Annotated in this window: 436 protein-coding genes, 14 tRNA genes, 3 rRNA genes, 1 other RNA gene, 15 pseudogenes and 1 riboswitch (1 of these 470 running past the window's edge); of the genes and pseudogenes, 253 read left to right on the top strand and 216 right to left on the bottom strand. The window is 56.8% G+C overall.

All coding sequences use genetic code 11. The features are described from left to right. The 5 genes from gatA to gatC all read right to left on the bottom strand — a co-directional run. Window positions 1-1,416, bottom strand: the 5' portion of a protein-coding gene (gene gatA, locus ELB75_RS08045) for an Asp-tRNA(Asn)/Glu-tRNA(Gln) amidotransferase subunit GatA (protein ID WP_126983482.1). It extends 33 nt beyond the left edge of the window; only the first 1,416 of its 1,449 coding nucleotides appear in the window; the start codon lies at window positions 1,414-1,416; the stop codon falls past the left edge of the window. Between the two features lie 89 nt (window positions 1,417-1,505). Then, the gene (locus ELB75_RS13125; protein ID WP_206501442.1) at window positions 1,506-1,610 is read right to left on the bottom strand and encodes an excalibur calcium-binding domain-containing protein; all 105 of its coding nucleotides are present in this window, start codon (window positions 1,608-1,610) and stop codon (window positions 1,506-1,508) included. Then, a complete protein-coding gene (locus tag ELB75_RS12510) occupies window positions 1,607-2,071 on the bottom strand; it encodes a cold shock domain-containing protein (protein WP_164726853.1) in 465 nt (154 codons plus the stop codon). Before ELB75_RS12510 ends, ELB75_RS13125 begins: the two co-directional genes overlap by 4 nt. Window positions 2,072-2,319: 248 nt before the next feature. Continuing rightward, window positions 2,320-2,892 (bottom strand): pilin, encoded by a 573-nt coding sequence (locus tag ELB75_RS08030; protein WP_126983480.1) that lies wholly within the window; start codon window positions 2,890-2,892, stop codon window positions 2,320-2,322. Between the two features lie 316 nt (window positions 2,893-3,208). Beyond that, entirely contained in the window at window positions 3,209-3,499 is a 291-nt protein-coding gene (gene gatC, locus ELB75_RS08025) for an Asp-tRNA(Asn)/Glu-tRNA(Gln) amidotransferase subunit GatC (RefSeq protein WP_126983479.1), read from the bottom strand. Window positions 3,500-3,711: 212 nt separating this feature from the next. On the opposite strand from gatC, the gene ELB75_RS08020 reads away from it, so the two are divergent. The 16 genes from ELB75_RS08020 (at window position 3,712) to ELB75_RS07940 (ending at window position 21,205) form a co-directional block, all read left to right on the top strand. Next, on the top strand, window positions 3,712-4,749 hold the full coding sequence (locus tag ELB75_RS08020; RefSeq protein ID WP_064089573.1) for a rod shape-determining protein: 1,038 nt from the start codon (window positions 3,712-3,714) through the stop codon (window positions 4,747-4,749). Between the two features lie 118 nt (window positions 4,750-4,867). Continuing rightward, window positions 4,868-5,755, top strand: a complete 888-nt coding sequence (mreC, locus tag ELB75_RS08015; RefSeq protein WP_126983478.1) for a rod shape-determining protein MreC — start codon at window positions 4,868-4,870, stop codon at window positions 5,753-5,755. Window positions 5,756-5,760: 5 nt separating this feature from the next. Beyond that, window positions 5,761-6,264 (top strand): rod shape-determining protein MreD, encoded by a 504-nt coding sequence (mreD, locus tag ELB75_RS08010; protein ID WP_126983477.1) that lies wholly within the window; start codon window positions 5,761-5,763, stop codon window positions 6,262-6,264. Next, on the top strand, window positions 6,261-8,309 hold the full coding sequence (gene mrdA / locus ELB75_RS08005) for a penicillin-binding protein 2 (protein ID WP_126983476.1): 2,049 nt from the start codon (window positions 6,261-6,263) through the stop codon (window positions 8,307-8,309). The genes mreD and mrdA overlap by 4 nt, the downstream gene beginning before the upstream one ends. Before the next feature lies 1 nt (window position 8,310). Beyond that, window positions 8,311-9,423, top strand: a complete 1,113-nt coding sequence (rodA, locus tag ELB75_RS08000) for a rod shape-determining protein RodA (protein WP_126983475.1) — start codon at window positions 8,311-8,313, stop codon at window positions 9,421-9,423. A gap of 278 nt (window positions 9,424-9,701) precedes the next feature. Next, a complete protein-coding gene (locus tag ELB75_RS07995) occupies window positions 9,702-10,232 on the top strand; it encodes a cysteine hydrolase family protein (protein ID WP_164726851.1) in 531 nt (176 codons plus the stop codon). 23 nt (window positions 10,233-10,255) lie between these two features. Continuing rightward, window positions 10,256-10,900: a MarC family protein gene (locus ELB75_RS07990; RefSeq protein WP_126983473.1), complete on the top strand. Its 645-nt coding sequence runs from the start codon at window positions 10,256-10,258 to the stop codon at window positions 10,898-10,900. Between the two features lie 202 nt (window positions 10,901-11,102). Next, entirely contained in the window at window positions 11,103-12,779 is a 1,677-nt protein-coding gene (locus ELB75_RS07985; protein WP_126983472.1) for a formate--tetrahydrofolate ligase, read from the top strand. A 416-nt stretch (window positions 12,780-13,195) separates the two neighbouring features. Then, window positions 13,196-14,736 (top strand): 16S ribosomal RNA (locus ELB75_RS07980). Between the two features lie 69 nt (window positions 14,737-14,805). Further along, window positions 14,806-14,882: transfer RNA gene (locus tag ELB75_RS07975), tRNA-Ile, on the top strand. 35 nt (window positions 14,883-14,917) lie between these two features. Then, window positions 14,918-14,993 (top strand) — tRNA-Ala (locus ELB75_RS07970). A 334-nt stretch (window positions 14,994-15,327) separates the two neighbouring features. Then, window positions 15,328-18,300: ribosomal RNA gene (locus ELB75_RS07965) — 23S ribosomal RNA — on the top strand. Window positions 18,301-18,471: 171 nt separating this feature from the next. Further along, window positions 18,472-18,585: ribosomal RNA gene (rrf, locus tag ELB75_RS07960) — 5S ribosomal RNA — on the top strand. Together the 16S, 23S and 5S rRNA genes with 2 tRNA genes alongside form the textbook arrangement of a ribosomal RNA operon. Before the next feature lie 750 nt (window positions 18,586-19,335). Further along, window positions 19,336-19,854, top strand: a complete 519-nt coding sequence (locus ELB75_RS07950) for a GbsR/MarR family transcriptional regulator (protein WP_126983471.1) — start codon at window positions 19,336-19,338, stop codon at window positions 19,852-19,854. 85 nt (window positions 19,855-19,939) lie between these two features. Continuing rightward, window positions 19,940-20,458 (top strand): hypothetical protein, encoded by a 519-nt coding sequence (locus tag ELB75_RS07945; RefSeq protein ID WP_126983470.1) that lies wholly within the window; start codon window positions 19,940-19,942, stop codon window positions 20,456-20,458. A 360-nt stretch (window positions 20,459-20,818) separates the two neighbouring features. Then, window positions 20,819-21,205, top strand: coding sequence for a DoxX-like family protein (locus tag ELB75_RS07940; protein ID WP_126983469.1), 387 nt, complete (start codon window positions 20,819-20,821; stop codon window positions 21,203-21,205). On the opposite strand, the gene ELB75_RS07935 is transcribed toward ELB75_RS07940, so the two are convergent. Continuing rightward, the gene (locus ELB75_RS07935; RefSeq protein ID WP_241236055.1) at window positions 21,161-21,430 is read right to left on the bottom strand and encodes a hypothetical protein; all 270 of its coding nucleotides are present in this window, start codon (window positions 21,428-21,430) and stop codon (window positions 21,161-21,163) included. The two genes, ELB75_RS07940 and ELB75_RS07935, sit on opposite strands and share 45 nt — an antisense overlap. A gap of 134 nt (window positions 21,431-21,564) precedes the next feature. Between ELB75_RS07935 and ELB75_RS07930 the strand changes: the two genes are divergently transcribed. Continuing rightward, window positions 21,565-22,047 carry a DUF2269 family protein gene (locus ELB75_RS07930; RefSeq protein WP_126983467.1) on the top strand — a complete coding sequence of 161 codons (483 nt, stop codon included), beginning with the start codon at window positions 21,565-21,567 and terminating at the stop codon, window positions 22,045-22,047. 33 nt (window positions 22,048-22,080) lie between these two features. Here ELB75_RS07930 and ELB75_RS07925 read toward each other — a convergent pair whose 3' ends face one another. Then, window positions 22,081-22,578: a hypothetical protein gene (locus tag ELB75_RS07925; RefSeq protein WP_126983466.1), complete on the bottom strand. Its 498-nt coding sequence runs from the start codon at window positions 22,576-22,578 to the stop codon at window positions 22,081-22,083. Window positions 22,579-22,703: 125 nt separating this feature from the next. Here ELB75_RS07925 and ELB75_RS07920 point away from each other — a divergent pair, with 125 nt between their 5' ends. From ELB75_RS07920 to ELB75_RS07895, 6 genes are all read left to right on the top strand, one after another. Next, on the top strand, window positions 22,704-23,150 hold the full coding sequence (locus ELB75_RS07920) for a hypothetical protein (protein WP_126983465.1): 447 nt from the start codon (window positions 22,704-22,706) through the stop codon (window positions 23,148-23,150). 22 nt (window positions 23,151-23,172) lie between these two features. After that, a complete protein-coding gene (locus ELB75_RS07915) occupies window positions 23,173-23,580 on the top strand; it encodes a thiol-disulfide oxidoreductase DCC family protein (protein WP_126983464.1) in 408 nt (135 codons plus the stop codon). Further along, entirely contained in the window at window positions 23,577-23,957 is a 381-nt protein-coding gene (locus ELB75_RS07910; protein WP_126983463.1) for a hypothetical protein, read from the top strand. Before ELB75_RS07915 ends, ELB75_RS07910 begins: the two co-directional genes overlap by 4 nt. 63 nt (window positions 23,958-24,020) lie before the next feature. Next, entirely contained in the window at window positions 24,021-25,418 is a 1,398-nt protein-coding gene (locus ELB75_RS07905; protein WP_126983462.1) for a hypothetical protein, read from the top strand. A gap of 129 nt (window positions 25,419-25,547) precedes the next feature. After that, window positions 25,548-26,399, top strand: a complete 852-nt coding sequence (locus tag ELB75_RS07900; protein WP_126984249.1) for an NAD-dependent epimerase/dehydratase family protein — start codon at window positions 25,548-25,550, stop codon at window positions 26,397-26,399. Window positions 26,400-26,606: 207 nt separating this feature from the next. Next, window positions 26,607-27,512, top strand: coding sequence for a hypothetical protein (locus tag ELB75_RS07895; RefSeq protein WP_126983461.1), 906 nt, complete (start codon window positions 26,607-26,609; stop codon window positions 27,510-27,512). A gap of 234 nt (window positions 27,513-27,746) precedes the next feature. On the opposite strand, the gene ELB75_RS07890 is transcribed toward ELB75_RS07895, so the two are convergent. The 3 genes from ELB75_RS07890 to ELB75_RS07880 form a co-directional block, all read right to left on the bottom strand. After that, window positions 27,747-28,718, bottom strand: a complete 972-nt coding sequence (locus ELB75_RS07890; protein WP_126983460.1) for a hypothetical protein — start codon at window positions 28,716-28,718, stop codon at window positions 27,747-27,749. Between the two features lie 289 nt (window positions 28,719-29,007). After that, entirely contained in the window at window positions 29,008-29,919 is a 912-nt protein-coding gene (locus ELB75_RS07885; RefSeq protein WP_126983459.1) for a patatin-like phospholipase family protein, read from the bottom strand. A 155-nt stretch (window positions 29,920-30,074) separates the two neighbouring features. Beyond that, window positions 30,075-30,971 (bottom strand): LamG domain-containing protein, encoded by an 897-nt coding sequence (locus ELB75_RS07880; RefSeq protein WP_126983458.1) that lies wholly within the window; start codon window positions 30,969-30,971, stop codon window positions 30,075-30,077. A gap of 760 nt (window positions 30,972-31,731) precedes the next feature. Between ELB75_RS07880 and ELB75_RS07875 the strand changes: the two genes are divergently transcribed. Beyond that, a complete protein-coding gene (locus tag ELB75_RS07875; protein ID WP_126983457.1) occupies window positions 31,732-32,163 on the top strand; it encodes an EamA family transporter in 432 nt (143 codons plus the stop codon). Between the two features lie 89 nt (window positions 32,164-32,252). Here the strand turns inward: ELB75_RS07875 and ELB75_RS07870 are convergent, their stop codons facing one another. Together ELB75_RS07870 and ELB75_RS07865 are read right to left on the bottom strand one after the other, a co-directional pair. Then, window positions 32,253-32,639 (bottom strand): rhodanese-like domain-containing protein, encoded by a 387-nt coding sequence (locus tag ELB75_RS07870; protein WP_126983456.1) that lies wholly within the window; start codon window positions 32,637-32,639, stop codon window positions 32,253-32,255. Window positions 32,640-32,713: 74 nt separating this feature from the next. After that, complete coding sequence (locus ELB75_RS07865; RefSeq protein WP_064090811.1) at window positions 32,714-33,055, bottom strand: carboxymuconolactone decarboxylase family protein; 342 nt, start codon at window positions 33,053-33,055, stop codon at window positions 32,714-32,716. 345 nt (window positions 33,056-33,400) lie between these two features. Here ELB75_RS07865 and ELB75_RS07860 point away from each other — a divergent pair, with 345 nt between their 5' ends. Beyond that, window positions 33,401-34,303 (top strand): AraC family transcriptional regulator, encoded by a 903-nt coding sequence (locus tag ELB75_RS07860; RefSeq protein ID WP_164726850.1) that lies wholly within the window; start codon window positions 33,401-33,403, stop codon window positions 34,301-34,303. Window positions 34,304-34,504: 201 nt separating this feature from the next. Here the strand turns inward: ELB75_RS07860 and ELB75_RS07855 are convergent, their stop codons facing one another. After that, on the bottom strand, window positions 34,505-35,170 hold the full coding sequence (locus ELB75_RS07855) for a hypothetical protein (protein ID WP_126983454.1): 666 nt from the start codon (window positions 35,168-35,170) through the stop codon (window positions 34,505-34,507). Between the two features lie 330 nt (window positions 35,171-35,500). Between ELB75_RS07855 and ELB75_RS07850 the strand changes: the two genes are divergently transcribed. After that, window positions 35,501-38,842, top strand: coding sequence for a TonB-dependent receptor domain-containing protein (locus ELB75_RS07850; RefSeq protein WP_126983453.1), 3,342 nt, complete (start codon window positions 35,501-35,503; stop codon window positions 38,840-38,842). Window positions 38,843-39,464: 622 nt separating this feature from the next. On the opposite strand, the gene ELB75_RS07845 is transcribed toward ELB75_RS07850, so the two are convergent. Both ELB75_RS07845 and menA read right to left on the bottom strand, forming a co-directional pair. After that, the gene (locus tag ELB75_RS07845) at window positions 39,465-39,824 is read right to left on the bottom strand and encodes a DUF1304 domain-containing protein (protein ID WP_126983452.1); all 360 of its coding nucleotides are present in this window, start codon (window positions 39,822-39,824) and stop codon (window positions 39,465-39,467) included. A gap of 50 nt (window positions 39,825-39,874) precedes the next feature. Continuing rightward, window positions 39,875-40,813, bottom strand: coding sequence for a 1,4-dihydroxy-2-naphthoate octaprenyltransferase (gene menA / locus ELB75_RS07840; RefSeq protein WP_241236054.1), 939 nt, complete (start codon window positions 40,811-40,813; stop codon window positions 39,875-39,877). A gap of 287 nt (window positions 40,814-41,100) precedes the next feature. Between menA and lepA the strand changes: the two genes are divergently transcribed. The 5 genes from lepA (at window position 41,101) to lepB (ending at window position 45,002) form a co-directional block, all read left to right on the top strand. Next, window positions 41,101-42,894: a translation elongation factor 4 gene (gene lepA, locus ELB75_RS07835; RefSeq protein ID WP_126983450.1), complete on the top strand. Its 1,794-nt coding sequence runs from the start codon at window positions 41,101-41,103 to the stop codon at window positions 42,892-42,894. Window positions 42,895-42,921: 27 nt separating this feature from the next. Next, a complete protein-coding gene (locus tag ELB75_RS12505) occupies window positions 42,922-43,059 on the top strand; it encodes a hypothetical protein (protein WP_164726746.1) in 138 nt (45 codons plus the stop codon). A gap of 45 nt (window positions 43,060-43,104) precedes the next feature. Then, entirely contained in the window at window positions 43,105-43,431 is a 327-nt protein-coding gene (locus ELB75_RS07830) for a hypothetical protein (protein ID WP_126983449.1), read from the top strand. Between the two features lie 128 nt (window positions 43,432-43,559). Then, the gene (locus ELB75_RS07825; RefSeq protein WP_126983448.1) at window positions 43,560-43,871 is read left to right on the top strand and encodes a hypothetical protein; all 312 of its coding nucleotides are present in this window, start codon (window positions 43,560-43,562) and stop codon (window positions 43,869-43,871) included. 90 nt (window positions 43,872-43,961) lie between these two features. Then, window positions 43,962-45,002 carry a signal peptidase I gene (gene lepB, locus ELB75_RS07820; RefSeq protein WP_126983447.1) on the top strand — a complete coding sequence of 347 codons (1,041 nt, stop codon included), beginning with the start codon at window positions 43,962-43,964 and terminating at the stop codon, window positions 45,000-45,002. 272 nt (window positions 45,003-45,274) lie between these two features. Here lepB and ELB75_RS07815 read toward each other — a convergent pair whose 3' ends face one another. The 3 genes from ELB75_RS07815 to ychF all read right to left on the bottom strand — a co-directional run bounded on the left by ELB75_RS07815 (window position 45,275) and on the right by ychF (window position 48,467). After that, entirely contained in the window at window positions 45,275-46,156 is an 882-nt protein-coding gene (locus tag ELB75_RS07815) for a carbohydrate kinase family protein (RefSeq protein ID WP_126983446.1), read from the bottom strand. A 202-nt stretch (window positions 46,157-46,358) separates the two neighbouring features. Beyond that, window positions 46,359-47,222, bottom strand: a complete 864-nt coding sequence (locus ELB75_RS07810; RefSeq protein WP_241236053.1) for a hypothetical protein — start codon at window positions 47,220-47,222, stop codon at window positions 46,359-46,361. 153 nt (window positions 47,223-47,375) lie between these two features. After that, window positions 47,376-48,467, bottom strand: a complete 1,092-nt coding sequence (gene ychF / locus ELB75_RS07805) for a redox-regulated ATPase YchF (RefSeq protein WP_126983445.1) — start codon at window positions 48,465-48,467, stop codon at window positions 47,376-47,378. Between the two features lie 379 nt (window positions 48,468-48,846). Between ychF and ELB75_RS07800 the strand changes: the two genes are divergently transcribed. The 3 genes from ELB75_RS07800 to ELB75_RS07790 all read left to right on the top strand — a co-directional run bounded on the left by ELB75_RS07800 (window position 48,847) and on the right by ELB75_RS07790 (window position 50,386). Further along, window positions 48,847-49,821: a polyprenyl synthetase family protein gene (locus ELB75_RS07800; RefSeq protein ID WP_126984246.1), complete on the top strand. Its 975-nt coding sequence runs from the start codon at window positions 48,847-48,849 to the stop codon at window positions 49,819-49,821. Window positions 49,822-49,845: 24 nt separating this feature from the next. Beyond that, window positions 49,846-50,292 (top strand): DUF441 domain-containing protein, encoded by a 447-nt coding sequence (locus tag ELB75_RS07795; protein ID WP_126983444.1) that lies wholly within the window; start codon window positions 49,846-49,848, stop codon window positions 50,290-50,292. A gap of 19 nt (window positions 50,293-50,311) precedes the next feature. Then, window positions 50,312-50,386: transfer RNA gene (locus ELB75_RS07790), tRNA-Arg, on the top strand. A 67-nt stretch (window positions 50,387-50,453) separates the two neighbouring features. On the opposite strand, the gene ppc is transcribed toward ELB75_RS07790, so the two are convergent. The 4 genes from ppc to ELB75_RS07770 all read right to left on the bottom strand — a co-directional run bounded on the left by ppc (window position 50,454) and on the right by ELB75_RS07770 (window position 56,357). Beyond that, a complete protein-coding gene (gene ppc / locus ELB75_RS07785) occupies window positions 50,454-53,162 on the bottom strand; it encodes a phosphoenolpyruvate carboxylase (RefSeq protein WP_126983443.1) in 2,709 nt (902 codons plus the stop codon). A 21-nt stretch (window positions 53,163-53,183) separates the two neighbouring features. Continuing rightward, a complete protein-coding gene (locus ELB75_RS07780; protein ID WP_126983442.1) occupies window positions 53,184-55,121 on the bottom strand; it encodes a prolipoprotein diacylglyceryl transferase family protein in 1,938 nt (645 codons plus the stop codon). Continuing rightward, the gene (locus ELB75_RS07775) at window positions 55,109-55,873 is read right to left on the bottom strand and encodes a hypothetical protein (protein WP_126983441.1); all 765 of its coding nucleotides are present in this window, start codon (window positions 55,871-55,873) and stop codon (window positions 55,109-55,111) included. Before ELB75_RS07775 ends, ELB75_RS07780 begins: the two co-directional genes overlap by 13 nt. 145 nt (window positions 55,874-56,018) lie before the next feature. Further along, the gene (locus tag ELB75_RS07770; RefSeq protein WP_126983440.1) at window positions 56,019-56,357 is read right to left on the bottom strand and encodes a P-II family nitrogen regulator; all 339 of its coding nucleotides are present in this window, start codon (window positions 56,355-56,357) and stop codon (window positions 56,019-56,021) included. Between the two features lie 358 nt (window positions 56,358-56,715). Here ELB75_RS07770 and purL point away from each other — a divergent pair, with 358 nt between their 5' ends. From purL to ELB75_RS07730, 7 genes are all read left to right on the top strand, one after another. Then, complete coding sequence (gene purL, locus ELB75_RS07760; protein WP_126983438.1) at window positions 56,716-60,669, top strand: phosphoribosylformylglycinamidine synthase; 3,954 nt, start codon at window positions 56,716-56,718, stop codon at window positions 60,667-60,669. A 64-nt stretch (window positions 60,670-60,733) separates the two neighbouring features. Continuing rightward, on the top strand, window positions 60,734-60,973 hold the full coding sequence (locus tag ELB75_RS07755; RefSeq protein WP_126983437.1) for a hypothetical protein: 240 nt from the start codon (window positions 60,734-60,736) through the stop codon (window positions 60,971-60,973). A gap of 141 nt (window positions 60,974-61,114) precedes the next feature. Further along, a complete protein-coding gene (gene bioA, locus ELB75_RS07750; protein ID WP_126983436.1) occupies window positions 61,115-62,422 on the top strand; it encodes an adenosylmethionine--8-amino-7-oxononanoate transaminase in 1,308 nt (435 codons plus the stop codon). 63 nt (window positions 62,423-62,485) lie between these two features. Next, the gene (bioD, locus tag ELB75_RS07745) at window positions 62,486-63,127 is read left to right on the top strand and encodes a dethiobiotin synthase (RefSeq protein WP_126983435.1); all 642 of its coding nucleotides are present in this window, start codon (window positions 62,486-62,488) and stop codon (window positions 63,125-63,127) included. 111 nt (window positions 63,128-63,238) lie between these two features. Then, window positions 63,239-64,531, top strand: a complete 1,293-nt coding sequence (gene hisS, locus ELB75_RS07740; RefSeq protein WP_126983434.1) for a histidine--tRNA ligase — start codon at window positions 63,239-63,241, stop codon at window positions 64,529-64,531. Continuing rightward, window positions 64,532-65,164, top strand: coding sequence for a YfgM family protein (locus ELB75_RS07735; RefSeq protein ID WP_126983433.1), 633 nt, complete (start codon window positions 64,532-64,534; stop codon window positions 65,162-65,164). It begins immediately after the preceding gene. Window positions 65,165-65,199: 35 nt separating this feature from the next. Further along, window positions 65,200-65,673 (top strand): hypothetical protein, encoded by a 474-nt coding sequence (locus ELB75_RS07730; protein ID WP_126983432.1) that lies wholly within the window; start codon window positions 65,200-65,202, stop codon window positions 65,671-65,673. Window positions 65,674-65,964: 291 nt separating this feature from the next. Here the strand turns inward: ELB75_RS07730 and ELB75_RS07725 are convergent. The 5 genes and pseudogenes from ELB75_RS07725 to ELB75_RS07705 all read right to left on the bottom strand — a co-directional run bounded on the left by ELB75_RS07725 (window position 65,965) and on the right by ELB75_RS07705 (window position 69,406). Next, window positions 65,965-66,647, bottom strand: a pseudogene (locus tag ELB75_RS07725) (IS1595 family transposase). A gap of 127 nt (window positions 66,648-66,774) precedes the next feature. Next, window positions 66,775-67,737: an SPFH domain-containing protein gene (locus tag ELB75_RS07720; protein WP_064084671.1), complete on the bottom strand. Its 963-nt coding sequence runs from the start codon at window positions 67,735-67,737 to the stop codon at window positions 66,775-66,777. After that, entirely contained in the window at window positions 67,737-68,156 is a 420-nt protein-coding gene (locus ELB75_RS07715) for an NfeD family protein (RefSeq protein ID WP_126983431.1), read from the bottom strand. Before ELB75_RS07715 ends, ELB75_RS07720 begins: the two co-directional genes overlap by 1 nt. A 298-nt stretch (window positions 68,157-68,454) precedes the next feature. Further along, entirely contained in the window at window positions 68,455-68,895 is a 441-nt protein-coding gene (locus tag ELB75_RS07710; protein ID WP_126983430.1) for a protein tyrosine phosphatase family protein, read from the bottom strand. A 13-nt stretch (window positions 68,896-68,908) separates the two neighbouring features. Further along, window positions 68,909-69,406 (bottom strand): pyridoxamine 5'-phosphate oxidase family protein, encoded by a 498-nt coding sequence (locus tag ELB75_RS07705; RefSeq protein WP_126983429.1) that lies wholly within the window; start codon window positions 69,404-69,406, stop codon window positions 68,909-68,911. A gap of 320 nt (window positions 69,407-69,726) precedes the next feature. Between ELB75_RS07705 and ELB75_RS07695 the strand changes: the two genes are divergently transcribed. The 4 genes from ELB75_RS07695 (at window position 69,727) to ELB75_RS07680 (ending at window position 74,406) form a co-directional block, all read left to right on the top strand. Then, window positions 69,727-71,484: a vWA domain-containing protein gene (locus ELB75_RS07695; protein WP_241236052.1), complete on the top strand. Its 1,758-nt coding sequence runs from the start codon at window positions 69,727-69,729 to the stop codon at window positions 71,482-71,484. A gap of 112 nt (window positions 71,485-71,596) precedes the next feature. Further along, on the top strand, window positions 71,597-72,004 hold the full coding sequence (locus ELB75_RS07690; RefSeq protein ID WP_126983428.1) for a VOC family protein: 408 nt from the start codon (window positions 71,597-71,599) through the stop codon (window positions 72,002-72,004). A gap of 82 nt (window positions 72,005-72,086) precedes the next feature. Further along, window positions 72,087-72,821, top strand: coding sequence for an SH3 domain-containing protein (locus ELB75_RS07685; protein ID WP_126983427.1), 735 nt, complete (start codon window positions 72,087-72,089; stop codon window positions 72,819-72,821). A 205-nt stretch (window positions 72,822-73,026) separates the two neighbouring features. After that, entirely contained in the window at window positions 73,027-74,406 is a 1,380-nt protein-coding gene (locus ELB75_RS07680; protein WP_126983426.1) for a phosphomannomutase/phosphoglucomutase, read from the top strand. Between the two features lie 102 nt (window positions 74,407-74,508). Here the strand turns inward: ELB75_RS07680 and ELB75_RS07675 are convergent, their stop codons facing one another. Then, window positions 74,509-75,189: an SIMPL domain-containing protein gene (locus ELB75_RS07675; RefSeq protein WP_126983425.1), complete on the bottom strand. Its 681-nt coding sequence runs from the start codon at window positions 75,187-75,189 to the stop codon at window positions 74,509-74,511. Between the two features lie 138 nt (window positions 75,190-75,327). On the opposite strand from ELB75_RS07675, the gene panB reads away from it, so the two are divergent. From panB to ELB75_RS13260, 6 genes and pseudogenes are all read left to right on the top strand, one after another. Further along, window positions 75,328-76,122, top strand: coding sequence for a 3-methyl-2-oxobutanoate hydroxymethyltransferase (gene panB / locus ELB75_RS07670; RefSeq protein ID WP_126983424.1), 795 nt, complete (start codon window positions 75,328-75,330; stop codon window positions 76,120-76,122). Window positions 76,123-76,291: 169 nt separating this feature from the next. Beyond that, a complete protein-coding gene (locus ELB75_RS07665) occupies window positions 76,292-77,014 on the top strand; it encodes a DeoR/GlpR family DNA-binding transcription regulator (protein WP_126983423.1) in 723 nt (240 codons plus the stop codon). Between the two features lie 206 nt (window positions 77,015-77,220). Beyond that, window positions 77,221-77,640 carry a hypothetical protein gene (locus ELB75_RS07660; RefSeq protein ID WP_126983422.1) on the top strand — a complete coding sequence of 140 codons (420 nt, stop codon included), beginning with the start codon at window positions 77,221-77,223 and terminating at the stop codon, window positions 77,638-77,640. A gap of 521 nt (window positions 77,641-78,161) precedes the next feature. Then, window positions 78,162-78,626, top strand: a complete 465-nt coding sequence (gene bfr, locus ELB75_RS07655; protein WP_126983421.1) for a bacterioferritin — start codon at window positions 78,162-78,164, stop codon at window positions 78,624-78,626. A gap of 17 nt (window positions 78,627-78,643) precedes the next feature. Next, complete coding sequence (gene bfr / locus ELB75_RS07650) at window positions 78,644-79,117, top strand: bacterioferritin (RefSeq protein WP_126983420.1); 474 nt, start codon at window positions 78,644-78,646, stop codon at window positions 79,115-79,117. A 244-nt stretch (window positions 79,118-79,361) separates the two neighbouring features. Beyond that, window positions 79,362-79,480 (top strand): annotated as a pseudogene (locus tag ELB75_RS13260) (IS5/IS1182 family transposase); the annotation flags it as partial. A 162-nt stretch (window positions 79,481-79,642) separates the two neighbouring features. Here the strand turns inward: ELB75_RS13260 and ELB75_RS07640 are convergent. The 7 genes from ELB75_RS07640 to ELB75_RS07610 all read right to left on the bottom strand — a co-directional run bounded on the left by ELB75_RS07640 (window position 79,643) and on the right by ELB75_RS07610 (window position 88,123). Then, on the bottom strand, window positions 79,643-80,539 hold the full coding sequence (locus ELB75_RS07640) for a calcium-binding protein (protein ID WP_431306059.1): 897 nt from the start codon (window positions 80,537-80,539) through the stop codon (window positions 79,643-79,645). After that, the gene (locus tag ELB75_RS12880) at window positions 80,485-82,878 is read right to left on the bottom strand and encodes a calcium-binding protein (RefSeq protein ID WP_126983417.1); all 2,394 of its coding nucleotides are present in this window, start codon (window positions 82,876-82,878) and stop codon (window positions 80,485-80,487) included. Before ELB75_RS12880 ends, ELB75_RS07640 begins: the two co-directional genes overlap by 55 nt. Next, window positions 82,859-83,644 carry a hypothetical protein gene (locus tag ELB75_RS07630; RefSeq protein WP_126983416.1) on the bottom strand — a complete coding sequence of 262 codons (786 nt, stop codon included), beginning with the start codon at window positions 83,642-83,644 and terminating at the stop codon, window positions 82,859-82,861. Before ELB75_RS07630 ends, ELB75_RS12880 begins: the two co-directional genes overlap by 20 nt. A 36-nt stretch (window positions 83,645-83,680) precedes the next feature. Further along, on the bottom strand, window positions 83,681-84,349 hold the full coding sequence (locus tag ELB75_RS07625) for a hypothetical protein (protein ID WP_126983415.1): 669 nt from the start codon (window positions 84,347-84,349) through the stop codon (window positions 83,681-83,683). A 96-nt stretch (window positions 84,350-84,445) separates the two neighbouring features. Beyond that, window positions 84,446-84,682, bottom strand: a complete 237-nt coding sequence (locus tag ELB75_RS07620) for a hypothetical protein (RefSeq protein WP_126983414.1) — start codon at window positions 84,680-84,682, stop codon at window positions 84,446-84,448. 185 nt (window positions 84,683-84,867) lie between these two features. Continuing rightward, on the bottom strand, window positions 84,868-85,812 hold the full coding sequence (locus ELB75_RS07615; RefSeq protein ID WP_206501441.1) for a hypothetical protein: 945 nt from the start codon (window positions 85,810-85,812) through the stop codon (window positions 84,868-84,870). Window positions 85,813-85,969: 157 nt separating this feature from the next. After that, window positions 85,970-88,123 carry an AsmA family protein gene (locus ELB75_RS07610; protein ID WP_126983412.1) on the bottom strand — a complete coding sequence of 718 codons (2,154 nt, stop codon included), beginning with the start codon at window positions 88,121-88,123 and terminating at the stop codon, window positions 85,970-85,972. Window positions 88,124-88,384: 261 nt separating this feature from the next. Here ELB75_RS07610 and queA point away from each other — a divergent pair, with 261 nt between their 5' ends. The 7 genes from queA to ELB75_RS07565 all read left to right on the top strand — a co-directional run bounded on the left by queA (window position 88,385) and on the right by ELB75_RS07565 (window position 95,436). Then, window positions 88,385-89,416, top strand: a complete 1,032-nt coding sequence (queA, locus tag ELB75_RS07605; protein WP_126983411.1) for a tRNA preQ1(34) S-adenosylmethionine ribosyltransferase-isomerase QueA — start codon at window positions 88,385-88,387, stop codon at window positions 89,414-89,416. Between the two features lie 96 nt (window positions 89,417-89,512). Next, window positions 89,513-90,721, top strand: coding sequence for a tryptophan synthase subunit beta (trpB, locus tag ELB75_RS07600; protein ID WP_126983410.1), 1,209 nt, complete (start codon window positions 89,513-89,515; stop codon window positions 90,719-90,721). 432 nt (window positions 90,722-91,153) lie between these two features. Continuing rightward, window positions 91,154-91,441, top strand: a complete 288-nt coding sequence (locus tag ELB75_RS07585) for a FeoA family protein (protein WP_126983407.1) — start codon at window positions 91,154-91,156, stop codon at window positions 91,439-91,441. A 163-nt stretch (window positions 91,442-91,604) separates the two neighbouring features. Continuing rightward, entirely contained in the window at window positions 91,605-93,467 is a 1,863-nt protein-coding gene (gene feoB / locus ELB75_RS07580) for a ferrous iron transporter B (protein ID WP_126983406.1), read from the top strand. Then, window positions 93,467-93,601, top strand: a complete 135-nt coding sequence (locus ELB75_RS07575) for a FeoB-associated Cys-rich membrane protein (protein ID WP_126983405.1) — start codon at window positions 93,467-93,469, stop codon at window positions 93,599-93,601. The genes feoB and ELB75_RS07575 overlap by 1 nt, the downstream gene beginning before the upstream one ends. Before the next feature lie 129 nt (window positions 93,602-93,730). Next, window positions 93,731-93,988 (top strand): enterochelin ABC transporter, encoded by a 258-nt coding sequence (locus tag ELB75_RS07570; protein ID WP_126983404.1) that lies wholly within the window; start codon window positions 93,731-93,733, stop codon window positions 93,986-93,988. A 338-nt stretch (window positions 93,989-94,326) separates the two neighbouring features. Continuing rightward, window positions 94,327-95,436 carry a glycerol dehydrogenase gene (locus ELB75_RS07565; protein ID WP_064084947.1) on the top strand — a complete coding sequence of 370 codons (1,110 nt, stop codon included), beginning with the start codon at window positions 94,327-94,329 and terminating at the stop codon, window positions 95,434-95,436. A gap of 209 nt (window positions 95,437-95,645) precedes the next feature. Here ELB75_RS07565 and ELB75_RS07560 read toward each other — a convergent pair. Then, a protein-coding gene (locus tag ELB75_RS07560) for an IS630 family transposase (protein ID WP_126983402.1) occupies window positions 95,646-96,493 on the bottom strand; the annotation gives its coding sequence in 2 pieces (ribosomal slippage) (window positions 95,646-96,178 and window positions 96,178-96,493; 849 coding nt in all). A 113-nt stretch (window positions 96,494-96,606) separates the two neighbouring features. On the opposite strand from ELB75_RS07560, the gene ELB75_RS07555 reads away from it, so the two are divergent. After that, on the top strand, window positions 96,607-97,167 hold the full coding sequence (locus ELB75_RS07555) for a hypothetical protein (RefSeq protein WP_126983401.1): 561 nt from the start codon (window positions 96,607-96,609) through the stop codon (window positions 97,165-97,167). Window positions 97,168-97,552: 385 nt separating this feature from the next. On the opposite strand, the gene ELB75_RS13045 is transcribed toward ELB75_RS07555, so the two are convergent. From ELB75_RS13045 to ELB75_RS07545, 3 genes are all read right to left on the bottom strand, one after another. Continuing rightward, window positions 97,553-97,678, bottom strand: a complete 126-nt coding sequence (locus tag ELB75_RS13045; RefSeq protein ID WP_277600813.1) for a hypothetical protein — start codon at window positions 97,676-97,678, stop codon at window positions 97,553-97,555. Window positions 97,679-97,794: 116 nt separating this feature from the next. After that, on the bottom strand, window positions 97,795-98,205 hold the full coding sequence (locus ELB75_RS07550) for a hypothetical protein (protein WP_126983400.1): 411 nt from the start codon (window positions 98,203-98,205) through the stop codon (window positions 97,795-97,797). After that, complete coding sequence (locus ELB75_RS07545) at window positions 98,198-99,502, bottom strand: homoserine dehydrogenase (RefSeq protein ID WP_126983399.1); 1,305 nt, start codon at window positions 99,500-99,502, stop codon at window positions 98,198-98,200. Before ELB75_RS07545 ends, ELB75_RS07550 begins: the two co-directional genes overlap by 8 nt. 271 nt (window positions 99,503-99,773) lie before the next feature. Between ELB75_RS07545 and ELB75_RS07540 the strand changes: the two genes are divergently transcribed. Further along, window positions 99,774-100,136, top strand: coding sequence for an Mth938-like domain-containing protein (locus ELB75_RS07540; protein WP_126983398.1), 363 nt, complete (start codon window positions 99,774-99,776; stop codon window positions 100,134-100,136). A 222-nt stretch (window positions 100,137-100,358) separates the two neighbouring features. Here the strand turns inward: ELB75_RS07540 and ELB75_RS07535 are convergent, their stop codons facing one another. From ELB75_RS07535 to ELB75_RS07525, 3 genes are all read right to left on the bottom strand, one after another. After that, window positions 100,359-101,384 (bottom strand): ABC transporter substrate-binding protein, encoded by a 1,026-nt coding sequence (locus tag ELB75_RS07535; protein ID WP_126983397.1) that lies wholly within the window; start codon window positions 101,382-101,384, stop codon window positions 100,359-100,361. A 113-nt stretch (window positions 101,385-101,497) separates the two neighbouring features. Then, the gene (locus tag ELB75_RS07530; protein WP_126983396.1) at window positions 101,498-102,283 is read right to left on the bottom strand and encodes an ABC transporter ATP-binding protein; all 786 of its coding nucleotides are present in this window, start codon (window positions 102,281-102,283) and stop codon (window positions 101,498-101,500) included. A gap of 198 nt (window positions 102,284-102,481) precedes the next feature. Beyond that, the gene (locus ELB75_RS07525; protein ID WP_126983395.1) at window positions 102,482-103,549 is read right to left on the bottom strand and encodes a FecCD family ABC transporter permease; all 1,068 of its coding nucleotides are present in this window, start codon (window positions 103,547-103,549) and stop codon (window positions 102,482-102,484) included. 382 nt (window positions 103,550-103,931) lie between these two features. On the opposite strand from ELB75_RS07525, the gene ELB75_RS07520 reads away from it, so the two are divergent. Continuing rightward, the gene (locus ELB75_RS07520; RefSeq protein ID WP_126983394.1) at window positions 103,932-106,337 is read left to right on the top strand and encodes a FepA family TonB-dependent siderophore receptor; all 2,406 of its coding nucleotides are present in this window, start codon (window positions 103,932-103,934) and stop codon (window positions 106,335-106,337) included. A gap of 70 nt (window positions 106,338-106,407) precedes the next feature. Here ELB75_RS07520 and ELB75_RS07515 read toward each other — a convergent pair whose 3' ends face one another. From ELB75_RS07515 to ELB75_RS07490, 6 genes are all read right to left on the bottom strand, one after another. Then, the gene (locus tag ELB75_RS07515; protein WP_126983393.1) at window positions 106,408-107,733 is read right to left on the bottom strand and encodes an MFS transporter; all 1,326 of its coding nucleotides are present in this window, start codon (window positions 107,731-107,733) and stop codon (window positions 106,408-106,410) included. A gap of 174 nt (window positions 107,734-107,907) precedes the next feature. Then, window positions 107,908-110,997, bottom strand: a complete 3,090-nt coding sequence (locus ELB75_RS07510) for a DNA translocase FtsK (RefSeq protein ID WP_126983392.1) — start codon at window positions 110,995-110,997, stop codon at window positions 107,908-107,910. A gap of 348 nt (window positions 110,998-111,345) precedes the next feature. Then, window positions 111,346-112,179: a pantoate--beta-alanine ligase gene (gene panC / locus ELB75_RS07505; RefSeq protein ID WP_126983391.1), complete on the bottom strand. Its 834-nt coding sequence runs from the start codon at window positions 112,177-112,179 to the stop codon at window positions 111,346-111,348. Between the two features lie 200 nt (window positions 112,180-112,379). After that, window positions 112,380-112,754, bottom strand: coding sequence for a YkvA family protein (locus ELB75_RS07500; RefSeq protein ID WP_064084895.1), 375 nt, complete (start codon window positions 112,752-112,754; stop codon window positions 112,380-112,382). Window positions 112,755-112,816: 62 nt separating this feature from the next. Next, a complete protein-coding gene (locus ELB75_RS07495) occupies window positions 112,817-113,182 on the bottom strand; it encodes a hypothetical protein (RefSeq protein WP_126983390.1) in 366 nt (121 codons plus the stop codon). Between the two features lie 3 nt (window positions 113,183-113,185). Continuing rightward, complete coding sequence (locus ELB75_RS07490; RefSeq protein ID WP_241236050.1) at window positions 113,186-113,662, bottom strand: SixA phosphatase family protein; 477 nt, start codon at window positions 113,660-113,662, stop codon at window positions 113,186-113,188. 92 nt (window positions 113,663-113,754) lie between these two features. Here ELB75_RS07490 and ELB75_RS07485 point away from each other — a divergent pair, with 92 nt between their 5' ends. The 6 genes from ELB75_RS07485 to ylqF all read left to right on the top strand — a co-directional run bounded on the left by ELB75_RS07485 (window position 113,755) and on the right by ylqF (window position 118,891). Further along, a complete protein-coding gene (locus ELB75_RS07485; RefSeq protein WP_126983388.1) occupies window positions 113,755-114,264 on the top strand; it encodes a chorismate--pyruvate lyase family protein in 510 nt (169 codons plus the stop codon). 255 nt (window positions 114,265-114,519) lie between these two features. Beyond that, window positions 114,520-115,344 carry a 4-hydroxybenzoate octaprenyltransferase gene (gene ubiA / locus ELB75_RS07480; protein ID WP_241236128.1) on the top strand — a complete coding sequence of 275 codons (825 nt, stop codon included), beginning with the start codon at window positions 114,520-114,522 and terminating at the stop codon, window positions 115,342-115,344. A 101-nt stretch (window positions 115,345-115,445) separates the two neighbouring features. Beyond that, window positions 115,446-115,892 carry a PTS IIA-like nitrogen regulatory protein PtsN gene (ptsN, locus tag ELB75_RS07475; protein WP_126984241.1) on the top strand — a complete coding sequence of 149 codons (447 nt, stop codon included), beginning with the start codon at window positions 115,446-115,448 and terminating at the stop codon, window positions 115,890-115,892. Window positions 115,893-115,906: 14 nt separating this feature from the next. Continuing rightward, complete coding sequence (hprK, locus tag ELB75_RS07470; protein ID WP_126983386.1) at window positions 115,907-116,869, top strand: HPr(Ser) kinase/phosphatase; 963 nt, start codon at window positions 115,907-115,909, stop codon at window positions 116,867-116,869. After that, on the top strand, window positions 116,850-117,707 hold the full coding sequence (gene rapZ / locus ELB75_RS07465) for an RNase adapter RapZ (RefSeq protein WP_126983385.1): 858 nt from the start codon (window positions 116,850-116,852) through the stop codon (window positions 117,705-117,707). Before hprK ends, rapZ begins: the two co-directional genes overlap by 20 nt. A 254-nt stretch (window positions 117,708-117,961) precedes the next feature. Further along, window positions 117,962-118,891, top strand: coding sequence for a ribosome biogenesis GTPase YlqF (gene ylqF / locus ELB75_RS07460; RefSeq protein ID WP_126983384.1), 930 nt, complete (start codon window positions 117,962-117,964; stop codon window positions 118,889-118,891). A 183-nt stretch (window positions 118,892-119,074) separates the two neighbouring features. Here the strand turns inward: ylqF and ELB75_RS07455 are convergent, their stop codons facing one another. The 10 genes from ELB75_RS07455 to ELB75_RS07410 all read right to left on the bottom strand — a co-directional run bounded on the left by ELB75_RS07455 (window position 119,075) and on the right by ELB75_RS07410 (window position 130,101). After that, a complete protein-coding gene (locus ELB75_RS07455) occupies window positions 119,075-119,479 on the bottom strand; it encodes a ClpXP protease specificity-enhancing factor (RefSeq protein ID WP_126983383.1) in 405 nt (134 codons plus the stop codon). Between the two features lie 267 nt (window positions 119,480-119,746). Then, window positions 119,747-120,352, bottom strand: coding sequence for a glutathione S-transferase N-terminal domain-containing protein (locus ELB75_RS07450; protein WP_064090755.1), 606 nt, complete (start codon window positions 120,350-120,352; stop codon window positions 119,747-119,749). 200 nt (window positions 120,353-120,552) lie between these two features. After that, on the bottom strand, window positions 120,553-122,526 hold the full coding sequence (gene parE / locus ELB75_RS07445) for a DNA topoisomerase IV subunit B (protein ID WP_126983382.1): 1,974 nt from the start codon (window positions 122,524-122,526) through the stop codon (window positions 120,553-120,555). Window positions 122,527-122,679: 153 nt separating this feature from the next. Further along, window positions 122,680-123,648, bottom strand: a complete 969-nt coding sequence (gene rfaE1 / locus ELB75_RS07440) for a D-glycero-beta-D-manno-heptose-7-phosphate kinase (RefSeq protein WP_126983381.1) — start codon at window positions 123,646-123,648, stop codon at window positions 122,680-122,682. Window positions 123,649-123,700: 52 nt separating this feature from the next. After that, window positions 123,701-124,396 carry an aspartate/glutamate racemase family protein gene (locus tag ELB75_RS07435; protein ID WP_126983380.1) on the bottom strand — a complete coding sequence of 232 codons (696 nt, stop codon included), beginning with the start codon at window positions 124,394-124,396 and terminating at the stop codon, window positions 123,701-123,703. A gap of 81 nt (window positions 124,397-124,477) precedes the next feature. Continuing rightward, window positions 124,478-125,554: a peptide chain release factor 1 gene (gene prfA, locus ELB75_RS07430; RefSeq protein WP_126983379.1), complete on the bottom strand. Its 1,077-nt coding sequence runs from the start codon at window positions 125,552-125,554 to the stop codon at window positions 124,478-124,480. 92 nt (window positions 125,555-125,646) lie between these two features. Next, complete coding sequence (locus tag ELB75_RS07425; RefSeq protein ID WP_126983378.1) at window positions 125,647-126,153, bottom strand: hypothetical protein; 507 nt, start codon at window positions 126,151-126,153, stop codon at window positions 125,647-125,649. A 1-nt stretch (window position 126,154) separates the two neighbouring features. After that, window positions 126,155-128,095: an ATP-binding cassette domain-containing protein gene (locus ELB75_RS07420; RefSeq protein WP_126983377.1), complete on the bottom strand. Its 1,941-nt coding sequence runs from the start codon at window positions 128,093-128,095 to the stop codon at window positions 126,155-126,157. An 87-nt stretch (window positions 128,096-128,182) separates the two neighbouring features. Next, a complete protein-coding gene (locus ELB75_RS07415; RefSeq protein ID WP_126983376.1) occupies window positions 128,183-129,646 on the bottom strand; it encodes a DegQ family serine endoprotease in 1,464 nt (487 codons plus the stop codon). A 251-nt stretch (window positions 129,647-129,897) separates the two neighbouring features. Then, window positions 129,898-130,101, bottom strand: a complete 204-nt coding sequence (locus ELB75_RS07410) for a cold-shock protein (RefSeq protein WP_003822547.1) — start codon at window positions 130,099-130,101, stop codon at window positions 129,898-129,900. A 448-nt stretch (window positions 130,102-130,549) separates the two neighbouring features. Between ELB75_RS07410 and clpS the strand changes: the two genes are divergently transcribed. The 5 genes from clpS to ELB75_RS07385 all read left to right on the top strand — a co-directional run bounded on the left by clpS (window position 130,550) and on the right by ELB75_RS07385 (window position 135,957). Next, window positions 130,550-130,855, top strand: coding sequence for an ATP-dependent Clp protease adapter ClpS (gene clpS / locus ELB75_RS07405; RefSeq protein WP_064090746.1), 306 nt, complete (start codon window positions 130,550-130,552; stop codon window positions 130,853-130,855). Between the two features lie 3 nt (window positions 130,856-130,858). Continuing rightward, complete coding sequence (gene clpA, locus ELB75_RS07400) at window positions 130,859-133,156, top strand: ATP-dependent Clp protease ATP-binding subunit ClpA (protein WP_126983375.1); 2,298 nt, start codon at window positions 130,859-130,861, stop codon at window positions 133,154-133,156. A 247-nt stretch (window positions 133,157-133,403) separates the two neighbouring features. Further along, on the top strand, window positions 133,404-133,949 hold the full coding sequence (locus ELB75_RS07395) for a thermonuclease family protein (RefSeq protein ID WP_126983374.1): 546 nt from the start codon (window positions 133,404-133,406) through the stop codon (window positions 133,947-133,949). Window positions 133,950-134,170: 221 nt separating this feature from the next. Beyond that, window positions 134,171-134,947, top strand: coding sequence for a ferredoxin--NADP reductase (locus ELB75_RS07390; RefSeq protein WP_126983373.1), 777 nt, complete (start codon window positions 134,171-134,173; stop codon window positions 134,945-134,947). A 214-nt stretch (window positions 134,948-135,161) separates the two neighbouring features. Continuing rightward, window positions 135,162-135,957 (top strand): IS5 family transposase gene (locus ELB75_RS07385; RefSeq protein WP_126982866.1). Its coding sequence is split into 2 segments (ribosomal slippage): window positions 135,162-135,527 and window positions 135,529-135,957, totalling 795 coding nucleotides; the frame shifts between segments, so codons are not numbered across the junction. A gap of 77 nt (window positions 135,958-136,034) precedes the next feature. On the opposite strand, the gene ELB75_RS07380 is transcribed toward ELB75_RS07385, so the two are convergent. From ELB75_RS07380 to ELB75_RS07365, 4 genes are all read right to left on the bottom strand, one after another. Continuing rightward, window positions 136,035-136,111, bottom strand: a tRNA-Pro gene (locus ELB75_RS07380). Window positions 136,112-136,131: 20 nt separating this feature from the next. Further along, window positions 136,132-136,476, bottom strand: a complete 345-nt coding sequence (locus ELB75_RS07375) for a hypothetical protein (protein ID WP_126983372.1) — start codon at window positions 136,474-136,476, stop codon at window positions 136,132-136,134. After that, entirely contained in the window at window positions 136,460-136,762 is a 303-nt protein-coding gene (locus ELB75_RS07370) for an integration host factor subunit alpha (RefSeq protein WP_003822587.1), read from the bottom strand. Before ELB75_RS07370 ends, ELB75_RS07375 begins: the two co-directional genes overlap by 17 nt. Before the next feature lie 193 nt (window positions 136,763-136,955). Next, window positions 136,956-138,695, bottom strand: a complete 1,740-nt coding sequence (locus ELB75_RS07365; protein ID WP_126983371.1) for a M61 family metallopeptidase — start codon at window positions 138,693-138,695, stop codon at window positions 136,956-136,958. 264 nt (window positions 138,696-138,959) lie between these two features. Here ELB75_RS07365 and ccoN point away from each other — a divergent pair, with 264 nt between their 5' ends. From ccoN to ELB75_RS12500, 8 genes and pseudogenes are all read left to right on the top strand, one after another. Then, complete coding sequence (gene ccoN, locus ELB75_RS07360; protein WP_126983370.1) at window positions 138,960-140,408, top strand: cytochrome-c oxidase, cbb3-type subunit I; 1,449 nt, start codon at window positions 138,960-138,962, stop codon at window positions 140,406-140,408. Window positions 140,409-140,444: 36 nt separating this feature from the next. Next, window positions 140,445-141,071 carry a cytochrome-c oxidase, cbb3-type subunit II gene (gene ccoO / locus ELB75_RS07355; protein ID WP_126983369.1) on the top strand — a complete coding sequence of 209 codons (627 nt, stop codon included), beginning with the start codon at window positions 140,445-140,447 and terminating at the stop codon, window positions 141,069-141,071. A 14-nt stretch (window positions 141,072-141,085) separates the two neighbouring features. Then, window positions 141,086-141,298 carry a hypothetical protein gene (locus tag ELB75_RS07350; protein WP_126983368.1) on the top strand — a complete coding sequence of 71 codons (213 nt, stop codon included), beginning with the start codon at window positions 141,086-141,088 and terminating at the stop codon, window positions 141,296-141,298. Continuing rightward, window positions 141,295-142,302, top strand: a pseudogene (gene ccoP / locus ELB75_RS07345) (cytochrome-c oxidase, cbb3-type subunit III); the annotation flags it as partial. The gene ELB75_RS07350 and the pseudogene ccoP, both read left to right, overlap by 4 nt. A gap of 120 nt (window positions 142,303-142,422) precedes the next feature. Then, window positions 142,423-143,715: a serine--tRNA ligase gene (gene serS, locus ELB75_RS07340; RefSeq protein ID WP_126983366.1), complete on the top strand. Its 1,293-nt coding sequence runs from the start codon at window positions 142,423-142,425 to the stop codon at window positions 143,713-143,715. A gap of 74 nt (window positions 143,716-143,789) precedes the next feature. Continuing rightward, window positions 143,790-144,623: a PHP domain-containing protein gene (locus ELB75_RS07335; protein WP_126983365.1), complete on the top strand. Its 834-nt coding sequence runs from the start codon at window positions 143,790-143,792 to the stop codon at window positions 144,621-144,623. Between the two features lie 56 nt (window positions 144,624-144,679). Continuing rightward, window positions 144,680-144,958 (top strand): hypothetical protein, encoded by a 279-nt coding sequence (locus ELB75_RS07330; protein ID WP_126983364.1) that lies wholly within the window; start codon window positions 144,680-144,682, stop codon window positions 144,956-144,958. 88 nt (window positions 144,959-145,046) lie between these two features. Then, window positions 145,047-145,214: a hypothetical protein gene (locus ELB75_RS12500; RefSeq protein ID WP_164726846.1), complete on the top strand. Its 168-nt coding sequence runs from the start codon at window positions 145,047-145,049 to the stop codon at window positions 145,212-145,214. 215 nt (window positions 145,215-145,429) lie between these two features. Here ELB75_RS12500 and ELB75_RS07325 read toward each other — a convergent pair whose 3' ends face one another. Beyond that, window positions 145,430-146,344 carry a tyrosine-type recombinase/integrase gene (locus tag ELB75_RS07325; RefSeq protein WP_126983363.1) on the bottom strand — a complete coding sequence of 305 codons (915 nt, stop codon included), beginning with the start codon at window positions 146,342-146,344 and terminating at the stop codon, window positions 145,430-145,432. Continuing rightward, entirely contained in the window at window positions 146,341-146,790 is a 450-nt protein-coding gene (locus ELB75_RS07320; RefSeq protein WP_126983362.1) for an acyl-CoA thioesterase, read from the bottom strand. Before ELB75_RS07320 ends, ELB75_RS07325 begins: the two co-directional genes overlap by 4 nt. Window positions 146,791-146,952: 162 nt before the next feature. Here ELB75_RS07320 and clpB point away from each other — a divergent pair, with 162 nt between their 5' ends. Together clpB and ELB75_RS07310 are read left to right on the top strand one after the other, a co-directional pair. Beyond that, complete coding sequence (clpB, locus tag ELB75_RS07315; protein WP_126983361.1) at window positions 146,953-149,526, top strand: ATP-dependent chaperone ClpB; 2,574 nt, start codon at window positions 146,953-146,955, stop codon at window positions 149,524-149,526. 142 nt (window positions 149,527-149,668) lie between these two features. Continuing rightward, window positions 149,669-150,301, top strand: a complete 633-nt coding sequence (locus ELB75_RS07310; protein ID WP_126983360.1) for a tellurite resistance TerB family protein — start codon at window positions 149,669-149,671, stop codon at window positions 150,299-150,301. Window positions 150,302-150,377: 76 nt separating this feature from the next. Here ELB75_RS07310 and ELB75_RS07305 read toward each other — a convergent pair whose 3' ends face one another. The 5 genes from ELB75_RS07305 to rluD all read right to left on the bottom strand — a co-directional run bounded on the left by ELB75_RS07305 (window position 150,378) and on the right by rluD (window position 154,493). Further along, window positions 150,378-150,965 carry a Z-ring associated ZapG family protein gene (locus ELB75_RS07305; RefSeq protein WP_126983359.1) on the bottom strand — a complete coding sequence of 196 codons (588 nt, stop codon included), beginning with the start codon at window positions 150,963-150,965 and terminating at the stop codon, window positions 150,378-150,380. A gap of 195 nt (window positions 150,966-151,160) precedes the next feature. Further along, window positions 151,161-151,442: a DUF4279 domain-containing protein gene (locus tag ELB75_RS12875; RefSeq protein WP_241236049.1), complete on the bottom strand. Its 282-nt coding sequence runs from the start codon at window positions 151,440-151,442 to the stop codon at window positions 151,161-151,163. A gap of 208 nt (window positions 151,443-151,650) precedes the next feature. Then, on the bottom strand, window positions 151,651-152,154 hold the full coding sequence (locus tag ELB75_RS07290; protein ID WP_126983357.1) for a phosphatidylglycerophosphatase A family protein: 504 nt from the start codon (window positions 152,152-152,154) through the stop codon (window positions 151,651-151,653). Then, complete coding sequence (thiL, locus tag ELB75_RS07285) at window positions 152,147-153,133, bottom strand: thiamine-phosphate kinase (RefSeq protein WP_126984239.1); 987 nt, start codon at window positions 153,131-153,133, stop codon at window positions 152,147-152,149. Before thiL ends, ELB75_RS07290 begins: the two co-directional genes overlap by 8 nt. A 241-nt stretch (window positions 153,134-153,374) precedes the next feature. Beyond that, entirely contained in the window at window positions 153,375-154,493 is a 1,119-nt protein-coding gene (rluD, locus tag ELB75_RS07280; RefSeq protein WP_126983356.1) for a 23S rRNA pseudouridine(1911/1915/1917) synthase RluD, read from the bottom strand. Between rluD and ELB75_RS07275 the strand changes: the two genes are divergently transcribed. Together ELB75_RS07275 and ELB75_RS07270 are read left to right on the top strand one after the other, a co-directional pair. After that, window positions 154,492-155,301 carry an outer membrane protein assembly factor BamD gene (locus ELB75_RS07275; protein WP_126983355.1) on the top strand — a complete coding sequence of 270 codons (810 nt, stop codon included), beginning with the start codon at window positions 154,492-154,494 and terminating at the stop codon, window positions 155,299-155,301. The genes rluD and ELB75_RS07275 overlap by 2 nt on opposite strands. Window positions 155,302-155,386: 85 nt before the next feature. After that, window positions 155,387-155,821: a DUF4124 domain-containing protein gene (locus ELB75_RS07270; RefSeq protein WP_126983354.1), complete on the top strand. Its 435-nt coding sequence runs from the start codon at window positions 155,387-155,389 to the stop codon at window positions 155,819-155,821. Between the two features lie 46 nt (window positions 155,822-155,867). Here ELB75_RS07270 and ELB75_RS07265 read toward each other — a convergent pair. Next, window positions 155,868-156,663, bottom strand: a protein-coding gene (locus ELB75_RS07265; protein ID WP_126982325.1) for an IS5 family transposase whose coding sequence is annotated in 2 segments (ribosomal slippage) — window positions 155,868-156,296 and window positions 156,298-156,663 — 795 coding nt in all. Because the reading frame shifts where the segments join, the coding sequence is not laid out codon by codon here. A 164-nt stretch (window positions 156,664-156,827) separates the two neighbouring features. Between ELB75_RS07265 and ELB75_RS07260 the strand changes: the two genes are divergently transcribed. After that, a complete protein-coding gene (locus ELB75_RS07260; RefSeq protein WP_126983353.1) occupies window positions 156,828-157,676 on the top strand; it encodes a J domain-containing protein in 849 nt (282 codons plus the stop codon). Continuing rightward, a complete protein-coding gene (locus tag ELB75_RS07255) occupies window positions 157,673-158,449 on the top strand; it encodes a ferredoxin--NADP reductase (RefSeq protein ID WP_126983352.1) in 777 nt (258 codons plus the stop codon). Before ELB75_RS07260 ends, ELB75_RS07255 begins: the two co-directional genes overlap by 4 nt. Window positions 158,450-158,668: 219 nt before the next feature. Here ELB75_RS07255 and ELB75_RS07250 read toward each other — a convergent pair whose 3' ends face one another. Further along, a complete protein-coding gene (locus ELB75_RS07250) occupies window positions 158,669-159,535 on the bottom strand; it encodes an ATP-binding protein (protein ID WP_126984238.1) in 867 nt (288 codons plus the stop codon). Between the two features lie 157 nt (window positions 159,536-159,692). On the opposite strand from ELB75_RS07250, the gene ELB75_RS07245 reads away from it, so the two are divergent. From ELB75_RS07245 to rpiA, 5 genes are all read left to right on the top strand, one after another. Then, window positions 159,693-160,346, top strand: coding sequence for a GAF domain-containing protein (locus tag ELB75_RS07245; protein WP_164726844.1), 654 nt, complete (start codon window positions 159,693-159,695; stop codon window positions 160,344-160,346). A 56-nt stretch (window positions 160,347-160,402) separates the two neighbouring features. Further along, a complete protein-coding gene (gene ribA, locus ELB75_RS07240) occupies window positions 160,403-160,993 on the top strand; it encodes a GTP cyclohydrolase II (RefSeq protein ID WP_126983350.1) in 591 nt (196 codons plus the stop codon). A gap of 67 nt (window positions 160,994-161,060) precedes the next feature. Further along, window positions 161,061-161,546 carry a 2-C-methyl-D-erythritol 2,4-cyclodiphosphate synthase gene (ispF, locus tag ELB75_RS07235; RefSeq protein ID WP_126983349.1) on the top strand — a complete coding sequence of 162 codons (486 nt, stop codon included), beginning with the start codon at window positions 161,061-161,063 and terminating at the stop codon, window positions 161,544-161,546. Between the two features lie 167 nt (window positions 161,547-161,713). Further along, entirely contained in the window at window positions 161,714-162,352 is a 639-nt protein-coding gene (locus ELB75_RS07230) for a hypothetical protein (RefSeq protein WP_126983348.1), read from the top strand. Window positions 162,353-162,481: 129 nt separating this feature from the next. Beyond that, complete coding sequence (gene rpiA / locus ELB75_RS07225; RefSeq protein WP_126983347.1) at window positions 162,482-163,150, top strand: ribose-5-phosphate isomerase RpiA; 669 nt, start codon at window positions 162,482-162,484, stop codon at window positions 163,148-163,150. Window positions 163,151-163,320: 170 nt separating this feature from the next. On the opposite strand, the gene argS is transcribed toward rpiA, so the two are convergent. The 4 genes from argS to hfq all read right to left on the bottom strand — a co-directional run bounded on the left by argS (window position 163,321) and on the right by hfq (window position 166,639). Then, window positions 163,321-165,039: an arginine--tRNA ligase gene (gene argS / locus ELB75_RS07220; RefSeq protein ID WP_126983346.1), complete on the bottom strand. Its 1,719-nt coding sequence runs from the start codon at window positions 165,037-165,039 to the stop codon at window positions 163,321-163,323. Window positions 165,040-165,083: 44 nt separating this feature from the next. Further along, window positions 165,084-165,476, bottom strand: coding sequence for a fluoride efflux transporter FluC (locus ELB75_RS07215; protein WP_126983345.1), 393 nt, complete (start codon window positions 165,474-165,476; stop codon window positions 165,084-165,086). A 97-nt stretch (window positions 165,477-165,573) separates the two neighbouring features. Continuing rightward, window positions 165,574-166,272 (bottom strand): 5'-methylthioadenosine/adenosylhomocysteine nucleosidase, encoded by a 699-nt coding sequence (locus ELB75_RS07210; protein WP_164726923.1) that lies wholly within the window; start codon window positions 166,270-166,272, stop codon window positions 165,574-165,576. A 106-nt stretch (window positions 166,273-166,378) separates the two neighbouring features. Further along, window positions 166,379-166,639 (bottom strand): RNA chaperone Hfq, encoded by a 261-nt coding sequence (gene hfq, locus ELB75_RS07205; protein WP_064090710.1) that lies wholly within the window; start codon window positions 166,637-166,639, stop codon window positions 166,379-166,381. 276 nt (window positions 166,640-166,915) lie between these two features. Between hfq and radC the strand changes: the two genes are divergently transcribed. Then, on the top strand, window positions 166,916-167,608 hold the full coding sequence (gene radC / locus ELB75_RS07200) for a RadC family protein (RefSeq protein ID WP_126983343.1): 693 nt from the start codon (window positions 166,916-166,918) through the stop codon (window positions 167,606-167,608). A 166-nt stretch (window positions 167,609-167,774) separates the two neighbouring features. On the opposite strand, the gene mscL is transcribed toward radC, so the two are convergent. Next, complete coding sequence (mscL, locus tag ELB75_RS07195; protein WP_064090708.1) at window positions 167,775-168,206, bottom strand: large conductance mechanosensitive channel protein MscL; 432 nt, start codon at window positions 168,204-168,206, stop codon at window positions 167,775-167,777. Window positions 168,207-168,591: 385 nt separating this feature from the next. On the opposite strand from mscL, the gene ELB75_RS07190 reads away from it, so the two are divergent. From ELB75_RS07190 to ELB75_RS07165, 6 genes are all read left to right on the top strand, one after another. After that, a complete protein-coding gene (locus tag ELB75_RS07190) occupies window positions 168,592-169,368 on the top strand; it encodes an RDD family protein (RefSeq protein WP_126983342.1) in 777 nt (258 codons plus the stop codon). Next, window positions 169,365-170,345, top strand: a complete 981-nt coding sequence (locus ELB75_RS07185; protein WP_126983341.1) for a stage II sporulation protein M — start codon at window positions 169,365-169,367, stop codon at window positions 170,343-170,345. Before ELB75_RS07190 ends, ELB75_RS07185 begins: the two co-directional genes overlap by 4 nt. Beyond that, entirely contained in the window at window positions 170,342-171,901 is a 1,560-nt protein-coding gene (locus tag ELB75_RS07180) for a DUF4129 domain-containing protein (RefSeq protein ID WP_126983340.1), read from the top strand. Before ELB75_RS07185 ends, ELB75_RS07180 begins: the two co-directional genes overlap by 4 nt. Further along, window positions 171,898-173,265: a DUF4350 domain-containing protein gene (locus tag ELB75_RS07175; RefSeq protein WP_126983339.1), complete on the top strand. Its 1,368-nt coding sequence runs from the start codon at window positions 171,898-171,900 to the stop codon at window positions 173,263-173,265. The genes ELB75_RS07180 and ELB75_RS07175 overlap by 4 nt, the downstream gene beginning before the upstream one ends. 150 nt (window positions 173,266-173,415) lie before the next feature. Further along, the gene (locus tag ELB75_RS07170; protein ID WP_126983338.1) at window positions 173,416-174,420 is read left to right on the top strand and encodes an AAA family ATPase; all 1,005 of its coding nucleotides are present in this window, start codon (window positions 173,416-173,418) and stop codon (window positions 174,418-174,420) included. A 9-nt stretch (window positions 174,421-174,429) separates the two neighbouring features. Beyond that, the gene (locus tag ELB75_RS07165; protein WP_126983337.1) at window positions 174,430-175,773 is read left to right on the top strand and encodes a DUF58 domain-containing protein; all 1,344 of its coding nucleotides are present in this window, start codon (window positions 174,430-174,432) and stop codon (window positions 175,771-175,773) included. 434 nt (window positions 175,774-176,207) lie between these two features. Here the strand turns inward: ELB75_RS07165 and ribD are convergent, their stop codons facing one another. The 5 genes from ribD to fabI all read right to left on the bottom strand — a co-directional run bounded on the left by ribD (window position 176,208) and on the right by fabI (window position 181,833). After that, on the bottom strand, window positions 176,208-177,302 hold the full coding sequence (gene ribD, locus ELB75_RS07160) for a bifunctional diaminohydroxyphosphoribosylaminopyrimidine deaminase/5-amino-6-(5-phosphoribosylamino)uracil reductase RibD (RefSeq protein ID WP_126983336.1): 1,095 nt from the start codon (window positions 177,300-177,302) through the stop codon (window positions 176,208-176,210). Window positions 177,303-177,472: 170 nt separating this feature from the next. Further along, the gene (gene ruvB / locus ELB75_RS07155) at window positions 177,473-178,504 is read right to left on the bottom strand and encodes a Holliday junction branch migration DNA helicase RuvB (protein ID WP_126983335.1); all 1,032 of its coding nucleotides are present in this window, start codon (window positions 178,502-178,504) and stop codon (window positions 177,473-177,475) included. Window positions 178,505-178,786: 282 nt separating this feature from the next. Next, the gene (locus ELB75_RS07150; protein WP_126983334.1) at window positions 178,787-179,182 is read right to left on the bottom strand and encodes a GCN5 family acetyltransferase; all 396 of its coding nucleotides are present in this window, start codon (window positions 179,180-179,182) and stop codon (window positions 178,787-178,789) included. Window positions 179,183-179,248: 66 nt separating this feature from the next. Further along, a complete protein-coding gene (locus tag ELB75_RS07145; protein ID WP_126983333.1) occupies window positions 179,249-180,877 on the bottom strand; it encodes a YdgA family protein in 1,629 nt (542 codons plus the stop codon). A gap of 167 nt (window positions 180,878-181,044) precedes the next feature. Further along, window positions 181,045-181,833 (bottom strand): enoyl-ACP reductase FabI, encoded by a 789-nt coding sequence (gene fabI / locus ELB75_RS07140; RefSeq protein ID WP_126983332.1) that lies wholly within the window; start codon window positions 181,831-181,833, stop codon window positions 181,045-181,047. A 444-nt stretch (window positions 181,834-182,277) separates the two neighbouring features. On the opposite strand from fabI, the gene tldD reads away from it, so the two are divergent. Continuing rightward, window positions 182,278-183,729 carry a metalloprotease TldD gene (tldD, locus tag ELB75_RS07135; protein ID WP_431306058.1) on the top strand — a complete coding sequence of 484 codons (1,452 nt, stop codon included), beginning with the start codon at window positions 182,278-182,280 and terminating at the stop codon, window positions 183,727-183,729. Between the two features lie 137 nt (window positions 183,730-183,866). Here the strand turns inward: tldD and ELB75_RS07130 are convergent, their stop codons facing one another. From ELB75_RS07130 to ELB75_RS07120, 3 genes are all read right to left on the bottom strand, one after another. Then, entirely contained in the window at window positions 183,867-184,196 is a 330-nt protein-coding gene (locus ELB75_RS07130; protein WP_126983324.1) for a helix-turn-helix domain-containing protein, read from the bottom strand. 119 nt (window positions 184,197-184,315) lie between these two features. Next, entirely contained in the window at window positions 184,316-184,732 is a 417-nt protein-coding gene (locus ELB75_RS07125) for an energy transducer TonB (protein ID WP_126983323.1), read from the bottom strand. Next, window positions 184,725-184,919 (bottom strand): hypothetical protein, encoded by a 195-nt coding sequence (locus tag ELB75_RS07120; RefSeq protein ID WP_126983322.1) that lies wholly within the window; start codon window positions 184,917-184,919, stop codon window positions 184,725-184,727. The genes ELB75_RS07125 and ELB75_RS07120 overlap by 8 nt, the downstream gene beginning before the upstream one ends. A 138-nt stretch (window positions 184,920-185,057) precedes the next feature. Between ELB75_RS07120 and ELB75_RS07115 the strand changes: the two genes are divergently transcribed. The 10 genes from ELB75_RS07115 (at window position 185,058) to ELB75_RS07070 (ending at window position 189,704) form a co-directional block, all read left to right on the top strand. Next, complete coding sequence (locus tag ELB75_RS07115; protein WP_126983321.1) at window positions 185,058-185,312, top strand: hypothetical protein; 255 nt, start codon at window positions 185,058-185,060, stop codon at window positions 185,310-185,312. Continuing rightward, entirely contained in the window at window positions 185,305-185,526 is a 222-nt protein-coding gene (locus tag ELB75_RS07110) for a hypothetical protein (RefSeq protein WP_126983320.1), read from the top strand. Before ELB75_RS07115 ends, ELB75_RS07110 begins: the two co-directional genes overlap by 8 nt. After that, window positions 185,523-186,599, top strand: coding sequence for a rolling circle replication-associated protein (locus tag ELB75_RS07105; protein WP_241236048.1), 1,077 nt, complete (start codon window positions 185,523-185,525; stop codon window positions 186,597-186,599). The genes ELB75_RS07110 and ELB75_RS07105 overlap by 4 nt, the downstream gene beginning before the upstream one ends. Window positions 186,600-186,610: 11 nt before the next feature. Next, entirely contained in the window at window positions 186,611-186,877 is a 267-nt protein-coding gene (locus ELB75_RS07100; protein WP_126983319.1) for a hypothetical protein, read from the top strand. A 169-nt stretch (window positions 186,878-187,046) separates the two neighbouring features. Continuing rightward, complete coding sequence (locus ELB75_RS07095; protein WP_126983330.1) at window positions 187,047-187,277, top strand: major capsid protein; 231 nt, start codon at window positions 187,047-187,049, stop codon at window positions 187,275-187,277. A gap of 9 nt (window positions 187,278-187,286) precedes the next feature. Next, on the top strand, window positions 187,287-187,562 hold the full coding sequence (locus ELB75_RS07090; protein WP_126983329.1) for a hypothetical protein: 276 nt from the start codon (window positions 187,287-187,289) through the stop codon (window positions 187,560-187,562). A 76-nt stretch (window positions 187,563-187,638) separates the two neighbouring features. After that, a complete protein-coding gene (locus ELB75_RS07085; protein ID WP_126983328.1) occupies window positions 187,639-188,034 on the top strand; it encodes a hypothetical protein in 396 nt (131 codons plus the stop codon). Beyond that, the gene (locus ELB75_RS07080; RefSeq protein ID WP_126983327.1) at window positions 187,979-188,551 is read left to right on the top strand and encodes a virulence factor TspB C-terminal domain-related protein; all 573 of its coding nucleotides are present in this window, start codon (window positions 187,979-187,981) and stop codon (window positions 188,549-188,551) included. Before ELB75_RS07085 ends, ELB75_RS07080 begins: the two co-directional genes overlap by 56 nt. Then, window positions 188,548-188,832 carry a DUF2523 family protein gene (locus ELB75_RS07075; protein WP_126983326.1) on the top strand — a complete coding sequence of 95 codons (285 nt, stop codon included), beginning with the start codon at window positions 188,548-188,550 and terminating at the stop codon, window positions 188,830-188,832. The genes ELB75_RS07080 and ELB75_RS07075 overlap by 4 nt, the downstream gene beginning before the upstream one ends. Further along, window positions 188,829-189,704 carry a zonular occludens toxin domain-containing protein gene (locus ELB75_RS07070; RefSeq protein WP_126983325.1) on the top strand — a complete coding sequence of 292 codons (876 nt, stop codon included), beginning with the start codon at window positions 188,829-188,831 and terminating at the stop codon, window positions 189,702-189,704. Before ELB75_RS07075 ends, ELB75_RS07070 begins: the two co-directional genes overlap by 4 nt. A gap of 608 nt (window positions 189,705-190,312) precedes the next feature. Here ELB75_RS07070 and ELB75_RS07065 read toward each other — a convergent pair. The 3 genes from ELB75_RS07065 to ELB75_RS07055 form a co-directional block, all read right to left on the bottom strand. Continuing rightward, window positions 190,313-190,642 (bottom strand): helix-turn-helix domain-containing protein, encoded by a 330-nt coding sequence (locus ELB75_RS07065; RefSeq protein ID WP_126983324.1) that lies wholly within the window; start codon window positions 190,640-190,642, stop codon window positions 190,313-190,315. Between the two features lie 119 nt (window positions 190,643-190,761). Then, entirely contained in the window at window positions 190,762-191,178 is a 417-nt protein-coding gene (locus tag ELB75_RS07060) for an energy transducer TonB (protein ID WP_126983323.1), read from the bottom strand. Next, window positions 191,171-191,365: a hypothetical protein gene (locus ELB75_RS07055; protein ID WP_126983322.1), complete on the bottom strand. Its 195-nt coding sequence runs from the start codon at window positions 191,363-191,365 to the stop codon at window positions 191,171-191,173. Before ELB75_RS07055 ends, ELB75_RS07060 begins: the two co-directional genes overlap by 8 nt. A gap of 138 nt (window positions 191,366-191,503) precedes the next feature. On the opposite strand from ELB75_RS07055, the gene ELB75_RS07050 reads away from it, so the two are divergent. The 6 genes and pseudogenes from ELB75_RS07050 (at window position 191,504) to ELB75_RS07025 (ending at window position 195,935) form a co-directional block, all read left to right on the top strand. Beyond that, on the top strand, window positions 191,504-191,758 hold the full coding sequence (locus ELB75_RS07050; RefSeq protein ID WP_126983321.1) for a hypothetical protein: 255 nt from the start codon (window positions 191,504-191,506) through the stop codon (window positions 191,756-191,758). Continuing rightward, entirely contained in the window at window positions 191,751-191,972 is a 222-nt protein-coding gene (locus tag ELB75_RS07045; protein WP_126983320.1) for a hypothetical protein, read from the top strand. Before ELB75_RS07050 ends, ELB75_RS07045 begins: the two co-directional genes overlap by 8 nt. After that, window positions 191,969-193,045 (top strand): rolling circle replication-associated protein, encoded by a 1,077-nt coding sequence (locus ELB75_RS07040; RefSeq protein WP_241236048.1) that lies wholly within the window; start codon window positions 191,969-191,971, stop codon window positions 193,043-193,045. The genes ELB75_RS07045 and ELB75_RS07040 overlap by 4 nt, the downstream gene beginning before the upstream one ends. 11 nt (window positions 193,046-193,056) lie before the next feature. After that, window positions 193,057-193,323 carry a hypothetical protein gene (locus ELB75_RS07035; protein ID WP_126983319.1) on the top strand — a complete coding sequence of 89 codons (267 nt, stop codon included), beginning with the start codon at window positions 193,057-193,059 and terminating at the stop codon, window positions 193,321-193,323. Window positions 193,324-193,817: 494 nt separating this feature from the next. Further along, window positions 193,818-195,068: a serine hydroxymethyltransferase gene (gene glyA, locus ELB75_RS07030; RefSeq protein WP_126983318.1), complete on the top strand. Its 1,251-nt coding sequence runs from the start codon at window positions 193,818-193,820 to the stop codon at window positions 195,066-195,068. A gap of 213 nt (window positions 195,069-195,281) precedes the next feature. Then, window positions 195,282-195,935: pseudogene (locus ELB75_RS07025) on the top strand (IS1595 family transposase). Between the two features lie 170 nt (window positions 195,936-196,105). Here ELB75_RS07025 and erpA read toward each other — a convergent pair. Continuing rightward, entirely contained in the window at window positions 196,106-196,456 is a 351-nt protein-coding gene (gene erpA / locus ELB75_RS07020; protein WP_003821808.1) for an iron-sulfur cluster insertion protein ErpA, read from the bottom strand. Between the two features lie 253 nt (window positions 196,457-196,709). After that, window positions 196,710-198,215 (bottom strand): SEL1-like repeat protein, encoded by a 1,506-nt coding sequence (locus ELB75_RS07015; RefSeq protein ID WP_126983317.1) that lies wholly within the window; start codon window positions 198,213-198,215, stop codon window positions 196,710-196,712. A gap of 562 nt (window positions 198,216-198,777) precedes the next feature. Here ELB75_RS07015 and ELB75_RS07010 point away from each other — a divergent pair. Then, the gene (locus ELB75_RS07010) at window positions 198,778-199,614 is read left to right on the top strand and encodes a 23S rRNA (adenine(2030)-N(6))-methyltransferase RlmJ (protein WP_126983316.1); all 837 of its coding nucleotides are present in this window, start codon (window positions 198,778-198,780) and stop codon (window positions 199,612-199,614) included. A gap of 73 nt (window positions 199,615-199,687) precedes the next feature. Here ELB75_RS07010 and ELB75_RS07005 read toward each other — a convergent pair whose 3' ends face one another. The 10 genes and pseudogenes from ELB75_RS07005 to ELB75_RS06965 all read right to left on the bottom strand — a co-directional run bounded on the left by ELB75_RS07005 (window position 199,688) and on the right by ELB75_RS06965 (window position 206,237). Further along, window positions 199,688-200,083 carry a hypothetical protein gene (locus ELB75_RS07005; protein ID WP_126983315.1) on the bottom strand — a complete coding sequence of 132 codons (396 nt, stop codon included), beginning with the start codon at window positions 200,081-200,083 and terminating at the stop codon, window positions 199,688-199,690. Window positions 200,084-200,104: 21 nt separating this feature from the next. Next, window positions 200,105-200,251, bottom strand: a complete 147-nt coding sequence (locus ELB75_RS12495) for a hypothetical protein (protein WP_164726842.1) — start codon at window positions 200,249-200,251, stop codon at window positions 200,105-200,107. Window positions 200,252-200,313: 62 nt separating this feature from the next. After that, complete coding sequence (locus ELB75_RS07000; protein ID WP_126983314.1) at window positions 200,314-200,973, bottom strand: HAD family hydrolase; 660 nt, start codon at window positions 200,971-200,973, stop codon at window positions 200,314-200,316. 4 nt (window positions 200,974-200,977) lie between these two features. Then, entirely contained in the window at window positions 200,978-201,637 is a 660-nt protein-coding gene (gene hda, locus ELB75_RS06995; RefSeq protein ID WP_126984234.1) for a DnaA regulatory inactivator Hda, read from the bottom strand. A 63-nt stretch (window positions 201,638-201,700) separates the two neighbouring features. Next, window positions 201,701-202,264, bottom strand: coding sequence for a hypothetical protein (locus ELB75_RS06990; protein ID WP_241236047.1), 564 nt, complete (start codon window positions 202,262-202,264; stop codon window positions 201,701-201,703). 141 nt (window positions 202,265-202,405) lie between these two features. Then, window positions 202,406-203,812 carry a glutamate--tRNA ligase gene (gene gltX / locus ELB75_RS06980; protein WP_126983311.1) on the bottom strand — a complete coding sequence of 469 codons (1,407 nt, stop codon included), beginning with the start codon at window positions 203,810-203,812 and terminating at the stop codon, window positions 202,406-202,408. Between the two features lie 133 nt (window positions 203,813-203,945). Continuing rightward, a pseudogene (locus ELB75_RS13255) lies at window positions 203,946-204,058 on the bottom strand (IS5/IS1182 family transposase); the annotation flags it as partial. Between the two features lie 74 nt (window positions 204,059-204,132). After that, a complete protein-coding gene (locus ELB75_RS06975; RefSeq protein WP_126983310.1) occupies window positions 204,133-205,287 on the bottom strand; it encodes a trans-sulfuration enzyme family protein in 1,155 nt (384 codons plus the stop codon). Between the two features lie 113 nt (window positions 205,288-205,400). Then, window positions 205,401-205,491: transfer RNA gene (locus tag ELB75_RS06970), tRNA-Ser, on the bottom strand. 53 nt (window positions 205,492-205,544) lie between these two features. After that, window positions 205,545-206,237, bottom strand: a complete 693-nt coding sequence (locus tag ELB75_RS06965) for a class I SAM-dependent methyltransferase (protein ID WP_126983309.1) — start codon at window positions 206,235-206,237, stop codon at window positions 205,545-205,547. Between the two features lie 238 nt (window positions 206,238-206,475). Between ELB75_RS06965 and ELB75_RS06960 the strand changes: the two genes are divergently transcribed. After that, window positions 206,476-208,731, top strand: coding sequence for a LysM peptidoglycan-binding domain-containing protein (locus ELB75_RS06960; protein ID WP_126983308.1), 2,256 nt, complete (start codon window positions 206,476-206,478; stop codon window positions 208,729-208,731). A gap of 101 nt (window positions 208,732-208,832) precedes the next feature. Then, window positions 208,833-209,465 carry an endonuclease III gene (gene nth / locus ELB75_RS06955; protein ID WP_126983307.1) on the top strand — a complete coding sequence of 211 codons (633 nt, stop codon included), beginning with the start codon at window positions 208,833-208,835 and terminating at the stop codon, window positions 209,463-209,465. Window positions 209,466-209,475: 10 nt separating this feature from the next. Here the strand turns inward: nth and ELB75_RS12670 are convergent. Both ELB75_RS12670 and ELB75_RS06950 read right to left on the bottom strand, forming a co-directional pair. Beyond that, window positions 209,476-209,591: pseudogene (locus ELB75_RS12670) on the bottom strand (IS5/IS1182 family transposase); the annotation flags it as partial. Window positions 209,592-209,718: 127 nt separating this feature from the next. Next, entirely contained in the window at window positions 209,719-210,606 is an 888-nt protein-coding gene (locus ELB75_RS06950; protein ID WP_126983306.1) for a VirK/YbjX family protein, read from the bottom strand. A gap of 207 nt (window positions 210,607-210,813) precedes the next feature. Between ELB75_RS06950 and tadA the strand changes: the two genes are divergently transcribed. Beyond that, the gene (gene tadA, locus ELB75_RS06945) at window positions 210,814-211,578 is read left to right on the top strand and encodes a tRNA adenosine(34) deaminase TadA (RefSeq protein ID WP_126983305.1); all 765 of its coding nucleotides are present in this window, start codon (window positions 210,814-210,816) and stop codon (window positions 211,576-211,578) included. Between the two features lie 387 nt (window positions 211,579-211,965). On the opposite strand, the gene ELB75_RS06940 is transcribed toward tadA, so the two are convergent. Beyond that, window positions 211,966-212,652 (bottom strand): sulfite exporter TauE/SafE family protein, encoded by a 687-nt coding sequence (locus tag ELB75_RS06940; RefSeq protein WP_126983304.1) that lies wholly within the window; start codon window positions 212,650-212,652, stop codon window positions 211,966-211,968. 78 nt (window positions 212,653-212,730) lie between these two features. Between ELB75_RS06940 and ELB75_RS12490 the strand changes: the two genes are divergently transcribed. Then, complete coding sequence (locus tag ELB75_RS12490; protein WP_164726839.1) at window positions 212,731-212,874, top strand: hypothetical protein; 144 nt, start codon at window positions 212,731-212,733, stop codon at window positions 212,872-212,874. 9 nt (window positions 212,875-212,883) lie between these two features. Here ELB75_RS12490 and upp read toward each other — a convergent pair whose 3' ends face one another. Beyond that, window positions 212,884-213,519, bottom strand: a complete 636-nt coding sequence (gene upp, locus ELB75_RS06935) for a uracil phosphoribosyltransferase (protein WP_126983303.1) — start codon at window positions 213,517-213,519, stop codon at window positions 212,884-212,886. Between the two features lie 205 nt (window positions 213,520-213,724). Continuing rightward, window positions 213,725-214,795, bottom strand: coding sequence for a zinc-dependent alcohol dehydrogenase family protein (locus ELB75_RS06930; protein ID WP_206501504.1), 1,071 nt, complete (start codon window positions 214,793-214,795; stop codon window positions 213,725-213,727). Between the two features lie 130 nt (window positions 214,796-214,925). Between ELB75_RS06930 and ELB75_RS06925 the strand changes: the two genes are divergently transcribed. Beyond that, a protein-coding gene (locus ELB75_RS06925) for an IS5 family transposase (protein ID WP_126982325.1) occupies window positions 214,926-215,721 on the top strand; the annotation gives its coding sequence in 2 pieces (ribosomal slippage) (window positions 214,926-215,291 and window positions 215,293-215,721; 795 coding nt in all). A gap of 400 nt (window positions 215,722-216,121) precedes the next feature. On the opposite strand, the gene ELB75_RS06920 is transcribed toward ELB75_RS06925, so the two are convergent. The 8 genes from ELB75_RS06920 to ELB75_RS06890 all read right to left on the bottom strand — a co-directional run bounded on the left by ELB75_RS06920 (window position 216,122) and on the right by ELB75_RS06890 (window position 224,668). Then, window positions 216,122-216,904: a cytochrome c1 gene (locus ELB75_RS06920; protein ID WP_126983301.1), complete on the bottom strand. Its 783-nt coding sequence runs from the start codon at window positions 216,902-216,904 to the stop codon at window positions 216,122-216,124. A gap of 13 nt (window positions 216,905-216,917) precedes the next feature. Further along, the gene (locus ELB75_RS06915) at window positions 216,918-218,510 is read right to left on the bottom strand and encodes a cytochrome b (protein ID WP_126983300.1); all 1,593 of its coding nucleotides are present in this window, start codon (window positions 218,508-218,510) and stop codon (window positions 216,918-216,920) included. Window positions 218,511-218,526: 16 nt separating this feature from the next. After that, the gene (gene petA / locus ELB75_RS06910; protein WP_126983299.1) at window positions 218,527-219,120 is read right to left on the bottom strand and encodes a ubiquinol-cytochrome c reductase iron-sulfur subunit; all 594 of its coding nucleotides are present in this window, start codon (window positions 219,118-219,120) and stop codon (window positions 218,527-218,529) included. A gap of 300 nt (window positions 219,121-219,420) precedes the next feature. Further along, on the bottom strand, window positions 219,421-220,170 hold the full coding sequence (locus ELB75_RS06905; protein ID WP_126983298.1) for a Nif3-like dinuclear metal center hexameric protein: 750 nt from the start codon (window positions 220,168-220,170) through the stop codon (window positions 219,421-219,423). 138 nt (window positions 220,171-220,308) lie between these two features. Further along, the gene (locus ELB75_RS12485; protein ID WP_164726837.1) at window positions 220,309-220,455 is read right to left on the bottom strand and encodes a hypothetical protein; all 147 of its coding nucleotides are present in this window, start codon (window positions 220,453-220,455) and stop codon (window positions 220,309-220,311) included. A gap of 68 nt (window positions 220,456-220,523) precedes the next feature. Then, window positions 220,524-221,708, bottom strand: coding sequence for an SGNH/GDSL hydrolase family protein (locus ELB75_RS06900; RefSeq protein WP_126983297.1), 1,185 nt, complete (start codon window positions 221,706-221,708; stop codon window positions 220,524-220,526). A gap of 21 nt (window positions 221,709-221,729) precedes the next feature. Further along, window positions 221,730-222,794 (bottom strand): SGNH/GDSL hydrolase family protein, encoded by a 1,065-nt coding sequence (locus ELB75_RS06895; RefSeq protein ID WP_164726921.1) that lies wholly within the window; start codon window positions 222,792-222,794, stop codon window positions 221,730-221,732. A 431-nt stretch (window positions 222,795-223,225) separates the two neighbouring features. Beyond that, complete coding sequence (locus tag ELB75_RS06890) at window positions 223,226-224,668, bottom strand: MBOAT family O-acyltransferase (RefSeq protein ID WP_126983295.1); 1,443 nt, start codon at window positions 224,666-224,668, stop codon at window positions 223,226-223,228. Between the two features lie 297 nt (window positions 224,669-224,965). Between ELB75_RS06890 and brnQ the strand changes: the two genes are divergently transcribed. Further along, window positions 224,966-226,297 carry a branched-chain amino acid transport system II carrier protein gene (gene brnQ / locus ELB75_RS06885; protein WP_126983294.1) on the top strand — a complete coding sequence of 444 codons (1,332 nt, stop codon included), beginning with the start codon at window positions 224,966-224,968 and terminating at the stop codon, window positions 226,295-226,297. 115 nt (window positions 226,298-226,412) lie between these two features. Here the strand turns inward: brnQ and ELB75_RS06880 are convergent, their stop codons facing one another. The 4 genes and pseudogenes from ELB75_RS06880 to rph form a co-directional block, all read right to left on the bottom strand. Further along, window positions 226,413-227,312: a Dyp-type peroxidase gene (locus ELB75_RS06880; RefSeq protein WP_126983293.1), complete on the bottom strand. Its 900-nt coding sequence runs from the start codon at window positions 227,310-227,312 to the stop codon at window positions 226,413-226,415. Between the two features lie 50 nt (window positions 227,313-227,362). Further along, window positions 227,363-227,472: pseudogene (locus ELB75_RS13250) on the bottom strand (IS5/IS1182 family transposase); the annotation flags it as partial. A gap of 73 nt (window positions 227,473-227,545) precedes the next feature. Next, on the bottom strand, window positions 227,546-228,154 hold the full coding sequence (locus ELB75_RS06870) for a glutathione S-transferase family protein (RefSeq protein WP_126983291.1): 609 nt from the start codon (window positions 228,152-228,154) through the stop codon (window positions 227,546-227,548). Window positions 228,155-228,296: 142 nt separating this feature from the next. Continuing rightward, entirely contained in the window at window positions 228,297-229,031 is a 735-nt protein-coding gene (rph, locus tag ELB75_RS06865) for a ribonuclease PH (protein WP_126983290.1), read from the bottom strand. Window positions 229,032-229,273: 242 nt separating this feature from the next. Between rph and ELB75_RS06860 the strand changes: the two genes are divergently transcribed. The 3 genes and pseudogenes from ELB75_RS06860 to ELB75_RS13245 all read left to right on the top strand — a co-directional run. Further along, complete coding sequence (locus tag ELB75_RS06860) at window positions 229,274-229,834, top strand: pseudouridine synthase (RefSeq protein ID WP_126983289.1); 561 nt, start codon at window positions 229,274-229,276, stop codon at window positions 229,832-229,834. An 80-nt stretch (window positions 229,835-229,914) separates the two neighbouring features. After that, the gene (locus tag ELB75_RS06855; protein WP_126983288.1) at window positions 229,915-230,784 is read left to right on the top strand and encodes an NAD(P)H-hydrate dehydratase; all 870 of its coding nucleotides are present in this window, start codon (window positions 229,915-229,917) and stop codon (window positions 230,782-230,784) included. Between the two features lie 18 nt (window positions 230,785-230,802). Beyond that, window positions 230,803-230,909, top strand: a pseudogene (locus ELB75_RS13245) (IS5/IS1182 family transposase); the annotation flags it as partial. A gap of 235 nt (window positions 230,910-231,144) precedes the next feature. On the opposite strand, the gene ELB75_RS06850 reads toward ELB75_RS13245, so the two are convergent. The 4 genes from ELB75_RS06850 to lon form a co-directional block, all read right to left on the bottom strand. Beyond that, a complete protein-coding gene (locus ELB75_RS06850) occupies window positions 231,145-232,686 on the bottom strand; it encodes a peptidylprolyl isomerase (RefSeq protein WP_126983287.1) in 1,542 nt (513 codons plus the stop codon). A gap of 285 nt (window positions 232,687-232,971) precedes the next feature. Further along, entirely contained in the window at window positions 232,972-233,226 is a 255-nt protein-coding gene (locus ELB75_RS06845; RefSeq protein ID WP_126983286.1) for a hypothetical protein, read from the bottom strand. A 350-nt stretch (window positions 233,227-233,576) separates the two neighbouring features. Then, window positions 233,577-233,846: an HU family DNA-binding protein gene (locus ELB75_RS06840; protein ID WP_126984232.1), complete on the bottom strand. Its 270-nt coding sequence runs from the start codon at window positions 233,844-233,846 to the stop codon at window positions 233,577-233,579. Window positions 233,847-234,042: 196 nt separating this feature from the next. Then, a complete protein-coding gene (gene lon, locus ELB75_RS06835; RefSeq protein ID WP_126983285.1) occupies window positions 234,043-236,481 on the bottom strand; it encodes an endopeptidase La in 2,439 nt (812 codons plus the stop codon). Between the two features lie 278 nt (window positions 236,482-236,759). Here lon and mnmC1 point away from each other — a divergent pair, with 278 nt between their 5' ends. The 5 genes from mnmC1 (at window position 236,760) to ELB75_RS06810 (ending at window position 242,330) form a co-directional block, all read left to right on the top strand. Continuing rightward, window positions 236,760-238,304, top strand: coding sequence for an FAD-dependent 5-carboxymethylaminomethyl-2-thiouridine(34) oxidoreductase MnmC1 (gene mnmC1, locus ELB75_RS06830; RefSeq protein WP_126983284.1), 1,545 nt, complete (start codon window positions 236,760-236,762; stop codon window positions 238,302-238,304). Window positions 238,305-238,812: 508 nt separating this feature from the next. Next, entirely contained in the window at window positions 238,813-239,694 is an 882-nt protein-coding gene (locus ELB75_RS06825) for a metal ABC transporter substrate-binding protein (protein WP_126983283.1), read from the top strand. Next, complete coding sequence (locus ELB75_RS06820; RefSeq protein WP_126983282.1) at window positions 239,694-240,620, top strand: ATP-binding cassette domain-containing protein; 927 nt, start codon at window positions 239,694-239,696, stop codon at window positions 240,618-240,620. The genes ELB75_RS06825 and ELB75_RS06820 overlap by 1 nt, the downstream gene beginning before the upstream one ends. After that, on the top strand, window positions 240,614-241,486 hold the full coding sequence (locus tag ELB75_RS06815; protein ID WP_126983281.1) for a metal ABC transporter permease: 873 nt from the start codon (window positions 240,614-240,616) through the stop codon (window positions 241,484-241,486). Before ELB75_RS06820 ends, ELB75_RS06815 begins: the two co-directional genes overlap by 7 nt. Beyond that, window positions 241,479-242,330, top strand: coding sequence for a metal ABC transporter permease (locus ELB75_RS06810; protein ID WP_126983280.1), 852 nt, complete (start codon window positions 241,479-241,481; stop codon window positions 242,328-242,330). Before ELB75_RS06815 ends, ELB75_RS06810 begins: the two co-directional genes overlap by 8 nt. Before the next feature lie 424 nt (window positions 242,331-242,754). Here ELB75_RS06810 and ELB75_RS06805 read toward each other — a convergent pair whose 3' ends face one another. From ELB75_RS06805 to rpmE, 4 genes are all read right to left on the bottom strand, one after another. Then, a complete protein-coding gene (locus ELB75_RS06805; protein WP_126983279.1) occupies window positions 242,755-243,312 on the bottom strand; it encodes an RDD family protein in 558 nt (185 codons plus the stop codon). A gap of 189 nt (window positions 243,313-243,501) precedes the next feature. After that, window positions 243,502-244,554, bottom strand: a complete 1,053-nt coding sequence (aroG, locus tag ELB75_RS06800; protein ID WP_126983278.1) for a 3-deoxy-7-phosphoheptulonate synthase AroG — start codon at window positions 244,552-244,554, stop codon at window positions 243,502-243,504. A gap of 112 nt (window positions 244,555-244,666) precedes the next feature. Then, window positions 244,667-245,422: an endonuclease/exonuclease/phosphatase family protein gene (locus ELB75_RS06795; RefSeq protein ID WP_126983277.1), complete on the bottom strand. Its 756-nt coding sequence runs from the start codon at window positions 245,420-245,422 to the stop codon at window positions 244,667-244,669. Between the two features lie 226 nt (window positions 245,423-245,648). Then, window positions 245,649-245,864: a 50S ribosomal protein L31 gene (rpmE, locus tag ELB75_RS06790; protein ID WP_126983276.1), complete on the bottom strand. Its 216-nt coding sequence runs from the start codon at window positions 245,862-245,864 to the stop codon at window positions 245,649-245,651. Window positions 245,865-246,071: 207 nt separating this feature from the next. Here rpmE and ELB75_RS06785 point away from each other — a divergent pair, with 207 nt between their 5' ends. From ELB75_RS06785 to ELB75_RS06700, 18 genes are all read left to right on the top strand, one after another. Beyond that, window positions 246,072-246,992, top strand: a complete 921-nt coding sequence (locus ELB75_RS06785) for a ParA family protein (RefSeq protein WP_064089677.1) — start codon at window positions 246,072-246,074, stop codon at window positions 246,990-246,992. Further along, window positions 246,989-248,599 (top strand): ParB family protein, encoded by a 1,611-nt coding sequence (locus ELB75_RS06780; protein WP_126983274.1) that lies wholly within the window; start codon window positions 246,989-246,991, stop codon window positions 248,597-248,599. The genes ELB75_RS06785 and ELB75_RS06780 overlap by 4 nt, the downstream gene beginning before the upstream one ends. Further along, a complete protein-coding gene (locus ELB75_RS06775) occupies window positions 248,592-249,206 on the top strand; it encodes an STY4526/YPO1902 family pathogenicity island replication protein (RefSeq protein ID WP_164726835.1) in 615 nt (204 codons plus the stop codon). Before ELB75_RS06780 ends, ELB75_RS06775 begins: the two co-directional genes overlap by 8 nt. Continuing rightward, complete coding sequence (locus ELB75_RS06770; protein ID WP_126983272.1) at window positions 249,203-249,958, top strand: hypothetical protein; 756 nt, start codon at window positions 249,203-249,205, stop codon at window positions 249,956-249,958. The genes ELB75_RS06775 and ELB75_RS06770 overlap by 4 nt, the downstream gene beginning before the upstream one ends. Window positions 249,959-249,971: 13 nt before the next feature. After that, window positions 249,972-250,469, top strand: a complete 498-nt coding sequence (locus tag ELB75_RS06765) for a hypothetical protein (RefSeq protein ID WP_064089673.1) — start codon at window positions 249,972-249,974, stop codon at window positions 250,467-250,469. Then, window positions 250,441-252,132 carry a hypothetical protein gene (locus ELB75_RS06760; RefSeq protein WP_206501440.1) on the top strand — a complete coding sequence of 564 codons (1,692 nt, stop codon included), beginning with the start codon at window positions 250,441-250,443 and terminating at the stop codon, window positions 252,130-252,132. The genes ELB75_RS06765 and ELB75_RS06760 overlap by 29 nt, the downstream gene beginning before the upstream one ends. Window positions 252,133-252,335: 203 nt before the next feature. Further along, the gene (locus ELB75_RS06755; protein ID WP_164726833.1) at window positions 252,336-253,430 is read left to right on the top strand and encodes an AcaB family transcriptional regulator; all 1,095 of its coding nucleotides are present in this window, start codon (window positions 252,336-252,338) and stop codon (window positions 253,428-253,430) included. A gap of 14 nt (window positions 253,431-253,444) precedes the next feature. After that, on the top strand, window positions 253,445-253,957 hold the full coding sequence (locus tag ELB75_RS06750) for a hypothetical protein (RefSeq protein ID WP_126983269.1): 513 nt from the start codon (window positions 253,445-253,447) through the stop codon (window positions 253,955-253,957). Window positions 253,958-254,064: 107 nt separating this feature from the next. After that, window positions 254,065-254,649: a hypothetical protein gene (locus ELB75_RS06745; protein WP_126983268.1), complete on the top strand. Its 585-nt coding sequence runs from the start codon at window positions 254,065-254,067 to the stop codon at window positions 254,647-254,649. Window positions 254,650-254,786: 137 nt separating this feature from the next. Next, window positions 254,787-255,026, top strand: coding sequence for a FitA-like ribbon-helix-helix domain-containing protein (locus ELB75_RS06740; protein WP_126983267.1), 240 nt, complete (start codon window positions 254,787-254,789; stop codon window positions 255,024-255,026). Then, on the top strand, window positions 255,023-255,451 hold the full coding sequence (locus tag ELB75_RS06735) for a type II toxin-antitoxin system VapC family toxin (RefSeq protein WP_126983266.1): 429 nt from the start codon (window positions 255,023-255,025) through the stop codon (window positions 255,449-255,451). The genes ELB75_RS06740 and ELB75_RS06735 overlap by 4 nt, the downstream gene beginning before the upstream one ends. A gap of 124 nt (window positions 255,452-255,575) precedes the next feature. Next, window positions 255,576-256,007 (top strand): single-stranded DNA-binding protein, encoded by a 432-nt coding sequence (locus ELB75_RS06730; RefSeq protein WP_126983265.1) that lies wholly within the window; start codon window positions 255,576-255,578, stop codon window positions 256,005-256,007. 58 nt (window positions 256,008-256,065) lie between these two features. Beyond that, window positions 256,066-258,555, top strand: coding sequence for a TraC family protein (locus ELB75_RS06725; protein ID WP_126983264.1), 2,490 nt, complete (start codon window positions 256,066-256,068; stop codon window positions 258,553-258,555). 11 nt (window positions 258,556-258,566) lie between these two features. Then, entirely contained in the window at window positions 258,567-258,845 is a 279-nt protein-coding gene (locus tag ELB75_RS06720) for a hypothetical protein (protein ID WP_126983263.1), read from the top strand. Between the two features lie 195 nt (window positions 258,846-259,040). Next, entirely contained in the window at window positions 259,041-260,045 is a 1,005-nt protein-coding gene (gene dusB / locus ELB75_RS06715) for a tRNA dihydrouridine synthase DusB (RefSeq protein ID WP_126983262.1), read from the top strand. 102 nt (window positions 260,046-260,147) lie between these two features. Further along, window positions 260,148-260,387, top strand: coding sequence for a DNA-binding transcriptional regulator Fis (gene fis / locus ELB75_RS06710; RefSeq protein WP_049258047.1), 240 nt, complete (start codon window positions 260,148-260,150; stop codon window positions 260,385-260,387). A gap of 62 nt (window positions 260,388-260,449) precedes the next feature. Further along, window positions 260,450-260,938, top strand: a complete 489-nt coding sequence (gene purE, locus ELB75_RS06705; RefSeq protein WP_126983261.1) for a 5-(carboxyamino)imidazole ribonucleotide mutase — start codon at window positions 260,450-260,452, stop codon at window positions 260,936-260,938. Window positions 260,939-261,193: 255 nt separating this feature from the next. Beyond that, complete coding sequence (locus ELB75_RS06700; protein WP_126983260.1) at window positions 261,194-261,667, top strand: ProQ/FINO family protein; 474 nt, start codon at window positions 261,194-261,196, stop codon at window positions 261,665-261,667. 317 nt (window positions 261,668-261,984) lie between these two features. Here ELB75_RS06700 and ELB75_RS06695 read toward each other — a convergent pair whose 3' ends face one another. The 15 genes from ELB75_RS06695 to ELB75_RS06625 form a co-directional block, all read right to left on the bottom strand. After that, on the bottom strand, window positions 261,985-263,382 hold the full coding sequence (locus ELB75_RS06695; RefSeq protein ID WP_126983259.1) for a hypothetical protein: 1,398 nt from the start codon (window positions 263,380-263,382) through the stop codon (window positions 261,985-261,987). 372 nt (window positions 263,383-263,754) lie between these two features. Then, the gene (gene accD, locus ELB75_RS06690; protein ID WP_126983258.1) at window positions 263,755-264,618 is read right to left on the bottom strand and encodes an acetyl-CoA carboxylase, carboxyltransferase subunit beta; all 864 of its coding nucleotides are present in this window, start codon (window positions 264,616-264,618) and stop codon (window positions 263,755-263,757) included. A 138-nt stretch (window positions 264,619-264,756) separates the two neighbouring features. Next, a complete protein-coding gene (gene trpA, locus ELB75_RS06685) occupies window positions 264,757-265,530 on the bottom strand; it encodes a tryptophan synthase subunit alpha (RefSeq protein ID WP_431306043.1) in 774 nt (257 codons plus the stop codon). 97 nt (window positions 265,531-265,627) lie between these two features. Further along, the gene (locus ELB75_RS06680) at window positions 265,628-266,188 is read right to left on the bottom strand and encodes a hypothetical protein (RefSeq protein WP_126983256.1); all 561 of its coding nucleotides are present in this window, start codon (window positions 266,186-266,188) and stop codon (window positions 265,628-265,630) included. 51 nt (window positions 266,189-266,239) lie between these two features. Continuing rightward, window positions 266,240-267,595 carry a PFL family protein gene (locus tag ELB75_RS06675; protein ID WP_126983255.1) on the bottom strand — a complete coding sequence of 452 codons (1,356 nt, stop codon included), beginning with the start codon at window positions 267,593-267,595 and terminating at the stop codon, window positions 266,240-266,242. Between the two features lie 18 nt (window positions 267,596-267,613). Next, window positions 267,614-267,904: an ACT domain-containing protein gene (locus tag ELB75_RS06670; protein WP_197478836.1), complete on the bottom strand. Its 291-nt coding sequence runs from the start codon at window positions 267,902-267,904 to the stop codon at window positions 267,614-267,616. Between the two features lie 97 nt (window positions 267,905-268,001). Next, on the bottom strand, window positions 268,002-268,772 hold the full coding sequence (locus tag ELB75_RS06665; protein ID WP_126983254.1) for a PhnD/SsuA/transferrin family substrate-binding protein: 771 nt from the start codon (window positions 268,770-268,772) through the stop codon (window positions 268,002-268,004). Between the two features lie 492 nt (window positions 268,773-269,264). After that, window positions 269,265-269,340: transfer RNA gene (locus ELB75_RS06660), tRNA-Ala, on the bottom strand. A gap of 5 nt (window positions 269,341-269,345) precedes the next feature. Next, window positions 269,346-269,422, bottom strand: a tRNA-Met gene (locus ELB75_RS06655). Between the two features lie 164 nt (window positions 269,423-269,586). Further along, the gene (gene dksA / locus ELB75_RS06650) at window positions 269,587-270,003 is read right to left on the bottom strand and encodes an RNA polymerase-binding protein DksA (protein ID WP_126983253.1); all 417 of its coding nucleotides are present in this window, start codon (window positions 270,001-270,003) and stop codon (window positions 269,587-269,589) included. 91 nt (window positions 270,004-270,094) lie between these two features. Then, window positions 270,095-270,655 (bottom strand): YggT family protein, encoded by a 561-nt coding sequence (locus ELB75_RS06645; RefSeq protein ID WP_126983252.1) that lies wholly within the window; start codon window positions 270,653-270,655, stop codon window positions 270,095-270,097. Window positions 270,656-270,661: 6 nt separating this feature from the next. Next, window positions 270,662-271,456, bottom strand: a complete 795-nt coding sequence (gene proC / locus ELB75_RS06640; RefSeq protein WP_126983251.1) for a pyrroline-5-carboxylate reductase — start codon at window positions 271,454-271,456, stop codon at window positions 270,662-270,664. 71 nt (window positions 271,457-271,527) lie between these two features. Then, the gene (locus tag ELB75_RS06635) at window positions 271,528-272,226 is read right to left on the bottom strand and encodes a YggS family pyridoxal phosphate-dependent enzyme (protein ID WP_164726917.1); all 699 of its coding nucleotides are present in this window, start codon (window positions 272,224-272,226) and stop codon (window positions 271,528-271,530) included. Beyond that, entirely contained in the window at window positions 272,226-273,026 is an 801-nt protein-coding gene (gene nadE / locus ELB75_RS06630) for an NAD(+) synthase (RefSeq protein ID WP_126984230.1), read from the bottom strand. Before nadE ends, ELB75_RS06635 begins: the two co-directional genes overlap by 1 nt. A gap of 125 nt (window positions 273,027-273,151) precedes the next feature. Next, window positions 273,152-273,496, bottom strand: coding sequence for a hypothetical protein (locus tag ELB75_RS06625; RefSeq protein WP_126983249.1), 345 nt, complete (start codon window positions 273,494-273,496; stop codon window positions 273,152-273,154). Window positions 273,497-273,817: 321 nt separating this feature from the next. Between ELB75_RS06625 and ELB75_RS06620 the strand changes: the two genes are divergently transcribed. From ELB75_RS06620 to efeB, 7 genes are all read left to right on the top strand, one after another. Continuing rightward, complete coding sequence (locus ELB75_RS06620; protein WP_126983248.1) at window positions 273,818-274,213, top strand: gamma-butyrobetaine hydroxylase family protein; 396 nt, start codon at window positions 273,818-273,820, stop codon at window positions 274,211-274,213. Continuing rightward, window positions 274,201-274,575, top strand: a complete 375-nt coding sequence (locus ELB75_RS06615) for a hypothetical protein (RefSeq protein ID WP_126983247.1) — start codon at window positions 274,201-274,203, stop codon at window positions 274,573-274,575. Before ELB75_RS06620 ends, ELB75_RS06615 begins: the two co-directional genes overlap by 13 nt. 29 nt (window positions 274,576-274,604) lie before the next feature. Next, window positions 274,605-274,958 (top strand): hypothetical protein, encoded by a 354-nt coding sequence (locus ELB75_RS06610; RefSeq protein WP_126983246.1) that lies wholly within the window; start codon window positions 274,605-274,607, stop codon window positions 274,956-274,958. Between the two features lie 34 nt (window positions 274,959-274,992). Continuing rightward, window positions 274,993-275,730, top strand: coding sequence for a bifunctional demethylmenaquinone methyltransferase/2-methoxy-6-polyprenyl-1,4-benzoquinol methylase UbiE (gene ubiE, locus ELB75_RS06605; RefSeq protein ID WP_126983245.1), 738 nt, complete (start codon window positions 274,993-274,995; stop codon window positions 275,728-275,730). A 347-nt stretch (window positions 275,731-276,077) separates the two neighbouring features. Continuing rightward, window positions 276,078-276,932 (top strand): iron uptake transporter permease EfeU, encoded by an 855-nt coding sequence (efeU, locus tag ELB75_RS06600; RefSeq protein ID WP_064090097.1) that lies wholly within the window; start codon window positions 276,078-276,080, stop codon window positions 276,930-276,932. A 25-nt stretch (window positions 276,933-276,957) separates the two neighbouring features. Next, window positions 276,958-278,151 carry an iron uptake system protein EfeO gene (gene efeO, locus ELB75_RS06595; RefSeq protein WP_126983244.1) on the top strand — a complete coding sequence of 398 codons (1,194 nt, stop codon included), beginning with the start codon at window positions 276,958-276,960 and terminating at the stop codon, window positions 278,149-278,151. A 139-nt stretch (window positions 278,152-278,290) separates the two neighbouring features. Beyond that, a complete protein-coding gene (efeB, locus tag ELB75_RS06590; RefSeq protein WP_126983243.1) occupies window positions 278,291-279,586 on the top strand; it encodes an iron uptake transporter deferrochelatase/peroxidase subunit in 1,296 nt (431 codons plus the stop codon). A gap of 485 nt (window positions 279,587-280,071) precedes the next feature. Here the strand turns inward: efeB and rnr are convergent, their stop codons facing one another. After that, a complete protein-coding gene (gene rnr, locus ELB75_RS06580) occupies window positions 280,072-282,450 on the bottom strand; it encodes a ribonuclease R (protein WP_126983242.1) in 2,379 nt (792 codons plus the stop codon). Window positions 282,451-282,541: 91 nt separating this feature from the next. On the opposite strand from rnr, the gene ELB75_RS06575 reads away from it, so the two are divergent. Continuing rightward, window positions 282,542-282,628, top strand: a tRNA-Leu gene (locus ELB75_RS06575). Between the two features lie 37 nt (window positions 282,629-282,665). Next, window positions 282,666-282,752 (top strand) — tRNA-Leu (locus ELB75_RS06570). Window positions 282,753-283,073: 321 nt separating this feature from the next. Here the strand turns inward: ELB75_RS06570 and cas2 are convergent. From cas2 to ELB75_RS06555, 3 genes are all read right to left on the bottom strand, one after another. Further along, entirely contained in the window at window positions 283,074-283,367 is a 294-nt protein-coding gene (cas2, locus tag ELB75_RS06565; RefSeq protein ID WP_126983241.1) for a CRISPR-associated endonuclease Cas2, read from the bottom strand. A gap of 257 nt (window positions 283,368-283,624) precedes the next feature. Continuing rightward, a complete protein-coding gene (locus ELB75_RS06560) occupies window positions 283,625-285,223 on the bottom strand; it encodes a phosphoethanolamine transferase (RefSeq protein WP_126983240.1) in 1,599 nt (532 codons plus the stop codon). 184 nt (window positions 285,224-285,407) lie between these two features. Continuing rightward, complete coding sequence (locus ELB75_RS06555; RefSeq protein WP_126983239.1) at window positions 285,408-286,367, bottom strand: beta-ketoacyl-ACP synthase III; 960 nt, start codon at window positions 286,365-286,367, stop codon at window positions 285,408-285,410. Window positions 286,368-286,579: 212 nt separating this feature from the next. On the opposite strand from ELB75_RS06555, the gene cysK reads away from it, so the two are divergent. The 5 genes from cysK (at window position 286,580) to ELB75_RS06530 (ending at window position 291,915) form a co-directional block, all read left to right on the top strand. After that, the gene (gene cysK / locus ELB75_RS06550; protein WP_126983238.1) at window positions 286,580-287,518 is read left to right on the top strand and encodes a cysteine synthase A; all 939 of its coding nucleotides are present in this window, start codon (window positions 286,580-286,582) and stop codon (window positions 287,516-287,518) included. Between the two features lie 161 nt (window positions 287,519-287,679). After that, on the top strand, window positions 287,680-288,141 hold the full coding sequence (locus ELB75_RS06545) for a prokaryotic membrane lipolipid attachment site family protein (RefSeq protein ID WP_126983237.1): 462 nt from the start codon (window positions 287,680-287,682) through the stop codon (window positions 288,139-288,141). A gap of 493 nt (window positions 288,142-288,634) precedes the next feature. Then, complete coding sequence (gene pip, locus ELB75_RS06540; RefSeq protein ID WP_126983236.1) at window positions 288,635-289,573, top strand: prolyl aminopeptidase; 939 nt, start codon at window positions 288,635-288,637, stop codon at window positions 289,571-289,573. Window positions 289,574-289,871: 298 nt separating this feature from the next. Beyond that, entirely contained in the window at window positions 289,872-291,269 is a 1,398-nt protein-coding gene (aspA, locus tag ELB75_RS06535; RefSeq protein WP_126983235.1) for an aspartate ammonia-lyase, read from the top strand. A 307-nt stretch (window positions 291,270-291,576) separates the two neighbouring features. Then, a complete protein-coding gene (locus tag ELB75_RS06530; RefSeq protein ID WP_064090087.1) occupies window positions 291,577-291,915 on the top strand; it encodes a hypothetical protein in 339 nt (112 codons plus the stop codon). A gap of 108 nt (window positions 291,916-292,023) precedes the next feature. Here ELB75_RS06530 and ELB75_RS12665 read toward each other — a convergent pair. After that, a pseudogene (locus tag ELB75_RS12665) lies at window positions 292,024-292,142 on the bottom strand (IS5/IS1182 family transposase); the annotation flags it as partial. Window positions 292,143-292,200: 58 nt separating this feature from the next. Between ELB75_RS12665 and ELB75_RS06520 the strand changes: the two are divergent. From ELB75_RS06520 to ELB75_RS06495, 6 genes are all read left to right on the top strand, one after another. Then, window positions 292,201-293,517: a DUF945 family protein gene (locus tag ELB75_RS06520; protein WP_164726831.1), complete on the top strand. Its 1,317-nt coding sequence runs from the start codon at window positions 292,201-292,203 to the stop codon at window positions 293,515-293,517. Between the two features lie 493 nt (window positions 293,518-294,010). Beyond that, entirely contained in the window at window positions 294,011-295,096 is a 1,086-nt protein-coding gene (locus ELB75_RS06515; RefSeq protein ID WP_126983232.1) for a metallophosphoesterase, read from the top strand. Window positions 295,097-295,354: 258 nt separating this feature from the next. Further along, a complete protein-coding gene (gene trxA, locus ELB75_RS06510; protein ID WP_126983231.1) occupies window positions 295,355-295,687 on the top strand; it encodes a thioredoxin TrxA in 333 nt (110 codons plus the stop codon). Window positions 295,688-295,934: 247 nt separating this feature from the next. After that, window positions 295,935-297,194, top strand: coding sequence for a transcription termination factor Rho (rho, locus tag ELB75_RS06505; RefSeq protein WP_126983230.1), 1,260 nt, complete (start codon window positions 295,935-295,937; stop codon window positions 297,192-297,194). A 213-nt stretch (window positions 297,195-297,407) separates the two neighbouring features. Beyond that, window positions 297,408-298,202: a serine O-acetyltransferase gene (gene cysE / locus ELB75_RS06500; protein WP_064090079.1), complete on the top strand. Its 795-nt coding sequence runs from the start codon at window positions 297,408-297,410 to the stop codon at window positions 298,200-298,202. 131 nt (window positions 298,203-298,333) lie between these two features. After that, the gene (locus ELB75_RS06495) at window positions 298,334-299,221 is read left to right on the top strand and encodes a lipid A biosynthesis lauroyl acyltransferase (RefSeq protein WP_126983229.1); all 888 of its coding nucleotides are present in this window, start codon (window positions 298,334-298,336) and stop codon (window positions 299,219-299,221) included. A 117-nt stretch (window positions 299,222-299,338) separates the two neighbouring features. On the opposite strand, the gene ELB75_RS06490 is transcribed toward ELB75_RS06495, so the two are convergent. Beyond that, a protein-coding gene (locus ELB75_RS06490; RefSeq protein WP_126982866.1) for an IS5 family transposase occupies window positions 299,339-300,134 on the bottom strand; the annotation gives its coding sequence in 2 pieces (ribosomal slippage) (window positions 299,339-299,767 and window positions 299,769-300,134; 795 coding nt in all). 247 nt (window positions 300,135-300,381) lie between these two features. On the opposite strand from ELB75_RS06490, the gene ELB75_RS06485 reads away from it, so the two are divergent. Continuing rightward, entirely contained in the window at window positions 300,382-300,738 is a 357-nt protein-coding gene (locus ELB75_RS06485; RefSeq protein WP_126983228.1) for a hypothetical protein, read from the top strand. A gap of 40 nt (window positions 300,739-300,778) precedes the next feature. On the opposite strand, the gene ELB75_RS06480 is transcribed toward ELB75_RS06485, so the two are convergent. The 9 genes from ELB75_RS06480 to ELB75_RS06445 all read right to left on the bottom strand — a co-directional run bounded on the left by ELB75_RS06480 (window position 300,779) and on the right by ELB75_RS06445 (window position 306,213). Next, on the bottom strand, window positions 300,779-301,621 hold the full coding sequence (locus tag ELB75_RS06480; protein ID WP_241236046.1) for a DNA adenine methylase: 843 nt from the start codon (window positions 301,619-301,621) through the stop codon (window positions 300,779-300,781). Then, window positions 301,560-301,742 (bottom strand): Com family DNA-binding transcriptional regulator, encoded by a 183-nt coding sequence (locus tag ELB75_RS06475; RefSeq protein WP_126983226.1) that lies wholly within the window; start codon window positions 301,740-301,742, stop codon window positions 301,560-301,562. Before ELB75_RS06475 ends, ELB75_RS06480 begins: the two co-directional genes overlap by 62 nt. A gap of 166 nt (window positions 301,743-301,908) precedes the next feature. Next, window positions 301,909-302,394: a hypothetical protein gene (locus ELB75_RS06470; RefSeq protein WP_126983225.1), complete on the bottom strand. Its 486-nt coding sequence runs from the start codon at window positions 302,392-302,394 to the stop codon at window positions 301,909-301,911. Then, window positions 302,391-302,768, bottom strand: coding sequence for a DUF4376 domain-containing protein (locus ELB75_RS12870; RefSeq protein WP_488782851.1), 378 nt, complete (start codon window positions 302,766-302,768; stop codon window positions 302,391-302,393). Before ELB75_RS12870 ends, ELB75_RS06470 begins: the two co-directional genes overlap by 4 nt. Next, a complete protein-coding gene (locus ELB75_RS12865; RefSeq protein WP_241236044.1) occupies window positions 302,729-303,172 on the bottom strand; it encodes a hypothetical protein in 444 nt (147 codons plus the stop codon). The genes ELB75_RS12870 and ELB75_RS12865 overlap by 40 nt, the downstream gene beginning before the upstream one ends. Before the next feature lie 21 nt (window positions 303,173-303,193). Beyond that, entirely contained in the window at window positions 303,194-304,174 is a 981-nt protein-coding gene (locus tag ELB75_RS06460; RefSeq protein WP_126983224.1) for a phage tail protein, read from the bottom strand. Continuing rightward, a complete protein-coding gene (locus tag ELB75_RS06455) occupies window positions 304,175-304,753 on the bottom strand; it encodes a phage tail protein (protein ID WP_023887382.1) in 579 nt (192 codons plus the stop codon). It abuts the gene before it with no gap. Between the two features lie 3 nt (window positions 304,754-304,756). Then, window positions 304,757-305,899 (bottom strand): baseplate assembly protein, encoded by a 1,143-nt coding sequence (locus tag ELB75_RS06450; RefSeq protein ID WP_126983223.1) that lies wholly within the window; start codon window positions 305,897-305,899, stop codon window positions 304,757-304,759. A gap of 2 nt (window positions 305,900-305,901) precedes the next feature. Then, window positions 305,902-306,213, bottom strand: coding sequence for a GPW/gp25 family protein (locus tag ELB75_RS06445; protein WP_431306057.1), 312 nt, complete (start codon window positions 306,211-306,213; stop codon window positions 305,902-305,904). On the opposite strand from ELB75_RS06445, the pseudogene ELB75_RS06435 reads away from it, so the two are divergent. The 3 genes and pseudogenes from ELB75_RS06435 to ELB75_RS06425 all read left to right on the top strand — a co-directional run bounded on the left by ELB75_RS06435 (window position 306,170) and on the right by ELB75_RS06425 (window position 309,065). Further along, window positions 306,170-307,675: pseudogene (locus ELB75_RS06435) on the top strand (DUF935 domain-containing protein). The gene ELB75_RS06445 and the pseudogene ELB75_RS06435 overlap by 44 nt on opposite strands. Beyond that, window positions 307,672-308,577, top strand: coding sequence for a phage head morphogenesis protein (locus ELB75_RS06430; RefSeq protein ID WP_126983222.1), 906 nt, complete (start codon window positions 307,672-307,674; stop codon window positions 308,575-308,577). Before ELB75_RS06435 ends, ELB75_RS06430 begins: the two are co-directional and overlap by 4 nt. 2 nt (window positions 308,578-308,579) lie before the next feature. After that, on the top strand, window positions 308,580-309,065 hold the full coding sequence (locus tag ELB75_RS06425; RefSeq protein WP_126983221.1) for a phage virion morphogenesis protein: 486 nt from the start codon (window positions 308,580-308,582) through the stop codon (window positions 309,063-309,065). A 144-nt stretch (window positions 309,066-309,209) separates the two neighbouring features. Here the strand turns inward: ELB75_RS06425 and ELB75_RS06420 are convergent. Continuing rightward, window positions 309,210-309,785: pseudogene (locus tag ELB75_RS06420) on the bottom strand (IS30 family transposase); the annotation flags it as partial. Window positions 309,786-309,984: 199 nt separating this feature from the next. On the opposite strand from ELB75_RS06420, the gene pepN reads away from it, so the two are divergent. The 5 genes and pseudogenes from pepN to ELB75_RS06395 all read left to right on the top strand — a co-directional run bounded on the left by pepN (window position 309,985) and on the right by ELB75_RS06395 (window position 316,039). Further along, window positions 309,985-312,681 (top strand): aminopeptidase N, encoded by a 2,697-nt coding sequence (gene pepN / locus ELB75_RS06410; RefSeq protein WP_126983218.1) that lies wholly within the window; start codon window positions 309,985-309,987, stop codon window positions 312,679-312,681. Between the two features lie 28 nt (window positions 312,682-312,709). After that, window positions 312,710-312,825: pseudogene (locus ELB75_RS13240) on the top strand (IS5/IS1182 family transposase); the annotation flags it as partial. 124 nt (window positions 312,826-312,949) lie between these two features. Beyond that, complete coding sequence (locus tag ELB75_RS06405; RefSeq protein WP_126983217.1) at window positions 312,950-314,206, top strand: hypothetical protein; 1,257 nt, start codon at window positions 312,950-312,952, stop codon at window positions 314,204-314,206. Between the two features lie 497 nt (window positions 314,207-314,703). After that, window positions 314,704-315,690 carry a putative transporter gene (locus ELB75_RS06400; RefSeq protein ID WP_164726829.1) on the top strand — a complete coding sequence of 329 codons (987 nt, stop codon included), beginning with the start codon at window positions 314,704-314,706 and terminating at the stop codon, window positions 315,688-315,690. A 121-nt stretch (window positions 315,691-315,811) separates the two neighbouring features. Beyond that, entirely contained in the window at window positions 315,812-316,039 is a 228-nt protein-coding gene (locus ELB75_RS06395) for a hypothetical protein (protein ID WP_126983215.1), read from the top strand. A gap of 104 nt (window positions 316,040-316,143) precedes the next feature. Here ELB75_RS06395 and ELB75_RS06390 read toward each other — a convergent pair whose 3' ends face one another. The 4 genes from ELB75_RS06390 to ELB75_RS06375 form a co-directional block, all read right to left on the bottom strand. Beyond that, window positions 316,144-316,398 (bottom strand): hypothetical protein, encoded by a 255-nt coding sequence (locus ELB75_RS06390; RefSeq protein ID WP_126983214.1) that lies wholly within the window; start codon window positions 316,396-316,398, stop codon window positions 316,144-316,146. Window positions 316,399-316,458: 60 nt separating this feature from the next. Then, complete coding sequence (locus ELB75_RS06385) at window positions 316,459-316,983, bottom strand: hypothetical protein (protein ID WP_126983213.1); 525 nt, start codon at window positions 316,981-316,983, stop codon at window positions 316,459-316,461. A gap of 171 nt (window positions 316,984-317,154) precedes the next feature. Next, entirely contained in the window at window positions 317,155-317,796 is a 642-nt protein-coding gene (locus ELB75_RS06380; RefSeq protein ID WP_126983212.1) for an NAD(P)H-hydrate epimerase, read from the bottom strand. 94 nt (window positions 317,797-317,890) lie between these two features. Continuing rightward, complete coding sequence (locus tag ELB75_RS06375; protein WP_126983211.1) at window positions 317,891-318,631, bottom strand: hypothetical protein; 741 nt, start codon at window positions 318,629-318,631, stop codon at window positions 317,891-317,893. Between the two features lie 84 nt (window positions 318,632-318,715). Here ELB75_RS06375 and ELB75_RS06370 point away from each other — a divergent pair, with 84 nt between their 5' ends. Further along, window positions 318,716-319,351: a hypothetical protein gene (locus ELB75_RS06370; protein WP_126983210.1), complete on the top strand. Its 636-nt coding sequence runs from the start codon at window positions 318,716-318,718 to the stop codon at window positions 319,349-319,351. An 89-nt stretch (window positions 319,352-319,440) separates the two neighbouring features. On the opposite strand, the gene ELB75_RS06365 is transcribed toward ELB75_RS06370, so the two are convergent. Then, window positions 319,441-321,921 carry a heavy metal translocating P-type ATPase gene (locus tag ELB75_RS06365; RefSeq protein WP_126983209.1) on the bottom strand — a complete coding sequence of 827 codons (2,481 nt, stop codon included), beginning with the start codon at window positions 321,919-321,921 and terminating at the stop codon, window positions 319,441-319,443. Window positions 321,922-321,926: 5 nt separating this feature from the next. On the opposite strand from ELB75_RS06365, the gene ELB75_RS13040 reads away from it, so the two are divergent. The 3 genes from ELB75_RS13040 to hemH all read left to right on the top strand — a co-directional run bounded on the left by ELB75_RS13040 (window position 321,927) and on the right by hemH (window position 325,915). Beyond that, window positions 321,927-322,055, top strand: coding sequence for a hypothetical protein (locus ELB75_RS13040; RefSeq protein WP_277600812.1), 129 nt, complete (start codon window positions 321,927-321,929; stop codon window positions 322,053-322,055). Between the two features lie 334 nt (window positions 322,056-322,389). Then, entirely contained in the window at window positions 322,390-324,798 is a 2,409-nt protein-coding gene (locus ELB75_RS06360) for a DNA translocase FtsK (RefSeq protein ID WP_126983208.1), read from the top strand. 103 nt (window positions 324,799-324,901) lie between these two features. Continuing rightward, window positions 324,902-325,915, top strand: a complete 1,014-nt coding sequence (gene hemH / locus ELB75_RS06355; protein ID WP_126983207.1) for a ferrochelatase — start codon at window positions 324,902-324,904, stop codon at window positions 325,913-325,915. A gap of 392 nt (window positions 325,916-326,307) precedes the next feature. On the opposite strand, the gene ELB75_RS06350 is transcribed toward hemH, so the two are convergent. Together ELB75_RS06350 and ttcA are read right to left on the bottom strand one after the other, a co-directional pair. Then, window positions 326,308-326,991, bottom strand: a complete 684-nt coding sequence (locus ELB75_RS06350) for a CPBP family intramembrane glutamic endopeptidase (protein ID WP_126983206.1) — start codon at window positions 326,989-326,991, stop codon at window positions 326,308-326,310. Beyond that, window positions 326,981-327,934, bottom strand: a complete 954-nt coding sequence (gene ttcA, locus ELB75_RS06345; protein ID WP_126983205.1) for a tRNA 2-thiocytidine(32) synthetase TtcA — start codon at window positions 327,932-327,934, stop codon at window positions 326,981-326,983. The genes ELB75_RS06350 and ttcA overlap by 11 nt, the downstream gene beginning before the upstream one ends. Before the next feature lie 149 nt (window positions 327,935-328,083). Here ttcA and ELB75_RS06340 point away from each other — a divergent pair, with 149 nt between their 5' ends. From ELB75_RS06340 to ELB75_RS13230, 10 genes and pseudogenes are all read left to right on the top strand, one after another. Continuing rightward, complete coding sequence (locus ELB75_RS06340) at window positions 328,084-328,539, top strand: DUF4149 domain-containing protein (RefSeq protein WP_126983204.1); 456 nt, start codon at window positions 328,084-328,086, stop codon at window positions 328,537-328,539. 114 nt (window positions 328,540-328,653) lie between these two features. After that, entirely contained in the window at window positions 328,654-328,920 is a 267-nt protein-coding gene (locus ELB75_RS06335; RefSeq protein WP_126983203.1) for an accessory factor UbiK family protein, read from the top strand. 10 nt (window positions 328,921-328,930) lie between these two features. Continuing rightward, entirely contained in the window at window positions 328,931-330,427 is a 1,497-nt protein-coding gene (locus ELB75_RS06330; protein WP_126983202.1) for a YifB family Mg chelatase-like AAA ATPase, read from the top strand. Between the two features lie 212 nt (window positions 330,428-330,639). Next, window positions 330,640-331,431, top strand: coding sequence for an SPOR domain-containing protein (locus ELB75_RS06325; protein ID WP_126983201.1), 792 nt, complete (start codon window positions 330,640-330,642; stop codon window positions 331,429-331,431). A 39-nt stretch (window positions 331,432-331,470) separates the two neighbouring features. Next, complete coding sequence (locus tag ELB75_RS06320; RefSeq protein WP_126983200.1) at window positions 331,471-332,139, top strand: thiol:disulfide interchange protein DsbA/DsbL; 669 nt, start codon at window positions 331,471-331,473, stop codon at window positions 332,137-332,139. A gap of 40 nt (window positions 332,140-332,179) precedes the next feature. Further along, window positions 332,180-332,289: pseudogene (locus ELB75_RS13235) on the top strand (IS5/IS1182 family transposase); the annotation flags it as partial. A gap of 29 nt (window positions 332,290-332,318) precedes the next feature. Beyond that, window positions 332,319-333,140 (top strand): undecaprenyl-diphosphate phosphatase, encoded by an 822-nt coding sequence (locus tag ELB75_RS06315; RefSeq protein WP_126983199.1) that lies wholly within the window; start codon window positions 332,319-332,321, stop codon window positions 333,138-333,140. Between the two features lie 192 nt (window positions 333,141-333,332). Then, complete coding sequence (locus ELB75_RS06310) at window positions 333,333-334,163, top strand: alpha/beta hydrolase (protein WP_126983198.1); 831 nt, start codon at window positions 333,333-333,335, stop codon at window positions 334,161-334,163. Window positions 334,164-334,337: 174 nt separating this feature from the next. Next, on the top strand, window positions 334,338-335,531 hold the full coding sequence (locus ELB75_RS06305; RefSeq protein ID WP_126983197.1) for an amino acid aminotransferase: 1,194 nt from the start codon (window positions 334,338-334,340) through the stop codon (window positions 335,529-335,531). 260 nt (window positions 335,532-335,791) lie between these two features. Continuing rightward, window positions 335,792-335,934, top strand: a pseudogene (locus ELB75_RS13230) (IS5/IS1182 family transposase); the annotation flags it as partial. Here ELB75_RS13230 and ELB75_RS12480 read toward each other — a convergent pair. Further along, window positions 335,876-336,088, bottom strand: a complete 213-nt coding sequence (locus tag ELB75_RS12480) for a hypothetical protein (protein ID WP_164726825.1) — start codon at window positions 336,086-336,088, stop codon at window positions 335,876-335,878. The pseudogene ELB75_RS13230 and the gene ELB75_RS12480 overlap by 59 nt on opposite strands. A 170-nt stretch (window positions 336,089-336,258) precedes the next feature. Beyond that, entirely contained in the window at window positions 336,259-337,062 is an 804-nt protein-coding gene (locus ELB75_RS06295) for an outer membrane beta-barrel protein (protein ID WP_126983195.1), read from the bottom strand. Window positions 337,063-337,450: 388 nt separating this feature from the next. Between ELB75_RS06295 and ELB75_RS06290 the strand changes: the two genes are divergently transcribed. From ELB75_RS06290 to ccsB, 8 genes are all read left to right on the top strand, one after another. Beyond that, a complete protein-coding gene (locus tag ELB75_RS06290; RefSeq protein ID WP_126983194.1) occupies window positions 337,451-337,828 on the top strand; it encodes a DUF488 domain-containing protein in 378 nt (125 codons plus the stop codon). A 105-nt stretch (window positions 337,829-337,933) separates the two neighbouring features. After that, window positions 337,934-338,476, top strand: a complete 543-nt coding sequence (rfbC, locus tag ELB75_RS06285) for a dTDP-4-dehydrorhamnose 3,5-epimerase (protein ID WP_126984226.1) — start codon at window positions 337,934-337,936, stop codon at window positions 338,474-338,476. Between the two features lie 15 nt (window positions 338,477-338,491). Beyond that, window positions 338,492-339,049, top strand: coding sequence for a D-glycero-beta-D-manno-heptose 1,7-bisphosphate 7-phosphatase (gmhB, locus tag ELB75_RS06280; protein WP_126983193.1), 558 nt, complete (start codon window positions 338,492-338,494; stop codon window positions 339,047-339,049). Next, entirely contained in the window at window positions 339,049-339,816 is a 768-nt protein-coding gene (locus ELB75_RS06275; protein WP_126983192.1) for a lysophospholipid acyltransferase family protein, read from the top strand. The genes gmhB and ELB75_RS06275 overlap by 1 nt, the downstream gene beginning before the upstream one ends. Continuing rightward, window positions 339,813-340,007 carry a hypothetical protein gene (locus ELB75_RS06270; protein WP_126983191.1) on the top strand — a complete coding sequence of 65 codons (195 nt, stop codon included), beginning with the start codon at window positions 339,813-339,815 and terminating at the stop codon, window positions 340,005-340,007. The genes ELB75_RS06275 and ELB75_RS06270 overlap by 4 nt, the downstream gene beginning before the upstream one ends. A 300-nt stretch (window positions 340,008-340,307) precedes the next feature. Then, entirely contained in the window at window positions 340,308-341,501 is a 1,194-nt protein-coding gene (gene dapC, locus ELB75_RS06265) for a succinyldiaminopimelate transaminase (RefSeq protein ID WP_126983190.1), read from the top strand. Between the two features lie 356 nt (window positions 341,502-341,857). Then, window positions 341,858-343,894, top strand: a complete 2,037-nt coding sequence (locus tag ELB75_RS06260) for a cytochrome c biogenesis protein ResB (RefSeq protein WP_126983189.1) — start codon at window positions 341,858-341,860, stop codon at window positions 343,892-343,894. Further along, on the top strand, window positions 343,881-345,110 hold the full coding sequence (gene ccsB / locus ELB75_RS06255) for a c-type cytochrome biogenesis protein CcsB (RefSeq protein WP_206501438.1): 1,230 nt from the start codon (window positions 343,881-343,883) through the stop codon (window positions 345,108-345,110). Before ELB75_RS06260 ends, ccsB begins: the two co-directional genes overlap by 14 nt. Window positions 345,111-345,480: 370 nt before the next feature. Here the strand turns inward: ccsB and ELB75_RS06250 are convergent, their stop codons facing one another. Then, window positions 345,481-345,768, bottom strand: coding sequence for a hypothetical protein (locus ELB75_RS06250; protein ID WP_126983188.1), 288 nt, complete (start codon window positions 345,766-345,768; stop codon window positions 345,481-345,483). A 590-nt stretch (window positions 345,769-346,358) separates the two neighbouring features. Here ELB75_RS06250 and tsaD point away from each other — a divergent pair. The 4 genes from tsaD to ELB75_RS06230 all read left to right on the top strand — a co-directional run bounded on the left by tsaD (window position 346,359) and on the right by ELB75_RS06230 (window position 351,063). After that, a complete protein-coding gene (gene tsaD, locus ELB75_RS06245) occupies window positions 346,359-347,405 on the top strand; it encodes a tRNA (adenosine(37)-N6)-threonylcarbamoyltransferase complex transferase subunit TsaD (protein WP_126983187.1) in 1,047 nt (348 codons plus the stop codon). A 342-nt stretch (window positions 347,406-347,747) separates the two neighbouring features. After that, a complete protein-coding gene (locus ELB75_RS06240; RefSeq protein ID WP_126983186.1) occupies window positions 347,748-348,725 on the top strand; it encodes a bile acid:sodium symporter family protein in 978 nt (325 codons plus the stop codon). 767 nt (window positions 348,726-349,492) lie between these two features. Continuing rightward, window positions 349,493-350,272: a 16S rRNA (adenine(1518)-N(6)/adenine(1519)-N(6))-dimethyltransferase RsmA gene (gene rsmA / locus ELB75_RS06235; RefSeq protein ID WP_126983185.1), complete on the top strand. Its 780-nt coding sequence runs from the start codon at window positions 349,493-349,495 to the stop codon at window positions 350,270-350,272. A gap of 62 nt (window positions 350,273-350,334) precedes the next feature. Beyond that, on the top strand, window positions 350,335-351,063 hold the full coding sequence (locus tag ELB75_RS06230) for an amino acid ABC transporter ATP-binding protein (protein WP_126983184.1): 729 nt from the start codon (window positions 350,335-350,337) through the stop codon (window positions 351,061-351,063). A gap of 76 nt (window positions 351,064-351,139) precedes the next feature. Here the strand turns inward: ELB75_RS06230 and ELB75_RS06225 are convergent, their stop codons facing one another. The 3 genes from ELB75_RS06225 to ELB75_RS06215 form a co-directional block, all read right to left on the bottom strand. Beyond that, window positions 351,140-351,559 carry a hypothetical protein gene (locus tag ELB75_RS06225; RefSeq protein ID WP_126983183.1) on the bottom strand — a complete coding sequence of 140 codons (420 nt, stop codon included), beginning with the start codon at window positions 351,557-351,559 and terminating at the stop codon, window positions 351,140-351,142. A 219-nt stretch (window positions 351,560-351,778) separates the two neighbouring features. Next, the gene (locus ELB75_RS06220) at window positions 351,779-352,054 is read right to left on the bottom strand and encodes a hypothetical protein (RefSeq protein WP_126983182.1); all 276 of its coding nucleotides are present in this window, start codon (window positions 352,052-352,054) and stop codon (window positions 351,779-351,781) included. 94 nt (window positions 352,055-352,148) lie between these two features. Then, window positions 352,149-353,534 (bottom strand): FAD-binding oxidoreductase, encoded by a 1,386-nt coding sequence (locus tag ELB75_RS06215; RefSeq protein ID WP_126983181.1) that lies wholly within the window; start codon window positions 353,532-353,534, stop codon window positions 352,149-352,151. A 448-nt stretch (window positions 353,535-353,982) separates the two neighbouring features. Between ELB75_RS06215 and ELB75_RS06210 the strand changes: the two genes are divergently transcribed. From ELB75_RS06210 to rnpB, 5 genes are all read left to right on the top strand, one after another. Next, a complete protein-coding gene (locus ELB75_RS06210; protein WP_126983180.1) occupies window positions 353,983-354,339 on the top strand; it encodes a hypothetical protein in 357 nt (118 codons plus the stop codon). A gap of 155 nt (window positions 354,340-354,494) precedes the next feature. Beyond that, window positions 354,495-354,881, top strand: a complete 387-nt coding sequence (locus ELB75_RS06205; protein ID WP_126983179.1) for a VOC family protein — start codon at window positions 354,495-354,497, stop codon at window positions 354,879-354,881. A gap of 15 nt (window positions 354,882-354,896) precedes the next feature. After that, entirely contained in the window at window positions 354,897-356,255 is a 1,359-nt protein-coding gene (ribBA, locus tag ELB75_RS06200; protein WP_126983178.1) for a bifunctional 3,4-dihydroxy-2-butanone-4-phosphate synthase/GTP cyclohydrolase II, read from the top strand. Between the two features lie 141 nt (window positions 356,256-356,396). Continuing rightward, window positions 356,397-356,669 carry a hypothetical protein gene (locus ELB75_RS06195; RefSeq protein WP_126983177.1) on the top strand — a complete coding sequence of 91 codons (273 nt, stop codon included), beginning with the start codon at window positions 356,397-356,399 and terminating at the stop codon, window positions 356,667-356,669. A 231-nt stretch (window positions 356,670-356,900) separates the two neighbouring features. Then, window positions 356,901-357,255: RNase P RNA component class A (gene rnpB, locus ELB75_RS06190), an RNA gene on the top strand. Between the two features lie 90 nt (window positions 357,256-357,345). Here rnpB and ELB75_RS06185 read toward each other — a convergent pair. Continuing rightward, window positions 357,346-357,552: a YMGG-like glycine zipper-containing protein gene (locus tag ELB75_RS06185; RefSeq protein ID WP_126983176.1), complete on the bottom strand. Its 207-nt coding sequence runs from the start codon at window positions 357,550-357,552 to the stop codon at window positions 357,346-357,348. Between the two features lie 106 nt (window positions 357,553-357,658). Between ELB75_RS06185 and ELB75_RS06180 the strand changes: the two genes are divergently transcribed. The 8 genes from ELB75_RS06180 (at window position 357,659) to ELB75_RS06145 (ending at window position 366,014) form a co-directional block, all read left to right on the top strand. Then, window positions 357,659-358,105, top strand: coding sequence for a CopD family copper resistance protein (locus ELB75_RS06180; RefSeq protein WP_126983175.1), 447 nt, complete (start codon window positions 357,659-357,661; stop codon window positions 358,103-358,105). 235 nt (window positions 358,106-358,340) lie between these two features. Then, window positions 358,341-358,766, top strand: a complete 426-nt coding sequence (gene rimP / locus ELB75_RS06175; RefSeq protein ID WP_126983174.1) for a ribosome maturation factor RimP — start codon at window positions 358,341-358,343, stop codon at window positions 358,764-358,766. Window positions 358,767-358,802: 36 nt separating this feature from the next. After that, window positions 358,803-360,299 (top strand): transcription termination factor NusA, encoded by a 1,497-nt coding sequence (nusA, locus tag ELB75_RS06170; RefSeq protein ID WP_126983173.1) that lies wholly within the window; start codon window positions 358,803-358,805, stop codon window positions 360,297-360,299. 15 nt (window positions 360,300-360,314) lie between these two features. After that, window positions 360,315-363,074 carry a translation initiation factor IF-2 gene (gene infB, locus ELB75_RS06165; protein WP_126983172.1) on the top strand — a complete coding sequence of 920 codons (2,760 nt, stop codon included), beginning with the start codon at window positions 360,315-360,317 and terminating at the stop codon, window positions 363,072-363,074. Window positions 363,075-363,366: 292 nt separating this feature from the next. Next, window positions 363,367-363,699, top strand: coding sequence for a hypothetical protein (locus tag ELB75_RS06160; protein ID WP_126983171.1), 333 nt, complete (start codon window positions 363,367-363,369; stop codon window positions 363,697-363,699). A 20-nt stretch (window positions 363,700-363,719) separates the two neighbouring features. Continuing rightward, window positions 363,720-364,091, top strand: coding sequence for a 30S ribosome-binding factor RbfA (gene rbfA / locus ELB75_RS06155; protein ID WP_126983170.1), 372 nt, complete (start codon window positions 363,720-363,722; stop codon window positions 364,089-364,091). A 109-nt stretch (window positions 364,092-364,200) separates the two neighbouring features. Beyond that, window positions 364,201-365,109: an AAA family ATPase gene (locus ELB75_RS06150; RefSeq protein ID WP_126984224.1), complete on the top strand. Its 909-nt coding sequence runs from the start codon at window positions 364,201-364,203 to the stop codon at window positions 365,107-365,109. Then, window positions 365,106-366,014 carry a DUF58 domain-containing protein gene (locus ELB75_RS06145; protein WP_126983169.1) on the top strand — a complete coding sequence of 303 codons (909 nt, stop codon included), beginning with the start codon at window positions 365,106-365,108 and terminating at the stop codon, window positions 366,012-366,014. Before ELB75_RS06150 ends, ELB75_RS06145 begins: the two co-directional genes overlap by 4 nt. A gap of 167 nt (window positions 366,015-366,181) precedes the next feature. Here ELB75_RS06145 and dut read toward each other — a convergent pair whose 3' ends face one another. From dut to guaB, 4 genes are all read right to left on the bottom strand, one after another. After that, window positions 366,182-366,634 carry a dUTP diphosphatase gene (dut, locus tag ELB75_RS06140; RefSeq protein WP_126983168.1) on the bottom strand — a complete coding sequence of 151 codons (453 nt, stop codon included), beginning with the start codon at window positions 366,632-366,634 and terminating at the stop codon, window positions 366,182-366,184. 95 nt (window positions 366,635-366,729) lie between these two features. Further along, on the bottom strand, window positions 366,730-367,476 hold the full coding sequence (gene fabG, locus ELB75_RS06135) for a 3-oxoacyl-ACP reductase FabG (protein ID WP_126983167.1): 747 nt from the start codon (window positions 367,474-367,476) through the stop codon (window positions 366,730-366,732). Between the two features lie 67 nt (window positions 367,477-367,543). Beyond that, a complete protein-coding gene (gene fabD, locus ELB75_RS06130) occupies window positions 367,544-368,470 on the bottom strand; it encodes an ACP S-malonyltransferase (RefSeq protein WP_126983166.1) in 927 nt (308 codons plus the stop codon). Window positions 368,471-368,727: 257 nt separating this feature from the next. After that, entirely contained in the window at window positions 368,728-370,194 is a 1,467-nt protein-coding gene (gene guaB / locus ELB75_RS06125; protein ID WP_126983165.1) for an IMP dehydrogenase, read from the bottom strand. Between the two features lie 156 nt (window positions 370,195-370,350). On the opposite strand from guaB, the gene ELB75_RS06120 reads away from it, so the two are divergent. The 3 genes from ELB75_RS06120 (at window position 370,351) to pgsA (ending at window position 373,326) form a co-directional block, all read left to right on the top strand. After that, window positions 370,351-370,818 (top strand): DUF4124 domain-containing protein, encoded by a 468-nt coding sequence (locus ELB75_RS06120; protein ID WP_126983164.1) that lies wholly within the window; start codon window positions 370,351-370,353, stop codon window positions 370,816-370,818. Between the two features lie 79 nt (window positions 370,819-370,897). Beyond that, window positions 370,898-372,724 (top strand): excinuclease ABC subunit UvrC, encoded by a 1,827-nt coding sequence (gene uvrC / locus ELB75_RS06115; RefSeq protein ID WP_126983163.1) that lies wholly within the window; start codon window positions 370,898-370,900, stop codon window positions 372,722-372,724. Window positions 372,725-372,735: 11 nt separating this feature from the next. Continuing rightward, entirely contained in the window at window positions 372,736-373,326 is a 591-nt protein-coding gene (pgsA, locus tag ELB75_RS06110) for a CDP-diacylglycerol--glycerol-3-phosphate 3-phosphatidyltransferase (RefSeq protein WP_126983162.1), read from the top strand. 214 nt (window positions 373,327-373,540) lie between these two features. On the opposite strand, the gene ELB75_RS12475 is transcribed toward pgsA, so the two are convergent. The 3 genes and pseudogenes from ELB75_RS12475 to grpE form a co-directional block, all read right to left on the bottom strand. Further along, window positions 373,541-373,690: a hypothetical protein gene (locus ELB75_RS12475; RefSeq protein ID WP_164726823.1), complete on the bottom strand. Its 150-nt coding sequence runs from the start codon at window positions 373,688-373,690 to the stop codon at window positions 373,541-373,543. Window positions 373,691-373,798: 108 nt separating this feature from the next. Continuing rightward, window positions 373,799-373,905, bottom strand: a pseudogene (locus ELB75_RS13225) (IS5/IS1182 family transposase); the annotation flags it as partial. 21 nt (window positions 373,906-373,926) lie between these two features. Continuing rightward, a complete protein-coding gene (gene grpE / locus ELB75_RS06105) occupies window positions 373,927-374,505 on the bottom strand; it encodes a nucleotide exchange factor GrpE (protein ID WP_126983161.1) in 579 nt (192 codons plus the stop codon). Between grpE and ELB75_RS12660 the strand changes: the two genes are divergently transcribed. The 4 genes from ELB75_RS12660 (at window position 374,494) to ELB75_RS06090 (ending at window position 380,433) form a co-directional block, all read left to right on the top strand. Then, a complete protein-coding gene (locus tag ELB75_RS12660; protein ID WP_206501498.1) occupies window positions 374,494-374,691 on the top strand; it encodes a hypothetical protein in 198 nt (65 codons plus the stop codon). The two genes, grpE and ELB75_RS12660, sit on opposite strands and share 12 nt — an antisense overlap. A gap of 97 nt (window positions 374,692-374,788) precedes the next feature. Beyond that, entirely contained in the window at window positions 374,789-376,570 is a 1,782-nt protein-coding gene (dsbD, locus tag ELB75_RS06100) for a protein-disulfide reductase DsbD (protein ID WP_126983160.1), read from the top strand. A 365-nt stretch (window positions 376,571-376,935) separates the two neighbouring features. Continuing rightward, window positions 376,936-378,066, top strand: a complete 1,131-nt coding sequence (locus tag ELB75_RS06095; RefSeq protein ID WP_126983159.1) for an anhydro-N-acetylmuramic acid kinase — start codon at window positions 376,936-376,938, stop codon at window positions 378,064-378,066. A 465-nt stretch (window positions 378,067-378,531) separates the two neighbouring features. Next, window positions 378,532-380,433: a bifunctional chorismate-binding protein/class IV aminotransferase gene (locus tag ELB75_RS06090; RefSeq protein WP_126983158.1), complete on the top strand. Its 1,902-nt coding sequence runs from the start codon at window positions 378,532-378,534 to the stop codon at window positions 380,431-380,433. Between the two features lie 476 nt (window positions 380,434-380,909). Here the strand turns inward: ELB75_RS06090 and thiD are convergent, their stop codons facing one another. The 3 genes from thiD to gap form a co-directional block, all read right to left on the bottom strand. Beyond that, window positions 380,910-381,746 (bottom strand): bifunctional hydroxymethylpyrimidine kinase/phosphomethylpyrimidine kinase, encoded by an 837-nt coding sequence (gene thiD, locus ELB75_RS06080; protein WP_126983157.1) that lies wholly within the window; start codon window positions 381,744-381,746, stop codon window positions 380,910-380,912. A 22-nt stretch (window positions 381,747-381,768) separates the two neighbouring features. Beyond that, window positions 381,769-382,569, bottom strand: a complete 801-nt coding sequence (gene thiM, locus ELB75_RS06075; protein ID WP_126983156.1) for a hydroxyethylthiazole kinase — start codon at window positions 382,567-382,569, stop codon at window positions 381,769-381,771. A 133-nt stretch (window positions 382,570-382,702) separates the two neighbouring features. Next, window positions 382,703-382,796: riboswitch (TPP riboswitch) on the bottom strand. A 193-nt stretch (window positions 382,797-382,989) separates the two neighbouring features. Next, window positions 382,990-384,018 (bottom strand): type I glyceraldehyde-3-phosphate dehydrogenase, encoded by a 1,029-nt coding sequence (gap, locus tag ELB75_RS06070; RefSeq protein WP_126983155.1) that lies wholly within the window; start codon window positions 384,016-384,018, stop codon window positions 382,990-382,992. A gap of 224 nt (window positions 384,019-384,242) precedes the next feature. On the opposite strand from gap, the gene asd reads away from it, so the two are divergent. Further along, complete coding sequence (asd, locus tag ELB75_RS06065; RefSeq protein ID WP_126983154.1) at window positions 384,243-385,361, top strand: aspartate-semialdehyde dehydrogenase; 1,119 nt, start codon at window positions 384,243-384,245, stop codon at window positions 385,359-385,361. A 376-nt stretch (window positions 385,362-385,737) separates the two neighbouring features. On the opposite strand, the gene trhP is transcribed toward asd, so the two are convergent. Then, entirely contained in the window at window positions 385,738-387,099 is a 1,362-nt protein-coding gene (trhP, locus tag ELB75_RS06060; protein WP_126983153.1) for a prephenate-dependent tRNA uridine(34) hydroxylase TrhP, read from the bottom strand. 223 nt (window positions 387,100-387,322) lie between these two features. Then, window positions 387,323-388,573, bottom strand: coding sequence for an NAD(P)/FAD-dependent oxidoreductase (locus tag ELB75_RS06055; protein WP_126983152.1), 1,251 nt, complete (start codon window positions 388,571-388,573; stop codon window positions 387,323-387,325). Window positions 388,574-389,028: 455 nt separating this feature from the next. On the opposite strand from ELB75_RS06055, the gene recB reads away from it, so the two are divergent. The 6 genes from recB (at window position 389,029) to ELB75_RS06025 (ending at window position 393,540) form a co-directional block, all read left to right on the top strand. Beyond that, complete coding sequence (gene recB / locus ELB75_RS06050) at window positions 389,029-392,718, top strand: exodeoxyribonuclease V subunit beta (protein ID WP_126983151.1); 3,690 nt, start codon at window positions 389,029-389,031, stop codon at window positions 392,716-392,718. 152 nt (window positions 392,719-392,870) lie between these two features. Further along, window positions 392,871-392,946: transfer RNA gene (locus ELB75_RS06045), tRNA-Gly, on the top strand. Window positions 392,947-392,970: 24 nt separating this feature from the next. Beyond that, window positions 392,971-393,046 (top strand) — tRNA-Gly (locus ELB75_RS06040). Window positions 393,047-393,073: 27 nt separating this feature from the next. Then, window positions 393,074-393,149 (top strand) — tRNA-Gly (locus ELB75_RS06035). Between the two features lie 43 nt (window positions 393,150-393,192). Beyond that, window positions 393,193-393,266: transfer RNA gene (locus tag ELB75_RS06030), tRNA-Cys, on the top strand. Window positions 393,267-393,449: 183 nt separating this feature from the next. Then, window positions 393,450-393,540, top strand: a tRNA-Leu gene (locus ELB75_RS06025). Between the two features lie 408 nt (window positions 393,541-393,948). On the opposite strand, the gene ELB75_RS06020 is transcribed toward ELB75_RS06025, so the two are convergent. Then, entirely contained in the window at window positions 393,949-395,694 is a 1,746-nt protein-coding gene (locus ELB75_RS06020; protein ID WP_126983150.1) for a flotillin family protein, read from the bottom strand. Between the two features lie 705 nt (window positions 395,695-396,399). On the opposite strand from ELB75_RS06020, the gene ELB75_RS06015 reads away from it, so the two are divergent. Together ELB75_RS06015 and ELB75_RS06010 are read left to right on the top strand one after the other, a co-directional pair. After that, a complete protein-coding gene (locus ELB75_RS06015; RefSeq protein WP_126983149.1) occupies window positions 396,400-398,646 on the top strand; it encodes a TonB-dependent siderophore receptor in 2,247 nt (748 codons plus the stop codon). A gap of 187 nt (window positions 398,647-398,833) precedes the next feature. Then, entirely contained in the window at window positions 398,834-400,627 is a 1,794-nt protein-coding gene (locus ELB75_RS06010; protein WP_126983148.1) for an ABC transporter ATP-binding protein/permease, read from the top strand. A gap of 190 nt (window positions 400,628-400,817) precedes the next feature. On the opposite strand, the gene ELB75_RS06005 is transcribed toward ELB75_RS06010, so the two are convergent. The 11 genes from ELB75_RS06005 to ELB75_RS05955 form a co-directional block, all read right to left on the bottom strand. Then, window positions 400,818-401,372, bottom strand: a complete 555-nt coding sequence (locus ELB75_RS06005; RefSeq protein WP_126983147.1) for a hypothetical protein — start codon at window positions 401,370-401,372, stop codon at window positions 400,818-400,820. 36 nt (window positions 401,373-401,408) lie between these two features. Further along, a complete protein-coding gene (locus tag ELB75_RS06000; protein ID WP_126983146.1) occupies window positions 401,409-402,830 on the bottom strand; it encodes a hypothetical protein in 1,422 nt (473 codons plus the stop codon). Window positions 402,831-402,912: 82 nt separating this feature from the next. Further along, window positions 402,913-403,428: a hypothetical protein gene (locus ELB75_RS05995; protein ID WP_206501497.1), complete on the bottom strand. Its 516-nt coding sequence runs from the start codon at window positions 403,426-403,428 to the stop codon at window positions 402,913-402,915. Between the two features lie 60 nt (window positions 403,429-403,488). Continuing rightward, a complete protein-coding gene (locus tag ELB75_RS05990; RefSeq protein ID WP_126983144.1) occupies window positions 403,489-404,157 on the bottom strand; it encodes a YqiJ family protein in 669 nt (222 codons plus the stop codon). Between the two features lie 94 nt (window positions 404,158-404,251). Beyond that, window positions 404,252-404,950 (bottom strand): GNAT family N-acetyltransferase, encoded by a 699-nt coding sequence (locus ELB75_RS05985; protein WP_126983143.1) that lies wholly within the window; start codon window positions 404,948-404,950, stop codon window positions 404,252-404,254. A gap of 87 nt (window positions 404,951-405,037) precedes the next feature. Beyond that, a complete protein-coding gene (locus ELB75_RS05980; protein WP_126983142.1) occupies window positions 405,038-405,946 on the bottom strand; it encodes a tetratricopeptide repeat protein in 909 nt (302 codons plus the stop codon). A gap of 117 nt (window positions 405,947-406,063) precedes the next feature. Continuing rightward, window positions 406,064-406,363 carry a hypothetical protein gene (locus tag ELB75_RS05975; RefSeq protein ID WP_126983141.1) on the bottom strand — a complete coding sequence of 100 codons (300 nt, stop codon included), beginning with the start codon at window positions 406,361-406,363 and terminating at the stop codon, window positions 406,064-406,066. Between the two features lie 47 nt (window positions 406,364-406,410). After that, entirely contained in the window at window positions 406,411-406,638 is a 228-nt protein-coding gene (locus tag ELB75_RS05970; RefSeq protein ID WP_126983140.1) for a hypothetical protein, read from the bottom strand. A 112-nt stretch (window positions 406,639-406,750) separates the two neighbouring features. Beyond that, on the bottom strand, window positions 406,751-407,419 hold the full coding sequence (locus ELB75_RS05965) for a PspA/IM30 family protein (RefSeq protein ID WP_126983139.1): 669 nt from the start codon (window positions 407,417-407,419) through the stop codon (window positions 406,751-406,753). Window positions 407,420-407,469: 50 nt separating this feature from the next. Continuing rightward, window positions 407,470-407,760, bottom strand: coding sequence for an NTF2 fold immunity protein (locus tag ELB75_RS05960; protein ID WP_126983138.1), 291 nt, complete (start codon window positions 407,758-407,760; stop codon window positions 407,470-407,472). Between the two features lie 27 nt (window positions 407,761-407,787). Beyond that, window positions 407,788-408,288 carry a hypothetical protein gene (locus ELB75_RS05955; protein WP_126983137.1) on the bottom strand — a complete coding sequence of 167 codons (501 nt, stop codon included), beginning with the start codon at window positions 408,286-408,288 and terminating at the stop codon, window positions 407,788-407,790. A gap of 227 nt (window positions 408,289-408,515) precedes the next feature. Between ELB75_RS05955 and ELB75_RS05950 the strand changes: the two genes are divergently transcribed. From ELB75_RS05950 to ELB75_RS05930, 5 genes are all read left to right on the top strand, one after another. Then, window positions 408,516-408,926, top strand: coding sequence for an RNA-binding S4 domain-containing protein (locus ELB75_RS05950; protein ID WP_240070268.1), 411 nt, complete (start codon window positions 408,516-408,518; stop codon window positions 408,924-408,926). 83 nt (window positions 408,927-409,009) lie between these two features. Continuing rightward, entirely contained in the window at window positions 409,010-409,762 is a 753-nt protein-coding gene (locus tag ELB75_RS05945) for an SIMPL domain-containing protein (protein WP_126983136.1), read from the top strand. A 144-nt stretch (window positions 409,763-409,906) separates the two neighbouring features. Continuing rightward, window positions 409,907-410,755: a KPN_02809 family neutral zinc metallopeptidase gene (gene ypfJ, locus ELB75_RS05940; RefSeq protein ID WP_126983135.1), complete on the top strand. Its 849-nt coding sequence runs from the start codon at window positions 409,907-409,909 to the stop codon at window positions 410,753-410,755. Window positions 410,756-411,148: 393 nt separating this feature from the next. Then, a complete protein-coding gene (gene ilvE / locus ELB75_RS05935) occupies window positions 411,149-412,153 on the top strand; it encodes a branched-chain-amino-acid transaminase (RefSeq protein WP_126983134.1) in 1,005 nt (334 codons plus the stop codon). Between the two features lie 446 nt (window positions 412,154-412,599). Beyond that, a complete protein-coding gene (locus ELB75_RS05930) occupies window positions 412,600-414,027 on the top strand; it encodes an alanine/glycine:cation symporter family protein (RefSeq protein ID WP_126983133.1) in 1,428 nt (475 codons plus the stop codon). A gap of 218 nt (window positions 414,028-414,245) precedes the next feature. Here ELB75_RS05930 and sstT read toward each other — a convergent pair whose 3' ends face one another. From sstT to ELB75_RS05905, 5 genes are all read right to left on the bottom strand, one after another. Then, the gene (gene sstT, locus ELB75_RS05925) at window positions 414,246-415,505 is read right to left on the bottom strand and encodes a serine/threonine transporter SstT (protein WP_126983132.1); all 1,260 of its coding nucleotides are present in this window, start codon (window positions 415,503-415,505) and stop codon (window positions 414,246-414,248) included. A gap of 177 nt (window positions 415,506-415,682) precedes the next feature. Further along, window positions 415,683-415,793: a methionine/alanine import family NSS transporter small subunit gene (locus ELB75_RS05920; RefSeq protein ID WP_126983131.1), complete on the bottom strand. Its 111-nt coding sequence runs from the start codon at window positions 415,791-415,793 to the stop codon at window positions 415,683-415,685. Beyond that, the gene (locus ELB75_RS05915; protein WP_126983130.1) at window positions 415,793-417,322 is read right to left on the bottom strand and encodes a sodium-dependent transporter; all 1,530 of its coding nucleotides are present in this window, start codon (window positions 417,320-417,322) and stop codon (window positions 415,793-415,795) included. Before ELB75_RS05915 ends, ELB75_RS05920 begins: the two co-directional genes overlap by 1 nt. Window positions 417,323-417,627: 305 nt before the next feature. Beyond that, window positions 417,628-418,509, bottom strand: a complete 882-nt coding sequence (locus ELB75_RS05910) for a DMT family transporter (protein ID WP_126983129.1) — start codon at window positions 418,507-418,509, stop codon at window positions 417,628-417,630. 78 nt (window positions 418,510-418,587) lie between these two features. After that, entirely contained in the window at window positions 418,588-419,562 is a 975-nt protein-coding gene (locus tag ELB75_RS05905) for a KpsF/GutQ family sugar-phosphate isomerase (RefSeq protein WP_126983128.1), read from the bottom strand. An 82-nt stretch (window positions 419,563-419,644) separates the two neighbouring features. Between ELB75_RS05905 and tal the strand changes: the two genes are divergently transcribed. From tal to yfaE, 13 genes are all read left to right on the top strand, one after another. Next, window positions 419,645-420,670 (top strand): transaldolase, encoded by a 1,026-nt coding sequence (gene tal, locus ELB75_RS05900; RefSeq protein WP_126983127.1) that lies wholly within the window; start codon window positions 419,645-419,647, stop codon window positions 420,668-420,670. Window positions 420,671-420,741: 71 nt separating this feature from the next. Continuing rightward, complete coding sequence (locus tag ELB75_RS05895; RefSeq protein ID WP_241236119.1) at window positions 420,742-421,614, top strand: virulence RhuM family protein/type II toxin-antitoxin system death-on-curing family toxin; 873 nt, start codon at window positions 420,742-420,744, stop codon at window positions 421,612-421,614. A gap of 75 nt (window positions 421,615-421,689) precedes the next feature. Next, window positions 421,690-421,821, top strand: a complete 132-nt coding sequence (locus ELB75_RS13035) for a hypothetical protein (protein WP_277600832.1) — start codon at window positions 421,690-421,692, stop codon at window positions 421,819-421,821. A 16-nt stretch (window positions 421,822-421,837) separates the two neighbouring features. Beyond that, entirely contained in the window at window positions 421,838-422,929 is a 1,092-nt protein-coding gene (locus tag ELB75_RS05890) for a conjugal transfer protein (RefSeq protein WP_126983126.1), read from the top strand. Window positions 422,930-423,146: 217 nt separating this feature from the next. Next, window positions 423,147-423,875, top strand: coding sequence for a YebC/PmpR family DNA-binding transcriptional regulator (locus tag ELB75_RS05885; RefSeq protein ID WP_126983125.1), 729 nt, complete (start codon window positions 423,147-423,149; stop codon window positions 423,873-423,875). Window positions 423,876-423,920: 45 nt separating this feature from the next. Further along, window positions 423,921-424,139, top strand: coding sequence for a hypothetical protein (locus tag ELB75_RS05880; RefSeq protein ID WP_126983124.1), 219 nt, complete (start codon window positions 423,921-423,923; stop codon window positions 424,137-424,139). A gap of 69 nt (window positions 424,140-424,208) precedes the next feature. Continuing rightward, complete coding sequence (locus tag ELB75_RS05875) at window positions 424,209-424,712, top strand: DUF4189 domain-containing protein (protein ID WP_126983123.1); 504 nt, start codon at window positions 424,209-424,211, stop codon at window positions 424,710-424,712. Window positions 424,713-424,831: 119 nt separating this feature from the next. Further along, on the top strand, window positions 424,832-426,709 hold the full coding sequence (locus ELB75_RS05870; RefSeq protein WP_126983122.1) for a hypothetical protein: 1,878 nt from the start codon (window positions 424,832-424,834) through the stop codon (window positions 426,707-426,709). 132 nt (window positions 426,710-426,841) lie between these two features. Then, window positions 426,842-428,293: an NAD-dependent succinate-semialdehyde dehydrogenase gene (locus tag ELB75_RS05865; RefSeq protein ID WP_126984222.1), complete on the top strand. Its 1,452-nt coding sequence runs from the start codon at window positions 426,842-426,844 to the stop codon at window positions 428,291-428,293. 265 nt (window positions 428,294-428,558) lie between these two features. Beyond that, window positions 428,559-429,698 (top strand): GTPase ObgE, encoded by a 1,140-nt coding sequence (gene obgE, locus ELB75_RS05860; protein ID WP_126983121.1) that lies wholly within the window; start codon window positions 428,559-428,561, stop codon window positions 429,696-429,698. Between the two features lie 20 nt (window positions 429,699-429,718). Continuing rightward, window positions 429,719-430,084, top strand: a complete 366-nt coding sequence (locus ELB75_RS05855; RefSeq protein ID WP_126983120.1) for a hypothetical protein — start codon at window positions 429,719-429,721, stop codon at window positions 430,082-430,084. A gap of 60 nt (window positions 430,085-430,144) precedes the next feature. Further along, window positions 430,145-430,630, top strand: a complete 486-nt coding sequence (locus tag ELB75_RS05850) for a copper resistance protein NlpE (protein WP_126983119.1) — start codon at window positions 430,145-430,147, stop codon at window positions 430,628-430,630. A 117-nt stretch (window positions 430,631-430,747) separates the two neighbouring features. Next, entirely contained in the window at window positions 430,748-431,053 is a 306-nt protein-coding gene (yfaE, locus tag ELB75_RS05845; RefSeq protein ID WP_126983118.1) for a class I ribonucleotide reductase maintenance protein YfaE, read from the top strand. A gap of 253 nt (window positions 431,054-431,306) precedes the next feature. On the opposite strand, the gene ELB75_RS05840 is transcribed toward yfaE, so the two are convergent. The 4 genes from ELB75_RS05840 to ELB75_RS05825 all read right to left on the bottom strand — a co-directional run bounded on the left by ELB75_RS05840 (window position 431,307) and on the right by ELB75_RS05825 (window position 434,827). After that, window positions 431,307-431,816 carry a single-stranded DNA-binding protein gene (locus ELB75_RS05840; RefSeq protein WP_164726915.1) on the bottom strand — a complete coding sequence of 170 codons (510 nt, stop codon included), beginning with the start codon at window positions 431,814-431,816 and terminating at the stop codon, window positions 431,307-431,309. After that, on the bottom strand, window positions 431,803-433,191 hold the full coding sequence (locus ELB75_RS05835) for an MFS transporter (protein WP_164726821.1): 1,389 nt from the start codon (window positions 433,189-433,191) through the stop codon (window positions 431,803-431,805). Before ELB75_RS05835 ends, ELB75_RS05840 begins: the two co-directional genes overlap by 14 nt. A gap of 156 nt (window positions 433,192-433,347) precedes the next feature. Beyond that, complete coding sequence (locus ELB75_RS05830; RefSeq protein WP_126983116.1) at window positions 433,348-434,073, bottom strand: DUF4304 domain-containing protein; 726 nt, start codon at window positions 434,071-434,073, stop codon at window positions 433,348-433,350. Between the two features lie 124 nt (window positions 434,074-434,197). Then, a complete protein-coding gene (locus ELB75_RS05825) occupies window positions 434,198-434,827 on the bottom strand; it encodes a lytic transglycosylase domain-containing protein (RefSeq protein ID WP_126983115.1) in 630 nt (209 codons plus the stop codon). A 393-nt stretch (window positions 434,828-435,220) separates the two neighbouring features. On the opposite strand from ELB75_RS05825, the gene ELB75_RS05820 reads away from it, so the two are divergent. Next, on the top strand, window positions 435,221-436,051 hold the full coding sequence (locus ELB75_RS05820; protein WP_126983114.1) for a basic amino acid ABC transporter substrate-binding protein: 831 nt from the start codon (window positions 435,221-435,223) through the stop codon (window positions 436,049-436,051). A gap of 140 nt (window positions 436,052-436,191) precedes the next feature. On the opposite strand, the gene ELB75_RS05815 is transcribed toward ELB75_RS05820, so the two are convergent. The 4 genes from ELB75_RS05815 to ELB75_RS12655 all read right to left on the bottom strand — a co-directional run bounded on the left by ELB75_RS05815 (window position 436,192) and on the right by ELB75_RS12655 (window position 440,501). After that, window positions 436,192-436,512, bottom strand: a complete 321-nt coding sequence (locus tag ELB75_RS05815; protein WP_206501496.1) for a hypothetical protein — start codon at window positions 436,510-436,512, stop codon at window positions 436,192-436,194. Window positions 436,513-436,808: 296 nt separating this feature from the next. Further along, entirely contained in the window at window positions 436,809-437,624 is an 816-nt protein-coding gene (gene pflA, locus ELB75_RS05810) for a pyruvate formate-lyase-activating protein (protein WP_126983112.1), read from the bottom strand. Between the two features lie 193 nt (window positions 437,625-437,817). After that, window positions 437,818-440,097 (bottom strand): formate C-acetyltransferase, encoded by a 2,280-nt coding sequence (gene pflB / locus ELB75_RS05805; RefSeq protein ID WP_126983111.1) that lies wholly within the window; start codon window positions 440,095-440,097, stop codon window positions 437,818-437,820. Between the two features lie 146 nt (window positions 440,098-440,243). After that, window positions 440,244-440,501, bottom strand: coding sequence for a hypothetical protein (locus ELB75_RS12655; RefSeq protein ID WP_064089027.1), 258 nt, complete (start codon window positions 440,499-440,501; stop codon window positions 440,244-440,246). A 16-nt stretch (window positions 440,502-440,517) separates the two neighbouring features. Here ELB75_RS12655 and ELB75_RS05795 point away from each other — a divergent pair, with 16 nt between their 5' ends. Then, a complete protein-coding gene (locus ELB75_RS05795) occupies window positions 440,518-440,913 on the top strand; it encodes a hypothetical protein (RefSeq protein ID WP_126983110.1) in 396 nt (131 codons plus the stop codon). A gap of 155 nt (window positions 440,914-441,068) precedes the next feature. On the opposite strand, the gene ELB75_RS05790 is transcribed toward ELB75_RS05795, so the two are convergent. From ELB75_RS05790 to ELB75_RS05745, 10 genes are all read right to left on the bottom strand, one after another. Then, entirely contained in the window at window positions 441,069-441,887 is an 819-nt protein-coding gene (locus ELB75_RS05790) for a class I SAM-dependent methyltransferase (RefSeq protein ID WP_126983109.1), read from the bottom strand. A 271-nt stretch (window positions 441,888-442,158) separates the two neighbouring features. Further along, a complete protein-coding gene (gene serC, locus ELB75_RS05785; RefSeq protein ID WP_241236118.1) occupies window positions 442,159-443,352 on the bottom strand; it encodes a 3-phosphoserine/phosphohydroxythreonine transaminase in 1,194 nt (397 codons plus the stop codon). A gap of 241 nt (window positions 443,353-443,593) precedes the next feature. Next, entirely contained in the window at window positions 443,594-444,154 is a 561-nt protein-coding gene (locus ELB75_RS05780; RefSeq protein ID WP_126983108.1) for a gamma carbonic anhydrase family protein, read from the bottom strand. Between the two features lie 235 nt (window positions 444,155-444,389). Continuing rightward, window positions 444,390-444,878, bottom strand: coding sequence for a hypothetical protein (locus ELB75_RS05775; protein WP_126983107.1), 489 nt, complete (start codon window positions 444,876-444,878; stop codon window positions 444,390-444,392). Between the two features lie 465 nt (window positions 444,879-445,343). Then, a complete protein-coding gene (locus ELB75_RS05770; RefSeq protein WP_126983106.1) occupies window positions 445,344-445,805 on the bottom strand; it encodes a hypothetical protein in 462 nt (153 codons plus the stop codon). A gap of 267 nt (window positions 445,806-446,072) precedes the next feature. Next, the gene (locus tag ELB75_RS05765; protein WP_126983105.1) at window positions 446,073-446,543 is read right to left on the bottom strand and encodes a copper chaperone PCu(A)C; all 471 of its coding nucleotides are present in this window, start codon (window positions 446,541-446,543) and stop codon (window positions 446,073-446,075) included. A 30-nt stretch (window positions 446,544-446,573) separates the two neighbouring features. After that, window positions 446,574-446,936, bottom strand: a complete 363-nt coding sequence (locus ELB75_RS05760; RefSeq protein ID WP_126983104.1) for a diacylglycerol kinase — start codon at window positions 446,934-446,936, stop codon at window positions 446,574-446,576. 86 nt (window positions 446,937-447,022) lie between these two features. Then, window positions 447,023-447,976: a glutathione synthase gene (gene gshB, locus ELB75_RS05755; RefSeq protein ID WP_126983103.1), complete on the bottom strand. Its 954-nt coding sequence runs from the start codon at window positions 447,974-447,976 to the stop codon at window positions 447,023-447,025. A 52-nt stretch (window positions 447,977-448,028) separates the two neighbouring features. Then, window positions 448,029-448,292, bottom strand: coding sequence for a putative periplasmic lipoprotein (locus tag ELB75_RS05750; RefSeq protein ID WP_126983102.1), 264 nt, complete (start codon window positions 448,290-448,292; stop codon window positions 448,029-448,031). Window positions 448,293-448,330: 38 nt separating this feature from the next. Continuing rightward, the gene (locus ELB75_RS05745; RefSeq protein ID WP_126983101.1) at window positions 448,331-448,549 is read right to left on the bottom strand and encodes a PspC domain-containing protein; all 219 of its coding nucleotides are present in this window, start codon (window positions 448,547-448,549) and stop codon (window positions 448,331-448,333) included. 233 nt (window positions 448,550-448,782) lie between these two features. Here ELB75_RS05745 and folE2 point away from each other — a divergent pair, with 233 nt between their 5' ends. Beyond that, the gene (gene folE2 / locus ELB75_RS05740) at window positions 448,783-449,565 is read left to right on the top strand and encodes a GTP cyclohydrolase FolE2 (protein ID WP_126983100.1); all 783 of its coding nucleotides are present in this window, start codon (window positions 448,783-448,785) and stop codon (window positions 449,563-449,565) included. Window positions 449,566-449,691 lie beyond the last annotated feature (126 nt).

The raw sequence follows: 449,691 nt of genomic DNA, 5'->3' as shown, positions 1-449,691 counted from the left end.
CAGTTGTACTTGATGCGCTGCGCCAAGGATTTTGGCTTCGGAGAAGTGGTTGCCGATAAATTGCACTCCGATGGGTAGTCCGCTGCTGCTGAAACCTGCGGGCAGGGTCAGGGCGGGTAGTCCTGCCAGATTCACAGCGATGGTGTAGATGTCGGAAAGGTACATCTGTACGGGATCGTGGATGTCGCTGCCGAGTTTGGGGGCGGCGGTGGGGGCAGTCGGGGCGAGGATGAAGTCGCATTGCGCGAAGGCCGTCTGAAAATCGTTGGCAACGAGGCGGCGCAGTTTTTGGGCTTTCAGGTAATAGGCATCGTAGTAGCCGTGCGACAACACATAAGTGCCGATCATGATGCGGCGTTTGACTTCGCTGCCAAAGCCTTCTGCGCGGGTGTTGCTGTACATTTCTTCAAGGTCGCCGAATTGCGCGGCGCGGTGGCCGTAGCGTACACCGTCGTAGCGGGAAAGGTTGGTACTGGCTTCGGCGGAAGCGAGGACGTAGTAAGCGGGGATGGACAGGGCGGTTTGCGGCAGGGAAACTTCGATGGTTTCCGCGCCTTGCGCTTTTAAAAGTTTGATGACGTTTTGTAAAGCAGCCTGCACATCGGCATCCGCGCCTTCGCCGAAATATTCTTTAGGCAGGCCGATTTTCATGCCTTTGAGCGGTTTGTCCAAATCGCAGGTGTAGTCTTCTTTGCTGCGTTCCAAGCTGGTGGAATCGCGCTCGTCAAAGCTCGCCATTGCATTGAGCAAAATCGCGCAGTCTTCGGCGGTTTGCGCCATCGGACCGGCTTGGTCGAAACTGGAGGCGTAGGCAACCATGCCAAAGCGGGAAACCGTGCCGTAGGTAGGTTTGATGCCGGTGATGCCGCAGTGTGAAGCAGGCTGACGGATGGAGCCGCCGGTATCGGAACCGAGTGCGACGGGAGCAAGACGCGCTGCCACAACGGCTGCGGAGCCGCCGGACGAACCGCCTGGGACATGCTCAAGATTCCACGGATTTTTAGTCGCGCCGTAGAACGAGGTTTCGTTGGTAGAACCCATGGCAAACTCGTCCATATTGGTACGGCCGAGCGTTACCATGCCTTCGTCGAGCAGATTTTGTACAACGGTGGCAGTGTAGGGCGAAACGAAATTGTCCAGCATCTTGGAGCTGCACGCGCTGCGCCAACCTGTTTGACAGAAAATATCTTTGTAGGCGATGGGTACGCCGGTGAGTGCGGTAGCGTTACCTTGCGCGATACGCGCGTCGGCGGCACGGGCTTCGGCAAGGGTCTTGTCTTGGTCGAGAGTGATGTAGCCGTTGATAGCCGGGTTTTGCGCAGCAATGGCGGCAAGATATTCGGTTGCCAGTTCGACGGCGGAGATTTGTTTGGATTGCAGCAGTTGGCTGGCTTGGGTGAGGGTGTATTGGGTCATGAGAGTCTTTCGGTTGGAATTCAATGGGAGTTTAAAAGGGGGATGGGGTGCAGGCTGCTTGTCTGTGGGAATTCGGGCTACCTGAAGATTTATCGGCACAGTTGCTGTTCGCACGGTATGCCGTCGCCGTCACCGTCCATTTCTGTTCCGGCGCAGTTTCGCAGAAACCATGTCGCTTCTTCGCAAGAAGTCATTTGCGAACAATGCGTTCTGCCGTCGCAGCGCGGTATTTGGACGCATTGGATGTTGCGGCAAATGGTGCGGCTTTCGGCGTGTTCGGCTGTTTGGACGTAAATTTGGCGGCGGCAAACTGGTAAATCTGATAACCGATGAAGCCGAGAAATGCCAACGTTAAGCCGCTTGCCAACAGGCTGCCGAGTGATGAGCGGTTTTCACCATGTCTGTCGTGTGTAGTTTGTCGGCGGCGAGCGTGCGATTTATCCGGTGCGGTTCGACCAATGTAACGGATTCTTTTGGCAGCAAATTTCCCTTGCTCGTTGCTAACGACATCAAATGAAACCGCTTCACCTTCCTGCGGGCGTGGCTGCCGTTGCGCGAAATCGGAAATGTGGCAGAAAATTTTTCTGTTGCTGTCTTCTATCTGAATAAAGCCGTAGCCTTTTTCATCGTGCCATTGGACGATTTTTCCTTTCATAGTATTCCTTTGGTTTTGTTTGTCGAAGCTGTGGTTGGGTTTCGCAGAAAACCGTATTGTTTGTTTCAGGCCATCTGAAAACCCTGCTGGCGGCGGTTTGCAAATAGGCTGCCTGAAAACGGGAAATATCGGTAATGTAAATCTTCGGTTTGCCAGCCTCGCTGAGCAGCCACACCAGTATGTTAAGTCTCTGTTTGGCGAGCAGTGCAGTTTGATATGCAGGCTGCCTGAAAACAAATATTGTGCGTTCAGCGTTGATATCGGCATTCGGGCAGGGCTTCGGCAATGAAGTCGATATCGGGGCTGGTGCAGTCCCAGCCTGTAATCATCCTGGCTTCCATATTGGTTTGCGGTGTGAGGATGATGGTGCCGCGCAGTTTTTCAGGATTGAAGCGCAAAACCAGTATGCCGCCCGGCCGCATTTCGATGGCGGACAGGTTCACGCTGGTTACGCCGCCTGCCCAGCCGATTTCATTCAAATTGTCGGGCAGGCGGCCGTGGTCGGCGAGAAATTCGGCAATATTGATACAAAGGCCGCTGGCAGACGAGAAGCCGTTAAACACAATATTGTTGCGCACCGCGTTTTGGACGGCCTGCTCGTTAGCCTGCCTGATTTCATTATGGATGATTTCCGATGCGGCGACGGCGATTTCGCGGCGGCTGCGTTCTGCTTGCCGCTGCTCGATATCGGAAGCCGCTTGAGCCACAGCCTGTTGCGTTTCCCTGCTGATGGCAGGGCGGCTGAAGCCGAAATGATAGGCGGCCAGCAGCGCAGCGGTGCTGACAATGGTAAGAATGACGGTGTTGGTGTTGGCAGACATATCTTTTTGATGAAAATGGTTAAGCTAAATTATGGGATACGGCTTTCAGGTAGCCTTTGCCGCTTTGAGGCTACCTGAAAATCTTGCGGGCAGATTTATTCGGCTGCACTAACGTGGCCGCACACGGCTTGCAACAATTTTATGAAGCGCTGCTCAAATTACCTGCGGAGTTGAGTTGGCAGACGGCTTGATTACTCGGCTTGGCAAGCGTGGAACAGGGAGGGTATGCTTATCATGGATTGGTATTTGCCGTTGCCATGCGGGATATTCGGTTTGTGTTTTCAGGTAGCCTTCAGGGATTGAGGCTGCCTGAAAATTACTCCTCAATCACCTGCGGCACGATATACAAACGGTCGCGCACTTCGGGGGCGCAAGCCTGATATTCGGCGGCGTGGTCGGTTTCCGTTACTTGGTCGGCACGCAGGCGCAGCGCGAGTTCGTGCGGGTGGGTCATCGGTTCGACACCGTCGGTGTTCACGATTTGCATTTGCGCCACCATGGCGAAAATGCCGTTGAGCTCGTCGAGAGTGGCGGCTTTCTCGGCTTCAGTTAGGCTTAAGCGCGAGAGGCGGGCGATTTTTTCAACGTCGGAAAGTGTAAGCGACATAAAAATTCCTTAAATTATGTTTAGCAAACAGCCCAATCTCAGGTATGATTACGCGTTTCTTTTGAGGCTGGCTTGCAAAGTTCGGATTATAGCCTAAAAGCCTGTCTCTCGGCACAGCATGAGAATAAGGCTGTGCGAAGTAGTGCCAATCTCTCCACAGGCTTGGTTTCTTTAAAGTATTCATCAGTATTCAAACGCTAGGATTTAAAGCAATGTTCCGCTTTCTCACCCGATATTTCTCTAATGATCTGGCCATCGATTTAGGTACGGCCAACACCCTGATTTACATCAAAGGCCGCGGTATCGTTTTGGACGAACCTTCGGTGGTGGCGCTGCCCAACGACATGAGCAACAATAAAAACGCCACGGTGGCGGTGGGCGCGGAAGCCAAGCGCATGCTGGGGCGTACACCCGGCAGTATCCAGACGGTGCGCCCGATGAAGGACGGGGTGATTGCCAATTTCAATGTTACCGAGAAAATGCTCAAGCATTTTATTCGCAAGGTAAACAACAGCCGCTTCGCCGCTACACCGCGTATTGTTATCTGCGTCCCCTGCGGCTCTACTCAGGTGGAGCGCAAGGCGATTCATGATTCGGCACAGGCTGCCGGTGCGGCTTCGGTAAATTTGATTGAAGAGCCGATGGCAGCAGCCATCGGTGCGGGTTTGCCGATTGAAGAGCCGACCGGCTCCATGGTGGTGGACATCGGCGGCGGTACCACCGAGGTGGGCATTATTTCTTTGTCGGGCGTGGTGTATTCCCACTCCGTGCGGGTGGCGGGCGACGCGTTTGACGAAGCCATCATCAATTATGTGCGCCGCAACTACGGCATGCTGATTGGCGAAGCCACTGCCGAGGAAATCAAAAAGGCCATTGGCACGGCCTTCCCGGGCAATGCGGTTCGGGAAATCGAGGCCAAAGGCCGCAACTTAGCCGAAGGCGTGCCGCGTGCGTTCACCATCAGTTCCAATGAGGTTCTAGAGGCGCTGACCGAGCCGTTGAATCAGATTGTGCAGGCGGTGAAAACCGCATTGGAGGAAACTCCGCCGGAATTGGGTGCGGATATTGCCGACCGCGGCTTGGTGCTGACCGGTGGCGGCGCTCTGCTCAACGGCCTGGACCGCTTGCTTTCCGAGGAAACCGGCCTGCCGGTGAGCATTGCCGAAGACCCGCTTACCTGCGTGGTACGCGGTTCCGGCAAGGCGCTGGATTTAATCGGCAAGATGAACTCGGTGTTCACTACCGTATAATTTCTCTTTTCCGGCATTCCGCATGGCCAGCCATTTGCGGGATGCCGGTTTCTATGCCGCCGGAGATGCCCGCAAGGTGTGGCGCTTTCAGTTTTTCAGGTAGCCTGTTATTCCCTTTATGTCGCAAGAAATTAATTTTGTCAGCCCGATTATCACGCCAGCCGGCAAGCTGGTGCTGTTGGGCATGCTGTCGATAGCGTTGATGGTGCTGGACAACCGTTATGCGGCATTGCAGCAAGGCAAGTCTTATGTTTCCGCCGGGCTCTACCCCTTGCAATGGGCGGCGCGCCAGCCTGCCCAATGGGTAAGCGGCGGCACGGCGTTTCTGCGCGACAAGCAGGATTTGCTCGCCGAAAACAGCCGCTTGAAAGAGGAAAATGCCCGTCTGAATATGCAGTTGCAGCTGCAAACTCCGGCAGCCCGCGAATTAGCTGCATTGAAAACGTTAAACCGCCTGCAGCCGCTACTTGCACCCAAAGCCGTGCTGGCAGAGGTGGTGTCTAACGGCCGTATTCCGCAGACCAACCGCCTATTGGTTACCAAAGGCAGCAGCAGCGGTATCCGTATCGGCGACCCGGTGAGCGACGAAAAAGGCCTCATCGGTCAGATAACCGCCGTACAGCCGGCCACGGCGGAGGTTACGCTGATTAACAACCGCCAGTCGGTGATTCCGGCGATGGTGGCCGAAAGCGGCGTACGTACGTTGGTGTACGGGCGCGGCGAAACGCTGGATTTGCGTTATTTCCCGGTTTCGGCGGAGTTGAAAGAGGGCGATTTGCTGGTTACTTCCGGCATCGACAGCATCTATCCGGCCGGCATCCCGATTGCCAAGGTGGTGAGTGCCGACCGCAATTCCGGCACGCCGTATTACCGCACCGTGCTGACACCGGCAGCCAATTTGAGCAGCAGCAATTATGTGCTGGTGATTCCGCAAAAACCGCAGGCGGCAGTAAGGCTACCTGAAACCGCTTCCGAACCGGCTGCCGAACAAGAGACGCAGGAATAAGCAGTATGTCTCCGATTTCCCCGCTCCAAGAATCCACGCCCAAACGCTGGGTGGCATTCAGCTTTTTGCTGGTGTTGCTCTTCGATTTCATCCCGATTTCCCCGCCTTGGGTGTACCCCCTGCCTGATTTCACGCTGATTATGCTGGCTTATTGGCTGTTGCACCGGCCTCAGCTTATCGGTATCGGCGTGGCGTTCTGCCTCGGCCTGTTGGTGGATATCGGTACCAATTCGCTGCTGGGGCAGCACGGCTTGGCTTATACCGTGGCTGCATTTCTGATTGAACGCAACCGGCGGCAGGTTGCGCTCAATTCCTTTGGCTGGCAGGCTGTTGCCGTGGCCGGCGCGGTGTTGGTGAGCCAGTTGGTGATTTTCTTGGTCAGCCTGTTTCAACAGCAGCCGTTTTCTTTGTGGCGGCTGTGGCTGCCTTCAGTCGTTACCGGCCTGCTGTGGCCGCAGTTGAACAATATGATGCTCGCCATCGCCCACTACCGCCGTTCCCGCAAATGAAGCCGAGTCATCATTACAGGCCTGTTAAAGCGCCGCCCCGTAGCCGACAGAAGGATTACCTGCTGCGGCTGGTGGTGGCGTTTGTCATGATTTTGGTGTTTTTCTGCGTGCTGGTGTGGCAGTTTGTGCGGCTTCAGGTAGCCCGGCACGAGGAATTTGTGGATAAAGCCGCCGCCAACCGCATCTCTCTTATCCCCACCCCGCCGATTCGCGGCGAAATCACCGATGTGAACGGCGTGGTGCTGGCGCACAATTATCCGGCCTATTCGCTGGAAGTCATTCCCAACGAGCTGGAAATGAAAGTGGAGGATTTGATACCGGCCTTGAGCCAGTATGTGGAAATCAGCGAGGCCGATGTGAAGCGCTTCCAACGCTTCCGTGCCGAATCCCGCTCCTATGAACGCATTCCGTTGAAATTGAAACTGAGCACCGAAGAAGCGGCAAGGCTGGCGGCGGTGTTGTTCCGCTTCAAAGGCGTGGAAGTGAACGCCCGTACCTTCCGCGAATACCCCTACGGCGGGCTCACCACCCATATTGTCGGCTATATCGGCCGCATCAGCGACAAAGACCGCGACCAGCTGGAAAGCGAAGACCGCTACGAACTTTATCGCGGCACCACCCATATCGGCAAAATGGGCCTGGAAAACTTCTACGAACAGCAGCTGCACGGTATGCCCGGCTATCAGGAGGTGGAAAAAGACGCACAGGGCAATATTGTGCGTACCCTGAAAACCGCCCCGGCCGTGAGCGGACAAACCCTGCGCCTGTCGCTGGATATCCGCATGCAACAAAAAGCCAGCGAATTGTTGGGCAACCGGCGCGGCGCGGTGGTGGCCATCGATCCGCAAACCGGCGGCGTACTGGCGCTGGTGTCGAAGCCGACTTACGATGCCAACCTGTTTATCGACGGCATCGACAGCGATACCTGGAAAAGCCTGAATGATGATTGGCAAAAACCGCTCATCAACCGCGTTACTCAAGGACTGTATCCCCCCGGCTCTACTTTCAAACCATTTATGGGCATGGCCGCGCTGCAAAGCGGGCAGATTACGCCTAACACCGTGCTGCCCGCGCCCGGTGCGTGGAGTATTCCCGGCAGCCGCCACCAGTTCCGCGATTCGGTGCGCAGCGGGCATGGTTCGGCCAATTTGGGTAAGGCCATCCAAGTGTCATCCGACACCTTTTTCTACCGCCTGGGCTACGAAATGGGCATAGAAAAGGCTTATCCCTATCTGGCGCACTTTGGTTTCGGCCAGCCGACAGGCATCGATTTGCCCAACGAATACAAAGGTATCTTGCCCAGCCCGGAATGGAAGGCGCGGCGCTTTGCCCATGCCAAAAACGAAACCGCCCGCCAGTGGAAGCCTGCCGATATGGTAACCATCAGCATAGGCCAGGGCTTTAACGCCTACACGCCGCTGCAGATGGCACATGCCACCGCCACGCTGGCCAATAACGGCGTGATGTATCGGCCGCACTTGGTGCGCGAACTCATCGACCACCAAAAGCAAACCCGTATTCTGGTGGGCACCCAGCCCAGCGCCACCCTGCCGTTCAAGCCGGAGTATTTCACTTTTGTGAAGCAGAGTATGGAGCGCGTGTTGCGCCCGGGCGGAACGGCCTGGCGCGTGGGCGTGGGGTTGAAATACAGTATGGGCGGCAAAACAGGTACGGCGCAAGTGGTGCAGATTCGGCAGGGCGCATCGTATAACGCAGCCGCGCTGGCCGAACGCCATCGAGACCATGCCTGGTTCATTGCCTTTGCGCCGGCAGATAATCCGAAAATAGCCATCGCCGTGCTGTTGGAAAACGGCGGGTGGGGCGCGAATGCCGCGCCGATTGCCCGCCAGCTGGCCGACTTCTACCTGCTGCAGCTGCAGGGTGAAAACGGCAAAAACCTGCCGCTGCCCAAGCCTGCCGTTCCCAGCGCGGGCGCAATGAGCCAGGCCGAATACCCGCTGGTTCACGCCCAGTCGGAACGCACCCTGTCTGCCTACCGGGCGGTTTCAGGTAGCCTCCCGGCTGCCGCATCCGAGGTTCGATAATATGCAACACCTGTCTGAACATGCCGTCCGCCGCTACTGGCGGAAAATTTGGGAGCCGATGGATATGTGGCTGTTTTACAGCATGCTGGCCATTTATGTGATGAGCCTGTTCCTGCTGTATTCGGCCGACGGCCAAAGCATCGGCCAGCTGGAAAACAAAACCCTGCATACGGTATTGGGCTTTGTGCTGCTGTGGTGCATTGCCCGCACGCGGCCGCAGGTGCTGAGCAATTTCGCCATCGTGCTGTACGGGGTGAGCCTGCTGATGTTGGTGGGCGTGCATTTTTTCGGTGTGATTGTGAACGGCTCGCAGCGCTGGCTGAATCTGGGCATCATCCGCCTGCAGCCCTCGGAGTTGATGAAAATCGCGCTGCCGATGACGGTGGCGTGGTATTTGCAGAAACATGAAACCGAGCTGGGCTGGCAGCATTATCTGGCCGCGCTGGCGCTGGTGGCCGTGCCGGGCTTTCTGATTCTGAAACAGCCCGATTTGGGCACAGCGGTGCTGATTATGGCGTCCGGGCTGTTTGTGATGTTTTTTGCCGGGCTGCCGTGGCGGGCGATTGCGGTGGCCGTGGTCGGCTTTTTCGCCTCGCTGCCGCTGTTGTGGCAATACGGTATGCACGATTACCAGCGTACCCGCGTGCTGACCCTGCTCGATCCGACTAAAGACCCGCTGGGTGCGGGCTACCATATTCTGCAGTCGATGACCGCCATCGGCTCCGGCGGGGTGTGGGGCAAGGGCTGGCTCAACGGTACGCAGACGCATCTCGACTACATTCCCGAATCCACCACCGATTTCATCTTTGCCGTGTATGGCGAAGAATTCGGCCTCATTGGCAATATCCTGCTGCTGACGGTGTATACCATCATGCTGGGGCGCGGCCTCTATATTGCCGCCAAAGCCCCCACGCTCTACAGCCGCACCCTGGCCGGCGCGCTGACCATGACGTTGTTTTGCTATGTGTTTGTGAATATGGGCATGGTGAGCGGTATCCTGCCTGTGGTGGGCGTGCCGCTGCCGCTGGTAAGCTACGGCGGTACGGCCACGCTTTCTATCATGATTATTGTGGCCATGCTGATGGGCATCAGTAACCAGCAGAGTAAGATGTAGGGCGGTGGAGGCTACCTGAAAAAGGCTACCTGAAATTTCAGGTAGCCTTTGTTATAGATGAGGTGGTTGCTGAGAAGGGTGGCGATATGTGTGTTGAATTTGCAATATATTTGACCTGATACGGCATCTGGTCGTGGCAAAGCTTGTGCCGCCCGTATAGAATGGCGGCAGTTCTCCGGCCGAATGCCGGGGTTATTCTTTTGGGCTGTTTGGAAACGAGTATTTCGGCTTCATGGAAACAAGCATTTTCAGGTAGCCTTGGCCACGGAAAGAGCGTAATGAAGAAAACGGTTTTATTGGTTATCGATACCCAGCAGGTCTTGCTGGATATGGGGGCTTATCGCGGGGCGGAGATGTTGGATGCCATCGGTCGAATGCTGCTTGCTGCACGCGCACACGGGCGTGAAGTCATCTATGTGCGGCATAATGAGTTGGACTCGCCCTTTGCACCGAACTCGCCCGGTTGGCAGATTGCTGCGGCCGTTGCACCGCAGGCCGGTGAGAAAGTGGTGGATAAATGGTATAACAGCGCTTTTCGCGGTACGGATTTGCTGGATTACCTGCGTGGCAACGGAGTTGAGCGCTTAGTGGTGGTTGGCATGATGACTGAATATTGCGTGGAAGCTACGGTACGGGCTGCCAGCGATTTGGGCTTTGAAGTGATTTTGCCGGAAGGGGCCAACAGCACGCTGGATAATGGCCGCTGGTCGGCTAAAGAGCTGTATGAACACCATAATTTCGATATTATGCGCGGTCGTTTCGCAGCCATGCCGAGCGTAGATGAAGCCGTGGCGCTGTTGTCTGACTGATTTGATGTTTAATGAGAGAAAAGATGATTACTCATATCTTATATTTGTTTACCGGTTTGATTGTTTTAAATAATCCATTGATTGCGCTTGGTTATTTTGTGGATAAGACGGCAGACTTTACGTTGAGGGAACAGCGCAAAACTGCACGCCTGGTGTCGATTAGTGCGTTTATTTGTATGGTGGTAGCGGGGGTGATTGGTACGCCGTTGTTGAAAGTTTTAGGTATCAGTATTCCGGCCTTCCAAATTGCTGGTGGTATTTTGGTATTTGTGATTGCCATGAGCATGATGGGCGGGGATGACGACCCGGTGAAGCCTGATTTGCATAGGCAGCATTCAAGCTTACCGCCGGAGAAACAATTTGCTTTTGCCGTTGTACCGATGGCCACGCCGATTATTGTTGGCCCGGGCGGTTTTTCCATTGTGATTATTTACAGCAGCCATGTGGAAACATGGCGGGGTGCATTGGAATTGTTGATTGCCTGCTTTATGGTAGGGGTAACCTGTTATTTGATTTTGGCCGGTGCGGCCAGGCTGAGCAAAATACTCGGTAATGTAGGCATCAAAATTATTAATCGTGTGTCCGGCCTGCTGCTGGCAGCCATCGCGGTGGAGATTGTATTGGCCGGTTTGCGAGGCTTGTTTCCAGCTTTAAAAATTATGGGTTAGTCTTGATGATGTCGATTAAAGAGCGGGTGGTATGCCCGCTCTTTTGCTTATTTCTCAGTTTTTACTTCGCCAGCTAGTATTAGCTTCAATCATTTTACGATCGCAATATCTAATGATGAATGTTTGTTTCTTATCAACTGATTTAGGTTACAATCCCGAGTGCCATGCTCTTCTTTTTTGATCATTTAATTTGGAGACTGTTATGCCTCAATTGTCCGACGTACAAATTGTCCAAGCCGCTTCCATTAGGCACATCGATGAAATCGCCGCCAAGCTCGGCTTGAAGCCGGAGCAACTGGAGCATTACGGCAAATATAAAGCCAAAATCAATCCGGATGATGCATTCAGGCTACCTGAAAAACGGGGCAAGCTTATTTTGGTAACCGCTATCAGCCCTACACCTGCCGGGGAAGGGAAAACAACAGTCACCATTGGTTTGGCCGATGCACTCAACCGTATCGGTAAAAAAGCTGTTATTGCCTTGCGCGAACCTTCGCTCGGCCCGGTATTCGGCATCAAAGGCGGGGCGGCTGGCGGCGGCTATGCCCAAGTGCTTCCTATGGAAGACATCAATCTGCATTTTACTGGCGATTTCCACGCTATCGGTGCTGCAAACAACCTTTTGGCTGCCCTTATTGATAACCATATCCATCACGGTAATGCGCTTAATATCGATCCAAAACGGATTTTATGGCGACGTGCAGTGGATATGAATGACCGCCATTTGCGTAATATTATCGGCGGGTTAGGTAAAACTGCTGATGGTGTGATGCGTGATGATGGTTTTGATATAACTGTTGCTTCCGAAGTGATGGCTGTATTTTGTTTGGCCAAGGATATTACCGACCTCAAGCAGAGGCTGGGTAATATGTTGGTGGCGCATACAAAAGATGGCAGCCCGGTGTATGCACGCGATTTGAAAGCACAGGGCGCAATGGCGGCATTATTAAAAGATGCCATTAAACCCAATCTTGTTCAAACCATTGAAGGTACGCCTGCTTTTGTGCATGGCGGTCCGTTCGCTAATATTGCCCATGGTTGCAATTCGGTTGTCGCCACGCGATTGGCTTGTCATCTGGCCGATTATGCTGTTACCGAAGCCGGGTTTGGTGCGGATTTGGGTGCCGAGAAATTCTGCGATATCAAGTGCCGGTTGTCCGGTTTGCGGCCGGATGCTGCGGTGGTGGTGGCTACCGTACGGGCATTGAAATATAACGGCGGTTTGCCCAAAGAGGAGTTAGCTGGTGAAAATCTGGTTGCATTGGAAAAAGGATTGCCCAACTTGTTGCGGCATATCGATAATCTGAAAAATGTATTTGGCTTGCCGGTAGTGGTTGCGCTCAACCGCTTCAGTGCCGATACGCAGGCTGAATTAGATTTAGTGGCTGATGCCTGCCGTAAACGCGGTGCGGAAATCTCGTTTACCGAAGTATGGGGTAAAGGTGGAGCCGGAGGTGAGGATTTGGCGCATAAAGTGGTTGCTGCTGCCGAACAATCATCTGCACAATTTAGTTTCTGTTATGACGTGGAGAAAAGTATTCCGGAAAAAATTCGCACCATCGCGCAACGGATTTATGGTGCGGAAGATGTGGATTTTAGTTCGGAGACTTTGGCCGATATTGCCAACTTGGAAAGATTGGGTTGGGATAAATTGCCGATTTGTATGGCAAAAACGCAATATTCGTTCAGTGATAACGCTAAACTGCTGGGTGCACCACAAGGCTTTCGTATCACTGTGCGTGGGCTGACCTTATCTGCTGGGGCGGGGTTCGTGGTGGTGTTGTGTGGCAATATGATGAAAATGCCAGGTTTGCCTAAAGTGCCGGCTGCAGAGCGGATTGACGTGGATGAAGATGGGGTGATTAGCGGATTGTTCTGAATGGTTTTAGTGTGAAAGAGGTTGTAGCCGGGCAGTTGCCCGGCTATTTTTGTACTGACTACTTTTTCAGGTAGCCTATGGATGGTTGTATTTGTGCCGGTTAAATTTCATTTTTCCTTAGAGGCTTAGTCATTTTTGTTCGATATTTTATTTTTAGGTATTTGACAAAGTTTTTTTGGCGGCGTATAGTTCGCATCTTCGCTGTTCCTTACGGCACAATTTGCTGTTTGCGGTTTGATTATTTACTGTTTGCAGTTGTGATTATGCGTCAGTTTGGTTCGGCAGCTCTTTAACAATCAGATTACCGATAAGTGTGGGTGTTTTACACCTGCACTGTTGAGAAGAAGACAAGACGATGTTTGACATTGTCCTGTCGGTTTCTTTGAAGCAGACCAGAAGTTATTAAGTTAGAGATTGAACATAAGAGTTTGATCCTGGCTCAGATTGAACGCTGGCGGCATGCTTTACACATGCAAGTCGAACGGCAGCGGGGTAGTGCTTGCACTACTGTCCGGCGAGTGGCGAACGGGTGAGTAAGATATCGGAACGTACCGAGTAATGGGGGATAACCAATCGAAAGATTGGCTAATACCGCATACGTCCTGAGGGAGAAAGCGGGGGATCGCAAGACCTCGCGTTATTCGAGCGGCCGATAACTGATTAGCTAGTTGGTGGGGTAAAGGCCTACCAAGGCGACGATCAGTAGCGGGTCTGAGAGGACGATCCGCCACACTGGGACTGAGACACGGCCCAGACTCCTACGGGAGGCAGCAGTGGGGAATTTTGGACAATGGGGGCAACCCTGATCCAGCCATGCCGCGTGTATGAAGAAGGCCTTCGGGTTGTAAAGTACTTTTGTTAGGGAAGAAAAGGGAAGTGCTAATACCACTTTTTGCTGACGGTACCTAAAGAATAAGCACCGGCTAACTACGTGCCAGCAGCCGCGGTAATACGTAGGGTGCGAGCGTTAATCGGAATTACTGGGCGTAAAGCGAGCGCAGACGGTTACTTAAGCAGGATGTGAAATCCCCGGGCTTAACCTGGGAACTGCGTTCTGAACTGGGTAGCTAGAGTATGTCAGAGGGGGTAGAATTCCACGTGTAGCAGTGAAATGCGTAGAGATGTGGAGGAATACCGATGGCGAAGGCAGCCCCCTGGGATAATACTGACGTTCATGCTCGAAAGCGTGGGTAGCAAACAGGATTAGATACCCTGGTAGTCCACGCCCTAAACGATGTCGATTAGCTGTTGGGCAACTTGATTGCTTAGTAGCGTAGCTAACGCGTGAAATCGACCGCCTGGGGAGTACGGTCGCAAGATTAAAACTCAAAGGAATTGACGGGGACCCGCACAAGCGGTGGATGATGTGGATTAATTCGATGCAACGCGAAGAACCTTACCTGGTCTTGACATGTACGGAACCTTCCAGAGACGGAAGGGTGCCTTCGGGAGCCGTAACACAGGTGCTGCATGGCTGTCGTCAGCTCGTGTCGTGAGATGTTGGGTTAAGTCCCGCAACGAGCGCAACCCTTGTCATTAGTTGCCATCATTTAGTTGGGCACTCTAATGAGACTGCCGGTGACAAACCGGAGGAAGGTGGGGATGACGTCAAGTCCTCATGGCCCTTATGACCAGGGCTTCACACGTCATACAATGGTCGGTACAGAGGGTAGCCAAGCCGCGAGGCGGAGCCAATCCCAGAAAACCGATCGTAGTCCGGATTGCACTCTGCAACTCGAGTGCATGAAGTCGGAATCGCTAGTAATCGCAGGTCAGCATACTGCGGTGAATACGTTCCCGGGTCTTGTACACACCGCCCGTCACACCATGGGAGTGGGGGATACCAGAAGTAGGTAGGGTAACCGCAAGGAGCCCGCTTACCACGGTATGCTTCATGACTGGGGTGAAGTCGTAACAAGGTAGCCGTAGGGGAACCTGCGGCTGGATCACCTCCTTTCTAGAGAAAGAAGCAGGGGTAGAGCATCCACACCTATCGGTAATCGGATACAGATGCGAAGAGAATGTTGGGTTTGTAGCTCAGCTGGTTAGAGCACACGCTTGATAAGCGTGGGGTCGGAGGTTCAAGTCCTCCCAGACCCACCAGTAGTCGTAGAGCGGAGCAGATCCGCCCAGGTACTGGGGGCATAGCTCAGTTGGTAGAGCACCTGCTTTGCAAGCAGGGGGTCATCGGTTCGATCCCGTTTGCCTCCACCACACAATACTTTCCAAATAAAAGTATGCTAAATATGCGAGTAAGCTGCTGCAGCTTGCAGTTTACGCGGTAGTTTGTAGTTTATTTTTATTTGCGAAGTTAAAACGCATCGATCTTTAACAAATTGGCAAGCCGAAATCAACAAACAAACGAAGTAGGGCTTATCCAGAGATAAGTCATACAGAATTTGGGTGATGATTGTATCGACCGAATCCTGAAACACAAAAGGCAGGATTCGGACACAACAAGCAGTAAGCTTTATCAGAGTAGAGGCCTTAAGCCCCAGTTGTCGTCAACGCAGCGCAGGCGAAGTCAAAAAGGCACTTCAAATGATAGAGTCAAGTGAATAAGTGCATCAGGTGGATGCCTTGGCGATGATAGGCGACGAAGGACGTGTAAGCCTGCGAAAAGCATCGGGGAGCTGGCAATAGAGCTTTGATCCGGTGATGTCCGAATGGGGAAACCCACACAGCAATGTGTATCCTAAGCCCAATACATAAGCTTAGAGAAGCGAACCCGGAGAACTGAACCATCTAAGTACCCGGAGGAAAAGAAATCAACCGAGATTCCGCAAGTAGTGGCGAGCGAACGCGGAGCAGCCTGTATGTGATAGCCGTCGGGATAGGAGAAGGAATTGGAAACTTCCGCCATAGTGGGTGATAGCCCCGTATCCGAAATTCCGGCAGTGGTACTAAGCATACGACAAGTAGGGCGGGGCACGAGAAATCCTGTCTGAAGATGGGGGGACCATCCTCCAAGGCTAAATACTCATCATCGACCGATAGTGAACCAGTACCGTGAGGGAAAGGCGAAAAGAACCCCGGGAGGGGAGTGAAATAGAACCTGAAACCTGATGCATACAAACAGTGGGAGCACCCTTGCGGTGTGACTGCGTACCTTTTGTATAATGGGTCAACGACTTACATTCAGTAGCAAGCTTAACCGGATAGGGGAGGCGTAGGGAAACCGAGTCTTAATAGGGCGACATAGTTGCTGGGTGTAGACCCGAAACCGAGTGATCTATCCATGGCCAGGTTGAAGGTGCCGTAACAGGTACTGGAGGACCGAACCCACGCATGTTGCAAAATGCGGGGATGAGCTGTGGATAGGGGTGAAAGGCTAAACAAACTCGGAGATAGCTGGTTCTCCCCGAAAACTATTTAGGTAGTGCCTCATGTATCACTTCCGGGGGTAAAGCACTGTTATGGCTAGGGGGTCATTGCGACTTACCAACCCATGGCAAACTCAGAATACCGGAAAGTGCAATCATGGGAGACAGACAGCGGGTGCTAACGTCCGTTGTCGAAAGGGAAACAACCCAGACCGCCAGCTAAGGTCCCAAATGATAGATTAAGTGGTAAACGAAGTGGGAAGGCTTAGACAGCCAGGATGTTGGCTTAGAAGCAGCCATCATTTAAAGAAAGCGTAATAGCTCACTGGTCGAGTCATCCTGCGCGGAAGATGTAACGGGGCTCAAATCTATAACCGAAGCTGCGGATGCACGCTTCCTTAAAACAGCTTGCCGGAGCGAAGCGACGGAAAGCGCCCATCAAAGTCGAGCATGAATAGGTGGGGATAGCTGTTTTAATGAAGCGTGCATGGTAGGGGAGCGTTCTGTAGGCCTGAGAAGGTGTTTCGTAAGGAATGCTGGAGGTATCAGAAGTGCGAATGTTGACATGAGTAGCGATAAAGCGGGTGAAAAGCCCGCTCGCCGAAAGCCCAAGGTTTCCTGCGCAACGTTCATCGGCGCAGGGTGAGTCGGCCCCTAAGGCGAGGCAGAGATGCGTAGTCGATGGGAAACGGGTTAATATTCCCGTACTTGATTTAAGTGCGATGTGGGGACGGAGAAGGTTAGGTCAGCAAACTGTTGGAATAGTTTGTTCAAGCCGGTAGGTGGAAGGATTAGGCAAATCCGGTTCTTCATAACACCGAGAAGCGATAACGAGTATCTACGGATACGAAGTGACTGATACCACGCTTCCAGGAAAAGCCACTAAGCTCCAGCTTAAATCGAACCGTACCGCAAACCGACACAGGTGGGCAGGATGAGAATTCTAAGGCGCTTGAGAGAACTCGGGAGAAGGAACTCGGCAAATTGATACCGTAACTTCGGGAGAAGGTATGCCCTCTGAGGTAAAGGATTTACTCCGTAAGCTTTGGAGGGTCGCAGAGAATCGGTGGCTGCGACTGTTTATTAAAAACACAGCACTCTGCAAACACGAAAGTGGACGTATAGGGTGTGACGCCTGCCCGGTGCTGGAAGGTTAATTGAAGATGTGAGAGCATCGGATCGAAGCCCCAGTAAACGGCGGCCGTAACTATAACGGTCCTAAGGTAGCGAAATTCCTTGTCGGGTAAGTTCCGACCCGCACGAATGGCGTAACGATGGCCACACTGTCTCCTCCCGAGACTCAGCGAAGTTGAAGTGGTTGTGAAGATGCAATCTACCCGCTGCTAGACGGAAAGACCCCGTGAACCTTTACTGTAGCTTTGCATTGGACTTTGAAGTCACTTGTGTAGGATAGGTGGGAGGCTTAGAAGCAGAGACGCCAGTTTCTGTGGAGCCGTCCTTGAAATACCACCCTGGTGACTTTGAGGTTCTAACCCAGGTCCGTGAACCGGATCGGGGACCGTGCATGGTAGGCAGTTTGACTGGGGCGGTCTCCTCCCAAAGAGTAACGGAGGAGTTCGAAGGTTACCTAGGTCCGGTCGGAAATCGGACTGATAGTGCAATGGCAAAAGGTAGCTTAACTGCGAGACCGACAAGTCGAGCAGGTGCGAAAGCAGGACATAGTGATCCGGTGGTTCTGAATGGAAGGGCCATCGCTCAACGGATAAAAGGTACTCCGGGGATAACAGGCTGATTCCGCCCAAGAGTTCATATCGACGGCGGAGTTTGGCACCTCGATGTCGGCTCATCACATCCTGGGGCTGTAGTCGGTCCCAAGGGTATGGCTGTTCGCCATTTAAAGTGGTACGTGAGCTGGGTTTAAAACGTCGTGAGACAGTTTGGTCCCTATCTGCAGTGGGCGTTGGAAGTTTGACAGGGGCTGCTCCTAGTACGAGAGGACCGGAGTGGACGAACCTCTGGTGTACCGGTTGTCACGCCAGTGGCATCGCCGGGTAGCTAAGTTCGGGAAGGATAAGCGCTGAAAGCATCTAAGCGCGAAACCTGCCTGGAGATGAGACTTCCCTGAGGGTTAAGCCCTCCTGAAGAGTCGTTCTAGACCAGGACGTTGATAGGTGGGGTGTGGAAGCGCGGCAACGCGTGCAGCTAACCCATACTAATTGCTCGTGAGGCTTGACTCTATCATTTGAAGTGCTTTGCGGTGTGGAGACACCGGGAAGAGTACTCAATAGAATAAAGCTTACTGGAATCGATACACATTACCCGATGTTTGGTTTGTAGCCGGACAGAACAGTTTGATTTGATTGGCCGCAGTGGATACTGCGGTGGCTTGACGATTTGTACAGTTTAAGTTTGGCGGCCATAGCGGTTTGGTCCCACGCCTTCCCATCCCGAACAGGACCGTGAAACGAACCAGCGCCGATGATAGTACGGATTACCCGTGTGAAAGTAGGACACTGCCAAACACCTATTGATGACACCCGCCTGATGGCGGGTGTTGTGTTTTATGGAAAACAACGAAAAGAAAATACGGCGAAGACAAAAGCAAAGACAAAATGGAAACAAACCGGGATAGGAATAAGGGTATAGGAATAGGTAAGGTGCTGATTAGGAGACTACCTTTAAGAGGCTGCCCGAAGGTTTCAGGTAGCCTCTCTCCTGCCTTGGAAACGATTTGGGTTGAACCAGGCAGGAGAAAAAAGGGGGGTTATATAAAATGAGGGGAGGCCGGTTGGGTATTAATATTCAACTGGCCCCTTCCTGTGGAAATCAACAGGGTTGTTTACACTTTCGGCTTTTGCTTGAAGATCTGATTGAGCGGCTACTTAGTATTGCCAAGAATGTCGATAGACACGTGAAACCTGATTTATAGTGAATTAACAAAAACCAGTACAGCGTTGTCTCGCCTTGCCGTAACGTGTGTGCTGCCTGCGGCTTGCCGCCTTGTCCTGATTTTTGTTAATCCACTATATTTTGGATAATGACGGATAGCTGCTTAAGAAGCGTTTAATCAGAAACAAACACTGTCCGTGCCATAGAAAAATGTAAACAATACGACGATTTCCTACGGCTTATTGCCTGTCATACAACAATTGTTGTGGGGGAGAGGTATATTTGTTCGATGTATTATTTCAAACATTAATCCTGCTATAACTAAATAATCTATAATTTCTGTATTGACAGAAATTATAGATTTAAATAAACTGTGTCTTACTATGAAACTGAATCCAACTACTAAAAAATTTATCCTGCACTGGGGTGAAATGGGCTCCAAATGGGGTGTGAACCGCAGCGTGGCACAGATTCATGCGCTGTTGTATATCATCGGTAGGCCAATGAATGCCGAAGAAATTTGCGAAACACTAGGCATAGCTCGCTCCAATGTTTCTAATAGTATTAAGGAATTACAAGGCATGTTATTGGTGCATACTGTGCACATCATGGGTGACAGGCGCGATCATTTTGCCACTTCGGATGATGTATGGACATTGTTTCGGACTATTGTGGAGGTGCGGATGCAGCGCGAAATTGAACCTACCCGGCAGTTTTTGCAAGCCTTAATCGATAGTTCGGAATTTGCCCAGGAAAACGAGGCTGTGCAGCAGAGAATCCGGCAAACCAATGACTTTATCGGCACCCTCACCATTTGGGCCAATGAAATGCTGAAACTTTCCACCGGCACCATGGTGAAGATTTTGAAGCTGGGTGCGGGGATTCAGAAATTTTTCCGTTGAAGCAGTTTGCAGGCGAATAGGCTACCTGAAACATTACCGGATATTTTCAGGTAGCCTTGCGGAGGCTTAGAGTGGATGAAGGTGCATGAAGATTAATGTCAATACACAATCCGATAATGCTGATCACGGTATAAACGAGCCTTATCCGTTTTGGCAGGTATGGTTGGCTTATGCTTTTATCGGGCCGATGCTGGGTGCTGCGTTACTCAGCCTGCCAACCCTATTTCTGCTTTTACTGTTTCCCCTTACTTGGATAATTACATTGTTTGTGGGCGTTCCTCCGGCAGCAGTTTGCGGCTTGTGGCTGGCGTGTGCCCAAGTGCGGCGAACGCAATACGGCCTTATTTATACGGGAGTCGTGGGTGCGGGGTGTACGGTAGCGTGGCTGGTTTTGATAACCGGATTGCAATTATCGTTTGATGAGCAAGGAAAGTTTGAATTGCAATCGCTGACCATGCTGCTGTTTTTTGCCGTTTTAGGCGGGCTATGTGCCATTTTGTTAGGGCTGTTTTTCTTGCCGCAAGAGCTGGAAGAAATAGAACAGCCGGGGCGGCCGGAACAGCTGAAATGGCGGAGAAAACCCTCAAGCTGGTATTTGGATTAGGGTAGATTCAGAATAGATACATTGTTTCAGGTAGCCCTTAAACAGGTTGGGTAGTTTGAACTTTTAAACTTATGCGGATGATTCCGCTAAATTTTTAAACCTATATTTCTCTTTCGACAGAAACTTAGAAAATTATATGAATAAACAAGTTTTAGGTTGTCTGCATCATGGGGAAAGTGTGCGTATGAGAATTTCTACTAATTGGTGCTTGGTAGCCTTTGAGGCAGCCTCTAGCGGCTAGCGAACTGATGTTGGCGATGGTATCTCTTTGGTTGTCGACAGCAGTCATGGTAACTGCAACTTTGCAGTACGGTAAGTACGACGGTATTGGACAGAATAATGTGTTCGGAAGATTTGAAAATGAAGCGGCTTGACATCTTGCGGTTTTCGCTGGGGTTTTTGTGGCTGTGGAGCGGGGCACAGCCTGTTTTGACGGCAACGGATATGTCGTTGGATTTGCTGGGAAGGGCGGGCATTGCGGCAGAATGGCAGATGGCAGCGTTTTACGCTTCATCGGCCTTAGACGTATTTTTTGGGATTTTATGTTTCACTAAATTCAGAAATTACCGTTTTATATGGCTGGCGCAATTTGTCGTGGTGCTGGGTTATAGCGTGATTGTGGCGTGCAGGCTGCCTGAAATGTGGCTGCATCCGTTTGCACCGCTGGTTAAAAACGTACCGATTTTGGCGGCATTGTGGGTGCTAGGCAGTCGGCATGAACGCGCCGACGTGCCAGCCGCTCAATAGGGTCAGCAGCAGCGCGGCGTAATGAACAAAACGTGGCGGATAGGGCGGCGGCAGCAGACGGATGGTGTTGAACACAAGCAGCGCGATGTGCCCGATATACAGATAGGGAAAAGCCAAAAACCATAAGTGCCAATCCTGATAACCGCGTCCACTGTCCGCGTTGCCCTGCACGAAGGGCGTGATGCCTTGCACGACAAACAGCCAGCCGAACAGCAGCAGGGTCATGCTGAAAAAGGCGAGAGCGAAATAATCGACGTATCTGGCGTTGGTCGCGGCAAGACGCGTGATGCTTTGAAATCAAAATGAATTTAAGTTTTTGCAGGCAGCCTGCACAGGTAAATTTCAATAGGAGCAGCAAAATGAACACGTATTTAATCGTTAAAACCCTGCACATTATTTCGGCCACGTTGATGGTGGGCACGGGCTTCGGCACGGCGTTTTATCTGTTTTGGGCGAACCGTTCCGGCTCGGTGGCGGCGCAGGCGGTGGTGTCGAAATGGGTGATGAAGGCGGATTGGTGGTTCACCACGCCGGCGGTGATTTTCCAGCCGCTTTCGGGCTTGTGGATGCTGCATTACATGGGCATGCCGTTCACTTGGGACGGGGCGTGGCTGTGGGTGAAGTGGACGCTGGCGCTGTATGTGCTGGCCGGTGCGTGCTGGCTGCCGGTGGTGTGGCTGCAAATCAAGATGGCGCGGCAGGCGGCTGCGGCTTGGCAGCAGGGAGAAAACACGCTGCCAACCAGCTATAAACGCTATCAGTTCTGGTGGGAAATGTTGGGCTATCCGGCCTTCTGCGCCACGGTGGTGCTGTATTTCCTGATGGTGTTGAAGCCGATGTAGGCAATGTGCAGGCTGCCTGAAAACACAAGCGCATTACCAACGCCAGCCGTAGCGTTTTTTCATCCGCCTGTACCGTTCGCGTGCATCTGCCAAACTCTCGCCGCGATATTTCCTCTCGCCGTAAACACCGAAGTGCGCGATATAGAGGGCTAATATGGCGACAAAGGCGGATATCAGCAGCTTTTCCCCAATAGGAGCGGCGGTATTCGGCACAACAAGAACGATAAAATAGAGAAAAAGTATCACACAGGTAAACGCCAGCAAACGGCGCAGCCATTTCCATAGCGTGAAAAAGATTTTTTCTGTGCATGAGGGCTTCGGCAGTTGGCTGCGGTATTCCATATAAACCGGCAGGATAAATATCACGGCCAAAACCAGCGTTATCCGCCAGTTGCGCGGTTCGACAAAACCGCCGTGCGCCAAGATGGGAATGGAAACGGGAAGAAGCAAAGTCAAATAGTCCGCAATACTGCTGATGAGGGAAGGTTTGTCAGGCGTGGTTTTATGGGATTTTGCGCGGCGCAGTTTCATGTGCAGGCTGCCTGAAAGAACATAAGTGTTTATTTTAACAGAATTTTGTTAAATTTCCAACGTGAAAAAGCAGCCTGCACAACCTATTCATTTGATTTTTCAAACCCTTGCATAAGGAGAATAATATGCAGACATTCAACATTATGGCGATACAGGTTGCAGTATCGTTGGCGGTGAGCTTGGTGTGCTGGCTGGTTTTGGGCGCATCGCTGCGGCGCGTGCTGGCTTTTTTGTGCAATGACCCGCGCGACGAAGTGAAGGAAATCAGCGGCATATTCTGGCAGCGGCTGTATTTGAGTCTAACTCTGTTTACACCGCTATTGTGCGTGCTGCTGTTTGCGCCGAACTTCGAGCGCAGTTTGGCGGACAACCTGCTTTACGCCCTGCGATGGGCCGTGTTCGGCGGCGTGAGCCTGCTGCTGGTGCTGGCGCATTTGGTACGCAAACAGATTCAGGTGTTACAACGCAGCGGTTTTGAAGGCGTGAAGCCCGAATCGGAGTCCGAAAAGCAGCCTGCACCACCCCGTTTGCAAGCGGAAAAATATAACGGCTTTGCCCCGCTGGAAGAGTAGCGTATCTTGGGAGAATTTGAAAATGCACAAAATTTTTTACGATGCCGAATGCCCCATCTGCGTGCGCGAAATAGAGTTAATCATGCAGGACAGCCGCGCCGGATTTATGGAAGCCGTGCCAATACAGGGCAGCGAAGCCGTGTTGGCGCAATACGGCATCACCACCGAAGCCGCGCTCACCTACCTGCACGTTTTAACGGACGACGGCGTGATGCTGCAAAAAATGGCCGCCGTGCGCAAAATGTACGAAGGCTACCAAGGCTTTGCGCTGGTGAAACTGGCCAATCTGCCGCTGCTGGACAAACTGGCCGACCGGCTTTACCCGTGGTTCGCCCGCCACCGTTACCAATTTCCCAAATGGCTGCTGCCGCGCCCCGAATGCGAAGGCGGCGTATGCCGAATCCCACCGAAAGAAAGGATGAAAAAATGAGAAAATATTGGCTATCCATGCTGCTCCTGCCCCTTGCCGCGCAGGCCGTTGCCGAAAGCCCGGAGCTGACGCGCTGCCGCCAAGTGTTTAAAGACAATATGGAAATCATGGTGTTTACCATGCCTTGTTCGCCTGATGCTTCAGCGGGAAATATTCCGCAGCATAAATTTGAAAACCACTTGCGCCAAGTGGCGCGCTGCAACAGCCTGCTGGAAACCCGCTATGCCGCCGATGCCGCCCGGGTGCAGGCCGAATTGAACGCCTATGTGGAAGGCCCCGCCGCCGAGGCTCGTGCCTTCAGCCGCAACCCGCAGCGCAAACAAGCCTACTGCCGCCGGCAAAACGCTACGGCGCGCCGTTTGCTGATGCGGTATTAAAACGCTTTCAGGTAGCCTGAAATAATGGCTACCTGAAGACTTACAAATGAAAGAATATGCATCATGTACACCCAAAAACAGCTGATTGCCATCTCGCTCACCTTATATGCGGTTTGCCTATTCCTGCCTGCGGTGGGCGGGCAAATCGGCCTGTCCATCCTGTATGTCGGCATCGTTTACGGCTGGTTTGCACTGATTTTTGGTTGGCTTGCCGTACTGGCCGTTTATGCCAACGTGTTTTACTGGTGGACGGCAATACACCTGTTGCGCGGCAAAAAGCCGGAAATGGCGGCGTTGTTAAGTATGGTGTTTGCTTCTTTCTCACTGCTGCTGGTGCTGATGCCCGGGCCGGAATATGTCGCTGTGGGCTGGGGTGCGTTGCTGTGGCTGGCTGCCCTGTATCTGATGCAAATGGTTGTGTTTGCTGAGAACACCCCCGAAGCCCTACGCCAATCCTTCAAAAAATGGGCGAAAACCTGCGCCGCCGTCACCCTCGCCCTGTTCGCCTTCGGCCGCTGGCAATATGCTGCCGCCAATGCCCAGCAGCGCGAACAATACTTTCCCTTCGGCACGGTATTCGCCTTTACGCTGCCGTCGAGCCTGCCCTATATCGCGCCGCCGCAATCGCTGCCCGAACCGAACAACGGCACGGCCGAATGGCTGGGCGGGCTGGAAATTTCCCAAGACAACAGCCTCATTCTGGTTTCAGGTAGCCTCAAGGAATACACCCCGCCCAAACGCTTTATTTATCAAGGCTACCTGATACAGGAATATTTCCACGAAGACGGCATCCTTTCCATCATCCCCGCCCCCGCGCCCGCCGACTACCGCTACGGCTACCGCCCAGCCAAAGAAGGCGAGCAGGGCGAGCAAATCCAGTTTATCCAAAAAGCAGACGGCCAAACCGTGTGGCAGGCGCCCGTGAAAGCCGACGGCTCGGGGCAGTATCCGGAATATAACAAAGAAATCAATCGTCTGTGGCAGTCGCCGCTATACACCGAAATCATTGCCGGATTTAAGGCGAATCCAGCACAAACCTTCGCCGAAGCCTGCCCGATCGAGCCCTACCGCGCCCCCTTCAAGCTGCACGAACCGTTGCAAATCGCCGGCAAAATTTATTCCGACAAATACCGCAGCCCCGTGGCCAAGAGCCGCATTTTGTGCAACTCGGAATACATCCTCTGGCTCAACGCCCCCGAATATCAGGACTACAACGGCAGAGTGGATCTTTCCGCCGTGCTCATCCGCCGCAGCGATATGCTGCCGGTGGAGAAATTCAAAACCAGCCGGGAAAAAGGGTGGACAAACTACACCGCGCTCAAACAGGCTTCAGAGCAACCTCAGGCTTGGCTGGCCGGCATCGGCCGCATGGAAACCCGCCGCAAGGACGAGAATGGCTACGGAGATGACGATTACGAGCTGGTGGTGCACAGCGGCAACGGGGAATGGGTGCTGAATTGAGTTTTCAGGTAGCCTTTTGCAGGGCGCGCACCGCTTGCCCGCACGGAAAACCAAAGGCTACCTGAAAACCCGCCCCTTGGCCGCACAAAAGGCTACCTGAAAAATTTTATCTAAAGAAACCAAGGCATGATGAACATCGTCCTCTTCGGCGTAAGCGGCTTTATCGGCCGCCGCGTTGCCCAAATCCTGCGCGTGAACGGCCACACGCTGCGCACCCCGAGCCACCGCGAATTCGATTATTTGCAGCCGAACGAAGCCGCCGCCCGCGAAATCCTGCGCGGCGCGGATGCCGTGTTCAACTGCATCGGCGTGATGAGCCGCCACGCCGATGTGTTGGAAACCGTACACCACCGCACGCCCGCGCTGCTGGCCAAAATCGCGGCGGAACAAGGCGTGCGGCATTGGGTGCAGCTTTCCGCGTTGGGTGCAGACCCGAAACACGCCGTGAATTTTGTCGGCAGCAAAGGGCGCGGCGACGAAGCCGTATGCCAAATTGGCGCGGCACACGGCATACGTGTGGCGGTGGCGCGGCCGTCTATTGTGTACGGGCGCGGTGGTGCGAGCTGCGAATTGTTTATCAAATTGGCGCGGCTGCCCGTTATCGCCCTGCCGGTCGGCGGCAAGTTCATGCTCCAGCCCGTGCACGCAAACGACGTGGCGGACGGCTTGGTGCGCCTGCTGGAAAACGGCGCACCGCACGGCACCATCATCCCTTTCACCGGCAGCCTGCACACCAGTCTGGCGGGCTATCTTGCCGCCATGCGCACAGGGCTGTACCGCAAACCGCCCTTGCGCATGCTGCCGATTCCGTTGGTGTTGGTGAAGCCGTTTCTGCCGCTGACGAACGTGTTGAGCAACGGCATGGTGAGCGCAGGCAGCTTTGCGCTGTTGGAAGAAGGCTCGTGCGCCGACTGCACCGCGTTTGCCGAACTGCTGGGGCGCAAGCCCTTGGGCGTGGAGGAGTTTTGGGCGGTTGAATAGCGGCTGCAAACCGCCCATACCGTCTCGCCGTGACGCACTGCTACCGCCTGCCGTTCGCTGCCCGGCATGAGGCAATCATTATTTCAGCTATGGCATGAACACGCCGCTGCTTGCTGCTAATGAAACCAAAAGGCTACCTGAAAAATCAAAATCCGTTTTCAGGTAGCCTTAAGGGCAGCGTTCATAACCGCGAACAGGAGAATAAAAATGTATAAAATCCAATCGTATAGTTGCTTATTGTTACTCACCTTATTGCTCGCCGCCTGCCAAGAGCCCGACCGAGGCCCCGAAAAACGGCCTGCACCCATCGTCCCCACCCACTGGCGCGACGGCACGCCGATTGCCGCCGATTATCCGCGCGACCATTATGGCGTGCCTTATAGCATTGGCAATTTGGGCGGGCAGCCGGTCAATCTGCCGGAACACAGCATGGAAACACCGGTGGAATATGAAGATTCGCCCGGTTTCAACTGGCGCAAAGCCGAAAACTACAAACCGCCGGTGCGGACTTATAAGGACGTGATTGAAAGCTTTGGTTTTTTTATGAACTACACCGATGGCACGATATACGACAGCTGGCATCCCAACTTCAATAAATGGTATGAGGCAAGAAAAGAACCAGGTACACCTTGGATATTGGTGGGTATAGATAGCGGTTCCAGATATCCGAAACGTGAGCATATCTACGATATATATTTGGATGGCAATTTAAATGACTATGCCAAACCACCTTACTATATACCGCTTGATGTTTATGCAAAAACAGGCGAAACCAAATTCGGCCTGGAGGTATATGCCAACCCCGGCATCAATCCGGAAAACGGAATTGCCTGGCGCAATAATCATGGTGCAAAAGATCTGTTTGTTCAACGCGATGCTGATGGGCATGTTGTCAGCTATATCAAATGTTCCAATAATCCTGTGCCCAAACCGCAATGTGATCACGAATTCTTAATGCCTGGTAACGATATGAAAGTTGAATTAGAGATGGTGTACGACCGCCAAAACCTGCCGCATTGGCGGGAAATTGAGGTGCAGGCGGAGAAAGCCGTACGCAGCTTTATCGCCCGCCCGCCGTCTGAAGCCGTACAGCAAAAGTGGCGGGGCGGATAGCGGCGATGAAATAAAAACTGATAACGCGGTATCGAAAGTTATAGTGAATTAAATTTAAACCAGTACAGCGTTGGCTCGCCTTGCCGTACTATGTTGTACTGTCTGCGGCTCGCCGCCTTGTCCTGATTTAAATTTAATTCACTATAATTTGGCTGGCTATCAGTGGATTAAAGGCTACCTGAAAAATGGGAATCCGTTTTCAGGTAGCCTCTTGGTTTTCAGGTAGCCTTTTGTTTATCCGGCTGAGCCGCACAAGCGGCCGTTGAAGCGGCGTTTGGGTTTCCAGAAGGCCCAGCCGCTGCGGGCGCGGATTTCGAGGCTGCCGCCGTGTTCGCCGTCGGTGAGGAGTCGGGCGGCGGGGAGGTGTGTGCGTTGCAGGGCGTGCCACAGGGGGGCGAAGAATTGTTCGTCCCATTGTTGCAGGGTGTGGGCGTAGGCGTGCGGGTCGCCAAGCTCGGCGGCTTGTTGCAGATTGTCGAGGTAGAGGGCGCTGTGTTCGATTGGTGTTTGGCTCTCGGTGGCGGTAGTTTGCCAATCGGGGAAGCTATTGGGAGTGGGGCGGATTTGTGGGCTGCGGCTGTAGGCGGCCCAGGGGCTGTTGCTGCCGATGAGGGCGGGGGGCTCGGCCTGGGTGTCGGGCATTTTGTCCCATAGCCAGAGGGCGTTGACGGGGAGCCTGCCTTCGGCTTGGCGGCGTTGGTTGACGGGGTGGTCGTGCAGCCACATTTGGATTTCGGTTTGGCGTTGCAGCCATTGTTTGTGTTGGGGGCCGCCGGCTTGGGGCAGGTCGGCGTGCTGGCCGGCGATGTTGAGGATGCAGGGGGCTTGCCAGCCAGCTGGGCGGGGCAGGCGGATGCTCCACAGCTCGGGGGAGAGGGGGGCGAACTGCCAGCCGTCTTCGCCGCAGAAGGCGTTGAGGCCGTGGCACAGTACTTCGGCTTCTTCTGGGCTGATTGCGAGGCCGCTGCTTTGCAGTTGGGCGCTGTGCAGGCCGAGTTGCTGGTGCAGGGGGCTGGCGAAGGCGTAGGGTTCGGCGAAGAGGTGGTTGAGCTGCACGCCGAGGTGGGCAAAGCAGAAATCGGCAGGTTCGGCAGGGATAGGTTGGAAACGGCCGAAACGCAGCAGGCGGTTGAGGGCGGGGGTGTGCAGGCTGGGAAGTTCTTCAGGCTGCGGCCAGTTGAGGCCGGGGAGGAATAGGGTGAACATGGGTGTGTGGTGGGTTGTTTTTTAAAGGGGAAATTTTTCAGGTAGCCCCAATCGGGATATGGGCTACCTGAAAAATCGGGTGCGGCCAAATGGGCTGTGCGGCAGGTTTCGGGCCATTGGGATGCGGAACAGGCTACTTGAAAAATAGCCGGCCTTGCGCAACAGCATTGTGCGGTAGGGCTTCAGCCAGCCTTTTGATGCTGGCGGGCTGGGCTGAAGAGGCTACCTGAAAACGAGTTTGGCGGGCTTCTGCGGGCCTGAAATTTTCAGGTAGCCTTTTGCATGGGCATCAATGTACTTGGTAGCGCTGCAACACGGCGCGGATTTGCGGCAGGGCGGCGCGGGCGGCGTCTTCGCCGAGCTTGATGGCGTGGGCTTTTTCATCGAAACCACCCACGGCGCCGAGATGCTGCACCTGTGGTTTGATCACTACGTCGGCCTTGGCCAGCTCGCTGTTGAGGGCGGGGGTGCTCATGATGTTGAGGCTTTGGTCGAGGTAGGAGAAGAAGCCGCTTTGGCTGATGCGGGCGGGCTTGGCGGAAATGTCCACCGCAATCACCACATTGGCTCCCATCTGGCGGGCGGCGGATACGGGCACGGGGGCGGTGAGGCCGCCGTCCACATAGCGTTTGCCGTTGATTACTGCGGGCTGGAACACGTTGGGGATGCTGGCGGAAGCGCGCACGGCCTGGCCGGTGTTGCCGCTGCGGAATACCACGCTGCGGCCGGTGTCGAATTCGGTGGCCACGGCGGCGAATTTGCGCGGCAGGTTTTGGATGGGGCGGTTGCCCACTTGGCGGTTGATGTAGTTTTGCAGTTTTTCGCCGCGGATAAAGCCGCTGGTGGAGAGAGTTAAATCCACCAAATCGGCGCGTTGCAGGTTTTCCGCTTCACGCTGCAGGCGGGGAGCGTTCATGCCGGAGGCGTAGAGGCTGCCCACCAGGGCGCCGGCGCTGGTGCCGGTAATGATTTTCACGGGAATATTGTTTTCTTCCAACACTTTAATCACGCCGATATGGGCGAAGCCTTTGGATGCGCCGCCGCCCAGAGCCAGGCCGATAACGGCTTGGGGCTTGCGGGTGGCGGTGAGCGGCTGGCGGGACGGGGTTTGCGAGCCGCTGCTGCCGCCGAGGAGGCCGCAGGCGGAGAGGGATAGGGTGAGCAGGGAGAGGCCGAGGCTGCGGCGCAATAGGCTGTTCATGGGGAATCCTTTCTGTGAAAAGTGGGGAAACGGGCGGTATTGTAGCGGATCGGGGCGCGCGTGGCATCCGTGCGGCTACCTGAAAAGCAGCGGCGGCAAAAAGCGGGGCGGGCAATCCGGCTGCCCGCCCCGCTTTGCTGATGTTCGGTATGTGCTTACCGGTCGGATGGGGTGTATTTGAACCCGGTCAGGCGTACCGTTTGCGGCTTGGCGTTTTTCCAGTCGCCTTCGTCGCTGTTCCACAGGTTGATGTGAACCTGCTGTTTGCCCGGAACGGGCACGCGCTCGGTGCGGCTGGCGGTGTACACCACCTTGCCTGTCGAACCGTCCAGGAAGGTCCAGTCGACGCGGTTTTTCGACCACCGCATCCGGACGATGCCTTTCCTCATGCTTTCCGGCCAGAAGTAATCCGGGCCGGTAACGCGGTTTTTGAATTCGTTGTCGGGATAGTAGGTTGCCTTGCTTTTCAGCAGGGTGTTGCCCCAGCGCGAAGTTTCGATGGCGTCGATTTCCTGATAGCCCGGGGTGTCTTCCAGCCAGTTGTATGTGAAGAAGCCGAATACGACGGAATTGTCGAACCGGCTCCAATCGCTTTCGAAGGCAAGCTCGTATTCCCCGTAGCCCATCGAATCAACAGAAATCAGCTCTGCCCCCACCGGCTCTCCCTTTGCGTTGTGGGAGATTTTCAAATCCAAGCCGTTGTCGTTTTTAACCACGTTGGCGAATGACCATTCATCATTAACCTGCGGCCCGCCGTCGCGCCAAGACGAATCGCGTACCACCCATTTGTAGCCGAACGCATCGATTTCGTACTGGCCGAAGTTGCTGGACGCAACGGGTTTGTACGGTGCTGGTGTCGGTGTTGGTGTTTCCTCCCGATCGGGCGTTTGAGGACGGGGGGGCGGTTGTGTCGGCCGGTTTTCGGTTTGAGGCTGCGACTGCTGCTGGGATGCCGGGGGGTTGTCCGGTTTCGGGGAGGAAGAACCCGCTTTGTCTTCCAAACAGGCAGAGAGCATCAAAGCGGCGGATAGCGCGACAATAATCTGTTTCATAGTTATAATTCCTTGTAAGTTAGTTAATTGGTGCCATTGCCGGTATGGCACTTCCCGCAAAACACGGCGAAGCTGCAAGCACTATTGAACTGCCCAACCACGCACAATGCGTCGTTTGTAACCTATGCAGGTTTACGGTTACAATCCGCCGTATTCAAGAATGCGCCGGATCGCTCACGATACGGCATTGAAATTGTATCGCGTGTTTGCAAAAACAATCAACTGGGGAGATATTGCTGAAGCCTGCACTCTCGGGTTTCAGGCAGCCTGAACCTTGGGTTGGGCAAGCGGGCTGAAATTCTGCCGCGTCGGCCGGCTTTGCATATTAGCCTTCCGACAAACCAAACCGGAATACCGTGTCTCTCCCAATTGGTATTCTTGATATCTTAACGGCGGCACATCGAAACACTACAGGCTCTGACAGACCTCTGTGTGATAATCCGGCAAAATGCCTTATTGCTAAAACTGCAGGTAGCACACCGGGTACAGCTACAACATTCGCGGTAACCAAACCAGACGACTCTATTTTTCTGTGAGTGACACTGCCTATGGTAATGCTAATAGGAGTACGGCAGAGAAGAATAGCACGAATAGTTTTAGTCCATTAGAGGCTATTGGTAATTATTGGTTTTCAAAAGGCAGTATATTACTTGAACACTCGCGCCGCGGTATGTAGCGGTTGTGGTAAGAACAGGCTACCTGAAAAATGGATGGGCAGATTAGGCAGCCTTCTTGAATGAATATGCAAAGGAATAACAATATGGCCTCAAACGCTTGGCTCTATTGGGCTTTAGCTTCGGCCTTTTTCGCGGCGCTCACGGCGATTTTTGCCAAACTGGGCTTGCAGGGCATCGATTCGGATTTCGCCACCTTTATCCGCACCTTGGTGATCATCGCGGCTTTGGCAGCGTTTCTGAGCTATACCGGCAAATGGCAGGGCGTGGGCGGTTTTTCGGGGAGCAACTGGGCGTTCCTGATTCTTTCCGGCCTGGCCACGGGGGCTTCTTGGCTGGCTTATTTCAAGGCTTTGCAGATGGGTGAGGCTTCCAAGGTGGCGCCGGTGGATAAATTCAGCATCGTGCTGGTGGCGCTGATGGCGGTGGTGTTCCTTAAAGAGCGGCCGGGGGCGCAGGAATGGCTGGGGATTGCGATGATTGCCGGCGGGGTGCTGGTGTTGGCGTTGAAGCGATAGGGGATTGGGCTGAAGGAAAGGCTACCTGAAAAATTTCAGGTAGCCTTTTGGGTAGTGGCGTGATGTGTTTCAGCAATCAGCCGCAGGCATCAGTGCAGGCCGGACTGTTTGAGCTGTTCGTAGCCGCCGCGGTTTTGCACCTTGGTGTAGCCCATGCTTTCCAATACTTGTTTGGCGGTTTCGGCACGGCGGCCGCTGCGGCAGTAGAGGTTGACGGGGGTGTTTTTATTGGGAACGTGGGCGGTAATCTGTTGGCCGATTTGGTCGTGCGGAATGTTTTTGGCGTTTTCCAGATGGCCTGCGGCATATTCTTCGGGCGTGCGCACGTCGATCCACACGGCTTCTTGGCGGGCGGGGGCGTGGCGCGGCCGGCTTTGCTGCTGGGCAGGCTTGCGGCTGTGCTGGCCGTGGGCGGAAGCGGCAACGGGCAGGGCGGCCAACAGGGCGATGGCGGCTAGAGAGAGGGTTTTCTTCATGACGTACCTTTCTTGATGGAGGGGGAGTTTTTCAGGTAGCCTGTTATTCAATAAAGGCTACCTGAAAACCAGGTTTAGGCTTCGCGGGCGTCTTCCACGGCTTCGAGGGCGCGCAGGGAGTAGGTGTAGGCGGCACCGGCGTTGAGGGAGATGGCGGTGGCGAGCGCACCGGCCACTTCGCTCTCGGTGGCACCGGCTTTCACAGCGGCTTGGGCATGCACGGAAATGCAGCTTTCGCAGCGGGTGGTAACGGCCACGGCCAGGGCGATGAGTTCGCGGGTTTTGGCATCCAGCGCTTCGGCTGCGGCGGCGCTTTCGAGTGCGGCGTAACCGGCCAGCATTTTGGGGTGGTTTTTGCCGAGCTTGGCAAATGATTGTTTAACGTGGGCGGCGTGTTTTTTCCAATCTAAAAACATGGTGTTCTCCTAACAAATAAACTGAAATAAAATTTGAACGGACGGCTTTTGCCGAAACCGTTTGACGGGGCGTATGATGGCATAAGTTTTAGGGCAGGGATTGACTGATCGTCTCATTTTTTTGACTGCGCGCTATGGCCGGAGCAATTATAGTGGATTAAATTTAAATCAGGACAAGGCGGCGAGCCGCAGACAGTACACACGTTACGGCAAGGCGAGGCAACGCTGTACTGGTTTTTGTTAATTCACTATATTTTCTGGCATGGCGGTAAGGCAAGACTGCAGGAGGCGGAGTGTTTTGGCGACATATTCCCCGCCGAACAATCTGGGAGAATGGAAATGGATGTGTTGGACAAATTAATTTATCTGGCGCGGCTGCGCGGTCGGATTGATGTGTGCTGCCGGCTGGGCGGCGGGTTTCATTTGGAACACAAAACCGAGCCGGAAACGGCGCGGCTGCATTGGGTGGTGTCGGGCGGCGGCTGGCTGCGGGCGGGCAGCGGGCCGGCGGTGGCGCTGCACGCGGGCGATGCGGTGCTGCTGCCCTACGATACGGCACACAGCATTGCCGACAGTTTGGAGGGTTTGGCGCAACCGGCAGGCAAGCCGCAGCTTCACGAAGGCGGTGTGTTGGCGGTGAAAGACTGCGGTGGCAACCGCTTGCAGCTTTTGTGCGGCCAATACCGCTACACGCGCCATGCGGCACTGTGGCTGGGCATGCCGGAATGCTTGCTGCTGCCGCTGCCGGAAATGCGGCAAACGGCAGCGATGATGCTGGATGAGGCGGAACGGCTGCGTTACGGCAGCGGCACGGTGGTGAATGCGCTTTCGCAGGTGATGCTGGTGGCGGTGTTGCGGCGCTACCGGCAGCAGAGCAGCGATCCTTCTTTTTTATCGCAGCTGGAAGACCCGCGCCTCAGCGGGCTGTTGCAGGCGGTGTTGCTCGCGCCGCAGGAAGATTGGTCGATTGCGCGGATGGCGGAAATGGCCAAACTCTCGCGGGCGCAGCTGATGCGTTTGTTTAAATCGGTAATCGGAGAAAGCCCGCACCGCTTTGTGCTGTCGATCCGCCTGCAGCAGGCGGCGGTGCAGCTGGCGGCAAGTGCGGATACGATTTTGCGCATTGCGCTGGAAAACGGCTTTGTGTCGGAATCGCATTTCAACCGAGCGTTTAAGCAGTATTTCGGGCAAACGCCGAAGCAATATCGCGTGCAACAGTTGGAAGAGGCAGAAAAGGCTGTGGTTTGAGCATAGTGTTTTAATGGATGAAGGCTACCTGAAAACATGCGCCGTGTCCGCTGTGTTTTCAGGTAGCCTTTTGCTGCCTATGGCGGTATCTGGTTTTACCCATTCAAGATAAAAGGCTACCTGAAAAATTTAGCTTCGCAGAAACTTCACTGCGTTACGTTTTCAGGTAGCCTTTGCTTACTCTCTAAACTGCTCTTTGTATTACTGCTTTTTGAAGTCTTTCAAAGTGCCGTCTGCATTGAAATCGGCAGAGTATTTGGCGCGCGGGGTTTCGATGGTGGAAGTGATCCAGCGGCGGGTTTGGTTCGGCACCCAAAGTTGGAAGCTGACGAAATCCAGTTGGGTTTCAGCGGCTTCCACTTCCTTGGCTTTCTCGCCCCAGGTTTTGGCAATGGTGGCCACGGTGGCGAATTTGATGTCTTTCAGCGGGGTTACGTTGTCTTTCATGTCGCCGCCGCCGGAGATTTGTACCGGCTGCGGTTCGCTCCATTTGCCGTCTTCATAGGTGTAGTGGTCGATATTATCCGGTTTTTCCGGGTCTTGGATGTCGATTTCAATGCGCGGACGGCTGCTGCCATAGAATTGAACGTTTTGGAATACATTCAATTCCTTGCCGGAGAACTGCGGCAGGGCTTTGAGAGAATCTTCCGCTGCCTGCAAAGCTTGGGCGTTGCTCAGGAAGTTATCCATAGAAGCAGCTTCCTGTTGGCTGCCGCTTTCAGCCTGCTGGCTGGCTTCCTGGCTTTGCGAAGCTTGCTGCTGCTGCTGCTGTGCCGGGGCTTGTTCATTCCCGCCTTTGCCGCCACAGGCGGAAAGGCCGAGTACGGCGGCCACGCACAACAACCAAAGTGTTTGTTTGGACTTCATAAATCATTCCTTCTTTTAAGGTTGGTTCGGATAAGGCAGCATTGCTGCCGGGCGGTATTGTAAAGAAGACTGCTGTGTTTTTCAAAATCATAGCCGATAAGGCACGTTCTTCGCCCAACTTCTGGTTTCTCCAAACCGTATACAACGATTGATTTGTTGTTCCTCCGCATCCTATCTCTAAACTAATACCTTTTTACTATTGAAAATAATTCTCAAATTAAATAATATAAGAATGTTCTTAACGTTTATTTTCAATATAACTATAAAAAATAAGGAATAAACCTTATTCATCGTATATTTTGGTTACCAATATTTATAGTATGCTAACAAATGAAGCCGCAAGTCTTTCGCCCCAGCGCATTGGTGTTGCTGCTGGCCGCCGCCTTTGCCCACATGCAGGCTGCCGCCGATACTTCCGCCGAGCTCGAAACCATCGAAATCAAAGCCCGCAGCCGCGACCAGCGAGGGGCGGACGACGTGTACCGCAAAAACGTTTCCAGCGTCTACGCCGGCCGCGAATACCTCGAACGCTACCGCACGGATGCCGCCGGCGACGTGTTCAAAGGCTTAAACGGCGTGTACAACATGAACACCCGCAACGCCGGCAGCGCGATTACGCCCAATATCCGCGGCATCAGCGGCAAAGGCCGCATCCCCGTTACCATCGACGGTACGGAGCAGACCGTGGACGTGTGGATGAACAACTACGGCATCGCCGACCGCAATTATGTCGATCCCGCCCTGTTCCGCAGCATCACGGTGGAAAAAGGCCCGGCCATGACGCGCGGCGTGAAGTCCGGCGTGGGCGGCGCGGTGTCCATCCGCACCATCGAGCCTGCCGACATCATCACCGAAGGCAAAAGCTGGGGCGTGGAAGTGAAAACCGAGTTTTCCAACAACACCGCCAAGCCGCTGCAAAACCTGAACGACTACCTGGGCAAAGACTACCGCACCCTGCCCGGCAACCCCACCGCCGACGGCGCATCGGGCACGTTAGGCGGCAACGTACCTTTTGCCGGGCTCAATTTCTACGGCACGGATGCCGACAAACCGCGCCAAAGCAGCCGCTTTGCCGAATTTAAGAACGACCGCAACCTTTTGTTTTCCGCCGCCTTCAAAACCGACCTTTCAGACGGCCTTATTGCCTACAGCGACCGCCGCAAAGGCACTTATTTCAGCGGCAAACGCGGCGCATCGGGCTACCTGAATAATGCTATTTACGACAGCGAAGACCCGCGCGCCGACCGCTCCGACGCCCTGATTCCCGACATGGCCGACCTCTACCGCCCCGGCGAACAAGTGCCCAACAGCAACGTTTCCAGCCGCAGCCTGCTTATAAAAAACAACTGGTATCTGCCGCACGACCAGCAAATCAACCTGCACTACATGGACACCAAAATCCGCTTCGGCGAGATGAACCCCTTCATCAACAACCTGCTGCTGGGCTTGGGCAGCCAATACAATATGCAGCGCAAGCGTTACGACATCGCCCCCGTGCAAGGCATCGATTCCGACATCCGCAGCCGCACCTACAAGCTCGGCTACCAATGGCAGCCCGAAGGCAGCCGCTGGATCGACCTCAAAGCCGACATCTGGCGCGTGCACACCAGCAGCACCCGCCACCAAAGCGGCGGCCCCGACTTGGCCGTGCCATACGGCGACAACAAATACGATGCCTGGGCGCGCTGCTTCCGCCACAACCTCCAGCCCGACCCCGCACGCGGCATCGCCAGCTGCCAAGAGCTGATAGACGAAGGCTACGACCGCAACACCCCGCCCAACGACCCGCCCGTTATCGACGGCGCAAACACCGTATTCTCCGGCGCGGTGCAAACCACCAAAGCCACCCGCACCGGCTTCAACATCAGCAACCGCATGCGCCTGAACGACCGATTCAGCCTCACTCTCTCCGCCCGCCACCAATACGAAAAGCTGGACGAAAGCAGCGAAGTGGCAAAAAACGACCAAGACTTCTTCGGCGTGATGGATGCCGTAACCGCGCTCACCAAGCTCACCGGTCCGCGCTCCGGGCGGCGCAAAGAATGGGGCGCGCAACTGAGTTTCGACTGGCGGCCGACCGAACGCCTGAAAATCGAAGGCGGCATCCGCTACGACCGCTTCTGGGCGTTTGACGACCTGCTCGCCCGCGCCCGCGCCAGCCGCAACCCCGCCTATTCCGTTACCCAAAATGCCGACGGCGGCAACGTCATCAGCGGCATTGCCCTGCCGTATTTGCAACTGATGACGCAGGAAGAAATCGATGCCTACCGCCGCGCCAGAGCCGAAATCGACGCTGATCCGGGCAACTTCGAAACCATCTACCGCAACTTCGAACAACGCTACGGCTTCTTCCCCGACGAGAGCCTGTCGCGCCACGACCAAAACGGCAACACCGGCTATGTGGACGGCAACGGCCAATACCAGGCTTTCGATGAAAGCCGCACCGTACTCTACCGCCCGGTGCGCCCCAAAATCGTGGAATACGGCAATCGCAAATTCCACGGCCCCGCCTTTGAAAACGGCCTGTTCGACCAGCGCGTAAGCAACCCGCAGGGCAGGCAGGGCAGCTACTACCGCTACCTGCGCGTGAGCCGCGGCGCCCGCTTCGAATATCATCCCAATGACGACAGCTATCCGTTTGATTACGGCTATGAAGCCAGCCAATATCAGGAAAACGCCAACGACGATAATTCGCCCGACTACCGCACCCGCCGCAACGACCTGGCCAGCACCGACCTGCCCGACGAAGCCCGCCACATCCATACCCCGATAACGGGCGACGCCAACTACCCGCCGGTAAAACGCCTCAACGGCTCGGCCTGGTCGCCCATGCTCGCCCTCAGTTACGACCTCACCGACAACAGCCGCCTGCACCTGCGCTGGGCGCAGATGACGCGCTTCCCCAGCATCTACGAAGCCACCAATATGAGCTTCGGCGCAGTGTATTTGGAAGCCATGCTGCCCTCGTTCGACCTCAAGCCCGAACGCAGCACCAACTGGGAAATCGGCTACAGCTACAACTTCGCCCCGCTGTGGAGCAGGCTGCGCGAAGGCGACGTGCGCCTCACCTATTTCTCCAACACCATCAAAAACGTCATCGACACCGCCGCCAACAAAGACCTCATCCAATACGACCGCAAAATCACCCAAGGCATCGAACTGCAAAGCCGCCTCGATTTCGGCCGCTTCTTCATGTCGCTCGGCGGCACCTACCGTTTAAAACAAGAAACCTGCGACGAAAACCTCTCCTTCGCCTACGATATGTACTACAACAGCGTGCCCGCCTGCATCGAAGGCGGCATCGGCGCAACTAGGTTCTACCAATCCATCCAGCCCAAATACTCCATTAATTTAGACTTGGGCGTGCGCCTCTTCGGCGAAAAACTCGAGCTCGGCATCCGCGGCATCCACCACAGCCGCCGCGATAGCAAACAGCACGACCAGCTCATCGAACAAGGCATGGGCCGCCTGCTCAAAACCACCGGCCAAGCCTACCACTGGCGCGCCTCCACCATTTGGGATGCCTACGCCCGCTACCGCATCGGCAACAAACTCAGCCTCAACCTCGGCGTGAACAACCTCACCAACCGCTACTACCTCGACCCCATGAGCAACGTCCCCACCCCCGGCCCCGACCGCACCATAACCCTCGGCCTCAAAGCCCGGTTTTAAAGATAGAAGCCTGGTTTTAAGAATAGGGGCTACCTGAAAACCCGGCGTAAAAGGCTACCTGAAAACCCGTATTTCGGTTTTCAGGTAGCCCATACCGCCTACTTGTGTAGTGTGTAGGGTGCGTGCCACAGGCACGCACGCTGTTGTTTGTCATTCCAAACCGCGCGTACCGTACAAATCCTATACAGCCTGCAAAGGCTACCTGAAAATCCTGCATAAAAGGCTACCTGAAACCCGTATTCCCATTTTTCAGGTAGCCTCATAGGCTTCAGCGGCAGGGTGGGTGTTTATTGCCCACGTGGCAATGAAGAAAGGGCTACCTGAAACGCAACCAATCGGTTTCAGGCAGCCCATACCGCCTGCTTGTGTCGTGTGCAGCGTGCGTGCCACGGGCACGCACCCTGTTGTTTGCCATTCCAAACCGTGCATACCGCACAAACCCTACACAGCCCGCAAAGGCTACCTGAAAACCCGTATTTTCATTTTTCAGGTAGCCTGTGTTGCAGATTGGCGTTGCCACGCCGATAGCTGGCAAACAATGTCAAGCTTCGGCCGCTGATTGACACACGGCATAGCAAAAGGCTACCTGAAAACCGGTTTCAGGTAGCCTTTCCCCTATTTGCTAGAACCACAGACTGATTAAAGCCAAAATAGGCAGCCCGCCTTGCTTGAGCAGGATACTTTTATTTGAGGTGAACGCGCCGTAGGCAGCCACGACGATGCAGTTGAGCAGCAGCAGGGCGGCGGTTTCTTTTGCTTGGGCAGCGAACAGGGCGGAGTAGGCAAGCATGAGGGCGATGCAGCCGTTGTAGATGCCTTGGTTGCACATCAATACGTTGAAGCGCGGCTCGGAGAGTTGCTCTTGGCTGAGCTTGAATACGCGGGCGGTGGCGGGGGAAGTGGTGGCGAAGGTTTCGAGGTATATGATGTAGCCGAACAGGGCGGCAGTGAGTAAAACGAGGATTTGCGAGAGGATAAACATATTTTCCTTAACTACGTATGATGATGTGGTTTTCTTTTAATTTGAATGAATTAAGGTAATATGGAATCGAGCAGCAGGCCGCCGCCGAAAAGTAGGTTGATAGCCAAAGCAAGGCGCACGATGTGTGGTAGTTCGCGCCCGGCGGCGGCGGGGCTGGCTGCGGTTTGCAGGCGGTGCAGGTGGGTGATGGCCAGCGGCAGCGCGGTCAGCCAGAAAAGGCTGCTGGGGATTAGCGGGGCGAGGGCGGCGTAGCAGGCGAGGGCGGCGGCGAGGAGGAGGCGGTGCAGGGTTTTGCTGCGCTCAAAGCCCAGCCGGGTGGCGGGGGTAGTTTTGCCAGATTGGCGATCGCTTTCGATGTCGCGCATATTGTTGATGTGCAGCACGGCGGCGGCGAGCAGGCCGCAGCCGGCGGCGGGCAGCCAGCCTTCTGGCGGGCAGCTGCCTTGTTGCAGGTAGGCACTGCCCTGCACGCCGAGCAGGCCGAAGAACAGGAATACGCTGATTTCGCCCAGCCCGTGGTAGCCATAGGCGTGGCGGCCGAGGGTGTAGGTGAGGGCGGCGGCGAGGGCGAGGCTGCCTAAGAGCAGGAAGGCGAGCCATTGCTGCGGGTGGTGCAAGCTGAGGGCGATGAGTGTGCTGCCGAGGAGCAGGGCGGCCAATACGCTGGCGGCGAGGAGACGGCGGATGTGTGGGAGGGAAATTTGGCCGCCGGCGGTGAGGCGCTGGGGCGCATCGGGGGCGCGGTGTCGGTCGGTGCCGCGTATGCCGTCGCCGTAATCGTTGGCAATATTGGAAACGATTTGCAGGGCCAGCGCGGTGAGCAGGCTGAGCAGGAACACGCTGCCGCGCCAGCTTGCGGGGTTGCCGTGCCAAGCGATGGCGTTGCCGCAGCAGACGGCGGCAATGGCCAGCGGCAGGGTGCGCGGGCGAATGAGGCGGAATAGGGCGTGCATGGCGGGAGTGGTTTGGAGGCTACCTGAAAAATTCAATCGGCAGTTTCAGGTAGCCTGATACGGAAAACGGGCATGATACCCGATTCTGCGCTATCGGGCTGGGGCTTGCGCTTTTGGCTTGTGTTGGGTCAAGCCGGAGGGCGCGCAAATTGTCGGGCAGCTTCAAGTGTTTTCGGCTAGAATATGCAGTTTGGTTTCGGCACGGCTTGCTGCGTTGCCGCCCCTGTTTTAACTTCGCTGAAGCTCCGCTTTTTCAGGTAGCCCGTATCGGCCAAGCCGATGCTTTTACCTGCCATCACGACCGCTTACTTTTTTGCCAGAATATGAACAATATCCGCAATTTCTCCATCATCGCCCATATTGACCACGGTAAATCCACGCTCGCCGACCGCTTCATCCAACACTGCGGCGGCTTGGAAAACCGCGAAATGAGTTCGCAGGTTTTGGACAGCATGGACATCGAAAAAGAGCGCGGCATCACGATTAAGGCGCAAACCGCCGCGCTGAACTACAAAGCCAGAAACGGCGAAACCTACCTGCTGAACCTGATTGACACCCCGGGACACGTCGATTTTTCCTACGAAGTGTCGCGCAGTCTGTCCGCCTGCGAAGGCGCGCTCTTGGTGGTGGACGCATCGCAAGGCGTGGAAGCGCAAACCGTGGCCAACTGCTACACGGCGATTGATTTGGGCGTGGAAGTCGTGCCCGTTCTGAACAAAATCGACTTGCCCGCCGCCGACCCCGACCGCGTGGCGCAGGAAATTGAAGACATCGTCGGCATCGACGCGGTGGGCGCGGTAACCTGCTCGGCCAAATCCGGGCTGGGCGTGGAAGACGTGCTGGAAGAAATCGTAGCGAAAATTCCCGCGCCGGAAGGCGACGAAAACGCGCCGCTGCAAGCCGTGATTATCGATTCGTGGTTCGACAACTATGTCGGCGTGGTAATGCTGATTCGCGTGAAAAACGGCCGGCTGAAACTGAAAGACAAAGTGCGCTTTATGTCCACCAAGGCCGAAAGCCAAGTGGAGCAGCTTGGTGTGTTTACGCCGAAATCGGTGAACAGGCAAGAGCTTAAAGCGGGCGAGGTAGGCTTTTTGATTACCGGCGTGAAAGAGCTCGGCCAAGCCAAAGTAGGCGATACGGTTACTTTGGTCGCCAATCCCGCTTCCGAGCCGCTGCCCGGCTTCAAAGAAGTGCAAAGCCAGGTGTTTGCCGGCCTGTATCCCGTGGAAAGCCACGATTACGAAGCCCTGCGCGACGCGCTGGAAAAACTGCAACTCAATGATGCTTCATTAAAATTCGAGCCGGAAGTGTCTCAAGCGCTCGGTTTCGGCTTCCGCTGCGGCTTCCTTGGCCTCTTGCACTTGGAAATCGTGCAGGAACGCCTGGAGCGCGAATTCGACATGGATTTGATTACCACCGCGCCGACCGTGGTGTATGAAGTGATTCTGAAAAACGGCGAACATATCGAAGTGGAAAATCCGTCCAAACTGCCGGATTTGGCCACGGTGGAATCTATTTTGGAGCCGATTATCACCGCTACTATCCTGGTGCCGCAGGAATACGTGGGCAATGTGATGACGCTGTGCAACCAAAAACGTGGAGTGCAAATCAATATGCAGTATCTCGGCCGCCAGGTGATGCTCACTTATGATTTGCCGATGAACGAAGTGGTGATGGACTTTTTCGACAAGCTCAAATCCACTTCGCGCGGCTATGCCTCGCTGGACTACCATTTCAAAGAATTCCGCGCCGCCAATTTGGTGAAACTAGATATTATGGTGAACGGCGACAAAGTGGACGCGCTCAGCCTGATTGTGCACCGCCAAAACGCTGTGCAGCGGGGCCGCGAGCTGGCGGCGAAAATGCGCGAACTGATTCCGCGCCAAATGTTCGATATCGCCGTGCAGGCCGCTATCGGCAGCCAGATTATCGCTCGCGAAAATGTGAAGGCGCTGCGCAAAAACGTATTGGCGAAATGTTACGGCGGCGACATCACGCGTAAGAAAAAACTGCTGGAAAAACAAAAAGCCGGTAAGAAACGCATGAAACAAGTGGGCAATGTGGAAATCCCGCAGAGCGCGTTTTTGGCGATTTTGCAGGTGGGCGATAAGTAGCCGCATTCGGGCTACCTGAAAAACGGGATGGCTATGGAAACCCACATCCAAGATTTCGCAAACGGCAGCAATTTCTCCTCTCCTTGGGAATTGCAGGTGCGGGATGAGAAAGATGCCAAAGCCAATATTGAAAGCCATATGGCTTATAAGCGCGGCTGTTTGTGAATTCACAGCATGGTTTTCAGGTAGCCTGAAATCGGGAGTGTGCTTATGGGAAAAATTCGAATTAAGAAACTTCCGCCTGAGCCGCCGGTGAGCCATTATAAGCTGCGCTGGGTGTATTCGTTTTTTGCATTGACCGCGCCGGTATGGATACCGATACTTTTCGGAAACGTGCCAATGTCGAATGAAATGGCAAGAAATGTTGGACATATAGGAATGGTGTTAATGCTTATTTTGCCATTAAGCCCTATATGGGTATGGGATAAGAGGCGAATCCGGATTTATTTGATTATCCTATTTTGTGCCTTACCTTTTCTTGCTATTGGTGCATTTATTTTTGGCTGGTGGGCGACGGTTGTTCATTTTGGACCGTAAATTAAAGAAAGAACCTTTTAATATGTTGCTGTGCAAAGAGTTAATTTTTAGGTTAGACGACCTTGATATAGAGGCTACCTGAAAGCTATCAGTTTAAACAATAAAAGCATTTCAGAAATATATTCAAAATGGAAAACAAAGGTATCGACATTTTAGTCCGCTGCGTGGCCACGCTGGCGGTGTGGACGGCGCACGGTTTGGCTTGGATTATTTTGGCCGTGCTGCATATGGACGGCTGGCAGCCGTGCGATAGTGCGGCCAAGTTGGCGTTTTATACGCTGATGGCGGTCAGCCTGCTGGTGTTCACTGTTTTTTGCTGGCGCCCGGCCAAAACTTTGCGCACGCTTTGGGCGCGGCTGCTGATTGCGGTGGTGTTGGTGGCGTGGGTGCTGTTTGTGTGGCTGCTGCCGCATGGTGCGGCAGGCTATGCGGGCGGATAAGGCACGGGTGTGGCCGACGCTTCTTCGCGGTTTTTGATTTTCAGGTAGCCTGAAACTGATCGAACTTATTTCAAACGGGAAAATATAAAAGTGGAACAATCCAATACAATCCTTTATGCTGCCATCGCCGCTGTGGTGGCCGGCATCGTGCTGTTTGCCGTGAGCGGTAAAACGCGGCAGGAAAACGGCGAATGGAGCGGCGGCCTGCAATGGGGCTACCTTCTGATGATGGTGGGCTCGTTCGGCCTTTTGGCTAAACTGATGAGCCTCACGGCGGTTTTGCTGCTGCTGGTGCTGTTTACCGGCGCGGTGTGGCTGTGGGCGCGCGCGGCACGCAAGCAGCGTATGCGGCAGGCCGACAATGCAGAAGAAGCCGCGCAAGACGACAATCATTTCCGCGATTATATGGGCAGCTTCTTTCCGCTGATTTTGGTGGTGTTCTTGCTGCGCACTTTTGTGGCCGAGCCGTTTCAGATCCCTTCCAGCTCGATGCGGCCGGGGCTGGTGAAGGGCGACTTTGTGCTGGTGAACAAGTTTAGCTACGGCATCCGCGTGCCGGTGTTGAACAATGTGTTGATTCCGGTGGGGCAGGTGCAGCGCGGCGATGTGGTGGTGTTCAATTATCCGGTGGAGCCGGACACCAACTACATCAAGCGCATTGTCGGCCTGCCGGGCGATGTGGTGGAATACCGCGATAAGGTGCTGACGGTAAACGGTAAAACCGAGCAGGATAATTTGGTGGGCAGCTACCAATATCCCGATGATTACAAACCGGAACGGATTTTGGAATCCTCCCGCTTTTCCGCCGATTGGGAAGGCCGCCATTTCGAGGTGTTGAAAAATGAAAACGCGCCCACGGTTTCCATCCCTTACTTGGCCGAATCCGCCGATGATGCTGCCAAAAAAGGCTACCAAAGCGGTTTGCGCGAAAATTGCGAATACGAGGCAGACGGCAGTGGTTTTAAATGCACCGTACCGGCGGGCAAGTATTTCGCCATGGGCGACAACCGCGACAGCAGCGCCGATTCGCGCTACTGGGGCTTTGTAGACGACAAGCTGATTGTGGGTAAAGCATTTTTCGTGTGGATGAATGTGGGCGACAGATCGCGTATCGGCAACACCATCCGCTAACGGAAAAAGCAAACCGGCCAAAACGGCCGGTTTTTTGTTGCTTATGGGAAGGAAGGGCTACCTGAAATTCGGTTTATAGTGAATTATAGTGAATTAAAATAAGAATGCTACAGCGTTGGCTCGCCTTGCCGTATTGCTCATACTGTCTGCGGCTCGCTGCCTTGTCCTGATTTTTGTTAATCCACTATAAAGAAACCCAAGGATTACTTTATTCCGTTGGCGTTTAAGTTTTCAGGTAGCCTTTCTCTTGCAGCCCAGGAAAAGGTTTGAAGCTATTCCGGGTGCATCAGCGCCTGGATTTCAGCCAGGGAAATATCGGGCACGGCGCCGTGGCGGGTAACGTTGAGCGCACCGATGGCGCAGGCGAAGGCCAGGGTGTCTTCGGGGCTGGCGCCGGAGAGCATTTGGAACAGGAAACCGGCAAGGAAGCTGTCGCCTGCGCCCACGGAATCGGCCATACTCACGCGGAAGCCGTGGTGGGCGAGGATTTTGCCGTGTCGGAAATATACCGCGCCGTGCTGGCCGAGGGTGATGCAGATGTGGGCGGTGTCGGTGTGGCCGGCGAGGTAGCGCAGGTTTTGTTCGAGGCTGTGGTAGGGCGAGCCGAAGGCGGCGGAGAGTTCGTAGAGCTCGTCGTCGTTGAGTTTGATGAGGTCGGCATGGCGCATGAGGCTGAGTACGCGTTCGGGCTCGTAATGTGGCTTGCGCAGGTTGACATCGAGCACGCGGAAGCGGGCGGCGGGCAGGATTTGCTCCAACGCGGCGCGGGATACGGGATCGCGCCCGGAGAGGCTGCCGTATACGAGCACGTCGGATTCGGCCACGCGCGAGAGCGCTGCGTCGGTTGCGCAGATTTTATCCCAGGCGCAGGGGTAGACGATGTCGTAGCTGGCGCTGCCGTCGGGCTTGAGCAGCACTTTCACCAGGCTGGTGGCGTGTTCTTCATCGGTTTGCACCAAATCGGCGGCCACGTTGCGCGCGGCAATCTGGCGCAGCAGCTCTTCGCCGTCGGCATCGCGGCCGCGGCGGCTGATGATGCTGCAGTCCGCGCCGAACGAAGCCAGGCGCACCAAAACATTGAGCGGCGCGCCGCCGAGGGCTTTGCCGCCGGGGAAGTCGTCCCACAATACTTCGCCGAAGCTGCTGATTTTCATGATTGCTTTCTAAGGTTGGAGGGTTGGGGGAGGCTACCTGAAAAATGGTTGGGATGTTTTCAGGTAGCCTCAAGCATTTTACTGCTTTGCCTATTGAAGCTGCCGGTCGGCTTTACGGCACATGCGATTGTTGGCCGGGTCGGCTTGGGCTGGCAGGTGAATAGGGGCAGCACTAAGTGCGGGAATAGGCGGGTTGGTTTCTTTATTTGTTTGCCAAGGGGTAGGTTCGGGGCTCAACATAGCTTTCTTGTGCGGCATTATAGTGGATGAGAAAGGTTTGGTTACGGTAGCGTTTGAAGCCGTCGAAGCCGGATACGGTCAGTTGCAGCGGGTAGAAGCCTGCGGTGGGGCGGGCGTGGGGCATGATGCGGAAGGAGGCGGATAGTTTGTGCCATTCGCCACGGCATTTTTGGCGTTCGGCGGGAGTGTTGGGTTGGCCGGTATCACGGTTGGTTCTGCAATTGTCTAAAATATAACCGTTGTTTGTCTTGGTTGTGATGCGGCTTTCGCTGACTTTGCCTGCGCCGTTATGGGTAAAGATAAGGATTTCCGAGCTGGCATAACCGTGGCTTAGGTAGGACATAGGCGTCATAAAACCCCAACGCGCTCTGCCGAATTGGCGGAATGACCAATATTTGGCTTCGGGCGCAACACCATAAGTTCCGATTTCGATATAGGGTTTGGCGGCCAGCAGCTGCCAGCCGCCGCGTACCTGTTTCAGCACAAATATACCGGCCAAGCCGGATTGAACCCGGCCACCGGTGCTTTCCCCCTTGCCGAAGTCGAATCTGTCGCCGGTATACAGCAGATACATCAGCCTGCCCTGTGCGGTTTGGCGGATTTCACGTTTGGTTTGGCGCATGCAGAATTCGCCGCCGTAGTCGGCGTTGTATCCCAGTTCTGCATCTGATGGGCTGGCTCGGAAGCAGCGATGTTGCTGCGAATAGTTCCGGTAGTGGCGTTGTACGATTTGCTCGGGTGTTTGTGCGCGGGGCATGGCTGACGCGGTGTGCGCGTGGCTGGCGGCGGAGCTAAGGAGCAGGGCAAGGAGGAGTAGTTTCTTCATGATGCGAAGGATTACGCTAATTTGAGAAGGAAAGGGCTTCAGGCAGCCTGACGAATCAGGGGCTACCTGAAAATAATGTCTTGGCGCGGCAAGGCTGATTTTCTGCCAAGCTAAAAAACTATTTATCGCTTTTTCAGGTAGCCTTTATGTGCTTTACACATTAAACAAGAAGTGCATCACATCGCCGTCCTGCACCACGTATTCCTTGCCTTCCACGCGCATTTTGCCGGCTTCTTTGGCTTTGGTTTCGCCGCCGAGTGAGACGAAATCTTCGTAGGCAATCACTTGGGCGCGGATGAAGCCGCGTTCGAAGTCGGTGTGGATGACGCCGGCGGCTTGCGGGGCGGTGTCACCTTTGTGGATGGTCCAAGCGCGGACTTCTTTCACGCCGGCAGTGAAGTAGGTTTGCAGGCCGAGCAAGTCGTAGCCCGCGCGGATGAGGCGGTTCAGGCCGGGTTCTTCCAAGCCCATTTCGGCGAGAAACTCGGCTTTTTCGTCGTCTTCCAACTCGGCGATTTCGCTCTCCATCGCGGCGCAAACGGCCACGACGGGGGCGTTTTCTTTGGCGGCGAGTTCTTTCAGGCGGTCGAGGTGCGGGTTGTTTTCAAAGCCGTCTTCGGCCACGTTGCTGACATACATGGCGGGCTTGGCGGTGAGCAGGAACAGCGGTTTGAGCATGACGAGTTCTTCCGCGTCCAAACCGAAAGAGCGGACGGGTTTGCCTTCGTCGAGGTGCGGCAGGATTTTTTTGCACAGTTCCACCAATTTTTGCGCGTCTTTGTCGCCGGAGCGGGCGCGTTTTTCTTCGCGCACAACGGCTTTTCCCACGCTGGCGAGGTCGGCCAAAGCCAGTTCGGTGCCGATGGTTTCGATGTCGGCAATCGGATCGACTTTGCCGGAAACGTGGACGATGTTGTCGTCGTCGAAGCAGCGCACCACGTTGACGATGGCGTCGGTTTCGCGGATGTTGGCGAGGAACTGGTTGCCCAAGCCTTCACCTTTGCTCGCGCCGGCAACCAAGCCTGCAATGTCCACAAATTCCACAATCGCGGGCTGCATTTTTTGCGGATTGACGATTTTCGCCAGCTCCGCCATGCGCGGGTCGGGCACTTCGACGATGCCGACGTTGGGTTCGATGGTGCAGAAGGGATAGTTCGCCGCTTCGATGCCCGATTGGGTCAGCGCGTTGAAGAGGGTGGATTTGCCGACGTTGGGCAGGCCGACGATGCCGCATTTCATGCTCATGTGTGTTCCTTAAATGCCGTTAGATTAAAATCGGCGGATTTTAACATAGAAGGCTACCTGAAAGCTGCGGTTTGGGTTTTCAGGTAGCCTTTAAGCGGTTTGAGGTGGGCTGAAAATAGCCGCACGGGATGACGGCCGGGCAGAAACGCGGCTTCGGCTGCGGCGAAATATCGGGCCACTTCGTTGAAGCTGTGTTTTCAGGTAGCCTGCGTGGTGGGGCGGAAATAGGCAGTTTGCCCATAAGGCTGCTATAATGCCGCCCCTGTTTGGCCGGCGTGTTTGCCCGGCCGTATAGCCAAAGCGGTTATTTCTTCACGTAGCTAGGAAAGAGTAAGTGCTTTGGCATTATGCCGATAACCATACAAAGCCGCACATCACCATGCTTGGACACCTGCCTTATTTCCAGCAACACCTGCCTCGCGATTTGAGCCGCGTTAACGCGGTGATTGAGCGCGCGGTGCAATCGGAAGTGGCGCTGATTTCGCAAATCGGGCGCTACATCATCAGCGCCGGCGGCAAGCGGCTGCGGCCGGTGCTTACCATTCTTTCCGGCAAGGTGCTGGGTTACGATGAAGACCCGCTCTACGCACTGGCGGCGATGGTGGAATTCATCCACACTTCCACCCTGCTGCACGACGATGTGGTGGACGAAAGCGAGTTGCGGCGCGGCCGGAAAACGGCAAACAATATGTTCGGCAACGCTGCTGCCGTGTTGGTGGGCGATTTTCTCTACACCCGCGCCTTCCAGCTGATGGTGTCTTCAGGCAGCCTCAAGATTTTAGACGTGATGGCCGATGCCACCAACATCATCGCCGAGGGTGAAGTGTTGCAGCTGATGAATATCGGCAACACCAACATCACCGAAGCCGAATATGTGCAGGTAATCCAATACAAAACCGCCAAATTGTTTGAAGCCGCCGCACAAGTGGGCGCGATTTTGGCCGGCGCCACGCCCGAGCAGGAAACCGCGCTGAAAGACTACGGCCGCCACATCGGCACCGCCTTCCAGATTATTGATGATGTGTTGGATTATTCCGGCAACATTGAAGAAATCGGCAAAAACGTGGGCGATGATTTGGCCGAAGGCAAGCCGACCCTGCCGCTGATTTATCTGATGCAAAACGCCGAGCCGCCGGTGGCCGATGCCGTGCGCCATGCCTTGGAGCACGCCGACCGCAGCTATTTCGAGCAGATTCATGCCCATGTGGTGCAATCCGATGCGCTGGCCTATTGCGTGGGCGAGGCGCGCAAGGCGGTGGACGAGGCCTTATCCTGCCTGGCTGCATTGCCGGATAATGAAGTATCGCAGGCGATGCGGCAGCTTGCCGAAGAATCGCTGGCGCGTGTATCATAGCGGCCTTTTTTCGGGGATATATAATTGCATCTGAATGTTATCCCGCTGTTTTTGGTGCTGCTGATTTTGTTGGGTGTGCTCAGCAACAACCAATCCATCACCATCTCGGCCACTGTGTTGCTCCTGATGCAGCAAACCGTGCTGGCGCGCTATATCCCGCTGGCTGAACAATACGGCGTTCAGGCCGGCATTATTCTGCTCACCATCGGCGTGCTCAGCCCGCTGGTGTCAGGCAGAATCCAGTTTCCCGGTTTGGCCGGTTTGATGAGCTGGAAAATGCTGGCGGCAGTTTTGGTGGGCGTGTTGGTGGCCTGGCTGGCCGGGCGCGGTGTGCCGCTGATGAGCGAACAGCCGGTGTTGGTAACCGGCCTGCTGCTGGGCACGATTATCGGCGTGGCGTTTTTGGGCGGCATTCCGGTGGGGCCGCTGATTGCCGCGGGGATTTTGTCGCTTATTGTCGGAAAAGTTTGATTGGAAAGTTTGAGTATTTCTCGCCGTAGTTCAATGGATAGAACGTATGCCTCCTAAGCGTAAAATACAGGTTCGATTCCTGTCGGCGGGGCCATGATGAAAAGGCTACCTGAAATGTTTCAGGTAGCCTTTTCCTTGCCTGCCGTTGCAGGGAATGGGGATTAACCCGTATTGCGCAAGCCTTGTGCCACGCCGTTGATGGTGAGGTGGATCAGGTGGATGAGCTGCGGGTTGCCCGGATGCTGGCGCAAGCGGGCGAGCAGGGCTACCTGAAGCCAGTTGAGCGCGTTCAGATAGGGAATGCGTAGAGCCAGGGAGCGGGCGAGGCTGCGGTTGTCGGTGAGCAGATGGTCTTGCTCGATTAATTGCAGCAAGGCGCGGCGGCTGCGTTCGAACTCGCCTGCAATGCGCTCAAACATGGCTTGGGCGGCTTGCGGCTGGTCGGCCAGGCCGACGTAGGCGCGGGCGATGTCCAAATCCGCTTTGGCCATCACTTGCTCCATATTGGAGAGCATGGCTTGGAAGAAGGCGCTGTGCTGCACCATATGGCGCAGGTGCTCGAGATTGGCAGGGTTGTCGCGCAAGAGCTGTTCAACAGCACTGCCGAAGCCATACCAGGCAGGCAGCATCAGGCGGTTTTGAGTCCAGGAGAACACCCAGGGAATGGCGCGCAAATCCTGTATCCGCGCCAGGGTTTTGCGGCTGGCGGGGCGGCTGCCGATGTTGAGGCTGGCGATTTCGTTGATCGGGCTGGTTTGCAGGAAGTAGCCCACGAAATCGGGATGGGTGATGAGCTCGCGGTAGTAGGCGAAGGCGGCGTCGGAGAGCGACTGCATCAGCGCGGCATCGGGCTCTTCGGTGCGGTGCGGCAGCAGGCTGGCTTCCAGTGCGGCGGCCACCAAGGTTTCGAGGTTACGCTCGGCATTGTCGGCATCGGCATATTTGGCGGTGATGACTTCGCCCTGCTCGGTGATGCGGATTTGCCCGGCCACGCTGCCGGCGGGTTGTGCCAGCACGGCTTCGTAGGAGGGGCCGCCGCCGCGGCCCACGCTGCCGCCGCGCCCGTGGAACAGGCGCAGGCGCACTTGGTGTTTGGCAAACAGTTTCACCAAAGCCTGCTCGGCCTGATACAGCACCCATTGGCTGGTTACATAGCCGCCGTCTTTGTTGCTGTCGGAATAGCCGAGCATGATTTCCTGAATATTGCTGCGGCCGGCGAGCAGGTGGCGGTACCAAGGCAGGGAGAACAGATGATCCATCACGCCGATGCAGTTTTGCAGCGCTTCGATGGTTTCAAACAACGGCACGATATTGAGCCGGCTTTCAGGTAGCCCTTCGGCGTTCAGGCGCAGCAGGCCGGTTTCTTTCATAATCAAGGCCAAGGCAAGCATTTCGCTCACGTTTTCGGCATTGGAGATGATGCTTTGGCGGATGGCGTCTTCGCCGAATTGCGCTTTAATTTCGGCAGCGGCGCGGAAGATGGCCAGCTCGTGTTCGGTATCTTCGCTGTATTGGGCAAACGGGCTGTAGAGCGGGCGCGGGGACGACAGCTCGCGCAGCAGCACACGTTCGCGCTCGGCTTCGTTCAGTGCGGCGAAGTCTTCCAAGCCGGCGGCGGCAAAGAGCTCGGCCACCACATCAATATGCTTCTGGGCGTGTTGGCGCAAATCCAGCGGCATCAGATAAAAGCGGAACACGGAAGCGGCGCGGATCAGGTCGGCCAAGCGGCCGTCGGCCAGCAGGCGGCTGCCGTTGGCGCATAGGGAAGCGTGCACGGTGTGCAAGTCGGCTAGAAATTCCTCTACCGTGTCATACGGTTCGAGCAGGCCGAACAGGCTGCCCAGTCCGCTGCCAAAACGGCGCGCAGTGGCCACGGTGCGGGCGAGGATGTAGGCCAAGGCGCGGCGGTAGGGCTCTTCTTCGCGGGCGCGTTCGGTGTCGGGCGATTTGGCCGACAAAGCCAGCACTTCTGGGCTTACGTTCACGCGCCGGATCGACATCGGCAGCTCTTCATACAGTTTGTAGAGCTGGCTGCGGTAGAAGCGGAACACGGCGCTGGCCTGCTGGGCGAAGGCGGTGCGCAGGGTGTCGGCGGAAACGAAAGGGTTGCCGTCACGGTCGCCGCCGATCCAGCCGCCGATGTGCAGCACATTGGGCAGGCGGGTGTGCGGAAAGGCTGCCTGAAGGGCGGTTTCCAGCTTGCGGTATACGCCGGGAACGGCGCTGAAGAAGCTGAGCGGGAAATACATGATGCCGTTGCTGATTTCGTCGGCCACCGTGATTTTGAAATGGCGGTTTTCATTGGTTTGCCAAAGCGTCCACAGCATGGTTTGCACCTGCTGCCGCAAACGCTCTTCGCTCTGCCCGGCCTGGTTGGCGCGTTGGTCGAGCAGGTTGCGGATTTGGCGGTGCAGGGTGAGGATGGTTTGGCGCTGCACTTCGGTGGGGTGCGCGGTGAGCACGGCGACCACTTCGGTGTGATCAAGCTGCTGCTGCAAGGCTTCGGCGCTTACGCCTTGCTGTTGCAGCAAATCAAGGGTGTGGCCGAAGGTGGATTTGGCGTTGTCGCGGGTTTGGCTGTGCGCTAAGCGGCGGCGCTGGTGGTGCGCGTCTTCGGCAATATTGAGGATTTGCGCAAACAGGCCGCAGGCACGGATGAGGTCTTCCAGTTGTTGGTCGTTGAGCTGCGGCAGGCTGCGCACCACCATGTCTTGCGGCGCTTCGCCGCCCAGCAGTGCGGCCACGGCTTCCTGCACGGGGCAGTCGGTTTGCGCGGCCAGCACGGTTTGCAGCGCGCCGGTGAGGAAGGCAACGTCGTCGAAGAGCGGCGCGTCTTTGTAGGGGGTGTGGCCGGAAGGTTCGGACATCATGGGGTATTCCTTTGCAGAGGGTTATTCTTGGGTTAGCCGGGAAAAACGCAATGTACTGTTTGGGTAATCCAAGCCGTACACGCACCAGATCAATACAAAATAGGCAATGGCATGCAGCGGCCAGCCGGCAGGAAGGCTACCTGAAAACAGCGGAGCCGAAGGCAGACAGGTAAACAAGATGCCCGCCAGCACCGATGCCAGAGCCAGCCATTGGTATACGCGCATGCCGAGAAAATACGGTGTTTGCGGTTCGCCGCGCAGCGATTCTTCCACAAAGCGGAACGCGCCGCTGAGAATCAAATACATACCGGCGATAAACGAAGCAGGCATTTGCAGCCGGTATAAGCGCCACAGCAGGAAAAAGCTCAGGAAATTGGCGGCGATGGAATAAAATTGGGTGGGGTGCAGATTTTTCCCTTGCCAGCCGGCCAGTTTGCACACACGCGATTTATCGTGGAAAAAGCGGATGCCCGGCATATCGGTGGGGATACCGTGGCAGCAGCCCTGAATCAGGCAACGGCAGCGGCCGAACAGCTGGATGGGGCAGGCAGCCAGCGCGGCCGCGCCCAGTAGCGTCCAACCGCCCAAATCCGAACCGGCGGCAATCAGACAGCCGGCCAGCACGATGCCGAACACGCTGCCGTAGTAGCCAAACGGGCGCAGCAGCGCCGATGAGCCTTCCACCCATTGTGCCCATAAGCCCGCGCCGATAAACCCGGCCACCCCCAGCAGCCACACTGCCCACAAATACTGCGGCAGCAGATAAGCCAACACCAGAAAACCGCACACGCCGCCCAATGCGGCATAGAAGCCGTGGTTAATCAGCCACAGGCGGCCAAAGCGCCATTCGTGCCACGAGTTGGCAATATATTCGGCAACACGCAACAGGGCGCGATAGATCGGCTGCCGGTATCGGATTGCCCAATAAGCGACCATCCCGGCTAACACATCGGTCAAGGTATGGTTGTGCGTAGTCAGGCAGCTGATAATCACCAGCGCCGCCAGCAAAGCCCATACCATACGCCACTGCGGGCGGCATAGGCAAGAATATCGTGCGGCCAACAGCGCCCAAAACACATGAAACGAAGGCAGCGCCGCTGCGGCGCTATCATACTCACGCCCCAGGGCAATCCAGCGCAGCCATAAAGTATTTTCAGGTAGCCTGCCATAACGAACGGCGGCCGGAATAATCAGATAACAATAGAAAATCAGTGCTATGCCATAGAATACGTCTAGGACGAAACCGCGTAGCTGGTGGTTTTGCCGCAACCACAGCGGCAGCAGCCCGGCCCACGGATAAAGCAGCACATAAAATACCACACTGAAGCCCCACAGCGGCACAACCTCATCCCAAGCGCCGTTGCTATACCACGCATCGGGCGGCACACCCAGCCACACAAACGCTTCATACAGCAGCAGCCATACCAGCCAAACTTTCAGTCCGAGCAACAGCCGCCTGGAGAAAGCCGCCTCATGCCCATTATCCGGCGGCAGGCTGAACAAGCCGTAGTGCAGCATCGGCCGGGCGCCGAACTGCTTGGCCATCACCTCGCGCTCAAAGCCGACAACATAAGCCACAATGAGCAGTGCAAACAGCGGCGATACCAGCCACAGCCCGCCGGGTGATTGCGCATACAGCGCCGTGCCCGTACAAAGCATGACGGCGCCGGTATAAATCGGGTGGCGGCACAGGCGGTAGGCGCCGGAAGCCACAAAATGTTGTGGCGGAAACGCATTCATTGGCAGGCCGCCGCCGCGGTACCACAGATTGTGCATTGCCCACAGAATTAACGAGAGCCCGGCCGCCGCCAGTAGCGCACCGACCAGCGGGTAGGGCGGTACCGGCAGCCGCACCACCTCCGAAGTATGCCGTGCCCAATATTGCAGCAGCAGCGGCAGCAACAGGCAGAATACCAAGGCATAAACAATTTTTTGCAGGGTAACGCTTATTTTCGCCATAACACTCTCTCGTATAAGGCCCAGCCTTCCACGGCAATATATTCAGGTAGCCTCAAGGTGGCGCGGCTCTTCCATTTTTGTTCGCGGCTGGATAAAAATCTGCGGCTGAACAATAGTCGCAACAATGGGTTGCGCGCTACAATGGCCAGCAGCGGCTCATCTTTTATCGTTTCCGGTGCAGCAAACTCCAGATGCAGGCCGAATGCGGGCGCTGTGAGCCCACCGGCTTCCAGCACGAAATCTTCAGTTAGCACGCCATTGTAGTACAAACGTTTCAGCGGCACTTCGCCGCGCCATTCGATCCACACCACATAGTGCTGCTCCGATACGAAACGCCCCCAATACAGCTCGCATAACGGCAGCTGTTGCGGCCAAAAATCCATTTCCAGCGTTTCGGCATAACCCAAGCCGCTGTATTCCTGCCCGTTTAAGGCTACCTGAAAATGGGCATTGGGCGTGTGGGCATGCCAAACGAGCCGGCGTTTGCTGCCGGACGGCAAGGTGAGCCGGATGCCATCAGACAAAGCCTGCCAGCGGCCTTCGAGGCCAAGTTTGGGTTGCCAGATTCTGTTGGGAGATAGTTGTGATGCGCTCAGGCAGCTGCATTCGATGGTGCAGCCGTGGGCCGGACTGAAAATCAGGGCTGAATAGGGCAGCTTGATGCCGTGGTAATGAAGCTCAGCTGCATAGGCAATCAATGCGTTGCCGGCAGCATCAATGCCGTCGAAATAATGTTTGCGCAGGCGGAACATGATGGGAGAAAAACTATTTGGCCGGATGAGGCTACCTGAAAAATAGCAGTTTCGTGCCAGCCGATATTTTCAGGTAGCCTTGGCTGGCACGGCCGGCATACTGTTTGATTGCAGTTTAAGCGGCAGCTGGCCGGAAGGAAACGGCTTACAGCGCGGCTTCGTCCCGCTCGCCGGTGCGGATGCGCACCACGCCTTCCACCGGTAGGATGAAGATTTTGCCGTCGCCGATTTTGCCGGAGTTGGCCGCCTGCACGATGGCTTCCACCGCCTGCTCGACCATGCTGTCTTCCAGCACGATTTCCAGCCGGACTTTGGGCAGGAAATCCACTGCATATTCCGCGCCGCGATAGATTTCGGTGTGACCTTTTTGGCGGCCGAAGCCTTTTACTTCGGTTACGGTCATGCCGTTTACGCCGATATCGGTGAGCGCGTCGCGCACGTCATCGAGTTTGAACGGTTTGATGATGGCTTCGATTTTCTTCATGGGTTCCTCGGGTGGGTTGGTATATAAGGTCTGTATGGTTTATAGCTGAAACAATTATTTCTTCATGCCAGGCGGCGAGCCGCAGACAGTACAAGTATAGTGAATTAAATTTAAACCAGTACAGCGTTGGCTCGCCTTGCCGTAACGTGTGTACTGTCTGCGGCTCGCCGCCTTGTCCTGATTTTTGTTAATCCACTATAGTACGGCAAGGCGAGCCAACGCAGTATGAAGAAATAAGTGGTTTAGCTATAACGCTACCACAAGGCAGCAGTGCTTTCAATTGGCTCACTCCGCCGACAGATTAGGGCAGACTTGGCGTATAATCACGCCTCCCAATCCTCTTCATGCGAGTCTGCCCATGCCTATCCTCTTCCTGCGCGGCGAGCGCGCCCTCTCCGGTTTCCGTGTTGAAAAACTGCTGCAAAAAGCGGCTGCTTTGAGGCTGCCTGAAGCCGAAATCCGCAGTGAATATTGGTATTTTGCTGATTGCGCCGAAGGCTTGAATGCGGCAGATGCGGAAAAGCTGGAAGCCTTGCTGGCGGGGCAGGTGGCATCGGAATTGCCGCAGTCTTCAGGTAGCCTGCATTTATTCTTGGTCACCCCACGCATCGGCACGATTTCGCCTTGGGCCTCCAAAGCCACGGAAATTGCGAAAAACTGCGGCTTTACCCAAATCAAGCGCATCGAGCGCGGCATGGCAGTGTGGCTTTCAGGTAGCCTTTCCGAAGCGCAGAAGCAGCAATGGGCGGCTTTGCTGCACGACCGCATGACCGAATCCGTGCTGCCCGATTTTCAGGTAGCCGCTAAATTGTTCGCCCATCCCGAAGCGCAAACCTTCGATACGGTAGATGTGCTCTCAGGCGGCCGTGCCGCACTGGAAAAAGCCAATACTGATTTAGGCTTGGCGCTTTCGCCCGACGAAATCGATTATCTGCTGGACAATTATCGGGTTTTAAACCGCAATCCGTCTGATGTGGAATTGATGATGTTCGCGCAGGCCAACAGCGAACACTGCCGCCACAAAATCTTCAATGCCGACTTTATCTTAAACGGCGAGAAGCAGCCAAAATCGCTGTTCCGCATGATTCGCGACACGCACGAAGCCGCGCCGGCCGGCACGGTGGTGGCCTATAAAGACAACGCTTCGGTAATCGAAGGCGCGAAAATCGCCCGGTTTTATCCCGATGCCTTGGCCGAACAGGGCTACCGTTTTCACGAAGAAGACACGCATATCCTGATGAAGGTGGAAACGCACAACCACCCCACGGCGATTGCGCCGTTTGCTGGCGCGGCCACCGGTGCGGGCGGCGAAATCCGCGACGAAGGCGCAACAGGGCGCGGCGCTCGCCCCAAAGCCGGCCTCACCGGCTATACGGTTTCCAACCTCAATATCCCCGATTTGAAACAGCCTTGGGAAGGCGGCTACGGCAAGCCCGCCCACATCGCCTCTCCGCTCGACATCATGATTGAAGCCCCCATCGGCGGCGCGGCGTTCAACAACGAATTCGGCCGCCCGAACCTGTTGGGCTATTTTCGCACCTTTGAAGCCGAGTTCGACGGCCAAATGCGCGGCTATCACAAGCCGATTATGATTGCCGGCGGTTTGGGCAATATTCAGGCAGAACAAACACATAAACACGAAATCCCCGAAGGCGCGCTTTTGGTGCAGCTCGGCGGGCCGGGCATGCTCATCGGCTTGGGCGGCGGTGCGGCTTCGTCGATGGACACGGGCGCAAACGATGCTTCGCTTGATTTCAACTCCGTACAGCGCGGCAACCCCGAAATCGAACGGCGCGCGCAGGAAGTGATCGACCGCTGCTGGCAGCTCGGCGCGGCCAACCCGATTATCGCCATTCACGACGTGGGCGCGGGCGGCTTGTCCAACGCCTTCCCCGAATTGGTAAACGATGCCGGGCGTGGTGCGGTGTTTAAGCTGAGCGATGTGCCGCTGGAAGAGCACGGCCTCACGCCGTTGCAAATCTGGTGTAATGAAGCGCAGGAGCGGTATGTATTGTCGATTCTGGAAAAAGATTTGGACACTTTCCGCACCATTTGCGAACGCGAGCGCTGTCCGTTTGCCGTGGTTGGCACGGCTACCGACGATGGGCATTTGCAGGTGCGCGACGATTTGTTTGCCAATAAGCCTGTAGATTTGCCGCTGAACGTATTGCTCGGCAAACCGCCCAAGACCACGCGCACCGATAAAACGCGACAGCAGCCTGAAAAACCGTTTTCAGGTAGCCATATCGATTTGAAGGAAGCCGCCTACCGCGTATTGCAACTGCCGGCCGTGGCTGCGAAAAACTTCCTCATCAACATCGGCGACCGCAGCGTGGGCGGCTTGACCCACCGCGACCAGATGGTCGGCCGCTGGCAAACCCCAGTGGCCGACTGCGCCGTGACCATCATGGGCTTCGATACGCATCGCGGCGAAGCGATGGCCATGGGCGAAAAACCCGCCGCCGCGCTGTTTGACGCGCCCGCTTCGGGCAGGATGTGTATCGGCGAAGCCATTACCAATATCGCGGCGGTTAATATCGGCAATATCGGCAACATCAAATTTTCCGCCAACTGGATGGCCGCCTGCGGCAATGCGGGCGAAGACGAGAAACTCTACCGCACGGTGGAAGCCGTATCTCAGATGTGCCGGGAAATCGGCGTGAGCATCCCGGTGGGCAAAGACAGCCTTTCCATGAAAACCGTGTGGCAGGACGGCGCGGAGAAAAAATCCGTGGTGTCGCCGTTGAGCCTGATTGCCACCGCCTTCGCCCCCGTGCAGGACGTGCGCAAAACGGTTACGCCGGATATCAAACCAGTGGCCGACAGTATGCTGCTGCTGGTGGATTTGGGGCAGGGCAAAGCCCGCATGGGCGGCTCGGCCTTAACGCAGGTGTACAGCGAATTGGGCGGCGAAGCGCCCGACATCGAAGCAGGCTACCTGAAAAAGTTTTACGACGTGATTCAGCAGCTGGTGCAGGAAGACAAACTCTTGGCCTACCACGACCGCAGCGACGGCGGCCTGTTTGCCACGCTGGCGGAAATGGCGTTTGCCGGCCGGAGCGGGTTGGAAGCGAATATCGATGAATACGCGCAGGTTCTGTTTAAAGAATGGGAACGCAAACTGCCGAACGCGATTGTGGAAGAAGTGTTGCCGCTTGCCCATCTGACTGCATTATTCAACGAAGAGCTGGGCGCGGTATTGCAGGTGCGGAAGCAGGATTTTGCCGATGTGATGGCGGCATTCGATAAACAGGGTTTGGGCAACGCGGCTTACTGCATCGGACAGGCGCATTGCGGCAGCAATTTCACGGTTGTGAGTGACGGAGAAACTTTGTTTGACGAAGCCCTTGTCGATTTACAACGTGCTTGGCAGTCCACTTCCCACCAAATCCAACGCCTGCGCGACAACCCGGCCTGCTCCGACAGCGAATTTGCCTTGCTGGCCGACAAGGAACGCAGCCGGCTGTTTGCCGATTTAAGCTTTGATGTGAAACAGGATATTGCCAAGCCGTTTATCAACGGCGGGGCAAAACCTAAAATCGCCATCCTGCGCGAACAGGGCGTAAACGGCCAAGTGGAAATGGCCGCCGCCTTCACCCGCGCCGGTTTCGATGCCTATGATGTGCATATGTCCGACCTGATGGCAGGCCGCGTGAAACTCGACACCTTCCAAATGCTGGCCGCCTGCGGCGGGTTCAGCTACGGCGATGTGCTGGGCGCGGGCGAAGGCTGGGCGAAATCTATCTTGTTCCACAGCAAACTGCGCGACCAGTTCGCCGAATTTTTCGCTAGACCAGACACCCTCGCACTCGGCGTGTGCAACGGCTGCCAAATGATGGCCAATCTGGCTGAAATCATCCCCGGCGCCGATAATTGGCCGAAGTTCCGTCGTAACGAATCCGAACAGTTTGAAGCTCGACTGAGCATGGTGCGCGTGCCGCAATCGCCCTCGCTGATTTTGGCCGATATGGCAGGCAGCAGCCTGCCCGTGGTGGTTAGCCACGGCGAAGGCCGCGCCGATTTTGCCCACTTGGGGCTAGCTAAAAACCAAGTTTCAGGCAGCCTGAAAACCGCCATGCAATATATCGACGGGCAGGGCAAACCCACCCAAACCTATCCGCTCAACCCCAACGGCTCGCCCGATGCCATCGCCGCCGTTACCACTGCCGACGGCCGCGTGACCATCATGATGCCGCATCCCGAACGTGTGTACCGCAGCGCGCAGATGAGCTGGCTGCCGGAAGAGTGGCGCGACAGCGAACTGGCCGGCTGGTATCGGATGTTTGCTACGGCACGGAAGGTGCTGGGCTAGGCTGTCGGGCAACACAAGGCTACCTGAAAATATCGGCTTCTACATTTTTACGACGTTGGAACTGATGTTTTCAGGTAGCCTTAATCATGGTGAAAACGGAGAAAAGCATGTCGGAGATATTGAAAGCAGGCCGAGCCACGACGAATTCGATATTTATGCTTTCGACTTCAGGGAAGAATCCTTCTTAATCGGCCGCTCGCTAGACGAAGCCTGGTTTAATCTCACCCGCGAATCCGCTGCCACCGCCGCCCTGCGAGCCGCGCCGCGTCAGGTCGTGTTTGAAGGATTTGATTCGATTTTATAGTGAATTAACAAAAACCAGTACGGCGTTGGCTCGCCTTGCCGTAACGTGTGTACTGTTTGCGGCTCGCCGCCTTGTCCTGATTTTTGTTAATCCACTATATAAGCGGGCAAGCCAGCCCGATATTTTTCAGGTAGCCTCATCATGAATTGGGAAACCCTCACGCAAATCGACCGCCGCCACATTTGGCACCCCTACGCCGCCATGCCCAACACCCAGCCGGTGTATGCCGTGGCGCGGGCGGAAGGCTGCAGCATCGAGCTGGCCGACGGCAAACGGCTGGTGGACGGCACTTCTTCATGGTGGGCGGCGCTGCACGGCTACAACCACCCGCGCCTCAACGCTGCGGCCGCCGCACAGTTGGCGAAGATGAGCCACGTGATGTTCGGCGGGCTCACTCACGAGCCGGCGGTGCGGCTCACACAGTTGCTGCTGGAATTGCTGCCGCCGGCCCTCAACCAAGTGTTTTATGCCGACAGCGGCTCGGTGGCGGTGGAGGTGGCGATGAAGATGGTGCTGCAATACCAGCACGCTGTGGGGCAGGGTAAACGCTGCCGATTCGCCACCATCCGCGCCGGTTATCACGGCGACACCTGGCATGCCATGTCGGTATGCGACCCGGAAGAAGGCATGCACGGCTTGTTTTCGAGCAGCCTGCCGGTGCAGTATTTCCTGCCGCAACCGGCCAGCCCGTTCCACGGCGAATGGCAGCCTGAAAGCATCCGCCCGTTGGAAAGCTTGTTGGCAGAAAAACACGATGAATTGGCGGCGCTGATTTTAGAGCCGGTGGTACAAGGGGCGGGCGGAATGTATTTCTACCATCCCGAATACCTGCGGCAGGCGCGGGCATTGTGCAGCCGATACGGCGTGCTGCTGATTTTTGACGAAATCGCCACCGGCTTCGGCCGCAGCGGTGAGATGTTTGCTTTAGAACACGCCGGCGTGGTGCCGGACATTATCTTGCTGGGCAAGGGGCTCACCGGCGGGTATCTCACTTTGTCGGCAGCGGTGTGCACCGAGGAAATTTCCGCAGCCATCAGCCGGGGCCAGGCGGGCGCGTTTATGCACGGCCCCACCTTCATGGCCAATCCGCTGGCCTGCGCGGTGGCGGCCGAGAGCGTGACGATGCTGCGGGAAAGCCCGTGGCGGCAGCGGGTGGCCAATATCGAGCAAACGCTGCGGCGTAAGCTGGCTGCGGCGGCGCAATGGCGTTGCGTGCGCGAAGTGCGGGTGCTGGGTGCGATTGGCGTGTTGGAGATGGCGCAGCCGGTCAACACGGCTTCCCTGCAGCCGCGGCTGGTGGAAAAGGGCGTATGGGTGCGGCCGTTCGGGCGGCTGGTGTATCTGATGCCGCCGTTTGTGATCAGCCAGCAGGAATTGGATTTCTTGGCCGAACAGACCTTGGCGGCAGTGTCGGAGGAATACGGCGAAGCATGGCCGCAGCCAGAATAATGCTACACGCGCTGAAGGCTACCTGAAATTTTCAGGTAGCCTGTTTGCAGAGAGGAAAACAGTATGCAGAAACAAGTTTATTTTGTCGGCGGCATCGACACCGGCATCGGCAAAAGCATCGCCACCGGCCTGTATGCCAAAGAGCTGGCCGCCGCCGGCCGCCGTGTGATTACCCAAAAAATCGTGCAAACCGGCTGTCAAGGCATCGCCGAAGACATCCAAACCCACCGCCGCCTACAAGGCATCGGGCTCACCGAACACGACCGCAACGGCAGCACCTGCCCCTATGTGTTTGCCTACTCCTGCTCGCCGCACTTGGCTGCCGAGCAGGAACAGCGCCCCATTGACTTGAAAACCATCGATGAAGCCACCCAAACCCTGCTGCAAAGCTACGACACCGTGCTGCTGGAAGGGGCGGGCGGGCTGATGGTGCCGCTAAACCGCGAGCAAACCCTGCTCGACTTTGCTGCCGAACGCGGCTACCCGCTGGTGTTGGTTACATCCGGCCGCCTGGGCAGCATCAACCACACCCTGCTCAGCCTTGCCGCCGCCCGCCATGCCGGCCTGCCGGTGCACCGGCTGGTGTACAACCGCTATCCCGCCGCCGACCCCGTCATCGGCGCGGAAACCGAACGTTATTTGCGTGATTACCTGCAGCGGTATTTCCCCGAGGCGGAATGGGCGGTGTTGGTTGAGGCTACCTGAAAACCGAGCGCAGCATTTTTTCAGGTAGCCTTGCACACAGCTTTAGCCCGAACCCCCACATATCCGCTATAATCCGCACTTCCGTTTACCTTTGAATCCCCAAACCGAACCATGGGACAAAAAATCCAAGCCGTAAAAGGCATGAACGACCTCTTGCCGGTGGAGCAGAAAGATTTCAAGCTCACCGCCGCCTTCTGGCAGGCCTTTGAAAACCGCATCGGCCAATGGGCACACCGCTTCGGCTACCGCCAAATCCGCACCCCGATCGTGGAGCAAACCGGCCTTTTCGTTCGCTCCATCGGCGAAGAAACCGATGTGGTGGGCAAAGAAATGTATACCTTTGCCGACTCCAACGACACCCTCAGCCTCAGCCTGCGCCCCGAAGGTACCGCCTCCTGCCTGCGCGCCGTGGTGGAGCACAATCTGCTGTACAACGGCGGCCAGAAGCTGTGGTATATGGGCCCCATGTTCCGCCGCGAACGCCCGCAGAAAGGGCGTTACCGCCAATTCCACCAAGTGGGCGTGGAAGCGCTGGGCTTTGAAGGTCCCGATATCGACGCCGAAATCATCGCCATGTGCGCCGATTTGTGGCGCGAGCTTGGCATCAGCCCATACCTGACTTTGGAAATCAACAGCCTGGGCAACCGCGAAGAACGCGCCGCCCACCGCGCTGCCTTGGTAGGCTACCTGAAACAGCACGAAGCCGCGTTGGACGAAGACAGCCGCCGCCGGATGCACACCAATCCGCTGCGCGTGTTGGACAGCAAAAACCCCGATTTGCAGGAAATTTGCAACGCCGCCCCGCGCCTGGCCGATTATCTCGGCGAAGCCTCCCGCGCCCACTACGCCGGTTTCAAAGCCCTGCTCGACGGCTTGGGCATCGCCTATGTGGAAAACCACCGCCTCGTGCGCGGGCTGGACTACTACAACCAAACCGTGTTCGAATGGACCACCGACAAACTCGGCGCCCAAGCCACCGTGTGCGGCGGCGGCCGCTACGACGGCTTGATTGAAGAGCTCGGCGGCAAACCCGCCCCCTCCATCGGCTTTGCCATGGGCGTGGAGCGGCTGTTGCTGCTGGTGCACGAATACGGCAATCTGCAAGCCGATGCCGCGCCCGATATTTACGTGATACACCAAGGCGGCGACACCCTGCTGCCAAGCATGCAATATGCCGCTGCCGCCCGCGCCGCCGGCTTCAGCGTGCTGCAGCATTCCGGCAGCCAGAAACTGGCCGCCCAAATGAAAAAAGCCGACGCTTCCGGCGCCAAAGTGGCGCTGATCGTGGGCGAAGGCGAGCTGGCCGAAGGCAAAGCCAGCCTCAAAGACATGCAGCAAGGGCGCGGCCAAGTGAGCGTGCCTGCTGCCGATTTGCTTCAACAATTAAACGAATGGATACGCTAAATGGCTGTTTACGATTTAAAAGACCAAGAAGAAATTGAAAACTTCAAATATTTCTGGCGCAGCTGGGGGCGTTGGCTGTTTGCCCTGCTCGTGGTGGCCGCCATCGGCTACTTCGTATGGGGGGTGATGTACAGCAGCCACCAGCGCAGCGTGAACAACGAAGCCGTGGCCGTGTTCGACCAATGGGCGGAAAACCAGCAGGCCGGCAAGCTCGCCGAAGCCGCCAAGCTGCTCACCCAACTGCAAAGCCAGTATCCGACCAGCGTTTCCGCCGCCCAAGCCACCCTGATGCAGGCCGGTGCCGCCTTCGACCAAGGCAAATACGACGAAGCCGCCGGCCACCTGAACTGGGTGCTCAAATACCACCAAGAACCGCTCATCCGCGCCATGGCCATCCAGCGCCTGGCCACCGTACAGCTGCAACAGCAGAAATACGATGACGCCATCGCCACCCTCGGTATGAACACCGATGAAGCCTACGCCGGTATCCTGTTGGAAACCAAAGGCGATGTTTACGCCGCCCAAGGCAAACGCAGCGAAGCCGCCGCCGCCTACAAACAGGCCATGGACAAACTGCCTAAAGACGACCAAGGGCGCGAGTTTATACAGCTGAAAATCGACCAGCTGAACTAAGCTAGGCCAAACCCCATAACGGCTGTTGCCGACGGATGGAAAACCCACCGCCGGCAACAGCCGTTTTTTCAGGTAGCCTTTTAGGTTCAGGTAGCCTTTTAGGTTCAGGTAGCCTTTTAGGTTCAGGTAGCCTTTTAGGTTCAGGTAGCCTTTTAGGTTCAGGTAGCCTTTTAGGTTCAGGTAGCCTTTTAGGTTCAGGTAGCCTTTTAGGTTCAGGTAGCCTTTTAGGTTCAGGTAGCCTTTTAGGTTCAGGTAGCCTTTTAGGTTCAGGTAGCCTTTTAGGTCCAGGTAGCCTTTTAGGTTCAGGTAGCCTTTTAGGTCCAGGTAGCCTTTTAGGTTCAGGTAGCCTTTTAGGTTCAGGTAGCCTTTTAGGTCCAGGTAGCCTTTTAGGTCCAGGTAGCCTTTTAGGTTCAGGTAGCCTTTTAGGTTCAGGTAGCCTTTTAGGTTCAGGTAGCCTTTTAGGTTCAGGTAGCCTTTTAGGTTCAGGTAGCCTTTTGGGTTTCAGGTAGCCTTTTAGGTTCAGGTAGCCTTTTGGGTTTCAGGTAGCCTTTTGGGTTTCAGGTAGCCTTTTAGATTTCAGGTAGCGTGTAGTTTGAATAAGGTATTGCCTGAGTGGAAGTGAATACAGGCTACCTGAAACTGCCTGGATGGTTTGGAGGCATTGCCAATGCCAATACCGCGCAGCTTTATAGTGGATTAACAAAAATCAGTACGGCGTTGGCTCGTCTTGCCGTAACGTGTGTACTGTCTGCGGCTCGCCGCCTTGTCCTGATTTTTGTTAGGGGCTTAGGAAGCAAAATTCATTTTAAAGGGTTTTCCCGCAACATTTTCAATAGCACTTTATACAGATTATCATGCCGGTGGTTGAAGCGGAACTCGGTTTCTTTTAAATGCAGGTAAAAGGTATGCTTCGGCACCCCGTTAAATTGCACCAAGCGATGCTTGGCGTAGCTCCAAAAAGATTCAATACCGTTAATATGCCGCGCGTACCACGGACAAACTCATTGTCACCATGATGTACCCTGAAATGTTTGGCAAAACCCATGTCAACCAATCCCTGATAACCGCGCCAACCGTCGGTATTGATGACGCTCTCGATACCGACACGACCTCTAATGACCTTTTGCAGCGTCGCTTTGGAAGCATCGGGAACAATCTCGGTATAAACCTTGTCCCCACGTTTCAAAATGCCGAAAACGATAGTTTTCCCACCCGCACCGCGCCCGCGTTTGCCCCTGATACGTTTGGCACCAAAATAGGATTCGTCCAATTCTACAATGCCGTATAAAGGTGCCTGCCTCCCGCATTCGTCAGCCAAACGCCGGCGCAATTTCAGGTACAGGCTGTTGACGCTTCTGACACTGATTCCGGTCAGTTTGGCGGTATCGGAAGCGGTCAAATCTAAGGCGAAAAGCCGCAGGATCTGACGGAATTTGGCCTCGGTAATTTTACTGCACTTTTGGTACTTGTTTTTTAAATCCATTTCAGAAGCTTATCACTATATTTTGTGATTTTGCTTCCTAAGCCCCTTTGTTAATCCACTATAGTTTGCAAACAAAGGCTACCTGAAATGGTTTCAGGTAGCCTTTCGCACATCTTGTGCCCAGCAATCAGGCCGCAGGCGTTTTGCCTTGCTGGCCTTTGATGATGCTCATCCCGGCGGAGACGAGGCCGCCGATGTCGGCCACGTTGGCGGGCATAATCAGAGTGTTGCCTTCTTTGGCCAGTTTGGCGAAAGCGTCTACGTATTGCTCGGCCACTTTCAAATTAACGGCTTCGTTGCCGCCGGGCTGATTGATGGCGTCGGCCACCAGGCGGATGGCGTCGGCACTGGCTTGTGCCACCAGTTTCAGGGCTTCGGCTTCGCCTTGGGCGCGGTTGATGCGGGCCACTTTTTCGCCTTGCGAGGCGTTGACGGCGGCTTGGGCTTCACCCTCAGACTTTTTGATTTCGGCTTCGCGTTCGCCCGAAGCAAGGTTGATTTGCTCGATTTTCAGGCCTTCGGATTGGGCGATGCGGGCGCGTTTTTCTCGTTCGGCGGTGATTTGCGCCTGCATGGCGCGCAGGATTTCCTGCGGCGGTACGAGGTCTTTGATTTCGTAGCGCAATACTTTCACGCCCCAGGATACGGCGGCTTCGTCGAGCGAGGCGACCACGGTGCGGTTGATGTCGTCGCGCTCTTCAAAGGTTTTATCCAGCTCCATGCGGCCGATGACGGAACGCAGGGTGGTTTGGGCGAGCTGGGTGATGGCGGTGATGTAGTTGCTGGAGCCGTAGGAGGCGAGTTTGGCGTCGGTTACTTGGAAGTAGATGATGCCGTCTACAGTGAGCTGGGTGTTGTCGCGGGTGATACACACCTGGCTGGGCACATCCAGCGGAATTTCTTTGAGCAGGTGCTTGTAGGCCACACGGTCGAGGAAGGGGATGAGGAAGTTGAGGCCGGGGTTGAGCACGGCGTGGAAGCGGCCAAGCCGCTCCACCACATAGGCTTCCTGCTGCGGCACAACGGTGAAGGCTTTAAAGCCGAATACAACGATAACGGCAAATAGGATTGCCAGGGTAACGATATCCATCAGTTTTCCTCCAGAGGTTGCAAAATCAAAATATTGCCGGATTTTCCGGCGATGCGTGCGGCTTGGCCGGCATGGGCGGGGAAGGGGGCTTCGGCCTGCCAATAGGTGCCGCGGTATTGCACAAGCCACAGGCTGTCGGATTGGGGCTGGTGCAGTAGCACGGTGTTGCCGATGTCTAAATCGCCTTCGGCATCGGCGGTGTGGGCGCGGCGGTTGCGCCGGATGCGGTATACGGCGGCGATGCCGGCTGCGGAAAGCAGCACGGCCACCAGCAGCGATACGCCGCTGCCCGCACCGAGCCAAGCGGCTATGCCTGCACCGAGCAGGGCGATGCTGGCCACCAGCAGGTAGAACGTGCCACTGAACATTTCGAGAACGAACAGGGCGGCTGCGGCGATAAACCAATACCAATAGTGCATGGGCGGCTCCTTTCTTGTGTGGTTGGGGCTTGAGCTTTGCTGAAACTCTGCTTGGGCTATACCAAGACATTGTTTAAGGTAGTTTCAGGTAGCCTTTAGCCTGCTGGATGAAGCTACCTGAAAACGGCCTGCTCAAAGTTTTTATTACTTTTGTCTGGGTTTCAACTTTTCGTTGAAGCAGAGGCGTTGGCTTTGTAGAAACGCTGTTTCACTCGTTTCAGGTAGCCTTTGGATGGTGGGTAAGGCTACCTGAAAAGCTCAGCTGCACCGAAGTTAACATTGCGCAGGCCAGCTCAGCCTATGCCTGTGCTTCCTGCAAACGGGGCAGGGCGGCGGTGAGGTCGATGCCGGCCGCGGCGGCGGTTTGCACCAGTTGGCGCGGGTCTGCGCCTTGGGCGGCTTGCCCCATGGCCCACAAGAAGCTGCTGCGGGTGCCGCTGCGGCAGTAGGCGAGGGCAGGCGCGGGGTGGTTGGCCAGGTGTTTGGCAAACTGTGCGGCAGCGGCGGCATCGATTTGCGGCATCAGCATGGGCTGGTGGATAACGTGCCGGATACCGGCTTCGTCCGCCCAGTGTCGGATTTGCTCGAAGCTGGGCTGGCCGGGCTCTTCGCCGTCGGGGCGGTTGCAGATGATGGTTTGCACGCTGGCGGCTGCGGCGGCGAGGATGTCTTGGCGGCTGATTTGCGGCGAAACAAACAGGCCTGGGGCAAGGGCGGGGAAGGGGGCTTGGTTTGACATGATTTTCCTTGGTTTATGAGTGGGTGGTTTTGGCTCGGACGAGCTCGATGGATTCTTTGGCAGTGAGGTGGTCGATTTCTAGAACCATCACTTTCACATAATCAAAATGTTTGCCGATATAGGGCAGGAGGCCGTTTTGGTTGGGGGCGTATTTGTGCCCCACGGCTTCGAGCGCGGCCTGTTTTTCGGCAGGGTCGGTAACGGTGCGTACCGTGCCGAACACGATGGCGCTGCGGAAATAAGTGGTGAATTCCTGCGGCACGATGTCGTTGAGATCGACCACGCAGAAGGAAACGTGGTTGTCGCGCGCGAGCAGTTCGTGTTTGTGACCTGCGGGCGCGCCGTGCAAGATGATTTTGCCTTCGTGGTAAACGTAGCTGATCGGCACGGCGTAGGGATAGCCGTTGTCGCCGTGTAGCGCGAGCACACCGGATTTGCCGCGCTGCAAAATGGCGATGGCTTCTTCGTTGGATAGCTGCTGGTTTGCGTGTTTCATTTCTCTGAAAGACATGATTTTCTCCTCTGTTTATAGTGAATTAAATTTAAATCAGGACAAGGCGACGAGCCGCAGACAGTACAGATAGTACGGCAAGGCGAGGCAACGCTGTACTGGTTTAAATTTAATTCACTATAGTTTAGGCAGGCCGGTTTCAGGTAGCCTTTTGCCCGCAGGGGAATGATACCAAATTCCACGCTCGAATGCTGGGCTCAAACGGCATGGAGGCTACCTGAAAATAGAGCGGTGGCAGGTCGCGGCATTTGGTTTGCAGGCGGTGTGGGCGGCTATATAATGGCGGCTATTTCCCCTGTCTGCTTATCAAGGAGCCCGTCATGCATAAACCGCCATTTGCCCGCACCGTTTTGCTGGCCTTATTGTCCGTATCCGCCCTGCCTGCGCTGGCAGACAATGCCCAGCGCGTTCATCAGACCTGTTCGCGTTATTTGGACGAGCGGCCGGATTATTATGAATCCCGAAGTGCCCGCTTCAGCTTACGTGCCATGCCGCAGGCGGCGGTGAAGAGCAGTTCGGTCACCGCATATGAGGCAGCGCCTTCAGCCGCGCCCGCAGCGCAGGCAGAGGCCGCCAAAGATGCCGGAGCCGAATATGGCCCGGCCCTCGAGATGAGGAGGATGGTGAATGCGGGCGCGGTCGCTCCGTCGCGCCAAAACACCGAGCGCTACGGCCATTATGAGCCCAACCCCGTGCACGCCGTGGCCGAGCAGCCCGTTTCTACTTTCAGCATTGATGTGGACACCGGCAGCTACGCCAATATCCGCCGTTTCCTCACCCAAACCGGCCGCCTGCCGCCCGCCGATGCCGTACGCATTGAAGAAATCATCAATTATTTCGACTACGGCTATGCCAAGCCTGCCGACGGCAAACCCTTTGCCGTGGACACCGAAACCGTGGATTCCCCCTTCCGCAGCGGCGCCAAGCTGATCCGCATCGGCATTCAGGCCAAAGAAGTGAGCCAGGCCGCACTGCCGCCGGCCAATCTTGTGTTCCTGGTGGACGTGTCCGGCTCCATGTATAGCCGCGACAAACTGCCGATGGTGAAATACACCCTCTGCACCCTTGCGCACCAAACCCGCGCCCAAGACCGCATCACTCTCGTTACCTATGCCGACGGCAACAAAGTCGTGCTGCCGCCCACCCCCGGTAACCAGCGGCAGAAAATCCTCGCCGCGCTCGACAGCCTGAAGGCAGGCGGCTCCACCGCCGGCGAAAACGCCATCCAGCAGGCCTACCAGGCTGCCCAGCGCGCCTATATCCGCAATGGCATCAACCGCATCCTGCTCGCCACCGACGGCGATTTCAACGTGGGCATCACCGATTTCAACACCCTACGCAGCATGGTGGCTGAAAAACGCAAAAGCGGCATTTCGCTCACCACGCTCGGCTTCGGCAACGGCAACTACAACGAACGGCTGATGGAGCAGCTGGCCGATGCCGGCGACGGCAACTACAGCTACATCGACAGCCCCGAAGAAGCGCAGAAAGTGCTGCACCGCCAGCTCTCCTCCACGCTCGCCACCGTGGCGCAAGACGTGAAAATCCAAGTGGAATTCAACCCCTTCACCGTGAAGGAATACCGCCTGATCGGCTATGAAAACCGCATGCTTGCCCGTGAAGACTTCAACAACGACCAAGTGGATGCAGGCGACATTGGCGCCGGCCACAATGTTACCGCCCTGTATGAAATCATCCCCGCCGGGCAAACCGGCTGGCTGCCCGAAAGCCGCTACCAGGCCGCCCCCGCTGCCAACGATCATCAAGCCGACAGCGCATACGCCTTCATCAAGCTGCGCTACAAACTGCCCGGCCAAAGCAGTAGCATCCTCATCAACAGCCCCGTGCTCGCGATCAGCAAACCGCTCGCCCAAAGCAGCAACGCCACCCGCCAAGCCGTGGCTGCAGCCGCCTTCGGCGAACTCTTGCGCGGCGGCAAATACAGCGGCAACTTCGGCTGGCCGCAAACCCTCGAGCTCGCCCGCCGCGCCCAATCCCCCGACCACCACGGCCTGCGCCGCCAGTTTGTGCAGCTGATTGAAAAGGCGCAACAGCTGAGCAGCAAGCCGCAGGAGTAGGAGTAGTGGATGGTTTTCAGGTAGCCTTTGTGTCCATATGAGGCTACCTGAAAAATAAACCGCCAGCGTCAGGGGCTGCCCGCCATATTTCATTTAGTGGAGAGAACCGCTGATGGAGCAGCACATCAATTTCATCACGCTCGGCGTGGCCGATCTCGCCGCCTCGCGCCGTTTTTATCGGGACGTATTCGGTTGGCGGGAAACGGCAGACAGCAATGCGAACATCGCCTTTTTCCGCACTGGCAATGCCCTGCTGTTTGCCCTGTTCGGCAAAGATGCGTTGGTGCAAGATGCTCAAGCGACCGCGTCCGGCAGCGGGTTTCCCCGCTTCACGCTGGCGCACAATGTGGGCAGCGAAGCCGAAGTGGATGCCCTGTTCGCCGGATTTGCCGGGAAAAATGTACAGATTGTGAAAGCTCCGCAAAAAGTATTTTGGGGCGGATACAGCGGCTATCTTGCCGCCCCCGACGGCTTTTTGTGGGAAATCGCCTATAACCCGTTTTTGCGGCAACTACGCTGAAATGTATTTTCCATTTTCAGGCAGCCTCATCGCGCCACCTAAAGGCTACCTGAAAATATGCCAATCGTTTTAAGGAATCCCCATGCCCAAACTCCACGCCCTCGTCCCGCTCGCCCTCGTCCTCGCCATCCAGCCCGCCCGCGCCGAGTTCGCCCGAATCCGCGACCCTGATGCCAGCGCGAACCTGCGGAACGAGCCGCGCAACACCGCCCCCATCGCCGCCAAAATCCCCAACGGCGCATACGTTTACACCCCCGAACCCAACAGCGGCGGCTACCGCCAAAACGGCTGGCAGTTTGTGGCATACCGCCAAAACGGCAGACTGCTGGAAGGCTGGATGCACGGCAGCCGCCTGCAACCCCTGTCCCGATACGCCGCCGTCCCCGTCAAAGCCGCCGCAGACGGCTTCTCCTGCATCAGCGGCGGCAGCGGCATCCGCGTGCGGGTGGGGCGATTTGACTTCGCCCGCGAAAAACCGCACTTCAATTCCACGCAGAATGGGCGCATCACCCGCTATCGCGGCCGCGAAATCTACGGCACAGACGGCACTGTTCCGCAGACCCACTTCCGCGAAATCGCCTTTATCAGCGGCGGCAAAGCCAAGCCCGCCCCCGCCGCACAATACGCCGCCCTGTTCAACCCCTATATCGGCAGCCAGCGCGAAACCGCCGACCGCAGCCGCTGCTACCGCGCCCCCGACGGCGCATTCCTGCTCGCCTCCGCTATCAGCGACGGCGCGGCATACACAGAAGTGCTGTTCGTATTCAGACAAGGCAGCCTGCACAGCGTGGCGGCGTATGTGCATCCCGAGGTGTAGGCCGCCGCAATGTGTATCAACACACGTTACGGCAACACCATGATTTGCCTGTCGCCGCCAGCCGCCGGGCAAGACCGGGCGCAGGCATCAAGCGCGAAGGCTACCTGAAAGGCCAGTGTGTGAACCACCCCATTTCTAGCTACCTGAAACCAACAACAGCCAACCTTTCAGGCAGCCTCTTCCATCCAAGCACAAGGAAACCCAAATGACCATCGCCCCATCCATCTTCAAAGCCTACGATATCCGAGGTATCGTCGGCCAAACCCTCACCGAAGAGGCTGCCGAGCAAATCGGCCGCGCCATCGCCACGCGTGCCGCCCGGCAAGGCCTGCGGCAGATTGCCGTGGGGCGCGACGGACGGCTCAGCGGCCCGGCATTGCAGGCGGCGCTGATGCGCGGGCTCACCGCAGGCGGGCTGGAGGTGGCCGATGTGGGCATGGTGGCCACGCCCATGCTGTATTTCGCTGCCGTGCAGCATTGCTCCGGCAGCGGCGTGATGATTACCGGCAGCCACAACCCGCCCGATTACAACGGCTTCAAAATGATGCTCGGCGGCAATACCCTGGCCGGGGACAGCATCCAAGAGTTGCGCGGTATCATCGAAGCGCAGGATTTTGTTTCAGGTAGCCCGCAGGGCAGCGTGCGCGGTTTGGATGTGGCAGACGAATATGTTCAACACATCGCCGGCCATATCCGCCTGAAACGGCCGTTGAAAATCGCCGTCGATGCCGGCAACGGCGTGGCCGGGGCATTTGCCGGGCGGCTGTATCGTGCGCTGGGTTGCGAAGTGGAAGAGCTGTTTTGCGAAGTGGACGGCCATTTCCCCAACCACCATCCCGACCCCGCCAAGCCTGCTAATTTGCAAGACCTTATCCGTGCCGTGCAGGCCGGTGTGGCCGAAGTTGGCCTTGCTTTCGACGGCGACGGCGACCGCCTCGGCGTGGTTACCCGCAGCGGCAGCATCATCTATCCCGACCGCCAGCTGATGCTGTTTGCGCAAGATGTGCTCGGGCGCAACCCCGGCGCGAAAGTGATTTACGACGTGAAATCCACCCGCCTGCTGGCACCATGGATTAAGCGGCATGGCGGCGAACCGGTGATGAGCAAAACCGGCCACAGCTTTATCAAAGCCGCCATCAGGCGGCACGGCGCGCTTTTGGCGGGCGAAATGAGCGGGCACGTGTTTTTCAAAGAGCGCTGGTTCGGCTTCGATGACGGCCTCTACGCCGGCGCGCGCCTGCTGGAAATCCTTTCAGGTAGCCCCAACCCCAGCGCCGTGCTGGAAGCCTTGCCGGAGGGCGTGTCCACCCCCGAATTGAATATCGCCCTGCCCGAAGGCGCCGACGGCCACGCGCTGATTGCCGATTTGGCTCAGGCCGCCCGGTTTGACGGCCTGCAAGAGCTGATTACCATCGACGGCCTGCGCGCCGAATTCGCCGACGGCTTCGGCCTGCTGCGCGCTTCCAATACCACGCCGGTGCTGGTGTTGCGCTTCGAGGGCGACAACCCGGCCGCGCTGGCGCGGATTCAGGCGCAGTTCAAAACCCTGGTGGAACAACACGGCGGCTTGCAGTGGCCGTTGTGAAACCGAGCCGGATAGAGCAAACCGCACCGTGGCAATACGGTGCGGTTTGCTTTTCAGGTAGCCTGATTGCTTTAGGAAAAGGTTGGCCAGGGTTTTCTGTATTCAATACTGGATTGTGCCGTTTGCGGTTTGCTGCACGGTGCTGCTGCCCGGGCTGTCGAACACGGGCTCGGGGCTGCCTGCTTTTTCATAGGCGGCGCGTGCCATCGCGGGAACGGCCAGGGTTTGTTCGTTTTGCTGCAGCGATATTTCCACCACGCGGTAGCCGCTGCCGCCCATGCTGCGGCTGAGGGTGTCGGCGCGTTTGCGGAAGTTTTGCAGGGCTTCGATGGCGAGGCTTTCTTCAATTTGGCGGCGGCTTTCCGGCTTGAGCGAGAAGCCGATATCGTTGATGGTGGCTTCGCCGCTGCTTTCGGCAATCAGCTTGCCGATGGCTTGGAAATCGCTGCCGGAAACGCGCAAGACGGCAATATCTTCCCAAGGGCGTGCGCCGTTGCGGTAGCTTTGGTAGGCATGGCGGCTTTCCAGCTCCACTTCTGCGCCGGAGAGGCGGCGGGCGCGGCTTTGCAGGATGTTTAAGCGGCGCGTTGTTTCGGCGGCGGCCTGGGCGGGATTGGCGTGGGTGGTGGAAACTTTCAGGCGCACGGTCATCCAGTTGTTGGGCACGGTGCGGCTGGCGGTTTCGCTGAATTTGAGCAGGTTGTAGTTGAGCGGCTCGGCGAGTGCAGGGGCAAGGCTGAGGCCGGCCAGCAGGGCTGGCAGCAGGAGGGCGGTTTTTTTCATCAGCGTTTTCCTGTGGATTGGGATAGGGTGATTATAGGGAACAGCGATGCCGAAGGCTACCTGAAAACACTTCGGGTTTGCCTGCGCTAAGGTTTTCAGGTAGCCTTGCGCGCCATCTGATCGTGAAAAGGAAATGCCGTGATTACTGTGAACACTTTGCGCAAAATGAAGCGCGAGGGCGAGAAAATCGCCATGCTCACCTGCTACGAAGCCAGCTTTGCCGCGCTGATGGATGCGGCGGGGGTGGATATGCTGCTGGTGGGCGATTCGCTGGGTATGACGGTACAGGGGCAGAAGTCCACCCTGCCGGTGAGCCTGGCCGATATGTGCTACCACACGGCGGCGGTGGAGCGCGGCAGCAGCAATGCGCTGGTCGTGAGCGATTTGCCGTTTGGTGCCTACCAGCAGAGCAAGGAGCAGGCTTTTGCCGCTGCGGCCGAACTGATGGCGGCAGGGGCGCATATGGTGAAGTTGGAAGGTGGCGCCTGGATGGCGGAAACCACTGAGTTTCTACAGCTGCGCGGCATTCCGGTGTGCGCGCACATCGGGCTCACGCCGCAGTCGGTGCATGTGTTCGGCGGCTATAAGGCGCAGGGCAAGGGCGATGTGGCGGCGCAGGCGCTGCTGAATGATGCGCTGGCGCACGAAAAAGCCGGTGCGGCAGTGGTGCTGATGGAATGCGTGCCTGCCGCTCTGGGCAAACAGATTACCGAAACGCTGGCCTGCCCCACCATCGGCATCGGCGCGGGCGTGGACTGCGACGGGCAAGTGCTGGTGATGCACGATATGCTCGGCGTGTTCCCCGGCCAAACGGCGAAGTTTGTGAAAAACTTCATGCAGGGGCAGGATAGCATTCAGGCGGCGGTGGCGGCTTATGTGCGCGAAGTGAAGGAGAAAACCTATCCCGCGCCGGAGCATACCTTTGCGGCTTGAATCAGGCTGATCAATGAGGCTGCCTGAAAGCGTAGCGCCGATTTTGCCAAGCTGAATTCAGATTGCTTTGCGCTTGTTTTCAGGTAGCCTCGCTATTGAGCCAAAAGGCTACCTGAAAATCTCGGCCAAACCGTTCCCACTACCAATTAACAAAGAAAATAGAGCAACCATGCCGCACCGCACCCCCCGCCGGCAGAAAATCGCCCGGCTTGTGCACGACCACGGCTTTATGTCGGTGGAAGAGCTGGCGCGCAGCCTAAACGTGACCCCGCAAACCATCCGCCGCGACATCAACGTTTTGTGCGAGCACAACATCCTGCGCCGCTACCACGGCGGCGCTGCGCCCGGCAGCAGCGTGCAAAACGAAGACTACGACACGCGCAAAAACAAGCTGCAAAGCGAAAAAGCCCACATTGCCGACCTGATTGCCGAGCACATCCCAGACAACGTTTCCCTGTTTATGAGCATCGGCACCACCATCGAAGCCGTGGCGCTGGCGCTGGTGAAAAACCATAAAAACCTCTGCATCATCACCTCAGGCGTGGTGCGGCCGGTGGACGGCGGCATCACCGGCGTGGCCACCATCGATTTCATCAACCAATTCAAAGTGGATTACGCCATCCTCGGCGCTTCCGGCATCGAAGCCGACGGCTCGCTGCTTGATTTCGACTACAAAGAAGTGAGCGTGATGCAGGCCATGATGGCCAATGCCCGCCACTGTTATCTGGCCGTAGACCACAGCAAATTCGGCCGCAACGCCCTGGTGCGCATAGGTGATGTCACCGAATTTCATGCCCTGTTTACCGACGAGCCGCCCGGCGCAGGCCTGTGCAAAAAACTGGACGACGCGGGCGTGCGCTGGCATTTGGCGGCCAAAGAAGGGGAAGAATAGGGCGGCAGGCTACCTGAAAGAAATTCGGCAGAAATTTTCAGGTAGCCTTTGGTTAAGCCGATGCGGCTACCTGAAAGCCAAGCTTCAATAAAGCGAAAATGCCGTGCGATGATTGAAAAAGCGGTATTCATGCCGCAATAAACTGGCGGCTGCACCCGCTTTGCAGTATATTTTGCCTAAATTGATTTTGTTACGGAGAACACACCATGTCGATATTGAAAAGGCCGGAAGAAGTGATTATGGCGGTGCTGGGTGCGCTGTTTGTGGTGCTGACTTATACGGCGGCATCCTATTTCGGCGCGCAGGGGCAGACCGCGCTGCTGGTGGCGGCGCTCACGCTGATTGTGCTGCTGCCGGCGTTTTTGCTGTGGCAACGCAACCGCGCGGCCTGGCTGTGGCCCTGCCTGCTCGGCCTGCTGGCCGCTTGCTGGTGGCCGTATTTTGATGCCCGCGGCGAGCAATCGCTGCCGGTGGGCTTGTTGCAGCAGGATGCCGCTGCAGCAGTCTCAGCCTTGCCTTGGTATGCGGGCTGGACGTTTAAGCTGATCTTCGCCGCACTGCCGGTGTTGGCGGGGTATGGCTGGGTGGTGTATCGGCGCTATTATCGGAAGAAAACACCGGTGTAAACATAGCCGGATTGGAATAGGGAAAAGGCTACCTGAAGTTTTCAGGTAGCCTTTTATAGCAGGGTAAGCAAAACCGATATTGCTTTAGACTCGCTTTCCCGAAGGTTGTGGCGCAAGTTGATTGGGGTTCGATATGCTGGGAATGTGTTGATCCGGCATTGCCTGTTTATCGGTCGGCAAGCCATGAACAGCAATAATTATCATGCACAAGCCAATGTTTTCGCTGAAATTCTAAAAAAATACATATTCAATGCAAAGAAAAGTAAATATTTTGCCCAGTGATAATCATTGGCAGGCTCATTTGGATAGGTTGTTTTATATAACCATTTAATCTATATGATTTTTTATTTGATAGGTTAAGGCAAAATAGCTTACTTTTCAGGATAATTGTTCGCATTAATATGCCCGATATGAGAATTTTCTCAATAATCTGAGTATAATTCGCCCCCATCGAAACAGCGGCACGGTTGCTGCCGTGATGACACATCATCAAAACCCTTTCACAAATTAGGAGCGAAACAATGCAAGGCAATAAAGAAGTTATCGACTACATGAACCAACTCTTGGCTGGCGAACTCGCCGCCCGAGACCAATATTTCATCCATTCCCGCATGTACGACGAATGGGGCTACACCAAGCTTTTCGAACGCATCGACCACGAAATGGAAGACGAAACCGGCCACGCCGCCGATTTCATCCGCCGCATCCTGATGCTCGGCGGCACACCGCAGATGGTGCCCGCTTCCGTGCGCATCGGCCGCAACGTGCGCGAAATGCTGCAATTCGATTTGGATACCGAATACGAAGTGCGCGAAAACCTCAAACGCGGCATCAAACTGTGCGAAGAGAAGCAAGACTATGTAACCCGCGATTTGATGGTAAACCAGCTCAAAGACACCGAGGAAGACCACGCACACTGGCTCGAACAGCAGCTGCGCCTCATCGACCTCGTTGGCGAGCAGAACTACCTGCAAAGCCAGATGTAATACGGAAAGGATAAAGCATGAAAGGCGATCGTGAAGTTATCCGCCAGCTCAATAAGAATTTGGGCATCCTGCTCATCACCATCAACCAGTATTTCCTGCATGCCCGCATCCTGAAAAACTGGGGCTTGGAAGAGCTGGGCGGTTATTTCTACAAACAATCCATCACCGAGATGAAAGCGGCCGATGCCCTGATTGAGCGCATCCTCCTGCTGGAAGGCCTGCCCAACCTGCAAGAGCTCGGCAAACTGCTGATCGGCGAAAACACCGAAGAAATCATCCGCTGCGACCTGCAAAAAGAGCAAGACAAACATCAAGCACTGGTGGAAGCCATTGCCGTGTGCGAAGAAAAGCAGGACTACGTTTCCCGCCAGCTGTTGGAAAAACAGAAAGACGAAAACGAAGAACGCACCGATTGGTTGGAAACCCAGCTCGAGCTGGTGGAAAGCATGGGCTTGCAGAACTACCTGCAACACGGGGCGCAAGAGGACTAAAAACACCAAACCACCGCCAAACCCGGCAAAGCCCATTCCAACTAGCAACAGCCTGTACACTTCAGCGGCAGGCTGTTTTTGTCTGATCAATTTGCTTCGAGTAGTAGGTTACCTGAAAAATCATTATTGCGAGATATACAGATAGCACGGAGTGGGGATAGCGGGGAAACTCTTATTCTCGGTGTGAATGCCTTGTGCCAGACGAGGGCGGAGACATACTTGGATGTCTTCTGGTATTTACCTGCGGGTGCAATATAGTGGATTAAATTTAAATCAGGACAAGGCGGCGAGCCGCAGACAGTACACACGTTACGGCAAGGCGAGCCAACGCTGTACTGGTTTAAATTTAATTCACTATACCTGCGCGGAAGATAGGTGGAAGTATCAGATAGCAGCAATACCCCTTTTACAATCAAGGCAGGCTCCAATTGGTAAACAATGTTTTTCAGGTAGCCTCAACACACTAAAAGGCTACCTGAAAAAACCGCCCCGGTAAAAAGGGGCGGTTGTCGGCGCATCGGGCCATTAGGCGGCGGGCGGCGCCAGCATAAGCATCGGATTGGAAACGGTGGCAACCGGCGTGCCGGAGGCAGTGCCTTCAGTGTGTCCGAACGCAGCCATGGCATGGATCAGGCTCAGGCTCTGGCGTGCGCCCTCACCAGGGTTTACGACCAGGGGTTTGCTACGGCGGCTGCCGTGGCTGGCGCCCGTAGCAGCACGTCGGTCGGGATGCTGTGGCAGTGCTTCCGGTATGCCTGCATCGGCGGCAGCCAGCGGTCGGGTGCGGCGGCTGCCATAACGCGCTCCGGTGGCGGCACGGCGATTAGCCGGAGGTTTGGGCAATACCGGGGTTTCAGGCAGCCCGGGGTTATCCGGATTGGTCGGGGTTTCGGGTTGTTGGGCAGGAAGGTTCAATCCGAGCGTGCCATTGGCAAAATTGCGCACGGTAATGCCGTTTTGCCAGCCGTCTACGGCAACATGCAGTTCGCTGCCGGTTTGGCTCAGGCTGAAACGGCCGCTGCGCCAGCCGCCATCCTGCCGCTGCCAAGTTAGGCCGTCCAATGCCGTGCCGTCAATCACAATGCGGCCTTGGCCGTCCGCATCGTCAATCGTATCGAGATCGCCGCCATATTTCAGGTCGGCTTCATTGAAAAGGTAAGTGTCGAAGCCGGTGCCGCCATACAGCGTATCGCTGCCCCGGCCGCCGATCAGCGTGTCTGCTCCGCCGCCGCCATACAGGGTATCGTTATCGTCGCCGCCGTCCAGGTAATCGTCTCCGGCAACAGACAGATCCCGGTTGTCGTCTCCCCACAAGATATCGTTACCGGATTCACCGTAAAGGAAATCGTTGCCGTCTTGGCCGATAATCAGGTCGTTACCGTATCCGCCGTATAAATAGTCGGCACCGCCGCCTGCAGCCAGCCGGTGGTCTTCATTGATGGCAGGGATGGGCGAAGAGAAGGCATAGTCGCCCTTTTCGTGGTCGATGGAAACCGTCCATTTGTCCATATCCGGATGAGAGCGGGAGGCGGCATTGGACACCCGGTGTTCCCATTTGCCATTCGAATAATTATGTTCCATGCCCACCCGGGGGTATGGTAAGAAGGCGGGGCAACATGACCGATACCGCCGATGCCGGAGCCCGGGCCGTATTCGGGGCCGGTGATCGTGCCTTCCTGGTAAACAGTCAGGCTGCGGCTGGCAAGGCGGTAGAGCGCATCGCCGAGGATAACGTCATCGCCCGCACCGCCGTAAACGGTATCGCCGCCCTCGCTGCCGGCCAAAAGATCATTGGCTATGCTGCCGTAGATTTTATCGTCGCCCAAACCGCCGCTGGCCAAATCGCCCGCTTCGCCGCTGCCGGCAGTGAGCAGGTGCTCGCCCACCTCGCCGGTGTGGATGATGTCGTCGCCGGCCATACCCACCACCACGTCGCGGCCTGCGCCGCCCACCAGGAAATCGCGGTCTTCCGCCTGCTGTTCGGCGGTGCGGCCGGTGCCGGCGATTACGCCCGGGCTGCCGTTGATGTAGTCGGAGCCTGAGCCGCCGTAGATGGTGTCCGCGCCATAGCTGCCGTAGATGCGGTCGTTACCCGCACCGGCATCAATGCGGGCGGCTTGGGCGCCGTTAGCAAACACCAAATCGTCCCTACTGCCGCCGATGATGCTGAAGCGCTGTTGCCCGGAGAGGTTGAAGGTGTTGTAGAGATTGGCTTCGCCGGCATAGGCAACGGTATCGAGGAAAGGCCGCTCTTCGGTGGGGACGGCATCGGCCAGGGTGATGCCTAGAAGGGAGAGGCTGCCGTTATTGGCAGCACTTGCCTGGCGGAAGAAATTCTTAATTAAAACCTTGTCGTTAATGCTGTTGCTACGCCAAATCTCAAGGTCATTTCCGATTTTGCGGGCAGTAAGCCGGTTGTCGGTCTTCCCATTTTCATCGGCGCTGTTCCATATTTCGGTTTCGCCTTCCGAGCGAACGAAATGTTCGGCTTGAACAGTAGGCAGAATAGCAGAGGCCAAACCGCTTTCACGGAAGATAATTTTGCCTTTGCCGTCGCTATCGACTACGGTATCACTGTCTTCGATATAGTAGGTATCATTGCCGATGCCGCCTTCCATGTAGTCGTTGCCTTGGTTACCGGCCAAAGTATTGTCGCGGTTATCACCAAACAAGCGGTCTTCCAAATCGCCGCCGCTCAGGTTGCCTTCGGCATTGCCGCCGAAGCGGATGTAATGCCTGCTCAAATCCGTCGAGTTTCTGCCGTCGATGTCTAATTTCAGGCCGAGAGCCGTGTCTTCGTATACCCAGTCGCCTTTTGAATTAGCTGGGAGCATATTTAGGGAATCATATGAAGGCAGCTTTTCCTTTATTTGGTTGACTATTTCAAGATGGTAGCTGCTTCTTAAGCCCTCCGTTATTGTATTATCATTCAACCTTTTATCGTATTTAACATTGAAGAGGCCATATATATTCTGCCAATTCAACATTTCCTTTCTGCTGTTCAGATAGGCTTCTGTCATTCCGCCTAGATTAGCTGAACTATGTAGCCCCAAGTTGCCATGTTGGCTGTAATCTGCACCAATCACTGCAAAAGGATTCAACTCGCGCAAAGCATAACGATAAGCTTTTCCCTCTTCGTTATCCTGCGTCGCCTTTTGCAATAAATCTTGATGATCCGTCAACAATTCAATGCGGAAATTACCATTTTTCTGACGCAGTTTGGTAATAGTATTTTTTAATGCTGTAACTCGTTCATACAACCCATTTCGATTATCTGGATCTGAGATATTTACTGCATTATTTCCATGCAGTAACTTATCTAACATATAAACTAGCCGCTCCAGTGACAGGTTTTCCTGTCCAGCTGCAGCCTTAAACAATGGCATCAACTTTTCAAAAATTGTTTGTACTGAATTATCTAGTCTGCTATCCAAAGCAGCGAACAATGATGCCACCACCATTGCATCACTCATTTGACCTGATGCATGACCAAAGGTTTCGTAAAGAGATGCTTTCTCTATAAAAGTTTCAATCGTCTGGCCAGGCTGCTTTAGTCCGACAAACCAATTATTTGCTACAAAATCGATATTCTTATCACCGATTAGATTGGTGATTTTGTTTTTATCAAAATGATCTGTGCCGCCCAATGAAGCAAAGACCGAAGCAATATTCCATTGCGCACTAGACTCAATATAACCGACTGGGTTCAGTTTTGCCCCAAATCCTGCACCGTTGATCATATTAAGAGTGTTCGGTCTCATTTGGGAATAGTCTTGAAAATGCTGCAGAAAGATGGCCGCCTAAGCTGTGCCCAGTAGTGACCACTTTGCCAACATTGATACCCAAACCAAACCTACGCTCATCTCCTTCCTTATAAAGTTTATCTGATCGACTGGCTACGATACGCTTGATACTCCCGCTATCGATAAAAAATCCCTGATCTGCCGATTTGTTCTGAAGCAAGGCCTGCAAGGGGGCAAGAATCCCTATAGAATCGGGATCATCCACAATTTGCATCACATCATACGGCTCTCCCTTTTTAGCCTTGATTTGTTGCCAGAAGTTATACATATCCACAATTTGGTGGTGTGCCAAACCGTCATTCACAATATCGCCACCGTCGGTAGTCAAAAGATCTTTTCCGCCAGCCGTACCGCGCATGGCCAATACATATCTGTCGGTTGGTTTTTTATTATCTCCATTTTCATCCTTTTCCACCTCCCGGAACAGGGTGGCGGAAAAACCGCTGGATTGGTTACGCTTTGCGGGAATTGCAAGCTTGCCACGATCCTTCCAATGGGCAACCACATCGTAGCGGGAGGTAACGTATTGGGCAAATGCCTGCGGCCTGTCTGACAATTTCTTCTTGGTTTCCGGATCTTCGTACATGATGGCATTATGCTCTGTACGCTCAAAAACTGGTCGATTAGTTTCTGTCTGTGAATAATTTAACCATGAGAAATCTGAATAGGCTGCCTCCGCCAATACGGTATAGTCAGCAATTAATTGGTTGCTATTAGAATTCATAACTCACTCCTTGGTTTAGATTTATAGAAAGTTACTTTATTTGGATAGGTTTTTAGGGTAAAAGTATTGATTTGATGTATGATATACAGCATTCCAATCTACTCTGCATTCAGGATAAGTATCCAACCAAAATTTTAACCCATTTAAATTGTTAGCAATATTAGGAGCCTTACCTCTCACCGACATATAACCCCACAACACCTTGCCGCTCTGATTATCATAAAAAATAGTTTCATCTAGCAAGACATAGTTATACCATTCAGTACGTTCATATACAAGCACTCTGCTGCTCCAAGCCTCATCTAAATAATAACGGTTGCCACGGAAATTCAAATATTCCTGATAGCCGGGCAAGACTTTGTAGGTTACCGGGTCGCGCAACGTACGACTGGAACCCCAAATCTTGAATTTCTGCCATTCCTCTTCCCCACCAAGCATTTGCTTCCACTCTTGAGGCGTAACATAAACATGAACGCCTGCCTGTTTGCACATTTCGGTGGCAAAGCGCATTCCCTGTATATATTCGATTGTCCACGGCACAATCCAGCCGCCCATCAGCAGCATAAATCCGGCAAATGCTCCGGCCTTCCCCGCCCAGCCGTATTGCGGCAGCATTCGGATAAATATCTTCCTGCCGAATTTAACGGCCAATATCGTCAGTACGATCCACAAGCCCAACGAAAATAAAACAACCAGCCCGAACATGCTTTACTCCTAAATAAAACTTGGGTTTTCACCAATTATATATTGAATTGGGAAAAAGGCTACCTGAAAATCCTGTTGCCAAGGTTTTCAGGTAGCCTAACAGCTAATCCGCTTCCTGCTCGCGGCCAGTATCAGATACCAGCCGAAATTGGCCAGTAGGTTTTGGGCGGGGGAGAGGCCGCGCACGCGGAAGCCGAAGGTTTCGGCGGCCAGCCACAGCACGGCGGCCATGCAGACGGCGTAGCGGCCGATGTATTGCTCGTAGGTGCTGGTGGTCAGCACCCAAACGGCGGAGGGCATGGGCGGGGGCTTGGGAATGGAATGGCGGGGCATATAGGCTCTATGTTCGATTAGTGAAAACGGTATTAGTGAAAACGGTATTAGTGAAAACGGTATTAGTGAAAACTGGGTGGCGGTATAGGGGAAGTCTTGGGTATCGGCAATTTTGCTTGGGTGCGGCTTGGGGCGGAAGGCTACCTGAAAATAAGTTTTAAGATGACACGTTTAAAAAACACCAACTAGCCTGTGAAAAAGCGTACTGGTAGTGCGATAAAAAAATAAAAGAATATTATGATACCTATTCCTTTACCTAATAAAACATATTCTGAAAATATTGTTATATCATTAATTAAAAAATAGCTTAATAAAACTAGAAAAAAACCCATCACAATAGACCAGGCACAGGCACGGATAAAGCCCATGATGCTGTGAATATTGGCGGGATCTTTATCTGAATTGCCCATCAACTGCATCGGCTGCCACAATACATAAGAAAGTGCCGCCACAATGGGGACAAACAATACGCAACGGATAAAGTGATAAAAAAATAGGGTATTGCTGAACGGCGTTTGTATAAACTGAAATTCGTCACCAAATCTTGCTGTCAACATACGACCTGTTTCCGAAGAGCCAAAATATAATGTAAAAAGATCCCATTTCTGATAAATCGGTGGCAATGCAAGATTACTCTTCACCCAATCGATACACGCCGTTACCCAATCGGGCTGCCACACCAAGGCCAGGTTTTTTACCCAGGCTTTGCAATAAAAAGCATCAAACAGCAGCACCATAAACAGAAAGCCCAGTGCCAAAATCTCGCTGCGCCGCATCAGGCGGCTGCTGCTTTCCTCCAAGTAAGCGGCGGCTTCCTCCCGGCTTTCCCCGTCTTGGATGACATCCAAGATATCCTGAAATTTCTCCTCCTCGCGGAACAAGTAGGCGTCTTCCCCCAATATCAACCGATACCAGAAATCGGGAAAACACACCGCCGCCCACAGGCAGACGCACCACAGGAAATTGAGCAGCAGGTTGGAGGTGGTGTTGAGCCCGGAAACCTTGAAGCCCAAGGTGGCCACGCCGATAAAATACCAAACCAGATTAATCAGGAAATAGAAAAATAGGTTTTCTTCATACAAGTGGCTGGATGAGATCCAGTCTTGGACGGATTTTGGAGATGAGGGCATAATCGTTTGAAATAGAATTGTTTGGAGTGAATATACCATATCAAAAAGGCTACCTGAAAATCCTGTTGCCAAGGTTTTCAGGTAGCCTTTGTTTGGCCGGCTGCGGTTACCTGGAAATTATTGCCGGAAAGCAGGCGGCCAGGTATGCGTGCGACGGCTAGGGCTGTTGGTTTTCGGGCAGTTTCTGTATCCACTGCCATTGCTGTTGGAGCACGTCTTGCAGGGCGCGTTGTTTCTGCTCGGGGCTTTGCAGATTGCCGGTGATGCGCTGGTAGTCGAGGGCGAAGTTGGGGCGGTTGATGCTGCCATTGATTTTCAACGGCAGCCAGAGGTCTTGGCCGGCGCTGGCAAGCACGGCGTAGTTGAGGGTGGCGGTGCGGATGTCGAAGCTGCCTTGGCCGCTGAGGTTGAGGCTGTCGCTTTGCAGGCTGAGGCGCGGGGTGGTGCCGATGCCGTTTTCTACGGCGGCTTCGATGCTGAAGTGGCGGAAGGGGGTGCTGCTCTCGGCGTTGTAGCGGATGAAGTTGCGGGCGGGCAGATTATCGGGTTTGTTGAGGAGTTTGCCGAGGTTGATGCCTTGCCAGGCGCCGTTGTCGAGCACGATTTTGCCTTGCCCGGCCAGGGTGGTGTGCCATTCGCTGCGGTTGAGGCCTTCTGCGCCGAGGCGGAAGGATGCGTTGCCGCGACCGCTGAGGTGGTTGAAGCGGAAGGCGTCTTGCAGCAGGGGTTTGATTTGGATGTTGCTGAATCGGAGGGCGGCTTCCCATTTGGGGCGGCTGCCTTGGTGCAGCACGGCGCTGCCTTCTGCGCTGCCTTCGTACATCTGCATTTTGATGGTTTGGGCTTCGAGCTTGTCGGCATCAAGGTGCAGGGTGCTGTGGAAGTTTTGGATTTGCAGGCCGGAGCTTTCGAGTGTGCCGATGTCGAGGGTGAGGCTGATTTGGCGGCGGCGCAGGACCTGCGGCCAATATTGGAGCCATAGGGGCGGGGTATTTTCGGCGGCAGGGGGGCGCTCGGATTCGAGGTAGCCGCTGAGGGAGAGTTTGCTCAGGTTGAGGGCGGCTTGGATGTTGTGGCCTTGTTCTCTGAGGCTGCCGGAAATTTTCAGGTAGCCTTCGTTGTTGTCGAGGCTGCCTTGCAGCTCGGCGTTCCAGCTTTGGCCGTTGCCGGCGGCTTGGCCGTGCCATTGGCCGGAGAGGTAGGGCATGCTGCCGGGGGCGGCGTTGTGGCGGGTGCTGAGGTAGAGGCTGTCGATTTGGAAATGGCCGGGGCCGGCTTGGAGGCGGCCGTTGGCGCTGTAGCCGCTGCTGCCCCGGCCGTATTCGGCGGTGCCGCTGATTTGGAAGCCGCCGATTTCCAGGGTGTGGTTTTGATAGGAGGCTTTGTTGATGCTGCCGCTGCCACTGTGGCGCACGGCATCGGCGGGGGGCTGGCCGTTGGCGGGGTCGGCGTTGCTGAAGATGATGTGGGTTTCGGGCAATACGGCGCTGTCGGGGGTGAGTTGCCAGTTGCGGGTGTTGCCTTCGATGTTGAGCTGCCAATCGGGGATTTGGATGCTGAGGCGGCCTTCTTTGGTGTTGAGGCGGCTTTGCCCGGGGGTGTAGTCGGCATTGCCTTGCCAGGCGGCGGTGAAGGGCTGGCCGTCGGGCAGGAAGCCGGAAAGGGTGGTTTGGAGCTGCTCGAAATGGCTGCCGCTGTAGCTGCCGGAGGCCTGTATCCGGTATTCCTGCGGGGCAAACAGGCTGGCGGAGAGGCTGAAGTTTCCGTCTGCGCGGTCGATGAAGCCGGCTGCTTGGCGCAGGGTTTGTTTTTGCCCGCCGTATTGCAGGCGCAGGGTGCTGTCTTCCAGTTCGATGCGGTGGGGCAGGGTGCTGTTTTCGGCTTGATTGTCGGTGAACCCGGCTACTTCCCACTGCCCGTTTTCCAGCCGCTGTGCGCTGATGCTGGCGCGTTGCAGGTGCAGGCTGTGGAGGGAGATGTCGCCCCACAGAGACGGCCAGCCGAAGGAGAGCCGTGCGGATTCGGCATTCATGGTTTGGCTGCCGCCCTGGGTGCGGCTCAAGCCCACTTGGTGCAGCACTATGTAAGGATAGGGAAACCAGCCGCGTTCGATTTGACGGCCGTCGAAATTCAGCTGCTGGCCTTGTGCGGCAAGCATTTGGTTGGCGGTTTGGCGGATGCGGGTTTCACTGAGCAGGTGGCGCAGGCCGAATGATGCACCTAGCCACAATGCCAGCAAAACCAGGCTGAAAAACAGCGTTTTCAGCCAGAGTTTGCGCCAGTTCGGGCCGTGGTAGGGCAGTTTGCTCATTAAAACACCGTGGAAAAGGGAAACCAGGCGAAAGGTAGCGGCTTTATGCCCGTCTGGCAAGGGTTTTAGCCGATTTTTTCAGAGCTGCGGGGAATGGGCAGGGTGGGAGGGAGCAGGCAATCTGACAATATCGCTTGAAAACGCTTGCCTATTTTTCAGGTAGCCTTGGCCGATATGAGAGGCTACCTGAAAATGTAAACCCCAGCCACTCAAGTAAAATGGTTATATAATGCCCGCTTTCCTCCGCCTGCCTACCACGCCATGCAGCTTGCCGATTTCGATTTCCACCTGCCCGAACACCTGATTGCCCAGCGGCCGCCCGAACGTCGCGGCAGCAGCCGCCTGCTCGACGCCCGCCCCGGCCGCCCCCTATGCGACCGCCTGTTTGCCGAGCTGCCAAACCTGCTCGAAGCCGGCGATCTGCTCGTGTTCAACAACACCAAAGTGATGAAAGCCCGCCTGTTCGGGCGCAAAGCCAGCGGCGGGCGCATTGAAGCCTTGATTGAACGAGTATTGGACGAACACTGCGCCCTGGCACACATCCGCTCCTCCAAATCCCCCAAGCCCGGCAGCCTGCTGGAATTTGACGGCGGCATTCGGGCGCAAATGGAAGAACGCGAAGGCGAGCTTTTTAAGCTGCGGTTTTCAGGTAGCCTCAACGTATACCAAATCCTCGAACAAACCGGCCGCTTGCCGCTGCCGCCCTATATCGAGCGCGCTGCCGACGCAGCTGATGACGAACGCTACCAAACCGTTTACGCCAAGCATCAAGGCGCCGTTGCCGCCCCCACCGCCGGCCTGCACTTCACCCCCGAATTGTTGGCACAACTGCAGGCAAACGGCATCCGCCGCGCCGAAGTGACCCTGCATGTGGGCGCCGGCACTTTCCAGCCCGTGCGCAGCGAAAATATTGCCGAACACAAAATGCACAAAGAGTGGTACAGCATCCCCGCTGAAACCGTTGAAGCTATTAAGGAAACCAAAGCAAACGGCAAACACGTATGGGCTGTCGGCACCACCTCCATGCGCAGCCTGGAAGCCGCCGCCCAAAGCGGCCGCCTGCAAGCGGGCGAGGGCGATACCGATATTTTCATCACCCCGGGCTACCGTTTTCAGGTAGCCGACGGCCTGATTACCAACTTCCACCTGCCCAAATCCACCCTGCTGATGCTGGTGAGCGCCTTTTCCGGCGTCGAACACATCCGTGCCGCCTACCGCCACGCCATCGAACAGCAATACCGCTTTTTCAGCTACGGCGACGCCATGCTGCTCACCCGGGCAGAGGCTACCTGAAAACAGGACGGGCGGCCATTTTCATTTTTCAGGTAGCCTCCCATCCCCAAAGGGCTACCTGAAAACCATCCCTTCTCACACCCAACAGGAGAAAACATGATTCAAGAGCAGCTCAACCCCCTCATCCTTCCCGATCAAAACGGCAACTTCGGCCAGCACGGCGGCCGCATCGGCCATCCCGCACTGGCCCAAGCCCTGGCCGAACTGGAAGCCGGTTTTCACAGCATCATCCGCGATGCCGACTTCATCAGCGAAATGAAACGCCTGCAAGCCACCTATGTCGGCCGCCCCAGCCCCATCTACCACGCCCGCACCCTCTCCAAACGCGGTGCGCAAATCTTCCTCAAACGCGAAGACCTCAACCACACCGGCGCCCACAAAATCAACCACTGCATCGGCGAAGTGCTGCTGGCCAAAAAACTCGGCAAGAAAAAAGTGATTGCCGAAACCGGCGCAGGCCAACACGGCGTAGCGCTGGCCACCGCCGCCGCCTTACTCGGCCTCGAATGCGAAATCCACATGGGCGTGGTCGATATTGCCAAAGAGCACCCCAATGTATCGCGCATGAAAATCCTTGGTGCCAAACTCGTGCCGGTATCTGCCGGAGCAGGCACGCTTAAAGAAGCCGTTGATAGCGCTTTCGCCGCCTATCTGGAACAAATCGACAGCAGCATATTCGCCATCGGCTCCGTAGTCGGCCCCGCACCGTATCCCGAAATGGTGGCCTATTTCCAAAGCATTGTCGGCCACGAAGCGCGCGAACAATTCCAGCGCGAGCAGGGCGGCTTGCCGGATGAAGTCATCGCCTGCGTGGGTGGCGGCTCCAACGCCATCGGCCTATTCAACGCCTTTATGGACGACCCATCCGTAGCCTTGGTGGGCGTAGAGCCGGCCGGCGAAGGCCTCGACAAGCCCGGCCGCCACGCCGCCACCATGACCAAAGGCAAATTCGGCAATATCCAAGGCTTCAACTGCTACTACCTGCAAAACGAAGACGGCACACCCGCTGCCGTACATTCTATTGCCTCCGGTCTGGATTACCCCGGCGTCGGCCCGCAGCATTGCCATTTGAAGGATATCGGCCGCGGCCGCTACGAAACCGCCACCGATGCCGAATGCCTCAACGCCTTCCTGGCACTCTCACGAGAGGAAGGCATTATTCCCGCGCTCGAATCCGCCCACGCCGTGGCCTATGCCTTACGCCGTGCAGCCGAACTCGATGGCGGCAAACGCCTGCTGGTCAACCTTTCCGGCCGCGGCGACAAAGATATCGACTTCGTGTTGGGCAAATTGGATTTGGCTTAAGCCCGAGTGCCGGGAGGCTGACGGCGCGGCGAAAGAAAAATTAGCCCGCAACAGCCAAACCCGATTTTATAATGAATTAAACCGGTACGGCGTTGGCTCGCCTTGCCGTAACGTGTGTACTGTTTGCGGCTCGCCGCCTTGTCCTGATTTTTGTTAATCCACTATAAAAAAAGCTACCTGAAACGCGGCGCAGAGAAGTTTCTGCGAAACCGGATTTTCAGGTAGCCTTTTTATGTGCCTTGAATTCGGCTTCATCTGAAAATCATTCTTTTTTGATTTGTCGCAATGGTTTGTTTGAAAAGGCGGAATAACGGGGGTTTCAGCTTGAGTTTTATGTTAAAAAGATTTATTATCGTAATAAACTGGCTAAGAAATATCAAAACCATTTCGGTGCGCCATTCCTTCGCACCCGTTCCCTCAGAAAGCCCCGCCATGTCCACCATCCCACTCTCCCAGCTGCGCAAAGGCGCGGTTGCGCATATTGATTCCATTGTCCCCAATCCCGTGTTCGGCGAGCTTGATGCCTTGGTGTCGCGCCGTTTGGCGGATTTGGGCTTTTCCGGCGGCATGCCTTTGCAGGTGATTGCCGTGGGCGGTTTCGGGCGCGGGCCGTTTGCGGTGCGCTTGGGCAACCAGTCGCAGTTTTCGCTGCGGCACGATGAGGCGGGGAAGATTATGTGCCATGTGGTCGATGCGGAACAAAAGCAGCCTGCACCTTAAAGGCTACCTGAAAGCGTCAGCTTCAACGAAGTTGAAATGAAAAAGCAGCCTGCAACCCTGCCGACCAAAGTGCAGGCTGCCTGAGCCCCGTGCCGCGCCGCCCGAAAGCAGCCTGCACGCGGCGAACAGAAGAAAAACCGAGAAGAATCAAAAAGGAAATACGATGGAACTGAGCTATTTCGCCCTTATCGGCGCGCCGAACTGCGGCAAAACCGTCTTGTTCAACGGGCTGACCGGCGCGCATGCCAAAGTGGCCAATTATCCTGGCGTAACGGTGGACAAGCGCGAAGGTGCGTTTTTGGACGACGAAGCCGTGCGCATTGTCGATTTGCCCGGCACATACAGCCTGCGCACCACCAGCCCCGACGAAGCGGTGGCGAAAGACGTGGCGGTGGGCAAACTCGGCATTCCGCCCGATGCCATCATTGCCGTGGCCGACGCGACCAACCTGCGCATGACGCTGCGCATGATTTTGGAACTGAAAACGCTGAAACTGCCGATGGTGGTGTCGCTGAACATGAGCGACGTGGCGCAGCGGCGCGGTTTGAATATCGACGCGGCGAAACTGAGCGAACTGTTGGGCGTGCCCGTGCTGGAAACCGTGGCTGTGAGCGCGTCTGGCGTGCAGGCGGTGCGCGAAGCCGTGGCGCAGTTGCCGCGCAAACGCTCGTTCCCCGCCAGTCCTGCTTCCGCCGAACGCACGTTGGACGAATTGGACAGCGACGCGCTTTATCACGAAGTCGAATCCATTTTGGCGCAAGTCGTGCGCACGGAAATGACTTTGCCCGCCTGGCACAAAAAATTGGACGAAATCGTGCTGCACCCCGTGTGGGGCATGGTTTTGCTGATGGTTATCCTGTTCATGGTGTTCCAAGCCGTGTACACCTGGGCCGCACCGATTATGGATGCCATCGAAGGCGGCTTCGGCTGGCTGGGCGAATGGGTGGCCGCCAATATGCAGCCGGGTATTTTGAACGATTTAATCGTGAACGGCGTGATTGCCGGTACGGGCAGCGTGCTGGTGTTCCTGCCGCAGATTACCATCCTGTTCGCCTTCATCCTGCTGCTGGAAGACTCGGGCTATCTGCCGCGCGCCGCATTTTTACTGGATAACGTGATGGCGAAAAGCGGATTGTCCGGCCGTTCGTTCATTCCGCTGCTGTCCAGCTTCGCCTGCGCCGTGCCTGCCGTGATGTCCGCCCGCACCATCCACGACCCGCGTGAGCGGCTGGTGACCATCGCCGTCGCCCCGCTGCTGACCTGTTCCGCGCGGCTGCCCGTGTATGCGCTGATTATCGCCGCCGTCATCCCTGACCGCACCGTGGGCGGGATATTCAACCTGCAAGGGCTGACGCTGTTTGTGCTGTACATCGCAGGTATACTGTCCGCCGCACTTGCCGCCTACCTCATGAAACGGTTGGCGCGGATTAAGGGCAACGTGCAGCAGTTCCCGCTGTTGATGGAGCTGCCCACCTTCCGTATGCCCAACTTCAAACACATCCTGACCAGCCTGTGGGACAGGGTGAAAGCCTTCCTGAAACGCGCCGGCACGATTATTTTCGCGCTGACCGTGATTCTGTGGGGCTTGGTGAGCTGGCCTGCGCCGCCCGAAGGCGCAACCGGTGCGGCAATTGATTACAGTCTGGCCGGCATGATCGGCCACGCCATCCAGCCGCTGTTCGCCCCGCTGGGCTTCACTTGGGAAATGTGTATCGCCATGATTCCGGGCATCGCCGCGCGCGAAGTGGTCGTGGCCGCGCTGGGCACGGTGTATGCCGTGGGCGCGTCGTCCGAAGACGCAGTGCAGAACGCGTTGATTCCCATCGTCCACAGCAACTGGGGTCTGCCCACCGCCTTCGCATTTTTGGCTTGGTATGTCTACGCCCCCATGTGCGCCGCCACTTTGGCCGTGATTCGGCGCGAAACCAAATCGCTGAAACACACCGCCATCATCGCGGGCTATATGTTCGCACTCGCCTACCTCGCCGCCTTCGCCGTTTACCAAATTAGTTCAAGGATTTTGTGATGCTTCAATATATTATCGTTGCCCTCATCATGCTTGCCAGCGCATTCTTCCTGCTGCGGAAGTTCGTGTTCAAACCGAAAAAAACGAAACGCGATTGCAGCAGCGGCTGCGGCAAATGCGGCGGCTGCGGTTAGGCCCGCCGAACAGAAAAGCAGCCTGCACATTGAAGGCTACCTGAACATGAAAAAGCAGCCTGCACTTCGGTCTTTCAATGTGCAGGCTGCTCTTGGCGTTTTCAGACGTTCCCATTAAGAGAAACAAATATGCTCGAAATCATCTTCATGCTGCTGGTAGTGGCCGTTCCACTGCTGCATCTCTACACCTTCTTCACCGAAGCCGGCCATCTCGGCCAATGGGAACCGTGGCTGGTGATTGTCATGCTCGTTTTGACCGGCACTTGGTTTATCTATTTCGTCAGCCCTAGCGCACGGATGAAGCTGGGCATCCAACTGCTGCTGATTGCAGGCATCATTGCCTTCATTTTTCTTTTGCAATATTCCGCAGATTTAAAGCAAGCATAGATCGAGAGCATTCAGCGACTCCGTTGGGTATGAGTCCAATCTATGGCTGCATTTCGTTTGAGAGAAAGTGCAGGCTGCTTTCGCATTTTAACTTCGTTGAAGCTGACGCTTTCAGGTAGCCTTTCGGAAGTTTGAGGCTACCTGAAAATCCCTACCGCGCCAACGGCCAGTCACGGATTTGCATGAAGGATAGTGCGGCTTGGAATACAATATTCCTTGATTTAAAACAACAACATCGCCTTCATGTCTTGCATCGGGGCACGCACTATGGTTTATTCTCCGGTTGAGTAAACAGACAATACCATCCGACCTTATCCAACCTGATGAAAGGAAATACCATGCAAACCATCGCCATCCAATCTCCCGGCAAATACATCCAAGGCGCAGGCCTGTTCGGGCAAATCGGCGCACACGTTTCGCCGCTGGCCGACAACGTGGCCGTGTTGGCGGACAAGTTCGTCCTGTCCATCTTGCAGGATAAACTTTCAGGTAGCCTGAATGCGTCCGGCGTACGGCACACGATTGTGCCGTTTAACGGCGAGTGCAGCCGTACCGAAATCGAGCGCGTAAAAAACATTGCCGAACAAAACGGCGCCAAAGCCGTTATCGGCGTGGGCGGCGGTAAAACTTTGGATGCGGCCAAGGCGGTTGCTTATTACGCGGGCCTGCCCGTGGTCGTGTGCCCTACCATTGCCTCCACCGATGCGCCGTGTTCCGCGCTGTCCGTGATTTACACCGATGCGGGCGAGTTTGAATCCTACCTGTTCTTCCCCAACAATCCCGAACGCGTGCTGGTGGACACCGAAGTGGTGGCCAACGCACCGGTGCGCCTGCTGGCCGCAGGCATCGGCGACGCACTGGCCACCTGGTTTGAAGCGCGTGCCTGCGCCAACAGCGGCGCGGACACCATGGCCGGGGCAAAAGTGTCGCCCACCGCGCTCACGCTGGCCAAACTCTGTTACGAAACGCTGCTGGAAAACGGGCGCAAAGCCGTGTCTGCCGTAAAAGACAAAGTGGTAACCCCCGCCGTGGAACGCGTGGTGGAAGCGAACACCTATCTGAGCGGCGTGGGTTTTGAAAGCGGCGGTTTGGCGGGCGCGCACTCAGTGCACAACGGTTTGACCGTGCTGCCCGAAACCCACCACAACCTGCACGGCGAAAAAGTCGCTTTCGGCCTGCTGACCCAGCTCATGCTGGAAAACGCAGACAACGCCGAACTGGAACAGGTTGTCGGCTTGTGCGTGGATGTCGGATTGCCCGTTACGCTGGCACAAATCGGCGTAACCGAAGGCATTGAAGCCAAAATGCGTCAAGTGGCCGAAGCCGCCTGCGCCGAAGGCGACACCATGGGCAATATGCCCGGCAACGTGCAGCCCGCCGACGTGTATGCCGCCCTGCTGGCCGCCGACCGCTTCGGCCGGGATTATCTGGCAAAATCAGCGCGTTAAGCCGGAAAAGCCTCAGCCTGGATAAAGCTGCAAAACCATTGCCGGCGACAAGATTGTCGCCAGCATTATTTTCAGCCATTTCATGGGATTGAGCATTCTTCCTTGAAAAAGCAGCCTGCACTTCGTTTGGAGAAAGTGCAGGCTGCCTATACCATTTTACAATGGAATCTTGAAAAACCGATATTAATCGAAACAATGAGATAATATAGTCAATTAAAATCAAAGTAGGACAGTAGCGCATCGTCAAATCGGGCGTAATCAGACAATACGGTTCGCAGATACCGCTTAATATTCGCCCACACCTTCTCAATCGGGTTGGGCTCAGGTGAATGAGGTGCAAGAGGCAATACCTTATGTCCCAATTTTTCCGCCATTTCCCGTAAGACACCCATACGGTGAAATCGTGCATTATCCAAAATAATCACCGATTTTTGAGTCAATGCGGGCAGCAGGCATTGCTGAAACCACGCTTCAAAAAAGACTCCGGTCATCGTATTTTGATAAACCATCGGAGCAATCAGCCGGTTGCCGACTTGTGCGGACACCAGAGATAAGCGTTGGTATCTTTTTCCACTTATCTGCGCTTTCACTATTTGCCCTTTCAGGCTGCGGGCATAGGGACGGAACAGGTAGCGGTCAAATCCTGTTTCATCCAAATAAACACGTTGGTAGTCGGAAAATTCGGCCAGCTGTGTCAAATAATACGTTACTGTGGCCGGGTCTTGTTCTTTGTAAGTGGTGGTCTTTTTTTGCGCGTCATCCCCATCTGTTTGAGCGCATAGCAAACGGCGGCTGCCGTACAATCAAAATGTTTGGCGATTTCATGCAGATAGGCATCCTGGTGTTGCCCAACATATTGAGCCGGTTTTTGCCTATCCAATTTGACGGCGTTTAGACCGGTAACTTGATGTTTTAGGCTGCCTGTTTGTTTTCTAAGACGAATCCATAAGTAAAGCGTGTTTCTTGACAAGTTAAACGTTGCTGCGGTTTGGCTGATGTTTTTGCATTGTTCGTAATAGTTTAAAGCTTTGTTTCTTAAGTCCGCAGAGTATGCCATGGTTAGACCTTCAAAGTTGAGTATTGTACTATTTTGTTTTTAATTGACTATATATCCCCCGCCAGCAGTATTGCAGATTCTGCCTGACCCATATTTCTTCCCATTGGACAACCATGAAAAAGACAATCATCATTTCATGCATCATCTTCCTGTTGCTGCTCGCCGCAGGCGGATATTACGTTATCCAGCCCGAAATAACACCGAGGAAAATACTATCTTCTATCCGCAGCCTTTTTGAAACCAAAGAAGAAACCAGAAGCAGGGAAATACGGGAAGCGATGGAATGCAAGCCCGACAAACCCCTGAGCAGGGGCGAGCGCTATGCGCTGGCGATGAGGGAATACTGGCAACGGCAGGTGAACGCGCACTGGTGGGGGGATGAGTGGCTGGAAAATAATATGGAAAATCCGCCGCCAAAGGGGATATATACGATTGTTGTCAATAAAAACATGTGCGGTTTGGAAAGGGACTGGCTCGGCCGTCCGAAATTCATGCGGACGGATTCCTGCTACCCGTTCCGGCTGGACGGCTATCCTACTTTGGAAGCACTGCTGAAAAAGCAGCCTGACTTTGTGCCTGAAGAAGCAAATGCCGAGTTTGCCGAAGTGGTCAGAAAGAATTTGGGCGGAAAAAAATACGACCCGGCAGGGGGAAGGTTTTTTGCAGCAGCCTGAACACTATCACCGTCCGAGCGGATTCGGCGTATTGAAGACGGATGACTGGCATGTTCAGTTTTATGCGGAAGACTGCTGTACACTGAATTCTTACCAAGAGTTTGTTGCTTATCTTCAGCAAAAGTATCCGATGGAATGGCAATCATGAGCAAAGACCATTCCTATTGAAGTCAGGGAAAATTCGGATTATTTAACAATAGATTATGTATATACCAAATCAAAAATTGATAAGGACTCAGATAAAGAAGATTTTTCTTGGAATGAAATGTATCTTGTCAATCCGTGTGGTGAGTTAGTAAATTTCTAACTTTCAGCCGTCCCAAACAGCACCTTTTATCTGCGCAAAATCAAAACGGCCATGTCGCCTGTCAAAAGCAGCCTGCATTTAGGTTTTCCCAACATGCAGGCTGCTTTTTTCGTTTTCAGGTAGCCTGCATAAAGCCACAAAACCGCTGCGGGTAGCAGGATGGCCTGCCAATAGGATTTTCAGCCATTTTATGGGTTTAAGCATTTTGTTTTCCTTGAAAAGCAGCCTGCACTTCGGTTTTCCCAACGTGCAGGCTGCTGTTTGGCGAGAAGGCTACCTGTATTTTCAGGTAGCCTTCAATCGGGGCAAGCACTTGATGTTTAACGTTTGGCTTGTGCGGCCAGGCATTGCTCTTGCCGTTGCAGGAAGGCTTCGCTGCCGCCGAGTTTGTCCAGCTGCTGTTGCGGCGAGAGTTTGGGCAGGCTGCGGATGTCTTCCGTGCCGAGTTTTTGCACCGGCTCTTCCCACAGGCAGCGGCAGTAGGGTTCGAGCACGCGCCCGCTTTGGCCGGCAAGGCCGTGTTTGGCCAAGTCGGCCTGCCATTGCGGCACGGCAGGCATGTTTTGGATGCAAGCCTCTACGATGCGGCGGCTGATGTCGGCCTTATCCGGCGCACACAGGCGCGGCACGAGGGCAAAGGCGAGCGCCAGCGCCGCCGTTACCGCCAGCCAGCCGATGAGGGTGCGGCGGCGTTTGCGGCGGGCGGCTTCATCGGTTTGAATTTCAGCCATGCAGGCTTTCCATGCGCAACATCATCACAGGCTGGAAAACGTGTTCCAGTGCTTCGATTTGGGCGATGGCGGCCTTGATGTGCTTTTCTTTGGTCTGGTGGGTGAGAATCACGATTTCGGCGTTTTCATGGTTGATCACGCCTTTTTGCAGCAGGGCTTCGATGGAGATGCCCTGCTCGGCGAGGATACGGCCGATGTCGGCCACCACGCCGGGTTTGTCTTGCGCCGATACGCGCAGGTAGTAGCTGCTGGTGATTGCGTCGATCGGCAACACCGGCAGCTGTTCGTTGCGGCGGAAAGCCAACGGCGGCACGCGCTGCTCGCTGGCGGCGTGCATCAGGCGGGCGGTGTCGATGATGTCGGCCACCACGGCGCTGGCGGTTGGGGCGGCACCGGCGCCGGCACCGTAATACAGGGTTTCGCCCACCATATTGGATTGCACCAGCACGGCGTTCATCACGCCTTCCACCTGCGCCAGCAGGCGGCATTCCGGCACGAGCGTGGGGTGTACGCGCAGTTCGATGCCCTCGTCGGTTTTACGGGTGATGCCCAGCAGTTTGATGCGGTAGCCCAGCTCTTCAGCGTAGCGGATGTCTTGGCTTTCCAGCTTGCTGATGCCTTCCAGGTAGCAGTGTTGGAAATTAATCGGCGTGCCGAACGCCAGCGCGGACATAATGCTCAGTTTGTGCGCCGCATCGTGGCCTTCGATATCGAAAGTCGGGTCGGCTTCGGCATAGCCCAGCTCCTGTGCCTGCTTGAGCACGTCGGCAAACGGGCTGCCATGCTCGCGCATATTGCTCAGGATGAAGTTGCTGGTGCCGTTGATGATGCCGGCCACCGATTTGATGCGGTTGGCGGCCAGGCCTTCGCGCAAGGCTTTGATAATCGGAATACCGCCGGCCACCGCCGCTTCAAACATTACCATCACATTTTTTTCCGCCGCCAGCGCGAAAATTTCGTTGCCGTATTCGGCCAAGAGTTTTTTGTTGGCGGTGACCACGTGTTTGCCGTTTTCAATGGCGCACAACACCACTTCGCGTGCCGTATCCGTACCGCCGATCAGCTCCACCACGATATCCACATCCGCGCTGCGGGCTACCTGAAACACATCGTCCGACACCACCGTGTCGCTCGGGCATAGTTTGCGGATGCGGTCGGTGTTGTGGCTGGCGGCCATACTGATGCACACTTCGCGCCCCAGGCGGCGCGTGATTTCCTGCGCGTTTTCCGACAATAATTTGGCCGTACCACCGCCGACGGTACCCATCCCCAAGATGCCAATTCTGATTGGTTGCATGCTGACTCCTTGTTATGATTACGGCTGCGCCGAGCGCCCATTTGCCGTTTTGCTCTGAACATGCCGGCCTGCCATACCGGCGGCCAAGCTGATAAACAATAAAATCCGAAAGCGGATAGAAAGCCGTTATCTTAGCCGAAAACCCCGGTTTTTACACCTTTTAATAGAAACACTTACACTTTTAACCACACCGCCTCGAAGCCAAGCGTTCCAACCGCCTTGCAGCCTGTGCCTTCAGGTAGCCTCCAACCCATTCAAACACAAACAAATTATGCTGATTCAAGAACACCAGCCCGCCTCCGCCTGCCACATCGATCACTATCAGCCCGGACAAATCGAAATCGACGGCCACACCTACCGCCAAGCCGTATTGCTTGACGGCAGCGGCAGCGTGCAAACCGTTACCCTGGCCTCTGCAGCCGAGCTGCAAGCTGAAGACCTAGCCCTCGCCGCTGCAAGCCGGCCCGAAGTCATCCTCATCGGCACCGGCGAACGGCAACAGTTTTTACACCCGCGCATTGCCGCTGCGGCAAGCGGCATCGGCGTGGAATGCATGCCCACCGCCGCCGCCGTGCGCACCTATCTTTTGCTGCAAAGCGAAGGCCGCCGCGTGTGGGCATGGCTGTGGCCGTAATGCGGCAGGCAAGATGGCGCAGAATTTTCAGGTAGCCTCCTGCCACAGGCTACCTGAAAATGTGGATTTAAATAAAGAATGAGACAAGGCGGCAAGCCGCAGGCAGTACACGCGTTACGGCCAGGCAAGCCGATGCCGTAGCATTCTTATGCTAACCCACTATAAAAAGGCTACCTGAAAACACATCGCCGTTTTCAGGTAGCCTTTTTGCCGTTCGCATCCCTATTGCGGGTCTAAGCCTTGCAAGATGCGCTGTGCTTCGGCCGCGCTGAGGTTGTAGCGGTAGTAGCGGCGGTAGAAATCTTGGATTTTGGCGGTCATGTCCACATCGCTAAACCGTTGCGGATGCAGCAGCTTGGCTGCCCACAACACTTGCAGGGCGGCTTCGGTGCTGTAGCGATCCCAACCGAATGTGCCAATCGGGTTGGCGTGCAAGCGGTTGTTCTGCACGGCTTTGATACTCTGCCAGGCCGGATCTTGTTTGATGCGGGCGATGGCCTGCGCGGCGTTGCGCCCACCCACGATGATCACGTCGGGATTAGCCTGAACAATGGCTTCCATCGATACTTCGCTCAAGTTGGCCTGTTCGGACAATGCGGGGCGACCGCCGGCAATGCGTATCCATTCGCCGATTATCGAGCGGCCGCCGTCAATGCGGCGCAGGTTGGCACCGCCGGTGAGGTGCAGCACGGTGGGCTTCTGCGCGTTGCTCAGATTGGCCAGCCGGCTGCGAACGAAACGCAGGTTGCCGTCTAATTCGGCGTTGTATTGGCGGGCGATTTGCGGGGCGTTGCCGCCGATCACGTCGGCAGTGATGCGTACGGTTTGCTTGAGGCCGTTAAAGTCTTGGAAGCGCACCAGCACGGGCTTCATCCCGGCGCGCAACACCTGCTGCTGCATGGCGGGCTGGGAAAGCAGCACCACATCGGGGCGCACGCTGAGCAGGGCTTCACTCTGCACGGTTTGGCCGTTGCTCAGAGCGGGCACGTTTTTAATACGCGGATACACCTTGGCAAACCACGGCAGGTTGCGGGTGGCTTCGGTGGTGGCCACCAGTTTGTCGGCACCGCCGAGCATCAGTACCACTTGGTTGTTGGCCGGCCACAGGTCGGCAATGCGGTTTACCTGTTGCGGCAGCTCCACACTTTGGTTGTTGATGTCGTGCACGGTGCGGGCGTGCACGGGCTGGAAGGCGAGCAGCAGGCCGGCAAACAGGGCGGCTCTGAGTTTGCTTGGTGTTGAAAACATGGTTTTTCCTTTTTGCTTGAGAGCTTGGGACGGGATTGAAGGCTACCTGAAAACATTAGCATCAACGGAGTTAAAACAAGTTTTTGGTTTCAGGCAGCCTGAAATTTTGCCGTTCACAATTGCGCCACGGCGCACACGCGGCGCGGCCAATCGGGCACGTCGAGCAGGCGCAGACCGACGCCGTAGAGTTGTTCCAGCCTTTCGTTGTTCAAAATATCGGCGGTGTTGCCGGAGAGCAGCGTGCCGTCGCGGCCGAGGATGGCGGTTTGGCTGTGCGGCAGGCGGCCGTGCAGGAGCAGCGGATGTTCGGGATTGTGCGTGGTCATGATGATGGTGTAGCCGCGTTCGGACAAATCCGCCACCAGCCGCAGGGTTTGTACGGCGCTGCCGTAATCGAGTGCAGAAGTGGGCTCGTCAAATAAAATCAATTCGGGCTGCTGCACCAGCACTTTGGCAATATTGGCCAGCTGCTTTTCGCCGCCGCTGGTTTCCATATAAATATGCCTGGCCAGGCGGGCGATATTCAGCGTTTCCAGAGCCTGCATGGCAACGGCATAGTCTTCATCCTTCGGTTTGGCGGCCAAACCCAAACGGGCGGCACGCCCAAGCACCACATAATCCAACACGCTGTAGCGGTAGGTTTGCGGCGCGGCCTGCGACACATAGCCCACCAGCCGCGCAATCTGGCGTGGCCGCATGGCCTGCACGTTTTGCCCGTTCAGCAACACGCGCCCCTGCTGCGGAGCAAGTAGGCCGGCGATGCAGTTGAGCAGGGTGGATTTGCCCGCGCCGTTGCGGCCGAGCAGCGTGAGCAGCGTGCCGTGTTCGATGTGCAGGTTCACGCCGTTGAGCACAGGGTGGCCGCGGTAGGCATAATGCAAGTTTTCGATATTCAGCATGGTTTGGGTATTTCTAATTCGGGCTTGAGGCTACTGAAAGCAGGGTTTCTGCGAAACAAAAACGGCAGCGTTAATAAACAAAACGGGCTTACCAGAATCGGGCGGGCAGATTTTAACTTCGTTGAAGCTCATGCTTTCAGGTAGCCTGCAATGCAGCCTGTGTACAGCTGCCCAAACCAAAAGGTTGGCTGGCTGCGGCTAATCTGACACTTTCTGCCGTACCAGCACCCAAGCGAAAAACGGTGCGCCAATAAAGCCGGTGATGATACCCAGCGGGATTTCCTGCTCATACAGATTGCGTGCCAGCGTGTCGGTGCACAGCAAAAACAGTGCGCCGGCCAAGATGGAGAGCGGCAGCGTGCGCAGGTTGTTGTCGCCCGCCGCCAGCCGCGCCAAGTGCGGCACCACCAAACCCAGCCAGCCGATGGTGCCGCTCATGCACACCGCCGAGGCAGTCAGCAGCGTGGCGCACACCACCATAATCGTGCGTTCGCGCCGGATTTCCGCCCCCACCAGCCGCGCTTCCCTATCGCCCAGTGACAACACGTTGATGCGCCAACGCATCGCCACCAGCGCGCCAGCCGCCAGCAGCATTACCGGCACCAGCGCCGCCAGATTGCCGTATTCCGATTTGGCCAGGCTGCCCATCTGCCAATACACGATTTCCGCCAGCTCGGTTTCCGGGTCGGCCAGATATTTCATCAACCCGAGCGTGGCCGACATAAAGCCCGACACCACAATCCCCGCCAGCACCAAGATCACTGCCGAATTGCGCCCGATCAGCCGAGGTAGCGCTAAAGTCATCAACACAGCCAACAGTCCGCCGGCAAAGGCCGCTGCTTGCGTGCCCCAAATGCTCCAGCCGAGCAGAATCGACAACGCCGCGCCTACGCAGGCACCAGAAGACACGCCGAGCAAATCGGGCGACACCAGCGGGTTGCGGAAAATTCCCTGATAAGCCGCGCCCGAAGCCGCCAGCGCCGCGCCCACCAGCATGGCTGCCAAAATACGCGGCAGGCGCAAATTCAACACAATATTGGCCTGCACCTCGTCGGCCTGAATCTGCGGCAGGCTTGCCGCAAAGGGCAAATGCCACTCAGATGCCAGTTGCACCGCCCCCTGCACCAAACTGCGCCATACCCCGCCCGGCGGCACGGGATAGCGCCCCCACGACAGGGAAAACAACACCGCCAGCAGCAACAGGCAGGCAAGGGTGGCCATCAGCAGCGGATAGCCGGCAGAACGTTTGGGCGGCGGCACAGACATAAGGCATCGGAAACAGGCAGGGAAAACCGCCGCATTCTATCTGCAAGGCAAACCGCGTTTTATCGTACGAAAGGAGTATGCCCCGCCTTCCCCTTCCGGCGGATGCGGCGTGCGAATACCAGCATGGCTGCAGGCTGCCAACCTCCATTCCGCCACCCGGCCTGCCGCATAGCCGATAGGACTAGTCCTTCCGCCTGATGGTTTCCACCGCGCCAAAAACCGATTATCCGCCCCCGCAAAACTCGGCAACCATGCCGCGCCTGCCGAAACAATATTTTCAGGTAGCCTCTGATGCACGGCAGGCTACCTGAAAACCATCTCTCTACTTACTTTTGAACAAACACTTACTTTTGAACAAACCACGCACAAGGACTCACGCCAAATGCAAACCAAGCTGTTCCGCCTCACCGTACTCAACGCACTCCTTCTCTCCGGCTTTGCCACTGCCGAAACCGCACCTGCTGCCAGCGAACCTGTTGCCGACAGCGCTGAGCTGGAAACCATCTACATCACTGCCGAAGCCCAAGCCAAACAGCAGCTTGGTTCCTCGCTAATCACCAAGCAAGACTTGCAGCGTATGCCGGTCACCAACGACATTTCCGAAATCGTCAGCAAAATGCCCGGCGTTACCCTCAGCACCAACTCGCCCGGCGGCGCGCGCGGCAACAAACGCCAAATCGACATCCGCGCCATGGGCCCGGAAAACACGCTGATTTTGATCGACGGCAAATCCGTGCGCTCCCGCAATGCCGAACGCTACGGCCGCGGCGGCGTGCGCAACACGCGCGGCGATTCCAACTGGGTACCGCCCGAAATGATTGAAAAAATCGAAGTGCTGCGCGGCCCTGCCGCTGCCCGCTACGGCTCCGGCGCGATGGGCGGCGTGGTGAACATCCGCACCAAATCCATCACCCGCGAATTCCACGGCAGCGTGGGCACCTATATCGAACAGCCGCAGAGCGGTACCGGCCAAGGCGCTACCCGCCGTGCCAACTTCATCGTATCCGGCCCCATCGTGCAAGATACCCTCGGCTTCCGCCTCTACGGCAGCCTCAACAAAACCAGCCCCGACGATTTCGACATCAACAACAGCGTAAACACCGGCACTGCCCTCAGCGCCGGCCGCGAAGGCGTGCGCAACCGCGACATCGCCGGCCGCCTGCAATGGGACATCAGCCCCACCCAACGCCTTATCTTCGATGCCTCCTACAGCCGCCAAGGCAATATCTACAACGGCGACACTCAAAGCAGCAACGTACTCGTTCCGGCCGTGCGCAACGTTGCCTTCCCGCTTATCGGCTCGGAAACCGCCCGCCTCTACCGCCAAAGCTACACCCTCACCCACCGCGGCAACTGGGAATGGGGCGATTTGGAAAGCTACATCAGCTTCGACAAAACCGTAAACAGCCGCCTGCCCGAGGGACTGCTCGGCAGTACTGAAGGTGCCTACAACAGCACCACCGGCTTTTCCGACAGTATCCTGAAAAACTACCGCTTCGGCAGCCGTGCCGACCTGCCTTTGGGCCGCCACACCCTCACCGTGGGCGCGGAAGGCGGCCGCTCCGTGCTCGACGATGCCGCTTCCATGAAGCAAACCATGCAAACCTACGGCAACATCCCCTGGCTCGCCAGCACCGGCCGCAGCGGCAAAGGCAGTCAGAACGATTTTGCCATCTATGTGGAAGACAATATTTCCCTCAACCAAGGCCGCACCTTCCTCACCCCCGGCCTGCGCTGGGATTACAACACCGCCTTCGGTTCCAACTTCTCCCCCTCGTTCAACTTCTCCCACGCCCTGAACGATAACTGGCGGATTAAAGGCGGCATCGCCCGTGCCTTCAAAGCGCCCAATTTGTACCAAACCCAGCCCAACTACATGCTGACCAATGCCAGCCACGGCTGTCCAATCGACGAACACAACCGCTGGGACAACCCCAACGCACAAAATAACAGTGCCACCGGCGGTACCGGCGCAGGCAACGATCAGCGTCCCACCAATCCCTACCTCAATAGCCGCCCGGGCGGCTTCGACTGGGGGCGTGCCTGCTACTTTGTCGGCAATAAAGACATCAAACCCGAAACCAGCATCAACAAAGAAATCGGTTTCGAGTTCAACAAAGACGGCTACCTCGCCTCGCTGGCCTATTTCCACAACGACTACCGCAACCGCATTATCGATAACGGTGAATTCGTCACCACCATCGACGCCCCGCCCAGCGGCTATGATCGCGATGTACGCCGCACCAACAACCGCGCCGACATCAACATTTGGCGCAACTACACCGCCACCAACGTGTACCAATGGGGCAACCGCGGCAAAGCCGTTCTCGCCGGATTCGAAGGCAACGTAACCCTGCCGTTGATTCGCGACAAACTGAACTTCAGCACCAACTTCACCTATTTCCACCGCAATGAAGAGAAGTTCTATGGCAATCCCGTATCGATTGTGCCCAAATACACCATCAACAGCGCTCTCAATTGGCAAATCACTCCCGAATGGGACTTAAACGCCACCTACACCCGCTACGGCCGCCAAAAAACCGGCTCCCGGCCCACCCGCTTCATCGACGTGTACTACGAAGACGGCGGCAGCAAGCTGAAGGAACACGAATTGGGCAGCTACGGCGTGTTCGGGCTCAACGTCGGCTACAACTGGAAAGACACCGTCAGCCTGCGCGCCGGGGTGAACAACCTGTTCGACAAAACCATCCTGCGCACCGCCGGCACCGCCCGCACCTACAACGAACGCCGCCGCAGCTTCTTCTTCAACGCCCGCTATTCGTTTTAACGGATACGCGGCAGGGCAAACAAAGAGGCTACCTGAAAATTTCAGGTAGCCTCTTTTTCCGGCACGGCAATTATTTGGTATTGGTCAAATCCACATCTTTGGTTTCGTGCGTGCTGATGAGTGCTGCAAGGGTGAGGGCGCAGTTTGCCGCCAGGTAGATGCCAACGCCGAGGATGCCGTAGTGTTCGTTGAACTCGATGGCCACCAATGTGGCCAGCGATGCACCGATGATGGCGGAGAAGTTGTAGGCCAGCGATGCGCCGGAATAGCGCACTTCGGTGGGGAACAATTCGGGCAGCAGCGCAGCCATCGGGCCGAAGGTGAGGCCCATCAGAATCATGCCGATAATCAGGAAGGCAAACACGCTCATCGGCGTGCCGTTGGTGAGAAACCAGGGCATGGCCAGGCCGAATACGAGCATGGCGGCGCTTACCCAGATTAAAAAGCGGCGGCGGCCGATTTTATCGGCATAGACGCCGGAGAGGCTGATGAAGATGCCGAACACCACGGCGCTGATCATCAAAAAGCCGGTGAAGGTGTTGGCGGGGATGCCCAGACCGGTGGGGTGGCCGAATTCGGAAAGCTTGGCTGGTGATTTGGAATACACCTGGGCGAAGGCGGTCATGATATAGAACAGCACATAGGTGGCCACCATGATAAATGTGCCTTGCAACACCGGTTTCCAATGATTGGCGAATACTTCCTTCACCGGCGCGGCCTTCACTTTGCCTTCCGATTCGGCTTCGCGGTACACATGGCTTTCGTGCATGGTCAGCCGCATCCACAGGCCGACAAACACCAGGATCATCGATGCGACGAAGGGGATGCGCCAGCCCCAATCCACCATGGCTTCATGGCCGATAGCGGAGCTGATGAGGAAGAATACGCCGTTGGCCATAAACAGGCCGATGGGGGCGCCTAGCTGCGGGAAAGTGCCGAACCAGGCGCGTTTGCCGTCGGGCGCGTTTTCGGTGGCCACCAAGGCCGCGCCGCCCCATTCCCCGCCCAGCCCGATACCCTGGCCGACGCGGCACAGGCACAAAAGCAGCGGCGCGGCGATGCCGATGTCTTTATAGGTGGGCAAGAGGCCGATGCACACGGTGGAAAGCCCCATGGTCATCAATGAGGCCACCAGTGTTTTCTTGCGGCCGATTTTGTCGCCGAAATGGCCGAACAGCGCCGAGCCGATAGGGCGGGCGAAAAAGGCCAGTGCCAGCGTGGAGAGTGAAAGGATGGTGGCTACTTTGGGGTCGCTTTTGTCGAAAAACTGGCTGTTGAATACCAGCACGGCGGCAGCAGCGTAGATGTAGTAATCGTAAAATTCGATAGCCGTGCCCACCATGGAGGCGACGGCGACTTTATAGGGGTTGTTGCGCAGATGGTGTTCGGTACTCATGATGTGTGTGTGAAAAACGGTAAAAGATGGAAAGTGCGCGATATTAAGGACGAAAGGCGCGTTTGTCTAGCCGATTTCTGCCAGAGTGGTATGGGGCAAGAAAAAGGCTACCTGAAAACTTTGGCTTTGCAGGGCGCAAAACGTTTTCAGGTAGCCTTTTTCGGTTTATCCGGCCTATGCGCCGTCGTCCAAATGATCCGGCCGGACGAGGATGGTGCGTTTGCCGTTGGTGTCGGCGGGGGAAACGATGCCTTCGGCTTCCATTTGGTCCACTAGGGTGGCGGCTTTGTTGTAGCCGATGCGCAGGTGGCGCTGGATGGAGGAGATGGTGGCTTTCTGCGTGCGCAAAACGATGGCGACGGCTTCGTCGAACAGGGGGTCTCGGCCGCTGTTGCCGCCGCCGATGCCGCTGTTGGCATTGCTGAACAAATCGTCGCTGCCCACGCCGGAGGTGAGGATGTCTTCCACATAATCGGGTGCACCGAAGCCTTTGAGGTATTCGGCCACGCGCTGCACTTCGCTGTCGGCCACGAAGGCGCCGTGTACGCGCTGCGGGTAGCCGGTGCCGGGCGGCAGGAAGAGCATGTCGCCTTGGCCGAGCAGGTTTTCCGCGCCCATTTGGTCGATGATGGTGCGGCTGTCCACTTTGGAGGCTACCTGAAAAGCGATGCGGGTGGGGATGTTGGCTTTAATCAGGCCGGTAATCACGTCCACGCTGGGGCGCTGGGTGGCAAGGATGAGGTGGATGCCGGCGGCGCGGGCTTTTTGGGCGAGGCGGGCAATCAGCTCTTCGATTTTTTTGCCGGAAGTCATCATCAGGTCGGCAAATTCGTCCACAATCACCACGATGTGCGGCAGGCGGACGAGCGGCTCGGGATTGTCGGGGGTGAGGCTGAAGGGGTTGGCCAGCCGTTCGCCGCGGGCGGCGGCATCTTTGATCTTTTGGTTGTAGCCGGCGAGGTTGCGCACGCCCACATGGCTCATCAGGCGGTAGCGTTTTTCCATTTCGTTCACGCACCAGGTGAGCGCGTTGGCGGCCAGTTTCATGTCGGTTACCACCGGCGCGAGCAGGTGCGGGATACCTTCATACACGGAGAGCTCGAGCATTTTCGGGTCGATCATGATCATGCGCACTTCGTCGGGCGTGGCTTTGAACAGCAGCGACAAAATCATGGCGTTCACGCCCACGGATTTGCCCGAGCCGGTGGTGCCGGCCACCAAGAGATGCGGGGCTTTGGCGAGGTCGGTTACCACCGGCTGGCCAGTGATGTCCTGGCCCAGTGCGAGGGTGAGCTTGGATTTGCTTTCGGCAAACACCGGCGAATTGAACACTTCGCTCAGGCGGATCATCTGCCGCTTGGGATTGGGCAGCTCCAAGCCCATGCAGGTTTTGCCTGGAATGGTTTCCACCACGCGGATGGCGGCCACGCCGAGCGAGCGGGCTAGGTCTTTTTCCAGATTAATCACCGAGTTGCCGCGCACGCCGACATCGGGCTCGATTTCATAGCGGGTAATTACCGGGCCGGCATAGGCATCCACCACGTTTACTTTCACGCGGAACTCGGCCAGTTTTTCTTCGATTTTGATGCTGTTTTCCAGCAGCTGTTCTTCGCTGAGGGTGGCGTCATTATCGTATTGCGGCGGCAGGAGCAGCTCGTTCATCGGCACATGGTAGTGGCCGAAATCGGCAAACGATACGGCGGAAACGGCTGAAACCGGCGCGGGCTGCGGCGGCAGGTCGGGCAGGGGAGGGATGCCGGGCGCGGCAGTGGGTGCGGGGCTTGCCCACGCGGTTTGCGCTTGGGCTTCGGCTGCGCCTTGCTCCAAGGCCTGCTGCCATTCGTTGCCGTTGTCGAACTCGATGGCCGGTTCGGCAGCCGGCGCTTGCTCAGTGAGCGAGAGGTCGGGGCGGAAGTGATATTGGGCACTAGCTTGGTCGGTGGTATCTGCATACACTTCAGCCGCATCGTCGCTCACGGTTTCGGCCAAGTGCCAAGGCGGGCTGTCTTCAACGGTGTTTTGCGGGAAAAAAATCGGCGGTTGTTCGGCGGGCAGCGCCGACTCCTCCTCAACTGGTTGGGCGTCGGGGTTTTCGGGCGCAGTGCCGTGATTGAATGGGGTGAAGCGGGTGGAAATCGGCAGCGGCTTGGCCTGCTGGGGTGGCACAGCCATCGGCACTTGCGCGCCCTGGCTGTGGTTCACCCGCGCGGCGGCGGGAATCACGCTCTCGCGCACGGTTTGGCGCTTGAAGCGGCTGCGCTGGCGGTTGGCCGGGGCATCGGTTTTTGCCAGATTAGCCAAGATTTCGTCTTCATTGATAACCGGCAAATCGGGCTGCTGCGGGGTAATGGCCGGTTGTGGTGCGGGCTGGGGCTGCCGGCGTGCACGCAGGCGCTGGCGTAGGAGGTTGTTGCGGATGTCGTCGGGGCTGATGGTGTGCCGCTCTTCGGCAGGTTCTTCAGGCGCAGGTTCGGCTGCGGGCGGCAGGTGGGCTTGGATTTTTTCGCGCACATACTGCACGGCGGGGTCGGCCGGGGTGATTTCTTCGCGCGGCTCGGGGGCGGGGGAGGGAGCTTTAATCGGCCAGTTCAACACCACGGTTTCCAGCGGCTTGGCTTCGGCTGCTTCGTTTTTGTGCAGCATACGGGTGGCTTCGGAAAGGGAAATGATGCTCGGCTCGGGGCGGTTTTCTTCGTCTTCGAAGTTTTCAGGTAGCCTGTGGCGGGTGGCTTCGGCTTCGGTGATAACGGGCAAATCGGCATTGGGGGCGGATAAATCGTGGATTTCCGGCTCGGCGGCAGTGTTGGCTTCGGTTTCGGCGGCGTTCGTGTTTTCAATATGTTCCGCCTGCTCGGCAGTGGCCTCCGCAGCGGTTTCCGGCAGCAGGGCGCTTGCTTCTTCTGCAATCGTTTCTTCTTCCGTGGGGTTGAAAATCGGTAGCTCTTCCTGGTTTTCGCTCACGTTGCGGCGACGCGCTTTCTTCTTCACACCGCCGGCAAGCAGTTCGATTTTGCGCTGTAATTCGTCTTGCACTTTTTGATAGTGCAGCTTCACTTGGGTTTGCGCGCGCTGCGGCAGCACATTAGGGCGGGCAGGTTGCTGCTGCGGGGTGTTTTCCGCTTCGGTATCAGTGGGTTGCTTGTTGTTTTGGTGCCGGTTGAGATAAGTGAGCTCCAGCAGCCATTCGCGCTCTTCGCGTGCGCGCCACCACAAGAGCACGGCGATGCCGGCCAACAACAAAATCAGCAGAAAAACTAAAAACATAAACAGCGGCTCCCGAATTTGGCGCAAAGGCTGGTATTTTAACGTGTTTCCCGCTGAAATCAAACCTGGCAGGCCTGGGCAAAATCCTCGGCCTCGGCGCATTGTTGTGTGACGGGCTTCCCGCTGGCCTGCCTATCTGTATGATATGTTTACACGTTCTGTGATGTTGGTGCTTTGATTGGTGTTTAAATCTAAGGGGTTACAGTGGATTAAAATCGGAATGCTGCCGCCTTGGCTCGCCTTGCCGTATTGCTCATACTGTCTGCAGTTTACCGCCTTGCCCTAGTCTGGTTTTAATTCGCTATACAAAAATCTCCGCCCGCATATTGCGGGCGGCGGGATGAAAGATTAGAGGCGGATTTCGATATTGTCGATGAGGCGCGTATTGCCCAAACGAGCGGCGGCCAACACCACCAGTTCGCTGTCGCCAACATGGGCTACCTGAAGGTTGCCTGCGTGGCGGATTTCCACATAGTCCACCTGCCAGCCGGCCTGTTTCAGGTTTGCTGCCGCCTGTTGTTCCAGCGCGGCGTAGTCGCGGTTGCCATTTTCCACCGCGTGGGCAATGGCCTGCAATTCGCGGTAGAGCTGCGGGGCTTGTTTGCGCTCGGCTTCGCTCAGGTATTGGTTGCGGCTGGAGAGCGCCAGGCCGTCGGCGGCGCGGCCGATGTCTACCGGCACGATTTCCACCCGGAAATTCAAATCGGCAGCCATGCCTTGCAGGATAACCAGCTGTTGGTAGTCTTTTTTGCCGAAGCAGGCGTAGTCTGGTTCAACAATGTTGAACAGTTTGGCCACCACGGTGGCCACGCCGCGGAAATGCCCCGGGCGGAACGCGCCGCACAGTTCGTTTTGCAGATGGGGCGGCTCGACGTTGTATTGCTGGGCCACGTTCGGATACAGCTCTTGCTCGTTCGGCGCGAAGAGTACGGCCACGCCTTCGCCGGCCAGTTTGGCGGCATCCTGCTCCAGCGTGCGCGGGTAGCGGTCGAAATCCTCGCCCTGGCCGAATTGCAGGGGGTTGACAAAAATGCTCACCACCACCTTGTCTGCCCGTTTGGCCGCTTCGCGTACCAAGGCCAGATGCCCTTCGTGCAGGTTGCCCATGGTGGGCACGAATGCCACGCTGCCGGCTTCGCGGCGCCAGTCGCGCAGTTCTTGAATGGTATGGATAATTTTCATGGCGGGTTTGCCCTATTAATAAAATGCGGCGCAGTATACTCCGCCATGCTGGGAGAGGCTACCTGAAAAACATGATGGTGAGGTTTCAGGTAGCCTTCATTGTTGGATCGCGGCATGGAGCGTGGATGGCTTGTTTGCATTGATGTGATGCGGCTTATGCGCTTTAAAATTTCAGGTAGCCTTTCCGGGTATAGGCAAGCCTATTTCCGCACTAATCGTTCCGCTGCGGCACGGGCACGGATTTTGATTTCCTCCGTCAGATAATCCTTCATCTGCGCGTATACCAGCGTGATCACGGCAATATCGTCGCTGAAGCCCAGCGGGCCGAGCAGGTCGGGGATGCTGTCGATGGGGCTGACGAAATACACCAGCGCGCCCACGATAATCAGTTTGGCACGTTTGGGCACGGCGGGCGATTGAAACAGGAAATACAGCGCATACAGCTGCTCCACCACCGGCCGCCCCAGCCGCAGCGCGAAACGGCGCAGCTTACGCAAAAAGCCGTCCGGCTCAAAACGGCGACGGCGGAATTCCGGCACGAAATCTTCGGGGCGGACAGGGTTGTCTTGATTCATGGCAAACTCCTTGCATTGGATAGGGTGCAAATGGGCGCGGTAGCGGCAGGTTTCAAGTGGATTTATGTTTCGGGTGTCGGCTCGGAGCAATGCGTTTGCGGTTTGCTACAGAAAATTTCAATATCCTCTAACGCATCTTCAGCCCTGCCCCGCAATTCGCTTACGGGCGAGTTTCGGAAAGCCTCTAATAGCGCAACAATCCGCCTGTGGTCGCCTATATATCCGTGCAGCCTGGCCAAATGCCCGAAACAGGTTAAAGCCAGGCCGCTCACGGTCGGGTTGGTATTTTCGCTCAGTTTTACCAAATGGGCGAAAACCCAATCCACTTCTTCGCGATCGGCGTTAAAAACCATCTCTAAAATGGCATGGGTACATATCTCTTTATCAATAGAGGAGATTTTTTCCTCAATCTTGGGTTTGTTGAGCATATTTTAATCTTCCGGTAATAGCAGCTGCGGGGTCATTGCGGTTTTCAGTTTGGCACAGAGCCTGCCGCCTTCACCGCTTTTCACGCCAAACCACCAAATGCCGGATTTCTTCACCGCCCAATAATTGCCCGCCAGCCAGCCGCCGTTGAGCAGATAGCTGCACAGCTGCCCCAGCCAGGGCTGGTGCCCCACCAGTATCAAATAATCTGCCCCTTTATGCGCGGCAATCAGCGCGGGCAGCTCTTCCACATGGTTAATCGGATTCAGCTCGGGTTTCACGGCATAGGGCAGGCCGAGCGCTTCGGCAGTTTGCCGGCTGCGCAGTGCTTGCGAAGCCCACACCTTCACTTGGCCGTTCAGATACGGCCGCAGCCACTGAGCCGACGCATCGGCCTGCCGCCGGCCTTTGTCGGTGAGGACGCGTTCCAAATCGGGTACGCCATCTTCAGCTTCGGCGTGACGCCATAAAATCAGGTTCATCTTGGCTTCCTTATTCTCTGATACAATTCGCATCTTAATGCTTGGCAGCCTATGAGGCTACCTGAAAAGCATGGTTTCAATAACACAAACAAATGACAACCTTTCCACACACCCTGCCGCCGCTGATTTGGCAGCCCGAACCGCCCGCCGTTTCCGCCGCCCTGCGCCGCCTGATACAGGCACCCTCGCTCACCTTGGCCTTGCAGGCCACCGGCGCGGATTTCCGCGTTCAGGTAGCCTTTCAGGGCGAACGGGCGCAACTGTGGCCGGGCGAAGAGGTGGCTGGCAATGCGTTTCATGTGCGCCAGGTGTGGCTGCTGCTGGATGATACACCGGTGGTGTGGGCGCGCAGCGTATGCCCTTTAGCGGGGGCATGGCCAAGCATTCTGGCCTGCGGCACGCAGCCTTTGGGCAAACGCCTGTTTGATGGCCGCCTGGCCGCCGAACGCAGCCCGCTCGCCTTCGCCGCCGTGCCGCCCGCGCAACAAGAACAAGCCGCCCAAGCCGGTTGCCTGCGCCGTTCGGTATTTGATTTGAACGGCGAAAAAATGGTGCTGACCGAGGGTTTTATGCCCGAGCTGGCACGGTTTTTGGAGGAGTAGGGCGGTATTTTGCAGCAGACAGTATTTCAGGTAGCTGTTTGCCACCGCCAAATGAAGGCTACCTGAAAACCATAATTTTCAGGTAGCCTAAACCATCCGCTTCCACCCAGCCGTTTTATTATGCAATATTCTTTTTCAGGTAGCCTTTGCCGCAGCCTCAAGGCTACCTGAAACTACACCCCGAGAATTCCCGTGCCTTTTCTTTCTTTCCTCTCCCCGAAACAAGCCGAGCGTCTGGCCGTGTACCTGCAACTGATGCGCGCCGACAAACCCATCGGGACGTTGCTTTTGCTGTGGCCCACGCTGTGGGCGCTGTGGATGGCTGCCGACGGGTTGCCCGATTTCGGCATTCTGCTGGCCTTTGTGCTTGGCACTTTTCTGATGCGCAGCGCCGGTTGTGTGATCAATGATTTTGCCGACCGCAATTTCGACGGGGCGGTGGCGCGCACCAAAAACCGCCCGTTTGCCACCGGCAAGGTAAATACGCGCGAGGCGCTGCTTTTGTTGTTGGTTTTGTGTGCCGCTGCCTGCCTGTGCCTACTGCCGTTGAACGGGCTAACCTGGCTGATGAGCTTGCCCGCGCTGTTTCTGGCTTTGAGTTATCCGTTCACTAAACGCTTTTTCCCGCTGCCGCAGCTGTATTTGGGGCTGGCTTTTTCCTTTGGTATTCCGATGGCCTTTGCCGCGGTGCAAAATCATGTGCCGCCGCTGGCCTGGCTGCTGTTTGCCGCCAATGCCTGCTGGACGCTGGCCTACGACACCATCTACGCCATGGCCGATAAGGAAGACGACCTGAAAATCGGCATTCAAACCTCGGCCATCACCTTCGGCCGCCGCGATGCTGAAGCCGCCATGCTGTGCCACGCGCTGTTTGTGCTGCTGATGGCCGCTGCGGGCTGCGCGATTCACGCCCGCTGGCCGTATTGGCTTGCGCTGGTGTACGCGGTGTGGCACCAATGCGGCCAATACCGTGCCATCCGCAGCCGCAACCGGGAAGCCTGTTTTAAGGTATTCTTATCCAACAACCGCATCGGCTGGGCTTTATGGCTCGGTTTGCTGGTGCATTACAGCGGCGGCTGATTAGGCTACCTGAAAGCTGGCCGCCGGGCACAAAATTGCCCTTCGGCGGCGGCACAGGTACAATCCTATCCTTAATGAATTTTTACGCAAGAGAAGTAACCATGAGCCTGATCGGCAATATCCTGCCCGTATCGCATATTGTGCTGGATTTGGAAGTGAGCAGCAAAAAACGCCTGTTTGAAGAAGCCGGCCTGCTGCTGGAAAGCGAATCCGGCCTGAGCCGCGCCGCTGTGTTTGAATGCCTGTTTGCGCGCGAAAAGCTCGGCACTACCGCGCTGGGGCACGGCGTGGCCATCCCGCATGGCCGGCATGCCGAAGTGCAAGCGGCCACCGGCGCGTTTATCCGCTTGAAAGAAGCTGTGGATTTCGATGCGCCCGACGGTGAGCCGGTATCGCTGGTGTTTGTGCTGCTGGTGCCGGAAAATGCTTCCAGCGAGCATTTGGAAGTACTATCTGCCTTGGCCATCAAGCTTTCGGATAAAGCCGTGCGCGAGCAGCTTCTGGTTGCCGAAAACGCCGAAGCCGCCCACCGCATCCTCACTGCATAACAGACAGGATACCCATGCCCAGCATCTCCGTGCGCAAGCTCTATCAAGACAATCAGGCCAAGCTGAGTTTGGCTTGGTCGGCCGGCACGGCGGGCGCAGACAACCGCATCAGCGTGGATGCCGACAAACCCGTGTTGGCGCTGGTGGGGCATTTGAATTTTATCCATCCCAACCAGGTGCAGGTGTTGGGCGTGGCCGAAGTGGCCTATTTGGATAAGATGGCCGCCGGGGAAGTGAAGGCGAGCCTGGACGAACTCTTCGATTTGAGCATTGCCCTGGTGATTGTGGCCAACGATTTGCCCGTGCCCTTCATGCTGCGCGATTATTGCCACACCCACAACGTGCCGCTGCTCACTTCCAAAATCGAAAGCCCGTTTTTGATGGACGTGCTGCGGATTTACCTGCAGCGCGTGCTGGCCGCCTCCACCGTGAAGCACGGCGTGTTTTTGGACGTGTTTGAAATCGGCGTGCTGTTGATGGGCGCGTCCGGCTTGGGCAAGAGCGAGCTGGCCTTGGAGCTGATTTCTCGAGGGCACGGTTTGGTGGCCGACGATGCGGTGGAACTCTACCGCACCGGCCCGGAAACGCTGGAAGGCCGCTGCCCGGCCGTATTGCGTGATTTTCTCGAAGTGCGCGGCCTGGGCGTGCTCAATATCCGCACCATTTTCGGCGAAACCGCCGTGCTGCCCTCCAAGCAGCTTAAACTTATCATCAACCTGACGCTGGCCGACGATAATTATATGAAAACGCTCGACCGCCTTTCCATCCAAAGCGAAACCGAAACCATCCTCAACGTAGCCGTACGCTCGGTTACGCTGCCGGTGGCCGTCGGCCGCAACCTCGCCGTGCTGGTGGAAGCAGCGGTGCGCAACTATATTCTGCAGGCGCGTGGCAAAGACAGTACCAAAGAATTTTTAGAACGCCATACCGCCATGCTGAGGGAAGACGAACGCAGCCATGAGGATAGTGCTGATTAGCGGGCTGACCGGCTCGGGAAAAACAGTTGCCTTAAAACTGCTCGGTGATATGGGCTTCACCTGCGTGGACAATATTCCGCCCTCGCTCCTACCCCAATTGGTGGAGCAATCTGCTGCCAGCCGAATCAGCAAGCTGGCCATCAGCCTCGATATCCGGCTGCCTTATCCCCAAGACACCATCCAAAACTGCCTGCGCGCCATCCGCCGCCAAGGCCACCCCCTGCGCCTGCTGTTTCTCGATGCCGACACCGCCACCCTCATCCGCCGGCTCGACCACCACGGCCGCCGCCACCCGCTCGCCGCCAACACCCTCACTTTGGCCGAAAGCATAGCCGCCGAGCGGCAAATGCTCCAACCGTGGCAGAGTTTCGCCTTTTGCATCAATAATTCCCACGATAGCATCGGCGATTTAAAATTCCGTATCCAAGAGTGGCTCGCTCTCAGCCACGGCGGTTTACAGGTGGTGATCGAATCATTCGGTTTCAAATACGGCGCGCCGCTGGATTTGGATTTCCTCTTCGACGCCCGTGCCTTGCCCAACCCGTATTACGATGAAAACCTGCGCGAACTCACCGGCCGCGACGAAGCCGTGCGCGCCTATTTCGCCCAATTCAAAGTCGTGCAGCAAATGGTGGCCGACATCAGCCGCTACCTAAATCGCTGGTTGCCCGAATACGCCCGCCAAACCCGCGTACACATGCTCGTGGTCGGCATCGGCTGCACCGGCGGTCAGCACCGCTCCGTATTCGTGGCCGAAGCCGTGGCCGAACGCCTGCGCGACTACCCCGTGTGGGTGCGCCACCGCCAGCTTCCCGCTACGGCTACACACCGTGCGTGAGCGCATTCGGCGCGAGAAAGTTGGCCAAACAGAAGTTGAATTTCTGCGAAGCTATAGTAGATTAACAAAAATCAGGACAAGGCGGCGAGCCGCAGACAGTACACACGTTACGGCAAGGCGAGCCAACGCTGTACCGGTTTTTGTTAATTCACTATAAAACATCAGCTTTAATTGCCGAAAAACAGTATCCCCCAACATTTTCAGGTAGCCTTTTCCCGCCAAAGGCTACCTGAAACCTACAGAAAGAAAACATCATGAGCATCCAATGGTTTCCCGGCCATATGCACAAAACCAAAAAAGCCCTCATCGAGCGGCTGAAAAGCACCGATATGGTCATCGAAATGCTGGATGCCCGCCTGCCCGCCTCCAGCCAGAACCCACTGCTGGCCCAGCTTTCGCGCGGCAAACCCAAGCTCTACTTGCTGAACAAACAAGACCTTGCCGACCCCGAGCTCACCCGGGTGTGGCTGGCTGAATTGCAAAACCGGCCCAATACCAGCGCCCTGGCCCTTGATGCTTACGAACGCCAGGCCGCGCAAAAAATCACCGCCGCCTGCCGCGCGCTGGTTCCGCACCGGCAAGGCATCGACCGCCCCCTGCGCGTGCTCATCTGCGGTATTCCCAACGTGGGCAAATCCACTCTGATTAACGGCATGATCGGCAAAAAATCCGCCAAAACCGGCAACGAACCCGGCATCACCAAAACCGAACAGCGCCTGCTGCTTGCCGACGACTTCTGGCTCTACGACACCCCCGGCATGCTGTGGCCGAAAATCATCGTTCCGCAAAGCGGCTACAACCTCGCTGCCAGCGGCGCAGTAGGCCGCAATGCGCTGGACGAAGAAACCGTCGCCCTCGAGCTGCTCGACTATCTGCGCCAGCACTACCTGCCCCAGCTGCAGGCGCGTTACCAAGCCGACCCGGAAGAGAGCCAAAGCTGGCAAGACACCGACTGGCTCGAATGGATCGGCCGCCGGCGCGGCGCCCTGCTTGGCGGCGGCCGCATCAACTACCAAAAAGCCGCCGAAAACACCCTCACCGATTTTCGCGACGGCCAAATCGGCCGCATCACCCTCGAAACCCCCGAGCAATGGCAAATCTGGCTTGCTGCCGCCCGCGAAGAAGAAGCCCGCCTGCAAGCCAAACGCGCCGAGCGGCAAGCTGAACGGCGTAAGGGGAAATAGGCAATATAGTGGATTAACAAAAATCAGGACAAGGCGGCGAGCCGCAGACAGTACACACGTTACGGCAAGGCGAGGCAACGCCGTACTGGTTTTTGTTAATTCACTATATATGCTAAAGGCTACCTGAAAGCGAAAGCATACAAACTGCTTTTCAGGTAGCCTTTGTTTTTGCCGTACCAAGGGTTATTTCACCAGCTTCAGGCCTTTGTGTTTGCCGGCGGGTTTGCTGCCTTTTCCGCTGTTGCCGGCTTCGGGTTGAGGCGGGGTGCTCAGTTCGTAGGGAGTGATGTCGAAATTCATGCCTTCGCCGGTTTCGCGGGCATAGATGGCACCGATGTGGCCGACCGGAATCCAAATCTCGTGCGCCACCCCGCCGAAGCGGGCAGTGAAGCTGACCCAGTCGTTATCGATGTGCAGGCCGACACAGGCAGTGGCGCCGATGTTGAGGATGATTTGGTTGTCTTTCACAAACTGCATGGGCACGCGGGTGTGCTCGTTTACCCATACTTGGATGTAGGGCGTGTGGCCTTGGTCGCTGCACCATTCGTGCAAGGCGCGGATGAGATAGGGTTTGAGGGTGGGGTTCATGGGCAAGATTCCTGTGTGGCGAAAGGCTACCTGAAAAATATATCGCTAAAATACTTCACTTCCTACGGCGTTGGCTCGCTGCTAGGAATGAAAAATATAGTGAATTAACAAAAACCGGTACAGCGTTGTCTCGCCTTGCCGTAACGTGTGTACTGTCTGCGGCTCGCCGCCTTGTCCTGATTTTTGTTAATCCACTATATATATTTCAGCTAAAGGCCGCTTGTTTGGAAAACGTGGATACGATTTTCAAGCAAACGACCTGTATACTTAGCGGCGCATGGCTTTTTCGGCGGCGGTGAGCGCGGCGATGAAGGATTCGCGTTGGAAAATGCGCTCGGCGTATTTCAGGATGGGCGCGGCAGATTTGCCCAGTTTGATGCCGTAGTGGTCGAGCCGCCACAGGAGGGGGGCAATGGCCACGTCGATCATGGAGAAGTCGTCGCCCAGCACGTATTTGTTTTTGGAGAAGGCAGGGGCGAGCAGGGTGAGGCCTTGGCCGATGGCTTCGCGCGCTTTGGCCTGTTCTTTGGCGGAGGTTTCGTGGCTTTCAAGTTTTTGCACATGGCTGAACAGCTCTTTTTCCATCCGGAACAAAACCAGGCGGCCGCGACCGCGCATCACGGGGTCGCCGGGCATAAGTTGCGGGTGGGGGAAGCGTTCGTCGATGTATTCGTTGATGATATTGGATTCAAACAAGATGAGGTCGCGCTCAACCAATACGGGAACTTGGTTGTAGGGGTTCATCACGGAGAGGTCTTCGGGTTTGTTGAAGATATCTACGTCTTTGATTTCGAAATCCATGCCTTTTTCGTATAGCACGAAGCGGCAGCGGTGGCTGAAGGGGCAGGTAATGCCTGAGTATAAAACCATCATAACTGTATTCTCCCTAAACGGTGTCGCCGGCTTGGCAATACTGCCGGCGTATGCCAGCCGCGTATTATAGCCTGCCGGTGGTTTTATGGCTAGGAAATCGATGTAACTTAATGATATTTATATGATTAATTTAAGTTTGATATGGAATGAAAGGCTACCTGAAAATTAAGCAATATTTCAGGTAGCCTTTGCTTATGGCTTTAAATATCCAGCTCGGCTTTGTCGCCTTCGGCTTCCATCCAGCTGCGGCGCTGGGCGGATTCGCCTTTGCCCATGAGTTTGACGAACACTTCGCGAGTGGGTTCGCTGCTGTGTTCGGGGATATGCACGCGTAGCAGGCGGCGGGTGTCGGGGTGCATGGTGGTGTCTTTGAGCTGGTCGGGGTTCATTTCACCCAGGCCTTTGAAGCGGCTGATGGAATATTGGTTTTCGCGCAGGCCTTCTTTGCGCAGTTTTTCCAGAATGCCTTCGAGCTCGGCTTGGTCGAGGGCGTAGAATTTGCGTGCGGTTTTTTTCTTGCCTTGGGCGGAGACGTCCACGCGGAACAGTGGCGGCTGGGCAACGTAGATGTGGCCGCGGCGGATGAGCTCGGGGAAATGGCGGTAGAAGAGGGTGAGCAGCAGCACTTGGATGTGCGAGCCGTCGACGTCGGCATCGGAGAGGATGGCGATTTTGCCGTAGCGCAGGCCGGAGAGGTCGGGATTGTCGCCTTCGCCATGCGGGTCTACGCCGATGGCCACGGAAATATCGTGGATTTCGGTGTTGGCGAAGAGTTGGTCGCGGTGCACTTCGAAGCTGTTGAGCACTTTGCCGCGCAGGGGCAGGATGGCTTGGGTGTTGCGGTCGCGGGCGAGTTTGGCGGAGCCGCCGGCGGAATCGCCTTCCACAAGGAAAAGCTCGTTTTCGCGGATGTCTTCGCTTTCGCAGTCGGTGAGCTTGCCGGGCAGCACGGAAATACCGCTGCCTTTGCGTTTTTCGATTTTCTTCACCGAACGCATGCGCTCTTGGGCTTGTTTGATGGCGAGCTCGGCAATTTTCTTGCCGGCTTCGAGGTTTTGGTTGAGCCACAGTTCGACGGGGTCGCCGGCGAGGGCGGCCACGAGTTTGAGCGCGTCGCGGTTGGTGAGTTTGTCTTTGGTTTGACCTTGGAATTGCGGGTCGAGCATGCGCACGGAAAGCACGAAGGCGACGCGGTTGAATACGTCGTCGCTTTGGATTTTCACGCCGCGCGGCAAGAGGTTGTGGTGGGTGATGAAGTTGGATACGGCGTTGAACAGGGCTTGTTTGAGCCCGGCTTCGTGGGTGCCGCCGGCGGGGGTGGGGATGAGGTTGACATAGCTCTCGGTGGTGATGCGGCCTTCTTCCAGCCAGGTGAGGGCGCAGGATACGCCTTCGCCGTCGGTAAAATCGCCATGATGGCTACCTGAAACGTGGTTTTGCAGGGTAAGCAGGGGCAGGGTGTTTTCCTGCCCGGCCAGCAGGGTTTTCAGGTAGCCTTCCAGGCCGTCGGGGTAGTGCCAGGTTTGGGTTTCGGGCAGGCCGTTGCGCCGGCGGGTGAGGGTAACGGTTACGCCGGGCAGCAGTACGGCTTTGGCGCGCAGCAGGCGTTCGATTTCGGCGATGTCGTAGTTGGGGCTTCCGAAGTAGCGGGCATCGGGCCAGATGCGCAGGGTGGTGCCGCTGTCTTTGGCGGGGCATTTGCCGGTTTCGGCCAAGGGCTCGACCACGTCGCCGCCGGCAAAGGCGATGCGGTATTCGCGCCCTTCGCGGCGCACGGCCACTTCGAGGCGGCGGGAGAGGGCGTTGGTTACGGATACGCCCACGCCGTGCAGGCCACCGGAGAAGGCATAAGCGCCGTCGCCGCTGGTTTTGTTGAATTTGCCGCCGGCATGCAAGCGGGTAAACACGAGCTCGACCACGGGCACGTTTTCTTCGGGATGCAGCCCCACGGGGATGCCGCGCCCGTTGTCGGATACGGAGAGCGAGCCGTCTTCATGGATTTCCACATCGATGCGGCTGGCGAAGCCGCCCAGCGCTTCGTCGGCAGCATTGTCGATGGCTTCCTGGCAGATGTGGGTGGGGCTGTCGGTACGGGTGTACATGCCGGGGCGTTCTTTCACCGGCTCCAGTCCTTTGAGGACTTTGATGCTGCTTTCTGAGTATTGCTTGGTCATGGGTGTGTTCACGTTTTAAATTCGGCCTATTTTAGCATATTAGGATTGGCGATTTATGGCTATCCAAGCTGTGCCGGGCATACAAGAAACAGGCTACCTGAAAACGAGTGGAACAAAATTTCAGGTAGCCTGGATTGGGAATGGGGCTGGGCTTTAGCCTGCCTCGACATCTTGCTGCAAGGCGGCGAGCAGTTCGGCCTGGCTGCACACGGCGGTGCCGAGTTTGGCCACCACCACGCCGGCGGCGGCGTTGGCGATGTGCATGGCTTGGCGCAAATCCAGTTTGGCGGCCAGGCCGAGGCCTACGGTGGCGATGACGGTGTCGCCCGCGCCGGATACGTCGAACACTTCCTGCGCGCGGGTGGGTTGGTGGCTGATGTGGTCGGGCTCATAGAGGCTCATGCCTTCTTCGCTGCGGGTGAGCAGGATGGCGTTTAATTGCAGGTGGCGGCGCAGGGCTTCGGCTTTTTCGATGAGCTCGGCTTCGTTGCCCCACGAGCCGACCACTTGGCGCAGTTCGTTGCGGTTGGGGGTGATGATGCTGGCGCCGGCGTATTTTTCGTAGTCATCGCCTTTGGGGTCGATCAACACGGGTTTATTGTGCTCGCGGGCGAAATCAATCATATCGGCTACCTGAAACAGGCAGCCTTTGCCGTAATCGGAAAGGATAACCGCATCATAGTCCGGCAGCAGGCTGCGGAAACGGCGGTTGAGCCGATCCAGCACGTCTTGGCTGGGCTTCTCTTCAAAATCAATGCGCAAAAGCTGCTGGTTGCGTGAGAGTACACGCAGTTTCACGGTGGTGTCAATGGTTTCGTCGCGCTCTAAAAAGGTTTGCACTCCGTTGCTTTGGATGATTTTTTCCAGTTCGTTGGCGGCCTCGTCTTGGCCAACCACCGACAACAGGGCTGCCTGCCCACCCAGGGCTGCGATATTGCGCGCCACGTTGCCGGCGCCGCCGGCGCGCTGATCCATGCGCTCGATTTTGGCCACAGGCACAGGGGCCTCGGGAGAAATACGCTCCACCTCGCCAAACCAGTAGCGGTCGAGCATGGTGTCGCCCACCACCAGCACGCGGGCGGATTGGAGGAGCGAAATTAGGTTGGCTGGCAATGTTGGCATAATGGCTAACCTCGTATGGATGGGGGGCAGGCTACCTGAAAAACGATGTCAGTCAGGCGGCCTGCAAAATAAATTCAGCGGCGGCCTGCACGTGGATTTCCGTGGTGTCGAACAGCGGCGCGGCAGTGTCTTCGGGGCGCACCAGCAGGCCGATTTCGGTGCAGCCGAGGATGATGCCCTGTGCGCCTTGGGCGGCCAGCCGTTCGATGGTTTGCACATAGAAGCAGCGGCTGTTTTCGGGAAAGTTGCCCACGCAGAGCTCTTCGAAAATGATGCGGTGGATTTCGGCCTGCGCGCCTTCATCCGGCACGATGGTTTGGATGCCGCGTTCGGCCAGGCCTTCGCGGTAGAACGCGTCCTGCATGGTAAAGCGTGTGCCGAGCAGGCCGACGGTACGGATGCCTTGTGCGCGGATGCGTTCGGCCACGCTGTCTAAAATATGCAGGAAGGGCACGCCGATGGCGGCCTGTATCGGGGCGGCAACTTTGTGCATGGTGTTGGTGGCCAGGAGGATGGCATTTGCGCCGGCCTGCTCCAGAGTACGGGCGGCTTGGGTGAGGATTTCGCCGGCTTTGTGCCAATCGCCGCGCTGCTGGCAATCCACGATTTCTTGAAATTCAACGCTGGCAAGTAGGATGGGCGCGCTGTGGTTGCCGCCTTTTTGCCGGTTGATGAGGCGGTTGATTTGGGTGTAGTAGGCGGCGGTACTTTCGGGCGACATGCCGCCGATGATGCCGAGTGTGTTCATGTGGTCTTTCTTCCGGGTGGGTTTCAGGTAGCCTGCGGGCAGTATGGGCTACCTGAAAATGCAATCCGGCAGCGTTAAAACTTATTCGCCCATGGCGGCCAGGAGTTCGGCCTGGTGTTCGGCAATCAGGGCGTTGGTAATTTCTTCCATATCGCCGTCCATCACGAAGTCGAGCTTGTGCAGGGTGAGGTTGATGCGGTGGTCGGTAACGCGACCTTGCGGGTAGTTGTAGGTGCGGATGCGTTCGCTGCGGTCGCCGCTGCCGATGAGAGATTTGCGTTCGGCGGCTTCTTTGGCTTGGGCTTCGCGCTTTTGTTTGTCGTTCAGGCGGGCGGCGAGCACTTTCATGGCTTGGGCTTTATTGGCGTGCTGGCTGCGGCCGTCTTGGCATTCCACTACCATGCCGGTGGGCAGGTGGGTGATGCGGATGGCGGAGTCGGTTTTGTTGATGTGCTGGCCGCCGGCGCCGGATGCGCGGAAGGTGTCGATGCGCAGTTCGGCGGGGTTGAGCTGGATTTCTTCGAGCTCGTCGGCTTCGGGCATCACGGCCACGGTGCAGGCGGAGGTGTGGATGCGGCCTTGGCTTTCAGTGGCGGGCACGCGCTGCACGCGGTGGCCGCCGCTTTCAAATTTGAGCCGGCCGTAGGCGCCGATGCCGGCGATGCGGGCGATGACTTCTTTGTAGCCGCCCAAATCGCTTTCGTTGGCGGAAACGATTTCGACCTGCCAGCGGTTGCGCTCGGCATAGCGAGTGTACATGCGCAGCAAATCGGCGGCAAACAGGGCGGCTTCGTCGCCGCCGGTGCCGGCGCGGACTTCAAGGAAAATATTTTTGCCGTCGTCTTCGTCTTTGGGCAATAAAAGCTTTTGCAGCTCGGTATCCAGCGTTTCGATTTTGGCTTTGGCGGCCTCGATTTCTTCGGCGGCGAAGTCTTTCATTTCGGGGTCGGCCAGCATGTCTTCAGCGTCGGCAAGGTCGCTTTCGGCTTGGCGGTATTGGCGGTAGGCTTCCACTACGGGGGTGAGCTCGGCGTGCTCTTGGTTGAGCTGGCGGAAGCGGTTGATGTCGGCGGTGGCCTCGGGGGTGCTGAGCAGGGCGGTTACTTCTTCGAGCCGCTCGGAGAGGGATTGGAGTTTGTCGAGAACGGGGGGTTTCATGTGGGCTCTTTCAAACAATTTTCAGGTAGCCTCAAACGATAGAGGCTACCTGAAAAGGATTATAGCAAATGCGGCCGGGTTTGCCGCCGTGCCTACATGCGGCTGAGTTCGCGCTGCAGGGCTTGGATGTTTTGCTGGCGGTCGAGCACGTCGCTTTGCAGGCTGCTGACGCGGGCTTGGTGGGCCTGGTAGGCTGCGCCGTCGCCTTTGGGCATGGTGCGGCTTTCGGTGAGCGCTCTTTGCGCGGTGGCCAGGGCGCGGCGCTCGTTGGCCAGCTCTTGCTCGAGAATCATGCGGCGGCCGCTGTTGGTGCGGCTGGAGGGGGCGGCTGCAGCCACGGGCTGCGGGGCGGGCGCATGATATACGGCGGCCTGCTGGCCGCCGACGGCGGCGCGCTGCGGAGCGGGTGCGGCGGCAACGGGCGCAGGTGTGGGGCGCGGCCGGGCGGCACTGTAGCGGCCGATAGTGGGCAGGTCGGCACGTTGGCAGCCGGGGCCGGGTTTGCTGCTGTAGCTGCCGTTGCCGCAGGAATAAACGGGGCCGGCGGCTGCACTGAGGCAGCTTAGGGCGAAAATGGTAAGTAATGTAGTTTTCTGCATTTTATTTTCCCTTTTCTAATGTTTGCTGGCCGAATTCCTGCTCAACTGCCTGATATACGGCTTCCAGTTCTTCCTGCAGGGCGAGCCAGTCTTCTTCTATTTGTGCTAATTGTACTTTGACTTCGGCTGTTTTGGCTAAGTATTGGTGCAATTTGGCTTTATTGTGTTCCTTATATGCTTCTTCGTCGGCGAGGAAGGCTTCGCATTCGGCTTGCTCGGTGCTGAGTTTGGCCATGAGCTGTTCGGCTTTCTCGATTTTCTGCTGAATGGGTTTGCCGCGCTGGGCGCGTTGCTGGCGGATTTGGGCGGCGAGGCGTTTTTCGTCTTTGCGGTTTTGGCCGGCGGCAGAAGAAGGCGGGGCGGCTTCCGGGTTGCTTTGGGCCAGACGCAGGCGGCGGTAGTCGTTGAGGTCGCCTTCGAAAGTTTTCAGGTAGCCTTGGTCGATGAGCAGGAAGCTGTCGGTAGTGGCTTCGAGCAGGCTTCTGTCGTGGGAAACGACGATAAGCGCACCTTGGAAGCTTTGCAGGGCGAGGGTGAGGGCGTGGCGCATGTCGAGGTCGAGGTGGTTGGTGGGCTCATCCAGCAGGAGCAGGTTGGGCTGTTGCCACACGATAACGGCCAGTGCGAGGCGGGCTTTTTCGCCGCCGGAAAAGGGGGCGACGGGCTGGACGGCCATGTCGCCGGCGAAGTCGAATCCGCCGAGGAAGTTGCGGATGTCTTGTTCTTTGGCTTCGGGGCTGAGGCGCTGAATGTGCCACAGCGGGCTTTGGTCGGCGCGCAGGGTGTCGAGCTGGTGCTGGGCGAAGTAGCCGATTTTGAGTTTGTCGGTACGGATGATTTGGCCGCTTTGGGGCTCGAGGCTACCTGAAAGGGCTTTGATGAAGGTGGATTTGCCGCTGCCGTTGACGCCGAGCAGGCCGAGGCGGGCGCCGCTCTCGAGCGAGAGGGTGATTTGGTGCAGGACGGTGTGGCCGCCGTAGCCGAGATCGACTTGTTCGAGCTTGAGCAGGGGGTTGGGCAGGTGTTCGGGCGGGGGAAAGGAGAAGCTGAAGCTGCTGTCGAGGTGGGCGGGGGCGACGAGCTCGAGTTTGGCCAGGGCTTTTACGCGGCTTTGGGCTTGTTTGGCCTTGGTGGCTTTGGCTTTGAAGCGGTCGATGAAGGATTGGAGGTGCTGGATGTGCGCCTGCTGTTTGACGTAGGCGGCCTGCTGGTTGGCAAGGCGTTGGGCGCGTTGCTGCTGGTAGAAGTCGTAGTTGCCGCTGTAGCTGTGCAATTGGCGCTGGACGAGCTCGATGGTGTGGTTGGTGGCGGCGTTGAGGAAGTCGCGGTCGTGGGAGATGATGATTTGGGTACAGGGCAGGGCGGCGAGGTGGTTTTCCAGCCACAACACGGTTTCGAGGTCGAGGTGGTTGGTGGGTTCGTCGAGCAGGAGCAGGTCGGCGCGGCACATGAGGGCTTGGGCGAGATTGAGGCGCATGCGCCAGCCGCCGGAAAAGGCTTTGACGGGGCGGCTGTGTTCGGCTTGGCTAAAGCCCAGACCGTTCAGTAGTTTGGCTGCGCGGGCGGGCGCGCTGTAGGCATTGATTTCTTCAAGCTTGGCGTGGCATTCTGCAATGGCGTGCCCGTCGTTTTGCGCTTCGGCCTGCTTTAGGGCTATCTGAAAAGTTTGCAGCTCGGCATCGCCTTGCAACACGTAATCCAGTGAGCTGGTTTCCAGAGCGGGGGTTTCTTGCGCTACGGTGGCGAGTTTCCAATGTGGGGGCAGGTGGATGTCGCCGGCGTCGGCACCGATTTCGCCTTTAATCAGGGCAAACAGGCTGGATTTGCCGCTGCCGTTTTTGCCGATGAGGCCGACCCGGCGGCCGGGGGCGATGCGAGCGGAGGCTTGTTCGAGCAAAACATTGCTGCCGCGCTGGAGGGTGAGGCGGTTGATTTCTATCATGCTGTTTGATATGTGGGAATCTGAATTTTTTAGATGAAGAGGCTACCTGAAAAATATTTTTCAGGTAGCCTTTGCTGTGCGGTTCGGCTAATGGTGTAATTCCAACGCTAAAAACAGCTTGCTGTTGCCGCGCTGGATGAGTAGGGCGACGGTGCGGTCGGCGTGGTTGAGGGCTTGGTTGAAGCTGTTTTCATCGCTCACGGCGGTGCGGTTTACCATTAGGATGATGTCGCCGCGCCGCAGGCCGGCCTGTTGGGCTGCACCTTCAACCTGCAAAACCAAGAGGCCTTGCCCTTGGCTGCGCAGTTGCAGGCCGGTAGGTTCGGAGGTGAAGCCGCTGCCGTTATCGGCATTGGCGGCACTGCCGGATGGGTTGCCGGCATCGGCGCTGCCGGTGTTGCTAGAACCGAGGGTGACTTGTACTTCTTCGCGTTTGCCGTTGCGCCAAATGCCGAGGGTTAGCCGGGTGCCGGGCGGCATCATGCCGACGAGCACGGGCAGGTCGCTGGAGGCTTTCACGTTTTCGCCGTTCACGCTTTGCACGATATCGCCGGGCTGGAGACCGGCTTTGTCGGCGGGACCGCCAGGGGTTACCTGCGAAATCAGCGCGCCATTGGCGGCTTCGAGGCCGAAGGATTTGGCTAAATCGTAGTTTACTTCTTGAATCACTACGCCGATGCGGCCGCGCTCAACTTTGCCGTTGCGGCGCAACTGGTCGGCCACGTTCATGGCCACATCGATGGGGATGGCGAAGGAGATGCCCATAAAGCCGCCGGATTGGCTGTAGATTTGGGAGTTTACGCCCACCACTTGCCCGCGCAGGTTGAACAGCGGGCCGCCGGAGTTGCCGGGGTTGATGGCCACGTCGGTTTGGATGAAAGGGGTGTAGTTTTCATTGGGCAGGCTGCGGCCTTTGGCGGAAACGATGCCGGCGGTTACGCTGTTGTCGAAGCCGAAGGGTGCGCCGATGGCGGCTACCCATTCGCCTACGCGCAGGGTTTTGGGGTCGCCGATTTTGACGGTGGGCAAGTCTTGCGCATCGATTTTTAAGAGGGCGATGTCGGTTTGGGTGTCGGAGCCGACTAGGCGGGCGGTGTATTCACGGCGGTTGTTGAGCACGACTTTGATGCTGTTCATGCCGCTGAGGACGTGGGTATTGGTGAGGATGTAGCCGTCGGAGCTAATGAGGAAGCCGGAGCCGAAATTGTATTCGTCGTCGCCCGGATCGGCTAAATCGGCTTGGTTGGGCTGCAGGCGTTTGAAAAACTCGGAGAAGGGGTCGTTTTCGGGCAGTTGGTCGATATTGTCTTCTCCACCGGCCTGTGTGGTGTTTTCATTGGTGCGGCTGGCCTGAATATTAACCACGGCGCCGCCTTCCTGTTCGACCAGTTTGGTGAAGTCGGGCAGCAGCATATCGGTACCGCCTGAGGGTGCGCTCACGGTGCGGACAAACTCAGAATCGCCGGTGGCGGGGGCTTCTTCTTTGCCGCATCCGCCTAAGAGTAGTAGGGCGAGTAGGAGAGAAAGGAGGGGGCGGGTGGTGTTTGGCATGGTAACAACAATATTGTATTGGCAGGCGGGTAGGTATTGTATAACTAAAGCATTTAATTAGCTATGGCGGGCAGGGTTGCCTTGCTTTGGCGGGATGTGCTGGGAGTGTGTGAGTTTGGCGGGGTGAAACCCGCTATAGCCAAGCTGCGGCCTTGTCGAGATATGTTTTCAGGTAGCCTTTAAGTGAAGTTAGGGAGGCATGAAAGCACAAAAAGACAGGCCGTTACCTGTCTTTTCACATAAGCGGCTATTTAGGCCGGTTGGATATTGGAGGCTTGTTTGCCTTTCGGGCCGGTGGTTACTTCAAAAGAAACTTTCTGACCCTCTTTCAGGGTTTTGAAGCCATTCATGTTGATGGCTGAGAAGTGGGCAAACAAATCTTCGCCGCCTTCATCGGGAGTGATGAAACCAAAACCTTTAGCATCGTTAAACCATTTAACAGTACCAGTTGCCATACAATACATCCTATCTAAAAAACAAAATATCGGAAAAAGCAGGGTTGGCAAAGCAGGAAAACGACTGTGTTGGGTAAAACGGTTTGTTCAGCTGCCGAGCCGGAGCAATTTATCCGGCCTGCCGCGCTTGCGTGAGTAAGTTTCGCGCAGCTGGAATTAACAGTCAAGTAATGTTTGAATAATAACGTTAAAAATCGCAAAAAAAAGACAGAAATCTGAGCGTTTGCCCTTATTTTGTATTTCATCGTGTGGTTGAATATAATTTGCTGGCATCATCTGGCAGTCGGGTTGCTTAAAAAACGGCAGCCTGCAAACAGGTTTGATTTACAATATAAAACCGATTAGGCTTGGAGCCATCGTTTTCCCTCTGCCGCATAGGCAGGCTTTGCCTGCGGCGGGAAGTCGATAAGTTTCAGCCGAATGCAACACATCTTGAAGAATTAGAGTTATGTCTGATACCGAACAGGCGCTCCGACCGGAAGTTATCCGGGAAAACGCGCCGCCGCCCAAGAAATACGGCGTATTTTTGCTGAATGATGATTATACGCCGATGGATTTTGTGGTTGGTTTGCTTACTGATGTTTTCAGGCTACCTGAAAACCGGGCGGAGGCGGTGATGCTGCAAGTGCATCACGAAGGCAAAGGCCTGTGTGGTGTTTACCAAAAAGATATTGCTGATACCAAGCATCAGCAAGTGCAAAACCTTGCCCGGCAGGCCGGGCATCCGCTGCTGAGTACGGTTGAGGAGGTGTGAGCCATGTTGTCGAAAGAATTGGAAAGCATTTTGCAGGTGATTTATGCCGATGCGCGCATGCAGCGCTATGAATTTATCGGCATCGAACACCTGTTGCTCTCGCTGGTGCAGGAGAGCGACGAAGTGCGGGCGGTGCTGCAAAGCTGCGGTGCGAATATCCCGGTTTTGGCCGAACAGCTGGCCATCAGCATTGAAGAGAATACGCCGATACTGCCCGAGGATTCGCCAGCCGGTAGCGACACCCAGCCCACGCTCGGCTTCCAGCGAGTGATTCAGCGAGCGATTGTGCATGTGCAGTCGGCAGGCAAACGGCAGGTGCAGCCGGTGGACGTGTTGGTGGCGATTATGTCGGAAAAAAACAGCCATGCCGTGTATTTCCTGGGCTTGCAGTCGATTGGCCGCAGCGAGATTCTCAACTACATCGCGCACGGCATCGTGCCGGATCGCATAGCGGAAGCCGATAAAGGCGACGAAGTTGAACAAGAAGGCGATGAAGAGGGCAAACCGATCCGTCATGCCTTGGCCAAATATACCGTCAACCTTAATATTGAAGCACGCGAAGGGCGTATCGACCCGCTGGTCGGCCGCGCCATGGAGTTGGAACGCCTCATGCAAACCCTGTGCCGCCGCCGCAAAAACAACCCGCTTTTGGTGGGTGAGGCCGGTGTGGGCAAAACTGCGTTGGCCGAAGGCTTGGCCTATCGTTTGGAACACAGCGATGTGCCTGACGCACTTGCCGGCGCCACTGTGTTTGCACTGGATATGGGCTCGCTCCTGGCCGGTACCAAATATCGTGGCGATTTTGAAGCCCGCATCAAGGCTGTACTCAAAGAGCTGGCCAAAATCGAGCATTCCATCCTGTTTATTGACGAAATCCACACCATCATCGGCGCAGGCAGCACCACCGGCAGTACTATGGATGCCTCCAACCTGCTCAAACCCGCCCTCTCCAAAGGCCATCTGCGCTGTATCGGTGCCACCACTTATGACGAATACCGTACCATTTTCGCCAAAGACCACGCCTTAAGCCGCCGTTTCCAGAAAATCGATGTGCCCGAACCCAGTGTGGCTGAAACCGTGGAAATCCTGAAAGGCCTGCAACCCGCGCTCGAAGACTTCCACCAAATCCGCTTTTCCCAGCACGCCCTGAATGCCGCCGCCGAGCTTTCGGTACGCTACCTGAACGACCGCTTCCTGCCCGATAAGGCCATCGATTTGATTGACGAAGCCGCCGCCGCCCAGCGCATCCTGCCTGTCGACAAACGGCGCAAAGTGATTGAAGCCGCGCAGATTGAAGAAGTGGTGGCCAAAATCGCCCGCATTCCCGAGCAAACTGTTTCCAAAGACGATAAAGAAGTGTTGCGCCATTTGGAGCGCAACCTGAAAAACATGGTGTTCGGCCAAGATGCGGCGATTGAAGCATTGGCTGCCGCCATTAAGATGTCCCGCTCCGGTCTGGGAGCGGTGGAAAAGCCCATCGGCAGCTTCCTGTTTTCCGGCCCCACCGGTGTGGGCAAAACCGAAGTCGCCCGCCAGCTTGCCTTCATTTTGGGTGTGCCGCTGCAACGCTTCGATATGTCCGAATACATGGAACGCCACGCCGTGGCCCGCCTCATCGGCGCACCGCCGGGCTATGTCGGCTTCGAGCAGAGCGGCCTGCTTACCGAAGCGGTAAACAAGCAGCCTTTCTGCGTGCTGCTTTTGGACGAAATCGAAAAAGCCCACACCGATGTGCACAATATCCTGTTGCAAATCATGGACTATGGCACGCTCACCGACAACAACGGCCGCAAAACCGACTTCCGCAACGCCATCGTAATCATGACCACCAATGCCGGTGCCGAAAGCCTCAGCCGCCCCGTGCTCGGCTTCACCCGCCAGCGCATGAGCGGCGACGAGGGCGAAGCGCTGAAAAAGGCCTTCACTCCCGAATTCCGCAACCGCCTGGATGCCGTGATTTCCTTTGCCCCGTTAGACAACGAAGTCATCGCTAAGGTAACCGACAAATTCCTGCTTGCCTTGGAGCAGCAGCTGTTGGCAAAAAACGTGGAAGCCCACTTCACCACCGGCCTGCGCAGCTATCTGGCCGAGCAGGGCTTTGATCCGCAAATGGGCGCACGCCCCATGCAGCGGCTGATTCAAGACAAAATCCGCCGCCTGCTCGCCGACGAGCTCCTGTTCGGCCGCCTAAGCAAAGGCGGCGAGGTAACCATCGGCTACGACACCAAGTCCGATAAAGTAACCCTCGCCTTCTCGGCCGCCAAAACCAAACGCGGCAAAGTGGCGGATGCCAACGGCTGATTCGGTTTGAAACGAGGCGGGATTTCTTTTTTGAAGCCATTCGTCTGCTTTCAGGTAGCCTGTATTATGAATGATATAGTGGATTAACAAAAATCAGGACAAGGCGGCGAGCCGCAGACAGTACACACGTTACGGCAAGGCGAGCCAACGCTGTACTGGTTTTTGTTAATTCACTATAATATTGATTTATTAAGACTATTTTCCAAACAAAGGCTACCTGAAAACGAATACGGCAGGTTTTGTCGAAATGAGTGTAATAAACCTTGTTAGAAATAGTATTGTCGGTTGCGCCTTGTTTTTGGCCGCCTGCTCCACCTTGACTGCCAGTGCCGAGCCCGCCCGGGGCAACATCATCAGCGGCGAAGTGGTGCGCGTGTGGGACGGTGATACGCTGCATTTGCAAGACAGTTCCGGCCAGAGGCATAAAATCCGCCTTGCCGGCATTGATGCGCCGGAATTGGAGCAAGCCCAGGGCAAAGCTTGCCGCGACCGTTTGGCCGGACAAGTGCTGCATCGGCAAGTGCAGGCTGCAATCGTGGATACCGACCGCTACGGCCGCAAAGTGGCACAAATCCGCCTGAACGGCCATGACATCAACCGACAGCAGGTGGCCGACGGTTGTGCCTGGCACTACCGCCGCTACGCCCACGAATGGCAGAGCGAGGCCGAATATGCCGCCTATGCCGAAGCTGAAGCGCAAGCCAAAAGCCAGCAGCTCGGCCTGTGGCGGCAAGCTTCTCCGCAGGCGCCTTGGCAGTTCCGGCACCGGCAGCCGCAACAGTATCGACATTGAAAGGCTACCTGAAAACGAACGTAGTGAGTTTCGCCAAAACGAAGCCGCGAGTTTCATTAAAATGTAAGTCCCAACGAAACTAAAATGAACTAATGCGCTTGGCCAAAGCCAGGTAGCTGCTTAGTCAAAATCGTTCGCGAAATCCCTATCCCTGCCAACACAATGCTATAATTCGCAAATTTTCCGCCGCCGTGCGGATTCACTTCATTCAGAAAGACAATATGGCAGCCTTCAACACACAAAAAGTTCTGTCCGTACACCACTGGACCGATGCCTATTTCACCTTCACCTGCACCCGCGACGACAGCCTGCGTTTTGAAAACGGCCAATTCGTCATGGTCGGCCTGTTGGTGGACGGCAAACCCCTGATGCGCGCCTACAGCGTGGCTTCCGCCAACTGGGAAGAGCATCTCGAATTTTTCAGCATCAAAGTGCCCGACGGCCCGCTCACCAGCCGCCTGCAGCACCTCAAAGTCGGCGACGAAGTGCTCATCAGCAAAAAGCCTACCGGCACCCTGATTTGCGGCGATTTAAACCCCGGCAAGCACCTCTATCTGCTTTCCACCGGTACCGGTATCGCCCCGTTCTTGAGCATCACCAAAGACCCGGAAGTGTATGAGCAATTTGAAAAAGTAATTCTCGTGCATGGCGTGCGCTACAAAAAAGACCTCGCCTACTACGACCGCTTCACCCAAGAGCTGCCCAATCACGAATACCTGGGTGAAATGATTCGTGAGAAACTGATTTACTACCCCATTGTTTCTCGAGAGGAATTCCAACACCAAGGCCGCCTTACTAATTTGATGCGGAGCGGCAAATTGTTCGAAGACATCGGCCTGCCGCCGATTAATCCGCAAGACGACCGCGCCATGCTGTGCGGCAGCCCGGCCATGCTCAAAGACACCAGTGATGTGCTCAACAGCTTCGGTCTTACTGTGTCGCCCAAAATGGGGCAGCGCGGCGATTATTTGATTGAACGCGCGTTTGTGGACCAATAAGGTTTAACTGTTTGATATGCAGAAAAAGGCTACCTGAAGTTTCAGGTAGCCTTTTTATAGTGAATTAAATTTAAACCAGTACGGCGTTGGCTCACCTTGCCGTAACGTGTGTACTGTCTGCGGCTCGCCGCCTTGTCCTGATTTTTGTTAATCCACTATAGTTAGGTAGTATTAGACCTATTGCGAAAGTATCCTGAAAATTTACAATTCCCAAATGAAATACGAAAACCTCATCCAAAGAAGCGACAGGGAATTCAAACGGCTCACAGGTGTAACGCCCGTCCTTTTTCACGAAATGCTGCAAGTCACCACAGAAGCAGAAAGCCGGAAGGTCAAGTCGGGCAGGCCGCATACGCTCGGTTTGGCAGACCAACTGCTGCTTACCCTAAGCTATCTGCGCCATTACCATACCCAACTCGAATTGGCCGCCATCTACGGCCTTTCCGAAAGCAATGTCTGCCGCACCATCCGTAAAACCGAGGACGCCCTCATCCGTTGCAAACGCTTCTCCCTGCCAAAGCACAAGAATCCGGGCGACCAAACGGTCATCATTGACGTTACCGAAAGCCCGATTGAACGTCCCAAAAAAACAGCGGCAGTATTACAGCGGCAAGAAAAGGCGGCACACGGTCAAAATCCGGGTCATATACGGCAGGGAAACGGAAAAAATCATCAGCATCCGGACGGGGATGGGTGCCCGGCATGACATGCGTTTAGCCAAGAGGCACCTTGCAGAGCTTTATCCCTACAAAATAGTCATTGCGGATAAGGGTTATCAAGGATTGGCCAAAACCGGATTACAGACCCCGAAAAAGAAATCCAAACGTCATCCGCCGGACAAACAGGATAAAGAGGCGAACAGGCGGTTAGGCAAACTCAGAACCGTCATCGAGCACATCAACAGGAAACTGAAGATATTCAAAATATTGTCGCTGCCTTACCGCAACAGGCGGAAACGGTTCGGGTTAAGGGCAAATCTGATTGCAGGACTGGTTAATGCGATGGGATGAATATTTTCGCAAGAGGTCTATTGTATGAAGAGGTAATAAGAAAAGGCTTAACCATGTTGGTTAAGCCTTTGGATTTTTGGTCGGAGTGAAAGGATTCGAACCTTCGACCCCTTGCACCCCATGCAAGTGCGCTACCAGACTGCGCCACACTCCGACTTCCGGAAGAAAGTAATTCTAAGCTGTTTTTTGCGGCTTGGCAAGGACTGCTTCGATTTTTTCTAAAACTGCCTGCAAATCCTGCCGAACTTCTTCAGCAGTGGCCGCGGGGCGGTTTAGGCTGTCGTGGCCGTTTAGGTTGAAACGGTCGATATAGGTGGGGAAGCTGCCGCTTAATTTGCGGATTTTCACCACATCTTGCCGGGTATATTGGTTGCCGCCGTGGCCGATTACTACGCCGTTATCTTGCTGCCATTGGAAGAACTGTTCGGGCTGGATATCGGCCAGATAGCACAATTCTTCCAGGCTGAAATAGCGTTTAACCGGAATGGGCGGCAGGGCGCGTTCAGTTTTGTTTACCATAGTGGTGTTCCACCATGCCTTTGAGTTTTTGGCTGGCGTGGAAGGTTACCACCCGACGGGCGGTAATCGGCACTTCTTTGCCGGTTTTGGGGTTGCGGCCGGGGCGCTGCGGTTTGTCACGCAGTTGGAAGTTGCCGAAGCCGGAAATTTTGATTTCTTCGCCACGTTCTAAAGTGGCGCGAATTTCTTCGAAGAACAGTTCAACGATTTCTTTTGCATCGTTCTTACTGATATTGCTGACTTTTTCTACCAGAATATCGGCTAATTCTGCTTTGGTGAGTGTCATTGGGTTTACCTCTAAGTTGCTAAGCTGCGGATTATCGCTAATTACTTTTTAGAAATCAAGCGAATGCTGGGGTATGTGGCAAAATCTGTGAAACAGAGCGGTAGATTGTGTAGCAATCTGTACATTATGTTTATTAACAGTGGATTTCGCTGGCAACTGCCACCAGACAGGCTGCCTGAAAAATGGCTGTACTTTATATTTGCAGCCAAGCTTGTAATGCAGCCGGATTTTCGATGGTTAGCCAGGCGGTATTGGCTTCGGCGGGCTGTACGGTGGCGCTAGTTTGGTGCAATACACCATGCCGGAAGTAGTGTAGCTCGGTTTGGCTGCCGGTTTTTTGTTGCTGCCATTGGTCGGCGAAATTGTTGGCGGCATAGCCATTAATGGCAATGATACGGTCTCCGGCGGCTAGGCCGGCTTGTTCGGCGCTGCTGCCGTTGAGTACGTGGCTGAGGGTGATGTCGCTGCCGTTTTGCTGGAAGCGGGCGCCGAAGTCATTGGCCGGCAGAATAGGGGGGAGTGGCCCGCAGCCTCCGTTGTGTGAAGGCGGCAGGGGTAGCCAGTGTAGGCGCAAGCCGGCGTGGGCGAGGGCTGTTTCAAGGGGTAGGGCTTGGGTACTGCGGATGAGTTGGTTGAACAGATTGCGCAAGTCGAGGCCGGTGATGGCTTGGGCAAGCTCTTCCCATTCGGTTTCATGCAGCGGTTGTTTTCTGGTCAGCCAGTCCTGATAGAGGGCTTGCATGATGCTGTCGAGGCTGTGCCGGCTTTGTTTGCGTATGAATAGGTCGAGGCAGAGGGCGGCAAGGGTGCCTTGCTGGTAGTAGCTGGTGATGGCGTTGGGACTATTTTCGTTTTGTTTGTAGTATTTGTCCCAGGCGTGGAAGCTGGATTGGGCCAGGGTTTGTTTACGATGGCCGGGGTTGCGGTGCACTCGCGTGATGGTTTTGGCTAAGAGTTCGAGATAGGCGGTAGGGCTGATGCGGCCGCTGCGTACGAGGAATAGGTCGTCGTAATAGGAGGTGATGCCTTCGAATGCCCATAAAAGCTCGGTGTAGGCTTCTTGGTTGAGGTCAGATTGGGCGAGGGCGGCGGGTTTGATGGATTTAACATTCCAAGCGTGGAAATATTCGTGGGAAATCAGGCCGAGCAGCTGGATGTAGTTGTCGGAGGCTTCGGCCAGGTTGTTTTCAGGTAGCCAGCTGCGGTCGGCGAGCAGGGCGGTGGATGATGCGTGCTCGAGGCCGCCGTAGACATGGTCGCCTAGGTGCAATAGGAAGGTGTAGTGTGTAAATGGGGCTGGGTTGGGGAAGAATTGGAGTTGGGCGGCACAGATGGCTTGGGTGTCGGCCAGCAGGCGTTGGCGGTCGAAGTCGGGATAGTGGCCGCTGAGGACGATGCGGTGCGGAATACCGGCAGCGGTGAATTCGAGAATTTCGAGGGTGCCAGCTTCTAGCGGGCAGTCGATAAGGTGGCGGTAGTTATCTGCTTGGTAGAGATGGCTATCCAGTCTGGGCAGGGCGGTGGCGATTTGCCATTGGCTGGGGAAACAGAGTTCGACTTGGTGCGGTTCTTCAGTGTATGAGGCTACCTGAAAAAACAGGGCAGCACCGTCGAAGAAGGCACGCTCGCTATCTAAATAGCAACCGCGCACGGAAAGGTCGAAGGCATAGACGTCGTATTCGATGATCCAGTCGCCAGGTGTGTTTTCTTCGGTTTGCCAGATATTTTTGCTGACGGTGTGCAAATCGGCGGCTTGGCCGTCGCAGCTGGCTTCGATACGGACGATGTGCCGGGCAAATTCGCGGATCATATAGCTGCCGGGCACCCAGTTGGGCAGGCTGAGGCGGACAGGTTGGCTGCCGTGGTGGCTGAAGCGCAGGCAAATGCGGAAGAGGTGTTGTTCGGGCAGGGGGGTAACGGTGTAGTGAGGCATTTGTTTATTTCGTTTCGATTGAAAGGGATATGACTTTTTCAGGTAGCCTGTTTTGCGGAAGATGAAAAGATATGTTTGTTTTTGTGGTTATTGTGTGTATTTTGCTTTAAAATATACCGCTTAAACTGCGCGCAGTCTATTGCTGTTGTGGCTCGCGGTGGTTTCTTTCTAGATAAATATAAGAAAATCGGATGTGTCAGCTGCATGGGTTTGGCTGAACCGGTATTGAAATAAGAATACAGCCATCTTTAATGGAGGTTTTTCATGGAAACACAAACACAAACCTATAACTACAAGGTAGTGCGGCAGTTTGCCGTGATGACGGTGGTTTGGGGTGTGGTTGGAATGCTGGTCGGCGTAATTGCCGCGGCGCAGCTCTATTTCCCGCAGCTGAATTTGTCTGAAGTGGGGCCGTGGTTTCACTTCGGCCGTATCCGCCCGCTACACACCAATGCCATTATTTTCGCATTCGGCGGTTGCGGTCTGATCGCCACATCTTATTATGTGGTGCAGCGCACTTGTAATGCCCGCCTTTATGGCGGCTGGCTGCCGGCCTTTACCTTTTGGGGCTGGCAGCTGGTGATTGTGCTGGCGGCGGTTACTCTGTTAATGGGCTATACGCAAGGCAAAGAATACGCCGAATTGGCCTGGCCGATCGATATTCTGATTACTCTGGTTTGGGTGGCTTACGCCATTGTGTTTTTCGGCACCATCGCCAAACGCAAAGTGCAGCATATTTATGTGGCCAACTGGTTCTACGGCGGCTTTATTCTGGCTGTGGCGCTGTTGCATGTTGTCAACAATCTGGCTATTCCCGCTGGTTTGTTCGATATGACTTCCTATCCTATCTACGGCGGCGCAATCGATGCTATGGTCCAGTGGTGGTACGGGCATAACGCCGTGGGTTTCTTCCTTACTGCAGGCTTCCTCGGCATGATGTACTACTTCGTGCCCAAACAGGCAGGCCGCCCGGTGTACTCCTACCGCCTCTCCGTGGTGCACTTTTGGGCACTGATTTTCACCTATATGTGGGCAGGCCCTCACCACCTGCACTATACCGCCTTGCCGGATTGGACTCAGTCTTTAGGTATGGTGCTCTCGCTGATTTTGTTCGTGCCCTCTTGGGGCGGCATGATCAACGGCATCATGACTCTTTCCGGCGCTTGGGACAAACTGCGCACCGATCCGATTTTGAAATTCCTCGTGGTTTCCCTCTCCTTTTACGGTATGTCTACCTTCGAAGGCCCGATGATGTCGATTAAAACCGTAAATGCCTTGAGCCACTATACCGATTGGACGGTCGGCCATGTGCATGCCGGCGCTTTGGGCTGGGTAGGCTTCGTTACCATGGGCTCGATTTACTACCTGATTCCGCGCCTGTTCGGCCAGAAGGAAATGTACAGCACCAAACTGGTGGAAGCGCATTTCTGGATTGGCACCGTAGGTATTGTGCTGTATATCGCCTCCATGTGGATTGCCGGCGTGATGCAGGGTTTGATGTGGGGTGCGCTGAATGAAGACGGTACGCTCACCAATCCTGATTTCGTTACCACGGTTCGCGAAAGCATGCGCTTTTATCTGATTCGCTTATCCGGCGGCTTGCTGTATCTGTCTGGCATGATACTGATGGCTTATAACGTTTACCGTACCGCAGTGGCGGGCAAACCGGTAGATGCCGTCATTCCCGCGCTCACACAGCATCAACAGCATTAAAGCAACGAAACCACAGAAAAAGAACAGGCTACCAAAATGCAACTGCAAAAACTTGCCGAAGAAAAAGTAGGCTACCTGATTATTTTTACCTTTCTGCTGATTAGCGTCGGGCTGATTGTCGAGGTGGTGCCGCTGTTTTTCAGCCCGGCCGTAACCCAGCCTATCCCAGGCGTGAAGCCCTACACTGCGCTTCAAGTAGCAGGCCGCGACGTTTATATCCGCGAAGGCTGCTACAACTGCCATTCCCAAATGATCCGCCCCTTCCGTGCTGAAACCGAGCGTTACGGCCATTATTCCGTGGCCGGAGAGTCGGTGTACGACCACCCGTTTCAATGGGGTTCCAAACGCACCGGCCCTGATTTGGCGCGCGTGGGCGGCCGCTATTCCGACGAATGGCACCGCCGCCATCTGATGGATCCGCGCTCTGTTCAGCTAGATTCCAACATGCCCGCCTTCCCGTGGTTGGCGCGCAACCGTGTGGACGGCGAAACCGTAGCCAGCCATATGCGTGCCCTGCGCAAAGTAGGTGTACCCTACAGCGATGAAGAAATCGCCGCTGCCCCGGCACAAGTGGAAGGCAAATCCGAAATGGATGCAGTTATCGCCTATCTGCAAGGCTTGGGTTTGGCACTGAAAAACAACAATATCCAAAAACAACAATAATATCAGGCTGTCTTATGAGCGCGCCCATCATTTGGTCTCAGATTTCGCCCTTCCTTGTTGGCATCGTGTTTTTTGGCATCGTATGGGTTGTATTTAGCCGCAAAGGCAAAGAACACTATCAAGACGAAGGGTGGCGGATTGTGAACGATGATGACAATGTGCCATCGGAAGAGGCCGGCAGCCGAATTGAAACCTCCCGTCAGTTAGACAACGGAGCACAAGAATGAATACATCCCACTTTACCAGCAATTTTTGGAACTACTATATCGTCGGCATCGTCGTACTCAGCTTTATCGGGCTGCTGTGGCTGGTTTTATCGCAAAACAAAGTGAAAATGCCGCCCAAGGGCGAAGATGTGAAAACCACGGGCCACAACTGGGACGGCATCGAGGAATATAACAATCCCCTGCCGCGCTGGTGGTTTTACCTCTATATCCTGATTTGGCTGTTCTGTATCGGCTATCTGTATATCTATCCCGGCTTGGGCGACTACAAAGGCGCAGTAGGCTGGACCAGCACCAACCAATATGAAAAAGAAATGCAGGATGCCAACGCCCAGTTTGCGCCCGTATACGGCAAATTTGCCAATATGCCGGTGGAACAAGTCGCGGCAGACCCGCAGGCTCAGCGTTTCGGCAAAAACCTGTTCGACACCTACTGCATCCAATGCCACGGCTCGGATGCCAAAGGTCAAGCCGGTTTTCCCAACCTCACCGACGACGATTGGCTGTGGGGCGGTTCGCCCGAGCAAATCAAGCAGACCATCGCCGAAGGCCATGTTGGCATTATGGCGCCGTGGGGGCCGGCCTTGGGTGAGGAAGGCGTGAAAAATGCCGCCAACTACGTACTCTCTCTCTCCGGAATGCCGCACGATGAAGAACGTGCCAAACGCGGCGATGCCATCTTCCACGGCCCGCCCGCCAACTGCTTCGTTTGCCACGGCGATAAAGGCCAAGGCGTACAGGGTGCAGGCCCGAATCTGACTGATAAAGTGTGGTTGTGGGGTGGTAGCGAAAGAGCCATCGTGGAAACCATTACCAACGGTCGCCAAAGCCAAATGCCGGCCTGGGAAGGCTTCTTGGATGATAACAAAATCCATATCCTAACCGCCTACGTGTGGGGCAAATCCCATCCGAACGGTGCCGCCAAACCCGCAGCGGCCGCAGCATCCGCTCCCGCACCAGCTGCTGCTTCCTCAACCAGTGCAGCTTCTGCCGCCTCGCAGCCTGCGGCTAAGTAATAGAGAGCGTTCATTTGAAGGCTACCTGAAAAAGCCAAGGCATTTTCCAGGTAGCCTTTCCTATACACCACGTTTACAATATAGCCAAATTCTCTTTATAGGACATAAGTCATGCTAGATATCCAACTCCTCCGCACCGATGCCGCTGCCGTAGCCGCCAAGCTGGCGCAGCGCGGTTTTGTTTTTGACCCTGCCGCCTTCGACGTACTGGAAGCACAGCGTAAGGCACTGCAAATGCGTACCGAAGAGCTGCAGTCACGGCGTAACAGCGTGTCCAAACAAATCGGCGTGCTCAAAGGGCAGGGCAAACATGCCGAAGCCGAAGCAGCTATGGCTGAAGTGGCGCAAATCAAAACGGATTTGGAACAGGCCGATGCCGATTATCAGGCCGTACAGGCGCAAATCGATGCCCTGCTGCTCGGTATTCCGAATCTGCCGCACGAGAGCGTGCCGGTGGGCAAAGATGAAACTGAAAACGTGGAAGTGCGCCGCGTGGGTACACCGCGCCAATTCGATTTTGAAATCAAAGACCATGTAGACTTGGGCGAAAAGCTTGGCCTCGATTTTGAAACCGCCGCCGCCTTGTCCGGCGCACGCTTCAGCTTGATGAAAGGCCAGGTTGCCCGCCTGCACCGTGCCTTGGCGCAATTTATGCTCGACACCCACACCCAACAGCACGGCTACACCGAGTGCTACACCCCTTATATCGTCAGTGACAGCACCCTCATCGGCACCGGCCAGCTGCCCAAATTCGGTGAAGATCTGTTCCACGTCATCCGTGGCGGCGACGAGAGCAAAACCACGCAATACCTGATTCCCACTGCCGAAGTTACCCTCACCAACACCGTGCGCGAACGTATCCTGCCGGCCGATACCCTGCCCATCAAGCTCACCGCCCATTCGCCCTGTTTCCGCAGCGAAGCCGGTTCGCACGGCAAAGACACGCGCGGCCTGATTCGCCAGCACCAGTTCGACAAAGTGGAAATGGTGCAAATCGCCCATCCCGACCACTCCTACGCCGCACTGGAAGAAATGGTCGGCCACGCCGAGCGCATCCTGCAACTGCTTGAACTGCCTTACCGCGTCATCACCTTGTGTACCGGCGATATGGGCTTCGGCGCTGCCAAAACCTACGATTTGGAAGTGTGGGTGCCCGCGCAAAACACCTATCGCGAAATCTCCAGTTGCTCCAACTGCGAAGATTTCCAAGCCCGCCGCATGAAAGCCCGCTTCAAAGATGAAGATAGTAAAAACCGCCTGGTGCACACCCTGAACGGCTCCGGCTTGGCAGTAGGCCGTACCTTGGTGGCGGTACTGGAAAACCACCAAAACGCCGACGGCAGCATCAGCATCCCCGCCGCTTTGCGCCCCTATCTGGGCGGCGTGGACAAGCTCGTCCCATAAAAGCAAGAAAGGCTACCTGAAAACCGGAAACAGATTTTCAGGTAGCCTTCATTTCATACCAATTAGCTGATTAGATGATAGATTTACACTGCCATTCCAATATTTCAGACGGAGCTCTGCCGCCACGGGAAGTAGTGAAACTGGCGCACGCCAATGGTTGTACCCTGCTCGCACTCACCGACCACGACCATACCGGCGGTCTGGACGAAGCACGGCAGGAGGCGGAAACCTTGGGCATCCGGCTGATAAACGGCGTGGAAGTTTCCGTGAGCTGGCGCAAACGCACCATCCATATCGTCGGCCTCAATTTCGACGACACCGATGCCGTGCTGCAAAACCTGCTGGCCAGGCTGCGGCGCGGGCGGTTGGAGCGTTTTTTGCGCATGGCGGAAAAGCTTGAGAAGAAAGGCCTCGCCGGTGCCTGCGAGGGCGCACTCGCATTAGTGCCCAACCGCGAAATGGCCAGCCGCACCCATCTGGCACAATGGCTGATAGAACAAGGGCATGTGCGCAACAAGCAGCAGGCTTTTAAAAAATATTTGGGCGACGGCAAGCCTGCCTGCGTAAAACACGAATGGGCGTTGCTCGAAGAAGCCGTAGCTGCCATTTTGGGTGCGGGCGGCATCGCCGTGGTTGCCCACCCCATCCGCTACGGCCTCTCTGCCACCGCACAGCGAAATTTGTTCACCGAATTCAAAACACTGGGCGGCCAAGCTATTGAGGTGCACAGCAGCACCACCGACTGGAACGACCGCCTCAACTACGCCCGCCTCGCCGAACAATATGGTTTCCTCGCCAGCGTCGGCAGCGATTTCCACCGCATAGGCGACTTCGGCAGCGGCCGCCTCGGCGCCTGCCCGCCACTGCCCGAACGCTGCCGGCCGGTTTGGCAAGAATTTTGCTTGTAGTACTTCATTCACGCACCGATGCCTGTGCACGGGAAAACGATATAAGGAAATGAACCATGATAAAACAGTTTGAAATCAACAACTATGTGAGAAAGCAGCTGCAAGAATACCTCACTGAGAAAAAACTTACGCTGGAGCAGGCTATGGCCGAAGAATCCAGCAACAACGAAATTGCCGCCATCGTGCACGCCGGCCTGCCCGGCATGGTGCACAGGATTTATTCCTTGGGTAAAATGCAGGGCTTTTTCTGGGAAAAGCGCGATCTGATCCAAGGTTTTATTGCCGATCGCCTGCAAGGCGGCGACGATAGCAAAAAGGCAAAAAAAGCCAAATAAGGCAAACTGCCGAAAAGCGTCAGGCAGTATTCCTGCGTGTACAAAAGTGCTTGCCTGATATTTGAGAACATTAAGAAGAGAGGTGAATATGTTTTTAATTTTGCTAGCCCTGATTTTGGGCGGTGTCGTGGCCTTTTTCTTTTTCCGCAACCGCCGTATCGAACAAGAAATCGAACGTCAGCGCCGCGAAGAGGAAATCGAGCGTATTCTGGAGCGCAAAAAGCAGGAAATCGATCAGCACAGAACGCTGGGTTGATTACGTGGTGAAATGCGACTCCGCCATTGGCTAAACTTTAGAAAAGGCTACCTGAAAATTTTCAGGTAGCCTTTCGTTATATTACACGCTGGCCAACTGGTAACACTATGGTGGATTAACAAAAATCAGGACAAGGCGGCGAGCTGCAGACAGTACATACGTTACGGCAAGGCGAGCCAACGCTGTACTGGTTTTTGTTAATTCACTATATTTCTCTATTTGTCTTCGTTATCCTGACCTTGCACTGTTCCAGTTTTGTCTTGCCGACGTGTGGCGCGGGGGTGGGCATCGTCGTATACGCGGGCGAGGTGGTCGAAATCCAGCTTGGTGTAGTGCTGGGTGGTGGCCAGCTGGCTGTGGCCGAGCAGCTCTTGTACGGCACGGATGTCGCGGGCGTTTTGCAGCAAGTGGCTGGCGTAGCTGTGGCGCAGCATATGGGGGCTGAGGTGGCGGCTGCCATGGCGGGCGGCAAATTGCTGCAGGCGTTTCTGGATTTGGCGCGTGCCGAGGCGGCGGCCGGTGCGGCCGGTAAAGAGGGCGGTTTCGTCGGGCGCGGCGGTGCGGGTTTTCAGGTAGCCTTCGAGGGCACGGATGCTTTGGGCGGTAAGGGGGAGGTGGCGCTGTTTGCGGCCTTTACCGGTAACGGCCACCCAGCCGCTTTGCAGGTTGAGGTCGGCCAAATCGAGGGCGCAGGCTTCGGCCAGGCGCAGGCCGCTACCGTAGAGCAGCTCGAAGATGGCGAGGTCGCGGCTGTCGAGCGGGTTTTCCGGGGCTTGGTCGAGCAGTTGGTTGAGCGGCTCGGCGGGTACGGCTTTAGGCAGGCGTTCGGGGGCTTTCGGGGCTTTTAGGCCGTGGGTCGGGTCGGCTTTCAGGTAGCCTGTTTGCACCAGCCAGCGGCAAAACTGCCGCCAGGCGCTGAGGCGGCGGGCGATGCTGCGCGGGTGTTGGTTTTGTTGGCCGAGCCGACGCAGGGCGGCGGTAAATAAGGGGCGGGCGAGTTCGCTTTGCGGCTGAAAATCGGCCAACCAGGCGAGGTCGCGGCGGTAGGCGGCCAGGGTGTGGGAGGAGTGGTTTTGCTGTCGCAGGCTGTGCAGCCAGGCTTCGATGTGCGCTGTCCAACCGCTGTTCATTGTGATGCTCCGTGGCGGGCAAAATGGGTGCGGAAGGCGGCGGGGGTACGTTCGATACGTTGGGCGGCGTAGTTGAAAAACACCATGCCGCATTGCACGCGGGCGATTTCGGCCTGGTCGGAGAGGCGGGTGAGTTTGGCGAAAAAAGGGAAGCCGACCTTGCCAATTTCGCCTAAGGCTACCTGAACCAACAGTTCTTCACCATGAAAGGCTTGGGCGCGGTATTGCACGGCGGCATCGGCCATAATCAGGCCGGAGCCGAAGGCATTGGTTTCACTGCAGCCGTGTGCAGCGAGAAAGCGCAGGCGGGCTTCGTGGGCGATGCGCAAAACGGCATCGTTGGCGAGGTGGTTGCCGTAGTTGAGGTGGCCGACTTCTACCGTGATGCGGGTTGCAAAACAGAAATGTTCGGGCAGGTTGATTTGGATGCGTTGGGCGGCTGGCATATTGGGAGCCTGCTGATGAAAAACGGGGATATCTTAGCATTTGTTGCCTGATGATTGAACGTATTGCAACCACATTTCGTAAAATTGTTTTGCAAAGGCCTTGACAAAATTTATTCCAAACCCATATGCCCTCGCAAGAAATAATATGTAAAGGAAAAAATTATGCGATACGACAAACTAACCGCCAAATTCCAGCAAGCCTTGCAAGAAGGCCAGAGTTTGGCGTTGGCTGCGGACAGCAGCTATCTGGAAGCGGGCTTCGTGCTGAAAGCCCTGCTTGACGACCAAAACAGCGGAGCCGCCGCGCTCTTGGCTCATGCGGGCGTGAACGTGCCGCAGGTGAAACAGCGTTTGCAGCAGCATTTAAACAGTCTGCCGAAAGTGTCCGGCCAAGGCGGCGATATTCTGTCCAGCCGCGAATTGCAGGCAGTGTTGAACCTGATGGACAAAGCGGCAACCAAACGCGGAGATGCCTATATCGCCAGCGAACTTTTCCTGCTTGCCTTGGTGCAGCAGAACGATGCGACCGGCAAAATCCTGAAAGAAGCCGGCGCGACCGAACAAAACATCAATGCCGCGATTGACGCGGTACGAGGAGGACAAAACGTGAACGATGCCAATGCCGAAGACCAACGCGATGCTCTGAAAAAATACACGCTCGACCTGACCCAGCGCGCCCGCGACGGCAAGCTTGACCCCGTTATCGGCCGCGACGACGAAATCCGCCGCGCGATTCAGGTGCTGCAACGCCGCACCAAAAACAACCCCGTGCTGATCGGTGAGCCGGGTGTGGGTAAAACTGCTATCGTCGAAGGTCTGGCGCAACGCATCGTCAACGGCGAAGTGCCCGAATCCCTGCGCAACAAACGCCTGCTGGTTTTGGATTTGGCGGCATTGATTGCCGGTGCGAAATACCGCGGCGAATTCGAGGAACGCTTAAAAGGCGTGTTGAACGATTTAGCGAAAGACGACGGCAACACCCTGATTTTCATCGACGAAATTCATACTTTGGTGGGTGCAGGCAAAACCGACGGCGCAATGGACGCGGGCAATATGTTGAAACCCGCTTTGGCGCGCGGCGAACTGCACTGCATCGGCGCGACCACCTTGGACGAATACCGCCAATACATCGAAAAAGACGCGGCACTCGAACGCCGCTTCCAAAAAGTATTGGTCGGCGAGCCCAGCGTGGAAGACACCATCGCCATCCTGCGCGGTTTGCAGGAACGCTACGAAATCCACCACGGCATCGACATTACCGACCCCGCCATTGTTGCCGCCGCAGAATTGAGCGACCGCTACATTACCGACCGCTTCCTGCCCGACAAAGCGATTGATTTGATTGACGAAGCCGCCAGCCGCATCAAAATGGAGCTGGACAGCAAACCCGAGCAGATGGACAAACTTGACCGTCGCATCATTCAGCTCAAAATGGAAAAAATGCACGTTGCCAAAGAAAGCGACGACGCCAGCAAAAAACGTTTGGAGCTGATAGACGAAGAAATCGACGGCCTGCAAAAAGAATACGCTGATTTGGACGAAATTTGGAAAGCCGAAAAAGCCGCGTCCTCCAGTACCGCTGACATCAAGAAACAGATGGACGACATCAAAGTCAAAATCGAGCAGGCCAAACGCCAAGGCGACTTCGCCCGCGCATCCGAACTCGAATACGGCGAGTTGCCGAAATTAGGCGCACAGTTGCAGACGGCGGAAAGCAACCCCGACGGCAAAAAACAAAACAAACTCTTCCGTACCGAAGTCGGCGCGGATGAAGTGGCCGAAATCGTATCGCGCATGACCGACATCCCCGTGTCCAAAATGATGGAAGGCGAACGCGATAAATTGTTGAAAATGGAAGAAGTATTGCACCGCCGTGTGGTCGGTCAAGACGAAGCCGTGCGCGCCGTGTCCGATGCCATCCGCCGCAGCCGCTCCGGCCTTGCCGATCCGAACAAACCTTACGGCAGCTTCCTGTTCCTAGGCCCGACCGGTGTGGGCAAAACCGAGTTGTGCAAAGCCTTGGCAGGCTTCCTGTTCGACAGCGAAGACCACCTCATCCGTATTGACATGTCCGAATACATGGAAAAACACGCCGTTGCCCGCCTAATCGGCGCGCCTCCGGGCTATGTCGGCTACGAAGAGGGCGGCTACCTGACCGAACAAGTGCGCCGCAAACCGTACAGCGTGATTCTTTTGGACGAAGTGGAAAAAGCCCATCCCGACGTGTTCAACATCCTGCTGCAAGTATTGGATGACGGTCGTTTGACCGACGGACAAGGCCGCACCGTGGACTTCAAAAACACCGTCATCGTCATGACTTCCAATATCGGCAGCCAGCACATCCAACAAATGGGCACGCAGGATTACGAAGCCGTGAAAGAAGCGGTGATGGAAGAAGTGAAAGCCTACTTCCGCCCCGAAATGATCAACCGCATCGACGAAGTGGTCGTGTTCCACGGACTGAATCAGGAGAATATCCGCAACATCGCCAAAATCCAGCTCAAAGGCTTGGAAAAACGTTTGGAAGCGCAGCACCTGCACCTGAAAGTGGACGATGCCGCCTTGGATTTGATTGCCAAAGCCGGTTTCGACCCTGTGTACGGCGCACGCCCGCTCAAACGCGCCATCCAGTCGGAAATCGAAAACCCGCTGGCTAAAGCCCTGCTCGAAGGCAAATACGCGCCTGAAAGCACAATTCATGTGAAAGAAGAAGGCGGCAGATTGGTGTTTGCCTGATTTGACGGCTTGAATGTTTAAGACAGCAGGCCACCTGAAAATGGTTGAAGCGATGTTTTCAGGTAGCCTGTGTTACCTCACGCGGGAAATGCCTTATACGAAAATCACCGCAAGCTACAACTTCAAACAAAAAGGAAACGATATGAATTTCAATAATCTACTCAACCAAGTATTGGGTGCCGTGCAGCAAAGCGGCAACAAAGTGATGTCTGATAACAATCCGCTCAACTCGTTCGGTGGCGGGGCGTTAATTGGTGGGCTGACTGCGATGCTGCTGAAAAAAGGCGGCACCAAATCATTGCTGAAGGCCGGCTCGGCCGCAGCTTTGGGAATGATGGCTTATAAGGCCTACCAAAATTGGCAGGGAGGCCGGCCGAACAGCACGGTGGCCGCTTTGCCCGAAGCAGCTTTTGCAGCGCAAGGGCAGTTGGCTGAAGAGCGCAGTCGCGTGATTTTGCGCACCATGATTGCAGCCGCCGCTGCAGACGGCTTGATTGATGAAACGGAAAAGCAGCTGATTGCCCAAGATGGCGGTGCGGATGCCGAAGTGCAGCAGTGGCTGGCCAACGAATATGCCCGCCCGGCTTCTATTAACGAGCTGGTCGAGGCAGTGGGCGGCGATCAGGCGCTGGCTGCCGAAGCCTATTTGGCTGCACGAGCGGTTTGCGGCGATTTGGTGCGTGGCGAAATTGCCTTTTTATCTCGGTTGTCGCAGGCTTTGGGGCTGGATGACGGGTTGGTGGAGCAGCTGGAACGGCAGTTAGAGTTGGCGTAATAAAGCATCGGCCGTAGGCATAACAAAAGGCTACCTGAAAGTTTCAGGTAGCCTTTAATCCGTTCTAGCCGAAGCATTACTCCGCAGGCGGGGTTTCTTTAGCGGGTTCGGCGGCCTCTTCTGCCGGGGCGGGAGCAGCCGGCTCGGCGGCGGGTGCGGGTTCTTGTTCCGGGCTGGCGGCCGGGGCGGATTCGGTGGCGTTGGCGGGGTTGAACACGGTAGCATCGGCAGCGGAGTCGGCTTCGTCTAAGTCATTTTGCGGCGGCACAGGCGCATCGTGCGGCACGAGTTGTACGCGCTGCTCGGCGTTGCCGGCATGGGCTTCCGGGGCTTGCTCGGCCAGGTAGGATAGGGTAACGCTTTGGCCGCTGCGCTGTTCGAGCTGGTTGCGGTAGGCTTCGGGCGTCATCAACTCTTCGGCACCACGGCTCAGCTGGGCAAATACGTTTTGGTAGCTGCGGGTCAGCTCGTCCACCGCTTCGGCGGTGTCGATGAAGTGGTGGTTTACGGCTTCGCGGTAGTCTTGCAGGGCTTTTTTGGCTTCTTCCAATTCGGCTTGCTGTTTGCTGTTGCCACGTTTGAACAGCAGGGTGATGAGTATGCCGATGAGGAAGCCGCCGAGGCCGGTCAGGATGAATTGGGTGATGAGGGGCAGGTTGTTCATGGGATTTTCCTTTGTGGTGGACGGGCGGTATTGCTATTGTATAGCAATTTAGGTGGTTTGTTGCCTTGTGTAAAGGCTATAGTGAATTAAATTTAAGCCGGTACCGCGTTGCCTTGCCGTACCTGCGTACTGTCTGCGGCTCGCCGCCTTGTCCCGGTTTAAATGAAATCCACTGCACTTGGAAAGTTTGCAGCGTTAATGCAGCACCCGCTGCGGATTATCTGCGCTGTAGCCGGCTTCTTCCTCTTCTTCGGCCTGGCCTTGGTAGATATCGAATTCGATGCTGGCGCCCACGGCGTGGCAGAAGCTGATTACTCGGGGCGAAAAACCGATAGCCGGGGTGGAGTCGCGCTCGTCGGTGCTCACGGTGAGCACAACCATCAAGTAGGCTTCGAGCCGGTGGACTTTGGCTAACTCGGCAATTTTGCCTTGCACCGGCAGTAAGGCGGCAATGAGTTCGTCGGCGATCTCGTCCAATCGGAACACGTCGCCGCCGCGCAGTACGGGGGTGCCAGCTTGAATAGCCTGATATCCTGCCGCTCATGCCTATGCTGTTGTCCTCATATACGGCGCGGGTGGGGGCAAGATTGAGTGCGGTGCTGACGGCATCGGGGTCGAAGCCTCGGCCGGTGAGGGCGGAGTAGAGATAGCATTCGTTGAGGTTGGGGGCATCCATGGCTTATTTTCAGTAGATTAAATAGACGGCAAGGCGGATAAGGAGCAGGCTCATCAGCGCGGCGATGATGTCGTCCAGCATCACGCCGAAGCCGCCGCTTACTTGACGGTCGAACCAGCGGATGGGCGGCGGTTTTACTGCATCGAAGAAGCGGAAGGCGGCAAAGGCAGCCAGCCACCAAGCCCAAGTATTCGGCGTGAAGGCGAGCACCAGCAGCATGGCCACGATTTCGTCCCACACGATGCCGCCGTAGTCGTGCACGCCGAGGGCGGCTTCGGTTTGGTTACAAATCCAGATGCCGACGGCAAACAAGGGCAGGCACAACAGGGCGAGCAACCAGCCGTCGATGCCCAGCGCCATCAGCGCGGCGGCGAGGGGCAGGGCGGGCAGGGTGCCGAAAGTGCCGGGGGCGACGGGGGCGAGGCCGCTGCCGAAGCCGAAACCGAGGAAACAGGCAGGGCGGCGCAGCAGCCAGGCGAAAGTGGGGCGGAAGGCGGGTTTCTGTTTAGCCAAAGTGGTCGAATCCTAACTGGGAAAGATGCAGTTCGCTGCCGTTGTCGCGCAGCAGTTTCAGGTAGCCTGTGTCGTTGATGTGGCCGATACGGGCCACGGGCGTGCGGCTGCTGTCGGCTGCGGCAAGCACGGCTGGGCGTGCCTGGGGCGGGGCAGTGAACAATAATTCGTAGTCGTCGCCGCCGGCAAGGGTGAGCTCGTATACAGTTTGCGCAGGCAGGCATTGGCGCAGCTCGGGCACGGTAGGCACCAGGTCGGCGCATAGCTCTGCGCCCACATTGGAAGCGCGCAGGATGTGGCCGAGGTCTTGGGCCAGGCCGTCGGAAATATCTTGCGCCGCCGTGGCAACGGGCAGCAGGGCTTGGCCGAGGGATACGCGCGGAGTGGGGCGCAGGCGGGCGGCTTCGCATTGGGCAAACAGGTTTTCAGGTAGCCTGATGTTTTGCCAGATATGGTGCAGGGCGGCAGCAGCCAGGCCGATTTGGCCGGACACCCAAATATCGTCGCCGTTTTGCGCCCCGCTGCGGCGCAGGCCTTGGCCGGCAGGCAGCTCGCCGGTGATGCTTACGTTGAAAACGAGGTCGCCTTTGGTGGTGTCGCCACCGATGAGGGTGACGCCGTATTGGCGCAGCATGGCGAAAAGACTACCTGAAAATGCTTCCAGCCAGCTTGGGTTGAGCTCGGGCAGGGCGGCGCTGAGCATCACCCAGCGCGGCCGCGCGCCCATGGCGGCCATATCGGAAATGTTCACGGCCAGGATTTTGTGTGCGAGGTCGGCAGGGGAGACATCGGGGAAGAAATGGCGGCCGGCCAGCAGCATATCGCTGCTGAAGCATAAATCATGGCCGGGGCGCGGGCGGACGATGGCGGCATCATCGCCGATGCCGAGCAGGAGCTCGGGGGCGGCAGGCTGTTCGGCAGCAAGGTAGCGGCGGATGAAGTCGAATTCGCCGAGGGGTTTGGGGGCGGTGTTGGGCATGGCGGGTGGTGTTTGGTTAATGGGAAGGCTACCTGAAACCATAGCTTGCATTATGTTTTCGCTTCGTTGAAGCGGGTGCTTTCAGGTAGCCTTTGGTTGGCATATTTGCTTCGTTGTAACTGATATAGTGAATTAACAAAAACCAATACGGCGTTGTCTCGCCTTGCCGTAACGTGTGTACTGTCTGCGGCTCGCCGCCTTGTCCTGATTTTTGTTAATCCACTATATTTTCAGGTAGCCTCTAATCGCGCACGTAGATGGTTTCCACGTCGTAATCGTCTTCATCCCAATCGTCTTCGTCATCGGGCTCGGCGGGGGGCAGGGTGTGGCTGAGGGTGGAATCCATGCCGCATTCCCAGCGCAATACGGAGAGCAGGTGGTGGATGTCTTCGGGCAGCGGGGCTTCGAATTGTACGGTTTCGCCGCTTTCGGGATGGACGAAGCTGAGGCGGTAGGCGTGCAGGGCTTGGCGGCCGAGCTGTTGCACGGCTTCTTTCACCGCATCGGAGCAGGGATGGCGCGGGTTGCCATACACGGGGTCGGCGGCGAGCTGGTGTTTGGCTTCGCGCATATGTACGCGGATTTGGTGGGTGCGGCCGGTTTCGAGGGCGCATTCGATGTAGCTGTGGCTTTGGTAGCGTTCGAGCACTTTGATGTGGGTCACGGCTTTTTTGCCGCCGAAGCCGACCACGGCCATTTTGAGGCGGTTGTGCGGGTCGCGGCCGATGAGGGTGTCGATTTTGCCATCGAACGGCACGATGCCGTCGGCCACGGCGCGGTAGATTCGTTTCACGCTGCGCTCTTGCAGCTGTTGCACCAGGCTGTTTTGCGCGGCCGGGGTTTTGGCCACCACCATCAGGCCGCTGGTGTCTTTGTCGAGGCGGTGCACGATGCCGGCGCGGGGGATTTCGGCCAATGCCGGGCAGTGGGCCAGCAGGCCGTTGAGCAGGGTGCCGCTCCAGTTGCCGGCGGCAGGGTGGACAACGAGGCCGGCGGGTTTGTTCAACACAATCACGCTGTCGTCTTCAAACACAATATCCAGCGGCATGGGCTCGGGCGTAAAGGCGGCGGTTTCGTGGCTGTGTTGGATGTGCACTTCCAAGGTTTCGCCGCCGATGAGCCGCTCTTTGGGGCGGGCAACTTGGCCGTTGAGCAATACGTTGCCGTCTTTAATCCAAGTGCTCAGGCGGCTGCGGGAATAATCGGGCAGCAGTTTGGCCAGCGCGGCATCGAGCCTTTGGCCGGCCAAATCGGTGGGCACGGTTAAATTTATACAATTTTCCGCTTCTGCCCCTGCCGAAAAGTCGAAATCATCGTTATAATCGGCATCATTGTTGGTATAGGAAGAAATGTTCTGCATGAAAAAGATTCTTTTAGTTACCGGCCTGGCAGTGATGCTGTCGGCCTGCTCCAGCACTTCAACCACCGCTGTGAGCCAAGATGCCCAGATTACGCAGGATTGGTCGGTAGATAAGCTGTATGCCGAAGCGCACGAGGAAATGGAGAGCCGCAATTATAGCCGTTCGGTGCGCTTATATGAAATTTTGCGGGCGCGTTTCCCCAACACCCGCCAAGCGGTGCAGTCGCGGCTGGATACGGCTTATGTGTATTACAAAGACGAACAGCAGCCGCAGGCCTTGGCGCATGTGGAGCAGTTTTTGAAGCTGTATCCCAACCACCCGAATACCGATTATGCGCTGTATCTGAAGGGCTTGATTGTGCTCAATCAAGACAAATCCATCTTCAACAAGCTGGCCTCGCAGGATTGGTCCGACCGCGACCCGAAAGCAAACCGCGAAGCCTATCAGGTGTTTAACGAGCTCATCACCCGCTTCCCCGATAGCAAATACGCCAACGACGCGCGCGAGAAAATGACGCGCCTGGTGGATGCGCTGGGCGGCAACGAAATGGCCATCGCCCGCTACTATATGCAGCGCGGCGCTTACTTGGCCGCCGCCAACCGTGCGCAGGGGATTGTGAGCCGCTATCAGAATACGCGCTATATGGAAGAGGCGCTGGCGATTATGATGACCGCCTACGCCCGTTTGGAAAAACCGGAACTGAGCAACGACACCCGCCGTGTGCTGGCGCGAAACTTCCCGCAAAGCCCCTATTTGCAGAAAGAATGGCAGCCAAATGATATTCCGTGGTGGCGCTATTGGAAGTAGTATAGAACTTGGAGGCTACCTGAAAGCGGTTTTTCAGGTAGCCTTTATCAGCCGGAACGTCTTACTTCAAAATAAGGATATGAACATGAAAAAATTATCCCCCCTCTTTGCCGCCTGCCTGCTGGGCTTCTGCGCTGCAGCCAGCGCCAACACCTACGAGTGCACCGACCGCCAAGGCCGCCGCACCTACACCGCCACCCCCGGCCCCAACTGCCGCGCCGCCAACCTCGGCCGTGTAACCACCTATCCCGCCCCGGTCAGCACCGCGCCCAGCTATCCGAGCTACAATAGCCCCGCTACCACCCCCGAGCCTGCCGCCCCGGCTGCCCAGCCTGCCGTTAACGAAAGCCAGCGCCAGGCGGCCAACGAACGCCTGCGTCAGGCCGAACGCAATCTGGAAGAAGGCCGCAAAGTGCGCTACGGCAACGAGCGCAACTACGCCCGTTATCTGGAGCGCATCGGCAAGCTGGAAGAGGAAGTGAACAAAGCCCGGCAGGAAGTGAACAGCCTGAACAAATAATCCGGTTGTGCTTTAATTTCTTGCAGTAGACCTCTTGCGAAAATATTCATCCCATCGCATTAACCAGTCCTGCAATCAGATTTGCCCTTAACCCGAACCGTTTCCGCCTGTTGCGGTAAGGCAGCGACAATATTTTGAATATCTTCAGTTTCCTGTTGATGTGCTCGATGACGGTTCTGAGTTTGCCTAACCGCCTGTTCGCCTCTTTATCCTGTTTGTCCGGCGGATGACGTTTGGATTTCTTTTTCGGGGTCTGTAATCCGGTTTTGGCCAATCCTTGATAACCCTTATCCGCGATGACTATTTTGTAGGGATAAAGCTCTGCAAGGTGCCTCTTGGCTAAACGCATGTCATGCCGGGCACCCATCCCCGTCCGGATGCTGATGATTTTTTCCGTTTCCCTGCCGTATATGACCCGGATTTTAACCGTGTGCCGCCTTTTCTTGCCGCTGTAATACTGCCGCTGTTTTTTTGGGACGTTCAATCGGGCTTTCGGTAACGTCAATGATGACCGTTTGGTCGCCCGGATTCTTGTGCTTTGGCAGGGAGAAGCGTTTGCAACGGATGAGGGCGTCCTCGGTTTTACGGATGGTGCGGCAGACATTGCTTTCGGAAAGGCCGTAGATGGCGGCCAATTCGAGTTGGGTATGGTAATGGCGCAGATAGCTTAGGGTAAGCAGCAGTTGGTCTGCCAAACCGAGCGTATGCGGCCTGCCTGACTTGACCTTCCGGCTTTCTGCTTCTGTGGTGACTTGCAGCATTTCATGAAACAGGACGGGCGTTACACCTGTGAGCCGTTTGAATTCGCTATCGCTTCTTTGGATGAGGTTTTCGTATTTCATTTGGGAATGGTAAATTTTCAGGATACTTTCGCAAGAGGTCTAGTCATGTTTTCAGGTAGCCTTTGGTGTGACACAGGCTACCTGAAAAACGCATTAACCCAAAATTCCGTTTAACATTCCAACCGATTTAATTTCGTTGCCGCTTACGCTTTCAGGTAGCCTTTATGCCCGCCATCCCCACGCACTACCGCAACCTGCGCGTGTCCGAAACCGCTTCGGATAAGGAGATACGCGAGGCCTACCTCCGCCTGTCGAAACGCTATCATCCCGATTTCAATCCCGACAACCCAGAAGCCCTGCGCATCATGCAGATGGTAAACAAGGCCTACGCCGTGTTGTCCGATCCCGAACAGCGCAAACGGCACGATGCCTGGATTGCCGCCCAGCGACAAGCCAAAGCCACCAATCCCTTGCTGCAACAAGCCGCCGCACGGCAGCAGGCCAAGCTGATGCCTTGGCCTCAGAAGCTGAAAGCGCAGTGGCAGCGGCTGCGTGCGAATAAAGCATTTTGGCTGGTGTTCGGCACCGGCCTGTTGCTTGGGCTGCTGGTGTTGCAGCTTTGGTGGTGGCTGGATAAAACTCCAGCTGCGCCTCAAGATACGCCTTCTGCCGTAAGCCAGCTGGCCGCCCAGGGCAGCGCCTACCAACGCCCGGCCAAAGCCCCCAACGGCAACATCTGGCCGTATTTTTCCGACTATATTTCCGGCTACCCCGTGGCCGCGCAAAACGGCATGTCCATCGCCAGTATCGCCAACCACGGCGCCGACCGCATGGTGGAGCTGCAAATGCAGCAAGACGGCAGCTGGCAAAACATCCGCACTTTCTACATGCCCGAGAAGGGGTTCTTCACCCTCTACGAACTCGGCGCCGGCCAATACCGCCTGCTCTATCTCGACTTAGACAGCGGCCGCCATACCCAAACCGATGTTTGGCAAATAGAAAAACAAAATGATGCGCCGGTCTATCCCGATGCCAGCATCACCCTCCCGCCCACACAGCAAGGACAATCATGAGCGCCTCTCCCGCCGCCAAATATACAGAAGAAACCGTACTTTGGGTAAAACGCCACACGCCCAAACTGATGAGTTTCGCCATCAGCCGCCCCGAAGAATACCGTTTTGCCGCCGGCCAATTTTCCCGCCTCGGCTTTCCCGAAGGCAGCGGCTTCATCTGGCGCGCCTATTCCGTGGTTTCCGCCGAATACGACGACACCCTCGAATACTTCGCCGTGCTCATCGAAGGCGGCCCCATGTCGGCTCGGTTTGAACAGATGGAAGCCGGCAGCACTATCCTGCTCGATAAAACCGCCACCGGCTTCCTGTTGCCCGAACGCTTCCCCGACGGCAGCGACCTCATCATGCTCAGCACCGGCTCCGGCATTGCCCCCTTCCTCTCCATTTTGCAGCAGCCGCAGATTTGGCAGCGTTTCGACCATCTTGCCCTGACTCATTCCGTTTCCCATGCGAACGAAGCCGTGTTCAACCAGCGTATCCGCGATTTGGCCGAACACCCATTAGTGGGCGAGTATTACGATAAACTGCGCTTCGTTTCCGTGCTCACCCGCGAGCAGCAGCCCGGCAGCCTCAATCAACGCTTGCCACAGCTGTTGGAAAACGGCAGCCTCAGCCAGGCCTTCGGCCTGCCGTTCACCACCGAGCGCAGCCGCTTCATGCTGTGCGGCAACCCCGCCATGGTGAAAGACACCTTCCAAGCCCTGCTCAAGTTCGGCTTTGCCATGCACCGCAACCGCATCCCCGGCCACATCATGATGGAAAACGGCTTTTAAGGCGCATTGGCTTCCGCCGCCTTCGGTAGCGGTGTACCGATGTTGGTATTGGAAAAGGCTACCTGGAACCCAAACCGAGGTTTCAGGTAGCCTTTGATTTGTATTTATAGTGAATTAGCAAAAACTAGTACAGCGTTGGCTCACCTTGCCGTAACGTGTGTACTGTCTGCGGCTCGCTGCCTTGTCCTGATTTTTGTTAATTCACTATATTTCAAACGGCTAATCCACTTCCCGTTCGTGCGGCAGGCGGCCGGCCCAATCACAGGCGAACTGGTAGGCGGTGCGGCCGGAGCGGCTGCCGCGCATTTGCGACCATTGGAGGGCGGCGCGGCGGGTGGTGTCGTCCAGCGGCAGGCCGGCATCGGCCAGCCAGCTTTCGGCGGCGGCGAGATAGTCTTCTTGGCTGAAGGGGTAGAAGCTGAGCCAAAGGCCGAAGCGGTCGGAGAGGGAGACTTTTTCTTCCACGGCTTCCTGCGGGTGTACTTCGCCGCGCTCGCCGGTGTGGGCGAGGTTGTCGGCCATGTGCTCGGTCATCAGGTGGCGGCGGTTGGAGGTGGCATACACCAACACATTGTCGGCACGGCGGGAGAGGCCGCCGTCCAGTGCGGTTTTGAGGGCTTTGTAGCTGTCTTCGCCATCTTCAAAGGAGAGATCGTCGCAAAAAACGATGAATTTTTCGCTGCGCGGGGCGAGCAAATCGAGCAGGGCGGGCAGGCCGACCAGGTCGTGTTTGTCCACTTCGATCAGGCGCAGGCCGCACTCGGCGTATTCGTGCAGCAGGGCTTTGATGAGCGAGGATTTGCCCGTGCCGCGCGCACCGGTGAGCAGGGCGTTGTTGGCTGGGCGGCCAGCGAGGAATTGCTCGGTGTTGCGCACCAGGCGCTGGGTTTGCGGGCTGACGGAGCACAGGCGGGCGAGGGGAAAAGTGTGCGGGCGGGGCAGGGCGGTGAGCAAGCCGCCGTTGCCGTGTTTCTGCCAGCGGAAGGCGATGGCTTGCCAATCGGGTTCACGCTGTTCGGGCGGCAGGATTTGGTCGAGGCGGCGCAGTACGGAGGCGGCTTGCGTGAGGAAGGGTTTGAGTTTCATGGCGCGGTTGGATGGCTGGTTATCAAAGGAGAGAAGGCTACCTGAAAATGGCGGTACGGCACAAGGGGCAGGGCGGCGATAGCCGGTTGCTATGGCAATGGAAATTGTCATTTGCCCGCTCTGGCAGTATCATTGCCCATTTTTCAGAAAAGCCGCCATGAGCACCGCATTGATTCAAGACTACCTGCGCACCCAAGGCCTGAAACTGCCGGCAGAGGCGGTGCAGATAGCTATGCTCACCGCCGACAGCGTGATGGCGGCGGGCAGGGCGGAGATTGAGCCGGAAATCCTGTGGTATCGCGGGGCAGACGGCGCATTGGAGCAGCATCTGCCGCGCAACGAAGCGCACCACGCCCGGCTGCGCCAAATCTTTATGGCGCTCGATTCCGCCTACACCGCCAGCCCATGCCGCAGTGCCGCTGTGTATCTGCTGCACACGCCGGGCTGCCTGTTGCACCTGGTGGCGCAAGGCGAGCCGCTGGAAAAGCTGCTCGCGGTAGAGCAAGACTTAGAAGCTGCACACACTGTCCACCTGGCCGCGCGCAGCGCGCAAACCGGCTGGCTGAACCAAATAGACGATGTTGCCCAATGGCTGCAAAACGGCGACCTTGCCGGCAGCCGACACCGCCCCGGCAGCCAGCTGGCCGTGCCGGTATGCGCCGAAAACGGCTGCGTGCTCGGCGTGGTGTATCTCGAGCATGGCCACACCGCCGCCTTCGACGAAGCCGCCCAAAGCATCTGGGTCGGCCTGGCTCTCGCCCTGGCCGAACCGCTCGCCGCCTTGTTGCAACCGGAAGAAGGCACCGAATAAAGGCTACCTGAAACTTCAACACAACCATTCCACACACAACACAACAAGTAACTACCATGACCCCGCTAAAATTCATCGCCTCCTGCCGCCTGCCTACCGAATACGGCGTCTTCACCATGCACGGCTTCGAAGAGCCTGGCGGCCAAGAACACATCGCCCTGAGCATGGGCGACATCGCCAACGGCGAGCCCGTGCTCTCCCGCATCCACTCCGAATGCCTCACCGGCGACGCGCTGTTTTCGCAAAAATGCGACTGCGGCCCCCAGCTGCAAGCCGCCATGCAGGCCGTGCAGCGCGAAGGGCGCGGCGTGATTGTGTATCTGCGCCAAGAAGGGCGCGGCATCGGCCTCATCAATAAAATCCGCGCCTACGCGCTGCAAGACCAAGGCCTCGACACCGTAGAAGCCAACCTCGCGCTCGGCCTGCCCGTAGACGCCCGCGATTTCAGCTTGGCCCAAGCTATCTACCAACACCTCGGCGTCCGCTCCATCCGCCTGCTCACCAACAATCCCGATAAAGTCAGCAAAATGGCACAAAGCGGCATTCAAATCACCGAACGCGTGCCGCTTTTGGTGGGGCAAAACAGCGAGAATACAGGCTACCTGAAAACCAAAGCCGCCAAACTCGGCCATTTGATCGACAACTGATTGTTCAGGTAGCCTCCCGCCCCAAGGCTACCTGAAACCTAAAATCCACCCAACAAAGGCAACTTCCATGACCCTCCGCATCGGACAAGGCTACGACGTCCACCAGCTCGTGCCCGGCCGCCCGCTCATCCTCGGCGGCGTAACCATCCCCTTTGAAAAAGGCCTGCTCGGCCACTCCGACGCCGACGCCCTACTACATGCCGTCACCGATGCCCTGCTCGGCGCCGCCGCCTTGGGCGACATCGGCACCCACTTCCCCGACACCGCCGCCGAACATAAAGACGCCGACAGCCGCGCCCTGCTGCGCCAAGCCTACGCCGCCGTGCAAGCCCAAGGCTGGCGCGTTGTGAACGTGGACAGCACCGTCATCGCCCAGCAGCCCAAACTGCGCCCCCATATCGGCGCCATGCGCGCCAACATCGCTGCCGACTTGGGGCTGGCTGAGAACTGCGTCAATATCAAAGGCAAAACCAACGAAAAACTCGGCTACCTCGGCCGCATGGAAGGCATCGAAGCCCAAGCCGTGGTGCTGCTGGAAAAGGCCGTCGGATAAAACCCGAAGCCCGCATATAAAAACAAAAAACGGGCGGCAGGGGCGCGGATTTGCCAAGCCGCCCGTTTTTCAGGTAGCCTCAAGCCCCATCAGGCTACCTGAAACCGGATTTTCCCCTCCTTCCTTTTTCAGGTAGCCTCTCTGCCACCCGCTAGAAAGGCCGTACGATGAAATTCACCAATCTCCACCAAAACTTCATTCTCCTCGCCCCGCTCAGCATCAAGCAACACCTTGAAAACCGCGCCTTCTGGCCCACCTTCATCAGCGAAATCACCCCCTTCGCAGGAAAAATCAAAGGCATACCGCGCATCGGTGCCAGCCAATATGACAGCAACGGGAAAGTCAAACTCGGCCGCCTATCGTGGCGCTCGGAAGTGTTGCAAAAACTTGCCGATAACTACTACCTCAGCGCCCAGCCGGAAACCTTTAAATTTTCCTACCTCAGTGCCGATTTCCCCAGCCCCGTTACCTGTTCCAAGCAAGACACCACACCGGCACTTACCCTGATGCTGCATGACGCCACCTATGTCGGCCTGCCGCAGAGCGGCCTGCTGCTCAGCTTCCGCCAAGATTATTTCGACGAACTGGGCGAAACCGCCGTGCACGAATTGCTCAACCGCCTCAGCGCGCTGCTGCAAGCCGGTTTGCGCTTGCGGAAACAAACGCAATACGCCTACCCCTGCAAGGAAGGCCTTTCCGGCGCATGGCAAGACTGCATCATGGATTTATTCCCCACCGATGCCGCCGGGCTTACGAAAAAAGGCTGGGAAATTAAAAAAGATTTTGCCGGCTGGGCAAAGTTCTAAACCCCGTCCGCCAAAGCAAAAGGGCAGGGCGACCGCATACCCAAACTCCCGCCCGCATAGTAGAATAAGGCTACCTGAAAACATCGGCTGCTTTCCCGCGCCGCCGAAACAACAATCCAAGGAGAACCCATGTCCGCCCAAGACCAACTCAAACGCACCGCCGCCAAAAAAGCCCTCGAATTCGTGCCCGAAAACGCCTACATCGGCATCGGCACCGGCAGCACCGTAAACTTTTTCATCGAAGAACTGGCCAATAGCGGCATCCGCATCAAAGGCGCCGTTTCCACCTCCAAAGCCACCAGCGAACTCTTAAAACAACACGGCATCCCCGAAGTGCCGCTTACCGAGGTGGACGATCTGTCCGTGTATATCGACGGCGCCGACGAAGTCAACCACAGCCTGCAAATGATTAAAGGCGGCGGCGGCGCGCTGTTGGCCGAAAAAATCGTGGCCAGCGCCGCCGAAAAATTCGTCTGCATCGTAGATGAAAGCAAATACGTTTCCCGGCTGGGCAAATTCCCGCTGCCGATCGAAATCATCCCCGCCGCCCGCTCGCTGGTATCGCGCCAGCTGCTCAAATACGGCGGCAGCCCACAGCTCCGCTTGAATTTCACCACCGACAGCGGCCACAAAATCATCGACGTGCACGATATGCCCATCAACGAGCCGCTCAAACTGGAAGACGAGCTCAACCGCATTCCCGGCATCGTGGAAAACGGCCTGTTCGCCCGCCATCCCGCCCACGTACTGATTATCGGCCGTGAAGGCGGCGCGGAGGTGATTAAAATCGGCGGCTGATTGCTTCCTACCCATATCAGACAAGGCAGCGTCGTTGTGCCGCTGTATCGCGCAAGAAATTTCAGGTAGCCCCTATGGTTTCCATAGGCTGCCTGAAAATCAAACAGCCGTAAAAACAGGCTACCTGAAAACTTTCAGGTAGCCTGTTTGTCATGCGGCAGTGTTGAGGCTTACATCACTTCCAGCGTATCAATGCCCAAGAGATTGAGGCCGGTTTGCAGGGTTTGGCCGGTGAGGGCGGCCAGCTGCAGGCGGGTGTTGCGGACGCTGCCTTCGGCTTTGAGGATGGGGCAGGCTTCGTAGAAGCGGGAGAATAGGGTGGCCACTTGGTAGAGGTAGGCGGCGAGATAGTGCGGGTAGGAGCTGTCGGCCACGGTTTGCAGCACGTCTTCAAACTTCAAAAGCTCGGCGGCAAGCTGGCATTCCAGGGGCTCGGTGAGCACGGGTTGTTCGGTTCGGCTCCATTCGCCGGCTTTTTTCAACACACTTTGCACGCGGGTGTAGGCGTATTGCAAATAGGGGGCGGTGTTGCCTTCGAAGGAGAGCATATTGTCCCAATCGAAGATGTAGTCGCTGGTGCGGTTTTTGCTCAAATCAGCGTATTTCACGGCACCGATGCCGACGCTGCGGGCGATTTGGGCGGCGGTGGCATTGTCCAGTTCGGGATTTTTCTCTTTCACCAAGGCAGTGGCGCGTTCTACGGCTTCATCGAGCAGTTCAACCAGCTTCACGGTGTCGCCGCTGCGGGTTTTGAAGGGTTTGCCGTCTTTGCCCATCATGGTGCCGAAGCCGATGAATTCGGCTTGTACGCTTTCGGGCAGGTAGCCTGCCAGGCGGGAAGTGGCAAATAGTTGGCCGAAATGCAGGCCTTGGCGGTGGTCGACTACATAAAGCAGGCGGTTGCCTTTGAGCCGGCCCACGTAGTCGCGGATGCAGGCCAAATCGGTGGTGGAATAGAGGAAACCGCCGCCTTTTTTCTGCACGATGTAAGCGGCAGGTTCACCTTCTTTGTTTTTAAATTCGTCGAGGAAGACCACTTTCGCGCCGTCGTCTTCCACGGCCAGGCCTTTGGCGATTAAGTCGTCTACCACGGGTTGCAGGTCGTCGTTGTATTTGGATTCGCCGGCCACGTCTTCGCGTGTGAGTAGCAAGCCGAGTTTGGCATACACTTTTTCGGCATGTTGCAGTGATATTTCCACAAACTGCCGCCACAGTGCGAGCACGGCTTCGTCGCCGCCTTGCAGTTTCACCACGTATTCGCGCGCGGTGTCGGCAAAGGCCGGGTCTTCGTCGAAACGCACTTTGGCATTGCGGTAGAACTGCTCCAGGTCGGCCAGTTCGAAATGTTCGTTTTGCGCCTGCTGTTCCACCAAGTAGGCCACCAACATGCCGAATTGGGTGCCCCAGTCGCCCACGTGGTTTTGCGCGATGACACGGTGGCCGAGGAAGGAGTGGACGCGGTTTAAGCTGTCGCCGATGATGCTGGAGCGCAGGTGGCCGACGTGCATTTCTTTGGCCAGGTTGGGCGAGGAGTAGTCGATGACGATGGTTTGCGGTGCGGCGGCCTGCGCCACGCCGAGGCGGCCGCTTTGCAGGGCGGCGTGCACTTGTTTGGCCAAAAATTGCGGGTTCAGGCGCAGGTTGATGAAGCCGGGGCCGGCCACTTCGGCGGAGGCAATCAGCCCGTTGCCGCCCATCGCGTCGGCCACTTTCTGCGCCAGCTCGCGCGGGTTTTGTTTGCGCTGCTTGGCAGCGCCCATCACGCCGTTGATTTGGAAATCGCCGAACTCGGGGTTTTTGGCCGGTTGCAATACTACCGGCGCGCCTTTGATACCGGCCGCGGCAAAGGCCTGTTCGGCTTCGCGGTTGAGGAGGTGGGATAAGTTCATGATGTTTTCAGCTTGGGTAGATAAACGATAAAAAAATCTGTGATTTAGTTTCTGATTAAACGTTGCACGGCAGCGGCGGCCAGCAGGGTGGCGGCGATGCCGCATATGGTGTGCAGCGCCAGAATCAGGCCGGCGGGCAGCCATTGCTTATTCAGCAGGCGTTCGGATACTTCGCCGGAGAGCGCGGAAAAGGTAGTGAGGCTGCCGAGGAAGCCCACTGCCAGCGCATTTTGCAGCGGCTGGGCAAGCGGCTTGCCGGCCAACAGTAAGCCCAATACCGCACCGGCCAGCAGGCAGCCGAGCAGGTTGGACAGCCAAGTGCCGAAAGCGAATTGGGCAAACAGCGGATTGAAACGCAAACCCAGTTGCCAACGCAACAAGGCGCCGATGGCGGCGCCGACGGCAATCAGAGCGGGCTGGCTATAAGACGGGTGCATTTTCAGGTAGCCTCTTGGCGGCAGGCGGACGGTATGGCTGCGCTGTACTAAACGGGTAGCCGTTTGTTTTTATGCCGGTTTAATTTTTCAGGTAGCCTTAAAGCGCTTCAATCAGCTGCAATACCATTTTGGCCGAATGCACGGAGGCGGTTTTCAAAAAGGTTTCAAAGCTGGTGTCGGCTTCTTCGTCGGCGAGGTCGGAAATGGCGCGAACCACCACAAACGGCACGCCGAAGCGGTGGCAGCTTTGGGCGATGGCGGCGGCTTCCATTTCCACTGCCTGCGCGTCGGGGAAATGGCGGCGCACTTCGGCCACGGATTCGCTGCTGTGCACGAATTGGTCGCCGCTCACGATTAAGCCGCGGTGCACGGCGGCGTGTTCGAATGCGGCGGCGGCTTTTTCGGCGGCGGCGCACAGGGCGGGGTCGGATTCGAAACGCGCGGGCATTCGCGGCACATGGCCGATGGCGTAGCCGAAGGCGGTAACGTCCACATCGTGGTGCGCGGTTTGCGTGCCGATTACCACGTCGCCCACTTTCAGCCCGCTGCCCAGTCCGCCTGCGCTGCCGGTGTTGATGACGAAATCGGGGCGGTGCTGCAGCACCAGGGCGGTGCTGAGCGCGGCGTTCACTTTGCCGATGCCGCTTAAGGCCAATACGACGTTCTTACCGGCGTATTCGCCGCAGTAGATATCGAAATCGGCCAGGTGTTCGCTGCGCAGGTTTTGCAGGCTCTCTTGAAGCAGGGAGATTTCCGGCGGCATGGCGCCGATGAGGGCGATGGTTTGGGGCATGATGGGTTCTTCTTATCAAACCGCCTGCACGGGCAATGGGCGCGGGCGGCGTATGGATAGCAAAAACGCACTGCCTGTGAGCAACAGCCAGTGCGCTGGGGATGCCTGCTTATTGCTCGGCTTCGGCGGCAGGTTTCTGCTCGGCGGGCGGCTGCAGGCTCACGGCGCGTGCCGGAACAATGGTGGAAATCGCGTGTTTGTACACCATTTGCGTTACCGAAGTGTTGCGCAGCAGCACCACATATTGGTCAAACGACTCTACCTGTCCTTGCAGTTTGATGCCGTTCACCAAATAGATGGATACCGGCACGTGTTCTTTGCGCAGTGCGTTCAAAAAAGGATCTTGTAACATTTGTCCTTTGGTTGCCATAGTTTATTTCACTCCGATTATTTTTGTTCAAACTTTTTCAGGTAACCTTCCCGGCGGGGTGTTCTCCGGACGGGGCGGCCGAAAACTGAAAAGGTGGCGAATTGTAGCCGTTTGGCACGGCTTTTTCCAACCCTTTTACGCAAGCTATGGAAGCGTAAAGTTCTTTTTATGAGGCAGGTCAAATGCTCTCTCCGGCGGATTCGTTTATAAGCCTTTGGTATCGTGCCGCTCCTGTATAATCCGGCATTTCGCACACACGCAAAGGAAAACGTTAAGATGGGCATCAAACATTGGCCGGAAAACGAGCGGCCGCGTGAGAAACTGCTGCATCGCGGTGCGGGGGCATTGAGCGACGCGGAGTTGCTGGCCATCCTGCTAAGGGTGGGCACGCAGGGGATGAGCGCGGTGGATTTGGCGCGTTACCTGCTGCAGGAATTCGGCTCACTCAACCGACTGTTTTCCGCGCCTGCCGCCGAACTGACGCAGCATAAGGGCATGGGCGAGGCGGCGTATTGCCAGTTTGCCGTGGTGCGGGAAATCGGGCGGCGCCTGCTGGCCGAGGAAATGCGCGACACCCCGGCTTTCGATTCGCCCGATGCGGTGGCTGATTATCTGGTGCTGCAACTGGCGCACGAGCCGGTGGAAGTGAGCGTGGCGATGCTGTTGAGCAGCAGCCATAAGCTGATTGCCTTTCAGGAGCTGTCGCGCGGCACGGTGGCGGAAAACACGGTGTATATCCGCGAAGTGGCGAAACTTGCCCTGCACTATCATGCGGCTTCGCTGATTATCGCGCACAACCATCCCGGCGGCTCGGCCGAGCCTTCCGAGGCGGATCTGGCCTTTACCCGACAATTGCAGCAGGCGTTGGCGCTGCTGGACGTGCGGCTGCTGGATCATTTTATCGTGGCGGGCAACCGGGCGGTGTCGTTTGCGGCAAACGGCTGGCTGCGGGAATGGGAAACGGATTGAATGGCGGCTAAAGGCCGTTTGATACTCTTGGCTTCGCAGCCATCTTGCCAAGCCCGTTTTCAGGTAGCCTTTCTAGTTAAGAAAAGGGGTTGGGATGATTGGGTGCGATGGCAAGAGTAAAGGCTACCTGAAAATTTTCAGGTAGCCTTTTGCATCGTAATAGCGATTATTTTTTCAACGAATCGCGGATTTCGCGCAACAGCAGGATTTCTTCGGAAGGCTCGGCGGGAGCTTCTTCCGGAGCGGGTTTTTGCAGTTTGCTGATGCCTTTGATTACGGCGAAGATGGCAGTGGCAATGATCAGGAAGCTGATTACGGTGTTGATGAAGAGGCCGATGTTGAGCGTAACCGCACCGGCGGCCTGTGCGGCGGCCAAAGTGGCGTAGCCGTCGGCAGGGGCGTTGGCGCCCGATTTCAGGGTGATGAACAGGTTGGAGAAGTCTACGCCGCCCAAAATCAGGCCGATGGGCGGCATGATCACGTCATCTACCAATGATTTGACGATGCCTGAGAAGGCGGTGCCGACTACCATACCGACAGCAAGGTCGATTACGTTGCCGCGCATAATAAATGCTTTGAATTCGTCGCGTAATGCCATGTGTGTTTCCTTAGAATGGTTAAAAGGGCGGCATGATAATGGTTTTAGCCGCCGCCGTCTTGATGTGTAACGGATAAATTTTGTTAATTGCGGGCGAATGGCTGGAAAATGGGCAGATTGTTTGATTTTAATGTTGTTTATTAGCAGAATATGTCAGTTTATCTGTTAAACATGGGTGTATCACTAAAATAATAAGTTGTGTTGGTTTGCTTTTATTAAGATTGCAGAAGGGCGGCCATTTTGTTTTTAGGTAGCCTCTTGCATACAAGAAAATCAGCCGTAGCCGTATTTCTGTTTTTCTTAGGGCTTGCCAAACACCCGTCTTTCGGGCAAAGTTCGGCGTTTTCTTGTCTCATCGTTCATTTCGTTTGGCAAACCTTTCATTATGTCTGAACCCATTCTCTCGCGACTGGACACCCTGCTTAAAGTGGAAACGCCGGAAGCCATCGATATTTATCTGCGTCCGGCTTCGGTATTCGCCCGCTCGCGCGCCTGGTTTGTCGATTTCATCCTGCGCGGCATTTGGATCATCCTTTCCTCTATGTTGATCAGCTTTATCTTCTCCGGTGCGGTTAACGACGGTGATGGTAACAGTGCAGTTAAAGGCTTGTTTTTCTTCCTGCTGTTTGTGAATATTTTTTTCACATTGTGGCTGTATTTCGTGGTGTTCGAAGTGTGCTGGAACGGGCAGACGCCGGGTAAGAAAATTTTCGGCCTGCGCGTGATCAACGACAACGGCACGCATATTTCCTGGTCGGCTTCATTGCTGCGCAACCTGCTGCGCGTGTTCGACAGCCTGCCTTTTTTCTACGGCATCGGCATGATCTGCGGCCTGTGCAACCCCTACGGCCGCCGCTTGGGCGACATCATGGCTTCTACAGTGGTGGTGTATGTGGATAAAACGCGCGGGCAGGCCGAGCGCATGGATTTGGGCAATATCGAAGCGGTTACCCCGCCCGTGGCGCTCACGCGTGAGGAGCAGCAGGCAATTTTGAGCTTTGTGGAACGCCGCCGCCATTTGAGCGCGGCGCGCACCGGCGAATTGGCGCAAATGATGGTGGGGGCGATTTTCGGCCAACAGGAAGACGAACGCAGCGCCGAGCGGCTGATTTTGGGCTTGGCCAAATATTATGCCGGTGAGCAGCGGAAGGAGGCGGCGTGAGGCAACTGTTTTTTGAAGAACAACATCAGGCGTTCTGGCGCACGTTCGAGCAGGATTTGCAGCAGCTGGAAAAACGGCGCGGCAGCCTGAGTGCGCAGAAAACCGCTTTGTTTATGCAGGACTACCGCACGGTTTGCCATCATTTGGCGGTGGCCACCGACCGCTGCTATTCCGGCGGCCTTACCGATTATCTGCAATATCTGTGCGAACGCGCGCACCAGCTTTTGTATGTGGGGCAGCAGGTATCGCTGTGGGTGCGCTTCCGTGATTTCGTAATGCAAGGTTTCCCGCAGCTGGTACGGCGCGAGAAAAAACTGGTGTGGCTAGCGCATGCGCTGTTTTACCTGCCGTTTATCGTGGCTTTTTTACTCACGGCTTTTGTGCCGGAGAGCGTGGACAAAATCGGCGGTCTGAACCAGGGGCCGATGTTGGCTGAGAACTATAAAGAAATGATGGAGCAGTATGCCGACGGCACCAACCGCGAAGCGTGGCAGAACTTTGCCATGGCGGGCTACTATATTTTCAACAACATCGGCATTGCATTTCAAAGTTTTGCCAGCGGCATTCTGTTCGGTTTGGGCACGGCATACCTTACGGTGATGAATGGTTGGCTAATCGGCGGGGCAATGGGCTATATGACCCGCGACCCCGCCGGGCCGGCCTTTTTCTCGTTTGTGGGCGCGCACGGCGCGTTCGAGCTCACCGGTATCGTGATGGCGGCGGCAGGCGGATTGCGGCTGGGCTTGGCGCTGCTCAAACCGCAGGGTTTGTCGCGGCGCGATGCCTTGCGCATTCAGGGCAAACAGGCGGTGGGGCTGATGAACGGCGGCTTCCTGATGCTGTTTATTGCCGCGTTTATTGAAGGCTTTTGGTCGCCGATTACCAGTATTCCGATGATTTTAAAATATATTGTTTCCATAGTGATGTGGCTTCTAGTGTATGCCTATCTGCTGTATGCAGGCAGGAGGGCGGCATGAATATTTGGGAAACCCGCCTCAATTTCCGCCCGCGCAGCGGCTGGGAGGCTTTAGATTTGGGTACGCGCCTGTTTCAGGAGCGGCCGGCGCTGTATATGGCGGTATGGGCAACCCTGTCGCTGCCGGTGTATGCGCTGGTGCTGGCTTTGTGCTGGCAGCAGCCTGAATGGGGCGGTTTTTTTGTTTGGTGGCTCAAGCCGTTATTCGAAGCGCCGGTGCTGTGGCTGATGTCGCAGCAGGTGTTCGAGCCGCTGCCGCCATACCGGAAATGCATACGCACGGCGTTTCGGCAGATGTGGCGGCCGCGCCTGATTGGCGATCTGACTTGGCGGCGGTTCAGCCTGCGCCGCAGCTTGGTGCTGCCGGTTACGCTGTTGGAAGGGGTAAGCGGCAAGGCCTACCAGCGCCGCTGCAACGAATTATCGCGCCAAAGCGGCGGTGCAGCCGGCTGGCTAGCGGTTTTCGGCATCCATTTGGAGTCTATCCTTGCCTTCGGCCTGCTCTCGATGCTGTTTTGGCTGTGGGTGGGCGATCCGACGCAAAACATCGTAGCCGGTCCGTTTGGCGGGGCTCGCTCCATGGAGGCTTTAGAACAGATTGAGACTTTGGTCTCTTCCGGTCAGGGCATGCTTTTCCAGCATTTGCTCAACGGTATTTATGTGCTGCTGCTGTGCTTTTGGGGGCCGATTTATGTGGCCTGCGGCTTCACGCTTTATCTGAACGCCCGCACCAAGGCCGAAGGCTGGGATATCCGCCTGGCCGCCCGCAAAATCCAAGACCGCCTGTTGGGCAGCAGCAGCGCCTTATGGGCCTTGGCTCTGGCCGTGTTTATCGGCTTCGGTTTTTCAGGTAGCCTGCATGCCGAGCCACTGCCCAGCCGGGAAAAGGTGGAGCAAATCCGTGATAACACCCTGCGCAAAGCGCCGTTTCAAAGCATTAAAACCCAAACTGAATACTGCTGGATCAAATGCGGCAAGGAAGATAACACTCGACAGCAGCGCAGCCTGCCGGATATGCCTGATATAAAGGCTCCTTCGCCAGGTTGGTTTAACGGCCTGATGTATGCCCTAATTGTCCTATTGTTGGCCTTGGTGTTGTGGATTTTATACCGTTGGTATCGGGCCAACGGCGGCTTCGGTTTCGGTTTGAACCAAGGCGAAGAAGTGCCGGAAACCCTGTTCGGCATGAAGATTACGCCCGAGAGCCTGCCCAAAGACGTGGCTTCCACCGTGTTGGCCGAATACGAACGCGATCCGCGCGCCGCCATGAGCCTGCTCTACCGTGCCAGCCTCTCGCAAATCAGCCGCCGCCACGGCCTGCCGCTGCGCAGCAGCGATACCGAAGGCCAGGTGCTCAAACGCGTGCGTCAGCGCCAGCCTCAGCTTTTGGACTACTGGCAGCCGCTCACCGACAACTGGGTGGCGCTGGCCTATGCCCACCGCCTGCCCAAACGCGAAGCGGTGCACAGCCTGTGCCGCCAATACCGCCAAGTGTTCGCCGGCGGGGAACAGGAATTTTCAGGTAGCCTGCGTGCCGCCGGGGAGGGTAGGGCATGAAAAACCTTCGTTCCATCCTCATCGGCCTGACCGCCATATTGCTTATCGGCGGCCTGATTGCCGTTGCCGGGCTTTCTAAGCAGGAAAGCAAAACCTGGCAGTCGCTCGATCCGCAGCAGGAAATGCGCGAAGGCTCGCTCTACGCCCTGAAAACCATGCTCACCCGGTACGGCGTGGAAAATATCCAACATGAGCGCAGCATGTTTGGCTTGGAAAAGCTCAATTCCTACGATAACAACCGCCTGCTGATCGTGGCCGACAACCGCATGCGGGATAAGGAAGATGCCGAACGCCTGCTGGAATGGGTGGGGCGCGGCAACCACCTGGTGATGGCACTGCCCAGCTATGCCAGCGACAATCCGCTGAAAGCAGACGATAAATCAAAAGAGACGGAAGATGATGAAGATACGCAAAACTTCCGTCAAACCATGCTGCGCCAGTTGAAAGTCGGCACCGTGGAACTGGAGGAAACCGACGGCAAAACCCTGCCTAACCTGCCCGCCTGCGTGAAGGCGGCCGAGCAGCGCCGCGAAGCCGCCCGCCAAGTTGGCGACGAAGTTGCTTTGCAGATTGACCAGCATTGCAACGCCGGCTTGAGCAGCATCCAACTGCCCGAGGGCGCCACCATTGAAACCTTCACCGGCTCTGAGTACAGCTCCGACAACGGCTGGGCGGCAAAAGACGGCAAGCTGGTGATGTTCCAAGGTAAAAATGCCTACGGCGCCGTGCAGACCATCCGTGTGCGTTACGGCAATGGCAGCGTATTGCTCACTTGGAACGAAAACTGGCTGGGCAACCCGAGCAGCCCCGATATCGACCGCAACCACCTCGCCCTCTACGACCACCCCTACCTTGCCGTTTATCTGGCTCAAGGGAAAGACGGCATCTTGCTGGCCGAGAAGGTTTACCCGTCCAGCTATAACGACGCCGAGCCGATGCTGTGGAAAATGCTGAAAGCCCAGCCCATACTGTTTGCCGTTGTGCTGGTCGCTGCCGCCGTATTGCTGTGGCGCATCATCGTCCGCGTGGGCGTGGTGCAACAACTGCCGCCTGCGCCGGAGCGCTACCTGAACCAGCACCTGCTCGCACAAGGCCAGTTCCTCACCCGCCACCTGAGCCGCCGCGCCATCCTCAGCGATATGCAGCGCCGCCTGCTCGAAGCCCTGCAACAGCGCCACCCGGCCTGGAAGCAGATGGGCAGCCGCAAACAGCTGGAGTTTTTGTGCGCCCAAACCAAACTGCCGCCCTCCGTGGTCGAACCCTGGCTACGACCCCTACCGGAACAGGTCAATTTGGTGGAGTGGCTGCAAATGATCGCCGCCCACCAGCGCATCGTGCATAAGATAAACCGCTCGTGGTATTAGCGTGGTTGAAGGCTACCTGAAAAGATGAGCACCATGTTTCAGGTAGCCCGAACCAACCTATTTTTCAGGTAGCCTTTTCCAAACCGCAGGCTAGCTGAAACCCAAACCTCCGATTAACCAACGAAACACACAATGCAAAAGGATGATTCGATGACGGACATCAATTTCTCCCAGCCCCGACAAACCAGCGCCAACCCCGCCATCCAGCAGGGCGTGCGCGCCATTCAAGTGCTGCGCACGCGGTTAAACGAAGTGCTCATCGGCCAACAGCAGGTGGTGGACGAAGTGCTCACCGTATTCCTGGCCGGCGGCCACGTGCTGCTCGAAGGCGTGCCGGGCACCGGTAAAACCCTGCTCGTGCGCTCGCTGGCGCAAACCTTCGCCGGCGAATTCCGCCGCATCCAGTTTACTCCCGACCTGATGCCGTCTGACGTGACCGGTCACTACCGCTACGATGCGCAAAACAGCCGCTTCGAGCTGCGCCAAGGCCCGGTGTTCACCCATCTTCTGCTTGCCGACGAAATCAACCGCGCCCCGGCCAAAACCCAATCCGCCCTGCTCGAAGTGATGCAGGAGCGCAGCGTAACGCTCGACGGCCACACCCACCACCTGCCCAGCCCCTTTATGGTATTGGCCACGCAAAACCCGATCGAGCAGGAAGGCACCTATCCGCTGCCCGAAGCCCAGCTCGACCGCTTCATGTTCAAAGTGATGATCGGCTATCCCGCCCCGGCCGACGAAGCACGCATGCTGAATGCCGTCATCAACAGCAGCAACAACGACCTGCTCAGCGGCAGCCAGCCCGCGCACGTGTTCCAGCCGCAGCAGATCGAGCAGCTGAAAAAACTGGTGGCGCAGGTGGGCGTCGATCCGCAGATTATCGACTACACCGTGCGCCTGGTGACCGCCACCCGCGACTGGCCTGCCTTATCCGTGGGCGCCGGGCCGCGCGCAGGCATCGCCCTCATCAGCTGCGCCCGCGCCTACGCCCTGCTGGCCGGCCGCGATTTCGTTACCCCCGACGACATCAAAGCCATCTGGCTGCCCGCCATGCGCCACCGCGTGCGCCTTTCCACCCAAATGGAAATGGAAGGCATCCAAGTGGAGCAGGTGTTGAACGAACTGGCCGCCTCCGTGCCCGCCCCGCGCTTGTAAGGCCTGCCCATGAGACCATCCAGACTGCTGGTGCTGCTGTTTGCCGCCCTCGTTGCCGTGTGCACCGCCGGCTGGCTGGCAGGCTACCTGAATGCAGATAACGGCCGCATCGTCCAATACATCGCCGGCGGCCTCGCCCTCCTGCTCGCCCTGGCCGCGCTGGTTGATGCCTTCTGGCAGCGCCGCCAGCCCGAGCCGAACTGGGAGCGCAGCCTGCCGCATCAGTTTATCCAAGGCCGGCCGCACGAAGTGGAGCTCACGCTCACCCCGCCTGCCAAAGGCCGCTGGCGGCAGCCGCAAACCATCCTGGTGGCCGACCTGTTTCCGCCCGACTGGGACACCGACACCCCGCACCTGATTATCGACACGCTGCCCGGCCGCCTTTCCACCATCCGCTACCGGCTCACCCCGCGCCGGCGCGGCCGTGCCGAATTTGCCGGCATCGAATACTGGCTCGCCAGCCCGCTCGGCCTGTGGCAGCGGCGGCATCGGCAGGAGCTGCCCGGCAAAGTGGACGTGCTGCCCGATTTCAGCCGCATCCTCGGTGCCGATTTAATCGGCCTGCAACGCTGGCTCAACCTCGTGGGCGTGAAAAAACTGCCGCGCCTAGGCCTCGGCCAAGACTTCCACCAGCTGCGCGACTACCAAGACGGCGACGACATCCGCAATATCGACTGGAAAGCCACCTCCCGCATGAGCCGCCCCATCGTGCGCACCTATCAAGACGAGCAAGACCAACAGCTCATCTTCCTGCTCGACTGCGGCCGCAATATGCGCCTGCAAATGGAAGGCAAAAGCCATTTCGACCATGCCCTGCAGGCCATGCTGCTGCTTTCCTACACCGCGCTCAAGCACGGCGACGCCGTCGGCCTGCTCACCTTCGCCCATCCCGTGGCCCGCTTCGTGCCGCCGCACAAGGGCATGGAGCAGCTCGGCCGCCTGGTGCAGGGCGTGTTCGATATCGAGCCCTCGCAGCAGGCTGCCGATTTTGAAAGCGCTGTGAACTTATTGCTGCAAAAGCAGAAACGCCGCGCCCTCGTGGTGGTGCTCTCCCACCTGAACCACGAAGACAGCCGCCACCTGCTGCAACACATCCAGCGCCTGCGCAAACACCACATGGTTTTATTCGGCGGCCTGCGCCCGCTTGCCCCCGAAGAAGTGCGCCAACAGCCCGTGCGCAACGAAGCAGACGCCCAAGCCTACCTCGGCGCCCTGCAATACGAAAGCCACGTGGCCGAAGCCATCCGCCACTTCGATGCCGCCCGCATCAACGCCATCAATGTTTTGCCCAACCAACTGAGCACCGAACTCATCAACCGCTACCTCCAGCTCAAACGCCGCCAGGCGTGGTAATGGGGAGTGCCCGAAAATACCAGAGGCTACCTGAAAAATGGACATTCGTTTTTCAGGTAGCCTCTCGGTGTTTTCGGATATATGGAAATTACGGAATAAGCGGCATACGGCAAACAGCATGGGATGACGGCAGGGCAAAACAACAGTGCTGCAAAAATTCGCTTGGTTTACGCCAACAGTGGGGGAAGAGGAAGTACGGCAGCAACACCGGGGGTATTTTGCCTATGTGTGAAAAACCAAAAGAGGCTACCTGAAAAGTGGAAATTCTTTTTCAGGTAGCCTCTTAGCGCTTTCAGGTAGCCTCAGAGAAGAAGCTGTTTTGTGCTGCCAATCTGTTCTTCCTCAGCAGGCGGTGGGATTGTTTGGCAACGAAACCGACCGCAGGTTTGCCTGGCAGGAAAATGAAAGCCGGAGATGGGAAGATGTGCAGATACTTAGCCGCGCCGTCGTTGCAGCACCCATTTTATGTCGTCGCCCAGCTGCTCGATGCTCACGGTGTGCCAATCGGGCTCGCGGCTGAGGGCGGCGGGGTTTTCAGGTAGCCTGAACAGGGTGGGCGACTGTGTGCCGCCGAGCAGTTTGGGCGCTTGGTAACAAATGATTTCGTCCACCAAATCCTGCGCCAAAAACGCGCTGCCCAGCGTGGCACCGGCTTCAAGCATCAGCTCGCCGATGCCGCGCGCGGCCAAATCGGCCAGCACAGCATGCAGGCTGAGGCGGCCTTGGGCATCGGCCTGCAAACGGCAGATTTCAGCCGCTCCGTCGGGTGCTGGGCGGTCGGATAAGGTGTAGATGAGCGTGGGGGCGCTACCGTCGAGCAAATGGCTGCCGGCGGGTAGGCGCAGACGGCTGTCGAGCAGCACGCGCAGCGGGGGACGCAGGGTGGGGAAGTCGCGCACGGTGAGGCGCGGGTTGTCGGCCAGGACGGTGCCGATGCCGGTGAGCACGGCGCAGCTTTCGGCGCGCTGGATTTGCACGTCGTGCCGCGCGGCTTCGCCGGTAATCCATTGGCTTTGGCCGTTGGCAAGCGCGGTTTTGCCGTCGAGGCTGGCGGCGGTTTTCAGCTTCACAAACGGGCGGCCGCGTTCGATGCGGGAGAGAAAGCCGCGGTTGAGCTGCCGTGCTTCTCGTTCCATCAGGCCGCAGGCTACCTGAATACCGGCGGCTTCAAGCATAGCCAGCCCTTTGCCCGCCACCAGGGGGTTGGGGTCTTGCATGGCGGCCACCACGCGGCGCACGCCGGCACGGATCAGGGCTTCGGCGCAGGGCGGGGTGCGGCCGTGGTGGGCGCAGGGCTCGAGGGTAACGTAGGCGGTGGCGCTTTGCGCGGCGCTGTCGGCCTGACGCAGGGCGTGCACTTCGGCATGCGGCTCGCCGGCCTTGAGGTGGAAACCTTGGCCGACAATCTGCCCGCCCTGCGCAATCACGCAGCCGACGCGCGGATTGGGCGAAGTGGAAAAACGGCCTTGCCGGGCAAGGGCAATGGCTTGCTGCATCAGGGCGTGGTCGGCGGGGGAGAATTGGGGCATGTTGAGTAGCGAATGAATAGGAGAAATGGGTTACATGAAATTTTCAGGTAGCCTTGAAACCGCAAAAAGGCTACCTGAAAACGAAGCAAAGCGGAGTTTCTGCGAAGCTAAAACGAAGCGAAGCGGAGTTTCTACGAAGCTAAAAAGATGCCGATGCTTTCAGGTAGCCTTCAAGGCTGAAACGGCAGGCCGAAGTGGCTGTAGCTGCGTTCGGTGGCCACGCGGCCGCGCGGGGTGCGCTGGAGAAAGCCTTGTTGGATGAGGTAGGGTTCGATTACGTCTTCAATGGTGTCGGGGCTTTCGCCGATGGCGGCGGCTATGTTGTCCAGGCCGACGGGGCCGCCGGCAAATTTGTGCAGCACGGCTTCGAGGAATTTGCGGTCCATCATATCGAGGCCTTCGTTGTCCACATCGAGCATTTGCAGGGCGGCATCGGCCAGGGCGGCATCTACGCGGCCGTTGCTTTTCACTTCGGCGTAGTCGCGCACACGGCGCAGCAGGCGGTTGGCAATGCGCGGGGTGCCGCGGCTGCGGCGGGCGATTTCGAAGGCGCCGGTGTCGTCGAGGCTCATTTGCAGCAGGGTGGCGGAACGGGAAACGATGGTGGCGAGGTCGGCGCTGCTGTAAAACTCGAGGCGGGAGACGATGCCGAAGCGGTCGCGCAGGGGATTGGTGAGCATACCGGCGCGGGTGGTGGCGCCGACGAGGGTGAAGGGGGGCAGGTCGATTTTCACGCTGCGGGCGGCGGGGCCTTCGCCGATCATGATGTCGAGCTGGTAGTCTTCGAGGGCGGGGTAGAGGATTTCTTCCACCACGGGGCTGAGGCGGTGGATTTCGTCGATGAAGAGTACGTCGTGCGGCTCGAGGTTGGTAAGTAGGGCGGCGAGGTCACCAGCGCGCTCGAGCACGGGGCCGCTGGTTTGGCGCAGGTTGACGCCGAGTTCTTTGGCGATGATGTGAGCGAGAGTGGTTTTGCCCAGGCCGGGCGGGCCGAACAGGAGGGTGTGGTCGAGGGCTTCGCCGCGCTTTTTGGCGGCTTGGATGAAGATGCCGAGCTGCTCTTTGGTTTTGGTCTGGCCGATGTAGTCGGCAAGGGTTTTGGGGCGCAGGGCGCGTTCGAGCTGCTCTTCCTGGCTGGAAACCTGGCGGGCGGTGATGAGGCGTTCGGGTTCGGCGGCGGTGAGGGAATCGGTGTGGAGCATGATGGGAAGGGGTTTTCAGGTAGCCTTAGTGGGTTAATTTGATTGCGATTTTGTTTGGTCTTTACAGCAGCACTGCCTTGGTTTTGACAATTAGTTCCGCAGGAACTTCGCTTCGTTTTAGCTTCGCAGAAACTCCGCTTCGCTTCGTTTTCAGGTAGCCTTTTGGGAAGGCGGGGGAGAAGCAGGTGGACTACCTGAAAATTATATTGCTGTGTCCGGTTGCATTTTAGCGAAATTTATTTGGCTTGCCGTTTGCCTTGCTGGCGCTCAGTTCGTTTGCTTTCAGGTAGCCTGTTGGGCGAGGAAAGCTTCGATTGAGCCGGGCTGGCGCCGGCTGTTTTCCAGCCATTCCGGCAGCCATTCGGTGATGCGTTCGCCGGTGCGGCGGATGAAGGTGTCGGGCTGGGGTTCGTCGATATATTCTTGCTGGCGGACGAGTATGAGCGGGGCTTCGCTGCCGGGCTGCCCTTGGGCAAAGGCGAGGGCTTCGGCATGGGTGGCGAAGGCATGGAAGTAGTCATCGCCTTCATATAAATCGGGGGCGCCGCGCTCGGGATGGCACCATACGCGGTATTCGAGCACGTCGTCGTAGAAATAGCCGCCGCTGGAATGGCAGAGGGCAGGGTAGGTGCCTACTTTTTCCGGATAGGCGGCGGGCGGGTAGGGCGGCTGGCTCATTTTGTGCGGCGCTTGTTTGGAAAATAATCAGAAGGCTACCTGAAACGGCAGCCTTCTGTTGCTGGGCTAGGGGGCAGATGCGCCCTTCGGCGGGGCGGAAGCGGCCGAGGCGGCAGCAGGTGCGGATGCCGGGGTGGCCGGGGCGCTGGAATCGGCAGGCAGGGAGCTGTCGGGCAACAGGTTTTCATCGGCTTGCGATTCGATGCGTTTGCCGTTCATACTGAAGGTTTTGTTGCGCATCACGATGTGGGTGCTCACGATTTGCTTGCCGTCGATTTTCAGGTAGCCTTGCCGCGCCATGCTTTCGAGCACACTGTCGAGCCACAGGCGCACGGCTTCTTGGATTTCGTGGTCGGCATCGGGCAGGGAAGGATCGACGCTGATGTAGTTTTTGGCCTGGGCGGCGGTGAGCCGTTCGATCACTTGCTGCGGTACGGCGATATGGAAATCGGCGTCGGTTTTGGCAAGCAGATTGTCGATGTTGCTCAAATCGGCGGTGGTGAGGCTGCTAAATTTGAGTTCGCCGTTGCCGCTGATCATGCCTTGCGGGGTGGTGAGGTCGAACTGTTTGAGCCGGATAACGGGATCGTTGGTAAACAGGCCGGCGGCTTCGTTGCGCAGGGCGGCAAGCAGGGCTTCGCGCATTTGCTCGTCACTGAGGCGCTGGGTGATGAGCTGGTCGCGGCGGGTTTTGAGCGCGGCGAGGCTTTCGGCATCGAGGTGTTCGGCGCTCACGTGGATGGCCAGCGGGCCGTAGTTGTCGCTGCCGTAGTTGAGTTTGGCGAAGCCGAATTTGCCTTCGGTGTTCACCCAGCGGCCATCTTGATCCATGCGGGTTTCGATTTGCAGATCGTTGAGGGTGATTTTGGCAGGCGGCACTTGACCATAGGGGTTGATGAAGCTGCCGATTTGCAGGTCGGACACCATGTTCAGCACATCGTTAAGGCGGATGTCGTAGTTGATGCTGTCTTTCCATTCCACTTCCACCTGGCCGAGGGTGAGCTTGCTGCTGCCCAGGGCAAGGTTGTGGCTGCCTTCGCGGGTTTCGGTGTGCAGCTGGAGGTTTTTGTAGGAAACGCTGCCTTTGTCGGCCAGGGTGATGGTGAGACCGGGGTTGTTCAGGCTGCTTTGGTATTCGGTGAAGTATTTGGCGTAGTCGGTGCTGCCTTCGAGGCCTTGCCAATTAATGGCGATGCCGGAGAGCTCTTGGTATTTGAAAGCGGGCACCTGCCAAGTGAGGCGGCCGTTGCCGTTGAGTTGGATCACATTGCGCAGGCTGGCGGGGGCTTGGCTGCCGAAGAAGCGTTGCAGTATTTCGCGACTTTCGGGCTGGAAAACGAATTCGGTGTCTACCACGGCGCGCACGGGCATGCTGCCGTTGGCAAACAGGCTGTGTTTGATGTTGCTCTCCAGCGTGATGGGCTGGGTGAGGATGGTTTTAATGTTGTCGGGCAGCTTGTCTTGCAGCTGTGCCAGGAAGGTGGGCTTGAAGCGCACCACGGTGGTTTCGTGCGAACTGAACCAGCCGCGTTCGTAGCGGCGGGATTCGACTTGCAAGAAGGATGTGTGGCTTAGGATTTCATGCTGTTTGTTCAGGCTTTGTTCGGCTTTGATGCCGAGATAGTAGGGCGCGCCGAGGAATAGGGCGGCCAGCAGCAGGATGAGGCCGGAGAACAGCCAAAGGAGTTTTTTCATGCAACAACCAAAATGCGTGATATTAGGAAAGCGCAAGGATAACACCAAAACGGGGCACTGTCTTGGTGCTGGGCAAGCAAGAGGCTACCTGAAAACGGATTTTTACTTTCGTTAAAATTGTTTTCAGGTAGCCTGTGTGCCCTTAACGGGCTAAATCGGGTGGGGAACTAGACGCCGGTGCCGCTTAGGGCGTTGATGCTGTAGCCGCCGTCCACATAGGTGATTTCGCCGGTGATGCCGGAGGAGAGGTCGGACAGCAGGAAGGCGGCGGTGTTGCCCACTTCTTCGATGGTTACGTTGCGGCGCAGCGGATTTTGTGAGGCAACGTGGTTGAGCAGGCGGCCGAAATCGGCAATGCCGGCGGCAGCCAGGGTTTTAATCGGGCCGGCGGAGATGCCGTTGCAGCGGATGCCTTCGGGGCCGACGCAGGCGGCAGTGAAGCGGATAGCGGCTTCCAAGCTGGCCTTGGCCATGCCCATTACGTTGTAGTTGGGGATGGCGCGCACGGCGCCCAGATAGGTGAGCGCGAGGATGGCGCTGTTGCGGTTGCGCATCATCGGGCGGGCTGCTTTGGCCAGTGCAGGTAGGCTGTAGGCGGAAACATCGTGTGAAATTTCAAAGGCTTCTCGGCTGATGCTGTCTAAGAAATCGCCGCTGAGGGCTTCTTTGGGCGAGAAGGCGATAGCGTGCACCAGGCCGTCGAGACCATCCCATTTTTTGCCCAGGTCGGCAAATACTTGTTCAATTTCAGCATCATTTTGCACATCACAGCGGAATACCAAATCGGAGCCGAAGTCGGCCGCCATTTTGCGCACGCGTTCTTCCAATTTGTCTACTACATAGGTAAACGCCAGCTCAGCGCCTTGTTCACGGCAGGCTTTGGCGATGCCGTAGGCAATGGAACGCTCGGAAATCATGCCGGTAATCAGGATTTTTTTGCCTTGCAAAAAGCCCATTTTTCGTGTCCTCGGGGAAGTTGTCTGTGTGCAGGCTGTTTGGTTTTCAGGTAGCCTGCGCCCAAAAGCGGGGCATTATAGCTTAATTTAGATTAGCAGAGTAAATCCGGCGCTGTTTTACGGGCGTTATAAATAGCCGAAACCCGCTGTTTTCGGCAGCGGGCTTCAACTTTTCGGTTTTGAGTATTGGGATGTTAAGCAATTGGTTTCGCTAGGCGCACTCCTGTGGAATTGGGTAGATATAGCTTCTTCAGCTATGCCCCGTAAGAGAGGGGTATGGCTATTATACACAAACGATAATTGTTATCAATATTTAAATAGAAAATATTTTTATCAATACGCATGGGTACAATTTATTTTCACAATCCTAGCAACAGGAAATACGAGCGACTGTCCAGCCGTTATATAATGCCGCCCGACTTTCGTTTTCAATCCTTTAACGCCATGAACACCACGCACTCCACCGTTTCCACACAACTGTTGCACGCCAACCAACTGGGCACCGACGAAATCGCCCGTGCTTTATCTGCCATTTCTACCCATCAAGTGGACTATGCCGACATCTATTGCCAGCGCACCGCCTATGAAAGCTGGCATTTGGAAGAGGGCATGGTGAAATCCGGCAGTTTTCAGATTGATCAAGGTGTGGGCGTGCGGGCGGTGTTGGGCGAGAAAACTGCGTTTGCCTATGCCGACAGCCTAAGCCCGGCCGTATTGCGGCAGGCGGCAGAAGCGGTACGCACCATCGGCGCGGCGGGACAGGCGCGGCAAGTTAAGCTGGCTGGTTCAGCTGGCCGCCAGCAGCTTGCACTCTATACGCCGGACAATCCGATTCCCAGCTTAGACTCTGCTGCCAAGGTGACGCTGCTCAACCGTGTAGAGCAGCTGGCCAAAGCTGCCGACCCGCGCATCGTGCAAGTGATGGCCGGGCTGACTTGCGAACACGATTTAATCTATCTGGTGCGGCTGGACGGCATCACCGCCGCCGATATCCGCCCGCTGGTGCGCCTGAGCATTACCGTAGTGGCCAAGCAGGGCGAGCGGCGCGAAGTGGGCAGCTTCGGCGGCGGCGGGCGGCACGGGCTGGATTATTTCAGCGAAGAGCGGCTGCGCAGTTATGTGGAGGCGGCGGTAAAACAGGCCTTAGTCAACCTGGAATCACGCCCCGCACCCGCCGGCAGCATGACCGTGGTGCTCGGCAGCGGCTGGCCGGGCGTGCTGCTGCACGAAGCCGTGGGGCACGGGCTGGAAGGCGATTTCAACCGCAAAGGCACCAGCGCGTTTGCCGGCCGTTTGGGCGAACGCGTGGCAGCCAAAGGCGTAACCGTGGTGGACCAAGGCAATATCGAGCTGCGGCGCGGCTCGCTCAATCTGGACGACGAAGGCAACGCCACCCGCCAAACCGTGCTGATTGAAGACGGCATCCTGGCCGGCTACCTGCAAGACGAAACCAACGCCCGCCTGATGGGCATGGCGGTAACCGGCAACGGCCGCCGTGAAAGCTACGCCGCCACGCCCATGCCGCGCATGACCAACACTTTCATGCAAAACGGTAACCGCGAGCCGGAAGAAATCATCGCTTCAATTGAAAAAGGCCTCTATGCCGTGAACTTCGGCGGCGGGCAGGTGGACATTACCAGCGGCAAATTCGTATTCAGCGCCTCCGAAGCGTGGTGGGTGGAAAACGGCAAGCTGCAATACCCCGTGAAAGGCGCCACCATCATCGGCAGCGGGCCTGAAGTACTCAAACATGTGAGTATGATTGGTAACGACATGGCGCTCGACAGCGGCATCGGCGTATGCGGCAAAGAAGGCCAGAGCGTGCCCGTGGGTGTGGGGCAGCCCACACTGCGCATCGATGCCGGATTAACTGTTGGTGGCAGCGAAACTGTTTGACGGCTTGGCAATAAAGGCTACCTGAAAGGGATTCAGGTAGCCTTTATATATAACGGTGAAAGGTATATTTGCTCAACAGCTATTCAGTTCATTTGATTGCTGCTATATATAATTTTACATAATATACATTATACGAACTAACGTTTATATCGAAGGTATCCCGATTGATATTGTGCGGCCATTCTATCAACTACTGTTTTCATCAGCGCATCGAAATAAGCCCGCTTAATTCGTGCCTGATGATTTTCCCTTGCTCGCGGATACTCCAGCGAAGCAATGACTTCCAAAGGTTCGACCCCTACGACTTCCGCCACGTCTAATATCAAGGCTAAAGGCAGGCGTAACCGTCCTTTTCGATACTGGCTGATGTAGGTCGGCGGTACCTTCCAACGTTTGGCTAGTTGATAGTCCGAATAAATGCAGGCATGGAACTTGTACAAGTCCAGCCACTGTGTGGCATTAAACATAATAATAACAAAGTATTATGAAATAATAGTTTGTTATTATGACGTTTAATGCGCGGATGCGTAAGAGTGAGCGTCTGCGCAGTATTCAAAAAGGCTACCTGAAAGAGTTTTCAGGTAGCCTAACGTTTCAGGTAGAAATCTACGGGCACGTCGATTTCAGATTCAATCATCATTCCTGCTGCAGACAGTGCCGGGCGGAAGCGGTGGCGCTTGGCCGCCGCAATCGCCGCATCATCCAATGATTTGAAACCGCTCGTCCTGCCCAGCTTCACTTCTTGCGGTGGTCCGGTGAGCACATTGGTTTTCACTACGAGCCAAACTGTACCTTCCTGCCCCTGATAGCGTGCCGATTCAGGGTATTCAGCCTGAATCGAACCTATCGGCTCTGCTTCGCGGCTTTTGCCGCTGAACGTGAATTCCTGAATGCCTTCGGTCACGGATTGGGCGCTTTGGCGGTAGGCGTTCTGCGCTTCCTGCCGGGTGCAGCCTGCGGCCAGCATAGCCAAGGCTACCAGTATGAGCGTTGGATTACGCATTTTTCTCCTGCTCCCGATGAATCAGCATCTCTTGGGCATCTTTGCCGAATTCGGTAACAAGAATGTCCATGAGTTCCGTCCATTTGATGGTTCTGCCTACTTTTAGGCTAGCTTCCATTGCAAGTCTTTCAATTTTCAGTTTCTTATCAATTTTGATGTTGTAGCTTGTTGTGCCTACTCGTGCCATTTGGGTTTCCCTGTGGTTTTTAGGTAATGGAATATAGGCCTATTTAGGTAAATATTTAATTACCTGTTTACATTTTTAGGCAAATATTGTATGTTTGGTAGAAATTAGGTAATTAGGTAATTACATAAGGGCTATCAAATGAATTCCTCCTCTAGCACTCTCCGCACTTTCGAAATCAGCAACACCACCCGCAAACGCACCGATTCCCACCTGCTCCCCGTAGCGCTCGATGACATCGAGGGCTACGAGGTCGTTTTCAAAGAAGACGGCAAGATTTGCTTTTCTACTTTCTTCCCTTCCGAATGGGTTAATCATAAAGGCGCAACCTTTGATGTAGGCTTTGAACAAGCCTGCATGATGGGACACAACTTTATTGGGGGTGGTAATGGCTAAAGCTGACCGCTCCGTGTCCGTTTGTCTCTACGGCGACGAATGGCATCTAGTCTGCTACGACAGCGGCGTTCCTGTCGGTGGCAGCGTGTTTCTATCCTACCCCCTGCAACAGCCCATAATCGGGCTTGATGGCGAAACCATCGGGCGCGATTACGGCTATTGTTGCGCCCATCTCGAAGGGCAGCGTTTCATAGAAACGGGGTTGCTGCCATGACCGCCCCGCTCTACCGTCAAACAGGTAAGGTGCAGCATATAAGTGCCAACGGCAGTTATATGCTGAACCGCCGCCGCTGCATTCAATGTGATACCTATCACGATTTGATGCACTTTGCTGCTGACAGCCGCGTTTGTGATGCCTGCGCGGTAGCCGCGGCAGGGGGGCGCGGAGCTTCCGCAGGAAGCGCAGCGACCCTTCCTTGTCTTAATAGTAACAATTCAATTTCTGAACAAGTTCCCCCCGTTTATTTCCACGATTTTTCACACCAAGAAACGCAGGAATTTTCAACCAGCGGTAGAAAGTCTGCTGCTGCGTTGGAAATGAACATTCACGGTTTGATTGATGCCTACGGTATCGATAACTGCGCTTTCGTTACCCTGACTTTCCCCGACCATGTTACCGACCCGCGCGAAGCATCTCGCCGTTTCAACAGCCTGAACAGCAATTTCCTGCGGCATCAGATTGAAGGCTATGTGGGTGTGTTCGAGCTGCATAAGTCAGGTCGTATCCATTTCCATTTTGTCGTCAATCTCGGTTTTGACTGCCGCACGGGATTTGATTTTCAGGCAGTGGCAAACGGCGATTACTCAAGCGCCAGCCCTCGGCTGCGTGCCTTGTGGAAGCTGTGGCGCGAGCGTCTGCCAGCCTACGGATTCGGGCGTTTTCAGGTCGTACCTATCAAAGGCGGGGCGAAGGGCATTGCTGCCTATGTGGCGAAGTATGTCGGCAAATCCTTGGCGGCGCGCAAGCCTGAACACAAGGGTTTTCGCTTGGTTCGCTGTTCCATGGACAAGAAGCAGGAATGGAAACGCGCCAATAGCTGTTTTTCCTTTGTCTCTGCTGGTTCTCGGCATTGGCGCGAATGCCTGAAGCAATGGTTTTTGGCGTTTAAAGATTATTTGAAACAGTCCAGTTTAAAGCGTGGGCGCATTCTGCCCCACCGCATGGATACGGACGATTACGACGATTTTTTACGGGATGCTATCGGCAGTAAGTGGGCATTCCTCAACCGCCACCAAATCTTGGCATTTGGTGATTTTCTCGAAACTTCGCAGCCATTGGCTGCATGAAAGGGGCTTTTATGTCTGAAATGAAACAAGGCTTTTATGTTGTTGGTTTGTTTGACCGCGTTTTCCAGAAACGCCGCCGCCGTGATGATGGCACGGAGACGGTAAGCGACCATGTCGGCTTGCTGGTTCGTAATGAAAATAGTGGCACTCAAGTGCTTTCTGTTCGCACCAAGAATCCCGCGTTGTACGAACAGTACAAACGCGATCAGGTGGTAAGAATCAAGGTACAAGTCGGGGCTTATAAGGATTATGTGTTTTATCAGGATGAAACCTGTTAGCCATTTCTAAGGCTTCGGGGGTGTGCCTTCTAGCCCTGTAAACACTCCCACCATTTCTTTATTTGGTCGTAACGCCGCCGGCCAAATCTCTGTTTTCAGCGGCGCAGCCTGCCCCGAAAGGGGCACGCCAACGCCACACGTGGAAGCGGTATAGCGTACACGTGAGGCGATGGCGAAACCATTAAGGACTTTTGAAATGTTGAAATCAAAATCAAGCAAAATTGCCCTGTTGGGCACTACCTTGGCCGCCGTAGGCAGCCAAGCCTATGCAGCCGTACCTGATGGCGTTAAAGAGGGTATTGAAGGCGCTGGCACGGATGCAATGACCGTAGGCGGTTATGTGATTATCGCCGCGGTGGCGTTGTTTGCCGTTGGCTTAATCCTGAAGATTATGCGCTAAGGCTGCATTATGGGCTACGCCGTCGGCAATATCTGTTATGACAACCGTCAGCAGGCGGAAGACGTCTACTATTCCAAGGTCGTCCCCTATGTGGACGGCAAAGCCCTGTATCAGCCTGTCCGTAAAGCGGATGGCTGGTATTTCCAAAGTACTAAGCTGCAGGCTGCCCTGCCTTCTTGCGACCCTGCACAGAATTTTAGGGATGGCGTGCAGCTTGGACTTTATTTGATGATTCCTCTGGTGTTTGCTTGGGGCGTCGTTGTAATCAGGCGGATTTTGAGATGATTGACCAATATTTTGCAATGGGTGTCTTTGTGATGGTCTTTGTCGGTTTGATTTTGTTTCGTTATTAGGGGCTGTTATGAAACGTTTTTTATTCGGATTGGTTTTGTGCCTGCTTTCGGTTTCGGTATCGGCTGGACGTTGCCAAACAAAAGAAATGTATGCTGATTGCGGCAACGATGAAAAAGGGGTCAACCATTGCCGGATTAAGGAGTTTGTAGGTAATGAAGAAAGGCTTTGCGAAGCACCGCCGGAGTATAAGGATAAAGACGGCAACTATCATTTTGACGGGGAAGGCGACGGAAGGTTAATGCTTCCGCCGAAAGAGAAGCAGCCGAAGGGCGAAGGCAAGCCCTCACCCGCTCCGCCGTCCACCCCCATTCCCTCCACCCGCAAATGCTACAGCAGCGGGACGATTAATGCCCGTCCGGGCAGTGGCTGTTCAAAGGTTAGTGGAGATTCCCTGCCCAGATGAGCAACCCAAACCGCCGAAAGACAAGCCCCTTGTCCTTAATCCCGACAACGGCAGGATTAGGGATAACCCAAAACCGGGCGATCGCAAGGATGAAGGCCGTACCGGGGAAGGAGGACAGGACGGCAAAGGTGGTAAAGATGAAGGTAAAGGCAACGGCGAAGGCAATGGTAAGGGAGACGGCAAAGGCGACGGAGACGGTAAGGGTAAAGGTTCGGGCGAAGGCAATGGTAAGGGAGACGCCGAAGGCAAAGGCATGTTTAAAGGCGGTGCGGGCAGCGGTCATATCAGTGAGTTTCGTGTTCCGAAGTCTCGTGATGGCTTGGGGTGGCGAGGTGATTTTTTCTTGCGTAATCCTAACCAGTGTCCGCAGGACAAAACCATGAGTGTATTGGGCAGGCAGGTGGTTTTTTCCTACGCTAAGATTTGCCAGTATTTAGATATGCTTTCTCCGGTTGTTAAAGCGGTATTTATGTTTGTTGCTGGTTTGATGGTAGTGAAATCAATAAGGGCTAAATGATGGAAACTCTAACCAATTTTGTTAATAAGATTTTTCAGAATGCAATCGGTCGGATTATGGCCGCTTTTGGTATTTCTTTCGTATCGTTTACCAGCTATGAATATGGGTTGGAATACATCAAAAGTGGCGTTACGGGATTTTTGAATAGTATTCCGGCCGATATGTTCTTGCTGATTGCCAAATCAGGTATTGCCGACGGCATGGGTTATTTAATTGGCGCGGCTACCTTTATTGTGACTAAGAATATGATGAATCGCCTAATGTTTGGGGTGTTCTCATGATTTATCTGATAACGGGGACACCCGGCACAGGCAAAACGGCGTTTGCGGTATCATCAATAATTAATAACAGGGAAGGGCTTTTTAAATATGAGACAGAAGACGGCGATATGGTGGATAGGCCGCTTTATTTTTGTCATATTGACGGACTTAATGAAAAGGCTCTTAAGGCGCATCGTCTGACTGAGGAACAAATTCAGTCGGCCCCGTTGAATGAACTTGTTCCGGAAGGTTCTGTAGTCATTGTTGACGAGGCAGATTACGCCTATCCCACTCGTGCCGCTGCTAAGGAAGTGCCGCCCTATATAAAAACGCTGAAAGAATTGCGCCACCATGGTTTCACGCTGATTTTGATGGTGCAGCACCCAACCATGCTTGATAGCTATCTGCGCAATTTGGTGGGTAAGCATTGGCATTTGGAACGCAAACAGGTGGGAACCAAGCTGTATGAGTTCTACCGTTGCGAAACCAACCTTTCCGCCGCCTGCGCGGTCAAAGGTGTGGTTTCTGACTTTTACAAACCAGACAAGAAGGCGTTCAGATACTACAAATCGGCCAGTGTCCATATTAAATTCAAAAAGAAGCTCCACCCAATTTTTTACGGTCTCGGTTTATTGCTTGTCTGCACACCTCTGTTTGTTTATTACACTGGCGGGCGGTTTGTGAAACGCTACTATGGCGGAGAAGGACAGGCGGAATCTGTGGCTGTGGTGGAGGCATCGGCAGCGGTAGCGGATATGCCGCCGCAGTCGGCTTATCCTGCTACCGTGGCTGCTGCTTCTAACCCTTTACCCCCGGGCTCGAAAGTCGAAGATTACCGTCCACGGATTGCCAACCTTCAGGAAACCGCGCCGATTTACGATAACCTTCGTTAAGTGGCAGATTTTCCCCGCCGTGTTGCCTGTGTGGCTTCGGCTGATAGCTGTAACTGCTACAGCCAGCAAGCCACCATATTGCCCAATATCAGCACGGCAGAATGTCGCGCCATCGTCAAACAACGTCCGTTTGACCCATATCGCAAGATAGAAACGGAACGAGCGGAAACAACTGTTTCCGCTCCGCCGTCTGAGCCGCAAGTTTTGGCATTGGATGGTAGCCAAAAGCAGAATATATCGTACTCTGAATTACCAAACATGGCGCAGTAAGAACCCACATCGTTAGCCGCATTGTCAAGGGGGAAGCTTTGTAAAGGCGAAGCCTTTATGAATACCCCCTTTACAATGCTACCCAGTAGGACACTCTAGCCCAAGGGGAAGTGTTAAAGCGAAGCGGCAACCTTCCCCGCGCGGCGTCGCAAGTGAGACTTGGGGGTTTGGGGGACTAGTCCCCCATGCTGTAGCAGGTTTTTCAGGTAGCTTAGTCTGTTGTGCCGAAGGCACGTATTGGGGGGCGCAACGCGCCACACAATACACCCAAGGGGATACAAGGGGCGAAGCCCTTGCTTAGCAGATGTATAAACTACCGAAACCGTTCATTATACGAACTAACGTTTATATCGAAGGTATCCCGATTGATATTGTGCGGCCATTCTATCAACTACTGTTTTCATCAGCGCATCGAAATAAGCCCGCTTAATTCGTGCCTGATGATTTTCCCTTGCTCGCGGATACTCCAGCGAAGCAATGACTTCCAAAGGTTCGACCCCTACGACTTCCGCCACGTCTAATATCAAGGCTAAAGGCAGGCGTAACCGTCCTTTTCGATACTGGCTGATGTAGGTCGGCGGTACCTTCCAACGTTTGGCTAGTTGATAGTCCGAATAAATGCAGGCATGGAACTTGTACAAGTCCAGCCACTGTGTGGCATTAAACATAATAATAACAAAGTATTATGAAATAATAGTTTGTTATTATGACGTTTAATGCGCGGATGCGTAAGAGTGAGCGTCTGCGCAGTATTCAAAAAGGCTACCTGAAAGAGTTTTCAGGTAGCCTAACGTTTCAGGTAGAAATCTACGGGCACGTCGATTTCAGATTCAATCATCATTCCTGCTGCAGACAGTGCCGGGCGGAAGCGGTGGCGCTTGGCCGCCGCAATCGCCGCATCATCCAATGATTTGAAACCGCTCGTCCTGCCCAGCTTCACTTCTTGCGGTGGTCCGGTGAGCACATTGGTTTTCACTACGAGCCAAACTGTACCTTCCTGCCCCTGATAGCGTGCCGATTCAGGGTATTCAGCCTGAATCGAACCTATCGGCTCTGCTTCGCGGCTTTTGCCGCTGAACGTGAATTCCTGAATGCCTTCGGTCACGGATTGGGCGCTTTGGCGGTAGGCGTTCTGCGCTTCCTGCCGGGTGCAGCCTGCGGCCAGCATAGCCAAGGCTACCAGTATGAGCGTTGGATTACGCATTTTTCTCCTGCTCCCGATGAATCAGCATCTCTTGGGCATCTTTGCCGAATTCGGTAACAAGAATGTCCATGAGTTCCGTCCATTTGATGGTTCTGCCTACTTTTAGGCTAGCTTCCATTGCAAGTCTTTCAATTTTCAGTTTCTTATCAATTTTGATGTTGTAGCTTGTTGTGCCTACTCGTGCCATTTGGGTTTCCCTGTGGTTTTTAGGTAATGGAATATAGGCCTATTTAGGTAAATATTTAATTACCTGTTTACATTTTTAGGCAAATATTGTATGTTTGGTAGAAATTAGGTAATTAGGTAATTACATAAGGGCTATCAAATGAATTCCTCCTCTAGCACTCTCCGCACTTTCGAAATCAGCAACACCACCCGCAAACGCACCGATTCCCACCTGCTCCCCGTAGCGCTCGATGACATCGAGGGCTACGAGGTCGTTTTCAAAGAAGACGGCAAGATTTGCTTTTCTACTTTCTTCCCTTCCGAATGGGTTAATCATAAAGGCGCAACCTTTGATGTAGGCTTTGAACAAGCCTGCATGATGGGACACAACTTTATTGGGGGTGGTAATGGCTAAAGCTGACCGCTCCGTGTCCGTTTGTCTCTACGGCGACGAATGGCATCTAGTCTGCTACGACAGCGGCGTTCCTGTCGGTGGCAGCGTGTTTCTATCCTACCCCCTGCAACAGCCCATAATCGGGCTTGATGGCGAAACCATCGGGCGCGATTACGGCTATTGTTGCGCCCATCTCGAAGGGCAGCGTTTCATAGAAACGGGGTTGCTGCCATGACCGCCCCGCTCTACCGTCAAACAGGTAAGGTGCAGCATATAAGTGCCAACGGCAGTTATATGCTGAACCGCCGCCGCTGCATTCAATGTGATACCTATCACGATTTGATGCACTTTGCTGCTGACAGCCGCGTTTGTGATGCCTGCGCGGTAGCCGCGGCAGGGGGGCGCGGAGCTTCCGCAGGAAGCGCAGCGACCCTTCCTTGTCTTAATAGTAACAATTCAATTTCTGAACAAGTTCCCCCCGTTTATTTCCACGATTTTTCACACCAAGAAACGCAGGAATTTTCAACCAGCGGTAGAAAGTCTGCTGCTGCGTTGGAAATGAACATTCACGGTTTGATTGATGCCTACGGTATCGATAACTGCGCTTTCGTTACCCTGACTTTCCCCGACCATGTTACCGACCCGCGCGAAGCATCTCGCCGTTTCAACAGCCTGAACAGCAATTTCCTGCGGCATCAGATTGAAGGCTATGTGGGTGTGTTCGAGCTGCATAAGTCAGGTCGTATCCATTTCCATTTTGTCGTCAATCTCGGTTTTGACTGCCGCACGGGATTTGATTTTCAGGCAGTGGCAAACGGCGATTACTCAAGCGCCAGCCCTCGGCTGCGTGCCTTGTGGAAGCTGTGGCGCGAGCGTCTGCCAGCCTACGGATTCGGGCGTTTTCAGGTCGTACCTATCAAAGGCGGGGCGAAGGGCATTGCTGCCTATGTGGCGAAGTATGTCGGCAAATCCTTGGCGGCGCGCAAGCCTGAACACAAGGGTTTTCGCTTGGTTCGCTGTTCCATGGACAAGAAGCAGGAATGGAAACGCGCCAATAGCTGTTTTTCCTTTGTCTCTGCTGGTTCTCGGCATTGGCGCGAATGCCTGAAGCAATGGTTTTTGGCGTTTAAAGATTATTTGAAACAGTCCAGTTTAAAGCGTGGGCGCATTCTGCCCCACCGCATGGATACGGACGATTACGACGATTTTTTACGGGATGCTATCGGCAGTAAGTGGGCATTCCTCAACCGCCACCAAATCTTGGCATTTGGTGATTTTCTCGAAACTTCGCAGCCATTGGCTGCATGAAAGGGGCTTTTATGTCTGAAATGAAACAAGGCTTTTATGTTGTTGGTTTGTTTGACCGCGTTTTCCAGAAACGCCGCCGCCGTGATGATGGCACGGAGACGGTAAGCGACCATGTCGGCTTGCTGGTTCGTAATGAAAATAGTGGCACTCAAGTGCTTTCTGTTCGCACCAAGAATCCCGCGTTGTACGAACAGTACAAACGCGATCAGGTGGTAAGAATCAAGGTACAAGTCGGGGCTTATAAGGATTATGTGTTTTATCAGGATGAAACCTGTTAGCCATTTCTAAGGCTTCGGGGGTGTGCCTTCTAGCCCTGTAAACACTCCCACCATTTCTTTATTTGGTCGTAACGCCGCCGGCCAAATCTCTGTTTTCAGCGGCGCAGCCTGCCCCGAAAGGGGCACGCCAACGCCACACGTGGAAGCGGTATAGCGTACACGTGAGGCGATGGCGAAACCATTAAGGACTTTTGAAATGTTGAAATCAAAATCAAGCAAAATTGCCCTGTTGGGCACTACCTTGGCCGCCGTAGGCAGCCAAGCCTATGCAGCCGTACCTAGGCCAGCCGCCGAAGAAGGAAGCAAAGGGCTTTCGCTATCGGCACCGAATTCGGCTACAATACCGCTTAGCATGAGCTAAACAACTTCTTCCTTCCCCAACCAACTGTCGGTAGTGCGAACGGCGCGGTTGTGGGTAAGATCGGTTTTTTGTTCAGCTTATCCTACGCTTTCTGCCAGCATCCATTCATTGTCTGCCAAAGGAGACCCAAACCATGTTTTCCCACAGCCTTACCATAGCCAAATACGATCCCGAACTTGCCGCTGCCATTGCCGCCGAGGAACAGCGCCAGCAAGACCATGTTGAGCTGATTGCCTCCGAGAACTACGTCAGCTGCGCCGTGATGGAAGCCCAAGGCAGCCAGCTCACCAACAAATACGCCGAAGGCTATCCCGGCAAACGCTACTATGGCGGCTGCGAACACGTAGACGTGGCCGAAGAGCTTGCCCTCGAACGCGTGAGAAAACTGTTCGGCGCCGCCTATGCCAACGTACAACCCCACTCCGGCTCACAGGCCAACCAAGCCGTATATGCCTCCGTATTGAAACCCGGCGACACCATCCTCGGCATGAGCCTCGCCCACGGCGGCCACCTCACCCACGGCGCATCAGTAAATATTTCCGGCAAGCTCTACAACGCCATCACCTACGGCCTGGACGAAAACGAAGTGCTCGACTACGCCGAAGTGGAACGCCTCGCGCTTGAGCACAAACCCAAAATGATTGTGGCCGGCGCCTCCGCCTACGCCTTGGAAATCGACTGGGCACGCTTCCGCCAAATCGCCGATAAAGTGGGCGCGTATCTGTTTGTGGATATGGCACACTATGCCGGCCTGATTGCCGCCGGCGAATACCCCAACCCCGTGCCGCACGCCGACTTCGTTACCACCACCACCCACAAAACCCTGCGCGGCCCGCGCGGCGGCGTGATTCTGTGCCGCGACAATACCCACGAAAAAGCGCTCAACTCCGCTATTTTCCCCAGCCTGCAAGGCGGCCCGCTAATGCACGTGATTGCCGCCAAGGCCGTGGCCTTCAAAGAAGCCCTGTCGCCCGAATTTAAGCAATACGCCAAACAGGTGAAGATCAATGCCGCCGCCATGGCCGAAGAGCTGGTAAAACGCGGCCTGCGCATCATTTCCGGCCGCACCGAAAGCCACGTTTTCCTAGTGGATCTGCACCCGAAACACATCACCGGCAAAGCTGCTGAAGCTGCACTGGGCAAGGCATTGATTACCATCAACAAAAATGCCATCCCGAACGATCCGGAAAAACCCTTCGTTACTTCCGGCATCCGTGTAGGCACCGCCGCCATCACCACCCGCGGCTTCGACGAAGCTGCCGCCCGCAAACTGGCGAATCTGGTGGCCGATGTGCTGGACAAACCCGAAGACGAAGCCAACCTGGCGCGCGTGGCTGGCGAAGTGAAAGCCTTGTGCGACCAATTCCCTGTGTACGGCGCATAAGCAGATAGCTTAGATTGCCTCGCTTGAAATAAAACTAGCCGGCTGTTTCCAGCCGGCTTTTTTATACCATTCAATATATAGCGGATTACAGATAAGGCGGCGAGTCACCGTCAGTATGAGTAATACGGCCAAGCGCACCAATGCCGTAGCATTCTTATAGTGGATTAAATTCAAGGGGCTGTACTAGATTAGCAGATGTGTTACCCTCAAAATATGAAGATAACACACTGCAAATTAAAGAAAAAAGTACAGAAAGAACTGCTCCGTTTTTTTGTACTCGAAGTTACCGCCCGTTCTGCCGCCGATATTTTGGGTATCCATCCCAATTCGGCAGCACTGTTCTACCGCAAAATCCGTATGGTCATCAGCCATCATCTGGCCTTGGCTGCCGATGAGGTTTTCGAGGGCTCTGTCGAGTTGGACGAAAGCTATTTCGGCGGGCACCGCAAGGGCTGATGTGGTCGCGGTGCGGCAGGAAAAGTGGTTGTCTTCGGCATCCTGAAACGCAACGGACGGGTCTGTACCGTTGTGGTGGATAATGCCAAGTCTGAAACGTTACTCCCTGTCATCAAAAAGAAAATCATGCCGGACAGTATTGTTTATACCGATAGTCTGAGCAGTTACGACAAGTTGGACGTAAGCGGTTTTATCCATTACCGCATCAACCATTCCAAGGAATTTGCAGACCGTCAAAACCACATCAACGGCATTGAGAATTTGGGAAATCAGGTGAAACGCGTCTTGCGCAAATACAACGGAATTGATCGCAAATCCTTCCCGCTGTTCTTGAAAGAATGCGAATTTCGGTTTAACTTCGGTACACCGTCCAGGCAGCTAAAAATCCTGCGGGATTGGTGTGGAATTTAGGGCTAATCTAGTACAGCCCCAAATTTAAATCAGGACAAGGCGGCGAGCCGCAGACAGTACAAATAGTACGGCAAGGCGAGCCAACGCTGTACTGGTTTAAATTTAATTCACTATATTTAAAAGGCTACCTGAAAATTTCAGGTAGCCTTTCATTCATGCGATTGAAGCAATCAAACCGAGAATGAAGAACCGCAGCCGCAAGTAGTTACGGCATTCGGGTTGCTGCGGATAACGAATTGCGAGCCTTGCAGGCCTTCGGTGTAGTCGATTTCCGCACCGAGCAGGTATTGGTAGCTCATCGGGTCGATTAGGAAAACGAGGCCGCTTTTTTCGATTTGGAAGTCGTCGTCGTTCACAATTTCGTCGAAAGTGAAACCGTATTGGAAGCCGGAGCAGCCACCGCCGTTCACGAACACGCGCAGTTTCAAATCGGGGTTGTTTTCTTCGGCAATCAGCTCGGCTACCTTATTGCAGCAGCTTTCAGTGAAGATAATGGGATCGCTGTGATCAATATCAGACATGGTTTATTCCTTTTTCTGTGTTATGCGGGATGGGCTTATTGTGGCGCAAGCGGGGTTTGCGGGCAAGTCGGCCTTGGGTAAATTCTAAGCGGCAAATAAGGGCGGGGTTGGCAGGTTTAAAGTGCAGGCAGGCGGTACTTACAACAGAATATTTTAAGGCGGGCGTTGCGTTTGGCTCTCACCTGCATATAGAGGCTACCTGAAAACCGTTTGCCATTTTTCAGGTAGCCTTTTGATTTTAGGCTGCCCTACCCTAAGCCAATTCTTCCTGCCATTGCTCCAAGAGTTTCTGCCATTCGCCTTCATTTTTATGACCTTGGGCGATGGCGGCCTTGAGGTGGGAAATTGCCTCGCCGGCGTTGGCGCGCACGCCCCAGCCGTGGTAGTAGAGGCAGGCGAGGTTGTAATGCGCCACGGGGTCGTGTCGGAGGGCGGCTTTTTTAAACCAAGCAGCGGCTTTTTCGTAGTCTTTGCCCACAAAATCACCAAGGAAAAACATCATACCGAGGTTGGTTTGCGCGCGCGGCAGGCCGTATTCGGCGGCGGCTTTGTAGAGCGAGAAGGCTTGGCCGATGTCTTGGGTGACGCCGTTGAGACCGAAATGGCAGATGAAGGCCTGGCGGTAGTGTTCTTCGGCCAGCTGTTCTTCCGGATCGGGCAGGTGGCACACCGGGTCGGAAGCGTGGCGCTGGGGTTTCACCGGCTCGGCCAGCTTTTCTTTGGCTTCTTCGTGCCCGTTGAGCACGGCCTGCTCGTACCATTGTCGCGCCAGTTTGTCGTCTTTGGATACGCCCAAGCCGTAGCGGTACACATCGCCCATTTGATACATGGCGTCGGCATTACCCAGGCGTACAGCCTGCTCCAGGCAGCGCACGGCGGCTTCGAAATTTTGCTGGATGCCCTGCCCGGTGAGCAGCTGTTTGGCCAGCAGGCTCAACGCTTCCGAGTCGTTGGCGTTGGCAGCTTGGATAATCCATTGTACGGCGGCTTTGGGGTCGGCAGCACAACCGATGCCGTTGAGCCGCATATGCCCGGCCTTGCTTTGGGCAGCCACCACGCCTTTGGCGGCCACGCGCTCATACCAATGCAGGGCTTTGGCTTTGTCCATGCCGCCGAAGCGGCCGGTTTCATACAGGCGGGCGAGCTGCCATTGCGCATCGCCATAGTCCTGTTCGGCGGCGCGTTTGAGCCAGCTGATGCCTTGGCGAACGTCGGTTTTGGTGCCCAATCCGTGCAGGAGGGCATAGGCCATGTGGTATTGTGCCTGCGGTTCGCCCAGCGCGGCGGCATGGGAAGCCCAGGCAAAGGCTTTTTGGTGCTGGCCGTGGGCGGCCGCGTTTTCCATCAGCCACACAATGGCCGGCGGGAATTTTTGCGCAGCCAGGTGCTGCATCACTTGGCTGGCGGCCAATACGTCTTGCTGCATACCTTCGCCGTTGGCCTGCATCAAAGCCAGGCTGTAGGCGGCTTTCAGGTAGCCTGAAGCGGCGGCGCGCTCCAGCCAATATAATGCGGTGGCATGGTTTTGCGGCACATTTTGGCCTTGGCGGTTCCATTCGCCCAGCTCGTATTGCGCCTGCTGGTGCCCCATTTCGGCGGCCTGGAGCATATCGGCCACGGCTTTTTCACGGGTGTCTTCTGCTTCCAGCAGCTGTTGGGCACGGCGGTAGTATGCTTCGGCATCAGGCAGATTATCCTGTTCCGTCCGCTTTGTTTTCACCAACTTGGCCGCTTTGCGCCCGAGTGCAAATTTAATCATTTGTTCCAACCGTATTTAAATCTTTCTTTTAGCGGCTATTGGGGCGAAGGCGCATTCCGCTCCTCCCTAAGTTCAGGCCGGTTGGCAAGGGCCATTCCCCTGCCCGCTAACTGTTCTGTTGCACGGCATCTTGTTAATATACAGGTATTTTAGCACGCCAGACCACCCTGTGGCAGCCCGTTTGAGCTATTCGAGGCTACCTGAAAAGCCAAAGCGCACCGATAATTTGCTAACAGAGCCTCTTTTACGCATAAATTGCCAAACTTTCGGGCTACGAATTATCGTTCATTTGATTTTGGTCAATATTTCTCCCCGCTATTATCTTTATAATTCCCTCCAAGTTGAAAGGATTTAGTGCCCGGCTGGCAAGTAAAGCCGGTTGGTTGAAATAGAGATGTTCCTGTTTCTTGCAACATTGGATTCATTTTCCTCTTGATGTGTGTGTGTTTAGGTGTGGCCGACTGCCACACCTTTTTTTATCTGCAATATTTAGCCAAAGTAGCGAAATCCGCCCAACCCGCTATAAAATGCCGCCTTTCCCCACACTCCGCCGCCACACCCCATGCTCAGCTACCGCCACGCCTTTCATGCCGGTAACCATGCCGACATGCTCAAGCATTTCATCCTGTTTCTCACCCTCGGCTATTTCAACCGCAAAGACAAGCCCTATTGGTATATCGACACTCATAGCGGCGCCGGCTTATATCGCCTGACAGACGATGCCGCGCAAAAAACCGGCGAACACCAACAAGGCATCGGCCGCCTGCTCGCCGCGCCCGCCCTGCCCGCCGAGCTGGAACAATTCCGCCAACACCTGCGCAGCATCCTGCCCGCGCCCGATTTCTATTGCGGCTCGCCCCGCCTTGCCCAAAGCCTGCTGCGCGACAGCGACAAAATGCGCCTGTTTGAGCTGCACCCTGCCGACTTCGCCCTGCTGCAGGAAAACACCCGCGTCGACCGCCGCATCATCGCCAAACAAAGCGACGGCTACCAAGGCCTGATTTCCCTCCTGCCGCCCCCGCCGCGCCGCGCCTTGGTCCTTATTGATCCGCCCTACGAGCAAAAGCAAGACTACCGCCAAGTAGTCAAAACCCTACAGGCTGCCCTGCGCCGCTTCGCCACCGGCTGCTATTTGCTGTGGTATCCCTGCCTTTCGCGTGAAGAAAGCCGCCAACTGCCTGCCGAACTGCGCAAACTGCCCATCGGCAGCTATTTGCAGGCCGAACTGCATGCCCACGCCCCCCGCAGCGACGGCTTCGGCATGCACGGCAGCGGCATGTTCGTTATCAACCCGCCCTATCTGCTGGCCGAACAGCTCGCTGCCAACCTGCCTGCCCTCGCCGAACTCTTGGCGCAAGACCAAGGCGCTAGGTTTGTGCTGGAGCAAGAAAGCGCTTAAGCATTTAAGCTTTCAGGTAGCCCTTTCCATGCAAAGGCTACCTGAAAAACACAGCACCACGCCAAACCGGCAATCAATACACTAATTTGCCATACAGCTGCCCCGGCCGGCAGCGGTTTCTGATTTCCTCCGCCAATTCCAAAGCATTCCCCGCGCCGTTGAGCCACACCCGGTTTCCGGCTGCAGACGACGGCTTAATCCTATTCAAATTCAAACTGAGCGTTTGCGGTACTACGCCGACCTGTTCCGGCATGCGGTATTGCAATAACAATTTGCCGGGGAAATTCCCGCTCCGCAAATTCACAAATTGCAACCATTCATAAGCCACAAAACCCTCGCCCGCACCCGATAAACAATAACGGATGCCCTCTTCCTCTAAACGCACAAACTCCCGTACTCCGGTACGGTTGTTATGCCGCCACCACACCAGCCTGCATACCGCCACCGCAAGCAGCACCAAGATACCCAAGTACAATACCGTGGTTTGATATTACCCAAACAGCAAAGCCGTCCGGCCGATAATCGTGAGCAAAGCCAACCCGCCAAACACAGTAGCCCACCCGTTCAGCAAGCCTTTGCCCGCTTCCCACTCCCGCACCGTTTTGCGGCAGGCCAGATAATCCTGTTTTTCCATCATTTCGCCTCCTTGAGGCTACCTGAAAAAATACACCGCATCATTCCCTCAGCCCATTAGGGCCGTCACACAAAATCCAAAATCGGCCAGCCGCGCTGTGCGGCGGTGAGGGTGAGCACAGGGTCGGGATTAACGGCTACGGGCTGGTTTACCTGCTCCAAGAGCGGCAGGTCGTTGCGGGAATCACTGTAGAAATAAACTTTTTCGTAGTCGGCCTGGCTTTGGCCGCGTTCGGCCAGCCATTGGTGCAGGCGGGTTACTTTACCCTCTTGGAAGCTGGGCGTGCCTATCGGGCGGCCGGTGTAATTGCCTTGGGCACCTGTTTCGAGGCTGATGCCGATGATGTGTTCAATGCCGAATTCGCGGGCGATGGGGGTGATGATGAATTCGTTGGTGGCGGAAATCAGCAGCAGGGTATCGCCGGCATCACGGTGGCTATCGACCAGCATTCTGGCCATTTGGGTAATGTGCGGGCGGATGCGCTGCATGAACTCGCGGTGCATTTCGTCCAGCTCGGCACGGCTGTATTCGGCCAACGGGCGCAGAACGAAGGCGAGATAGGCATCGAGATCGAGGCAGCCTTTGCGGTAGTCTTGGTCGAACGCTTGATGGCGCTGCATATCGGCATCGCTGAAGATGCCTTTTTCGTGCAGGAAATTGCTCCATTCGCTGCTGGAATCGCAGTTGATGAGGGTGTGGTCGAGGTCGAAGATGGCGAGGTTCATGGGTTTAAATATCCTGTTGCAACAGTTGTTTGAGCAGGGGCAGCGTGATGGGGCGGTGGCTGGCCAGAGCGTGGCGGTCGAGCGCGTCGAGCATGGCCATCAGGCTGCCGATGTCGCGCCGCCAGTGGTGCAGCAGGTAGCGGAAAATATCGGGCGAAATGCGGATTTGGCGGCTGCGGGCGGCTTCGACCAAGGCGGCGATTTTTTCTTCGTCGCTGAGCGGTTTGATTTCATACACCAGGCAATAGCCCATGCGGGTGCGCAGGTCTTCTCGCACGGCTAAGCGCGGCGGCGGCACGCTGGCGCCAATCAGGAGCGCGCCCTGCCGGCTTTGGCGGATGTGGTTGCAGAAATTGAACAATTCGGCTTGGCCGTCGGCATCGAGGCTGTCGATTTGGTCGAGGGCGAGATGGCAGCCTGCCGGCGGCATCTCGTGCAGCGGCTCGTTGGCAGCATTCAGGTAGCGTGCGCTCAATCCGGCCGCTTCGGCCTGCGCTGCCCAGGCTTGGAGCAAATGGCTTTTGCCTGCCCCGGCCGGCCCCCACACATACACAAAGGGTTCGCTCTGCTCGCGCAAAACTTGCAACAGCTCGCGGTTACCTTGGCCGAGGAAGGTGTCGAAACTCGGCGGGGCAGCGGGAAAATCGAGGATGAGTTGATTCATGATGTGGTGGAGGCTACCTGAAAATGCCGCACAAATATTTGGCTTATTCATCGCATACCGACTCTATCGAAGAATCGACTGCAATATACTTAATATGCTGTTGAATTTGTGCAACTGCTCATTGGTGATATCTATGTAGCGGACACGGAAACCGCCCTGTTCGGAAAGGGCTTCGGCCAAGTTAGCCAAGGCGCGTTCGTAGCGTGAAGTAGTACTCAGAAATGTTTGCCAAAAACGCAAGGTGGGATGGCGCAGGCGGCTCAAATCCAGTTCGACAATTTCTTCGCAACGTTTCTCGGGTATGGTGTATTCCAGCCACAATTCGCCGGCATAGCGCCAGCCGTGGTTACCTGTTCGATAGCAAACCGCTGCATCGGTAACCCGCATATAGGGAACCGAGCCCGCACCCTGCGGGTAGATGAAATAATCCAACCTGTCTTTTTCCAGGCGGATGAACTGCTTGCGGTTTTGGGTAAAACGCCAGCCGCACCAGTCCCCCCATGCCGCCCAGCAGCAGGCGAACGTGATCGCGGCAGCGGCACCGCCTACAATCAGTTTAAACACCCCTCCGGAATTTGGCCCTACCAACATCAAGGCGAAAATAATAAACGGCAGGGCAATCAGCAATTTGAGCAGTGCCACCTGCCAGTAATAAGGAGTGAAAGAAAACTCAATCGGATTGCCTTCTTGCATTTTTTATTCCTATCGCCCTGGTTACCTGAAAGCGTGTGCCGCAACGAGGCCGCTTTCAGGTAGCCTTTTGCAGGCTTAAGCCGATTCGCGGATACGGCGCAACACTTCTTCTTTGCCGATTAAGGCCAGCACGGCATCCACACTCGGCGTTTTCGCCGTGCCGCACACCGCCAGCCGCAGCGGCATGCCCAGTTTGCCCATTTTGATGCCTTCGGCTTCGCAGAACGGCACGAACAGGGCGTGGATGTTTTCCGCCGTCCAATCCTGTTCGGGCAGCTCGGCCAGTTTGGCGGCGAAACGCTGCATCCGCGCGGGGGCTTCCGCATCCCAATGTTTGGCCACGTCGGCTTCCTGCGGCACGGCTTTGCGGTAGAAATAGGCGCATTCGGCGGCCAGCGCGTTCAAATCGTGGGCGCGGTCTTTCACTAATGCCAGCACGTCTTCCAGTTGCAGGCTGCCTGAAACGGCAATGCCTTGTTGTTGCAGGCGCGGCAGCACCAGTTTGGCCAGTTCGGCGTTGTCGGCGGCTTTGATGTGTTCGGCGTTAATCCACATCAGTTTTTTGCCGTCCATGCGGCTGGGGCTGGCGGAAACATGTTCCAAATCAAACCATTGCACAAACTGCTCCATATTGAAGAATTCGTCGTCGCCGTGCGCCCAGCCTAACCGCGCCAAATAGTTCAGCAGGGCTTCGGGCAGGATGCCCATGTCTTCGTATTCGGTAACCGCCACGGTGTCGCCGCTGCGTTTGGAGATTTTTTTGCCCTGCTCGTTCAGAATCATCGGCAGGTGGGCGTATTCGGGCAGTGTGGCACCGAGTGCTTTTAAGATGTTGATTTGTTTGGGTGTGTTGTTTACATGGTCGTCGCCGCGAATCACGTGGGTAATGCCCATGTCCATGTCGTCCACCACCACGCAGAAGTTGTAGGTGGGCGTGCCGTCGGCGCGGGCGACAATGAGGTCGTCCAGCGCGGCGTTGGGAATGCTGATTTCGCCTTTCACCAAATCGTTCCAACGGGTAACGCCGTCAATCGGGCTTTTGAAGCGGACGACGGGTTCTACGCCGGCGGGGATTGGGGGCAGTGTTTTGCCGGCTTCCGGCCGCCAGCGGCGGTCGTACGTGGCCGTGCCTTCGCGCTCGGCTTTTTCGCGCATTTCTTCCAATTCTTCTTTGCTGCAATAGCAGTGGTAGGCATGGCCTGCATCCAGCAGTTGTTGGATGAGGGCTTGGTAGCGCGGGAAGTTTTTGGATTGGTACACGATGTTGCTGCGGTTGTCGGCGTGCAGGCCGACCCAGTCCATGCCCTGCAAGATGATGTCCACGGATTCTTGGGTGGAGCGTTCCAAATCGGTGTCTTCGATGCGCAGCAAAAATTCGCCGCCGTGGTGTTTGGCAAACGCCCAGGAATACAGCGCGGTGCGCACGCCGCCGATGTGCAGGTAGCCCGTGGGGCTGGGGGCGAAACGGGTTTTAACGGTCATGATATTGGCTTTCGGAATGAGATGGATAGAGGATTAGAAAGCTTTCGATACCAAGCGAACCAACGCCGTGGCAAAACTTTAGTGAATCCGCTATTGGGAAAGGGCGTATTGTAGCGGATTGGGCTGGCTTCGGGGAATGTGGCGGCAGATATAGTGAATTAAATTTAAACCAGTACGGCGTTGACTCGCCTTGCCGTAACGTGTGTACTGTCTGCGGCTCGCCGCCTTGTCCTGATTTTTGTTAATCCACTATAAAAGGCTACCTGAAATGCCATGCAGCACAATTTTCAGGTAGCCTGTTTGCCATTCTGGCAGGCGCGTTACAGCGTGGTATTCAATGCGGTATCGATGTCGCGCCAAATGTCTTCAATATCCTCAATGCCCACGGAGAAGCGCAGCAGGCCTTCGCGGATGCCGAGTTTCTCCTTCACCGCCGGGCTCATGCCGCTGTGCGACTGGCTGAAGGAATGGTTCACCAGGCTTTCCACGCCGCCGAGGCTGGCGGCCATGTGCAGTAGTTTGAGGTTGCGGATAACGGAATCGGCAGCGGCTTGGCCGTCTTTCTTCAAATATACCGACACCACGCCGCCAAAGCCGCGCATTTGGCGTTTGGCTAATTCGTGATGCTCATGGCTGGGCAGGCCGGGATAGAACACTTTGTCCACGGCGGGGTGTTGTTCCAAGCGGCGGGCGAGCTCGGCGGCGTTGGCCAAGTGCTGCTTCATGCGTACGGAGAGGGTTTTGATGCCGCGCAACACGAGGGCACAATCCATCGGTCCGGCCACGCCGCCGGTGTTCACCATGGTGCTTTGCAGGCGTTTGGCCAAGCCTTCCTCCTTAACCGCCACAATGCCCATCAGCACGTCGGAATGGCCGCAGAGGTATTTGGTGGCGGAATGGAACACGATGTCGCAGCCCATGTCGAGCGGGTTTTGCAGATAGGGGGTGGCGAAGGTGTTGTCGATGCCCACCACCGCGCCGGCAGCTTTGGCTTTTTGCGCCAACAAGGGGATGTCCACCAGCCGCAGCAGCGGGTTGCTGGGGCTTTCCAGCCACACGAGTTTCACTTTATGTTCGGCCAGGAGCTTATCGAGGTTTTCAGGTAGCGTGAGGTCGGCGAACACGACGTTTACGCCCCATTGGGCATACACTTCGGTGAGCAGGTCGTAGGCGCCGCCGTAGATGTCGGCCACGGCTACGATGGTGTCGCCGGGGCGCAATACGGTGCGAAATACGGCATCGATGCCGGCCATGCCGCTGCCGAAGGCGAAGCCGGCGCAGCCGTGCTCCAATTCGGCCATGGTGTCTTCCAGCACCTTGCGCGTGGGGTTGGCGAGGCGGGAATAGCGGTAGGGGATGTTTTCGCCGATTTGGTGCATGGCGAACATGCTGTTTTGATAAATCGGCGGCATGATGGCGCGGTTGTGCTCGTCGGGGTTGTAGCTGCTGTGGATGACTTCGGTATCGAAATGCACGGGGTTCTCCTTTCAGGTAGCCCATTGGGCGGCGGGTGCAAAAAAAACAGCCGGGCAGGGTAGCCGGCTGTTTTCACTTGGTTTCGCAAAGCCGATGCTCTGCAAAAATATTCTGGCGGAAAGGAAGGGATTCGAACCCTCGATACGCTATTCGCGTATACACGCTTTCCAGGCGTGCGACTTCAACCACTCATCCACCTTTCCGCGATAGGTGCGGATTATACTGAAAGCATCGGGTTTGCACAATGCCTGAATTTTCACCCCTGCCGGCAGTTTCCCGGCAGCAGCGAAAATCCCTCGCCGCGCAGCCTGGTGGCCTTTTCGCGCAGCGGGGTGAGCGGATACACCGTTTTCATCGCCGCCAAACCGTAAGCCGCCGCCGCCGCCGGCCACCAGCGGTTGCCCGCCAGCTCCATAAAGTGCCAGCGCCGCAGCGCCCGCTCGTTTTCCCACGGCGGCACATAGGCCATAAACCGCCCCGTGTCCGGCCTGAAACCGGCTTCGTCCAGCATCCGCCGCACTTTCGGCAACGGCAGCGCATGGGCACGCAGGCCGAGTTGTTTTTCAGGTAGCCCGAAGCGCCACAGCGAATACGGGTTAAACCCGCTGAGCACCAGGCCGCCGTTGGGTACGAGCACACGGAAACACTCCCGCAGCAATTCTTCCGGCTGCGCGCATAATTCCAAACCGTGCGGCAGCAGCAAAGTCTGCACGCTGCCCGGCAACAGCGGCAGATGCGGCAGTGCGCATACCACATCTGCCTGCGCCCTACCCCGCCCCAGCCGCAACACCTGCTGCGGCCAGCCGTCCCAGCCGCAAAGCGAAGCGACCACGGTGATGCCGTATGGATTAGCCGTATGCGCGGCAAAAAACGCCTGCTCCGCTGTTTTCAGGTAGCCTCCCGTGGCGGTGTTGTCCAACCATTCGGCCAACCTGTGTTCTTCTATCATGCCGCCTCCTCATTCTGCCAGCCATCATACCGATCAAACAAAATTTTGCAAAACACCGCGTAAAGAAACCTGCCGGAAAAGAGAGTTCGGACGCACTCTCGTGTTATCATTCTATCTTTGCGCATGCCGTGCAGGCAAAGCGTTCAGTTGTAGCTTGACACCGCTTCCGCCCAGCCTTTAATATCCAAAAAATTTTAGCTAATCATAACGTTAACCACAACGGACTCATTCCTCCACCATGAGTAAATTGAAATTTCTTTCCTTGGCCGTTTTAAGCCTGGGAATTCCTACTTCTGCCCTCGCCCAAACTTATACGCCGGAGCAGATTGCCGCCTCCATCACCAACCTCAACGCTGCTATTCTGCGCAATCCCTCCCACCACAACAATCTGTGGGGACGTATGCGGCAAGACTTCCGCATGAGCGAAGTCAACCCGGAAATCGTGCGCCGCCACGAAACCTACTACAGCACCCGCAGCGCCTATTTCAACCGCACCGTGGAGCGCAGCCGCCCCTACCTCTACCACATTCTCTCCGAAGTGGAAAAGCGCAATATGCCTTCCGAAATCGCCCTGTTGCCGTTTATCGAGAGTGCATTCGTTACCAAAGCCCGCTCCCACGTGGGCGCCTCCGGCCTGTGGCAGTTTATGCCCGCCACCGGCCGCCACTACGGCCTGGCGCAAAACCATATTTACGACGGCCGCCACGACATCTACGCCTCTACCAACGCCGCATTGGATTATCTGCAATATCTGCACAATATGTTCGGCGACTGGTCGCTCGCGCTGGCCGCCTACAACTGGGGCGAAGGCAACGTGAGCCGCGCAGTGAACCGCGCCCGCAGCCAGGGGCTCGAGCCGGTGTATGAAAACCTCAACATGCCCAACGAAACGCGCAATTACGTGCCCAAACTGCTGGCCGTGCGCAACCTCGTGAGCAACCCGCAAGTATTCGGCTTAAACCTTTCCAACATCGAAAATAAGCCCTATTTCGAAGCCATCAGCATCGACAGCCCGATGGACATCAACGCCATCACCCGCCTGGCCAACATCAGCCAGGCCGAATTTGAAGCGCTCAACCCCAGTTTTAAAGTGCCCGTATTCATGCCCGAAAACGGCCAGCGCAAACTGCTCTTGCCCGTGGGCGCGGTAAACGCCTTCGAGCGCAACCTGCGCAGTGCGTCCAAAGAGTCCCTGCTCTCCTACGACATCCTGCGTTCTGACGGCGCCACCACCCTCAGCGACATTGCCGACCGCAACGGCGTGAGCGTGGCCGACCTGCGCCGCACCAACGGCTTGAGCAGCAATACCATCCGTGCCGGCCTGCCTATTCTCGTGGCCAAAAACAGCCTGAACAACAGCCAGCTCGGCCGCGGCGTGCAGATACTGGCTGATAACAAGCCCGCCGGCGACGACCCGCTGGGCAACCTTATCCGTCGCAATAGCCAGAACGTAACTGAGCGCAATAGCGCCGTGGCTGCTGCCAAACCTGCTACCCAGCCTGTTGCCACACCGCCCGCTCCTGTTCAGGTAGCCTCAGCCCAACCGGCCCGCCAGTCTGAACCCGCTCGTGTGCCCGTACAGCAGGCAACAAACCCGGCTCCTGCCGCTTTTGCCGCATTGGCTGCCAACAACACCCGCCCTGCCGAGCCGGCACCTCGTGTAACCAGCTCACCCGATATTCAGGTAGCCACGGCTCCGACGATTATCCAAACGGCTGCCCAAACCGTAGAGCAACCTGCTGCTTCCAGCAATATCAATACCCCAACAGACAGGCTACCTGAAACTGTCGAGCTTGCCGACAACAGCAACCTCCAGCCCGACCCATTGATGTCCTTGGCCAACAGCAGCAGCGTAGAAAACGATATCCCGCCTGCCGACGAAGCCGACAACGGCAACAGCGCCGCAGCCGCCGTGCGCGCATCCTTAGCCCAACCCGAAGCGCAGGAAGCCCGCTACCAAGCCCAAGCTGAGGCACGCCGCACCAACAACGCCGACTCCGGCCAGCTGGCCGCCAACACCGGCAATAACCAACGCCGGGCAACCCGCCAAGAACAACAAGCCAACCGCCGCGGCGCACAAACCGTCACCCATAAAGTGCAGCCCGGCGAATCGCTGTATTCCATTGCCCGCCGCTACAACGTAGACATGGCCGAGCTCAGCCGTGCCAACAACCTGCGCGGCAACAACATCCATCCAGGTCAAGTATTGCACGTGGGCGGCGGCAGCAATCAACAGGCTGCCAGCCGCCATGCCGACAACAAACCCAACAGCCGCAACGAACGCGGCAGCGAGCGCAACAACCGCGCCGCCAACGATCGCAATGGCAGAAACGGCCGCCAGCAAACCGTGTCCCACACTGTGCGCAGCGGCGATACCTTGCAATCCATCGCCCGCCGCTACAACACCTCTGTGGCCGACATCAAGCGCAGCAACAACTTGGGCAACAGCGTGCTGCACCCCGGCCAAAAACTGCGCGTGAGCAGCGGCACTTAACCGTTGCCCAAGCCCGCAACGTTTTCAGGTAGCCTCAATTAAGGCTACCTGAAAATATTTCTAAAGCTTATCCAGTAAGTTATAAACCCCACCTGTCAAACATGAACCAGCAAAAACGCCGCGAAATCTTCCAACGCCTGCACAACGCCAACCCCAACCCCACCACCGAGCTGGTGTTTCACAGCCCCTTCGAGCTGCTCATCGCCGTGCTGCTTTCCGCCCAAGCCACCGACAAAGGCGTGAACAAGGCCACCGCCAAGCTCTTCCCCGTGGCCAACACCCCGCAGGCCATCCTCGATTTGGGCCTAGGCCAACTGATGGAATATACCCGTACCATCGGCCTCTACCAAACAAAATCTAAACACATTATGCAAACCTGCCGCCTGCTCCTGGAAAAGCACGGCGGCGAAGTGCCGAATACCCGCGAAGCGCTCGAAGAGCTGCCCGGTGTCGGCCGCAAAACCGCCAATGTTGTACTCAACACCGCCTTCGGCCAACCGACCATGGCCGTCGATACCCATATTTTCCGCGTGGCCAACCGCATGAATCTCGCGCCCGGCAAAAACGTGCGCGAAGTGGAAGACAAACTCATGCGCTTCGTGCCCAAAGAATTCCTGCTCAACGCCCACCATTGGCTCGTCCTGCACGGCCGCTACACCTGCAAAGCGCAAAAGCCCCTGTGCCACGAATGCATCGTGTATGACTTATGCGAATACAAAGGCAAAACAGTTTAAACCCATAAAACTCAGCCCTGTATAGTGAATTAAATTTAAACCAGTACAGCGTTGCCTCGCCTTGCCGTACTATTTGTACTGTCTGCGGCTCGCCGCCTTGTCCTGATTTAAATTTAATCTACTATATGTTCATCGCCATAAGAGGCTGCCTGAACATACAGGGCTTGGTTTTGGAGCGGATAGGTTTCAGGTAGCCTCCCGTCGGTTGGAAGGCTACCTGAAACGCAGTGGGCACACTGTTGCCGCCTCGCAATCAACTTTCCGAACGAAAGAAGCGGCGGATATCCTGCTCCAGCGTATCCAGCATTTCATAGCGTTTGCGGTACATAGAGCGTTTTTTGCTTTGCACTTCTTCCAGCGGCGTGCGCTCGATTTGAGTGGGCAGCCGCCAATAGCCGTTGGCATCGAGGCTGCCTTGGTTTTCCTGCCAGAAGGCATCGTAGTTGAACAGCAGGCGGCTGGAGTCGTTCCAGCGGAATTTGGCTTGGCTTTTGTGCGGAATGCCGTAGAGCCCGCAGCCGAGTTCGGCAGCCATCAGCTTGAATACGTTCACCATCATAAACATCGGCCGCACGCCGTGCAGCTGCTTGGTGGTGTGGCGGATAAGCTCGGGGGCATCGCTGCTGTGCGGGCCTTGGATGGAGGTGATCAGCAGGCCGTTGGGCGCGATAAAGCTGAATACGGCATCGTAAATACGGCTGCGCTCGGTGCTTTGCAGGCTCACCAAAAAGAAGCCTTCCAACGGGTCTTTATGGTTGATATTCAAACTGATGGAGAGCTCGGGCGCGGGATGGTTGAGCAATACCGTGCGCTGCGCCACCAGCTCTTGCCACTTGGCGGCGGAAGGTTTGCTTTGCGCCAAGGTGAAGTTGTTGATTACAGCCTGCAATCGTTCGTTTTTGCCGAAGCGGTTGTCGGCATAAGTATCCAGCACCGCGCGGGCGGCATAGGGATTATGTTGGAAAATCGGTGCCCACATCGGATGCCGGTTGATGAAGGCGGTAAACGCTTCGCATTGCCGCCGCGCCAGCAGGCGTTGGATTTGGTCGCGCAGATACACTACCGCATATTTGCGGATGCCCCGTTCGCGCAGATTGGGATACTGTTCGTCGAAAGTGGGAAAGTGAAATAAATCAGACATAAGTGCCCATATTATGCCAAACGGCGCCAGGCCGTTTGCGTGAAAAACAAAGCGACGCCGGGCAAAAGCCGACCATCGAAAAGCGGCCAATCCTACCCGATTTGCCAACGGCCTTGCAAGGCTTGCCGCCGGGAATGAAGGCTACCTGAAACCTATCTCTGCGTTTCAGGTAGCCTCCTGCCTTGCCTCAAGCACAGCCACGCAATTATGATGCTGCCCATTCAGCCATTATTCCCGTCCATTATGCACGCCACCCCGCTCACTACCCCACCGCTTGCCCCCAAAACCCGGCAAGCGCTGCTTGAATTGGGTATAACCGACACCGCCGAACTACAGCGCACCACGCCCGCCACCGCTTTCCTGCTGCTCAAAGCCAGCGGCCTCACCGTGACCGAATCCACGCTGTGGCAGTTGGTATTGTTGGCCGAAGGGCGGGAAGGCTACCTGAACGAAGCCGAACAAGCCACATGGCGCGCCAAACTGCGTGCCCATCGCCCGGTGGCGCTATTCCCGCCGCCGGAAGAAAGCGAACATTGGATGCGGCAGGCTTTGCAACTGGCCGAACAAGCTTTGGCCGCAGGCGAAGTGCCGGTGGGCGCGGTGGTGGTGTGCCGGGGCGAAATCATCGGGCGCGGCGCCAATGCCTGCGTGGCCGAACACAGCGTGTGCCGCCATGCCGAAATCGCCGCGCTCACTGAGGCCGGCCGCCGCTTGGGCAACTACCGGCTGGACGGCTGCGATTTATACGTGACCCTCGAGCCGTGCAGCATGTGCGCCGGCGCCATCATGCAATCGAGAATCCGCCGCCTGATTTATGCCGCCCCCGAACCGAAAACCGGCGCTGCCGGCAGCGTGCTCGACCTGTTTGCCAACAAACAACTCAACCCGCACACCGCCGTGCAAGGCGGCGTGTTGGCAAGGGAAAGTGCGCAACTGTTGCAACGATTTTTCCAGGTGCGGAGGCAAGGATAGAGCGGATTTAAATTAGGAATGAGACAAGGCGACTGGCCACAAGCAGTGCACGCTTTACAGCTCGGCGAGCCAACGCAATTTTGATTTACCACAGATGCTGATCTGATATAAGCCCCCTAGCCTATCCGGCTACCTGAAAAGCAGCAAGCGAATAACTTTCAGGTAGCCTTTAATTATGCGTCGCTGCCGGTAGCTAGCCGAATATATAGTGGATTAACAAAAATCAGGACAAGGCGGCGAACCGCAGACCGTACAATAGCACGGCAAAGTAAGCCAACGCTGTACTGGTTTTTATTAATTCACTATAAAACAGCCGGATAACCGTTCCCCGATATGGGAAAAGTGCAGTCATCCGGCTGTTATTGCGCCATCGCTGTTTCAAACTGATCAACCAGCCTGCAGCCAAACCGCCACTCCATGCCACAGCTGCCATGCCGCCCACAGGCTGACACTCAGCCCGGCTGCCAGCCGGAAACGCGGATGTTGCAGCAGGCCTTTGAGTTGGTTAGCAAACAGCCCCATTGCCAGCAGGTTCGGCAGCGTGCCCAAGCCAAAGGCCAGCATCATCAGCGCCCCATCCGCCGCATTGCCGCTGCCCAGCGCATACAGCGAAGCACTGTATACCATGCCGCACGGCAGCCAGCCCCACAGCAGGCCGACGCCGAAGCAGGCGGGGGTGTTTTGGATGGGCAAGAGCCGGTTAAGCAGCGGATTGAGCCGCCGCCACACCGGTCGGCCGAGCTTTTCCACCTGTGCGGCATAGGCGTTGAGCCCGGCCAGATACAGGCCGATAAACAGCAGCAGCAGGTTGGCGGCGGCAAACAGGATATGCTGCAACAGGCGGGTTTGATCCAGCGAAATGCCGAACTGCCCCAGCGCGCCCAGCAAGAAGCCGATGAAAGTGTAGCTGCCGATGCGGCCGAGATTCATCAGCACAATCAGCTTCACGCGCCCCACCTGCGGCGGCAGCTGCAGGGCAAAGGCAGTACTCAAACCGCCGCACATACCGGCGCAATGGCCGCCGCCGAGAAAACCGGTGGCGGCAAGGGAGAGGAGTGTGAGGGTGGAGACCATGACGTTGTTTTTCGGGATAGCTCAAGCGCAGATTCCTGCCTGCTGGAGGGGAATAATCGCTTTGGCTATAGTCGTTCGGTGGAGTCTGCCAAGTGGCAATTCAGGCTACCTGAAAACAGTTTGCCCGCTTTTTCAGGTAGCCTTGGCGGGAAATGCGATGATGAGTTTAGAGGCTACCTGAAAGTGCTTTCACGGTTTTCAGGTAGCCTGTTGGCACGATGAGTTGAGCAATTAAGCCGATTGCCTGGTGCCGAAAATCTTGTCGCCGGCATCACCCAAGCCGGGGATGATGTAGCCGTTTTCGTTGAGGTGGCTGTCGAGCGCGGCGGTGTAGATTTTCACGTCCGGGTGCTTGTCGTTCACCAGCTTCACGCCTTCAGGCGCGGCCACCAGCACCAAGGCGGTGATGTTGCGACAGCCTTTTTTCTTCAGCAAATCGATGGTGGCGACCATCGATCCGCCGGTGGCGAGCATCGGGTCGAGAATCATGGCCGGGCGTTTGTCCATTTTGCTCACCAATTTCTCGAAATAGGAAACCGGTTGCAGGGTTTCTTCGTCGCGCTGCAGGCCGACTACGCTGATCTTGGCGGTGGGCAACAGGTCGAGCACGCCGTCGAGCATGCCCAGGCCAGCACGCAAAATCGGCACCACGGTTACGGTTTTGCCTTTAATCTGCTCGCCTTCGATGCGGCCGCACCAGCCTTCGATAGAAAGCGGCTCGGTTTCCAGATGGCGGCTGGCTTCATAGGCCATCAGGCGGGCCAGCTCTTTTACCAAAGTGCGGAATTGGTAGGTGTTGCAGTTGGCTTTGCGCATCAGGGTGATTTTGTGCTTGATCAGCGGATGATCGATAACGGTTAAGTTCATAGCTATGGTTTCCTTCATTTGGTTTGGCGGGGCGTATTTTAGCCTAACGGGCGGGCGGGAAAAAGCGGTAGTCAATTTCTTCTGCCGCACTGGTTCGCTTGAGCGCCCTACTGCCCGCTGCAGATATTCATATTGCTTGGGCGCAGCAAAAGGCTACCTGAAAATTTTCAGGTAGCCCTCTTATCATTTCATTAGGCAAACCGGCTTACACTTCGATGATGACTTTCATCGCTTTGGTGTCGGCAGCGTGTTTGAACACGTCGTAGGCCTTTTCCATTTCGCTGAATTTGAAGCGGTGGGTGGCCAGTTTTTCCATCGGCAGTTTGCTGGATTCGCAGGCTTTGAGCAGCATACCGGTGGTGTTGGCGTTGACCAGGCCGGTGGTAACGGTGATGTTCTTGATCCACAGTTTGGCCAAATCGAACTCCACGGATTTGCCGTGTACGCCGACGTTGGCCACGTGGCCACCTTCTTTTACTACTTTTTGGCAGATATCCCAAGTGGCGGGGTAGCCCACGGCTTCCATGGCGCAATCCACGCCTCGGCCGCCGGTAATTTCCAAAATCTTGGCCACGGCATCTTCCTTGTTCGGATTGACGGTGTGGGTGGCACCCATTTCTTTGGCCATGACCAGGCGGTTTTCGTCCATATCCACCATAATGATGGTGGCCGGAGAATAGAATTGGGACGTCAGCAGACAGCCCATGCCAACGGGGCCAGCGCCAACGATGGCAATGGCGTCACCAGGTTTCACTTGACCATATTGCACACCGATTTCATGGCCGGTGGGCAGTGCGTCGGAGAGGAATACGGCCACGTCGGTGTTGAGGGTTTCGGGCAGGTGGTAGAGCGAATTGTCGGCAAACGGCGTGCGCACATATTCGGCTTGAGTGCCGTCGATCATATAGCCCATAATCCAGCCGCCTTCTTTACGACAGTGGGCATAGAGCTGTTTCTGGCAATTATCGCAAGTGCCGCAGTGGCTCACGCAGGATACGATCACTTTATCGCCTTTTTTGAAGTCCTTAACGGCAGAGCCCACTTCTTCCACCACGCCGATGGCTTCGTGGCCGAGAATGCGGCCTTCCCATTTGCCGGTTTTTTCGCGGGCAACTGCTTCGATTTCCGGGTTTTTGCCCTTCATGATGCCCAAATCCGTACCGCAAATGGTGGTTTTGGTAACGCGGATGATAGCATCGGTAGGATCAATGATAGTGGGAACCGGGCAGTCTTCGAAGCGGACATCGTTTTCGCCGTAATAGGTCATGGCTTTCATGGTCTTGCTCATAATGCTCTCCTAATATGTTTGCCGATGAATAATCGGTCAGTCGGGAAAGAATCCGGAGAATTCCGGACGTGTTCATTAGACCTCTTGCGAAAGTATCCTGAAGATTTACCATTCCCAAATGAAATACGAAAACCTCATCCAAAGAAGCGATAGCGAATTCAAACGGCTCACAGGTGTAACGCCCGTCCTGTTTCATGAAATGCTGCAAGTCACCACAGAAGCAGAAAGCCGGAAGGTCAAGTCAGGCAGGCCGCATACGCTCGGTTTGGCAGACCAACTGCTGCTTACCCTAAGCTATCTGCGCCATTACCATACCCAACTCGAATTGGCCGCCATCTACGGCCTTTCCGAAAGCAATGTCTGCCGCACCATCCGTAAAACCGAGGACGCCCTCATCCGTTGCAAACGCTTCTCCCTGCCAAAGCACAAGAATCCGGGCGACCAAACGGTCATCATTGACGTTACCGAAAGCCCGATTGAACGTCCCAAAAAAACAGCGGCAGTATTACAGCGGCAAGAAAAGGCGGCACACGGTTAAAATCCGGGTCATATACGGCAGGGAAACGGAAAAAATCATCAGCATCCGGACGGGGATGGGTGCCCGGCATGACATGCGTTTAGCCAAGAGGCACCTTGCAGAGCTTTATCCCTACAAAATAGTCATTGCGGATAAGGGTTATCAAGGATTGGCCAAAACCGGATTACAGACTCCGAAAAAGAAATCCAAACGTCATCCGCCGGACAAACAGGATAAAGAGGCGAACAGGCGGTTAGGCAAACTCAGAACCGTCATCGAGCACATCAACAGGAAACTGAAGATATTCAAAATATTGTCGCTGCCTTACCGCAACAGGCGGAAACGGTTCGGGTTAAGGGCAAATCTGATTGCAGGACTGGTTAATGCGATGGGATGAATATTTTCGCAAGAGGTCTATTATAATCTTTGTTTTTCCCAATCTGTAAAAAATTATTTTTAAAAATATTATGTTATATCGAAACAGAAGAGATGATTAGGAATGCTGTGTAAATAATGAAATGAGGCCGGTATTGGTTATAGTGAGTTAACAAAAACCAGTACAGCATTGCCTCGCCTTGCCGTACTATCCGTACTGTCTGCGGCTCGTCGCCTTGCCCTGATTTTTGTTAATTCACTATGATTTGTTATCCGGCTGCTTGTCCGCAAACCAACGGTAACGTGGCTATTTCCTGCATCAAAGGCTACCTGAAACCAAACGGTTACTCTGGTTTTCAGGTAGCCTTTTTCCCCAAACCAAAACGCAGGCTGTTGGCAACCTGCGTTTCTTACTGTGCTGCTTAGTGCACGTCTTTCCAGTATTCCTTTTTCAGGAAGTAGGCCAACGGCAGCATGATGGCAAACAGGAACAGCAACACGCCGTAGCCGATTTGTTTGCGTTGCAGCTGCGCGGGTTCGCCCATATACACCAGATAGGCCACGAGGTCTTTGGCGTAGCGGTCGAACTCTTTGGCGCTCACTTCGCCGTTGGGCAGGCGGCGGCTATGCAGGCCGGTGGTTTCCCAATACAATTTGGGCACCAGGTTGCCGTGTTCGTCTTTCATCATCACGGGCTGACCTTTGCTGTCGAGCTCCACCGCGCGGATACCTTGCTGTTCCCACAAGGGGTGCGGCATGCCGACTTTGTCGAACACCAGGTTGTTCCAGCCGGTGGGGCGGCTCGGGTCTTTATAGAAGCCGCGCAAATAGGCGTAGAGGTAATCCGCACCGCGCGAACGGGCAATCAGGGTTAAATCCGGCGGCTCGGCGCCAAACCAGCGTTTGGCATCTTCCGGGCGCATGGCCGACTGCATCACGTCGCCGGTTTTATCGGTGGTGAACATCAGGTTTTTGCGGATTTCGTCTTCGCTCAAGCCCAAATCCTGCAAGCGGTTGTAGCGCATACCGCTGGCCGAATGGCAGGAAAGGCAGTAGTTGGCAAAAATTTGTGCGCCGTGTTGCAGGCTCACTTGGTCGCCCAAGTCGATATCCACATGTTCGTAGTGGCCGCCGCCGGAGGCGTTGGCGCTTAGCGGCAAGGCCAACATCAGCGCGGCCAGCCAGTTTTTCCATTGTTTTTTCATTTCGCCGCTCCTGTTAAATGCTGTTGGCAAACAGATACGCACCCGCCAGCGTAATGGCTGTATACACGAAGAACATGATTTTCTGGCGGGTAGTGCTCATGGTTACGCGTTCCGGCACTGCTTGATCCACATTCAGCTTGGTATTCAGCAGCGTGCCGACAAAGAAGAAGGCCATATACAGCACGGAGAATACGCGGATCAGCAGGGTTTGGATTCGGAACGGGTCGGCGAAAAACAGGCGGGCGAGCAGATAGAGGTCGTAAATGCTCACCAACACAGCAATCAGCATCACGCCGCCCACCCAGCCTGCGGCAAACATGGCGGCCAAAGGCTGCGCAGCCAGCTTCTGCTTGAATGCGGCCAAGCTCGGGCGTTGCGGACTGGTGTAGATCGGCATGCCGAGGAAGAACAGGAAGTAAAAAATGGTAAACGACTGGGCGATTTCGGTGCGCAAATCGCTGGCTACCTGAGCGCCCAAAATGCCCAGCCCGATGAAGGCAATCAAAAACAGCACCAGCATGGTTTTGAAAGTGGTGTTGCGGTAGCGCACGGATTTCACCGGCGAGCGGTCAAGCCAAGGCAACAGGGCAATCAGAACCACTGCCGCACCCATGCCGATCACCCCCCACACCTGCGTGCCGGCAAACGAGGGGATGGCGCGCAAGATGGCGTAGAACGGAGTGAAATACCACACCGGAGCAATGTGTGCCGGAGTTTTCAGCGAGTTGGCCGGATCGAAGTTGGGCGCTTCGAGGAAGTAGCCGCCGCCTTCGGGGGCAAAGAACATGATAGAGCAGAACACAATCAGGAACACCACCACGCCCAAAATGTCTTTCACGGTGTAATACGGATGGAAAGGGATGCCGTCGAGCGGGATACCGTTTTCATCTTTCAGCTTTTTGATTTCCACGCCGTCGGGGTTGTTGGAGCCCACTTCGTGCAGCGCAATCAGATGCGCCACCACCAGGCCGACCAGCACCAGCGGCACGGCAATCACGTGCAGGGCGAAGAAACGGTTGAGCGTAACGTCGGAAACGTTAAAGTCGCCGCGAATCCAAGTGGACAAATCCGGGCCGATTACGGGGATGGCGCCGAACAGATTGATGATTACCTGCGCACCCCAAAACGACATTTGCCCCCAAGGCAGCAGGTAGCCCATAAAGGCTTCTGCCATCAGGGCGAGGAAAATCAGCGCGCCGCACACCCACACGAGCTCGCGCGGTTTTTTGAACGAGCCGTAAATCAGGCCGCGGAACATGTGCAGATACACCACGATGAAGAACATCGAAGCGCCGGTAGAGTGCATATAGCGGATAATCCAGCCGCCGGATACATCGCGCATGATGTATTCCACCGCCGTAAACGCAGCGGGCAGATGGTATTGGTTTAGGTTGCCGTCTGGCTTGTAGTTCATGGTGAGGAAGATGCCGCTGACAATTTGAATCACCAGCACCAGCATGGCCAGCGAACCGAAAAAATACCAGAAATTGAAGTTTTTCGGTGCGTAATATTCGGTTACGTGCTCCCTCATCATTCGAGACAGGGGGAAGCGCGCGTCCACCCAGTCGAGCAATGCTTTGGCTTTATTATTGGTTTGTTCGGTCATGATTTGTTCCCCGGTATCAGCCGTCTTCGCCCACGCGGATGGTGGTCTCAGACAGGTATTTATAAGGAGGAATCACCAGATTGGACGGTGCCGGCACGCCTTTGAACACGCGGCCGGCCAAGTCGAATTTGGAGCCGTGGCAGGGGCAGAAGAAACCGCCCTTCCAGTTTGCGCCCAAGTCGGCGGGAGCGAGGTCGGGACGGAAGGTGGGCGAGCAGCCCAAATGGGTACAGATACCGACGGCCACCCAGATATTATCTTTGCCTTTGATGGAGCGCAGTTCGTTTTGGCAGTATACCGGCTGCTGGTCGGCAGCAGTGGAGGAGGGATCGACCAACTCGCCGTTTAAGGAAGGCAAATCTTTCAGCTGCTGCTCGGTGCGGTTGAGCACCCAGATTGGCTTGCCGCGCCATTCGGCGGTAACCAGCTGGCCGGCCTCGATTTTGCTTACATCAATATCGATCGGCGCGCCGGCCGCTTTAGCCTTTTCCGAAGGGAAAAAGCTGGCGACGAAAGGCTTGGCTACCCCTAGTGCGCCCACGCCGGCGGCACCAGCAGTGGCCAGCACCAAAAAGCGCCGCCGTTCCTGATTGATTTCTTGGTTAGTCATTACTCAATCATCCTAATACTCTGAAAATACCGAAATATCGAAGCCTTTGCACAGCAGCCGTTGCGCACCGCAAGGCGGCAACCTAACAAAGGCCTCTTGCTGCCAATAGCGCAGCGGCGTGATTCTACCTTAATCTAAATCAACACTTAAAGCAGTATTTGAAATAAAGTAAAGATTTGTCTTGTCGCAGCAGGTTGCGTGGGGATAAGTACAACAACGCAACCTCCTGTCCGCATAATGGAAACGCGGCTAAAGGCTACCTGAAAAGCAAAATGTAAAGGCTATGCTGCCAAGTTAGACTCAAGCCGGATTATCTTCATCAAAAAACAAACAATCCAGCGGCCATTCCTGCTGCAGCCGCGCCGATAGCGCCTGGATACCGTAACGCTCGGTGGCATGGTGCCCGGCACTCACAAACAGCACGCCGTTTTCCTGCGCCAAATGGTATTGCGCTTCGGAAATCTCGCCGGTAACGAAAGCATCCGCGCCCATATCGATTGCCTGTTGGAAAAAGCCCTGTGCCCCGCCGGTACACCAGGCCAGCTTGCGCACTGGCCGCGATAAATCGCCGGCAGATACCGGCTGTCGCCCCAAACGTTCGGCCAGATTGGCCAGCAGTGCATGGCCGTCTATTTCTGCCCCCGGCGTGCCGAACATCAGCAGGTTTTGCTCGCCGGTTTGCCCTTCTATATGCCAGCCCATGCGTGCCGCCAGCCGGGCATTGTTGCCTACTTCGGGGTGGGCATCGAGCGGCAGGTGGTAGCCGGCCATATTGATGTTGTGCCGGATCAGCGTAGCGATGCGGCGGTGTTTCCAGCCGGTGATGGTTACCGGCTCGCTTTTCCAAAACAGGCCGTGGTGCACCAAGAGCATATCGGCATCCTGCGCCACGGCATAATCGATGGCGGCCTGGCTGGCGGTAACGGCACACACAATTTTATGCACTTCTTCCCGCCCCTCCACCTGCAGGCCGTTGGGGGCGTAGTCGTGAAATTCGGCGGTACGCAAAAATTCGTTGCACCAACGGATGATGTCTTGACGTTGCGGCATGGTTGGACTCTGTAGGAGGAAGGTGGTTGTTTGGCGAATTGGATAAGGATGTTACGGTGCCGGCTTGTTTTGCCTGAACGAATATATCGTTTGCGACCTGCTGCCTCGTTTTATTTGTCATTTCAACCCGATATATTTTCAGGTAGCCTTTTCGTATTTGAGGCTACCTGAAAATATATTAGCCTGCTGTTTCCCGGCCTGCATCGGGTTTTCAGGTAGCCTGCCCTGCCCTTTGCGGCCAAATGCCGGGCACGAGCTGGAACGGAAACAAACTGGTTCGGGCAAACAGCTGCATTTAAATTTTCAGGTAGCCTTTTGCATTTCATGATGCTACCTGAAAACGGTTCGGCCGATTATTTATTGGCCAGTTTGATGAGGTCGTCGGCCAGCTTGTCGGCGACGGTTTGGTAGCCTTGGGCGGTGAAGTGCACGCCGTCCCGCGCGCCGAGGCCTTGCGCCATCCAGCTTTTCATGCTGCACGCGCCACCCATGGCAGTCTGCCACGACCAATATAGGGTTTGCTCCTGCTGCGCTATGTCGCGCTGCATTTGCTGTACGGCATCAAGATAGGGCGGGCGCTGGCCGCATTGGCCGTGGCGGCTTTTGAGTGATTCGGGCGCGCCGATAATCAGGATGCCTGCGCCGGGCAGGGCTTCGCGGATTTTACGGATGGTGTCGACCCAAATGCGCTTGGTTTGCACGATGTCCAGATTGCTGTTGAAGGCTTCGTTGGTGCCGTAGGCGAGGATGACCAAATCGGCCTGGGTGGCCGACAAATCCTGCTGCCAGTCGGCACGCCAGCCGCTCCACTGGGAAAGCTGGGAGCCGTTGATGCCCATGGCGGATACGGTTACGCCGGGGCGGCTGTTTTCAATATTGATGTGGCCGATTTCCCAAATGTCGCCGGCTTGGGCGCGGTAGCTGAGCGGCAGGTTGGCGGTGAAGGAGAAATACTGCCAGGCGTTGCTGCCGAGGTTGGGCAGGGAGGCAACCTGGCTGCCTTGCGCGTCTTGCACTTTGAGTTCGCTGTCGGCAAATACGGGGCGGGCGGTGATGGTGATTTGCTGGGCTTCGGCAACGGGGTTGCGCGGATTAACGGTTACGCTGCCGCCGCCACCGGAGGAGCGGTTAAGGATGCCGCCCAGCGGGAATTCGGCATGGGCGTTGCGATTACTCAGCACCTGCCAGCCGCTGCTGTTGTGCAGCACTTGGGCATTGCGCTGGCCGGATACGGAGTTGGGATACACCCAGCCTATACCGCCGTCACCCCACTGCTGCTGCAGACGGGTACGCAACTCGTTGGTAAAATAGTCGCCGGCGGTGTGGGAGTCGCCCAGCTGAACGATGCGGAATTTTACGTTGCCGCCCCGGCTGAGCCGCTGCAGCTTGGCGAGCCACACGGGCTGCCAGCTGCCGTAGTTGGTGAGCTCGGCTTTTTCGGGGGTGCCTTGGGCGGCGGTTTCGGCGCTGCAGGCCTGGCAGGCGAGCAGACAGGCGATCATTAAGGCCAGTTGGCGGCCTTTTTTGGAAAACAACATTACTCTAACTATCCTTAAATTTTATGGTTTCCCGCCCGCGATAACGGTTTCGGAGGCGGCGGGGGCGGCCGGTGCGGCAGGAGCAGGTTGGTAGTCGATGCGGCCGGTTATCTGCTCGGCCAGAAGCTGCTGTCCCTTGATGGTGAAATGAATGCCGTCTTTGCTGCGCAGGCGGACGGTTTGCCCGTTGATGCTGATGCTGTCGCGGTATTGCCCGTCTCCGCCGCCCATGATTTTATCGGTGGGCAGCCAGATGGTTTTCCCGGCCAGCTCGCTGGCAAACAGGCGGTCGAGGTAGCGCATTTGGGCATTAAGGCGGCTGCTCTTCATCAGCGGCACACCCAGCCAAATAACCTTAACATCGGCTGCCTGGGCGGCTGCCAAAATGCGTTCGATACGCTGCCGGTACACCTGTTCCCATTCTGGGCTTTGGAATTTCAGGTAGCCTCGCGTGCCCGGCTCGGGATTAGGAAAATCCCAAGGATCGTTCGGCCCTAGGAATATCACGAGCAACCTGATTTTTCGATCTTCCCGCAAGGTTTTTTCTATGGTGGCCGGCCAATCGAAGAAGCTGGGGTAGGACAAGCCGGTGCTTTGTTTGCTGAGGTTAAGCGAATCAATACCGTATTGGCTGCTCAACCATTTTTGCACATGCGGCGCTACACCCTCCATCATGGAATCACCGGCAAAAAATACTTTGTCGCCAGCCGAAAGCCGTACGCGCTCCGGCAGTGGTTTGGAGGCGGTGTTTTGCGCCACAGGCGGTGCAGAAGCAGGCTTGCTTTCGACTTCAGGCGGCACGGTAGGTACGGTAGGCATTACGGCCGCATCCGGTAGTGCATACTCAGCGGTATGCTGTTGGCGCCAGCTTTCGTTTTTGGCTTCCAGCCAGCCCAAAGCGGCCTCATGCTGCGACAAGGCGGCTTGCTGCCAGCTGCTGCCGCTGCGCCACCAGCCGTAATCGTTTAAATTTTCCAAGGGGCTGGCGCGATGATAAGTTTGCTGCCAATAGGCGTTGATGGAGTCTTGGCTGAACCACACGGTGAGCAGCGCGGTAAACAGCATAACCGCATATAATCGCCACATCGACGAAGCAGGTTTGTTTTGTTTATCCGATGCCGGACTGGACAGACTGGCAGTATCTGCTACGGGGCGGGCGGTTTTTTCCGGCCGTACGGTGGCATATTGCGCAGATTTTGGTTTGCGTGGCGGCACTTTATGCTCTGCTCCGGCTGCTTTGTCCGAAGCTACCCGAAAACGGGGCGACGATACCGGATCAGTTTTAGCCGCAGCTTTGGTTTTATGGTGGGATGAGTCTTTAGTTTTGGCCTGCGGTTCGGATTTGGCTGCCCCTCGTTCCGGCATCGACACCGGCAACTCCAATTGCTCGGGGCGTTTTTCCGCACCCGTTTTGCGGCTGGCGGCTTGATCACGGTGTTTGCGTTTGTTCCTATTGGCTCGGCGTTTGGCTTTGCTGGGATTCATGGCTGCTTAATCCTTTCTTATTGTTATCGTGATTAAAAGTTAGCATACATAAAGCCGGGAATGCCGGAGGGGGCGAACACCATCAGCAGCCACATCGCAGCGCCCATCGGCAGCGGCCATGTCCACATCGGCAGGCGCTCCAACAGCGCCACCGCGCGGTCAAACAGCTTGGCCAAGAAACCGTAGGCGGCCAGCGCAAGCACCATCGCGCCCAGTACCAGCAGGGTTTCCAATTCCGGCACGCCGCTGCCGCCACCACCCAAGAGCGAACGGAACATCAATCCGGCATCGGCCAGGCTTTCGGTGCGGAATACCACGAAGGAGAAACAGACGAAGTTAACGGTAAACAACACCGCCGCCAGTTTGCCCAAGCGGGAAGAACCAGACAATTTCTCTCGCCCGCCCAAAATTTTATCGCCGATGTTCAGCCCCACCAGCACCACGCCGTGCAACGCGCCCCACAGCAAAAAATTCCAGCCGTGGCCGTGCCAAATGCCGGAGAGCAGCATGGCAATCATCAAATTGACCTGCGTGCGCCACCAACCTTTGCGGCTGCCGCCCAGCGGGATATAGATGTAGTCGCGAATCCAAGTGGAGAGCGTGATGTGCCAACGGTCCCAGAAATCGCGCAGGTTAAACGCGCGCAGCGGCATGGCGAAGTTTTGCGGCAGCTGAAAACCGAGCAGCATAGCCATGCCCACCACCAAATCGGTGTAGCCGGAAAAATCCATAAACAGCTGAACGGTGTAGCCATACATCGCGGTGAGCACCGTGATGGCATCGTATTGCAGCGGGTTTTCAAACACCGGGTCTACCCAATTGCCGCCCAGCGCCCCGGCCAGCCACCACTTTTTGCAGATACCCAGCACAATCAGGCCGATAGCCAATGCCGGACGGATAATAACGCGCGGCTGTTCGCTGCGGATTTGCGCCGCCATGCCGCCGTCTGTGCCGCAGATGCTTTTTAATTGGCCGGCACGGGCAATCGGGCCGGAAGTGATGGTGGGGAAAAAGCTGAAATACAGCAAAAGCTCGCGCCATTTGAGCCGCACGTCTTCATTGCGGTAAACCGACACCAGATAGGCTACGCCTTGAAAGGTGTAATAAGAAATGCCCAGCGGCATCAGGATGCCCAGCGCCGTATCTTGATCTGGCCCGCCGCGCTGCAACAGCGGCAGGAAAAAATCCACATATTTGAAAAACGACAGATTCAACACCGCCAGCAGCACGCCTGCCGCGAGCCATCTGCACCGAGCCGCCTGCGCCTTGCCTTGCGACAAACCGGCCGCAATCAGCGTAACCCCCAGCGAAAACGCCAATACCGCTACGGCAAAGCCCCAATGCAAATGCCACAGCCAACCCAAACCGGCAAACAGCAACAGCCAATTCTGCCAGCGCGGATGCTTGGCCAACAGCCAGTAAACAGGAAAAAAGCACAGGAAAAAGGCGGCAAATTCGATAGACAGCAGCGGCATAAAATCGGCGCAAGGAAAGAAAGGGTTAATACATCGGCGAAAGCGTCGGATTATACTGTTTCCCGCTGCCGGGATAAAGCGTTTTACATATCCTGCATCCTGCGTTAGCAACTCAAGTTTCAAGCAGACCGTTTTTTCAGGTAGCCTCAAACCGGCCAGAGGCTACCTGAAAACATCGGCTTCAACGAAATAAAAATCCATTTGCCTCACCGCCCTACCCCTTTAGCAGCCGATTCGGTATCATAACGCCTTTTTACCTCGGCTCTATCCAAGTAATAGCAGCCCGCTAGAAAACTCATGAATAAGAACACCTTTATTATCGGCTTTATGCTGTTCGCCATCTTTTTTGGTGCCGGCAACCTGATTTTCCCGCCCACCCTCGGCCTCAATAGCGGCCCCGAATTCTGGAGCACCCTCCTCGGCTTCGTCATCACCGGCGTCGGCCTGCCGCTGTTAGGCATCGTGGTAAGCGCTTTCTACCATAACGGCTACAAAACTGCCCTCACCCGCATCCACCCTTGGTTTGCCGTCATTTTCCTGATGGCGATTTATCTCACCATCGGCCCTTTCTTCGCCATCCCGCGCACCGGTGCCACTTCCTACGAAATGGCCGTATTGCCCTTTATCGGTGAAGCCGGCCGCACCTCGCTTCTCGCCTTCACCGTGGTTTACTACGCCGTCACCCTGTGGCCGAGCCTGAACCCCTCCAAAATGGTCGAGCGCATCGGCGCCATCCTCACCCCTGCCCTGCTCATCGCCATCCTTGCCCTGATCGGCAAATCCGTGTGGTGGCTCTACGGCAACCCGCCCACCATGCCGGCTGTCAACTTTGGCGACCAATCCGCCTTCTTGGCCGGTTTTATCGGTGGCTACCAAACCATGGACGTGCTTGCCTCCGTGGCCTTTTCCGTAATTGTGATCAACGCCATTAAGGCCAAAATGCCGGCGGATCAACGCGATAACCAAGTGGTGATGAAGCAAACTTTTGTGGCCGGCATCATCGCCGCCGTATCGCTGGCTATTATTTATGTCGGCCTGGCCTGGGTAAGCAACCGCCTTTCCGTGTCGCCCGACACCCTGGCCGACCTGTCTGCCAAACAGCAAGACATCGGCTCCTTCCTGCTCAATACCGCCGCCTACCAAACCTTCGGCAGCTTCGGCCGTATCCTGTTCGGCATCATCGTTACCCTCGCCTGCCTCACCACCTCGGTCGGCTTGGTGACCGCCGTGGGCGAATTCTTCTACGGCCTGTTCCCGCGCATCCGCTACAGCAGCTACGTCATCGCCGTAACCCTCGTGAGCTTCATCCTGGCTAACCAAGGCCTAAGCGCTGTTATCGGCAAATCCGTGCCCGTATTGATGGTGCTCTACCCGATTGCCATGACCATCCTGCTGCTGCTGATTATCGACAACTTCATCCGCCCGATGCCCCTGCTTGCCCACCGCCTCGCCACCGGCCTGGCTACCGCAGTTTCCATCCTCTCCGTGGCCGGTGCGGGCTTTACCGAACAACTGCCGCTGAAAGCCTATTCGCTAGAGTGGCTGCCCTTCGCCCTGGCCGGGATTGTGCTCGGCAGCATCATCGGCAAAATGGCCGGCGGCAAACCGGCTGATCAGGAAACAGTGTGATTAATTAGATTGCTTGATAGCGAGAAGTAAGGCTACCTGAAAAAAAGCGTGGGACTGTTCCGCAACGTTTTCAGGTAGCCTTTGTATTACCGGCCAACCAAACCAATCTACAACATCACAGATCAGCCAATCGCTTTACGCTCGGCGCGTAGTAGTAGGCACTGCGCTTGGCGGTGGACATATGTTTCAGCAGCAGGTCGATTTTGCCGTCTTTTTCGCCGAACATGAATTTCAGTTGTTCGTCGATATTGTGCAGGCTGGCGCTATAGGCGATGAATTGCAGGCCGTGCTCGCCGCTCACTTGGCCGAAAGGCAGGCTGCGGCGCACGATTTTCAAGCCGACACCATTTTCTTTGATGTTGGTGCGGCCCAGGTGCGAATCGGGCAGGCGCTCTTCGCGGGCGAATTCGATGTTGTCGGCTTTGCTGCGGCCGACGGCCTGCTCCTGTTCCTTCACGCTGATGCCGTCCCATTTGTTCAGGTCGTGCAGGTATTGTTGCAGCACCACATAGCTGCCGCCCGCGCTTTTCCCTTCGGCGATGATGCCGACGGAAGCGATTTCTTCATCGCCGTGCGGGTTTTCCGTGCCGTCCACGAAGCCGTCCAAGCCGCGTTCTTCCGGCATACGGAAGCCGTGGGTTTCGTTTTTTACTTCAAGCGATTCGCCGAAAGCGGCCAGCACTTTTTCCGCCAGCAAATAGTTCAGGCCGGTATGGGTGGATTGGACATGGACCATCACATCGCACTGGGTGGCCGGGCACAGGCCGTTGCCCAGCGGCACGAAGGGGCGGATTTCCTCGCCTTCGCCGCTGTGGTTCAGGCTGCGCCAGAAGTCTGCACCGAAAGCGATGGTCATACCCAACTCGTGGCCGGGGAAACGGGTTTGGCAGTCGGCCAGCGCGGCGAGGGCTTCGCGGCAGGCGGTTTTGACTTTGGCCTTATCGCGCACGTCGGCCTCGATATAAATGGCGGCGGTGATGGTTTCCGGGATGATGGCGGTTTGCGGGGTACTCATGCTGCTAATCCTTTCTTATCTTTCGGTATTGTTTGGGCGATGCACGCATTATATAGTGAATTAAATTTAAACCAGTACAGCGTTGTCTCGCCTTGCCGTACTATGTGTACTGTCTGCGGCTCGCCGCCTTGTCCTGATTTAAATTTAATTCACTATAACGGCAGGCTACCTGAAAATTCGGCAGCGCTGTTTTTCAGGTAGCCTTTGCCGTATCGGCGGGGATGCGGATAGGGCTAAACCAAACCTTGCCGCAGCTGCGCCAAGGTGGCGGGGCGGCTTTCCAGATTTTCCGGCGACACGGCGCGCACGTCGGCGCGGGCGGTAAATTGTGCCAATGCGCTTTGGTTGGCGGGGCTGAGGTGGGGCTGCAAATCGGGCAGGCGGTATTGCATAAACACCAAGGCCATGCCCAGCGCGAGGTGGGCAACGTCGCCGCTCTCGGCATCCAGTTGCGGGGCGGCGGCCAGGCCTCGGCTGCAGGCGGCACGGGCGCGTTCGGTGAGCGGGTGGTCGGGGGTGTTGTCGGCTTTGAATTTTTGCAGGCCGAAGAGTTTCACCAGCTGGTCGAGCAGGGAGAAGGCAAAGGCGGCGGTGGAGGTTTGTTCGGCAGTTTTTAAAGGGTGGCCGAGCAGGAAGTCTAAGATAAACGGGCTGTTGCCGATGACGGTGCCGCTGTCGGTTTGCAGAACGGGCACTTGGGAGAAGGGGTTGAGGGCTTGGAGCCCGGCGGGGTTTTCCCACGGATTGGTATAGGCAATCTCGAAATCGAGATCATGCCGGGGAAGGGCGGCAAGCAAGACAAGGCGGCCGTAGGGGGAAGTGGGGCTGGTGTAGAGTTTCATGGGTTTCTCTTGTTTGGATGATAGGTGGTTTTAACTTTGTTGCTACTGCACTTTCAGGTAGCCTGTTTGACGTGTTGGAGGCTACCTGAAAATGCCGCTTCGGCAAACACGGATTGTACAGCAAACCGGCTTTCAGGTAGCCTCAGCCGGCCGCTGCAATGGCGGCTTGCTGGTGTTGCAGCAGTTCGGCGATGCCTTTTTGGCCGAGCGCGAGCAGTTGGGTGAGCGCGGCGGGGCTGAAGGCGGCGCCTTCGGCGGTGCCTTGGATTTCGATGATGTTGCCGGAGGCGGTCATCACGAGGTTGATGTCGCTGTCGCAGCCGGAGTCTTCGGGGTAGTCCAAATCAAGCAGGGGCACGCCGCCGACGATGCCGAGCGATATGGCGGCCACGGCTTCGCGGATCGGGTTGTGCGCGAGTTTGCCTGCGGCCAAGAGCTTGCCAATGGCCAAATGCAGGGCGACGTATGCGCCGGTGATGCTGGCAGTGCGGGTGCCGCCGTCGGCTTGGATTACGTCGCAATCGATCAGGATTTGGCGTTCGCCCAGCCGGCTCAAATCTACGGCGGCACGCAGGGAGCGGCCGATCAGGCGTTGGATTTCCTGGGTGCGGCCGGATTGCTTGCCTTGGGCGGCTTCGCGGCGCATGCGGCTGGCGGTGGAGGCGGGGAGCATGCCGTATTCGGCGGTTACCCAGCCTTGATTTTTGCCGCGCAGAAAGGGCGGGACGGATTCGTCGATGCTGGCGGTGCAGATCACTTTGGTGTTGCCGCAGGCAATCAGGACGGAGCCGTCGGCATGGGGCAGGAAATGGGGGGTGATGCTGACGGGGCGCAGTTGGTCGGGTGCACGACCCGTGCGGATGGGGGCTGGGGACATGGTGTTCTCGCTATGTAGATGGGATTAGGCCTTGGCTTTGGCAGAAATGGCGCTATGCTTCCACTTCGTTGCTGTTTGCGTTTTCAGGTAGCCTCAGCTCAGCCGGGGATGATTATACCGCCGGATGGCCGGCATTGCTTAGGAATACGGGCGCGGGTGGCTGGAGTAGCTTTGATTTCAGCTATATAATCTAGCCATTCCAGCCCCAAAGGCTACCTGAAACCCCAACCGGCCTGCACGCCATGTCTGATTTAATCGTTTTCAACAAGCCCTATGGGGTTATCTGCCAATTCAGCCCGCACGAGAAACACCGCTCGCTGAAAGAGTTTATCGGACTGCCCGATGTTTATCCCGCTGGGCGGCTGGACACCGACAGCGAAGGCCTGCTGCTGCTCACTGCCGACGGCCGCCTGCAAGCCAAAATTGCCGACCCGCGCCACAAAACGGTGAAAACCTATTGGGCGCAGCTCGAAGGCAGCCCGGACGAAGCGAAGCTGGACTTATTGCGGCACGGTGTGGATTTGGGCGATTTCGTTACCCGCCCGGCGCAGATCAGGCTACCTGAAAAATCGGAAACCGACCGCCTGTGGCCGCGTGTGCCGCCGATTCGGGTACGCAAGAGCGTGCCAGATTTTTGGTTGGAAATCCGCATCAGCGAAGGCAAAAACCGCCAAGTGCGCCGCATGACGGCCAAGGCGGGCTATCCCTGCCTGCGGCTGGTGCGCGTGGGCATCGGGCGGTTGGATTTGTGGCAGCTGGATTTGGCGCCGGGTCAATGGCGGCCTGCACCGTGTTTGCCCTAGCTCAATATTCGGCGTAATGGCCGTACTCTCGGTATGCCGTTTGCTTGGCATTTATCTAATTGAATAACATGAGGTTTGATATGGCAGATTTATCCCGGCAGTTGGCGCAGTGGCAGCATACTGCCCGTTTCCGTTTCCCCCTTTTAATCAAACCACGCGCGGAAGACAGCCATAAAGGCACGTTCGGCACGGTGGCTGTGATAGGCAGCGCGGCCGGCATGGCCGGTTCCGGCGTGCTGGCGGCCAGCGCGGCCTTGAAAGGCGGGGCGGGCAAAGTATGGCTCGGGTTTGCGCAAAACAGCCTGCCGATACCGTATCTGCCCAATTACCCGGAAATCATGATCACCACTGCCGCACAACTGGTGCAGCGGCGCGACATCAGCGTTTACGCCATTGGCTGCGGCTTGGGCATGAGCGATGCCTCGCGCCAGCTGTTGGAGCAGACCACGACAGCGGCCATCCATACCGATGCACCTCTGCTGCTGGATGCCGATGCGCTGAACCTGCTGGCAGTGGAAACCATGTTTTTGCCCAATAATGTGGTGCTCACGCCTCATCCGCTGGAAGCGGCACGCCTGCTGGATATTTCGGTGGAAGAGGTGCAGGGTAACCGCTATTTGGCGGCCTCCAATATTGCCGAGCGCTACGGCAGCTATGTGGTGCTCAAAGGTGCGAAAACCTTGGTGTGCACGCCGGACGGGCGGATTGTGTATGAAAACGACAGTGGCAACCCCGGCTTGGCCACCGCCGGCAGCGGCGACGTATTGAGCGGCCTGATGGCTGCCCTGCTGGCGCAACATCTGCCCATGCAAGATGCCGCCTGCGCGGCGGTGTGGATGCACGGCACGGCGGCAGAGCTGCTCGCCGCCCGCGGCATCGGCCCCATCGGCCTGACGGCAGGCGAGATTGCCGATGCGGTGCGCGAACTGCGCAATCTGGCCGCGGGTTAGGCTGGATAGTCGGCTTGCTATAGTGGATTAAATTTAAATCAGGACAAGGAGGCGAGCCGCAGACAGTACAAATAGTACGGCAAGGCGAGACAACGCTGTACTGGTTTAAATTTAATTCACTATACAAGCATAATTGCAGCGATAGAAAGGCTACCTGAAAGTTTCAGGTAGCCTTTAGTGTATAGTGGATTAACAAAAATCAGGACAAGGCGGCGAGCCGCAGACAATACACACGTTACGGCAAGGCGAGACAACGCTGTACTGGTTTTTGTTCATTCACTATATCACTCAGCCGAAGCCAAATAGAAATAGCAAAAGGCTACCTGAAACTTTCAGGTAGCCTTCAAACGGCAAAATCAATCAGTTTTCATCCCGATCCAATTTCTGCGAGCCCTGCTGCATCGGATATTTGCGTTGCAGCACTTGCAAATATTGGCGGTAGAACGCTTCGGTATTGCGTCCGGCAATTTGTTGGCGTAGTTCCGGCAGCTGCTGCTTGCTGTTGTCTGGCAGGCTGATGGCGCGCACCTCCACCACGGCAGCATTGCCGTTGGGCAGGGTAATCACTGCGTAGCCGGGTTTGCCGTTTTGCGGATGGGCTTTCACGATGGCGGCAAAGTTTTGCAGGCCAACGGCTTGTTGCAGCTGGGTGGCACCGGCTTTTTCCGGATTGCTCCATTGCAGCTTATCCACTGCTTTGCCAGCCTGCAGATTGCTCAGAGCTTGGGCAGCGGCGGCTTGGGCCAGCTTGGCACTCTCCACAGCCACATAATCTTTGCGCACCGCTTCCTTGGCTTCTTCAAAGCTTTGATTGCGGGCTTTGCTCACATCGGTGGCACGCAGCACGCGCAATACGCCGTTACCCATATCCAATACTTCGGAATTGTGGCGGCGCTCGATTACCTCGGCACTGAACATAGCCTCCTGCACGGCCTGCGGCAATTTGGCGGCGGCCGCTTCGGGCTGGCTGAGCCATTCTTCGTGTTTTTGCAGCGGCAGCTTCATTTCCTGAGCTACTTTTTGCAGGCTGTCCGGATTATCGAAGGCCAGCTGTGCCAACTGTTCGCGTGCATTGCCCAAGGCTTGGGCGGCTTTGCGCTGGCGTACGCTCTCTTCCAGCTGAGCTTTCACGCTCTCAAACGGCGGTTTGGCTTCGCTGGCAGAGGTGGGCAGATTGCGGTAGGCCTCTTGCAATTCTTGTGCGCTAACGGTTTGCTGTTTGGCCAGCTCTTCCACATTCAAATCAACAAACTCAAGCTTCACGGCCAAAGGCAGGGCATATTTGGCTTTGTTGGCTTCAAAATAGCTACGTAAGGCGGCATCGGTGGGCTGTACCTTGCTGGCAAAATCGGCCGCATTGAAGGGCGCAGTACGCAACTCACGCTCACTACCGGTAAGGGCAAGGATTTGGTTGGCCTGGCTGTCGCTAACGATATTGCCGTTGCTCAACAGGCTGATAAGGGTTTGGCGGCGGTATTGGCTGCGCATTTCGTCAATCAGCCCCTCTTCGGTAATCCCTCTTTGGCGCCGATAGGCTTGAAACTGCTCGGGACTGAATTGGCCGTTGACTTGAAATGAGGGATCGCGCGTAATCACGCCTTTGATTTGCTCAAGAGAAAGCTCGCCAACGCCCAGCTCTGCCGCGCCCTGCTCCAAATAAGCTTGCTGCACCAGCGATTGGTAAACGTCGTCTTTGCTGATGGGCTGATCGCTATGGCGCGGCGCTTCCCTCAGCAGTTCCTGCACTTGCTCGGCAGTAATACGGGTGTTGCCGATTTTGCTGATGTAGCTGCTGTGCATACCCGACGTGAGGGTTTGGGCACCGAATCCCACAAAGGTCACAGTAATCAGCCCAAGGAGCACTTGGGACAGGCGGCGGTGTTTTTCGACAATGGCAAACATAAAAATAAAAAGGAAACGTGGTGAAAATTAAATGCGGTATTGTAACGGTTCTACGGGTGGCGGGCTATAGCGAATTAACTTAACTTTCTCGATAGCCTTGCCTTGCTGAACTATTGGTTGGCAGAGTGCAGGCTGCTTTTTAGGGTTTTGAAGCCGCGAAAAGTAGCCTGTACTTTATTTAACCGCGTTGAGTCTACATTTTCAGGTAGCCTAAAAAGGGGCTACCTGAAAACTGGAAACCGCGTGTGCGCGTTCCACAAATGCCCCACACAGGTTTCTAAACCTCTATTTTATATATATTTTAAAATCATTATTCCATTCTGAATTTTTAATATCCTCTTCCGATGCATAAGCCGTCTCTGACCTAATGGAAAATTCATAAAATATGTTTTTATTATTATTTAAATCTTTAATATTTTTCCAACATGCCATACATTCATCACAGCATAAAAACAATTGATTATAAGTGATATCTTTTTTAATCACCAACCTACCCTGTTCATGACATTTTGGACAAGCCTGATACCAATATGCACTCATTTCGGTTAACCTGTAATAATTTTATTAGTGTTTCTCTTGGCAAACACTGCGTATTTGGATATTGCCCGTGACTCGCTGTCTTGTATCGAAAGCAAATTTAATCCGCGATATAACTCCAAACAGTTTATTTATAGTGGATTAACAAAAATCAGGACAAGGCGGCAAGCCGCAGACAGTACACACGTTACGGCAAGGCGAGACAACGCTGTACTGGTTTTTGTTAATTCACTATAATGCCAGAATCCTCCGCTGCACTGCCAAGCATAAGAGGCTACCTGAAAGCATGGGCAAGAAAAAAGACAGACCGAGAAGCCTGTCTTTTTTCCATTTATGCAAGAAGGTGCGGTGCTTTACAGCGCGTCTTTCAACGCTTTACCTGCACGGAATTTCGGAGATTTGGCAGCCGGGATAACCAGCTCTTTACCGGTTTGCGGGTTGCGGCCTTTGCGTTCGGCGCGCTCGCCCACGTAGAAAGTGCCGAAGCCAACCAGAGTCACGGTATCGCCTTTTTTCAGAGCGGTGGTAACAGCCTTGGTAAAGCCATCCAGTGCCTTGCCGGCAGCAGCCTTGGAAATGTCAGCTTCCTTAGCAATTGCTTCAATCAATTCAGACTTGTTCACGTTAAGTCCCTTTCTAGTTGAGGAGTAATGAAGAATCGGCCGATTGTGGTCGGCACCAATGCGTTTGTCTGCAACAGGCTGCTTTATAGCAAGTTCAAAATCATCGGTCAAGCAAATAAACGGCTGGAAAGCAGCTATTTTCAGCCAAAGCGGCAGGTTTGCGCCTTTCACACAACACAGCCTGCCGCTTTTCGCCTTAATGTTTGGTGGCGCGACCGCCGGATTTCGCCGGGGTTTTCGCTTTGGCCGCAGGCACGTCCTGCCAAGGCTGCGGCTGATATTCCAGGCCGAAGGAGAGCACTTCGTCAATCCAGCGCACCGGATGGATTTCCAGCCCTTCTTTCACGTTTTGCGGAATTTCTTCCAAATCTTTCACGTTTTCCTGCGGAATCAGCACATACTTGATGCCGCCGCGCAGGGCAGCCAACAGTTTTTCCTTCAAACCGCCGATGGGCAACACTTCGCCGCGCAGTGTGATTTCGCCGGTCATGGCCACGTCGGCACGCACGGGAATACCGGTGAGCGAGGACACGATGGCCAGCGTCATACCAATGCCGGCGCTGGGGCCGTCTTTAGGTGTGGCACCTTCGGGAACGTGCACATGGATATCGGTTTTCTCGTAGAAATCCGGTGCAATGCCCAATACTTCGGCACGCGAACGTACCACGCTCCAGGCGGCTGAAATAGATTCCTGCATCACATCACCCAGCTTACCGGTGCGCAGGATATTGCCTTTGCCTTTGAGCGCGACGGCTTCGATGGTGAGCAGCTCACCACCCACTTCCGTCCATGCCAGGCCGGTAACCTGGCCGACACGGTTTTCATTTTCGGCCACGCCGTAGTCGAAGCGGCGCACGCCGAGATAGTCATGCAGGTTGGCCGCATCCACTACCACGGTTTGCGGCGCGGCAGCGCGTTTGGCGCCGGCTTTCTTATCTTGTTCCAATACCTGCTGCATCACCACCTTACGGCAGATTTTGGCGACTTCGCGATCAAGCGAGCGCACACCGGCTTCGCGGGTGTAGTAGCGGATGATGTCGCGCACTGCGCTTTCTTGAATATCGATTTCGCCTTTTTTCACCCCGTTGCGCTCAATTTGCTTGGGCACGAGATATTGCATGGCAATATTTACCTTCTCGTCCTCGGTGTAGCCGGAGAGTCGGATAATTTCCATGCGGTCGAGCAGCGCAGGCGGGATGTCCATGCTGTTGGAAGTAGCGAGGAACATCACGTTGCTCAGGTCGAAATCCACTTCCACATAATGGTCGGCAAAGGAATGGTTTTGCTCCGGATCGAGCACTTCCAACAGCGCACTGGCCGGATCGCCACGGAAATCGCGGCCAAGTTTGTCGATTTCGTCCAGCAGGAACAGAGGGTTGTTCACGCCGGCTTTAATCATGTTTTGGATGATTTTGCCCGGCATCGAACCGATGTAGGTACGGCGGTGACCGCGGATTTCGCTCTCGTCATGGATGCCGCCCAAAGCCATGCGCACGTATTTACGGCCGGTGGCTTTGGCAATGGATTGGCCGAGCGAGGTTTTACCCACGCCGGGCGGGCCCACCAGGCACAGAATCGGGCCTTTGAGCTTGTTCATGCGTTTTTGCACCGCCAAGTATTCCAAAATGCGCTCTTTCACCTTTTCCAAGCCATAGTGGTCGGCATTGAGCACTAAATCGGCCTGCACAATATCTTTGCTGACCTTGCTTTTCTTCTTCCACGGAATGTCTACCAGCGTTTCGATATAGTTGCGCACCACGGAAGACTCAGCCGACATCGGCGGCATCATGCGCAGCTTTTTCATTTCGCCCAGCGCTTTTTCTTCCGCTTCCTTGCTCATGCCGGCTTCACGCACCTGCTGTTCGAGCTGGTCGAGCTCTTCACGCTCGTCGCCCTCGCCCAACTCTTTCTGAATCGCTTTTACCTGCTCGTTCAGATAATAGTCGCGCTGGGATTTTTCCATCTGCCGTTTCACCCGGCCGCGGATGCGTTTTTCCACCTGCAAAATATCCAGCTCGGCTTCCAGCTGGCCGAGCAGGTGTTCCATGCGCTCGGCTACGTCGGTGATTTCCAAAATCTCCTGGCGCTGCTCCAACTTGAGCTGCAGGTGGGCGGCAATGGTGTCCACCAGGCGGCTGTGGTCGGTGATGCCGTGAATGGTGCCGGCCACTTCGCCGGGGATTTTCTTGTTGAGCTTGATGAACTGGTCGAACTGCGCCAAAAGCGTACGGCGCAGGGCTTCGTAGTCGTGGCCGTCGGTGTTTTCTTCGGCAGCCAGCACTTCAATTTCGGCTTGGAAATAATCGCCGCCGTCGTTCACCGCTAATGCGCGGGCGCGCTGCATGCCTTCCACCAGCACCTTCACCGTGCCGTCGGGCAATTTCAGTACTTGCAGGATATTGGCCAGCGTGCCGATGGTGTGTAAATCGTCTGTGCCGGGGTCTTCGTTGGCCGGATTTTTCTGCGCCAAAAGGAATACCGGCCCATCTTGCTCGATGGCGGCATCCAGCGCGGCAATGGATTTGGGGCGGCCGACAAACAGCGGCAGCACCATATGCGGATACACCACCACGTCGCGCAGCGGCAACATCGGCAGGGTGCGGGTTTCAGCGGGATTATGCTGGGATTGGGTCATTATCTTCTCGGTTATTGTTTTCAGTTGGATAGGATGGCTAAAGCCTCATTGCCCGGCAAATTGGGGGCAGCCAAGCGCATTTCAAGCATTCGGCGGAGTTTAGTTTGTAAAAGGCTACCTGAAAACCGGCAGCGGTTTGAATTTTGTTGACGCTATGCTTTCAGGTAGCCTTTTGCCTGACGCCGTCGAAACATGCAAACCAAAGTTGCTGCCGCCCGCTGCTTCTGTCTATACTGCCTCCCGTCTCCTATTCCCGCCCGCACCAGCCGGCAAACGCCATGACTACCCCCGCCCTCATCTGGCAAGGCATCCCCGCCGAACAAGAGCTTGCCGCCGCCATCTCCCGGCATCCCCGCGCGGCCTGCATTTTTCTCAGCGACGATTTTTCAGGTAGCCTCCATGAGCCCGATAAAGGCTACCTGAAAAGTTGCGCCGCCTCCGCCGCCAACTTTATCCCCGCCGACACCAACCCGCTGCAACGCGATATTTATCTGCTGCCCGCCGCCGCAGCCGCCGGGTTGGTACAATACGGCTTTGGCGAACCGGTTTGGCAAAACAGTCCGCCTGTGCCGCAACAGGCTAGCCCAAGCAAACCCTGGCAAATCGCCCCGCCGCCTATTCCTGTGGAACGCGTGCTGATTATCGGCGGCGGCATCGCCGGCGCAGCCACCGCCCACGCCCTCGCCCGACGCGGCATCAGCAGCCTAATTCTCGAGCAAAACGACCAGCCCGCCCGCGCCGCATCCGGCAACCGGCAAGGCCTGCTCTACGCCAAAATCTCCGCCCACCCCACCCTGCAAACCCGCCTCCTGCTCGGCAGCTACGGCTACAGCCGCCGCCTGCTCGAACACCTTCTGCCTAACAGCCCGGTTTGGCAGGCCTGCGGCGTGCTACACCTCAACCACAACCCAAGCGAAACCCGCCGCAACCGCGAGCTGGGCGAACAACGCGCCAACCGTCATCTTTATTACGCCGTCAACTCTGCCGAAGCCGAAGCACGCTCCGGCATCCCGCTTAGCGGGCAGAGCGGTCTGTTCTGGCCGCAAGGAGCGTGGCTTAACCCGCCATCCTTCGCCGCCGCCCTGCTCGAATCCCCCCGCATCCGCGTGCTCACGCAACACCGCCTCACCAATCTGCAACGCCATGGCAGCGAATGGCGGCTTGCCGTGGATACGCCGCAAGGCATGCAGACGTTTTCAGGTAGCCACATCGTGTTCTGCTGCGGTGCCGAGCAATTGGCCGATATCCTGCCCGAAGCCCTGCCGCTGCAATTCATCCGCGGCCAAACCAGCCTGGCTGATGCCTCGCCCTTCAGCCGCCGGCTGCGCTGCGCCCTAAGCGCCGATGCCTATATTTCGCCGGAGTATCGCCATCAGCACTGTTTCGGCGCCAGCTTCGTGCCCAACGAGCAAAGCAGTGAGTTGCGTGCTGCAGAAGACGACGGCAACCACGCCAAACTGGCACAACTCTCGCCCGAACTCGCCGCCGCCCTGTCCGCCTACCAGTCCGGCCATGCCGCCGTGCGCGCCGACTGCTACGACCACCTGCCCGCCGTGGGTGCGTTGGGCGACTGGGTGGCGATGCGTGTGCAATACGCCAAACTCGCCAACGATAAAAACTACCGCCTGCCCGACCTGCCCTGCCCCCACCTGCCCGGCTTGTTTGTGAACAGCGGGCACGGCAGCCGAGGTCTGGCCACCGCCCCGCTGTGCGGCGAACTCATCGCCGCGCAAATACTCGGCCAGCCCCTGCCCGCCGAACCCGAAGTGGCCGCCGCCCTCGCCCCCAACCGTCTGCTGATTCGCCGCATTATCCACCGGTAAACTTAAAGGCTTCGCTGTTAATTTCTACAGCAGGCTACCTGAAAAATGTTTCAGCCCGGCCAAAACAAGTTATCCAATTTTCAGGTAGCCATTGCAGCACGATTTAACGCAAGATAACAAATATAGTGAATTAACAAAAACCAGCACAGCGTTGGCTCGCCTTGCCGTACTATCTGTACTGTCTGCGGCTCGCCGCCTTGTCCTGATTTTTGTTAATCCACTATAGCATCGAAAACACAGCCAAACCCGCTCGCCAGCCCAACCGGTTTTGCCATTTAAATTAGCAAAGAGGCTATTGCCTATAGCAATGATTGCTGGTACAGCACGGCAAAATACGCATAAAATAATTCCGTAAGCGATATAGGCTTATTGCTTCTGCTGATTTTTCTGTGGTGATATAAAAGCTACTATAAAATAATTGATAGCAATTTCTATTTAGGCTAGTATGTAAATTAGGCAACTGCTCCGCTTTGCCGCTCATTCAACCAAATTAAATTAGGAGAAAACAATGCGTCGATTATTATCCGCATTCTGCCTGCTGGCCGCCCTAGGCTTGGCCGCCCCGGCCTATGCCAAATTCAAGGTGGTCACCACCTTCACCGTAATTCAGGATATCGCCCAAAACGTGGCGGGCGATGCCGCCGTGGTGGAGTCGATTACCAAACCGGGAGCGGAAATCCATGATTATCAGCCCACGCCGCAAGACATTGCCAAAGCGCAATCTGCCGATTTGGTGCTGTGGAACGGGCTGAACCTGGAACGCTGGTTTGAGCGCTTCTTCCAAAACGTGCGCAACAAACCGGCAGTGGTGGTTACGCAAGGCATCACCCCGATGTCGATTCACGAAGGCCCCTATCGCGGCCAGCCCAATCCGCACGCTTGGATGTCTACCCGCAATGCTTTAATCTATGTGGAAAACATCAAAAACGCGCTGATTAAATACGACCCGCAAAACGCCGCCACCTACACCCGCAACGCCGCCGCCTATGCCCAGCGCATCCGCAACCTAGACCGCCCATTGCGCGAAAAACTGGCACGGGTGCCGCAAAACCAGCGTTTCTTGGTGACCAGCGAAGGCGCGTTCAGCTATCTGGCACGCGACTACGGCTTTAAAGAAGTGTATCTGTGGCCGATTAACGCCGAGCAGCAAGGCACGCCACAACAGGTGCGCCGCGTAATCAACACCGTGCGGCAAAACCATATTCCGGTGGTGTTCAGCGAGAGCACCGTATCGCCGCGTCCGATGCAGCAGGTATCGCGCGAAACCGGCGCCAAATACGGCGGCGTGCTGTATGTGGATTCGCTTTCCGCCAAGAACGGCCCGGTGCCCACCTATCTCGACCTGCTCAATACCACGGTTTCCACTATTGTTAGAGGATTTGGAAAATAATGTCTGAACAAGCCGCCTCCATCAGCGTTGAATCGGTAACGGTTCGCTACAGCAACGGCCACACGGCCATCCGCGACGTGAGCTTCACGCTGCAAGGCGGCACCACCTGCGCGCTGGTGGGCGTAAACGGCAGCGGCAAATCCACCCTGTTTAAAAGCTTGATGGGGCAGATTAAGCCGAAATCGGGCAGCATCCGCCTGTGCGGCCTGCCCGTGCCGCAGGCGCTCAAGCGCAACCTGGTGGCCTATGTGCCGCAAAGCGAGGAAGTGGATTGGCAGTTTCCCGTGTCGGTGTACGACGTGGTGATGCAGGGGCGCTACGGCTACCTGAATTTCCTGCGCCTGCCCAAAGCCGAAGACAAACGCAAAGTGCAGGAAGCCATGGAACGGGTGGGCATTGCCCACTTGGCGCAGCGGCAGATCGGCGAGCTCTCCGGCGGGCAGAAAAAGCGCGTATTCCTGGCACGCGCACTGGCGCAGCAGAGCAAGATTATCTTGCTGGATGAGCCGTTTACCGGCGTTGATGTAAAAACCGAAGATGCGATTGTGGATTTGCTCGGCCAGCTGCGCGCACAGGGGCATCTGATTTTGGTATCGACCCACAACCTCGGCATGGTGCCCGACTTCTGCGACCAAGTGGTGATGATCAACCGTACCGTGCTGGCTGCCGGCCGCACCGAACACACTTTCAACCAACACAACCTCGAATTGGCCTTCGGTGGCGTGTTGCGCCATTTCCGTCTCTCCGGCAGTGATTTACACGACGACGAAGACCGCCGCGTGCTCACCGTACTTACCGACGACGAACGCCCCGCCGTGTTCTACGGCCAAGCCAAAAACGATCCGCCCGCCGTACCCTGCTGCAGCGATGCCCAAGGCAGCTGTGCAGAACAGGAAAACGGCAGCGAAGGGAGCGGCTCATGCTAGAAATGCTGCTAGAGCCGTTTGCCTACGAATACATGGTGAAAGCCATCGTGCTGAGTGCGGCGGTAGGCGGCATGTGCGCGTTTTTGTCGTCTTATTTAATGCTCAAAGGCTGGTCGCTGATTGGAGACGCGCTGTCGCACTCGGTGGTGCCCGGCGTGGCGGTTACCTACGCGCTCGGCCTGCCCTATTCCGTCGGCGCGTTTGTGTCCGGCATTTTGGCGGCACTGTCGATTTTGTGGATACGCGCCATCACGCAGCTGAAAGAAGATGCGGTAATCGGCTTTATCTTTACCACCTTTTTTGCCGTCGGCCTGTTTATCGTGTCGGTGAACCCGACTGCGGTCAACGTGCAGGAAATCGTGTTGGGCAATATTTTGGGCATTGCCGACGAAGATATTTTTCAGGTAGCCATCATCATCGGCGTGTGCCTGCTGTTTATGCTGCTCACTTGGAAAAACCTGCTTTTGGTGTTTTTTGACGAAACCCAGGCCGTGGCCGTCGGTCTCTCGCCGCTGCGCTACAAAATTTTGTTTTTCTGCCTGCTCAGCGCCTGCGTGGTGGCCGCGCTGCAAACCGTGGGCGCGATTTTGGTGATCGCCATGGTGGTTACTCCCGGCGCCACCGCCTATCTGCTCACCGACCGCTTCGGCAAGCTGGTGCTGATTGCCGTGGCGCTCGGCATCATTACCTGCGCTCTGGGCGCCTACATCAGCTTTTTCCTCGACGGCGCCACCGGCGGCGTGATTGTTTGCCTGCAAAGCCTGCTGTTCCTGCTCGCATTCGTGTTTGCGCCTAAATACGGCCTGTTGCGGCAAAAATTCGGCGCCGCACCGCAGGCGGAAGAAATGGAGGCCGGCCATGTCTGAGCTGATCAACTGGTTTGCCGAGCCGCTCGCCTTCCCTTTCATGCAGAATGCCCTGCTCACCGCGCTGATTGTATCCATTACCTGCGGGCTGCTCTCCTGCTATCTGGTGCTCAAAGGCTGGTCGCTAATGGGCGACGCAGTGTCGCACGCGGTGCTGCCCGGCATCGTACTGGCCTTTGTGTTCGGCATTCCGCTGCAAATCGGCGCATTCGCTTCCGGCCTGCTCTGTTCCGTGGGCGTAGGCTACCTGAAAAACAACAGCCGCCTCAAAGAAGATACCGTGATGGGCATCGTGTTCTCCGGTATGTTCGCGCTCGGCCTCGTGTTGTTTACCAAAGTGGAAACCGACCAACACCTCACCCACATCCTGTTCGGCAACGTGCTGGGCGTGAGCCGGGAAGAGCTGCTGCAAACCTTCGCCATCTGCGCTGCCGTGGCCTTGGCCGTGCTGCTCAAACGGCGCGACTTCATGCTCTACTGCTTCGACCCCGCCCAAGCGCGCATTGCCGGCCTCTCCCCGCAGTTCTTGCACTACAGCCTGCTCACCCTGCTCGCGCTGACCATCATCACCGCCATGCAGGTGGCCGGCGTGGTGCTGGTGGTGGCCATGCTCATTTCCCCCGGCATCACCGCCTTCCTGCTTACCAAGCGCTTTGAACGCATGATGATCATCGTGGTGGCCGCCTCCGTGTTCACCAGCCTTACCGGCACCCTGCTCAGCTACCACCTCAACTCCGCCACCGGCCCCAGCATCGTCATCCTGCAAGCCGCCCTCTTCCTGCTCGCCCTGGTTTGGAACAAACTGCGGCAAACCTCCGGCAGACACGAAGCCGTTGCCGAATGAGGATAGACTACCCAAACACAAAGGCTACCTGAAAATTTCAGGTAGCCTTTTCCGCTTCCGCAGCCTGCAAAAAGAGCTTTCATTGCTCATACGTTTTTTCAAGCTGTCTTTGTGCAAGATGCCATCAGTATCCGGCCTACCGCTTTTCCAAACAACCCGTAGGGCAGGCACTTATGCCCGATATCCCGCATCAGGCCTCTAAGCAGCCACTCGAAGGCAGGGCGATGTTATAGATTCGGCAGTGGATTTTGCCAACACATAGTATTGCTTTGACATACCACTGTTCCTAGCCCTCCCAAATGTTGATGGCTACCTGAAACCTGCAGACGTGGGCTTCATACCCGACCACCCACATACCAAAGGCTACCTGAAAGCGGACAGATGCCTTTTCAGGTAGCCTTTTATTGAAAGAATGGCAGAAAGTTTAGTTTTTGATAACCAAAGTCTTCGCCAGCAAATCCTGCAGGGTTTGGCGGTTGCGGCTTTCCATGAAGAGCATCACAACACAGATGATGCCGGCGATGGTTGCCAGTGCATCGCCCAAGTTTTCATTAACTATTCCAATCAGGGTAAAAATGAAGTTATAGCCAATCTCGCGCACCAAGCAGTATTTAACAAAACCTGGGTTATCACCGTCTTCGGTAATCACACGGATGCCTACGATTTTTTTGCCGATACTTTGGCCGTCGCGAGCCATGATGACCAAGTTGTAAATCAACAAGCCGATAGCTGCCACAACAGCTACAATAATTACAGCCATCGCTGCCTTACCATCACTCCCGCCCGTGAAGGCTACTAAAATGGCTGCCAAAATACCGATACCGGCAAAGGGGAGGCCGTCCATAATTCTGGCGCCCATCCGCTGCCACGGGCTGGCCAGCTCTACTTCCATTTCATTGTCATCGAATAAATCGTTTTCCAATGCGGTGGAGGCATAGGCTTGGCGGAAATTTTCGTTTGGGTTTTTGCGGAAATCTTGCATGAGTGTATCTCCCTAGGGCAGTCGCAATTTTTTGCGCCTCAGCCCTTGTTAAAATAGACGTTATTGGAAAGTGAAGGATTTTAACAGTTTGGTGCGGTTTGTAAATATTTATGTTTTCTCAGGTAGCCTTTTGTTGTATCGGGCTACCTGAAATTTTTTGGGTATTGCATTCGGCACAAGCCGCTTTGTTCACACCCTGCCGCGATTGGCTTCGGCCATCAGGGCGAGCAGCTCTTCGGTGGCATCCCAGCCGATGCAGGCGTCGGTGATGCTTTGGCCGTAGGTTTCGGGCTTGTCTTGGCGGCCTTCCACCAAGTGGCTTTCCACCATGATGCCCATGATGTTTTGCTCGCCGTTTTGCAGCTGCGCATCCACATCGCGCGCCACTTCCATTTGGCGGGCGTAGTCTTTGCGGCTGTTGGCATGGCTGAAATCCACCATTAATCTAGGCGTTACACCGGCCTTGGCCAGCTGTTCGGCGGCGGCTTTAACGTGTTCCGCGCTGTAGTTCGGCTCTTTACCGCCGCGCAGGATGGCGTGGCAGTCGGGGTTGCCGGCGGTGTGGACGATGGCGGAATGGCCGGCTTTGGTAACGGAAAGGAAGTGGTGCGGATGGGAGGCGGCGCCAATGGCATCGATGGCGATTTTGAGGTTGCCGTCGGTGCCGTTTTTGAAGCCGACCGGGCAGGAGAGGCCGCTGGCGAGCTCGCGGTGCACCTGGCTTTCGGTGGTGCGCGCGCCGATGGCGCCCCAGGAGATGAGGTCGGCGTAATACTGCGGGGTAATCATATCGAGAAATTCGGTGGAAGCGGGCATGCCGAGGTTATTTAAATCCAACAGCAGGCGGCGGGCTTGTCGCAGGCCGAAGTTGATATCGAAGGTGCCGTTGAGGTGGGGGTCGTTGATGAGCCCTTTCCAGCCCACGGTGGTGCGCGGTTTTTCAAAATAAACACGCATCACGATCAGCAGCTCTTTTTCGTATTTTTTGCGCAGGGGCAGCAGGCGCTGGGCGTATTCGAGGGCGGCTTTGGGATCGTGGATGGAACAGGGGCCGATGATAACGAGCAGGCGCTGGTCGCGGCCGTGCACCAGGCCGGCAATCTGGTGGCGGGTGGTCTCCACCAGATCGGCGGCGGTTTCGCTGATGGGCAGTTCGTAGAGGTGGGCGATGGGGGGCAGCAATTCGCTGATGCTGCGGATGCGTACGTCGTCGGTGCGGCTGAAGGTTTGGGCGTGGCTCATGGCTTGTGTTTTGCTGTGATTGGAAAGGGCTTATTGTGGACTGGGCGGCAGCGGCTGGCAAGAATTTAATTTCAGGTAGCCTCGGATGGGCTGCTGATTGCTTCACCGCTGCCTACCACTTCGGCAAGACTACTGCGGATAAGGGTAGATGATCGGAGAGTTGCTGCCACGGCAGGCCTTGGTGGCTTACTGCGTTTAATACGGTGAGATGGCGGGTGTAGATACGGTCTAGGCTGAGTATGGGCAGCCTTGCAGGGAAGGTTTTCGGCCGCCCGGCGGGCAGATGGGCGAAAGCTTCGTCCAGGCCGATCAATTGGCCGAAACGGCTGCATGAGCGCTGCCGCCAGTCGTTGAAGTCGCCGGCAAGAATCAGCGGGGCATCGGATGGAATTTGGTGTTCGATGTAATCGGCGATGGTGCGGTATTGCCGTTTGCGGTCGGCTTCGCGCAGATTGAGGTGTACGCAGAGGCAGATAAGCGGCCTATCCCAGCCGGGCGGCTGAATTTCGCAATGCAGCACGCCGCGTTGTTCGAGCCGGTTTACCGATACGTTTAGATTAGTGCGCATCTGCAGCGGCAGTCGGCTGAGGATAGCGTTGCCGTGGTGGCGGCCGGCATAGGTGGCGTTTTGGCCGTAGCTGCAGGCAAAAGCGAACTGCCGGCCGATCACTTCGCCGTGCGGTTCGGCAGGAAATTCGGGCACGTTCTGCTGCCGTTTGCGGTGTACGCCCTGCACTTCCTGCAAAAACAGGATGTCAGTGTCGAGATGTTGCAGGGCATCAACCATTTGCGGCAGTTGCAGCCGCCGATTTAGCGGCGACATGCCTTTGTGGATATTGTAGGTGGTGATGGAAACGGCGCGGTTCATGGTGTGGCGTGGCAAAGAAATTTAATGCTGTTTTTCAGGTAGCATCTTATGTGCCAACCTGCACTGCTCAATATGGCCTGCCTATGCCATTTTCCAACTGCTTCAGTCAAAACTTTTATTTCCGTTGTATGCAGCCTGTTTGGCATCCGTTTCCTGCCATCCCGCCTTATTTACGGACAAAACAAAAGGCTGCCTCTCGGCGGCCTCGGGGAAACACGGCAGCAAATTAGCGTTTGAACATATTGCCGTATTTCTGATTGAATTTGTCCACACGGCCGGCGCTATCCACGATCTTCTGTTTACCGGTGTAGAACGGATGGCACTCGGAGCAAACCTCAATGTTGAATTCGGTTTTGCCCATGGCAGATTTAGTGGTGAATTTGTTGCCGCAAGAGCAGGTAACATTAACTTCGTGGTAGTCGGGATGAATTTCAGGTTTCATGGTTTTTCCTTTAAAAAGCGGGTATAGGGAATTTGCCTATACTACAGACAAGCGGTGGATTGTACTTAAAAACATCCATTAAGGCAATAGGTCGAGCGCATATTAGGCTACCTGAAAACTTCGTTTTCTGTGAGTTCAGCTTGGTGCGGTGCGATAGGTTTGATTGCCTTCAAGTGAATATGCTTTTGATAGAAAAGGATATTTACGATGGTAATCTTGACCGTGGTCTCTACCAAGGGTGGCATTGGTAAGACGACCGTAACCGCCAACCTGTCCGCCATACTGGCCGATATGGGCTTCCGGGTGCTGATGATCGACACCGACACCCAAGCCTCACTCAGCAAATTCTACCCAATACATTACCGCGCGCCCAACGGCGTGGTGGAACTTTTGTTGGGCAAAAACGACGAATCCGTCATCCAATCCACCATTTCCAATACGGTTTATCCCAATCTGGACATCGTCCTGTCCAACAATATCCGCGACGACGTGCAAAACAAGGTGCAGAACCGCCCCGACCGGGCTTTCCTGCTGCGCAGCAAGTTGGTGCACCCCTGTATCGCCGAGAGCTACGATGCGGTGCTGATCGACACCAAAGGATCGGTCGGCGTAATTCAGGATGCGGCTTGCTTTGCCGCCAACCTGCTGCTCTCGCCGATCATGCCGGAAACACTGAGTGCGCGGGAATTCGTTTCAGGTACACAAGAAGCTTTAGATCGGCTGGCACATGGCGCGGTGATGAACTTGCCGATTCCACCGCTGCGGGCGTTGATTTATGCCCGCGACCGCACTAAAGATGCGCGCATCATTACCGAGGGCATCAAAGCCTATTTCAACCAGAGCTTGGACGGTAAAAAACAGCTACTGCCTTTAGAAATCCCCTATGCCAAAGCCTACAAGGAAGCAGCCACGCTGCGAATTCCAGTACATTGCCACGAATGGAAGCATTCGGGCAAATCGGAATCTGCCCGCCAACAGATGATTCGGTTGGTATACGAACTGTTCCCGCCAATTCAAGAACAGCAGGTGGAATGTCATCTGTTCGGCGAACATCTGGAAAATCTGTTGCCTGAAGAAACAGCAGCCGATACCGGTACGGATAATATGTCAGCAGAGGTGCGATCATGAGTAGCAGCAACCGTTCTGGCACAATAAAACGTACTGGGCCAAAATTGCAGCTGAATGCCGAAACTGCATTCGCCAGCCTGCTAGTCGCTCCTCCAGCGCAAACTGGAATGGACATTGCGCCCAAGGACGACGTGTTCCCCGGTTTGTTTATGAACGTATCGGTTCATGAAATCGACTTCTTCGACAAAAACCCCCGCACACGACACGACTCAGAGCAATACGGCCACATTAAACAATCCATCCGCGAGGCGGGCGTGCAACAGCCGGTACACATTACCCGCCGCCCCGGCGACAACCGCTTTGTGCTGGCGCAGGGCGGCAACACCCGCCTTAAAATCGTACAGGAACTGTATGCTGAAACTGGAGATGAGCGTTTCGCCGTCATCCCAGCTATCTTTGCCGAATACACCTCGGAGGCGGACATTCAAATCGCCCACTTGATTGAGAACGAACAACGTGCAGAGATGTGCTTTTGGGACAAGGCGCAGGCCTATGCCGCAATACGGACTATGTTCCAGTCGGAAAGTCCGAAGAAGTTGAGTTTGCGCGAGTTAGCCGGGTTATTTCTGACACACGGCTTATCTCTGACACACAATACACTAAGTCTAATGTTCTTTGCTGCCGATCACCTCAATGATTTGGGGATGCTGGCACAACATCTGTCGAATCAAAAAACCTTCGATATCCGTAAACTCTATTACCAGTTCCAAGACGATCTAAAAAGCACCAGTGCCGTTGACCAACTGGACGGTTTCTGGAGCAACAGCCTGAGCGGGTGGGCAGCGGGACAAACGGAAGCTGAAACACAGGAACTGGATATGATCGCCCTGAGTCGTCACCTGCAACAGCGTTTTGTCGAGGTATTTGGTGATGTATTGCCGCAACGGGTTCAAAAACAACACGCTGCGACAGATTCCCTTAACACGAGGCTATCTGAAACAGGCGGTCATACCGGCCAATCTCCTGCCACAGCCGCCGATATAGATAGGCTACCTGAAATCGTTTCCGACATGCCAAGCCCGGCCAATGTGCCCAACACCGTTGCGCTGCCGCTCGATGCGGCTGCGAAACGGCACGATGCCCGGTCAGCTGCAGGCGTTACTCCCGCCTATGCCGACCACGACGCGGCACTGCAGGCCCTGCATCAGGCCGTGCACGGCCTGCTCTCGATGGTGGGGCTGGTCGACTGTTTCCGTGTCCATCCGGCCTTCCCCTACGGGTTCTATCTCGAATACCCTGATTTCCAAAATATCTCTCAGACCAACCTGCAGGCGGTGTTCGCCATCGACCACCTGCACGAAGAGGCTGGCAACGTATTTGCCTTCCTATGCCGTGTTTCCGGACAAGACAAGCTGATGGGCAGCGCCTTTATGGAGGCGGATAACCCCATCCTCAAACTACCTGAAAACTCTACCGTGCGGGTGGCCTGGCAGGATGCGGACATCCTGGACGAATACAGCACCATGGGCATCGGCGAGCGGGTCTACCTATTGGACCGGGTATTGGAATGGCAGACCACCGATACGCCGTATACTACACCGGTGTCAGCCATTTTAGATGCCATGCGTGCCGTGCGTACTTTCGATGCGGGAGGCGGCCATGACTAAGGCTAAAACCCGTCACGAAGCGTGTTACCGCCTACGTTTGGAGCAGCGTCACCCGCTGCACGGCCAAATACTGGCTCTGCTGGTTTCTTCCCTGGTGCTGCCCGAAGGCGGCCAGGAGGCAGCCGACGCCGGCCTCCCGCCGGGCTGCGCCGATGCTTTCGAGATGCTGGCCAAACTACCATCAGAACAGTTGCACGCGGTGGCCCGCCTGTTGGACGGCATGGTGGAAATCCGCCTGCCGCCGGCCGCGCTGGCGGCGGCGGTGCACGAGGTCGCCGGCAGCCAAGAGCGGTGGCAACTCTGCCTGCAACGCTGCGAATGGCTGATCCGGCACGGCGGCAGCAACCGTATGATTCTGCTGCTGTGCCCGGCGCTGTGCGCCGATGATGTGCGGCAGCTGCGCCGGCGGCTGGGCATCCCCGTCAATAAGGGCCGGCTGCCCGCCCTGCCCTTGGAAGCCCGTTTGTCGGTGGCGGCCGACTGGCAGGCGACGGCGGGCGAAACCGACACCTTCCTGCGCTACCGGGCGTTGGCCGAACGCCATCCCGGCTGCACCCTCGGCCAGCTGTACAGCACGGTGGCCGCCGTCGAAGGGGGCTGCCTGTGAAACCTGTTGCCGCCCATCCTGTCCCGACCCTGTCGCCCGAGCTGTTCGGCAGCGATCCGATTCCGTATTGGGACAACCGCGACACCGCTTATCTGGCCGCACTGTGGGAGGAACCCGTGACCTATGTGGTGCAGTTCGCCCAAGCTTTGGATTCGGTGACGGCAGGCTATTTCCTCAGCTGCTATGTTGCGCGCTACCGGCCTGGCGAATGGGTCGCCCTCAACGAAGACATCGTGCGCCGGGAAACCGGTTTGGGCGGCGGCAGCTGGTACCGCGTGCGCCATCTGTTGCTGGAGGCGGGCATCCTGGCCAACGAACGCCGCCTGAACGTGTCGCTGTACCGTTTGGACGGGGAAAAGTTGGAAGGGCTGCTACGCTGCCGTGCCGATGTGTCGCTGTGCGCCGTGGCTGCCCCGCCGGTCTCGCTCAACCGCCTGCACCTGAAAACCCTGCTGCATTACGGTCTGTCGGTCAAAGCCTGCCTGCTGCTGGCGGCGGTGCAGGCCGATACGCCGCATATTGCCCTGGCCGAACGGCAGGATTGCAGTCCGTGGGTGGCGCTGCCGGAACAAGCTGTTACCGAACGTACCCGGCTGAGCCGCCGCGAACAGCGGCTGGCAGCCGAAGCACTGCGCGACATCGGCGTACTGGAAACCAAGTACGGGGGTTTCCCGAGGATGCGCCACTGCCGCTACAGCCTGCAGCGGCTGGCGGAATTGGGCGACGGCTATATGCAGTCGCTGACAGTGTGAAAGGTGAATGGGTATGAACATCATGCGCCCCGAACAAGAAGATATTACTGCCGCCTTGCAGCTGACTCGGGCACTCAGCCTGACGGCTCTGGGCTACCATCCCGGCAAGCTCGACCAGTACGGCGAACCGGCATGGCTGGACGACGCTGACAAACCCGGCGTGCTGGATGAATTATGCCGCCTGTATCAGGGCTGCAATTTGGAATGGCTGCTGGCGGCTTTATCCGTGCTGATTTCCCCCGGCAGGGGAATCATTGACGAGGGTAGCGACATTTTGCAAGTCCACCCGCGTTGGGAACAGGCTGTGCAGGACAGCCACCGCCTGGACTGGCTGATCCATGCCGGCAGCGTGGCGTTTACCGATAAAGAAACAGACGACGACGGCGAACCTCTGCCGGAGAAACGCTGCGTATTGAACGAGACCTATTGGATTTCCGGCTACGAACCGGCCGGCGAAGGCGGCAACGAACGCGAAGCCATCGATGATGCCATGCGGCGCGACCAAGGGTGATGCCGTGAAACTGCCCGCCCCCGACCAATTCAACCGCGACATCATGCGCTGCAAACAGGCTCTGCAGGGCGGGCGCACCATCGCCGTTTACAAATGCCTGGTCGATGTCGCTGGTTCGATCAAAGCGGCGGTGTTCCTGTCGCAGCTGGTCTATTGGACGCGGCACGGAACGGCGGTGGCGGAGCGGGACGGCTGGATCTTCAAATCGATTGCCGAGATGGAAGACGAAACCGGCTTGAGCAAACGCGAACAGGGCACCTGCAAACAGAAACTGCTGGAGCGCAACCTGATCGAAACCCGCCGTTTCGGCTTCGGCGCACGCTTGGAAATGCGGCTCAACCTGCCGGCCCTGGCTGCCGCCGTCTGTGCCGCCAACGGCAGGCCGTCTGACGGCAGGCTACCTGAAAATCTCGGGCAGCCCGCAGACGACACTACCGATAGTGCAATGAGTCTGGCCGCCTTCCGCCAACCGTCCGACCTGTTCTTCCTGCATTATTTCAAAGAGCGCATCGCCTACCACCGCGATTTGGCGACCCTGACCGGTTGCATCCACTCGGCCATCATGCTGTCCTTCATTATGCAGCAGTGCGTGGCCAAGGGTGCTGGGTCGGAAGAGCGCTGGTTCGTCAGCTTCGACATCCCGGCCTGGCAGCGCCATCTGTCGCTGCCCTACAAAACCCAGCTGACCGCCCGCAACAAACTGAAGAACCTGCAGTTCATCATCGAAAAACACTTCTTCGCCTCACGCCGCATCTTTACCCTGCTCAACGGCCGCGCCATTTGGTTGGCACTGGAGCAGAGTGTCCGCGACGAACGCCGAACCGCGCCCGAAACGCAAATCGGGTCCTATCCCCTTGATTATCGCAGAAATGACAAAAGGGACAATACAGCCGTTACCGATCCGGAATTAAGAAATAACAAAAGGGCGAATACAGGTATCCGCTTTCAGGAAAATGCCGCCGATACCGGATTTGCCCCCGTTGAAACCAAGCCGGAGGCAAGAAATGACAAAAGGGACAATACAGCCGCCACCAATCCGGAAAGCAAGAAACGACAAACGGGAAAATTAGGAAGCGACCATCGGGAAAATACAGAAAGCGCAAAAGGGCGAATTGTTAAAGATTCAGATTACCCACAGTTCCCTATCGGGAACGACTACAACAAGAGACCAGGCCACACCGGACAAGCAACCGTGGCGGCAGATGTGGGGGGCGTGCCTGCTGCGCAGGAGGGAAACCCCGCCGATACTGCCGGCAAGCGCTTCGACGGCCTGGTTTACCCGCAGCACTTCGGCAGCAGCCTGAAAGCCCAAAGCCACAAGCTGTTCGACAAGCTGCTGCCCGCTGCCGATAGCGAAACCCTGCAGGAGATACTGGACGAGATTACCGGCCAAACCAAACCCGTAACCAGCCCGCTCGGCCTTTTGACCGTGCTGTGCCGCAAAGCCGCCGCTGGCGAACTACTTTGCATTTTGGCACCGCTGGTGCGGGAGAAACGCGAACGGCAGCAGGCTTGGGAGAAGCAGCGGCTGGAGCAGGAACAACGCTTGCAAAAGCAGGCGGCTGCGGCAGCAGGCAATGATGCACCCCGTGCCAATTCGGAAGATTTGCGCCGTTCCGTGCTGCGTACGGTAGGGATACGGCCTGCCGAAAGCAATAATTAGGGCGGATAGGGCTGCCGTAAAAATATTTTGTGCGACAAAAGCCTTTTAAGGGTAAGGGGGTGAGAATGGTGCAACGGTGTAATGCCCCATTACAAACATCCCTAGGGCGAGAATGGTGTAACTTATCTGCAAAACCAGAAAACTTTAACATCCTAACTTCCACCCTGCGGTCATCGACCGCACAACAGACAGGAGCATTCGGCATGAATCGCAGTAAACAGAAACTGGTTGTCAAACCAAAATCCGTTAAGGTCGAACAAACATTTGACACGTCCTTCCCGACATCCGAGCAGTCGGTGTTTTCGGACGGCTATGACTGGGAGAAGGAACGTGCCCGTCTAGCGGTGGCATCAGACAACCCTGCGGCTTTGGCCGATTTGGCTGTGTTGGTGGAACATGAATTATTGCTGAAGCAGCATATCCTACGTATGAGGATTCATTCGGGGCGGGCACGTTCCCGTTCTGTGACTTCAATCGATCTGGACGATTATGAAATCTACTTATCCGAAGACCAGGCGTTTGACGATATCGGCAAGCTCAGCGGCAGCGGTGACACTTTCGAGTTGCAGACCAAACATGCGGTGCGGATGTGGGAAGGACAGAATGATCGCAAGAGCCATCGCTGGCCGGGTATTCGCTACGGTATGGCGCTGTCGGGCGAACTGGTGCGGTCGGCAAAACAGGACAACCCGTTTGCCCATGCTGAACTGTTGGCCTTCGAACGGGGTTTGGAGGAAGTGACTGCCTATTTGGAGTCGGAAACCGACAAGATGCGGCAGCAAATCGTGCAGTATGCTGCCACTGGCATCCATATTGCCGTTATGACCAACCGAAATCCGTTGTTGATCAAGGTGGAATCGATGCGGGGCTATGGTTTCAGGCTGTTGCAGCTACTAATGTCCTACGACATGTTGGTTCGCTTGGCTTTGACGATGGGCAGTAAAGGGTTAGCCAGCAATACAGAAAGCAATCGGATCATCTATGAAGGTGGCCGTAGACTTCGCTCCCTGCTGCAGAGCCTGTATACCGCCGCCATGAAGATGCGGCAAATTCAGGGAATTACTCGGCGAACCCTGCTGAACGACCCGGACATGTCGGCCAAATTAGTGGCAGCAGTGGCTGCTGGGGCACTCCCTTCATTGTCGGAGGCGGTACTGCTGTACCGTATATCACCGACCTATGCCTTTATTGAACGGGTGCTCAGCGATGAAGTGGTGCTGACTCAACTGAAAGAAACGGCTGCCAGGTTGGGGCTGCTGGAAACGGCCGACAATACTCGCGCTGCCGAAGAAGTGTGATTCCGGAGTGGCGGATGGATGATTTATTTCCCGACGGCAAACAGGATTTATGTTGCCGGAGTCTAGCAAAAATCAGGCGGCCAGCGGAGATAGCAGAAGAAATCGCCAGCCTCGAAGCCGGCATCTACTGCCTAGTGCGGGAAGCCAAACAGTTTGTACAGTCGGCCCGGCAGATGGGGCTGGTTCGCCGTGTAGCTTACCGCTCCGTTCCGGTTAATCATGCCATCCTGCCTGCCTACCCTGGTAGGGACTTCCATGTCCCCAATATCTGTTGGGCGGAATATATCGGTAAACAACGAAAAGACATCACAGATTGGGCCACGATTGCAGCACAGCTAGATGCCGCCAATGCCTCATATGACGAAAGGCTGCTGCATATGCGCGTGCACCTGACCATGCGCCAGTATCACGATGAAGGGAAACAGATGCTGGAGCAGTTGAAATCAGATTATGCTTTTCTGAATGAGTTGGAGTTTATGTCGGCCTCGCAGAATATTCCTGTATCGGTAGTGGTCAGTGAAACGTGAAAGGAGTGAATCATGAATACGGTTACACGGTCAAACAATTTTCAAATTGACCCTAATAGATTCCATAAGGTAGCCATGCGGACGGGGGAACTGAAGGAAAAATGAGAATGCAAAATTTATTTGACCGTATTTCCCGCAAGCTGAAGGTGGTTCTGTTCGGCCATTACCGGCCGGATTTCGATTCGGCATGGCTGGAGCAGAACGGTCATGCGATGTATTGCGAGGTGGTGGTTGATCATGATCGCGGGCATCCGCTGGAATTTTCCGGGGAACAGTTGGACGAGCTGGAAAACCGGGTACTGCGCAATCGGGCAGTCTATCTGAAATTGACGGGGAAGTTGCTAATCAAGGCCATGGTTTTGTTGGCTAGATCCTTTGTCATGACCCCTTTACTGATCTTCGCCTTGTTTTGGTTGGTATCGGACAATGCAGCCGATTACCAGGGTTTGGCACAGAGGATTGCCGACCCGGCATCGGCAGGCATCCTGTTTCAGAAAGCATTTCAGTGGTGCTTATCGTTGAACCTGTCGGTAGCAGTTTATCTGTGGGTGGTCCGGGGTTTCCACCATGATTGGAAAGACAGTATCTTCGAACGCGAACTGATACGAAATATGCTGACCCAATATGAGTTTGACCGGCAATCCTGGGATACGGTCAGCCTGCGTTTTTCTTCCAAACCGAAAACCGATTGAACCGGCCGGATACGGTTTGACAGACGGTCGGACCGCCCAAGCTTGTTGCCGTTTATCATCCAATAGATTGCTATCAATTTAAAAAAATGATAGCATTTCATCTCCTGTGTTCCATAATTTCTGCAAAGGAGCCTGCCATGGCTGCCATCACCATCCGCAACCTGTCCGACGAAACCCACCGCGCCCTGAAAGCCCGGGCGGCCTCCGCCGGGCGCAGCACCGAGGCGGAAATCCGTCTGATTCTGGAGCAGGCCGCCCGTCCCGAGCGGCGGATTAAATTGGGCTCGCTGCTGACCGGTTTGGGCCGGCAGGCCGGCGGGGTGGATTTGGAAACCGTCCGTGATCCTTCCGTCACACAGCCGGTGTCATACGAATGATTTTAGTCGATACCAACGTCATTTCCGAGACTCTTCGGCAGCAGCCCGATCCTGCCGTTGTGCGCTGGATGGATGCCCAGTCGATCGAAACGCTTTATCTGTCGGCCGTGACGGTGGCCGAACTGCGCTACGGCATTGCCGTACTGCCGGAAGGCAGGAAGCGGCAAGTGCTGCATAACGGGCTGGAGCAGTCGGTACTACCCCTGTTCGAGGGGCGTATCCTGCCTTTTGATGGCGCAGCAGCGATATCGTATGCCGAATTGATGGCTGCCGCCCGCCGTCGGGGCCGGGGGGTGTCGGCAGCCGACGGCTATATTGCCGCCACCGCCCATGCCGCCGGTTTGATGGTGGCAACCCGGGATACCTCTCCGTTCGAGGCGGTCGGTTTGGCGGTAGTCAATCCCTGGCTGTTTGATGCCGGGTGAGTGCCCGGCTTGACAGGCAGGCTGTGTCCGACTACACTTCTCTCCGCCCCCATCTGCAATAAAACGGGTTGCTTGCCGACCCGTTATCCACAATCCGGCCGTTTCCAACTTGGAGACAGGCCGTATGTCTATTTCTATCGTTGTCCGGGGTAATCTCGGGCAGTCTTTCGAACTCAAAGAAATCAACCGCAGCGACGGCGAAACCAGTACCGTCCTGAACTTTTCTATTGCTTCCAACCGTTTCAAACGCCAAAGGGTCGACGGGCAGGACCATTATGTACCGGCCGGGCCGACTGAGTGGCTGGAGTGCGAGTATTGGAATCGTCGTGCCACACATCTGCACAGCTTATTGGTTAAAGGTATGCCAGTGGTGGTGGAAGGCGAAGAGTTGTCCGAAACCTATGAAAAAGACGGACAAACAATCAAGACCCGCAAAATCCGCGTGGAAAACATCTACCTCAATCTCAATTCCGAACGCATCGCATCCATTACCCTGAATCCGTCACGTACATCGGATCAGGCTGCGGCTGCGGATGATAATAACAACCCCCTCTGACCCATTCTGCGGCAGCCTGCAGGATGCGGCTGCCGCTTAGCGAGATGCACACAGCGGTATGAATATTTTCCAACAAAACGAACAGCGCGATGTCGGCTGGCAATACGTATCCCTGACCGCCGGCAACGATGAGGATGGCATTTTCTATTTTGAAGCGGACAATGCCATCGGTTCAGCCTGCCTGTTCCCGCCGCTGGCCGGCTGGGATGACAAAACCCCGGATGCAGCCTCGGTGCTACTGAACGAGCCCTATCCCGGCGGCACCATCATGCAGTTCATCCATTTCGGTTCGCCCTATATCCGCCCGATTACTGACAACTATGCTCAGGCGCGTTTCGGCGTACTCGGCGATGCGGCGGTACAGACCGCCCAATACGGGGTGCGCGAGCGCGCAGCCTTTATCGAGCGCGGTAGCCGCCATCGGCTGGTACCAACCACGGAAACGCGCATTTTGGGCAGCTATTGCCTGTGGACCTTCAAAATCCCGCTGAAAACATCCAACCCGTTTTCAGGCAGCCCAAAAGAAATGGAAGCCTTTCGCAAGGAGTGCGATGAGTTTCTAAAACTGCGCAGCCGTGCACTGTCACAGCTGACAGTGATGGGTATCCAGGCGAATGTTTTGCCCACCCCCGACCTGATGGGCGTGCTGCGTCGCTATTTCTCGGTGTATGAAGAATGGGATACAGGCGTGGAAGAAGAAACGCCTCTGAATGAGCAGCTGTTTCCAGTTGGTTCGCGCATGAATTGGGATAGCCGCCGCCACGATTTGCTGCACTGTTCCGGCTTCTCCCATTCGAAGGAGCGGCAATACATCGGCCTGCTGGCTATCGACCGTTATCCCGGATCGGATCACCCCTTTCATTTCTCGCGTATGATCGAATTGTTAGGCAATCCGCCAGGTGATGGCCCTCAGATCGGTATGCCCTATGCTCTGTGCACCACCATCCATTTCCCGGAACAGCAGACCAAGGCGGCCAAAGTGCGTGCCATGCAGGGGCAGGTAGAAAAGTCGGCCAACCCGCTGATGCTGAAATGGTCACCTAGGCTCAAGAAAAAACGCGAGGGCTTCCAACAACTGGCCCAGCTGATGGTTGAGGGTGGTAACCTGGTGGAAGCCAGCACCAGTCTGTGCCTGTTTAATGCTTCGGCCAACGCCATCCGTAGTGCTCAATCCACTTTATCCTCCTATTACAAACGGCTTGGCTTCGTGATGCGGCCGGAGCGCTATATGCCGGAAGTTTCTTTCTTTAACCAGCTGCCGCTGAATGCTTCTCCCGAGTCGATCAAGAATACCCACCGATTTAAAACCATGGGTGGCAGCCATGCGGCCCACTTGCTGCCGGTTACCGACGAATGGCAAGGCTTCGGTAACGAAATGCTGCTGACCACCCGTATCGGCCGCCCGTTTCGCTATGCCTTGTTCGACCCGCGCAACCTCAACTACAACTGGGTTTGGACCGGCGGTTCCGGTACCGGTAAAACCTTTGCCGTACAGCGCTTGATCCAGGACCAGCTGTCAATGGGGACCAAAATCTGGACGCTGGATACCGGTTCGTCCTATCTGGCCGCTGCCCGGGCGGCGGGTGCACAAATCATCGACTTTGATTTCTATTCGGAAGTCAGCCTGAATCCGTTTACCAAGATTTCCAATATCGACCGTGAAATCGAGCTGATCCTGCCGATCATCGGCAAGATGGCCAAACCGAAAGAGGGTCTAGACGATACTCTGCGTGCCTTGGCCGAAGAAGCGGTTAAATCGGTGTATGCCAATAAAGGCAACCAGGCCGAAATTACCGATGTGATCCAGTTTTTGAACAACCAGACCGGCCGCATGGCCGACCAACAGCACCAATTGGCGATGCTGCTATCACCCTTCGGTTCGACTGGCTCGATGGGTCGCTGGTTCCGGGGCGAAAACAATTTCCGCACTGAGGCCGATTGGACTGTAATCGAATTATCCGGACTGACCACCAACAAACATCTGTGCGACGTGGTGCTGATGATGCTGTCCACCACCATTGCCCAAGAAATGTTTACCAGCCGCGACGGTCGCCGCCGGATGCTGGTAGTCGAAGAAGGCGGCGATCGGGTAACCGATGAACCGTTCGCCAAATTTATCGCCCAGCTGAACTCAAAAGTGCGCAAAGAAGACGGCTCAGTCGGTGTGGTAGTGCAAACCTTCGCCCAGATTTACAGCACACCGCACGGCTCGGCCATCATGGCCTCGGCACACACCAAGTTCCATATGCAGCAAACGCCGGAGGCGATTGCCCAGGCGATCGAGAAAAAATGGATCCAGGTCGATGCCTATACCGAACAGCTGATGCGCGAAGTACAGACAGCTAAAGGTCAGTATAGCGAAATTTTGATTCGTAGCGGCAGCAGCGCCGGCATTGCCCGGCTGATCGAAACCCCGTTTAACCGTGTATTGTTTTCCACCGAAGGCGATCTGTTTAAAGAGTTACAACGTCGTGTGCGCGGTGGTGAACAAATCACTCATTTGGTCGAAGCCGAAGCCAACAGGCTGTACGGTGACGGCACTTCCTAAAAGGACGAATCATGACAGAACAGCATCCACAGGCCGACCAACCGGTAATTTCCACGCCCACTCCTGCCATCAAAACAGAGGAGGCTATTCCATTGCGCCAACCCGGAGGCAACGGCAATACCCTATTGACCGTGCTGGTGGTGCTCGCGGTACTACTGGGCGGCTACAGCTTCTACCGCACCATTTTCCCCAGCCGCTCCGCTGGTAGCATCACTGTAGTCGATTCAGACCGTCTGGCAGCCGCCTACCTACAGGAGGCATTGGCCAATATCCAATCCGACAACCCATAGCAAGCTCAGCAAAAATTGTCAGCACAGCTGGCCGGTATCCAAACCAAATTAGATGAGTTAGCAGCTGACGGTCGGATACCTGAAAACAATAACAGCACGCATTGTAAATAAGCATACCCGTTCCGACAACCGCCGCCGCACTTGGAGGCTTTGTCTAAAAAATGTACAATTCCCAATTTACAGCAGTTCAGCTTTATGCAAATCGGCCCCTACACTGTTTCCCCCGCCGTGGCGCTCGCGCCGATGGCCGGCATCACCGACAAACCGTTCCGCATGCTGGCGCGGCAATTCGGCGCCGGCTGGACGGTGGGTGAAATGATCAGCAGCAATCCTGATTTGCAAAACACGCGCAAAACCCTCAACCGCATCGACCGCAGCGGCGAAAGCGGCGTGATTGCCGTGCAGATTGCCGGCAGCAACCCGGCCCAAATGGCCGAAGCCGCCCGCTACAACGTGGCACAGGGCGCGCAGCTTATCGACATCAATATGGGCTGCCCGGCCAAGAAAGTGTGCCAAGTGCAGGCCGGCAGCGCCCTGCTGCAAAACGAGCCATTGGTGGCCGAAATTTTAAATGCCGTGGTGCGCGCAGTGGATGTGCCGGTTACGCTCAAAACACGGCTGGGCTGGCACGACGAACACAAAAACATCCTCACCATCGCCCGCATGGCCGAAGACGCCGGCATCGCCGCCATCGCCATCCACGGCCGCACCCGCACGCAAATGTATCGCGGCCAGGCCGAATACGGCCTGATTGCCGAAGCCAAATGCCGCCTGAGCATTCCCGTGTGGGTGAATGGCGATATCGATAGCCCGCAAAAAGCCGAGTGCGTATTGGCCGAAACCGGCGCCGACGGCGTGATGATCGGCCGCGCCGCCCAAGGTCGGCCTTGGCTGTTCCGCGATGTGGCGCACTACCTCGCGCACGGCAGCCTGCCGCCGCCGCTGCCTTTTCAGGTAGCCTCCGAAGCCCTGCTCGGCCATATCCGTGCCATGCACGGCTTCTACGGCGAAGTGGCCGGTATGCGTATTGCCCGCAAACACATCGGCTGGTATCTGGCCGACCTGCCGGAGGGCGAGGCCGAACGCCGCCGCTTAAATGCACTAGAAAGTGCCGAAGCACAATACAACGGGCTGGCCGCCTTTTTGGCCGCGCAGTCCGAGCAACACGAATACTGGCCATGCCCCTGGCGGCAGGCCTGAAACACCGCAAACCGCGCTAAGGGAAACTAGCGACACCCGCTGCCGCATCACACACCGGTTTGCCTCCCCGTTTTTACACCACAATAATAAAAGGAGAGCAAAATGCTCCGTCAGAACAGCCATATCACCACTTGCATCGAAAACAGCCTGCAGCAATACTTTACCGATCTCGACGGCCAACCGGCGCACGACGTGTATCAAATGGTGTTGCAGCAAGTAGAACTGCCACTTTTGCGCTGCGTGATGGCGCATTGCGAAGGCAACCAATCCAAAGCAGCCCAAGTGCTCGGCCTAAACCGCAACACCCTGCGCAAAAAGCTCAGCGCCTACGGCCTGATTTAGCCGCCGCGCCATGGCCAATATTTTTCAGGTAGCCTCTTACTCCAAACCATAAGGAACACTAAATGACTCAAATCAGCATCATCATGGGCAGCAACAGCGATTGGGCCGTGATGCAGCACGCCGCCGCCGTACTCAAACAATTCGGCATCGCCTACGAAACCCGCGTGGTTTCCGCCCACCGCACGCCCGACTTGATGTTTGAATACGCCGAAACCGCCCGCGAACGCGGCCTGCAGGCCATTATTGCCGGCGCAGGCGGTGCCGCCCACCTGCCCGGCATGGTGGCCGCCAAAACCACCCTGCCCGTGCTCGGCGTGCCCGTGCCCAGCAAATATTTGCGCGGCGAGGATTCCCTGCTCTCCATCGTGCAGATGCCCAAAGGCATCCCCGTGGCCACCTTTGCCATCGGTGAGGCCGGTGCTGCCAACGCTGCCCTCTTTGCCGCTGCCCTGCTCGCCAACCATGATGCCGCCATCGCGCAAAAACTCGCCGGTTTCCGCGAAACCCAGCGCCAAACTGTGCTGGCCATGGAGCTGCCCGAAGCCGAATAGCTGAACCCCTGATTGCTTAGCCCGTTTGGCCGTGTACTGACTGTGCCCCTGCAGCGGGCTGCCCGGCCTGAAAGAAAGGCTTCAGCTGCAAAATCCACGCTATTCAGGCTACCTGAAAGCAACACCCCACATCCGGGGAAATGGCAATTATTGCCAGATAAAGCCGCACAAACCGGCAAAAACGCAAGGATTGTTCGCCAAAACCGCCAAGCTGTGCCACAATCCACCCACTATCCCACTAACCGAGAACCCGCCATGACACAAGAAACCGCCTTGGGAGCCGCCCTCAAATCTGCCGTGCAGACCATGAGCAAGAAGAAGCAAACCGATCTGATTGCCGACCATATCTACGGCAAATACGACGTATTCAAACGCTTCAAACCCCTGGCCTTGGGCATCGACAAAGACCTCGTTGCCGCCCTGTCCCAATACGACCCCGCCCTCATCGCCCGCGTGCTTTCCAACCACTGCCGCCGCCCGCGCTACCTCAAATCGCTGGCACGCGGCGGCAAGCGCTTCGATTTGAACAACCGCTTCAAAGGCGAAGTCAGCCCCGAAGAGCAAGCCATTGCCCGGCAGCACCCCGCCGTACAGGAAATGCTCGCCCGCCAAGCCGCCAAGCAGGCCGAACAACCGGCTGCCGAGGCTGAAGCCGCCGTCGCCGAACAGCCCGCCGAAGCCGCAGCGGAAACTGCTGCGTCCGCCGCAAAAACCCCTGCCGCCGAATAAATCCACAGCCCATAAAGGCTACCTGAAAGCTGAACAGCGTCGAGACTGCCATTGACTGTTTCGACTGCATCACAATTTCGCTTTCAGGTAGCCTTTAATCCATTTCGTTTTCAACGAAGGCATCTATAGTGGAGTGGATTAACAAAAATCAGGACAAGGCGGCGAGCCGCAGACAGTACACACGTTACGGCAAGGCGGGCCAACGCTGTACTGGTTTTTGTTAATTCACTATATCTGGTGCGCCGCGGCTATTGCCGCCTACCTTGGCGCAGGCAAATTCATCCGATGGCAGCCGTCTTTTTCAGGCCGGCCAACCCCTATCTTCCCGCATCCAAGTTAAACGGAATCGGATCGGGGATTTTGTTCAAATCGTAAATATCAAAGTCGATAATCCGCTCTTTCCCGTTCCACCGCAATTTGCGCGACGGGGAAGAATGTTCGGCCAAAACCTTATCCAAGGCGGCACGGCGCTGGCCGACGGGCAGGCGGTATAAGGCCAGGGCCGCGTTAAAGGCGCGCTGCTGCATGGCGGTGTCTTGCAGGCGGGAAACAAAGGCATCAAACGAAGGTATGGCCTGATCAACGTACCGGCAACCTACGCTGTTGCTCAGGCACGCCCATTTCTGGGCAAACGTTTTGGCAGTCGGCTGCGGCCACTGCGCCTTTTGGTCTGCCCGCAAAACGGCAGTAGCGGCAGGTTTGCAGAAGGCGGCATAATGCGGCGCGGCCATGGCCAAACTGTGCACCGCATCGAAACGCGGCAAAACCAACAGCACGAAATCGTCGGCGGCATCGCTTTGTTCTCCGCCCAAAGCCATCAATTCCCGCCATTCCTGCACCTGCATCAGTTGCTGTCCGTTGCCTTCCAGTTTTATGGACAGGTTGATAGCCATGCGGAATTCGTCCTTCATCGCCACACAGAGGCTTTGCTCCCGCTCGGCCAACACCTCGAACATGCCGCCGCATTCGGCGGGCAGGCGGTTGGCCCATTCGGGCTTTTCATACAGCATTTGCGCCGCCAGGCCGGTGTTGCGGCGGATAAGGACGTTGCCGATCATGGGGTAAATCAGGCCGGGGCGGCTGTGCAGCAGGCTGCGGCCGGTTTTGATGTTGCGGCAGACGCGCCGCCAGGCTTCGTTTTCCCTGCCCTGCGCCCAATCCAGCGCGGCAAGGGTATGGCTGATGGCGACAAACTGAAAACGGGGCAGGCGTATTTCGATCAAATCGTCCTCGTTGTTCGGCCAGTCGCGCGGGGCGAAGGTGTCGTAATTGGCCAGATTATCCACATTGGCAAACAGTTCGGCCTGTTTTGCCGCCTCGGCACGGTATTTCGGCAGGTTCGCGCGGATTTCGGCCAGGTACTCCTCCGCCGTGCCGTTGAATTTCAAGATGTCGTTGGATGGCGACAGGTATTTGGCTGCCAACTCCGGATATTTCGCCGAAGCATCGTTATCGTATTGAATGGCTTTGCCGAAGCGGCGCATCAAATCGGCGCGTTCGTCATCGCTGGCGGTGCGGTATTCCAGCAGCCACAGCGCGTCTATGCCGTTTTTCACGGACGGCGGCGGCGCAGGCGGGGCGGCCAGCAAGGCCAAGTCGGCTTCGGCAGCACGGATTTCGCGCTGTTTCAGCCATTCGGATACGCCATACAGGATGGCAACGGCAGCCAAAATCAGGATGAGCACACGCAGCGGGCGTTTCAATAGGCGTTTCATTCGGTTTCCTCGGCACACAACGGAGGGGATTATATCGGAGGCAGGCGGCTTTAGGGGGCTACCTGAAAACGGCCTTTCGGTTTCAGGTAGCCCTGATTCGGCATAGCCGGCATGCGGGAAATTGATGCACGTTAGCCCATCAATCTCTCCGGCAAGGCCTGATACAGCAGGCTTCGGCCGCCCTACCCGTGTATCTGTCCCGGCGATAACCGGTTTGATAAAGGGCTACCTGAAAGCTGCTGTCCAGTTTCAGGTAGCCTCAACCCGATGGGTATGGAAAGGGTTTTAAACCGCCTCCCTGCTTTTTCAGGTAGCCTTTCCAAACGGCAAAACAGGCCGGATTGCTCCGGCCTGTTTCCCTTCGTATCCCAACTAAGCCGCCACCGGCTGGTTGCGCAGCAGGCGGATAAGTTTGGCGATGCGTGCTTTCATTTCGCGGCGGTCCACAATTTGGTCGATGGCGCCTTTTTCCAGCAGGAATTCGGCACGCTGGAAGCCTTCGGGCAGCTTTTCGCGCACAGTCTGCTCGATCACGCGCGGGCCGGCAAAACCCACCAGCGCATTCGGCTCGGCCAGCACCACGTCGCCCAAAAAAGCGAAGCTGGCAGAAACGCCGCCCATGGTCGGGTCAGTGAGCACGGAAATAAAGGGCAACTGTTTGTCGCTCAACAGGTGCAGCACGGCGCTGGTTTTGGTCATCTGCATCAGCGAGCTCAGGCCTTCCTGCATCCGCGCCCCGCCGGAAGCGGCCACGCAGATGAAGGAGCAGCCGTTTTCCGCCGCCGCACGCACGCCGCGCACGAAACGCTCGCCCACCACCGAGCCCATCGAGCCGCCGATAAAGCGGAATTCAAACGCAGCCACCACCACGGGCAGCCCGTCCATTTCGCCTTTCATCACCACCAAGGCATCGTTTTCGCCGGTGGCTTTGCGTGCCGCGCTGAGGCGGTCGGGGTATTTTTTGCTGTCTTTGAATTTCAGAATATCGGTGGGCTTCACCTCGGCGCCGATTTCTTCGCGGCCTGCTTCATCTAACAGCAGATCCAGCCGCTCGCGGGCGCTGAGCGGATTATGGTGGTTGCACTTGGGGCAAACTTGGTGGTTTTGTTCCAAATCGGAGGCATACAGCACTTCAGAGCAGGCCGGGCATTTGCGCCACAGGCCTTCCGGCACGCCGGATTTGCCGCTGTCTTCGCGTTTGATTTTCGGGGGGAGGATTTTGTCGAGCCAACTCATGGCTTGCTCCTTTGTTAATAATTGCCGAGGCAGAAGGCTACCTGAAAACGGACAGCCGCCATCATAGCCTTTGCCGGCCGCCGGCTCAAGTTTTAACTTTGCCAAAGTTTACGTTTGGTTTTACGCTTTCAGGTAGCCTTAAATGGCTTCTCTCAAGCTTTTCACCAACTTGCCCGCGGCTTCTACCTCGCGGCCGGGGTTGGCTTCGATTTCTTTCACAATGCGGCTGCCGATCACCACGCCGTCGGCCACGGCGGCGATTTGCCGCGCGCTCTCAGCATCGGAAATGCCGAAGCCCACGCAAATCGGCAGCGGCACATGGCGGCGCAGCACAGCCACTTTTTCCGCCACTTCGGCAGTGTTCAGGCTGGCCGAGCCGGTAACGCCTTTGAGCGATACGTAATACACGAAGCCGGAAGCCAGCTTGGCAATTTCGGCCATCCGCGCCTCGCCGGTGGTTGGGGCAACCAGGAAAATGGTGTCGAGCCCGGCGGCTTTGAGCGCGTTGTGCAGCGGAGCCACGGTTTCAATCGGGCTGTCCACCGTGAGTACGCCGTCTACACCGGCCTCTTTAGCGGCACAGGCAAATGGCTCATAGCCCATTTTGTGAATCGGATTCAGGTAGCCCATCAGCACCACAGGCGTGCTTTGGTTGCTTTGGCGGAAGCGGCGCACGGTTTCCAATACGTCTTTCAGAGTAACTCCGTTGGCCAAGGCGCGTTCGGCCGCACGCTGGATGGTGGGGCCGTCCGACATCGGGTCGGAAAACGGCACGCCCAGCTCGATGATGTCCGCGCCGTTGGCAGCCAGGCTGTGCATCAGCTCCAGCGTGGTTTCAAGGTTTGGGTCGCCGGCGGTGATGTAGGCAACCAAGGCTTTCTTACCGCTATTGGATTGGAAGATTCTTTTCATAGTGTTTATTTCTCGATTTGTTTATTTCTCGATTCTCAGGCTAAGGCTACCTGAAAACGTTTCATCAAAACATTGGTATGCACCCAGGCAAACCAAGCTACCATACTTTATATTCCCCAAAATGAACACCCATTTGCTGCACCAAGGTGTTGTGCAGCGCATCGCGTTGGGCGGTTTCGTTTGGCGTGGCATCTTTGGGCAGGTTGAATGCAGGCAGTGCCCAGTCTTTCTTATCATGGAATTTCACGCGTTTGCTTGCTTCGCCATCGAAGATAACCACGAAATACCGCTTTTTAAAATTCACGCATATGCGGTATTCAAAATATTCCCTACTTAATATCTTTTCCGCTTTTGCCCGCTCTTTGCCGTTTTGCCACATCAACCATATCCCGACGGCAGCCGCTGCAAGCAGCGCGATGACACCGCCAACATTTCCAAAAAGATTCAACCCCAAAGACACGAGAATAAAGGCCAGCAGCAATGCCTGCATTACCGCCATAAAATAGACTTGCCAGCCGAATTGTTTTTTTATCCACTTCCGATAATCGTCAAGATTGGCAATCGGTTCGTAAACTGCCCACGAAATTTCGGCTTTGCCTTGCGCCAGCTCAGACTGGACTTGCGTTAGGGTATCTCTTGCGGTTTGGTTGAAATCCATGTTTTGTCCTTTTCATGCTACCTGAAAATCGGAAAGGCAGCCTGCACCCCGTCAGTTCTTCATCGACTGCACCGGCGCGGGAATGCGTCCGCCGCGGTTCACGAACACTTCGCAGCTTCCTTCCTTCACGGGCATAACCGGCGCGTAGCCCAACAGGCCGCCGAAATCCACGCTTTCGCCCACGCCTTTGCCGGTAACGGGAATAATGCGCACAGCAGTAGTTTTGCTGTTAATCATGCCGATGGCGGCTTCGTCGGCGATGATGCCGGCAATCGTGGCGGCGGACGTGTCGCCCGGTACGGCCACCATGTCCAGACCCACGGAGCACACGGCGGTCATGGCTTCCAATTTGTCGAGCGTCAGGATGCCGCTTTCCGCCGCCGCAATCATGCCTTCGTCTTCCGACACGGGGATGAACGCGCCGCTCAGCCCGCCGACGGCGGAAGAAGCCATCATGCCGCCTTTTTTCACCGCGTCGTTCAACAGCGCGAGTGCGGCGGTGGTGCCGTGCGTGCCGCAAACGGTCAGGCCCATGGCTTCCAAAATGCGGGCGACGGAATCGCCGACGGCGGGTGTGGGCGCGAGCGACAAATCCAAAATGCCGAACGGGATACCCAGCATTTTCGCCGCTTCCTGCCCGATGAGTTCGCCCACACGCGTGATTTTGAACGCGGTTTTCTTCACGATTTCGGCGATTTCGGTCAGGTTTCGGCTGTCGCAGTCTTTTAAGGCAGCCTGCACCACGCCGGGGCCGGACACGCCCACGTTGATAATCGCGTCCGCTTCGCCCGAGCCGTGGAACGCGCCCGCCATGAAGGGGTTGTCTTCCACCGCGTTGCAGAATACGACGATTTTGGCGCAGCCGAAGCCTTCGGGCGTGATGTCGGCGGTGCGTTTTATCGTGTCGGCGGCGAGTTTCACCGCGTCCATGTTGATGCCCGCGCGCGTGCTGCCGATGTTGATGGAGCTGCACACGATGTCGGTGGTTTTCATGGCTTCGGGAATGCTGTTAATCAGCACGCGGTCGGCGGGCGACATGCCCTTCTGCACCAGCGCGGAAAAGCCGCCGATAAACGACACGCCGATGGCTTTTGCCGCCTTGTCCAGCGTCTGCGCGATGGAAACATAGCTGTCCGCGCCCGTGGCCGCCGCGATTTGGGCGATGGGCGTAACGGAAATGCGCTGGTTCACAATCGGCACGCCGTATTTGGCGGACAAATGTTGCGCCGTCTGCACCAGGTCTTTGCCGATGTGGGTGATTTTGTTGTAGATGTTTTGGTTCAGCGTGTCGATGTTCGGCGAAATGCAATCGTGCAGGTCGATACCGATGGTGATGGTGCGCACGTCGAAGTTTTGGTCGGACACCATGCGGACGGTTTCTAAGATTTCGGTAAAGCGAAGGGACATTTTCAGGTAGCCTACAAATTAAATCCGGTGCATGGCGTTGAACAAGGCTTCGTTCTGCATGCGGATATCCAAGCCCAACTTCTCACCGGCTTGGGCGAACACGCTCAACATTTCTTCACGGCTTTGCGGGCAGCGGCTGGTGTCCATCAGGATAATCATGGTGAAATATTCGCCCATAAGCTGCTGGCTGATATTGAGGATGTTGATTTGGTGTTCGGCCAAGAGTTTGGATACGTCGTAAACGATGCCGATGCGGTCTTTGCCGATAATGGTGAGTATGGAATGGGGGTTGGGCTGGGGCATAGTCATTCAATTTCCGTGTAAAAATTTGAGGCCTTTGCGAAGTGCCGCTCTGCGGTGTGTTCGCAAAGGCCTCTAGGATATAAGCATAAAACAGTGGCCGCGCTCAATCATCCTGTTTGCCGTTTTCCTCGGCATCGGCCACCATCTGTTCAGCGGCTTCTTGGGTGAGGGTGGCGAAACCGGCAGGCAAATCCAGTGCTTCCAGCGTGGTTTTGCCGGTGGGTTTGTCGGCCATCTCGGCAAATGCCTGCCGTAGGGCTTCTTGCTGTTCGGCAAAATCGGGATGCAACACCACCATATGCGTTACGGCGGCAAAACTGCTTTCCTGCAAAACGCGCAGTTGCTCAAGCGTGCGCTTGCTCATGTGGGCATAGGTGCCGGCCGGAAAGAAACCGGCCTGTGCCTGACCTCTAATCAGGGCGGAGGCTGCCTGAGGGAAGGTGGCGGCTTCTTCGATTTTAAGCTGTTCCACATCCAACCCGGCCTGTTTCAACAAACGCAGGCCAAGGCAGCGGATATCGGGATTGGGGCCGGTTTTAATCAACGCATCAGCCGGCAGGTCCTCCATTTTTTGATATTCTGATTCGGCGGATACGGCCACCACGGCTTCATCAAATTTATCTTTCAGGCACACCAGCGGCAAATAGCCTTTGTCTTTGATCAGTGCCACGGCATCAAAAGCATTGGCATAGAGCATGTCCATTTTCCTGGCATCGGCCAGCTCTTGTATTTCTTCAGTATTAGCAGGCAGATGCAAATGGATGGAGAGTTCGGTTTCGCGCTGTAAATGGCTGCTGAGCAGATACCAATGGCTGAAGTGGTCTGGCAGGTAGTCCGGCGCCACCACAAAATTGATTCCAACTTGTTGTATCATAATACGTTTTCCTTATTTTTGTTGGGCAATCCCTGTATTCGCAACAAATGAGGAAGTGTGTTTGTGTTTCGAAATTAAATTGAGGCTACCTGAAAACTTAGAAACTCAAACATCAACCGTATTCCAAGCGCCCTACTCCTGCCTGCCCCCAAACGACAGGGGCAAAAAGAGTCATTATCGTTCTAATGTAATTATCTTACCACCTTTACCTACGATAAAAAACCACCTATATAGGTGATTTTTTCCTGGTATAGATTCGGGGGAAGCAGCGTCAGGCAAAAGTTTGCTGTCGATATTGAATGTTCTCAGCCATATTCAGCGCTTATATAGTGAATTAACAAAAACCAGTACAGCGTTGGCTCTCCTTGCCGTACTGTCTGCGGCTCGCCGCCTTGTCCTGATTTTTGTTAATCCACTATACCCGGCAGCATACGGCAAAGGCTACCTGAAAATGCAAAAAGAGCCGGCTGTTTTAGCCGACTCTTTGAAATTTGGTGGAGGTAAGCGGGATCGAACCGCTGACCTCTTGCATGCCATGCAAGCGCTCTACCAACTGAGCTATACCCCCAAATTTGGTGGCGAATCAGGGACTCGAACCCCGGACACAAGGATTATGATTCCTCTGCTCTAACCAGCTGAGCTAATTCGCCGCTCATTCAGAAAGTGCGCATTATACGGCTTTCTTCAATTCTGTCAAACCCAAAAACACACTTTTTTGCTACAGCCTGATTTATATAGATAACTAATTCTCGCGCTGCTTTTGCAAAATCCAAACAGGCCGGCATTCTACTCGCCGGCCCGTTGGTTTGGAGCATCAATCCGCAAACTGTTTCTTCATTCGCTCGCGCCGCTCTTGCGCTTCCACCGATAACGTAGCGGTGGGGCGGGCAAGCAGGCGTTTGAGGCCGATGGGCTCGCCGGTATCAACACAATAGCCGTATTCGCCTTCATCAATCTGGCGCAGCGAGGCTTGGATTTTACTCAACAATTTGCGCTCGCGGTCGCGGGTGCGCAACTCCAGCGCGTATTCTTCTTCCTGCGTGGCGCGGTCGGCCGGGTCGGGAGCGGCCTCGTGGTTTTGCAGGTGGCCGGTGGTATCGGCCGCCTTTTGAATCAGTTCGTCTTGCAGCTTAACCAGCAACTCACGGAAGAAAGCCAGCTGATCGGCATTCATATATTCCTCTTCCGGGCCTTTCCAGTTGATGATGTCTTGCTCGGTTAGTTTTGCCATGAGTTTTCCTTTTGTGAAATTCTACCAACCGCCCCTTCCCGCCAGCGGCTGCTTCTTTTATAAAAAGGCGGAATATAAAACAGCCGCCAGCTTATGGCAAGAGCAAAAAATTCAAATGCATGATAATTGCCGGTAGCCCCCAGCCAATCCAGCCCCACAGCAAAATTGCCAACAGGCTACCTGAAAAATCCCAGCGGCCGATACGCAAAAAGGCAAACGGGCGGCACAGCGGCTCATACACACGGTTGAGCACCGCCACCAGCGGCGAATACGCCTGCGATAAAGACAGTACCATGCGCCACAACAAACCGCCCAGCAACACATAAGCTGCCGAACGCGTAAGGGCGAGCGCAGCAAGCAGCACATCCGCCGCCGCGATCGGCCAGCTGAACATCCCTGCCGGCAGATTGATGAGTGACAACAACAAATACAACACTACATACAGCAGCCAGGCCGCCAAAATACAGGCGCTGTCCAAACCGCCCAAGGGCGGCAGCAGGCGGCGCAGCGGTTTCACCAGCCAGTCGCTGCTGCGACAGCAAAACTGCGCCAGCGGATGCATATAGTTCAAACGGCTGTATTGCAGCAGGCAGCGCGCCAACAGGAGCATGGCCAGCGCATCGGCGAGCAGGACGACAAATTGATTAAACATACCACCCTATTCCGCCAACTGCTCGGCCAATTCCTGCGAACGCGCCACGCAAGCAGCCACGCCCGCGCCAATCGCTTCGGCCACACCGCGTGCCTCAAATGCTTGCAACGCAGCATAAGTCGTGCCGCCTTTGGAAGTAACTTTTTGACGCAAATCGGAAAACTCTTCCCCGCTCTGCTCGGCCAGCCGCACTGCACCTTGGAAGGTGGCCAAGCTGAGCTGCCGTGCTTCTTCCGCATTGAAACCCTGCTGCCTTGCGGCGTTTTGCAGCGCTTCAAGCAAGTAGAACACATAGGCCGGGCCACTGCCACTGATACCAGTGATGCGGTGCAGGCCGTCCTCACTATCCAGCCACAGGGTCTGCCCGCTGGCACGCATAATGCACTCGGCCAGTTCACGGTCGGTTGCAGATGCGCCGCTGTCGGCAAACAAGCCGGCCACGCCCTGCCCAACTTGCGCCGGCGTGTTCGGCATGATGCGTACGATGCGGCGCGTGCCGCCCAGCCAGCGGCTCAAGGCCATACACGGCAGCCCGGCGGCAATCGACAACACCAGCGCGCCGCCCGTTTGCACCTTTTGCAGCGCCGCTTGCATATCTTGCGGCTTCACCGCCAGCACCAGCACGTCGCTATCATTCAGCGGCGGCAGCTCGGCAGCGGTGGCGATACCATATTGCTGCGCAAGCGCGGCCAGCTTGTCGGCACTGTAATCGATGGCACAGATATCGAAACCGCCAGCGCGGCTCATGCCGGCGATAATGGCAGAGGCCATATTGCCTGCGCCGAGAAAATAGATGGTCATGATGTTTCCTTATGTGGTGGTTTGAAAGTTTCAGGTAGCCTTTCCAACCAACAAAAGGCTACCTGAAAGCTTTATTCGCTATAAGTGCGCTGCCCGAAAATGGCGCTGCCGATGCGCACATGGGTGGCACCGCAGGCGACGGCGGTTTCCAAGTCCTCCGACATGCCCATCGAGAGCACGTCCACATCCAGCCCCTGCGCCTGCAGGAATTTCAGCAATTCGTTCATGCGGCCAAACTGCTGGCGCAACTCTTCTTCGCTGCTGCCCAGCCGTGCCACACACATCAGGCCGCGCAGTTTCAGCCTGGGCAAAGAGGCTACCTGAAAAGCCAGCTCACGCAGCGTTTCCTCTTGCGGCGGCACGCCGTGTTTGACGTCTTCGCCGCCGATGTTCACTTCAATCAGCACTTGCAGCGGCGGCATGGTTTCCGGCCGCTGATCGCTCAGGCGGCGGGCGATTTTTTCGCGGTCGATGGTGTGCACCCAATGGGCGCGTTCGGCAGCGATGCGGCTTTTGTTGGATTGGATATGGCCGATGATGTGCCAGCAGATGTCGGGAATATCGGCCAACTCGCTGCTTTTCTCTTCAAATTCCTGCAGATAATTTTCGCCGAAATCGCGCTGCGCGCTTTTTTGGCACAACAGGCGTACATCGGCGGCGGGGAAGGTTTTGCTCACCGCAATCAGTTCGGGCTCGGGGCGGCCTGCCGCCTCGGCGGCAGCCCAAATACGGGCGCGCACGGCGTGCAGGTTCATGGTTAGCACTCTCATCATTTTTCCTTTTCATCAAATAATTCGCCGGGAATTTTGCACACGGGGATGGGCTGGATTTTGTGCAGCGTGGCGCGGTGCAGGCGTTGGTAAATCTCAAATACTTCGCGCTCGCGGCCGGCAAATTCTTCAGCGCGGCGGCCGGCTTCGCTTTGCGCCATCGCCCATTCCAACTCGGGATAGCTAGCGCCCATCTGCTGCTCGTCGGTGCGCTCTTCGTCCCACAGCCCGTCGGTAGGCGCGGCTTGGCGGATGGCGGGCAGCACCTCCAAGGCTTCGGCCAGGGTGTATACCTGGGTTTTGAGCAAATCGCCGATGGGGCTTAAATCCACGCCGCCGTCGCCGTATTTGGTGAAAAAGCCCACGCCGAAATCTTCCACCTTATTGCCCGTACCCGCCACCAGCAGGCCGTTGATTTGGCCGTAGTAATACAGCGCGGCCATACGCAGGCGGGAGCGGGTGTTGGCCATGGCCAGGTTTTTATTGTCGGCGGCCGTGTTGGCTACGCTGCACTCGAACTGCTCGAAAGTGGGGGTTAAATCCAACGTTTGGCTGCGCACATTCATAAAACGGCGCTGCAAATCGGCGATGTGTTCGTTGGCCCGCTGCAACTGGTCGGCCTGCTGGCGGATGGGCAGCACCACGCACAGCACGTCCAACCCGCTGTGCGCGCACAGGGCAGACACCACGGCGGAATCCACCCCGCCGGAAATGCCCACCACAAAACCTTTCGCGCCCGCGCACACGGCATAATCGGCCAGCCAGCGGCTGATGTGTCGGATAACAGCTTGGGTTTGCATCATGTTTTTCCTATTTTGATGAGCCACCAACGCATAATTCATTAGCAGCCTGTTGGATATACGTGCTTAATGAAGCCAGGCAGGCTTCATCGGCAATCTTTTCATTCTCTTCCAAATATAGTGGATTAACAAAAATCAGGACAAGGCGGCGAGCCGAAGACAGTACACACGTTACGGCAAGGCGAGACAACGCTGTACTGGTTTAAATTTAATTCACTATAATAATACCGCCCCAGCGAATCGCTCACATCCACCCTACACTGCAAAGTTGCCCGGCTTAACTCCATCTCGAGCACCACTTCATCGTTACCGACATTTTTCAGGTAGCCTTTCCGCAGCAGCAGGCTGAGCAGAATCCTTATCGAACTCAGGCGCACAAAAATATCCGCATCAATCTTCAGCACCCGAACATCGGCCGAAAACTCATCGCGCCATTTGATGATGTGCGCCAACAATTCTATCTCGCCCATTTGCCATCCTTCGCCCGGTTGCACGGCAGCGGGTAATATATCGCCAATCCGCCCAAAAGCCAAATAGCAAGCCCGGCCCGGCAATCCGGCAATCTGCTAAAATTCTGCGTGGGCTACCTGAAAACCGAAGCCTCAGCGTAATCACAATGAACGCCGCAGCTTTCTGCGCCGCCCAAACTGAAAGAATGCGGCTTCCGCCACCGGCAAACCATAGGGTACTTCTTTTCCAAGCTCACCGGCGAAACGCACACCGCCCTGCTATACGCATTAGCCACCGCCCCCCATTTTCAGGTAGCCTACATCACACAGCAAAGGAACCCCATGCGCAATCAGCCCCCGCAACAAATCCGCCTAGAAGCCGACCGTCAAAGCCTCGTCTTGGTTTACCCGGATGCCGGATACACCCTGCCAGCCGAATACCTGCGTGTATATTCCCCCAGCGCCGAAGTGCGCGGCCACGGGCAGGCCAAACTGCAAACCGGCAAAGCCGGCATCAGCATCACCGACCTGCAGCCTGTCGGCAACTACGCCCTCAAAATCACCTTCTCCGATGGCCACGACAGCGGCCTCTACAGCTGGGGCTACCTGTATGAATTGGCAAGCGGATACGCTACAATGTGGCCCGATTACCTGCGCCGCCTTGAAGAAGCCGGCGCTTCCCGCGAACCTACCGAACAAACCCTTGCTATCCCGAAAGGAAAGAAATGTCCGCATTAAGCCGCACCCTCCCCGCCCTCATCGCCGCCTCCGTTTTACTGCTGGCCGGCTGCGATAAAGTTGCCGACAAAGTTGCCGACAACGCCGCCGGACAAATCGACGACCAAAAAGCCCGCAGCGAATTCGTGACCAACTGCGCCAGATCTGCCGTGGAATCCTCCAAAGGCTCACTCAACGACGTAGCGGCCACCAAACTGTGCGGCTGCACCTACGACCAAGCCGCCTCCACCTACAGCAGCTCCGAAGAGTGGAAGAAAGACCTCATCCGCTACGGCCTGAACCAAAACAATAAAGAGCTGGAAGCTAAAATCCAAGCCGCCATGACCACTTGTATCGACCGCTTCTCCAAAGGCCAGCTGTAACCCTTCTGCAGGCTACCTGAAAGCACGCTATGTCCACCAAACCCGCCCTCCTCGCCTTAAGCTTCTTGCTCCTGGCCGGCTGCGACAAAATCGCCGACAAAGCCTCCAACCAACTACTTGATGAGACTAAAATCCGCAACGGCTTCGTATCTGGTTGCGCCGAAAATGCAAATAGATCCTCTAAAGGTACCATTACCCTTGAGACCGGCACCAAACTATGCAATTGTGCCTACGATGAAGCTGCCGCCACCTACAGCGACCGCAACCAATGGAAGCAAGACCTCGTCCGTTATAGTATAAAGCACGACGATAAAGCCTTCGAAAACAAACTCAAAGCTGCCATCAACAGCTGCGTTGACCATTTTTCCAAAGGCCAGCCCTAACCTCCACCACCAAAGGCTACCTGAAAGCACCATAATGACCGACAAACAAACCCATTTCGGCTACCGCACCGTAAACGAAAGCGAAAAAGCCGCCAAAGTGGCCGAAGTATTCCACTCCGTCGCCAAAAAATACGACATCATGAATGATGTAATGTCCGGCGGCCTGCACCGCGTATGGAAACACTTCACCATCACCACCACCCGCGTGCCCAAAGGCGGCAAAGTGCTCGATATTGCCGGTGGCACGGGCGACCTCTCGCGCGGCTGGGCCAAACGCGTGGGCAAAGACGGCGAAGTCTGGCTCACCGACATCAACTCCTCCATGCTCGGCGTGGGGCGCGACCGCCTGCTCAACGAAGGCCTGCTCCTGCCCGTGGCCGTATGCGACGCCGAAAAACTGCCCTTCCCGGATAACTATTTCGACCTCGTTTCCGTATCCTTCGGCCTGCGCAACATGACGCACAAAGACGCCGCCCTCAAAGAAATGTACCGCGTGCTCAAACCCGGCGGCACACTCTTGGTATTGGAATTCTCCAAAGTGGCCAAACCGCTTGCCCCGGCCTACGACCTCTACTCCTTCAAGCTCCTGCCGCTGATGGGCAAACTCATCGCCAAAGATGCCGACAGCTATCAATACCTGGCCGAATCCATCCGCATGCATCCCGATCAGGAAACCCTCAAACAAATGATGCTCGATGCCGGTTTCGACAGCGTGGACTACCACAATATGAGCGCCGGCATCGTCGCCCTGCACAAAGGCGTGAAATTCTAACGGTTGGCGGTAAGCTGCAAATACAGCGGATCAGATGCAGGAAAGGAACGAAACGGCAGGCCGCAAACGGTGCAGCTGGCACAATGGGGCTGGCCGGTGCAGCCGCATACTCAATCTTAATCCGCATATAAGGCTACCTGAAAACGGACAATGTTTTCAGGTAGCCTTTTTCCTTCATGATGCCTCCAGCCTGTAAATGAATATTCTTGAAGCTTAATTTCCCTGCCAATCAATCAGTTGATCTGCCAATTAACACTTATCTAATCTAATTAGAAATTGTTTGCATTTTGCATGCCTGCAAGGCATAATCCGCCCCGATATGAATTTTTGTAAAGGAACAGTCGGCGATGCTGATTGCTTTTTTGATTATGCTGCGCGAGGGCATCGAGGCGGCTTTGATTGTGGGCATTGTGGCCGGCTTTTTGAAACAGGGCGGCTATCGGCATATGATGCCGAAAGTGTGGCTCGGCGTGGTGCTGGCGGCGGCAATGTGCCTGTCTGCCGGTTGGTTTATTTATAAGAAAACCGGCGAGATTCCGCAGAAGCAGCAGGAATTTGTGGTGGGCGTGATCGGCTTGGTGGCCGTGGCGATGCTCACTTATATGGTGCTGTGGATGCAGAAGGCGGCCAAGTCGATAAAGCAGCATTTGCAGCAGTCGGTGAGCGATGCGCTCAACCGCGGCAACGGGCATGGCTGGGCGCTGGTGGGCATGGCCTTTTTGGCGGTGGCGCGCGAAGGCATGGAGAGCGTGTTTTTCCTGCTGGCGGTGTTCAACCAAAGCCCCACCGCGGCCATGCCGCTGGGCGCGGTGCTCGGGCTGGCCGCTTCGGCCGTGGTGGGTTGGCTGATTTATCAGGGCGGGGTGCGCATCAACCTGGCGCGTTTTTTCCGCTGGACGGGCGTTTTCCTGATTTTTGTGGCCGCAGGCCTCACTTCCGGCGCGTTCCGCGCGCTGCATGAGGCTGGCGTGTGGAATGTATGGCAGGTGAATCCGTTTGATTGGTCTTCGCACACGCCACTGGATTGGTCGCACGTTTTGCATGAAGACAGCCCGCTGGGCGTGCTGCTCGGCGGTTTCTTCGGCTACACCGACCATCCGGTATTGTCTGATTTTATTCTTTATTTCGCTTATCTAATTCCCGTATTGTTCCTGTTTTTGCGCGGCAGCAAGCCGGTTGCCGCACCTTCCCAAACCAGCTAGTTTTTTGCATCTGAAAGGTTAAATTATGAAGAAACTGAATATTACCGCCTTGGCCGTATTGGCCGCCTTTGGCTTGGCAGCCTGCCAGCCGCCGGCCGCCGAACAGCCCGCCGCACCTGCCTCCGGCACCTCCAGTGCTTCTGCCGCTTCCGGCGCAGCCGCCACTGCCAATGCCGACGGCAGCTTCAATATTGCGGTAAACGACCACGCCTGCGATCCGATGGAACTTACCGTGCCCAGCGGCCAGGTGGTGTTCAACATCAAAAACAACAGCACCCGCAAGCTGGAGTGGGAAATCCTCAAGGACGTGATGGTGGTGGACGAGCGTGAAAACATCGCCCCCAGCCTGAGCGATAAAATGACCGTCACCCTGCTACCTGGCGAATACGAAATGACCTGCGGCCTGTTGAACAACCCGCGCGGTAAGCTGATGGTAACCGACAGCGGCTTCAAAGAAGTGGCCGGTGAAGCCAATATGGAAAAACTGGCCAAACCTTTGGCCGACTATAAAGTATACGTACAAAACGAAGCCGCCCAGCTGGTGACCAAAACCACGGCTTTCACAGAAGCCGTGAAGGCCGGCCGCACCGAAGATGCCAAAGCCATGTTTGCCGACGTGCGCACCCACTACGAGCGCATCGAGCCGATTGCCGAGCTGTTTAACGAGCTCGACCCCGCCATCGACTCCCGCGCCGACAGCTTCAAACTCGGCGAGAAAGACGAAGGCTTCGGCGGCTTCCACCGCATCGAGCATTCTTTGTGGGCACTCAATACCACCAAGGGCATGGAGCCCGTGGCCGACAAACTCTTGGCCGACGTGCAGAAGCTGAAACAGGAAATCGACATCCTCACCTTCCCGCCGAGCAAAGTGGTGGGCGGTGCCGCCACGCTGATCGAAGAAGTGGCCGGCAGCAAGATTACCGGTGAGGAAGACCTCTACAGCCATACCGACCTGAGCGATTTCCAAGCCAACGTAGAGGGTGCGCAGAAGATTGTCGAGCTGTTCCGCCCGATGATTGCCGAGAAAGACCAAGCCCTGTTGGATAAAACCGATGCCAACTTCAAACAGGTAACCGACATCCTCGCCAAATACCGCACCGAGAAAGGCTTCCAGCCCTACGACAAACTTAGCGAAACCGACCGTAAAAACCTGCAGGCACCGATTAACGCCCTGGCCGAAGATTTGGCCAAACTGCGCGGCATTCTCGGTTTGAACTAAATGCAAGCCACCGTGTTTGATTGAGGTGGATGAAAGATTTTCAGGTAGCCTGTATTCAGCGTAGAGGCTACCTGAAAATTTAATCACTCATCAAAACAGCATCTATCGCCAAACAACCCGTTCCCGGCAGGAGAAAAACATGAGCCACAACGAACACCCCCAATCCCCGTCCAAACGCAATCTATTCAAAGGCCTCGCCGTTGGCGCCGCTGCCGCCGGGCTGGCTGCTTGCGGCCTGAGCAGCAATGGTCAAAGTGCCGAAGGCAGCGCAGCGCAAAACAGCGGCGGCAGTGCCGATCACCATTCCGATCAAAGCTTCCCTTTCTACGGCACGCACCAAGCCGGCATCACCACGCCCCACCAGCAATTTGCCATCATGGCCGCCTTCGACGTGCTGGCCAAAACCCCCAAAGAACTCGAACACCTCTTCCGCGCCATCACTGCCCGCGCCGATTTCCTCACCAAAGGCGGCGAATTGCAAGACGGCGACCCCAAACTTCCGCCGCAGGGCAGCGGCATCCTCGGCAAGGTCATCAAACCAGACGGCCTCACCATCACGCTCAGCGTGGGCAACAGCCTGTTTGACGAACGTTTCGGCCTCGCCCCGCACAAGCCCAAACACCTGCAGGAAATGAAAGACTTCCCCAACGACAAACTGCAGCGCGAATGGTGCGACGGCGACATCAGCATCCAAATCTGCGCCTTCAGCCCCGAAACCTGCCAAAACGCCCTGCGCGACCTGATTAAAAACACCGCCCAATTTGCCGTTATCCGCTGGAGCATCGACGGTTTCCTGCCCAAAGCCGAGCCCGGCGCGCTGGCCGCCCGCAACCTATTCGGTTTCCGCGACGGCTCCGGCAATCCCGATGTATCCAAGCCCGAAACCGCCGATGCCGTATTGTGGAGCGGCGTGGCCGAAAACAGCAAAGACGAACCGACCTGGGCCAAAAACGGCAGCTACCAAGCCGTGCGCCTCATCCGCCATTTCGTAGAGTTTTGGGACAGAACCCCGCTGCAAGAGCAGCAAACCATCTTCGGCCGCGAAAAATACAGCGGCGCCCCGCTGGGCATGAAAAACGAAGGCGACATTCCCAACTACGCCTCCGATCCCGAAGGCAAAACCCTCCCTAAAGACAGCCATATGCGGCTCGCCAATGCCCGCGATCCCGAATTCATGAAGCGCCACCTGCTCTACCGCCGCCCCTTCGACTATTCGCGCGGCCTGGCCAAATCCGGCCAGCTCGATGTCGGCCTGATCTTTATCTGCTACCAGGCCAACCTCGACGACGGCTTCATCTTCGTGCAGAAACTGCTCGACTTCGAACCTCTGGAGGAATACATCAGCCCCTTCGGCGGCGGCTACTTCTTTACCCTGCCCGGTGCGGAACAGGGCGGCTACCTCGGGCAGAGCCTGTTGGCCAATGTGCTGGCGTGATTGAAGGTGCGGATGGCTTGTCCGCAAAACAATGCCTGCTTGAGCCTGGCTTGCAGCGATGCAAGAAAGCGGATGAGCCGTCCATACTTCGCTAAGCCACTAAATATTTGAGGCTACCTGAAAAATAAAACCCGTCTGCTGGTGCAAACGGGTTTTGTCTTGTTCAGGTAGCCTCGGCGAACCGAAGTAATGTTTCATCTCAAGCAGACCAACTTATAGTGAATTAAATTTAAACCAGTACAGCGTTGGCTCGCCTTGCCGTAACGTGTGTACTGTCTGCGGCTCGCCACCTTGTCCTGATTTAAATTTAATCCACTATAACTTTCGCTACCGCGAGGGTTTGCCTTGCCATACTTCTGTCTGCCTGCTGCTCACCGACTTGTATCAAAAGTTCTGTTGACTTGCTAATCAACCGAACAGGCTACCTGAAAGTGGAAATCTGCTTTCAGGTAGCCTGTTTGTTTTCAGGTAGCCTCCTTCGAAGTTCAGCCGCTTTTTTTGCGGGTGCGGGGCTTGCGTTTGGCTTTGGGCCGGGCGGCCTGAGCTGGCTGGCTGTTTTTGCGGCTACGGGTTTTCTTGGCCGGAGCAACGGGAGCGTTGGCCTTGCTTTTGGCAGCAGGTTTGCCGGCGGGAGCTTGGCTGCGGGTTCTGCCTTTGGCTGTGGTAGTTTTCCCTTTGGCTGCGGTTTTTTTGCCTTTGCCGGGCAGGCTGCCACCGCTGATGAGCATGAGGTCGATTTTGCGGGTATCCAAGTCGGCACGGGCTACCTGAACCACAACTTTGTCGCCCATGCTGAAGCGCAAGCCGCTGCGTTCGCCTTCGATGCTCATGGTTTCGGCACGATAGTTGAAGTAGTCTTCGCCCAGTTCGCTGATGTGGACGAGGCCTTCAATGTGGATGTCGTCGAGGGTAACGAACAGGCCGAAACCGGCCATGCCGCTGACGGTGCCGCTGAATACTTCGCCTACTTTGTCTTGCATGTAGTAGGTTTTGAGCCAGTTTTCCACGTCGCGGCTGGCTTCGTCGGCACGGCGCTCGCATTGCGAGCTGTGGATGCCCAGCGCGCTCCAGTTTTCGGCGGGGTTGTAACGGCTACCTGAAAGAACGGCTTTGATGGCGCGGTGTACCAGGAGGTCGGGGTAGCGGCGGATGGGGGAGGTGAAGTGGGTGTAGGCGGGGTAGGCAAGGCCGAAGTGGCCGCTGTTATCCGGCTCGTATACGGCCTGCTGCATGGAGCGCAGGAGCATCACTTGAATCAGCTCGCGGTCGGGGCGCTCGGCAGTTTGGGCGAAGAGTGCGGCGTAATCCAGCGGGGTGGGCTGTTCGCCGCCGCCGAGGGTAAGGCCGAGCAGGCCGAGCTGCTCGCGCAGGGTGGCGAGCTTTTCCGGGGTGGGGCCGGAGTGGTTGCGGAATAAGGCGGGATGCTGGTGTTTCAGCAGGAATTCGGCAGCGCACACGTTGGCGGCAAGCATGCATTCTTCGATCAGGCGGTGGGCTTCGTTGCGCACCACGGGTACGATGCGTTTGATTTTGCCCTGCTTGTCGAAAATCATCTCGGTTTCGGTGGTTTCAAACTCCATCGCGCCGCGCTGGCGGCGTTTTTTGAGCAGAATTTGATAGAGTTTGTAGAGGGTATCGATGTGCGGTTTGAGCGGGTTGTCGCTGCCGTTTTGAATCCAGTCCCACACTTGGGTGTAGGTGAGGCGGGCATGGGAGCGCATCACGGCGGGGTAGAAACGGTAGGATTTAAGGTTGCCGGCGTAGGTGAACACCATGTCGCACACCATGCACAACCGATCCACATCGGGATTGAGCGAGCAGATGCCGTTGGAGAGGCTTTCGGGCAACATGGGAATCACGCGGCGCGGGAAATACACGCTGGTGGCGCGATCCAGCGCGTCGGCATCAATCGCGTCTTTCGGCTTCACATAGTGGCTCACGTCGGCAATGGCTACCACCAGGCGGAAATTGCGACCCTGTTTTTCGGCATACACGGCGTCGTCGAAATCGCGCGAGCTTTCACCGTCTATCGTTACCAGTGGTAAATCGCGCAGGTCTTCACGGCCTTTGAGGTCGGTTTTGCGCACGGCGGAAGGGATTTTCGCAGCGGCTTTTTCGCAGGCGGCGGAGAATTGGTGCGGCAGGTGGTGCTGGCGCACGGCAATTTCGATTTCCATGCCGCTGTCGGCATAGTTGCCCAACACTTCCACCACGCTGGCCACGGCGGGGCGGTGCGCGTCGGGGTAGGCATCGATTTGGGCCACCACCACTTGGCCGGGCTTGGCCTTGCCCACCGAATCGGGTTCGAGCAGGATGCTGTCGGGCAGGCGGCTGTCTTCGGGCGAGAGCATGGCAATACCGCGCTCTATCATGAGCCGGCCAACTACGGTTTTCTGCGCACGTTCAATCACATCGAGTACCTGGCCTTCGCGGCGGCCGCGCCGGTCGGTGCCGGCGGGGCGAACGGTTACCGTGTCGCCGTGCATCAGGCCGCGCATCTGGCGGGCGGGCAGCACAAAGTCGCCCTGGCCATCGGGCGTGAGCGGCACGGCAAAACCGAAGCCGTCTTTATGCGCTTCAACGCGGCATTTCACGAGTGCGAGTTTTTCGGCGGCACACACCATGCCGCGCCGGTTGATGAGGATTTGCCCGTCGCGCGCCATCGCGGTCAGGCGGCGTTCGAAAAAGGGCATTTCGTGCTCGGCGATATCGAGCAGGATGGCTAAAGATTCGGTTTTCAGCGGCACGCCCCTGTCTTCCAGCATTTCGGTAATCCATTCGCGGCTGGGCAGGGGGTGTTCGTAGCGTTGTGTTTCCCGCTGCAAATAAGGGTCTTGCAGGCGGAGCGAGGTTTTCTTCTTCATATATAAATTGACAAGTGGAAAATTGGCGCTATAATGCGCGTTTCTTGCATAAGGAGCAATGCACTTTACCGCAAAGTTCGATTAAAGCAAAGCCCAGGTGGCGGAATTGGTAGACGCGCCAGCTTCAGGTGCTGGTATCCTCACGGGTGTGGAAGTTCGAGTCTTCTCCTGGGCACCACAACTTGCTTTAATTGAAACCGAAACGGAAATTGCTCGCCCAGGTGGCGGAATTGGTAGACGCGCCAGCTTCAGGTGCTGGTATCCTCACGGGTGTGGAAGTTCGAGTCTTCTCCTGGGCACCAAAAAATCAATAATATCCCGCATGGTTTGAACCTTGCGGGATTTTTATTGCTACCTGAAGGTGGCTGACCCATCGCGCCATTACCAATCCCGAAGGTTGTCTGTTTCAACACACAGCCGCCCGAAGGCGGCTGGAGCCTCTCTCAAAAGCCTTGCTACATCAGGTTTCGCAGCCCCGATTTCGCCAAACTCCCAAGAAAAGTGCAAACGCGAGTATAACACAGCCTTTTCCGCTACACCCACATTCGCAATATACTGATTGTTAAAGAACAATCTAATTCACCACCCCTACCGCATTTTCATGAGAACCATAGGTTGGCGATTCACTCAATCAACGTATCTTTAAACACATCTACCGCTGGTTTCGCGCCATGGTGTTCCACTTTGCGCCGCCATTTGCTGCCCAGATGGTAAAAGCGCAGGCTATCGGTTTCCGGGTTGTAGGTTTTCAAAAGCTTATCTTTTAAAACAACCCACTGGTCGGGTGCGATATCGCATTCGAAAACTGAATACTGCACGCGCACGCCGTAGTCTAGGCACAATTTCGCTATGCGCCTCAGCCTTGTCTGCCCTTCTATGCCTTCTAACGAAATAACGTATGTAATCAGCATCAACATGTTATACCTCGCGGTTTTCAGGTAGCCTGTAGGAAATCGTCACGTTGTTTACACTTTTTCTACGGCGGATAGCTTTTGTTTTTGCTTGAATGATTCTTAGGCAGCTATCCGTCATTATCAGGAACAGAGCAGGTTTCCCGTATCTATCGACATTCTTGACAATGCCGGATAGCTGCTCAAACAGGTCTTCAAGCAAAAGCCGAAAGTGTAAACAACGCTGTTGATTTCCACACCTCGCTGCGGGCAAAAAGTTGAAATTAGTTGCCGGTATCGGCCGCACAAATATCCAGATGCGGATCGATGCCGCCATCTGGCGAGGTGATGCCGGCGCAGCCTAAAACAGTGTGGAAGATATTGTCGTGCGATACCGCGCGCCCATCCTTAACAGCTTGTGCCACCCGTTCGGCCAATACTTTGCCCTCGGGGCTTTGCCGATAGCTTTCGGAAAACCACACCACAAACGGGATGGAAAACTGCTCTTTGGGCGCGATATTGATCGGCTTGCCGTGGAAATAATCGCCGTTTTCGCCCAACGACTCGCCGTGGTCGGACACATAAATCAGCAAGGCCCGCTTATCGGACAGCGACTTGATGGTTTCCGCCAGCAGTTCGTCCACGCCCAGCACCGTGTTGTCGTAGGCATTATCTAATTCGGCCTTGCTGCAATGCGATACATCCGGGTTGGTGCAATAGGGAGTGAACACGCGGTGGTGCGGCGGGATGCGATCGGCATAAGTTTGGTGCGAACCCAAGGTGTGCAGCACCAACAGCATCTTGCCACCGCGATACTGCGCCACCGATTGCCGCATATAAGGCAACAACGCCGCATCCCAGGCACCGGATTGCTGCTCGGCCACAATTTGGTATTTGCTCACCAGCCTGTCGTAGCCCATATAACTGTAAAACCCGGATAGCGTTTGCAGCGAATAGATCTCGCTACGATAGCCCAAGGAGCGGAACACCTCGCCAAACGAGGATTGACGCGGAGTACGGTCGGGGCTGCTTTTCAACATGGGCGAAGAAAGGCAGTTAAGCGAATTCACGGTCAGTGTGTCGCAAGATTGGGCATTTTTGAAGCTGTAGAGATTGGGAATGGCGGCAAGCTGCGGATTGGTGTTGCGCGGGTAACCGTTGAGCGAAAAACGATCGCCACGCGTGCTTTCGCCAATCACGAACACCACCAGCAAATCGTCTTTTTGGTCGAGATAACGGTATTTCTGCGGCATCCGTTCCACCCCGGCATAATTGCGCTTCATATCCCGAACAGATTTGCGCGCCCGCTGGCCGTTGTAATACACATCCAAAGGGGAAAAGCGCAGCACATCGCCCATAAAGTGACTGTCGCGGATGCTGCCTTTGCCGCGGAAGTGGTAGCCCTTATATTGAAACAGGCCGAACACCGCCAGCAATGCCGCAAGCGAAGCCAGGCCGCAGCAGGCCAAATGCCGCTGCCAGCCCACCTGCCGAATGCGCTGCCGCCACAGCAGCAGCACCGGTAGCAAGCCGAACACCAGCACAAAGCACACCGACTTTACTGAAATCATTTCTGCCGTCAAGTCATTTTCACTGATGAGCGCGCTGAGCAAAATATCTTCAGTAATCAAGATGCGGTATTGGCTTTTGGCAAACACCGCCACCGAACCCGCCAGCAGGTTCAATGTCCAAAATAATTTGAATGGCCAGCGGTGTACCAACGCCAGCAGCCAACCCAGCGCCAGCAGCACCAATGCAGGCCACACTGCCGCTTGAATTTCCACCATTCCATGATTGGAAAACAGGTTTAATGCAAACAAATACAGCGTAAGCACGATATTGAGTGCAAACAGGGAAACGGGCGAGCGCATGATCTTCATCATGGTAAAGGCTACCTGAAAACAAAACGGCAGATTTTACTACAAAGCTGCACGGCCTTGTCTGCCGACGCACCTATAGCGTCGCACTTCATACTCAGACAGCCTGTGGAAGCGTTGTTTGGAAACCAAAAGGCTACCTGAAACTTTCAGGTAGCCTTTCTTGATTGCCTAACAGGCAGCTGCCAGCCTAATATTTCACCAGCACCGCACCCCAGGCGAAGCCGCCGCCGATGCCTTCTAAAAGCAGGGTATGGCCGCGCCGGATGCTGCCGTGGCGTACGCCCCAGTCGAGGGCGATGGGGATGGAGGCGGCGGAAGTGTTGCCGTGATTCTGCACGGTGAGCACTACTTTTTCCATGCTGAGTTTGAGGTGTTTGGCGGTGCTTTCCAGAATGCGGTAGTTGGCCTGATGCGGTACCAGCCAATCGATTTGCTCGGGTGTGAGACCGGCTTCGGCAATCACGTCTTCGGCCACTTTGGCCAGCGCTTTCACGGCGAATTTGAATACGCCGGGGCCGTCCATCTGCAAAAACGGTGTGCCGCAAACGGCGCCGTTGGCAATCTGGCCGGGGGTTTGCAGCAGGTGTCCGTAACTGCCGTCGGCCAAGAGTTTGCTGTGCAGGATGCCTGGCTCGTCGGATACGCCGAGCACCACGGCGCCGGCGCCGTCGCCGAACAGCACGCAGGTGCGCCGGTCGGTCCAGTCCATGATGCGGCTGAACACATCGGCACCGATGACCAAGGCTTTTTTAGCCATACCGCTTTTGATGTAGGCATTGGCGGTGGTGATGGCATACATAAAGCCGGCACACACGGCCTGCACATCAAACGCGGGGCAGCCGCTGATGCCGAGCTTCTGCTGCACGATGGTGGCAGTGGCGGGGAACTGCATATCGGGCGTGGAAGTGGCCACGATGATTAAGTCAATTTCATCTGCATCCACCTCTGCGGCTTCCAGCGCTTTGTGGGCGGCGGCCACGGCCAAGTCGCTGCATTTTTCGTTGTCGGCGGCGATGTGGCGGGTTTTGATGCCGGTGCGGGTGGTAATCCACTCGTCCGAGGTGTCCACGATTTTGGCGAGGTCGTCGTTGCTGAGCGTTTTGGCCGGCAGGTAGCTGCCGGTACCGAGGATTTTAGCGTAGGTCATGAGTGTTTCGCTTTAGAATGGTTTACTGCCGGAAGCGGCGTATTTTAAAGATTTCCACTGGATTTGTCTTATGATTTTCCAAACTTCATGCAAAATGCCACCGTTGCATATGCCTTTTAAATATAAAGATACAAAAACAAATTATTTGTTTGCCTGCGGCTTTGCCATTATCATGCGCACGCATCCGATTCACACTTCACAGGAGCCCATAAATGAGCAATATCGCCAACAACATCGTCGATTTAATCGGCAACACCCCGCTGGTTTACCTCAACCGCCTCGCCGAAGGCCTGCCCGGCAAGGTAGCCGCCAAGCTGGAATACTTCAACCCCGGCAGCAGCGTGAAAGACCGCATCGCCATCTCCATGATCCGCGCCGCCGAAGAAACCGGCCAAATCAAACCCGGCACCACCATCGTGGAAGCCACCAGCGGCAACACCGGTATCGGCCTGGCCATGGTTTGCGCCGCCTTGGGCTACAAACTGGTCATCACCATGCCGGAAACCATGAGTAAAGAGCGCAAAATGCTGCTGCGCGCCTATGGTGCCGAGCTCATCCTCACTCCCGGTGCGGAAGGCATGCCCGGCGCCATCGCCCGCGCCCAGGCGCTGGTAGACGCCCACCCCGGCCAATACTTTATGCCGCGCCAGTTCGACAACCCTGCCAATCCCGAAATCCACCGCCGCACCACCGCCGAAGAAATTTGGCGCGACACCGACGGCCAAGTTGATATTTTCGTTTCCGGCGTGGGTACCGGCGGTACGCTCACCGGCGTGGGCGAAGTGTTGAAAAAACGCAAACCCTCGCTGCAGGCCTATGCGGTCGAGCCTGCCGCCTCCCCCGTATTGAGCGGCGGCGAAAAAGGCCCGCACCCGATTCAGGGCTTGGGCGCAGGCTTCGTGCCGAAAACCCTGAACACCGAAATCTACGACGGCGTGATTACCGTGGAAAACCAGGCCGCCTTCGATACCGCCCGCGATGCCGCCGCCAAAGAAGGTCTCCTAGTGGGTATCTCTTCCGGCGCCGCCATCTGGGCCGCATTGGAGCTGGCGAAAAAACCGGAAAACAAAGGCAAACTCATCGTGGTGGTTCTGCCTTCCAACGGCGAACGCTATCTTTCCACCCCGTTGTTTGAAGACCTTGCCTCCTAAGGCAGCCTTGCCGGAAAAGCCGCAGCCATGCGGCTTTTTTCGTATTCCCAACCTGCCGGCATGTTGTAAATTTGTTGTGAGAAGCCGCCAAAAACTTGCCCTGCCGACTGATTTTCCCTATAGTTAGCCACATTGATGAAACTGTTAGCTTAAGTCAAAACATGAAAAAATATATCCCCATCCTCCTCGTTGCCGGCCTGCTCGGCGGCTGTAACCTCCTTTCTTCCCCCAATAGCACACGCCAAAATACGCAGGCTTCGCCGAACTACACCCTAGCCGCCAGCCATTGGGGCGATGTGGCTAAAATCCGCAACGAGGCCACCCGTTTGGGCTATGAAGTAACCAAAGGCCGCATGACCAAAACCCAGGCTGCGCAACAGCTCAACCGCTTCCGCATCAACTTGGTCGGCCGCAACAGCGTAGACGACAGCATGTATGAAGTTTACCTGCGCTCTGCCGTGCAGAGCCAGCAGGGCCGTATCACTGCCGAGCAGTCCAAAATCTTCATTCGCAATGCCCTGCAGGGCTGGCAGCAGCGCTGGCCCAATATGCAAAACCGCCCGGCCAACCCGGCGTTCACCAACTTCCTGATGGAAGTAATGAACATGCAGCCGCTGAAATAAGCCGCCAGAATCAGCAAAGGCTACCTGAAAATTTTCAGGTAGCCTTTTATTGTGTTTCCTCATATTGCTGCAGCAGCTTTCCATACAGTTCGATAGGCTGGGGTTGAAGCTCCACTATATGTAAATGAAGCTATTTAGCCACACACAATTCACGGCTGCTAACCCGCACCTATCGAGTATTCCAGCCAAAACACTACTCTATTAAACCATTTAAATAAAACAAATCTTTACGGAAATTTAAAAAATAGACAAAATGGTGTATGATTATTCTTACGATATGCCCGGAGCCGTTATATAGTCTTTCTATATAGTCTTTCCAAATAGGAATGAAACCAGGCGGCAAGCTACAAATAGTATTAGGTTAACCATAAAGCGAGCCAACGTCGTATCATTCCTTTTTAGAACATCTGTATACAGATGGCAAACGGAGTATCGATGAGCATCTGTTAGGCAATACCGATATCTGTCCAAATTCTGAATTAAGGAGAAGTTTATGTATCCGATTCAAGAACCACTCCGCAGCGGCATGCTGCCTGTATCTGAGCTCCACACGATCTACTGGGAGGAAAGCGGTAATCCCGCAGGCATCCCTGTTATCTTCCTGCACGGTGGCCCCGGTGCCGGATCTAGTCCGGCTTGCCGGGGTTTTTTCAATCCGGAAAAATACCGTGTCATCATCATCGACCAACGCGGCAGCGGCAAATCCACCCCCTATGCCGAAACTCGCGAAAATACCACTTGGGATTTGGTGGAGGATATTGAAAAAGTAAGAAAAATGCTCGGCATCGAGAGCTGGCTGGTATTCGGCGGCTCGTGGGGCAGCACCCTTTCCCTAGCCTATGCCGAAACCTATCCCGACCGTGTACGCGGCTTGATTTTGCGCGGTATTTTCCTCTGCCGCCAAATTGAAATTAATTGGCTGAGCGAAGAAGGCGGCGTGAGCATGATTTATCCCGAACAATGGCAACGCTATCTAGCTGCCGTGCCGCCGGAGCAACGTGCCGGTTCATTAGTTGAGGCTTATTATTGGATGCTTAATTCACCCGACCCCGCCGTGCATCTGCCTGCCGCCAAAGCTTGGGCAGATTGGGAAAGCTGGCTGATTTGGTTCGACCCCAAACCGGTAGATGAAGACCCACAAGCCTCTTTGTCCATCGCCCGCTTCGAAAACCACTATTTTATGCACCAAGGCTGGTTGCAGGGTGATAAATCCATCTTGGCCAATGCCCATAAAATCCGGCATATCCCCACCATCATCGTGCAAGGCCGCTACGACCTCTGCACCCCCACCCGCAGCGCATGGGATTTGAAGCAGGCACTGCCGCAGGCCGATCTGCGTATTATCCAAAGCGGCCACTACGCGCAAAACCCAGCTATTGCCGAAGCCCTAGTGCAGGCCACCGATGAATTTGCCGAACGGATCGGCGCTTGATTAATTCCGTCGAGCACACGCGATGAGGCTACCTGAAAACCGTTTTGCTTTTTCAGGTAGCCTCTTTGATGTAACGCCAATCATGGGCAGCAACGAACTGCTATCATTTCGTTGACAATGAAGGCCAACAAACGCGCCCTTAGCATAGTCCAGTAACCCTTTTATAGTGAATTAACAAAAACCAGTACAGCGTTGGCTCGCCTTGCAGTAACGTGTGTACTGTCTGCGGCTCGCCGCCTTGTCCTGATTTTTGTTAATCCACTATAACCACCTTACCTCACTCAAAGGATATCCAAACATGACAACCCGCACCGAACACGACCTCCTAGGCGAACGCGAAATCCCCGCAGCCGCCTATTGGGGCATCCACACCCTGCGCGCAGTGGAAAACTTCCAAATCTCCGGGCAGAAGATTTCCGACGTGCCCCAGTTTGTACGCAGCATGGTGATGGTGAAAAAAGCCGCTGCCCAGGCCAACGGCGAGCTGGGCGCACTCAAGCCCGAAATCGCCGCCGCCATTGCCCAAGCCTGCGACGAAGTGCTGCTCAAAGGCCGCTGCCTCGACCAATTCCCATCCGACGTATTCCAAGGCGGCGCCGGTACTTCAGTGAACATGAACACCAACGAAGTCATCGCCAACCTCGCATTGGAAGCACTAGGCCACGAAAAAGGCCGCTACGACATCGTCAACCCCATGGATCATGTGAACGCCAGCCAATCCACCAACGACGCCTATCCCACCGGCTTCCGGCTGGCCGTGTACACCAGCATCGGCGAACTATTGGGCAAACTGGCACACCTGAAAGACACCTTTGCTGCCAAAGCCGATGAATTCAAAGACATCCTGAAAATGGGCCGCACCCAGCTGCAAGATGCCGTCCCCATGACTGTCGGCCAAGAATTCCAATCCTTCCAAGTGCTGCTGGCAGAAGAAGAAACCAACCTCGAACGCACCCGCCAACTGCTGTTGGAAGTAAATCTCGGCGCTACCGCCATCGGCACAGGCATCAACACGCCGCCAGGCTATGCGCCGCTGGCCGTGCAGAAACTCTCCGAAATCAGCGGCCTGCCCTGCAAGCTCACCGAAAACCTGATTGAAGCCACCTCCGACTGCGGCGCCTATGTGATGGTGCACGGTGCCCTGAAGCGCACCGCCGTGAAGCTCTCCAAAATCTGCAACGACCTGCGCCTGCTCTCCTCCGGCCCGCGTGCCGGCCTGAAAGAAATCAACCTGCCGGAAATGCAGGCAGGCTCATCGATTATGCCCGCCAAGGTAAACCCCGTGATTCCCGAAGTGGTGAACCAAGTTTGCTTCAAAGTAATCGGCAACGACACCGCCATCACCTTCGCCGCCGAAGCCGGCCAGCTCCAACTCAACGTGATGGAACCGGTTATCGCGCAATCCATGTTTGAAAGCATCTCGCTTTTAGGCAACGCCGCCGTTACGCTGGCCGACAAATGCGTGCGCGACATCACGGTAAACCGCGAAATCTGCGAACGCTACGTCTTCAACTCCATCGGCCTGGTAACCTATCTTAACCCCTACATCGGCCATGAAAACGGCGATCTGGTGGGCAAAATCTGCGCCCAAACCGGCAAAACCGTGCGCGAAGTGGTGCTGGAGCGCCAACTCTTAAGCGAAGCCGAGCTCGACCGCATCCTGTCGCCACAAAACTTGGCCAATCCGCATTTGTAAGCTTGAATTGAAACAGGCAAAAGGCTACCTGAAAACCGATGGCTGGTTTTCAGGTAGCCTCTCACCTCCGGGTGGCTATGTATTGAAACGATGCAGGCGGCGGTGATGTGATCCACCCAAGCCCCTCATATTTGATTTAATGCAAACAAACCCGGCATCAGCGATACCGACCCACTCAATGTTATACCCTACCCATTACGTTATACTAAATTATAAATTTATATAAATCAATAAATTACTTGCAATCAATATCCGTTTCCACTATCATTGTCCCATCTGTAAACACATCCCGAAGAAAGGAAACAAAATGAGCAACTGCCATACCCATGCCAACCACCAACACGTTCACGGCGAAGGCTGCGGCCACACCGCCGTCAAACACGGCGACCACATCGACTACATCCACGACGGCCACCTGCACCATGAACACAACGGCCACTACGACGAACACAGCCTCGATGTAAACGCCACCAACCCCGACGGCTGCCACCCCGTGCAAACCTGTGCCGGCCATGTTCACGGCGAAGGCTGCGGCCACGAAGCCGTGCCGCACGGCGACCACACCGACTACATCGTAAACGGCCGCCTGCACCACCAGCACGGCGACCACTGCGACGACCACGGCCCGGTGGAAATCGTTAAATAAACCCATGCCGAAACCATTTTCAGGTAGCCTTCCCATCGCGAAAGGCTACCTGAAAATATTTCGGGCAAAGTTAAACCAGCCATTGCCTCAGCAAAGCCAAAACAATTATAGTGAATTAAATTTAAAGCAGTACAGCGTTGTCTCGCCTTGCCGTACTATTTGTACTGTCTGCGGCTCGCCGCCTTGTCCTGATTTAAATTTAATCCACTATATTGATCCCCCGCCAGCCGGTAAACCGCAGGCATGCTAAAATCCCCTCTTCCAACACTATCTCGAAAACCCATCATGAACAAAGCCCTCATCGGCAGCATTACCGGCCTTCTCGTGCTCGGTGGCGCAGCCGTCGGCGGCAGCCTCTATGCCGACCAACAGCTCACCGACAACGCCTACTCCCCCGAGCTCATGCAACGTTCCTTCGGCCTGGCCAATTTCCAGGCTCAAACCAATCTGGGCATCCTGTCCGGCAGCGCACAATGGCAAGGCGACCTCGTGTTCGACCCCTGCCAGCCCGGCGACAAAATCACCATCCGGGGCAACGACACCATCCATCGCTCCCTGTCCGGCTACCGCATCGACAGCAAAATCTACATCGTATCCGACTCCAAACAGCTCAACACCTACTTCCCCGAAGGCTTCCTCCTCAATGTCCGCCGCCACATCGGCTGGGGCGGCAACGTGCAAACCAGCTTCAACCTCCCCGGCCGCACCATTCAGAAAGACGGCAACACCCTCACCTGGCAAGACATCAACGGCCAAGTCAGCCTGAACAAAGAAAACAATGAACTTATCCCCACCGAGTTCCAATTCAGCATCCCCGCCATCGAGCTCAAATCCGGCCAAACCAGCTTCAGCCTGCAAAACCTCAGCCACCGCAGCCAAAACAGCTTCCTCGGCCACGGCAAGCTGCAGAGCGGCAGCAGCGAAACCACCCTCGCCGCCCTCACCTTCATCAGCTCCCCCGGCAACAGCATCGTTTTCAGTCAAATCAAAACCACCGGCACCCAAAGCATCAACGGCCCGGCCGCCTCCTGGGGCAGCGCCTTCAACATCCAGCGTATCGACATCACCCAACAAGGCCACCGCTACGACAGCAACGCCGGCCAAAGTGCAGGCAGCAAACACAGCATCGAAGGCCTGCAATTGAACAGCAGCTTCAACGGCCTCAACACCCAGGCCATGCAATCTTTCAGCGACCTGATCTCCCGCCAACGCAGCGTCTGCATTCCGCGTAACGAGTTCAAAACCAAACTGAGCGAGATCGCCACCGCCATGCTCAACAGCGGCCTGAGCATCCAAGCCCAAGGTAACCAGATCAAACTCGACGGCTTCCCCCTCACCGCCGACGCCGAGCTCACCCTGCCCCCGGGCCAATACGGCAATATCGACAACATCCGGCCTGAAACCCTGGTGCAGAACCTGCAATATCGCGCCGACATCCGAATCCACCAAGGCTTTATCCAAGCAGCCAACCATACTTTTGCCGACTGGTCGAACCGCATCTACAACGAAGAAGACACCCGGCAAATCATCGCCAAGCTGCTCCAGCTTCCCGAAGCCAAACAAGAAGGCGACACCATCCGCCTGATCTACCGCAAACCCTAAACAGGCAAAGCATCCGCCTATTTTTCAGGTAGCCTGCATTCCGGCAGGCTACCTGAAAACCATTTCCTCCCCGCATGAAAGCGGTTTATATAGTGATTAAATTTAAATCAGGACAAGGCGGCGAGCCACAGACAGTACACACGTTACGGCAAGGCGAGCCAACGCTGTACTGATTTAAATTTAATTCACTATAGCCAGCCGTATTGGCTTTCGATATAAAGCAGTGAACCGCAGGCAACACGAAAGCACGTCAAGGCGGAGTAACGCGATCACGGAAGTTAAGCCTGTCATATGGCAGAAATAAGTTTTTGCCTGTAAACACCATCTCACACAGTATCGGGCTACAATCCGCGCCTTGCCCCAACCATAATATAGTGGATTAAAATTGCAATGACACGGCGTTGCCAACGCCCTTGTGTACTATCCCGTACACGGCGGGCGTTGCCGACTTGTCTCATTTTTCTTTTAATCCACTATAAATTACCTACACATCATGCTTTGGATTCTCTTACTCGGTTTTCTAGTGATGCAGCTGTTCGGCTGGCTGTTTGCCAAAGGACTGTTGTGGCTGCTGCCGCACAATTTGAGCCGCACTACCCGCCGTGCCGTGTGGATGCTGGTATTCGGCATCGGTAACGGGCTGTTTTTCATTTTGTTTTTCCACTTATCGTCTATACTGTTCCGTTTGTTCACGCTGTGGCTGGTGGTGGTGCTCTACGGCGTGCTGACCATACTGGCGGTGTGGTCGGCCGGGCAGCTGCTGCGCTTGAAATGGCCGCCGGAGCGTACGCTGACGGCGAGGCGCGTATTGGCGGCAGGGCTGTTTTTCGGCCTGTTCGCGCTGTCGCTCTACAATGCCTACACGCCGGTGGTACGGTATTATGCAGTGCGCATCGGCAAGCCTTTGGATAAACCGGTGCGCATCGGCGTGGCCAGCGACCTGCACTTGGGCGTGCTGTTCGGCAGCCGGCAGATCGACGAGCTGGTGCGCATCATGCAGCGCGAACGGGTAGACATCATCCTCCTGCCCGGCGATTTGATGGACGACGATACCGAAGCCTACAACATGGAACACATGCAGCCGTACCTGCAGCGCCTGCGCGCGCCGCTGGGCGTGTATGCCACGCTGGGCAACCACGATTTATTCGGCCACCAGGCCGAAATCGCCGCCACGCTGCAAGAGGCCGGCATCACGGTGCTGCACGACAATGCGGCCAACGTTGACAACCGCTTCTGGGTGCTCGGCCGGCCCGATGAAATGGATGTGCACCGCGCCGACACCGCCGATTTGCTCAAACAAATCGACACCGCCCGCCCCGTATTCCTGCTCGACCACCGCCCCACTTCCATCACGCGGCACGAACAGCTGCCCATCGACATCCAAGTGTCCGGCCATGTGCACAACGGCCAGATTTTCCCCGGCAATCTGGTGGTGAAGCTGCTCAACGTGCTCTCCTACGGCTACGAAGCGCGCGGGCGTGGGCATTATTTCGTTACCTCCGGCTACGGCTTCTGGGGCATCCCCCTGCGGCTGGGCTCGCAGTCGGAAGTGGTGGTGATTGATGCGTCGGGGGAGTAGTCCCGGCTGCCGTTTGGTTTTCAAACAAGCTTGGCAGATAATAGGCTACCTGAAATTTTGGACGGCATCTGGGCAGGCTTGCCAACCCGATTCGGATATTGCACTTAAAACCCGGATGTGCGATCCTCAATAAACCTCAAGGCCGCCATTGCCGAAAGCTATAAACACCATTGCCGCCGTGCCGCCGGCCTTGTTATTTTGCGGCGAAACCCGTATCTTGCCTGCTATCCGAAATCCCTATCTGAAAGGAAAAAAAACATGAGCAACCAAATCATCCACACCTCCGATGCCGCCTTCGAAAAAGACGTATTGAAAGCCGAGCTGCCCGTATTGCTCGACTTCTGGGCTCCCTGGTGCGGCCCTTGCAAAATGATCGCCCCGATTCTGGACGATGTTGCAAACGAACTCCAAGGTAAAGTACAAATTGTTAAGCTTGATGTAGAACAACACAATCAAGTAGCTGCTCAATTTGGTATCCGAAGCATCCCAACATTGATGGTATTTAATAACGGTAAGCGCGTTGCAACCAAAGTTGGTGCAGCAGGGCTCTCCAAATCAACATTGATCGAATTTATCAACGCTGCTTTATAATGTTTCCCATCGCCACCGCCGCTTCTTCGGGCGGTGGCTTTCCTTGACAAGCCGCACTCAAGCTCCTAGAATGCCGCCGTTTTGCGCCCGCCTCACTTTTGGTGCGCAGCCCCATTCTCCGGCTTATAACAGCCAAAACTCTTAAATCTTCCAAACCCATTCCCCACACATATCCCCGTTTTCCCATTATCTGAACCGCGCGTTCATTTAATCGATTTACCCATTATTCAACACAAAACATAATCTTATGCACGTTTCCGAACTACAGACCCAGCACATTTCCAAACTGTTGGAAATGGCCGAACAACACGGCATTGAAAACGCCAACCGCCTGCGCAAACAAGATTTGGTGTTCTCCATCGTCCGCCACATGATGAAACAGGGCGAAAGCTTCAGCTGCTCCGGCACGCTCGAAATCCTGCCCGACGGCTTCGGCTTCTTGCGCAGCACCGACACTTCCTATCTGGCCAGCCCCGACGATATCTACGTCTCCCCCAACCAAATCCGCCGCTTCAACCTGCACACCGGCGACACCATCGAAGGCAGCGTACGCGTACCCAAAGACAACGAGCGCTATTTTGCCCTCGTGCGCCTCGACAAAATCAACGGCGACGACCCGGAAGTGTGCAAACACAAAATCCTGTTTGAAAACCTTACCCCCCTCTTCCCTACCCGTCCGATCAAGCTCGAACGCGATATTAAGGCCGAAGAAAACATCACCGCCCGCGCCATCGATTTGGTTTCCCCCATCGGCATGGGCCAGCGCGGCCTTTTGGTGGCGCCGCCCAAAACCGGCAAAACCGTGATGCTGCAAAACATCGCCCACGCCATCACCGCCAACTATCCCGAAGTGGTGCTGATTGTGCTGCTGATCGACGAGCGCCCCGAAGAAGTAACCGAAATGACCCGTTCCGTGCGCGGCGAAGTGGTGGCCTCCACCTTCGACGAACCCGCCGCCCGCCACGTTCAGGTAGCCGAAATGGTGATTGAAAAAGCCAAGCGCATGGTGGAGCACAAAAAAGACGTGGTGATCCTGCTCGATTCCATCACCCGCCTGGCGCGCGCCTATAACACCGTTGCCCCCACCTCCGGCAAAATCCTCACCGGCGGTATGGATGCCAACGCCCTGCACCGCCCCAAACGCTTCTTCGGCGCCGCCCGCAACATCGAAGAAGGCGGCTCACTCACCATCATCGCCACCGCACTGGTGGAAACCGGCAGCCGCATGGACGACGTAATTTTTGAAGAATTCAAAGGCACCGGCAACATGGAGCTGCACCTCGACCGCCGCATGGCCGAAAAACGCGTGTTCCCCGCCATCAACATCAACAAATCCGGCACCCGCCGCGAAGAAATGCTCGTTTCCAACGACCACCTGCAACGCATGTGGCTGCTGCGCAAATTCCTCCACCCGATGGACGATCTCGAAGCCACCGAATTCCTGGTGGGCAAACTCAAAGACAGCAAAAACAACGACGAGTTTTTCGAGCTGATGCGCGGCAAATAAGCCCGCCGTATTTCAGGTAGCCTCTCAGGCTACCTGAAACCCATTCCGCATTCGCCCAAAAGCCAGCTATCGCTGCTTCCCGCAAAAATCATACGAAGCAGCACGACATAGTGGATTAACAAAAATCAGGACAAGGCGGCGAGCCGCAGACAGTACAAATAGTACGGCAAGGCGAGCCAACGCAGTAATATCCCTATTTGAAGTGACGATAAAATGACCACCCTCGACTACGCCGACAGCCGCACCCTGTGGCAAACCATCCTGGCCGAAACCGCCCAAGCCGCCCAAAGCGAGCCCATGCTCGCCAGCTTCCTGCACCAAACCGTGCTGCGCCACAGCAGCATCGACCGCGTGCTCGCCTTCCACCTCTCCAGCAAGCTCGCCAGCCCCGTGATGGACAGCCGCGCGCTCAACGAAATCTTCTTCCAGGCGCTCGACAGCGACACCCGCATTTCCAAAGCCATGCAGGCCGACATCATCGCCTACTACGAACGCGACCCCGCCTGCGACGCCTACTACCTGCCGCTGCTCTACTACAAAGGCTTCCACGCCGTGCAAGCCCACCGCATCAACAACTGGCTGTGGCAGCACGGCCGCAAAACCCTTGCCTACTTCCTGCAAAACCGCGCCTCCGAAGTGTTCGGCATCGACATCCACCCCGCCGCCCGTTTCGGCCACGGCATCATGGTCGACCACGGCACCGGCCTCGTGGTGGGCGAAACCGCCGTTTTGGGCAACGACATCTCCATCCTACACGGCGTAACCCTCGGCGGCTCCGGCAAGGAAGGCGGCGACCGCCACCCCAAAATCAGCGACGGCGTGATGATTGGCGCCAACGCCTCCATCCTCGGCAACATCCGCGTGAACCAATGCGCCAAAGTCGGCGCCGGCAGCGTGGTGGTGAGCGACGTGCCCGCCCACAGCACCGTAGTCGGCGTGCCCGCCCGCGTGATCGGCCAAGGCAACGTGCGCCCCTCCGCCGATATGGATCAAAGCCTGGATTCATGAAGGCATAAAGGCTACCTGAAAACAAACAGCACAGCTTTCTGCCCGGCCAACATGCCGGCAGATCATTTCAGGTAGCCCTTTCGCCTGCCCGCCGCTGTATCATCCCGACACCCGCCCGATTGCACCCGCCCATGAAAGTCGCCTTTTTCTTTCTTTACCTCATCCAACTTTTGCCCTTCGCCGCCATCCAAAAGCTGGCCGACGCCATCGGCAGCCTCGCCTATTATGCCGTCGTCCCCCGCCGCCGCATCGGCGAAATCAACCTGCGCCTGTGCTTCCCCGAATTAAGCGAAAAACAGCGCAAAACCCTGCTCAAACGCCACTTCCGCCACATGGCCAAACTCATCCTCGAATACGGCCTCTATTGGTATGGCAGCGCCGAGCGGCTCAAATCCCTCGTCCGCTACCAAGACAAACATCATCTCGACAACGAGCTCGCCGCCGGGAATAAAGTCATCCTGCTCTATCCCCACTTCACCGCCTTCGAGCTCGCCGTGTACGCGCTCAACCAAGACGTGCCGCTCACCAGCATGTATTCCCACCAGAAAAACCCCGTGCTCGACCAGCAAATCCTGCGCGGCCGCCACCGCTACAACAACGTCTTCCTCATCGGCCGCACCGAAGGCCTGCGCGCCATCATCAAACACCTGCGTGCCGACCCCGCCCCCTTCCTCTACCTGCCCGACCAAGACTTCGGCCGCAAAGATTCCATCTTCGCCGAATTCTTCGGCATCCCCACCGCCACCATCGCCGGCCTGCCCCGCATCGCCGCCCTCACCCAAGCCAAAGTCGTGCCCGCCATCCCCACCCGCCGGCCAAACGGCCATGTTACCCTGCGCTTCTACCCCGCCTGGGACAACTTCCCCAGCGAAGACGTACAAGCCGACGTACAGCGCATGAACAACTTCATCGAAGAGCGCGTGCGTGAACAGCCCGAACAATACTTCTGGCTGCACAAACGCTTCAAAACTCGCCCCGAAGGCAGCCCCGATTTCTACGCCAAACCCGGTCGCGCCTAACCACACAGGCCTCCGGAAGGCGATCTTCCAACGGCCTGTTTTCCCAAACCTTCCAAGCAAAAAGAGGCTACCTGAAATTTTCAGGTAGCCTTTTCATTAGACCTCTTGCGAAAATATTCATCCCATCGCATTAACCAGTCCTGCAATCAGATTTGCCCTTAACCCGAACCGTTTCCGCCTGTTGCGGTAAGGCAGCGACAATATTTTGAATATCTTCAGTTTCCTGTTGATGTGCTCGATGACGGTTCTGAGTTTGCCTAACCGCCTGTTCGCCTCTTTATCCTGTTTGTCCGGCGGATGACGTTTGGATTTCTTTTTCGGGGTCTGTAATCCGGTTTTGGCCAATCCTTGATAACCCTTATCCGCAATGACTATTTTGTAGGGATAAAGCTCTGCAAGGTGCCTCTTGGCTAAACGCATGTCATGCCGGGCACCCATCCCCGTCCGGATGCTGATGATTTTTTCCGTTTCCCTGCCGTATATGACCCGGATTTTAACCGTGTGCCGCCTTTTCTTGCCGCTGTAATACTGCCGCTGTTTTTTTGGGACGTTCAATCGGGCTTTCGGTAACGTCAATGATGACCGTTTGGTCGCCCGGATTCTTGTGCTTTGGCAGGGAGAAGCGTTTGCAACGGATGAGGGCGTCCTCGGTTTTACGGATGGTGCGGCAGACATTGCTTTCGGAAAGGCCGTAGATGGCGGCCAATTCGAGTTGGGTATGGTAATGGCGCAGATAGCTTAGGGTAAGCAGCAGTTGGTCTGCCAAACCGAGCGTATGCGGCCTGCCTGACTTGACCTTCCGGCTTTCTGCTTCTGTGGTGACTTGCAGCATTTCGTGAAAAAGGACGGGCGTTACACCTGTGAGCCGTTTGAATTCCCTGTCGCTTCTTTGGATGAGGTTTTCGTATTTCATTTGGGAATTGTAAATCTTCAGGATACTTTCGCAATAGGTCTAATCAGGTTGAAGCCGCGCGCGATAAATCTACCCGCTCCGGCGCGATAAATCGGTTTTGAATTTATTGCACCCCGTGCAACTTTATTACAAATCCTGCCCGAGAAAGGCGGGATTTTTTGTTTGGTGCCGAAAGCAGCCATCCCATTGCTGGATGTCTCGCCGGCTCTACGGCACCATGTCTCCATCATTTGAATAGGAGGCAGCGATGAACATCCCCCAAACCCAAAACAGAGAATACGGCTTTTACGGCACCTGTACCCTGCGCGGGCAGGATGCCGATGCCTTATGGCAGGCTGCCGTGTGCGGGCTCATCAGCCCAATCGCTCCGGCCGAGGTGGTGGCGGTATTTTTGGATACGCGCCACGGCCGCCATTTCGCGGATGATGTAGTGCAGCAGGTGGAAGACGGTGTGGCCACCGATGAGGCAGTCGCCCACACAGCTGCCCGCTGGAATCAATGGCGGCTCGGCCGCGAACTGGCGCGGGGAACCCACCTGCCCGCCTCGGTGCCGTATCTGGCCGGGCTGATGGAAATCATCGCCCTGGAGATGGAAGAGGCATAACAAAAAGGGACGACATCGTCCCTTTTGCTTTGTCCACACATCAGGCCGGCTCTGCCCTGTCGGTGTTGATGGGGTAGTTGGCAATCAACAGCTCGTCAGCCTCGGTAGTAATCTCCTTATTGATGCTGTAGCGCAGGCTGACCTCTTTAAACTGGAAGCCGGTAAAAATCTCCCTAATGGGAGGTACGTCGTTAATCGACAGCAGGAAGCGCCCTTTAATGTGGCGTAGCTGCTCGGCCAGCCGTTCGAAGTCGGCTTTGGCGAAGATGCCTTTACCGTACATCGTCTCACAGTCCCAATACGGCGGGTCGATGTAAAAGAAGGTGCCGGGCTTGTCGTAACGGGCGATGAAGTCGTCGTAGTTGAGCCGCTCCAGCATCACGCCCTGCAGGCGGCGGTGGCTGTGTTGCAGTTCCTCGGCCAACCGATCGGCGCGGAACTTGGGCGGACGGGTGCTGGTGGCAGCGCAGCAGAACTCGACCACCTTACCGCCGAAACCCATGCGGTGCAGATAGAGGAAGCGCACCGCACGCTGGATGTCGGTCAGGGTGGAGGGATTGCAATGCTGCAGCCGGCAATACTCATCGCGGCTGGGCAACAGGTATTCGGCCTGCCGCAGCAGTTCTGGCAGGTGGTTTTGGACACACCTATATAGGTTGATGACATCAGCGTTGATGTCGTTGATGGCCTCCACTTTGGATGGCGGCTTTTTGAACAGCACCCATGCCGCACCGCCGAACACTTCGGCGTAGCAGGTATGGTCTGACGGGATTAACGGAATGATGGTACCGGCCAGGCGGTATTTGCCGCCCAGCCAGCCCCTAAGCGGACTGACGGGATTGGTGTTGCCCATGATGCTTACTCCTTGAAGTTTGGCGCTCACGGGCACTCCGGGTTGTTAAAGAACCAAATTGGTTGACCGCTTTGCAGCGCGGACATTTGATTTCCAATTGCCCCTCGCCTTTGGCCAACAGCTTATTACAGTTTTTGCAACGATATTGCATTTTTGCAGCTCCCACATTACCGGTATGTTAGAATCCGCCCGCCTCTAGAGGTGGCGGCCTTGGGTCATGCAGGTCTAGTCTGCGTGGCTGGCGCGGTTTGGTGGGCAAACACCGGCCGCGCCGCCGTCTTACTTATTGCGTATACCCGCCCCTGTGGCGGGTATTTTCATGCCTCCTCTTTATATAGGGCGGGCACGATGGCGGCGAGGTCGTTGGGCGACCAACGCCAGCCGTCTGGCAGCCCCAATGCGGCGGCGCACCACTCGGAGCAGAACCAGCGGCGGCGGTTTTGCGGCAGCCCGAAGGCAATACCCAATGCGCCCATCAGGTCGTAGCCCTGCCCCTCGGTGGCCGCCCACACCCGCTGCAGCTGCTCGTGTGCCTCCGGGGCGGAGGGCAATGGAATCAAATCCCATTTGGCCGCCGGCAGCGGCATCACTTTGCAGCGCACGCCTTTATCGCGGATGGAAGCGGAGTAGCAGGTATAAACCGATGCCTGCGGATGCTCGCGCACCACAATCTCGGCGTGGCTGTACTGGCCGCGGGTGAGGATACGGGTGAGCCAATCGGTGGCACGGGCACACCATACGCGCCAGCCGGAGCCGTCCCGACGACCTTTGTATAGAGCGAGATAGATTTGTTGCCGGTTCATTTTTCAGCCTCCTCAAGCTCGGCAGCGGACTGTTCGTAGTTGGCCGTCCAGCCGCCGCTGTAGTCGTATTCCAGCGGGTTTTCCGACTTCAACATGGCTGCCTTATGCTTCTCGGCATTGATAAAATCCGCCTGTTCGTCATCGTGCATGGCTTGCATGATTTCGCGCAGTAGCTCGGGGGTGAGCATCAAAAAGCTGTTATCCATCGTTTTCCAGTTGATGGGCTTTTTAAAGCCGCCCGTTACGCTTTCCAGTGCCAGCGCCAGATATTGCAGGCGCGTGGCGTCGTCGGTTTGAAACCACTTCCCAACCGATTTGGCGTACACCCCGTGCCTTAAGTTGTCATACCTCTTATCTTTGATTCTCTCCCACATCTCATCTTGTTGTTGCTCTTTGATTTGCGCTGCGACAGCGGGGGCAACACCCAAGATTTAGCCTTGGCATCCCATGTTTGATGCTCGTTCTCCCTAGGGGCAAAGGTCAGCCCATCGGGTAATTCGCCCACTTGCTCAATCACTACCGCTGCGCCATCGCTGGTCTGATAGGCGGTTTTGCCGCGATGGTCGGGCAGGTATTGCCATTCGGCTTTTTCAGGTAGCCATTTGGCGGCAAAGCCTGCACGGGCTTCGGGCGGCTGGGTGTCGATGCAGCCGGCAGGCAGCAGATAACTGCCGTCTGCGGCCAACGGGTCGAGGTCGGCCACGGTTTGGTGCAGGTAGAGGCTGTCGGCATCCAACTGACAAACGGGTTTGGTGGGCGGGTATTGGTTTTCGCTCATGATTTATCCTTTCAGGTAGCCTTAAATCTTGATACAGGCAAGCAGCGCAATGTTGCGCGGGCGGGTTTCGCTGCCGCCCGCCGCCTCAGTCTGCCCGATGCCGTCAATTGAAAACCATGACACCGCGCCGCCTCGGTCGCTGTCGCCGGCACGTTGTGGCACGCCGCCGTGGGTGTGCGCCTTAAACTCGTCTGCCTGCGCTGAGCCAAATACACGACCGTTATCCACCCCGCGCCCGTCGTCCCAACCGCGCACAAATTCGCCGCGTAAGTCGGGCAGGTTAAACGTGCTGCGTCCGTCGCCTGTGCCGTAGGTGGTACCGATGGCGGCAAACAGGGCGGCATAGGTGCTACGGGATACGGCGGCGCCATTGGCTTTGAGCCAGCCGGTCGGGGCGGTCTGCCCGGCGAAGTACATCACGGCGCCGCTGGGTATCATGCCGGCGAGGTCGTCCACATTGAGCAGGCGCTTACCGTCATAGCGCAGCTCGCCGTCGTTGCGCATGGACAGGTATTTGCCGCTCCTTTTGTTGTAAAAATAGGAGTTCACATTATTGGAGCCGATTTGCAGGTATTGGTTGGTGTTAAAGTCGCCCACGCTGTCGGCTACAATCGCGCCCTTTTTCAGGGTAGTAAGGCCGGTAAAGGTTTTGTCGCCGGCGATTTCTTGGTTGGCGGTGGTTTTGACTGCTCCGTCTGCTGCTTCTTTGGCGGCGACGGCTTTGTCGTAAGCCGCCTTCACCGCCTTCGGCGTGGCTGCCAGCTCTTCGCTGTTGCTGTCAGTGGCAGACGAGAGCTGTACGATGCCGGCCTTAGTAGTGCTGGCCGCACCCGGTTTGTACTCTTCCTGCTTCTTCTTCAAATACTGCGTCCGCGCGGCCAGTTCCTTGGCCTGCCGGTTGGCAATGCCGTTCGGCCCGCCCAATACCGGGTCGGTAGTTTCCAGCTGGTAGATACCTTCCGCCCATTGCGGGTTGCTCAGTTCTTCCGTGATATTCGCCATTTAAGCTGCTCCAAAGTTAAAGTTGCCGTCGTAGGCCGCCCGCCCGTTGTAACGCAGGGGGACGGCCTGATAATCCAAGGCTGCCAACAGGCAGCGTGCCGGTGCGAAGGCGGCCAGCGTTTTGCGCAACAGCGCGGCCTGGTCGTTGGTAATCACGCTGTTCATGATGATGCGGTAGTGCGCCCAGTAGCTGCCGGCACCGTAAACATGGCTGCCGTTGTAGTTGATGCTGCCGTCGTAGGTTTGGCCGGTGAGCCCTTCAATAATCCGTACCTCACCGAACCCGAGCCGCCGCACGATTTCGCGGATTGCCCACGGCGTGCCTTTGTAGCGGTGCAGCTCGTATGCACCTTTAATCAGCTTGCGCCGCGCATCGTCGGATTCGGCCAGCCAGTAGCCGTCGGCACCCAAGATACTGCGGCTCTCGGCCAACAGCGGCAGGTGTTCGGGGGCGACCAAATCGACCAGGCGCGGCATCAGCTGTGGCAGCTCGGCCAAATCCAAACGCAGACCCAATTCGGCCAGGGCGCGGGCGCGTTGGTCGCGTTCGATGATGGCGGCGTAGGAAAGTTTGGCCATCGTCTAGCCCTCCGCCGTTTGTGCGGCAATGCGGATGGTGGTACTGGTGCAGCGCGCCCACTGGTCGGGCTTGACCACGGTCAGCGGCAGGTTATGCAGCACCACGTTGTAGACACCGGCCACTTTCAGCGCACTCATGATGTCCAGCGGCACGATGTCCAAACCGAGCCGACTGCGGCGGGCGGCTTCATACACCGCCCATGCCTGTTCGGCCGCCGCTTTGGCGGTGCGGGCATCGGTGCCGGTAAACAGGGTCAGCTCGGCGTCCAGCGTGTAATCGACGGGAGTCGGGGCTTTGACCACTACGGTGTCGCACAGCGGGCGGCGTTTCTCGGCCGATAAGGCAGCCTGAACCTTGCCAATCAGCTCGGCATTGGGCAGGCCGTCTTTGGCCAGCACGGTCACCGCCACCCGACCGCCTATAGGCTGGCCGCCGCCGTCGGTATCGTTGGCCACGTGCACGTCCACCACCGCCGGGCTGGCCTGCCGCGCCCAATATTGGTAGGCACCCACCGGCCCGGCTACGCTAAAGCTCTCCGGTGCCAGCAACACGCGCTCGCGGTAGGCTTCGTCGTCTTCGATTTCCACCCCGCCGGCAGAAACGGTGGTGTTGCTGACGGCCACATCAATCGTCGGATGCAGCCGCTCGGCCAGACTGTTGATTTGTCCGACCGACCAGCCGTTGCCGACTGTGCCGGTTTCGGTGCATTCGGCGGCCACTTCGGCGCTGCTTTGGGCGGCAGTCAGCAGGGCGGCTTCAGTGGTGACAAAGCTGGTCTGCCCGGCATTGACCCGCGTGCCCTTGGGTATGGTGATTTGCTCCAAACTGCTCAATACCGCAGCAAAGCGCAGGGTGGTCAGGGCGGGCTGCGCCTGCAGGCGCGGGGTAGACACGTCGTCGCTGCACAAGTCCAGCATCAGGCCGGTGGCAAAGCGCGGGTGCTGCTGGCGGTAGGCTTCGTTCACCTGCTGGCGCAGCAGGTGTTCTCGGTAGGCAAAGGTGTTGATCAGCAGCCGTTCGATATGGGCGGGCTGCAACACTTTGCCCGCGCGTTGCTCGTAGTCGGCGATGGTGGCGGCCAGGCTTTGCGCCAAGTCGTCGTCGACAATCTTGACCTCTTCGCGTTTCAGTTTGCTCAAATCCATTTTCAGGTAGCCTCAAGCACAATGTCGGTGCGGTAGATTTCGCCCGCCACTTCATCTGCTACGCGCCAATGTACGGTCATGGTGATATGCGGGGCGTGGCCGGCAAACGTGACCTGCTCGACCAGTGCCCGCTTTTCCCACGTCTGGATGGCAAGGATGACCTCGCGCACGGTGTTGGGGATAAATTCGTCTTCCGGGTAGTCGATGTAGTCGAACCAATTGCTGCCGAAATCCGGCCGCAGCACGTCGCTGCCCTTGCGGGTGGCGAGGATGTTTTCGATGCACTGGTTGATGTCGTCGAGGTCTTGCACGATGTCCTGCCCGCTTCCAAGCGGGGCGGGCTGCCAGTGGCGGCTGCGCGGGGTGGTCGGTGTCCGGCTCGGTGCTGCCGCCGATATCGTTGGTCAGTTGAGTCAGCTCGGCCAAGCTGGCGGCAGCCTTGATGTCTTCGCGCGTGATGTACATGGCTTGTCCGACCCGATTGTCGCCGGCCATGTGCGCCGCCGGAAGTCGGCGGTAGCCGGAATGGAGTGGCGCATCGAAGCCAACGGCGCGCCTGATACGGTCTACGACACCCTTGCCGAGCTGTTCTCCGGTTTTGACCTGTACCGCCTGATCAACCAAATTCTGGATGCCACCCTGTACGGCTATCAGCCCTTGGAAATCATCTGGCAGCGGGGCAGCCTGTGGCTGCCGTCCGAAATCGTGGCCAAGCCGCAGGAGTGGTTTCAGTTCGACCAAGACGGACAGCTGCACTTCCGCCTTTCAGGTAGCCTGAATGACGAACCGGTACCGTCCTTCAAATTCCTGTGCCCGACCCACAATGCCAGCTATATCAATCCCTACGGCATCGGCGATTTGTCTACAGTCTATTGGCCGACCATCTTCAAACGCGGCGGCCTGAAATTCTGGGCGGAGTTCTCGGAGAAATTCGGCGCGCCGTGAATCATCGGCCGCGAGCCGCGCAGCAATACCGACCAAGACACCGACCGCCTGCTGGATGCGCTGGAACAGCTAATCGGCAACTCGGTGGCCACCATCCCTGATGACAGCAGCGTTGAAATCAAAGAGGCGGCGGGTAAACAGGGTAGTGCCGATGTGTATGACCGCTTTATCCGCTACTGCCGCTCCGAGATTGCCATTGCGCTGCTCGGCCAAGACCAGACCACCGAGAAAGACAGCACCCACGCCAGCGCCACCGCAGGTTTGGAGGTAACCAAGGATATTCGGGACAACGACTGCCGCATCGTCGAAGGCTGCCTGAATCAGCTTATCGACTGGATTTGCGATTTCAACTTCGCCGCCGACACCCCGCGCCCGCAGTTTGTTTTGTACACCGAAGAAGCAGGCGACAAGACCTTGGCCGAACGCGACCAAATCCTGACCGGCTGCGGCGTACAATTATCCGAAAGCTACTGGAAACGCGCCTACAACCTGAGCGACGACGATATTGTTCAGGTAGCCTCTCCGCCAAATGCGACGCCGGCGTCACCTTTGGCCGACTTTGCCGAACACCGGCCGGCTGCCGATGCCGGTTTGGTCATCGACACCCTCGCCCCGCTTTCAGGTAGCCTCAACGCACAGGGGCAGGCATTAACCGATGCGCTGGTCGGCAGCCTAAAACAGGGGGCGGCCACGCCCGAAGCGGTATTGGACAGGCTGACTGCCGCCTATCCCGATATGGATGATGTTGCGCTGCAGGACGAGTTGGCACGGCTAATCTTCTTGGCCGAACTGGTCGGCAGGGTGGAAGCCGCTGAGGAACTGGCCGAATGAACCCCGAAGACATCAAAGCCATCTTCGGCATGCAGCCCGAAGCTGCCGTAGCCTACCTGCAGCAGAAAGGCATCAACGTATCGTGGGACTGGCAGGACATGCTGGACGATGCGCACGCCACCGCCTTCACCGTGGCCAAAACCGCCCGCATGGATGTGGTCTCGGACATCTATGCCGCCGTGGTCAAAGCCGCCGAAAGCGGGCAGACCTTGGAGCAGTTCAGCGAGCGGCTGACGCCGGTGTTGCAGGCCAAAGGCTGGTGGGGCAGGCAGGACGTGCCGCACCCGGACACCGGCGAAATCCAAACCGTGCGCCTGGGCAGCCCGCACCGCCTGAAAACCATCTACCTGACCAATATGCAGTCGGCCTATATGGCCGGGCGTTATGCCGAGATGATGGATGCCGTGGATACTCACCCATACTGGGAATACGTGGCGGTCAACGACGAACGTACCCGCGAAACCCACCGCCTGCTGCACGGCAGCGTTTATGCCGCCGACGACCCGGTGTGGGACAGCCTGTATCCGCCCTTGGACTACCGCTGCCGCTGCCGGGTTCGACCCTTGTCGCGCAGCCGTGGGGCAGACCGGGTACAACCCAGCCCGCAGCTGGAAACCCAAACCGTGGACATCGGTGTCAACCAATATACCGGCGAAGAACGCCATGCCCGGCGCACCGGCATCCGCATCAACGGACAGTTTGTCGCCCCCAATGCCGGCTTCAATGCCAACCAAGGCAAGGCCATGCTCTCCCGCATGGCTTCGGTGGCGGTGGATAAGGCGCAGGCCGCCCATCCCGATATTGCCCGTGTGGCGCTGCGGCAGATGATGGGCAACGAGCGTTTCAAATCCTCGCTCAATGCCGCCCAGCTGGCTTGGGTAATTAATCTATTGAAAGGATGACGATGCTGGAAATCAGCTTGGACGACAGCGACCTGCAACGCGGCCTCGGGCAGCTGCTGCGCAACGCCCGCCACCCGCGCCCGATGATGCGAGCCATTGCCGCCGAACTGCTCAGTATTACGGAAGACAACTTCGAATCCGAAAGCTGGGGCGGGAAAAAATGGCCGGCCAATGCGCGCGGCGGCAAAATCCTGCAAAAGAGCGGACAACTGGCCGCCAGTATCCACACTGCCTCCGGCAGCAACTTCGCCCGCATCGGCACCAACAAACCCTATGCCGCCATCCACCAGTTCGGCGGCACGGTCAAAGCCAAAAACAAACCCTATCTGGTATTCAAAGTCGGCGATGGCTTCCGCAGGGTCAAACAAGTCAAAATTCCCGCTCGCCCCTACCTGCCGATGAGCAAAGGCGGTACACTTCAGGCCGGCGCCGAATCCCGCCTGCTGGATGTCGCCCTCGATGCTTTGGCACGGGGTGTCCGAAAATAAAAAGCGGGCAACTTCGCCCGCTCCGTTTTGTTGCATCCAGTGCAACGTTGTTACAAATTTCCCATCCCCCATCATCCATCCTCATCCAACTTAATCCCATTTATCTCACAGACCCCTTATATTTATCTCACTGGGTTTCATCAGGTATTTGCTGCGACGTTCTACCAAGGTGAGTAAGGCACTCTTTTGCCCTTTGCCGACAATGGTGTCCGCTTCCCAATCGCCGATACGCTGCTTTTTGTTGATGATGTCGGGACGCAGGGAGATGTCGGTACGGTCGGGGACTTTGCCCCGGGTCCAAATGCTGCCGCGCCGTTTGCGGTAGGGTTTGGAGGCGATGCGCAGGTGCTGCCACAGCTTGCCGCCCTTGGCTCTGTTTCGGGCAAGGTAGCGGTAAATAGTTGCCTGGTGCAGCCGGATGCCGTGGTGTCTGGCCAAATAGCCGCAGATTTGCTCGGAGCTGAGTTTTTCCCGGACGAGTTTGTTGATGCGGCGACAGAGGGCGGGTGTGAGTTTGTAGGCTTGCCGCCGGCCGGTGCGGTATGCACTTTGGCGGGCGGCTTCTGCTGCGTTGTACCTGCCGTTTTAACTGTTTCGCTTGATTTCGCGGCTGATGGTGCTTTTGCTTCTGCCGAGTTCTTTGGCGATTTGGCTGATGGGTTGGTGCGAGTGGTGTTGGATGTGGTATCTTTCGTCTTGGGTCAGTTGCGTGTAGCTCATGTGCACTCTTTCTTGGCGGAAAGGCTGTATGCTACCGCATACTGGCCTTTCTGTTTGGAGAATCGTTGCACTTGAAAGGCGAATGTGCGGCTACCTGAAAACGAAGTTTCCGCAGGAAGCTGAGTTTCTGCAAAGCTAAAACCCAGCCCCGTTTTGCGCTAAAATACCCGCTTTCCATCCTCCCACAAGGCTGCCTGCCATGCCCCAGCAAATCGCACACTACCTCAAAGACTACCGCGCCCCCGAATACCTCGTGCCGCACATCCGCCTGAATTTCGATGTGTACGAAGACCACACCGCCGTTACCGCCGAACTTTCCATCCAGCCCCAGCCCGATGCCGGCGGCACATTGGTGCTGCAAGGCTCGGCCGAGCTGGTTTCCCTCGAGCTCAACGGCCAAAGGCTACCTGAAACCGCCTACACTTTAGCAAACAACACCCTATCCATCCCAAACATCCCCGCCCGGCCCTTCACCCTGAGCGTAGCCACTCGCCTTTATCCGCACCAAAACAAATCCCTGATGGGGCTCTACGCCAGCAGCGGCAACCTCTACACCCAATGCGAACCGGAAGGCTTCCGCAAAATCACCTACCACCCCGACCGCCCCGACGTGATGGGCATCTACACCACCCGCATCAGTGCCGACCGCGCCCGCTTCCCCGTGCTGCTTTCCAACGGCAACCGCACCGGCCACGGCACGCTGCCCGACAACCGCCACTGGGCTGAATGGCACGACCCCTTCGCCAAGCCCAGCTACCTGTTCGCCCTGGTGGCCGGCGATTTGGTGTGCACCCGCGACAGCTTTACAACCCGAAGCGGCCGCCAAGTGGCGCTCGAATTCTTCACCCGCGCCGAAGATGCCGGCAAAGCGTGCTTCGGCATCGAATCGCTCAAACACGCCATGCGCTGGGACGAAACCCGTTTCGGCCTCGAATACGATTTGGATATTTTCATGGTGGTGGCCGTGGGCGACTTCAACATGGGCGCGATGGAAAACAAAGGCTTGAACATTTTCAACACCGCCTGCGTGCTGGCCGACAGCCGCACCGCCACCGATGCCGATTTCGAGCGCGTGGAAGGCGTAATCGCCCACGAATACTTCCACAACTGGACCGGCAACCGCGTTACCTGCCGCGATTGGTTTCAGCTCTCGCTCAAAGAGGGCCTCACCGTATTCCGCGACCAAGAATTTTCCGCCGACCGCGCCAGCCGCGAAGTCCGCCGGATTGAAAACGTATCCTTCCTGCGCGCCCACCAATTCCCCGAAGACGCCGGCCCCACCGCCCACCCCGTGCGCCCCGCCAGCTATGTGGAAATGAACAATTTCTACACCCTCACCGTGTATGAGAAAGGCGCCGAAGTAGTGCGCATGTATCACACCTTCCTCGGCGAAGAGGGCTTCCAAAAAGGCATGAAGCTTTATTTCCGGCGCCACGACGGCCAAGCCGTTACCTGCGACGACTTCCGCGCAGCCATGGCCGATGCCAACGGCTTCGATTTCGAGCAATTCGCCCTGTGGTACAGCCAGGCCGGCACGCCGGTGCTGGAGGTTTCAGGCAGCCTGCAAACCGGCAACCGCTTTGTGCTGAACATCCGCCAAAGCATCCCGCCCACTCCCGATATGGCCGCCAAACAGCCGATGATGATTCCGCTCAAAATCGCCCTGTTCAGCGCCGACGAAGACACCTTCGGCCAGCCTATCCCCTTCAGGCTACCTGAAAGCGCACATGAGCAAACCGAAGCCGTGCTCACCCTGCGCCAGGCGGAAGAAAGCGTTGCCCTGCAATTTGAAGGCGGCTATCAACAAGTCGTCCCCTCCCTGCTGCGCGGCTTCTCCGCCCCGGTAAACCTGCACTACGCCTACAGCGAGCACGAACTCTCCGTGCTGCTCGCCTGCGACAGCGACCCCTTCGCCCGTTGGGAAGCCGCGCAAACCCTCTACCGCCGCGCCATCGCCGCCAACGAAGCCGCCCTGCTTTCAGGTAGCCCCCTGCCCGAGCACCGCGCCCTGCTACAAGCCATCGACTACGTTTTGCGTGCCGACATCGGCGCCGCCTTCCAAGCCGCCCTGCTCGCCATTCCCAACGAAGCCGAACTCTGGGCCGGCCGCCAAAACATCGATCCGCTCATCGTCCACCGCGCCCGCGAAGCCCTGCTCGATTTGATTGCTACGCACTTCGCCGACCAATTCGCCGCACTCAACGCCGAAGCCCGGCGCATGGAAGAAGAGCAATCCGACCTCGCCGAGCCCTACGAATACCACCCGCAGCAAGCAGGCTGGCGCGCCCTGCGCAACGCCTGCCGCGCCTTTATCCTGCGCGCCCGCCCCGGGCACATCGACCAAGTGGCCGCCAACTACAGCCAAATGGCACACAACATGACCCACGAATGGGGCATCCTCAGCGCCATCAACCACAACGAGCGCCCCGAGCGCAACCGCCTGCTCGAACAGTTCGCCGCCAAATTCCACCGCGACGACCTCGTGATGTGCAAATACTTCAGCCTGATTGCCGCCAGCCACCGCGCCGATACCCCCGCGCAAGTGGCCGCCGCGCTCGAACACCCCGCCTTCAGCCTGGAAAACCCCAACAAAGCCCGCGCCCTGCTCGGCAGCTTCAGCCGCAACGTGCCGCACTTCCACGCCGCAGACGGCAGCGGCTACGCCTTCCTCGCCGGCCAAATCGGGCGCATCGACCGCTTCAACCCCCAAATTGCCGCCCGCCTCACCCAAGCCTTCAACATCTGCGCCCAGCTCGAACCGCAGCGCCGCAGCCTGATGCGCGCCGAGCTGCAAAAACTCGCCGCAAACCCCGCCCTCTCCAAAGACAGCGGCGAAATCATCGGCAAGATTTTGCAGGCTTCCGCAGTGCTCGGCATTGCGCGTGGACAAATGTAAACAGCGGCTGAGTAACCTACTCCCCGCTCGGTTGTATAGTGGATTAAATTTAAATCAGGACAAGGCGGCGAGCCGCAGACAGTACACACGTTACGGCAAAGCGAGACAACGCTGTACTGGTTTAAATTTAATTCACTATATTTAAAACCTATTTGAAGACTGATTGGATAGTATACGGTTTCCGAATCAGGCTACCTGAACATAATAAGGCCGAGTATTTTTACCAAAATGTTCCAAAGTTTTCTATGCCAAAAAGAGGAACTTCATCATGAGAAAGTCTCGTCCGAAGAAACTACACTCCAAGCAACATAAGCTTGCAATCCTAGCTATCGCTCTTGGCCTTATGATGCTGGTTGGGTTACTGATTGTCAGCCACCACCGGCGGCAGGCTATACGGCAGCAGCGGGAAGCAGCTGCCGAACAAGTCCGTGCTCGTTTGCTGCTTAAACAAACCATAGCCGACATCCAAGCCAAACTGCCACCTCCAGACAGCCCGGATTTACTCGAGCATATGCCCACCGATATCAATATCTATATCAAAGACGGCTTTCGTTACTACCAAGAACGTGATGTCTATAAATATACGTTTCTACAATATCAGTCTGATAAAAACAGTAATTCACACCACCGCAATGAAATGAAATCTCTCTCCGAGTACAACAATACCATTAATATCGTTGCCAGCCATATGCCGGCCATTCTCGGAGAGAGAACCATTTGGCTGCGTTCGGATGGTAAACGCTGGCATTGCTATGCGGCGGTAGACCACAGTTTGCAAACGAATGAATGTAACGATGCTGCCATCATTGCCAATATGGAAGCAGATGAAGAAGCGGTTGCCTACCGTGCAAAAGGGGAATACGAATACATTGAATGCGGTTGGCATTTCCGTGGCGGCCTAGAAATGATCGACATATATGATCATCGGGAACCGTATTATCGAAAACCGCAAGCCATACTGGTGGAGAACAGGGGAGCCGAAAAAGTACTTATCCTGTTGGGAAGCAGTGATGGCAGCGATTATGTCGAACCTTTCTATCTGCTATTGAAAAACGATTCGCCCAAGCCCACCGTTTGGCAAATCGCCACTAGGGATGGTGCTATTCTCGACATCACCCTAATTGGAAACGGCCCGGCCAGCGTAGAAGGACTACAGCACAACAGCAGCATCTATAATTATGAATATGCGCTGCAAAATTGCCAGGAACGTTTACCGACAGACCCAAAATACTACCGCCTCAAACACTGGAATGCCTTGGCCGAACGCTTTATCGCCAACTTGCCGCCTTCCTCTTTGCATACCTATATAACCACTCCGCAGCGCAATACCGTTCGATACGGCAGCGGCACAGTCAGCCTCTATCCGACCGCCAGCTACTGGGATTCAAAAAATAAACAGTTCGGCTTTAAGTTTGATGAATCTTTGTTTGCCCGAGGCCGCTTTACTTGTCCGGAAGGGGCTCGTTGGGTTAGCGCAGGAATCATTACTTTATGTCGGCAAGACAATCCGACGCACCCGCAATAAGTTGCAAGCAACACACCAGAACACATGAGGCGAGTATTGGCTGTTCCCCTTTAATTTAAGCATTCCTCGTAGCTTATACAGAACATCAAGCTGTAAACCTATGCACATGGATTGTCAGATAGCCTTTGCTTTATACCAAGACTATTTGAAAAATAGCGGAACCCAAATCCAATTGGTAGGAAATAGCTACGTTCCCAACAACATCGTGAGCATCATTACCGTTTCCACTGCATAAAACATCTTCGATGCCATTACTTCGGATCAGTGGCAATTTCCTTGTGTGTTACAAAGAGGAGTAGTTCTTCTGCAAAATGATGTTTGTATATTATCCATGAGATGGAAATGAAAAAAAGGCTTCCGCATAAGGGGGAACACAACAAAAGGCTACCTGAAGATTTTCAGGTAGCCTTTTCCGATCAGCCCGGCCGGAACCACTTCATTATCATCCAAACAAGACTATAATCGCGGCTTTGTTTGCGAATAAAGGGAGGCGGGCGATGTTCCGCAGTTTTTTCCTCAACCGGCGCTGGCTGCGCTGGTCTTTGGCCGGTTCGCTGCTGATTTTGGCGGCCACTTGGTATCGGGTGCAGCTGAATGTGCAGATTAACGATTGGTTCGGCACGTTTTACGATTCGGTACAAAAAATGCTGGAAAAGCCGGGCTCGGTGAGCCTGGATGAGTTCAACCGCCAAGTGTTCACCTTCGCCCGCATTGCGGCGGTGTATATTTTGGTGGTGGTGATCAGCGGTTTCGTGAACAAGCATTACGTGTTCCGCTGGCGTTCAGCGATGACGGAGTACTATATGCGCCACTGGCCGCTTTTGCGCGGGATTGAGGGCGCGGCGCAGCGGATTCAGGAAGACACCATGCGCTTTGCCACGATTATGGAATCTCTGGGCGAAAGCGGCCTGCGGGCGGTGCTCACGCTGGTGGCGTTTCTGCCGATTTTGTGGAAGCTGAGCGAGCCGATTACCGAATTGCCGCTGGTGGGGCATGTGGATCATTCGCTGGTTTATGTGGCCATTTTGGCAGCGCTCTTGGGCACGGTGGTGCTGATGGGGGTGGGCTGCAAGCTGCCGGGGCTGGAGTTCGACAACCAAAGGGTGGAGGCGGCCTACCGCAAGGAATTGGTGCTGGGCGAAGATGACGCGGCGCGGGCGGATTCGTTTACGCTCACTGGGCTGTTCAAAAACGTGCGCCGCAATTATTTCCGCCTGTATTGGCATTATCTTTATTTCGATGTGGCGCGCTATTCGTATTTGCAGTTTTCGGTAGTGCTGCCTTATCTGGCCATGGGGCCGGCCTTGGTGGCCGGAGCGGTGGCGCTGGGCGTGATGCAGCAGATTGTGCGGGCGTTCGGGCAGGTGCTGGAGGCTTTTCAGTTTCTGGTGCGCTCATGGCCGACGATTGTGGAGCTGATGTCGATTTACAAGCGCCTGAAAGGCTTTGAACACCATATTGTGGCGGCTCAGGCGGAAAATTGATGCCGCCCGCGGCAAACGGAGAAAGGCTACCTTATATATTGACCCCCGTTTTAGAGGTCTTGACAAGTTCAAGAAATCTAAAACGGGGTTTTTATATCGAGCTAACTCAAAGGAGCTTTTCATGTATTACCAACTCCCAACCTATCCCAACATTACAGCCACAATAGGCCGTCCGGATGGAAACCTATTCTGCGAACTGACAGTAGAACTCCAAATTACACCTGACCGCGGGCATTTACTGTTTGCCGATGTTATCAACCAAGAAGAACCCTCCGAACGGATACAAGCTCTACTGGATGTTTACGTCCGGTTCGTCCTAGATGCCGTAGAACTCCAACTCCCCTTCTGAAACCGTTTTCAGGTAGCCTTTGCTATATCTTCCAGACCGCGCAACGGATTACGGGCAAGGCAAAAGTGTGGCGGGGCAAAGCAGCCTTGTCGCACGGGGTTGCGTTAGCGCTCAAATTCGGCGGCGGTGCCCACCACGCTCTTAACCATAAACACCCCGCCAGCCGTCAGCACCGCCCTGGCAGCAGCATAATGTTTCAGGGAGGCAGTGGCCTGATCGGTAGCCCGTGCCACCTGTGCCATTGCCCGCCCCACGCGCCCGTTATTCAGCTCGCCGAAACGTTCGCGGATGGTACGCAAGGCGCGGCTGGCTCGGTCTTGTACGGTTACTTCTATCTCGGTTTTTGGCCTTGCCATCATTTACTCCAGGCATAAAAAAACGCAGAGCGGTATGCTCTACGTTATGTAAACATTTAATAATTAAGGTGTTTTAACCTTAATATAAATATATTCCAGCGCTTTGTTGTCCATATTAACGTGCGCGGCGTAATCCAACAATCCTAGGTAGTTGCTCCATCCCAAAAGTGCTGGTGCCGCTGTTGTCGGTGTCTCATACGGCAATCCAAGCCATACGGGCGAGGTTAAAGCGTTATCAATGCGCGGGTCACGTAGCAAAATCCAATCAGCCCGGCCATTGATATACGTGATACTCCATTCAGCCGGTGGCGTCTGGTATTCGCAGCTTTTGCCGTATTTATTGTTTTCGCAAGCGCCATGCGGTTGTCCCAGTATTTTTTCCACCGCCGCCTGCGGCTGTCCGGCAATATCCATTATCTGCCACACCGGCTTAATATCCGGCACTGGGGTAAAGGTTCGCTCGGCTTGCGCCGCACTGGCGGCTACTGGAGCAGAAGCCGCCACTGAAGCGGCGGCAGGTTCGGTAGGTTTCTCCGAGCCGCCGCAGGCAGTCAGCAGCGTAACCAGTAATACGGGTAAATATTTCATCGGGTTCTCCTTGTAAATAAGTCCCGGCATTTTACTCTTCCAGCTGTTCCCGAATCCAGCCTGCCCGCTCATACCACCACTGCAGCTCGTCAATATCCAGCGCCAGTACGTCGCCGGCGCTGCCTTTGAAGGTATAAGCCACTAGCCGAAGTGCCTTATCCGGCCGGCTGCCTAATCGATCCCAATGTCCAAACACACTATCTCACCGCACCACTGCCGCGCGGCGGGGTTGGCGTGGGCGGGTTTGAGGGCGGCGAAGGCGTAGGTGAGGTTGGCGCGGAAGGTGTCGGCGGCGGCTTCCCCGGTGTCGCCGTTGAGGCCGGTGGGGATGTCGAGCGCCACTTTGCAGCCTGCCGCGCGGTTGAGCAGGCGGCAGCATTCGGCGGCCTCGGGCGGCAGGCTACCTGAAAAACCGGTGCCGAAAATGCCGTCGATAATCAGGCCGTAACCCTGCTCCAGCGCGGCCGGCAATGCCTCAACCGACAGGAAGCGGATGCCCTCCAAACCTTGGAGGCGTTGGCGGTTAGTTTCGGCCAAATCCGACAACGCCGTGCCCAAGAGCAGCACAATATCGGCCTGCCAGCCGCGCTGCTGCAACACACGGGCAATCACCAGCGCATCGCCGCCGTTATTGCCCTTGCCGCACACCAAGAGGGCGCGGCCTGGCTCGGGCAGGCGGCGCAGCAAATCGGCAGCGGCGGCCTGCCCGGCGTTTTCCATCAGCTGCAAAAAGCTGGTGCCGGCCGCCACGGCAGCCTGTTCGCGCTCGCGCATCTGGGCGGCGGTGTAGATTTTCGGGGGATTCTGCGGCATGGTGTTCTCCTAGGTTGGGGTGGGCAAAATTCTATGCCCTTCTCGCCAAACAGGCTACCTGAAGATTTTCAAGTAGCCTGTTTGGCATGCAACTTTAATGCCGATGTCGCTTAGGCATACGCTGCAAACGGCTCGGATACACCGTGCGCGTTTCCACCCGGCCCTGTTCCACCGCATTGAGGATGGCCCGGCCTTTTTGGTCTTGCGGGAAGTTGCGCACATATTCGCGCAGCAGTGCCAGGGCTTCGCCGCGTTTGTTTTGCGTTAACAGGGCGGTGGCCAAATCCCGGCCGCTTTCTTGATGACCGGCTTGGTAGGCGGCGCGCAACATGGGGATGGCACGTTCCATGCGGGCGCTGGAAGCGAGGAAGTTGCCGAATTCGCCCTGCACGGCGGGTTTGGCAGCGGCCGGAGCGAGGGCAAGCAGGCGGGCGTAATCGGCTTCGGCGCGTTCGGCATAGCCTGCTTGGTCGAGGTTGTGCCCCATCCAGTTGAGTCGGGCGCGCATTTGCAGGAGCGCCAAATACCCTTGGCTGGGCGCGGTACCGGCACGCGGCGTATTGTTTTGCACGAGGCTGTCGAGCAGCACGCCCAAAGGCTGCAAATCGGCGATGGCGCGGCGGCGGTCGGCATCGTTGTCAAACTGCACAGGGTATTCTGCCGCGTGTGCAGCCAAATTATCGAACGCACGCTGCACGGCAGGCATGTTTACATTAATCGGCGGATGTTCCGAGCTGCCGCTCACCAAACTTTGCGGGTTCAGCGGCGGATAGGGCGCGGCCAAGGCGGCGGGCGCGGCCAGCGCCAATAGGATGGCGAGCAAGTGTTTTTTCATGACGTTCCTTATATAAATTGAGTTCAATCCGGCAGCCAAGTCTACCTGAAAATATTTCGAATAACACAGCGGCAATATACCGAAATGCACATTTGCGGCAAAGGGCACGTTTTCGTTTGCTTGAAGCAGGGTTTTCAGGTAGCCCGAGCCCTGCCCGCCAAACTGTGGCACAATCCGAAGCCCGCAACCCATCCCGCCCACACCATGCTCACCCTCCAAATCGTCTCCGTGAAATGGCACATGCCAGAAAGCCGCCCCGCCGAACACGCCGCCCGCCGCAACAGCCTGCCGCGCGTGCTGCCCCTACCCGATGCCTGGCTGGACGCATCCGGTTTCGCCGTCCACACCCAGGCCTACACCGAACATCCTTGGCACAGCGGCCGTTTCGAGCCCGAAGAGAGCCGGTTTCAAACCTTCGCCAGCCTGCCCGAACACTTCCAAAGCCTGCATTTTTGCCAAGAAAGCCAAGCCCTGCAAATCCGGCTGGACGACAACGGCTTCTACGGCGAGCCCCCGCGCCGCAAGCGCAACCTGTTTACCCTCTTGCCCGGCCAAACCGCCCAACTGCGCCTCAACGGCCGGCACGCGCGTTTTTATAGCGACTACCACTACTACACCCAGCACACGCTGAACTTCGCCTACCGCCCCAAAGGCGATCGCCGCCTGTTTGCCAGCAAACCGTTTGACCACAGCGTATCGCTGGAAGCGGTGCTGCTTTAAAAAACAGGCCGTGCAACCCAATCTGCAGTCAGGCGGGCTACCTGAAAAGTTTCGGCTTCGTTGAAACCGTGCTTTCAGGTAGCCTTCCCCTATTTCGCCCGCCGCAGCAGGCGCAGGGCGTTGGCGGAAACCAGGAGCGAGCTCAGGCTCATGCCCAGCGCCGCCACCCACGGCGTTACGCAGCCCGCCGCCGCCAGCGGCACCATAATCAGGTTGTAGCCTGCCGCCCACCACAGGTTTTCGCGCACAATCCACGCGGTGCGTTTGGCTTGGGTGGTGAGGTAGGGCAGCGTGCGCATATTGCCGTTGAGCAGCAGCACATCCGCTCCTTCGCGCGCCACGTCGGCACCCTCGGCCACGGCCACCGACACATCGGCCTGCGCCAACACGGGCGCATCGTTGATGCCGTCGCCCACCATCAGCACCTTATGCCCCTGCGCCTGCAAATCCTGCACATAGGCCAGCTTGTCTTCCGGCGTGGCTTCGGCGCGCACCGTATCCAGTGGCAAAGCGGCGGCCACGGCATCGGCGGCGGCCTGCCTGTCGCCGCTGAGCAGGTGCAGGCTCAAGCCCTGGCGTTTCCATTCGGCCAGCATGGCCGGCACTTCGGGTTTGGCTTGGTCTTGCAGCAGGAACACGGCGGCAAAGCCGGCCGCGCTGCCCAAATACACCGCACCACCCGCATGATTGGCCTGCAAACTTTCAGGTAGCCTGCCCGAGAGTTCGGCCACATAATCCAAACGGCCGATGCGCCATTGTTCCAACCGGCCTTCATGCCAAACCTGCGCGCTGATGCCGTGCCCGGCGCGGTTTAAATAGTTTTCCGCTTCCAATGTCACCGTGGCGGGCGGCAGGTTGGCAATGGCGCGGGCGGCGGGGTGCTCGCTCTGCCGCTCGAGAAGCTGCGCCAGCGCCACGGCCAGATCTTGGCTGATGCCTTCGGCGGTGTGCACGGCGCATACGGCCGGCTGGCCGGTGGTGAGCGTGCCGGTTTTGTCCAACACCACGGTGTCGATGCGCGCCAAGGTTTCCAAGCTGTGCCCGCGGCTGATGAGCACGCCCTCACCCGCTAAGTGGCCGGTGGAAGCCGCCAGCGCGGCAGGTGTGGCCAGCGATAAGGCGCACGGGCAGGTAGCCACCAAGAGCGACACGGTAATCCACAGCGCGGTTTGCACATCGGCATACCAAGCCCAGCCGGCAAACACCAGCACGCCCAGCAGCAAAAGTGCGCCCACAAACCAGGCCGCATAGCGGTCGGCCAGCTCCACCATGCGCGGTTTTTCCGCCAACGCCCGATCCAGCAGGCGCACAATATGCGACAGCCGCGTTTGGCTGCCCGCCTGCTCCACGCGGATAACCAGCGGACTGCCGCCGTTGAGCGTACCGGCGGTTACCGCATCGCCCGCCGCTTTCGGCACGGGCAGGCTCTCGCCGCTGAGCATGGCTTCGTTTGCCTCGCTCTCGCCTTCCAGCACCACCCCGTCGGCCGGCAGCACCTCGCCCGGCTTCACCAGCAGCACTTCGCCGCCCGACAGCCGCGCCACCACCGCCTCTTCCACCCGCGCCGTATCCGGATAATCCGGCAGCCGGTGGCAAAACGCCGGCACCAGCTTCACCAGCCGCTCGGCCGCATCGCCCGCCTTGCGCCGCGCCAGCTGCTCCAAATAGCGCCCGCCCAACAGCAGGAACACAAACATCGACACCGAATCGAAATAAATCCCCTCTTCCCGCCCCTGCAACAGCGCCCACAGGCTACCTGAAAACGCCGCCGCAATCGAAACCGCCACCGGTGTATCCATGCCCGCGCGGCGGTTTTTCCAATCACGCCACGCCCCTTTGAAAAACGGCACCGCCGAATACAGCAACACCGGCAGCGTGAGAATCATGCTCGCCCAATGCAGCATCCACAAAAAACGCGGCTCGATTTCGCCCGCATACAGATAAGTGGGCACCACATACATCATCACCTGCATCATCGAAAGCCCGGCCACCCACAAGCGCGTGAGCGCCTGCTTGCGCTCCGCCGCCGCCTGCGTTTCCATCCGCCGCGCGTCATAAGGCGAAGCCTCGTAGCCGCTCTGGCGTACCCGCAGCAAAATGTCCGAGAGCGCCACCTGCGAGCAGTCCCACGCCACCCGTGCCCGCAGCGTACTGTAGTTGATTTCCGCGCGCAATACGCCTGAAAGCCGCAGAAGCTGCTGCTCAATCAGCCACACGCAGGCCGCACAGGTTACCCCGCCCAGCATCAGCACCGCCTCGCGCTCGTTTTCCGCCTTCACTTCCACAAATTCCGCCTGCACGTCCGGCAAGTCATACAGTTTCAGCTGTTCCAACACCTCCGGCGGCGGCAACACCGCCTGCTCCGCCTGCTCCGTGCGGCGGTGGTAGTAGCTGCCCAGCCCGGCAACAATAATGCTCTGCGCCACCGCCTGGCAGCCCGCGCAACAGGCCGGATGGTGCGTGCCTTCAAATTCAATCAGCAAATCCAAACCGCGCGGCACGGGCAGGCCGCAGTGGAAACAGGTTTCGGCTTGGGTTTGGGTTTCGGATGGAGATTCGGTGTGGCTCATGATGGTTGTGTTTAAGAAGCGGGAACGGCGCGGATTATAGGCTACCTGAAAGTCTGGTGCAGCGGGGTTTCGGCAAAATGAAACTTTCAGGTAGCCTGTTTCAGGTAGCCTGCCATGCCGAAAAGGCTAGCTGAAAACGGTTTTGTCAGATACAAATATCAGCCTACTGGCCGACTTTATAGTGGATTAACAAAAATCAGGACAAGGCGGCGAGCCGCAGACAGTACACACGTTACGGCAAGGCGAGACAACGCTGTACTGGTTTTTGTTAATTCACTATAGTTCGCCTATACGGCGAAGCACCCAAAAGGCTACCTGAAATTTTCAGGCAGCCTTTCGCCCCTTCCTTCGGCTGTACGCAAGCAGCAGGGCAATACTGCTATAATGCGGCGTTTTGTATCGTTATTCCGGCGGCCTGCCCTATCCGGCTTTCCCCAGCCGAGGTTTTCAGGTAGCCCCATCGTTAATATGAGCAATAAACCTTCCCGCAAAGCAAGCAAATCGAGCAAACCTGCCAAACCGAAGCCAAATCGGCACAATCCGCCTGCCAAGGCTTCGCGCCGGGCGGCCGTGCCTTCAGCGGCTGCGGCGGCTTCGCAATCTATTTCGCTTTTGGCCGACATGCTGTGGTTGCTAGTGCTGCTGTTTTCCGTGTGCCTGGCTTTGGCGCTGGCGAGCTTCACCATGGACGACCCGGCTTGGTCGCGCAGCATCCCCACCGATAATGAGCCGCACAATCTGGCCGGCCTTGTGGGCGCATACACGGCCGATGTGGCCTATTATCTGTTCGGGCTGTCGGTGTGGTGGCTGCTGCTGGCGGCGGCAGTGTGGCTCTACCGCAATTTCCGCAGCGTGAAACAGAGCAGCGAGAAACCGTATCACTTGGGCATGGGCTTGGGCGGGGCGGCGCTGCTGCTGTTTGGCAGCCCGCTTTTGGAAGCGGCGGCCTGGTCGGCAGAGTTGCACGACAGCCTGCCGATGGGTGCGGGCGGCTTAATCGGCCAATCGTTCGGCAGCGGCTTTACGCGGCTGCTGGGGGTTTCAGGTAGCCTTTTGGTGCAGGTGGTGCTGATTGTGGCGGGGCTCTCGCTGCTGTTGCAGGTGTCGTGGCTCACGTTGCTGGAAAAGGCGGGGGCGCAGCTGGAATGGCTGTGGTATCGCCTGATCCGCCAGCCGCACCAGTTTGTACGCGATATCCCAAACGCGAAGTTTGCCCGCCGTATGGTGTGCACGGCGAAAACCATCACCGCCGAAGAAGTGGCAACGGTGGAAGGTGCCAGCAGTAACCGCAAGCCGGTGGCGGTGCAGATTAACCAGCCTGCCGGCCAAGGGCTACCTGAAAAACAAAAACCCGCGCCCGAGCGGCAAAAAGATTTGTTCGATGCGAAACGGCAGGCCGAAGACGGCGAATATCTGCTGCCGGAATTGGATTTGCTCACGCGCCCGCAGGAACACACGCCGGAAATCAATCCCGAAGCCCTGCAGCACATGGCCGAACGCATCGAGGCCAAACTGGCCGAATTCGGCATTCAGGTAACCGTGGTGAGCGCCACCGCCGGGCCGGTGATTACGCGTTTTGAAATCGAGCCGGCGCAGGGCGTGAAAGGCAGCCAGATTACCAATCTGGCCAAAGATTTGGCGCGTTCACTTTCCATGCAGTCGGTGCGTGTGGTGGAAACCATCTCAGGCAAGAGCACCATGGGCATCGAGGTGCCGAACGAGAAGCGGCAGGAAGTGCTGCTACGCGAAATCCTGTCCTCGCCGGTGTTTGCCGCCGCGCCGTCCAAGCTCACCGTGGCTTTGGGCAAAGATATTGCCGGGCAGCCGGTGGTGGCCGATTTGGGCAAAATGCCGCACCTTCTGGTGGGCGGCATGACCGGCTCGGGCAAATCGGTGGGCGTGAACGCCATGATTATGTCGATACTGTATAAGGCCGCGCCGGACGAAGTGCGCTTTATCATGATCGACCCGAAAATGCTGGAGCTTTCCGTGTATGAAGGCATTCCGCACCTGCTCTGCCCGGTGGTAACCGATATGCGCGAGGCCGGGCAGGCGCTAAATTGGTGCGTGGCCGAAATGGAAAAACGCTACCGCCTGCTCGCCCATGCCGGCGTGCGCAACCTGGCCGGCTTCAACCAAAAAGTGGCCGAAGCCGCTGCTTCCGGCAAGCCCTTGCCCAACCCCTTCAGCCCCAATCCCGACGAGCCCGAGCCGCTGCAAAAGCTGCCGTATATCGTGATTGTGATTGATGAATTGGCCGATTTGATGATGACCGAGAAAAAGGCGGTGGAAACACAAATCGCCCGCCTGGCGCAAAAAGCCCGCGCTGCCGGTATGCACCTGATTGTGGCCACCCAGCGCCCCAGCGTGGACGTGGTAACCGGCCTGATTAAGGCCAACATCCCCACCCGCATGGCCTTCACCGTGCAAAGCCGCATCGACAGCCGCACCATCCTCGACCAAATGGGCGCGGAAGACCTGCTCAAATATGGTGACCTCCTCTTCCTCCAGCCCGGCAGCGCCGAGCCCGTGCGCCTGCAAGGCGCGTTTGTGAGCGACCACGAAGTGCACGAAGTGGCCTCCTTTGCCAAACGCCAACAGGGCGCCAACTACATCGAAGGCCTGCTCTCCGGCGAAGCCGCGCAGGAAACCGTAAACGCCGTCAACCCCAATGCCGGCAGCGACGAATTGTTCGACCAGGCCGTGGCCTTTATTCTGGAAAGCCGCAAAACCTCCATCTCCTCGCTGCAACGCCAACTGCGCATCGGCTACAACCGCGCCGCCAACCTGATGCAGGCCTTGGAAGACGCTGGCATCGTCTCCCCCGCCGACGTAAGCGGGGCGCGCAAGATATTGGCCAGGAAGGATGATTTGTAGACGGTATTTTTCAGGTAGCCTTCTATCGGCAAACGAAAGGCTACCTGAAAACCCATTCAGCTCTTTCAGGTAGCCCCAATAAAAACACACACAAGGAACCCCCATGCCCCACTTCCAACCCGAGCCGCCGCACGGTGCGCATCAGCAAGCCAGAGTCGGTATTCTGCTCATCAACCTCGGCACACCGGCCGCGCCCACGCCCGAAGCCGTGCGCCCCTATCTGCGCGAATTTTTGTCCGACCAGCGCGTGGTCGAGCTGCCGCGCCTGTTGTGGCAGCCCTTGCTGCGCGGCATCATCCTGCCCTTCCGCGCTAAAAAAAGCGCACACGGCTACCGCCAAATTTGGCAACACGAAGGTTCGCCCTTGGCCGTATTCACCGCCAAACAGGCCGCCGCCCTGCAAGCTGAGCTGCCGCAAGTGTTGGTGGGGCATGCCATGTCCTACGGCGCGCCGGCCGTGGCCGACGCTATCGCCGCCATGAAAGCCCAAGGCGTAGACCGCCTGCTCGCCATCCCACTCTATCCGCAATATGCCGCCAGCAGCAGCGGTGCCGCGCTGGATAAGGTGTTGAACGAACTGCTCAAACAGCGCAACCAAATCAGCCTGCGCACCATCAGCCGTTTCTACAACCATCCCGACTACATCCAAGCCATGGCCGCGCATATCCGCGCCTACTGGCAGCAGCATGGCCGCGGCCAGCGCATCCTGTTCAGCTTCCACGGCATCCCTGAAACCGCCGTGCAGCAGGGCGACCCCTATGAAATCGAATGCCGAGCCAGCGCCCAACTGCTGGCCGAAGCCCTGCAACTCTCCGCCCAAGAATGGTATATCAGCTTCCAAAGCCGCTTCGGCCGCGCCCGCTGGATAGGCCCGGCCACATCCGAGCTGCTCACCGAACTGCCCGCCAAACACAACATCCGCGAGCTCGACGTGTTCTGCCCCGGCTTCGTGAGCGACTGCCTGGAAACCCTGGAAGAGATCGCCATCCAAGGCCGAGAACAATTCCACGAAGCCGGCGGCCAAACCTTCCGCTTCATCCCCTGCCTCAACGACAACCCCGCCTTCATCGCCGCCCTGGCCGATATCGCACAGGAAAACCTGGGCGGCTGGGTGTAGTGGTGAGGCTACCTGAAAATATAGTGGATTAACAAAAATCAGGACAAGGCGGCAAGCCGCAGACAGTACACACTGTTACGGCAAGGCGAGCCAACACCGTACTGGTTTTTGTTAATTCACTATATATAGCGGTTTAACAAAAGATGGAGCAAGGCGACGGGGCGTAGCAGTACAGCCGGTAACGGCAAGGCGAACCAACGCTATAGCGTTTTTTGTTCATCCGCAATAATAGAGGCTACCTGAAACTTTCAGGTAGCCTCTATTTTTTCGTGCATACGGCGGCGGCATCCTTGTTTGCCGTTACGTTTCACCCATTCGCCTGTCGGCTCTGCCATCTCTCCATCAGGCTACCTGAAAATCAATCTACTGTTTTCAGGCAGCCTTTCCCATTCTCACTCAAACAACATCCCGGCCAAGCCCAATGCGTTGTTTACCATGTGAATCAAAATCGGGTATTTCAAATCTTTGGTGTGCAGATAGGCCGCGCCGAGCACCAGGCCCATGGCGAAATACAGCAGGAAATCGTAGTGCACCGGCAGGCTGTGCAGGCTGCCGAAGATGAAGGCAGACAGCACCAGCAGCAGCCAGCGTTTGCCGCGGTTTGCTATGCCGCCGAAGCTTTGGAAAAAAATGCCGCGCAGCAGCAGCTCTTCCAAAACCGGCGCAAACAGCACGATATAGGCCGCCATTGTCAGTGGGGCGCGTTGCAGCATTTCCATAATGATGAGCTGGTTTTGCAGGTTGTCCACGCTGCTTTCTACGCCCAGCGCGGCCATCAGCATTTCGTAGAGCGGGTTGATGGCCAGCATCAGCGCAATATAGCCTGCCGCCCACAGCAGTTTTTTGCCGGAAAACCGGCTTTTCCAATTATGGAAATAACCGTCTGCCTGCTTAAGGTAGAGCTGCAGGTATAGCCCGCACATGGCCACGGCAGCAACCGTAAACAGCAGTGCGGCCACAATTTGGGCAGCCATGCTCCTGCCCAGGCCGCCGAGCAGCCAGGCCAATGTCGGCAGCACCTGCGTCAGCATCAGCAGGGGAATAAACTGTAAGAGTGAAATGAATTTATCCCGCACTGCAGCCTCCGGCTTTCGGCTTGCTGCCCAAAATATTAATCACTTTGCGTGCGGGTTTTTCAGGTAGCCCTTCGTCTTCGTCGTCGCGCGGGACGTTAAAGGAAACGGTTTCGCTGTCGAAGGCCAAATCGCCGCCGTGTTTCAGGGTCTGACCGCGTTGCAAACCGGCAAAATCAAACAGTTCGGTATCGGCCAAGTGCGAGGGCACCACGTTTTGCAACGCGGAAAACATGCTTTCAATACGGCCGGGGAAGCGTTTGTCCCAGTCTTTCAGCATTTCGCCCACCACCTGCCGCTGCAGATTGGGCTGCGAGCCGCACAGATTGCAGGGAATAATGGGGAATTGCTTGATTTCGGCGTATTTGATCAAATCCTTTTCTTTCACATAGGCCAGCGGGCGGATGACGATGTGCTCGCCGTTGTCGCTCACCAGCTTGGGCGGCATGGCTTTGAGTTTGCCGCCGTAGAACATATTTAAAAACAGGGTGGCGAGGATGTCGTCGCGGTGGTGGCCGAGCGCGATTTTGGTGCAGCCCAGCTCTTTGGCCGTGCGGTAGAGGATGCCGCGCCGCAGGCGGCTGCACAGCGAGCAGGTGGTTTTGCCTTCATCGAGCACGCGCTTCACGGTGGAATAGGTGTCTTCTTCCACAATTTTGAACGGCACGCCGATAGAAGTCAGGTATTCCGGCAACACGTGCTCGGGAAAGCCGGGCTGTTTTTGGTCGAGGTTTACTGCCACCAGCTCGAAATTGATCGGCGCGGAGGCTTGCAGGTGGCGCAGGATGTCTAAGAGGGCATAGCTGTCTTTGCCGCCGGAGAGGCAGACCATGATTTTGTCGCCCTCTTCAATCATATTGAAATCGTTAATCGCTTGACCCACGGCGTGGCGCAGGCGTTTGTGCAGTTTGTTGGCTTCGTGTTCGTGTTTTGGTTTATTGGACATAATGGTGTGTCGGCAACATAAAGTGCGGGATTGTAACGCAATGTAGGCGGATTTTATAGCAGGTAAAGTATCGGCCCGGCAGCTGAAAGTATGCAAAGAATACGGTACACTGCGTTTCGTTTTAAATAAAAAGCAGGGAAAGGAAACGAATGTTTGCAAACCGAGTATTGGCACTGCTGGCGGCGGCGTGGTTCGGTGCGTATCTTTTGGCCGGCTACGGCGCGGCGCCGCTATTGTTCCAATCTCTGCCCAAAGAGCAGGCCGGCAGCCTGGCCGGTACATTATTCAGCGCGGTGAACTACATCGGGCTGTTTGTGTGGGCCATCCTTTATTTGGCCGGCCTCTCGGCGCAGCAGCGCAGCTACGGCCAACGCAGCAAGCTCAGCTCGCGTACCGTCGCCCTTACCTGGCTGCTGCTGGCCGTCTCGCAATTTGTGCTGGTGCCGCTTATCCGCGCCCTGCGCGGCGGGCAGACGCATTGGCTCTCCAACCTGCTCGGCGGCGAGTTGTCTTTCTGGCACAGCATGTCCAGCAGCCTGTATGTGCTCGTCAGCCTGCTCGGCCTGTTTTTAATCATGCGCCTGCTGCGTTTCGAGTGGCAATAAATCGGGCTCAAAAGGCTACCTGAAATTTTTCAGGTAGCCTTTTACCGCTTGCCGCCCTATTCCCGCACTTATACAATGCGCCCATCCCAACCCTTCACAAATAAAGGAAACCCCATGCTGGCCAAACAAATCCTCGACGAACTCGCCGGAAAAATCGGCAGCGCCATTGCCGAAAGCCCGGTGAAAGACGTGGAAAAAAACGTGAAAACCCTGCTCGGCAGCACATTCGGCAAGCTCGATTTGGTAACGCGCGAAGAGTTCGACATCCAACAGCAGGTGCTCATCAAAACCCGCGAAAAACTGGCCGCTTTAGAAGCGCGCCTGGCCAAGCTGGAAGCCGCCGCTCCGGCCGCCCTGCCCAACCCTTCCGAACAGCAATAGGAAGCGCGGCATGAGTTTGGCGGTGGTATACAGCCGGGCGCTCAGCGGCATGGCTGCGCCCTTGGTGGAAGTGGAAGCCCACTTGGCCAACGGCCTGCCCGCGTTCAATATCGTCGGCCTACCCGACACTGAAGTGAAAGAAAGCCGCGACCGCGTGCGTGCCGCCATCATCCAAAGCGGCTTCGATTTCCCCGCCAAAAAAATCACTGTAAACCTCGCCCCGGCAGATTTACCCAAAGAATCCGGCCGTTTCGACCTGCCGATTGCCGTGGGCATCCTCGCCGCCTCCGGCCAAATCGCTATTTCGCCCGAAGAATTGGCGCAATACGAGCTGGCCGGCGAGCTGGCTCTGTCCGGCCTGCTGCGCCCGGTGCGCGGCGCGCTGGCCATGGTGTGGCAGAGCACGCAGGCGCAGCGCCGTTTTATTTTGCCGCAAGAGAGCGCCGAGCAAGCCGCGCTGATTGAACGCGCCGAGGTATTGGCTGCCGAAAGCCTGGTGGCCGTGGCCGCCCACCTCAACGGCATCGCCGCCCTGCCCCGTTGCCAAGCCTGTGCCGAAGCGGCCGAAGAAGCGCCCTATCCCGACCTGCAAGACGTAAAAGGCCAGCACACCGCGCGGCTCGCGCTTGAAATCGCCGCTGCCGGCGGCCACAGCATTCTGATGAGTGGCCCGCCCGGCACTGGAAAATCCATGCTGGCGCAACGCCTACCCGGCATCCTGCCGCTGCTCTCCGACGACGAAATCACCGAAACCTGGGCGCTGCGCTCGCTGCTGCCCCAGCAGCACAGCTTCTCCCGCCGCCGCCCCTTCCGTTCGCCGCACCACAGCGCCAGCGCCGCTGCCATGGTGGGCGGCGGTTCCGATCCCAAGCCCGGAGAAATTTCCCTGGCGCACAACGGCGTATTGTTCCTCGACGAATTGCCCGAGTTCGACCGCAAGGTGCTGGAAATGCTGCGCGAACCGCTGGAAAACGGCCTTATCCACATTTCCCGCGCCAGCCGCCAAGCCACCTATCCCGCCCGCTTCCAACTGGTGGCCGCCATGAATCCCTGCCCTTGCGGCTACCTCGGCCACCCCGCCAAACCCTGCCGCTGCACACCTGAAAGCATTGCCCGCTATCGCGGCAAAATTTCCGGCCCGCTGCTGGACAGGATTGATTTGATTATCGAAGTGCCCGCCCTCTCCGCCGCCGAGCTCACCCAGGCCACACCCGGCGAACCCAGCGCCGCCGTGCGGGAACGCGTACTGGCCGCGCGCGAGCGCCAACAGCGGCGGCAAGGCAAAAGCAATGCCCTGCTCAACGTAACCGAACTGGACGAGCTGGCCGCCATCGAGCCCGAAGCCAAAGCCGCCCTCTCCGCCGTGCTGGAAAAACTTTCGCTTTCCGCCCGCAGCTACCACCGCATCCTGCGCATCGCCCGCACCCTGGCCGACTTGGCCGGCAGCGACACCGTAAACCAGCGCCACGTCATGCAGGCCGTGAGCTTCCGCCGTACCCCGTCTTAAATAAAAACGGCAAACCGTAAGTACACACAGCCAAGCAAAGCAGCGCAGCATTATTCCCCATTATTTAAAGAAACGGATTTTCAGGTAGCCTTCCCCTGTCTCACCCAGGCTACCTGAAACCGCCCGTCTGCCTGAAAGAACATGTAAAAAGCTTCCGCCGCAGCAAACGGTTTTGATAAAATGCCGCACCTTTTTAGCAATCCATTTTCCCCATGCAGAACAAACCCCACGGTCAAGGCCTTTCCGGCTTTATATTCGGCCTCCTGCTTGCCACCCTCATCATCGGCGTGGTTTTGTATTTCCTCAACAACACGCCCTCCGGCATCAAACAGCCCGAAGCGCCGAAAACCGAAATCCAGCCCGAAATCCTCACTCCGCGCCAAGAGCGCCAACCAGAACAACGTCCGAGCGACACCACCACCGCCGGTTCCGACAGCGGCCACTACACCCTGCCGCCCGGCGACATCACCGACAAACCGCCTGTAGCCGCCTCCGTGCCGCAGCAGGCCAGCACCCCTGCGCAACGCCAGGAAGACAAGCCCGCGCAGGAAGACAAACCCGTACAAACCAAACCGCGCGAGCCGCAGCGCAAGCCCGAACCGGAAGCCAAGCCCACGCCCGAACAGATTTTGGAAAGCGGCAATGTAGAGCGTGCCCGCGAGCAAGCCCGCCGCCAGCGGCGTGAAGCCGAAGCCAAAGCAGCTCGCGAAGCCGAGGCCAAAGCCGCCGAGCAGCGTGCCCAACGTAATGCCGAAGCGCACAGCGGCGGCAACGGCCGCTATATCGTGCAGATGGGTTCCTACAACAACCCGGAAGCTGCCGACACCCAACGCGCCAAACTCGCCATGCTCGGCGTGAACGCCCGCGTGGCCAGCAGCAAACGCAGCGACGGCCAAACCGTTTACCGTATCCAAAGTGGCCGCCTCAGCCGTGTCGAAGCCCAAGCCCTCAGCGACAAACTGCGCGGCAACGGCATCGACACCCTGACCCGCCAAGCCGATTAACCCCACCCTCCCTCCATCCTTAAATAACGAAAGACCAACATGAAACTGAAAGCCCTACTCTTCTCCGCCCTCACCGTCTTCGCCGTTACCACCGCCCAAGCCAAAGCTGTGGAAGGCACCGACTACATTGTGCGCAGCAATGTGATCAAACCCGTACAGTCCGACAAAATCGAAGTAACCGAATTCTTCGGCTATTTCTGCATCCACTGCCAACACCTCGAACCGATTATCGAGCAGCAAAGCAAACGCTTCGCCTCCGACACCGTATTGCGCCAAGAGCACGTGGTGTGGCAGCCTGCCCACCAAACCCTTGCCCGCCTGGCCGCCGCCGTGAAATCCACCGGCCTGTCCCGCCAGGCCAACCAGGCCATTTTCAAAGCGCTGATGGACGGCGTCGTAACCGACGAAACCAGCCTGAAAGCCTGGATTCAGCAGCAGCCCTACGGCAGCCGCCTGCTCGCCGCCTACAACAACCCGCAGGCCGCCGCCGCTGCCCAAACCATGCAGCAGCAAACCGTTACCTACAACATCACCAAAACCCCGGTGGTGGTGGTGGGCGGCAAATACGAGCTCACCAACTCCCAAAACATGGCCGTGCTGCAGGAGCTGATTGAAAAAGTCCGTGCCGAACGCGGTATGCCCGCTCCTGCCCCGCGCGCCGTAGTGCGCAGCCGCGGCGCAGCCATCGCCGGCCAAGCCAACCGCTAAAGCGGCGCAAAGATTTTCAGGTAGCCCTAGGGCTACCTGAAAGTATAGTGGATTAAATTTAAATCAGGACAAGGCGGCGAGCCGCAGACAGTACACACGTTACGGCAAGGCGAGCCAACGCTGTACTGGTTTAAATTTAATCCACTATATTTTGATATTTATATCCAAGAGATTAAACAATGAGCCTGCTCCTCGCCTTCAAAGCCCTCTTCCTCGGCATCATCGAAGGCCTCACCGAATTCCTGCCCATTTCCAGCACCGGCCACCTGATTGTGGCCGGCAGCCTCATCGGTTTCGACGCCGAAAGCCATGCCGTATTCAACATCGCCATCCAGCTCGGCGCCATCCTCGCCGTGGTGTACGAATACCGCGTCTGCTTCACCCATGTGCTCACCCATATCGGCAAAGACCGGCTATCCAACCGCTTCGTGCTCAACCTGGCCATCGCCTTCATCCCCGCCGCCGCCATCGGCCTGCTGTTCAACGACTTCATCGAAAAAGTGCTGTTCAACCCCGTGAGCGTGGCTGCAGCGCTGGTGGTGGGCGGCTTTTTGATTTTGTGGATTGAAAAACGGCAAAGCCGCGTGCCGCCGAAAGTGCGCAGCGTGGACGATATGCGCCCGCGCGATGCGCTGGCCGTGGGTCTGTTTCAAATTTTAGCCCTGATTCCCGGTACTTCCCGCTCCGGCAGCACCATCATGGGCGGCATGGTATGGGGGCTCGACCGCAAAACCGCCACCGAATTCTCCTTCTTCCTCGCCGTGCCGATTATGGTAGCCGCCTCCGGCTACAGCATTTTAAAAAACCTCAGCGCCTTTTCCTCGCAGGAGCTCGGCCTCATCGCCATCGGCTTTGCCACCGCTTTTGCTTCCGGCCTCATCGCCGTAAAAGCCCTGCTGCGTTTTGTATCCAGCAAAAATTTCGTGCCCTTCGCCTACTACCGCATCATCTTCGGCGGCATCATCCTGCTCACTTGGCTGTGCGGCTGGGTGAATTGGTAAAGCAGCCAATCAGGCAGGCTACCTGAAATAAAAAATTTAGCTTTTCAGGCAGCCTCACCCAGAACCAATAAAGGCTACCTGAAAGCCTTAATTCCAACGAAATGAAAACGAGTAAAACAGTTTTCTGCACAGCAAAAACGGCAACACTATTTTTCAGGTAGCCTCCGCGCCAAGCCGCCGCCCGCACTATCCATGAAACACAAATCCATCTTTTTCGGACTGGCCGCCCTCCTCGCCATCCTGTTCGGCCTGTCCTCCTGCGCCAAACAAGCCTTTTATTATCCCGACCATACCGACTACGGCTCGCCCGCCCAATCCGGCCTGCCCTACGAAAACGTCTCCTTCCAAAGCGCCGACGGCACACGCCTGCACGGCTGGTTTGTGCCCGCACGCGGCCTGCCCGATGCCAAACAAGCCCGCGCCACCATCATCCACTTCCACGGCAACGCGCAAAACCTCACCGCCCACTGGCAGGCCGTGAAATGGCTGCCCGAACACGGCTACAACGTTTTCCTGTTCGACTATCGCGGCTACGGCCAATCCGCAGGCGAGCCCAACCCCGAAGGCCTGTTTGCCGACGGCAACGCCGCGTTGGATTATGTGCGCAGCCGCCCCGATGTAAACCCCGAACGCCTGCTCGTGTTCGGCCAGAGCTTAGGCGGCACCAACGCCATTGCCGTGGTGGGCGCAGGCAACAAAGCCGGCGTGCGCGCCGTGGCCATCGAATCCACCTTTTCCTCCTACTCCAGCATCGCCAACGACAAACTCCCCGGCGCCGGCATCCTGGTGGGCAACCGCTACAGCGCCCGCCGCTTCGTAGCGCAAATCAGCCCCATCCCCCTGCTGCTGATGCACGGCACCGCCGACCAAGTCATCCCCGCCAAACACTCGCAAATCCTATTCGAGCTCGCCCGAGAGCCCAAACAGCTGATCCTCATCCCCAACGGCACCCACCTCGGCCTCTCAGGCCTGGGCGGCTACGAAATGCAGCTGCTGGATTTTTTCAACCGGCACAGCGAATAAAGCCGGAAAACGCGTATAGCGGCGCTCCTGCGATTGCAGCCGGGGAGTGCCGCTGTTTTTCTTTTTCAACATTCCGTTTTTTCAGGTAGCCCTTGCCGCCGAAATCAGCGTAAAATTGCCCCGGCATTACCCTTTCCACTTAATTGTTCCACCCGATAAAAAAGGAAGACACCCATGTTTCGGCACGTTGAGTTCTACCCCGGCGATCCCATCCTCGGCCTGATGGAAAAATACAACCAAGACCCGCGCAGCGAAAAAGTAAACCTCGGCGTGGGCGTTTATTACGACGGCGAAGGCCGCCTGCCCGTGCTCGAGTGCGTGAAAACCGTTGAACGCGCCCTCGCCGACAGCCCTCGCCCGCGCGGCTACCTGCCCATGGAAGGCCTGGCCGCCTACCGCAGCGCCTGCCAAAACCTGCTGTTCGGTGCCGACCACCCCGCCGTGAAAGAAGGCCGCATCGCCACCATCCAATCGCTCGGCGGCTCCGGCGCGCTGCGTGTGGGTGCCGATTTTATCCACGCTTGGTTCCCGCAGGCCAAGTGCTACGTGAGCAACCCCACCTGGGGCAACCATGTGAGCATTTTCGAGGCGGCCGGCTTCGAAGTGGGCAAATACCCCTACTACGACCCCGCCACCATCGGCGTGAAATTCGAAGAAATGAAAGCCTTCTTCCGCACGCTCAAGCAACACGACGTGGTGGTGCTGCACCCCTGCTGCCACAACCCCACCGGCGTGGATTTGAGCCGCAGCCAATGGGACGAAATCCTGCAAATCGTGAAAGAAGCCGGCCTCATCCCATTTATGGACATCGCCTACCAAGGCTTCGCCGAAGACCTGGAAAACGACGTTTACGCCATCCGCCGCGCCGCCGAACTCGGCCTGCCCGCCTTCGTGAGCAACTCCTTCTCCAAAAACCTCTCGCTCTACGGCGAACGCGTGGGCGGCCTCTCCGTGGTGTGCCCTAGTGCCGAAGAAGCCAAGCTCGTGCTCGGCCAGCTCAAATTTACCGTGCGCCGCATCTATTCCAGCCCCCCTTCCCACGGCGGCTTCGTGGCGGACGGCGTGTTGAACAACGCCACCCTGTTCAAGCAATGGGAAGGCGAGGTATATGAAATGCGCGACCGCATCCGCGCCATGCGCCAAAAACTGCAGGAAGTGCTCAGCGCCAAAGTGCCGGGCCGTGATTTCAGCTATTTTACCAAACAACGCGGCATGTTCAGCTTCACCGGCCTTTCTCCCGAACAGGTGGAACGCCTGCAAAGCGAATTTGCCATTTATATGGTGAACAACGGCCGCATGTGCGTGGCCGGCCTGAACGAGCAGAATATCGACTACGTGGCCAACGCCTTTGCCGAAGTGTTAAAATAAACGCAGGCAGGCTTGGATAAAAAGGCTACCTGAAAATGGTGTAGACCGATTTTCAGGTAGCCTTTTCCTTCTCAGGCCATATAGGGTGCGTGCGCTCCGCACGCACGCGGCTTTGAAATAACAGGCAACTTGGCATAACGAGCAACGGCGTGCACGCCTGCGGCGCACACCCTACACGCCCCCAAGCAGCAGCAAGTAGCTTGGGTTAGCCACAGGCGTAACCCAACAAATTAAATTGTAGAATGTTGGGTTTATAGTGGATTAACAAAAATCAGGACAAGGCGGCGAGCCGCAGACAGTACACACGTTACGGCAAGGCGAGCCAACGCCGTACTGGTTTAAATTTAATCCACTATACCGACCCAACCTACACTCTGCAGGCACAAATTGCCGCCGACATCGTCCATGCCCGCAATTGGCTGGCGCAACACCAGCGATAACCCAGCCATCACGCATCGGCCATATTGCCGAACCTGACTGATGCACAAAAGGCTACCTGAAAAATAGATTTCAGGTAGCCTGCTCATTGTGTGGGGCGTAGGGTATGTGCGAAGCACGCACGCGGTTGGAATAACAGCAACGGCGTGCGCGCCTGCGGCGCACACCCTACACGCCCCCAAGCGGCCGATAAATCGGATGAAGAAAGGCTACCTGAAATTTAGCTACGCAGAAACTTCGCTGCGCTACGTTTTCAGGCAGCCTTTACGTTGCAGACAAGCGCGGCGGTTTAAAAGCGCAGGCCGGCGCGGATGCCGAAGCCGTGCCCGTGGCCGCTGGACGAATCGAAATGGTAGCCGGCATGGTCGCGGGCATCGGATTTTAAATGAGCATATCGGTAATACGGGCCGAAGGTCAGCGCCAGATTCGGGGTGAACTGTTTTTGCGCGTCCACACCCAAGCTGATTTCGTAGTTACTGCCCTTGTATGTTTCATCGGGTATGCTGTAAGCCTGCGACCATTTGGTTTCAGTTCTGTCACGCAGGCTGACCTGTGCTTCGCCCCACGGTGTGATGCTCCAACCGCCGCCCAAGTCCTGCTCGTATTCTACCTGCGCTTTCAGATACAGAGTGCTTGAATTATTGTCCACAATATTCGGGGCATGGACGGTGCGGTGTGCGCGGGCGTTGCTATCCGTATAACCGTAACCCAGCCCGCCGCCCACGCGCAGGCCGCCCTGCTTGAAACCGGACGGGGAGTACAAATAACCCGCATACAGGTCGATGCCGTCGGATTTGCCGCCGTCCACCGTGGTTACGCCGTTTTCTTTCATATCGGAACTGCGGCGGCTATATGTCAGCTCGGCACGGATGGCGTGCTGTTGCGCCAGCGGGATATCGGCACGACCCCGTAGAACAAAGCCATCGCTGCTTTGTTTGATAACGTTGACTTTTGAATTGAGATGCTCGTAGCCGGTGGTAACGGTATATCTCCCGTCTTTAATCGGGTGCAGCGGGGTTTCTTGGGAATCGGGCGCGGCGGATGCGGCGGCGGCGAAGGAAAGGATGGAAAGGGCGAGTAGGGTTTTCTGCATAATTCGGTCTCCTTGTTTGGAAAATGAACGATGCTGCAAAAGCCCGAAAAAAAGGGCTGCACAGCGGGGGCTGCACAGCGGGGGCTGAGGCGGCAAACCTGCCTGCGGCGGTTTGCCGCCTCAGCCGAACTTATTATCAATCATCCGAGCCTAGGCTTACAATTCTAGCGGCAGGTTTTACCTTTATTAACAAAGGCGGCTTAGCCGCAGGCACAATCCGGCACAAGGGCGTAGAATGCGGGGCTGCGGTTTGCCGCCTAAACCAACCCGCCCGCCCGGTAAGCACCCAATGTTTTCAGGTAGCCCCAAGCCGCCAGAAGGCTACCTGAAAGCGTGAGCTTCAACGAAGTTAAAAATCATCCAACCCTTTCCCACAGAAAGACTAACCATGCCCGCCATCCGCCGCATCTACGGCTACACGCCCTCTGCCGCCCCCGCCATTTTCTGCGACCGCCTCTACCCGCGCGGCATCCGCAAAGAAACCTTCGCCGCCGTGCAGTGGCTCAAAGACATTGCGCCTTCCGCCGAGCTGCGCCGCTGGTATCACGCCGCGCCGCAAGAGCGTTTCCCCGAATTTGCCGCACGCTATACCGAAGAGCTGCAAAACGGCAGCGCCCATGCCGCGCTGCTGGCACTGAAAACGCAGCTTGCCGCCGCGCCGGATACCGTGTTGCTCACCGCCGTTCGCTGCCCGCAGCAGAGCCATCTTTCGGTGTTGGCCGAGGTGTTGGGCTGGGAAAAAGTGGATTGGGGCGATGGCGCTTGAGGCGTTTGAACGGTTTTAACTGCGTTGAAGCTCACACTTTCAGGTAGCCTCAAACGCCGCATTCTCGGTAAAATAGAGCTTTCAGCCCATTCAAACACGCACAGCATGAATATTTTCGACACCGCCCTGCCCGATGTGAAAATCATCGAGCCCGAAGCCCACGGCGACGAGCGCGGCTTCTTTATGGAAACCTTCCGCGACAACTGGTTTCGCGAGCACATCGGCCACCACACTTTTGTGCAGGAAAACCACTCCCGCTCCGAATATGGCGTACTGCGCGGCCTGCACTATCAAACCGTTTGCCCGCAAGGCAAGCTGGTGCGCGTGGTATCGGGCAGCATGTTCGACGTAGCCGTGGATTTGCGCCGCTCCTCGCCCACTTTCGGCCATTGGGTGGGCGCAGTGCTTTCGGCTGAAAACCGCTACCAAATGTGGATTCCGCCCGGCTTCGCGCACGGCTTCTACACCACCGACAGCCACGCCGACATCGTGTATAAATGCACCAACTACTACCAGCCCGACCACGAACACACCCTGTTCTGGCACGACCCCGCTGTGGGCATCGACTGGCCGCTGGCCGCCCCGCCGTTGCTTTCCGGCAAAGATGCCGCCGGCAGCCTGCTGGCACAGGCCGTATTATTCGATTAAAGGCTACCTGAAACCATGAAACTCATCATCCTCGACCGCGACGGCGTGCTCAACCAAGACCGCGACGATTTTATAAAATCCGAAGACGAATGGATTCCCCTGCCCGGCAGCATGGATGCCGTGGCGCTGTTTAAGCAGGCCGACTACACCGTTGTGATCGCTACCAACCAATCCGGCATTGGCCGCCGCTATTTCTCCATGCAAGACCTCAACGAAATGCACGAAAAAATGCACCGCCTGGCCAATGAAGCCGGCGGCAGCATCGACGGCATTTGGTTTTGCCCGCACACCGACGCCGACCGCTGCTCCTGCCGCAAGCCCAAGCCCGGCATGGTGGAAGACATCCTCAACCGCTTCAATACCGACGCACGCGGCGTGTATCTCGTGGGCGACAGCCTGCGCGATTTACAAGCCATCGACGCCGTGGGCGGCCTGCCCGTGCTCGTGCTCACCGGCAAAGGCAAGAAAACCCTAGCCGCCGGCGGGCTACCTGAAAACACCCAAGTGTTCGACGACCTGCTCTCCTTCGCCCAACACCTCATCAACCCACCCGAAACCGAACAGGAAGCCTGATGATTTCCCTGTGGATACGCAACCTCGCCTATTGGCTGCTGATGGCACTCGTTACCCCGCCGCTGTTTATCGTGATGCTGCTCACCGCCCCCATCCCGGGCGCCCTCCACGCCCTCGCCACCCGCTGGGCGCTGATGCTGATGTGGCTCTTGGAAAACATCGTCGGTCTCAAATACCGCGTGGAAGGCGCAGAAAACATCCCCCAAGACCCCGCCGTTATCTGCTGCAAACACCAATCCGGCTGGGAAACGCTGGCTATGCAGAAAATCTTCCCGCCGCAAGTGTTCGTGGCCAAACGCGAACTCTTCCGCATCCCCTTCTTCGGCTGGGGGCTCAAGTTTGCCGGCACCATCGGCATCGACCGGCGCAACCCCGTAAAAGCCTCCGCCCAAATCATCGAGCAAGGCAGCAAACGCAAAGCGCAAGGCTATTGGATCACCATCTTCCCCGAAGGCACGCGCATGCCGCCCGGCAGCAAAGGCCGCTATAAAAGCGGCGCCGCCCGCACCGCCCAGCTGTTAGAGATGGACATCGTGCCCGTTGCCCTCAACAGCGGCGAATTCTGGCCGAAAAACTCCTTTCTCAAACATCCCGGCGAAATCAGCGTCATCATCTGCCCGCCGATTAAACACGACTCCGGCAGCATCGCCGAGCTCACCGCCGCCACCGAAGCAGCCATCGAAAGCCAAATGCCCCGCATCACCGGCCGCGGCCCCTGCTACGGCGTCGCCAAACCGGGCAGCGAACAGAAAGGCAGCGCAGCATGAAGCCGAATATGGACGGCGACACCATCGGCGCCATCGCCTTCGCCCTAGCCGCCCTTTTCTTCGTGTGGCGTTATCTCGCCGCCGATTTGCGGCACAGCGAAATCCGCCCTATCTGGCGGCGGCTCATCATCGGCGGCGGCATTGCCGTCATCCTAGCCAGCCTGCTGTATTATTTGGGCATCTTCGGCTAAAACCGCTATCCAATAAGCTTTCAGGTAGCCTTCAAGGCTACCTGAAAATATTTCCGCGTACTCCGCGGCAAGTTGCACCTTGTTTCCACAACAAGCAAAAGGCTACCTATAGTGGATTAACAAAAATCAGGACAAGGCGGCGAGCCGCAGACAGTACAGATAGTACGGCAAGGCGAGACAACGCTGTACTGATTTTTGTTAATCCACTATAAAACGCGTCTGCTGTATTTTTCAGGTAGCCTATCCCATGCCTGCCGATTACAATAGCCTTTTCCTCTGACAACAAAACACCAGTCCACCATGAACCCACACCTATCCCAACTCCAGCCCTACCCTTTCGCCCGCCTGCGCGAAGCCATGCAAGGCGTGAATCCGCCCGAGGGCGTTGTGCCCGTGCCACTGCAAATCGGCGAGCCCAAACACCCTGCCCCCGCCGTGATTACCGATGCGCTCACCGCCGCCCTGCCGCGCCTCGATGCCTATCCGCAAACCGCCGGCCTGCCCGAGCTGCGCCAAGCCTGCGCCGGCTTCCTGCAACGCCGCTACGGCCTCGCGCTCGATCCAGATAGCCAAATCCTGCCCGTGCTGGGCAGCCGCGAAGCCCTGTTTTCCTTCGTACAGGCGGCGCTGGGCGGCAACGAGCAGGAAAAACCCGTGGTGGTGTGCCCCAATCCGTTTTATCAGATTTACGAAGGCGCCGCGCTCCTGGCCGGGGCGGAAACCGCGTTTGCCAACTGCCGAGCCCCGCACTTTAAGCCCGATTGGAGCAGCATTCCCGAAGCCGTGTGGCAGCGCGTGAAACTGGTGTTCGTTTGTTCGCCGCACAACCCCTGCGGCAGTGTGATGCAGAAAGCCGACTGGGCAGAACTCTTTGAATTGCAAAGCCGTTACGGCTTTATCATCGCCGCCGACGAATGCTATTCCGAAATTTATTTCGAAGGCGAGCCGCCCATCGGCTGCCTGCAGGCCGCTGCCGAATTGGGTCGCGGCTTCGGCAAACTGGTGATGTTCACCAGCCTCTCCAAACGCTCCAACGTACCCGGCCTGCGCTCCGGCTTCGTGGCCGGCGATGCCGCGCTGCTCAAAGATTTCCTGCTCTACCGCACCTACCACGGCAGCGCCATGGGCATTCCCGTGCAGATGGCCAGCATCGCCGCCTGGAACGATGAAACCCATGTAATGGAAAACCGCCGCCTGTATCAGGAAAAATTCGCCCGCGTGCTGCCGATTCTGGCGCAGGGCTTTGAGGTAACACGGCCGGACGCTTCGTTTTATATTTGGCTGCAAGCGCCCGACGGCGACGATTTGGCCTTCACCCGCACCCTGTGGCGCGAAGCGGCTATCCAAGTACTGCCCGGCCGCTTTCTGGCGCGCGACACCGCGCAAGGCAACCCCGGCGCCGGCTATGTGCGCATCGCGCTGGTCGCCCCCGTAGCCGACTGCGTGGCAGCGGCGGAAAAGATTGTGGCAATCCGCCGGCGTTGTTATCCATAGCATCAATGGGCTACCTGAAAGCGGACGAAGTGAGTTTCTGCGGAGCTAAAGTGCAGCTTTAACACCGCTAAAACCATCCCAACCTTTGCGCCAATATCAATAAAGGCTACCTGAAAAACCACAATCCGGTTTCAGGTAGCCTTACCGCACCCATTAAGCCACGCTGTCTCCTTATGCCAGCATAGCGGGCTAGCAACACTCAAAACCTGGCGGCACGACGCAGACAGCATACACACGGCCAGCGAGCCAGCTCCGCAGTATCCTTATTTTAATTCACGATATAAACCAAGCAGCCGCGGCAAATCAGTTATAATCCCGCTGTTTTAATCCCACGTTTCCGCTCCGGATTTTCGGTTATGAGTACACCCGATCCCGCCAGAACCCCGCTGTTGCGGCGGCCTTGGTTTGCCTTCTTCAGCTCCATGCGCTTTGCCGTGGCGCTGCTCTCGCTGCTCGCGCTCGCTTCAGTGATCGGCACGGTGCTGCAGCAAAATCAGGCGGAGGTGGCTTATGTGGTGGAATTCGGGCCGTTCTGGCATCAGATTTTCCGTTTCCTCGGCTTGTATGATGTGTATTCCGCGCCGTGGTTTGTGGCTATTTTGGCATTCTTGATGCTCTCCACCGGCCTGTGCCTGTGGCGCAACATCCCGCCTTTCCTGCGCGAAATGAAAAGTTTCCGCCTGAGTGCCTCTGCCCGCTCGCTGGCCGCCATGAAGCACAGCACCCTGCTCGCCGCCGCGCCCGCGCCCGAAATTGCCGAACGCTACCTGAAAGTTTCCGGCTTCGCCGTGCAAAGCCGGCAGCGCGAAGACGGCAGCTTCATCATCGCGGCAAAAAAAGGCAGCCTCAACAAATGGGGCTACATCTTCGCCCACGCCGCCATCATCGTGATTTGCCTGGGCGGCCTTATCGACAGCAATCTGCCGATTAAGCTAGCCATGTTTTCAGGTAGCCTCAAGCCCAACAAAACTGCCCAGTTCTCCAACGATTTCGGCAAAGAAAGCCGCTTGGGCAGCAATACCTTATCGTTTCGCGGCAATGTGAACATCCGCGAAGGGCAAACCGTGCAGGAAGTGTTTCTCGACACGGGCGACGGGCTCTTGGTACAGGAATTGCCGTTTAGCGTAACCCTCAAGCAATTCCATGTGGATTACTACGAAAACGGCATGCCGAAAAACTTTGCCAGCGATTTAATCGTTACCGACCGGCAAAGCGGTCAAACCTACACCCCCACCGTGAAAGTGAACCATCCCTTCACCCTGCACGGCATTTCGCTCTACCAGGCCAGCTTCGGCGACGGCGGCTCCGGCCTCACCTTCCGCGCCTGGAACTTGGGCACGCCCTCCGCCGCCAGCACCGAACTCAAAGCCGCCTCGCTTAGCGCTTTCCCGCTGCACCTGGGCCAAAATCAAACTCAACAATACACGCTCGAATTCACCGAACTGCGCCCGCTGAACGTGGAAGACGAAGAGCAAACCGATAACGCCGCCTCGCAGCCGGCCAATCTGCGCCACCGCCTCAACGAGGCACGCAGCGTGCAGCAGTCCGATGCCCTGCACAACGTCGGCCCCACCATCACCTTCCGCCTGCGCGACCAGGCCGGCCAGGCGCGCGAGTATGTCAACTACATGCTGCCCCTGCGGCGCGGCGGCGATTTCTACTTCGCCACCGGCGAGCGCGGCAGCAACAGCGAAGACTACCGCTGGCTGATGATTCCCGCCGATAAAAACGGCAAGCCCGACACCTTCATGCACCTGCGCGCCGTGCTGCTTCAGCCCGAGCTGCGCGAAGCCGTGCTCGACCGTGCCGTGGCCGATATGCCCGAGCCTTCCAAAACCCGCTTCCGCGAAGCCTTGGGCAATATCTTGGAGCTGTTCGCCCGCGAAGGCTATGTGGGCATCAACCAATTCGTGGAAAATAAAATCCCCGCCGCCGAACAAGACCGGATGCGCGAATTGTTCTACCAAATGCTGTTCGGCGCGGGCAATATCGCCCTCGAACAGGCACTGTCCGAACAAGGGCTGGACTGGCCGCAGAACGAAGAGCGCAACCGCTTCCTCATCAACAGCTTCGATGCCTACACCGGCCTTACCCGCTTCGGCTCGCCGGTGTTGCTGCAATTAAACGGCTACAACGAAGTGAAATCCTCCGGCCTGCAGATGACCCGCTCACCCGGCCAAGGCCTGGTGTATCTGGGCTCTGTACTGCTGATTTTAGGCACGGCGCTTATGTTTTACCTGCGCGAACAACGCGCCTGGCTGCTGTATGACCACGGCCAAGCCCTCTTTGCCATGAGCTCCGCCCGCCTCAAACGGCAGCTGGAACCGATTTTCGCCACACACACACAACACCTCACGCGCCTGGCGCAGGAATTGAACCATGACCAACCCTAACACGCCTGATGCCCTGCCGCAAAAACAGGCGGCCAGTGCCCACCGGCTGCCGCAGCACGAGCTGTTGCAGGAGCAGCGTTTTTGGAAACTGCTTTCCGTAGCCGACTGGCTGTTTGCCGCCCTGATGACGGCCATTGCCGCCGCCGTGCAGATTCTGCTGCCGCACCGCATGGACATATATGAAGTGTGCATTTTATGGCTCAGCGCCGCCTCCGCCGTGTGGCTGGGCTGGTTTTACAAACCGCTGCGCCTGCTGATGCCGCTGTGCATCGCCCTGGCCTATGCCGCCACCGTGCTCTATGCCGGGCAGATGGCCAACGGCGAACGCTTCCTGCTGCGCTATTTCTTAGCCAGCCAATCGGCCATCGGCTGGCTGTGCGCCCTGGTACCGATGGCCTGGCTGTGCTACGCGCTCGGCTTGCTCGGCGGCAACAAACAGGCGGAAACAGACAACACGCACGCCGTACCCATGCTGCTTCGCCTCGCCCGCTACCTGGCTTGGGCGGCCGCTGCCATTGGGCTCACCGGCATGCTGGTGCGCTGGCATGAAAGCTACCTCATCAGCCCGCGCGACGGTCACATCCCGATTTCGAACCTGTATGAAGTGTTCATCCTGTTTATCGTCATCACCGCTTTGATGTTCCTGTATTACGAAGGCAAGTTCCGCCTGCAGCGGCTGGGCGTGTTTGTGTACACCCTGCAGCTGATTTTGGTCGGCTTCGTGCTGTGGTACACCTTCAGCCGCAACGCCCAGCAAATCCGGCCGCTGATTCCCGCCCTGCAATCGTGGTGGATGAAGCTGCATGTGCCTGCCAATTTCATCGGCTACGGCGCATTTTGCCTGGCCGCTTTCCTCGGTGTGGCCGAATTGATGAAACTGCGCCGCCCCTCGTTGAGGCTACCTGAAGCCGAAGTGATTGAAGAAGCCATGTATCAGGCCATCGCCATCGGTTTCCTCTTCTTCACCGCAGCCACCGTGCTCGGCGCGCTGTGGGCAGCCGATGCCTGGGGGCGCTATTGGAGCTGGGACCCGAAAGAAAACTGGGCGCTGGTGGTGTGGCTTAACTACGCGGCCTGGCTGCATATCCGCCTGGTGCGCGGCTGGGGCGGCAAGCCCTTGGCGTGGTGGGCGATTATCGGCTTCTTCATCACCGCCTTCGCTTTTATCGGCGTGAATATGTTTTTGAGCGGGCTGCACTCCTACGGCGGGCTGTAAAGCGCAAAAAGGCTACCCGAAAATGCAGCTTTCAGGTAACCTATCCGCATAGGAAGGGATTCAGATTTAATAAACCACCGGGAAACACCCGGCAGCATCAAAAATCCCTCCGTGAGAACTATAGTAGATTAACAAAAATCAGGACAAGGCGGCGAGCCGCAGACAGTACACACGTTACGGCAATGCGAGACAACCCTGTACTGGTTTTTGTTAATTCACTATAAGCACATCTTTTTTCATATACAGCTCTCAGCCGCAAACAACACATGAGCGCATCAAAGTCCATCTGGGCTGAAGAAATCGAAGTGCTTTAACCATAAAACAAAGCCCCGCAGATGCGGGGCTTTTGCTTGAGTTTTAAACCGCCAAATTATTTGGCAGCGCTGGCAGCACCTTCAACGGCAGCAGTAGCTTGAGAAGCAGCACCTTCAACGGCAGCAGTAGCCTGAGAAGCAGCGCCTTCAACAGCGGCAGTAGCCTGAGAAGCAGCACCTTCAACAGCGGCAGTAGCCTGAGAAGCAGCACCGGCAACATCAGAAGCCATTGCAGCAGCTTCAGAAGCAGCGGAAGCGGCAGAAGCATCAGAAGCCGGAGCAGAACCACCACAAGCAGCCAAGAACAAAGACATCAGGGCAGCGGCCAATAAAGATTTTTTCATGTCGAATTACCTCTAACAAAGTTCAAGTTATAACTTAAAAAATTCCCTATCTGCAGACCTCTAGCCGTCTCACAGATAAATTCCTATCAAGAATCGCGGCGTATTATCCGCTGTTTGGCGGCGGCTGGCAATTAAACTGCCTACTCTACTTACCGCACGCAAACATCTGCCACCAAAATCGTTCTTATCCAATGTGCCGGGCAAACAATACTATTAATTAACGAATGCCGCCCTAATAAGAATAGTGTTCCACCCAAATCAGAAAAAATAATATATTTTTCATACCAATACTGGCTAAAACCAACTCCCTCCCGCCTCATTACCATACCTTCCCCCCTATCTGCAAATTACACACAATTAACCAAAATTAACCTGTGCGAAAAAACAACAAGGTCTATCCCCGCCTGCATTAGCCGACATTTTCCCGCAATATTTCATCGGAGGTGTATGTCAATCCGCCCATACGCATGAACCCACCCTCTGCCCAAGCACATACCGCCATTTACTGCCCTAGCAAGCCGATGCCATAGCGAAAGCCAAGTTGATTTGCTATAAAATACAGCCTTTGATTTTTCAGGTAGCCTTCTATCATGCTCGTTCTCGGCATCGAATCCTCCTGCGACGAAACCGGCGTGGCGCTCTACAGCACCGAACATGGCCTCATCGGCAACCAGCTGCACACCCAAATGGCCATGCATGCCGAATATGGCGGCGTGGTGCCCGAGCTGGCCAGCCGCGACCACATCCGCCGCCTCGTGCCGCTCACCCAAGCCTGCCTGCACGAAGCCGGCAAAAACTACGCCGACATCGATGCCGTCGCCTACACCCAAGGCCCCGGCCTTGGCGGCGCGCTCTTGGCCGGTTGTGCCTATGCCAACGCGCTCGCCTTTTCGCTGGGCAAATCCGTGATTCCCGTGCACCACCTCGAAGGCCACCTGCTCTCCCCGCTGTTAGCCGAAGAAAAACCCGCCTTTCCCTTCGTTGCCCTGCTCGTATCCGGCGGCCACACCCAATTCATGGCCGTGCGCGGCATCGGCAACTACGAACTGCTCGGCGAAAGCGTGGACGATGCCGCCGGCGAAGCCTTCGACAAAACCGCCAAACTGCTCGGCCTGCCCTACCCCGGCGGCGCAAAACTTTCCGAATTGGCCAAGCTCGGCCGCCCCAATGCTTTCACCTTTCCACGCCCTATGCTGCATTCGCGCGATTTGCAAATGAGCTTCTCCGGCCTCAAAACCGCCGTGCTCACTGCCGTGCAAAACGTGCGCGCCGAACATGGCGGCAGCCTGCCGGACGCCATCCGCAACGATATCTGCCGCGCCTTCCAAGACGCTGTGGTGGACGTGCTGCTGGCCAAGTCCCGCCAAGCCCTGCTGCACACCGGCTACCGCACCCTTGTGGTGGCCGGCGGCGTGGGCGCCAATTGGAAACTGCGTGCCGAACTCGCCGCGCTGCAAGTGCGCCCCAACCCCAAAGCCAAGCCCGAAGCCGTACGCACTTATTTCCCGCCACTGCCGCTGTGCACCGACAACGGTGCCATGATCGCCTTCGCCGGTGCCATGCACCTGCAACAGGCACAGCCCGCCGCCGGATTCAACGTGCGCCCGCGCTGGCCGCTGGCAGAAATCGTGCGGTAAAACACCGTATGCCTATTTTCAGGTAGCCTTTATGCAATCCGGCACAGGCTACCTGAAAAACATTTAAGGGCTGCTCCAAGCATTTGGAACAGCCCTTTCGTGCCGCCATCGCAGCAGCCGGAAGGAAATGTTGTGCACAGCACCTCCATCAGTAGCTGTTTATCCACGCTCTCCCCATCCAACTCCGCCAAACAGCATCTTTAAGTTAAGTTGGTTTGCTATAGAGGCATCGCCGGACGATGCCATGCAGCCTTTACACTTTTCAGGTAGCCCCCTCTTGTCCCCAAACCCTGCTTTCTTGTATCCTTCGCCCTTTCCGTTAAAAATTGCAAAAAAACCATCATGACAGCTTTACAAAGATTCAGCCGCTTCATCGGCAACACTTTTGCCCTGTGGGCAGCGCTGTTTGCCATGGCCGGCTTCTTGGCGCCCTCCCTCTTCACCAGCTTCATCGCTCCCTATATCCCCTGGCTTTTGGGCGTCATCATGTTCGGCATGGGGCTCACCCTCGCCCCCTCCGATTTCAAAATCCTCGGGCAACACCCCAAAGCCGTGCTCATCGGCGTGGTGGCGCAGTTTGTAATTATGCCCACCACCGCCTACCTGCTCTCGCGCGCCCTTAATCTGCCGCCCGAAGTGGCCATCGGCGTGGTGCTGGTGGGCGCCTGCCCCGGCGGCACCGCCTCCAACGTAATGACCTTTCTCGCGCGCGGCAATGTGGCGCTCTCCGTGGCCGTTACCTCCATCAGCACCCTGCTCGCGCCCCTACTCACCCCGGCGGTGTTCTTCCTGTTTGCCAACCAATGGATCGACGTTTCCGCCACCACAATGCTGGTATCCATTTTGCAAATGGTGCTGCTGCCCATCGTGCTGGGCGTGGTGGCGCACACCCTGTTCCGCAAGCAAACTGCCGCCGCCATCAATGTGCTGCCGCTGATTTCCGTGCTCGCCATCGTGCTGATTATCGGCGCCGTGGTAGCCGGCAGCCGCACGCAGATCATCGAAACCGGCCTGTTGATTTTCGGCGTGGTGGTGCTGCACAACACCATCGGCTATACCCTGGGCTTCCTCGCCGCCAAACTCTTCGGCCTGCCCTACGACGCGCAAAAAACCCTCGCCATCGAAGTCGGCATGCAAAACTCCGGCCTCGGCGCGGCGCTGGCCAAAGCCCACTTTGCCATGATGCCGCTGGTGGCCGTGCCCAGCGCCATCTTCAGCGTGTGGCATAATATTTCCGGCTCCCTCCTCGCCTCCTATTGGGCCACCAAAGCCGAAAAACAGGCACAGGCCGCGCAAAAGGAAAACACTGCCGCCAAGTAAGCCAAACCGACTGCTGGCAGCAAAAGGCTACCTGAAATTTTCAGGTAGCCTTTTGGCACTCAACATCTAACTCTATCCCTCGTTATCAATCAGGCTTCTTAACAATCTATAGTGAATTAACAAAAACCAGGACAAGGCGGCGAGCCGCAGACAGTACACACGTTACGGCAAGGCGAGACAACGCTGTACTGGTTTTTGTTAATTCACTATATGTGCAAACGGTTGGGCCTCTCTCCCCTCTGCTGGCACAGCCGAACGGAGCACAGGTTTTCGGGGAACAAGGGCTTGCATGTTCGAAGCGGCGCAGCCGCAAGTTGCAGCTAATCCAGTTTCTCTTTGCGCCCGAAAAACTGTGCAGAGTGAGGGAAGTTTAGCGAAGCTGAACCTGTGCCCGCAGTCGCCTTTCTTTTGCTTCCTTTTCTTTGGCGAAACAAAGAAAACGAGGTCTCCGAAGGAGGACGAGTTTCTGCGGAGCAAAAATGAAATCTTCGTTTGAAGGTTTCGTTTTAACAAGGACTCTGCAAGAGGGCTTGTTTTTGCGCAGCTAAACGGGTGCCTGCGCCGGTATAAGGCGCAAAGGCGAACAGGAAATAAATGGAAAAGGCTACCTGAAATTTGGTAGGCCATAAGAAACACTGCTTATACCACATGAACACAAAGCATTATGCGATAAGGTTAGAGAGAAGCTTTTTGTAGAGCGCCCAAGCGCACCGCCGAATCTGATACAATCCGCACCTTTCCCGCCAACAGCCGCCCGGCCCACCGCTATGACCCAACATACCGCCCGCAAACGATTCGGGCAGAACTTTCTGCAAGATTCCCGCATCATTGCCGACATCGTCCAGGCCGTGCGGCCGCAGCCTGCCGATACCGTAGTGGAAATCGGCCCAGGCCTCGGCGCGATTACCGAGCCCTTGGCCGCCAAGCTCGATTGCCTGCACGTGTGCGAAATCGACCGCGACATCATAGGCTACCTGAAAACCAGGCCCTATGCCGGCAAGCTCGTTATCCACGAAGGCGATGTATTGCAGTTCGATTTCGCCAGCGTGCCCAGGCGCAAAAAAATCGTCGGTAACCTACCCTACAACATCTCCACCCCGCTGCTGTTCCACCTCAGCCGCTATGCCGACGAAGTGGAAGACATGCACTTCATGCTGCAAAAAGAAGTGGTGGAACGCATGGTGGCCGAGCCCGGCAGCAACGATTTCGGCCGCCTGAGCGTGATGCTGCAATACTTCTTTGAAATGGAAAAACTGCTCGACGTGCCGCCCGAGGCCTTTTCCCCCGCACCCAAAGTCGATTCCGCAGTAGTGCGGCTGATTCCGGCCAAACACCGCATCGGGCAGGCGCAGGATTTCGAGCAATTCGCCGCCCTGGTGAAACAAGCCTTCCACCAGCGCCGCAAAACCATCCGCAATAACCTCAAAGGCCTGGCCGACGACGATGATTTGCAGGCCGCCGGTATCAACCCGCAAGAGCGTGCCGAACATATCGCGCCCGAAAAATATGTGGCCTTGGCCAACCTGTTAGCCCAAAAGGCTACCTGAAACACAATCCCGCCCCGCGCCGATTGTTCCAACCGACAACCCAGCCGTTCCGGAAGTAGAAAATGATCAAATTCAAAAATGTAAACAAATGGTTTAAAGAACTGCACGTTCTGAGCGACATCAACCTCGAAGTGAAAAAAGGCGAAGTGGTGGTGGTGTGCGGCCCCTCCGGCAGCGGCAAATCCACCCTTATCCGCACCGTAAACCAGCTCGAGCAAATCCAAAGCGGCGAAATCTGGGTGGACGGCGTAGACGTGGCCAGCCCCGCCACCGACCTAAACAAAATCCGCGCCGAAGTGGGCTTTGTATTCCAACATTTCAACCTGTATCCGCATTTGAGCGTGCTGGAAAACATCGTGCTCTCGCCGATAAAAGTGAAAAAGCAAAACCGTGCCCAGGCCGAAGAAAAAGCGCTGCAACTCTTGGAGCGCGTGGGCCTGGCGCATAAAAAAGACGCCATGCCCGGCGAGCTTTCCGGCGGCCAGCAGCAGCGCGTGGCCATTGCCCGCGGCCTGGCCATGGAGCCGCAAGTGATGCTGTTTGACGAGCCCACCTCCGCGCTCGATCCGGAAATGGTGGGCGAAGTGCTCAAAGTGATGAAAGATTTGGCCGAAAGCGGCATGACCATGATGTGCGTTACCCACGAAATGGGCTTTGCCCGCGAAGTGGCCGACCGGATTATCTTTGTGGATCAGGGCAAAATCGTGGAAGTGGACACGCCGGAAGCATTCTTCACCAATCCGAGCAGCGAGCGGGCGAAGCAGTTTTTGAAACAGGTGATGAAGGCTTGATTGCCTGATTTGAAAAGTGAAAAAGGCTACCTGAAAACCGCTTGGCGGATTTTCAGGTAGCCTTTGTCGTATTGGGCTACACGCTGAAATATTGGAATATAAAAGCCGGCTCTTGGCCGTTTAAATAATATTCGCCCACAATATAACCGATGTGTTGCGCCTCGCCTTCTTCATACAGCTTGGCTTCCACGCCCACGGATTCTTCTTCGCTTTCCGGCTCCGCTTCCTTATCCTCTTCCTCCTCTTCATCATCGCTCAAATCGCCGAAGATGCTCAGGCCGGTGCTGCCGCATTCAAACTTATCCATCTCCTCCAGGGGGAAGAGACGTAGCTTGGCTTTGTCTTCAATGAAATCCAGCATTTCGTCAATTTCTTCCAAAAACCCGCCGTGAATATCGAATTGCTCGGCCAAGGTTTGGGTGTCTTGCCGCTTGTAGGCATCTAAAAATGCTGCAATGGCTTGGTAAATTTCGGTTTTCAGTTTTAACGGATACATAGCTGCTACTCCTCCAGTGGAAGATGGATGCTGCTGCGGGCGGGAGGCTACCTGAAATTCCCGGTTTAGTGGGAACTTCGCGGCGCTGTGTTTTCGTGAACCCCGCTTCGCTCGTTTTAGCTTCGCAGAAACTCACTAACGTTCGTTTTGTCGAAACTCACTTCGTTCGTTTTCAGGTAGCCTTTTCCGCATTCGAACGGCAAGCACCAGAACGGGAAATCAAGCCCACGGCTCTTGGTTCACCTGTGTTTCGTAATCCGCCGGTTCTTCGGCTTCGGGCACGGCGGCGAAGCCTTCGGCGGTTTGGCGGTACACGGCGGCGCGGTAGGGGAAGCGCTCGATGATGGCGGCAATCGCGGCATCAAGCTCGGCTTTGGTTTCCCACACCAGGCCGCAGTCGTCGCACATAAACAGCGAGCCGTCTTCGGGGTCGAGCTGGGTTACCCAGCCGGTGCAGTGCGGCAGCGGGCAGCGGATTTTGAAGGCTTGGTTCATGATCGGGTTTCCTTGTGTTGCTAGTTAGCGGTTTTCAGGTAGCCTTTTGGGCGGCTATCGGATTGTTTGTAAACGATTTGGTTTGTTGCAGTTTTCAGGTAGCCTGCGGCGGGAACAGTTTGCCGGGGTTGAACAGGTTATGCGGGTCGAGCTGTTTCTTAATGGCGCGCATCAGCCCGATTTCCACCGGGCTGCGCACGCTGGGCAGCCAGTGGTTTTTCACTTGGCCGATGCCGTGTTCGGCGGCAATCGTGCCTTGGCAGGCAAGGGTGTGTTGATAGACGATGCGGTTGATGCCGTCTTCGTATTCGTAGGCCTGGTTGCTGCGGATGTGCGGCAGGAAGGTGTTGAAATGCAGGCTGCCGTCGCCGAGGTGGCCGAATACGATGATTTCGATGCCCTCATAGGCCTGCTTGAGCGCGGCGGAGGCGTTGGCCACCAGTTCGGCCACGCGGGCAATGGGTACGGCGATGTCGTGTTTGATGCTGGCACCAAGCGCTTTTTGCGCGGCGGAGATGTCTTCGCGCAGCCGCCACAGTTCGGCGCGTTCGCCCTCCGACTGCGCCAGCACGGCGTTTTCCCAGCCGTGTTCAAACAAGAATCCGGCCAAATCGTCGGCCAATTCGGGGCGCGGCAGGCTGTCGTTCAATTCGAGCAAGATGTGCCACTCGGCATCAATCGGCGGGCTGAGGCGGCTGTAGGCGGCGGAGAGGGCAAGCGCGGGGCGGCTCACCAGCTCGAAGCTGCACAGCCGCTCGGCAAAACGGCCTTGGATGCGGGTAAGCAAGTGCACGGCGTCTTCAATGCTGTTTAGGCCGACCCAGGCGGTGGCGGTGGTTTGCGGCGGGGAGAAGAGCTTGAGCGTGGCGGCGGTGATGATGCCGAGCGTGCCTTCGCTGCCGATGAAGAGCTGGCGGATGTCGTAGCCGGTGGTGTTTTTGTGCAGCGGGGCGAGATGGGAGAGCAGGCTGCCGTCGGGCAGTACCACTTCGAGCCCGAGCACCAAATCGCGCGTGGTACCGTAGCGCACCACGTTCAGCCCGCCGGCGTTGCAGGCGATGTTGCCGCCTATTTGGCAGGAGCCTTCGCTGGCGAGGCTGAGCGGGAACAGCCGCCCGGCTTGGGCCGCGGCTTCCTGCACGTTTTGCAGAATCGCGCCCGCTTCCACGGTGATGGCGTTGTCGGCCAGGCTGAGGCTGCGGATGCGGTTGAGCCGCGAGAGGTTGAGCAAAATGCCGCCGTTTGGCACCGCCGCGCCGCACAAGCCGGTGTTGCCGCCCTGCGGGGTAATCGGCACGCGGTGTTCGGCACACCAGCGCACCAGCTTCTGCACGTTTTCCACGCTGTCGGGCATCACGGCGGCTGCCGCCCGGCCAATGTAGCGGCCGCGCCGGTCGGCGAGCAGCGGGGCGGGGTCGGCAATGATTTCGCGTTCGCCAAGCAAGGCGCGCAGGGCTTGCGGAATATGGGCGGGGTTCATTTGAGGCTACCTGAAAGATTGGAATGGACGGTATTGTAGCGGCAAGACGGGGTTTTCAGGTAGCCTTCGGCTGCCGGAAGGGCTACCTGAAAACCGAATATCGAATATTGCTTAAAAGTAATTTTTTATCCCCTCCAATCTAACTTTACTTTTCCAACCAAGCGCCGTATAGTCGCCCAAGTTTACCGCCCATGCCGCGGGGAAAACCTTACCGGGCAGAAAGCCGGGGCAGGAGGCCCTGCATCGGCGATGCTTCTAAAATTACTGCGAAATGCCCTAACCGACAAAAGGCGTCAGACAGGGAGCAAGATTGTGCGGATGGGTTTTCGCTTTCTAGATAAAGGAAAAGGGATTTAAGACCCGGGTATGAATGGGGAACTAAATGGTATCGCCCATCTGAAAACCAATTGCCACGACCTACACTTAACTGAATATTTAGGGGCTTATTATGGGAAGATTAAGATTAGCTGCTGACCCGAATTATTTATGGGAGTCGCCAATAAAAGAGGACTCATTAATGGAGATTGTCCATATCGTTAATGAAATTGGGGAACTCATACCAAGATTTGTTTTTAAAGAATATAAAAAAATGTACCTGTTCCTAACCGATGACCCTCAGCAGCATGGCTCACGCTTACAACTCGGTTTCTTATTTTTTGTGGATACCGACAAAATTGTGGGGGACGATAAAGACGAAAGGCGCAAGGTTATTATCTCCCTAATCAAAGACGGCTTGATTGAAATGGGTAAAACACACGGCTGGAGCAAAGAACATATCGATGAGCTGTTTGTGAAAGTGAAATAAGCAAGGTTTCAGGTAGCCCGTAGGCCGGATTCTCGAATCCGACACCCGCCCTGCCCAAAGGCTACCTGAAAAGCGCGGGCTGCCTGTTGGGCTTTGAACCTGCCAAAAGCAGCCCGCATATCGAAGAACGAATCAGCAAAGGTGCTAGAAATCCAATGAACAACACCCCACAAAACCCCGTAAGCTGGTTTGCCCTAAATGCGCAAGACTTAGCACGTGCCGCCCGCTTCTACGAAACCGTATTCGGCCTGCCCCTGCAAGAAGTGCCCGGCAAAGACCCGCAGCGCCAAATGTATCTGTTCGCCCCCGCCTGGGAGCAATACGGCATCGGCGGCATGCTCTGGCACGACCCCGCCGCGCAACCCGCCGGCCACGGCAGCATCACCGTGTTTTTCAACTGCGCCGACTGCGCCGAAACCGCCCGTGCCGCCGAAGCGGCCGGCGGCAAAATACTCACCGCCAAATTCCCCATCGCCAACGGTTTTGCTGCCTTTATCGAAGACAGCGAAGGCAACCGCATCGGCCTGCATTCGCCCGCTTAAAATTTCAGGTAGCCCATGTCCAGCCCCATCAATATTGCCGAACTGCGTCGCCGCAACCTGCGCGAATGGATTAACCGCCTGCACCAAGGCCGGCAGATTGATTTCGTATCCGCCACCGGCATCAACCAAGGCGAACTCTCCGCCCTGCTGAAAAACAAGCCTTTCGGCGAGCGAAAAGCCCGCAAAATCGAACACAGCGCCGGCATGCCCGCACTGTGGCTCGATACCGACCACCGTTCACCCGCATCCGCCCCACAACCCACCCACAGGAATACCCGTCCCATGTCCGCCCCCATTGCCACCATCCCCGAAATCCTGGCCGACCTCAAAGCCGGCAAAATGGTCATCATCACCGATGCCGAAGACCGCGAAAACGAAGGCGACCTGCTCATGGCCGCCCAATTCGTTACCCCCGAAGCCATCAACTTCATGATCAAACACGCCCGCGGCCTCGTGTGCCTGCCCATGGCCGAAGAGCTGGTGGACAAACTCAAGCTCCCCCTCATGACCCAGCACAACGGCGCCCAATACGGCACCAACTTCACCGTATCCATCGAAGCCGCCCACGGCATTTCCACCGGCATTTCCGCCGCCGACCGCGCGCTCACCATTCAAACCGCCGTTTCCCCCGCCGCCCGGCCGGAAGACATCGTCCAGCCCGGCCACATCTTCCCCCTGCGTGCCCAAAAAGGCGGCGTGCTGGTGCGCGCCGGCCACACCGAAGCCGGCGTCGATTTAGCCCAAATGTGCGGCCTCATCCCCGCCGCCGTTATCTGCGAAATCATCACCGACGACGGCACCATGGCACGCATGCCCGAGCTCACCGAATTCGCCCGGCAGCACGGCCTCAAAATCGGCACCATCACCGACCTCATCGAATACCGCAGCCGCACCGAAACCCTGCTCGAAGAAATGGGCAGCAGCCCCATCCACACCCCCTGGGGCGATTTCCGCCAGCACGTTTATGTAGACAAACTCTCCGGCGAAACCCACCTCGCCCTGGTGAAAGGCAGCCCGCAGCCCGACACCGAAACCCTCGTGCGCGTACACGAACCCTTCAGCGCCATGGATTTCCTGCAAACCAACCCCCGCCACTCCTGGCCGCTGCCGCAAGCCCTCGAGCGCATCCAAGCCGCCGAACACGGCGTCGCCATCCTGCTGCACCGCACCGAAGACGGCGCCGCCCTGCTCGACCGCACCCTGCCCAAAGGCAAAAGCCAAACCCGCCAATGGGACAGCAAAACCTACGGCATCGGCGCGCAAATCCTCGCCAACCTCCACGTAAAAAAAATGCGCGTGCTCGGCCAGCCATCCTCCCTCACCGGTCTCACCGGCTTCGGATTGGAAGTAACAGGGTTTGAGAGTATGGAATAAAAGCGATTGCTGCCAACAAAGGCTACCTGAAAACTTGAGCCCCACAGCAACTTGTTTTTTCAAAACGCCCGGAAATGAAATTACCGGCAAACCCGGAGATGCAGCAGATTTCCCGACCAGCCATTAAGGACAGATATAATAATGACATATATCATGCAGTTCTTCCCCTTCATTATCGCCGCCGCCATATTTTGGTACGCCTATACTTATCCGGTCAGGAAGGCAAAACGTTCGCTCCCGACCCTGCCGCAATATTTGCAGTCCCACCCCGAATGCAAAACCGATACGGGCATCAAATGCCGGGTGTGCGGCTCGAAGAGTATTAAGAATTGGGGTATCCGCAATCAGAACGACCAATGCAGGATGTTTATCTGCAATCATTGCGATGCCCATCTTTACCGCTCCGATTGGTAGGCCCGTGGTTGGTCTTCGCGGTAATCCGCCCAAGGCCAAAATCGATTGGAATTATAGTGAATTAAATTTAAACCGGTACAGCGTTGTCTCGCCTTGCCGTAACGTGTGTACTGTCTGCTGCTCGCCGCCTTGTCCTGATTTTTGTTAATCCACTATAAAGGCTACCTGAAAACGGATTTTCACTTTTCAGGTAGCCTTTCCCGCACAATCCGTTATAATCCCGCCCGTATCGCAGCAGGCCAGACAGTCGCCGCGCCTTTGGGCGGGGAGGAAAGTCCGGGCTGCACAGAGCAGGATGCCGGCTAACGGCCGGGCGCCGCGAGGCGACGGAAAGTGGAACAGAAAGCATAACCGCCGATGGCTGTGGCGACACGGCACAGGTAAGGGTGAAATGGTGCGGTAAGAGCGCACCGTGCGGCTGGTAACAGTCCGCAGCAGGCCAAACCCCATCCGCAGCAAGACCAAACAGAATGCAACGACGCTGCTCGCCGAGCATTCGGGTAGGTTGCTTGAGCCGCTTGGCAACAAACGGCCTAGAGGAATGGCTGTCCGACGACAGAACCCGGCTTACCGGCCGGCTGCGGTACATCCGACAAAGCCGTCCGGCCGCCGTTATCCGTACACAACGGGCGGAAGCGCTTCTACGCTTCCGCCCGCATCGTTGCAGGGTTGAAGATTATTTAACCTGGCTGCCCACCAAGCCGCCCAAAGCGGCGCCGCCCAAGGTGGAGCCGGTGTCGCCGCCGATCACGTTGCCGGCCACGCCGCCCACCGCCGCGCCGATGGCGGCGTTGCGCTGCTTGGTCGTCATGGTGGAGCAGGCGCTCAGGGATGAGGCCAGCAGCAATACGGTGCAAATAGAAGCAACTGTAGATTTTCTCATGATATATACCCTTTCTGTCAGTATCAGAGAGGCATGGCGGATTTGACCGCCCTACCTGCCTGTGAGAGTATCGCATTTTTCTGTGATTGCATCAAAAGGCAGGTAAATGTCTGTTTATTCCGTTGCGCACATCATTCACTTATTCTGTGCCATCACCTTCGTAGGCGGGGTGCTGTTCGAATCGCTGGTGCTGTCGGTGCTGCATACTAAAAAAGTCAGCCGCGAGACGCGGCGCGAAACGGAACGGGCGCTTTCCGCACGGGCGGTGAAGGTGATGCCGTGGGTGGTCGGGCTGCTGTTTGCCTCCGGCCTGGTGATGATGCACCGCTACCTGCAAATCCTGCAACACCCGTTTGCCAACTCCTTCTTTATCCAGCTTTCCGTCAAACTGCTGCTGGCATTCAGCATTCTCTGCCACTTCCTGGCCGCCGTTACCCGCATGCGCCGCCACACCATGACCGTGGCCTTCTCCAAATACATCCATCGCGCCGTGCTGGTACAGATGCTGCTGATTGTATTCCTGGCCAAAGCGATGTTTTATATCGCATGGTAGGGGCTACCTGAAAACATAAGGCGCAACGGAACCACACCGGCCAGCTGCCCGATTCATTTCATTCCCCAACTGTTGCGCGATTCTCACAGCCGGGCCGCCGCCCGGTCGCCCCGGCATAAACACATTTGCCAAACTGCCGAATATGGTTTAGAATCGCATCGTTTTTCAGTTATTTATACGAGATAAATGAGAAATGGCCCCGAGGCCATTTTTTTGTTTTTCCAACTAGGGAATCATGGATATTCAAGCCGTTTTAGAAAAAACCCTGCCCGGCCTGGGCTACGAGTTGGTGGATTTCGAGCTCACCGCGCAAGGCGATTTGCGCGTGTTTATCGACAAGTCCGAAGGTATCACTGTGGAAGACTGCGCCACCGTCAGCAACCATCTGAGCCGCCTCTTCATGGTGGAAGATGTGGACTACAAACGGCTGGAAATCTCCAGCCCCGGCCTCGACCGCCCACTAAAAAAAGCAGCCGACTTCATCCGTTTTTCAGGTAGCCTCATCAAGCTGAAAACCCGCCTGCCGATTGAGGGGCAGAAAAACTTCATCGGCCGCATCGAAGCCTTTGAAAACGATGTGCTGACCATTGCCTTCGACGGCAAAACCGCCGCCATCGAATTATCCAATATCGACCGGGCGCGCCTGAAGCCCGAATTCTAATTTGCCTATTTATCAATTAATGGAGAGTTCATTCCCATGAGCCGCGAAATGTTGCAACTGGCCGAAGCCCTGGCCAGCGAAAAAAACGTTGAATCCGAAGTGGTATTCGAAGCATTGGAGTTCGCCCTGTCGGTGGCCGCCAAGAAAAAGGCCGACCGCGAACACATGGACGTGCGCGTAAGCATCGACCGCGACACCGGCGAATACCACACCTTCCGCCGCTGGCTAATCGTAGCCGACGAAGACTACACCTACCCCGATACGCAGAAAACCATCGAGGAAATCCAAGAAGAATTTCCCGATTCCCCGCTGCAAATCGGCGAATATTACGAAGAAGAGCTGGAAAACGTGGCCTTCGGCCGCCAAGCCGCGCAAACTGCCAAGCAAATCATTTTGCAGCGCATCCGCGATGCCGAGCGCGAGCAGATTCTGCAAGAATTCCTCGCCCGCCGCGAAGACGTGGTAATGGGCACGGTCAAACGCGTCGAGCGCCACGGCATCATCGTGGAAATCGGCCGTTTGGACGCGCTGATTCCGCGCGACCAGTGCATCCCACGCGAAAACTTCCGCAGCGGCGACCGCATCCGCGCCCTCTTCCTGCGCGTGGACGAACAAGGCAACAGCGGCCGCAAACAGGTTATCCTCAGCCGCACCTCGCGCGAATTTTTGGTGAAACTGTTTGAACAGGAAGTGCCGGAAATCGAAGACGGTCTGCTGGAAATCAAAGAAGCCGCCCGCGACCCCGGCCAGCGCGCCAAAATCGCCGTTAAATCCAATGACGCGCGCATCGATCCGCAAGGCACCTGCATCGGCGTGCGCGGCTCGCGTGTGAATGCCGTATCCAACGAACTGGCCGGCGAGCGGGTGGACGTGGTGCTGTGGTCGCCCGAAACCGCCCAGTTTGTGATTAACGCACTCTCCCCAGCCGAAGTCAGCCGCATTCTGATTGATGAAGACAACCATTCGGTAGACGTTATCGTGGCCGAAGACCAGCTTGCGCCCGCCATCGGCCGCGGCGGCCAAAACGTGCGCCTCGCCGCCGACCTTACCGGCTGGCAGCTCAACATCATGACCGTACAGGAAGCCGAAGAGCGCCACGAAGCAGAAGATGCGCAAATCCGCAGCCTGTTCATGCAACACCTGAATGTGGACGAACAAACCGCCGACCTGTTGATTGAAGAAGGCTTCGCCGCTTTGGAAGAAGTGGCTTATGTGCCTGCTGCCGAACTGGTGGAAATCGGCTTCGACGAAGCCACCGTGGAAACCCTGCGCAACCGTGCCCGCGACGCCATCCTCACCCTGGCCATTATGTCGGAAGAGAAACTAGACGAAGTGGAAGAAGAGCTGAAAACCCTCAACGGCATCGACCAAGACATGCTGCGCGATTTGGCGCAAGCCGGCATCACCACCCGCGACGGCCTGGCCGAGCTTTCCACCGACGAATTGATCGAAATCACCGGCGTGAGCGAAGAAGAAGCCAAAACCGTTATTTTGGCCGCCCGCGAACATTGGTTTGCCGAAACACAGGAATAAGGAGGCCGGAAACTTATGAGTAATACCGTACAACAATTTGCCGCCGAACTGAAAAAATCCGTGCCCACGCTCTTGGAGCAGCTCAAAGCCGCCGGCGTGGAAAAAAGCAGCGGTGCCGACAGCATCAGCCCGGCAGACAAACAAGCCCTGCTGGCGCACCTGCGCAAACAGAACGACAGCGGCACCGTATCCATCAGCGTGAGCCGTACCCGCACCGAACGCAGCACCGTGGCCGGCGTACAGGTGGAAACCCGCCGCCGCCGCGTGGCCGTGCCGCCGATTGAAGCGGTTGTAGAGAGCAAACCCGCTGCTGAAGTTGCCGCACAGCCCGTTGCACCTGCGGCCGTGGAAGCGCCCGCTGCCGCCCCTGCCGCGGAAGGACAGGATTTTCAGGTAGCCTCAAAAGCCACCGAACCAACAGTAGTTGAAACGCCTACCGTGGAAACCACTGCTGCCAAAGCCGATGCCAAACCGGCAGCTGCTGAAGCAGCCACATCGGATGAAGCACCAGCTGCCGAAGCCAAACCGAAACGCAGCCGCAAACCGAAAAAAGAAAAAGCCCCCGAGCCAGCACCGCAACCGGTGGAAGTGGTTAGCGCCGCCGAACAAGCCATGCGTGACGAAGAAGCCCGCCGCGCCGAGGCTCTGCGTGCCCACCAGCAAGCCCTGTTGAAAGAAAAACAGGAACGCCAGGCCCGCCGCGAAGCAGCCAAACTGCAAGCTCAACAGGAAGCCAAGCTGGCCAAAGAGCAGCAGTCCGCCCCGCGCAGCGCCGCACCGAGCGAAAAAGCCCCCCTTTCCTCCGGCAATGCCGCTCCCGGCGGCAGCCGCCCGAAAAAAGGTGAACGCCACCAGCAGCGCGACGACGACATGCCGCGTGGCCGCTCCGCCAAAGGCAAGGGCAAAGAGCGTGGTGACTGTGGCGATGACGAACGCGTACGCGGCGGTAAAAAAGGCAAGAAACAGCTCAAGCTGGAGCCGAACCAACACGCCTTTCAAGCCCCGACCGAGCCGGTGGTGCACGAAGTGCTCGTGCCCGAAACCATTACCGTGGCCGATTTGGCACACAAAATGGCAGTTAAGGGCGTGGAAGTGGTGAAAGCCCTGATGAAGATGGGCATGATGGTAACCATCAACCAATCGCTCGACCAGGAAACCGCATTGATTGTGGTGGAAGAAATGGGCCACATCGGCAAACCCGCCGCTGCGGACGACCCGGAAGCCTTCTTGGACGACACCGAAACCGCGGTTCAAGCCGAAGCCCTGCCACGCCCGCCGGTGGTAACCGTGATGGGTCACGTGGACCACGGTAAAACCTCGCTGCTCGACTACATCCGCCGCGCCAAAGTGGTGCAAGGCGAAGCCGGCGGCATTACCCAGCACATCGGCGCCTACCATGTGCAAACCCCGCGCGGTGTTATCACCTTCCTCGACACCCCCGGCCACGAAGCCTTTACCGCGATGCGTGCACGCGGTGCTCAGGCCACCGATATCGTGATTTTGGTGGTGGCCGCCGACGACGGCGTAATGCCGCAAACCATCGAAGCCATCGCCCATGCCAAAGCGGCCGGCGTGCCGATGGTGGTGGCCGTGAACAAAATCGATAAGGAAGCCGCCAATCCCGAACGCATCCGACAAGAGCTGACCGCACACGAAGTCATCCCCGATGCTTGGGGCGGCAATGTGCAGTTTGTCGATGTTTCCGCCAAACAAGGCACCAATATCGATGCGCTTTTGGAAGCCGTGCTGCTGGAAGCCGAAGTGCTCGAACTGAAAGCGCCGGTAGACGCGCCCGCCAAAGGCATCATCGTGGAAGCCCGCCTCGATAAAGGCCGCGGCGCGGTGGCGACCCTGCTGGTGCAGAGCGGCACGTTGAAAAAAGGCGATATGCTCCTGGCCGGTACGGCCTTCGGCAAAGTCCGCGCCATGGTGGACGAAAACGGCAGGCAGGTACAGGAAGCCGGCCCCTCCATTCCGGTGGAAATCCTCGGCCTTTCCGACGTGCCCAATGCCGGCGAAGACGCCATGGTGTTGGCCGACGAGAAAAAAGCCCGTGAAATCGCCCTGTTCCGCCAAGGCAAATACCGCGACGTGCGGCTGGCCAAACAGCAAGCCGCCAAGCTGGAAAACCTGTTTGCCAACGCCGGCGCTGGTCAGGCGGCGCAAAATCTGGCCGTCATCATCAAAGCCGACGTGCAGGGTTCGTACGAAGCGCTTTCAGGTAGCCTCAAAAAGCTGTCAAACGACGAGGTGAAAGTGGAAGTGCTGCACAGCGGCGTAGGCGGCATTACCGAAAGCGACGTAAACCTAGCCATCGCCTCCGGCGCCTTCATTATCGGCTTCAACGTGCGCGCCGACGGTTCCGCCCGCAAGCTGGCCGAAAACGAAGACATCGAAATCCGCTACTACAACATCATCTACGACGCCATCGACGATGTGAAGGCAGCCATGAGCGGCATGCTCGCCCCCGAGCAGAAAGAGCAGCAGACCGGCACGCTGGAAATCCGCCAGGTCATCAATATTTCCAAAGTGGGCAACATTGCCGGCTGTATGGTTACCGACGGCCTCATCAAGCGCGACAGCCGCGTCCGCCTCATCCGCGACCATGTGGTGATCCACACCGGCGAACTCGAATCGCTCAAACGCTTCAAAGACGATGTGAAAGAAGTGCGTATGGGCTTCGAATGCGGCCTGATGCTGAAAAACTACAACGATATTCAAGAAGGCGACATACTGGAAGCCTTCGATATCGTGGAAGTGGCCCGCACCCTGTAAACAGGCATCAAGCGAAACAAGAGGCTGCCCGAATCCGTTTCAGGTAGCCTCTTGTTATATCTAAAGCACGGCCAGGCGGCATTGCGAGCATTGTGGCACCGTGCAATGTTGGGCAAATCAGCAAATGCAAGCAAGCTCCATCTTTTGGTTATGGTTTCTAACAATTTGGCTATATATGTAAAGAAATAAATGCCTCAGCCTATACCCAGCCGGCGATGGTTGTCGTATCATATCGCCTGTTAACACCGTGTTTGCCCACCATACCAACCGCTGCCCTGATGAGTACGCGAAAATGAACGACAAACAAACCTATACACTTGAAACGTTTACCCTAATCCGAGAAATACGCCAACGTGAAAACGACGATCCGTTCATCGTGACCACCCTTGTCATGCCCGACAACTTCGTGCTCACCGGGCGGCTGCCCCTGCGCCCTGTTGACCGCGAAAACGACCTTAACGTTATTCGGTTTTTGGAAAAGTCCTTCGACCTGAAGCCCTATTTCAAAACCCGCACCTTTGAAGAACAGTTGGGCGAATTCGACCAACTGCGCATCCAGCATCGTAAAAAACAATACGATTCGCTGATGGATGCCCTGCTCGACCGCACCAGCGAACTGAAATAACCCCTTATCGAGAAAGACACATGGCCAAAACCCACTGTGGCTACGCCCGCCAAGACCGCGTGCGCGAACAAATTATGCGCGAGCTGGCCGAGCTCGTCCGCACCGGCCTTAAAGACCCGCGCGCCGGCTTCATCACCATCAACGAAGTCGAGCTGACCCGCGACTACAGCCACGCCACCGTGTATTACACCGTGCTCGACGATGCCACGCGCGAGATTACCGCCGAAGCACTGGAACACGCCAAAGGCCACCTGCGCAGCGAGCTCTCCCGCCGCATCAAGCTGTTTAAAACGCCCGAGCTGCACTTCAAATACGACCAATCGCTCGAACGCGGCATGAGCATCTCCCAATTAATCGAGCAGGTAGCCGCCGAAGAGCCGGTGCAGGATTAGGCTACCTGAAAAATATGCCCTGTTGATTGAACAGGGCTTTTCTTCATACCGCCACGGCAAAACATTTTCAGGTAGCCTCACTCACACCACAACCCAAACCATCCACACCATGAATTCCCCATTACAAAACGTCTTCTCCCAACTCAACAGCCTGATTCTCGGCAAAGAAACCGTTCTCCAACACCTGATGGCCTGCATCCTGGCCGACGGCCACGTTTTGCTCGAAGACGTGCCCGGCGTGGGCAAAACCACCCTCGCCCACGGCCTGGCCGCCGTGCTCGGCCTCGGCTACCGCCGCGTCCAGTTCACCAACGACATGCTGCCCGCCGACCTTCTCGGCATCAACGTCTTCCAACCTGCCGACGGCCAATTCAAATTCCATCCCGGCCCCATTTTCCATCACTTCCTGCTGGCCGACGAAATCAACCGCGCCTCGCCCAAAATGCAGTCCGCCCTTTTGGAGGCCATGGAAGAAAAACAGGTTTCCGTAGACGGCAAAACCTACCGCCTGCCCAAACCCTTCTTCGTTATCGCCACCCAAAACCCCATCGAACAGCTCGGCACCTTCCCCCTGCCCGAATCCCAGCTCGACCGTTTCATGATGCGCCTCTCACTGGGCTACCCCTCCGCCGAAGCCGAACGCCGGCTCTACGCCCAAGGCGACCGCCGCCAACTGCTGCCCGCGCTCAAAGCCGTGTGCAACGCCGAAATCCTGCTCCAATGGCAGGCGCAGGCCGCCCAAGTGAAATGCTCGCAGCAGGCCGCCGATTATGTTTACCGGCTGGTGCAAGCCACCCGCCAGCCCGGCTTGTTCGTTACCGGCCTCAGTCCGCGCGCCGGGCTTGCTGTGGTTAAAGCCGCCAAAGCCTGGGCCTTCCTGGCCGGCCGCGATTATGTGCTGCCAGAAGACGTCAAAGCCGTATGGATAGCCGTGGCCGGACACCGCCTGCAAACCCTGCAGCCCCAATCCATCTCCCAGCTGCTGGAACAAATGCTGCTTCAGGTAGCCGTATCGTGAGCGCCAACCAATACAGCCCGCGCCTGCGCGACCTACGCCTGCGCCCCACCCGGCTCGGCATCAGCCTGGCCGCCATGATTGCCCTGTTGTGGCTCGTCGGGCTCAACTATCAGGTAAACCTCGCCTATATCGTCGCCTTCTGGCTCGCCGGCTTCCTGTTTGTCGGCACCCTGCTCAATTGCCTCCAACTGCTCGGCCTGCGCCTCGACCTCACCCTGCCTGAAGAACTCTTCCAAGGGCAGCCTGCCGATATCCAACTCTTCCCCGCCCCCTCAATCAAAGCCCGCCACCGCCAGCTTTGGTTTGCCCCCGAAAGCCACCGCAATACCGAGCCCGAATACCGCGCCGCCCTCTTCACCGCCAAGCAGCCCCAACCCTTCATCTGGCCCGTGCTGCCCGCACGGCGCGGCCGCCTCATCCTTCCCCCGCTGCGCTGCACCAGCGTGTGGCCGTTTGCCGTGAGCAGCGTCGAATGCGTCTGGCACTGGCCCGACAACGGCCTCGTCTACCCCGCCCCCGAGCCGCACACCGCCCCGCCCGGCAGCACCCCGGCCGAAGAAGGCGAGCCGCGCCGCAAACTCGGCGGTAATGAAGACCTCGCCTTCCTGCAAGAACACCACCCCGGCAACTCCATGCAACACATCGCCTGGAAAAGCTACGCCAAAAGCGGCCGCCTGCTCGACAAACACTTCGAAGAACCCGCCTTCCACGCCGCCGACCACATCATCAGCTACGCCGACTACCCCGCCGGCACCGGTGCCGACCGACTCGCCGGCCTCCTGTGCTACCGCGTACTCGAAGCCCACGGCCGCGGCCAGCGCTACACCTTAATCCTGCCAGGCCAAACCATCCCCCCGCAAAACGGCCAGCGCGAAAAATGCCTGGCCGCGCTGGCTGTGATGTAAACACGCATACACAAACAATATAGTGGATTAACAAAAATCAGAACAAGGCGGCGAGCCGCAGACAGCACACACGCTACGGCAAGGCGGGACAACGCCGTACTGGTTTTGTTAATTCACTATAAAAAGGCTACCTGAAAATTTTCAGGTAGCCTTTGTTCAAACCTGCTTCACATCCGCCCGGTGCTGCCGAAGCCGCCTTCGCCGCGCGAGCTCCGGGCAAATTCTTCCACCACTTTAAACTGCGGCTGCAGCACGGGCACAATCACCATTTGCGCCACGCGCGCCATCGGTTCGATGGTGAACGTTTCGCTGCTGCGGTTCCACAATGAAATCTTGAGTTCGCCCTGGTAGTCGGAATCGATCAGGCCGACCAGGTTGCCGAGCACGATACCGTTCTTGTGGCCCAGCCCGGAGCGCGGCAGCAGCATGGCGGCGTAGGCCGGGTCGGCCAGATGGATGGCGATGCCGGTGGGCACGAGGAAGGTGCCGCCGGGCGGCAGCTCTACGGCTTCGTCCAAACAGGCACGCAAATCGAGGCCTGCGGCACCGGGCGTGGCGTAGTGCGGCAGGTGTTCTTGCATTTTTGGGTTGAGGATTTTGAGTTCGACTGTGGGTTGCATGGTTATCTCGATAACAATTTGAATTTTAATGTAGATAAATTTTCAGGTAGCCTTTATGCCCTGCGGCAGGCTACCTGAAAATATAGCTGCGCTGCTTAGGGCATCAGCATGCCGCCGTTCACGTGCAGGGTTTGGCCGGTGATGTAGCGCGCCTGCTCGGAGGCGAGGAACAAAACGGCGGCCGCCACATCGTCTGCTTCGCCGAATTTGCCCAGTGAAGTTTGGGCGGTGAATGCCGCGCGGACTTCCTCAGGCAGGGCTTGAGTCATGGCGGTATCGATGAAGCCGGGGGCGACGCAGTTTACGGTGATGCCGCGGCTGCCCACTTCGCGTGCCAGCGATTTGGAGAAGCCCATCAGGCCTGCTTTGGCGGCGGCGTAGTTGCTCTGGCCGGCATTGCCCATCGCGCCCACCACGGAAGTGATGTTGATGATGCGGCCGCTGCGCTGCTTCATCATGCCGCGCAATACGGCTTTGCTGGCGCGGAATACGGATTTGAGGTTGACTTGCATGATCTCGTCCCACTCTTCTTCTTTCATGCGCATCAATAGGTTGTCGCGCGTGATGCCGGCATTGTTTACCAAGATATCCAACTTGCCAAACTCTTTTTCGATGTCGGCAATCAAATTTTCGATGCTGTTTTCTTCATTGATTTGCAACACTCGGCCATGCCCCTGCCATTGCGCCAAGCGCTGGCCAATGGCAGCCGCACCTGCTTCGCTAACGGCCGTGCCGATCACCGTTGCCCCGGCTTGTGCCAGCGTGTCGGCAATGGCCGCGCCGATACCGCGCGAGGCGCCGGTTACCAAGGCGATTTTCTGAGAGAGATTTTGGGTAAGCATATCGGGATTCCTTTTAAGTGGGAAATAGGGTTTCAGGTAGCCCCAAGTGTGTGAGGCTACCTGAAAATTAATGGGCGGCGATAAATGCGTCCACCGCTTCCTGCGAAGTGAGCGCGGCGCACACGGCGGCTTTATCGATGCGTTTCGCCAGGCCGGCCAGCACTTTGCCCGGGCCGCATTCGGCGGATTCGGTGATGCCTTCGCGCACGAGGAGCGCCACGGTTTCCGTCCAGCGCACCGGACTGTAAAGCTGGCGCACCAGCGCGTCTTTAATTTGCGCGGGGTCGGTGTAGGAAGCCACGTCCACGTTGTTGACCACGCGGATTTGCGGCGCATTCAATGCCACGTTTTGCAGCGCGGCAGCCAGTTTTTCGGCAGCAGGCTTCATCAGGTTGCAATGCGACGGCACGGACACGGGCAGCGGCAGCGCGCGTTTGGCACCGGCTTCTTTGGCCGCGGCCATGGCGCGTTCCACCGCAGCGGCATCGCCGGCAATCACCACCTGGCCGGGCGAATTGAAGTTCACCGCCTCGGCCACCTGCCCTTGCGCGGCGGCGGCGCAGATTTGGCGCACTGCATCGTCTTCCAGCCCCAAAATGGCGGCCATCGCGCCCTGACCTTGCGGCACGGCCGACTGCATCAGCTCGGCGCGCAGGCGCACCAGACGCACAGCATCGGCAAAATCCAGGCTGCCGGCAGCCACCAGCGCGCTGTATTCGCCCAGGCTGTGCCCGGCCACGGCGGCGGGGGTTTTGCCGCCGGCTTCGAGGTAGGCGCGATAAGTGGCCATGCCTGCGGCCAGCATCAAAGGCTGGGTATTCACGGTTTGGCCGATGAGGGCGGCATCTTCGCCGTTCATCATCGCCCACAAATCCTCGCCCAGCGCGGCGGAGGCCTGCTCAAAGGTTTGGCGCACAACAGCGCTGCCGTCGAAACCGGCCATCATATTCAGGCTCTGCGAGCCTTGGCCGGGGAAGAAAAAGGCAAAAGACATGGTGTTTCCTTATCTTATTGAAAAATATCTTGTTGGGAACAGTAGCAGGCTACCTGAAAATGCCTGATTGCGTTTTCAGGTAGCCTTCTCAAGCAATAGCAGCAGATTGTTAAATTCCATTCATCTAATATTTGGATGAATCAAAGTTAGAATGAACGTACCGATTATTCTGATTTCTTAATTTACTTGGTTAGAACAGGATACTCAAACAGGCTACCTGAAAAACAGCATGCCGTATTTTCAGGTAGCCTCTCAAATCAGCGCCCGTGGTAGTTCGGTGCTTCTTTGGTAATCTGCACGTCGTGCACGTGCGATTCGCTCATGCCGGCGGCGGTGATTTCCACAAACTCGGCTTTTTCGTGCATTTCGGCAATATTGGCGCAGCCCAAATAGCCCATGCTGGAGCGCAGGCCGCCCACCAGCTGGTGGATGATGTTCACAATCGGGCCTTTATAAGGCACGCGGCCTTCAATGCCTTCGGGCACGTATTTGTCGGCGCTGTCTTGTTTGTCTTGGAAATAGCGGTCGGACGAGCCTTGGCTCATCGCGCCCAGCGAGCCCATGCCGCGGTAGGATTTGTAGGAGCGGCCTTGATAGAGCTCGATTTCGCCCGGCGCTTCGTCTGTGCCGGCAAACATGCCGCCCAGCATCACGGTGGAGGCGCCGGCAGCTAGGGCTTTGGCCACGTCGCCGGAGAAGCGGATGCCGCCGTCGGCAATCAGCGGCACACCGGTGCCTTTGAGCGCCTCGGCCACATTGTGAATCGCCGTCAGCTGCGGCACGCCCACGCCGGCCACGATGCGGGTGGTGCAAATCGAACCCGGGCCGATGCCCACTTTCACTGCGTCTGCCCCGGCAGCCACCAAATCGCGGGCTGCCTGTGCGGTGGCGATGTTGCCGCCGATAACCTGCACTTGCGGAAAGTGTTCTTTCACCCAGCGCACCCGATCCAAAACACCTTGGCTATGGCCGTGTGCGGTGTCCACCACAATCACGTCCACTCCGGCAGCCACCAAGGCGGCTACTCGCTCGTCGGTTTCCGGGCCCACGCCCACCGCAGCACCCACGCGCAAGCGGCCGTCTTGGTCTTTATTGGCATGGGGGAACTCGGTGGTTTTCAAAATATCGCGCACCGTAATCAGGCCTTTGAGCTCGTCTTGGGCGTTCACAACCAAAACGCGCTCGACCTTATGCTGATGCATCAGTTCGCGCGCGTCTTCAATGCTGGTGCCCTCAGGCACGGTAACCAATTCGGCCCGGGGCGTCATAATGGCAGACACCGGTTGGTCGAGGCGGGTTTCAAAGCGCAAATCGCGGTTGGTAACCAAGCCCACCAGCTTGCCGTCCTGCACCACCGGCAGGCCGGACATCTGCCGCTTGCGTTGTGCACGCATTTCCAACAGCTGCCCAACCAACATTTCCGGCGCAATCGTTACTGGATCTTTCACCACGCCGCTCTCGTGCCGCTTCACCTTGGCCACTGCTTCGGCCTGGCGTTTGATACTCATGTTCTTATGAATAATGCCGATGCCGCCTTCCTGCGCCATAGAAATGGCCAAGCGCGCCTCGGTAACGGTATCCATGGCGGCGGAAATCAGGGGCATATTAATGGAAATGTTGCGGGTGAGGCGGGTTTGCAGCGAGACGTGCTTGGGAAGCACTTGGGAATGGGCAGGAACAAGCAATACATCATCAAAGGTGTAGGCTTTTTCAACGATTCGCATGATTAAAACCTTCTTGTCGGTTGCTAATAATGCGGCCGCATTGTAGCAAAATTGTCGGCATTTAGTAAGCATCAAGCGCCAAGCATGACATCTGCCCGCCAGTTGAAGTACAATGAAAACCGATTATGTAACCATATTCAACGGGAAGACCACCAAATGAATAAAAAACTAACCTTGCTGGCCGCCTGCGCCGCAACCATGCTGTTTTCAGGTAGCCTGATGGCAGAAGACGTTTACCAATGGAATGGCCGCAGCCCCACCTATTCCGACGTACCGAGAAACCTTGTTCCGGCCACCAGCAACATCGTGAACGTGCGCACCCAAACCTCGCGCCCCGCCGTTGCGCCTCCCGGCCAGCAGCAAAACCAGCTGCCGCAAGTGCAGAATAATAATGGTGAAATCTCCGCTACTGAACTGCAAGCTATGGCTGCCCAGAAACAGTTGGAAGAGAACCGGGCTCGGGATGAATCCAACCGTAAAGTACAAGAACAAAATGATGCCATACGCGCCAGTAATTGCAATGCCGCCCGTATCAACCTGCAACATGCACAAACTGCCCGTGTACAAAACCGCGAGCAGTTAGTGCAGCAGTACCAAACCAACGTCAACCAATACTGCAACTAACACGGCCAACTAAACCCACCGGTCTCGACTCAGCCGGCCGTTCGGTCTTGCCGTTTCACTTTTCCGCAAACCTTCGGCCATGTCTGATTTCGACCCGCACGCCATCATTGCCAACCTGCCCAACCTGCCCGGCGTTTACCGCTTTTCGGACAAGGACGGGCAGGTTTTATACGTGGGCAAAGCCGTCAACCTCAAACGCCGCGTGGGCAGCTATTTTCAAAAAAACGACTTATCCCCGCGCATCGCCCTGATGGTGCGGCAGATTGCCCACATCGAAATCACGGTAACCCGCTCCGAAACCGAAGCGCTGATTCTTGAAAACAACTTCATCAAGGTCTTGTCGCCGAAATACAATATCCTGTTTCGCGACGACAAATCCTACCCCTACCTCATGCTCACCGGGCATGATTTCCCGCAAATGGCCTACTACCGCGGCAGCCTGAAGAAAACCAACCAATACTTCGGCCCCTACCCCAACAGCTACGCCGTGCGCGACAGCATTCAGATTTTGCAGAAAGTTTTCCTGCTGCGTACCTGCGAAGACAGCGTATTCGAACACCGCGACCGCCCCTGCCTGCTCTATCAAATCAAACGCTGTTCCGCTCCCTGCGTCGGCCATATTTCGCAGGAAGACTACCGCACCAGCGTGGAAGAAGCCGCCATCTTCCTCAACGGCAAAGCCGATCGCCTGCTGCAAAACCTCACCGCCAAAATGCAGCAGGCCGCCGAAACGCTCGATTTCGAGCACGCCGCCCGCTACCGCGACCAAATCCAAGCTCTGGGCAAAATCCAGAGCCAGCAATTTATCGATAGCAACAACCCCAACGCCGCCTACAACATCGATATCCTCGCCCTCGCCACCGAACAGGGCGGCATCTGCATCCACTGGGTCAGCATCCGCAACGGCCGGCGTGTGGGCGAAAAAAGCTTTTTCCCCGACAGCCGCCACTCCGCCCCCGAAGAAGCCGCCGCCTATGGCGAAGCCTTCGTTGCCCAGCATTATCTCGGCCGCGACAAACCCGACATCATCATCAGCAACTTCAGGCTACCTGAAAACCTGCAAACCGCCCTGATCGAAGAGCACGGCAAACAAATCCGCTTTATTGCCAAAACCAGCGGCGAGCGGCGCGTGTGGCTGCAAATGGCCGAACAAAACGCCCTGCTCGCCCTGCGACAGAAACAGCAGCAAAACCAAAACCAAGAACAACGCGTCCAAGCCCTGGCCGAACTGCTGCAACTGCCCGCCGCCGAGCTCAACCGCATCGAATGCTTCGACATCAGCCACACCCAAGGCGAAGCCACCGTCGCCTCCTGCGTGGTATATGAAAACCAAAGCATGCGCCCCGACCAATACCGCCGCTACAACATCAAAACCGCCAAAGCCGGCGACGACTACGCCGCCATGCGCGAAGTGCTCACCCGCCGCTACGGCAAACTGGCCGAAGGCAACGAAGAAGACGGCAAATGGCCCGACCTGGTGCTGATCGACGGCGGCAAAGGCCAAGTGGCCATGGCGCAGCAAGTATGGCAGGATTTAGGCATCCGCCTGCCCATGGTCGGCATTGCCAAAGGCCCCGAGCGCAAAGCCGGCCTCGAAGAGCTGATTATTCCGCACTTAGGCACTACCACCCAACTCCCGCCGCACCATCCCGCCCTGCACCTTTTGCAAACCGTGCGCGACGAGTCCCACCGCTTCGCCATCACCGGCCACCGCCGCAAACGCGGCAAAGCCCGCGTTACCTCCTCGCTGGCCGAAATCCCCGGCGTGGGCGACAAACGCCGCCGCAGCCTGCTCACCCGCTTCGGCGGCCTGCGCGGCATCCAAGCCGCCAGTATCGACGACTTGGCCCAAACCGAAGGCATCAGCCGCGCCCTGGCCGAAAAAATCTACGAAGCCCTACACTGAAAGACCGCAACATGCCCTGGAACATCCCCATCCTGCTCACCTGGTCGCGCATCCTCATGATTCCGCTGTTTACCGCCCTTTTCTACCTGCCCGCCTCCTGGCGCGTGGGCATCCAAACCGTCAACACCTGCGCCGCCGCATTATTCGTGCTCGCCGCCGTTACCGACTGGTTCGACGGCTACCTCGCCCGAAAATGGAAGCAAACCTCCGACTTCGGCGCCTTCCTCGACCCCGTGGCCGACAAACTCATGGTGGCCGTCGCCCTCATCCTCCTTGTCCGCCTCGACCGCACCTGGGCCATCTGCGCCATCATCATCATCGGCCGCGAAATCACCATCTCCGCCCTGCGCGAATGGATGGCGCAGCTGGGCAAACGCAACAGCGTGGCCGTGGCCGCCATCGGCAAATTCAAAACCGCCGCCCAAATGGCCGCCATCACCCTGCTGCTGCTGCAAAGCTGGCCCGCCCTCGGCCTCGACTTCATTTGGCTGGGCAACGCCCTCATGTTCGCCGCCTGCGTGCTCACCCTGTGGTCGATGTTCTACTACCTCAAAATGGCCGCCAAAGAATTCAAACAGCCCCGTCCGCCCGAAGCCGGCTGAACACACCGCACGCGCCATTAGCCAACCCCGTCGAACCCTCATATTTTTCAGGTAACCTCTTTCGCATAGAAGGCTACCTGAAAAACATAAATAACCTTGCACAGCATATAACCATCCATACGCCATTCAAATTTTCAGGTAGCCCTCTTCAAGCAGGCTACCTGAAAATTTGCAGCAGAAATACAAGGCCACCTGAAATCCAACCTGCTGCCCGTCAGCGCTTTTCAGGTAGCCTCCCGCACGAAGAGGCTACCTGAAAAATATAGCGGATTAAAATTAAGAATGCTACGCCGCATTGGTTCGCCCGTTTGTATGCGTATACTGCCTGCAGCTCGCCGCCTTGTCCTGATTTTTGTTCATCCACTATATTTCCCCATCAAATTGGCCACATACTCATCCGCATACAGCCATCTGCGCACCATCCAAAATTTTCAGGTAGCCTCCAATAAGATGAAGGCTACCTGAAAATTTATAGTGAATTAAATTTAGACCAGTACAGCGTTGTCTCGCCTTGCCGTACTATCTGTACTGTCTGCGGCTCGCCGCCTTGTCCTGATTTAAATTTAATCCACTATATTTGCCATCGTTCCCTACCGGAATCTATTCCTCCGCCCGTGCCTTGGCCACGGATACGGTGGCGGGGCGCAGCACGCGGTCGTGCAGGGTATAGCCCTTCTGCATCACGTTCACAATCGTATTCGGCTCTTGGTCGCTTTCCACGGTTTGGAAGGCCTGGTGGCGGTGCGGGTCGAGTTTGTCGCCGGGCTGGGGCAGGATTTCTTTAATCTGAGCCTGCTCGAAGGCGCGTTTGAGCTCGGTGAGTGTCATCTCCACGCCCATTTTCAGCGCATCGAAATTGCCGCTTTTATCCAAGAGTGCCATTTCCAAATAGTCTTTTACTTTCAACAACTCTTCGGCAAATTTCTTGGCGGCGAATTTGTGGGCGGCCTGGATTTCTTCCTGATGGCGGCGGTTTAGATTTTGCAGCTCGGCCTGGTGGTATTTGTTGATGTCGGCCAGCTCGGCTTCCAGTTCGGCCACGCGCTGAGCCAGCTGCTCCGGCGTAGGCTCGGCAGTAGCTTCAGCGTTGGCCTGCGGCTCGGCGGCTTCAGCCTGGGCTTCTTGCTGCGGGCGTTCTGTTTCGGGATTTTGGTGTTGGTGATGTTGATGATGAGACATGAAAATTCCTTTGAAAAAGAGCTTTTGCCCTGCCAAATGGGGCGGTGCGGCCGATTTTCAAGCGAAAAGGCGGTGGCGGGCATAATTATTTTGCTGCGGCTGTCAGAAACAGTGTATGCCGCTCGTCTATTAAATAAGCCGGCTGTGGCGGCAAAGTTAATTTCATCAATCGCTTTGTTAAATTAAGCCCATGGCGGGTATGGTACTATTTCCTTATAATCCGCGCACATTTTTGTGCCCTTGTTTCAACTTCGTTGAAGCTAACGCTTTCAGGTAGCCTTATATGTTTAAAAAACTGATTCAATCTTTCATCCTGTCAGTGCTGTTGTGCTCCGGCATGGCGGCGCATGCAATCGATGCCGGCCAGCTGCTGCCGGCGGAGCAGGCGTTCCGCCCCACGGTGGCGGCGGGCGAGCAGGATGTGGCCGTGCAATTCCAAATTGCCGACGGCTATTATCTCTATCAAGAAAAAATCCGTGTGGAAACCGAGCCGTCCGGCCTGCTGGGCGCGGCTGAGTTTTCGCCGGGCAAGGAAAAGGAAGACGAGTTTTTCGGCAAGCAAACCGTGCACTACCACCAAGCCGTGGTGAAACTGCCCTTCCAATCCGCCGCACCTGCCGCCTACCGCCTCACACTCACCTACCAAGGCTGCGCGGATGCGGGCGTATGCTATCCGCCGGTAACCAAAACGCTGGAAATCAAAGGCGCGGGCGTGTATGGCGACACGGCCGCCCCTCCCGCCGGCAGCAACCGCTTTACCGCGCCGCAAGACGGTGCACCCGCTGCCAGCCCCGTGCCGCAGCCGCGCAAAAGCCTGTTCAGCCTGTCGCGCGACACATTGGGGGCAAACCTGCTGGCTTTTTTTAGTTTCGGCATTGGCTTGAGTTTTACCGCCTGCATGTATCCCCTGCTGCCCATTGTGTCGGGCATCATCGTGGGAGACCGTGCCAATGCCGGCAAACGCCGCGGGCTGATTTTGTCTTCGGTGTATGTGCAGGGGCTGGCGCTTACCTATGCCGCCGTGGGCGTGCTGGCCGGGCTCACCGGCTCGCTGCTCACCGTCTGGCTGCAACAGCCGTGGGTGGTGCTTTCTGCCGCCGCGCTGATTGTGGTGCTGGCGCTGGGCATGTTCGACGTGTTCACCATCCAGCTGCCCTCCTTCATCCAAAGCTATTTCCAACAGCAGAGCAGCAAGCTTTCCGGCGGCAAAATGGCTTCCGTGTTTGTGATGGGCATGCTCTCGGCGCTGATTGTCGGCCCCTGCGTGGCGCCGCCCTTGGCTGTGGCTTTGGGTTATATCGGCCAAACCGGCGATGCCGCGCTGGGCGGCCTGGCTTTATACAGCATGGCGCTGGGCACCGGCGTGCCGCTGATTTTGGTGGGCACATTCGGCGGGCACGTCCTGCCCAAGGCCGGCGCGTGGATGAACGGCATCAAACATGCCTTCGGCATCATCCTGCTGGCCGTGGCCGTGTATCTGGCCGCTCCCTTCCTGCCCTACGGCCTGACCGTGGCACTCTATTCCCTGCTATTGGTTATCCCCGGCGGCCTGCTGTTAGGCAAACACCTGCGCAACCGCCAAATCAAGCCTTTGGCCATGGGGCTGGGCAGCCTACTGCTCACCGTGGGCGTGTTTTTCGCCGTGCAGAGCGTGCGCATGCAGCCCACCTTCCTGCACCAGGCACTCACCGTGTTCCCGCCGCAGCAAACCGCGCACCGGGTATTTACCGCGCCGCAGCAGCTTAACAGCGCCATGCAACAGGCTTTGGCCAGCGGCAAGCCGGTGGTGCTGGATTTTTATGCCGACTGGTGCGCCAGCTGCAAGGAGATGGAACACAAAACCTTCAGCCGCCCCGAAGTGCAGGCCGCCGTGCCGCCCGATCGCGTATTCAAAATCGACCTCACCGACAACACGCCCGAGCAGCGCGCGCTGTTGCAGGAATACGGCCTGCCCGGCCCGCCCGGCATCTTCGTCATTCATCCCGACGGCCGCCGCAGCAGCCCGCTCATCGGTTTTACCGAACCGGCGGCGTTTATCGAATGGTATCGGCAGCAGGTTTCCTGAAGCCGGTTGGAATAAGAACAAAGGCTACCTGAAAAATTTCAGTGTAGGAAATCGTCGCGTCGTTTACACTTTTTCTACGGCGGATAGCTTTTGTTTTTTCTTGAATGATTCTTAGGCAGCTATCCGTCATTATCAAGAGCAGAGCGGGTTTCCCGTGTCTATTGACATTCTTGACAATGCCGGATAGCTGCTCAAACGGGTCTTCAAGCAAAAGCCGAAAGTGTAAACAACGCTGTTAATTTCCACACCTGCGGAGGCTACCTGAAAGCAGTACGGGCATTATAGCCCAATCCGCCAATGGGGCTACCTGAAAACCACCGCCGTTCGCTATATAATGCCGCCATCTTTCCCACATAGCCCGCACCATGACCCAATACTATATCGGCCTGATGTCCGGCACCAGCATGGACGGCGTAGATGCCGTGCTGGCGGCTTTTAACGGCACCCAATGGCAGGGCGCGCTCGGCCATTTTGCCGTGCCCTACAGCGATGATTTGCGCTGCCGCCTGCTGGATTTGCAAAACCCCGGCGGCAACGAAATCCACCGCAGCGAAATGCTCGCGCAAGAGTTGGCATCGCTCAACGCCCAAGCAGTGCACGGCCTGCTGGCGCAGCAAAAGCTTGCCCCGCGCGATATCGCCGCCATCGGCGCACACGGCCAAACCGTGCGCCATGCCCCCGAACACGGCTACACCGTGCAGCTCATCAACCTGCCGCTCTTGGCCGAGCTCACCGGCATCGACACCGTGGGCGACTTCCGCCGCCGCGACATGGCCGGCGGCGGCCAAGGCGCGCCGCTCGTGCCCGCCTTCCATCAGGCAGTGTTCGGCAGCACGGAACATGGTCGCGTGGTGCTCAATATCGGCGGCATCGCCAACATCAGCGTGTTGCAACCGCATGCCGATGCCGGCGGCTTCGACACCGGCCCCGGCAATATGTTGGCCGACGCTTATATGCAGCACCGTTTCGGCCAAACCTGCGACCGAGACGGCGCCCTTGCCAGCAGCGGCCGCGTGATTCCCGAGCTGCTGCAAACCCTGCTGGCACACCCTTATTTCCACCGCCCCCCGCCCAAAAGCACCGGCCGCGATTTGTTTTCCCTCGATTGGCTGCAAGGCTACCTGAAAAACAGCAAAGCCGACGCATTATTGTCAGAAAACAGTTATGCCCCCGCCGATATCGTGCGCACCCTCAACGCCCTCACAGCGCAGAGCATCGCCGACGCCATTGCCGCCCACGCCCCCGGCGTGCGCGAAGTGTTTGCCTGCGGCGGCGGCGTGTTCAATCCCGTGCTGATGGCCGAGCTCTCCGATAGGCTCGCCCCGCTCGGCATCCGCACCGCCACCACCGACGAGCTAAACCTGCCGCCGCAATGGGTGGAAGCCGCCGCCTTCGCCTGGCTCGCCGCCTGCCGCGTGTGCCGCGAGCCGGGCAACCCCCACGCCGCCACCGGCGCGAAACAGCCCTATATCCTCGGCGCTTGGCATTGCGCGTGAGCTGGTTTGATATACGGAAAGGCTACCTGAAAATATGCGCCGCCTATTTCCAGGCAGCCCCTTCCGATGCGCTATGGCGGATTGAACAATCGGAATAAGACAGCCAACCGCAGGCAGCATACAGGCTTAGCAAAGCGCCCCTGTGCCATAAGAAGCCCAATCTCGACACAGCCACCTTGCCCACAGCATTTTCAGGTAGCCCGACCCCCGCCGCAAAGCGCGTATATAGCGGATTAAAATATAATGGATTAACAAAAATCAGGACAAGGCGGCGAGCCGCAGACAGTACACACGTTACGGCAAGGCGGGCCAACGCCGTACCGGTTTTTGTTAATTCACTATAAAAATGAAACAAGGCGAAACGATTGCCGTGTCTGGATAAGTACGTCAGAGGGGTGGCAACGCTGTATCATAGCGATTTTAATCCACTATAATCCGCCCGTTCATACCTTGCCGATTTTAGCCATGCCCTATTTCGCCCTGTTTGACGATGCCGTAAGCGACCGCGCAAAACTCTATCAAAATCATGTGGAAAGCCGCCTTTTCCATCATAACGAACTGGATTCGCTGGACGATACGCTGCAAAAGGGCTGGCAAAAAGGGCTGCATGCTGTGTTGTTTGCAGACTACGAATTCGGTTTGCCGCTGATGGGGATTGAGTCCGAACGCGGCGGCAATCTTGCCCTGCACTGGTTTGCCGACTGCGCCGACATCGATGCCGAAAGCTGGCTTGCCCAACATTCAGACGACCTCCCCGCCGGCATTTCCACGCCGCAATCCTCCGTATCCGAAGCCGATTACCTCAACCGCATCCGCCAAATCCACGAAGCCATCCGGCGCGGCGACACCTATCAAATCAATTACACCACCCGCCTACACCTGCAAGCCTACGGCAACCCCGTCAGCCTCTACCGCCGTCTGCGCCAACCCGTCCCCTATGCCGTTTTGTCCCGCCTGCCCGATGCGGCAGGGAAATCCGCGTGGACGCTGTGTTTCTCGCCCGAACTCTTCCTCAAAATCGGTGCGGACGGCACCATCAGCACCGAACCAATGAAAGGCACCGCGCCGATTTTGGGCGACGGACAAGACGAACGCCGCGCCGCCGAGTTGCAAGCCGACCCGAAAAACCGCGCCGAAAACGTGATGATTGTCGATTTGCTGCGCAACGACCTCGGCAAAATCGCCCAAACCGGCAAAGTATGCGTGCCCGAGCCGTTTAAAGTATCGCGTTTCGGCAGCATCTGGCAGATGACCAGCACCATCCAAGCCCAAGCCCTGCCGCACATCACCGCCGCCGACATCCTCCGCGCCGCCTTCCCCTGCGGCAGCATCACCGGCGCGCCCAAACGCATGAGTATGCAGATTATCGAATCGCTCGAAGCCGAACCGCGCGGCCTGTACACCGGCAGCATCGGCTACCTGAAACCCTGCGCGGGCGGGCTGGGGTTTGAAGGCATATTCAACGTTGTCATCCGCACCCTGTCGCTCAAACCCGTTTCTAACTCAGTTTCAGACGACCTAGATAGTGGATTAAATTTGAATCAGGACAAGGCGACGAAGCCGCAGACAGTACAGATAGTACGGCACGGCGAGGCAACGCCGTACTGGGTTAAAGTTAATCCACTCTATCACGGAGTGTACGGCGTCGGTTCCGGCATCGTCATCGACAGCGACCCCGCCGCCGAATATCGGGAATGCGGCTGGAAAGCCCGTTTCCTCAACGAATTGCGCCCCGCCTTCGGCATCTTCGAAACCATGCGCGTGGAAAACAGGCAATGCCGCCTGCTCGACCTGCATTTAGGTCGTCTGAAAACCTCCGCCCAAGCCCTCAACCTACCCCTGCCCGACGATGGCGAAACCCGAATCCGGCAATACATCGCCAAACTGCCCGACGGCCTCTTCCGCCTGAAAGCCGAACTCGTTTCAGACGGCCTCATCCTCAGCCATGCCGCCACCGCCGAGCTGCCCGCCCCGCAGCGCGTCATCCCCGCCCCGCAACCCCTCCCGCGCCGCGACTACCTGCGCCGCTTCAAAACCACCCGCCGCGCCCTCTTCGACCAAGCGTGGCAAACCGCCGAAACACAAGGCGCGTTCGACAGCCTGTTTTTCAATTCAGACGGCCTCCTGCTCGAAGGCGGCAGAAGCAACGTGTTCGTCAAATACCAAGGGCAATGGCTCACCCCGTCTCTGGATTTGGACATCCTAAACGGCGTCATGCGCCAAGCCGTGTTGCAGCAACCGCAAACCTACTTGAGCACGGACGCAGTCATCGAAACGCACATCACCCGCGACATGCTGGAACACGCCGAAGAAATCCGCCTCTCCAACGCCTTAAGGGGCGTGTTTGAGGCAGAATTAGCACAATAAACAAACGGCTTGGCATCTTGTTCCAAGCCGTTTGTTTCTATAGTGAATTAAATTTAAACCAGTACAGCGTTGTCTCGCCTTGCCGTAACGTGTGTACTGTCTGCAGCTCGCCGCCTTGTCCTGATTTAAATTTAATTCACTATATATATCGAGTTTCAGCTAGCCTTCCGGCCATACAAGCAAAGGCTACCTGAAAATCAGAAATCCGTTTTCAGGTAGCCTGAAGCGAGATAGCGGGCGGGTATGATTTCTTCATACCAGGCGGCGAAATGCGAGCCACAAGCCAATGCTTGGCCGACGTGTAGGGTGCGTGCCGCAGGCACGCACGCCGTTGTCCGCTACTTCAAGCCGTGTGCGTGCATTCTGTATACGCCCTACACACCTGAACGGGAAAGGCTACCTGAAAGCATGGTTTCAACGAAGCTGAAACTTTTCAGGTAGCCTTTTGCCTACAGCCAAGCTAGCTGCTTGCTTCCTCACTCTGCACGCATTGCCCAATGGTTTACCGGCCCGTGGCCGTGGCCGATGTTGATGGGCTGCGAGATGGCGGCGGTGATGCACTGTTTGGCGGTGCGGATGGACGCTTCTACGCTTTCGCCTTTGGCCAGCTCGGCGGTGAGGCAGGCGGAGAAGGTGCAGCCGGTGCCGTGAGTGTGCGGCGTGGGGAAGCGCGGGCTTTCCAAAGTGAACTGCCCGTTAGGCATAAACACCCAGTCGCGGCAAATTTCGCTTTGCGATTCGCCGCTGTGGCCGCCTTTAATCACCACGGTTTGCACACCGGCTTCCTGCAAGATGCGGGCGGCGCGTTCGGCATCGGCATCGGTTTGGATGTCGATGCCGGTGAGCGCTTCGGCTTCGGGCAGGTTGGGCGTGAGCACGTCGGCCAGCGGCAGCAAATGCTGTTTGAGCGCGGCCACGGCGTTTTGCTGCAACAGCGGCGCGCCGCCCTTGGCCACCATCACCGGATCGAGCACCAGCCGGCCAAACGGTTTGCCTGAGATTTTTTCCGCTACGCATTCAATCACTTCGGCCGTACCGAGCATGCCTATTTTAAAAGCGGCTACCTGAAAACGAGCATCGCGAGTTTCTGCGGAGCTAAAATCGGCGGCGATGGAATCGATTTGTGCGCGGATAATATCGAGCGGCACGCCGTAGATGGCCTGCACGCCCAGCGTGTTTTGCGCAGTTACCGCCGCCAGCACGCTCATGCCGTACACGCCGCGCATTTGAAAGGTTTTCAAATCGGCCTGAATGCCGGCGCCGCCGCCGCTGTCCGAGCCGGCGATGGTGAGGGCTTGTGCAATTTGCGTCATCTGTTTTCTCCTGATTAAACCGTTAAATCCATTCCACTTTCGCGCGTGCCGCCACTTCCTGCGCCGATACGGCGGCCAGGTTGTCGATCAGTTTCCATGCGAACGAGCCGCTCTGCGCAGGCTGCAAGCCCTGCGCCGCCAATTCGCCCGCCACGGCATACACCGTGCAGGCTTCGGCCACGGCGTGCAAATAGTCTTCCGGCGCGGCCACGGCGGCAAATGCGCCCGCTATCGTGCTCAACAGGCAGCCGGAAGCGGTTACTTTGGGGAACAGCGGCGTGCCGTTATTCAATTTGGCGGTGCGGCTGCCGTTGGAAACGTAGTCGGTTGCGCCGCTGATGGCGGCAATGCAGCCGTATTGCTGCGCGATGCGTTGGGCGATGCCGTGCAAATCGGCCGAGCCGCTGCCCGCATCCACGCCTTTAGCATGCCATTCCACCCCGGCAATATGCGCCATTTCGCCCGCATTGCCGCGCACGGCGGCGAAGCGGATTTCTGCCAACAGCTGCGCCGTGGTTTCGCGCCGCAGCTGGGTAAAGCCTGCGCCCACCGGATCAAGCACCACCGGCACGCCCGCACGGTTGGCCGATTTGCCCGCCGCCAGCATGGCTTCCACCTTCTGCTTGTTCAGCGTGCCGATATTCAGCACCACCGCCGAGCTGGCCGCCGCCAGTTCCGCCATTTCATCCACGCTATCGGCCATAATCGGCGAAGCACCAATCGCCAGCAGGCCGTTGGCCGAGAAATTGGCCGCCACGATGTTGGTGATGTTGTGCACCAGCGGGTTGCGAGCGCGGACTTGATCCAGATATTTGATTTCCATATTGCTTTCTCCTTAATAATGGCGGAAGGCGGGCAAGAAAAAACGCCCGTTGCAAAGCCGGGCGAGGTGCGTTGTATCGACATGCGGGGCAGGCTGTTTCCAGCTGCGCTTTCAGGTAGCCTGCAACGGCTGTGCAGACCCCTGCATAGTTTCCTACGCCAGTATTAACTGTATCAGGTACAACGGGTATTTTCTCAGCCGCCTTTGCGGCACCCCGACTAATGGCCGCGGATTATAGCCCGCCGCCCGGGGAAAGGCTACCCGACGGCTATATCGCGGATAAACAAAAACCCGTACAGCCTTGGCCCGCCTTGCCCTGATTTTTGTGAATCCACGATACAAGGCATCGGGCCGATACAATAGGAAAGGCTACCTGAAACTTTTCAGGTAGCCTCTTAATATTCATATCACGCAGCAGCCTTATTCAAACGGGCGCACCGGCAGGCCGAACATGGCGCGGGCGGTGTTGAGCATCTGGCAGGAGAAGCCCCACTCGTTGTCATACCAAGACAATACTTTCACCATATTGCCGTTGGAAACTTTGGTCAGCGTGCTGTCGAACACGGAGGCTTCGCTGGTGTGGTTGAAATCGGAAGACACCAAGGGCAGGCTGTTGTAGCCCAGCACGCCTTTCAGGTAGCCCTCGCTGGCGGCTTTCAGGAGCAAGTTGATTTCTTCCACGCTGGTATCGCGGCCGGCTTCGAAGGTTAAATCCACCAGCGAAACGTTGATGGTGGGCACGCGCACGGAGAAGCCGTCGAGCTTGCCTTTGAGCTCGGGCAGCACCAGACCCACGGCCTTGGCGGCGCCGGTTTTGGTGGGAATAATATTTTCCACCGCGCTGCGGGCGCGGCGCAGGTCTTTGTGGCGTACGTCGGTGAGCACTTGGTCGTTGGTGAAGGCGTGGATGGTGGTCATCAGTCCTTTGGTGATGCCCACGCTCTCCGACAGCACTTTGGCCACGGGCGAGAGGCAGTTGGTGGTGCAGGAAGCGTTGGAGACCACGGTCATCTCGGGGGTGATTACCTGGTGGTTCACGCCGTATACGACGGTGGCGTCCACATCGTCGCCGCCGGGGGCGGAAATCAGCACTTTCTTCGCGCCGGCCTGAAGGTGTGCCGAGCTTTTCTCTTTGCTGGTGAATTTGCCGGTGCATTCCATCACTAAGTCCACGCCCAATTCTTTCCACGGCAGCTCGGCCGGATTACGGTTGGACACCAGCCGGATTTTATCACCGTTGATAATCAGGTGCTGCTCGTCATGCGACACTTCGGCGGCAAAGCGGCCGTGCACGGTGTCGAATTTGGTTAGGTGCGCCTCGGCCTCGGGGCTGCCGCTGGTATTGACGGCAACCACTTCAAACTGGTCGCGCAGGCCGTATTCGTAAATCGCGCGCAATACCTGGCGGCCGATGCGGCCATAGCCATTGATGGCAATCTTCAAGCTCATGTTTACACCTTTCTTACATTCTGAAAACGCCCGTGCAAGCAGCCGGGCAGAAAAACATCAACAGGGCGGATTATAGCGGATTTGCCCCGCAAACTACAGCCGCCAAGCCCTAAGAGGCTACCTGAAAACATCATTCTACCGTTTTCCCCCTTTACTTTCCCCCGCCGCAGGGGTAAAAAGGCAGCTTCATCTCATTCACACTTCTTTACCATCAAGGAGCAGTTATGCAAAAAGTAGGATTTGTCGGCTGGCGCGGTATGGTCGGCTCGGTTTTGATGCAGCGTATGCGCGAAGAAAACGATTTCGCCCACATCCCCGAAGCCTATTTCTTCACCACCTCCAACGTAGGCGGCAACGCCCCCGATTTCGGCCAGGCCGCCAAAACCCTGCTTGATGCCAACAACCCCGCCGAACTGGCCGAAATGGACATCATCGTTACCTGCCAGGGCGGCGACTACACCAAATCCGTGTATCCTAAGCTGCGCGAATCCGGCTGGAACGGCTATTGGATCGACGCCGCCTCCGCCCTGCGCATGAACGACGATGCCGTGATCGTGCTCGACCCGGTAAACCGCAACGTAATCGATGCCGCCCTGCAAAACGGCGTGAAAAACTACATCGGCGGCAACTGCACCGTGTCCCTCATGCTGATGGGCTTGGGCGGCCTGTTCCAAAACGGCCTGGTGGAATGGGCTTCCTGTATGACCTACCAAGCCGCCTCCGGCGCGGGCGCGAAAAACATGCGCGAACTCATCAGCGGCATGGGCGCCATCCACAGCCAAGTGGCCGCCGAACTGGCCGACCCCGCCAGCGCCATCCTCGATATCGACCGCAAAGTATCCGACTTCCTGCGCTCGCCCGACTATCCCAAGGCCAACTTCGGCGTGCCGCTGGCCGGCAGCCTGATTCCGTGGATCGACGTAGACTTGGGCAACGGCCAATCCAAAGAAGAATGGAAAGGCGACGCTGAAACCAACAAAATCCTCGGCGGCAGCCGCCCCACCATCGTGGAAGGCCTGTGCGTACGCATCGGCGCCATGCGCTGCCACAGCCAGGCCATCACCCTGAAGCTGAAACAGGATCTGCCCGTATCCGAAATCGAAAGCCTGCTCGCCGGCGCCAACGATTGGGTGAAAGTCGTGCCCAACACCAAAGAAGCCAGCATGCACGAGCTCACCCCCGCCGCCGTTACCGGCACACTCACCGTACCCGTAGGCCGCATCCGCAAGCTCGCCATGGGCGGCGAATACATCAGCGCCTTCACCGTGGGCGACCAACTGCTCTGGGGCGCGGCCGAACCCATCCGCCGTATCCTGCGCATCGTATTGGGCAATTTGGATTGATTTAACCTGCCCTGAAACACCATTAAAGGCTACCTGAAAACAGTCATGGCTGATTTTCAGGTAGCCTTTATAGTGAATTAACAAAAACCAGTACGGCGTTGTCTCGCCTTGCCGTAACGTGTGTGCTGTCTGCGGCTCGCCGCCTTGCCCTGATTTTTGTTAATCCACTCTATCAGGCAGCGGATAGCAGCGGGCATATTTTTCGCCAGCTGCCAGCAGAAGCAGCAGTATCAAAATGCTGATTTGCGGCCAAACCCACAGCGAAAGCAGGAGCAAGGCGGCTATAAATTATAAAAATATTTCATTTTTATGAAGGCAAACCGTATGTTGCAGAATACAGACTGCTTTTCCAACCTCCCAAAAGCAACCTGTATATTTAGCGTTGCGATTTAATCACCCGCGCAATCAGCGCCTTATCCTTGCCTGCCATATTCGGAATCTGCACCTGAATACCGTTGCCGGGAGCCACTTCCGCCGCTTCGCCCCTGCGTTTCATGGCTTGCAGCACGACGGTTTGGTTGCCCTGCGGGTGGATGATTTCCAGCGTATCGCCCACGGCGAAGCGGTTTTTCACTTCCACGGTGGCCCAGCCTTCGGCATCAATTTCGGTAACGTGGCCGACGTATTGGCTTTGCTTGGCCACGGAATGGCCGGTGAGGTAGTTTTGGTAGTCTTGCGTTTGGTGGCGTTCGAGGAAGCCGGAGGTGTAGCCGCGGTTGGCGAGGCCTTCGAGTTCGGCCAACAGGCTGTAGTCGAAGGGGCGGCCGGCCACGGCGTCGTCGATGGCTTTGCGGTAGGCCTGGGCCACGCGCGCCACGTAATACACGGATTTGGTGCGGCCTTCCACTTTGAGGCTGTCCACGCCGATGCGGGCGAGCTCGGCCACTTGCTCTACGGCGCGCAAGTCTTTGGAATTCATAATATATGTGCCGTGTTCGTCCTCCATAATCGGCATCATTTCGCCGGGGCGGTTGCTCTCTTCGATGAGGAAGATTTTATTGGCGGCGGGATGGCGCACTTGGCCGTTGATGCCTTCGAAGGCAGCGTTGGCTTCTTCTTGGGCTTTGTTGAAGTCGAAGCCTTGCAGCAGGCGGGCGTCGCCCATTTCGTCGATTTCGGCGGGGTGGACTTTGTAGTCCCAGCGGCAGGAGTTGGTGCAGGTGCCTTGGTTGGGGTCGCGGTGGTTGAAGTAGCCGGAGAGCAGGCAGCGGCCGGAGTAGGCGATGCACAGTGCGCCGTGCACGAACACTTCGAGCTCGACATCGGGGCATTCTTGGCGGATTTCGGCGATTTCTTCCATGCTCAATTCGCGCGACAAAATAATGCGTTCCACGCCGATGCGCTGCCAGAATTTCACGCCCCAGTAGTTGGTGGTATTGGCCTGCACGGAGAGGTGGACGGGCATATCCGGCCAGCGTTCGCGGGTAACCATAATCAGGCCGGGGTCGGCCATAATCAGCGCGTCGGGCTTCATGGCAACCAGCGGCTCCATATCGGCCACAAAGGTTTTGAGCTTGCTATTGTGCGGCAGGGTGTTGACGGTGAGATAGAACTTTTTGCCGCGTGCGTGGGCTTCGGCAATGCCTTGTTGCAGCACGTCCAGCTTGGCAAATTCGTTGTTGCGGGCGCGCAGGGAATAGCGCGGGCTGCCGGCATATACGGCATCGGCACCGTAATCGAAGGCGGTGCGCATGCGTTCGGGGCCGCCGGCGGGGAGGAGGAGTTCGGGAGATTTCATGGCGTGATTCAAATGGGATAAGGGGGTAATCGTGATAGAAACGGTTTGCTTTCAGGTAGCCTTTAAGTTATTCGGAGATGCTTTAAACGATTTTCAGGTAGCCCCTTAAACAGGCTACCTGAAAACGAAGTTTCTGCGAAGCTAAAACATTGGCTTCCACGGGGAAGCTAACATCAGCTCCCACAGAAGCGGCAGTCAGACGAATTATAACGCAAAATGGCGGCTAACCGGCTTCAGCGGTGTCGTGTTTGGGTGCAGGCTCCCAAATCTGCGAGGTGAAGAGTTGCGCGTCGTGCACATAGGGGTTGTTTTGATCCCACACATAGCCCGCAAATACGGCGCTGAGCATGCGGTCGGTTTCCGGCGTGCGCTGGCCGCTGAAAATCATGTCTTGCAGCGTGCCGGAATACCAAGCTTCCACATAGTGCCGGAACACGTTGACACCGGACATCAGCGGGCGCGCGAATTCGTTTTGCCAGTTCACCTGCTGGCCGTTCAGCTGGCGGGCCACCAAATCGGCAGCAAGCTTGGCCGAGTGGGTGGCGATGGTGACGCCGGAGGAGAATACCGGATCGAGGAATTCGGCGGCATTGCCCAATAGGGCGAAGTGGCGGCCGTAGAGCGATTTCACGCTGGCGGAATAGCCGGGCAGGTAGATGAAGGGGAAGTCGTTATCCCATTGTGCGTTTTTCAAAATGCGGCGCAGGAAAGGCACTTCCAGGGCAAATTTTTTCAGGATGACGGCAGAGCTTTCCTGCCCGAGTTTTTCAGGTAGCCCCACCACGCCGATGGAAGCGCGGCCGTTGGAGAAAGGAATCAGCCACAGCCAAATATCGCGGTGTTCGGGGTGGATGCACACCAGGTTTTTGTTGCGGTCGAAGGCCGGGTCGGTGATGTGGTCTTCGATGTGGGTGAAGTGCACATGGCGCAGGGGCAGGTCGGAAGGGATATCCCAGCTGAGCATGCGCGGCAGCACGCGGTGGTAGCCGCTGGCATCCAACACGAAACGCGCGCCCAGCACATAAGGGTCGCCGCCTTCCTGCTGCACCACCAGTTTGGCGAAATCGCCGTGGTTGTCGAAGGCTTTCACCGTGGAGCCGAACTGCACGATTACGCCTTGCTTGATGGCTTCGTCGATCAGGATTTTATCGAAACGGGCACGCTCTACATTAAATGCGGTGGAAGGGCCGGGGGAGAATTTATCGGTGAATTTGAAGCTGGTGTTGCGCTCGCCCCAAGAGAAGGCGAAGCCGTTTTTATATTGAAAACCGAAGCCGGCCTGCACGGCGGGCAGGAAGCCGGCCTCATGCAGCAGCTCCATGCAGTGCGGCAGCAGGCTCTCGCCGATAACGAAACGCGGGAAATGCTGCTTTTCCACCACACAAACATTGAATCCCCGCTTGTTCAACAGAGCAGCCGCCACTGCCCCCGAGGGGCCGGCGCCGATGATAACGACGTCGTAATGCTGAATCATGTTTTCCCTTTATTTTTTGCTTCCGCCCGGCTCTGCGGGCAGTGGCAAGATTATTCGTTTGCGGCTGCCTTGCCGCTGCCACCCCATTCCGCAGCAGCGAAGCTTGAATGAATTAAGAATTGGTTTGATTATAAATGAATTAGACAAGATTTGTCTAAAACCAACCGCCGTGGGCAGCAGGCGCGGGCTTTTCCAGGCCATACTGCGCGGCCGGGCAAGTAATAGACCGATAGGCTACCTGAAAGCAATTAGCCTGCCAAGCTGCATTGGTTTGCAAATTAGCGGATTATCTTCACCCTTGCCGGGCGCTGGACGGCCTTGCCGAGCTTTAGCCCTGTTGGCAGCCGCAGCCCGGCATCGGCAGCAAATTTGTCCGCTAGCGCCCGCAGACAGTTTCCCGGCCAGGCCGTACAATACCGCCCGTTATCAGGCTACCTGAAAATCAAGGACCCGCCATGCAGGATTTCCACGTTGCACAACTGCCGCTGCCGCCGCAGGGCACCCACCTTGTCGAGGCTTCCGCCGGCACGGGCAAAACCTACAGCATTGCCGCGCTGTTCACCCGCCTGGTGGTGCTCGAAGGCTGGGCGCCGGAAAACATATTGGTGGTTACCTTCACCGAAGCCGCCACCGCCGAGCTGAAAAACCGCCTGCGTGCCCGGCTGGGCGAAGTTTTGGCTGCCCTACAGAGCGGGGAGACGCCGGCCGATGAGTTTCTGCAACATCTGCTGGCCGAAGCCTTGGCCAAACAAGAGCGCAGCAAACTCATCCTGCAGCTGCAGGCCGCCCTGTCCGGCTTCGACACCGCCGCTATCTACACCATCCACGGCTTCTGCCTGCGCGTGCTGGGCGACTACGCCTTTTTGTGCGGCGTGCCCTTCGAGCTGGAAACCGGCCCCGCCGACACCGCCGCCCGCCTGGTGGCCGCACAGGATTTCTGGCGCGAACACGTGGCTGACCACCCGCAAAACGCGCGCATCGCCGCCCGCTTCGGCATCACCCCCGCCTCCGTGCTAGCCGAATTTTCAGGTAGCCTCAAACGCGCCCTTTTGGACTACAGGCTACCTGAAAACCGTCTGCCGCAAATACAGAAAGGCCTCCATGCCGCTTGGCACAAGCTGCAACGGAATGTGGAGGAAATCGAAGCCGTGTACCGCCGCATCAAGCCGCAGCTTCACGGCGGCACATTCAATGCCTCCATCGACACCCTGTTTACCGAGCTCCGGCAAGCCGTACAAGAAGGCTTGGCGCAACCCGTGCTTTCCAAGCCGGACAAGCTGCTGTGTTTTGAAGAAAACGCCCTGCGCAACAGAATCCGGAAAAACCAGCATATTGAAGAAGCCGACATCGCCGCCCTCCAGCCCTTGGCCGTTCTCGGCCGCCGCCTGGCCGAAATCGGCGAAGCCGAGCAGGAAGCAGCCATCCGCCTCAAGCTCGAATGCTTGGGCTACCTGAAAACCCGTTTGGCCGAAGACAAACGCCGCAGCCCGCGCCGCGACTATGATGATTTGCTAATCGACGTACACGCCGCTCTATCCAACCCCGATCATCCAGAACAAGCCGAAGCGCTCGCCCAAGCCCTGGCGGCCAAATGGCGTGTGGCGCTCATCGACGAATTCCAAGACACCGACCCGCTGCAATACGCGATTTTCCACACCGCCTTTATCCGCCAAGGCGTACCCGTATTTTTGGTGGGCGACCCCAAACAGGCCATCTACGGCTTTCGCGGCGCCGACATCCATGCCTACCTCGCCGCCGCTGCCGACACTGCCCCCGAGCAAAGCTACACCCTACACACCAACTACCGTAGCCACAGCAATCTGGTCAACGGCATCGGCCATCTGTTTTCCGCCCGCAGCCGCCCCTTTGTGCTGCCGCAGATTGCCTACCCCAATGTGCAGGCTGCCCGCATCGAGAGCTTGCTCAGCCCCGCGCCTGAAGCTGCCGTGGCCGTACGCTGGATTAATCCATCTGTCGAAGATGGCAAACTGCCGAATAAAGATGCCTTGCGCGAACTCTGTGCCGATTATTGCGCCCGCGAAATTGCCGCACGGCTCAATCAGGCGCTTTCAGGTAGCCTTTCCATCGGCGGCAAGCATGGCGGCGAAAACGTGCCGCTGCATCCGGGACAGGTAGCCGTATTGGTCCGCACCCACAGCGAAGCCGCTCTGGTTGCGCGCGCGCTCAAACGCCGGGGCGTGCGCAGCGTATTGCTGCAACAGCAATCGGTGTTCGACACGCCTGAGGCCGAAGCCCTACACGCCCTGTTGCTGTTCTGGCTGGCACCGCAGCAAACCGAATACCTGCGCTTCGTGCTCGGCGGCATTTTCTATGGCTACACCGCACAAGACCTGGCCGAATTGAACGGCAACGAAAACCGCCTGGCCGAGTGGATCGCCCTGGCCGAAACCGCCGCCGAAGCCTGGCAGCAGCACGGCATCTACACCGCGCTCACCCGCTTTGCCCGCCAAAGCGGCCTCGAACAACACCTTCTGCACACCCGCAACGAACGCAGTTTCACCAATTTCTGGCAGCTGGCCGAAATCCTGGCACTAGCCGCCGACGAATGCGTTACGCCCTCCGCATTGGCGCAATGGCTGGAAGCACAATTGCAAAACGTTGGAAAAGACAAAAAAAACACGGAATACCAGCTGCGGCTGGAAAGCGATGAAGACTTGGTAAAAATCGTTACCATGCATGCGGCTAAAGGGCTGGAATACCCGCTGGTGTTTTGCCCTTTCGTGTGGGATGCCAGCCGCGATTTGGTGCAAGACTGGAACATCATCAGCCAAAGCAACGGCCGAAACCTATTGTTGGCCAAAGCCCAGTTGGGCGAAGAAGACGAGCGGCAGCTGTTTGCCGAAGACCTCGGCGAACGCCTGCGCCTCTTGTATGTCGCGCTCACCCGCGCCCGCGAGCAGCTCGTGCTCTACGCCGCCCCCTGCAGCAACACTCCGGAAAACACCTTCGCCTATCTCTTGGCCGAAACAGGCGGGGACGATTGTCATGCCATCCGCAGCCATTGGAGTAGCCTGGAAGGCCAAGGCCGAGCCGAAGCCCTGCGACAGGCTTGGCTTAAGCGCATCCAAAGCGCCGCGCCCGGCCGGCTGCAATGGCTGGAAGACGAGCCGCCCGAAGCCAGTTACCGCGCCCGCGACGAACAGCAGGGCAGCTACCGCGCCCTCGTGCTGCCCGAGCGGCCGCTGCAATTTATCCGCCACACCAGCTTTACCGGCCTGAGCCGCCAAACCCTGACCGCCGAAGAGTGGCTACCTGAAAAATTGCTGGCCGATGAAAACCCCGCCGCCGAAACCGAAAGGCTACCTGAAAACGAGCGCAGCGAGTTTCTGCGAAGCAAAAGTGTAAGCGACGAGTTGCGCTCCAACGGCCAAAATGTAGTTGAGCCAAACGGGCAGGCCGATTTGTGGTCAAACGAAGCCGAAACTGCCTTGTTGGCCTTCCCTGCTGGTATCCAGCCCGGCATCTGCCTGCACAGCATTTTGGAGAAAACCGACTTCGCCCGCCCCGCCGCCGAACAAGCGGCATCCTATGCCGATATCCTAGATAGACACGGCTTCGAGGCCGAGCAATGGCTGCCGGCGGTGCTGGAAATGGTGGAAGCCGTGCGCCGTGCGCCGTTGGCAGAGAATATGCAGTTGGCCGATATTCCCGCCGATAGCCGCGTAGCAGAAATGGGCTTCGTGCTGCACCTGAACGATTTCAGTTTGAAACGTCTGCGCCGCTGGTTTGCCCGCACCGACATCGGGCTACCTGAAAACGCCGCCGCCCACCTGCCGCAGCTGGATTTCCACGCCGTAACCGGCTTCCTCAACGGCTTCATCGACCTGATTGCCGCAGGAAAAGACAGCAGGGTGTGCGTTATCGACTACAAATCCAACCACTTGGACAGCCATTTGGCCGATTACGGCCAAGCCGCCATGAGCGCGGCGGTGAGCGAACACCATTATTACCTGCAAGCGCTGATTTACGCCGTAGCCACCGCACGCTACCTGAAACAACGCCGCGCCCTGCCCGAATCCATCCATGTGCGCTACCTGTTTGTGCGCGGCCTGAATCCGCACGGCCAGGAGGGCTTGTGGTGCTGGGATATCCCCGTTTCCGCCCTGCAGGAATGGCTCGAATAGCCGCAGCCTTGCCGGGTAGGGTTAGGCGTGGCAGAAAAATCAGCATAAATAACAATCCTTAGCCAAGTTTTCCCAAACGGATATTGACTATTTGGCAAATCTGCCTATAATATGCCCCTTTCGTAAGTACGGCGCAGCCGGAAAACGCCCAAGCGGGAATAGCTCAGTTGGTAGAGCGCAACCTTGCCAAGGTTGAGGTCGCGAGTTCGAGACTCGTTTCCCGCTCCAAGTTTTCAATCATCCGAATCCCAAGCGGGAATAGCTCAGTTGGTAGAGCGCAACCTTGCCAAGGTTGAGGTCGCGAGTTCGAGACTCGTTTCCCGCTCCACTATCCACTTATTGATTCGGGTGCTACGCGGGAATAGCTCAGTTGGTAGAGCGCAACCTTGCCAAGGTTGAGGTCGCGAGTTCGAGACTCGTTTCCCGCTCCAAGTTTCAGCGATTTGGCCGATACAGTCGGCCAAAAGCTAATTTGGCGGGATAGCAAAGTGGTTATGCAGCGGCCTGCAAAGCCGTGTACGCCGGTTCGATTCCGACTCCCGCCTCCAAAATACCAAAGTGAATGTAAACCGCAGGCAACAGCCGTTGCGGTATCGGTTTAAACAAACCATACATCAATCAGCACGGCGGGGTGGCAGAGTGTTTATGCTGCGTGGGGTGCAACCCGCGCATAGGCCGGTTAAAATCCGCGCCCCCGCCTCCAATCATCCAGGCTGACAAACCGCAGCCCGGCCCGAGTGGTGGAATTGGTAGACACAACGGACTTAAAATCCGTCGCTCCTTAATACGAGCGTACCGGTTCGATTCCGGTCTCGGGCACCACAAAAAACATTGTTTTCCAATACAAAAACCCGCTCTGCTTTGAGCGGGTTTTGCTGTATTCTTGGTTTTGTTCTACATTTTATGGCTTGTTCTACACTTCTGCATTTTATCGCATGAAAGCACGATTGCCCGTACACTTTACCGTTTATTCTGCCCCCGTGAGAAATCGGTATAGTGGATTAACAAAAATCAGGACAAGGCGGCGAGCCGCAGACAGTACACACGTTACGGCAAGGCGAGACAACGCCGTACTGGTTTTTGTTAATTCACTATAATCAAACCATGGCAGACATAATTCATAATTATGCAATTACTCCAACTGAAAAAGGCTACCTGAAAACTTTAGCTTCGCAGAAACTCACTGCGTTCGTTTTCAGGTAGCCTTTTCTTCATTCACACCATCAACTCTTATTCAGCCCCGCCCTCCCCTTGCGGCTGTGTCTGGTTTGCAGGAGCGGCGGGATTGAGGCTTTGCGTGAGGCCGTTGATGTCGCCGCCGCTCAAGCCCAGCTCTTTGAGCAAACCGTCCACCAGCGGGGCTTGGGCGCGGTAGCGCAGGGCGCTGTTTACCACTTGGTCGGACAAAGCCGCATTACCTTGGGCGTTGGGGCTACCTGAAACACCGTCTGCGGCAGCACCGCTGAATCCGCCCAAGCCGTTGACTTGCAGAATCTTGATGTCGTCGATGTTTTCCATCGGGCGCACGGATTCGCGGATGATGTCGGGCAGGTGTTTCAAGAGGGCGAGGCGCACTTGCATTTCGACTTGCTCGACGCTCAGGACGTTGGCGGCTTCGTTTACGGCGCGGGTACCTTCGGCATCGACTTTGTATTGCTGCTCTTGCGCTTGCGCCAGCAGCACTTTGGCATCGGCTTCACCTTTGGCTTGTAGGCGTTGTTTCTCAGCTTCGGCTTCGGCGGCGATGCGCACGGCTTCGGCACGGTCTTGCGCGGCCTGTTTCTCGGCTTCGGCGGCGACGGTGAGCGAAATCGCGTCTTTTTGCGCGGCTTCTTCGGCGGCAATCAGTTCAACCGCTTTGGCACGCTCGGCGCGTTCGGTTTCGCGTACGGTAATCACGCTCTCTTCTTCACGCACGGCGGCGGCGCGGGCTTTGTCGGCCTCGGCTTTGGCTTCGGATTCGGCACGCGATTTTTCGGCAACGGCGATGGCGCGGTCTTGTTCGGCAAGCTCGATGGCTTTGCGGCGCTCAACCTCCGCCTGCTCGACGGCTTGGGCTTTGCGGATGTCTTCGTTTTTAATGTCGCGTTCGGCGGCGATGCGTTTCAAATCCACTTCGCGTTCGGCGGCAATTTTGGCTTCTTCCGCCTCGCGTTTTTTCTGCGCTTCCTGCTCGGCGATGCTGGCTTCCTGTTCGGCGCGGCGTACGGCAATTTCGCGTTCTTGTTCGAGTTTGGCGTATTCTTCTTCGCGCGAGATTTTCAGGCGTTGCTGCTCAGCTTCGAGGTTTTTGGTTTTAATCGCCAAATCGGTGTCTTGTTCGATTTCGTTGCGTTTTTTACGGCGGCCTTCGATGGTTTCGGTCAGTTTGGTCAGACCTTCCGCGTCAAAGGCGTTTTGCGGGTTAAAAAACTCGAAGCTGGTCTGGTCGAGGCCGGTCAGGGAAACGGTTTCAAGTTCGAGGCCGTTTTTAAACAAGTCTTCGCTCACGACTTGTTGCACTTTCTGAACGAAATCAACACGTTTTTCGTGCAGCTCTTCCATCGCCATTTCGGCGGCAACGGCGCGCAGGGCATCGACGAATTTACCTTCGACAAGCTCTTTCAATTCGTCGGGCGACATGGTTTTCATACCCAGCGTTTGCGCGGCGGTGGCAATGCTCTCGGCGCTGGGTTTGACGCGGACGTAAAACTCTGCCATCACATCGACGCGCATCCGGTCGCGGGTAATCAACGCCTGCTGCGCCGCGCGGCGCACTTCGAGACGCAATGTGTTCATGTTGACGGGGATGATTTCGTGCAGCACCGGCAGCACCATCGCACCGCCGTTCATGATGACTTTTTCACCGCCGAAACCGGTGCGTACGAAAGAAACCTCTTTGCTGGCGCGGCGGTACAGTCTGGTGAGGATAAGGCCGAGTACGAACAGAGCGACGAGTATCACGCCGGCAATGGTGGCAATGGAAATAAGGTTCATGGTTTTCCTTTCTGATGCTTGGATTGATAAATGCCTATACAGGCCTCGTGTGTTTTTATAGCGAATTAACAAAAACCAGTACGGCGTGGTCTCACCTTGCCATAACGTGTGTACTGTCTGCGGCTCGCCGCCTTGTCCTGATTTTTGTTAATCCGCTATAGCTTCACAGAAACTCAGCCTTGCTTTGCAAGACATCCTTTTCAGGTAGCCTTTATCCTGTGAGGCTACCTGAAAATCTTAGCTTGAACGAAGCTAAAATTCTTTGCTGCATAGCGTTTGCCTTAAAGCAAACCATTTCTTAAATTTAAAACGATTGCGGGCGCATAAAAGCAAGTTTTGTTTTCAGGTAGCCTCAAGCAGCCAAAAGGCTACCTGAAAACCATAAAGCTCCATCAAACCACCATGCCCGCCATTGTCCCCCAAAATGCTTCTCGGTCAGCCCCGGTTTCTGCAAACAGCAGGCATTTTCAATTTTTCGCCATGATGTATGTAACCAGATTGCAACAAAATACTTCTTTACACGAAAAATTGTATCTTAAAAACAAAAATATAAAGCAAACATCATTTTACGCAGATTGCCAAATTTCCATCAGCCACTAAAATGCCAATCGTTCTCAATGCCTTGTTTATTAACCGATATGGCAGCAGGTTCAACCTAACTGCCTGTTTTTTGTTTGTCTTTTTTATCTTTAAGGGAACTGCCCCATGAAACAACCGCGCACACACCTCAAAGCCCTCATCCTCGCCCTTGCCGCCATCGGCAGCCCCGGCCTGCTTTATGCCGAAGGCACGAATGAGGCACAGCCTGCCCAAGGGCAGGAGCAACAGGCCGACAGCACCGACAGCGCCGAGCTCGAAGCCATTGAAATCACCGCCCGCCGCCGCTATGCCAGCGGCTACCAGCCCATTTCCGCCGATGTCATCGGCGGCGGCAACACCCCGCTGCTCGAAGTACCCCGTAGCGTAAACATCGTTACCCCCGCCGTGCTGGAAGACCGCCGCCCCGGCTCGCTGGACGAAGCCCTGCTCACCGTGAGCGGCATCCGCCAAGCCAACACCCTGGCCGGCACGCTCGAGGCCGTAGTGAAACGTGGCTTCGGCGACAACCGCGACAACTCCGTGCTGCGCAACGGCATGCAGATGACCCAAACCCACGTATTCAGCCCAACCGCCGAGCGCGTGGAAGTGCTCAAAGGCCCAGCCTCCACACTCTACGGCGTGCAAGACCCCGGCGGTGTGGTGAATGTGGTAACCAAACAGCCGCAGCTCAAACCCGCCCGCTCCGTGAGCACCAGCTTCGGCAGCCACAGCGCCCGCCAAGTGGGCGTGGATTTCACCGGCCCCATCGGTTCCAGCCAAAGCCTGGCCTACCGCTTCATCGCCGACTACCGCCAAAGCGACTACTGGCGCAACTTTGGCGAAATCAAGCAAACCACCATCGCCCCCTCGATCAAATGGATTGGTGAGCACACCACCATCACCGCCGCCTACGAATACTTAGACTACACCGTGCCCTTCGACCGCGGCACCTTCCTCGATTCCACCCGTGGCGCAAACTACGGCAAGCCCCTCGCTATTCCCGCCGAACGCCGCCTGGACGAGCCTTTCAGCGAGCAGAGCGGCAAAAACCATATGTTCCAGTTCACGCTCGACCAATATTTGAGCGAACAGTGGAAAATGCGCCTGAACTACGGCTTCACCTACCATACCTACGACGACTGGAAAGCCCGCATTGCCAACACCGCCGCCGGTATCAACACCACCACCGGCACGGTGCGCCGCCGCATCGACGGCACGCAGGATGCCCGCTTACGTGTGCATAACCTGGCCTTAAGCTTCAAAGGCGACGTGCATACCGGCAGCGTACGGCACAAACTCGGCTTCGGCCTCGAAGCCATGCACAACGACCGCCTGCTGGGCAAAATCTATCAAAGCCCCGCCAACAACTACACCATCAATATGTACAACCCGGTGTATGGCCGCATTAGCCCGCAGCCCGGCGTGAACACCATCGACGGCCAAGGCAACAACACCCAGCAAACCGAAATCCTCAAAACCTTCGCCCTGTATGCCAACGACGATATTCATTTCGGCGAAAAATGGATTGTGTCTGCCGGCCTGCGCGCCGAGTATTTCGACCAATACGCCGGCCGAGCCAACCGCAATTTCGTATTCAAAGCCAACACCGACAACCACGGCTGGAACCTCTCGCCCTCGCTCGGCGTAACCTACCGCCTCACCCCGCAGTGGTCGCTCTATGGCAGCTACGCCACTTCCTTCCGCCCGCAAGTGTCCATCGCCAACGAAATCCCCGGCGATGCCAAGCCGGAGAAAGGCCGTTCGTTTGAAATCGGCGCCAAATTCGCCGGTGAACGCCTCTCTGCCGCCCTAGCCGCATTCCACATCATCAAACAAAACGTTAGCTACAGCGTCACCTCCGGCGGCCAAACCGAAACCCGCTATGCCGGCCGCGCCCGCTCCATGGGCTTTGAAGCCGAAATGGGCGGCCAGATTACCGAGCGCCTCGGTGTGAACGCCAACTATGCCTACACCGAAACCAAGGTGCTGGAAGCCGAAGCCGCCGCCCAAGGTCTGCCGCTGAACAACACCCCGCGCAACCAATTCGGCCTGTACCTGACTTACGACTTCGGCAACGCACTGGGCGGCAACTGGCGCGCCGGCATCGGCGCCAAATACAACGGCGCATGGTACATCGGCAAAAATGCCGCCAGCGGCGACCGCCTGTGGAAAATCCCTGCTGCCACCGTGGCCGACGCCTTCGTTTCGTATGAAGCCAAGTTCGGCGGCAACAAGCTCAACGTGCGGCTCAACGGCAAAAACCTGACCAACCGCCTGTATTACACCTCCACCGTGGGCTCTTCTGCGCAATACCCGATGATTGCCATCGGCAACCCGCGCGAAATCAGCGTTTCCGCTAAGTTTGAGTTTTAAGCATTTGGCCACGGCATAACGCCCGATAGAGGCTACCTGAAAAATGTCATCCCACTTTTCAGGTAGCCTTCCGCGCTGTTTGGCGAATACGCTTCCTGCCTTGCCGTTTTGATTTTTCAGGTAGCCTTTCTGGTAGGCAAACCGGAAGGCTACCTGAAAAATAAAGTTATCCAACCCAACACCACATATGAAACAAGAACAATGGAAAATCGAGCTCCTGAACAGCCCGCTGTGGCTGGTGCAGAGCTTTTTCGGCGTATTGCTGTTTTGCCTGATCGCCGCCTTTCTGCTGCACCGCACTGCTTTCGGCCAACGCTTCGAGCGCATCCTGCGCCCCTGTTTGGCACGCAGCAACCGTATCCGGGTGTGCCTGCTTTTGGCCGCGCTGCTCTTGATGGTGCTGCTCGAAGTGCGCATCAGCGTGCTCAATTCCTTTTTCTACAAAGGCCTCTACGATTCCCTGCAAGACCGAGCCGCAGCCGCCTTCTGGTTTTTCGCCGGCATCAACAGCGCCTTGGTGGTGTGCAAAATCATCCATGCCCTGGCCGACGAACTACTCGAGCAAGTCTTTATGATCCGCTGGCTGGAAAAACTCAACGCCGCGCTCACCCAAAGCTGGCTCGCCCATAAAAACTACTACCGCCTGCACATGCGCCGCCACGCACCCGACAACATCGACCAACGTATCCAGCAAGACGCGCAAGACTTCATCGCCTCCACCGCCGAGCTCGTGCGCGGCCTGATCAACGCCATCGTTTCCACCATCGAATTCACCGTCATCCTCTGGAATCTCTCCGGCGTGCTCAGCGTATTGGGGCTGGAAATCCCGCGCGGCATGGTAATGTTTATCTACCTCTTCATCCTCTTTGCCACCGCCACTTCCGTGTGGATCGGCCTCCCCTTGGTGAAGCTCAACTTCCAAAACGAACACTTCAACGGCAACTACCGCTACGCCCTCGTGCGCGTGCGCGACCACGCCGAGAGCATCGCCTTCTACAACGGCGAGGCCGCCGAAGGGCGCAACCTGCGCCGCCACTTCGCCCACATCATCCGCAACCGCTGGCAGATTGTGTTCCGCAGCCTCGGCCTCAACGGTTTCAACACCGGCATCACCCAAATTTCCAACCTGCTGCCCCTCATGCTGCAAGCCCCGCGCTTTTTCGCCGGCCAAGTGAAAATCGGCGATATGCACCAAACCGTGCAAGCCTTCAACCGCCTGCAACGCGCCCTATCCTTCTTCCGCAACTCCTACAAAGACTTCACCGCCTACCAAGCCCGGCTCGAACGTCTCGACGGCTTCTTCCAAAGCATGCAAAACCACCTGCCCTACCGCCAGCCGCAGCATGAAGCCGAAAACTGCATCCTGCAGGCCGACAAGCTCACCCTGCACCGCAACAACGGCGACATCCTGCTTTCCGACGTTTCCTTCCGCGCCCAAAGCGGCGACTCCATCCTCATCCGCGGCCCATCCGGCTGCGGCAAAACCTCATTACTGCGCGCCCTGGCCGGCCTCTGGCCCTTCGGCAGCAGCGGCCACATGGCCGGCCCCGCCCGCGAACACATCCTCTTCGTGCCCCAGCGCCCCTACACCCCGCAAGGCAGCCTGCGCCGCGCCATCTGCTACCCCAACATCCGCCCCGACGAACACCAGCTTGCCGCCGCCCTCGAAGCCTGCCGCCTGGGCTACCTGAAAGAACTGCTCGACACCGAAGACGACTGGCAACACAAACTTTCCCCCGGCGAACTGCAGCGCATCGCCTTCGTGCGCATCCTCATCACCCGCCCCCGCCTCGTGCTGCTCGATGAGGCCACCGCCGCGCTCGACGAAGAAACCGAAGCCGCCCTCTACCGCCTGATCCGCCAAGAGCTGCCCGACAGCATCATCGTGAGCATCGGCCACCGCAGCACCCTCAACGCCTTCCACAACCAAATCATCTGCGTGGGCGAAACCCTGATCGACTGCAGCACAAGCAGGATTTGAAATACCGGATTGTTAAAGAACACATATTTGCCAACCAAGCAGCCGCTAAAGGCTACCTGAAAACCGAAAACCCATACACATAACCGCACAAGGCAAGCAAGCCTTTCCCCATGCAGGGTTTGCCATTTCCTTTTTTCAGGTAGCCCGAACCAGATAGGCTACCTGAAAAAAGAAAGGCTACTTAAAACCCCTATCTCTCCCTACTCCCAATCGGAACACGCGGCAATCCGGTGTAGCGGGAAATTTTGTATTGCACCGCCTCCAGCTTATTCAATCCCCTCGATGCAGCGCATTCCGCAATCATCAAATCATGCTGCCCATCCGCCCCCGCCAACCACAACCGCTCATAGCTGCCCCAGCCCAAAGAAACGTTGTGTATCCGCTCCCCCGACACCGCAGCAAAAGCCGAAATCGGATACTCCGACAACTCCCGCCAGCCCCAACGCCAATAGCCGTGCAGCAATACCCCACGCACCACATCCAAACGCAGAATCTTCTCGGCAGTCAGCTCCCGCCACCACCGCTCCAGCAGCTTCCACGCCAATATCCCGCACAGCAACAGCAGCACCCCACCAACCAACTTGCCCTGCCACGCCTGCCCCGGCCGCAGCAAACCCGGCACCAGCAGCCACACGGCAGGACAACCCAACAACAAAGCCACCCCCCACACCAGTACCCCCTTCAGCCAGCATTCCGCAGCAGAATACGGATAAAGCCAAATCACTTTTCCGCTCTTCTCTGTCATTTCCTCTTTCTCCCACCTCACCCGAAACCGATATTTTCAGGTAGCCCCTTCCCTGTCTTCACTCACATACTCCAGCAGCGGCAGCCCGGTGGCTCGGCTAATTTGTTTGGCCGCTATCTCCGCCGTCTGCCGGTTGTTGCGCAACAGAAAATCCGCTTCCATCAGCCGCACGTTTTTGCCGCCCGCCTTGCCTGCCAGCCAGATTTCGCTCAAATCCACGCTCACGCCGTTGCACCGCACGCGGCTGTAAATACCGCAAAACTCCGATAGCGCATAGCGTTTTTCAGGTAGCCACTTGAAACTGTGCAGGCGGTACACAATCAATTCGTCTCCCGGCACGCTGTAGCGTACTTTGCGCAAAGTATGCCAACGGTGCGCCAGCCGCCCGGCGATAAACAGCAGCGCCACCAGCCAAAACAGCCGCCAGCCGACCCCTCCCCCGACCCACACCATCCCAAACGCAAACAGCAGGAACAGCAGGCGCGAGAGCAAAGTGCCGACCGAATACACGGCAAACTCCGCCCCGTCCGCAAGCTTCGGCGCGGCACGTTCCGGCAGCTTCGGCTGCGGCTCGTGTTCCGCCTGCCGTGCTGCCGCCAGCGCGGCTTTGATTTCCGAGGGCTGCCGCCAAGCAGTTTGTGTTTGCGCCGTTTTCCGGCCGCGCCACGCACGAAACACCCCGCGCACTTCCGACACCGCCACCGCCAACAGCCCGAGCGCCAGCAGCCCCGCGCCGAAATACAGCGGCTTGGGCAGGCCGCCGCTTTGCCAATCCGCCGCCAAACGCAGCAACCAGACCACCAGCCAAGTCCACAACCCGGCCGCCGCCAGATTCACCGCCTGCCGCCACGCAGGCAGCGTTTTCACCCGCAAGGGCTGCAACTGCGCCGGATTGGCCGCCGTTTCTTCTTGCGCGCAGATTTCCGTGTTGATGACAGGGCGGTTGGCCAAACCCGTAGTGCGGGCAATATGGCTTTGGATATCGTCCAAGCCTTGCAGCGAATTTTTGTGCGGCAGGAAATTTTCCTCCAGCAGCAAATCATTTTGCCCGTTTGCCGATTCCAGCCACAAGCGCCCGTAGTAGCCGCGGTAATCGTCCCGCACCTTCTCCGCAGCCACCGCCGCAAACATCGAGAGCGGATACTCCCGCTGCGCCTGCCAGCCCCAACGCCAGCGACCGTGCAGCAGCACGCCGCGTTCCGTGTCCAACCGCAGAAAGTCCCGCGCCGTGAACATGCGCCAATACAGGAAACCAACCAGCGCCGCCCCGCCGAAAAACAGCAGCACCATTGCCAAACGAAGCGCCGTGCCCACCCCGTCGCCGGAAATGTCCGACAGCGTATCCAGCCCGATAATCAGCGGCAGCAATACCCCTGCGCAGACCACGCCGATTTCCAGCATCAAATCCTTAGATGCAGCCGGATACAGCATCACAATTTTGCTTTTATTCTGTTGCATGGTTTCCTCTTTAATATACGGCAGGCTACCTGAAAATGTTGCGGCATCTGTTTTGGACACTGCAGAAATTCGGCTGTTATTTTCAGGTAGCCTTACCGGATTCCAGCACAGGCAGCCCGGTGGCTTGGCTCAAATCTGCCAAACCGGCCGCAAAGCGTTTCTGCAGCGCACCCGTGCCTAAAAATATCCTGTCCAGCAGCACATCCTGCCCGCCATTTTTGCCCGCCAGCCACACTTCGGCAATCGAGCCCTTGCCGCTGCGATACAGCCCGGCAAATCCGTCCAAAGGATAACGAGCTACCAACCGCCAGCCGCGCAGCGACACGGCATATACCAGCAGGTAATCCTCCGCCGCGCGGTAACGAATTTTGCGCTGCTGCTGCCAAAACCGGCTCAAGAAAAAACCGCTCAGCAGCAAACCGCTAATCTGTTGCATCCGCAGCGCGGTATTCGCCGACCCCGTCAGACAAGAGCAGGCCATCAGCAGCCACGCCAACGATGCCGCCGTCAGCAAACCCAACTGCCGGAACACCAGCTCCGTATCGTGCCGGCTGGAAGGCTCGGCTCTGGGTGGTAAATTTGGCATGGTATGAGCCATGTTGTCTCTCCTATTTAGCTTGCCGCTTTAACTCCGTTGAAGCTCCGCTTTCAGGTAGCCTTAATCCACCAAACTCCCGCTCGGATTCAAAATCGCCTTAAACGTATTCCCCTCCAGCGACACCAAAAGCACCGCCTCGCCCTGTTTCAGCACGCCTTCGCCGTCAGGCTCGGCCATCACATAATGCTGCTGCCCGTAGCCGTCTTTCACCCGCACCTGCGCCGGGCTGCCAGGCCGCGCCTCGCCCAGCACCACCGTGCCCACGCGCCCGATCAGGCTGTCTTGCGAAACGGCGGTGGTTTCGTCTTTGGGCATGATTTTGTAGAGTCCGCCCGCCGTAAGGCGCACCAGGGGCAGCGTGAGAAACAGCGCCGCAGCCGCCGCCAGCCAAGCGTTCAGGTAGCCGCCAAACAGCCCGGCGCACACGGATTGCAGCACATAGCCCGCAAGCCCGAACACGGCGAGAAACACCACCAGCAACATCATCAGCGGCACGCGCCCCACATACAGCCAATCCAAAAAGCGCACCAACGCGCCCGCGCCTTCGATACCGCCGTGCAAATCGCCATCCAAATCCGCTTCCACCAGGCTATCGGGCAACAGGTTATCAAGCCAGTCAGTGAAGCCGCCTGCCAAAAGCGAGAGCAACTCTAAGAGGCCGAGCATCAACATCAGGGCGATGGCGATGCCGAAAATTTCGGTTTCGGGGGCATTGATTAAATTCCACATGGCGGGATCTTTCACGGGTTGTCGGTTAATCGGGTTTCGCTTTCAGGTAGCCTTAAGGTGGAGGAAAGAGGCTACCTGAAACCATATTTCTATTTCATTTAATCTCTCGCAATGGCACACGCTGCCGCCCCTGTTCGTCAAAATTCCCTTCGGCCAGCCAGCGCTGCATCCGCTGCTTCACCTGCGGCCAGTCTGCATCCAGCATGGCAAACCAGGCGGTGTCGCGGTTGCGGCCTTTATACACCACCTCCTGCCGGAAAATGCCTTCGAAACGGAAGCCCAATCGCTCGGCGGCGCGGCGCGAGGCTTGGTTCAGCACATCGCACTTCCATTCGTAGCGGCGGTAGCGCAGGGTTTCAAACACATATTGCGCCAGCAAAAACTGCGCTTCGGTGGCGATGCGGCTGCGCTTGAGCCGTTCGGAATAAATCACCCAGCCCACCTCGATTACGCGGTTGGCGGTATCCGCGCGTTGCAGCGCCATGGTGCCGACCGCCCGGCTGTCGGCCTGGTCGATGATGGCGAAGTAATACGGGTCGGCCGATTGCTCCAGCCGTTGCAGCAGCGCGTCCAGTTCGGCAACGCCCGCCACGGGGTTGAGCGAAAGATAGGTCCAATTTTGCAATGGCGAATCAGGGCCGTACACGGCATACAGATCCGCGCCGTGCCGCGCGGCGGAAAGTTTTTCCAAACGGCAGTAGCGGCCGGAGAGCAGTGCGGCAGACGGGCGCTCGCCGGGCGTGTGGCCGGGCAGGCTTTCGCCTATGGGTTGGTTGAATTCGTTGACGGGCATGAGTTTCGCCTTTGGTTATGGGTGAATAGCAGGCTACCTGAAAATATAGGTTTTCACTTAACAAAAGTTTTCAGGTAGCCTTTTCATTTAAGGCCGGGTTTGCGGCACTTGGTAGGGGATGAGGTTGTCTATGCTGTCCAGCACGCTTTTTGTCCCTTCGCGGCGGATGAGCACGTCCACATGGGCGACCTTGGCACGCAGATCGGCAGGCATTGCCCGCTCGAAGGCGCGGATTTTTTCGTCTATGCCCATCCCGGCCAAAGCTTGGGCATCTTCCGGCGTTTGGTACACCCGGGCGCTTTGGAGCAGCAGATAGGCACCAAAGGCATTGAAGGGCTCGTGCTTGGGCACGCCTTGGTATTGCGCGTATTTGGAGGCCAGAAGATACATGGCCTGCGCATCGTTCTTCAGCACGGCCTGGCGATACCAATACACCGCCCATTCGTAGCTCTGCGCCGTGCCCTCGCCGGAATCGTACATCTGCCCTACCAGCCGCATGGCGCTGGGGCTGCCCTGCTCGGCGGCGGAAAGGTAGCTCTCGAAAGCATTTTGCGTTTTGCCGGTTTGATCGTTGCAAAGCGCCACGTTTTCCAGGCTGTCACGGCTGTTGAGCTGTTTGTGCGCCTGCTCGAATAGCCGGCAGGCCTTCTCTTTATCCACCGCCACGCCGCGCCCTTCGGAATAGGCTACGCCGAGGTTGTTTTGCGCTTTGGCATGACCTTGCGCGGCGGCTTTTTCATACCACGGCACGGCTTCTTTCCAACGGTTACCGCGCATATAGAGGCGGCCGGCTTCGTATTGCGCGTCCACGCTGCCCATACGGGCTTTCAACAGCAGCATAGGCGAAGGTTTGCCCACTTCGCTCCGCCAGCCCGGCACAGGCACACCGGCATTCCCGGCCACCGCCCACAATACCGTGCCGAGCACCAGCACGCCCAACACCACCGGCACGGTGCCGACGCTTTTCTCTTTTTTCACACGCCCGTTGTTTCTCATGTTTTCATTTCCGATACTGTTGATTATTGAAGGTTTGTTTTTTCAGGTAGCCCATACGGCCTGGGAAAGGCTACCTGAAAACGAACGAAGCGGGTTTCTGCAAAACCAATGCGTAGCTCAAAGATAGGCATAAGCGCAAAGGAATAACCACAGGCCGAGCGCGGGCAGCAGGATTTTCGGCCACGACGGGCTGGGCTTGCCGAGCAGGGTTTGCACAAACGACACCAACGAATACACGGCGGCGAGAATCGTCCAGAAGATAGTGAACATGGCCACGCGGGCGATGCCGTAAGACATCGTGCCGCCGGCGTTGCCCATGGCCGTCCACAGCGCGGGAATCAGCAGCCAGATGGCGGCGAGGATACCGATGTGTTTGAGTTTGGCTTGAGTATCCAATTTATCGTATGCCTGCTTCATCTTGTTTCCTTTATGGTTTCGGGCTACCTGAAAACTGTGTTCGCCCATTAGCTGAAATTAATATAAACCAGCATGCCGACCAGGGCGCTGATACCCAGCCACAGCGCGAGTTTGGTTTCCGCCCAGTAGTCTTCCCAAAACTTGCCCCGAAACAGGCTGATGATGTCGGGGGTTAAATAGAATTTCACGCATTCGGCAAATTCGTCCCAGTCTTCAAACAGCAGGGTGTAAAGCAGCGCGGCGGTAACGAGCGCGGCGGCAATGGCGTATATCATGGGCTCTCCTTGGGTGGGAATAAGCGGGGTTTTTCAAACGGCCTGCTTAGCAGGAAATTTCTCTTTCAGGTAGCCTTCTCGAGGCATTAGGAAGGCTACCTGAAATATACGCTCACTCTTTGCTGTTGGCTTTCAACGCAGCCAGCCTTTCGGCGATGCGGTTGTTGCGGCTCAAATCTTCCAGTTCTTTCAGCTTGGCCAACTGCGCCGCATCGGTGCTGCTGTGGACGGCGTTTTGCCTGCCCATCACGCGGTCGAAGGCGTTGCCGCTTTTTTCGGCATTACGGGCGATGCGGCTCAGGTCGCTGCCGCCCGATGCTTTGCCCGCGCCTGCGTTTTGCTGTGCGGTGCGCCAGTCTTGCAACTGCTGCTGCATCTCGCGCTTTTTCGCCTGCAGGGCGGCGATAAAGCCTTCAAGCTCTTTTTCCTGCGCGGCACAGTCGGCAATGGTGTTTTCCAACACGGGCAATCGCGCTTCGATGTCCATCTGCTCGGCAATGCCCGCCTCGGCCAAGTCGTCGCGCCCGGCCGCCACGGCGGCTTGCAGGTTGGCGTCGATGGCTTCGTGGCGGTTGCTCTCATCGGCCATTTTCTTGGAAGCAAGATGCTTCTGCGCCAGCACTTTGCCCAGCTCGGCACGCACTTCGTCCACCGCGCGTTCGATTTCGCGGATGCTCTCGTTCATCACGGCCTCGGGCGCCAGGTTTTCCGCCGCGTCAATCAAGGCATGAAAACTGCCGCTCACCAAACGGCCGACTCTACGGGATAGGGTTTCGCTCATTTTTGATTTCCTTTCTGCTTAGATGATTGGTTTTAAGTCTTCGATTCGCACTACTTGCCATGTGTGATTTCTTCTAATTCGCCGTTTGCGCCGATAACTGCACGGAAGCTGCCGCCCAACGCTTTCGGCGGCTTACCGCTGATAATCCAGCGCTCTCCGTCTTTTTCTACCCGATATGGTTTCTGCGCTTGGGCAGTTTGTGCACCGTAGTGCTGCACCACATAGTTTTCGGCCAGCTGCATGGCTTGCGACTCAGTCAGCATCTGCGTGCCGCCGCTCGTACCGAATGCAATGGAGGGGAGGATTAATACGCCGGCAAGCAGCAATTTATGAATGTTCATTTTTCAATCAGCCTTTCTTTATACGTCTCAAACCTCGCCCGCCTGCTGCACAATCTTCGCCAGTTTCAAAGTATTTTCAAGCTGTTGCAATACAGTATCGTCGTACGCCGCGCCTTTGCCGGTAACGGCCAGCTGCAGGATGCTGTCGGTAAGGCGTACGATGCGCCGCATCAGTTCGCACTCGTATTGTTTCAAATCGGCTGCCTGCGCGTTTTCCGGCAGGTCGGCGGCCAGCGTGGCGGCAAGGTCGGGCAGCTGCTCGAACAGCCGCGCCACAATGTGCGAATGGATGCCCCATTCTTTCTCGGCGTGCAGCACGTCGCGGCGGGCTACCTGAAAAAACTGCTCCTGCGCAGCCAGTGCGGTGCTGTAATCATGGGTTTGACTGTGGGCAAGCCGCGCTTGCGTAAGCAGCTCACGGATTTTCTCCGAAGGCGTATTCGCGCCTTCTATTTTTAATTCCGCAATGAAATCTGCGTCTTCCTGCGATATTCGCACGCTAATCGGAATTCGGTTGGCTGCTGCCATATGCAATTACCTCTCTTTGTATTCATTTGTATTCAAATATAACCAAGATGGATTATATGTGCAATATATTTCTACACACCTACAATAAAATCCAATCAATATACTGATTATAAAAAGAAAAATATTAAGCATACATTTGCATACACGCAACATTCAAACCCAGCCGCTTCCATTAGCCGTATTCCCAGCCTTTGGTATAAAATAGCTGCTTGAATACGGAGGCAAATATGGCAGGCAAAAACACACACGACGAACACCACATGCGGCTCGACAAATGGCTGTGGGCGGCGCGTTTCTTCAAAACGCGCGGCATGGCGCAGAAACACATCGAGCTCGGGCGTGTGCTGGTGAACGGCGCGAAAGTGAAGAACAGCAAAAACATCGAGCCGGGCGACACCATCGACCTCACGCTCAATTCCCTGCCCTACAAAATCACCGTGCTCGCGCTCAACCACCAGCGCCGCCCCGCCCCCGAAGCACGCGCCCTCTACGCCGAAGACAGCGCCACCGCCGCCAAACGCGAAGCGCAAAAAGCGCTCGACCAGGCCAGCCGCATCAGCGCCGCCTACCCCGACGGCCGCCCCACCAAACGCGACCGCCGGGAGCTGGACAAACTCAAACGCGGCTGGCAGGAATAGCATCAAAGGCTACCTGAAAATCCGTCTATACCTTTTCAGGCAGCCTCTCAATATCTCTTCCACCAAGCGCAAAGGAAAGCATTATGTCCACAGAAAAAGCCCTCTCCGGCAGCGTTAAAGCCCTCGGTGCACTGCTCGCCATCGGCCTCGTGGCCGCCGCCTTCGTGTTGGGCGGCCAGTTTAAAAATTTCCGCCAGCCCGGCACGATCACCGTAAAAGGCTTGGCCGAACAAACCTTCCAGTCCGACCATGCCCGCTGGAATACCGCCGTGAGCGTACACGGCGCCAGCTATCAGGAAGTGCTCGACCGCCTGAACCAGCAACGCCCCAAACTCGAACAATTCCTGCGCAACCAAGGCTTTGATGCAGCCGAGATCCAAACGGCCGCTCCCGAAATCAGCCCCGCCTTCTTAGTGGAACACGATGCCCACGGCAACGAAATCCGCACCCCCAACGGCTACGACGGCAAGCAGCAGCTCACCGTGGCCAGCAGCAAACTCGACCGCATCCAAAGCGCCCACCAAAACATCCTCGCCCTGCGCGCTGGCAACGACGCTATCGATTTCGAAGCCCCGCAATACCTGCTCGGCAACCTCGAAACCATCAAACACAGCCTGATTAAACAGGCCACCGAAGACGCCCGCCGCCGCGCCGACGAATTCGCCTCCACCGGCGGCGGCAAAGTCGGCGCCATGCGCTCCGCCTCGCAAGGCTCGTTCAACATCTACGCCGACAGCGGCAGCAGCGGCGACGACGAATACGGCGGCAGCTACGACAAAACCACCGTCGGCAAACAAGTGCGCCTAGTCGTAACCATCGAATACGCCATCGAATAAATCCACGCCGCACTCGCCAAGGCTACCTGAAAGCACCGGCTTCAACGAAGCCAAAACCAGCGGAGCAAGTTTCTAATCCCCGCATGCTTTTCAGGTAGCCTGTTATATAATCCGCCCAACCACACCAACCCAAGGAATGCCAATATGAAACTCGACAACCAGCGCAGCAGCAGCAACATCGAAGACCGCCGCAGCCTTGGCGGCGGCGGTGGTGGCGGGGGCGGCGGCAAAATGGGCCTTGCCGGCCTGATTATCGTGCTCATCGGCGCCTATTACGGCGTGGATTTGAGCGGCCTCACCGGCGGCGGCATCCAGATGCCGCAGATGCAACAGCAACAGCGCACCGTCAGCCCCGAAGAAGAGCAGCTGGCGCAGTTCTCCTCGCAAATCCTCGCCACCACCGAAGACGCCTGGGGCGAATATTTCCGCAGCCAGGGCAGGCAATATGTGCAACCGAAAATGGTGCTCTACCGCGGCAGTACCCCCACCGCCTGCGGCACCGGCCAATCCGCGATGGGCCCGTTCTACTGTCCGGCCGACCAAAAGGTTTACCTCGACCTCTCGTTCTACGACGACATGAAAAACCAGCTCGGCGCAGCGGGCGACGCGGCCTTTGCCTATGTGATTGCCCACGAAGTCGGCCACCACGTGCAAAACCTCGACGGCACCATGGAGCGCGTAAACCGTGCCCGCGCCCGCATGAGCGAACGCGATGCCAACCGCCTCTCCGTGATGGTGGAGCTGCAGGCCGACTGCCTGGCCGGGGTGTGGGCCAACCGTGCGCAAGCACGTCAGCTGTTTGAGCAGGGCGACTTGGAAGAAGCCTTCAACGCCGCCGAAGCCGTGGGCGACGACCGCCTGCAACAACGCAGCCGCGGCTACGCCGTGCCCGACAGCTTCACCCACGGTACTTCCGCCCAACGCCTGCAATGGTTCCGCCGCGGCCTGCAAAGCGGCGATCCGGCGCAATGCGACACTTTCTCCTCTCTGTAAACGCCAGCTCAATACCAAAAGGCTACCTGAAACGGTGTATTCCGATTTTCAGGTAGCCTTTTTCATCAGGGCGACGCGGTGGATACCGAAGCATCTGTCGCTGCTTCTATCGAGTGCCTACACCCTGCCAAGCCTTCACCGCAACATTCATCAGGGCAATCCGCCCCGCTTAACGCAATTTGCTATTTAATTCCAAACCTGCGCCCCAATCCGGCAAACAGGCTACCTGAAAACCCGTCTGCGGGGCGTAAGCGCCTTGATGGCGGGTTTGCTTTTCGCAGAAACCGTTTTTCAGGTAGCCTTATCAGATGCAATTTTTGGCACAAAAGGCTTGTCAAACGCTTTGCTTCGAGAGTATCTTTTACGCCTTAGCACAAATCACAAGGAAATATCATGGCAAAAGCAGTTCCTGCCGTTTTCGGCAGCGTTTTCCACCGCGAGATGCCGGTGCTGGTTTTTTCCGATGGCGCATGGCAGCCGGTGCGCTGGCAGCCTTCCGATTCGCTCTCCCTGCCGCCGGGCGCACACGGCCTGCATTACGGCAGCGAGTGTTTTGAAGGGCTGAAGGCCTTCCGCCAGCAAAACGGCCGCATCGTCATCTTCCGTCCGGAAGCCAACATCGCCCGGATGCAGCAGAGCGCCAAACTGTTGGAACTGCCTGTGCCGGATGCGCAGGCCTTCCTCTCCGCCATGCTGGAATTGGTGGCGCACGCGGCCGACGAAGTGCCGGATGCGCCCGCCGCCATGTATCTGCGCCCCACGCTGATCGGTATCGATCCGGTAATCGGCAAGGCCGGCGTGGGTTCATCCACGGCCATGCTGTATATTTTGGCTTCGCCGGTGGGCGACTATTTCAAAGTGGGTTCGCCGATGAAGCTGTTGGTGGAAACCGAACACATCCGCTGCGCGCCGCACATGGGCCGGGTGAAATGCGGCGGTAACTACGCCTCCGCCCTGCAAACCGTGGTGCGCGCCCGCCAGCAATACGGCGCCAACCAGGTGCTGTTCTGCCCGAACGGCGACGTGCAGGAAACCGGCGCTTCCAACTTCGTGCTGATTAACGGCAACGAAATCATCACTAAGCCGCTCACCGACGAATTCCTGCACGGCGTAACCCGCGATTCCGTGTTGCGCGTGGCCGCCGATTTGGGCTACCAAGTGAGCGAGCGCAATTTCACCGTGGCCGAATTGCAGGCCGCAGCAGAAAATGGCGCGGAAGCCATCCTCACCGGCACGGCAGCCGTGGTGTCGCCGGTAACTTCTTTAGTAATCAACGGCAAGGAAATCGTGCTGCAAAGCCAAGAGCGCGGCACAGCCATCCGCAAGGCGATTACCGACATCCAATACGGCCTGGCCGAAGACCGCTACGGCTGGCTGGTGCCCGTGCCCGAGCGCTGATTGGCTGTTTGTTCCACCCGCTGCCGCATAGTTAAGCGGAGCGAAAACATGTTTTCAGGTAGCCTTAATCCTTTTTATGGTTCAAAGAGTTTGGGGCTACCTGAAAATTTTTCAGATTTGGCCACGGCGGGAATAATGAATTCTTCATACCAGGCGGCAAGCCGCAGGCAGTACGGATAAGTACGGCAAGGCAGGCCGCCGCAATAGGAAGGAATCAGTATCCCAGCCACCAAGCCATTACCCCCGCATTGCGCCGGTAATGGCTTCGGCTATCGGGGCGGACGTTTCAGGTAGCCTGCCGCCCCTTTTAAGCTGCAGCCGCTTTGCCGGCTGCTTCCCACCAACCGTCCTTTGTTTTTCCCGCAGTTTCGCGGCGTTTGCGCCAGATGGCAGGCAAACGCGCAGGCTGCCAGTTTCCAACCCCCTTCTCTTGCGAGGTTCCAACTATGGAAAAAATATTGTCCGACCTGGTAAGCACGATTAATTTCGTGCTGTGGGACTACCTGCTGATCTATGCCCTGCTCGGCATCGGCCTCTTTTTCAGCATCTACTTGGGCGTGCCGCAGCTCACCAAGCTCGGCGCGGCGTTCAAATCGGTGTTCGGCGGGCTCTTTGCCAAGAAAGATGCCGCCGACAAAGATCATAAATCGCTGTCGCAATTTCAGGCGCTGGCGGTGGCCGTGTCCGCCCAAATCGGCACCGGCAACGTGGCCGGCGTGGCCACGGCGATTACTGCCGGCGGGCCGGGCGCGATCTTCTGGATGTGGTTTTCCGCCGTGTTGGGCATGTCCACCATCTTTGCCGAAGCGCTCTTGGCGCAGAAATACCGCGTGGTCAGCCACGGCAAATACATCGGCGGCCCGGCGTTTTACATCACGCACGGGCTCACGCCGAAAATCGGCCGCAGCGCGGCGCGTTTCCTCTCCGCCGGCTTTTCGATTGCGCTGATTATCGCGCTGGGCTTCATCGGCAACGCCACCCAATCCAACTCCATCTCTTCGGCGGTAACCGTGGCCTTCAACATACCGCCTTTGGCGGTGGGCATCGGCTTGGCGGTGCTGGCCGGGCTGATTATCGTGGGCGGGGTGGACCGTATTGCCAAAATCACGCAGTTTGTGGTGCCGTTTATGGCCATCATCTATATCATCTGCGCGATTGTGATCCTGTTCAAATTCTCCAGCCACATCGCACCGATGTTCAACCACATCTTCACCGCGGCGTTTAACCCGCAGGCGGTGTTGGGCGGCGCGGCCGGCATCGGCATGCGCGAAGCGGTGCGTTTCGGCGTGGCACGCGGCCTGTTTTCCAACGAGGCCGGCATGGGTTCCACCCCGCATGCCCACGCCACGGCAGACGTGCAACATCCCGTGCAGCAAGGCATGGCGGCGTTTGTGGGCGTGTTTATCGATACGCTGCTGGTGTGCACTGCCACCGCGCTGATCATCCTGCTCACTGATGCCGACAAACTGGGCTTGCAGGGCGCGGCAGTAACGCAGCAGGCTTTCGTGATTGCCTTCGGCAGCGGCGGCGCACAGCTGTTGGCAGTGTGCCTCACCTTCTTCGCCTTCACCACCATCATCGGCTGGTACTACTTCGGCGAATCCAATATCCGCTTCCTGTTCCACGGCCGTCATTTGGCCATCTACCGCACCCTGGTGCTGCTGGCCATCGTGCTGGGCACGCTGGGCAAAGTGGACGTAGTGTGGAGCTTGTCGGACATGTTCAACGGCTTTATGGTGATTCCCAACTTAATCGCCCTCTTCCTGCTGCGCAAGGAAATCCGCGCGGTGTACGACGATTACCTGGCCCAGAAAAAAGCCGGCGGCGCGCTGTCGTATCACTACGAATTTCATGAGTATCACGAGCAGCAGTAAGCACGGCAAGCAGGCTACCTGAAAACAGAAAGGCTACCTGAAACTATTTTTCAGGTAGCCTTTTTATAGCCAAACCAATTCTCTTCCTAAGGCGCCACTCCGTCTTACCCATACCCTACAATCCTCTGCGGAGCAACGCCTGATGTGGGGAAGATAGCAATACAGTAAGGCAAACCAATGCAGTACGAAAGTTAAGTTGGTTTGCCACAGCAAAAAACTTAAGCCGCCGTTTCCACCTGCCCCGCCACTTCTCTATGCCGATACACCGGATCGGCAGCAGCGGTAAACACCACGTCGGTGGAAGAATTGAGCAGCGTACCGCATGGGTCTTGCACCACGCTGATAATCAGCCCGATGGTAACCATCTGCATCGCCACATCGTTGTTGATATTAAACAAGCTGCATGCCATCGGCACCAACGGCAGCGCCCCGCCGGGAATGCCAGAAGCCCCGCATGCGCCGATAACGGCAATAATCACCAGTAAAAAAGCCGTGATGAAGTCCACAGGGATGCCCAATGTGTGCACTGCGGCCAGCGTCAGGATAGTGATGGTAATCGATGCGCCTTCCATATTCATGGTGGCACCCAGCGGGATGGTTACCGCATAGGTTTCCTCATTCAGCCCCAGCTTTTTGCACAAATTCAGGTTGACCGGGATATTGGCCACCGAACTGCGGATAACGAAAGCAATCAGCCCGCTCTCTTTCAGGCAAGTCCACACCAGCGGATACGGATTTTTGCGGATTGCAAAAAACACAATCAGCGGATTCAGCACCAGCGCCATAAACGCCATCGCGCCCACAATCGCCAGCAGCACGTGCAGATAGGCCGCCAGGTTTTCCAAGCCAGTGCTCACAAACGTATGCAACGCCAGCCCGAAAATGCCGATGGGGGCAAGGCGGATAATCCAATACATCACTTTGTTTACCGCATCGGAAATGTTTTGCAGAAAATTGCGCGTAGGCTCGTCGGCAGCGCGCAAAGCCAAGCCCAACACCAAGGCCCAAGCCAAAATGCCGATGTAGTTGGCATCTGCCAAGGCTTGTACCGGATTGGTCACGATTTTGAGCAGCAGGTTTTGCAGCACCTCGCCAAACCCGTTCGGAATCGGCTTATCCGCCACATCCACCCCGTTGAGCGGCACAAAAGACGGGAATGCAAAGCTTACCGCCACCGCCAGCAATGCCGCCACCGCCATGCCCACCACATACAGCACAATCACCGGCCGGATATTCGAATTCATGCCCTTGCGGTGTTGCGCCACGGCCGACACCACCAGCGTGAACACCAGCAGCGGTGCAATCGCCTTGAGCGCACCCACAAACAGCGAGCCCAACAGATTGCCTGCCGACGCCACCATACTGCTGCTGCCGGCAAAGCGCACCAGCAAACCCAGCGCAACGGCGCCGAAAAAAGCAAAGGTAATTTGCGAAGCCAAGCCCCATTTGGGCAAAAGCTGTTTCCATCCTAAAGACATTTCCTTCTCCTTCAATCTGATTCAGGGCAATGAAACCCAAACGTCTTTTTCATGATAGAAGAAGAGGAAAGCCGCCAGAAATACTTTTTGTTGCTGTTTATATAATCAAAAATTCTATGGGCGTAAACAAAAAGGCTACCTGAAAACTTTCAGGTAGCCTCTTCCATAGCCGACGGTTTATTCCTGCCCGCCGCCCTTGTCTTCCGGCAGCCGCAGGACGGATACGATCAAGCCGCCCCAGATCACCACCAGCGCCACCAGCATCATCACAATCGCAATCGTGCTCATTATTCGTCTCCTTCGGTTTCAACAGGGGTTTCTTGCAGTTTGTCTTCGTGTTTCCACGGCAGGCCGGAGAGCAGGAAGGCAAACACCACCACCCCGATGGCCGTACCCCAGCCGTAGATGTTCACAAACCAAGCCGGGTAGCCGCCATAGCCTTCGGTGAGCAGCGAGCGCGTGTCGGTGAAGAGCATGGTGCCCAACACCAGGGGCGTTACCGCGCCCACAAACAGCAGCCAGGTTTTGCCCACTTTCAGCGAGGAAGTTTTGTTGATGTGGCGGGAAAGTACGCCCAGATGGCGGCTCAGCACCACGCACAACACATACAGGAAACCGGCGGCCACGATACCGTAGGTGTTCACAAATTTATCCAGCACATCCAATACCGGCAGGCCGGTGGTAGTGCCGAACAACAGCACCGAAGCCGTCATCATCGGCACGCCCACCGCCAGCGTGGCGGCCACGCGGCCGATTTTCAGTTTGTCCTGCACCGCCGCAATCACCACTTCCAGCACGGAAATCAGCGAAGTGAGCCCGGCGAACACCAGCGAGCCGAAAAACAGCAGGCCGATCAGCGCGCCGGCCGGTGCCTGGTTGATGATGGTGGGGAATGCGATAAAGGCCAGGCCGATGCCGCCGGCGGCCACATCGCCCACCTGCTGCCCGTTGGCCGTGGCAATAAAGCCCAGCGCGGCAAACACGCCGATGCCGGCCAGCAATTCGAAGCTGCTGTTGGCAAACGCCACCACCATGCCCGTGCCGGTTAAGTCCGAATCACGTTTCATATAGGAAGAATAAGTGATCATGATGCCGAAGCACACCGAGAGCGAGAAGAAAATCTGCCCATAAGCCGCCACCCACACTTCCGAGCTGGCCAGCTTGCTCCAATCCGGGGTAAACAACACGTCCAAACCCTTGGCCGCGCCCGGCAAAAACAGCGCAATCCCCACCAAGAGCACAAACATCACCACCAACAGCGGCATAAAGAAAGTGGACGCGCGCGCCACGCCCTTTTGCACGCCGAAGGCCAAAATCAGCAGCGTGGCCAGCCACACTAGCACCAGCGGCACGGTTACCTGCGCCACAAACTGCATCTGCGCCGACACGTCCGAAGCCATCTGCAAATAGTCTTTGAAGAAGAAATCGGCAGGATTCGCGCCCCAGGCCGCATTGAGCGAATAATAGGTGTAGCTGGCCGCCCAACCTAAAATCACCGCGTAGTAAAGCCCGATGAGCACGTTTACCAACACATTCCACCAGCCGATGGTTTCAAACCGGCGGTCGAGACGGCGGAACGCCAACGGCGGCGAGCCGCGATAGCGGTGGCCCACCGCATAATCGAGAAACAAAAGCGGGATGCCCGCCGTGAGCAGCGCCACCAAATACGGCAGGATAAACGCCCCGCCGCCGTTTTTATATGCCACATAGGGAAAGCGCCAGATATTGCCCAAACCCACCGCCGAGCCGATGGCGGCAAACATAAACGCCCGCCGGCTGGAGAAGGTTTCGCGCTTGGGATTTTGCGGATTAGACACGTTGAATACCTCTTAAAATGTGGATGGCGGCCATTTGCCAAAGTACAGCGGCCGCCGCAACTTACATCAACAACGATTTTGCAAGCAATCGTAAAGAATCGCCCCCGTCCGGTCAAGCACCGTGCTGTCAAATATCGGCAATTTTATTAATTGGAACTAAAAATCCAAGCAATAAAAAGCCTATTATTCATCGTAAAACAAGGCTACCTGAAAACCAAATGCCACACATCGGCAGGAATATGGCTTTAATCGGCCAAGCAGGTTTTTACTTCGCAGAAACCCGCCACATGCATTTTCAGGTAGCCTCAAGCCGCGTTTTCCTTCAGCGAGCCCAAATAAATCGCCACCAAAGTCAGCACCGCGCCACCCCACTGCCAGCCGTTAATCGGCTTGCTCAGCAGAAAATAATCAATCAGCAGCGCCGCCACCGGCTCGGAAAGCAACAGCAGCCCGGTGAGCGAGAGCGACAGCAGCGGAATCGCATAAGCAATCAAACCCCAGGCAAAGCACTGCATCACCACGCCATACACCAGCACCAGCCCCACATCGCGCCAGCCGGCCGGATACAGCGCCCCGCTGTCGAGCAGCAGCGCCGGCACCACCAATGCCAACGCCCCGCCTGCGCTGAGCACCATCATCATCGGAAACAGCGCCACCCGCTCCGCCTCATGCGTTTTGCGCACAAATACCATCGACAGCGCCAACATCGCCCCCGAAGCCGTGCCGCTCACAAACCCCCACACCGCCCGGCCGTTGTGCCCGAACTCCGGGCTGCCGATAAGCGCCACCCCGGCCACCGCCAACAGCAGGCTCGCCAGCTGCAACTTGCCCAAGCGTTCACCGTAAAAAATCACGCCGATGGCCGATAAGAAAAAAATCTGCAAGCTGTTGAGCAGCGCAGAAATACCCGGCCCCACCGCATGGATGCTCTCGTGCCACAACGCCAAATCGAAGGCCAGAAATACCCCGGCCAACGCAGCAAAGCGCAACGCCCGCGCACTCTGCGGCAGCTTCTGCCCGAAATGGCGCATCAGCAGCCAAAACACCGCCGCCGCCACTGCCAGCCGCCAAAACGCCACCGCATACGGGCCCACCTGCACAAATTTCACAATCAGGCTGCCCAGCCCGAACACCACGCAGCCCAACACCAACAGCGGCGCGGCATAAGAAATAGTTTGTTGTTTCATCTGATTTTTCCAAAGACAAAGGCTACCTGAAAACTTGGCTTCGGTTTTCAGGTAGCCTTTATGCCACACCCGGCGCGCCTACACAATCCGCGCTTTGAGCAAATCGTGCATATTCAGCGCGCCCAACAGCCTGCCCGCCTCATCGCACACCGGCAAGCCGTTCACGCGGTTTTGCTGCATGGTTTTCAGCGCCTCGGTAGCCAGCCGATTCGGCGTGATGGTTTTCGGATGCGCCCACATCACGGCTTGGGCGGTGAGGCCGGAGAGATCGCGCTGCTGCTGGGACAGGCGGCGCAAATCGCCGTCGGTAAAAATGCCTTTCAGGTAGCCTGCCTCATCGGCTACGGCCACCATGCCCAGGCCTTTTTCGCTCATGCACACAATCAGGTCGGCAAAAGGCGTATCCAGGCGCACCACGGGCAGTTCGTCGCCCGTATGCATCACGTCGGCCACTTGCAGCAGCAGGCGTTTGCCCAGGCTGCCGGCAGGGTGGCTCAGCGCAAAATCGTCTCTCGTGAAGGCGCGGGCACGCAACAGCGCCACGGCCAGCGCGTCGCCCAAAGCCAATGCAGCAGTGGTGCTGCTGGTGGGCGCAAGGCCGAGCGGACAGGCTTCCTGCGGCACGGCCACGGTGAGGTGGATGTCGGCATGGCGCGCCAGCGTGGATTCGGGGCGGCCGGTCATGCCGATCAGCGTGATGTTTTTACGCTTGAGCGCGGGCAGAATCACGGCGATTTCGTCGCTCTCGCCGGAGTTGGAAATGGCCAGCACCACGTCGCCGTCCACAATCATGCCCAAATCGCCGTGCGCGGCTTCGGCCGGATGCACAAAAAAGGCGGGCGTGCCGGTGGAGGCCAGTGTGGCAGCGATTTTGCGCCCGATGTGCCCGCTCTTGCCGATACCGCTCACCACCACACGGCCTTCGCAGGCCAGCACGGCTTCGCAGGCGCGGGAAAAACTGCCGTCCAACGAGTTGGACAGGGCACGCAATGCATCGGCTTCTATCGCCAGCACTTCACGGGCGTGGGCGAGATATTGTTGTTCACTCATCATTCTTCTTTCTTCATTCCGGCTTGCGGCCGCCGCCGGAATCGGGTATTTTCCAAAATTTACACATTCAGCGGAGGCTCAACATATGGCTATTTTGCAGGAAGTCAAACAGCTCGGCCAGCAAATTTGGCTCGACAACCTTTCCCGTTCGCTCGTGCGCTCCGGCACGCTGACTAAGTTGCAGCAAAGCGGCGTGAGCGGGGTTACCTCCAATCCGGCCATCTTCCGCCAAGCACTGGCCGGCGACGCATTATACACAGCCGAAATCGCCCAATTAAAGCAGCAGCCGCTTTCTGCCAAGGCGCGCTACGAAACCCTGGCCGTGGCCGACGTGCAGGCCGCCTGCGATGTGTTTGCCGCACAGTTTGCCGCCGAAGGCAACAGCGGGCTGGTGAGCCTCGAATGCGACCCCGCGCTCTCGCACGACACCGAAGGCACCATTGCCGAAGCGCGCCGCCTGTGGAATTTAATCAACCGCTCTAACGCCATGATTAAAATCCCCGCCACCGATGCCGGCATCGCCGCCCTGCCCGCCTTGGTGGCCGACGGCATCAACATCAACCTCACCCTGCTGTTCTCCCGCGCCCAAACCGTACGCGCCTACCAAGCCTATCAACAAGGCTTGGCGCAACGCACAGGCCAGGCCGCGCCGCAGCTGGTGGCCAGCTTTTTCATCTCCCGTATCGACACTGCGCTCGATCCCCAGCTGCCGCCGCACCTGCAAGGCAAAACCGCGCTGGCTCTGGCGCAGGCCGCCTATCGGGATTGGCAGCAATTCTTCGGCCAGCCAAACGATGCCGTGCCCACCGCCCGCCTGCTCTGGGCCAGCACCGGCGTGAAAAACCCCGCCTACCCCGACACCCTGTATGTGGACAACCTGATCGCCCCGCACACCGTTAACACCCTGCCCGATGCCGTGCTGCAAGCCTTCACCGACCACGGCCACGCTGCTGATGCCCTTTCCCGCCCCGCCGTGCCCGCACAGCCGATTCTGGACGAAGTCGCCGCCCTCGGTATCGACCTCGAAGCCTTGGCCGCCAAACTCCAGCAAGACGGCCTAGCCCAGTTTGAGCAGGCCTTCGCCCAAATGCTCGCCCCGCTGGCCGATTAGGCGAAAGGCTACCTGAAACCGCCACTCCGTTTTTCAGGTAGCCTTCCTCCAATCATAAACACATCACACACATGAATAACCCAATCGAAATCTACCAAAGCGCAGACGGGCAAACCCAAGTGGAAGTCCGCTTCGACACCGACACCGTATGGCTGTCGCAAGCGCAGATGGTTACCCTGTTCGGGCGTAACCAATCCGTCATTTCCCGCCACATAAACAATGCAATAGCCGAAGGAGAAATCAACGAAAAAAGCAATATGCAAAAAATGCATATTGCTTCCGCCGACCGACCTGTTACCTTCTACGATCTGGAAACCATCATTTCCGTAGGCTACCGCATCAAATCAGCGCAAGGCATCGCCTTCCGCCGCTGGGCCACCGCCCGCCTGAAAGACTACCTGATCAAAGGCTACGCACTCAACCAACAACGCCTGCAGCAAAACGCCGACGAGCTCGCACACGCCTTGCAGCTGATTCAAACCACCGCCGCCTCACCCGCCCTCACGCTGGAAGCCGGCCGCGGCTTGGTCGATATCGTCAGCCGCTACACCCACACCTTCCTCTGGCTGCAACGATACGATGAAGGTCTGCTGCAAGAGCCGGCGGGCGAAAACGGCGGCAGCCTGCCCACGCCTGAAGCCGCACGCCAAGCCCTGGGGCAACTCAAAACCGAACTCATCGCCCGCGGCGAAGCCAGCGATCTGTTTGCCCGCGAACGCGAAGACGGCTTAGCCGCCATTCTCGGCAACCTCGCGCAAAGCGTATTCGGCGCACCCGCCTACCCCAGCATCGAAAGCAAAGCCGCCCATCTGCTCTACTTTATCGTGAAAAACCATCCCTTTGCCGATGGCAATAAGCGCAGCGGCGCCTTCCTGTTTGTTGATTTCCTGCATCAAAACCACCGCCTGTTCCGCGCAGACGGCCGCGCTGTTATGGTGGATTAACAAAAATCAGGACAAGGCGGCGAGCCGCAGACAGTACACATAGTACGGCAAGGCGAGACAACGCTGTACTGGTTTTTGTTAATTCACTATATCAACGATACCGGCCTGGCCGCGCTCACCCTATTGGTGGCCGAATCCGCGCCCGCGCAAACAGACACCCTTATCCGACTTATCATGCACATGTTGCAACACCAACCCAACCCGTAACCTTAACATCATCATTATGAACCGCCATCTCCTCCCCGACCCCCGCCCCTATCCCGCCGATCCGGTAAAAAGCGAACTGCTGCTGCACGCCGAAGCTGTGGCCGCCAACCGCTCCCGCGCGCAAAACAAACTCTCCGGCGACACCCTGCACAGCCTGATTTTCCAAATGCTGCAATCGCGCCACCTCACCTCCCTCTCCGTGGCGCTGAGCATGGCGCCGAGCGATACCGTTTACCGCGCCCTGTGGCAGGCCATGGAGCAAACCCTGCGCCCCGCCGCTGCCGAAGAAACCGGCTGGCTCGCCCTGCCCGTGGTGCTCGTGGCCGGCTGCAACCAGGCCGCATCCCTGCCCGCCGCCCTCGATGCCGCCGCGCTTCATGCCAAACTGGCCGAATTCGAGCCCACCCGCCATCTGACGCAAACCGTGTGGCTGCCCGCGCTGCTCGCTGCCGAACAAATCAGCCGCATCAAGTTGGAACAATGGTTTGCCGCCAAACAAAGCCGTGCCGCTGCCGAACAGTTTGCCGCCGCACAAACCGGCGCCACAGAAATCGCCATCCCCTCCGGGCAGAGCGTGCACGTGGTGTACGCCCTGGGCTACAACGCGCCCGAAGCCCCCGGCAAACTCGGCCAGGCCGCCCTGCCCCTGATGCAATATTGGCAGGAACGCTTCGCCCTGCCCGGCCTCACCCTGTTTGCCAACCCGCTCGACCCGGCCGCCCCGCTCGAGGCCATCCGCAACGGCAGCCACACCCGCCAGCGCATGGCGCTGGATGTATTCGCTGCCAACGCCATCCGCGCCGTGCGCCTGCAAAGCCCGCGCGTCGGCGTGGCCGTAGCCGCCCAAGAAGGCGGGCAGATTGTGTTCAGCTTCAGCGCCACCGACCACAGCTACGGCCTGGTGCCGCAAACCTTCCGCTGGCAGCTCGCGCCTACAGACTCCGTAGATACCGTAGTGCAAAACTTCCTCGACCTGATGGCCGAATGCCAAGTGGAACACATCCGCCTGCTGCGCGACATCCTGCCCGAAAACGCCGCCATGCCCGATTATCCCCAAGCGCTGGAGTTAACCGGCTTCAACCCGCTGTTTAGCGAAGCGCCGCAATAAGCCCATCCGTTTTTCAGGTAGCCTCTATTCCCCAGATAAGGCTACCTGAAAAACTATAGCGAATAAGCCGAACTTCCACTGCGGCGTCGGTCTGCCATCTTGCAGCAAAAGCGTGTTCATCCGCCATCCGCGCTATCTGCCACCCCGCTGTTCAACAGGCTGGCTGAAAATGCTAAAATCGCGCCGTTATCGTTTTTATGCAAACAAAGGAAAAACCATGGCCGGCCACAGCAAATGGGCAAATATCCAACACAAAAAAGCCCGCGTTGATGCCCAACGCGGCAAAATCTTCACCAAACTGATCAAAGAAATCACCGTAGCCGCCCGCCTCGGCGGCGGCGACCCCGCCTCCAACCCACGCCTGCGCCTGGCCATGGACAAAGCCTGGGACGCCAACATGCCCAAAGACAACGTCCAGCGCGCCATCGACAAAGGCACCGGCAACCTCGAAGGCGTGGAATACATCGAGCTGCGCTACGAAGGCTACGGCATCGGCGGCGCCGCCCTGATGGTGGACTGCCTCACCGACAACAAAACCCGCACCGTGGCCGACGTGCGCCACGCCTTCAGCAAACACGGCGGCAACCTCGGCACCGACGGCTGCGTCGCCTTCAACTTCAAACACCAAGGCTACCTCCTGTTCGGCCCCGGCACCGAAGAAGACGCCCTGATGGAAGCCGCCCTCGAAGCCGGCGCCGAAGACGTCGTTGCCCACGACGACGGCTCGTTCGAAGTCATCACCGCCCCTGCCGACTGGGCCGGCATCAAAGCCGCCCTCGAAGCTGCCGGCTTCAAAGCCGAAGACGGCGACGTCACCATGCGCGCCCAAAACGAAACCGTGCTCGCCGGCGAAGACGCCGCCAAAATGCAGCGCCTGATCGACGCCCTGGAAGCGCTGGACGACGTACAAGACGTGTACACCTCCGCCGTGCTGGAGCTCGAGTAAACAGGCAAAGGCTGCCTGAAACCCCCGCTTCGCAAAAACGCCGCCTTGCCGCGTTTCACGGCGTTGCAGCCGATGTTTTCAGGTAGCCTTTGCAGGATTAGCCGCAGCCCGGGCATGGAAGCCCCGCCCCCGCCTGCCCATTATTTTTCAGGTAGCCTGCCCGGCACGGGCAGGGTGCGCGGAACGCACGCCTCGTTTGCCATTCCGCACCCGCACGCAGGGCTGCGCCGCACGCCCTGCCGCCCGCCGGAATTTTTCAGGTAGCCCGCGTAGCCGTAGCTTAGGCATCCGTGTCTGCACCGCCGAACCATTTTCACTTTAAAGGAGCCCGCTATGAAAAAAATCATTTTGCCCGCGCTGCTGGCCTTCGGCTGCTTGACCGCCGCCCAGTTTGCAGCGGCGAACCCGCAAGAACATTACTGCTATGCGATGTATGGCAACGGAGCTTGCGTGGATAATTCCGGCGGCGGCTACGACAGCGAGCCGGCACCCTACCGGGTGATAGAGCTTTATGACTTTTCCGCCTTGGCCGCCGCACCCAACCGCGTTTTCGCCGTTAGTAACGGCCACACCGCACGCGAGGCAAGGCAAGCAGCCCTAAACCGCTGCCGGGAGAAAGGCGGGCGCAATTGCCGCGCGATGGTAACGCGAAACGGATGCCTGAGCGTGGCCACGGGCAAAGATGCGCGCGGCGACACCTTCTATTTCTTCGGTACGGCGAAGCATAGGTCAGATGCGGGAGAAGACGCCCTGAACCAATGCAAAACAGGCCGCTACAAGGAATGCCGAATTTCCGATGAGCGGGAAACCGACATTTGCGCCGCGTACCCCCACTGAGCGCGCCCGCCGCAGCCCGGGCATGGAAGCCCACCCCCGCCTGCCCATTATTTTTCAGGTAGCCTCTAACACAGCCGGAGGCCGCCCGCCTTATCCGCAGCAACCCGCAAACCGGCTGTTTGGAAAGCTTCGCCATGACCGAAGAGCGTTATCAGGATTTGGCCGACAACCTGCTCCTGCAGATCCGCAACCTAGTAAACGGCAACCAGGCCGCCGCCGAAGACGTTGTGCCGCAAGGCAGCAGCGGCACCGACTTTATTATCCATGCCTTGGCCGATTGGCGGTTTTACGCCGACTCATCCGACGAAGTGTCGGCAGGCAATACGGCGGCGGCCGTACATTTCGGCTCGGACACGGCAGCCTTCTGGGCACACGCCGCACGGCTGGAACACGAAGCGGCGCACAGCCGCGAATTGCGCGCCGGCTTCACCGCCGAACTGCGCGGCGCAGACGGGCAGGGTTTGGCCCGGGCCGACAGCACACATTCTTTCCACCGCTTCCCCGACTACTCCGTGCACGAAGACTGCACCAACTGCCACGCCAGCGGTAAAGTGCGCTGCGGCTCGTGCGGCGGCAGCGGCCGCAAAAGCTGCCCTTCGTGCTGGGGCTCGGGGCAGCGCAGCGAGCAAGTGCCGGAATACGATTACCAAGGCAACTACCGGGGCAGCAAAACGGTCTACAAAAGCTGCTACGGCTGCGGCGGCAGCGGCCGCACCACCTGCGGCGCCTGCTTCGGACGCGGCAAGGTGCGCTGCGGCGAATGCAGCGGGCACGGCTTTTTCACCCGCGTACGCCACACCTGCGCCAAAGCGGCGGCCAAATTGTCGCTTAAAATTGAAAACGCCGCCGACATCCCTGCCTTCGAGGCGCTTTCCGACCTTTTATACCGCGCCGCCGCCGGATTCCTGGCCGCCAAAATCCCCTTCGAAACCGCCTCCGCCGCCGAAACGGACGGCAATATTTTTCAGGTAGCCTATCGCGGCGAAAGCACCGCCATCCGTTTGGATTTCTCCCTGCACCGGCGGCAGTACGCCTGCTGCGCCTTTTCCAACCCGCCCTACCCTTATTCGCGGCCGCTGCTTTTTGACGACCTGTTTGCAGACGAGCTGGCCTACCTGACCGAGAAAATCCCCGCCAAAGGCCGTTTGAACAAAAGCCGCGCCGTTTCGTTCTTCAACCGCTACGCCGGCCAGCCCGTGCTGGACGAAGCCATGCGCCGCATTGCCGCCCACCGCACCGACACCGTGCAAAACACCGGGCGCATGGTGCAGGAAGCCTGCCAATTCTTCATCGGCCGCGAAACGGCAGAAGCCCTGGCCGCCGCGCTCAACCGCATTATGGACAAAATCTCGCCCGCTTATTCGGCGGGCGTCTGGCTGTTTTTCGGCATACCCTTCCTTGCCCTGCAAACGCTGGCCGTGCTCGGCTTCGCCCAGGAGGGCATCGCGCAGCACCCGATCGGCACGGTGTTGGCCAGCGCATTAAGCGGCGCCGTCCTCACTGCCGCTGCGGGCGCGCTGATCTGCCTGCCCAGCATGCTGGCGGTGTGGTGGCGGCGGCGCAAAATCCCCGCCGCCTACCGCCAGCAGATGCGCAACCGCGAAGCCTTCCGGCTGCTGTTCCGCTGGGCGGCCGGCCTGTGGCTGGCGGCCTGCGCCTACGGCTGGGCGGCGGCGGCCGGCCATGCGCCGAAAATCGAAATCTCCTTGCGCGATGCGGCCGCGCAGGCATGCCGGAGCGAAACCGCGCAAGCCTACTTCCCCTTCTGCCGCCGGCCCGCCCCGCCCGCTGCGGACACCGCCCTGTCGGAAGCCGGACAGGCACGGCAGATTCAGCAGTTCCTTGCCGCGCGCGGCTATGCGCTGAAGGCGGACGGCAAATTCGGCAGGCAGAGCCGCCGCGCCGCACGGCAGTATCTGAAAAAATCCGGCATCGGCCTGCCCGAAAACGCGCCCACAGCCGAGTTTTACCGTGCAATCTTTCCGGAAAACCAGTAACCGGCCCCACATGCGCGTTTCCGCCGGCGGCCGCCCGCAAACCCGATGCCGCCCATCCGGCCTGCCGGCTGCCGCGCCAAAGCGTTTTCAGGTAGCCTTTCCATTCCTTCCCATCTTTTTCAGGTAGCCCCCATGACCCAGCTAAAAGACCCCGCCCTCCTGCGCACCCGGTGCTACATCAACGGCCAATGGCTTGATGCCGACAGCGGCCGCACCATCGCCGTATCCAACCCCGCCACTGGCGAAACCATCGGCAGCGTGCCGGATATGGGCGCGGCGGAAGCCGAACGCGCGGTGGCTGCCGCCCAGGCCGCCCTGCCCGCCTGGCGCGCGCTCACGGCCAAACAACGCAGCCAAATCCTGCGCCGTTGGTTTGATTTGATGATGGAGGCGCAGGAAGAACTCGCCACCCTGCTCACGCTGGAGCAAGGCAAGCCGCTGGCCGAGGCGCGCGGCGAAATTGCATACGGCGCGTCCTACATCGAATGGTATGCCGAAGAAGCCAAGCGCGTGTACGGCGACACCATCCCCGGCCCCGCGCCCGACAAACGTATTTTGGTACTCAAGCAGCCCGTCGGCGTGTGCGCCGCGATTACGCCGTGGAACTTCCCCAACGCCATGATCACGCGCAAAGCCGCGCCCGCTCTGGCCGCCGGCTGCACCTTCGTCATCCGCCCCGCCTCGCAAACACCGTTTTCCGCGCTGACCATCGCCGCCTTGGCCGAACGTGCCGGCATACCGGCGGGCGTGTTCAACGTCATCACCGGCTCGTCGCGCGAAATCGGCCGCGTGCTCACCGAAAGCGATACGGTGAAAAAATTCAGCTTCACCGGCTCCACCGCCGTCGGCCGACAACTGCAGGCGCAATGCGCTTCCACCATCAAGAAAACCTCGATGGAGCTGGGCGGCAACGCGCCGTTTATCGTGTTCGACGATGCCGACCTCGATGCCGCCGTCTCCGGCGCGATTACCTGCAAATTCCGCAACGCCGGGCAAACCTGCGTGTGCGCCAACCGCATCTATGTGCAAAGCGGCGTGTATGACGAATTTGTCCGCAAATTCGCCCAAGCGGCAGGCTGCCTGAAAGTGGGCAACGGCTTGGAAAGCGGCACGGAATGCGGCCCGCTGATTGATGAGGCCGCGCTGGCCAAAGTGGAAGAACACCTGGCCGACGCGCTCGCCCGCGGCGGCGAAGTAGTTGCCGGCGGCGCGCGCCACCCGGCGGGCAAGCTCTTCTTCCAGCCCACCGTTATCCGCCATGCCCATGCCGGCATGAAAGTGGCGCGCGAAGAAACCTTCGGCCCGCTCGCCCCCGTGTTCCGTTTCGAAAACGAAGCAGACGTGTTGCAACAGGCCAACGCCACCGAATACGGCCTGGCCGCCTATTGCTACACCCGCAGCCTCGGCACGGCCACGCGCATGATGGAAGGCTTGGAATACGGCATGGTCGGCATCAACACCGGCGTGATTTCCAACGAAGCCGCCCCCTTCGGCGGCGTGAAGCAGTCGGGCATCGGCCGCGAAGGCGGCAAATACGGGCTGGACGAATATTTGGCAACCAAATACGTGATGCTGGCGGTTTAAGCGGCAGGCTACCTGAAAACATCCGCCTCAACGCAGTGAAACGATAATTGGCGCAGCCAAGGCTCGGTTTCTGCAAAACGAAAGCACGGTACAAATTTTCAGGTAGCCTGTGCGCCAGTCCTTTATAATGTGCCTATTTGCACACGGCGGGACTCAAGCAAAATCCGGCGCACAGTCATACCAACTCCAGCCGCAAGCATCATCTCAATAATGAATTAAGATTTTCAGGTAGCCCCAAGCGACTACCTGAAAACGGAAAGCGCAAATGAAATTTATCGACGAAGCCAAAATCGAAGTGGCGGCCGGGCGCGGCGGCAACGGCGCGGTCAGCTTCCGCCGCGAAAAATACGTGCCGCGCGGCGGGCCGGACGGCGGCGACGGCGGGCGCGGCGGCAGCGTGTTCGCCGTGGCCAACGAAAACGTAAACACGCTGGTGGAATACCGTTTTGTGAAGCGCTATCAGGCCAAAAACGGCGAAAAAGGCCACGGCTCCGACCGCTACGGCGCCGGCGCCGACGATATCGAGCTGCAAATGCCCGTGGGCACACTGATCCGCGATGCCGACACCGGCGAAATCGTGGCCGACCTCACGCGGCATGGCCAGCGCGTTTGCCTGGCGCGCGGCGGCAAAGGCGGCTTGGGTAATATCCATTTCAAATCTTCGGTCAACCGTGCGCCCAAACAGACCACGCCCGGCGAACCCGGCGAAGCGCGCCGATTGCTGTTGGAACTGAAAGTGTTGGCCGACGTCGGCCTGTTGGGCATGCCCAATGCCGGCAAATCCACCCTGATCCGCGCCGTGTCCGCTGCCCGCCCCAAAGTGGCCGACTATCCCTTCACCACGCTGCACCCCAACCTGGGCGTGGTGCGCGTGGACGAAGGCCAAAGCTTTGTGATGGCCGACATCCCCGGCCTGATTGAAGGTGCGGCCGAAGGCGCCGGGCTGGGACACCGCTTTTTGAAACACCTTTCGCGTACCGGCCTCTTGCTGCACGTGGTAGACTTGGCCCCGTTCGACGAAGCCGCCAGCCCCGCCGCCGAAGCACTGGCCATCATCAACGAGCTGAAAAAATATGATGACGAACTGTTCGGCAAACCGCGCTGGCTGGTGCTGAACAAACTGGATATGCTCACGCCGGAAGAGGCTGCCGAACGCAAAGCCGAATTCCTCGAAGCCGTCGGCTGGAACTACCCCGCCCCCGGCGAGCCCGGCTTCGATCGGCAAACCCCGCGCCTGTTTGAAATAAGCGCACTCGCCCAACAGGGCACGCAGGAATTGGTGCGGCAAATCGGGCAGTATCTGGCCGAGAAGAAACAACTGGCCGCAGCAGAAGCTAACCAACAGGCCGATGCCGCACCGCAAATTTCAGAAACCAACGATTATTCGGTGTTGCAGCCGGAATAATTTCATGTAAAGGAAATATTATGGTTGTAGGAAAACTTATCAACTGGGTTATCGTAATCGGCGTGGCATACGGCTCATATCAATATCTGAGCACCGGGGACGTTACCTTTGGCGGCCCATCTAAAGAAACCGTACTTAAATTGGCCAATCAGGCCAACCGTAATTTAGGCCCTAAAGAACACTTAACCACAGGCCATGCCTGCGTAAGAAAAGGCGGCGGCATGATCAAGCAAGGTATTTTCCATTGTGAAATCAGATTGTTTGATGGCTTGGCTTCCTATGATATCCCACCCAAAGCGACCTATACGATTTCTCTTACAAAGCGAAACCGCCAATGGCAAGTTATCCACCAATCGCCGTATAAGCCCGTTACCAACACGTTGTAAATGTAAAGAATCTCTTGTATTGGCTTATCACGCTGTTTATCACAACCGACAGGACGGCCCATGAAACCTTTCACCTACCTCCCTGCCCTATTGTTGCTGGCTGCCTGCGCCCCGCAAGACAATGCCGCGCCGGCCTCTGCCCCGGCGGTGGCTTCCACCGTTGCTGCCTCCCAGCCTGCTGCCATACCTGCCGCATCAGCCGCTTCCACCGCTGCACAACCCGACGACGCCCAATGGATCGGCCGCTACTACGGCGTGCTGCCCTGCGCCTCTTGCGAAGGCATCGAAACCACCTTGATATTGCACGAAGACGGCAGCTACCTACTCGAAGAAACCTATAAGCAGCGCCAGCCGTTTACCGAAATAACCGATGGTCGCTTCACTTGGCGCAAGCCGCAAGAAGTATTCCAGCTTGACAAAGCCAGCGGCGAGCGGCTCTACCAAATCGGCAACGGCCAGATTTGGGCGCTGGATGCCGACGGCAAACAAGTGGAAGGCGAACTGGCCAACCTCTACATCCTGAAGCAGACCGTAAGCCAGCTTTAATCCGAAAAGAAATCCGGCCTTGGATCGGCCAAACCATTTCAGGTAGCTTTTATGCCTGCCCGCGCATAATAAAGGCTACCTGAAATTTTCACTGCACCAAACCAAACGCCACACGCCATGCCCCAGATCACCACCCACAGCACCCGCTTCACCCTGCAGGAAGGCGAAACCCTGCTCGAAGCCTTGGAGCGCACCGGCCACGAAATCGAATACCAATGCCGCAGCGGCTATTGCGGCTCCTGCCGCGTCAAACTCCTATCCGGCAGCGTTGCATACCGAGAAAGCCCGCTGGCTCTGATTCTGCCCAACGAAATCCTCACCTGCTGCTGCACGGTGAAAGAAGACATCCGCATCGACTGCCGACAACGGCAAGCCGAACCGGATTTATTCGACCGTGATCTATTTGCCGAAAATAACAACTAACCGGCAATTCCGCTACGGCAAAGGCTACCTGAAAGTTTTTCAGGTAGCCTTTGCTGCAAATAAACACAAGAAATACTTGAGGCGCAAACACTCATCGACAGCAGGCCAACACTGCATCGAAAGTTAAGTGTGTCTGCAATGCAGACTAATCGCTTCGCACAGCCCTAACCATAGGCTACCTGAAAAACCCAAACCAAACCCGCCGCCTGTCCACTAGGAAACAGGCGGCGGGTTGAGATATTGAGCCTGCCGTTTAGAAGGGAATATCGTCATCGATATCGTCAATCGGTGCCGGGGCAGGGGCTTGGCGGCGGGGTGGAGCGGGCGGTTCGGCGGCGTAGGCCGGTTCATTGTAGCCTTGGGCAGGCTGCTGGCGCGGGCTGCTGGGTGCAGCTGCGTATTGGTCGCTGCCTTCGTAGGGGCTGCTGCCGCTGTTGCGGCCGTCGAGCATTTTCATTTCGCTGGCCACGATATCGTAGGCGGTGCGCTCGATGCCGTCTTTGCCGGTGTATTTGCGGCTTTGGATGCGGCCTTCGATATATACCTTGCTGCCTTTTTTCAGATATTGGCCGGCAATTTCTGCCAAGCGGCCAAACATACTGATGTTGTGCCATTCGGTGCGCTCCTGGCGCTGGCCGTTGCGGTCTTTCCAGTTTTCGCTGGTGGCAATCGAAAAATTGGCCACGGCATCGCCGCTGGGCAGGTAGCGCACTTCGGGATCGCGCCCCAAGTTGCCGATAAGCATCACTTTATTCAACATGATTTCCTCCTAAAATAATCTGTTTGGCTGCGGCTTCATCGAAACCCTGCTGCCGCGCCTTGATGTAAACGGTTGAACGGTCGGCGCTGAGGCTGGCCGCCTCCACGCCTTCAAACTGCTGCAATACGGCCAAGAGCCGCTCTTCGCAGCCCTGCCAGATGGGCGAGATGCTCAGCGCCAAATTGCGTACTGCAGCCGGTGCGGGCGCCGCTGCGGCCATCAGCAGCCAGGCCAGCGTGAGCACCATGGAAAAGGCAAACACGCCGATCAAGCCGAAATGTTCAAACAAGCGCCCGCCGGCCGCGCCGCCCACAAACACGCCGATGGATTGCGCCGTGTTATACATGCCCATGGCGGTACCTTTTAAATCCGTCGGCGCTACTTTCGACACGATAGACGGCAGGCTGGCTTCCAAAATATTGAAGCCGACAAAATACACCACCAGCGATACGCCAATGGCCAAGAGCGAAGCCTGGCCGACATAGATACCGCACAAAGCCGCCGCAATCAGCGCGATACCGGCCACAAACACCTGCTTGAGCTTATTGCGCGTTTCACCCACCACAATCGCCGGCACCATCAACAGCAATCCCAGCAATACCGCCGGCAGATAAAGCTGCCAATGCTGCTCTTTGGGCAGCCCCAGGCCGCGCATCACAATCGGCAGGCTGGCAAAAATCGCCATCATCACCGCCTGCAAGGCGAAAATACCGAAATTAAGCTGCATCAAGCGTTTATTACGCAACACCTCGCTGATCCGCGAAGTTTGCATTTCCGTATCCTCGTGAAACTTCCCTCGCTGCGGATTGGGCGTAATCCACGCCACCACACCTATAGCCAGCACACACAACGCACCGGTGAGCGCAAATAGGCCGGAAACATTGATATATCGGGTGAGCAGCGGCGAAACCACCATGCTGACGGCAAAAGTTAAGCCGATGGTAAGCCCCACCGAAGCCATGGCACGGGTGCGCACTTCTTCACGCGTTAAATCCGCCAAAAGCGCGGTAACTGCCGCACTTACTGCACCGGCGCCCTGAATTGCCCGGCCGATGAGCAGCCAGGTAACTCTATCCGCCGCCGCGGCAATAAAACTGCCCAAAGCAAACACCACTAGGCCGAGGTAAATTACTTTTTTGCGTCCTAACTTGTCGGAAAGCATACCGAGCGGCAGCTGAAACAACGCCTGCGTTAAGCCATACACCGCAATCGCCAAACCGCCCGACCCAGGCGTGCTGCCCGGCAGCTCTTTGGCATACAACGCCAACACGGGCAATACCAAAAACATGCCTAGCATACGCAGCACATACACACCGGAAAGCGATGCGCTGGCACGCCATTCTGCAGGCAACAGTGCAGTGCGGGGAGCTCGAGACATAGTGTTTAACCGAAAGGGTTGGGGGAAAAACGCCGCAGATTATACCCGAAGCCTTGCCCCATCGGTGGGCTTTTAACGCTGGCAAGGCTGGATTAGTTTTCAGGTAGCCTGCTTCGCGCTTGAGGCTACCTGAAAATATCTATGTGCCATTAAAGCTTATGTCTGCACGCCCCATCGAGCAGCATCCTGCTCCAGCTCTGCTAAGTAATCCAGCCAAACTTGCGGGGCAGGCTGCTCGCTGCCGGATACGACGCAGCCATCTTCGTCTTCGTAATATTCGTCATCCCCCGGTTGGACATGCTTGGCGGCTTGGCATTCTTCACGATAGCGCTGCTGCACCCATTCGCGCTCTGCCCGGTAAAACCGTTGCGCCTGTTCCGGTTCTCCCAGCTTGGCGGCCAGCCGCATGGCGTGCCGGTTGCCGATAAGCGGATAAAGCTGCTGCGGCACGTTGTGTGCGGCAAAGTGTGGCAGCACAAATGTTTCCACTATGGTTTGCACTTCTTGCAGAGCGACAACGTTATTTGCACCGTCTGCCACTTCAAACCAAATATCTTGCCGCCCCGGCTCGGGCAGCAGAAAACCGATTCGCTCCTGTACCAGGCAATCAAGTATGTTCGGGAAATCGGGCAGGGGCTGCCCGGCTTCTTGGAAACGTGGATCGTGTTGCAACGGAGGGCAGGCGAGGCCGATATTGAAAGTAAAACTAATGCGGCTTTTGTCGCTCCACCGGCTTTTTTGCGTGTGAACCAGCTGACCAACGCCGTGTTCGGTGCAGCGGTAGAAATGGTTGCCTTTTTTCTTGAAGCCACGCGGTTTGAGTAGGATATGCAGATTCCTGATGGTTTGGCTGAAGGCTTGTGCGACAGTGAAATATTCCATATTTTGCAGTTAATCTCAGATTATATTTTTCAGGTAGCCTGCTTCGCGCTTGAGGCTACCTGAAAAATAGAAAAGACACTTCGGCTATGCTGAAAATCAAAATATGGATTTTCAGGCAGCCTAACTACGACCACTGCCAGCGGTTCTGCCACGCGCCGATTACCGCGTCGGGATAGCGCCGGCTGCCAAGGCTGCCGTTGTAACGCGCCAATGCACGCTCCATATTGCCGTTTTCCAGATTGCTGTAGTGGCGCAGGATGGTGCAGCCGTAGCGCAGATTGGTGCGGATGTCGAACAGGTTGTGCTCCGGTTTGCCGATGTATCGCTGCCAAAACGGCATCACCTGCATCAGCCCGCGCGCACCCACGCTGCTGATGGCATACTGCCGAAACGCGCTCTCCACCGTAATCAGCCCCAAAATCAGCTGCGTATCCAGCCCGGCACGGGTGGTTTCGTATTGGATGTTGATGAGCAGGCGGCGGCGCTCCAGCGGGTCGGGCACAAAACGTGCCAGCCGCAGCGACATATCATTGAGCCAGCGCGGCGCGTTATACGGGTTTTCAAACACCAGGCGCGGCGGGTTCACATTATTCACCGAATGGCGCATCACCGAAGTTACATCGTCCGACAGCGTCTCCTCGCGCTGCGCCCCGGCACGGGCGGCTTGGGGCAGGCAGGCAACGGCGGAAACGGCAGCCAGCGAGGCGAGCAGGCGGCGGCGCTCGGGCTGTTCGGGGGCAAACGGATACGGCATGGCTAAAGTGCACCGATTAAGATGATAACGGCCGCTATTATAGTGGAGTTTCGCCCACACGGCGTAGCTTGAGCCCGCCTGTTGCACCGAAGCAGGCAATCTGCGATACCGGCCGAACAATGAAACGGCATTTTGGCTCCGCCGCAGCCGATGCTTTCAGGTAGCCTTACCCGATATCGTTGAAGCGATTACTTCTTCCCGCAATGCAGCCTACAGACAGCATGAATAAGGCAGCAAAGTTCATCCACTCCCTCAGCAAAAATAAGGTGCTTAGCCTATATTCTGCAATAAACCTTTAGAATTTCCGCATATGGTTGTATGATGTGTTCCCGAATGATGCGCACGGAGCGCAATCATTGATTAATATCCAAACCAATCCAGGAGAACCAAACAATGAACATGAAAAAATGGCTGGCCACCGCCCTGGCCTGCTCCGCCATCGCCCTCAGCGGCTGCGGCAATTCCGGCAGCACCCAGCAAGCTTCACAGCCTGCCGATGCCAATGCTTCCGGCGCTTCCGCCCCCGGCGGCGAAAAAGTATTGCGTGTGGCCACCAATGCCGAATTCGCCCCCTTCGAATCTAAAAACCCCGACGGCAGCCTCAGCGGCTTCGATATCGACCTCATCAACGCCATGGCAAAAGAAGCCGGCTACCGAGTTGAATTTAAAGACCAATCTTGGGACAGCCTTTTCAACAGCCTGCGCAACGGCGATGCCGACGTAGTGGTGGCTGCCGTAACCATCACCCCCGAGCGCCAACAAAGCATGCTCTTCACCGACCCCTACTTTGAAATCACCCAAGTAGTGGCCGTACCCCAAGGCAAACAGGTAGCCTCCGTAGAAGATTTGAAAAACCTCAACCGCGTAGGCGTGGTAACCGGCAACACCGGCGATTTGGCCGCCTCCAAACTCTTGGGCGCCACCAACCCCAAAGTAACCCGCTTCGAAACCCTGCCCCTCTTGCTGAAAGAATTGCAAAACGGCGGCGTGGACGCAGCCGTGAGCGACAGCTCCGTGGTGATGGAATTCATCAAGCACAACGGCGACAAAGGCTTCACCATGATTAAAGTGCCCGATTTCGAAGCCGAACACTACGGCATTGCCCTGCGCCAAAACGACACCGAGCTGCGCGACACCCTCAACAAAGCCCTGGCCGCCGTTAAAGCCAGCGGCGAATACGAGCGCATCCACCAGCAATACTTCGGCACCGCCGCCGCCAAATAAGCCGGCTCTGCCAATCTCACGCCAAACTGCCTGCAAACGATTGCAGGCAGTTTTTTATGAAGGAAAAGGCTACCTGAAAATGCCCTTTGGGGTTTTCAGGTAGCCTTTTTGCCGTAACGGCTGCTTTATTTGGGTGAAGCTTAGTTTTTGTATTGCTCGAACTTCTCCAGCCAGCGGCTGCATTGTTGGGCCTGGTTTTCCATTTGCAGTTCGGCACTTTTGCTGCCCGCCCTTTTTTCGATGGCTTCATAATCGGCCTCTACTCTCTTGTTCCATGCTGCCGTTGCCGCTTTGACGTCACCGTTGGCATCTTGCAGCCATATATGCATGGGATAGCCGCTGAAATCGGGGTTGTCGGCCAGCGGGGCGTAGGCCTCCATGGCGCTCACGCAGCTTTCGGGCAGTTTGCCGCTTCCGCCGCAGGCGGCCAGGGTTAGGGTCAGCATAACAAGCGGTAACATTCTGTGTTTCATTGCATACTCCTTAGTTGGGTTGGAAAAAACTGCGGGTAGTATATTGTTTTTTTTTTTCGACTTGTCAAGTCTAATTTAATCTGTTTATGAATTGACTGGCTTTCAAGTATAGAGGATTAACAAAAATCAGGACAAGGCGGCGGGCCGCAGACAGTACACACGTTACGGCCAGGCGAACCAACGCCGTACTGGTTTTTGTTCATCCACTATAGCCCGGATAGGGAAGGCTACCTGAAAATGTTTGAGGATTTTCAGGTAGCCTTGGTTTGGGTTGCCGCTGCAGTTCACACGATGGTTTGTTTGCCGTAGCTTTCGATGATTTCCTTTATCCGCAGGATGGTTTCTTTGGGCGGGGCGTGCACGCCTTTGAGTTTGTATTCGTCGCCGCACAGCGCCCATTTGTGGGCGCCGAGTTCGTGGTAGGGCAAGATTTCCACAGTGTCGGCGTTGGGCATATCGGCAATGAATTGGCCGAGCAGGTGGGCGGAGCGGTCGTCGTCGGTGTAGCCGGGCACGACGACGTAGCGGATGCGGGTGGGCTGGCCTCGGGCGGCGAGGTGGCGGGCGAATTGCAGGGTTTTGGTATTGGGGATGCCGACGAGGGTTTTGTGGATTTCGGGGTCGATTTGCTTTAAATCGAGCATGACGAGGCTGGTGTTGTCGAGCAGGCTTTCGAGGGTGGCGTCGTAGTGCAGGGCGTAGCCGTTGGTGTCGAGGCAGGTGTGGATGTCGTGCTCGCGGCAGGCCGCAAACCAATCGCGGATGAATTGGTATTGCAGCAGGGGCTCGCCGCCGGTGGCCGTTACGCCGCCGCCGGTGGCGCGGAAGTAGTGTTTGTAGGAGAGCACTTGCTGCATAAGCTGGGGCACGGTGAAGTGCAGCTCTTTTTCGCTGTGCCTGTCCCAAGTGTCACGGTTGTGGCAGTAGAGGCAGCGCATCAGGCAGCCTTGCATGAAGAGGACGAAACGCAGGCCGGGGCCGTCTACGGCGCCGCCGGTTTCTACGGAGTGGACGTAGCCGATGCCTTCGTAGGGGCGGGCGCGGGTGTCGGGCTGTTTTTTCGGCGGGGTATCGGGGCTAATGGGGATGGTATCTGGCATGGTGGTTGGCGTGTGTTGTTTTCAGGTAGCATTTATGGCTTGGAACGTTTAAGTAGCGGGCTGAAAGCCTGCCCTGCCCTGCTGGCTATCAGTTTTCAGGTAGCCCGGGCACAGGGGTGAGGCTACCTGAAAACCGGAATAAACAAAAGTGCCGGAAGGGATTCCGGCACTGATTCCTGCTAGCTGGGCATGATTACATCCGGCTGGTGAAGGTGCGGGTGATCACGTCTTGCTGCTGCTCTTTGGTAAGCGAGTTGAAGCGCACGGCATAGCCGGACACGCGGATGGTGAGCTGCGGGTATTTTTCCGGGTGGTCCATGGCATCGATCAGCATTTCGCGGTTGAGCACGTTTACGTTGAGGTGCTGACCGCCTTCCACACCGGCTTCGTGGTGGAAGTAACCGTCCATCATACCGGCCAAGTTGCGTTCGCGGGAGCTTTCGTCTTTGCCCAGCGCGCCGGGGATAATGGAGAAGGTGTAAGAAATACCGTCTTTGGCAAACTCAAACGGCAGTTTGGCCACAGAAGTCAGCGAAGCCACGGCGCCGCTCACATCACGGCCGTGCATGGGGTTGGCACCCGGGCCGAACGGTGCGCCGGCGCGGCGGCCATCCGGGGTATTACCGGTTTTCTTACCGTATACCACGTTCGATGTAATGGTCAGCACGGACTGGGTCGGAACAGCGTTGCGGTAGGTCGGATGGGTGGCCACTTTCTTCATGAAGCGCTCTACCAAATCGCAGGCGATGCTGTCCACGCGGTCGTCGTTATTGCCGAACTGCGGGTATTCGCCTTCGATTTCAAAGTCGACGGCAATGCCGTTTTCGTCGCGGATCGGTTTGACTTTGGCGTATTTGATGGCGGACAGCGAGTCGGCAGCCACGGACAACCCGGCGATGCCGCAGGCCATGGTGCGTTTCACATCGCGGTCGTGCAGCGCCATCAGGGCGGCTTCGTAGCTGTATTTGTCGTGCATGTAGTGAATGACGTTCAGCGCGGTAACGTATTGGGTGGCCAGCCAGTCCATGAAGCTGTCCATGCGGGTCATTACGGTATCGTAGTCCAATACTTCGTCTTTAATCGGCTCGGTTTTGGGGCCGACTTGGTCTTTGGATTTTTCGTCCACGCCGCCGTTGATGGCGTACAACAGGGTTTTGGCCAAGTTGGCGCGCGCGCCGAAGAACTGCATCTGTTTGCCAATTACCATCGGACTCACGCAGCAGGCGATGGCGTAGTCGTCGCTGTTGAAGTCGGGGCGCATCAGGTCGTCGTTTTCGTATTGGATCGACGAAGTGTCGATGGAGACTTTGGCGCAGAACTCTTTGAAGCCTTGCGGCAGTTGTTCAGACCACAATACCGTGATGTTCGGTTCGGGAGACGGACCCATGTTGTACAGGGTGTGCAGCACGCGGAAGTTGGTGCGGGTGACCAGCGTGCGGCCGTCCAAACCCATGCCGCCGATGGATTCGGTGGCCCAAATCGGGTCGCCGGAGAAGAGCTGGTCGTATTCGGGCGTGCGCAGGAAACGAACCATACGCAGTTTCATCACCAAATGGTCGATGAATTCCTGTGCCTGGCTTTCGGTAATCACGCCGTTTTTCAGATCGCGCTCAATGTAGATATCCAAGAAGGAAGACACGCGGCCGAAGCTCATGGCGGCGCCGTTTTGCGATTTCACGGCGGCGAGGTAGGCAAAGTAAGTCCATTGGATGGCTTCTTGCGCGTTTTTGGCCGGGCCGGAAATATCGAAGCCGTAGGAGGCAGCCATTTCCTTCATCTGTTTCAACGCAATGTGCTGCTCGTTGATTTCTTCGCGCAAGCGGATAACGCTTTCCAAGTTTTGGCCAGATTCCAAATCGGCTTGTAAAGAATGATACTGCTCGGTTTTGTCTTCCATCAGGCGGTCGATACCGTAAAGCGCCACACGGCGGTAGTCGCCGATGATGCGGCCGCGGCCGTAGGCATCGGGCAAACCAGTTAAAACGCCCGATTTCCGGCAGCGGCGGATGTCGGGCGTATACACATCAAACACACCTTGGTTGTGGGTTTTGCGGTATTTGGTGAAGATTTCTTCCACTTCGGGATTCAGTTCCACACCGTAGATTCGGCAGGAATCTTTTACCATTTTCAGGCCGCCGAAGGGCATGATGGAGCGTTTCAGCGGCTCGTCGGTTTGCAGGCCGACGATGGTTTCCAAATCTTTGTCGATATAGCCTGGCCCGTGGCTGGTGATGCCGGAAACCACTTGCGCATCAATCTTATACGGCGCGTGGGTTTTATTCTCCACCTTGATGCCTTCCATCACTTCCGCCCACAGCTTGGTGGTGGCTTCGGTGGCCGGCGCCAAGAAGCTGCCGTCGCCTTCATAAGGCGTGTAGTTTTTCTGGATGAAATCGCGCACGTCGATGCCGGTTTCCCAATCACCGCCGACAAAGCCTGCCCAGGCAGCCGGGCGTTCTATTGCTGAAGCCATAATAACCTCCTATTTGACATAAATAAATAAAACGACGTTACAAATTAGCATTCATCATGAAGGATAGCATGCCCCATGTTCCTTTTGGCGGGAAACCCAGCCAATCAAGCTTCCCCTTAATCCAAGTCAAACTTGATGTGCTTCATTTATGCTTCATCGGCGGATGAGGGGCAGACAATTTTCAGGTAGCCTCGTTTTCCGGCAAAGCCGCCCGGCTTCGGCATAGCTAAATTACCCTCCGGTTCGGCTTCGTTCGCAGGCAAACCAAACGCTGCTTCCGGTATAGGAGGCTTCCTTATTTCGAACGCGATTAGAACTGCTATAAAATCCCCTTCTAACCGTTTTTCAGGTAGCCTTTGCCGCATGAGAAACCACCTATAATCCATCACCGCCAACCCATTCAAGAAAGGCTACCTGAAAATGCCGCTCGTTTCCCTTCACGACTACCTCCGCCCTTGGAAGCTGTTTTCGCTTGCCTGCGGCATCGCCATCCTTATTGCCGGTTCCTACCTCCAGCCCGCACCCGACTGGGATATTCCCATCAGTTTCCTGATGGCCTTCAGCACTTATCTTTTCGCCCCCATTACCTCGCGCACACTGGCGCGGTGGCAGTGGAAATACTTGCCGCCGGCGCTGTTTGGCATGTGGTTTTCCGTTGACGGCATCTACTGGCTGTATTGGTCGTGGCGCGATCCGGCGGCACTCGAAATGATGCGCAGCGGCAATGCCCCCGCCTCTGCCTGCCTGTATGGCCTATGCGCCATGATTTGGCTGCACGACGGCACCTTGTGCGAAATATTGCGCCTGAAGAAGTAAAGCGCATCGTGATTAACATAAAAATGCCGCAGCACTGGCCCGCCACGTTGCGCTAGCGGGCATTGAATGCGCTGCCCTTGAAGATTCGCCCAACTGATTAGGTGTGGCTCACAGAATCCGAACCTACAAGCCTTGATTTGCAGAACAAACCGCGCCTAATCAATCCGATAATGCAGCATACGGCTGCTTTCGCGGATAACGCGCACCAGGCGCATAATCAGGCTGGAAACAAAGCCGATGCGTTTCCACTCGGCAGGAAAATCGCCCACGATGTAGCGGTTGGAAATGAAGTGCAGATTGCCTGCCCATTGCTCCGGCTCGCGTTCGTTGTCGCAAAAGGATTCAAAGCGGGCGCTAACGTGCTTCATGGCATCGTGGCGGGCAGAATTTTTGACTGTCCAGCTGTTGCACATATCGAAGGCGATTTCGCCGCCGTGGAAACGGGCAGCCAGGTTTTGGAACAGGCCGCGTACCATTTCGTTGGAGAAATACATCAGCACGCCTTCAATCACAAACAGGAATTGCGCATCGGGGTGGCGGGCGTGCAATTCGTCCATCCATTCGGTGTCGAAGGCGGAAGCGGCAATCAGGGTTTCGTTGCTTTGCGGCGGCAGGATGGCGCGCCGCCATTGAATCACGTCTTCCAAATCCAGCTGATAAAACGGCACACCGTCTGCTTCGCTGCCGATGCGTTCGCGGCGGCTGTCGAGCCCGCAGCCAATAATCACGACCACCGGGCGGCTTTGGCGGCGGATGAAATCGGTGGTGAGCCGGTCGAAATAACGGGCGCGGATGGCTGTACCGATGCGGGAGGGCTTGGCGCGGTTAAACTTGGCAAAATCATAGTCGATCTGCGGCACCAGGCGGCAGGCGGCGGGATCGGTGAGGATGGGGTTTGCCTCTTGGGAAGAGAGGTATTTCATGTAGAGCGGAATCAGCAAGGTTTCGCTGACGGCGTTTTCGATTTTAATCATGGCGTTCTCCTGTAAACTATAGTGAATTAACCAAAATCAGAACAAGGCGGCGAGCCGCAGACAGTACACACGTTACGGCAAGGCGAGGCAACGCTGTACTAGTTTTTGTTAATTCACTATATTTTGTCTGAAACCCGGAAACAAACCCAATCAGAGGCTACCTGAAAGCATTTCTGCCAAGCTCAAACGGGGCTTCCGCAAAGCAAAAACAGAGGCTACCTGAAAATAATTATCAGATAGCCTCATTATACGCCTAATTTTTAAGCACGGCTCAGCCGTAGCGTTTCTGAAATTCGCGCATAAATTCAATCAGCGCCTCCACGCCCTGCAGCGGCATGGCGTTGTAGATGCTGGCCCTCATGCCGCCCATGCTCTTGTAGCCGCGCAACAGGCGCAGGCCGCGCGTGGTGGATTCTTGGGCGAAGAGTTCATCCAATTCTTTGCTGCCGGTGGTGAAGATCACGTTCATTCTGGAACGGGCGGCGGGGGCGACGCGGTTGCGGTAGAAGCCGCCGCTGTTGTCGATGGCGGCATACAGGGTTTTGGCTTTGAGGGTGTTGATGGTTTCCATGTGTTCCACGCCGCCTTGCGACTGCAGCCAGCGGAAAACGAGGCCGGAAATGTAGATGGGATAAGTGGCGGGGGTGTTATACATGCCTTGGCGGTTGATGTGCGAACGGTAGTTCCACACATCGGGCACGCGGCTGGAGCAGCGATCGAGCAGGTCTTCGCGGATGATGACGATGGTGGTGCCGGAAGGGCCGATGTTTTTTTGCGCGCCGGCATAAATCACGCCGAAATCGGCCACATTGACGCGGCGGGAAAGAATCTCGCTCGACATATCGCACACCAAGGGCGGCATATCCGCGCCCAGTTTGGGCACTTCACGGTATTGCAGGCCGTGCACGGTTTCGTTAATCACAAAATGCACGAAGGCGGAGCTCGGGTCGATATCCCAAGACGCAACCGGCGGCAGGTCGGTGTAGTCGAACATCTCGCCGCCGTGCGCGGCCAGATGGATGTTTACATCCGACAATTTGCCCATTTCATGATGGGCGATACGGCTCCAGTTGCCGCTCACCACGGAATCGACGCGCTTGAAGCCGTTGCTCAGGTTCATCACGGTCATGTTGAACTGCGCGCTGGCGCCGCCTTGCAAAAACAAAACTTTATAATTATCGGGAATATTCAAGAGCTGGCGCAAATCCTGCTCGGCATGATAGAGGATGCTCATGAACACGTCGGAGCGGTGGCTCATGGTCATCACGGAAAAGCCCGTGCCGTTGTAGTCGAACATTTCGCTTTGCGCGGTGCGCAATACGGATTCGGGCAGCACGGCCGGGCCGGCGGAGAAGTTGTAAATCGGGGTATCCACAGTAAAAACTCGATTGAAAATATGGCGGGATGCCTTAACGGGTGGGGATTCTATCGTTTGCAAACCCGTTGCAGCAAGGATTTCCGCCATTTCCCCGCCAAACGGCATAACAGTGAAAAACTGTTCATCAGCTACGATTACCAGCCAATAAAAGTGATTTTCACCATTTACTCATCACAAACAGGATTTATCGCCATAAATTCAATAACAGCAAGTGAAGCCCACCCTGTCGCTATTTTGGTCTTTGCTGCTTGGCAGGAGCGGCCTGGATTTCATGGGAGCAGCGTTTTCAGGTAGCCTGCCGGAGAGGCTACCTGAAAACGCCGTGCCGTTAGCCCGCTATAAGAATCACCCCCCCCAACGCAGCCCTATGCCCTTCCGCCACCCGCACATAATGCGCCGCAGAATAAGGCAGAAACGCCAGCTCCTCCGCCATAAGCCGCCGCACCTGCTTCACCGGCGAGCCCACATACAAATAGCCGCTTTCCAGCCGTTTGCGCGGCGGCACCAGGCTGCCCGCCCCAATCATCACATCGTCTTCAAGCAACGCGTCATCCAGCACGATGCTGCCCATCCCCACCAACACGCGGTTGCCCACGGTGCAGCCGTGCAGCGTGGCATGGTGGCCGATGGTGCAATCCTCGCCGATAAGCAGCGGCGAACCTTCCGGCTTGCCGTCTGTTTTGTGGCTCACATGCAGCATCACATGATCTTGAATATTGCTGCGTTTTCCCACGCGGATGCTGTTCACATCCCCGCGCAACACAGCAAACGGCCACACCGACACTTTCTCTGCCAGCACCACGTCCCCCGCCACCAAACACAGCGGATCAAGGTAACAGCTGCCATGCACCTGCGGCATGGCGGCCAAATAAGGGCGGATATTGCTCATGGGAAACTCCTTTTCTCATCAAACTGCGAAGGCTACCTGAAAATCTGATAACGGCAAAGCCGGCCCGGATACGGCAAAACCGGTTGGCGCTTCTTTTCCCGATTTTCAGGTAGCCTTCAGCTTTGGCATGCCGGCACAAGGCCGAACAAATAGCGTGGCAACGCTGCCCGGCCTGCTTAATTCACACTGCCCCCTCATAACGGGAAGGCAGCGGGTTTAATCCCGCCTATTGTTTTCAGGTAGCCTTTAGGCTGCTCTGATTCGCTGCCTTCAGCCGCTCGGCCATCCGGCTGCCGCCGAAATCGGCCAGCGTGCCGTTGAGATCGAGCCAGATTCGCTGGCGCTGCTCGGCGGGCGGGCGGTTTAGGCGGCTGCCTGCCCAGGTGTATACGCCGGTGAGTTTGTGGGTTTGGCCGTTGCCGGACACATGCAGCACAAATTCAAACGCCATGCCGGTACGGCTGGCGGCGACAGTTTCGCCGTTTTCTTCTTCCCGCACCTCCACGGTTTGCCATTGCGGCATGGAAGTGGCGGCAATATCGAGCAGGCGGCTGTCGGCCATTTTTTGGTGCAACAGCTGTTCGATGTTTCGGCAAATGTGTTGGTAGGGCGTGTAGTCCAGACATTGCAGCATGGAATAGGAGCTGCCTAGCAGCTGGAAATCATAAAGGTTGGTGGTGGGCGGCTCGGAAGACTGTATATCGGTTTGGCGTTGTTGGCACATGATCGCTTCCCGTCTTTGATTCTGTGTTTTTCTCCAGCCGCCCAGCATGCCGAACACACAGGCAAATATAAAACCGCCAGTCACAATCAGGATAGCAACTCCCCAAAAAAACCCGTCCGGACCAAGGAAAAGCAAGAACACTAAGATATATAGCCACTCTCCCAAAAGGAGACCGGCTATATACATCAGCACAACCGTTATAAACAGGGCAGCTAGGAAACAAACAAATTTATTAATCATCAATCTTCCAATCATCTTTTGCAAACAGCCCTATCTTTTTTCAGGTAGCCTCCACCCGCCAAGAGGCTACCTGAAAACGATGTTTCGGCGCAGCCGAAGCTGAGTCTCTGCGAAGCTAAAACGATGTTTCGGCGCAATAAAAATAATGGGATACGGCCAAGCGCTTAACCTGCCTCATTGAGCCGCTCGGCCATCCGGCCGCCACCGAATTCGGCCAGCGTGCCGTTAAGATCGAGCCAGACTCGCTGGCGCTGCTCGGCAGGCGGGCGAGTTTAGGCGGCTGCCTGCCCAGGTGTATACGCCGGTGAGCTTGCGGGTTTGGCCGTTGCCGGACACATGCAGCACAAATTCAAACGCCATGCCGGTGCGGCTGACGGCGGCGGTTTCACCGTTTTCTTCTTCCCGCACCTCCACAGTTTGCCATTGCGGCATGGAAGTGGCGGCAATATCGAGCAGGCGGCTGTCTGGCCTTTGCTGGCGCAGCAGCTGTTCGATGTTCTGGCAAATATGTTGGTAGGGCGTGTCTGCCAGCCATTGCAGCATGTGGTAGCTACTGCTTAGCAATTGGAAATTGTAAAGGTCGGTGGCAGGCGGCTCGGGCGGCGGCATATTGGTTCGGCGCTGTTGATATGCGATTTTATCTTGCTCCTGTACGGGAGAAGGGCCTTCTCCCGTAACTTTCAACATGCCAAAGAATACCAAGCACATCAGTACAATCCAACCACAGACCAGCAGCGGAACAGCCCCATCCCCCAACATAAATATCAGCATCACTGCCGGCCACATCAAAATATAGATAGACACATAAACAATTATTGCCGTTATAAACAAAGCTGTTAAAAACCGGACAATTTTATTATCCATCAATCCCCCCCAGCCTTCTTCTGAAAAACAGCCCAATCTATTTTCAGGTAGCCTCCGTCCCAACCAAGAGGCTACCTGAAATCTTATCCGCTAATGCGAGTGATGGTGATGATGGTGGTGCTGCCCGCCGCCCGCTTCATCACTCGGGCTTTTCACTTCCACCTGCACGGTTTGCTCGGGGGCATGGCGGAATTTCAGCGTGAGCGGGAAACGGCTGCCAGCGGCGAGAGGCTGTTTGAGGCCGATCAGCATCACGTGGTAGCCGCCTGGCTTGAGCTCGGTGCGCTCGTTGGCGGGCAGCGGCAAGCCTTGCGGCATGGCCTGCATGCGCATATTGCCGCCGGCCATCACGTGTTCGTGGATTTCCACGCTTTCGGCCACGGGGCTGCTGCCGCCGATCAGCGTATCGGCGGGGCTGCCGTTTTCCAGCTGCATAAACACGCCGCCGGAATTCATGCCGGGCACGGTAAACCGCGCCCAAGCCCGGCTGGCGCGCACTTCTGCCTGGGCGGCTGCGGCCAAGAGCAGGCCGGAGAGGATAACGATTTGCTTAAGCTTCATATGCTTTCCTTTCTATCAAACGGGGTTGGACTACAGGGTGTTGAAGGCCATCAGCCAAAAAATGCCAACGAGCAACAGCGCCACCAGTTGCGCGGCGGAGCCGGCATCTTTGGCGATTTTGGAGAGCGGGTGCAGCTCTTCGGAAATCCTGTCTACCACGGCTTCGATGGCGGTGTTGAACAGCTCCACAATCAGCGAGAGCAGCGACGCGCCCACCAGCAGCATGCGCACAGGCGTATCGAAATCGAAACAACACGCCAGGGGCAGCAGCACGGCGTGCAGCCACACCAGCTGGCGAAAGGCGGCTTCGTTGCGATAAGCGGCGGCGATGCCGTCGCGGGAGTATTGGGCGGCGGCGATCAGGCGCGCAAGGCCGCGTTTGCCGGGTTTCATAGTGGTGATTCCCTGTGTGGGTGTGTGGGGATGGGTTTCGGTTTTTCAGGTAGCCTTTGGTCAAACCAGCTAAGGCTACCTGAAAACTACGCCGCGTTGCGCTCCACTGCGTCGATGAATTTGGCGGCCACATCAAAGCCTTTCTGCTTGGTGATTTCTTGGAAACCGGTGGGGCTGGTCACGTTCACTTCGGTTAGATGGCTGCCAATCACGTCCAAGCCGGCCAGCAAAATGCCGCGCCGTTTCAGTTCGGGGGCGAGGGTTTCGGCGATTTCGCGGTCGCGCGCGCTCAATTCCTGCGCCACGCCGCGCCCGCCTGCGGCCAGATTGCCGCGCGTTTCGCCCTGCTGTGGGATGCGGGCAAGGGCAAAGGGCACGACTTCGCCGTCAATCACGAGGATGCGTTTGTCGCCGTGCACGATTTCGGGGATGTAGCGTTGCGCCATGATGGTGCGTGTGTCCAGCCGCATCAGGGTTTCGAGGATGCTGCCGATGTTCGGGTCGCGTTCGGTGAGGCGGAAAATGCCCATGCCGCCCATGCCGTCGAGCGGTTTGACGATGATGTCGCCGTGTTCGGCTAGAAAGGCGCGCACGTCGGCGGCGCGGGTGGAAACGAGGGTGGGCGCGGTGAATCGGGCGAAATTCAAAATGGCGAGTTTTTCGTTGAAGTCGCGCATGGCCTGCCCGCTGTTGAACACTTTTGCGCCCTGCTGTTCGGCTAGGGTGAGCAGCTGGGTGCTGTATAAATATTGCATATCGAACGGGGGGTCGGTGCGCATAATCACGGCGTCGAACTCGGTTAAGGCAGCCTGCACTTTGTCCTGCGGTTTGAACCATTCGTGGTCGTGGTCGTCTTTTGCGCCGATAAATTGGAACGGCGCGGCTTGGGCCACTACTTTGCCGTTTTGCACGGAGAGTTCGCCGGCAAGGGCGTGGTGCAATTTGTGCTCGCGCTTGGCGGCTTCGCGCATCATGGCGTAGGTGGTGTCTTTGTAGGTTTTGAAGGTGGCCAACGGGTCGGCGATGAAGAGGATGTTCATGGGGTGTCCTTGGTGTGGAATTGTTAGTTGGCGGGGGTTCGGGCTACCTGAATTATCTGCGTCCGATGCCGTAGCCGTAGGCCAGCGTTCCGTCGGCGCTGCGGCAGACCAGCGTGTAGGCATGGCGGTGTTCGACAGCCTGCACCACGCCCAACGTGCCTTGTTCGGCGGCGCAGTGCCGCGCAAATTCTTCGGGGCTATTTTCGCCTTGGGTTAAGGGATGGAAAACGGCGTTTTGCTGTTCGGCTACCGTGCCGGTGCTTTGGCAGGCGGCGAGCAGCAGGCTGGCGGTTAAAACTAGGGCAATGTGTTTCATCGGGCTTTCCTTACGGGGGTCGGGCTACCTGAAATGGGTTAGCGGTAGGAATCGGGTGTGGCGTTGGGCATGAGAATCCACAGGATAAGGTAAATAATGATGCCCGGCACGGCCACGCTGCAGCAGGAAATGATGACGAACAGGATGCGCGTCACCGTGGGCGACCAGCCGAAATATTCGGCAATGCCGCCCATCACGCCGGCAATCATGCGGTGTTGGTAGGAACGGTGTAGTTTAGTCAGTTGCGGTTGTGGCATGGGTGCCTCCTTTATGCGGGTGTTGGGGTTTCCGGCTGCGCGGATGTTCGCGGCAGTATGCAGATAAAGCAATATGATAAACCAAAAGCGCAGGCAACACCCGCCGCCGGAACGGGCGGCAAAATCGCGGCCATAAATCTGCGCTATAAACTCGCAATTGCCCGGCGGCAGCGGCAGGGCTATACTTCGCCACCTTAACCCGCCGCCACACACACCCGATAAGGAAACCACGGATGAATGCCATTGCCGACGTGCAAAGCAGCCCCGACCAACGCAATATGCCCATCAACCAAGTGGGCATCAAAGACCTGCACTTCCCGCTGCAAATCCAGAGCGCAGAAGGCGTGCAGCACACCATCGCCCGCATCGGCATGACCGTTGCCCTGCCCGCCTCGCAAAAAGGCACGCATATGTCGCGCTTTGTGGCGCTGATGGAAGAGCGGCAGCACCTGGTGCTCGATTTCACCAGCCTGCACCGGCTCACGCTCGATATGCTGGAGCGGCTCGATGCCCAAGCAGGCCGCATCCATATCAGCTTTCCATTCTTCCGCAAAAAGGCCGCCCCCGTGAGCGGCATCACCTCGTTTCTCGACTACGCCGTCACCTGGCAGGGCGAAGTGTCGGCAAACGGAGAATACAGCCACCAAATCAAAGTATTGGCCCCGGTTACCAGCCTGTGCCCCTGCTCCAAGGAAATTTCGCAATACGGCGCGCACAACCAGCGCTCGCACGTTACCGTTACCCTCACCTGCCACAAACAGGAAGTCTCCATTGAAGAAATCATCGATTTGGTGGAAAACAAAGCCTCCTGCCAGCTCTACGGCCTGCTCAAACGCCCCGACGAAAAATACGTTACCGAACACGCCTACGAAAACCCCAAATTCGTGGAAGACATGGTGCGCGACATCGCCGTGGCGCTGAAAAACGACCCGCGCATCGACCGCTTCAGCGTGGAAAGCGAAAACTTCGAAAGCATCCACAACCATTCGGCCTATGCGCTGATCGAACATCCCTAAGCCGCATTCGCAGCAAATAAAGGGCTACCTGAAATGTTCAGGTAGCATTTCTATTGCCTGGCTATAGCCAAAATATAGCGACTATAATAAGAACGTTATAGAGGGTTAACAAAAATCAGGACAAGG

This window comes from Eikenella corrodens, from assembly GCF_003990355.1.
Lineage (GTDB): Bacteria > Pseudomonadota > Gammaproteobacteria > Burkholderiales > Neisseriaceae > Eikenella > Eikenella corrodens_B.
This window is presented reverse-complemented; position numbering and strand designations above follow the sequence as displayed.

Excerpts from the sequence above, each read along its gene's own strand:
- ELB75_RS06850 (WP_126983287.1), bottom strand. The coding sequence starts at position 232,686 with ATGTTTGCCATTGTCGAAAAACACCGCCGCCTGTCCCAAGTGCTCCTT.
- ELB75_RS06960 (WP_126983308.1), top strand. The coding sequence starts at position 206,476 with ATGAGTAAATTGAAATTTCTTTCCTTGGCCGTTTTAAGCCTGGGAATT.
- ELB75_RS06205 (WP_126983179.1), top strand. The coding sequence starts at position 354,495 with ATGAACAACACCCCACAAAACCCCGTAAGCTGGTTTGCCCTAAATGCG.
- brnQ (WP_126983294.1), top strand. The coding sequence starts at position 224,966 with ATGAATAAGAACACCTTTATTATCGGCTTTATGCTGTTCGCCATCTTT.
- ELB75_RS07495 (WP_126983390.1), bottom strand. The coding sequence starts at position 113,182 with ATGCTCAACAAACCCAAGATTGAGGAAAAAATCTCCTCTATTGATAAA.
- ELB75_RS05970 (WP_126983140.1), bottom strand. The coding sequence starts at position 406,638 with ATGATATACGCCATTGCCGCCGCGCTCGTTACCGCCGCGCTGCTTTAC.
- ELB75_RS05865 (WP_126984222.1), top strand. The coding sequence starts at position 426,842 with ATGACCCAGCTAAAAGACCCCGCCCTCCTGCGCACCCGGTGCTACATC.
- ccoO (WP_126983369.1), top strand. The coding sequence starts at position 140,445 with ATGCAACTGCAAAAACTTGCCGAAGAAAAAGTAGGCTACCTGATTATT.
- ELB75_RS05820 (WP_126983114.1), top strand. The coding sequence starts at position 435,221 with ATGAACATGAAAAAATGGCTGGCCACCGCCCTGGCCTGCTCCGCCATC.
- ELB75_RS06335 (WP_126983203.1), top strand. The coding sequence starts at position 328,654 with ATGCTGGCCAAACAAATCCTCGACGAACTCGCCGGAAAAATCGGCAGC.
- ELB75_RS06670 (WP_197478836.1), bottom strand. The coding sequence starts at position 267,904 with ATGACTATGCCCCAGCCCAACCCCCATTCCATACTCACCATTATCGGC.
- ELB75_RS06780 (WP_126983274.1), top strand. The coding sequence starts at position 246,989 with ATGAGTAGCAGCAACCGTTCTGGCACAATAAAACGTACTGGGCCAAAA.
- ELB75_RS06260 (WP_126983189.1), top strand. The coding sequence starts at position 341,858 with ATGAGTACACCCGATCCCGCCAGAACCCCGCTGTTGCGGCGGCCTTGG.
- ELB75_RS06195 (WP_126983177.1), top strand. The coding sequence starts at position 356,397 with ATGACATATATCATGCAGTTCTTCCCCTTCATTATCGCCGCCGCCATA.
- ELB75_RS06375 (WP_126983211.1), bottom strand. The coding sequence starts at position 318,631 with ATGAAAAAACACTTGCTCGCCATCCTATTGGCGCTGGCCGCGCCCGCC.
- ELB75_RS06370 (WP_126983210.1), top strand. The coding sequence starts at position 318,716 with ATGCACATTTGCGGCAAAGGGCACGTTTTCGTTTGCTTGAAGCAGGGT.
- ELB75_RS13045 (WP_277600813.1), bottom strand. The coding sequence starts at position 97,678 with ATGCTTAAACCCATAAAATGGCTGAAAATCCTATTGGCAGGCCATCCT.
- ELB75_RS07515 (WP_126983393.1), bottom strand. The coding sequence starts at position 107,733 with ATGAGTACCGAACACCATCTGCGCAACAACCCCTATAAAGTCGCCGTC.
- argS (WP_126983346.1), bottom strand. The coding sequence starts at position 165,039 with ATGAACTTATCCCACCTCCTCAACCGCGAAGCCGAACAGGCCTTTGCC.
- ELB75_RS07520 (WP_126983394.1), top strand. The coding sequence starts at position 103,932 with ATGCAAACCAAGCTGTTCCGCCTCACCGTACTCAACGCACTCCTTCTC.
- purE (WP_126983261.1), top strand. The coding sequence starts at position 260,450 with ATGACTCAAATCAGCATCATCATGGGCAGCAACAGCGATTGGGCCGTG.
- ptsN (WP_126984241.1), top strand. The coding sequence starts at position 115,446 with ATGAGCCTGATCGGCAATATCCTGCCCGTATCGCATATTGTGCTGGAT.
- ELB75_RS07715 (WP_126983431.1), bottom strand. The coding sequence starts at position 68,156 with ATGCACTATTGGTATTGGTTTATCGCCGCAGCCGCCCTGTTCGTTCTC.
- ELB75_RS05850 (WP_126983119.1), top strand. The coding sequence starts at position 430,145 with ATGAAACCTTTCACCTACCTCCCTGCCCTATTGTTGCTGGCTGCCTGC.
- ELB75_RS12505 (WP_164726746.1), top strand. The coding sequence starts at position 42,922 with ATGGCTATGGAAACCCACATCCAAGATTTCGCAAACGGCAGCAATTTC.
- tadA (WP_126983305.1), top strand. The coding sequence starts at position 210,814 with ATGATGCTGCCCATTCAGCCATTATTCCCGTCCATTATGCACGCCACC.
- ELB75_RS07850 (WP_126983453.1), top strand. The coding sequence starts at position 35,501 with ATGAAGCCGCAAGTCTTTCGCCCCAGCGCATTGGTGTTGCTGCTGGCC.
- ELB75_RS07150 (WP_126983334.1), bottom strand. The coding sequence starts at position 179,182 with ATGAGCCAGCCGCCCTACCCGCCCGCCGCCTATCCGGAAAAAGTAGGC.
- ELB75_RS06460 (WP_126983224.1), bottom strand. The coding sequence starts at position 304,174 with ATGGCGAATATCACGGAAGAACTGAGCAACCCGCAATGGGCGGAAGGT.
- ELB75_RS06185 (WP_126983176.1), bottom strand. The coding sequence starts at position 357,552 with ATGAGAAAATCTACAGTTGCTTCTATTTGCACCGTATTGCTGCTGGCC.
- ELB75_RS07045 (WP_126983320.1), top strand. The coding sequence starts at position 191,751 with ATGGCTAAAGCTGACCGCTCCGTGTCCGTTTGTCTCTACGGCGACGAA.
- ELB75_RS07545 (WP_126983399.1), bottom strand. The coding sequence starts at position 99,502 with ATGCAACCAATCAGAATTGGCATCTTGGGGATGGGTACCGTCGGCGGT.
- trpA (WP_431306043.1), bottom strand. The coding sequence starts at position 265,530 with ATGAAAAGAATCTTCCAATCCAATAGCGGTAAGAAAGCCTTGGTTGCC.
- upp (WP_126983303.1), bottom strand. The coding sequence starts at position 213,519 with ATGAACTTAACCGTTATCGATCATCCGCTGATCAAGCACAAAATCACC.
- rnr (WP_126983242.1), bottom strand. The coding sequence starts at position 282,450 with ATGAAGAAGAAAACCTCGCTCCGCCTGCAAGACCCTTATTTGCAGCGG.
- ELB75_RS06905 (WP_126983298.1), bottom strand. The coding sequence starts at position 220,170 with ATGCCGCAACGTCAAGACATCATCCGTTGGTGCAACGAATTTTTGCGT.
- ELB75_RS12495 (WP_164726842.1), bottom strand. The coding sequence starts at position 200,251 with ATGATGGAAAAACAGGATTATCTGGCCTGCCGCAAAACGGTGCGGGAG.
- proC (WP_126983251.1), bottom strand. The coding sequence starts at position 271,456 with ATGACCATCTATTTTCTCGGCGCAGGCAATATGGCCTCTGCCATTATC.
- ELB75_RS07660 (WP_126983422.1), top strand. The coding sequence starts at position 77,221 with ATGTCGATATTGAAAAGGCCGGAAGAAGTGATTATGGCGGTGCTGGGT.
- ELB75_RS06215 (WP_126983181.1), bottom strand. The coding sequence starts at position 353,534 with ATGAACCCCGCCCATATTCCGCAAGCCCTGCGCGCCTTGCTTGGCGAA.
- rbfA (WP_126983170.1), top strand. The coding sequence starts at position 363,720 with ATGGCCAAAACCCACTGTGGCTACGCCCGCCAAGACCGCGTGCGCGAA.
- ELB75_RS07810 (WP_241236053.1), bottom strand. The coding sequence starts at position 47,222 with ATGAAGAAACTACTCCTCCTTGCCCTGCTCCTTAGCTCCGCCGCCAGC.
- bfr (WP_126983421.1), top strand. The coding sequence starts at position 78,162 with ATGCAAGGCAATAAAGAAGTTATCGACTACATGAACCAACTCTTGGCT.
- ELB75_RS07310 (WP_126983360.1), top strand. The coding sequence starts at position 149,669 with ATGAATTTCAATAATCTACTCAACCAAGTATTGGGTGCCGTGCAGCAA.
- ELB75_RS05975 (WP_126983141.1), bottom strand. The coding sequence starts at position 406,363 with ATGAAGCAGGCATACGATAAATTGGATACTCAAGCCAAACTCAAACAC.
- ELB75_RS07145 (WP_126983333.1), bottom strand. The coding sequence starts at position 180,877 with ATGAAAAAACTCCTTTGGCTGTTCTCCGGCCTCATCCTGCTGCTGGCC.
- ELB75_RS07905 (WP_126983462.1), top strand. The coding sequence starts at position 24,021 with ATGTACACCCAAAAACAGCTGATTGCCATCTCGCTCACCTTATATGCG.
- ELB75_RS07050 (WP_126983321.1), top strand. The coding sequence starts at position 191,504 with ATGAATTCCTCCTCTAGCACTCTCCGCACTTTCGAAATCAGCAACACC.
- ELB75_RS07695 (WP_241236052.1), top strand. The coding sequence starts at position 69,727 with ATGCATAAACCGCCATTTGCCCGCACCGTTTTGCTGGCCTTATTGTCC.
- ELB75_RS05875 (WP_126983123.1), top strand. The coding sequence starts at position 424,209 with ATGAAAAAAATCATTTTGCCCGCGCTGCTGGCCTTCGGCTGCTTGACC.
- ELB75_RS06020 (WP_126983150.1), bottom strand. The coding sequence starts at position 395,694 with ATGAACCTTATTTCCATTGCCACCATTGCCGGCGTGATACTCGTCGCT.
- ELB75_RS06720 (WP_126983263.1), top strand. The coding sequence starts at position 258,567 with ATGACAGAACAGCATCCACAGGCCGACCAACCGGTAATTTCCACGCCC.
- ELB75_RS06495 (WP_126983229.1), top strand. The coding sequence starts at position 298,334 with ATGAAAGTCGCCTTTTTCTTTCTTTACCTCATCCAACTTTTGCCCTTC.
- ELB75_RS06425 (WP_126983221.1), top strand. The coding sequence starts at position 308,580 with ATGCTGGAAATCAGCTTGGACGACAGCGACCTGCAACGCGGCCTCGGG.
- ELB75_RS07375 (WP_126983372.1), bottom strand. The coding sequence starts at position 136,476 with ATGGTAAACAAAACTGAACGCGCCCTGCCGCCCATTCCGGTTAAACGC.
- ELB75_RS07610 (WP_126983412.1), bottom strand. The coding sequence starts at position 88,123 with ATGAGCAAACTGCCCTACCACGGCCCGAACTGGCGCAAACTCTGGCTG.
- serS (WP_126983366.1), top strand. The coding sequence starts at position 142,423 with ATGCTAGATATCCAACTCCTCCGCACCGATGCCGCTGCCGTAGCCGCC.
- ELB75_RS07675 (WP_126983425.1), bottom strand. The coding sequence starts at position 75,189 with ATGAAAAAAACCGCCCTCCTGCTGCCAGCCCTGCTGGCCGGCCTCAGC.
- ELB75_RS06340 (WP_126983204.1), top strand. The coding sequence starts at position 328,084 with ATGTTTGCAAACCGAGTATTGGCACTGCTGGCGGCGGCGTGGTTCGGT.
- ELB75_RS08020 (WP_064089573.1), top strand. The coding sequence starts at position 3,712 with ATGTTCCGCTTTCTCACCCGATATTTCTCTAATGATCTGGCCATCGAT.
- ELB75_RS06735 (WP_126983266.1), top strand. The coding sequence starts at position 255,023 with ATGATTTTAGTCGATACCAACGTCATTTCCGAGACTCTTCGGCAGCAG.
- petA (WP_126983299.1), bottom strand. The coding sequence starts at position 219,120 with ATGACTAACCAAGAAATCAATCAGGAACGGCGGCGCTTTTTGGTGCTG.
- glyA (WP_126983318.1), top strand. The coding sequence starts at position 193,818 with ATGTTTTCCCACAGCCTTACCATAGCCAAATACGATCCCGAACTTGCC.
- ELB75_RS07630 (WP_126983416.1), bottom strand. The coding sequence starts at position 83,644 with ATGAATTCTAATAGCAACCAATTAATTGCTGACTATACCGTATTGGCG.
- ELB75_RS06645 (WP_126983252.1), bottom strand. The coding sequence starts at position 270,655 with ATGTTTAATCAATTTGTCGTCCTGCTCGCCGATGCGCTGGCCATGCTC.
- ELB75_RS07730 (WP_126983432.1), top strand. The coding sequence starts at position 65,200 with ATGGAAAACCCACCGCCGGCAACAGCCGTTTTTTCAGGTAGCCTTTTA.
- ELB75_RS06950 (WP_126983306.1), bottom strand. The coding sequence starts at position 210,606 with ATGTCTGATTTATTTCACTTTCCCACTTTCGACGAACAGTATCCCAAT.
- mreC (WP_126983478.1), top strand. The coding sequence starts at position 4,868 with ATGTCGCAAGAAATTAATTTTGTCAGCCCGATTATCACGCCAGCCGGC.
- aspA (WP_126983235.1), top strand. The coding sequence starts at position 289,872 with ATGACAACCCGCACCGAACACGACCTCCTAGGCGAACGCGAAATCCCC.
- ELB75_RS06390 (WP_126983214.1), bottom strand. The coding sequence starts at position 316,398 with ATGATGGCAAGGCCAAAAACCGAGATAGAAGTAACCGTACAAGACCGA.
- ELB75_RS05830 (WP_126983116.1), bottom strand. The coding sequence starts at position 434,073 with ATGGAATATTTCACTGTCGCACAAGCCTTCAGCCAAACCATCAGGAAT.
- nadE (WP_126984230.1), bottom strand. The coding sequence starts at position 273,026 with ATGCAAACCCAAGCTGTTATCCGACACATCAGCCGCTGGCTGGCCGAT.
- ELB75_RS06000 (WP_126983146.1), bottom strand. The coding sequence starts at position 402,830 with ATGCAACAGAATAAAAGCAAAATTGTGATGCTGTATCCGGCTGCATCT.
- efeB (WP_126983243.1), top strand. The coding sequence starts at position 278,291 with ATGAGCCACAACGAACACCCCCAATCCCCGTCCAAACGCAATCTATTC.
- ELB75_RS06380 (WP_126983212.1), bottom strand. The coding sequence starts at position 317,796 with ATGCCGCAGAATCCCCCGAAAATCTACACCGCCGCCCAGATGCGCGAG.
- mrdA (WP_126983476.1), top strand. The coding sequence starts at position 6,261 with ATGAAGCCGAGTCATCATTACAGGCCTGTTAAAGCGCCGCCCCGTAGC.
- ELB75_RS05955 (WP_126983137.1), bottom strand. The coding sequence starts at position 408,288 with ATGGCAGCAGCCAACCGAATTCCGATTAGCGTGCGAATATCGCAGGAA.
- ELB75_RS06740 (WP_126983267.1), top strand. The coding sequence starts at position 254,787 with ATGGCTGCCATCACCATCCGCAACCTGTCCGACGAAACCCACCGCGCC.
- hda (WP_126984234.1), bottom strand. The coding sequence starts at position 201,637 with ATGAATCAACTCATCCTCGATTTTCCCGCTGCCCCGCCGAGTTTCGAC.
- serC (WP_241236118.1), bottom strand. The coding sequence starts at position 443,352 with ATGGCGGAAATCCTTGCTGCAACGGGTTTGCAAACGATAGAATCCCCA.
- ELB75_RS07665 (WP_126983423.1), top strand. The coding sequence starts at position 76,292 with ATGCCGCACCGCACCCCCCGCCGGCAGAAAATCGCCCGGCTTGTGCAC.
- ELB75_RS05745 (WP_126983101.1), bottom strand. The coding sequence starts at position 448,549 with ATGCCACAACCGCAACTGACTAAACTACACCGTTCCTACCAACACCGC.
- ELB75_RS06810 (WP_126983280.1), top strand. The coding sequence starts at position 241,479 with ATGTCTGAGCTGATCAACTGGTTTGCCGAGCCGCTCGCCTTCCCTTTC.
- ELB75_RS07330 (WP_126983364.1), top strand. The coding sequence starts at position 144,680 with ATGATAAAACAGTTTGAAATCAACAACTATGTGAGAAAGCAGCTGCAA.
- ELB75_RS05760 (WP_126983104.1), bottom strand. The coding sequence starts at position 446,936 with ATGAAACCCGGCAAACGCGGCCTTGCGCGCCTGATCGCCGCCGCCCAA.
- ELB75_RS06485 (WP_126983228.1), top strand. The coding sequence starts at position 300,382 with ATGAACATCCCCCAAACCCAAAACAGAGAATACGGCTTTTACGGCACC.
- ELB75_RS07565 (WP_064084947.1), top strand. The coding sequence starts at position 94,327 with ATGCAAACCATCGCCATCCAATCTCCCGGCAAATACATCCAAGGCGCA.
- rsmA (WP_126983185.1), top strand. The coding sequence starts at position 349,493 with ATGACCCAACATACCGCCCGCAAACGATTCGGGCAGAACTTTCTGCAA.
- ELB75_RS06325 (WP_126983201.1), top strand. The coding sequence starts at position 330,640 with ATGCAGAACAAACCCCACGGTCAAGGCCTTTCCGGCTTTATATTCGGC.
- fabI (WP_126983332.1), bottom strand. The coding sequence starts at position 181,833 with ATGGGCTTTTTGCAAGGCAAAAAAATCCTGATTACCGGCATGATTTCC.
- ELB75_RS06180 (WP_126983175.1), top strand. The coding sequence starts at position 357,659 with ATGTCTGTTTATTCCGTTGCGCACATCATTCACTTATTCTGTGCCATC.
- ELB75_RS07910 (WP_126983463.1), top strand. The coding sequence starts at position 23,577 with ATGAGAAAATATTGGCTATCCATGCTGCTCCTGCCCCTTGCCGCGCAG.
- ttcA (WP_126983205.1), bottom strand. The coding sequence starts at position 327,934 with ATGTCCAATAAACCAAAACACGAACACGAAGCCAACAAACTGCACAAA.
- ELB75_RS05985 (WP_126983143.1), bottom strand. The coding sequence starts at position 404,950 with ATGCCCGTCAACGAATTCAACCAACCCATAGGCGAAAGCCTGCCCGGC.
- ELB75_RS07855 (WP_126983454.1), bottom strand. The coding sequence starts at position 35,170 with ATGAAGTCCAAACAAACACTTTGGTTGTTGTGCGTGGCCGCCGTACTC.
- pip (WP_126983236.1), top strand. The coding sequence starts at position 288,635 with ATGTATCCGATTCAAGAACCACTCCGCAGCGGCATGCTGCCTGTATCT.
- ELB75_RS06695 (WP_126983259.1), bottom strand. The coding sequence starts at position 263,382 with ATGAAACGCCTATTGAAACGCCCGCTGCGTGTGCTCATCCTGATTTTG.
- ELB75_RS07720 (WP_064084671.1), bottom strand. The coding sequence starts at position 67,737 with ATGGATATCGTTACCCTGGCAATCCTATTTGCCGTTATCGTTGTATTC.
- ELB75_RS06515 (WP_126983232.1), top strand. The coding sequence starts at position 294,011 with ATGCTTTGGATTCTCTTACTCGGTTTTCTAGTGATGCAGCTGTTCGGC.
- ELB75_RS07575 (WP_126983405.1), top strand. The coding sequence starts at position 93,467 with ATGCTTCAATATATTATCGTTGCCCTCATCATGCTTGCCAGCGCATTC.
- ELB75_RS07510 (WP_126983392.1), bottom strand. The coding sequence starts at position 110,997 with ATGTTTTTAGTTTTTCTGCTGATTTTGTTGTTGGCCGGCATCGCCGTG.
- cas2 (WP_126983241.1), bottom strand. The coding sequence starts at position 283,367 with ATGTTGATGCTGATTACATACGTTATTTCGTTAGAAGGCATAGAAGGG.
- ELB75_RS12870 (WP_488782851.1), bottom strand. The coding sequence starts at position 302,768 with ATGTGGGAGAGAATCAAAGATAAGAGGTATGACAACTTAAGGCACGGG.
- rluD (WP_126983356.1), bottom strand. The coding sequence starts at position 154,493 with ATGCAGAACATTTCTTCCTATACCAACAATGATGCCGATTATAACGAT.
- erpA (WP_003821808.1), bottom strand. The coding sequence starts at position 196,456 with ATGTCTGATATTGATCACAGCGATCCCATTATCTTCACTGAAAGCTGC.
- ELB75_RS07625 (WP_126983415.1), bottom strand. The coding sequence starts at position 84,349 with ATGTTCGGGCTGGTTGTTTTATTTTCGTTGGGCTTGTGGATCGTACTG.
- ELB75_RS06095 (WP_126983159.1), top strand. The coding sequence starts at position 376,936 with ATGACCCAATACTATATCGGCCTGATGTCCGGCACCAGCATGGACGGC.
- ribBA (WP_126983178.1), top strand. The coding sequence starts at position 354,897 with ATGTCCAGCCCCATCAATATTGCCGAACTGCGTCGCCGCAACCTGCGC.
- ELB75_RS07985 (WP_126983472.1), top strand. The coding sequence starts at position 11,103 with ATGCCTCAATTGTCCGACGTACAAATTGTCCAAGCCGCTTCCATTAGG.
- ELB75_RS07930 (WP_126983467.1), top strand. The coding sequence starts at position 21,565 with ATGAACACGTATTTAATCGTTAAAACCCTGCACATTATTTCGGCCACG.
- ELB75_RS06315 (WP_126983199.1), top strand. The coding sequence starts at position 332,319 with ATGAGCCTGCTCCTCGCCTTCAAAGCCCTCTTCCTCGGCATCATCGAA.
- ELB75_RS07735 (WP_126983433.1), top strand. The coding sequence starts at position 64,532 with ATGGCTGTTTACGATTTAAAAGACCAAGAAGAAATTGAAAACTTCAAA.
- ELB75_RS06815 (WP_126983281.1), top strand. The coding sequence starts at position 240,614 with ATGCTAGAAATGCTGCTAGAGCCGTTTGCCTACGAATACATGGTGAAA.
- ELB75_RS05750 (WP_126983102.1), bottom strand. The coding sequence starts at position 448,292 with ATGAAACACATTGCCCTAGTTTTAACCGCCAGCCTGCTGCTCGCCGCC.
- ELB75_RS07620 (WP_126983414.1), bottom strand. The coding sequence starts at position 84,682 with ATGCCCCGCCATTCCATTCCCAAGCCCCCGCCCATGCCCTCCGCCGTT.
- ELB75_RS07990 (WP_126983473.1), top strand. The coding sequence starts at position 10,256 with ATGATTACTCATATCTTATATTTGTTTACCGGTTTGATTGTTTTAAAT.
- bioA (WP_126983436.1), top strand. The coding sequence starts at position 61,115 with ATGAATTGGGAAACCCTCACGCAAATCGACCGCCGCCACATTTGGCAC.
- ELB75_RS06730 (WP_126983265.1), top strand. The coding sequence starts at position 255,576 with ATGTCTATTTCTATCGTTGTCCGGGGTAATCTCGGGCAGTCTTTCGAA.
- ppc (WP_126983443.1), bottom strand. The coding sequence starts at position 53,162 with ATGATGTCCGAACCTTCCGGCCACACCCCCTACAAAGACGCGCCGCTC.
- fis (WP_049258047.1), top strand. The coding sequence starts at position 260,148 with ATGCTCCGTCAGAACAGCCATATCACCACTTGCATCGAAAACAGCCTG.
- dapC (WP_126983190.1), top strand. The coding sequence starts at position 340,308 with ATGAACCCACACCTATCCCAACTCCAGCCCTACCCTTTCGCCCGCCTG.
- rfaE1 (WP_126983381.1), bottom strand. The coding sequence starts at position 123,648 with ATGCCAACATTGCCAGCCAACCTAATTTCGCTCCTCCAATCCGCCCGC.
- ELB75_RS05770 (WP_126983106.1), bottom strand. The coding sequence starts at position 445,805 with ATGTTGAAAGTTACGGGAGAAGGCCCTTCTCCCGTACAGGAGCAAGAT.
- ELB75_RS06210 (WP_126983180.1), top strand. The coding sequence starts at position 353,983 with ATGGGAAGATTAAGATTAGCTGCTGACCCGAATTATTTATGGGAGTCG.
- ELB75_RS06755 (WP_164726833.1), top strand. The coding sequence starts at position 252,336 with ATGAATCGCAGTAAACAGAAACTGGTTGTCAAACCAAAATCCGTTAAG.
- ELB75_RS06940 (WP_126983304.1), bottom strand. The coding sequence starts at position 212,652 with ATGGTCTCCACCCTCACACTCCTCTCCCTTGCCGCCACCGGTTTTCTC.
- ispF (WP_126983349.1), top strand. The coding sequence starts at position 161,061 with ATGACCCTCCGCATCGGACAAGGCTACGACGTCCACCAGCTCGTGCCC.
- tsaD (WP_126983187.1), top strand. The coding sequence starts at position 346,359 with ATGCTCGTTCTCGGCATCGAATCCTCCTGCGACGAAACCGGCGTGGCG.
- ELB75_RS07880 (WP_126983458.1), bottom strand. The coding sequence starts at position 30,971 with ATGAAACAGATTATTGTCGCGCTATCCGCCGCTTTGATGCTCTCTGCC.
- ELB75_RS07255 (WP_126983352.1), top strand. The coding sequence starts at position 157,673 with ATGAGCGCCTCTCCCGCCGCCAAATATACAGAAGAAACCGTACTTTGG.
- ELB75_RS07425 (WP_126983378.1), bottom strand. The coding sequence starts at position 126,153 with ATGCAGAAAACTACATTACTTACCATTTTCGCCCTAAGCTGCCTCAGT.
- ELB75_RS06845 (WP_126983286.1), bottom strand. The coding sequence starts at position 233,226 with ATGAGTGCATATTGGTATCAGGCTTGTCCAAAATGTCATGAACAGGGT.
- ELB75_RS06015 (WP_126983149.1), top strand. The coding sequence starts at position 396,400 with ATGAAACAACCGCGCACACACCTCAAAGCCCTCATCCTCGCCCTTGCC.
- ELB75_RS07190 (WP_126983342.1), top strand. The coding sequence starts at position 168,592 with ATGTCTGAACCCATTCTCTCGCGACTGGACACCCTGCTTAAAGTGGAA.
- ELB75_RS05980 (WP_126983142.1), bottom strand. The coding sequence starts at position 405,946 with ATGAGAAACAACGGGCGTGTGAAAAAAGAGAAAAGCGTCGGCACCGTG.
- ELB75_RS08030 (WP_126983480.1), bottom strand. The coding sequence starts at position 2,892 with ATGTCTGCCAACACCAACACCGTCATTCTTACCATTGTCAGCACCGCT.
- ELB75_RS05965 (WP_126983139.1), bottom strand. The coding sequence starts at position 407,419 with ATGAGCGAAACCCTATCCCGTAGAGTCGGCCGTTTGGTGAGCGGCAGT.
- ELB75_RS07035 (WP_126983319.1), top strand. The coding sequence starts at position 193,057 with ATGTCTGAAATGAAACAAGGCTTTTATGTTGTTGGTTTGTTTGACCGC.
- ELB75_RS07775 (WP_126983441.1), bottom strand. The coding sequence starts at position 55,873 with ATGTTCCGCCTGCGCAAACATTATTTCGACGGCATTGATGCTGCCGGC.
- ELB75_RS07950 (WP_126983471.1), top strand. The coding sequence starts at position 19,336 with ATGAAACTGAATCCAACTACTAAAAAATTTATCCTGCACTGGGGTGAA.
- ELB75_RS06010 (WP_126983148.1), top strand. The coding sequence starts at position 398,834 with ATGAAACAAGAACAATGGAAAATCGAGCTCCTGAACAGCCCGCTGTGG.
- ELB75_RS06700 (WP_126983260.1), top strand. The coding sequence starts at position 261,194 with ATGACACAAGAAACCGCCTTGGGAGCCGCCCTCAAATCTGCCGTGCAG.
- ELB75_RS05930 (WP_126983133.1), top strand. The coding sequence starts at position 412,600 with ATGGAAAAAATATTGTCCGACCTGGTAAGCACGATTAATTTCGTGCTG.
- ELB75_RS07920 (WP_126983465.1), top strand. The coding sequence starts at position 22,704 with ATGCAGACATTCAACATTATGGCGATACAGGTTGCAGTATCGTTGGCG.
- ELB75_RS05825 (WP_126983115.1), bottom strand. The coding sequence starts at position 434,827 with ATGCCGTATCCGTTTGCCCCCGAACAGCCCGAGCGCCGCCGCCTGCTC.
- ELB75_RS07125 (WP_126983323.1), bottom strand. The coding sequence starts at position 184,732 with ATGCGTAATCCAACGCTCATACTGGTAGCCTTGGCTATGCTGGCCGCA.
- ELB75_RS06330 (WP_126983202.1), top strand. The coding sequence starts at position 328,931 with ATGAGTTTGGCGGTGGTATACAGCCGGGCGCTCAGCGGCATGGCTGCG.
- ELB75_RS07535 (WP_126983397.1), bottom strand. The coding sequence starts at position 101,384 with ATGTTTTCAACACCAAGCAAACTCAGAGCCGCCCTGTTTGCCGGCCTG.
- ELB75_RS06915 (WP_126983300.1), bottom strand. The coding sequence starts at position 218,510 with ATGACCGAACAAACCAATAATAAAGCCAAAGCATTGCTCGACTGGGTG.
- ELB75_RS05765 (WP_126983105.1), bottom strand. The coding sequence starts at position 446,543 with ATGAAGCTTAAGCAAATCGTTATCCTCTCCGGCCTGCTCTTGGCCGCA.
- ubiA (WP_241236128.1), top strand. The coding sequence starts at position 114,520 with ATGCGCGCCGACAAACCCATCGGGACGTTGCTTTTGCTGTGGCCCACG.
- ELB75_RS06880 (WP_126983293.1), bottom strand. The coding sequence starts at position 227,312 with ATGAGTACCCCGCAAACCGCCATCATCCCGGAAACCATCACCGCCGCC.
- ELB75_RS07170 (WP_126983338.1), top strand. The coding sequence starts at position 173,416 with ATGACGGACATCAATTTCTCCCAGCCCCGACAAACCAGCGCCAACCCC.
- ELB75_RS07165 (WP_126983337.1), top strand. The coding sequence starts at position 174,430 with ATGAGACCATCCAGACTGCTGGTGCTGCTGTTTGCCGCCCTCGTTGCC.
- ELB75_RS07895 (WP_126983461.1), top strand. The coding sequence starts at position 26,607 with ATGTATAAAATCCAATCGTATAGTTGCTTATTGTTACTCACCTTATTG.
- ELB75_RS06725 (WP_126983264.1), top strand. The coding sequence starts at position 256,066 with ATGAATATTTTCCAACAAAACGAACAGCGCGATGTCGGCTGGCAATAC.
- ELB75_RS06405 (WP_126983217.1), top strand. The coding sequence starts at position 312,950 with ATGAGAAAGTCTCGTCCGAAGAAACTACACTCCAAGCAACATAAGCTT.
- ELB75_RS06240 (WP_126983186.1), top strand. The coding sequence starts at position 347,748 with ATGACAGCTTTACAAAGATTCAGCCGCTTCATCGGCAACACTTTTGCC.
- ELB75_RS07390 (WP_126983373.1), top strand. The coding sequence starts at position 134,171 with ATGGCAGCCTTCAACACACAAAAAGTTCTGTCCGTACACCACTGGACC.
- ELB75_RS06765 (WP_064089673.1), top strand. The coding sequence starts at position 249,972 with ATGAACATCATGCGCCCCGAACAAGAAGATATTACTGCCGCCTTGCAG.
- ELB75_RS06560 (WP_126983240.1), bottom strand. The coding sequence starts at position 285,223 with ATGATGAAGATCATGCGCTCGCCCGTTTCCCTGTTTGCACTCAATATC.
- ELB75_RS07105 (WP_241236048.1), top strand. The coding sequence starts at position 185,523 with ATGACCGCCCCGCTCTACCGTCAAACAGGTAAGGTGCAGCATATAAGT.
- ELB75_RS06855 (WP_126983288.1), top strand. The coding sequence starts at position 229,915 with ATGGCAGATTTATCCCGGCAGTTGGCGCAGTGGCAGCATACTGCCCGT.
- ELB75_RS07415 (WP_126983376.1), bottom strand. The coding sequence starts at position 129,646 with ATGCCAAACACCACCCGCCCCCTCCTTTCTCTCCTACTCGCCCTACTA.
- ELB75_RS06395 (WP_126983215.1), top strand. The coding sequence starts at position 315,812 with ATGTATTACCAACTCCCAACCTATCCCAACATTACAGCCACAATAGGC.
- tal (WP_126983127.1), top strand. The coding sequence starts at position 419,645 with ATGGCTATTTTGCAGGAAGTCAAACAGCTCGGCCAGCAAATTTGGCTC.
- dusB (WP_126983262.1), top strand. The coding sequence starts at position 259,041 with ATGCAAATCGGCCCCTACACTGTTTCCCCCGCCGTGGCGCTCGCGCCG.
- ELB75_RS07335 (WP_126983365.1), top strand. The coding sequence starts at position 143,790 with ATGATAGATTTACACTGCCATTCCAATATTTCAGACGGAGCTCTGCCG.
- ELB75_RS06625 (WP_126983249.1), bottom strand. The coding sequence starts at position 273,496 with ATGGGCGAGATAGAATTGTTGGCGCACATCATCAAATGGCGCGATGAG.
- ruvB (WP_126983335.1), bottom strand. The coding sequence starts at position 178,504 with ATGCTCCACACCGATTCCCTCACCGCCGCCGAACCCGAACGCCTCATC.
- ELB75_RS07410 (WP_003822547.1), bottom strand. The coding sequence starts at position 130,101 with ATGGCAACTGGTACTGTTAAATGGTTTAACGATGCTAAAGGTTTTGGT.
- ELB75_RS07085 (WP_126983328.1), top strand. The coding sequence starts at position 187,639 with ATGAAACGTTTTTTATTCGGATTGGTTTTGTGCCTGCTTTCGGTTTCG.
- pflA (WP_126983112.1), bottom strand. The coding sequence starts at position 437,624 with ATGCCAGATACCATCCCCATTAGCCCCGATACCCCGCCGAAAAAACAG.
- ccoN (WP_126983370.1), top strand. The coding sequence starts at position 138,960 with ATGGAAACACAAACACAAACCTATAACTACAAGGTAGTGCGGCAGTTT.
- cysE (WP_064090079.1), top strand. The coding sequence starts at position 297,408 with ATGACCACCCTCGACTACGCCGACAGCCGCACCCTGTGGCAAACCATC.
- ELB75_RS06305 (WP_126983197.1), top strand. The coding sequence starts at position 334,338 with ATGTTTCGGCACGTTGAGTTCTACCCCGGCGATCCCATCCTCGGCCTG.
- rph (WP_126983290.1), bottom strand. The coding sequence starts at position 229,031 with ATGTCCCCAGCCCCCATCCGCACGGGTCGTGCACCCGACCAACTGCGC.
- accD (WP_126983258.1), bottom strand. The coding sequence starts at position 264,618 with ATGAGTTGGCTCGACAAAATCCTCCCCCCGAAAATCAAACGCGAAGAC.
- gltX (WP_126983311.1), bottom strand. The coding sequence starts at position 203,812 with ATGACCGTTAAAACCCGTTTCGCCCCCAGCCCCACGGGCTACCTGCAC.
- ELB75_RS07690 (WP_126983428.1), top strand. The coding sequence starts at position 71,597 with ATGGAGCAGCACATCAATTTCATCACGCTCGGCGTGGCCGATCTCGCC.
- gatC (WP_126983479.1), bottom strand. The coding sequence starts at position 3,499 with ATGTCGCTTACACTTTCCGACGTTGAAAAAATCGCCCGCCTCTCGCGC.
- ELB75_RS06635 (WP_164726917.1), bottom strand. The coding sequence starts at position 272,226 with ATGAGAGTGCTAACCATGAACCTGCACGCCGTGCGCGCCCGTATTTGG.
- ELB75_RS07110 (WP_126983320.1), top strand. The coding sequence starts at position 185,305 with ATGGCTAAAGCTGACCGCTCCGTGTCCGTTTGTCTCTACGGCGACGAA.
- ELB75_RS07350 (WP_126983368.1), top strand. The coding sequence starts at position 141,086 with ATGAGCGCGCCCATCATTTGGTCTCAGATTTCGCCCTTCCTTGTTGGC.
- ELB75_RS07540 (WP_126983398.1), top strand. The coding sequence starts at position 99,774 with ATGCTGATTCAAGAACACCAGCCCGCCTCCGCCTGCCACATCGATCAC.
- ELB75_RS06825 (WP_126983283.1), top strand. The coding sequence starts at position 238,813 with ATGCGTCGATTATTATCCGCATTCTGCCTGCTGGCCGCCCTAGGCTTG.
- ELB75_RS07100 (WP_126983319.1), top strand. The coding sequence starts at position 186,611 with ATGTCTGAAATGAAACAAGGCTTTTATGTTGTTGGTTTGTTTGACCGC.
- ELB75_RS12880 (WP_126983417.1), bottom strand. The coding sequence starts at position 82,878 with ATGAGACCGAACACTCTTAATATGATCAACGGTGCAGGATTTGGGGCA.
- ELB75_RS06530 (WP_064090087.1), top strand. The coding sequence starts at position 291,577 with ATGAGCAACTGCCATACCCATGCCAACCACCAACACGTTCACGGCGAA.
- ELB75_RS06750 (WP_126983269.1), top strand. The coding sequence starts at position 253,445 with ATGGATGATTTATTTCCCGACGGCAAACAGGATTTATGTTGCCGGAGT.
- ELB75_RS07065 (WP_126983324.1), bottom strand. The coding sequence starts at position 190,642 with ATGTTTAATGCCACACAGTGGCTGGACTTGTACAAGTTCCATGCCTGC.
- ribA (WP_126983350.1), top strand. The coding sequence starts at position 160,403 with ATGACCCCGCTAAAATTCATCGCCTCCTGCCGCCTGCCTACCGAATAC.
- ELB75_RS07875 (WP_126983457.1), top strand. The coding sequence starts at position 31,732 with ATGGCCTCAAACGCTTGGCTCTATTGGGCTTTAGCTTCGGCCTTTTTC.
- ELB75_RS06860 (WP_126983289.1), top strand. The coding sequence starts at position 229,274 with ATGTCTGATTTAATCGTTTTCAACAAGCCCTATGGGGTTATCTGCCAA.
- ELB75_RS07320 (WP_126983362.1), bottom strand. The coding sequence starts at position 146,790 with ATGCCAGCCGCCCAACGCATCCAAATCAACCTGCCCGAACATTTCTGT.
- clpB (WP_126983361.1), top strand. The coding sequence starts at position 146,953 with ATGCGATACGACAAACTAACCGCCAAATTCCAGCAAGCCTTGCAAGAA.
- gap (WP_126983155.1), bottom strand. The coding sequence starts at position 384,018 with ATGAGCTTGAAGATTGCCATCAATGGCTATGGCCGCATCGGCCGCCAG.
- ELB75_RS07250 (WP_126984238.1), bottom strand. The coding sequence starts at position 159,535 with ATGAAACTCAAACCCTTCCTCACGCAAGCCGCCTCCGTACTGCGCCGC.
- ELB75_RS07435 (WP_126983380.1), bottom strand. The coding sequence starts at position 124,396 with ATGAACACACTCGGCATCATCGGCGGCATGTCGCCCGAAAGTACCGCC.
- aroG (WP_126983278.1), bottom strand. The coding sequence starts at position 244,554 with ATGAGCCACGCCCAAACCTTCAGCCGCACCGACGACGTACGCATCCGC.
- ELB75_RS07305 (WP_126983359.1), bottom strand. The coding sequence starts at position 150,965 with ATGAACAACCTGCCCCTCATCACCCAATTCATCCTGACCGGCCTCGGC.
- nusA (WP_126983173.1), top strand. The coding sequence starts at position 358,803 with ATGAGCCGCGAAATGTTGCAACTGGCCGAAGCCCTGGCCAGCGAAAAA.
- ELB75_RS12865 (WP_241236044.1), bottom strand. The coding sequence starts at position 303,172 with ATGAGCGAAAACCAATACCCGCCCACCAAACCCGTTTGTCAGTTGGAT.
- ELB75_RS05815 (WP_206501496.1), bottom strand. The coding sequence starts at position 436,512 with ATGTTACCGCTTGTTATGCTGACCCTAACCCTGGCCGCCTGCGGCGGA.
- ELB75_RS07420 (WP_126983377.1), bottom strand. The coding sequence starts at position 128,095 with ATGATAGAAATCAACCGCCTCACCCTCCAGCGCGGCAGCAATGTTTTG.
- cysK (WP_126983238.1), top strand. The coding sequence starts at position 286,580 with ATGAGCAATATCGCCAACAACATCGTCGATTTAATCGGCAACACCCCG.
- gmhB (WP_126983193.1), top strand. The coding sequence starts at position 338,492 with ATGAAACTCATCATCCTCGACCGCGACGGCGTGCTCAACCAAGACCGC.
- ELB75_RS07925 (WP_126983466.1), bottom strand. The coding sequence starts at position 22,578 with ATGAAACTGCGCCGCGCAAAATCCCATAAAACCACGCCTGACAAACCT.
- ELB75_RS07885 (WP_126983459.1), bottom strand. The coding sequence starts at position 29,919 with ATGAACAGCCTATTGCGCCGCAGCCTCGGCCTCTCCCTGCTCACCCTA.
- asd (WP_126983154.1), top strand. The coding sequence starts at position 384,243 with ATGCAAAAAGTAGGATTTGTCGGCTGGCGCGGTATGGTCGGCTCGGTT.
- ELB75_RS07500 (WP_064084895.1), bottom strand. The coding sequence starts at position 112,754 with ATGAATCAAGACAACCCTGTCCGCCCCGAAGATTTCGTGCCGGAATTC.
- yfaE (WP_126983118.1), top strand. The coding sequence starts at position 430,748 with ATGCCCCAGATCACCACCCACAGCACCCGCTTCACCCTGCAGGAAGGC.
- ELB75_RS05950 (WP_240070268.1), top strand. The coding sequence starts at position 408,516 with ATGGCAGGCAAAAACACACACGACGAACACCACATGCGGCTCGACAAA.
- ELB75_RS05855 (WP_126983120.1), top strand. The coding sequence starts at position 429,719 with ATGGTTGTAGGAAAACTTATCAACTGGGTTATCGTAATCGGCGTGGCA.
- ELB75_RS05890 (WP_126983126.1), top strand. The coding sequence starts at position 421,838 with ATGAACCGCCATCTCCTCCCCGACCCCCGCCCCTATCCCGCCGATCCG.
- fabG (WP_126983167.1), bottom strand. The coding sequence starts at position 367,476 with ATGCTTACCCAAAATCTCTCTCAGAAAATCGCCTTGGTAACCGGCGCC.
- ELB75_RS06805 (WP_126983279.1), bottom strand. The coding sequence starts at position 243,312 with ATGCAAGATTTCCGCAAAAACCCAAACGAAAATTTCCGCCAAGCCTAT.
- hemH (WP_126983207.1), top strand. The coding sequence starts at position 324,902 with ATGCCCCACTTCCAACCCGAGCCGCCGCACGGTGCGCATCAGCAAGCC.
- ELB75_RS07260 (WP_126983353.1), top strand. The coding sequence starts at position 156,828 with ATGCCCGCCATCCCCACGCACTACCGCAACCTGCGCGTGTCCGAAACC.
- ELB75_RS07680 (WP_126983426.1), top strand. The coding sequence starts at position 73,027 with ATGACCATCGCCCCATCCATCTTCAAAGCCTACGATATCCGAGGTATC.
- ELB75_RS06220 (WP_126983182.1), bottom strand. The coding sequence starts at position 352,054 with ATGAACCAAGCCTTCAAAATCCGCTGCCCGCTGCCGCACTGCACCGGC.
- rimP (WP_126983174.1), top strand. The coding sequence starts at position 358,341 with ATGGATATTCAAGCCGTTTTAGAAAAAACCCTGCCCGGCCTGGGCTAC.
- ELB75_RS06795 (WP_126983277.1), bottom strand. The coding sequence starts at position 245,422 with ATGAACCGCGCCGTTTCCATCACCACCTACAATATCCACAAAGGCATG.
- ELB75_RS07550 (WP_126983400.1), bottom strand. The coding sequence starts at position 98,205 with ATGGCTGAAATTCAAACCGATGAAGCCGCCCGCCGCAAACGCCGCCGC.
- pflB (WP_126983111.1), bottom strand. The coding sequence starts at position 440,097 with ATGGCTTCAGCAATAGAACGCCCGGCTGCCTGGGCAGGCTTTGTCGGC.
- ilvE (WP_126983134.1), top strand. The coding sequence starts at position 411,149 with ATGGCAAAAGCAGTTCCTGCCGTTTTCGGCAGCGTTTTCCACCGCGAG.
- ELB75_RS06930 (WP_206501504.1), bottom strand. The coding sequence starts at position 214,795 with ATGAAAGCCATGACCTATTACGGCGAAAACGATGTCCGCTTCGAAGAC.
- ELB75_RS06675 (WP_126983255.1), bottom strand. The coding sequence starts at position 267,595 with ATGTCCCTTCGCTTTACCGAAATCTTAGAAACCGTCCGCATGGTGTCC.
- ELB75_RS07555 (WP_126983401.1), top strand. The coding sequence starts at position 96,607 with ATGAAAAAGACAATCATCATTTCATGCATCATCTTCCTGTTGCTGCTC.
- ELB75_RS05920 (WP_126983131.1), bottom strand. The coding sequence starts at position 415,793 with ATGAGCACGATTGCGATTGTGATGATGCTGGTGGCGCTGGTGGTGATC.
- ELB75_RS07485 (WP_126983388.1), top strand. The coding sequence starts at position 113,755 with ATGACAACCTTTCCACACACCCTGCCGCCGCTGATTTGGCAGCCCGAA.
- ELB75_RS07000 (WP_126983314.1), bottom strand. The coding sequence starts at position 200,973 with ATGAACCTCGCCATCTTCGACCTCGACCACACCCTCATCAACTGCGAT.
- ELB75_RS07525 (WP_126983395.1), bottom strand. The coding sequence starts at position 103,549 with ATGTCTGTGCCGCCGCCCAAACGTTCTGCCGGCTATCCGCTGCTGATG.
- rodA (WP_126983475.1), top strand. The coding sequence starts at position 8,311 with ATGCAACACCTGTCTGAACATGCCGTCCGCCGCTACTGGCGGAAAATT.
- obgE (WP_126983121.1), top strand. The coding sequence starts at position 428,559 with ATGAAATTTATCGACGAAGCCAAAATCGAAGTGGCGGCCGGGCGCGGC.
- ELB75_RS12660 (WP_206501498.1), top strand. The coding sequence starts at position 374,494 with ATGATGAGACATGAAAATTCCTTTGAAAAAGAGCTTTTGCCCTGCCAA.
- ccsB (WP_206501438.1), top strand. The coding sequence starts at position 343,881 with ATGACCAACCCTAACACGCCTGATGCCCTGCCGCAAAAACAGGCGGCC.
- sstT (WP_126983132.1), bottom strand. The coding sequence starts at position 415,505 with ATGTCTTTAGGATGGAAACAGCTTTTGCCCAAATGGGGCTTGGCTTCG.
- dut (WP_126983168.1), bottom strand. The coding sequence starts at position 366,634 with ATGCAACCCACAGTCGAACTCAAAATCCTCAACCCAAAAATGCAAGAA.
- ELB75_RS05780 (WP_126983108.1), bottom strand. The coding sequence starts at position 444,154 with ATGAGCAATATCCGCCCTTATTTGGCCGCCATGCCGCAGGTGCATGGC.
- ELB75_RS07075 (WP_126983326.1), top strand. The coding sequence starts at position 188,548 with ATGATGGAAACTCTAACCAATTTTGTTAATAAGATTTTTCAGAATGCA.
- ELB75_RS06620 (WP_126983248.1), top strand. The coding sequence starts at position 273,818 with ATGCGCAATCAGCCCCCGCAACAAATCCGCCTAGAAGCCGACCGTCAA.
- ELB75_RS07705 (WP_126983429.1), bottom strand. The coding sequence starts at position 69,406 with ATGTCTTTCAGAGAAATGAAACACGCAAACCAGCAGCTATCCAACGAA.
- ELB75_RS07080 (WP_126983327.1), top strand. The coding sequence starts at position 187,979 with ATGCCCGTCCGGGCAGTGGCTGTTCAAAGGTTAGTGGAGATTCCCTGC.
- ELB75_RS06430 (WP_126983222.1), top strand. The coding sequence starts at position 307,672 with ATGAACCCCGAAGACATCAAAGCCATCTTCGGCATGCAGCCCGAAGCT.
- ELB75_RS07825 (WP_126983448.1), top strand. The coding sequence starts at position 43,560 with ATGGAAAACAAAGGTATCGACATTTTAGTCCGCTGCGTGGCCACGCTG.
- mscL (WP_064090708.1), bottom strand. The coding sequence starts at position 168,206 with ATGGCATTACGCGACGAATTCAAAGCATTTATTATGCGCGGCAACGTA.
- ELB75_RS07060 (WP_126983323.1), bottom strand. The coding sequence starts at position 191,178 with ATGCGTAATCCAACGCTCATACTGGTAGCCTTGGCTATGCTGGCCGCA.
- ELB75_RS05835 (WP_164726821.1), bottom strand. The coding sequence starts at position 433,191 with ATGTCTCGAGCTCCCCGCACTGCACTGTTGCCTGCAGAATGGCGTGCC.
- ELB75_RS07800 (WP_126984246.1), top strand. The coding sequence starts at position 48,847 with ATGCTTGGACACCTGCCTTATTTCCAGCAACACCTGCCTCGCGATTTG.
- ypfJ (WP_126983135.1), top strand. The coding sequence starts at position 409,907 with ATGAAACTCGACAACCAGCGCAGCAGCAGCAACATCGAAGACCGCCGC.
- ychF (WP_126983445.1), bottom strand. The coding sequence starts at position 48,467 with ATGAGCATGAAATGCGGCATCGTCGGCCTGCCCAACGTCGGCAAATCC.
- ELB75_RS12500 (WP_164726846.1), top strand. The coding sequence starts at position 145,047 with ATGTTTTTAATTTTGCTAGCCCTGATTTTGGGCGGTGTCGTGGCCTTT.
- dsbD (WP_126983160.1), top strand. The coding sequence starts at position 374,789 with ATGTTTAAAAAACTGATTCAATCTTTCATCCTGTCAGTGCTGTTGTGC.
- thiD (WP_126983157.1), bottom strand. The coding sequence starts at position 381,746 with ATGACGCAAATTGCACAAGCCCTCACCATCGCCGGCTCGGACAGCGGC.
- infB (WP_126983172.1), top strand. The coding sequence starts at position 360,315 with ATGAGTAATACCGTACAACAATTTGCCGCCGAACTGAAAAAATCCGTG.
- ELB75_RS07365 (WP_126983371.1), bottom strand. The coding sequence starts at position 138,695 with ATGCCTCACTACACCGTTACCCCCCTGCCCGAACAACACCTCTTCCGC.
- clpS (WP_064090746.1), top strand. The coding sequence starts at position 130,550 with ATGTCTGATACCGAACAGGCGCTCCGACCGGAAGTTATCCGGGAAAAC.
- ELB75_RS06275 (WP_126983192.1), top strand. The coding sequence starts at position 339,049 with ATGATTTCCCTGTGGATACGCAACCTCGCCTATTGGCTGCTGATGGCA.
- ylqF (WP_126983384.1), top strand. The coding sequence starts at position 117,962 with ATGAGCATCCAATGGTTTCCCGGCCATATGCACAAAACCAAAAAAGCC.
- ELB75_RS07815 (WP_126983446.1), bottom strand. The coding sequence starts at position 46,156 with ATGAAAATCAGCAGCTTCGGCGAAGTATTGTGGGACGACTTCCCCGGC.
- lon (WP_126983285.1), bottom strand. The coding sequence starts at position 236,481 with ATGACCCAATCCCAGCATAATCCCGCTGAAACCCGCACCCTGCCGATG.
- ELB75_RS12510 (WP_164726853.1), bottom strand. The coding sequence starts at position 2,071 with ATGAAAGGAAAAATCGTCCAATGGCACGATGAAAAAGGCTACGGCTTT.
- ELB75_RS07685 (WP_126983427.1), top strand. The coding sequence starts at position 72,087 with ATGCCCAAACTCCACGCCCTCGTCCCGCTCGCCCTCGTCCTCGCCATC.
- rfbC (WP_126984226.1), top strand. The coding sequence starts at position 337,934 with ATGAATATTTTCGACACCGCCCTGCCCGATGTGAAAATCATCGAGCCC.
- ELB75_RS06785 (WP_064089677.1), top strand. The coding sequence starts at position 246,072 with ATGGTAATCTTGACCGTGGTCTCTACCAAGGGTGGCATTGGTAAGACG.
- ELB75_RS07890 (WP_126983460.1), bottom strand. The coding sequence starts at position 28,718 with ATGTTCACCCTATTCCTCCCCGGCCTCAACTGGCCGCAGCCTGAAGAA.
- feoB (WP_126983406.1), top strand. The coding sequence starts at position 91,605 with ATGGAACTGAGCTATTTCGCCCTTATCGGCGCGCCGAACTGCGGCAAA.
- ELB75_RS06555 (WP_126983239.1), bottom strand. The coding sequence starts at position 286,367 with ATGACCTACGCTAAAATCCTCGGTACCGGCAGCTACCTGCCGGCCAAA.
- ELB75_RS07055 (WP_126983322.1), bottom strand. The coding sequence starts at position 191,365 with ATGGCACGAGTAGGCACAACAAGCTACAACATCAAAATTGATAAGAAA.
- rpmE (WP_126983276.1), bottom strand. The coding sequence starts at position 245,864 with ATGAAACCTGAAATTCATCCCGACTACCACGAAGTTAATGTTACCTGC.
- ELB75_RS06775 (WP_164726835.1), top strand. The coding sequence starts at position 248,592 with ATGACTAAGGCTAAAACCCGTCACGAAGCGTGTTACCGCCTACGTTTG.
- hprK (WP_126983386.1), top strand. The coding sequence starts at position 115,907 with ATGCCCAGCATCTCCGTGCGCAAGCTCTATCAAGACAATCAGGCCAAG.
- ELB75_RS06520 (WP_164726831.1), top strand. The coding sequence starts at position 292,201 with ATGAACAAAGCCCTCATCGGCAGCATTACCGGCCTTCTCGTGCTCGGT.
- ELB75_RS06665 (WP_126983254.1), bottom strand. The coding sequence starts at position 268,772 with ATGATACAACAAGTTGGAATCAATTTTGTGGTGGCGCCGGACTACCTG.
- ELB75_RS06680 (WP_126983256.1), bottom strand. The coding sequence starts at position 266,188 with ATGGATTTCAACCAAACCGCAAGAGATACCCTAACGCAAGTCCAGTCT.
- ELB75_RS05895 (WP_241236119.1), top strand. The coding sequence starts at position 420,742 with ATGAATAACCCAATCGAAATCTACCAAAGCGCAGACGGGCAAACCCAA.
- ELB75_RS06820 (WP_126983282.1), top strand. The coding sequence starts at position 239,694 with ATGTCTGAACAAGCCGCCTCCATCAGCGTTGAATCGGTAACGGTTCGC.
- ELB75_RS07770 (WP_126983440.1), bottom strand. The coding sequence starts at position 56,357 with ATGAAGAAAATCGAAGCCATCATCAAACCGTTCAAACTCGATGACGTG.
- ELB75_RS06900 (WP_126983297.1), bottom strand. The coding sequence starts at position 221,708 with ATGTTGTTTTCCAAAAAAGGCCGCCAACTGGCCTTAATGATCGCCTGT.
- ELB75_RS05910 (WP_126983129.1), bottom strand. The coding sequence starts at position 418,509 with ATGAAACAACAAACTATTTCTTATGCCGCGCCGCTGTTGGTGTTGGGC.
- prfA (WP_126983379.1), bottom strand. The coding sequence starts at position 125,554 with ATGAAACCCCCCGTTCTCGACAAACTCCAATCCCTCTCCGAGCGGCTC.
- ELB75_RS05775 (WP_126983107.1), bottom strand. The coding sequence starts at position 444,878 with ATGTGCCAACAACGCCAAACCGATATACAGTCTTCCGAGCCGCCCACC.
- ELB75_RS06295 (WP_126983195.1), bottom strand. The coding sequence starts at position 337,062 with ATGCAGAAAACCCTACTCGCCCTTTCCATCCTTTCCTTCGCCGCCGCC.
- hisS (WP_126983434.1), top strand. The coding sequence starts at position 63,239 with ATGGGACAAAAAATCCAAGCCGTAAAAGGCATGAACGACCTCTTGCCG.
- bfr (WP_126983420.1), top strand. The coding sequence starts at position 78,644 with ATGAAAGGCGATCGTGAAGTTATCCGCCAGCTCAATAAGAATTTGGGC.
- ELB75_RS07830 (WP_126983449.1), top strand. The coding sequence starts at position 43,105 with ATGGGAAAAATTCGAATTAAGAAACTTCCGCCTGAGCCGCCGGTGAGC.
- dksA (WP_126983253.1), bottom strand. The coding sequence starts at position 270,003 with ATGGCAAAACTAACCGAGCAAGACATCATCAACTGGAAAGGCCCGGAA.
- ELB75_RS06610 (WP_126983246.1), top strand. The coding sequence starts at position 274,605 with ATGTCCACCAAACCCGCCCTCCTCGCCTTAAGCTTCTTGCTCCTGGCC.
- ELB75_RS06890 (WP_126983295.1), bottom strand. The coding sequence starts at position 224,668 with ATGCCGCTGCTGTCTATCGAATTTGCCGCCTTTTTCCTGTGCTTTTTT.
- ELB75_RS07870 (WP_126983456.1), bottom strand. The coding sequence starts at position 32,639 with ATGAAGAAAACCCTCTCTCTAGCCGCCATCGCCCTGTTGGCCGCCCTG.
- trxA (WP_126983231.1), top strand. The coding sequence starts at position 295,355 with ATGAGCAACCAAATCATCCACACCTCCGATGCCGCCTTCGAAAAAGAC.
- ELB75_RS06230 (WP_126983184.1), top strand. The coding sequence starts at position 350,335 with ATGATCAAATTCAAAAATGTAAACAAATGGTTTAAAGAACTGCACGTT.
- thiM (WP_126983156.1), bottom strand. The coding sequence starts at position 382,569 with ATGGAAATCAAATATCTGGATCAAGTCCGCGCTCGCAACCCGCTGGTG.
- ELB75_RS05905 (WP_126983128.1), bottom strand. The coding sequence starts at position 419,562 with ATGATGAGTGAACAACAATATCTCGCCCACGCCCGTGAAGTGCTGGCG.
- rpiA (WP_126983347.1), top strand. The coding sequence starts at position 162,482 with ATGTCCGCCCAAGACCAACTCAAACGCACCGCCGCCAAAAAAGCCCTC.
- fabD (WP_126983166.1), bottom strand. The coding sequence starts at position 368,470 with ATGTCTTTTGCCTTTTTCTTCCCCGGCCAAGGCTCGCAGAGCCTGAAT.
- bioD (WP_126983435.1), top strand. The coding sequence starts at position 62,486 with ATGCAGAAACAAGTTTATTTTGTCGGCGGCATCGACACCGGCATCGGC.
- ELB75_RS06250 (WP_126983188.1), bottom strand. The coding sequence starts at position 345,768 with ATGAAAAAATCTTTATTGGCCGCTGCCCTGATGTCTTTGTTCTTGGCT.
- ELB75_RS07115 (WP_126983321.1), top strand. The coding sequence starts at position 185,058 with ATGAATTCCTCCTCTAGCACTCTCCGCACTTTCGAAATCAGCAACACC.
- ELB75_RS06615 (WP_126983247.1), top strand. The coding sequence starts at position 274,201 with ATGTCCGCATTAAGCCGCACCCTCCCCGCCCTCATCGCCGCCTCCGTT.
- ELB75_RS06400 (WP_164726829.1), top strand. The coding sequence starts at position 314,704 with ATGTTCCGCAGTTTTTTCCTCAACCGGCGCTGGCTGCGCTGGTCTTTG.
- ELB75_RS06920 (WP_126983301.1), bottom strand. The coding sequence starts at position 216,904 with ATGAAAAAACAATGGAAAAACTGGCTGGCCGCGCTGATGTTGGCCTTG.
- pgsA (WP_126983162.1), top strand. The coding sequence starts at position 372,736 with ATGCCCTGGAACATCCCCATCCTGCTCACCTGGTCGCGCATCCTCATG.
- grpE (WP_126983161.1), bottom strand. The coding sequence starts at position 374,505 with ATGTCTCATCATCAACATCACCAACACCAAAATCCCGAAACAGAACGC.
- parE (WP_126983382.1), bottom strand. The coding sequence starts at position 122,526 with ATGACCAAGCAATACTCAGAAAGCAGCATCAAAGTCCTCAAAGGACTG.
- guaB (WP_126983165.1), bottom strand. The coding sequence starts at position 370,194 with ATGCGAATCGTTGAAAAAGCCTACACCTTTGATGATGTATTGCTTGTT.
- ELB75_RS06290 (WP_126983194.1), top strand. The coding sequence starts at position 337,451 with ATGCCCGCCATCCGCCGCATCTACGGCTACACGCCCTCTGCCGCCCCC.
- ELB75_RS07275 (WP_126983355.1), top strand. The coding sequence starts at position 154,492 with ATGAAAAAGATTCTTTTAGTTACCGGCCTGGCAGTGATGCTGTCGGCC.
- ELB75_RS06545 (WP_126983237.1), top strand. The coding sequence starts at position 287,680 with ATGAAAAAATATATCCCCATCCTCCTCGTTGCCGGCCTGCTCGGCGGC.
- ELB75_RS07945 (WP_126983470.1), top strand. The coding sequence starts at position 19,940 with ATGAAGATTAATGTCAATACACAATCCGATAATGCTGATCACGGTATA.
- ubiE (WP_126983245.1), top strand. The coding sequence starts at position 274,993 with ATGACCGACAAACAAACCCATTTCGGCTACCGCACCGTAAACGAAAGC.
- thiL (WP_126984239.1), bottom strand. The coding sequence starts at position 153,133 with ATGCCCAACACCGCCCCCAAACCCCTCGGCGAATTCGACTTCATCCGC.
- ELB75_RS05960 (WP_126983138.1), bottom strand. The coding sequence starts at position 407,760 with ATGAACATTCATAAATTGCTGCTTGCCGGCGTATTAATCCTCCCCTCC.
- ELB75_RS07585 (WP_126983407.1), top strand. The coding sequence starts at position 91,154 with ATGTCCACCATCCCACTCTCCCAGCTGCGCAAAGGCGCGGTTGCGCAT.
- queA (WP_126983411.1), top strand. The coding sequence starts at position 88,385 with ATGCAGCTTGCCGATTTCGATTTCCACCTGCCCGAACACCTGATTGCC.
- ELB75_RS06475 (WP_126983226.1), bottom strand. The coding sequence starts at position 301,742 with ATGCAATATCGTTGCAAAAACTGTAATAAGCTGTTGGCCAAAGGCGAG.
- ELB75_RS06745 (WP_126983268.1), top strand. The coding sequence starts at position 254,065 with ATGCAAAATTTATTTGACCGTATTTCCCGCAAGCTGAAGGTGGTTCTG.
- tldD (WP_431306058.1), top strand. The coding sequence starts at position 182,278 with ATGAACACCACGCACTCCACCGTTTCCACACAACTGTTGCACGCCAAC.
- ELB75_RS07120 (WP_126983322.1), bottom strand. The coding sequence starts at position 184,919 with ATGGCACGAGTAGGCACAACAAGCTACAACATCAAAATTGATAAGAAA.
- ELB75_RS06055 (WP_126983152.1), bottom strand. The coding sequence starts at position 388,573 with ATGATTCAGCATTACGACGTCGTTATCATCGGCGCCGGCCCCTCGGGG.
- panC (WP_126983391.1), bottom strand. The coding sequence starts at position 112,179 with ATGAAAATTATCCATACCATTCAAGAACTGCGCGACTGGCGCCGCGAA.
- nth (WP_126983307.1), top strand. The coding sequence starts at position 208,833 with ATGAACCAGCAAAAACGCCGCGAAATCTTCCAACGCCTGCACAACGCC.
- ELB75_RS07180 (WP_126983340.1), top strand. The coding sequence starts at position 170,342 with ATGAATATTTGGGAAACCCGCCTCAATTTCCGCCCGCGCAGCGGCTGG.
- recB (WP_126983151.1), top strand. The coding sequence starts at position 389,029 with ATGCAGGATTTCCACGTTGCACAACTGCCGCTGCCGCCGCAGGGCACC.
- ELB75_RS07040 (WP_241236048.1), top strand. The coding sequence starts at position 191,969 with ATGACCGCCCCGCTCTACCGTCAAACAGGTAAGGTGCAGCATATAAGT.
- rho (WP_126983230.1), top strand. The coding sequence starts at position 295,935 with ATGCACGTTTCCGAACTACAGACCCAGCACATTTCCAAACTGTTGGAA.
- ribD (WP_126983336.1), bottom strand. The coding sequence starts at position 177,302 with ATGCCCCAATTCTCCCCCGCCGACCACGCCCTGATGCAGCAAGCCATT.
- ELB75_RS07395 (WP_126983374.1), top strand. The coding sequence starts at position 133,404 with ATGAGTGTAATAAACCTTGTTAGAAATAGTATTGTCGGTTGCGCCTTG.
- ELB75_RS06320 (WP_126983200.1), top strand. The coding sequence starts at position 331,471 with ATGAAACTGAAAGCCCTACTCTTCTCCGCCCTCACCGTCTTCGCCGTT.
- ELB75_RS07490 (WP_241236050.1), bottom strand. The coding sequence starts at position 113,662 with ATGAACCTGATTTTATGGCGTCACGCCGAAGCTGAAGATGGCGTACCC.
- ELB75_RS06385 (WP_126983213.1), bottom strand. The coding sequence starts at position 316,983 with ATGAAATATTTACCCGTATTACTGGTTACGCTGCTGACTGCCTGCGGC.
- hfq (WP_064090710.1), bottom strand. The coding sequence starts at position 166,639 with ATGGCAACCAAAGGACAAATGTTACAAGATCCTTTTTTGAACGCACTG.
- ELB75_RS06870 (WP_126983291.1), bottom strand. The coding sequence starts at position 228,154 with ATGAAACTCTACACCAGCCCCACTTCCCCCTACGGCCGCCTTGTCTTG.
- ELB75_RS06160 (WP_126983171.1), top strand. The coding sequence starts at position 363,367 with ATGAACGACAAACAAACCTATACACTTGAAACGTTTACCCTAATCCGA.
- ELB75_RS07090 (WP_126983329.1), top strand. The coding sequence starts at position 187,287 with ATGGGCTACGCCGTCGGCAATATCTGTTATGACAACCGTCAGCAGGCG.
- mreD (WP_126983477.1), top strand. The coding sequence starts at position 5,761 with ATGTCTCCGATTTCCCCGCTCCAAGAATCCACGCCCAAACGCTGGGTG.
- ELB75_RS07900 (WP_126984249.1), top strand. The coding sequence starts at position 25,548 with ATGAACATCGTCCTCTTCGGCGTAAGCGGCTTTATCGGCCGCCGCGTT.
- ELB75_RS06150 (WP_126984224.1), top strand. The coding sequence starts at position 364,201 with ATGAATTCCCCATTACAAAACGTCTTCTCCCAACTCAACAGCCTGATT.
- ELB75_RS07130 (WP_126983324.1), bottom strand. The coding sequence starts at position 184,196 with ATGTTTAATGCCACACAGTGGCTGGACTTGTACAAGTTCCATGCCTGC.
- ELB75_RS06965 (WP_126983309.1), bottom strand. The coding sequence starts at position 206,237 with ATGATAGAAGAACACAGGTTGGCCGAATGGTTGGACAACACCGCCACG.
- ELB75_RS06270 (WP_126983191.1), top strand. The coding sequence starts at position 339,813 with ATGAAGCCGAATATGGACGGCGACACCATCGGCGCCATCGCCTTCGCC.
- ELB75_RS05885 (WP_126983125.1), top strand. The coding sequence starts at position 423,147 with ATGGCCGGCCACAGCAAATGGGCAAATATCCAACACAAAAAAGCCCGC.
- lepA (WP_126983450.1), top strand. The coding sequence starts at position 41,101 with ATGAACAATATCCGCAATTTCTCCATCATCGCCCATATTGACCACGGT.
- ELB75_RS06120 (WP_126983164.1), top strand. The coding sequence starts at position 370,351 with ATGAATAAAAAACTAACCTTGCTGGCCGCCTGCGCCGCAACCATGCTG.
- uvrC (WP_126983163.1), top strand. The coding sequence starts at position 370,898 with ATGTCTGATTTCGACCCGCACGCCATCATTGCCAACCTGCCCAACCTG.
- ELB75_RS07865 (WP_064090811.1), bottom strand. The coding sequence starts at position 33,055 with ATGTTTTTAGATTGGAAAAAACACGCCGCCCACGTTAAACAATCATTT.
- ELB75_RS06450 (WP_126983223.1), bottom strand. The coding sequence starts at position 305,899 with ATGGATTTGAGCAAACTGAAACGCGAAGAGGTCAAGATTGTCGACGAC.
- efeO (WP_126983244.1), top strand. The coding sequence starts at position 276,958 with ATGAAGAAACTGAATATTACCGCCTTGGCCGTATTGGCCGCCTTTGGC.
- ELB75_RS06005 (WP_126983147.1), bottom strand. The coding sequence starts at position 401,372 with ATGACAGAGAAGAGCGGAAAAGTGATTTGGCTTTATCCGTATTCTGCT.
- ELB75_RS06225 (WP_126983183.1), bottom strand. The coding sequence starts at position 351,559 with ATGTATCCGTTAAAACTGAAAACCGAAATTTACCAAGCCATTGCAGCA.
- ELB75_RS05790 (WP_126983109.1), bottom strand. The coding sequence starts at position 441,887 with ATGATTAAAATCGAAAACGCCGTCAGCGAAACCTTGCTGATTCCGCTC.
- ELB75_RS07245 (WP_164726844.1), top strand. The coding sequence starts at position 159,693 with ATGAGCACCGCATTGATTCAAGACTACCTGCGCACCCAAGGCCTGAAA.
- ELB75_RS07270 (WP_126983354.1), top strand. The coding sequence starts at position 155,387 with ATGAAAAAATTATCCCCCCTCTTTGCCGCCTGCCTGCTGGGCTTCTGC.
- purL (WP_126983438.1), top strand. The coding sequence starts at position 56,716 with ATGCCTATCCTCTTCCTGCGCGGCGAGCGCGCCCTCTCCGGTTTCCGT.
- ELB75_RS07095 (WP_126983330.1), top strand. The coding sequence starts at position 187,047 with ATGGCGAAACCATTAAGGACTTTTGAAATGTTGAAATCAAAATCAAGC.
- pepN (WP_126983218.1), top strand. The coding sequence starts at position 309,985 with ATGCCCCAGCAAATCGCACACTACCTCAAAGACTACCGCGCCCCCGAA.
- ELB75_RS07010 (WP_126983316.1), top strand. The coding sequence starts at position 198,778 with ATGCTCAGCTACCGCCACGCCTTTCATGCCGGTAACCATGCCGACATG.
- ELB75_RS07215 (WP_126983345.1), bottom strand. The coding sequence starts at position 165,476 with ATGCACCCGTCTTATAGCCAGCCCGCTCTGATTGCCGTCGGCGCCGCC.
- efeU (WP_064090097.1), top strand. The coding sequence starts at position 276,078 with ATGCTGATTGCTTTTTTGATTATGCTGCGCGAGGGCATCGAGGCGGCT.
- ELB75_RS07175 (WP_126983339.1), top strand. The coding sequence starts at position 171,898 with ATGAAAAACCTTCGTTCCATCCTCATCGGCCTGACCGCCATATTGCTT.
- ELB75_RS06470 (WP_126983225.1), bottom strand. The coding sequence starts at position 302,394 with ATGAACCGGCAACAAATCTATCTCGCTCTATACAAAGGTCGTCGGGAC.
- ELB75_RS06895 (WP_164726921.1), bottom strand. The coding sequence starts at position 222,794 with ATGTGGCGATTATATGCGGTTATGCTGTTTACCGCGCTGCTCACCGTG.
- ELB75_RS05990 (WP_126983144.1), bottom strand. The coding sequence starts at position 404,157 with ATGTGGAATTTAATCAATGCCCCCGAAACCGAAATTTTCGGCATCGCC.
- ELB75_RS06360 (WP_126983208.1), top strand. The coding sequence starts at position 322,390 with ATGAGCAATAAACCTTCCCGCAAAGCAAGCAAATCGAGCAAACCTGCC.
- ELB75_RS07450 (WP_064090755.1), bottom strand. The coding sequence starts at position 120,352 with ATGATGGTTTTATACTCAGGCATTACCTGCCCCTTCAGCCACCGCTGC.
- ELB75_RS06760 (WP_206501440.1), top strand. The coding sequence starts at position 250,441 with ATGATGCCATGCGGCGCGACCAAGGGTGATGCCGTGAAACTGCCCGCC.
- ELB75_RS06365 (WP_126983209.1), bottom strand. The coding sequence starts at position 321,921 with ATGAGCCACACCGAATCTCCATCCGAAACCCAAACCCAAGCCGAAACC.
- rapZ (WP_126983385.1), top strand. The coding sequence starts at position 116,850 with ATGAGGATAGTGCTGATTAGCGGGCTGACCGGCTCGGGAAAAACAGTT.
- ELB75_RS07710 (WP_126983430.1), bottom strand. The coding sequence starts at position 68,895 with ATGTCAAACCAAGCCCCCTTCCCCGCCCTTGCCCCAGGCCTGTTTGTT.
- ELB75_RS07935 (WP_241236055.1), bottom strand. The coding sequence starts at position 21,430 with ATGACCCTGCTGCTGTTCGGCTGGCTGTTTGTCGTGCAAGGCATCACG.
- ELB75_RS07915 (WP_126983464.1), top strand. The coding sequence starts at position 23,173 with ATGCACAAAATTTTTTACGATGCCGAATGCCCCATCTGCGTGCGCGAA.
- gshB (WP_126983103.1), bottom strand. The coding sequence starts at position 447,976 with ATGAACATCCTCTTCATCGCCGACCCGTTGGCCACCTTCAAAACCTAC.
- ELB75_RS05945 (WP_126983136.1), top strand. The coding sequence starts at position 409,010 with ATGTCCACAGAAAAAGCCCTCTCCGGCAGCGTTAAAGCCCTCGGTGCA.
- ELB75_RS07015 (WP_126983317.1), bottom strand. The coding sequence starts at position 198,215 with ATGATTAAATTTGCACTCGGGCGCAAAGCGGCCAAGTTGGTGAAAACA.
- ELB75_RS13125 (WP_206501442.1), bottom strand. The coding sequence starts at position 1,610 with ATGACTTCTTGCGAAGAAGCGACATGGTTTCTGCGAAACTGCGCCGGA.
- ELB75_RS07615 (WP_206501441.1), bottom strand. The coding sequence starts at position 85,812 with ATGCCCTCATCTCCAAAATCCGTCCAAGACTGGATCTCATCCAGCCAC.
- ELB75_RS07325 (WP_126983363.1), bottom strand. The coding sequence starts at position 146,344 with ATGAACAGCGGTTGGACAGCGCACATCGAAGCCTGGCTGCACAGCCTG.
- ELB75_RS07455 (WP_126983383.1), bottom strand. The coding sequence starts at position 119,479 with ATGAACCCCACCCTCAAACCCTATCTCATCCGCGCCTTGCACGAATGG.
- ELB75_RS07940 (WP_126983469.1), top strand. The coding sequence starts at position 20,819 with ATGAAGCGGCTTGACATCTTGCGGTTTTCGCTGGGGTTTTTGTGGCTG.
- ELB75_RS07780 (WP_126983442.1), bottom strand. The coding sequence starts at position 55,121 with ATGGCGAAAATAAGCGTTACCCTGCAAAAAATTGTTTATGCCTTGGTA.
- mnmC1 (WP_126983284.1), top strand. The coding sequence starts at position 236,760 with ATGACTACCCCCGCCCTCATCTGGCAAGGCATCCCCGCCGAACAAGAG.
- ELB75_RS05995 (WP_206501497.1), bottom strand. The coding sequence starts at position 403,428 with ATGGCTCATACCATGCCAAATTTACCACCCAGAGCCGAGCCTTCCAGC.
- radC (WP_126983343.1), top strand. The coding sequence starts at position 166,916 with ATGGGCATCAAACATTGGCCGGAAAACGAGCGGCCGCGTGAGAAACTG.
- ELB75_RS07370 (WP_003822587.1), bottom strand. The coding sequence starts at position 136,762 with ATGACACTCACCAAAGCAGAATTAGCCGATATTCTGGTAGAAAAAGTC.
- ELB75_RS07755 (WP_126983437.1), top strand. The coding sequence starts at position 60,734 with ATGTTTTCAGGTAGCCTTAATCATGGTGAAAACGGAGAAAAGCATGTC.
- ELB75_RS06455 (WP_023887382.1), bottom strand. The coding sequence starts at position 304,753 with ATGGCCAAACTTTCCTACGCCGCCATCATCGAACGCGACCAACGCGCC.
- ELB75_RS06090 (WP_126983158.1), top strand. The coding sequence starts at position 378,532 with ATGCCCTATTTCGCCCTGTTTGACGATGCCGTAAGCGACCGCGCAAAA.
- trpB (WP_126983410.1), top strand. The coding sequence starts at position 89,513 with ATGATTCAAGAGCAGCTCAACCCCCTCATCCTTCCCGATCAAAACGGC.
- clpA (WP_126983375.1), top strand. The coding sequence starts at position 130,859 with ATGTTGTCGAAAGAATTGGAAAGCATTTTGCAGGTGATTTATGCCGAT.
- ELB75_RS06310 (WP_126983198.1), top strand. The coding sequence starts at position 333,333 with ATGAAACACAAATCCATCTTTTTCGGACTGGCCGCCCTCCTCGCCATC.
- ELB75_RS07570 (WP_126983404.1), top strand. The coding sequence starts at position 93,731 with ATGCTCGAAATCATCTTCATGCTGCTGGTAGTGGCCGTTCCACTGCTG.
- ELB75_RS07230 (WP_126983348.1), top strand. The coding sequence starts at position 161,714 with ATGAAATTCACCAATCTCCACCAAAACTTCATTCTCCTCGCCCCGCTC.
- ELB75_RS07845 (WP_126983452.1), bottom strand. The coding sequence starts at position 39,824 with ATGTTTATCCTCTCGCAAATCCTCGTTTTACTCACTGCCGCCCTGTTC.
- ELB75_RS05795 (WP_126983110.1), top strand. The coding sequence starts at position 440,518 with ATGCCGCTCGTTTCCCTTCACGACTACCTCCGCCCTTGGAAGCTGTTT.
- trhP (WP_126983153.1), bottom strand. The coding sequence starts at position 387,099 with ATGAAATCTCCCGAACTCCTCCTCCCCGCCGGCGGCCCCGAACGCATG.
- folE2 (WP_126983100.1), top strand. The coding sequence starts at position 448,783 with ATGAATGCCATTGCCGACGTGCAAAGCAGCCCCGACCAACGCAATATG.
- ELB75_RS07530 (WP_126983396.1), bottom strand. The coding sequence starts at position 102,283 with ATGCTGAATATCGAAAACTTGCATTATGCCTACCGCGGCCACCCTGTG.
- ELB75_RS07070 (WP_126983325.1), top strand. The coding sequence starts at position 188,829 with ATGATTTATCTGATAACGGGGACACCCGGCACAGGCAAAACGGCGTTT.
- ELB75_RS07995 (WP_164726851.1), top strand. The coding sequence starts at position 9,702 with ATGAAGAAAACGGTTTTATTGGTTATCGATACCCAGCAGGTCTTGCTG.